A 461,373-nucleotide genomic window follows, 5' to 3' on the forward strand; every position below is an offset into this window, starting at 1 on the left:
ATGATCGGAGATCACACCATCGAGCCGGTCCAAATTCTCGGCCACACCGACCACCAAGGTCTCGGTGTACTCACTCACGGGGGCGATCGAATCGTCCGCGCGAGCAAGCTCGATGCGTTCTTTGGCGAGGTTCACCGGATCGGTGTCCCGTGCCTCTGCCTCGAACAGGAAATCTACAGCGCGCTTGCGGGCCTTGTGGCGCGCACCGAGCTTCTTCACAGGCTCGGTGCGCGCTGCTGCCTTCTTGGACGACACGTTAGGAATTCACACGCCCAAGGTAGTTTCCGTCGCGCGAATCGACCTTCAGCTTGTCACCGGTGTTGATGAACAGCGGAACCGAGATCTCGGCGCCGGTCTCCAAAGTGGCCGGCTTCGTGCCTCCGGTCGAGCGGTCGCCCTGCAGGCCCGGATCGGTGTGCTTGACCTCGAGTTCGACCGTCACAGGTAGCTCCACGTAAAGCGGCGCCCCCTCGTGCATCGCGATCTGAACCCGAAGGTTCTCGAGCAGGAAACGAGCGCCGTCGCCGACCGTTGCCTCCGGGATGGCGAGCTGGTCGAAGGTGTCACCGTCCATGAAGACGTAGTCGGTGCCGTCGTGGTACAGGTACGTCATGTCACGGCGATCGACCGTAGCCGTCTCGACCTTGACACCGGCATTGAACGTCTTGTCGACGACTTTGCCGGACAGGACGTTCTTGAGTTTGGTGCGCACGAACGCGGGGCCCTTACCCGGCTTCACATGCTGAAATTCGGTGATCGTCCACAACTGGTTATCGATGCTGAGGACGAGACCATTCTTGAAATCGCTGGTGGAAGCCACTGGCTTTTATGTCTCCTCGTGTTCGCGTGTTCTTATCTCGTAGTGACCGTGATGTCACACGAGAGTGAGTTGCTTGCTGGTCATGGTGAGAAGCTCAGGACCGCCGGGGCGGACGATGAGTGTGTCTTCGATCCGAACGCCTCCGCGCCCTGAGAAGTACACACCCGGTTCTACAGTCACAGCAGCACCGCACTGCAGTGTACCGGTGCTCGTGCGTGCGATTCCCGGCGCTTCGTGGATCTCCAATCCGACGCCATGGCCGAGTCCGTGCAGAAACAGTTCGCCATACCCGGCTTCTTCGATAACCGACCGCGCCGCAGCGTCCACCGATGCAGTGCTCACACCAGGGACAAGCGCATCCCTTCCCGCTGTCTGAGCGCGCAAAACCAGCTCGTACACATCTCGCTGCCAATCCGCTGGGCTCCCGATGACCACCGTTCGGGTCATATCCGAGTGATATCCGCCGACGAGCGCGCCGAAATCGAACTTCACGAAGTCGCCAGATTCCAGGATTGCTGCAGTGGGTCGGTGATGCGGCACCGCGGAATGCGCACCCGCCGCCACGATCGTCTCGAAGGAAATCCCGTCCGCGCCGTGTTCGACCATCAGCGACTCCAGTTCACGTGCCACGGCAAGTTCGGTACGGCCAGGCCGAATCGAACCACGCTCGACGAGCACGGCAAAAGCGTCGTCCGCCGCGCGGCAGGCCTCGCGTAACAAGCCGATTTCGTACTCGTCCTTCACCATTCGAAGTTCTTCGACGAGACCGGGACTGCACACCAGATCGAGCGAGGCATTCGCCTCACTCCATCCTCGATGCTGATCGACGGTCACGACATGGCTCTCGAACCCGATTGCACCACCCCTCGGCGCATAGTCGCTCGCCAGCAGATGCGCCGCCGAAGACCGGTCGATCACTGCACGAAGATCGGGGACTTGCTCGGCGACTTGACTGAGATATCGGCCGTCCGTGCAGATGACGGTTCGGCTTTCACCCGGTGACGAATCACCGGTTCCAACGATCAACGCGGCGTTCGATCCGGTGAACCCGGTGAGATACCGAATGTTCAGCAGGTCTGTGACCAGCAGAGAGTCGAGTTCCTTCGCGATCAAGGACTGTCGAAGAGCCGAGCGACGGGCAGCGAAATTTGCAGGCATTCCTACAACGTACCGCCGTCACGAGTTCGATCCCTGAGCGAGGCGAAGGCGCAGTTTATGTGGGGCCCGCCACAGTGCCGACCCGAAACGGATACGCTGTCCCCCATGACAGGGTGGGTGGTACGCGGAATCGGAATGGGACTGATCAACGTCGGAGTGCGAATTCTGCTGGGTTTGGCAGTTGCGCAGTGGCCGTTGCATGGTTCGCAGCTTCGATGGTTGGGCTTGGCTGCGGTATTGCTCGCAGTCATCGTGTGGGCTGGGATCGACGGTATTCGTGACCGTCGCGCAAACCCGGACCCGGATTACGGCGCCGATCTGACGATGCTGTGGCTCAAGGCGGCAGTTGTCGGCGGTCTGCTCGCCGGACTGCTCGCATGGCTGATCGGTCTGATAGTGGACTTCAGTCTCGGCCAGAACTCACTGTTCTTCGAGATGACCTCGGGTGCAGCGTTCACCATTCTTCTGATCTTCATTCCGGCGACCATCTCGGTGTTCCTGGGCCGCCTGCTCGTCGGACGCGAGGCGAAGAAGAAGCTCGCCGCATCCGATGCAGAACACGAACAGGAACGCCACGATCGTCATCTGGTCGGCGCAGGGACTACCGCCTCGCACCAGGGTTCGGCGGCAGACCAGAGTTCGGTAGCGGACCAGAATCGATGGGCCGACGACAACGCGGACACCGAGGTGTTCCAGGCCGTGCAACCCGACGCCGAGGACGCGAAGGGCAGTTCACACGGCGAGCATCGTTCCGAACACTGACTCTCGAACACAAGAAATCCCCCTGCATCTTCGACCCTTGGCCGAAAATGCAGGGGGATTTTCCATTCGGATCGCGCCTCGATCAGAGCAAAATGCCCGAGCTACCCGGTCCCGGGTCATCCTTGGCGACTACCGAATATGCAGCGACGAGAAGAGCCGGATCAGGCCCTTCGAGCCTCCCCGGTTTCGCCAGTCCGTCGAGCACGACAAATCTGAGCATCCCGGCGCGATTCTTCTTGTCGGTTTGCATTCCCTTGAGAAGATCACCGAATGCGTCGCCGTCGTATCCGACGGGAAGACCGACCGACTGGAGAATACTGCGGTGGCGGTCAGCAGTGGCGTCGTCGAGGCGGCCCGCAAGCCGTCCCAACTCTGCCGCGAACACCAGACCTACCGACACTGCCGCGCCGTGACGCCAGCGGTACCGCTCGCGTCGCTCGATGGCGTGGCCGAGAGTGTGGCCGTAGTTGAGTATCTCCCGAAGGTCGGACTCACGAAGATCAGCGGCAACGACTCGGGCCTTGACTTCGACGGACCGGCGAATGAGCTCGGGCAGCACCGACCCAGTCGGGTCCATCGCTGCTTCGGGATCGGCTTCGATCAAGTCGAGAATGACCGGATCCTCGATGAAACCGGTCTTGATGACCTCTGCGAGGCCGGAGACGATCTCGTACTTCGGGACTGTCTCCAACGTCGCGAGATCGATCAACACTGCCGAAGGCTCGTGGAACGAACCCACGAGGTTCTTTCCTGCCTCGGTATTGATGCCGGTCTTGCCACCGACTGCCGCGTCGACCATCGCCAACAGCGTCGTCGGCACGTGGACCACCTTGACGCCACGCATCCACGTCGCGGCAACGAAGCCTGCCAGGTCGGTAGCTGCTCCCCCACCGATACTCACCACGGCATCACTTCGGGTCAGTCCGATTCTGCCGAGAACCTCCCAGCAAAAACCGGCGACCGCCAGTTCTTTGCCGTCCTCTGCATCCGGGATCTCGATGCGGTGTGCATCGATTCCCTTCGCCGCCAACACCTCTCGGACGGCCTCCGCCGTCTCGGCAAGCGGCGGCTGATGGAAGATCGCAACAGTCTTCGTACCGACGAGTTGATCGACCAGGTCGGTCAACAATCCTCTGCCGATGATCACCGGATACGGCGCTGCAGTATTGACCATTACGCGTACGGGGTCGGTCATCCGTTCACCTTCATCCACTCGACGAATCGTTGTGCACTGTTGATGGCCTAGTGCCTTCCTGGGCATGATGTTGCTTCAGCTTCGCCACGACCTGTCCGACCACTCGGGCCGGACTTCGCCCATCCGTGCGGACGCGAATGGTAGCGACCGATCGATAGAGCGGACGCCGTGTGCGCATCAAAGCCTGATATGCGGCGCGTGCATCCGGACCCGCCAGCAGCGGGCGGGACGTATTGGCCCCGGTTCGACGCAACCCCTCCGCGACACTGATTTCGAGGTAGACCACTGTCTGCGACGCCAGCGCCGCGCGCGTGCGATCGGAGAGAATCGATCCGCCTCCGAGCGAGACGATGCCGTCATGAGTGGCAAGCGCGTCGGCAACGACCTGCTCCTCGATCACTCGAAACGCCTGCTCCCCGTCCTGCGCGAAGATCTCTGGAATTGTACGACCGGTGCGGCGCTCGATCGCTGCGTCCGTGTCGAGAAGCTCCAACTCGAGCGCCTGCGACACGCGCCTACCGATGGTGGACTTCCCTGCGCCGGGAGGTCCCACCAGCACCGCGTAAGGAGTCATCGTGGTGGTCGGGCGGCGTTGCCCTTCAGGTAGTGCGCGACGTTGCTCGTCGTCTCCGCCAACGAATCGCCACCGAACTTCTCGAGCACTGCCTGCGCCACGACGAGAGCTACCATCGTCTCGGCTACGACGCCCGCAGCGGGTACCGCACATACATCGGAGCGTTGATGGATCGCGACGGCTTCCTCGCCGGTCGACATATCCACCGTTGCAAGTGCGCGAGGAACAGTGGAGATCGGCTTCATTGCTGCCCGGACACGAAGAGGCTCTCCGTTGGTCATGCCACCTTCGATACCACCCGCGCGGTTGGTCGATCGCAGGATCCCGTCCGGGCCCGGGGTGATCTCATCGTGCGCAGCGCTGCCACGACGACGGGCCGTTTCGAAACCGTCACCTACCTCGACGCCCTTGATCGCCTGAATTCCCATGAGCGCTGCAGCAAGTCGTGCATCGAGCTTACGATCTCCGCTGACGAACGAGCCGAGGCCGACAGGAAGGCCGTGGACGACGACCTCGACGACGCCACCGAGGGTGTCGCCGTCTCGCTTCGCGGCCTCGATCTCGGCGATCATCGACTCACCGGAAGCGGCATCGAAGGCTCGCACCGGGCTCGCATCGATCGCGTCGAGATCGTTACCGGACGGTGGCGGACCGACGTACGGGTCCGATGCGCCGATGGAAATGACGTGGGAGACGACATCGACGCCGAGTGCCTGTTTCAAGAAGCTGCGAGCAACAGTGCCGATCGCGACCCGCGCGGCAGTTTCACGGGCACTCGCCCGTTCGAGAACCGGCCTGGCGTCGTCGAATCCGTATTTCAACATTCCCGAGTAATCGGCATGCCCGGGACGGGGCCTGGTCAACGGAGCGTTCCGCGCCAACGCGTCGAGAACCGACGGGTCCACCGGGTCCGCGGACATGACCTGTTCCCATTTGGGCCACTCGGTGTTGCCTACTTCGATCGCGATCGGGCCGCCGATAGTCCGACCATGACGCACACCACCGGTGATCGTCACCTTGTCGGCCTCGAACTTCATCCTGGCGCCGCGTCCGTAGCCCAGTCGGCGGCGAGCCAACTGATCGGCAATGTCGTCCGAGGTCACTTCGACACCCGCGACCATTCCTTCGAGGATGGACACGAGGGCAGGGCCGTGAGATTCTCCGGCAGTTATCCAGCGCAGCACGGCCTCATCTTTTCACGTCGGTGAAGCCGCGAGTGCCAGCAGGGTCGACACACACATGGATGGGCCATGGGGCACGGTGCAATCTCTGCGTCCGAGCGCCGTCATCGTCACCCCCACAATCCCGGTCAGCAGCGGCGGGAGTATCGCAACCAACGCCCACGCGTCGAAACCCGCCATCGCCGCAACACCGCCGAGTGGCCACGCCAGTTTCACGTCACCAGCACCGAATGCCGTGGGCAAACACACATGAACGAGGAGATAGCTGCCGAACAGGGCCGCCGCACCGACGAGCATGGGCGCGATGTCGCCGGAGAATGCTCCGAGCAACAGGGCGACGATCGCTCCTGCGCCTGTCAGCGAATTCGGTAAACGCCTGCACCCGATGTCGATGCACGCCAGCACCGAACACCACCAGCCCAACAGCCCGAGCGAGATACCGCAACCGAGCAGCGATCCCGCCGACCACACCACACTCAGCACCAAGGGAAGTCCGACGGCCTTCCAGGACGGTGCCAGCCCTCTCACAGTTCGCTCGGTGGCGATTCCTATGCCCCATCCGATCGAACCGAATGCGAGTGCCCATCCCAGAGATGCCGTGGTCATGCGGCAAGTGTGGAACTACTGCCGACCCATGTCGCGTCGGGCTCCCAGGTGGAGAACTGCCCTGTGTATCGACGAGCCACCTGTGGATGAAACTGTCAGTGGGTGCCGATAGCTGCGATCATCGCCGCGCGCGGAGCGGATAGACCCGTAAATTGCTCGACCTGCCCGAAAGCTTGATTGAGCAACATCGACAGGCCCGAGACGATGATGCCGCCGGCCGACTCCACCGCGGTCGCCAACGGCGTCGGCCATGGATCGTAAATTGCGTCGAGGACGATCGGCGCATGTGCAAGGGCCGCCGACACCGGCGCAACACCCTCTGCGGGCACGGTACTGACAACGACAGCCGCCGCGGCGGCCGCGTCGGACAGCGTTCGGTCGGACATAGCGAGGAACGTGGTCCTCAAGCCCGCCGCTTCGCCGCATGCGAGAGTCTCGCGGGCCCGATCTGCCGATCGTGCAACAACTGTTGCCGATTTCGCCCCCATTTCGGCGAGAGCAACGAGCGCAGGCCTCGATGTTCCACCGGCTCCGACGACCATGACTGCCCGACCGGCAAGATCAGCGACACCGACCTCACGCAGCGCCCCCTTCACGCCATCGACATCTGTGCAGTCTGCTCGCCATCCGGTCTTGGTGCGTAGCAGGGTGTTCGCCGATCCAGCGAGAATCGCACGATCGGTTCTCGTGTCGGCGAACTCCAACGCCGCAACCTTGTTCGGCATCGTCACCGACAGGCCGACCCAGTCCGGACCCAGACAGCCCACGAGCCCCGGCAGTTGATCGGCAGAACACTCGATTCGTTCGTAGGTCCAATCGGTCAGACCCAAGGCAAGGTATGCAGCGAGATGCAACTGGGGCGATTTCGAATGTATGACCGGATTACCCAGAACGGCGGCGCGCATCAGTTTCTACCGTCCGCTGTCGAGGAATCCGTCCTCGACCTTTCCGATATTCGCGAGATGCTCGTTGTAGTCGCGCGTGAACAACGTCTCACCTACTTGATTGATAGTCACGAAGTACAGCCAATCACCATCTGCGGGTGCCTCGACCGCTTCCACTGCACCGATACTCGGCGCCGCGATCGGGGTCGCAGGGAGTCCCTCCATGGCGTAGGTGTTCCACGGCGTCACTGTCGCTCTGTCCTCGTCGGTCGTGGCGACCTCGGTTGTATCGAGGGAGTAATTCACCGTCGAGTCGAACTCGAGCTTCTGCGGTACGGCCAACCGATTGATGATGACGCGCGCTACCTTGCTGAAATCCGACGGAAGCGATTCACGCTCGACGAGAGACGCTGCCACCAACGTTTGATACGGGCTCAGACCCGAGTTGGCACCTACGGTCAGGATCCCGGTGTCCTCGTAGGTTGCCGCGCTTTCCTCCACGAGCTGTTGGAGAATGTCACCCGGTGCTGCGGTCGGATCGAAGTCCCACGTACCGGCAGCAATGAGTCCTTCCAACTGGCGGTCTCGATCGGGAACGACACTCACCTCGGCGCGCGCCCATTCGGGAACACCCAACGCCGTCGGCTCCGCGAGACCACCTGCGGTGTTGAAGTCGGCGTAGGAAATACACGTCGGTGTGCCTGCACCTGTCGTATCGATGCAGCTTGCTTCCGACAAAAGCGTGTAGATGCCCTTCTTGACAGCATCGGTATTGACGTCGCGTGAGTCGTGAAGTTGACGGCCCTCGGAAATTACGACGTTGCCGACCCGAGCGGATGGATCGACGAGTGCTGTCACCGCGTCCTCGGCAGGTACGTGACTCTCGAGCAGGTAGTAGCCGGGCTGCAACGACGACATTGCCGGGTTGACGACTGCGGCTTCCATGAAGGCACCAGAACTCGCCACGATGCCCTTGTCGGTCGCCTCGACACCGATCTGATCTGCAGTGTCACCAGGCTGCACCCGTAATACCACCGACGGCCCCGAACTACCTGCCGTGAAATCGTCAGGGGCCACCGGGCCGCCCGCAAACCGGTCGTACACGAGGAAACCTCCCACTGCGATCACGATGACGAGGATCATCCCCAGCGCCAGCCCGACCTTGCGGCCGCGTCGCTTGCGCTTTCGGGCCGAACGGTCGTGCCGAACCTCTGCTCGTGAACGTCCCACTTCCTGCGGACCGCCATGAGTCACAGCGTGATGAAATTCGCTGCCTTCGTCGACCTGATACCCGATCGGATCCGTCAGCGCTTCGTCGTCGTACTCGTAATTCCCCCGGTCCGTGGACCTTTGGTTGTTCACTCGACCTCCGGCGTTGGATCGGTCTCTGCCGATTTCAGTCGCGCGGACCGCTCATCCAGCCACCCCTGCAGGATTGCGACCGCAGCAGCTTGATCGATGACCGAGCGCTGTGATTTCCCCCGCACACCACTGTCTCGAAGTGCACGCGTCGCAGTTACCGTAGTCAATCGCTCGTCCGACATCCGAATCGGCACGCCGGGCAGTCGTCGCGACAATATTCGCGCAAACCCCTCAGCTGCCTTGACCGCGGATCCACTTTCTCCTCGCAGAGTGCGTGGTAATCCGATGATCACCTCGACCGCCTCGTATTCGGTGACGATCTCGACGACACGCGCGACGTCGGGTGAGTCCGATCCTTTGGGCTTGGACCGCACGACAGTCTCCACCGGCGTCGCAAGTACGCACCGTGGGTCGCTGACGGCAACACCGACACGGACACTTCCGACGTCGATTCCAATTCGACGTCCGAGACCGGGATCGTCCGCGCCTGGACGGTCCGGTAAGCCAGGAGGTCGACGAGAAAAATCCGGCACGGTCAGGCGCCGACGAGTTCTGCGATCCGGGCGCGCACAGCGGCCAATCCATCGGCGATACCGCTTGGATTCGATCCGGATCCCTGTGCAGATTCGGCCTTACCGCCGCCGCGACCACCGATGGCCGGGCCGAAGCTGGCCACCAGTTCTCCTGCTTTCACACCGGCTTCCTGTGCTCCGGCGTTTGCGGTTACCACGAAGGGCACCTTCCCATCGACATCGCCGATAAGGACCACGACCGCAGGTTCGGACCCAAGACGCCCGCGAACATCGGCAGCGAGTCCGCGGAGATCATTGCCGCCTACGCCATCGGGGGCGCGCGCTATGACTGCTCGAACGGCTCCCAATCGTTCGGCACCTGCAGCGAGGCCACCTGCCGAAGCGAGTACGGAAGCTGCCTTCACTGCCTCGAGTTCCTTCTCTGCCACTCGCAGCTTTTCCACCAATGTCTCGATCCGGCCCGGCACTTCCTCGGTCGGAACCTTGAGCGAGGACGCGATCCCGGCGAGCAGGGCACGTTCTTTCGCCAAGTAGCGATATGAATCCAAGCCGACGAATGCTTCGACTCTGCGAACCCCGGAACCCACCGACGACTCGCCGAGCAGGGTGACCGGCCCGATCTGCGAAGTATGTTGCACGTGCGTTCCTCCGCACAGTTCCATGCTGAACGGTCCACCGATGTCGACGACGCGAACCTCGTCCCCGTAGTTTTCACCGAACAGCGCCATCGCGCCCATGGCCTTGGCACTGTCGAGGTCGGTAACCAAGGTGTTGACAGCGAGGTCGGCACCGATCGCGTCGTTCGCGACAGCTTCGATTTCGTGTCGCTGTGCCTCGGACAGTGCGCCCTGCCAGGAGAAGTCGAATCTGAGGTACCCGGGCTTGTTCAGCGATCCGGCCTGGGTGGCATTGGGTCCGAGCACCTGCCGCAGCGCCGCGTGCACCATGTGGGTTCCAGAGTGACCCTGCGTTGCGCCCTTACGCCACGACGGGTCCACGTCGACGCGCACGACGTCGCCTTCGGTGATCTGACCTGATTGGACCGTGACCTTGTGCGTCCACACCTTTTTGGCGATCTTTTGGACGTCTTCCACGTCAGCGCTGAAACCTGGGCCACTGATCGTTCCGATATCGGCGATCTGTCCACCCGATTCCGCATACAACGGGCTGCGATCGAGAATGACCTCGACGGACTCCCCCGCCGTGGCCGTCGGGACGCGAACTCCACCGGAGATCAGGGCAAGCACATTCGCCTCCGAGGACAACTCCTCGAATCCGGTGAACTCCGTTGCCCCGAGGTCGACGAAGTCCTTGTAGACGGACAGGTCGGCGTGAGCATGCTTACGTGAACGCGCGTCTTGCTTCGCGCGCTGACGCTGTTCGGCCATCAGCGACCGGAAACCATCCTCGTCTACGTTCAAACCCGCCTCCGACGCCATTTCGAGCGTCAGATCTATCGGGAATCCGTAGGTGTCGTGCAGCGCGAACGCCTCGGCGCCGCCGATTGTCTTCTTTCCTGTCGACTTCACCGACTCTGCAGCTGTGTCGAACAGCTTGGAACCGGAAGTGAGGGTCTTGAGGAACGCCGACTCCTCACCGACCGAGACATTGAGGATGCGATCGAAGCCGGTGACGAGCTCCGGGTACGACTGAGCCATGGTGTCGCGGACGACGGTGATGAACTCGCCCATGGTCCGGTCCGGCGCACCGAGCAGACGCGCCGAGCGCACGATTCTGCGCAACAGACGACGCAGCACGTATCCGCGCCCGTCGTTGCCTGGGTTGACGCCGTCGGAGATGAGCATCGCGGCGGTGCGCGCGTGGTCTGCGATGACACGGAACCGGATGTCGTCCTCGTGGTTCTTCCCGTACGCCCGGCCACTCAGTTCCTCGGCTTTGGCAATGACCGGACGAACGAGGTCGGTCTCATAGACGTTGTCGACGCCCTGAAGCAGGAAAGCCACGCGCTCGACGCCCATGCCGGTGTCGATATTCTGCTTCGGCAGCGGCCCGAGGATCTCGAAATCGTCCTTGCTGATTCCCTGCCCGCGCTCGTTCTGCATGAAGACGAGATTCCAGATCTCGATATAACGATCCTCGTCGGCCTCCGGCCCACCGTCGACACCGTATTCGGGCCCGCGGTCGTAGTAGATCTCCGAGCACGGACCACACGGACCGGGAATTCCCATCGACCAGTAATTGTCTGCCATCCCACGGCGCTGGATCCGCTCGTCGGGTATCCCGGCAAGTTCTTTCCACAGCGCAATGGCCTCGTCGTCATCCAGATACACCGTCACCCAGATGCGCTCCGGATCGAATCCGTATCCGCCGTCGGCCACACTGCCGGTCAGAAGCGTCCAGGCATAGTGGATCGCTTCACGTTTGAAATAGTCACCGAACGAGAAGTTTCCGGCCATCTGAAAAAACGTGTTGTGGCGCGTGGTGATGCCGACGTTCTCGATATCGAGTGTGCGGACGCACTTCTGAACACTCGTCGCCGTAGCGAACGGAGGTGTCTGCTGGCCCAGGAAGTAAGGAACGAACTGCACCATTCCTGCATTGACGAATAACAGGTTGGGATCGTCGAGCACCAACGAGGCACTGGCCACCTCGGTGTGGCCTGCCTTTACGAAGTGGTCGAGGAAACGCCTGCGAATGTCGTGGGTTTGCACCGGTACAGGTTAACGCGCCGCCGGTACACCCCGTGTCATCACCACCATTTGCACGTCAACGGCGTGCAAGTCAGCCGCCACGCACGATGCGGCGTAGCTTGCCTACGCGAGTCGCGATCTCGCGCTCCATACCGTGATCAGTGGGCGCGTAGTAGTCCACACCCACCAATTCGTCCGGTGGGTACTGTTGCCGGAGAACTCCACCTGAGTTGCTGTGCGGATATTTGTAACCCACCGCACTACCGAGCGCTTCCGCCCCTTTGTAGTGCCCGTCCCGCAGGTGAGCGGGCACCGGTCCGGATTTGCCTGCTGCGACATCGGCCATCGCCGCACCGAGCGCAGCGATGACGGCACCGGACTTCGGTGCGGTAGCAAGGTGAATTGTGGCCTGCGCCAAAGCCAATCGCGCCTCCGGCATACCGATGAGCTGCACCGCGGTGGCAGCAGCCATTGCCGTCTGCAACGCAGTGGGATCCGCCATGCCGACATCCTCGCTGGCATGCACGACAAGTCTGCGTGCGATGAATCTCGGATCCTCTCCTGCTGTGATCATCCGCGCTAGGTAGTGCAGGGCGGCATCGACATCGGATCCCCTGATCGATTTGATGAACGCACTGATGACGTCGTAATGCTGGTCACCGTCGCGGTCGTACCGCACTGCTGCCTTGTCGACACTCGCTTCGACGGTGGCGAGGTCGAGTGTCGGTCCGGTAGCTGCCCCTGCGGCCGCCTCGAGCGCGGTCAACGCACGACGTGCATCGCCTGCTGCCAACCGAACCAGATGAGCCATCGCGTCGGCGTCGATCGAGACGGCTCCGTCCAGTCCCCGCGGATCGTCAGCGGCACGAGTGAGCAGCAGTTCGATGTCTGCAGAACTCAACGGGTGCAGTTGGAGCACGAGAGAGCGGGACAGCAACGGTGAGACCACGGAGAAAGACGGATTCTCTGTGGTCGCGGCCACCAGCAGTACGATCCGGTTTTCCACGGCAGCCAGCAGAGCATCCTGCTGGGTTTTGGAGAACCGATGAACCTCGTCGATGAAAAGGACTGTTTGCTCACCTGCCGTCAACCGGCGGCGAGCCAGGTCGATGACTACTCGAACCTCTTTGACGCCTGCCGACAACGCCGACAATGCTTCGAACCTGCGACCCGTCGCTCCGGAGATGAGCGAGGCCAAGGTGGTCTTGCCGGTGCCGGGTGGGCCATACAACATTACCGAAGATGCGCCTGAACCTTCGACGAGGCGTCGCAACGGGGCGCCCGGCGCAAGGAGATGCCCCTGTCCGACGACCTCGTCCAGATTTTGGGGGCGCATCCGAACAGCCAACGGCGCGTCCGGTCGTGCGTAAGGACGGCTCGGACGCGGGTCTTCGCCTGTGTCGATGCTCGCCGGATCTCGCTTCTCGGGGTCAGATTCAGCAACGTCGGAGGTCTCGAACAGACCGCTTTCTTCTTCCGCGTCGAATCCAGCTCCGAAACCGATACTCACCAGTCGAACGATACAGAGCTACGGGCGGAGTTCAGCGGTCCCACTTCGCCCTCAGAGACGCCAGAACTTTCTCGGCGAAATCGGTCACATCGTGGTCACCGGTACGTTGCGCCTGTTCGAAGAGGATTCGCCAACGCGATATGAGTGCCTCGGACCGTGGAACGGAGAGGTGATGCCGGCGCGCGGCGGCGATCCGGGTGTGGTCGTCGGGCAGAAACCAGTAAGTCGACATCCAGACCCAGATGAGCTGAGCATCGAGAATTTTCGATGCAAGGACCCTGTCGTCGGCCAGCTGTGGCCAAATTCCGACAACCTCGGCTCGCCATGCGTCGACCATGGCTTGTGCACGCTCCGCCGAGAGGTCGAAATGGCACAGGCATCCGGGAGAGGATGCCAACGCGTACGTGATATCGAGGGTGGCGTCTCGAAAGCCGCCCCACTCGTAGTCGAGGAAGCGCACACCCTCCCCGTTGACGATTATGTTGTCCGGGCACAGGTCGGACGGGCTGAAGGCACGAAGCGCACCGTGCGCGAACAAGCGTCCGCTTCGCTCCACCCGGTCCAGGACCCGCTGTGGAGTGTCCGTCATGCCGAGTTCTTCGGCGAGCATCTTCGGCACGGCAACGAGCGCTTTCGGTATCTGCTCCGAAATGCCATCAGCCGAATGCGGCAGCCCAACACGCCTGAGCAGTGCCGCGAAGTCGTCCTCTCGCCCAGCGGTGGCGGCGTGCATACGTCCGAGTGCCTGCGCCATGGCCATCAACGAGTTGGTGACCGATGCCGAGTCGGAATGTTTGAGCAATGCAGTGATCGAACTGGCATCGCCTAGATCACTGAGCACAAGCAACCTTGCCCCCAGGTCGTAGGCCAGCAGAGCAGGCCCTGGCCGACTGTCGGTCGCGAGGGCGGTAGTGAATTGGTACGACGCCGCCTCACGGAGAAAGGCCGACCTACCGCCGACCGACTCTGCTTCGCTGTGGAGTTCGGTGTCGGTCGCGGTATCTCGAACCTGCTTGATCACCAGGGTTCGAGGCAACTGAAAACGATTGTCAGAAACTCGAACGCGAAGGACGATTGCCTGTCCACTGCCTCCGAGGTCGACGGGATCGACCAGGGTGACGTGTGCACCGGTACGTCGGGTAAGCAACTGCTCTGCAGCTGCTACCACTTCTGAGACAGGATCTGCCAATGTTGCGGTCATCGCGTACCAAGGTACCCGGTCTGTATGACAAACTATGGCGGCTCCGAGACGTCGAATCGGCTTGTTTCGGACTGACCTGCGGAATCGCCGATACCAATTTCATCACGACAGGCATCGAACCGGACAGACCGGAAACTAGGGTATCGACACAGGTGGAACTTCCGGCGGTAGTACCTGGATCTTCGGAAAGAACGATTCGCTTCGACACGTGCACTGCTCGTCGCCACGGCAGGCTTGACACATCACAGCCGGTTGGGGTTCGCTCACCCTGAAATTGCGTCAGTACGCGACGGCGCGTTCATGGATGAACAACGACTCCAGGGGGATATTTCGTGACCAACCCGCCCAATGATCCGCAGTACGGCGGCGTAGACCCGAATCAGCCGCAGTATCCGCAGAATCCGGGCTACAACTACCCACCACCTGGCAACTACCCACCGCCCGGCAGTTACCCACCGCCGCCCGCCTCGGGTAATGCTGGGTACGGCCTCGGTTCTCAGTTGCCAGGAGGCGGCCGGCCAGGAGGCTTGGGAGCGCGGTTCGCCGCTCGCTTCATCGACGGCATCATCGTGGCCGTAGTGTCGCTCGTCTTTTATGCAATCTCGCCGGACGGGGTCGTCGGGCAAATCATTCTCGGCCTCGCCACCGCGGTTCTGGGATTCGCTTACTTCACGCTTCTCGAGTCGAGCCGTGGGCAAACGCTGGGCAAACAACTGCTGGGTCTTCGCACCCTCGGCGCTGCAGGCGGCAACCCCACGCACGCCGAAGCTGCAAAGCGAAATGCGTTTCTGCTGCTGAACATCGTCCCGGTTCTCGGCAGCTTGCTCGTTTTCGTCGCGTACATCGTCATTGCTGTGACGATCAACTCGAGCCCCATCAAGCAGGGCAAGCACGACGAACTCGCCGGCGGCACTCAGGTGATCACGGTCAACTGAGCCGGGCCTGAGTACAGGGGGGGTAACCAAAGCGGATCCATCGGAAGAGTCCCGATGGATCCGCTTTTCAGTTCACCGACCGACGGATACGGGTGTTCAGCCGACTCGGACAGCGCACAATGACCTGAAGTCCCTGAAAAGGAGAAATACCGTGAGCGAGAACCCACCGAACGGCCCGCAGTACGGCAGCACTCCCGACCCCGACCGACCAGACCTGGGGAAGTCATCACAACCAGGAGAGGGCGGCTACCCGCCACCTGGCAACACCCCACCCGGCAATTACCCACCTCAGGGTGGATATCCACCCCCCGGTAACTATCCACCCCCTGGTGGATACCCGCCGTCCGGAGGCTATCCGCCTCCGTCCGGAAATTACCCACCCCCGGCGGGCAATTACCCTCCCGGGAACTACCCCCCACCACCCGGAAACTATCCCCCGCCACCCGGAAACTACGGGTCGCACGGGTCCGGATTCGGTGGAGGACTGCCCCCGACGCTCGACATCGGCGGGGCAATTACCTTCGGCTGGAACAAGTTCAAGGACAACGCAGGCGTGTGGGTCGGTATCGTCCTCATCGCGGCAGTCCTTCAGTTGGTCATCAATCTGATCTTCGGCGGATTCGACACGTCCGGGGACTTCTCGTCGAATTTCAATGTTCTGGGAATCATCGGCACGCTCGTCGGTGCGATCGTGACATACCTGATCCAGGCTGCGATGGTTCGCGGTGCATTGCACGAGGTCGACGGGACCAAGCCCACGATAGGATCGTTCTTCCAGTTCGCCAATGTGGCAGCGATCATCATCGCCAGCGTGCTGATCGGGGTCATGACGACGATCGGCTTCGTGCTTTTGATCATCCCGGGCATCATCGTGGTGTTCCTGACATGGTGGACGCTTCAGTTCGTGGTCGACCGCAACGAAGATGCGATCACTGCCATCAAGTCGAGTTTCAGGGCGATTTCGTCGAACGCGGGCCAGTTGTTCCTGCTTGCACTCGCACTCGTCGGAATCAATATTCTCGGCGCGATTCCATGCGGGTTAGGACTGCTGGTGACCATTCCGATCACCATCATTGCCTCGACGTATGCCTACCGCATCGTGACGAGCGGACAACCGGTCGCCTGAGCTTTCGGTCGAACAAGTGGAAGGGCCCCGATTCTCTCGAGAGAATCGGGGCCCTTCCACTGTGAATTCGACTATCGAGCAGCCGAAGGCTCATCCTTTTCGGCCTGCGCGGATTCCTTCTTCTCCGGCTTGGCATCGATGCCGGATTCCTTACGCTGTTGCGGCGTGATCGGCGCCGGTGCGTCGGTCAACGGGTCGACGCCGCCGCCGGACTTGGGGAATGCGATGACCTCGCGGATCGAGTCGACTCCGGCCAGTAGTGCGGTGATCCGGTCCCAACCGAATGCGATTCCGCCGTGCGGTGGCGCTCCGTAGCTGAAAGCGTCGAGCAGGAATCCGAACTTCTCCTGTGCCTCGGCTTCGCCGATCCCCATCACCGCGAACACGCGTTCCTGAATGTCCTTGCGGTGGATACGAATACTGCCGCCACCGATTTCGTTGCCGTTGCAGACAATGTCGTATGCGTAGGCGAGCGCCGAACCTGGGTCGGTATCGAAGGTCTCCATCGAGTCCGGCTTCGGCGATGTGAAGGCATGGTGCACGGCCGTCCACGCCCCGGAGCCGACGGCAACGTCACCGCTGGCCGTCGCGTCGGACGTCGGCTCGAACAGTGGCGCATCGACGACCCAGACGAACGCCCAAGCCTTCGGGTCGATCAAGTCGAGTTTGCGCGCGATCTCGCCACGCACTGCACCGAGTAGTCCGCGCGAGCCTTTGATCGGTCCCGCGGAGAAGAAGATTGCATCACCGGGCTTGGCGCCGACGTGAGCTGCGAGGCCGTCGCGCTCGGTATCGGTGAGATTCTTCGCTACCGGTCCACCGAGGCTTCCGTCCTCGCCGACGAGTACGTAGGCAAGTCCCTTGTGCCCACGCTGCTTGGCGAACTCCTGCCATTTGTCGAGCTGCTTGCGCGGCTGTGATGCGCCGCCCGGCATCACTACCGCTCCGACGTACGGTGCCTGGAATACCCGGAAAGTCGTGTCGGCGAAGAAGTCGGTGCATTCGACGAGTTCGATCTCGAACCGAAGGTCCGGCTTGTCGGACCCGTAACGCCTCATCGACTCCGCGTATGTGATCCGAGGAATCTTCTCGACGATCTCGTAACCGACCAGTTTCCACAAGGCCGCGAGGATCTCTTCGGCCAGCAGAATGACGTCTTCCTGGGTGACAAAGCTCATTTCGACGTCGAGCTGGGTGAACTCGGGCTGACGATCGGCTCGGAAATCTTCGTCTCGGTAGCAGCGTGCGATCTGGTAGTACCGCTCGATTCCGCCGACCATCAGCAGCTGCTTGAACAGCTGAGGACTCTGCGGGAGCGCGTAGAAGCTGCCCGGCTGCAAACGTGCAGGCACGAGGAAATCCCGTGCACCTTCCGGCGTGGACCGCGTCAAAGTGGGTGTCTCGACCTCGACGAACTCATGGTGCGCCAGCACACTGCGCGCTGCAGCATTGACATGCGATCGCAGACGGATGGCGCTTCCCGGGCCCTGGCGACGCAAATCGAGGTACCGGTACTTCAGACGAGCTTCCTCGCCCGGCTGCTCATCGAGCTGGAACGGGAGCGGCGCACTCTCGGCGAGAACTTCGATCGCGGATGCGTCGACCTCGACTGCGCCGGTCGGTATCTCGAAATTCTGGTTGCCGTCCGGCCTGGTCTCGACCTTGCCGGTCACCTTCACCACGTACTCCGCCCGTAGGCGGTGGGCCTGTTCGGCGACGGCGCCTTCACGGAAGACGACCTGAGCGACGCCGGATGCGTCACGAAGGTCGATGAAAATGACACCGCCGTGATCGCGTCGCCGAGCAACCCAACCCGTCAGGGTGACTGTTCGGTCGACGTGCTCGGGTCGAAGTGAGCCGGCGAGGTGGGTGCGCAGCACGGGTTTCCTTTCACAAAATTTCACAAAGCGTGTTCGTCGGTAACCAATCCTACGGAGACACCTACGCCGACCGGAAACGCGATCCCACCACGGCGTGCGAAGCTAGTGCGCGACCGAGACCGAAAGCCCACAGAATTGACCCCGATGAAAGGATTTCGGCGATGACCTTCAACGAGGGCGCTCGTATGCAACCTGGCCGGGTGTCGACCGGCGGGGGTGGTGGCGGGCGAGGCGGCAAGCTCGCGCTGGGTGGCGGCGCAGGAGGCCTGGTCATTCTGGTCTTGGCTTTGCTGTTCGGTGGAGATCCGGGGTCCGTTCTCGGTCAACTCAGCGGTTCTACCGACAATGCAGGTCAGTCGCAGGCAGGCGGCACGGTGGAGAACTGCGAGACGGGCGCCGACGCCAATGCCGATATCGACTGCCGCGTGAGTTTTACCGTTGGCAGCCTCGACACGGTGTGGGAATCCGAACTCCAATCGCAGACCGGGGTCGCGTATGTGCAGCCGGCCGTTCAGCTGTTCACCGGTTCGATCAGCACGGGATGCGGCAACGCAACCAGCGCTGTCGGCCCGTTCTACTGCCCGGCCGACTCGACGGCCTATTTCGACTCGAGCTTCTTTCAGGTCCTCGTAGATCAGTTCGGATCCAGCGGCGGCCCTCTGGCACAGGAATACGTTGTGGCACACGAAGTCGGACATCACATTCAGAATCAGCTCGGCGACATCGGCCGCGCGCAAGCGGATCCACAGGGCCCGCAATCAGGTGCTGTCCGGGTCGAGCTGCAAGCGGACTGCTACGCAGGAGTCTGGGCGCATCATGCTGCGACTATCCCTGCACAGGACACAGGTGTCCCCTTCCTCGCTCCCTTGACCGACACCGATATTCGCGACGCCTTGTCCGCAGCGTCCTCGGTCGGCGACGATCGGATCCAGCAGGCGTCGAGTGGCAGGGTCAATCCGGAGGGTTGGACCCACGGCTCGTCCGAGCAACGACAGAAATGGTTCCTCGCGGGTTACCGGACGGGCCAGGTCGCGGCCTGCGATACGTTTTCGGCGCGCGATCTACTCAACCCTCCCGCGCTCACCCGGTGACGATCAGAACAACGTGAGCGCAGCGACCGGGACGGAGATCTTCGATGCTGTCCCTGCGGGTGTGTTCTCCGGCAGAGATCGAGTGTCCTCGGGCGCAAATCCGTGTCGGACGAGCAGCGGGTCGATTCGTTCGCGAAACCACCTCGTGTACTCGGGCGTGACATAGGAGCCGCGTCCATAGAGTTGCCGGTACCGCCGGACCAAGGCAGGGTGTTGCTCGGCCAGCCATGACATGAACCAATCTTTGGTCGTGGACCGCAAGTGCATCGGCATCGCGGTCACCGAAGTGGCGCCTGCCTCCGCCAACGCCTCGAGCAGTCCGTCGAGCTGCTTGGCTCCGTCGGTCAGGAACGGGATGACCGGGGCCACCATCACAGCGCACGGCAAACCGGCCTCCCGAATCGAACGGATCAGATCCAGCCGGGCCCGCGGACTCGGCGTCCCGGGTTCCAATTGCTTCTGCAGATCCGCGTCGTGGATAGCGAGGCTGATACTGATCCGCACATCCACCTCCCGAGCCGCGAGGGTCAGCAGGGGCAGGTCACGCCGCAGCAACGTGCCTTTGGTCAGAATCGAGAACGGTGTGCCGGACTCGGCCAGTGCTCGGATGATGCCCGGCATCAGCCGATAACGCCCCTCGGCACGTTGATAGGGATCGGTATTGGTTCCCAGCGCAACCGGTTCGCACTTCCACGATCTACGGGAGAGTTCCTTGCGGAGCACCGCAGCGATGTTGGTCTTGACGACGATCTGCGAATCGAAATCGTTGCCGGAATTCAGACCGAGATATTCGTGAGTGGGGCGGGCGAAGCAGTATCGGCACGCATGCGAACAACCGCGCGCCGGGTTGATCGTCCAAGTGAACGGGAGCGAGGCGTCACCGGAAATCTTGTTCAACGCACTCTTGCACAGCACCTCGTGGAACGTGATGCCCTCGAACTCCGGCGTTTGCACACTGCGCACCAAGCCGGCACGTTCCAAACCCGGTAGCGCGTCCTCGTCGGCAGCGTCGAGTGATTGTCCGGCCCATCGCATGCACACAGTCGAACATTTGTTCTAAGCCATGTCAAGACGCAACGAGGCGTGCACTTTTCGCTCGACGGAGCACTAGGAAGGTGAGACGAACGCGACGAAGGATAGCGTGTACCCACTGCCCGAATATGAAGGAGTAATTCTCGCCGTGACTGCACCGAATATCCCGACGCTCGAACCGATCCTCCGGCTCGGCATAACTCTCGGAGTACCGATCGACATCGGTGGTGTCCCCACGGGAGAACGAGTCGTCATCCCCATTCTCGGCGGTGCGGCGCCCGGACCGGACATCGAAGGCACGCTGGCCGGCACTTCGTCCGTCTTCGGATTGACACGGCCGGATGGCTGCACCGAGTTCAGCGCCGAGCTCACCCTCGAACTGACGATGGGAGGATATCTTTCACTGTCGTACCGCGGGCTCCAGTTCGGCCCGGCCGATGTCATCGAGGCACTGGGAGGGACCGAAGAAGTCGATCCGGCCACGTACTACTTCCGCGGAACTCTCGATATCGCGACCTCCGTGCCGCAGTTCACGTACCTCAACCGTGCGCTGGTGGTGACATCCGGTTCACGATCGGCCGAAGCTGTTGTGCTCGACGCATTCCTGGTGACGTGACCGATCAGCTCGACAGTTCGGCGACTTCTCGATCGGTCAAAGTGGCAAGCGGAGTTCGTCCCTTCGAGCGGACCAACTCGATCGCTCGAAACAGGGGCCGCTCATGCAGACCCGCGTCGCGCGCTTCTGCCTTGAGCTGATCGACCAGAACCGATGCGATCGCCGCCGCCGGTACCAACTCAGTTGTCCAGAGCGCGTCGGCGAGCTTGCGCAAAGACAGGATCGGCAGCTCTCGGCCACCGCCCTGGGTGTAGAGCGCAAGTGCGATCGTGACGCGAGAGTTGCCGTCGTACAACCGGAGAGTGACATTGTCGATCCGAGCGGTCCGCACCGCAATCTCGGCCGTCACGACCTTCGGCACCGACAACTGCTTCGTTCCGAAGCCGCCGCGGACATGAATAATGTTGCCGCTGAGCCATGTTCGACGCCGCAGCACTATCCATGTCGAGACCACCGTCGGCACCACGACAATGACTCCGAGCACGACTGCCACAACCACGGGTAGAAAAAAGCTCGCGATGACTGCGAGCAGGATCGCGACCACTACTGCGCCGACCATGATCTTCATCAGTCGTGGCCTGATGAACTCGACTGGGACCAAATCGAGATCGACGCGATCCGAGCCGTCAGTCGGCAAGACGGGCCTCCAGATGATCGACGACGCCATCCAACGAAACCTGCTGCTGTTCACCGGTGGCGAGCTCTTTGACAACGACGGACATCTCGGCAAGTTCTTTGTCGCCGAGTATCAAAGCGAAGCGCGCTCCCGAGCGATCGGCTGCCTTCATTGCTCCCTTCACACCACGATTTCCGTAGGCCAGGTCGACGCTGATTCCCTTTTTCCGCAAATCCCCCGCGATGGCTACGATCTTCGCTTTCGCTTCCAGACCGAGCGGAACTCCGAAGACTGCGCACCTGGCGGAAGCACCTGCCGATTTGCCCTCGGCTGCGAGCGCGAGCATCGTACGGTCGACGCCGAGCCCGAATCCGATTCCCGAAAGCTCCTGGCCACCCAGCTGCGCCATGAGGCCGTCGTAGCGGCCCCCGCCGCCGATTCCGGACTGGGCACCGAGGCCGTCGTGCACGAATTCGAACGTGGTCTTCGTGTAGTAATCGAGCCCTCGCACCATGCGCGGATTCACGACATACGTAACTTTCATCGCGTCGAGGTGGGCGCGTACCTCGTCGAAGTGCGCCTTGGCGGAATCGGAAAGGTGATCGAGCATCAGCGGCGCTTCGGCGGTCATCTCGCGGACTTCCGGCCGCTTGTCGTCCAGCACACGCAACGGATTGATCTCCGCGCGGCGTCGAGTGTCCTCGTCGAGCGGCAGGGCGAACAAGAACTCCTGCAGTAACTTTCGGTACTGCGGGCGACAGGTGTCGTCACCGAGCGAGGTGATCTCGAGCCTGAAGTCGGTCAACCCGACACTACGAAACCCGGTGTCGGCGACAGCGATGACTTCGGCGTCCAGAGCTGGATCGTCTACGCCGATCGCCTCGACACCCACTTGTTGCAGCTGACGGTAGCGGCCGGCCTGTGGCCGCTCGTAGCGGAAGAAGGGCCCGGCATATGCCAGCTTTAACGGGAGCGCCCCTCGATCGAGGCCGTGTTCGATTACCGCGCGCATCACCCCGGCAGTGCCTTCCGGCCGGAGAGTGACCGATCGGTCCCCTCGATCGGCGAAGGTGTACATCTCCTTGCTGACCACGTCGGTCGACTCGCCGACGCCGCGGGCGAAGAGTCCGGTGTCCTCGAATATCGGCAGTTCGATATGCCCGTACCCCGCATTTCGTGCTGCGGTCAGTAACCCCGCTCGAACAGCGACGAATTCGGCGGAGTTCGGCGGAAAGTAGTCTGGAACACCCTTGGGTGCAGAGAAGGTCGTCGGCTTGCTCACGAGTGCATATTTCCTTGTTCGGGACCGGACAGTCCAACGAGAAACGGATTGGACGCGCGTTCTTGGCCGATGGAGCTCTGGCCGCCGTGTCCGGGAAGGATCACGGTGTCGTCGGCCAGTGGGAGTAGAGACCGGCCTATCGAGCGGAGCAACTGGTCATGATCACCACCGGGGAGGTCGCTGCGGCCGATCGAACCGGCGAAGAGAGTGTCGCCGGTCAAAGCAATAGACACATCCCCGTCCGGCGCATCGATCGTTGTCGTGAATACCACCGACCCTCGAGTGTGGCCCGGGGTACGCAGCACGCCGAACGTGATTCCTGCGAGTTCGAGAGTCATTCCGTCCTCGAGATCGAGTACCTCGTCCGGTTCGTGGAACTCGGTGTCACCCAACATCGCAGCCAACGCCGGCCCGGTCCCTCGAATCGGGTCCGAGAGCATGTATCGGTCCTCGGCCTGTATGTAGGCGGGGATCCCGAACTTTCTGCAGACAGGTTCCACGGACCAGGTGTGATCGAGGTGCCCATGAGTGAGGAGCACGGCAACCGGCGTCGTGTTCGAGGAGTTCAGAAACTCGAACAGGGGCTCTGCCGCATCCTGACCGGGATCGACGACGACGCATTCGTTTGCCCCGTCCTGGGCGAGGATGTAGCAGTTGGTCTGGAACATTCCCGCCGGGAATCCGGTGACGAGCACAGCTGTAGCTCCTAGATCGGTCTGGCACGGTCTTTTCTCCAGCCTAGTTGCACGGTGTCCACACTGGCATCGCCAGTGCCTGGCGCTGCGCGCCCGCGGTGCCCGTCAGAGTGTTCTCAGGATGTAATGGCACACTCACTGACGGCCGGTTTCGGCTCCGAACAGCCGGATCGAGCGCCGGTAATCGATCGAGGACAAGCGGGAGGACAGGCGAATTGCCCAGCAACGAGCAACGGCGTGAGGCAGCGAAAAGGAAGCTCGAGCGACAACTCGAACACCGAGCAGAGCGAGCCAAGAAGCGCAAACAGCTGACGATCGCCGGGTCCGTTCTGGGCGTGGCCGTCGTGGTCGGCGCGGTCGCAGTCGTATTCGCTATCACCAGGGGCGGCGACGAACCCGAGACGACGGCAGCGGGTACACCGTCTGCAGACACGCTCATCAGCGACGGCCGGTCCGAGCCGCTTCCAGCGACCGTGAACTGCGCGTACCCGCCTGCACAGGCACCGGCGGCGAAGCCGAATACGCCACCGCGCACCGACGCGATTCCGACGAGCGACGAGCCCCTGAGCTACAGCATGGAAACCTCGCAGGGCAACATCGGGCTCACGCTGAACAATCCGCAGGCGCCGTGCACTGTCAACAGCTTCGTCTCACTCGCAAACCAGGGATACTTCGACGGAACCTCCTGCCACCGTCTCACGACGTCTGCAGGGTTACAGGTGCTCCAGTGCGGCGATCCTGCGGGTACCGGTCAAGGTGGACCCGGTTACGAGTTCGCCGATGAGTTCCCTGTCGACCAATACAACGTCGGCGACCCTGCAGCCGGCCAGCCGATTTCCTATCCCCGCGGCACCCTTGCCATGGCAAACGCCGGGCCCGGAACCAATGGAAGCCAGTTCTTCCTCGTCTTCGGTGATTCGAAGCTGCCTCCCGCGTACACGGCGTTCGGAACCATCGACGAGACGGGTCTGCAGACTCTTGACAAGGTCGCAGCAGGCGGGGTCGAAGGCGGTGCCCAAGACGGAAAGCCGGCCCTTCCCGTAGAGATCACGAACGTGGTGAGCGATCTATGATCACCCGCTCGGCTTTGTTCGTGGCGGCCGGTGCGGTAGCCGTGCTCGTGGCTGGTTGCTCATCGGACACATCGGGAACTGCGACGGCGTTGGCATCGACGCCGAAGACTACTACCAGCGCCGCACCCGAGCCGGAATTGGATCTGAGCCAGTTCGGGGCATTACCTGCGGTCCCCGCACCCGAAGCGCCGACGGCGAGTTGTGTCTATCCCGCGGCGACTCCTGCCGTCCGAGACAACAACCCTCCGCCGACGAGCGATGTGGCTGCACAAGGGACGGTCGAGGTGTCGATGACGACGAGCCAAGGGCCGATCGGATTGACCTTGGACCGGTCCGAAGCCCCCTGCACTGTCAACAGCTTCACCAACTTGGCGGCTCAGGGCTATTTCGACGACACCCCGTGCCATCGTCTGACCACCTCCCCTGGCTTGGAGGTTCTCCAGTGTGGTGATCCCTCGGGCAAGGGATCCAGGGGTCCGGGTTACGAATATCCGAACGAATACCCGACCACGGCGTACCCCGCCGATGATCCCGCTTCGTCGACGCCGGTTGTGTACCCACGCGGAACGCTCGCGATGGCGAATGCCGGACCCGACACGAACGGAAGCCAGTTCTTCCTCGTCTACGAAGACTCGGTGCTGCCTCCGCAGTACACCGTCTTCGGGACGATTTCTGCCGAGGGACTCGCAACGCTCGACGAGGTCGCTGCGGCAGGGGTTGCAACCCCCGGCGGCGACGGCGCCCCGAACGCAGCTGTGACCATACAAACCGTCACCTAGCGCCCCCACCGGCTCGGTCGAGCGCGCGTACACGCCGCTCGACCGAGCCAGTGAAGGTTCAGGCCGCCGAGGTCAGGCGGTAGACGTCGTAGACGCCTTCGACGTTGCGGACGACATTGAGAACATGCCCCAGGTGCTTCGGGTCGCCCATCTCGAAGGTGAACTTGCTGATGGCGACTCGATCACCTGATGTTGCTACCGACGCGGACAGAATGTTGACTTTCTCGTCGGCCAGAGCCTTCGTGACATCGGAGAGTAGTCGGTGCCGATCGAGAGCCTCGATCTGGATGGCGACCAGGAACACGGACGACGCCGACGGTGCCCATTGCACATCGACGAACCGTTCGGACTGCTCCTCCAGCGACTTGGCGTTGGTGCAGTCGGTTCGGTGCACGCTGACCGATCCACCGCGGGTGACGAATCCGAGGATCTCGTCGCCCGGAACCGGAGTACAGCATTTGGCCAACTTCGCCACGATGCCTTCGGCGCCCGAAACGAGCACGCCTGCGTCACCGACATGCCGAGCCCGGGTGGGAATCGTCGACGGTGTCGATCGCTCGGCGAGCTCTTCTTCGACGTCGCCTACCCCGCCCAGATGAGCAACCAGGCGTTGTACGACGTGCTGGGCAGACACGTGGCTTTCACCGACCGCCGTGTACAGCGCGGAGACATCCACATAACGCAATTCGTGCGCAATGGTGGACATCGATTCCGCGTTCATCAGACGCTGAAGCGGTAGACCTCCACGACGGACTTCCTTGGCGATCGAGTCCTTACCGGCTTCCAGTGCCTCTTCGCGGCGTTCCTTGGCGAACCACTGCCTGATCTTCGATTTGGCACGCGGAGAGACTACGAAACCTTGCCAATCACGGCTGGGTCCCGCGGTGGCGGCCTTGGAGGTGAAAACCTCGACAACCTCGCCGTTGTCCAAGGTGCGTTCCAGTGCCACGAGCCTGCCGTTGACGCGCGCTCCAATGCAACGGTGGCCGACTTCGGTGTGGACCGCGTATGCAAAGTCGACCGGGCACGAACCCGCAGGCAAAGTTATAACGTCACCCTTCGGGGTGAACACGAAGATCTCTTTGACTGCAAGGTCGTAACGCAAAGATTCGAGGAACTCCCCCGGATCCGCTGCCTCTCGCTGCCAGTCGAGCAGTTGACGCATCCAGGCCATGTCGTCGACCTCGGCGTTGTCGTTGCCGTGTTTGCCTCGGGTCTCCTTGTATCGCCAGTGCGCAGCAATACCGAATTCTGCTGTCCTGTGCATCTCCCGGGTGCGGATCTGCACCTCGAGCGGTTTCCCCTCGGGCCCGACCACAGTCGTGTGGAGCGATTGGTAGACGCCGTATCGGGGCTGGGCGATGTAGTCCTTGAATCGCCCGGCCATCGGCTGCCACAACGAGTGCACGACGCCGACCGCCGCGTAGCAGTCACGAATCTCGTCGCACAGAATGCGAACGCCGACGAGGTCGTGGATATCGTCGAAGTCGCGTCCCTTGACGATCATCTTCTGATAGATCGACCAGTAGTGTTTCGGGCGCCCCTCCACCACGGCGCTGATACGCGATGCCGACAACGATGCGTTGATCTCCGCTCGAACCTTCTCGAGGTACGTGTCACGGGAAGGCGCTCGGTCCGCGACGAGTCGGACGATCTCGTCATACTTCTTTGGGTGCAGGATTGCGAACGCCAAGTCTTCGAGCTCCCACTTGACCGTAGCCATTCCCAACCGATGAGCAAGCGGCGCAATAACTTCCAAGGTTTCCTTGGCCTTGCGCGCCTGCTTTTCCGGCGGGAGAAACCTCATGGTCCGCATATTGTGAAGTCGGTCGGCGACCTTGATCACCAACACGCGGGGATCGCGTGCCATGGCAATGATCATCTTGCGAATGGTCTCGCCTTCGGCTGCGCTGCCGAGCGCTACTTTGTCGAGTTTGGTGACCCCGTCGACGAGATGCGCGACCTCCTCACCGAACTCCTCGGTGAGTTGCTCGAGCGAGTATCCCGTGTCCTCGACAGTGTCGTGCAGCAGAGCAGCGACGAGCGTGGTCGTATCCATCCCGAGCTCGGCGAGAATGTTCGCCACTGCAAGCGGATGCGTGATGTAGGGGTCGCCCGACTTGCGCATCTGCGTAGCGTGCCGCTCGTCGGCGACGTCGTAGGCACGTTGCAGCAACGCGAGATCGGCCTTCGGGTACAGGTCCCGATGCAGACTGACAAGAGGTTCGAGAACCGGTTTGACGGCAGCCGAGCGACCAGCAGTGATCCGGCGCGCCAGACGAGCGCGAACCCTTCTCGATGCCGACGTAGGAACAGCCGGAACAGACGCACGTCCGGCTGTCGACGGGGCGGCTGGATCGGCCGTATTCGATTCGGGCGTCGCGGAATCCGAAGCGGGCCGTTCGGGCGAGGGTTGGTCGAGGTAACTGGTCACGCTGATCGCCTCCTGCCGCGTTTGAGTTCATGGCCCGGTCTTGCACCGGGCACACACGCTCCGTGGTCCGACTTTAGTCCTCACACATTTTTCAAGGAGGTGAGCGGGTACCCATCGCACCTGTAGCGACCTTGAAGCTCCGCTATCTCCAGCACTACGGCAGCTCCTACAACCTTCGCTCCACGTGCGCGCAGCAATGTCGCCGTCGCGGCGATAGTGCCCCCGGTCGCCAGCACATCGTCGACGACTAGGACGCGCCGGCCTACCAAGTCGATGGATTCGGGGATCTCCAGTTGGGCGGATCCATATTCGAGCTCGTACCGCTGCGATACGACGGGCGGAGGAAGTTTGCCGGCCTTGCGCACCGCGAGTACACCAGATCCGAGCGCAAGCGCCACGCCGGCACCGAGTAGAAACCCGCGAGCGTCGATACCTGCCACCAGGTCCGCGTCCCCTCCAGCGACTGCCAGCGCTTCGATGACCGTCGAGAGGCCGTCCGCATCGGCGAACACCGGTGTCAGATCGGCGAAACGTACGCCCTGGACCGGGAAATCGTTTGCCCAGCGGACCAATCGGTCGATGTTTGCCGAGGCTGTCTCGGCCGACTCGTTCGTGTTGAAAGTTGTTTCACGGTGTTTGCTCACCGAAGGAGTATCCACCGATCCATATTCCAGCCCGCACCCGCGGCGGTCGGATTGGCGACGACGTTTTTCATCCCAGCCGCTACGAGGAGCATCCTCGGCTGGTTGAACAGCGGCAACGACGGCATCTCGTTCCACAGGATGTTCTCGCCCTCCGTCGCTACCGCAAGAACACTTGCGTCGGATGTATCGACGGCAAGTTGGTCGACGATTGCATTCACCCGACCGTTGTCGTAACCGCCCACGTTGCTACCGACGCCACCACGCAGGCTGTACCGACCTGCCGCCTCGGACACGGCGCCTGCCGCACCCGACGCCGACGCGGTCGATCCAAGCACCACGTCGACTTCGCCCCGCTGAAGGGCAGAGGGAGAGAACTGCGCCGACGATGCGTCGACCACGTTGATTCCTGCTGGACCGCACGAGGCGGCGATAGTGGACACGATGTCCCCTCGACGTGTATCCGGAGCGAGGTAACCGACCCGGATCGTCGGATTCGTCACACCAGCGGCCCGAAGTTCGGACGACGATGCGGTCGTGTCCGGTTGTCGATAGCGCCCGGCCGCAGCAGCCGACACCGGCGGGTAGAGCAGGGTGTCGGGCTGCACAAGTCTGGAATCGACTACGCCAGATCCAATTCCGACGCTCTTCTCGTATCCGGAATGCCCTACCTCGTCGAACAACTGTTGGCGCGGAATACACGAGGCGAGCGCTCGCCGTACCGCCGGCGAAGAAAGGGTTCCTGCGGTGGCGAACGTCAACTGCTCGACCCCCTTCGAGGGAAGGCCGATGCGGTCGAATCCGTCGGTGGGTTCACCTCCCCCGGCACCGGAGTCCACGACCTCGAGATCACCTGCTTCACTCCGCGCCGGGATGTCGGTTCCCTTGGGCCAGATGACAATTCGTTCGGTCTCTGGCGGGACACCCCACCACTTGTCGTTGGCTACCAGCACCAGCCCGCTTTCGACAGTGTAGGAATCGACACGGTACGGACCATTGGACGGCATGAGGGATGTATCGATCGCGTCGGGAGCGAAGTTCCAGCCAGTGTTCCAGAAATCGGCGATCCGACTCACCGCGTCCAGATCGCCACTGTTGATCGGGTCGACGATGTTGGGGACGTTCGCTGCACGCGCGACGATGTGTGCAGGGAGCAGAGCCGTCGCACCGAACAAGCTGCGCCAGTCCAGGTAGGACCGCCCGGGTGCAAAGGTCACCGTGGCTTCCTTCGTACCGGTCACACAGTCCACTTTGTCGATATCGGAGTACCCCGCAGTCGACGCAGCGTCGAACAGCGAAGAATTGCCCTCACCGGAGGTGAAACGGCCACTCTCGGCAGCCCACGCCAACACGAGGTCGTCGCACGTCATCGGGACGCCGTCGGAGTAGACGGCCTGCGGAGCGATCACGTAGCGAACGGTCAGAGCGGCGGCGGGCACTACCGATGCGCTTCCGATGTCGTTGTCGGACAGCGCCTCTCCCTCGGGTCCGAGATAGGTGAATCCGGTCTGAACGCGCGGGAACGCCTGGCGCGCCCCGGACGCGGCGCCGTCTACAGTTCGAGCGTTGTACGTGGACACGACATTGTCGACGGCGTACCCGATGGACGGAACTGGATCCTCGTCTGCCGAGCACCCTGCGGCCATAGCCACGGTGACGGTGGCAGCCAGTCCAGCTGCCACCGCCTTTGCGGCAGTTATTCGACAGACTCGCACGTGATCAATGCCTCTTCTTGTTGCGCTTTCCTGTCGGCCTCGACCCTGGCTGCGGCGTGGCCGGCGCGGACACGGTAGTGGCCGAGGACTTGACCATGCCGACGACGCCTCCGCGCTGTGCTGCTTCAGCTCGTTTGGCCATCACCTTCTTCGTATGCCCGGCGACCGGTCCCCACTTTTCCTTGATCGTCACGAGCAGCGGTGTAGCAAAGAAGATAGATGAATACGCACCCACGATCATGCCTACCAACTGTACGAGTGCGAGGTCCTTCAGTGTTCCGACTCCGAGCAGCCATACGGCAACGATCATCAAAGCCAGCACCGGCAGGACGCCGATCACCGTCGTGTTGATCGAGCGCATGAGCGTCTGGTTCACAGCCAGGTTCGCCTGTTCTGCGTAGGTCTTACGCCTGAGATTCAGAATCCCTCTCGTGTTCTCTTCGACCTTGTCGAACACCACCACGGAGTCGTAGAGCGAGAAGCCGAGGATGGTCAACAAGCCGATCACCGTCGCGGGCGTGACCTCGAACCCGACCAGAGAATAGACACCTGCCGTAACGAACAGATCGAACACCAGCGCCGCTAGGGCGGCCATCGCCATGTCCCGTTCGTATCTGATGGAGATGTAGATACTGACGAAGACGAGGAACACCAGCAGCGCGATCAGTGCTTTCTGGGTGATCTGTCCGCCCCAGGTCTCGCTCACGTCGGAGATGCTGATCGCATTCGGGGACGCAACTCCGTTTCCGTCGACCGGCTCGAAAGTATCGAACAGGGCGGTCTTGACCGAATTCACTTGAGCAGCGTCGAGCGCCTCGGAACGCACCTGCACCGTGGCAGCGGCCCCGGAACCGACGGTCTGTACCGACACCGGATCGAATCCGAGGGTGTCGGCGAAGACGGTTTCGACCTGCTCGGTGCTGACGTTGTCGGCGGCGGGGATCTGAAGCCGGGTGCCACCTTCGAAATCGATTCCGAGGGTGAAGCCACGGACGGCGATACTCAACAGGCAGATCAAGATGATCGTTCCGGTCAAAATGTAATAGAAGCGCCGTCGACCGATGATCTCGAAAGCGCCGGTGCCCGTGTACAGGCGATTCATCCAGCTGTGCTGCGGCTGATCCAATTGTTCGGCGCCGGAATCTGTCAGCAGTGTGGAGGTCGGTTCTGAAGTGTTGTTCTCCGGTGAATCGGACATATCACGCCCCCTTGGTCGACGCGTCGGCCGAGACCGTACTCGATGTCGTTCGGGCAGCCGCCCGCTTGCGTTCCTGCGCGACCTCCGCCACTGCACCGAGGCCGTTGACACCTGGTTTCGACCAGAATTTCGACTTCGTGCACAGGTAGACCAGCGGCCAGGTCACCAGGAAGACGACCACTACGTCGAGGATGGTTGTCAGGCCGAGAGTGAAAGCGAATCCTCGAACCTGCCCGACGGCAAGTGCATAGAGCACCGCAGCGGCGATGAAGCTGACCGCGTTTCCGGACAAGACAGTCTTTCGCGCACGTGCCCAGCCTCGTGGCACCGCTGATCTGAAGCTTCGTCCCTCACGAATCTCGTCCTTGATGCGTTCGAAGAACACCACGAACGAGTCCGCTGTCATGCCGATACCGATGATCAACCCGGCAATTCCTGCTAGGTCGAGGGTGAAGTTGATCCACCGCCCGAGCAGAACCAGAATTCCGTAGACCATCAGACCTGCCAGCACCAGCGACAGCGCCGTCAACAGTCCCAACGCGCGGTAGTAGACGAGGCAGTAGAGCAGGACCAACACCAGACCGATGGCGCCTGCGATCAAACCTGCCTCCAACGACGCAAGCCCAAGCGTCGCGGACACTGTTTCGGCTTCCGAGGAGGCAAAGGACAGCGGCAGCGAACCGTACTTGAGGGTGTTCGCCAACTCCGAGGCGCTCTGCGCGGTGAACTGGCCGGTAATCGAGGTGGCGCTCCCGGCAGGTGTCGCACCCTGGATCTGCGGTGCACTGACGACCTTCGAGTCGAGTGTGAACGCGGCCTGCTTGCCGATGTTGGCGCCGGTGAACTTCGCCCAGGTGTTACTACCTTCCGAGTCGAAACTCAGACTGACTTCGTGGCGCGACTGTTGGCTGTTGAAGCCCGACGTAGCATCGTCGATCTGCTGACCGTCGATGATGCTAGGCCCGAGTACATAGACGGAGGTGCCATCTGTGGAGCACGCAACCAGGGGCAACGCGGGATCGTCGTTGCCTTGCAGTGGATCGGGTGCGTTGCAATCGATCGTCGCGAGGGCGGCCTGCTGAACCTGAGGGTCCTCGCTCTGCCGTAGCGCCTTCGCCTCGGTGATCTGATTGGCTGCCTGATCGGCTTCGGAGACCTCCGTGGGTGTCACTGCGGCCGGAGCGTCGGGGCTGCCTTGATCGCCGGTGGCAGGAGCCGCCGGGACCGGATCGACCGCGCTGGGTTCCTGTGCGGGGAAAGGACGGCCCTGAGGTACCGACTCGCCGACCGGGGCCTGCTCGCCCGCCGCGGGCGCAGGTGTTCCCTCCGCAGGAGCTTGCTGTCCCGGCGCCGACTGCCCTGCCGCCGGCTGTCCTGCCGCCGGTTGCGCTGCGGTCAACACTGGACGAATGAAGAGCCGTGCGGTCTGACCGAGCGAACGTGCCTGTGAACTGTCGTCACCGGGAACGGTGATGACGAGATTGTCGGCGTCGATCACAACTTCGGACCCGGACACACCGAGCCCGTTCACGCGAGTCTCGATGATCTGCTGAGCCTGCTTCAGAGAGTCCTGACTCGGCTGACTGCCGTCGGGCGTCCTGGCGGTGAGCGTGACACGCGTGCCACCCTGCAGGTCGATTCCCAACTTGGGAGTTGGCGACTTGTCTCCGGTGAAAAAGACCAGCGCATACACAGCGGCCATCAATACCGCGAAGACGGCGAGATAGCGGGCTGGATGCACCGATCCGCTGGAAGGTGCCACGGTGTGTGATTCTCCTCTTGGCGTGGGACAACATGCGGTCGATCAGGGGACGCAGGCGGTCTCTGTCGGGTGATACGCGTCGGAACAGGTGATTCCAGACGAACGGGGCAGCATGTGCGCGGCAAGCGAAACCGCTGCCGGAGTTTCTCCGGCAGCGGTTTCGTTCACAGGTCGGTCACTCTTTTTCGAGACGACGTGCGCTCTGCTCCACGGTCTCTTCCGAAGACGACGGGGACGCGTCCTTCTCGAGTGTCGTGCTTTTCTCGAGCGACGGTGTCGAGTCGCCGGACTCGATGACGTCCACGGATCCGGCGAAGTCGGAATCGATATCGTCGACATCCGGGGCCAAGACCTCTTTCACAACGGCGCGCGACCATGTCGTCACGATGCCATCGGCGATCTCGAGGTCCACGGTGTCGTCTTCGACCAGCACCACGCGGGCGTACAGACCTGCTGTGGTGACCACTTCGTCACCGATCTTCAGCGAATCCTGCAGAGTCTGAGTCTGGGCGAGAGCCTTCTTTTGGCGCCGGACGTTCAGGAACATCGGCACGAGCAGAGCCACGATGAGAAGGGGGAATAGCAGTTCCATCTTTTACGTCAGTCCTCGAAGTTTCGGTTGTCTATCGGTTTCGGCTTTGGTGCCCACGGCGTGTTCACGGTGGTTTCTTACGTTCGCGTACAGCCGAAGTAGGCGACAATTCGGTCACCGCGGCTGTGCTGAAGAACCACGCAAAGAACCAGTGTGCCACTACCAGACCTGCGATCCGGTCAGCTCCCACCGATTATCAGCAGATTATTCGAATAACTCCTGCTGAGCCTCGTTGGTTCGAACAGAAATTCCACCGATGGCCAGATCGGGCGGCGGTACGAGTCCGAGGTGTTGCCACGCCGCAGCAGTTGCTACTCGACCGCGGGGTGTTCGGGCAACCATCCCAGCGCGAACCAGAAAGGGCTCGCACACCTCCTCGACGGTTGCCGGTTCTTCCCCGACGGCCACCGCAAGTGTGGAAACTCCCACCGGTCCGCCGCCGAAACTACGAATCAGCGCGCTGAGCACCGCTCTGTCCAACCGGTCGAGACCGAGTTGGTCGACGTCGTAGACCACGAGTGCCGCGCGCGCTGTGGCCTTGGTGATGGTGCCGTCGCCGCGTACTTCCGCGTAGTCACGAACTCGGCGCAGGAGACGGTTGGCGATGCGCGGAGTGCCTCGCGAGCGTCCAGCGATCTCGGTGCACGCAGCCTTGTCGATCGGAACACCGAGTATGCCGGCCGATCGCTGGAGAATCAGCTCCAATTCGGCAGGTTCGTAGAAGTCCATGTGCGCGACGAACCCGAAACGATCACGCAGCGGTCCGGTCAGCGCTCCCGATCGAGTAGTGGCCCCTACCAGGGTGAACGGTGCTACTTCGAGCGGAATCGACGTGGCTCCCGGCCCCTTGCCCACCACGACGTCGACACGAAAGTCCTCCATGGCCAGGTAGAGCATTTCTTCTGCCGGGCGCGCAATCCGATGTATTTCGTCGATGAAGAGGACATCACCCTCGACAAGATTGCTGAGCATCGCCGCTAGATCGCCGGCTCGCTCGAGCGCCGGTCCCGACGTGAGACGCAACGAGGTATTCAACTCTTGCGCAATGATCATGGCCATCGAGGTCTTACCCAGGCCCGGCGGACCGGACATCAAAATGTGATCGGGGGTACTGCCGCGCAGCTTGGCGCCTGTCAACACCAACTGCAGTTGCTCGCGCACGCGTGGTTGGCCGATGAAATCGGTGAGGGTCTTGGGCCTCAGGCTCGTCTCGACATCTGCGTCGTCCGCGATCAACCCGGCCGCAAGCTGCGAGTCCCCGAATTCCTCTTCCGCATCTCCGGTCATCTGCTCTTACCCAGATAGGCCAGCGCGGATCGTAGAGCCGCCGAGGTAGACGCATCCGGACTCTCGACCAAAACTGAATCCGTCACGTCCTCTGCCTGCTTGGCCGGAAAGCCGAGTCCGGTGAGCGCCTCGACAATCTGGTCACGAACTGAATTGACCGTTCCCGACCCGGACTGCACGATCGTGGTGTTCCCTGCTGCCACGATCGCATCGACCTTGTCACGCAATTCCACGATCATGCGCTCGGCGCCTCGTTTGCCGATTCCCGGAACTCTGGTCAGCGCGGCCACGTTGCTGTCTGCCAGTGCGGTCCGCAGCGCCTGAGGATCGAGTACCGCCAATGTCGCCATGGCAATGCGGGGGCCTACACCGGAGACCGACAGCAGTAGCGAGAACAGCTCGCGCGATTCACTGTCCGAAAAGCCGTAGAGGGTCATCGAGTCCTCGCGGACAATCATCGTCGTCAGCAATCTCGACGCCGATCCTCGGCTCAACGTGCCGAGTGTGTCGGGTGTCGCATTGATTCGGTATCCGACCCCCGATGCCTCGATGACCACATGATCGAGGGCGATATCGAGGACCTCGCCGCTGATCGAGGAGATCATTGTGTCCCCACCTCTCGTGCGGCACGAGCCTGTCCTGCGGCACGAACCGGAGCGGCGGCGGCAAGTCTGGCGCGTTCGACCTTCCGCGCTGCCTGTGCCCGCGATTTACGTTCCTCGGCTAGCCGAAGCTCGAACTTTCGTTTCTGCTGTGCGGCCATGGCTTCGGCCTGCGCCATTCTGGCAATCATCGGCGCCCGCCAACAATGGCAAATGCCCAGTGCCAGCGCATCCGCGGCATCGGCAGGCGTAGGGGCGGTCTGCATACCCAGAATTCTCATGACCATCGCGGTGACCTGCGCTTTGTCGGCGCTACCGTTGCCGGTAACAGCGGCCTTGACCTCGCTCGGAGTGTGAAAACACACGTCGATACCCCGACGAGCAGCCGCAAGCGCGATGACTCCCCCAGCCTGGGCGGTACCCATGGCCGTCCGCACGTTGTGCTGCGAAAAAACGCGTTCGATCGCGACCACCGTCGGCTTGTGCGTATCGAGCCAGTACTCCGCTGCCTCGGAGATCCGAAGTAGACGCTGTGCCAGATCCATATCGGGTGGCGTTCGCACCACGTCTACATCGAGTGCCACGACACTGCGACCGGCCCCGCCTTCGATCAAGCTCAGACCGCACCTGGTCAAACCTGGATCGACGCCCATCACTCGCACACTGACACCTTCCGCTTACGAACTGTTGTTCGATAGCGTATCGGAGCGGTGCGACCTATCGGGTGCGCGACACCCGTAAGCGGGATCAGTCTTCCCGCCCCGAACGGTTTCACTCCTCGTCGAGTGCTGCCATCACTTCATCGGACAGTTCGACGTTCGAGTACACGTTCTGCACGTCGTCGCTCTCTTCCAGTGCGTCGATGAGCTTGAACACCTTGCGGGCGCCGTCTACGTCCACAGGAACGGACACCGACGCCTGGAAGGTGGCCTCCGCCGAGTCGTACTCGATGCCTGCTTCCTGCAGTGCAGTGCGTACCGCAACGAGGTCGGTTGGTTCACTGACAATTTCGAAGGTATCTCCGTTGTCGGTGATCTCCTCTGCACCTGCATCGAGGACGGCCATCAGCACGTCGTCCTCGCTTTGCCCGTCCTTCTCCAACGTGACAAGTCCCTTGCGAGCGAACAGGTACGACACCGAGCCCGGATCGGCCATGTTGCCGCCGTTGCGCGTCATGGCGACGCGGACTTCTCCGGCGGCCCGATTGCGATTGTCGGTCAGGCACTCGATGAGCATCGCCACTCCGCTGGGGCCGTATCCCTCGTACATGATCGTCTGCCAGTCGGCGCCACCGGCTTCTTCACCTGCGCCGCGCTTGCGAGCACGCTCGATGTTGTCGTTGGGAACCGACGTGCGCTTCGCCTTTTGAATGGCGTCGAACAGGGTGGGGTTACCCACCGGATCTCCACCACCGGTGCGGGCCGCCACCTCGATATTCTTGACGAGTTTGGCGAAGGACTTGCCTCGACGGGCGTCGATTACCGCCTTCTTGTGCTTGGTGGTGGCCCATTTGGAGTGGCCGCTCATGCGATAGAGCCCCTTTCCTGCTTCAGCTAAGTGTTGTGTACTTTACGCATGTGCTCGGGTGCCCGGATCCACTATCTCGGTTCCGTCCTGCGGTAACTGCCGTGCAGGATTACTGAGCCCGCACCTAATACCAGGCCCTGCACGCCCTACTAGGTGTTGCGTACCAAGTCTACGAACAGTTCGTGGACTCGGCGGTCACCGGTGACTTCCGGATGGAAGCTCGTCGCCATCACGGCGCCCTGCCGGACTGCAACGATCCGCCCAGCGGCCGGGCCATCCGGAACTTCGGCCAGCACCTCGACGCCGTTCCCGACCCTTTCCACCCACGGCGCACGAATGAACACCGCGCGCACTTTCTCACCTTGGATGCCCGCGAATGTCAGGTCCGTTTCGAACGAGTCGACCTGCCTGCCGAACGCATTACGCCTCACAGTGATGTCCAGCGCATCGAGATGCTGGGCGTCGGGACGAGTATCGAGAATCTCCGATGCAAGCAAGATCATCCCCGCACAGGACCCGTAGGCGGGTAACCCGTCCTTCAGCTTCGCTTTGAGAGGTTCGAGCAAGTCGAAGACGGACAGCAGAGTGCTCATCGTCGTCGATTCCCCACCGGGAATCACCAATCCATCTACCTCGTCCAGTTCGGCAGGCCTGCGAACCGTCGTTGCGGTGGCGCCACAAGAATCCAGGGCGGCGAGGTGCTCGCGGACGTCCCCCTGCAGCGCAAGGACACCGATCTTCGGACCACTCACTGGGGCCTGGCCAGATCTTTGTTCACCCGGTCGGGGTTGCGATCGAAACGCATGAGCCCCTCCTGAACCACGGCAGCGACCATCCGTCCCTGCCGGTCGAAGATTCGTCCCTGCGTCAGCGCCCGACCGAAATCCGCGGAGGGCGAAGTCTGGTCGTACAGCAACCACTCGTCCGCCCGGAACGGCCGCAGGAACCACAGGGCGTGGTCGAGCGACGCGGTCTGTGTCGACACGTCGGGATGCGGCACCAGTGCCGACCCGAGGAGCGTCATATCGCTCATGTAGGCGAGAGTGCAGACGTGGAACACCTGATTGTCCGGCAGCTTGTCCCGGTACCGAAACCACACGCGCTGTTGGGCGGCAAAATCCGGGTGCTTCTCGGTCTGCTCATCTGGGACCAGCCTGACGTCCCATTCTTTCCATTCGCGAAAGAACGGACTTCCCCCGTCCGGGAGATCACGCGAGTCGGCCAGAGACTCGGGGTCCACGACCTTGGGCATCGTGTCTTGATGTGAAATACCCTCGTCTTCGACGTGAAAGGACGCGGACATTGTGAAGATCGGCTTACCAGCCTGAATACCGGTGACCCGACGCGTACTGAACGACCTCCCGTCACGGAGGCGATCCACCAGATAGATCGTCGGCTCGGTCGGGTTGCCCGGCCGAATGAAGTATCCGTGTAAAGAATGGACGCGATACTGCTCGCCTACCGTTCGGACGGCAGAAACCAGCGCCTGTCCGGCGACCTGTCCCCCGAATGTCCGCTGCAGCAGACTGGGAAATGTTCGACCGCGAAAGATGTCGTCCTCGATGCGCTCGAGCTCGAGAATGTCTTCGATACTCGCCATGATCCACCTTTCTGTACCAGCTGCCTGAAGGCTAACAAGGAGACGAACGCGATCTGCGGCCACCGCAACCTGAGCCCGTGCAGGGCAGGATGTCCCTATGCCGCAACTCGAACCGATCTCGCCGGCTCGACTCGTCGAGACGTTCAGCGCATTGCTTCCGTCGGACCGTCGCTGCGTGGCGGTCGTCGACGGGCCGGACGGCGCTGATCCCGTCGACTTCGCCTATCGGACAAGCGCATTCGTTTCCAGTACCGGTCGCCCGTGTGACGTGGTGGACCTTCACGACTTCGTTCGTCCTGCCTCGCTTCGATTCGAGTACTCCAGAACAGACGAAATAACCTATCGCACAAGCTGGTTCGACTTCGACGCGATCGAACGCGAGGTGATCGCCCCATTACGTCCCGGCGGTCGAGGGCAGTTCCTGCCCCGCTTGTGGGACGAAAAGAGCGATCGCTCCGCGCGCGCTTCGCTGCGCGAGGCAGCACAGACGCACGTGGTGATCCTTGCCGGACCGATGCTGTTGGGCCGAGGCCTCGACGTCGACGCGACGATCCGACTCGACCTCTCGGCAGGCGCATTGCGTCGTCGGACACGGCCCGAGGATCAGTGGACGATAGAGCCGCTACTCACCTACTACCGTGAGATGGACCTACGCCAGGGCACTGCGTCCACGGGACCGGCGCTCTGGGTTCGCTGGGACCATCCCGATCGGCCTGCGGTCCGGCTTCGGTGACGAACCCGGTGGATCCGTCACCGAGGAAAGTTCACCAGCCGCGCTCGGACAACCTGTGCCCAACCGGGAGATCGTCCACGTTGATTCCGACCATTGCTTCGCCGAGACCGCGCGATACCTTGGCCAGCACATCGGGGTCGTCGAAGAAGGTGGTCGCCTTCACGATCGCCTCTGCGCGCTGTTGGGGGTTGCCCGACTTGAAGATTCCCGAACCGACGAACACGCCCTCTGCACCGAGTTGCATCATCATCGCCGCGTCGGCGGGGGTTGCAATTCCGCCTGCGGTGAAGAGCGTGACCGGAAGTTTCCCTGCGCGTGCAACTTCCACGACGAGATCGTAAGGCGCCTGCAATTCCTTTGCTGCAACGTACAACTCGTCCTCGGGGAGCGAGGTGAGTCGGCGAATTTCGTCGCGGATCTTACGCATGTGCGTTGTTGCGTTCGATACGTCTCCGGTGCCTGCCTCGCCCTTGGAGCGAATCATTGCGGCGCCCTCGGTGATGCGACGCAGGGCCTCGCCCAGGTTGGTCGCGCCACACACGAACGGGGCGGTGAAATTCCACTTGTCGATGTGGTTCGCGTAGTCGGCGGGGGTCAGGACCTCGGACTCGTCGATGTAGTCGACGCCGAGACTTTGCAGGATCTGAGCCTCTACGAAGTGGCCGATCCGTGCCTTCGCCATCACCGGAATGCTCACGGTGGCCATGATGCTGTCGATCATGTCCGGGTCGCTCATTCGGGACACGCCGCCCTGCGCACGAATGTCCGCCGGGACACGCTCGAGCGCCATCACTGCGACCGCGCCTGCGTCTTCGGCGATCTTGGCCTGCTCAGCAGTGACGACGTCCATGATCACGCCGCCCTTGAGCATTTCGGCCATGCCGCGCTTGACGCGGGAGGTTCCGATTCCGGGCTTGGAAACCTTTTCCTCGGAGCCGCTGGTGTCGGTCTCGGTGGGGGTACTCACGGCAAACTCCTGTGTTTGATCGAATGCGTTCTCGATGTCGAATCATCCTTCAACGGCAGCGGGCGCACGTGCCTGCGGATCCGAAAGGACGTATTTGTTCGAGGTCGATTCTAGGCTGGCCTTCGATCACCACCTATAACCAATCAGCGATTGCTGGACTGGTAGCCCTCGATCACCGAGCAGCCGATCTGCCGCCGAAGGATGTCAGCGAATGGCTCGGACGTCCGGCTCCACTCGACGGGCAAGCACGATGTTGACTTCATCGAGCAGCTCGGCAAGTTCGAGGGGATAGACGGTTTCGCCCGTCGCACCCAAGGCTCGGATATCGTCCTCATCACACCAACGATGGCCGGTGACGGTTCGTCGTTCTAAATCGGTGAAGCCACCGTGCTGAGGTTGGAACTCCTGAGTGCGGTACGCAAAGAACAGCTCTTCCGATCGAATCAGGGTTCCATTGAAAGGGAACGTGGCCACCCGCCGCCACATCGGACCCTTGAGATCAGCTGCCTCGACTTCCAGACCGGTTTCCTCGTAGACCTCACGCACGGCCGCTTCACGCAGACTCTCACCGGATTCGACCGCGCCGCCGATCGTGAACCAGAAGAAGACTTCCGGAACGATCGGGTCATGTCCACGCAACAACAGAACCCGGCCGCGTTCGTCGACGAGCACAACTCTCGCCGAGGTCCGCTGCACAGCTCGTTCCTTGTGGCCGAAGGTCTCCGACGCCGATCTTTCGGCAATTTCGAAGTACGTCGGCAAGGGCGCGGTACCGCCCAGATGCAAGATCCGCACGGGTGTGGTCGTTCGCAGCGCCAACGTATCCCGCACCGCGTCGTTATGGAAACGCCTCGCGATCAATACGCGCGCTTCGGAATCTGCCAGTTCGGCAACCAGCTGCGGCGGAAGATCTGCCGGATCGAGAGCTGCGAGTGCCCCGGACACGGCATTCTCGGCGTCCTCACGTCGCGATCTCTCCGCCCTTTCGGCGGTGTCGGCCAAAGCAGCGAGACGTTTGCTGTCTTCGAGCTGATCACGAGTCGCTGCCGATACTGCACGGGCCACCACGGCACGTCTGGCCAACGCCGAATCGAGTGATTGCCATGCGAGGTCCGACCGGACATGAAGGCGATCCAAACGATTGGCCGTGGCATAGGCCCACAGGCCGATGACCAGTATCGCCACGGAAACCAAGCCCAGTACGAGAATCGTCAATGCAGACAACGTCATCAGCTCGCAGCCCGCACCTTCTGGCCTCCGACGGTGACTGTTTCGTAGACACGCATGATCTGTTCGGCGACGACCGGCCAGTCGTAATCGACAACGGCTCGACCTGCGGCTTCGACCAATCCGACCCGCAATTTCTCCGAGGACAACAGCGAATCGACAGCGGTCGCCAGCGCCTCGGAGTCGCCGATCGGAACGAGAAGCCCGGCGGCACCGTCGCGTAGCACTCGACGAAACGCATCGAGCTCACTGGCAACTACTGCTGTTCCCGACGCCATCGCTTCGACGAGCACGATTCCGAAACTCTCACCACCGAGGTTCGGCGCGCAGTAGACGTCGGCACTGCGCATCGCAGAAGCCTTTTCCGCGTCGTCGACCTGTCCGAGGAATCTCAGATGATGGCCAAGCTTCCCTGCTTCGTTCCGCAGCTTGTCCTCGTCGCCGCGACCGACGACGAGAATCTCGATATCGGGATGCCGCGCTACGAGCGACGGGAGGGCACCGAGGAGCACCCCCATGCCTTTACGCGGTTCGTCGAAGCGCCCGAGAAACAGCACGGTTTTCCCCGCTCGCGGATAACCGAGCAGAAGCGGCGCCTCCGCGAATGCGGCGACGTCGACGCCATTGGGGATCTCGACGGCGTCACCACCGAGTGCTTCGACCTGCCACCGTCGGGCAAGCTCCGACACCGCAATTCTGCCGCTGATCTTCTCGTGGTAAGGCCGAAGCACCCCTTGAAAAGTGCTCAGGAACAACGACTTCGTGGTCGAGGTATGAAAAGTGGCGACGATCGGCCCGTCGGCAGCTTTCAGGGCGAGCATCGACAGACTCGGTGCATTGGGCTCATGAATGTGCAGAACGTCGAAATCGTTCTCACTGATCCATCGACGGATTCTCGAATATGTCACGGGCCCGAAACGCAGACGGGCAACAGAGCCGTTGTACGGAATCGCCAATGCCTCACCAGCCGAGACGACGAAGTCCGGGAGCAGAGTCTCTTCCGATGCCGGCGCCAACACGCTGACACGGTGTCCGCGCTCGATGAACACTTCGGCAAGTTGCTGTACGTGCGCTTGCACTCCGCCCGGAACGTCGAAGGAGTACGGGCAGACCATCCCGATCTTCACGACTCCTCGATTCGTGCTCTTCGCTTGTCCGAAAGGTCGGACATCCACAAGGGTTGCAACATGTGCCAATCCGCTGGGTGTTCGGCGATCTGCGAGGCGAACGAGTCCGCTAGCGCCTGAGTCGCAACGGCGACACCCTCGCTGACGTCGATGCGAGGTGAAATGGTGAAACCCCAGCCTTCACCGTCGAAGTAGCCGTGTACCGGTAGCAGGTGTGCCCCGGTATCGACTGCGAGCTTCGCAGGCCCGGCCGCCATTCGGGTCTGCTCTCCGAAGAACGAGACTGGTACACCCTGTTTCGCCAGATCGCGTTCACTGAGCAAGCACACGACCCCGTTGGCTCGAAGCCTCTCGGACAAGGCTGCGAAGGGCGGGGTTTCTCCCCCGCTCAGCGGAAATATCTCGAATCCGAGGCCTTCGCGGTAGTCGACGAACCGCTGATACAACGATTCGGGCTTCAGTCGTTCCGCAACGGTGGCGAAACGACCATAGGTCCGAACCAACCACATCCCTGCCATGTCCCAATTCCCACTGTGCGGCAGAGCCAGCACCGCCCCGGAACCCGCACTCAGTGCGGCATCGAGATGCTCGCGCCCGTAAACACATTTGTCGATGACGGCGGCCTGGGAATCCAAATCCATCGATGGCAGCCGAAACGCTTCACGCCAGTAGCGGGCATAGGATCGGACACTGTCACGAATCAACTCGTCCGGCACCAGGTCCGGGTCCACACCGAGCACTCGGCCCAGATTCTTTCGCAGTTGCTCCGGGCCACCGCCGCGACGTGCAGCGACATCGGCACCCTTGTCGAACAGCTTCCGAGCCAACGGGTCCGGAAGCGCTCGAACCACTCGCCACCCTGCGGCATACCCGGCATCAGTGGCGCGCTCGACGAGCGTCATCTCTATTCGGCCTTCCCATCGGATCCGGCTTCGGGCGGCGTGGTCGGCGGGAAAATGATCTCGCGTGCGCCCTCGGAACTCCGTACGGCGAGTACTCGCTGAAAGACTGTCACCACGCTCGCCACTGCGAGAATCCACATCGCCGGATAGATCAGGCTCTGTAGCCAAGGAATATCGAAATGGCGACCGACACCGGTCAATCCAGCGCCGACGAGCACGATCACCAGGCGGTCCGGGCGTTCTATCCAACCACCGTCAGCCGACAGACCCGATGCTTCGGCGCGCGCCTTGGCGTAGGAGATGACCTGGGAAGTCACGAGACAGATCAGCGTTGCAATCAGCAATGGCTTGTCGTTCTCGGTGAACACCGCCCACCACGCAAGCCCACCGAAAATGGCACCATCGGCGACCCGGTCGCAGGTGGCGTCGAGAACCGCGCCGTACTTGGTGCCACCACCTCTGGCCCGAGCCATTGCACCGTCGAGCATGTCGAACAAGACGAACAACGTGATGACGACTGATCCCCACCACAGGTAGCCGCCCGGGAACAGCGTCACCGCGGCTGCCACTGTCGCGACCGTCCCGATCAGCGTCACCGAGTTCGGCGTCAGCCCGGTGCTGTTCAGCGCCTTACCCAGCGGGGCGGTCAGCTTCGATACCGAAGCCCGTCCGAAGACGCTCAACATGACGACGTCCCGTCGCCGCGCCGACTCATTCGTTCCATGCCGATGACAGGAGAGCACGAGTCTCACGTAGCAACTGAGGCATCACCTTGGTGCCGCCGATCACGGTGATGAAATTCGCATCGCCTCCCCATCGGGGAACGATGTGCTGATGAAGATGCTCGGACAACGAACCGCCTGCTGCAGCACCGAGATTGAGGCCGACGTTGAATCCGTTAGGCCGCGACACTCTTTTGATGACACGGATGGTGTTCTGAGTGAACTCCATCAGCTCGGCGCTCTCGGCGGAGGTGAGATCCTCGAGCGCGGCGACACGCCGGTACGGCACAACCATCGTGTGCCCGGGGTTGTACGGATAGAGATTGAGCACGGCATACACCTGCTCGCCCCGCGCCACGACGAGACCGTCCTCGTCACTCATCTGCGGAATGTCGGAGAACGGTTCGCTCGACTGATTTTTTGCCCCGGGCGCCTCGGCTATGTACGACATCCGATGCGGCGTCCACAACCGCTGCAGACGATCGGGATGACCGAGACCGGTATCGACGATCGCCGCATCCTGTTCGGGCATTGTCAGCTCACTCCTGAAGTGTCGGGAACAAAGAGCGCGGCAGTAGGAGATGTATTGGTGCGTGCGGTAACCCAGCCGGCAATCAGCGTCACCGCATCAGCTGTCGGGACACCGTTGACCTGAGTGCCGTCACGGAAACGGAAACTGACAGCACCTGCCTCGACGTCGCGCTCTCCTGCCAGGAGCATGAAAGGAACCTTCTGCGCGGTCTGGTTGAAGATCTTCTTCTGCATGCGATCGTCGCTCGCGTCGACCTCCGCACGTATCCCAAGCTTCTTCAAGTCGGCAATCACGGAGAACAAATGGTCTTGATGGACTTCTGCGACGGGGATGCCGACGACCTGTACCGGTGACAGCCACGCTGGGAACGCTCCAGCGTAATGCTCTGTCAGTAGGCCGAAGAATCGCTCGATGGAGCCGAACAGAGCCCGGTGAATCATGACCGGACGCTCCTTCGTCCCACCGGACGCGGTGTACTCGAGCTCGAACCGGTCGGGCAAGTTGAAATCGAGTTGAATGGTCGACATCTGCCAGGTTCGACCGAGAGCGTCCCTGGCCTGCACCGAGATCTTCGGACCGTAGAACGCGGCACCGCCGGGATCCGGCACCAAGTCCAGGCCCGATGCGGCAGCGACCTCGGCGAGCGTATTGGTTGCTTCTTCCCACACCTCGTCGCTTCCCACGGACTTCTCCGGGTTACGGGTCGACAGTTCGAGATAGAACTCGTCGAGCCCGTAGTCCTTGAGGAGGCCGAGCACGAATTCCAGTGCCCGAGTGAGCTCGTCGTGCATCTGATCCCGTGTGCAGAAGATGTGAGCATCGTCCTGAGTCATTCCGCGCACACGAGTGAGCCCGTGAATCACACCGGACTTCTCGTAGCGATACACCGACCCGAACTCGAACAAGCGCAGTGGCAGTTCGCGATACGACCGACCCCGCGAGCGGAAGATCAAGTTGTGCATCGGGCAATTCATCGGCTTGAGGTAGTAGTCCTGGCCGGGCTTGCGCACCACGCCATCCTCATCGAGTTCGGCGTCGAGATGCATCGCGGGGAACATTCCGTCGCGGTACCAATCCAAATGGCCAGAAACCTCGTACAGATGGCCCTTGGTGATATGTGGAGTGTTGACGAACTCGTAGCCCTCTTCGATATGACGTTGACGTGAGTAGTTCTCGAGCTCGTTTCGGATCACTCCACCCTTCGGGTGGAAAACCGGAAGACCCGAGCCCAGCTCGTCCGGGAAGCTGAACAAGTCGAGCTCCGAACCCAACTTGCGGTGGTCTCGGCGCTCGGCTTCCGCCAGCAACTCGAGGTGCTTGTCCAGCGCCTCGGTCGACTCCCATGCAGTGCCGTAGATCCGCTGCAGGTCCGCGTTGTCCTGGTTTCCGCGCCAATATGCGGCGGAGCTCCGAGTCAATTTGAACGCCGGCACGTATTTGGTAGTCGGGATATGCGGCCCGCGGCACAAATCCCCCCAGATGCGTTCTCCGGTTCGGGGATTCAAGTTGTCGTACGCGGTGAGTTCGCCGCCGCCGATTTCCATGATCTCGGGATCGTCGATACCGGACTTGTCGTTCACGAGCTCGAGCTTGTACGGCTCATCTGCGAGTTCTTCGCGTGCCTGGTCGATCGACTCGTACACCCGCCGCGAGAATCGCTGGCCGGCCTTGACGATCTGCTTCATCTTCTTCTCGAGAGCAGTCAGATCCTCGGGAGTGAAAGGAGTCTTCACGTCGAAGTCGTAGTAGAAGCCGTCCTTGATGAAGGGACCGATTCCCAGTTTGGCGTCCGGAAAAAGTTCTTGCACGGCCTGCGCGAGGACATGTGCGGCCGAATGGCGGATGACGCTTCGCCCGTCTTCGGTGTTCGCAGCAACCGGCTCGACCTCGGCATCGCCCTCAGGAGCCCACGACAGGTCGCGAAGGTGACCTTCGGCGTCTCGGACCACCACGATGGCGTCGGGCCCCTTGTTCGGCAGACCGGTGTCCCGTAACGCCGTTCCAGCGGTCGTTCCAGCCGGCACCATGATGCGGGCGGGTGAGACGTCTGTTACGGGCATTGTCACGGCGATGTACTCCTCGATAGGTCATTTCGGTCGGGTGAGACCGAAGGACAGCCTATCGGGAACTCTCCTCGGACTCTTACCTCACTCCGGCCTGCATGGTCAGAGTGGGCTCGCGAGCCACTGCCAGTCCGGCCCGACCCAACCGGCGACCAGATACAGACCGCCGATCAACCACAACGTAGCGACGACGATACCCGCGGTGAGCAGCACTCCTGCTCCCCTGGTTGCGATCGGCTGTCGCGAGAACCAATCCATGAACGCGTCGTACTTCCCGCGGGCGAACTGTAGGAGCCGATGTGCCCAGGTGAACTCGGAAGCGAGGATTCCCAGACCGGCGAAGACGATCAGCCAGCCCGGACCCGGGTACGGGATGGCAATGATGCCGAGAACCAGGACTGCAAGCCCGACGACACCGACCACGATGCGGTAGGTCAGGTCGAGCGCCGCATTCGACCCGATCTTGTCGCGAAATCGCTGCCTCCGCTGAGAGAGGCGATCGAGAACACTGTCCTCGTTGTCGATCTCCGCCTGATCGGTGCGAACGTCGTCGGCTGCCACGGTCCCAGGCTAGACGAATCAGCCACGCGGCGTGCCGCACCAACCACCTCGGCAGCGTGAGCTATCTGGGAATCCCCGTCCGTAAGGGGCGGGAGGATGTCAAACAAAGGACGCGGACTTCTGCTCGGTCCGATCAGCATGCTGCCTGGCGAGCGGGCTATGGGTTGAGAAGCCCCACAGCAGGCACACCAATGGGAATAGGGGACGTCACAGCGGTGGCCCAGATGCCGACGGGCCCGTTGCCTGTGGTGATGGTCGTAGGTGTCGACCCGACAACCGTGGCACCGCTAGCCCCATTCGCGAAGTTGATCCACCGCACCGACAAATCTTGGGTGAACCCAGCGCACCGTGGTCCCAGCGGGTTGCACATCGGACCAGCACTGAAACGGACGTTGCCTGTTCCATTGGTGGCTGCGTCGAGTATCTCGTAACCGAAGGGGAACGGGTCGCCTGCGACGAAGTCGGTTCGGAAGGTGTGCGAGGTGAACGCCGGTTCGTCCACCGGTGCGGCCGCCGCGGGAGCGATGCCCGCTACTGCGGCACCTGCCAGGGCACACCCAACCACGGCAGAGCGTATGAGATTCGTGCGACGTGAAAACATCGATGACTCCTCGGGTCGGCGCTGTGTGTGCCGTATCAATTCGGCGCCACCGTACCGCTGCACCTGGATCAGGATCAATGGTTCGCGGCGCACACTCTCGTCCATCTAGTTGCCGGCAAAGAAGACGAGCGCAGTGAAATTCGATTTCATCGAACCACACCCGTCTCCGGCTTCAGACGATCCGACCGGAGGTTTCTCCCGTCGCCACCACTATCGAGTGCGCAGGGCAGGGGCAAGGGTGGTGCGCCAGGCTTCGCGGAGCTCGTCTTCGAACAGTCCCCAGGTGTGCGCGCCTTCGGTGCGCATCGACACTGTCGCCGGCACACCCTGCGCTCGCAGCGCGTCGACGAAGATGCCGGTGCAATAGTGCACCAGCGCTTCGACTGCCATCCCGCCGAACGGAGGGATGGCTCCGGCGGGAATTTGGTCCACGGGTCCTGGATTGCCCTGCGAGGCAGAGACATACACCGCAGTTCCGCGTATCCGCTCGACGTTGACGGACGGGTCGTGCTCACGCCAGCCCGGGCTTCCCGGTGGACCCCACATGTTGAACGGATTGTTCAATCCTCCCGCGATCATTGCCGATATCCCAGCTACTGCAAGGGGGTCCGAGGGGGCCGGGCAACCACTGAACGAGGCAGCAGCATCGAATACATCCGGAGCCTGAATCGCCAAGTCCAATGCCGGGCCACCGGACATCGACACCCCCGCTACCGCCCGGCGCCCGTTCGAGCCGTATGCGGCGTCGATCGCAGCTGGCAGTTCCCGGGTGAGGTAGGTCTGCCAGCGATTGGTCCCTAGCATCGGATCCGGTGCCTGCCAATCGGTGTAGAAACTGAACCGGCCCCCGATCGGTAGCACCACCGTCACGTTCTTGCCCGCGAAGAACCCTTCGACACCGGAATTGTTGAGCCACCCCACCCCGTCCTCGTTACCCAAAGCCCCGTTGAGCAGAACCAGCGACGGAGTTACCCCACCGGATGCGGGACGGAGGACTTCGTTGGCGATGACCCTGTTCATCGACGGTGAAAACACCTCGAGAACCTCTCGGGTCGCCGACACCGGACGTCGTTCCACCATCTGTTCAATCTCTGCCGAGCCGGAACCGGGCGGTTGCGCATACGCTGGAACCCCGACAGAAGCCATAGTCGTGACCGCGGCGGCAAGCACCGCAACCGCTTTAGGCCCCATGGACCTCGTACCGGGCTTCCGACTCAATTTCTGCCTCATTGGCCACATAAGCACCAGACGAGCATTGCACGAGCATCGTTGCCTTCCGCTAACGATCGAGTCACAAATCCGTTCGCTCCGTCCGTGTCGAGACCGCGCAAATGCAACTATTGCCCGACGGCCCGCACCTGCTCGGTACTCGTTCGGAATGAACGAGTCCGTAGACAGCACCAAAACACCCTCACCCGCACGCACAACACCTCGAAATTCCGCTGCCCGGGCTACACCCAGGGACAGATATGGCCGAAACGGGCCCAGTGACACCCGGGTCGTCATGATCGATATCGACGCTGATTACCTGCCGCAGCATCCGCTGGATGTGTTCGCGAACGGATCGGGAGCGCCCGTACCGTTGATCATCGGCACCAATTCGCATGAGGGCCGGTTTTTTTCCGCGCATTCTCAACATCATCCCGACCGACGATCCTGTGCGCGCAAGGTCACGCCGAGCATGCTACCGCTACCATTACGCGCCGCGCTTGCTGAACCTCAGCGGCTTTCACGCCACCCATGACACCGAACTGCTGGCAGTGTTCGGCATTGCGAACGACCTACCCGGTTGCGCCGCAACACTTCTCGGTTGTCGCGCCGGGGCGGTCACGGACACGATGCAGTCGCATTGGCTGAACTTCGCGCGCCACAGCGTTCCTGAATCTACATGGCCCGCTTACACAACGGAACGACGCGGGACGCTGATCATCGATCACCGGTCCGCGTCGAAATTAGTCCATCGAGTGATCGTCGCTAGGGGTGGCTGGGCTACCACCACCGTCGATAGCTAACCGAAGTTGTACACCTCGGTCGGCACCGGTACGTCCGACACAACGTTCGAGCCGTCCCAGCTGAACGTCACGTCTGCATTGCCCTGCGGGCAGCAGTTCGGCTCGTCGCCCACCAGCCACGAATAGTGCACGGTCACCGAATCATCGGTGCTACCGGATATCGACGTGAACGCGGACGGGCTCGGGGTGGCAAGCCGGGCGAACATATTGTCGTGAAAAAACATGATGTTTTCGGGCGAACTGCCGGTGCCGCTGGGGGTCTCGGCGACCGCCCACGTGAGCGTCGGGCAGTTCGGCGTTGTCGCCGTCGTGTGCTCACCGATTTCGTAGTAATCGCTTCCCGGCGGCGGGCCCAATGTGGCTATGACATTCTGCACCAGGTCGGAACTGGTGTCCAAGCACGGATTCCCTTGGTCCACCGGCACCGCCGCCGATGGATCCGTCGGGTTGTCCACCGGCGTCGGCGGAAGTGGCGCGTCCGGAGTCGCCGGGGCACCCGACTCGCCCGGCCGGGCCGACGCACCTACCGAACTGCTCACCCGGGTGGGTGCAGATGTCTGCGACTTCACCGCATCGACTGTGCTGGTTGCAGCCGCCCCCACACTGCCGTCGTCGGAACATCCGGTCGTCAAAGCCAGCACCACAGCTGCAGCTATTGCTGCGTGCACAAGTGTCTTCATAATCCCCTCGGTCCTCCCGACTGTCGGGCGACCGCCAATCACCATCGCTCAACAGGTCTCTCGCATTGGGCGGGGTGACTGTTACGCCCATTACGTAACGAATTCATCCAATAGGCAGGACATGAACGGGACAAGGTCACTTTCATCGAAGGCGACCTCGCCCACAGATCCGCCCGCCGCTGTCCGGAGTGTCTGTCGGTCATGCCGGCATCACACCTGGCATATTTCATAGCATGGTGAAGCAACTGCACCGTCCGGATCGGGCGGATGCGGATGTGCACCCGACGTGGCTTCTCGCACTACTAGGGATCACTGCAGCCGTGGCCTTTGTAGCGCATGACAAATTGTTGTCGTTCGAGCAGTTCTATGGTCTCTTCGGTAACGGCATCGACGCGTTGGTGTACCGGTACGGAGGCCACACCGTCCTGGAAAGTGAGCCGCTGTATACCTTCATGCTCGAGGATGCGTTGCCGTTCACGTATCCGCCTTTCGCTGCACTGATTTTCGCTCCTCTCGCTTATTTGTCCGTCGTTGGTGCGCAAACGCTGGTGGCGGTACTCAATATCGGACTCTTGTATATGGCCGTTCACCTGAGCTGGCGTCAATTGGGATACGAGAACACGACGCGTCTACGCCTGCTGAGCATGTTTCTGGCTGTCGCTTTCACATGGCTGGAACCTGTGCGGATGACGATCTGGCTCGGACAGATCAACTTGCTGCTGCTGGTGTTGGTGCTGTGGGATCTCGGACGGCCGGCAGGCAGCCGCCTGCGTGGGGTCGGCGTAGGTATCGCCGCAGGGCTGAAACTGACCCCTGCCTTGTTCATCGTGCTTCTCGCCGTAGTCCGAGATACCCGAGCGTTCATTTGTGCCTCGGTGACGTTTGTCGCCACGATCATCGTGGGATTCGTTGTGATCCCGGGCGACTCCTGGACTTACTGGACGGGGACCATCATCCGATCAGATCGAATCGGACTGATCTCTTCACCTGCCAACCAGTCGATTCGCGGCATTCTGGCCCGCACGCTGCACACCGAGAATCCGCCGATGGTGTTGTGGATTGCGTGCGTCGGCGTAGTAGCAGTGGCCGGGATGTGGGCCGCACACGTAGCTCACAGTCGCGGTGAGGACTTGCTTGCTATAACCATCTGCGGCCTGACAGCCCCCATGATTTCGCCTTTCTCATGGGGCCATCACTGGGTATGGACCGTCCCTCTGATAGTTCTGACCTTGCATTACGCAGCGCGCGTCAGGACGTGGTGGGCAGCTGTCCTGCCCGTCGTACTCATTCTTTCCTTGGTCGCCTGGTACAAGACATACCCAGACGGGACCGTCGCGATCGGCATTTTCATGACCCACGGCATCCCGATCGTTCGTGTCGCTGCGCAAACTGCATATCCCATCGTCTACCTTCTGATGCTCATCACGGCAGTAGTGTGTCTGGCCCGCCGACCGGTGAGGTCGCCGATCTGAAGACGTGCTCTGGACGCGGTACGGCGAAAGCCAAGCTCGCTCTGTCTGAGCGCACCTACGTGCCTACGGGGCGTGCGGCGTACGCCCGCGACGAGCACGACCCCGGTCAAGGATCTGCGTTCATTGGCCTCGAACGTCGAGAGCTGCGTCGACGAGATCTGCAGCGGCCTTCAGTCCCAGATCTCGATGCAAACTGAGAAGGCGCGACGTTCGGGGAGGGTAGCGGCAGAAGGCAAGTCGGAACTCCAGATTGACTGGACTGTTCCGAACGGCAGGTGACTATCTGCCGCTGGCGCTATGTGAGAGGCCTGCTGTTATCCCCGCGTTTCCTTTTCGCTACGGGCGGCGATGAAACCGTCCGATCACCTGCGCTCGGTAGGTGTTTACCTACCAACGGGGGCCGTATGCCACGTGAACCTACCAGTGCCGCGCCAAGTTGCGCCGATTCCAAGTGAAGTTATCGCAGAAGGAGCAGCGCCCACAGGGAACCACAAACCCGTAGGACCTACGAGCCCAAGAACCGGGACCACCTGAAACGCAAAAAACCGCCTGTTACCAGGCGGTTTCTAGTTGTGGTCCCGGCTGGGATCGAACCAGATGTGTTATACCTGCTCGCAGCATCTAACTATATGCTCAGAGGCACCAGGCAGTGCCACGTCGTGCCAAGATATGCCAACTTCTGACACTCTAGGGCCCACGTAGGGCCCACGAAATCAAGGAAACCAGCTGAATGGCCAGAAAAGTCTTCGGACGCATTGAAAAGTTGCCGTCAGGCCGGTACCGAGCCCGCCACCCCGACCCCACGCCGGGGAGCACCGAGCGCATCCCGGCACCCAGCACGTTTAGCACCAAGGGCGCTGCACAGACATGGCTGAACACGCAGCAGGACGCAATCGCCGGGGGCACCTGGGTACACCCAGATGACGCTGCCGTGGCACAGCAAGCCACTAAGGCCGAGAAGGCACGTAAAGCTGTCGCGTTCGGTGTGTACGCCGAGAAATGGGTCGCCACCAGGACCAATAGCAAGGGTGAGCCGCTACGCCCCCGCACCCGCAAGGAATACGAGCGGATGCTTGGCACAACCGGATCGCTATTCCATTGGGCGGCAACACCCATCAACGAAATACGTGCCGATGCAGTGCGCGAGTGGCGATCTGAACTACTCGCAACCGGCAAGGCCACAGCCACCGCGAGGGCCTACGACTTAATGAAGTCGATATTGAAGACAGCCGTAGAAGACGGCCTGATCAGCGCAAACCCGTGCAAAATCAAGGGTGGCTCGCTGACTACCACGGGGAAGTCCACAACTCCGCCGACCGAGGTCGAACTGGACATCGTCATCGAAAAGATCGTGCCGAAGTATAAACCATTCGTGATCATCGCCGCCGCCGGCGGCCTACGATTCGGCGAGGTCATCGGCCTGACTAGCGACGATGTAGCCGTTGAGCGCGATGGCGACGGCGAGGTGGATGCGGTGCGGATCGCTGTCGTGCGCAGCATCGTCGAAGGCAACGGCATCGCCAAGGTAGCCGGTCCTCCGAAGAGCGCCGCAGGGCGACGAATCATCGCTATTTTCGGCCACGACGCTCGGATCGTGGCCACCCACGTCGAATCCGTGAAACCGGGAGCACTGCTGTGGACAGACCGTAACGGTGGTTACGTGTCGCAAAGCACAGTGAATAACCACTGGCGAAAGGCACGGGCAGCAGCAGGCCGCTCCGACTTGGCGTTTCACTCGCTGCGCCACTACGCGGGCACCCGGTACGCACAAACCGGCGCTACCGTGGCCGAAACTATGGCGCGGCTGGGACACAGCAGCGTCAAGGCCGCAATGCGCTATCAGCATGCCGGTACCCGTGACGACGAACTCGCCAGGCGCGCTTCACGCCGGTAGCACCGGCCAGCACCCCGCACCACATCAGTGCGAGGTGGTTTCCACACTGTCGCAGGGGTGTTCACCGCGCCCCGGCCACTGCGCGCATTACGGCGGGCGGGGAATTCCCGGTGTGTCCACTTCCGGCGCGTCAGTGTGGGCGTAGGTCCGCAGGACCCGTGCCCCAGCCGTCTGCGCGGCCAAGCCAAGCGACCGCAATGCGCACGCAGACTATGAATGTCAGACCCGCTGAGTAGTTTGCGATGTTCAAGGATTCGCATATGAACCGCCAGGGGGCAAATTCAGTGGAGATCGTCACGCTCACGATCGCAGTGTTGGGCCTTGTCATCGCAACGTGCACGTTCACCTGGAATGTCACAATGTTCCGCCTACAAGGCGCACGCGCGAAAGTCACGCCGATAATCGGCACGGTAATACCACAGGGGCTTGTCCATATGCCTGCCAGCGAAGGTGGGGTGGAAGCGATCAAGCGAACTGCCAGCGATCATGGCGGGAGTTTGATTGCTGGCGTGCAGATCACCAACCGCGGTCGACTACCGCTGCATGTTAAGAGCTGGGCATTCATATCGCTACCGAGCAAGGCTGCATTCTCACCAGGGTCGATGCCCGAACTGTCCCCCATCCCGTGTGAGATTGCTCCAGGGAACTACGAAATTTTCGTGGCGGATGTTGATGCTGCAATAGCACTCCGAAATGTCGCTACGGCGCCGCAAAAGATTGCATGCAAGGTTAGCGCCGGCGACGACACGACTCACATCACTGCTCACTTGCCTCAGTCGCTGTTCGACTAGAACAACAATGCTGTAGAACGAATCCTCACACCGTCCGAGTACTACGGCCGCCACCGCACTCCCGGACGGAGATCAACCGACTGCTCTCCTGGATTGTGCATAAGGTCATGCTCCTGTCCTCACGCAAAGACCTGCTTTCGCGCACCGCGCTGCACCACGGCCCGAGAACTACTGCGCGCCGTCCTCGCCGGGAGATCGGCCACCGCGACCTCCAGAAGCCGGCGCCGAGTTCGTGCGACACAGCCCGTCTGCTATCTGATACATGCCATCGCTGAGGCTAAGGTCGTCGAGAAGCTGGACGCGACAACCGCCGCTTTTGATCGATCAGATCCGATGCCGCATCACCGATGACAATGCGGGTGGCTGGGCCTGACTGTTGCTGCCCCGACGACCAACCTTCGGTTAGCGCAACATAGGCTTCTCAGTTGATTGCAGTTGAGCCGTACGCACACAAGGGGACGAATTGCCTGACGAATCCAACGTCCTTGACCAGCTGATTTCGCGGATCGACGACGACACGCTGCGTGCACGACTGGTCCAGGAGGTCGACCTCTTGCGCGGCTCTCGACGTTTCGGGTTGGTGTTCGACAGGCACTTGCCCGAGTCGGTCCGCCTTCCCGATCATCCAATCCGCAAGGGCATCCGCGTGGCGCTGCGCGACGAGTCTTCCACCGAGACGATGACAGTCGACCGGTTTACTGACCGCACTCGCGAGATGGCTGTCCTCAGCGGCGAAATGGGGCCGCGTCATATTTCCGAGCTGATCGTCGTACGTGAGTTCGGCGAGCCGATCTACCCCGGCCTGCGGTCGGTCGAACGGATCGAGAACGGCCCCGCCGATGCTCCATGGCACGTGGTGATCAACGGTGAGAACTTTCACGCCCTGCAGGCGCTCCGGTCCACGCACCGCGAGGAGGTCGACCTGATCTACATCGACCCTCCGTACAACACCGGTAACGACGGTTGGATCTACAGTGACCGCTACGTCGACCAGAACGACCGGGCGAAATCGTCGAAGTGGTTGTCATTCATGGAACGGCGGCTGCTGATCGCTCGGGATTTGTTGAAACCTACTGGCGTGATCATCGTGGCTATCGGTGACGAGGAGCACCACAGACTAAGAATGCTTCTGGATCAAATATTCGGAGATTCGAACTTCCTTTCGGACATAGTCTGGCAGGGCGGCCGCAAGAACGACTCTCGATATGTGTCAAATGGCGCCGACTACATGCTGGTCTACGCCCGCGACGAATCAGCGTTTCGTGAAATCGGGTTGCGCTGGCGCGAAAAGAAGCCCGGAGTCGATGAAGCCCTGCACACAGCCGCGGAGATATGGTCGAAAGCGGACGGCAAACATGAAGTAGCGACCGCTAAATGGCGTGCTTGGCTCAAGGAGTTCAAGAAGCAAGGAATTGCCTCAGACGCAGTGACCAGATTCGGCACTCTGGACGACCAAGGGCGGCCAGTGCGAACCGATGGGAACCTCCGTAGCCCGAGCCCGCGACCGAACCTTCAGTACGATCTCCTCCACCCTGCCACCGGTGAACCGGTTCGCATGCACACGAACGGCTGGAGATTTTCGCAAGAGACAATGACGCAGCTGGTCGCCGACGGTTTGATCCATTTCGGACCAGACCACACCACCGGCGCAGGCGGTGTCGTGCACCTAGAGTCGCTCGACTCACAGGTAGCGGAATCAGTCTTTGTGCGCGACCGGAATCCGTCGGGGCGGTACCTCGCGGACATTCTTGGAGAGAGTCGATTTCCCAACCCCAAGGACCATGAAGTTCTCATGCGGTGGTTCCGCCTCGTCGCGTCGGACGACGCCGTGATCCTTGACTTCTTCGGAGGGTCGGGGACGACCTCCGAAGCGGTTATGCGTCTGAACGCTGAGGACGGCGGGACACGTCAGTCAATCCTCGTGACGAACAACGAAGTCGGCGCCAAGGAAGCCAAAAAGCTCCGTATGGCCGGCCTCCATCCCGGCGCCACGGAGTGGGAGGCTACCGGCGTATTCCAGCGCGTCTGTCGTCCGCGCATCTCGACGGTAGTCACCGGCACTCGTCCCGACGGGTCGGTGTACTCCGATGGCCTCCCGACGAACCTCGAGATGTTCGACCTGACCTATCTAGATCCAGGCATGGTGCGGCGGGGACACGAGTTCGAGTCGGTCGCCCCGCTGATGTGGCTCGAAGGCGGCGCGAGCGGCCCGCGAATTATCGAGATGCCTGACAAGGGCTGGGCTCTGACCGACTCGTACGGCGTCCTATTCGACATTGATGTGCTGAGTGCCTTCGCCGACGCCGTAACCCACGCCGCGACTGCAGGAGTCCCACCATCGGTGTTGTTCGTCATCACCGACTCGGACGCCGAGTACCAGCAGGCAGTTGAGCGCCTGCCTGTCGGGATTGAGACGGTCCAGCTCTACGAGGACTACTTGTCGAATTACACCATCAACATCACCGGTGGTGCGCGTTGAAGTTCACGCTGGAGTCCTACCAGTGCACCGCGGTCGAGTCGGTGCTAACCAACCTCACGAAGGCGCGTGCCGGCTACCTCGAAGACGGTGAGCGCACCGCTGTCGGCCTCACCGCTCCCACTGGGGCCGGCAAGACCGTGGTCGCCACAGCGGTGCTCGAAGGCATCTACAAAGGCACCCCGACACGCCATCCGAATCCGAACATGACGGTCTTATGGATCACCGACGACCGCGCGCTGAACGCGCAGACCATTAACAAGATCACCCAGGCGTCGGGCGGTGCAATCGATATCAACCGCATTCGTTACGTAGGCGAGATCGACCAGCGCACCCTCGAACCCGGGGTAATTTACTTCGTACATATCCAGGCGCTGCAGAAGAACTCGACTCTGCACTCGATCAGGCCCGACGGCAGCCACAACGACAAGCGGACTCACGGAGCCTGGGACATGATCGCCAACACCGTGCGCGAGCGAGGCGAGGACTTCCTGGTGATCTGGGACGAGGCCCACCGTGGCTCTGGCACCAAGAACAATGACCGCAAATCGATCGCCGGGACCATCGTCGGCGGCGGCACCACCAACGTGGGCACGAAGCAGCCGCCGGCCCCGGTGGTCCTCGGCATCTCAGCGACCCCCGATCGGTTCCAGACCGCTATGCAGGCGGCTGATCGCACCCTGCGCCTAGTAGAGGTGAAAGCCGGCGATGTCCGCGAGTCCGGCCTGCTCAAGGATCGAATCCTGTTGCGCAGTATCGGCGAGTCCCAATCGGCCGACAACACTATGCTGGCCCTCGCTGTCGAGGATCTGAAGTCCGCAGATGAGGCGTGGCGTACTCACCATGAGACCACCGGCGACAGGCTCGTCGAGCCGCTGTTGGTTGTCCAGGTCGAGCAGGGCATGACGCCCGCGAAGGAGGAAGCCCGACTCGCAGAGATCCTGTCTGTAATGGAGTCGACCTGGCCGGCATTGTCCGACTACGCGGTCGCCCACGCATTTGGTGACCCACACGGACCGAAGAAGGTGGGAGACAGGACTATTCGCTACCTGCCTCCGGAGGCCATCTCCGGCGACGACCAGGCCCGGGTGGTGCTGTTCAAATCCGCCTTGACCACCGGATGGGATTGCCCACGCGCCGAGGTCATGATCTCCTTCCAGAACAAAGACAGCTTCACCGAGATCGCCCAGCTGATCGGCCGACTGGTCCGCACCCCGCTGGCCAAACGTGCCGACAGCGGCGACGACCGGCTCAACGAGGTGGCTGCGTACCTGCCGGGGTTCCGCACCGAGCACGTCGCCCGGGTCGTGAACGCCCTGACCGAGGACGAGACCGTCGAGGTCGACATCGTCGTGGCACCGGTCGTGTGCGACAAGTCCTCTGAGGTTCCGGCGGAGCTGTTTGATCTGCTCGACATGCTTCCGTCGTACTCGCGTCAGAAGGCGTCGTTCAACTCACGCACCGCCCAGCTGATGCGCCTGGCCGCCGCGCTCACCGAGCACGGCTTCATCACGCAGGGGTCAGCGAAGGCCAAGCAGTGGATCGTCGATCAGATGCGCGCTGCAGATGGCCAGCGTAGCTATGAGATCGACGCGAAGGTCGGTGACATCATGTCGCTGACGATCAGCACGACAATGGTCGCCTACGGCGAAACGATCCTGCAGAGCGTCGGCAAGTCTGACACCACCATCAACGAGCGCGACTTAGAAGGCTACTTCCAGAAGGCCAAGCGCCTGCTCCCGGACGGATCGGCGAACTGGTATTTCAAAGAACTGTGTGACGCTGGAGAAGAGGAGGTCGACGCCTCGGCACGCTTGGCCGCGATGGCCGATCTCGGCTTCAAGACGGTGATCGAGGAACAGTCCGCCGTTCTGATCAGCGATTGGCGCGAACAGCACCGCGCGAAAGTGTCGGCGCGCCCGAGGCACGTCCGGGACCAGATCGAGCCTCTGTGGCACCTGGGTGGATCACCGATGCTGCCCACAACGGTCGAGGTACGTGACGTGTATCCGGCTGCGACAGAGAAGATCCGGGACAAGTCCACCGAACCAATACCCACGCGTTCATCGCACCTGTACGTGATCCCCGCGGGCAAACCCAACGCGGGCGAGTTTCCGGTGGACACGTCTCGCTCGTCCTGGGAAACGCAGGTCCTCGACGTCGAGCTGGCCGCCGAGACGCTAGTTGGCTGGTACCGGAATCCCTCGTCGGGTCGGCACGCCCTCGCTGTGCCTTACGTGTTCGGCGACAAGCATCAGCTGATGCACCCCGACTTCCTGTTCTGGCACGACGACGGTGACGCCGAGTACGTCATGGACATCGTCGACCCGCATCGGTTCGACCTCTCCGACACCTCGGCGAAGTGGTCTGCACTGTCGCGCTACGCCCAGGACCACCCTGACCGGGTCCGTCGTTGTCTCGCGATCGCCAAGGTTGACAGCTCTCTCAGGGCACTTGACCTGAAGATTACCGGCATCGACGAGCGGATCGCGGCAGCGACCAACCAGAACTTGATGGAGGCAATCTTCGTCGCCGAAGGCATGTCGTATCCGTAGCCAGAAGGCACGACCCTCAGACCGAGATACCCTGACGATTCAGCTCTCGGTGTCGGGGGGCTCGGACTGCTCATTTTGGGCGTGTGTGCTTGTGCCCCATGGAAGAACGACGGGCAAAGCTAGTTGGCGCACGTAGGGTGTCCAAGCATGGACACCCTACTCAGCAGCTCGTGGAACTGGGAGAACTGGTATGCCAGCTCCGTTATCGCGGAAGGACTGTTCGCTTCCTGGGCGCGAGACAAATATGGAGAGAGCGTCAGATGGCTTCCGAAAAAGCTGAAGGACGTGACTTGGGACGGAACGGTCGTCGACGTCAAGGATGCATTCGTAGACGACGTGCGCACCGCGAATGGGCAGAAGGAACCTTGCCTCGGATTCATGGGTACCGCACGGGGACCCGGCGAAGAAGCGCGAGAAGGGGTTACGCACTTTGGTCTCGTTGTCCGCGATGTTGCTGAAGGGCCAGATCTCCTAGCCGTCACGGCAGACGGTCACATGACCATTCAGACTCAGTGTCACTTCTCGATCTACCTGGTTCCGAGCGATGAGATCAACAGATTTTTTGCGCGTTACACTCGTGCCGGAATCTCAGGGCTACAACGTAATCGCTACCAGATCCTGAGCATCGCTGAGAGTTTCCTGGTGTTCGACAACCACCCGGTTCGCGACTAACAGTGCTGGGTCGCTACCGGAAGACCTGCGATCGTCCAAGATCACGACCTTCAGGCAGCCGTGTACCGTCCCGCTAGGTCCGCGCCGCACTTGCGACCGAACGCCGGTCTCTCATCGAGACCCCGATCGAGCCGCAACCCAGTCGGAAGACTTGATGTGATCAACTTCGCTGCGCGAGCTCCCTCGCAGCTTTCCAATCCACAGGGAGAGACTCACCGTTGATCTTGTACTTGGCGGCGATACGCCCGTTAACCGGGGAGCTACCTGAACGTATGGTGACCACTGCTCGCTTCCGCTCTGCCTTCTTTCGACTGACTACGTTGAACACCATCGGGCCGGGCCTCCTTCCAACCACCGCTGAACTCCCTGCAGCTTACAACGCCCCTACGACTTGAAGCCTAGCCCCGCGGTATGACCAGTACAGTCGGGCTGTCAGAACTGTGAACGCTGTGGTCAGCAGGTATATCGCCCACCAGGTGGTGTGCCAAACCCACGGTTCGACTGGTACCGCGGCTAGGGCCGCTAGTAGGACTAGAACTAGCGAGCACGCCATGAGGACACCCCGCAACGGCAACAGCAGGTTGGACACAACGTCGTGCTCCCGTGAGCGACCAATCCACGACAGCAGAAGTGCCGGTCCGACTAAGACCACTGGTGCAACTGATGACGGGATGGTGAAGGTGTCCGCAACAACCACGTTGCACAGGCGCGCAGGAATGCTCGCAAGTACCAACGCCAGCACGATCGCCGCAGCCCATCCCGTGAACCGCCGAATCCCGTGTGGCCCTGGCACGGTCGTAACCGAGAGCTCAATATTCTCTTCTACCACATGCTGAGTGGTGAGCACTACGTGAGAACGTGAGCCCCCGAGCGACGGCGAGTTCGCAATGCCCTGTCGTGCCGCCATGCGTGTGCTTTCCGAGGACTCGGGTGACGACGGCTCTTGAGCGACTTCCACGATGGCGAGTGACGACGGCAAATCGATTTCGACGTGATAGCTGGTGTTTGACCAGCAACTCGCAGGTGTGTAGCTGAACGCAAGCGAGGAGACGCTGGACCACGGATTGTCTACCTCGAACGGTTGGTCAAGCGAGTACTTGAAGACAACCCGTTGTGAAATAAGTTTGGCCGGGATGACGACAACTAGCAGGAAGTTCTCAGCAAAGAGCTCGGCATAGCTGACGAGCAATCGAGCGTGGGTTTGGGCATCGACAGACATTTTCGGAACGTCCCTCAAAGCAGCGCGCAATGCTTCCTGCGCAGTTTTCAATGGGTTCTCACCACCGCGGTCAGCGCCGTCGTACTTAACGACCTTCTGGAGAGCCGCTCTGACCTTACGTGCGTGCTCCGAAGGGAACCCCACCCCACGAACGAGGTGGTCGATGAATGCGGTTGTGATCTCACCGTTCTCGCCACTTGTGAGAACGGGAAGGCTATCGCCTTCGTGTGTAACATCAAACCTCTGAATTACACGTTTCCGCAGAACCCCGAGTGGGAGAAACGCCTGCTCGCCGTTGCGCACGATGCGATCAGGGACTGTGACATCGAGGGATACATGCCTCCGTGTGTAACCCTCGGAATCCAGCCGCAGCGAGTCAACCTGACGGTGTACCCACCGATCGTCTACTAGAAGCTTGAAATAGATTGCGCCAGTGTCACAAGCAGTCGTATCTTCGGCTCGATTCTCGGTGGCCGTGATCGACGCATCGGGGACTGACCCACAAATCGAGCGTTTCATGGCACCTCCGAGCACGCCTCTGATGCGCCAACCCCTCAAGCCTTCTCTGCACATAGATAAGAGGCTAGAGCCTTCAACCCGATTCCTGATCAACTGCGAGCAGTTGTGGGAAAACAGGCCTAAGAGCCTCGTTGCTCTGGGGATACACCCTGGCGGACGCTTCCGACTTGCATCGGTATGCAGCCCGCGTTCGAACATTGCGGTGTTTGTAGCGTGCTGTAGGAGATCCGCGGGGATGGCTCGGGCGCTTCCTGCCACCCATCGGCCGGCGTACATGGGTTGACTCAGTTCGGGTGTGCCGTCCCCGTGGTCTCCGTCCGGGGTTTGGCCCAACAGAGGCGTGCGCATCACCTGGTGGTGCCCGGAAGTCGGAATGCCGATCTCGGATACCTATCCGATTGGGCAGCAACGAATCTGGAGGATATGTTCGATGATTGTTATCGGTGTGGATCCACATAAAGAAACGCATACGGCGACGGCCGTCGATGAGGTGACGAATACCAATCTGGGGTCGATCCGGATCCGGTCGACTCTGGAGGATTACGCCCGGTTGTTGGTGTGGGCGCAGCAGTGGCCGAAACGCCGGTGGGCGGTGGAAAACGCGCGCGGGTTGGGTCATCATCTGGCGTTGTGGCTGGTTGCGCAGCGTGAGCATGTTGTCGATGTGCCGTCGACGTCGACGGCGCGGGTGCGGCAACTCTCGCGCGGGAACCGGCGTAAGAACGATCGAATCGACGCGGCCGCTGCGGCGTGTGTGGCCGCGCTGCAAGGCGACGGGTATCCAGTGGTAGTCGAGGACCATACCGATGTGTTGCGGATCCTCGACGAACGCCGCCGGAGTCTGGTGTCGCAGAGCATCCGGGTCCGGAACCAGTTGCACGCATTGCTGCGCGAGCTCGTGCCCGGCGGAGCGAAAACCGATCTGGACTCGGAGAAGGCTGCGGTCTTGTTGCGCTTCATCGCCCCCAATACACCGAGTGATGCGATGCGGAAGGCAATCGCGTTGGAGATGGTCGGTGACTTGCGACGTCTGCACGTGCAAGTCTTGGAGATCACCGAACGCACCCAGGCCGTTCTCGCCGATTGCGAAACGAGTCTGCTGGCGATTCATGGTGTCGGCCCAGTGATGGCGGGCCGAATCCTGGCGCACACCGGGAACCCCTTCCGGTTCCCATCGGAGGCGGCGTTCGCGAACTTCACCGGCACCGCACCGATCGAAGTATCGAGTGCCGACAACACCAGACATCGACTTTCCCGCGGCGGCGACCGCACCCTGAACGCTGCGGTGCACATCGTTGCTGTCTGCCAAGCCCGCACTCCCGGATCCGAAGGGCACACCTACTACCACCGCAAAATCAGCGAAGGCAAAACGCCGCGCGCAGCACAACGATGCTTGAAAAGGCAAGTCGTGAAACGACTCTGGGCCGTGATGCGTGTCGATGAGGTGAGGCGGGCCAGTGCTTCCCGTAGCCACCTACCACCGACCCGCCTTGCAAGAGCGTAGCATAGCTCGAACATGTGTTCTAGTTGTTGTCGCGACGACTTTTCGGGGCGCGAGGTGTGGCAATTCCCCGAATGCGGTCGCTCCCCCAAGGGACAAGAGTTACTATTTATCTAAACCAGACACATACATTAAATTGCCGCCGTGGAGGGGGTTGCTGTATGTCGTCAAGCCCGCAGCACAGGAGCCGTGGCCCACCTCGCCTCAAATTAGTGAGGCTCACAAAACGAATTCCCGCGTAAAAAGTCGATCTTCGAACGATTGCGGGCACCTTCCCCTCTGCAACCAGGCCGCCGCACAATCGCGAACGGACAGCACAACAACCTACCTAATACGAAGCAAACCAAACACTTTGAAAGTGAAGTGGGAAAAATGCCGTCACCCAAAGAGATAAACGCCCTCGCGACCTCTCTCAGCGAGAAGGGATTGATCAACCTCGATGCGTCCATGAAAGACCATCTTGATGCTGCCGAGAACGCCCTGGCTGCCGTCAAAAACCCAGCAGAACTTGCCGGGTGGTATGCCCTCGGCGGCGACCACTACGTCATCGTCTGCGGCGCCGTAGAGCGCGGTGCCGAGGTGATAAACCCCGGTTAGTCGCCGCCTGGAAAGGGCCCCGATGTTTTCACTGCGGAAGCACCGGGGTCAGGGTTGCCTCTACGACGGGAGTCACCTTGCGCATTGCCCATACTCATCGCGAGCGGATAGTTGAGGTTTGCAATCTCTGTGTCGGCTGGTTGAATACTCTGGACCAACTCCTCCCGACGGAGGACTGTGACCTACGGGCGGCATGGAACGTTCCGAGCGTACATGCTGTCGAGGACAAAATAGTCGCTGAGTGCGCGACGTTTCTATATGTCGCCACACGCACAGCTGAGTCGAACCCATGGCCAGAACTTTCCGCCGCAACTGAGAATCTAACTGACGCACTGGCGCGCGTAGCACGGCCGCGTTGGCACCTCGAAATGCTTCAGGGAAACCCGCATCTGGTGTGGCCCATCGCAATGTCGCATGCCATCCTTAACCGGTTAGGCGTTACAGACTCTGCGTACGACGCGTGCGTGCGGCAATGCGTGGAACTTGGCTGGAATACAACAGTTGACCGACTGCTGTTTCGCACACTCGAGACTCGCTGGATCCAGGCAGTTTGGTCGGACAGACAGCCTGATGTCGACACGATCTTGGCAGTCGCACCGATTGGCCCGCCTTCCATCGTCGCACGTCGCGAAGACGTGTATGCCTTTACCCACATGCTGTTCTACGTGACGGATTTCGGCCACAATCGTCTTCCCGAGTGCCTAGATCGCGGAGTGCTTGCGGAACAACTCGACGCGTATCTCGCTTGGCAATTATGGGAAAACGACCTTGACACAACAGGGGAACTTCTTTCCGCCGCATACTTGTGCGATGTTCCGTCTCTATATTCCGAAATCGTCCTTGCTCTTCTGTGGCCTGAACTTCAGCACGGACTTAGCCGAGGACCGGCACTACCTTGTTCGTTAGACAGTTCTATCGAATCAGACCCGATGCGCCATTTCAGCGCCTGCTACCACACGACACTAGTTTCAGGCATACTCGCCGCATCTATTGCGCTCAGTGGGTTTGACCCCGATGGCCCGCAGAGTTCGGGTTCGCCAGTGGAGTCCAGCTATAGCGCAGTACTGCAAATACTAGGCATCGCCGGCGCAGCGAACGGCTGGAACACCAGGGTCAGTGGGATATTCGCATCTCAGTCGGTGTCCAACGCGCTGATGTTCGACGGCGCAACGAGCTTCGCATATCACCGGAACGCATTCGATACCTCCAAAAGTCTATCCACGAACTCGCAGCAATTGAACGTAAGTACGCCGACGCTACGGCACGTCGGGGAAGCACTTCGCTTCGGCGAAGCCGTGGGATCATGATGGCCATCATCGCTGGCGCGTGACGAACGCGCCGAAAAGCCCGGCTGCATTAGTTGTGTCATAAAGGGCTCTTCTCCCCGGAGAAGAGCCACAAATCCGGTTGACCGCCTACACAAAGCGGACTGGCTCAGTCGTTGATGTTCGAACGGACGTCGCCTTGACAGATACAGAGGCACCCGAACGTGGACGATCGCGTGTCAACAGGGTTCAGATTCGATTCATTTGACACTTCTCGTCAGGTTCTCACGTCCCAACCGCAGGCTGACCTCCTGGCCAACACTGCGACTCGCGTTCCGCCCAGACGCCGGGTGTGACTTTCAGGAAGTGGGTGAGCGATTGCAGCAACTGAGCGCCAGTTTCACGTGTAGTGATCTTCGAGGGCGGAGCAGATAGGATTCCCTGCGTGGACTGGGCTTTCTCCGATGAGGTGATACCACCGTGTGTGGTCGGTTTCATGATCCTGTTGCCTGATCCGATCCCGATCCCCCAGAAGGCAACCTGGTTCACGTCGACTGACGAGAGCGCTCCCGAGCTGAGAGAGACCGCACAAATTCCACAATCAGGAGTTGACCCGATTCATCTCGACGACGAGGGGCGAAACTTCGTCTCCCTTCGGTTCTGGCAGATGAGGGATGAGTCCCCGATCCCTTTCGCTCACGAGAACGAACTCCTCATGAAGGCGTTCGCGGCAATGCACCCGGGTGACCATGACAATCCACACCCGGACGACTCGGGTCTCGGCGATGAAACCGCAGATGACCTCGAATTGGAAGAACGCTATCGAACAGTCGTTGAAGCAGTCACGTTCCACAGCGCCGAGCCAACCGCGTCCACGCCGATTGACAGATGCCTGAAGGCCTTACTGCAGTTTCATCGCGCCTATCGAATGATGGCAGATCGACCGCTTTCCGTACTCACGGTCAAACGCCTGTTCCCACTGGCGCTTGTCTTTACCCGAGCGTTAGAGGATACGACGGTCACACCGCTCGGTCTCTATGCCTTGAATGGATCTCCACCGAATCTTGGAGGCCTCGTCTCCGAGATTCGGCGAGAGGTATTCGACCAGGTCGCAGGGTTGCAGAAGCGGCTGGATCAGTACGACCCCCTCGCCAGGTTCCTGGAAAGCCGAACCGACGCCGCGTACGAGCTTCACGGGCCGGGTTCGTACCGCGACGCGATCATTCACCTCGGAATAGCTTGTGAAGTCCTGTTCGACGGACTCCTCGGAATGCTGATGTGGGAGGAGGGCACCCCGGTTGAGCGCGCGGCGGAAGTGTTCTCAGCACCCATCACAACTCGGATCAAAAACCAGTTCCATCCCCGATTGAAAGGCACGTGGAAGCTGGATCGCGGAGAGCTCGGCGCCTGGAGTGTTGAGGTCGCCGGCGTACGGAACCGCGTAGTGCACGCGGGATACCTGCCAACCATGCAGGAAGCACTCGCCGCAGAAGCTGCCGCTGACCAATTGCGCGACTTCGTCGCACGCAAACTGGCGAACGCCGGAAGTCAGTATCCGTACACCGGCCTCACCTTCTTCGGTGAGGGCGACGTACCGCACGGAATCCCAACTCTGAACAAGTCTGCTCGGAAATGGGTCGAGGAGAACCGCGCCAACCTCTCGACAAAAGGAGATCAGCACCGCAAGTGGCGGGAGGCCGTCAACGACGACGTCGCGCGACGCGGCTAACCCTGGAACAGGAACTTGCAGTCGCTGGCCGATTGCATCCAGACGGACGATTCGCTTGTTCAATAAACGGTCGTTGACTGAACAGGTAGAACGCTACTCAGAACGAACCCGAATTACCGACACTAATGTTCAAAAACCCGTTCAGAAATTGTGCCTTCGACCAAATAAAATGAACACCTTTTGAACTGAGATCGCCGTGACGCTCGTCGGACCGGTGCGCGTGAGCACCGACAAACAGGAGACGCAGCACCCTCCGGGTGCGCTCGACGAGAGCGTTCGCCGTCTCGGGCATTGGCCGCAATTCTTCGGGCAGATGGCCCATCGTCACCCTCACGAAGAGGCGACGGCGGACCCCGCCAGACCGGGTGAAAATCAGGCGCGAAAGGCAGCCATGACGTCACCATGCCGCCCAGCCGGGGAAACCTCGCTCAGCCGCATCGAATGCTGGCGCTTGAAGGCCGATACGACAATCGCCGCCGCCCCGATGGCAGGGGCCGCCGCGAACAGACCGCGCCGAGCGGAGCGAGAGCTCCCACCATCCGAACCGTCCAGGCGCCACGCTAGGACACCGTCCGGATGTCCCCGGCGAATGCCGTAGATGCAGCGGACGCTGTGTCGGAAGTTCCGTCACGACTAGGGACGGCCGATGAGCGAGCGAGCCGGGGATACAGCAGACGGCCGCAAGGCCGCCACACCCGCAGCAGCCGATCCGGCGCCGGCTGATCGCGGCCCCACCTCTCGCAGCAGAGCGCGCCAGGGGCGCGAACTAGGCCGACAGGACGCAGCGGCACAAGAGGTTGCGAGCGGGCGAGTAACCGACCCGGAACGGGCCGCAGGCGCGCCAGCGCCGAGCACCGCTACGGACACGCCGCCGCAGCGGACCAGGGCACCCCGAAGGGGGCGCCGACAGGAGAGAACGAGAAGGCCGCCCGCGGCCGCCCGAGAGAACCCTGACGGCGATAAGGACCCGAGCGCCAGCGAGGGCGACGAGGCGCCAGCCGAGGAGGTCGTCCCGGCTCTGCCGGGCAAACAAGGGTGTAGTGAGCGAAGCGAACGAAACCCGCCGTGCGTCACGACTCCTTATGCCCTTTTAGCTTGGAGCCACAGCCACCGACCCAGAGCGTTAGCGGCGGGAGGTTGCGTACGTGGCGAACTGGGGAAACAGTCGATTTCAGCGGGGGTTGCGTAGTACGCAGACCCCTCGAAGAGGGGCAATATAGAGGTACGCAAACCCCTGGCGCGTAGCGCCATTTCCGCAGGTAGAGGCGGTGACGGCGTGGGTACTATGTTTCAGATCACTGACGCAGAGGGCGCAAACCCCGTTTTTGGGTTTGAGCCGGCTTCAGGATCGCCGGCGAGCGCAGCGAGTGGCGGGGCTGCATCGTCGATGGCGTCAGGGTTCACGGGCCGCCTCAGCGGGTCGTGCAGCCGCGGCGTGGCCGTGCCCGTGGCGTCAGCCGCGGGTCATCAGTTGGGTCTCCAGTGTGGAACAGCAGGCGGCCTCGGCCGCCGTCCCAACCTCCGCGTAGGTGCAGCGTTCTCGTGGGTCCGATGCCCGCGCGTGAGCGCGCTTATAGAGCAGTTGGCATCGGTGAGGGCCCCACGAGAAAGCGGAACCGCAGCGGCCCCGGCCGCGATGTCGATCAGAGCGCCGAAGGCGCACCAGCTCTTCGCCGGGGTACTCGGGTCTGTCCGCTTTTCCCTCCGGTCTCGCTCGGCATCGGTCGCGGCAGCGACCGGTCAGGGCTGCGCTGCCAGTCGTGGCAGCAGCCGATGAAACAGGCTATTCGCCGCGACTGAGGCGATCCTTTTCTCCGGGCGCGTAGCGCCTCCGCAGCGCTTCTCCGGACCGGCTACAACACTGCCGCGAGGGGCGGCCGGGACTCGTCGCAGACGGGTGTGTGAGGCAGCGACGCGGGCTGGATGACGTCACGAAGTGGCGGCTACGGCCGATCAGGTTTCACCCCCGCCGGGGCCACCTCGGAGGTCGGTTCGGATCTCCTGCGGCGAGCCAGCTTTTCCGGCCGGCCGCAGGGGCTGGTTCCTGCTTGCAGCGAGCGGAGTTCCTCGGGCTCGGCGACGAGCTCTTGCTGCCAGGATCGGCTGCGGCCGGCGGCTGCGGCGGTACAGGCGGGCTACGGGACTGACTCCTTCGGCGCACGTGGGTGGGCGGCTGCAGCGCTTTTCTGCAGCCGCCGGTGGCCCCCGGGCCACCGGCCAGGTCACTGTTTCAGCATCGAATATCTGGTGCCCACGTGCGCCGGAGGAGGCTGCTGACTTCGGGCTGGAGTATCTCGCTGGCAATAACTCAGGTGCGTTCAGTGCGCAATAACATTGTCGGAATTGCTGTTGTGGATCGACGGCGCGATCAAGGGGAAATAGACCTTTTTCTGCGGTGTGAACAATTCTTTTCGGCGTGCGTATGTGGGGCGTTTGTTTTCCTTTGTCGACGCGGCAATATAAACGGCTTTTTCGGTCTCTCGATATTGTTTTCGGCGGCCCTCCGAGTAACCGAGATGGCCCATCGGGGGCTGTTGCGGGCCCCGGTGTCGACGGTGAAAGCCCAGTTCGTGGACTTTCGGAGCGTCGATGGCGTCAAGAATTGTTGACGATCGTCCTGGCGTCGGTCGGTGGCGGCAGCATTCGCAGACGAGTGGCTGTCGTGCGGCCATTGTGCTGCACAATCGCCGCCCAGGTGACGACACCGGCGCGTATCAGCCTCGTGAGCTACCGATAGACACGGTTGTATGGCGGTCGGAAGGCCGCTCTGCTGTCACTTTCAGTACGTTGCGACGGCGTTCCGACCGTGCATCGGGGGACTGTAATGCAGTACGGAAGCCGCAGAAGTAGACATATAACTGTTCAACGCGCACTTGACGCACGGTTGAACTGCAGTGCAGCGGTCTAAATGCCGTAGTACTGCGTAACAGCCGCCGTGCAGCCACATATGCGGCTTTACGGCAGCGGTCCCTGCGAGGCGTTTGACACGATAGTGACCGTCCAGCAGCCACTACCGACGCCTTTGAATTGTTGTACGGCGGTAGCGCGGCGGCCCGATGGTGCTGTCAGTTTCAGAAGACGACTGCACGAGTTCAGGAGTGGAGTGCACTTACTCGGTCGATTCGGGTCGGGTTCACAGTCGGCCATCGAGCTGAGCATTCCGATGAACATCTTGCTCAGCGGATCCTTCGGGTCCGGTAGTCGATTCCCTCACGGAATCCGCGACCGGCCTGGGTGCGCAGTGCACCCGCGCTCGGAACGACGTTCGGGCTATTGACTGGGCGTTTTAGAACGTGCATTCTTAAACTGTGGGAAGACCAAGGAGGTTTGAATCGAGCAGGGTTGTTGCTGCGGCAGCTGTCCTCTTCGACAGCGACGGGTACGAGGGCAGTTCGATGGATCGCCTCGTGCAGGTGACCGGAGTCCATCGGGGAAGTCTCTACGCCACATTCGGCAGCAAACGTGGCCTCTTCCTCGCATGCCTGCGCGCTGCCGTCACGTCCACGGCACCCAGCGGATCGGGCCTGCTGCTCGTCGCCCTGGGTGAATTGGCATCTCGGGACGAGGAGGTGCGTGCGATATGCGCCGAAGCAATTGACGCATGGGGCGATCAGGCGGCACACGAACTCGGTAGACGACTGCTGGCGCGGGCTGGCCTGACGAAAGGGAACGAATGAATGACGTGACGATCGACCGCAGTAGGGGAATCCTCGTGGTCGAGCCACGCGGACTGAACAAGCTGTGGGGATTCGTGCGCCGTATCGAGGTGTCGCTATCCCAGGTGCGCGGCGCTACGCATGACCCAGGCGCTGCTCAGGAGTACAAGGGCGTGAGGGCGCCCGGCCTGGGCCTTCCGGGACATAAGTGGGTGGGGACCTGGCGTAAGGACGGCGAGCGGCACTACTGGAACGTCAAGGGCGGGAGGGACGTCGTGGTGGTCGAGGTGTCCACCCCGCGATTCAACCGCCTCTACCTGAGTGTCGAGGAGCCGCGCAAGGTTGTCGATGCGATCAACGCGGCCATCGCGCATCAGAACTGACACCTCGATCCGGAAGCCGGAGCACAGATCCGCGATTGGACTTGAGGTAACCGATTCACTCGGCAGCAAGGCCGATCGGAAGGCTGGCTGGCTGGCTGGACACTGCGACCTCCCCACCTTTGGTGGATGTGTTACCGCGATTGCAATGACAACTGTCTGGTTTTGGCAGCGTCGGCATCGAATCGTGGGTGGTGTCACCTCAGTGTTGTACGGCGGTAGTGCGGCGGCCCGATGCCACCACCGAAAAAGCAAGAACCCGCACCTGCCGGGAAGGCAGAGTGCGGGTTCGGTGGTGGGCGATGCGGCCGATTATGGCGCTCTGAGCCTCAGAATGGAAAGAGCGCCTCTGCAGCTCCGGCGAAGATCGCCGGCAGCATCAGCTGCGCGCCGGTACCGAACGAAGCTGCAAGAACGTAACCGAGCGAGCAGGTCAAAGGGGTTGAGTCCACTTTGTGTGCGACTACACCGGCCATTCGAATTTCGTCAGTCCATTCCACCACGACGTCGTACTCGTCGTCGGCAGTGAACATGCCGATTTCATTGCTTCCGGTGTGCCGCGTCCCTTCGACGAGTCGGTGGGCATGCGGCGTCGCGGCAGTGAAAAGCCAGGCTTGATCGTGCCCGGTGATATGTATGCGGTAGGACCGGCGTGAAAACTTGCCAGGAGAGAGATCGAGGTCGTATCCCTTGCCGTCGATCAGTAGACGTAGATGTCGGCCGTCACGGGTGCCGATGGGCACGTCGGTTCGTACGGCGTGCTCGCCGCTGCGGGTGACCGATGCCGTGGGAATGGACTCGCCGGAAATCACGAAGCTGCGCCCGCCGTCGTTCCGTTGGAGCCTGATCGAACCGTAACGGGAGTCGAGCATTTCGTGGGAAGGCACGGATTCGATGCTAAATGTCGGCCGCCTTGGGATCGTGAACGGCGGGCGCTGTGGATCCGCCGGATCGAGGTATCGGTGGCGATGGTGGCGAGCGCTTCAGAGGTGGCCCAGCAGCCATCACTGCGGCCGGCGAAAAAGCAGGAACCCGCACCTGCCGGGAAGGCAGAGTGCGGGTTCTGTGGGGTTAGAGCCCGATCAGACGAGGTGCAAAACTGTCGTCGCCGATTCGACCTGGGATCCGAGGGAGCCGCCGATGGCTTCGCCGATCGGCGCAGGGGTCAGAAGAAACGGTAGCGGGCGGTGCTGACCTGGAATCCGTGTCCGGATTCGTCGTGTTGGCAGATCGCACCGCCGGTCTCGCCACTGAACGCGCAGGTCATTCCGTATGCGGTCATGGTGCTGCCGAACGGCAGCGTCGTTTCTTGCATCGATTGCCGGTCTTGCATATGGGAATTGCCGCCTGAATCTGCGAGCAGGCCGGTCTCGCCGTCCGATCCAACTTTGATCAGACGTGCATCGGTACCTGCCGACAACGGTTCTCCGACTGGCGACGAGCAGAACGCTCCGGTCCGCGAGATCGTGCAGTAGTAGTCACCGCTCGGACTGGAGAGTTGGCAGATGCCTCCGTCTGCGCAGGCACCCGGGTCGACCGGTGTTCCGACGATTCCGTCGGAGTTGTTCTCGGACGATGAGTTGCCCCCCAGAGGGGGGCCGGTGGGGGCCGTGGTCGGGGCAGCTACCGGAACTGAGGCTTCTGCTGCGGTGGACGCACTGCATCGTTGTTGTTGCGGCCACACGAGACTTGTGCTGGGGTCGGTCCCGGGTTGGCCGTACTCGACGGGCATGACCGTCGCTTGTATAGATGTAAATCCCGCCGCGAGCGGAGGAAAATTGGCCAGATCCACTGTGAAGGCAATCGTATTGCCCACAACTCCCGAGTTGACGGGTGTCGGTTCGGCAGTGAGATCGTAGTTGTAATCAAACGAGTTGCCCTCAACCGTCCATCGCTTGTCTCCTGCACCGTAAAGGTTCCGAGAGAAGTAGAGGTTGTATCCGTTTGCTCCGTCGGCTTCTTCGTCGAAGAACAGTGAAGCGTCGAAGTTGAAGTACAGATCAGCGCTGAAGTTGAGGCTACCGGGAGCTGGGTAGTACGGGTCGTATCCGGGCAGCGCCACGATATTGGGCGGTGGTGGTGGTGGGCCTGCCATCGTCAGTTCTATTCGGAGTCGGTCTGGTCCGGCGTTTTCGAGCCGCACAGCCCGCGCGCGGACCGGCGCCGGCGCTGGCTGATCGATGTAGCTGGGGGGAACGCCAGGGCCCGAATGCGGTACCGAAACACACGGAAGCGTTTGGGGAAATGCGGACCAGTCGATGCTTGCCGCCTCGCTTTGGTCGGACATCCGCACCCAGGTCGCGGTTACCGCGACTGCGATGACCAGCACACCAACGACTGCGGCGGCAATAATTAGTCGGCGCCGATTCCTAGGCGGGGATGGGGGTTGGCCGATGGTCGGTTCGCTCATTGGTTCAGGGTGCCATGCAGAGTGTGCCCAGCACGTTCGATAACCACATCGGCACGATGGTCAAGCAACGCATTGCTTCTCGGCGCCGTGTTGATGTCGGAAGCACGCCTGGCAATCTGCCTTCCCGAATTCTCACGGGACGCGCGCCTCCGTCGAGTGCGGTACCTGATGGGCCCGGTTGCGCGGCACCGCCAGATGCTGACCGAACCATCGAAGAAACAAATGGGCCTGTAGTTCCGATAGCGAAGCGAACGGTCTCATCAGAGACCTTGGGATAGGAAGGTTCTACCAGTGCCCGTGCTTTCTCCGACGGAACGTGGTTTGCGAATCAGGGCGACTGCGCTGATCGGCGTCGTTCTCGCGCTCGCCGGGGTTCTTTTGCTCGTATATCCCGTGTCGGTTTCGTCCTACGGTCTGTCAGCATCGTGTGGGAACACGATCACCAGGGATAACAGTGAGCCGTCGAAGCTGGACGCCAGATTCGACACCAGGCTCGCGCAGGAACTCGATATTCCGACTCCTTTGGACCTCGACACAGCGCCGTTCACGAAGTGCACCGACGCGCTGACGCTACGTCGCTGGATCGCGTGGCCTGCGGTCCTCGTCGGCATCGTCATCGCTTTTGCCGCTCTCAGAAAACTTACGTGGACGAGAGTCGCCAGGCCTCCGAGTAGAGGCCAAGCCCATGTCAGCGCCTCAACGGTCGACTCTCACGCACAGAACTCGGCCCAGTCATCGCCACAACCGGTCCCGAACACCGCTCCCGGTCATGCTCCCCTTCCGCTTGCACCTGCCGGCTGGTATCAGGATCCCCACCAGGGGAACAGCATGCGCTGGTTCGACGGATCGCAGTGGACAGCAGGAACAGCTCCCGGCACTCAAAGCGAGGCGTCCCCAAGCCAAACCGAAAGAGGCACCCCATGAAAGCAGCTGTAGGAACGAAGCTTTTCGTTGGTGTGGTGCTCGCCGGAATCGTCGCAGGGACGGTAGCGACCGTAGATGCGACGACAGTACCGACGCACAGCACTACGCCGTACGGCCTGCGTACTGCTCTCTATCCCGCCTACCACGGTGCGATGACCAAGTACCTCGGGCCCAGACTTCGAGAGCAATATGACTTGACCCACTTCGACAGAGAATTTGAATTGCTCTGCGTTGAGGCGGAGCGCAACCGCCTTACAGATGAGCAAAGCAGCGAGCTTGCGGCCCAAATCCCACCCGCAATCGACTACCGCAAAGCTCGCGAGCTTTGGGCAATCACTCTCGCCTACGGCATCTGTACCATCCGCTGACCACGAGATCACCTAGGTAACAGCACCACCGCAGACACAATCACCACAGACGCACGCATATCCAACGCCTCGGCTTGCTCGGGCACAGAGGTTCCCCCCTCCCAGCGGCGGTCTCCTTGCGCACCGGCGGGTACGGGCGAACTGCACAAGCCGATGCGCGAGCGCGGCGAGCCCGCAGACGATCAGCATCACGATGTAGGCCCCGCGGGTTTCGACGAGGAATGAGCGGTCGTCAATAAAGCCGGTGCCACGGCGGCCAGGAGACTAGCCGGTACTGCGAACAGCAGTGCTACCGACGCTTCCGGGCGTGTCGGGGAGCCGCCGGCGGCTTCGCCGTACCGGCGCAGTGTCGATGTGCGGAATACTCCCGGACGACACCAGCGAGTACGAGGAACGGACACATTGATGACAAGCCCCACACCCCCGCCCGGATGGCACCCGGACCCGAGCGAGCCTGGACTGCTCAGATATTGGGACGGAACTCAGTGGACCGAGCACACTCAGAGCGCCGCCGAGCCCACAGCAGCGGGGCCCACAGCAGCGGAAAACATACCTGCGGACCCTGCGGAGCTCGCGGCAACAGACGAGCCCGGCCGCACCGGCGTTCCCCGTGCGGTCAAGATCGTCGGGGGCATCGTCGCCGCGTTCGTTGTGCTCGGGGTGATCGGTGCCGTGTTCGGTGACGAGGAATCTTCCGATGACTCCGATGCTGCCGCCCCGCAGCCGACCTCGAGCTCGGCTGCACCGCAGGTAACGACCCTCGCACCAGTGAGGACCACGCCTGCACCGGTGACAACCACCACTGCTGTTCAGCCGACCACGACCACTCCGGCGCCGGCTGCGGGTCCTGCGACGTACACGTCCGATCCACGGTGTGCCTCGGCGAATCAGTCGCTAGTGGACCAGGTCACGGCCGGTTTCTCCGAATCGGGTCTGACACTGACAAACGGCACGGTCATCGATGCAGGCGAGTACACCTATGTCGGCGGAACCACTGTCGACGCCGCAGGTCGTGTCGAGAACCGATCGGATGTCTGGGTGATCTCGGACGGGGCTGTGTACGCCTCTACCGGAGGAGCCAGGAACACCACGACCTGGCCGAAGGCCAGCTCGAAACTCGGTATCTCTGCCGGTGACCCTGACGTCCAAGCCGTCGACACCTGCGTCGTGGAACTCACCAAGTGACACTGTCGCCGTCAGGGGACAGCAGTGCGGATCGAAGCGCAGCGTGATTCGGGCGTGAGGTCGGTGTCTACAATTCCGCTGCACCTGATGGTGGGACGCACGCCGGGGACCTCATCTGGATCGCGGTACTCAGACGGCCGAAGAATTGGACGTCCAGGTACCGTCCACTCCTTGCCAACATTTCGGCGAGCCCTCAGCTCGACCACATCAGAAAGACCACTCCCCATGAGATGTATACCCACCCTCGCTGCTGCCACTGTCCTGGCGGCAGGTCTGTTCCTCGCCGCTTGTGGCAACGACGATGACGCCAAGGTCGAAACCAACAGCAATTCGTCGTCCTCCGAGGCGCGGCAGGTAGAGACCACGGCCAAGCCAGTCTCCAAGTCCGACTCTGTCGTGCAAAGGTTCACCACGGCTCTCGATGACCTGGACATCGAGCACGCCGAACCCGTGCGTGAAGAGGTCGGACTGTCGGGGGCTTCGATGCGGTTCGATATGCCAGTGAACAGCTACGACGCCGGAATCAATATCTTCCCGGACGAGGAGGCGCTCACGACGTGGCAGGAGGCTAGCGATTCCCTCGGCGGGATTCACGTCGCTCTGCCCGATGAGTATGCCGTGCTGACATTGAACAGTTCCGAAGGCATCGCTGACTCAGCGAAGATCGCTCCGATGATTGCCGAGGCCGTCGGCGGCACTGCACACGGGGCTTGAACGCACGACCGGCGACTCACCGACGCCATCCGAGGAGTCGCCGGTGAGTAGAGCCAATTCTCAAAACTGACGGTGCATTTTGACGCTAGTCAAAATGCACACCGAAGCTCACAGATCGTTCAGTAGGTCGCCACGCGGCCACTGAGCAGCGCCGCTGCTATGTCTTCACGCCCGTTGACGCCGGCCTCGACAGCGGCGGTAGTGGCGTCGTAGTCGACCTTGTGAAAGGTCGTGGCCCATCGATTTTCGGCATTGTCTTCGATCACCGCGTACCGAGCGTGATGCGTCCCGGACTCCATGACATGTGGATAAGGATGATCATCGGCGTAGGCGGGCATGCCGACGCTACCCGGGTTCACCACCAGCGTTCCGCTGCTCAACCAAACCTTCCGTTGCAGATGGGTGTGCCCGCACGCGATCACTGCCCACCCAGAGCAGCGCGATGCTCGGTGCTCCACCTCCGCTGCGGTCGCAGGGCGGCACCCGCCGGGTTCCACTGTCTCCAAGAAGTATTCGAGATCATTCGCCGGCGTGCCGTGAATGGCGAGAACGCCGGCGCCGAGGTCGAGGGACGGTGGAAGCGAGCGCAGCCAGTCGTGGTGGGAATCGGTCAACTGGTCGAACGCATGACCGTCCGATGCGCTCATCCGGGCGCGGTCGGTGCTCAGCAGTTGTCGCTCGTGATTGCCCGCGATCGTTGGAATGGCGGCGTTCATGAGTCTGTCGGCAGTTCGGCGCGGATGAAGTCCACCGGAGACGATGTCGCCCAGGTTGGCAATCGAATCGACGTGCTGCCGCGAGATGTGGGTCAGTACTGCATCGAGCGCCGCGATGTTTCCGTGTACATCCGAAATCAGGGCAATACGCATCACTGGAGTGTCGCACTGAGGAGCTAGCCGGGCACACCTGCCGCAGCGACAACCTTCGCGAGCAGATCGACGCCGGCTAAACGAACGGCACCCCGTCCTGATGAGCACCGCACGACCCGATGTGCACTCGTCTCCTGAAACTGACAGGTGCAGCGAAAATGCAGAACCCGCACCTGCCGGGAAGGCAGAGTGCGGGGCTGCCCGACGAGGATCTGATCAGGCAATGGGTAGCAAGCCGAACTTCTTCGCCCACTCGACGAAGCTGTTTGCCTGCGGTAGGTGCATGTCCGTGTCGAGCAGGGCCTGGTACACCTGCTCGGCGTCGATGTCGTCCAGATGCTTGTGTGCTTCGCAGATGATCCACATCGTTCCGATGGACGGGAGTTCTCGGGCGCGGGCCTGGGCGCGCGCGTCACCGTCGTCGATCACCGCGATCATCCCGCGATGCTTCGCGCACGCCAGGACCGCGCACTCGCCCAGATTCTTCTCGGGCGGATCCTTCTTACCCGAGGGCATGTCGACTTTGATGAACTGTTGGGACCGCGCCTCGTCGGCAGTGAGCACGCCGATCTCGACCCAGTCCAGTGTCGATGGGGACGTGATGTCGTAGCCGGCCTCGATACCGGCCTCGATCTCGGTGTTCACGGTGTCTGGAATCAGTACCAACCCCTGCGGGGCCAGCCTCCGCAAAATGTCCTCGTGACCTGAGCGGCAGAAGTGGGTGAAGGTGGAGGTGTCCATGACCCATCGCCGGTCGTCGGGCGCGGTCACAGGCTTGCGAAGTCTTCGGCCGTTTCCTCACGCCGTTCGGGGAGGTCCTCTTCGGTGAGCGCATCGCGAAGCAGTTCCACCGCGCGGGGTCCTGTCATTCGGCGGTCGATGTAGGCAGCCATGATCGCGGCGGTCAGCGCTGGTGACAGCGACGGAGGTCGCAACTCGTCGGTGGAGAGCGTCAGGCCCAGCTTTGCGAACTCACCGTTCACCGGATTTCGTCCTTCGAGGGTTCGGTATTCGTCCTGGTCGATGAAGTTCAGGTTTCGGAGATGGAAGATGACCGCCGACCACGACATGCCGAACGTCGACGCCACACGTACGGCCTTGTCCCGGACGGTGTCGCCGGGATGCTCGCGCCATATCCGGTTGATACCCGCTCGGGGTGCCAGGAGGTGCGCCGCGAACGAATTGATCATGCGCTCGGCGTCGCCCACGCCCGAGTCGAAGGCGTCGCCGAAAAGCCAGTGTCCGAGTTCGTGCGCGAGGGACATGCGTCTACGACCGATCTTGGTGTCGCCGTCGACCACGGCTACAGCTACGTGGTCGGCCACCTCCACCATCGCGCCGTCTGCGCCACCTTCACCGAGCCCCAACGAGCATGAGAACAAGCCGAGCCGCTCGGCGATCCCGGGGAGCCCCAGCAGCGGGTCGGTTCCGACACCGAGGTGGGCTCGAACCTGTCTAGCTATGTTCTCTGCTTCTGGATGCGTCTTCGGCGTGCGCCATTGGGGTCGGTCCGCAGCAGCCGTGATCACCCCGGAGTCGAGCAGGCTCGCGACGTCACCGGCGAACAGTTCGAGCTGCCGGTCCATCAAAGCGGTCACCTCATGTGCAGGACCGGCATCCGAGCGGCGACTGACAACCATGGGCAATGGGTCGCGCACGAACCATGCGAGCGGGGTGGCGAGTACGTCGGCGAGTTTGACGAGTTCGACAGCGGAGACCTTCCGATCGCCCTTCTCGATACGAGTGAGGGCGGTGCGATCGATTCCGGCACGGTTGGCCAGGTGGTCTTGAGTGAAGTTGAGGTCCTCTCGGGCCTGTTTGATGCGCCCGCCGAGCGTCTTCGTATCCATGTGTGCGATTTTCACACATTGCGAGTTCGAGCGCCAGTAAGACCAACCGATACCTGTCGAGGCAGTGCTGTGCGTCGGCGGGATCTCAATGCGGGAAGCAAGAACGATCAGCTTTTACGGGCCTGTCAATCGCACTGGAGCCCACGTCTCAGGTCCCGCAACTATCGCAGATGTTCATCCGTGAACTGGTTGACAATTCCGCTTAGTACAGCCGAGAGTCCTGCATCAAACTGTGCACCGGGGTCTGTATTTTCACCGTGCAGATATGCCTGCACGTGCGGAAAGTTTCCAGAGTCAAGGATTTTGGACATGTACGGTGCGACTACCTGCTGCCACTCGGCTTTATCCAGACCCGTTCTCTCGATCTCGAAACGCTCAGCCAGATCGGCACCGACACTGCCACGCACGAATGCATCGACCGTGTTCACCGCCCATGCCCTGGCGGTTACCGGCACCGACCGAGGGAAAATAGCCAGGGCAGTCTCGAGACGGCGCAGCGCTTCCGGTCCCAGTAGCGGTCGAACCGGAGGACGCGACGCCCACGGATGGGCGAGCAACATCTCTCTGTTGGTCCTTGCCAACCGCTCCAGATCATTTCGCCAATCGCCACTCGGGATTCCGTCGAGGTCCTGCTCTGCCACGATTGCGTCAACCATGAGGTCGATCAGGTCCTCTTTGCTGGGCACATGCCGATACAGCGACATCGGGCTCGACCCGAGAACTCCAGCAATATCCCGCATGGCCATGTTGTCGAGACCCTCACGGTCAACCAACACAATCGCTGCTCGAACGATCCGATCGCGACTCAAACCCGGCGACCGCCGTAGACGCGGTGGGACACGGTCCCAAATGGGAGTCGACCGCTTTGTCGACTCAGGTGTCAAATCTCCACCCGCATCCACGCTCGCACCTCATCTCAGTTGCAGTTGCAGTTGCAGTTGCAGTTGCAGTTGCAGTTGCAGTTGCAACCACAAGCGTACAGCGTTATCGTTTCCTGGCCTTTGCGTACGGCGTTATCGTTTGGGAGGAATCGATGTCCACTTCACTACAGCCGCCAACATTTGTCCGGCCACTCCTGGGATGGTCGGTCGTATGCGTCGTACTACTCGGCGATCTGCTCGACCTGCTCGACTCCGTGGTCACCACCATCGCGGGCCCCTCGATAGTCGAGGACCTGGGCGGCGGATCAGAATTCCTCCAGTGGCTGGCGGCCGGGTACACCGTTGCCATGGCAGCCGGACTGCTCATCGGCGCCCGCCTCGGAGACATGTACGGCCGCAAAACTCTCTTCCTCATCGGCATCACCGGATTCACGCTCGCCTCGCTCCTGGCAGCGGTCTCGGTGTCTCCGGGCATGCTCGTTGCCGTTCGCATCGCACAGGGGCTCCTGGGGGCGTTGATGGTTCCGCAGGCCCTAGGTTTGATCAAGGAAAGCTTCCCCCCAGAAAAGGTCGGCACCGCCTTCGGCTTGACCGGTCCGGTACTGGCCCTCGGCGGGGTCGGAGGGCCGATTCTCGCCGGATGGTTGGTCGACGCGGACTACTTCGGGTGGGGTTGGCGATCGATATTTGCGATCAACGTTCCGATCGGCATCGCGCTGATCATCGCCGCAAGCGTAATCCTGCCTCCCTCACGCCGGGATCGAAATGTCCGACTCGATACTGTTGGCGCTGGATTGGCAGGCTCGGGTATGGCGGCGATCGTCTTCGGTTTAGTCCACGGACGTGAATTCTCCTGGCCGTGGTGGGTCTTTTCAATCATCTTCGTAGGGATCGGCGCACTGGTCGCATTCGTGATTCGCCAGCGGACGCGCGGCGCACTAGGGCAATCAACCCTCGTCACCCCTTCCCTGTTCCAAAAGAAGTCATTTCTGGCCGGCCTGGCAATCGGCGCTTTGTTCTTCGGATCGCTCATCGGTTCATCGCTTCTCTTTGCGCTGTACTTTCAACTTGGCCTGGGTCTTTCACCACTTCAAGCGGGCCTGGCTGCCGCTCCACAGGCAGTGGGAATGATCCTGGGCTTCATTGCCTCCCAGGTCCTTGGCCTGACTCGGCGCACCATGCTGATCGGACTCACCATCGTGGCGATCGGCTTTACTGGACTCTCGATCGCAATATCGATCCGCACACCGCACGTCACCGCTCCAGCACTGCTTCCTTTTCTTGCGCTGATAGGCGTGGGCATGGGTCTCACAATTGCGCCATTCTTCGACATTGTCCTCGCCGGTGTCAGCGACAGCGAAACTGGCTCTGCGTCTGGAAGTTTGACCGCCGTGCAGCAGTTGGGCAATGCGCTCGGTGTCGCCGCACTGGGTACAGTGTTTTTCACGACCCTGGGCAACCCGAACGACGCGACTCTAGATACCTACACGAAGGCCTTGAACTACTCCATGTTCGTGGCTATCGCTCTGATCGTTGCCGCGGCCGCGGCAACGATCGCTCTACCTCAACGTGCCCGACACACTTCGCACTCAGGTATTGGCACCGACGAAGCCGGACCAAGCAGCGGAACCCTCCAAGAATCAGCGTAGATATCGACATCTACGCCGCCACCGGCTCTACGGTGGTCGGGCTGATCGGCTCCCATTCACGGTAGTAGCGGAGTAGCGCCCACAGAACGTCTACAAGTCTGCGTGCGAGCGCGATGGCCGTCTGGATGTGGCGTTGATCTTCCTTGCGTTTACGCTGGTAGAACTCTCGGGAAGGCCCCATCACGCAGGTCCAAGGACCACGAAAACAGAACCCGCACCGGCCGGGGAGGGCGGATGCGGGTTCTGTGACGGGGTTCGCTGCGTCGAGTGTGACACTCAGCGGGGGATCCCGATGCTGTGTCAGGGCTGTTCAGGCGGCGGTGTGGTCGGTCGTCCTGCCGCGGCGTCGCGAATCCACTGAGGTGCCTCACGTCCGCTACGTTCGCGGATGGCGATGGACGCGCGAGCTGCGGCCTGGGCGACTTCGGGTCGTCCGGCTGTGCTCTTTCGTGATTCGGTGGTGGTCATCGCGGGTCCTCCTGATGGTCGTTCTGGTTGTCAGTGTCCTCTGGTGCGGCGTCTGCGCGCTAGTTCTTGTTCGGCTGCGAACTCTGCGGAGCGCAGCGGGTGATGGCGGCGTCTACTGGCCCTCAGATATACAACTGGAAACTTTCGCAGCCGAGGGCCGCCTGCTGAGGCAGCCGGCAAAAAAGAACCCGCACCTGCCGGGGGAGACAGAGTGCGGGTTCTGTGGTGGATTCGCCGCTTCGAGCGTGAAGCCGAACGGGCCTTCGTAGCCGCTGGACTGGGCCGAGTTCAGGCCAGGTCGGCTGGTGGTGTGGTCGGCCGTCCTGCAGCCGTGTCCCGTAGCCACTGAGGTACCTCGCGGCCGGTCCGTTTGCGGATGGCGATAGACGCGCGAGCAGCGGCAGCAGCCACCTCGGGGCGTTCCGCGGGTCGGTCGGTCTGCTGTTCGGTCTGCTTTTCGGTGGTGGTCATCGCGGGTCCTCTCGCTCGTTCTGGGTTTCAGTGTCCTCGGTTTCCGGTGGTTGCGCCAGTGCACGACGAGCTGCGGCGCGATCGGAGACTGCGACCAGGACGTCTTCTTCGGTCTTAGTAATGAGTGGTGAGTCGGTGACGGTGGCGTAGATGTCCCAGCCCAGGGCAGCCTCGTCGTCGTTGGCGCTGGTGGTGTGATCGAGACACCAGGTGATCCTCGACCACGCCTGAGCACGTCTATCTGCCACGGTGCGTTGGCGGACGGTGAAAGCAACTCCTGCGACGGCGAGGACGCCGACGATCAGGGTCACCCATGTTTGAGCGGGCATCAGTGGCCGTTCCTTTCAGGTCGTTCGGCGGCGGGTGTTTTCTCGACTAGACGCTCACCAGGCCGACGCGATGGCGCGACTGCGCTGGGTGCGTCGGGTGCCCTTGCGGTGAGCAGGTACGTGCTTGGACGCGGCCGACGAGCGACGCAGCTCCAGACGGGCGCGCAACTGCTCGGGCGAGGCCGACGTGTTGGCGCAGGTTTTCTTCTTGGCGGCCACTGTCGGCCCCTTCCTGGGTCTAATTGCTACGGGACGAGAATTTTCTAATCGCGCCGGGCGCCCAGCGGATCCGGTGTCGGCGCAGCCACGCGAGCGAAGGCGACGATCGCCACCAAAGAGACACTGAATCCAACCAGTACCGCCAGTAGAAGTCGCCCGGCAGTCGCGAGTGTGCCGTCCAGAGCTATCGCGTTCGGTAGCGCGGCCGCCAGAGCCAGCTCTACGGTCGCGAGCGTGATCAGGATCCAGCTCAACGTCTCTCGCAGTGTCGGTGTGATGGTCATGATGATGTCCCCCCCCTGGACGAGTGTGTGGTCGATGGTGTCTGACGTGACCGGGTCGGTTGGTTCAGCAGGTGTACGTCGCCGGTGCAGTCGGTGGCCGCGGTGAGCCGAGCCGCTGTTTGGGCTCTTCCTCGGAGATACATTTTGCCTTGGTCAGGCGCGCACGGGTACCTCGATCGAGGTGAGGTGCTTCAGGTTCGCGAGTATTTCTGTGGCGCTGGTCAGCGACCAACCGCCGTCGCCGAGCCCCCACGTAATACCGTCGAGGTCTGCGCTGTTCAAGGTGACGGTGGTGTTGTGCTGCTCCGGATCCGCGAATTCGATGCCCGTGACGACGAGCTGGTCGGGGGTGATCTCTTCGAGAAAAGACACGGCGTGGAGTGCTTCCTCGATCTCTTCGACGGTTTCTCCGAGGTGGATGGGGTAGGCCTGCAGCAGGTCTGCGGGAGGTTCGACCGGCACGACCAGCAAGGTCAGCGCGGCGCGTTCGATGGTGGTGACAGTCATGGTGTTTCTCCTGCTCAGAAGGACGGGCGACTCGGAATTCCTGGTTGCTTCGAAGTTGTTCCGATGTTGGCTCCGCCAACTGGCGCAGGGTGCCCCGGTGAGAGCAAAAAAGAACCCACACCTGCCGGTGAGGGCGGAGTGCGGGTTCTGTGGTGGTCAGCAGTCGTGTGATGAGCAGGCATCCACGGCGTTACTCGCAGCCGACACCGTCACCGTCGCCGTCGAACTTGGTGCTGAATCCGGGCTGTCCGGCATAGATGGGGGCGGCACCTGCTGCACGAACTGCAGCGCAATTCTTATAGGACACGCTCGAAGGTGCAGGCGCCTCTACCAGCGGTGCTGGCGCTGGGGCTGGGGCAGGTGCAACGGGCACGGGTCGAGGAGCTGGCGCTGGTGCTACCGGAGCAGGTGCGGGTGCCGGTGCGATGGGTTCCGCAACGGGCGCGGGCGCCGCGACTGGACCGGCGCCGCCGCAGTCACCGAGGACGCGGGTGATCGCATCATGCTCGGGCTGAGTGACCCACAGTCCGTAAGCGGCCTTCACCTCGACCTGCCGAGCAACATAGGTGCACCGGTACGCCTTGTTGCTGGGGAGCCAGGTCGCGGCGTCGCCGTCGCTCTTCTGCTGGTTCGCCGGGCCGTCGACGGCCTGCAGATTACGAGGATCGTTCGCGAAGTTCTGTCGTGTGGCGGGGTCGAGTTGCTGCGCACCGGTTTGCCAGCTGTTGCTCAAAGCGACTATATGGTCAATTTGCACAGCGCTCGAGGTATCGGTGCCGCGGACGAAGTTGATGGTGGTGCCGGTGTATGTATCGGCCAGGGTGCCGGTCAGTATTACGCACCCGTTGGACCCCGGCTTCACGGTGATAGCGGTGAGGTCCCGGCGCAATAAATCGTTGCGAGTATCGCAACCGTTTTTCCCAAATTCGACGGTGACATCGTCGGTCCAGGCCTGCCCGAACATCTCTCGGTCGTACCCGGTCTTCGGGGCTCGGCCTTTGATCGGCACGGTCGCCAGCAGCGTGAGTGCAGCGTTCGCGCCGTCCGCGTTCTCGACCGCCAGCGCTGCCGGCACGGGAGCGAGCGCCGACTCGGGTGTAGTCGCGGCGGAGCTCGGAGTTACGGGCGATGTTGTAGCGGCGGCAGCGTTCGGAGTGCTGGTCGTCGTGGCGGATGCTGCCATTACGGCTGCCTCCTGCGCGGCGGTGTCCCTCGACCCGGTCGGATCCACCACACCGATGATCAGCAAGCCGGACACGACCGCACCGGTGATCCACGGCCACTTCCGCCGCCCCTTCGATACGGGTGGCGTCGGCGGTGGGTAATCGAAATCAGACACAGTGGTTCTCCCCCAATAGGTAAAAAACGTTGACAAGCGAGGTCGGTCGATACCGTATCGGGCGCTGATGGTGGCCGTTACGTCCGATATGCCCCGCGCAGCGTCATCCACTCGGTTGGGCTTTTCACATTCTGATGGTGGGAGCAAGAATTTCGGTGAGCTGCTTTTCTCATTGATAGTGCGGCGTGAGTGTCGACGGTCGGATCGCAGGTCGAGTCAACAGAGTCGAGCCCCACGCTGGATCTCCGACTCGGCGGTGTCTCCACCGTAGCGGCGGAGGCGTGGCGGAACGGACGCTCAAAGCTTCGGCGGGGAACTGCAACGTGGTCGCTGGCAGCAATCGGGGTTATTCAACCCCAAAGGATGGAACCGATCGAGGCCAGCCTGCGTCCAAGTCAATGTAGATGCAGACGATTTGGAGGCAGCTTGTCCGACAACTTGCAGGTCGATACACACCAGATTCGAGAAGCGTCACGACAAGCCGACCAAAAGGCCCAAGCGATTCGTGATGAACTTCGACGTCTCGACTCCACTATCGGCCAGGAACTGTTGGTGGACGGATGGAAAGGCAAAGCCGCTTCGGCCTACGACGAATCCTGGCTCGAGTGGAAACACGGTGCGGAGACCGTCGCGGCTGCGTTGGAAGACTCATCGGTGCAACTCGCGCTCACTGCGGACGCGTACGACGCGACCGAGGCCTCCAACCACTCTCAGATCGCCAGCATTCTCGATTGGGGTCCGCAGTGACGAAGTTCGAGATCGACCTCGTTCAACTCGACGGAGCCGTGGACACAATGGCCAGCTTTGGCCGATTCGTTGAGGACAGCCTCGCAGATGTGGAACGTCAGGTCTCCGACCTCCACCTGACCTGGTCCAGCCCTGCTGCCACAGCACAACGAGCAGCGCACGACCGCTGGGCAACCGGAGTCAACGAGATGCGTGAAAATCTTGCTGAACTGCGCGAAGTGGCCAGGATTGCTCATACCAATTACCAGGGAGCCGTCGACACCAACTCCCGGATGTGGCCGTAAATGGCACCGCCGATCCAAGTCGACCCCGACGGGTTCGTCAAAGCCGCAGTCTCCTACGAGTCCGTCCATTCCACGCTGACCGCAGGCGTCACCCGATTGACCTCTGCGTTGGCCGGATGCGGAGGCTCGGCCGGGTCGGACAACGCCGGTCGCGAATGGACCAATGAATACGATCCAGCCGCTTGGGAAGGAGTTGGAAACCTGGGCGATCTTGCGATGGCATGCGGGCAGATGCACGACCTTCTCCAGTTCACTGGCGCCAACCATGGCAACGCCGACGCTCAGTCAGGGCCTGCTCCTGATCCGAACGCCGTACTGTTCCCACCCGGATCACTCCCGGTCTACCTGGCCGAGATGCCGCCCGCCGCCTTCGGCGGGTCGGATCTCCCACCCACAGGTTGGAGCATGGTTTCCGGTTACGTCCTGGGCGAGATGTGGCCCAACGGCCACCCCGACAGACTCGTTGCAGCAAGTTCGGCATGGTCGGCGATGGCAGCAGCGGCCCGTGCCGCGCGCTTCCAGCTTCCGATTGCACGTGCGCTGATCGCATCGCAAATCAGTCCGGAAGTGGATCAGGTACTCGCCCAACACGACATCGTTGCAGGGCAGTTCGATGCTCTGGCCGGATACTGCGACGCTCTCGCCACCGCGTGTACCGAGTACGCGGCCTCGATTGGAACGACTAAAGCAGCCGTCGGCCAGGCGCTGATCGAGATGGTTGCGCTGATCGCTGTCGATCAGGCCATCGGCTGGGGCTTGGCGATCTTCACCGGCGGCGGTGCCGCAGCGGCCGCACAGGGTGGAATGGCGCTGCTGCTCACCGCATACGGCGTCAGGATCGCGGGAATCATTCGAGGTCTGCGGATTCTCGTCGAGGCCGGACGCGGACAGATCATCGCATCGCAAAGCCTCACCAGAGGAGCCGAACTACTCGGACCACTGCTACGTGCGCGCCCAGCCCTCGCAGGGGCCGAAGGCGCACCACTCGCGCAGGGACCGTTTTCGACGTTCATGGGCCTCCGGCGTCCGCATCTCACAAACGACACCAAAGATAAGATCCTGGCTGACACTCGGGTGTGGGGACCACCGGGGCGGGACTCGAAAGACTTCTACGTTGTCAAAGCTGACGAAGACGTGATGGTGCCGATTAACAAAACCTACGATGACCAGCCGTGGGTGAAAGATCTTCCCAAGAGCGAGGACGGGCGTTACTACATCGACGAAGCCAATGAGGTCAGGTACCCGGTCAACCCGAAGTGGGAGTTCGGTCATGTTTCGGGTGAGGAGAATTGGCGGCTGCAAGCCCAGGCACAGCAGGAGGGGTGGACGCAGAAGCAGTTCGACGAGTACATCAATGCGAATCCTGACAAGTTCGCAGTCGAAGACCAGTACGGAAACCGAAGCCATCAGCGGGAGATGAAGTAGATGACCGAAACCGATCGAGCCGGGCGCGTTCCGCTGCATTATGCGGCACTGGATGGGGAAGTCGAGAACGTCCGACGACTGCTGAGTGAGACCGATGATCCGGACCCACGGGACTTGGAAGGCTGGACGCCTCTCCTGTTCGCGTCACGGGCAGCACGTACAGAGATCGTGGAAATGCTGCTCGACGCTGGCGCGCGGGTGGATGCGGTCACTGAGAAGGGGTACCCAGCGTTGTACTGGGCCATCGTCGGTTCGGGCAAAGACGCGGTCGGCACAATTCGATTGCTACGTAAACGAGGAGCCGACCCGACCGCGAAAACGATGAAGGGTTACTTCGGGTTGAAGAGCCCCATCGATCACCTTCATCGAGTCGAATATCCCGAGCACATCCGCGCCGAATTCGCAGACCTCCTATGAATGACTACCCCGATTTCCCTGACACGGTCAGGGAAATTCAGACAACCGCGAAACAGATCCAAGAAAAACTGGTATCGATACGGGGAACCGGCAGCACGACCGGCAGCCAGGCTGTGACGGTAGTTGTAGACGCCTCCGGCCGGTTGAAAGATATAACGCTAACTAACGCCGCACTGTCACGTCCGCGGCAGCTCCCCACGCTGATCTTGGAGGCAGCGGCGGCAGCAGAGTCCGACGCTGCGTGCAAGGTCGATGACGCACTGCGTCCACTGACTTCCGACACGCGCATCGGACCCGCGATGGATGCCTTCAGGCAGGAATTCGGCGCCGAGGACGAGCACACGCCGCCGCAGTCGGCGAACGATGAGGCGTACTTCCAAGATGCCAGCGCCAACGGGTGGATACGTGATTGACAAGTTTGTGCCCTAATTTCCCACCCGCACTACTGCATGCGATTGAAGTTCACTTTGAAGGGCCCCATCGTGGCATCAAAGGATCCCTCTCACGCAGCTATAGCCGATTAGTACTGCTCCAAGCTGCTACACGTGCCGATACCGGGACAGACTCCAAATCCGCGCATGACGATGCCGGCAGAACTCCCGCACGATCTGTTTACCGAAGGCGGTGTTCTGACGGGTCAGCATCATCGCCGTAGCGGCGGCCTGGTATACGGCAGCTACCAGGGGCCCTGTCGCTGCAGACGACTGCGGCGCTCGGTTCGGGCCGTAGACCGTCCCAAGCTCTTTCAGCACCTCCTCCGCGACAGACCCACTCCGAGACCTGTTGAAGAGGTCGACCAAGGCGGTCGATTGATATGAAATTTGGTGTCGAAGAAATCATGAATCACCCGGACACGACTGGGTGATTCGATCCACAAGGGGGCGGGCAATCGCTGCCCCCTCGCTCACTCTATTCGCTCAGATTCCCATCCTTCGAGGCCCAAGCTCTGGTCGACCCCGGCGGCGGTGAACTGCAAGGAGCGCTAGATCAGGTCTTGAAAGCAGATGTCCCGGTCCATGCGCGCTGCCGTTTTGTCGAACGGGATGGCATGGATCTTGGTGTGGCTTCTCATTCGATGTGGCGAAGGCCCCGTCGGGTGACCTGCAGTTCACCACGTCCTTCGGTTGCCCCGATGATGGATCCTTCTCATTGGATCCAGCGGATTTCTCGCCCGACCGATTTGCTGACTAAGGCGACACACCCACGATTCGATGCCGACGCTGCCAAAACCAGACAGCTGCCACTGCGATCACGGCAACGAGCCAAATGATCGTGATTAACAGGCCAGCTGCAAAGCTGTACCTCTCGAAAAGAGGTTGGCCTGCGGATGTATGCGCATAATCCCAGCTCAGGCCACCGACGCTGCTACCGAAAATGCCCAGCAAACCGATGGACAACACCGTCAAAGCGGCCAGAATCACCTTCACCATGAAGACCTGGTCACCGTTCAATCCTGGACGCCTCATTGTCATCGTCTGACCTCTCAGTGGTCCTAGACCAACCCGAACATCTCCATGCCGTTCAGAGTAAGCGCAAATAGGAGTCGTTGTGGCCCTAAACAGACCCGGGTTGAAAAATACGTCATGCAACAACAGATTTCGGCCAAAGTGGTGCTGATCAGATGACAAACCACCTGCTTATTGTCGTTGCCGACCAGAGTGTTGCCTCGGAGATTCCGCTGACCCGACACGGGGGGTACTACCGCACGAGTCGGCGTCAGGTCGTTCCACACCCTTGAGCTGGAACATCCACGGCTCGGTTGGTGACGAGAATACCGCTCCGAAATCCCCCAGTGCAGACCCTGTCGTTCCATTACCGAGACATCATGTTCGCCACATTCGATGAGAACTCGCCACCACACCGACAGATCACCTGAGAACTCGCAAGATCAGCTGAGAACCAACACTTGGGGCGACCTCGCTTGCGGTCTGGCTCGACTGAACCCATGGCCAAACCGTTTCGTTTCGTTACATGAAACGAAACGAAACGAAATAGGAAGGTAGTGCGGTTTCGGCCCCGGGCTCAGACCAACCCTCGGTGTCAGTTCCGGCCGTATGTGGCGGATTCCCAGTGAATATGGCGGCGTGATGGCGGAGCGGTTGCTGTATTTGGCGGTAATCAAAGTCGGTGTTGGATCAAGGGGGCCAGCAAAAGAGTTGCGCCGAGGACGACGTCAAGGCCGGTGTTTGTCACCGACAGTGGTGTGCCAAATGGGGTCTCGTGATGGCAGCTTCCAGACGTGGTCGTTGAGCTCGGACGACCGGTGCGATCGTTTCCGTCGCATCGCGGGAGCGGAACGATCCGGGCTAAGCGCGCCCGATGTCTGTCCTCAACTGGGGCGGCCGGAAGCCACCGATGTCCTGTTCCAGTAGTTCGGCCAACCGTAGTGTTGTGCGGTCTTCGAACATGGGCCCGATGATCTGCACCCCGACAGGCAGTCCATCGGTCGACAGGCCAGCGGGTATGGCAGTCGCCGGCAGGCCGGGCATGGTGGCAAGACCGGCCCACACGAGCTGGTCGAAGTACGGGACGGCATTTCCGTCGATGTCGAGCGTGCGTTCCAACAAATTTGGGTTGTGGTCGTGAGGGAACGCGGGAGTCGGAGTGATCGGACACACCACAGCATCGAACTCGCCGAACAACTGTCGCCACCCGTGACGGTGGATCTCCCGACGGTTGTTCAATTCGATCCAATCGCGGTGACTCATCACCATTCCGCGCAACCGAGCAGCGTCCAGGCCGCAGTCGTCGATACTCAATCCGTCGGCGCGGGCTCGTAACTGCTCGTAGGTATCCACAGGAAATTTTGCCGCGGAACCAGAGAACAGAAACTGCGTGTACAGCGACGCCGCTTCAGCGAGATCCGGCAGCAGCGCGCTGCCCCGTTCGATGCGGGCGCCGCTGGCTGCGAGCGAGGCAGCCACCCGATTCACTCCCGCTTCGACCGCCGCGCTCGTCGCTATCTGCGGATGGCGGTCGAGGATCAACACCCGAAAGTCTCGGATCCCGTCGTGGCGTGCGGGCGGGAGCGTCACGTCATGCGCCACTCCGAGCGTCAGGGGGTCCGGGCCGATCATCACCTCGAACAGGACAGTGAGGTCGCCGGCGGTCCGGGCCAAAGGCCCGACAACAGCGAGGTCGGCCTCGGTCGGCAGTGCTAGCGAAGGCGGCGGCGTCATACCCCGCATTGCTGCGAGGCCAAGAGTCGGTTTGTGTGCGTAGACACCGCAGAAATGTGCCGGTGTGCGCAGCGAACCGGCAAGGTCCGAGCCAATGGAGAGCGCACCGAAGCCCGATGCAAGGCCTGCGGCCGACCCGCCGGACGATCCTCCCGACGTGCGGCCACGATCCCATGGGTTGGTGGTGGTGCCGTACAGGTCGTTGAAGGTCTGGATGTCTTGCAGTCCGAACGGCACATTCGTTTTGCCGAGAACCACTGCGCCGGCGGACTTGAGGCGCGACACTTGCACCGCGTCCTGAGCAGGTAGAAAGTTTGCGTACCGCGGCATCCCCCACGTCGTAGGCAGCCCGGCCACGTTGTAGGACTCTTTGACGGTCACCGGAACGCCCAACAATTGCCCATCCTCACCGCGCGCGCGGGCCTGATCGGCATTCCTCGCCGCGTCGCGTGCGCGATCGAAGTCAGCGATACAGATTGCGTTGACCACCCCATCCCCCTGCTCGATCCCGGTGATCGCGGCTTCGGTCAGCTCCACAGAGGACACATCACGAGCACGCAACGCGGCCAACAGCTCGACCGCCGACGAATAGTTCCATTCCATGTTTTCGACGCTAAACGCTTGTCCCGATAGCCATAAAATCGCGGCTGGCACAATACATCCCGCACTTCAACTGCGCTGTGATGAACGGGTGCCCACGGTCGAGTGAGCGCCGGCGTCACTCGACGTTTCGCATCGACAATCCGCCAGATCCGATGAGAAGAATCCGCCGACGTTGCATCCGGGGCAAGTGGCGGACCTCAGGTCAACCCAACGATCTCCGCCACATCGGATGACAAACCACACTCGGCACTAAATCCGTTGCCCTCGTCGATGGCTGAGGCGGCGGCTAGTGCACCTTTGTCGCCGCCAGCTTCACCATTTTGGGGTCAGGCGTTTTGTTCTGCTTCTGCGCCGCTTTCACGGCAACCTTTGCTGCGGCCCTGCGAACGCTCGCACTGCGTACGGCACGAGACCTGGTGGGGTGCGGCATTGTTCATCTCCGACTCTGTCCTGTCGGCGGGGCGGCAGAGTCGCTGGCACCGTCTAAGTCGATGCCCAGGCTGCGGCGGTGACCACGTCGGCAGCCTGATTGATCGCCCGAGCGGTGCTCGCGCAACCCGTCAGCCACGCCGTGATCGACACCGGGCGGCCGTCCACGATCAGGGAGGGCTGCGGCTGCGTGAGCAGCGCCTGCAGGGATAAAGGGTGGAGGTCCTTCGCCACACGCGGCATCACCTTCTCGAGGTGACGTACCCCGCCGGCAGCGGTGAACTGGGCGGGCGGCAGCAGCCGGCTACGGCCGGAAGTGAACGCCCACAGGGTGCCGTCGGCCAGGCGCTGGCGGATCCGGGCGGCGGAGACCCCGAGGCGCTCGGCGGCGTCGATCACCGACAGGGAGCGGTGGATCAGCTCCTGCATTCTGATACCCCGGTCCAGCCGCGCTGCCGCGGCGGCGGCGGGATCGGCAACGAACCCGGATTTGTCGAGCAACGCGGCGTCGTGCTCGGACAGGGCCAGTTCGGCCGGGTGGCGGGTCACGCCACCCACCAACGCACGTCGGGGCGGGCCAGCTCCAATACGTCTTCGACTGGGCGGCCCTCTTCGACCCAGCACACTGCGCTGCGGTCGTCGAGCCCGGGCTGAGGGCTACGCAGCCATGTAGCGCAGGTCCACGGGTCACCGGACGCGCAGAGTCGACCACAGCGTGAGCAGATCCGGATGCACCGTCCCCGACTCGGTGAACTGCCAGGTGGGATAGACCCACCCACCGCCGTCGAGCTGGCAGGCGATGACGGTGCCGGCGGCGGCGGCTTTGGCAATGGCTTGGCGGCTCAGGCCCCACCACTGGGTGAGCCCGGCGGTATCGTAGAACGGACCGACGAGCTGGTCGTAGATGTGACTGGTCGGCAGCGCGGAAGTCATGGAATCGCGCCGTTCAGGTCAGCTCAGCAGGTGGGGTGGTCGGGCGTCCGTCTGCGGTGTCGCGGAGCCATTGCGGGGTTTCCCAGAGGCTCGCGTACATCTCAGACACCAACGGCCACACGTGGTTTAGACCGTCCTCGACGGAGTCGACGGCAGCAGCGAGGTCGCCAAAGAGTACGAACTCGTGGGGTATCACACGACCTGCTGAATCGCGACGCCCGAGTGGATCTGGAATGCGCAGCGCGACTTGCCCGTTTTCACGATTCCACGCCGTCGGCGCGTCGGAGAGGTCTCCGAAGGCCCGTTCGTAGGCCGGGAGCGGATCGCTCAGTCCGGCATCGAGAAGAAACCGAAAACCCCAGGTCCGACCCCGAGTGGCCCAGATCAAGCTCTCCGAATGTGCGGGGTTGCCACTCACTTTGGGTTCCTGATCACTTTGTCGTTGACACCCTGCTCGAGATCAAGTTTGAACTGCGTCAGCGTCGCTCTCAGATAGTCGTGCTTCGCCCGCGCCTGCTCGTTCATTTCCTTGAGTTTCGGTCCTACCAACTTGACTGCTTCTGCCAAGATCGGCAGCGCCATGGCGGCGACCATGCCTCCTTTGTCTACCTTGACTAGAAACTTCTCAATAGTTGCAAATTTTCCGTCGGCGATGCCGGCTGCGAGCAACTCGGCGCCGTCGGCGAGCGACTCGAGCACTTTGCGAGGGATGCCGAACTTCGCGGCCCACTGCACGCGCCGTTCCAGCGGAAGTAGAGACGCCACCGGGAGGATGAGATCGAGACCGACGCGTTTCGTCAGGTCGATGTCGACCGGCTGCGGATCATTGGACCTCAGCTCGAACTTGGCGGAGGAGAGCAGCATGAAGTCTTCGCCGATCGACAGGGCCGCCGGAGTCTCGATGAATTCGGCAACGGTTGATCGAAGGCGTTCGACGTCCTCGGCTGCCTCGAGGATGACCAGATCGCGAAATGTGTCGACGTCCCAATCTGGCAACAGATCAGCTTTCGACAGGGCCAAGATCCAGATACGTGGAAACTCGACGATGGGCCCGTCCTCGAGCAGGTCGTTCTTGAGTCGGAGAAGCCCTTGACGGAAGTTGAACATCAGTGACTTGAGATACAGCTGTTCTTCGCCGCGATGATCGAGCAGTTTCTGCCCGTCCACCAACAAAATAGCGACGTCAGATCGAAGTAGAGAACGGAAGGTGTCGGTACGCCGGTCTTGTTCTGCCGCGCTGCCCGGCTCCTCTTCGAACCATTCGCCCGGGTAGTCGTGCCACGCGAGCCGGAGGACGTCGAAGGGCCTCTTCTTGGCTGCGTCATTGTCTCCACCTTTGAGTTTGACCGAGAAGTAGTAGGTCGCGCTTTTGAAGCGGGTGGCCATCGGCGCAGACGCTTTTTTCTTCATGCCGAGGTAATTCTTGTATAGCCGGACCCCTTGGCCAATGTCATCAGCAACGAGATCCCAGAGATCGTTCTTGTAGGACCCCTCCTGGGTCGGGCCGAAGAACGACGAAACCAGAACGGTCTTGCCCGACCCGCTCTCTCCGAAGACTGCAATGTGCTGCTCTCGAACTTTGGGGAACTTGGCCATGCCAGGACGGTATAACACCACCTGCGGCGCGCTAGTGCTCGACTAGTGCCGATCGACCAGCCCACACCCGCCGAGCAGTGATGGTGAGCGGATCGGGGTTTTGTATCGGCCCGCCACCGCGACTCCGCTGCACCGAAGAACACAACGACGGCGTTCGGACCCGGCCCGATGTTGAACCTGGTCTGATACCGCAGACCGTCGAAGGCTGCCGCCAATTCTTGAGGTGCCGCGCACGGCGTCATGGAAACAAGATTCCGGGTAAAGCCGTAGTTCGCTGCGTCGTCTGCGCAGGTCTCGGCGCCGTGGATCTCAATGCGGGAACGCAATCTCGAAAGACGTCGCACCTTGTTGCTACTGGTGAGCTGAAGTAGTCCGTTCGGCCACAGCAAGTCCGCGCGCCGGTCCCCGGTCAGTATGAGGTCGCGTTCAAGTTCACCTGTACTCCGAACTCTTCGTCCCCGGACGGAGTATCCGGGAGTGTTTACCCAATGCCAGGACACGACAGAGCCTCTGCAGGTGCCCCATGATGCCGCGTGAGCGCGAAAACACCGGTCATTACATCCTTGCGGGTTACGTGACCGTCGCGGAAGCTCAACGGCTGCAATTAAATCCACCACATAGATCGGTGGTACGGGATCTGCGGGATAACCTTCTCGTCCACCTTAGTGCCTATACTCTCGGCGAGGCCGGCCCTCGCTCAGGACTTGCCGAATTGCAGGTGTTCGGTGCGGCCATCGAACGCGAGCCCGCGGTTTGGGCGGAAAAAATGGACGACAGGGTCGGTCGGCACATGATTGCCGTTGGACGGACCGTCACGCGCGAGTCCCGTGAGCAGGTTCGCTGGAACATGCTGTTGCCCTTGGGCTCACCTTCGACCGACCGGTGGCAGGCGACCATCAATGTTTTCACCCGCGTGATCAGCTCACGGGCCGTGGATGGGTTGATTCATCCTGTTCTCGCTGCGAACTCGATATGCGGGTGGCCGATTCCTGAGTTGTTGAACCAGCCGGAGGTTTACTCGGAGTCGCTGCCGGCGGCGGCTTCGCCATCATGGTTGTGTAAGGGGGATTTAAGGTGGTGTATAACGGACTGCTGCAAGCAGCCATCTGTGCCGCCCACAGCCGCTCAGAATCTCGTGCGTCGAACGAGGGCACGGAGGCCGTGGTCGACCAGTCGACTGCGTATTCGCCGGCTACTTCGTCCGGTGGCATTGGGGCGAAACGGGTTTCGAGCCACATCTGCCAAAGCAGGCGTTCGGCCCGGTGGCGGACGATACGGTCGGCCGCGACCGATTTGAGGCCGTGAGCAGCCGCTACGTCGTCCAGAGAGCGGCTTCCGACCTTCAAAATCGTTCCATTGCGTGTGATGAGTCCAACAGCGATCAGGTCCGCAACAATTGCATAGCCGTTCGATGGGCGGAGCTTCGCGCCGGCCAAGACGTCATCCACGGTGCTCGCCTGAATAGCGACCACCAGGTCATACACTGCGCGGCCGCGAAGACCCAGGACGCTCCATGCTCGATGCACTGGTTCGACACGCGCCCGATCGGTACGCACGCGGTCAGCGCGTCGGGATATGGCTGGTGTGGTCAAGGCGTATCGGTCGGCTTCTCTTCCGACACCGCGCTTCACCAGCAGTACAGGAGAACCTGGTGTCTCCCGCAGTACCTGCAGTGCCGACCACACCGTCCGCTCGGACATCAACCCGGCCGCATGGGACAGGCTCCGTCCACCGACAGCCACCACGGGTATTCCCTCGACCAACTCACCGGCGAGGGCGGATGTGTAGGCAAGCGCCTGCACTACCGCCAGTAGTACCGGGCGGTTTCGGGTACCGAGGAATTCCGAGTCGATCCACAGTTGGGCATTCGCCAACCAGGCCCGTCGGACTCCATCGTTGAGGAAGGAACCGTTCCCCCCTGTGTGCTTGTTCTCGTGCGCTGGTTGGTGGAATTGGTGTGCGGTCCGCGCCACCCAGATCAGGGCCTTGCCCACGTCCCGGTCCAAGGCTTTGACAGCGTCGTTGCCGTAGCGGGTGTAGGCGCGGGCGACGCCCGCCCATTCCGGTGTGGCCAGCGCTGCTTCGATGTCGGTGGAGCTGGCTCCGCGCAGGACCGCGTGGATGATGACGGATTGCCGTGCTTCCGATGTTGTGGGCCAGCGGGCCGTGTCGAGGGTGCCGGTGGCAGCGTAGGTCTCGACGGCGGCTGGTGTCGGTGTGCGACGAAGAAACTGTGGGTGCAGTCGACGATCTCGTCCGGCTCCCACGAGACGTCCGTCCTGGATCAGGGAGGCTGCAACAGCAGCGACAGGTGTCCGGTGCCGCGACTGGCTGACACCTCCGAGCATTGCGACCAGGCGTGCGACGACGCCGCGTTCGGATCTCAAGGTGAATGCATCGACGGCGTCGTCGAGTGAGCCGTCCAACTGCCGGTGCCCGCCTTCGCGGCACGGGGAGCCTGGAGGAGTGATGCAGCCTGTCGAGGCGTTGAGCATCGGTGTGCAGTCGAGCGTAACCAATAGGGCGGCGAGCAGCTCCATCAGTAGCCGGATGTCGTCGACTCGTAAGGGTGTGTCGGTCGCCAACGGGACCAGAACATGTCGCCCACCACTGGTCGAGCGGTCGGTGACCGTCCGTGCGCCGCACTCGTGCAGCCACCGCACAGCGCGTGCGACATCGGCATCGACCTGCGCGCGGGTGTGGTGTTTGGCGTCGAAATCCAAGGCCAGCACACTCGTGCGGTCGCGCTTGTAGATCGGCACCGCGGCCGGCGCCGACGGCAGCCGCTTCGTCCAGTTCTGACCTTTTGCTGCGAACTTTCCGGTGACGGGACTCCACAGCCGCATCGACTGTCGAGCACGCACAAGTGGAGACAGCTGACTCCACACGGTGTCAGGTGACGACGTTGAAGAGCCGACACGAGCACCAAACCTTGAACCTTCATCAGGGCGCGATGTACCCTGAGACCTGTCTAGCAACGACAGTCCCTTCTGGGAAGCCACGTGGAGCTACGAACTCAACGCGGCACTTTGTCAACAGGCCCTCGCTCTTTTGCCCAAGAGTGGGGGCTTTGACGTTTCAGTTGTTGTTCGAGACCTACTCAGTCAGTGGCAGAACCTCCTGCGACATCTCACGTGCAAGGTCACGGCGGCCAACATGAATGCAAAGTAGGTCCGAGACGTACTGGCTCACCGAACTAGCACCGTGCGCCGCAGCCTCCCTTACAAGGGCCTCATGGACGTCCGCTGGAAGTCTGCCCAGACGTTTGCGGTCACCTTTGCTTGGCCTAGCCATGAACCCTCCTCTTACCCCGCTGTGCAGTGTTACTGCGCGGCAACGCCAATAATTGAGCGGTTTACGCGTTCTCACAACACTCGAAGACCCCGCGCGAACGCAGGGGGTCCATCCAGTTTCCAGCTGCGTCATATTGCTGCAGTGTCGATTTCATCCTTTCGGGGACCGTTCCGAAATCTTCGATAGACGGGGCGGTTCACGAATTTGTACGCCGCCCCACGCGCACGGCACCCGGGATCAGCACTTGTGCCGGTAAGGATGCAGAGAGCGCAGGGAACCCAAGTGCTTTCGGCGAAATCCCGCGCGCTCAGGAATCGTGGTGACGGGTCGGGCGGAGCCTTTTCTGCGCCGGTACAACCGTTCGCACCTTGGTCCATAAACCGAATCTACTTCGAGAAGGCACAGATTGGCAACGTGAAGACCTAGTCCAATCTTCCTCAGCCGCAGGCATTTTGAAGCTTTGAGCGTCTAGACAAACTTATCCCACAAACTTGGAATGCTTGTATGACAAACTCGGACTCACCCGTTTTTGCTGGTCACTGCCACAGTCGAATAACTCGCTTCCCCCGCGAGACTATTAACGAGAGTTTACGAGTGGACCTTAGCCTCGATCTTTCTTCCCGCTGAGGTGTCGACCTGAGCAGCTCGGGATTATGGTTTTCGCACCTATCTTGCTGATCGCCCAACGTAAGGCCTCCCGATCTGACGATCCGGGTGCGGCGACTGCTCGGTTGATGTCACCTTCGTGCGCTTTACGGGCGACACCGGTGCTCGAACTCAGGTAGGACCGGAGCGGTGTTGGGCACGGGGGTCGGTCGCGAGATGTCACAAGTACCTTTCATGGTCATGTAGTGGACAGCGCGGCCTGTTCATCTCGCCGGAGGCGTAAGGATCCGCGAGGACGATGTCACAGCAAGTGAGACGGGGCCAGGGGCGGTAAGCCAATACATCAAGAACCGACACGCGAGGCCGATGCAGGCCGAATTTCGTTTCGTATCGTTACATTGCAACGAAACGAAATTGAATGAGATTTCCCCTGGCAGTACCACTCTGGGCTTACTCGGGACGTCGTAGGGTCAGTCGTCCTGCTGTGCTGTCGCGAATCCACTGAGGCACCCGCGTCCACTGCGTTCGCGATTGGCGCTTGACGCACGGGCAAATGCTGCAGCGACCACGGGCCCTGCAGCGTTGCTCTCACGTTCTTCATTGCCGGTCATCGCGGGTCCTCTTACTCGTCGTTCCAATTGTTTGCGTCCCCGGTCCACGGTCTCCGGTCATGTCGTCAGCAGACGGCGTCGGGCGGGGTCTACGACGGATACCGTGGTCGGATGCTCAATCGGCCCGCCACATCAAGGCATCCTCGGGCGGTGGACGCATTGACAAATACAGTTGCGCAACATTTTTAGAAACGATTGACCGGACTGGTCACGCAACCTGTTTCACTTCAACCCACGATAAGTTGAAGTGGGGCCAGTTCCTCACTGGTGGTGCACGCACAATGCACCATGGATTGTCGCGCGCAGCTCAAGCCTCGCGCGAGACGATGCGTCGAGAAGGAGAGGCTGTAGTGACAGACTCGATAACGAAAGAACTGACACGCGTAGTCACCTTTGCCAACTGCAAGGGCGGCACAGGTGCGACCTCCACGGCCGTAAATGTCGCCGGCCTCGCCGCGGAAGGTGGGTGGAGAACACTGTTCATCGACCTCGATCCGTATGGCAATGCGGGCCACGATCTGGGCTACTACTGGGACGGCCGGGGCGACTCCGGCAAGCTTCTGCGCGACGCACTGATGACCGGCTCCGCACTTGTGCCCGTCATCCCCGATGTTCGCCCCGGCCTCGACGTCATCAGCGGCGGTGAAGCGCTGGACGATTGGGAGTCGATGATCACCGGTCCTGCGAAGCGGTCAAGCCCCTATAAGAGTCTCCTCGCGGAGGCGCTCGAACCCATCGCCCCCGACTACGATCTCATCGTCCTGGATACACCGTCGACCCGTCCGGCGCTGATCCAGCTCGCGCTGTACGCCACCCGCTGGATCGTGGTGCCCACCCGGGCCGATCGAGCCAGCATCGAAGGTTTGCGAGTGCTTTCGCGACAGATCGAGACTGCCCGGGATGTGAACCCCGACATCGAGCTTCTCGGCGTGGTCTTGTTCGACGTCGCCACCTCGGCCACGGCCGTCAGGCGCAACGCGGCCTCGGACATCATGTCGGCACTCAACGGCGCAGCGCCGCTACTCAAAGCAGTCATCCAGCACTCAGAAAGCTCCGCAGTGAAGGCCAGGGAGAACGGAGTGCTCATACACGAGCTCGCCGACCAGGCCGATGACGCCGAACAGTTCTCAGAGGAACACGGACCTGAGAGCACATCCGCGCTTGCCGAGGACTACCTGACGCTCAGCCAGGAAGTCCTTCAGCGAATCCGAGATGTCGAACAGACGAAATGAACGAACGGAATGAACCGTCCCGGGTTTGATGCCGGTTCGTTCTTTGTGAAGGATGAAGCACATGTCGAAGCGTTACCCGGCCGAGCAACGTGAGCGTGCGGTGAGGATGGTCCTCGACCATCTCCACGAGTACAACTCCGTGTACGGCGCGTGCAAGGCGATCGGACCGAAATTGGGTGTCGGCGCGGAGTCACTCCGGCTCTGGACACGTCAAGCTCAGATCGATGCCAACCAAGCTCCCGGTGCAACGACCGAGGAGCAACAGCGCATCAAGGAACCCGAGCGTGAGAACCGAGATCTCAAGGAAGCCAACGAAATTTAAGAAGTCGGCATCGATTTTCTTCGCGAGGGAGCTCGACCCTCGCCGCCGCAGATAGTCCAGTTCATCGATCAGATGCGTGCACAGAACTACCGGGTCGAGTCGATCTGCCGCGTGCTCACCGAGCACGGCGTGCAGGTCGCCCCACGCACGTACCGCAACTGGAAGAGCGCACCACCGTCCGCCCGCACGATCTCCGACGCGTACCTCACCGCCGCGCTCCGGGACACGGTCGGCGAACCTGAAGAGCTCTACGGTCGCCGCAAGATGTACCGCCACCTGCGCAGAAAGGGCCATAGCGCGGCTGCCTGCACAGTCGACCGCCTCATGGGCTGCTTCACCGGCTCGCTTCGTGGCGATCTTTTGTCGTTCCTCCGTGCCCCGCAGAACCGTCAGTACCGAGGCCGGCAGTTTCAGTGATCGCCGCGCGTTAGCGGTCTTACCATTGCTCTGATCGATGGTTCGGCTTGTTACCCGAACCCTGTTCCGTGCGACCACGGTGATGCGTCCGGCGGTCCAAATCATATTGCGCGCCAACGCATTCCAGCTAACTCACCGCGTCGTAGCCCGATCAACGCCAGGTGCACCATAGGTGCATGGACCACGGCCATGTGCTGAGGTGACCGCGGTCCGCCGACCAAGGGCAAATCCGCCCTCGAGTGCAGCGCCACCAGCCGCGTAACTTCGCGCTCACCGAGTCGTCGGATGAGTCCAGCGCGCCCTCGTAGGCGTCGGGTGATCCGAGCGAAGCGCCGTGAACCGTACGTTGTCCATCTGCTGACAGCAAAGGATACGAAAGAAGCCGCTGCGACGGCCTCCTCGGCCGCTCGCACCACCGGTACCTACCTGAAATCGAGCGCTGCTGCTTCGCGGAGTCGGGCACAGGCGGCATTGCCCAGAACGACCTCGTTGGCTTGGGGTGAAACTGCACCACCACCCTCGCGCTACTGCGGAGGGGATTCCTCGAGGCCATAAGGTCACCGGAGGCTGCGAGGTGCCGGAGCCCGCGGTGTCGGTCCTTGACAGCCACAACCGAGGTGTCGGCATCCGTATGGAATGCAGCATCACGACAGTGTCTGGGGTGTCGACCTTCGCCGCCGCACCACGCGGCCAGCTCGTGCTCTCGTGACCTTTGTGGTCGATCGCCACCAAGCAGGATCCGGAGCACCTCGACGAGGCCGAGCACTCAGTTGGTATCTAAATCATCGTTCTCGCTACCCCATCGCCGCGATTGCCTTGACGAACGAGTCGACGATGAGCAGTCAGGGTGAGATACTTCAAGGCCCCTGCGGGCGTCTCGAACGCGCTCTTGCGGCTTACCACCCCGCGCATCCGAGTCCATGATGTTCACTGCGCGATGACGGATGGCGACTCCGGGCCCCCCAAGCATCCGCAGGCGTGCATACGGCTTGTCGACGCCATAGCGTCCAGGTCGAGGTATATAGAAGCACTGGTGGCCATCTGGCAGTCTTCGCCGCGTCCTGGCACGCTCGCAGACACACCCAGGCCTTACCCACGCCCCACTGTTAGGAAGAAGCGCGCAGTCGACCTTGAGTAGCGGGCCGTCCGGGTAGGGGCCCAGAGGTGGTCAGCAGCATCGGAGACCCTGGTGAGCCCGATGTCGATGGGCCCGACATCGGGCTGTAGCCGGGCCGCCTACTCACGCACCATCAGCTTGTCGCGGGCGGCAGCGACATCTCCGCGCTCTACGAGGTTCAGCGTGCCGGCCGACACGGAATCGGCGAGTCTGTCGATATGGCGCGTCAGCGAGGGACTGGCAGAGACAGCCGCAAGCGGCCATCGTAGTTATCGTTGCCCCAAGCTACCTAGTTATCTTCGAGGCCCCGTCGCGCTGCTGGCGGTGTTTTGTGTGTGCGGCATCAGGCATCGCCACCAATACCGTCACGGTGACCGTTTGCCAGAAGTGCACGCAAGCTTTCGGCCGGAATACGTACCGGAACCCCAGGCTTGCGGACGAAAAGGGTTTTGAGGTGGCCGTCGGCAAGCAAGCGCCAGATGGCACGCTGACTGAGCTGTAGCCGTTCGGCCACCTCAGACACGCTGAACGCCCGTAGGTCGGAGTACGGATCGAGGGGTGTCGAAGCAAAAGTTCGAGTGGACAAGGGGACTCCAGGACAGAAAATTCTGTCCGGCTCCCGCGCACTGTGGCGTCTTACCCGGCTAGTTATCGGGGGTATCTCAGACGACCCCGAGGCTTGTCTTGTCTGACTGCCAGCATACATGTCACGCCATTGCAGTCCCCTGACATGACACGGCGGGCCACAGGGCTTACCAGACAGCGCAGTAAACTGCTAAGGCCCACGTAGGGCCCACGACCCCCCGCTTAACCCTCCGCAAAACGAAGAAAACCCCCTGTTTCCAGGAGGTTCTTCGAGTGGTCCCGGCTGGGATCGAACCAGCGACCTTCCGCGTGTGAAGCGGACGCTCTCCCACTGAGCCACGGGACCATTGCCTGATCACGTCATGCGTGATCGGACGACGCAAACGTTAACACGGCTCTCAACCGGATCTCGACTCGGCCTTATCCCTTTCCCCGGACGCCATCTACGACCCTCGATTGCTGGTTCGTGCCACCTTTGCCTCTCAAATCCACTTCTGACCACGCGATTTGTGAGTTCGTCTTCCGTTGGTCTAATGTTTTGACCGCACCGCAGAGAGAGCAACTGCCTCTGAGGAGCATGCGGATGTGGCGCAGTGGTAGCGCATCACCTTGCCAAGGTGAGGGTCGCGGGTTCGAATCCCGTCATCCGCTCGAGGGACTAGGGCCCGTTGGTGGAGTGGCCGAGTGGTGAGGCAACGGCCTGCAAAGCCGTGCACACGGGTTCGATTCCCGTCTCCACCTCGTAACGAAGCGAAGGTTCCCGACCTTCAACTTCAGATCTTGCGCGATTAGCTCAGCGGGAGAGCGCTTCCCTGACACGGAAGAGGTCACTGGTTCAATCCCAGTATCGCGCACCACGTAAAAATGCAGGTGAGGCCCCCTTTCGAGGGGGCCTCTTTTGCGTTCCATGCAATAAGCATGCAATTGGTGTCTCATGCGAGTGCAGCGGTAGCCGAATAGAACGGCCCCGGATCGGGCTTCCCTCCCGATACCGAGGCCTTCGGCCCGACGACGGGACTATCCGCCGTGAACCGCACCGAGAACGTATCTCACTCCCCCGACAGGTTTGCTCGCCCTGAGGTCATCGCTGGCGTCTTCGCAGCCGTGATCTTGGTTGGCATGTACTTCGTCACAGTTGCGATCATGCGAACGATTCTGGCTCTTGGCTGGTACGTCGCATGAGCATCCTTGACGAGCTACAGAAGCTGAATGCGGTCGGTCTATCCCTCGCATGGATGCGAACCACCTACGGTCTCAGCACCGAAGAGGTTGCGGACGCCGCACAGATCGGTCGCCAGCATCTCCACGACATCGAAACCCAATCAGTCGAGGTCATCCCGACAATGGCTGCATTGATCATCGCGACACTCAGCGACCTTCACGCCGGCAAAGCCCGCATCCACTGCCAGCGATGCAACGCCTACGTGACTTCAGTTCATGCTCCCGCACCGCCAGTGCCCGCTACGTGCGCAACCTGCCGTACAGCCACCACAGGCGGCAACAAATGATGCTCGCAATCATCATGGCCCTACTCGCCACCCTCGGACAATCCCCCACCACCCTGCTCGACCACATACCCGACACCCCCGCAGCCGTCCGCACGTTCCTAGGTGACGACAACGCCGACAGCTTCATAGACGAAGACGAGTCCGGCTGGTCATGCAGCATCGACGGCAACCAGCACTGCGGGCCACCCCGGTAACCCAGCTCCACCTGCTCGTAACCCTCTGCGTTCCACCGTCGCTATCTGTGCGAGTCCGACGCAAACCGACCGCATCCTGTTGAAAGTGCTGACAATCGCGTAGTCCAGGCTGCGTGAGCTTCGCCATCGACTGATCCCCGATAGTGAGGTCACCTGACAGCCGCTCACACCTTCAAGTGTGAGCGGCTAGACGGCGTGGGTTGCGTCGGTCAGCGGGAGAACTGGGAGCGGTCACTGGGAGCATCAGTGACACAGGGCGTAGCTCCGTCCGGTGAAGCACAGTCCCGCAGGGGTCCGCGCTCTTACTCTCCAGCCTGGCCTCCCATCCTTCACAGAGCGTCCTCCTGTGTTGGCTTGTGGCTGACGTTTACGACTGTGTGCGTCTACGGGTCGTTAGCGCCGCTAATGAACGTCTGGTGTCTCTGCCAGGTGTGGATCGGCGGCAGTTGAGATCCAACACCTGACGCTATTCACAACTGCCCTTAAACCATGAAGCGGTTCAGGTACGAGTAGAACTTCGACTCACCGCTCGAACTCCTGGGTGCCAAATCCATAGTCCAACTCACCCTGCACAGGCGCGTGCTGGTGACTAGTAACCGCGAGAATCCTGCGTAGGACTCGAACACCACCCGCAGGACGCCGGTAGGTTTCCTCTTCCAACTCGACACCGAGAGTGTCGTCAGCACCAACTGCGGTGCGGCCAGACCGCACACCCATCACAAACCGTTGGTCGGAAATGTCGGCGGTGAAAGTTTCACCGTCTTCTGAAAAGCGCCACTTCCGGCCCGAATCTGTATTCAGTTGCACCGTTTCAACCTTGACCGTCGCCTGTCGGACAGACCGATCAATCAGGCGGTCCCGACTGTCCGTTCGGAATGCTGGTCGATCGTTGGTGTCCACTGTGATGCGATCGCGATCGGTTGTTCCGGAAATTGACACCTCATCAATACCCTCCTGGTCGAGAGGTTGCGTAAATCCGTCAATCGCTACTCGAAACGGGCCATTCTGAATCAAAACACTGGAGCCAGCGGGAACCGTCAAGGTGCTCCCATTTTCATCCTCGTATGTGATAAAGCCAGGCTCAAGCTCCCGTAACCGGACACCCGACCGCCCGCGAAGCCATTTGATTGTCTGGATCGCCCCTTTGACACTTCCCCATATGATGCCGGCAAAACTAGCCATGCCGAGAAGTCCCACAGACTGGTCCGAGTTGACTGCATCAATGATCAGGTCGATGTCGAACGATCCCTCGTTCGTCGCCTTTATGCGTAGAGTCGGAGCGCTGGTCCCGCCTTGCTTTTCAGGCGTCAGTGCTTCGCTGGCGTACTTGAGCGCGTCGCCGAGCGCGAGAAGTGCAGGTGCAAGCGTCCGCACCTCCATGACATGGTTGGCGAGGGCTTCGCCGTCGTACTTGACACTGAACTCTTCGGCCACGTGGCGAACTATAGCCATACTCTCACCTCGCTTCCGATATGACTATCTAACTTAGGTACGACGGTCTATTTAGAGTAGGCCGTTCAGGTTTGGTCGACCCTCCGGAAGTTCTGCCGAGGCGGAGCGTTAATCGAGGCAACCAGGGTGAATGACCGCCATCCACCCTCATACCGATTGGTCTGATATACAAACGACATGAGTCAACGCCAGAAGGCATGGGGCATCGTCAGCGTGATCGTGGTCATCCTCGGGATCGTAGGATTCTGGCAGATTCAAGAAGAGAACAAGCGAGCAGACCAGGTGCAAGCGACTCTCATTCGAGACTGCGAGAACCAACTGAACATTGAGCGGTTCGGGCTCCTATCCGGGGGTTCGCGGGTAGAGATACTTGAAGTCAATTACGACCGCGCAACCACCGTCACAACAGGAACTTTCCGAGATCCGCTCGACAGCGATGAACCCGTATTCAACTTCACCTGTGAAGTGAACGGCATTACGACCACTGCAACAGTCGGTACCGAAGTGAACTAGCCCGTCTGGGGCACAACCGTCGATCTTGATTACGACTTCACAGAACCAACCTCAGGCCCCCCGTTGTGGCGCAACCGAACTCCACCCCAACCCACCCTCTGGGAATAGGCGTAAGAATCGATACCCCGCTCACGGCACCAAGCCAACCGGCCCCGGACATAGGCGTAGTAGGCGTACTTCGGCTCCTTCGGCGAAAACGGACAAATCTTGTCCATCCACTCCGACTCCACAAACACCGGAAACTCCTCACCCTCAGGCAGACCGCCATCGAGGGGCTTAGCCGGCTGATCGGTACGTAGACGCATCAAGCACCCACCGACCCCAACGCATACGGCCCCCGCGGACCCTGACGCAGTTGAGGCTTCTTACCCGACTCTTCATCCGGCAACCGCAACGCTGAAAGTAGCCGTGCGAGTGTGATCCTCTGCTGCCTAGCCTCCACCAACGCAGGATGCGCCTTCGAACCCTGCGGACCATCAACCACCACCCCATCCGCCGTCACAGCCGCCTGCAACAAATCGAGCTGGTCAACCGTCCGGGCAGCCTCAAGCAACACAACAGACTCGTGCTCATCCAACTCGTACACATCAACCACCGACCGCCACAACTTCGCACCAGCAGCAGCAAGACCGCTCGGCACCTTCTTTACAGTCATAAAACTCCCATCAGGGTTATTGGTTTCAGCCACTCCGGACTGCGAGGCCCCTTAGCCGAGGCGGAGCGGGGCAGGTTGGTTTGCGTGTCCGTCCCCGGGGGTGGGGGCAGACGGTGTGTGTCTGCCCCCGTTTGGGTTGGTTAGAAGGTGCCGGTGCCGAATGCTGGTCCTTTGCTGGCGGTGGTGGTGAGTTCGTTTGCGGATGTGGTGAGGGCGTCTGCGAACTCTCGGCCAAACTGTGCTCGGCCTAGCTGTGTCTGTCGGGCGTTGTAGTCGACGGGTTCTGCCGGCTCGGGAAGATTTAGTTCTTTGGGCTTGTCGAGGTAGAAATTCATTTCGTCTACGTCGAAGCCTGTGCCGTCACCAGTGGCTGAGTTCCAGAGTTCTACTACAACGTCCGGGTTGGCAACTGCATTGGAGTATGCGTTAGCGACATCGGCCCATCTCTGATCGAATGCGACCGTGACGATTGCTCGGGCGAGGTGGTCATCACCGGACTGAAGTGCACGGTTTAGGGTGGTCAGTGCTTCGGCTTCGAGGGCCGCGTTGTTGTGAGGTTCGGAGTAGGAGGTGGGTAGGAGTTTCGCTGCCCGGTCCTGTGCATCGCGCCAAGAGATAGCGTCAGCACCCGTGAGTGTCTTGGTCGATGGTCCAAAGACCTTCCGCTCTAGTCGCTGACGGTGTGCCTGCTTGGTCCACTCGTGCTTGCCGCGGGCGTAGTCCACTGTCTCTCGGGCTGTGTCGTATGCGGCTGCGATCTGTTGCCGGCGTCCAGTGGCCGACAGGTTGGTGTTGGCGCGGATGGCATCGAGCTTGCCCTTGTAGCCTTCGATGGCTTCTTCTGCGGTATCGAGGTAGTTAGTCATGCGGGTGTCTCCTTGTGTGTGGGTTGTGCTTGTGCCTGGGGGCCGCGCACCGTGTAGATGCGCTGCCCCAGGGTGGTGAATTGGTGGTGACCTATCGGCGTGTGAACGAGAGCGACTGCTGCATCTGCCTGGTCTTCTCCAAACGGATAGCAGCATCAATGTTCTCGGTCTGATAGGTCACGTTCGGCCGGGATGCGTTCTCGGCCAGCCGGTCTACTTGCTTGGTGAATGCCCTCATGTCGAGGCCACCACTACTGCCGGGTGTTTGCCCGACTGCTGCACGGATTGACGCCAGCTCGCTGAACATGTCTCGGTTCTGTTTGCCGGTGTAGACATGCTCGGTGTCTCCGCTGAGGTTCAGTGCAGCCATACCGTGCTTCAACGGTCCGCCACTGTCACGCAGTACCGCGGGCACCAGCAGTTGCGCACTCATGCGGTCCAGCCACTCGTTCGGATTGAAGCGCTTGCTCGGATCTGTCTCTGCCATCTTCAGCAGTTCCTTGTCGAAGGATGCACCGAACAGCTGAGATAGGCCCTTGGCTGCGTTACTGCCGTCACCTTCGACTGGCACTGATTCATAGTTCGCGATGCCAGTGATGATTGCGCCGATACTGCCCATGTCTTCGCTGAGTCCGATAGTCCCGAGAGCATCGCCGAGCATCCCCGTAACGAACGACTTAGCTACGTTGCCGAGAAGGTCTACCGGGTTGGAAGCTGCACTCTTAGAGGACGAACCAGAGCCTTTAGCGGATGCTTTGCCGCCTTCAGCTTGAGTCTTCCGTTCCTCGTCCAAAGCGTTCTTGGCTCGCTGGTACGACAGGTCTGCATCGAGCTTCTCTGCCTCGGTGACACCAGCTTCGGCGTACACCTCATTACGGGCAAGGCGTGCCTTCTCGACAGCCAACTCTGCGGACTTGAGACTGATCTCGTCGTCGTTGAAGTTGGTTGTCAGCTCGGGCGCGTTCGGTGCCGGCGTCTTGTCGTCCGATGCCTTCGATACCACCGCGGTATCACGCTCAAGCTCAAGCTCCCGGACTTTCGCCTCAGCCTGTGCAACCTTCAGGTCGGCTTGTTCCCGGTCCGCCTGCGACTTCTTATCGTTGGCATACGTGGCATCGCGGTCTTCCTGCGCCTGACGGATGGCAACCATTGCAGAGTCGAGAGCAAGCTTGTCTTTCTCGGTCCACGTGGAGTTGACTGCACCATCGAATCCTGTTGCAGCCGCTACCGTTCCGATGCCTCTTGCTTCCGATGCAGCGAGGAGTGCGTCAGCCTCAGACATCTTTTCCGCATAGTTGGACCCATCCGTAAAGGCGGACTGTTGGACCTTCTGTGCAGCGGCAGCCGCACCCATCGAGTCATAATCGAAAGTGGCGAGCTTGTCGTAAAACATGCCGGCAGCCCTCGTCGGGTCCATCCTGTCTTCAGCCGTACCCCACGCACCGTTATCCCGCTGCTGAAACACGCCCGTAGAATCACGGTCACCGCCAGGGATATTCTGCAGATCCGACTCGGCAAGCCCCGCAGCTAATGCTGCACGGATACCGTTATCTGTGATACCCCTACGTCTGCCTTCATCGATGATGGCTTGTGCGATCTGCTCACGCTCAGACAATGGAACATCCGAGGTACCTAGTGCCGGGGAATAACCCAACGCCCAGTGAACGTGGTTGGTGTGGTCGCCGGCCCCGTCATAGAACGACGAGTCAACCTGCGCACCGTCCTTGATTTCCTGCCCACTGAATCGCGGGTCATCGTAGATCAGTTCAAGCGAATCGGGGTATGCCGCTGCAATGGCTTGCGCCAACGCCAACTGCTCATCGGTGTTGCCACTGCCGTTGCTGAAGTCCGCTGCGTTGCCAGACGAGTGGTAGCCGTTGTCCGTCTGGCGCTGCCCTGAAGTCATAGACAGGCCAGGCTGTACCTGGTTGACCCAATCTTCCATCCCGCCAACGATGCCGCCAGAGTTGAAGCCTGGCAGTTTCGGGAAGGTGCCCGCATTGATCATCGCGAGTTCACGGTCGTAGCGTTGCGAGGATCTGCCGTTGACGACCCATTCGCCAGCATCGACGCGGGCTATCGGCATACCTGAAGCGGCAACACCCATGATGCCGTCAGTGACGTTAGTGCCCGGACCAGTAGTGGGCAGACGCCCACCCGCAGCCCTCTTTGGTACAGGAAACGCTTCAGTGAACCCTGCACCGAACGACAGGTCGCCCTTCTTGACGCGAACCGAAATCTCCGCAATCCGCTGCTTGTTGACCACCGCATCTAGTTCCGCATTCAATGCCCGGATCTGCTGTAATGCAGCCTCATTCGGTGCGGTGATCCGCACAATGCCAGGCTTGCCGTTGATGTCAGTTTCGACGGTGGCGCCAACATCGATCAGCCTCTGCTTAGCCTCATCAGTCAAGGCGTCTACCGCGATGTCCAAGGGCTTGCCAACTTCCCCCAACATGCCGAAAATGATGCCTAGCTCGGCCTCCACAGAGTCGGCACCCACCAACGATGCAAGCAGATCGATATTCTTCGGGATCAATCCTTCAGCCTCGATCATCGCCCGCAACGCATCGACACTCACACCAGTAGACGCAGACAGACGTTGCAGACTCTCCTCGTTCTGTGCCCAGATCGGCCCCATATCGGCCCCAGCCTGCGCCGCAGTGATCGTGGCATCCTTGATCTCCAGCAGAGAATCACGGAGCTTAGAACCGTTCTGAGTGGCAGTATTGACCGAGCCATCCTGCCCGATCAGTGCATCACCCCAGCCCTGCGAGGCATCCCATACTTCAGACGTAGCGGCAGCCGTAGCCCGCACCTGATCGTTGTAAGTCTGTAGTGCATCAGAGAGTGGAATTGGTTTACCCGACAACACATCCAAGGCAACCTTCATCGCATTGATACGATCGGTTGCCGAGGAGGATTCATCGGAAAGAACCTTGACGGCATCCCGGAGGTCGAAGAACCCTGGCGTCGTGTTCTTGGCTGTTTCGCGTGCTTGAACGAATGCGTCCCGTAGTGGCTGCAATGCTGCCAGCGCTTCCGCGCCACCATCAGCAGTGCCACGCAAACCTTCGGCTAGTGCGTTCCATTCGGAGTCAGACCCCGCAATGGCGGCAGTCACTTCCTCATTCGTCTTACCAAGGTTACGGAGACCAGATTCAGTCTTCGCGCCTTCCTCAGCCAGCTTCTCCTGCGCGTGCATCGCATCAGTACCAGCCTGACCGACACCACCAAACCAGCCCTTGATATCCGAACCAGCAGCAGCGAAAATGCTGAACGCGCCCGGACCATTCTCAGCAAGCTTGTTGGCCTTCTCGCGAACCTCATCGATCTGCATACCGACAGCGCCGAGAACCTGATCTGACACAGCACCGTTGGACTCTTGGAACGCTTTCGCCATGTCGCGTTGTGCCGCAGAAATGTCCCGCGACGACTCCGAAATAGCATCCTGCTGAGCATCAAGGTTTTTGAACTCGTTACTGATTGCGTAGACAGATGCAGCGGCAGCTACCGCCGCGATCATCCACGGCCCACCCAACACACTGGTCATCGACTTCAAAGCACCAGACGCACCACCCACCCGAGCACTCAAAGTGCCAGCAGCCGCACCCAAAGCACCAACCGGCGTCCCGGCAGCCGCAGCAAGCGCACGCTGCACAGCCATCTGCTGACCGAAGCGTTGCACCGCAGTAGTAGCAGCCACGAACGCACCAGACAGTGCGGCACCTACACCTGTCGTCTTGAGTAGCACCAGTGCAGCCGTCGCGGCCTGTATCGGGCCGGGAAGTGACCTGAACGCAGACACAGCAGTGCCGATGACCGAGAACACTGGTCCAGCGGCAGAAATGACAGTCTTGAAGCCGCCGACAATGGAATCCGTCGCACCCGTCAACTTTTCGGCACCGGATCGGGCGAAGTCCTCCATCGGGCCATCGATCAGGTCGTACAGCTCCAGGGCCAACGTCTCAGCCGAGTTCTGAATGCCAGCCATCGCACCCGGTAACCCCTTGGACTTCGCAGCAGCAACCTCAGCAGCAGCACCCTGACGCTCCACAGCATCATGCATCTTGTCGTAACCAGCTTGCCCTTGTTCGGCAGCGACACCAGCGAGACGCATAGCGTCAGATCCGAACAGGGTTGCAGTAGCAGCCTGGTATAGCTCGGGTGTCATGTTCGCCGCGGCTTCATCCAATTGGCCGAACAGGGATGACATGCCCACGAACTGCCCTTGAGCGTCGTACACCGTGAGACCGAGTTCTTCGATGGCGGCCTGTGCCGGCTTCCCCTGGTCTGTGATCGACAGGAGTGCCGATTTGAGGAGTGTGCCGGCGTCAGAACCTGCGATGCCAGCGTTGGAGAGGACACCGAGGGTTGCAGCCGTGTCCTCGATGGTGAGACCGAACTGATTCGCTACGGCACCAGACTGTGCCAAGCCCGCTGAAATATCGGTGATCTCGGCAGATGATGCGTTGGCCGCATTCGCGAGTACATCGGCAGCGGTCGCCGCGTAGTCAGCATTCAGACCGAACGCCTGTAGCGCCTGGGACTGGATGGTTGCAGCCGCCGCTGCATCGATACCGGCAGCAGCCGCCAACTGGAGTGTGCCCTTCGCACCGTCCATAGCCTGCTGCACAGTGAACCCACCCTTGGCGAGTTCAGTCATAGCCGCAGCAGCATCAGTCGCCGAAGTATTCGACAGGCTGATGTCGTTGCCCAGCTCTTTGGCGCGTGCAGATACAGCCGCCATCTCCGACGCAGTTGCGCTCGACACCGACTGCATCGTGTTCAGCGTGTTCGTTAGGTCGTTACCTAGGGTAATGATTTCTTTGAAGGCTGTTGCTGCACCGAACGCGACACCAAACTGTGCGCCGATCTTTAGTGCACCGTTCAAGCCACGCGAGAGTGCCGAGTTGAAGTTCTGTAAATCTGGCCTGACTTGAATGTCAATAGATCCACCCGGAATGTGGACCACCTACTTTCTACCAAAGCCCTTGTGGGGCATATGTTTTGGGCACAGCAAAGCACCCCGCACGCGGTATGCGTACGGGGTGTGAGAAGCTGCGTTTAGTTACTTGCGGGATGTATCAGTTCGAGGACTTCTTCCTGAGTGACCCCGCGCTTAGCAAGTGCGAGCACCAGTGGGGCTACCGCGCCATTGACCAGCATGCACATCGCGTTCAGCACCACGATCCCAGCGCCTGGCCCTGCACGGCCCGCAGCGTCAGCGACGATCTTCGCGAGCACTTCACCATGCTCTGTCATGTTTTTGAGCATCAGGGCGTACAGCTCGGACGACTCTTCGCGGATCAATGAAAGGTCTATGACCGCCTCGGGCATACCGTCCGCATCGAATATCATGTGATGGTGCTTGCTGGTTGCGGGTCCGTCACTCATGCCGGGTCCGCCTCGGGTTCGCTATCGGCTGGCAGGGCTGCCTGCTGTTTGCGCTGGGATCGGAGAACGTCAGCCGGCGCGTTTGATTGAGGTATTCGCCTCGCACTACGAACCGACTCACGGACCGGGCGCACTCCGCCCTGCACCACTTTCCTCGTACTCAACAGACACTCTCTTTCACTGCGACACTACGACTTTCGTATTCTTCAATCGCATCATTGATACAGTCAGCGAGCGCGTACAGCTCACTACTATCGATCCACCACTGGTGACTCCGGCCATCCCTGGTGGTTCGGTGCATCTGCCACGTATCCAAACCATGTGGACGCCAATTTTTGGCCTTCAGACGCCAACTCGGTTGCTCACTCATCATCTATACCTGCCTCCTCATCGGCCCGTGTGGCGACTTTCTCGGCTTCCAGGGGTTCCCGTGAGGGCAGAACATCTAGGACGGTCTGTGGATGCAGGGACGAATAACGCCCTTTACCGCCATACAGCCGCGGGCATTCCCTCATCGCGTCATCCTCGCCAGCTCATCAGCAAGCACCCAAACAAGGCGTTCTACGCCGCCGTAACGGGTCACCGCCTCTTCGAACGCCGCATTGAAAGCCGCATCATTGGAGTTGCGTCGAGCATTAACGGCCCGCTCGGCAGTCACCCGATCCAACTCGCTAATCCTTGGTGCAGAACTCATTCTGCTCTCTCCAAGTACGGTCGATTTTGTAAGGACGGTGACTGGCATATCAAGCTTTCTTTCGGTGGCCGGCCAACATTCCGTTGATACCGGGATTTCTGGACTGCTGCACACTGATTAAGGCTCTCGACCGAGTACAAGATCCGCGACTTCGATTGGCGGTGCGCTACCACTTCATTGTGTTTGCGCCACATGCGAAGCGTTCTCGGGCTGCGTTCGATATACGTTGATGCTTGGTCTTCTGTGAGCCATCGGGTCAATAGTTGCTCTGGCATAAGTCACACCCTCCTTGCCATCTTGGCAACGATATTAGGGTAAATAAGAGAGAGTCCCCGATATGGTCGAGGATGGATTATTGGCGGATATGCGGAAAGCATGACTTTCACGCTCACACCATACTAATAATTATACCGAGTCATCGTGTCGGACCGCTTTCTTCATTGGACCTTTATGTCCGCGGCCTGGTCCTGCCTTGCCGACGCGCCCTGGTTGGAATCTATTTGCTTTTACTTTTGCGACGTTGGCGGCTTTTGCGCGCATGAGTTCGCCCACCTCGTAAAGCATTTCTCCGTTGCGTTTCCGCATTCGGATTTGTCCTCGTTTGCGGTAGTTGTAGAGGGTTTCGCGGCATGTGCTGCCGATAATCCGATATGCCTCAAATTTGTTGACCCATCGTTCAGCAAATTCTGTCGATGTCGATTCAATCTTGGGAGGTGGTCTCACTTAGTTCTCGCTTCGATTAGCAAGTCGTGGATTGCGGGCCATCGTGCCGCGTGGGATGCCAAGAGGCTATGGATGTGGGAGTGCATTCCCTCTGGTTCTATCCAGTCTGCGGAACGCATCGATGCCAGTAGGCGTGCCGATAGTCGGTCTGCCGGCCTGGGATCGTCGTTGGCTATTCCACGGATATATCCGGCGAGTTCGGGATGGCTGGGATGGTAACGCCAGGTACGACCAAGATTCGTCATGTCGACTTCGCAGGCTTCCGCCCAGTAGGCGAGCACCTCTAGCTGTTGGTCGGCGGCATCGATTACGTCGAGACTCATCGGGGGTTTCGCAGTCGGACCGTTAGCGTTCTTGATTTCTGCGTTCTCCGGGACGGCCTTGGGTAATCTGTAGATACCGCTACGGAGGTATGCGATTGATTCTGGGATTGTCTCGATCATGGCGGTCAGTGAGAATTGGGTGGCATGTTTGGTAGAAACCGGATTCTGGGACATTACAGTCATTTCGGTACCTCGGGTATAGGGTAAGCCTTAAAAGCTGCGTAGCGTGTCCGTGAGGGGGCAGCAATCGCTATCTCCGCCCCCTCTTATTCCCATTCAGCACCAGGGAAGTTTGACCCACGTTTTCTGGTGGGGTTCCCATCCGAGTTTCGCCGCAGTCATCGCTGCAATCTCTTCTGGGGATAAGCGTTCACGCGGCATGTTCATTAGCGGTCGAATATCTACCCCGTCCCCAGCGCCCTTCGTCTCTTCTTCATCGACTGGCAGTGAATGGTCAACCATTGAAGCCTCCCGCTCTTCCCACATAGCTGCCCGCGTCTCTTCAGCGGGTGGCTGCCCGCCCCGGCGAGGGGCATCTAGTCCGCATGTACCCAAATCGGGAATTGATTTGGTTAAAGATTGGGTTTGGTTAGTGGGTATAGTTGAATGGGTATTGTTCGTATCCCCTGTGGGGTACTGGGGGTAGTCCTCTGTGGGGTACTGGGTAGTCCCCTGTGGGGTACTAGGGGTAGTCCTCTGTGGGGTACCACCCTTGATAGTCAACCTGCACGATTCACGCCCATTCGACCAACGAGCAACCTCATACAAAGTCGACTGATTGGGACGGAACTGCCGCTTGATGAACCGTTCATCCTCAAGCTCGGCGATGTACTTGTCCACCGACTTTGTTTGCTTCATCCCCATAGCCGCAGCCAACGTCTTACGTGACGGCCAGACTTTGCCACTCTCGCTATCGGCGTAGCTACTCAAGGCCACGAACAAGGCTTTAGCTTGCGGGGTAATCTCAGAAAAAATTACTTCATTTGGAATCATCGTGAAGCCGGTTGCCGGCATAGCTCTCCTCTGCCTCGAATGCGTCTAGGGCGTCCTGGACGTGATCAGCGAGCTTGCGTAAAGCCGTTGGCGAGAGCTGCCAGTACGCGTCGCGCCCGTCATCGCTCTTACGTGTGAGTACGAACCTGGTCGACTGATACCGGTTCGGCCTCGGGTGGGTTTTCTTGCGTACGATCTCAAAATCTGTAGCCATTTCCTTGGCTCCCTTCAGTTAGGTGGGTGGTTAAGTGCCGGCACGGAACAATGCCGCGACACGTTCCAACGTGGCGGGCGTAATCGGTGGTGCAGCATCGACCAACAGGCGGACATAATCCGCGGTAGTCGAGGGCTTAACGTCAGGAATTACTGTCGGCACAGAGGTCCTTCCAGGCAACGCAGAAAGGCCCCCAGTTGAAGCACTGAGGGCTGAAATGCAATGTCGTGCAAGGGGTTAGCTATCGGGGAAACTGTCTTCGCCGGTCCCGGCTGTCGAGCTAGGTTCGCACAGGTGTTCGAGTATATACCTACACCCGGATTTGTAGCTAGACCACGGGATTTAGCGTGCAACATCCTTGTGCAGTAGTTGGCGTACCTGGAGGTGATCTTGACGTCTCACCAAAGAGTCTTTTCACACATAAAAACCATCCAATGGGCTTTATCATTGGGGGTTTTTGCCCGCCCCGGCGAGGGGCATCTAGTTCGACTAAGAGTTAGACGCTCGCCGCTGGGCGTTCTCCGTAGAGAGTTTCAGGCTGGACAGACGCCCAAAACTCTCCCCGCAGAACCATTGGTAAGGGCATTTTCGAAGTTTGCTAGAAGTTAACTAGGATACGTTTCACCGGCAAAAGGACGCATAGATCGGCATGTGGTTGGTGGAGTTAGATTGGGCGCACCCCTGTACGTGCGCCCATGACAACCTACTCGCTTCGCTCGTGGTTGTTATAACCCCTAAAGGGGTTAACGCGGGCACTCGTGCGGGAACAAACCTCGACTATCGTGGCAATCACGGCCAATCCTGGCATTAAGATTCTAAGCTATCAAACTACCCTCTCGGGCACTCTCACCCAAGAATGGGTCAAACGTCGCTCACAGAGTGAATGAGATAGGCAAGAATGGCCTACTGTAGACTTGACATGAAGCCAAATTGAGAGTAATGCCAAATTCTGGCATCAAGTCGAGCATGCCTCGGCCGAAAACGTTCGCCACGCACCATGCGTCAACTCCCGTACATATATAAGGAGTAGCGCGAACATCGAAGACGGGCAAAATCAGGCAGTCATCCATGTTTGCTGGAAGTTAACTAGAATCAATTCTAGAGCAGAACTTCCCTGCCTGACCCCACCGACTCTGCGCCAAACTCAGCGGGCACCACCAAACAGCTACCGAACCCCGATAGGTGACAACGCCAAATCGAGCTGGGCAGCGTCAACCCGAATCATCCGACCACCAACCCGATAACCCTTCAGCCGGCCAGACGCCAGGTAACGGCGCACCGTCCGATCACAAACACCCAATTCGGCGGCAGCAGCGGAGATAGAAATCAATTTACGTGCAGACATAGCAGTAACTCCCGTGAAAAACACATGCCGGAGCAGCACCGATCTGATGCGCTCGACGGAATGGACGGGCGCGACACCAGGCCGCTCACAGAGCAGCTCACACGTGGCATTTCTTGTCGCTTACAGTCGCAATCCACCCAACTCGAACATCTATTCGAACTGAGTTGGACCATCAAAACACAACTAGTCCGTTTGCGCAACCACCTGTCCATGCCTGACCAGATCGCTTAGAGCATCGGCAATCGCCCGGTCCCTACCCACAGCCCGATGCTGATAACGCATCGCCGCCTGCGGAGTCGTATGCCCCAGCCTGCCCATCAACTCCGCAAGAGTGGCACCCGTACTAGCCGCAAGCACAGCACCCGTATGGCGTAGGTCATGCCACCGCAGATCATCACGACCAGCCAACGCACGAGCCTTGTAGAAATGCCGATACAAACTGGACGGCGCCAGATGTCCACCGTGCACAGCCGGAAACAGCAACGCATCCTTGCCTGATCCAACATGCCGTGACAGATGAGCTTTCAACACAGGAATCAGATGCGGCGGAATCGCAACATCCCGAATACCCGCATCAGACTTCGGAGTAGTCACTTCAAACTTGCCGCCCTCGACCCGAACCGCTCCCCTACGCACCTTCACCACACCCTCGGCGAAATCAAGATCCATCCGCCGAAGCTCCGTCAACTCACCAAACCTGAGCGCACACCACGCCGCAAGCAGAGTCATAGCCTGATACTGGTCAGGCATCGCACCGACCAGCACTTCAAGTTCCTGCAAAGTCGCTGGACGGATCTTCACAACCCGCTTGGATGTTCCCGCCCCCACAATCGTGCAGGGGTTGGAACCAATCAGCCCATCCCCCGCCGCCGTAGTCAGAATCGACTTCAACAGCCCGTAGGCGTGCGAACGGATAGTTGGCTTGCCAATCGCGCACGTCGCCCACCATCGACGCACAGACGCCGGCTCAATCAACTTGATGTCAGTCGCCCCGAACGTCGGCAAGATATAGACATCCAACAGTCCCTGATAATGCTCGCGGGTACGCGTCTTCAAGTCCCTCTGAGCAATCCACGCCTCAGCGAACTCCCCCAAGGTCACAAGAGGTTCATCTGCCTGGCCATTTTGAGGGGACCACAAGTTGCGGTCGATCTCCCGGCGCCTATCCGTCAACCAGGCTTCAGCATCATCTTTCGCCTGAAACGTGGACGGTGCATTGTGCAGCAACCCATCCGGGCCGACATACGAAGCCTGCCAGCGCAGCGACGGTTTCACCTGACGAAGACGCCCGAAGCTCCTACGAGTCCGACCAGCCATCGAACGCCCCTCTCATTCATGCAATAAGCATGCAATAGGAGAGTAACGCAAAGGGTGCTTGTGTCCACAAGTGTCATGCGGTACTGTCCCTCTCATCGCCAGGTCAAAGGCCTTCTTAGCCTGGTCAGACGAATTATCGCCTCACCGCATTGATTCTGGTTCAATCCCAGTATCGCGCACCATACGAATAGACCCCGGCCGAAGCGGCCGGGGTCTATTTTGTGTCTTCAGGTCTGTCGAGATGTTTACCGCCGATGGCGAGTGGTGATTCACGTCATAGACGTGCACTCTGGTTTTCCAGCCCGCGATCGAAAGGACGCCTACGATGGCCGACGACAATCAACCGAGCACCGAGGGTAGCGAACCTCAGGTCAGTTCCGATGCGCACAAGCGCGCTCAGGACGAGGTGGCCGGCATCGACGCCAAGTACGACCCGGGTTCGAGACCAACGGTTGTTCTTCCTGGCACCAACGGAATGGTGTCGGGTACGGCCTTCGCCGACATGGTCGATGGCGACGGAAACTTGAAAGAGGACCATTCGGAAGACTCCGCCGACAGCACGGCGTCGAATGGACACCAGGACGAATGACCGAAGGAACCGACGACGTCGACGTGCCCGAGTTCGTCGATGTAGCGGAGGTGCGCGGATTCCTGCACACGCCGTCGGGTCCCTCATTGGGTTCTCTCGCACTCACTCACGGCGCAGGTGGAAACTCCGACGCTCCGCTCCTCGTCGCCACTGCCGAAGCGTGGTCGGCACGAGGATTCACGGTTCTACGGTTCGATCTGGCGTTCCGACAGCAAAAGCCGTCCGGTCCCCCGCATCCGTCGAAGGCCGACGCCGACCGCGCGTCGATCGACGCAGCGGTGATGTACCTCCGCAGGCTGTACGGCGGCCCCATTTTGCTCGGTGGCCACTCGTACGGGGGTCGGCAGGCATCGATGCTTGTCGCCGAACAGCCAGAACTGGTCGATGGGCTGATTCTGATGTCGTATCCATTGCACCCTCCTGGCAAACCGGAGAAGGCACGCACTGCGCATCTCCCCCAGCTGCGCACTCGAACGATGTTCGTACACGGCACGAAGGACCTGTTCGGTTCACCCGCCGAGCTGTCCGATGCAATCGCGTTGGTGCCTGCTCATACCGCCACGATCGAGATTTCCGGTGCAGGCCACGATCTGTCGGCAAAAAAATACGGAGTAGCCGGCCTGGTTCTCGAGAGGGCACTCGAATTCTTCGATGCGGGGTCCTGGAGTTAGGGCGAATGGCCCCCGGGCGCGCTCGGGCTCGTCGTTATGCAATCGTCATGCCGCCGACTGTCGACTTTCGAGTGAGGTGTTCTACTTAGATCCATGCCCACCTGGGGATGGTTCATCGTCGCATTGGTCCTCATCGATGCCGCAGTGCTCGCGGTCTGGCTCCTCGCGCGCAAGAGTCCACCCAAGAACGCCGCTGCCACAACACAATTGATGCTCGCAGGTCTGGATCACTCGGCGCGCGAAGATATATATCGTCTCGTGGGGGAAAAGAAGAAGATCCACGCAATCAAGTTGTTCCGCGAAAGAACCGGCGCAGGACTCCAAGAAGCCAAAGATGTTGTCGAGTCCGTCGGGCGAGGAAACCCTATCCCCACGCTCGGCGCCTCGACAGATATATCAGGCACGGATACCTGTGCTTGGGCAGACATCATTCCCAGGCTGCGCACCCTCAAGGCCGAAGGCAACATAATTTCTGCCATCAAGCTCTTGCGCGCTCGATCCGAGCTTTCGTTGCGTGAGGCGAAGGCAGCGGTCGACCGCCTGTGACTGTCACCGTATCCACCGCAGGCCTGTGGGACGCCGAGCAGCTAGCCGATGTCGCGGCTGTCACCTTTCCGCTGGCATGCCCGCCTGGCTCGTCCAGAGCAGCAATAGCGGCGTTCATAGACGGCGTTCTATCGCATGAGCGATTCGGTGAGTACCTGGCGGATCCGCAGCGCACCATTCTGGCGGCGACCGACGATGCTTCCATGGTCGGATACGCCATGCTCGTGTCCGGACCACCATCGGATCCGGACGTTGCGCGAGTGCTGACGTACACACCGACGATGGAACTCTCCAAGATGTATGTGCTTCCCGGCCATCACGGGAGGGAAGTAGCGGCGGCACTGATGGCCGAATCGCTGGCCCGGGCAACCCTCAGCGGCTGCGCAGGTATCTGGCTGGGCGTCAACCAACAGAACCTGCGCGCCCAACGCTTCTATACCAAACAGGGATTCGAGATCGTCGGAACCAAAACCTTCACACTCGGCTCCGAGATCCACGATGACTTCGTGATGGAGCGAGCACTACGGTCGTGAATCTGCCGACCCGAGCGTCACCCGGCTGACCCGAGCGTCATCCGGCTAACCCGAGCGTCATCCGACGGCGGCGAAGCGAGACAAGGCAAGCAGACGGGACGTCGCACGGAGGTACTTCTTACGGTAACCACCGGCCAGCATTTCCTCGGTGAAAATCTCGTCGAGCTTGCTGCCTGACCCTGTCACCGGTATGCCCGCGTCGTACAGGCGGTCGGCGAGCACCACGAGTCGAAGCGCAACAGCCTGGTCCGACGCCGGATGCACGTTCTTCCAGAACACCGCCTGCACACCGTCGAGCAGCTTTCCGTATCGCGATGGATGCAGTGTGCTCAGATGTGCCAACAACTCGTCGAAATCGTCGAGGGTCGCATCCGCCACAGAATCCGCCCGTTCGATCAACTCGGCTTCGGATGTCGGGTCGGGGGCCGGGGGCAGGTCACGGTGTCGGTAATCGGGGCCATCGACCCGGATGGACTCGAAGATAGACCCGAGTTTCTTGATTTCCCGCATGAAGTCCTCGGCTGCGAATCTTCCTTCGCCGAGTTGACCTGGCAGGGTGTTGGACGTCGCCACGATGGACACGCCGCGCTGGGAAAGCTCCGACAGCAATCGCGACACGAGCATCGTGTCGCCTGGATCGTCGAGTTCGAACTCGTCGATGCACAGAACGCTGTGGCCCGACAACTCCTCCAGCGCCTTGTTGAAGCCGAGCGCGCCCACCACGTGCGTCAATTCGACGAACGTACCGAATGCCTTCGGTTCGGGGACGCTGTGAAAGATCGAGGCCAGTAGGTGGGTCTTACCGACACCGAAACCGCCGTCGAGGTACAAGCCTGCGCCGGTAGAGGGCGCCTTCTTGCCGAACAGTCCGCGTTTTCCCTTCCCGCGAATCTTCGTCACCTTCTCCGCGAACGACTCGGCTTTGGCGACTGCCTCGGCCTGGCTTGGTTCGTTCGGATCCGGGATGTACGAGGCGAAACTGACTTCGTCGAACATGGCCGGGGGGACCATCTGCGCGATCAACTGATCGGAGGGCACGACAGGATTACGATCGACAAGACGTCCAGGCATCTAGTAAGCGTAACGAGGTGGTCTTATCTACAATGTGCGCCTACTCGATATTGCGACCTACTTCACATCAGGCTCCGGCTCCTCGTACCCGGCCGACGGCGTCGTCGACCTGGCCGAACTACGCCGGTTGTACGCCTATCCGGACAACCTGACCGCGCCGTGGATCCGGGTGAACTTCGTCTCCAGCATCGACGGAGCCGTCAGCGCCGACGGCGTGTCCTCAGGCCTCGGTACACCCTCTGACAAGGCAGTATTCGATGTCCTGCGAACACTTGCGGATGCGGTTCTCGTGGGGGCAGGGACGGTCCGAAGCGAAAATTACGGGGGCGTCCGGCTGACGAAGTCACAACAGAGCCAACGAATCGACGTGGGCCTGGCACCGATCCCCCCGGTAGTGGTCGTCACTGCTTCGGCGTCGATCGATCCGAGATCGCGGCTGCTCACCGACACCGATGTGCCGCCGACGATCGTCACGACGAGCTCCGCGTCGGACGAGTCGCGTTCGGCACTTCGCGAAGCAGGTGCGCACGTGATCGAAGTTGAGGGAACGACCGTTCCGACATCCGCTGTTCTGGCTGCCCTGGATGAATTGGGTCTGAGGCGGGTCCTGTGCGAGGGCGGCCCAGGCCTGTTCGGAACTCTGCTTGCAGACGATGGCGTCGACGAACTATGCCTGACGACTTCACCGAACCTGCTTGCGGGAAAATCGGGGCGTATTGCGCACTCGAACGCCGCAGTACTGCACCAGATGAAACGTATTCACGTGCTCGCCGACGACGACGGAACCCTGCTGACCAGATGGGTCCGAGTGCGTCCGGCCGGGACCGGTGAAGTTCCCGGTGCGAAAAAGTAGATAGCCTCGCAGCGTGACGCAGAAAAGATCGTTGCTCGCAGTTCTTCTCACGGTCTCGATGTTGGGGGCGGCATGCAGTGCTGGGCCGTCCGGGCGCCCGGACGTCGCCGTCGAGCAGAACTCCCCCGGGCAACCCGAAGAGTCGACTACCGATGCGAAACCAGAAAATCCAGAACTTCAGGTTCCGGTGAGCGATCTTGCGTGGACCGAGTGCACGCAGAGCACCTTCGATCTCTACGGCCTCACCTCGCGCACTCCCGGTGTCGTCCTCGAATGCGCAGACTTCGAAGCGCCTGTCGACCCATCCGGTCAGATGTTCGGGTCCTTCTCCGTCGGCGCACTGCGTGCGAAATTGGACAGGACACCGCCCGATGCCGCACCCCTGGTATTCACCTCCGGCTCCGACCGTGCGTCGATCGCCACACTTGCCGACCTCGCGGCCGGCGCAAGCACGACGATGTTGGAGGCTCACCCGCTCGTCGCCGTCGATCGGCGCGGAATCGGCAGGTCGACAGCGATCGATTGCGTGAAAGCCGACACCCGCAAGACCCGCGAGACGCTGGCAAACCTCGGGCAATTTGCGGTGTCCGACGGTGATGCCGCGGACCGCGCCGTCGCCGTCGGACGCGATGCGACGATCGAATGCACCGATCTACTGCAGCCACAGGAGATAGCTTTCGCGACCAGCTATGCGGCCGGCGATCTGGAACAGCTTCGAATCGCTTGGGGAGTCGATACCCTCGGCATCGTCGGCACCGGGAACGGTGCATTCACTGCGTTGGCGTATGCGGCTCAGTACCCGGACCGAGTGGCGAGGTTGATTCTCGATTCGCCCACCGGAGTGAATGTAGATCAGATGACCGTGGCCCAGCAGAAGACCGAAGGAAGGGAAGCTGCGTTCACTGCGTTCCTACAGCGATGCCAGGCCCTGCAGTGCTCGCTCGGATCCGACCCCAAGGGCGCGGTATCCGAACTGCTGGCACAGGTGGCAAGCGGAGACCTGGCACCTCTGTCGACCCACGCTGTGCTCGACGGGATCGCCTATGCACTCGCCTCATCCTCGGGCGACCCGTCGAGGCGGACAGTCGAGCTTGCCGACGCACTGTCGCGAGCCCTGTCCGGCGATCCGTCCGCGCTGAGCCAGCTGTCCTCACGCGGCGCTGTTGCCTACGGAACGGACGGTCAGTTCGTCGCGCGGTGCATCGACGGTCAGCAGTGGCCATCCCCGCAGTCCGTGCGGGATGCCGGCGCGAGTTGGAGCGAGCAGTACCCCATCTTCGGCACCGATGCCGCTCTGACAGCACTCACATGCTCTTCGTGGCCGACTACACCGGCCCCTCCCCTCCCGACGTCGTTGTCCGTGCCGGTTCTCGAACTCAGTGGCGCCGGTGACCCGGTCGTCGGAAATGGGGGGTTCGCCAGTGTGACCGGGCTTGTTGCCGCCACCGGCGCACGTTCGGCCGCCATGACTTGGCAGGGCGCCGGCCACCCGGTACTCGGAGGGTCGGTGTGCGCCCAGGCCGCCGCCAGTGCCTACGCAACCGACGCGTCACTGCCTCCCGACGGCAGCGTCTGTCCCGCGTGACACCTTCGCTATCGATCCAACGAGTGATACCGAATACATCCAACGGGTGTCGACGGTCATTGCACGAACCCGGCCAAGGTACCGTTCCCACGTGTCACTTAGCTTCCTCGAGCCCCGCAACGGCCGGACGACCGCGGATGTAGTCCGGTTCGCGCTATGGCCGATCGCCATCATGACAGTTCTCAACCGGGCGATCGTGCGAGCGGTCAACGGTGACTTCACCAATGATTTCAACCCCGTTTACCGGGCTGCTCTCGCGTTTCTCAATCGCGAGCCGGTGTACACGGCAAACTTCGACTCGGTCGATCCGCACTATCTCTACCAACCGAGTGCGACGATGCTGTTGTCACCTCTCGCGGTCATCGATCCGGAACGTTCTCGCTGGTTGTTCATCTTGGCGAGCACGGTTGCCATCGTTCTTGCGTTGTACATCTTGCTCAAAATCTTCGGCTTCGGTCTGAACTCTGTCGCGGCGCCTGCACTTCTCCTTGCTGCCTTCGCGAGCGAAACAGTGACCAACACTCTGGTGTTCACCAACTTCAACGGTTTCGTTCTGTTGGGTGAGGTTGCCTTCATCTACTGGCTGCTCCAGCGAAAAGACTTGTCCGCCGGTGTGGCAATGGGGCTGACACTTGCCATCAAACCGATCCTCGCGCCGCTTCTGATCATTCCGTTGATGACCAAGCAGTGGAAAGTCTTCATCACCGCTGTTGCGATTCCTGTCGTGCTGCTTCTGATCGCATGGCCACTGTCGGCGGACCCGATGGAATTCATCGACCGCACCCTCCCGTACCTCCTCGAGTCGCGCGATTACTTCAACAGCGCGATTGTCGGCAACGGCCGCTACTACGGATTGCCGGAGTTCTTGATCTACGCAATCCGTGGTGTTCTCGGCGTGATGGTTCTGGTGTCGCTGTGGTTGCTCTATCGCTACTGCCGCGAGGACCGCCTGTTCTTCATAGCGACAACGTCGGGCCTTGTCCTGACGGCACATTGGCTACTCGGGTCACTCGGCCAGATGTACTACTCGATGCTGCTGTTCCCGCTGTTGATGACGGTCGTGCTCAAGAACTCGGTTCTCCGAAATTGGCCGGCGTGGCTCGCAATCTATGGATTCATGAGCTACGACCGTTGGTTGTCCGGTCGATTCCCGACAGGTGGCCGAGCAATGGACTATATGCGCACAACATTCGGCTGGAGCTTGCTGATCATCGTGATCTTCTCGGTTCTGATCGGTCGGTACTTCGCTGCTCGCAGTGACGGACGCCTCGACGACGGAATCGAACCCGAGCACCTCCTCCCGGAGAGCTCACCTGCGCAAACAACGAAGCAGCTCGAGAAGTATTAGCGTGGTGTCATGAGTTCAGCGACCGATAAAAATTCTGTTCCCGCCGTTCAGCTCACCGACGCACAATGGCGCGAAAAGCTCACCCCCGAGGAGTACGCAGTCCTGCGTCAGGCGGGCACCGAGCGTCCGTTCGTCGGGGAGTACACCGACACCAAGACCGATGGTGTGTACAACTGCCGCGCATGCGGGGCAGAACTGTTTCGCAGTACCGAGAAGTTCGAGTCACACTGCGGTTGGCCGTCCTTCTTCGATCCCGCAGACAGTGACGCTGTCATTCTCAACGAGGACACCACGCTCGGGATGCGACGCGTGGAGGTCATCTGCAAGAACTGCCACAGCCACCTCGGCCACGTCTTCGAGGGCGAGGGTTACCCGACGCCCACAGATCAGCGGTACTGCATCAACTCGATTTCTCTCGTTCTCGACCCATCCTGAAGCCCGTCCGAACGAGTGCGCGACAGGCGACTCCCCACACCTTGATGCGCAGAGCATAATGTGACGATGCGCACTTTCACCTCAGCACAGCAGATCACTGCGGCCGTCGGCGAGGACCTCGGCACGAGTGACTGGATGCAGATCACTCAAGCCCGGGTCAACACCTTCGCCGACGCCACGGGTGATGAGCAGTGGATTCATGTCGACGTCGAACGAGCCAAGAAGGAAAGCCCGTTCGGCGGCCCGATTGCGCACGGCTACTTGAGCTTGTCCTTGATCCCGGTACTCACTTGGCAGATCTACACCATCGAGAATGCCAAGCTCGGAATCAACTACGGGTCCAACAAGGTTCGCTTCATCAACCCAGTCAAGGTCGGATCTCACGTCCGGTTGCAGACCACACTGACTTCGGCCGAAGAAGTGTCCGGTGGCGCACTCCAGATCGTGGCCACCAACACACTTCACATCGAGGGCGAAGACAAGCCCGCGTTGATTGCGGAAACGATCAGCCGAGTGGTCTTCTGACCGTCTCTCGTTCTACGAACTGTGGCGGATCGAACGCGGTGATCGGTGGCACTACGCCGTCGAAGCGTTCGATCTGCACCAGCACATGCTGGCCCGTGCACCCGTGTGACAGCGAGGAGGTGCCGACGTCTGCTGTCAGTACATTCGGATTGCCATGCACGCACATCGATCCGACGTCCGCGGGGTCCTCGGGGTCGTACCAGGCACCCGTCGCCAACTGCACCACGGCGGGCATCATGTCCTCGTCCACCACGACGCCGGCGAGACAAGCACCACGATCGTTGAAGACCCTGACTACGTCGCCGTCGTGTAGCCCTCGGTCGGTCGCAGCCTTCGGGTGCATCCGGATCGGCTCACGGTCGTGCACCTTCGAAGCCTGACTTCTCGCTCCGTGATCGAGCTGGCTGTGCAGCCGTGTTCGTGGCTGATTCGCGATCAGATGTAGTGGGAACTGTTGCGCGCGTACTCCTTTGAGCCACTCCACCGGTTCGTACCATGCTGGGTGCCCGATGCAGTCCTCGTAACCGAACTTCTCGATCACCTCGGAGAATATTTCTATGCGCCCACTCGGGGTTCGAAGCGGGTACTTCTCGGGATCGCCGCGGTAGTCCTCGAGCAGGGTCAGCCCGTCCTCGGTCGCCATCGGCCATGAACCGAGCTGCCAAAATTCGTCGAAATCTGGAGTGTCCACATTCATTCCGCGCAGGTAACCGCGCCACTGATCGTAGAGATGCTCCACCCACTCCTCCGAGGTGCGCCCCTCGGTGAATTGCGCACCGACTCCAAGTCTTTCGGCCACCGCGGAGAACGTATCGTAGTCGTCTCGCGCGTCGGCAAATCGGGGCACGGCAGGGTGCATGGCGACCAGCAATGGATCGTTGCGTGTGCAGCTGATGTCACTGCGCTCGAGCGACGTCGTCGACGGGACGACGATGTCGGCGTGCTTGGCCATGGGCGTCCAGTACGGGTCGTGCACCACAACCGTGTCGGGCCGTGCCAGCGCCCGGCGAAGTCGTCCGAGATCCTGATGGTGATGGAAGGGATTGCCTCCCGCCCAGTGGACCAGCCGAATATCGGGATACGTCAGTCGCTGTCCGTTGAAATCGAACTCCTCACCGGGGTGGAGAAGCATGTCCGACACGGCAGCCACCGGGATGAACGCCTTCACCGGATTCGAGCCCTGAGGCAAGGTGGGAAGCGGATACGGTACCGGCGCGAGACCAGGCTCGTTCATCGACCCGTAGCCGTGCCCGAATCCCCCACCGGGGATGCCGATCTGTCCGAGCATCGACGCCAGTGTCACGCCCATCCACGGTGCTTGCTCGCCCGATTTCGTCCGCTGCAGAGACCACGTGACGGTGACCAAAGTGCGCCGCCTCGCCATCTCGCGTGCGAGGTCGGTGATCTCCGAGGTGGAGACTCCACAGATGTGCGACGCCCACTCTGCGGTCTTGGGCGTGCCGTCCGTGACTCCGAGCAGATACTCCTCGAAGCGCGCGTATCCGGTGCAGTATCGGTCGAGAAATGCTGTGTCGTGCAGATTTTCGGAGACCAGAACGTAGGCGAGTCCGAGCATCATCGCGACATCGGTGCCTGGAATCGGCGTCAGCCAACGAGCCGCACCGTCGAGATCGTTTCGAAGCGGACTGATGGTGACGATCTTTCCGCCACGGGCGCGTAGCGCATCCAGAGCCGACGCCGTGGGATGGTCGGAGGTTCCTCCGTGGTTGATGCCGGTATTCTTCAGCGGAATTCCGCCGAACGCGACGATCAGTTCCGTCTTCCGGGCGATCACGTCCCAGGAGGTGGAGCGAGAGAACATCTTCCAGTGCGCTCCCAGAACGTACGGCATGACGACGCCGGTGGCTCCGAGAGAATAGCTGTGCACCGAGCGCGTGTAGCCGCCGATGCAATTGAGAAATCGGTGAACCTGGCTCTGCGCGTGATGGAATCGTCCGGCACTGGCCCACCCGTAGGAGCCACCGTAGATCGCCTGGTTGCCATGCCTGTCGATCACGCGAGAAAGCTCGGCAGCCAGCAATTCGGTGAGTTCGTCCCAGGAGACCGACACGAACTCCTCGCTGCCGCGCCGATCCGTCGGACCTGGGCCGCGCTCGAGCCAGCCGCGTCGAACGGCAGGGCCTTGCACCCGAGACCGGTGTGTCACCGAGCCGACGAGATTGCCCAGCACGGGCGAGGGGTTACGGTCGGTCTTCTGGGGATGCACGGCGGTCACCTCGCCGTCGGCACTTTCAGCTCGAAACATTCCCCAGTGACCCATGTGCTGAGACAGTCCCGGGTGCGGCTGCTTCATCGAATTCCGTTGCTCGCCAGTACATCCAGCAAGGCGGTGGGACGCTCTCCCGTAGCGATCGGATCGACGAGGGCGAAAGAGCACCCTATTGCCCGTGCGGCCCCGTCGGCCTCTTCACTGTCACCGACCATCAATGTCCGCGCCGGATCCACCCCGAGCGAACGCACCGCAGAAAGGAATATTTCCGGCTGAGGTTTGACGTAACCGACCTCGTACGACAAGACGAACTCGCTGACGTAGTCGCTCACTCCGAGCGTGTCGAATGCCGGGCGGATGTCGAAGGCAATATTGCTCAGCACCGCAACTGGTATCGCTCTGCCGGCGAGCATCGCCAGCACGTGCGCCGTATCCGGGTACGGAGTCCAGCACGATGGGTCGATCACTCGGTCGTACACCGACTCGGCCTGAGCGCGGTCGATGACGCCGGATTCACGAAGAACATGCAAATATGCCTGACGGTGCAGCGCCGGATCGAGATCGCGGTTGCGCCAGGCGTGTCTGCTCACTTCGTCGAACTCGACGACCTCCCCCACCGGCGCAGTCATCCGTCGCATCAATTCCGCCGCACGGTGACCGTCGACCGGTGTTCCGTCCGAGTGCGTGACGGTCTCGAACCAACTTTCGTCCTCCTCCAAACGGAACAGCGTTCCGGAGAAGTCGAACACCACAGCCTCGATCGGAGACGCGACGGACTGGTGACGCACAATGCCTGCCCCCACCGCGTGCGTCTCCGACCCCGAGGTCACGGCAGTGACGTGACGAGCGCTTCGACGTCGACGCGTGGCCCGGTGAAGAATGGAGTCTCTTCGCGAACGTGCCTACGTGCCTCGGTTGCGCGTAGATCCCGCATCAGGTCGACGATGCGATCGAGTTCGGGAGCTTCGAAGGCGAGGATCCACTCGTAGTCACCCAACGCGAACGCCGGGACCGTGTTGGCGCGCACGTCCTTGTATCCGCGCGCGGCCTTGCCATGGTCGGAGAGCATCGTGCGTCGCTCTTCGTCGGGGAGCAAGTACCAATCGATGGAACGCACGAACGGGTAGACACAGATGTAGGCACCGGGTTCTTCACCAGCGATGAACGCTGGGACGTGGGACTTGTTGAACTCGGCAGGACGATGCAGCGCGGTGTTGCTCCACACCGGGGTACTGGCCTTGCCGAGCGCGGTGGTACGACGAAAATCCGAGTACGTGGCCTGCAGGTCCTCGATCCGCTCCGCGTGTGTCCACACCATGAAGTCGGCGTCGGCTCGCATGCCTGCGATGTCGTACACACCACGTACTGCGACGCCCTTTTCTTCCTGACTCTCGAAGAACACTCGCGCCTGCTTGGCGGCTTCGGCTCGATCCTCGCCCAGGACGCCGGGTGTGACCTTGAAGACCGAGAACATCAGGTAGCGGAGGGTCGAATTGAGGGTTGTGTAGTCCAAACGTGGCATGCCCCTATCGTGCCACTTCCACAATGCGTGTGGCCGCTCTGGTGGCGGAAGCGACACAAGCCGGCACTCCGACACCGTGGCTCCACGCACCTGCCACGGCCAACCCGTCGACATCCCGCACAGCTGCCTCGATTGCGGCAACTCGGTCCACGTGACCTGGTGCGTACTGCGGTAGCCCGCCGTGCCATCGCTGCACGAACGAGGACGACGGCGCAGAATCCATGCCGGTCACCCGGTGCAGGTCTCGTACGGCCGCCTCGACCAACTGCTCGTCGGACCAGGCGAGCGGTCCTGTGTCACCGAATCTTGCCAGCGAAGCACGGACCAGTGAGATGCCACGCTCCGCGATATGTGACCACTTTTTACTGGACAACGTGAACGCTTTGGCGGACAGACCGGCATCGGTGGCCACGAGTACGCCGGAGTTGTCGGGGAGATCGACGGCGGTGTCGAACGCCATGGCCACCACGACCGACGACGCGAGTTCGATTTCGGCTGCGGCTGCGGCTGCATCCGGAACGACAGAGCCCAGTATCGACGCCAGTGCCGGCGCGGGAACTGCCAGCACCACCGCGTCGAACTGCCCGATCGAATCCACCACCCAACCGCTGTTCTCGCGGCGCACGGACGTCACGGCAGTGCCCAACAAGGTGCGCGGTGCTGCGGCCGCAACCAGCGCGTAGATCAAGGTGCGATATCCATCACGCAGTGCACCGAATACCGGCGCGGAACTCGGAGCCGGAAGCACGGACGCCACGGCCGCCGACAGACTGGAAGCTCCGGCGTCCAGGGCCGCTGCCAGGGTAGGTAGTGCTGCGCGAACTCCGATCGAATCGGAAAGCCCCGAGTAGACGCCGCCCAGCAACGGGTCGACCGATCTCGCGAGAACCTGTGCACCGAATCGCGACCCGACCAACTCGGCGACGCTGAGGTCGCTGGTTCGGTCCCAGGACAACTCGGTATCGCCCTCACCGGCGATTGTGGCCAGCGACTGTGCATCCACGAGGCCGTCCACGGAGGCCGCGTCCGCCGGGATACCCATCAGGGTCCTGGCCGGGAGTGGGTGAAGCCTCTCGCCCGAGAAGATGAGAGGGCGCAATCCGGCCGGATGGACCAGCTGGGCGCTCAATCCGAGCTCATCCATCAGGGCAGGCACTTCGGGTCTACGGCCGATGAAAGCTTCGGCACCGACATCGAACGGTCCGCCTGCCAACGTGACCGTGCGCAACGTGCCGCCGAGGCGCATCGATTCTTCGACGATGGTGATATCGGCTTCGGGACCCCACCTCTGCCGCAGCCTGAAGGCCGCGACAAGACCGGTTATCCCGCCACCCACCACCACAACGCGAGGGGGCCTCCCGGTCACAGCGAGTGCACCAACTCCACAACCCGGGTCAGCACATCCGGATCGGTATCGGGCAGAACTCCGTGACCGAGGTTGAATACATGACCCACAGCGCCTCCTTCGACGGCGCGATCGCCCTCGGCGACGATGCGTCGAACCTCACTCTCCACGGCATCCCAACCTGCGAAGAGCACCGCGGGGTCCAGGTTTCCTTGTAAAGCCTTCCCCGGGCCGACGCGTCGGGCTGCGACATCGAGGGGAATCCTCCAGTCGACACCGACCATGTCGGCACCGGCCTCTCCCATGGCACCGAGAAGTTCGCCGGTCCCGACACCGAAATGAATCTTTGGTACGCCGGCCGGGGACATCGCATCGAGCACCTTCGTCGAGTGAGGCAGCACGAACTCGCGGTAGTCCGCCAGTGAGAGCGCGCCGGCCCAGGAGTCGAAGAGCTGAATTGCGTCGACACCCGCCGCTAGCTGCGCCTGCAGGAACGTGATCGTCGTATCGGCGAGAGTGTCGAGAAGGGTGTGCCACGTGGCTGGATCAGAGCGCATGAGCGCTTTCGTCTTCTCGTGGTTCTTACTCGGTCCACCTTCGACCAAGTAAGAGGCAAGCGTGAACGGAGCTCCTGCAAACCCGATGAGCGGGGTATCGCCCAGTTCGCGGGTGAGCGTTGTCACCGCATTGGTCACCGGCTCGACCTGCTCGGCGCTCAACAGCGGCAACGCAGCGACGTCGGCTGCAGAACGGACCGGCGTTGCCACCACCGGCCCGGTGCCGGCAACGATGTCGAGATCGATACCCGCGGCCTTCAGAGGAACCACGATGTCCGAGAAAAGGATGGCTGCGTCGACGTCGTGGCGTCGAACCGGCTGCAGCGTGATCTCGACGACCAGGTCGGCAGTGAAGCAGGACTCCAGCATGCCGGTACCGGCTCTGAGCTTGCGGTACTCGGGTAGCGATCGCCCTGCCTGCCGCATGAACCACACCGGACGACGTGATGTCGCCCGTCCCGCAATGGTGGCCAACAAAGGCGCGTCGGGCAGCTGACGGCGAGGGTACGGCGCGATTGTGTTCATTGCCATCCATGCTGCCATGAGTACAGAATATTGCCGCCATGCAGGCCTGAGCGCGCCTCATGGCCCCGTCGACTGCAGGTCGGTTGCCCTGCAGTCGGTCGCACTTGCGGCGCGCCTCCGACGAACCCGAAGGTGACGAGTCTAACGTCCGGAGTCGTGACCAATCCCGGATCCACTGCCGAACCTGCGCCGTTTCGATCGGCGATCGAGGCGATGCACCGGGCCGTCGTGCACCCAGCCATCGAACTCGGACCGATCCGGCCACCGCAACGCCTAGCCCCGTTCAGCTACGCGATGGGCGCTGAAGTTCAGCATTCGACTTCCGAAGACATCGCGGAACAATCCGACGGCGATGCCTTCGGTCGGCTGATTCTGCTCTACGACCCAGACGGTGACGAAGCCTGGAACGGAACAATGCGTCTTGTCGCCTATATCCAGGCCGACGTCGACGAATCTCTTGCCTCCGACCCAATGTTGCCCGAGGTGGCATGGAGTTGGTTGGTCGATGCGTTGGAGACTCGGTCGGAGTCTCTGAACGCCCTCGGCGGGACGGTGACGTCGACGAGTTCGGTGCGCTACGGAGACATTGCCGGTCCACCGCGAGCCCATCAGCTCGAACTACGCGCGTCGTGGACCCCCACCACCGGCGAGCTGGCTCCGCATGTCGCGGCCTTCTGCGAGGTGCTCGCCTACGCTGCTGGACTGCCACCCGCCGGGATCACCGAACTCCGCACACACGGTGGTAACCGGACCTGAGTTCGCACGGCGTCGCGGCACGAGGGCTTAGAGTCTGCTCTCATGTCAGCGATGAGTTCCAACGATGCCTCGGACGTAACGAACGACGGTGACAGTGTCGATGCGCCCGCTCCGACGCCCCTGTTGGCGCCTGCCGACGGCGTTCCCGCAGTTGTCGACACCGTCGAGGGCGTGGTGGCGGCAGCCGAACTGCTCGCGGGTGGTCACGGCCCGCTCGCTGTCGATGCCGAGCGTGCGTCGGGTTTCCGATATTCGCAACGTGCCTATCTGTTGCAGTTTCGACGACGTGGTGCAGGCACCGTCCTGCTCGACCCAATTCCAGTCACCGGCGCACTCGGACCGCTGGCTTCGGTGATCAATCCTCTCGAATGGGTCCTGCACTCGGCCGACCAGGACTTGCCGGGTCTCGCCGAGCTCGGGCTCGTGCCTGCGGCTTTGTACGACACCGAACTGGCCGGACGACTCGCCGGTTTCGAACGAGTCGGGCTCGGCCCGATCGTGGAACGCACGCTCGGCTTGTCGCTTCAGAAGGGACACGGAGCGGCAGATTGGTCGACACGTCCACTCCCCGACAGCTGGCTGAACTACGCCGCGCTCGACGTCGAAGTTCTGCTCGAGCTGCACGATGCGATGGCCGAGGAACTCGCCGCGAAGAACAAAACGGAGTGGGCTCGACAAGAGTTCGCGCACATCCTTGCGCTCGGTCCAGCAAAGCCCAAGCCTGACCGCTGGCGAAAGACGTCGGGAATCCACGCAGTCAAGTCGGCGAGGGTATTGGCCTCTGTTCGTGAATTGTGGCGCTCACGCGACGAGATCGCGGCGCACCGAGACATTGCGCCGAGCCGCATTCTGCCCGATTCGGCGATTGTCGCCGCAGCAACGGCAGATCCGAAAACCGAGGGCGAACTACGTGCACTGCCTGTCTTCGGTGGTCCGCGTCAGCGACGCTCGACCAAGGTATGGCTGTCCGCCCTCGAGCGCGCACGACGCTTGCCGACCGAGGAGCTTCCGCCCAAGTCGGCGCCCTTCGATGGCCCACCTCCGGTGAATCGGTGGGCACGTCGTGAACCCGAGGCCGCCGAGAGATTGACCACCGTGCGTACAGCGATGACAGCACTGAGCGAAGACGTCGAGGTGCCGGTGGAGAACCTACTCATGCCGGATCTGCTTCGACGCCTGGTGTGGGATTGGACACCTGTCGATCGTGATGTCGCGGAGGGCATCATCGACAAGAAGCTCACCGAGGGCCGGGCCCGACCGTGGCAGCGGGATCTGGTCGTACCAGTTCTCGCCGACGCCTTGACTTCTGAACAAGAGCCTGGGACCCCTCAGCAAGAGAGTGGCACCCCTGAGCAAGTTACCGGCGGGTAATACCGGCTAGAGTGGATGGCGGTCCGGCGTCAGCCGGGCCGCAATTCCGCATCTTCCCGGGAGGATCGAAGCGTGTCTGTACCCGCGTCCACAAGCTCACAGCGCAATGTCGTGTTCGTAGACGGCATTCGCACACCGTTCGGCAAAGCAGGCCCCAAAGGCATCTACGCCGATACTCGTGCCGACGACCTCGTCGTCAAAGCGATCCGCGAACTACTGCGCAAAAACCCGGCTCTGCCGCCGGAGCGCATCGACGAAGTCGCCATCGCGGCTACGACGCAAACCGGTGATCAGGGGCTGACCATCGGGCGCACGTCCGCTCTCCTCGCCGGACTCCCCCACAGCGTCCCCGGATTCGCCATCGACCGCATGTGTGCGGGCGCGATGACGTCCGTGACGACGACAGGTTCCGGAATCGGATTCGGTCAATACGACGTCGTCATCGCCGGTGGTGTCGAGCACATGGGCCGTCACCCGATGGGCGAGGGCGTAGACCCCAACCCACGCTTTCTCACCGACAGGCTCGTCGATCCGAGTGCACTCGTCATGGGCAACACGGCCGAGAATCTGCACGATCGGTTTCCGAGTATCACCAAGGATCGCACCGACGCCTACGCCGTCGCGAGCCAGAACAAGTACGAGGCCGCCAAGAAGGCCGGCTTCATCGCCGACACACTCGTACCGGTAGCCACCAAGTCCGCTGCTGGTTGGGGTCTGGCCACCGAGGACGAGCCACCGCGTCCCGGAACAACCATCGACGATCTCGCCAAGCTCAAGACTCCGTTCCGCCCAGCGGGCCGGGTCACAGCGGGAAATGCTGCGGGTCTCAACGATGGTGCCACTGCTGCGATCCTCGCCGGCGAGGACACCGCGCACGAACTCGGCCTGAACATCGGTATGCGTATGGTCGGCTTCTCGTTCGCAGGCGTCGACCCTGCTGTGATGGGCATCGGACCGGTCCCCGCTACTGAGAAGTTGCTCGGCCGTACCGGTTTGAGCATCTCCGATATCGGGTTGTTCGAAATCAACGAGGCGTTCGCAGTGCAGGTTCTCGCATTCCTCGAGCACTACGGCATCGCCGACGACGATCCCCGCGTCAACCAGTGGGGCGGCGCAATCGCCTGTGGACACCCCCTCGCCTCCTCTGGTGTGCGACTGATGACCCAGTTGAGCCGCCAGTTCGCTCAGCGCCCCGACGTTCGTTACGGCCTGACGACCATGTGCATCGGTCTCGGCATGGGCGGAACCGTCATTTGGGAAAACCCGATCCACTCCGATTACTCAGGAGCGAAGGCATGAGCGACATCACCACAGCGTTCACGGACGAGGTAGTCACGAACGCGTTCACCAAGATCATCTTCGTACCCGGCCTCGAAGGCAGCATTGCCCTCATCACGCTGGACAACGGCTACGACCACACCAAGCCTTCGACGTTCGGCCCGGCCGGACTCGCGCGGTTCGATGCCGCGCTCGACGAGGCCTTCGCAGCTGATCCCGTCGCTATCGCGGTGACCGGTAAGCCGTTCATCTTCGCGGTCGGTGCCGACCTCAACGGCGTACCCAACATCAAGACCAAGGACGAGGCGCTCCAGATCGGGCAGCTCGGCCACAAGGTGTTCCGTCGCCTGCGCGAGTCACCCATCCCGACGTTCGCTTTCATCAACGGCGCTGCACTCGGCGGTGGACTCGAAGTCGGATTGCACTCCCACTACCGAACTGTCGCTGACAACGCCGCAGCGTTGGGGCTCCCCGAGGCATTTCTCGGACTCGTTCCCGGTTGGGGCGGCACCCAGTTGCTACCCAACATCGTCGGCGCTTCCACCGCAGTGACCGTCATCATCGAGAACTCGCTCAACCAGAACCGCACGCTGAAGCCGCAACAAGCTGTGGACCTCGGCGTCGTCGACGCCATATTCGGCGGCGCCGACTTCATCGAGCAGTCTCTTGCATGGGCTGTTCGGGTGTTGAACGGCGACGTCGTTCCGAGTCGGCCCGAGATCGACCGCGGCCAGGCGTGGGACGACGCCATCGCGCGTGCGAAGGGCATCGTGGCCGGCAAAACCGGCAACTTCGCACCGGGCCCCGTAGCTGCGGTAGAACTGCTCGAGCTTGCCAAGAACACCGACATCACCGATTCTGCTTCGCTGGACAAGGCCTTCGCCGCAGAAGACGACGCACTGTCGACGTTGCTGGTGAAGGACGAACTTCGCGCCGGGTTGTACGCGTTCGATCTCACTCAGAAGCGCGCGAAGCGTCCCGCCGGCGCACCCGACAAGTCGCTGGCTCGCAAGATCACGGGCGTCGGCATCGTCGGTGCCGGTTTGATGGCCAGTCAGCTTGCCTTGCTGTTCGTGCGTCAGCTGAAGGTGCCTGTCATTCTGACCGACATCGACCAGGAACGCATCGACAAGGGCGTCGGTTACGTCCACGGTGAAATCGACAAGCTGCTCGGCAAGAAGCGCCTCTCCCCCGACGCAGCGAATCGACTGAAGGCGCTGGTGTCCGGATCGATCGACAAGGCCGCTTTCGCCAAGACCGATTTCGTCATCGAGGCCGTGTTCGAAAACCTCGATGTGAAGAAGAAGGTATTCGCCGAGGTCGAAGAATTCGTCTCCGCAGAAACGATTCTCGCGACGAACACGTCCTCGTTGTCGATCACCAAGATGGCTGCAGATCTGAAGCACCCGGAACGCGTTGTGGGGTTCCACTTCTTCAACCCCGTAGCCGTCCTTCCGCTTCTCGAGGTAGTCAAGGGCGAGAAGACCGACGATGCAACGCTGGCAACAGCATTCGCGACTGCGAAGACACTCAAGAAGTCCGCGGTTCTGTCCGCGGACCTTCCGGGGTTCGTGTTCAACCGCTTGGTGACCCGCGCATCCAACGAGATCATCGGGGCAATCGACGAGGGCACCCCCTTCGCCGTCGCCGACGGTGCAGTAGGCGAACTCGGTATGCCGATGAGCCCGTTGACTCTCCTCGCACTGGTCGGGCCTGCCGTCGCATTGCATACGGCCGAGACGCTTGCAGAGGCCTACCCGGATCGGTTCAAGGACTCCCCCGGATTCCGCGCCCTGGTCGAGGCGAAGAAGCCCGGCGTCTGGACGTACGGACCCGAGGGCCAGGTCGTCGACCCCGAGGTTGCGGCCCTATGGCCCCAGGGTGACTCACCATCGACTGCAGAGCAGGTGCTCGATCGCACCCGCAACGCAATCGCCGACGAGATCCGAATCATGCTCGACGAAGGTGTCGTCGCAGCACCCGAGGACATCGACCTCTGCCTGCTACTCGGCGGTGGGTTCGGATTCTGGAACGGCGGCATCACGCCGTACCTCGATCGCAGCGGCGCATCGGAAGCGGCCACCGGACAGCGGTTCCTCGCTCCCGGCGTTGCCAGCGTCTGAGTCGAACCCCAGACGGGTCTGACTCGAACCCCAGACGCGTCTGACTCGAACACTGGGAGACGGCCCGCACTTTCGCTGTGCGGGCCGTCTTTCGTTTCGATACCCGTCGCCATTTCCCTCGCACACGGCGGTTGTCCTTTACGTGCGGTAACTCTTCGGGTGAAGATCCGCCGATTTCCACCACTTTCGAGCGGGTCGGGGCCATGATGGCCTAACCACCATCGCTGCTGGCTCACGACCTCGAAAGCTGGGTTCGCAATGACGCAACCTACAGATCGCTACACCGCGAAAGTCATCGGAGTCACCGTCGCTGCCGCGGTCGGGGGATTTCTTTTCGGTTTCGACAGTTCTGTCGTCAACGGTGCGGTCGATTCCATTCAGGAAAATTTCGGGCTCAGCTCGTTCATCACCGGTTTCGCCGTGGCCATTGCGCTCCTCGGCTGCGCGGTAGGCGCATGGTTCGCAGGACGACTGGCCGATAGCTGGGGACGCAAACGCGTCATGTTGCTCGGCTCGGCCCTGTTCACGATCTCTTCCGTCGGTTCAGGTTTCGCATTCAGTGTTCCGGACCTGATGCTGTGGCGAGTCATCGGCGGATTGGGGATCGGGATCGCCTCGGTGATCGCGCCTGCGTACATCTCGGAGATCGCCCCAGCGAAGTATCGCGGCGGTCTCGCATCACTTCAGCAGTTGGCAATCACTATCGGTATTTTCGCCGCACTGCTCTCCGACGCGGTACTACAGAACGCTGCTGGCGGGCCGTCGAACGATCTGTGGTTCGGAATGGAAGCCTGGCGATGGATGTTCCTCGTCGGCGTCGTTCCCGCGCTCGTGTACGGCTTCCTCGCCACGCTCATTCCTGAGTCGCCCAGATACCTGGTAGGCAAGCATCTCGACGAAGAAGCCGCGCGCATTCTCGGTGAAATCTCCGGCGAATTGCATCCGAACGAGCGAGTCAAGGAAATTCGACTCACACTCAGAGCTGAAGCCAAATCTTCGTTCGCGGACATACGAGGCCCCAAATTCGGTCTGCAACCCATCGTCTGGGTCGGTATCACCATGGCGATTCTGCAACAATTCGTCGGCATCAATGCGATCTTCTACTACTCGACCACCCTGTGGAAATCGGTCGGGTTCAGCGAGAATCAATCCTTCGTCACCTCGGTGATCACCTCGGTCATCAACGTGAGCATGACCTTCGTGGCGATTTTGTTCGTCGATCGATTCGGTCGAAAGAATTTATTGCAGATCGGTTCCATCGGAATGTTCGTCGGTCTGGTTCTTGCAGCAGTGTCGTTCACCCAGTCGATCGGGTCCGGGGACAACATCACCCTCCCCGATCCATGGGGTCCGGTCGCCCTCGTCGGTGCAAATCTGTTCGTCGTTTTCTTCGCAGCGACCTGGGGACCGATCATGTGGGTCATGCTCGGTGAAATGTTCCCCAACCGAATGCGCGCGGTCGCGCTGGGCATCAGTACCGCCGCCAACTGGGTCGCCAACTTCGCAATCACGCTGGCTTTCCCTCCACTGACCGAGACAATCGGCCTCGGATTCATCTACGCGTTCTTCGCGTTCTTCGCGTTGCTGTCCTTCTTCTTCGTCAAGTTCAAGATTCGCGAGACCAAGGGCATGGAACTCGAAGACATGGTTATTTGAACCGCTTCTCGCAGAGAGTGAAATGTCATGTCCACGTTTGTCGTCGAATACTCCTACACACCAGAATCATCATCCGGTAGAGACGATCATCGGACGGATCACCGTGCATGGCTCACCGAGATGATCCGACGCGGGATCGTGCGATCTTCCGGACCGTTGGCGGACCACACTGGCGCAAAGTTCATAGTCGAGTCGACGGACTTGGACACGGCTAGTCGATTGTTCACCTATGATCCGTTCGTTCGCGCTCATCTCGTCAAGGATGTACGCGTCGCCGAATGGTCGCCTCCCACTGACGATTCCAGCAACTGAGGTGACAATTCGATCCACAATCGGCCGGCACACGTTCTTCGCACCAACGAGGATTCAGGGCGACTTGGACCATCCTACGATTTGCTGTGCGATGTCTTCCGAAGTCAAACCGAGCTCACGAAAAATCTGCTCACGAGAAGCATGATCCAGGAATCTCTGTGGCACACCGATGTCATGGCAGATCGTGTCGACACCTGCGGCGCGGACCGCGGCAGATACGCTCGATCCGATTCCGCCGTGTAGACCCGAATCTTCGATCGTGACGACGAGACGAAAATCCTTGGCCATCTCGAGGAGCGACTCCGGTACCGGAAGCACCCAGCGCGGATCGATCACTGTTACCGAAAGCCCCTGAGCTGCAAGCTTTTCAGCTGCATCGACCGCCAATGAAGCGAAGGCCCCCACAGCGACGATGAGAACATCGCGCTCTCCGGACTCCGGCTCGACAAGGACGTCGACAATACCGTCGAGTCGTCGCAGCGCTGGAACATCATCCGTCACAGCACCTTTGGGGAATCGCAGTGCCGTGGGACCGTCGTTTATCGCCAAAGCTTCGGCGAGCTCCTCCCGAAGGGTTGCACAGTCACGAGGAGCGGCGACACGCATTCCTGGCACTATCCCCAGCAGCGACATGTCCCACATGCCGTTATGACTGGCTCCGTCGCTGCCGGTGACACCTGCACGGTCGAGAACCAAGGTGACCGGCAAGTTCAGCAACGCCACATCCATGAGCAACTGATCGAATGCACGATTGAGGAACGTCGAGTACACGGCTACGACCGGATGCATCCCGCCGAGCGCGAGGCCCGCCGCCGAGGTCATGGCATGCTGTTCCGCGATACCGACATCGAAAAGCCGACCGGGGTATTTCTCGCCGAATGCCGCCAGACCTGTCGGGCCGGCCATCGCCGCACTGATCGCGACGATGTCTTCTCGGTCAGCCGCGATATCGATGAGTTCACGAGAGAAGACCGACGTCCAGTCCGGTGCAGCCACCGAACGTGATTGTCCGGTAAGCGGATCGATGACACCTGTGGCATGCATCTGATCAGCGACATTGTTCTCGGCGTGCGCGTAACCCATCCCCTTGCGCGTCACCGCGTGAACGATCACCGGGCCGCCGTAGTCCTTGGCACGTCGAAGTGCCGACTCGAGCGCAGGCTCATCGTGGCCGTCGACGGGTCCGAGGTACTTGATACCGAGATCGGTGAAGAGGACCTGAGGGCTCAACGCGTCTTTCACTCCGGCCTTCATGCCGTGCAACATCGCGTATGCGGTCTTGCCGACGAACGGAATCTTGCGCACGATGCGCCGACCGTTGTCGAGTACCCGCTCGTAACCGGGTTGTAGCCGAAGCGCTGCGAGATGCTCGGCGAGTCCGCCTATGGTCGGTGCGTAGGAGCGTCCGTTGTCGTTGACGACGATGACAACCGAGCGGTCCTTGCCTGCGGCGATGTTGTTGAGGGCCTCCCAACACATGCCACCTGTCAGGGCACCGTCGCCGACGACGGCTACGACATGCCTGTCGGTTTGCCCTTTCAGCTCGAAAGCTTTTGCCAGTCCGTCTGCGTACGACAGCGAAGCCGATGCGTGTGAAGACTCGACCCAGTCGTGCTCACTCTCCGCGCGTGAGGGATAGCCCGAAAGACCGCCCTGCTTGCGCAGCGAATCGAAGGCTCCGGTCCGACCGGTAATCATCTTGTGTACGTAGGCCTGATGGCCGGTGTCCCAGATGATCGGGTCGTGTGGCGAGGAGAAGATACGGTGTATCGCCAGCGTCAGCTCGACGACACCGAGATTCGGTCCGAGGTGACCTCCCGTCGCCGACACCTTGTCGACGAGGAACTCACGGACCTCGACTGCCAGGTCTGCCACTTCGGACGGGGCCAGTCGGCGCAAGTCCTCGGGCGTCTGGATTCGAGCTAGGACACCCAACGAGATCGCTCCCTCCGGCCGGTAAACTTCGGTCCTTGCAGTCTTGCCTTGTTCGATGCGAACTGTCTTGTCTCCCCAGTCTACGTAGCGTCCCGTGGAGCGACGCCGAGATAGCTCCTACTGATCGACAATACTGCGGTCCGGCACATGCACCCAACAATCGCGGCGCGTCCATCGTCACATCGAAAAAGGTGGCCGGAGCATAGGGTCACCTCATGACAACTGTCGTGGACCAAATCCTGAAGGACGTGTTCGACGCATGCCGAGACAATACGTCGGGTGCGGTTGCCGACTACATCCCGGAGCTCGCGGCAGTCGCACCCGACGGCTACGGGATAGCCCTTGCGACCAGCGATGGCTATGTCTACGAAATTGGCGACACCGCGACCCCCTTCACTATTCAGTCGATCTCGAAGCCGTTCACCTACGCATTGGCGCTGACAGATCGCGGTGAGGCTGCAGTTGCCCGCAAGATCGATATCGAACCGTCGGGTGAGCCGTTCAACGAGATCAGTTTGGACCCGATCACCGAACGTCCCAGAAATCCGATGATCAATGCCGGCGCAATCACCTCGGCGTCGTTGATCAAAGGGCGCACGAGGAAACATCGGTTCGAACGGATCAGGGCGGCGTACTCACGTTATGCGGGCCGAGAGCTCACCTTCAACGAGAGCGTGTACGCCTCCGAAGCCAGAACCGGAAATCGAAACCGCGCGATCGGATACATGCTGCGGTCCTTCGACATCATCGAGGAGGATCCAGACGCGGCCGTCGACCTCTACTTTCGTCAATGCTCGATCGATGTGACCGCGGCCGATCTGGCCATGATGGCGGCCACCATGGCCAACAACGGCGTGAACCCACGAACCAGGGAACGAGCTTTGGCACCCGCCCTCGTCGAACGAGTACTCAGCGTGATGACCACATGCGGTATGTACGACGGTGCAGGTGATTGGGTTGCGCGAGTCGGCATGCCGGCCAAGAGCGGGGTCGGAGGTGGACTGCTCGCAGTGTTGCCGGGGCAGATGGGGATTGCGGTGTATTCCCCCCGTCTCGATCAACACGGGAGCAGCGTGCGAGGAGTGGCGACCTGCCGCGAATTGTCCACCAGGCTCGAACTTCACTTCCTGCATGTGACTCGTGCAGCCCGTTCGGCAATTCGCGCTCGTTACACGCTCACCGAAGTACCTTCTCGAAAGCGCAGAAGCGACGTCGAACAAGATGCCCTCGCCGAGTTCGGCACTCGCGCAAGAGTATACGAACTACACGGCGACCTACTGTTCTCGGGCGCCGAGACAGCGATACGCGAGATCGGCAACCTCGACGACGAGCTCGACACGTTGGTCATCGATGTCCGCGGGGTCGGCGAGGTCAGTGACGTCGCACGCAGCATGTTCGACGCCCTGCACAGTCACCTGGCTGAACGTGGATGCCAGGCCTCGCTGGTCGACCCACAGGGAGTCATGGGGCACAAGGTTTCCAGTATCGACCCGAACGCTGGAGCGGGCCGGGTTTTCTCCGACGCAGGCTCGGCCATTCGTTGGGCGGAAGAACTGCTACTCGACCGCTACTGCGCAGGTCCGCGGCAACCGGAGACGATCTCGGTGTCGGAACATCCGGTCCTGAGCGGACTGACCCCCGATCAGCACAAGGAAGTGGAAGCGCTGATCGACATCCGGGAGTATCCCCGCGGCCACGTGATCGTGCGCGGCGGAGACTCGGCGTCGGGGCTGTTCCTGGTGCTCGCAGGTGAAGTCAGCTCGATCTTTGTGGCCGACGACGGTTCGCGTCATCGAATAACCACGCTGTCGCCGGGCATGAGCTTCGGTGAGATGCCGCTCTTGGCCGGCACATCCTTCATGCTCGACTTCTGCGCGGACACGCCGTTGACCGTAGGGGTGCTTTCGGTCGCGGACTTCGATGCACTGACGAAAAACGCACCTGCCGTGAAACTGGAGCTACTGACCAACCTCGCTACGGGGGCATACCTGCAGATGAACACCGCCATAAAGTCGCTTGGCCAGTTCGAAACGCGGCGCTGACCATCAAGTGCGGGCCCCGTTGAAGCGAGGGCGCCGGCGGAAAATCTCCACCGGCGTCCTCGTCCACACAGCTTCAGCAGTCACATTATTGCTAGGCGCCCAATGTCGCCATTGTCAGCACCTCGGTAGGTTGCGGTGAGCCGCCTGCGGGTTCGAGCGAGAACGCGAAGTTGGTTGCTCCCCCCATACCCTCGATGACCGTCTGGCCGCCTTCCGCCAGTTGCGCCGACGTGACCAGCCCTACCGACCGTGGAGTTCCTTCGACGAACCACATCTGGTAGTCCTTGCCCGCCTCCGGTGCCGCCACACCGTCGAGTTCCACTACGGCAGAGTCTGCTTCACGTGAATACGAGATTTTCGCAGTACCTCCACCGGGGAAGCTCGCTATGGATTCTTGCGTGTCACCGTACGCAATCACCTGCTCGGCCTGCGTCGGGCTTGGATCGTTCCCGATCACTTGCGTCGCGACGACACCTCCACCGACCACAACGACCACTGCCGCCGCCGCAGCCATCAACGAGGAACGCAACCTGGTGCTTCGTCGATCACGGTGACCCTTCATGCTCGTCACGTTCGACGCGGTCGACGCAGGTGGGGTCACCTGAGGTGTACGCGGAACCTCGTCGAGAATCCGTGCACGAACCTCTGCTGGGGGCTCGACGGCATCGAGCACCGACGCCAGCGCCAACGTCTCCTGAATTTCCCCGACGAGAATGCCGAACTGGACGCGGGCGGTATCGTCGACCGACTCGAGATCGCGCTCGATCTCTGCTTGTTCTGCTGCACTGACCGCATGGAGGGCAAATACCTCCGCGGAATCGAGCAGTCGCTGTCGTATTGCTTCGCTCATGAGGGTGTCACCCCCAAACATGTCTTCAACTTGATCAGCCCATCTCGTATTCGCGATTTGATGGTCGGTACCGCTACCTCGAGGCGCTCGGCAACCTCGCGGTAGGTCCAACCGCTGTAATAAGCCATTCGCACAGATTCACGCTGGGTATCGGTCAACGTGTCGAGGCACGCGATCACTGCATCGGATTCGAGCCGTTGCGTGACAGCTTCGAGCACCTCGTCGTGCTCGGGCGAGTGGCTGATGGCGCCGTATGCTGCCTCACGGTCGGTACCGGATTGCTCCGACCTGACCCGATCGACGGCCCGCCGATGAGCCAGAGTCATGATCCATGCGAGCGGACTGCCCTGCTTCGGATCGTAGTTCGGAGCCGATCGCCAAATCTGGAGAAAGACTTCCTGGGTGGTTTCCTCGCTGTACCCGGGGTCACGAAGTACGCGTAGCACCATCCCGTAGACACGAGCAGACGTCGCGTCGTACAACTCGGCGAACGCACGCTGGTCACCCTGGGCCACTGCTGCCATGAGACGTCGAAGCCGCTCGGTCTCGTCGGCGCGTAAATTACGTAACTGTGCGCTGGGGACTGCACACGCGGCTCCTTCGGAGTCCACCGATGCCGACGGGTCGTCGTATGAATCGGATGTCCTCTGAAACGGCGAGTCCGAACTCGGGGTGGCGCTCACCGGACCAAGGTCCCAACTGATTCGAATCTGATCGCGTTCATTGATCAAGAGAGTAGTGCTCATATGGCTCTCACACCGAAACCTCCGCGTTTTCCCGCCGCACAAGGTATTCGGTGCACGGAACGAAAGGGATGGGGCGGGCGTGAAAATCGGAAGAATCGTGGAGAAATGGACACCCTGACGACGATGTCGATTCACGCCGATCGAATCAGACCTCTCGATCGATCGGATCTCAGCGGACGAACAGGCCGATGCACTCCACATGGTGCGTGAGAGGGAAGGCGTCGAATGCGCGCATCGCTTCGAACGTGTACCCAGCCTCTCGATACAGACCGACATCCCGGGCGAACGACGCTGGGTCGCAACCGATGTGAACGATGCGCCTCGGTGAACGTGCTGCGACGCTCGAGACGACCTCTTTGCCAGCGCCCGCACGAGGAGGATCGAGCACGACGACGTCGGGAGCGTCCAACAGCTCCACTACCCGTTCCACCCGGCCTGGCTTGAACGCAACTTGTTTCACGTCCTGCAGTGCTGCGGCGCCGTCCGCTGCCGCGCGTCGAGAGAATTCGACACTGACCACCCGCCCGTCGGTACCGACACTGGGGGCGAGGCTGGCAGCGAACACTCCGACACCGCCGTACAAGTCCCACGCAACCGATCCTGGATTCGGTAGCGCCCATTCGGCCACGACATCGCTGTACATCTGTGCGGCCCCGCGATGTGCCTGCCAGAAGCCGTTCGCGTCCAGCTCCCATTCTCGTCCGGCCACGAATTCGTGTGCCCGGCCACTACCTACGACGGTGCGCTGCGTCCGCTCCTGCGCCGACGCAGCACGTCGGGCGGACGCACCACGCCTGCCCGGCGACCGTCGCCCCGTTTTCGACACCGCTGCGGGCGCAATCTCGACCACGTGTCGCTCGCCTGCACCGTCGACCGCCACTGCAAGCTCCGCGCCCGGACGCCACTTCTCCTCGTTCAATCCGTCCAGAGCACCCGACACCACCTGCGGGCACTCGAGCTCGGTCACGATGGTCGAACTTCGGTAGCGGTGAAAACCCGCGCGTCCGGCAAGGTCCACGGTCAGTCGAACCCGGCTTCTCCACCCGGTTCCATCTCCCGTGAACGGCAATTCCTCCACCTCGACGTCACGCTCGAGGCCCGCGATACGACGCAATTGCTCGCTCACCACGGACGCTTTCATGGCCCGGCCCGCAGCCAAGGTCGCGTGCGAGTAGTCACAGCATCCGGATCCCCCTGGACCGGATATCGGGCAGAGAGGCGCGATCCGATCCGGTGACGCGACGATGATCTCCACCGCATCCGCTCGGCAGAACGACCCACCGCGATCCTCTGTCACTGCGGCACGGACGATCTCGCCCGGCAGTCCATGACGCACGAACATCACGCGGCCCTCGTGGCGCGCAACGCAAAACCCTCCGTGCCCCGGCGCCCCGAGTGTCACTTCGATGTTCTGGCCTACCCAGTTCTCGCTCATGGAGCTCATTTCGGCGTCGGCGGTTCGTACCCGCGGCGGGACGCCCCCGGAGCGTTCTGGATGGACTCGCGTCTCGCCTTCTCCGCCGAGTGCAACTGCCACGGGACGCTGGTCACCATCACTCCCGGCTGAAACAGCAAGCGGCTCTTCAATCTGAGGGCACTCTGGTTGTGCAGAATCTGCTCCCACCAGTGTCCGACGACGTACTCGGGTATGAACACGGTCACGACGTCACGCGGCGAATCCCGGCGCACCCTCTTGACGTAGTCGAGGACCGGCCTGGTGATTTCACGATACGGCGACTCGACGACCTTGAGCGGTACCGTGACGTCGCTCGCTTCCCACCCCCGAACGAGTGCACGTGTGTCCTGTTCATCGACGTTCACCGTGATGGCTTCGAGTGTGTCCGGCCTGGTTGCGCGCGCATATGCCAACGCTCGCATCGTGGGCATATGCAGTTTCGACACCAGCACGATCGAGTGTGTCCGACTCGGCAGGACGCCGTCCCACTCTTCGTTCTCGAGCTCGCGTGCCACCGTGTCGTAGTGCTTGCGGATCATCCGCATCAGAACGAATATCGCGATCATGGCCACGATGGCAATCCACGCGCCTGCTGCGAACTTCGTGATCAGCACAATCACCAACACGGTGGCAGTCATGGCCAGGCCGATGCTGTTCACGATCCGCGAGCGGAACATGTGTCGGCGTTGGTCCGGGTCCTTCTCGTTCCGCAGCAAGCGGGTCCAGTGGCGAATCATTCCTGTCTGGCTCAGCGTGAACGAGACGAATACCCCGACGATGTAGAGCTGAATCAGCTTCGTCACTTCGGCACCGAACACGACGACGAACGCGATCGCGGCGCCCGACAGAAACAGGATGCCGTTACTGAAGGCAAGACGATCACCGCGTGTGTGCAACTGCCGCGGAAGGTAGCGGTCCTGCGCCAGAACCGATCCGAGCACCGGGAACCCGTTGAATGCAGTGTTCGCGGCGAGCACGAGGATCAGAGCAGTGACGACGGTGATGAAGAAGAAGCCGATCGGAAATCCGGAGAAAACGGTTTCGGCCAACTGGGCGATCAACGTTTTCTGCTGATAGCCCTCGGGGGCACCGATCAACTGCTCACCGGGATCCATCGCATACTTGATGCCGATCTTCTCGGCCAGAATGATGATTCCCATCATCAGAGTGATGCCGATGACGCCGAGCAGGAGCAAGGTCGTCGCGGCATTCTTCGATTTCGGTTTGCGGAATGCAGGCACGCCGTTACTGATGGCCTCCACACCGGTCAGTGCAGCACAGCCGGATGAGAACGCTCGTGCGATGAGGAACGCAAAGGCGATTCCGTACAGATTCGAGTCCTCGGCTTTCAACTCGAAGACTGCCGAATCCGCCTTGAGATCCTCACCGAGGACGTACACCCGGATCAGCCCCCAGGCCAGCATCAACACCATGCCGACCATGAATGCATAGGTGGGAACGGCAAAGGCCGCACCGGATTCTCGGATTCCTCGCAGGTTGATCGAGGTGATGAGCACGATCGCCACGACGGCGAACAACACCTTGTGTTCGGCCACCAACGGCACGGCCGAGCCGATGTTGGATGCCGCTGCCGATATCGAGACCGCAACGGTCAACACGTAGTCGACCATCAGCGCACTGCCCACCGTAAGCCCTGCTGTGGGCCCGAGATTGACCGTCGCAACCTCATAGTCGCCGCCGCCGGACGGATAGGCGTGCACGTTCTGCCGATAGCTTGCGACAACGACAGCCATCACGACGCAGACGGCAAGGCCGATCCACGGCGTCAATGCATAAGCGGAAATTCCGGCCACCGAGAGGACGAGAAATATCTCCTCCGGCGCGTAGGCCACCGAGGACATGGCATCCGAGGCGAAAACGGGAAGCGCTATTCGTTTGGGAAGAAGGGTATGACCGAGCTTGTCGCTGCGGAACGGCCTACCGAGCACTAGCCGCTTGGCGGCGGTCGAAACCTTGGGCACGGTGCAAAGCGTAGGCCGTCCGAATACGGCCGCACCACCGGCGCGTCCGAAACTCACCGAACAAGTTGGACGGGCACCCGCGGCATTCCTGAAATGCCCGAATTTTCGCATCGCTGCACCGGCCGGGCTCGATCGTCGACGCATTGCCGGTTACCTTGTTGTACGAGCACCGAGAGTCACCGGCCGCTTGCCGGGAGACGAATCGACGCTATCCGAACGGAGCTGGAGCCTGTGTACGTAGTAGTGATGGGGTGTGGCCGCGTCGGCGCATCGCTGGCCGGTGCGCTTCACCGAATCGGCCACGAGGTGGCGGTCATCGATCGAGACGAGACTGCATTCCTCCGTCTGGATCCCAGCTTCGACGGCCACCGCATCGTCGGCATGGGATTCGACAGGGACGTCCTCGTGCGCTCCGGGATCGAGAAGGCCGAGGCGTTCGCGGCCGTCTCCTCCGGTGACAACTCCAATATCATCGCCGCGCGCGTCGCCCGCGAGACATTCGGCGTCGACAAGGTCGTCGCTCGCATCTACGACGCGAAGCGTGCGGCGGTGTACGAGCGGCTGGGGATTCCTACGGTGGCAACAGTGCCCTGGGCTACGGATCGACTCCTTCATAATCTTCTGCGCGACGATCCGACCACCAAATGGCGTGATCCTTCGGGCAATGTCGCAGTTGTTCTACTCGACATTCACGAGGAGTGGATCGGCAAGAAGCTGACTCTGCTCGAAGAATCGACTCGTTCACGTGCGGCATTCCTCATCAGATTCGGCACCGGACTTCTACCCGACAAGCGCACGATCATTCAGGCAGACGACGAGATCTATATCGCAGCGGTGTCCGGGACGGTTGCCGAGGCAATCGCGCTCGCAGCCAATCCCCCGCCCTCCGACGACTAGTCACATCCGCACCGAGACGAACGGGAACCCATGAGAGTCGCAATCGCCGGCGCCGGCGCCGTCGGCAGATCCATTGCCCGAGAATTGATTCGCAGCGAACACAAGGTCATGCTGCTCGAGCGCAAACTCGACCACGTCGAACCCGAGGCGATTCCGGAAGCGGAATGGGTTCTGGCCGACGCGTGCGAGCTCTCACTCCTCGAAGCGTCGAACCTCGAAACCTACGACGTGGTGATCGCAGCAACGGGAGACGACAAAGCGAATTTGGTGTTGAGCCTGTTGGCCAAAACAGAATTCGGTGTCAACCGAGTCGTCGCGCGCGTCAACGATCCTCGAAACGAGTGGCTCTTCGACGGATCGTGGGGCGTCGATGTAGCGGTATCCACCCCGCGCATGCTTGCCTCGCTGGTCGAGGAAGCCGTCTCGGTCGGCGACCTCGTTCACCTCATGACCTTCCGCAAAGGACAGGCCAACCTGGTGGAGATCACGCTCCCGGACAACACCCCGCTGGCAGGCAAGCCCGTTCGGAAGCTCCTGCTCCCCCGTGACGCAGCACTGGTGACCATCCTTCGTGGCGGCCGTGTCATCGTCCCGCAGCAGGACGATCCGCTCGAAGGTGGAGACGAACTGCTGTTCGTAGCCTCCGTGGAAGTCGAGAACGACCTACGCGCCGCGGTCGGCCTGACCAACATCGCGACGGGTTGATCGGTCCTCTGTTGGTTCGTTCACTTCCTCGATCGCTCGATCGGCCCGTCTAACCGCCCAGACCGTGACCAGAAGTGCGACGCCGGTCAACGGCCAACCCATGCCGATACGTGCGACGGCCAGCCAACCGGTCTGGTCGGCGTCGTACAACTGTGACTGCACGAGATAGCGGGCGCCGAAGACAAGTGCCCACGCGAACGTGGCGATGTCATAGGAGTGAACCGAACGACGGTGTGACCGCCACATGGTGCCGTTGCCGTTCAGGTATCCCCAGGCCACTCCGACGAGGGGCCATCGAGCGAGCATCGACACCAGGAAGACTGCGCCGTACAGCAGGCTCGTGTAGATCCCGAAAAGGAAATAGCCTTTGGCGTCGCCTGTTCGGTACGCGATGAACGCACATATCCCGACACCGAAGAATCCCGATATCGCCGGCTGAATCGGATTGTGCCGCAACAGTCTCCACACCAACACACCCAGAGCGACTGCGAGGGCGGACCAAATTCCGACGGCAAGCCCGAACATGCTGTTGGCGGGGACGAACACGACTACTGGAAGCGTCGAGGACACCAACCCGGTCAAGCCGCCGAGTTGCTCGAGGACAGTTTGCTTGCTCTCTTCGTCCAGACTGGCCGTAGCATCGACGACATCGGAGTCGGTGCGCTCGACCTGCTGGGCCGGTTGCTCTGCCGTCGGGACCGGGTGACCCAGGGAGCTGTGCTCGGGCCCGGTTCCTTCGGCTGGAACGTCGAGCTCGGGGCGTGTGTTCTGGCCACCCATCGGGCGACTGTCTCTCTCGGTCACATCGTCGAGCGTGCCACACTCACGCGGTCAGGAGTCGTCGCGGAGTTCGTAGTACGGGTTGTAGACGATTTTTCGGCCGTTTCGCTCCCCCACCCGGCCCCGGATGAGGACGGTCTTGCCTGGTTCGATTCCGGCGATCTTTCGTCGGCCGATCCACACCAACGTCACCGGATCGGTGCCGTCGAAGAACTCGGCTTCGATGTTTGCGTTTGCCGCCTTGGAGCATGCTTCGACGCTGCGCAAGCGCCCCAGCATCGTGACTTCTTCGCCCCTGGAGCAGTCACAGGCACGGCGGGCGCCCGACGCTTCCGAAGTTTCCGCCATCGCTTCGGCATCGAGCTGATGGATGTCTTCCGTCAACTTACGCGTGAGCCTGCGAAAATATCCTGCGGCAACGGGTGCCATGGTGCGCTCCTGGAAGCATCTGCGACGAGTTACATCGCTGTGAAGACCGGTACCAACGCCACTGTAGCCCCGCGTGAGGCCGACGGCCAACCGCCAGTTCAACCGCGTCCGCGGGGCCGAATCATCCGGTCGACGGTCCGTGTAAGTCACCGGGCACAATCACCGGAATGAACGTGACGAGACCGGCAACTCACGTGGTGGTCCTACCGGGTACCGGATCGGACGCGGAGTTCGCACTCGACGCCTTTGCGGCGGCGGTAACGGCAGCAGGAGCCACGATCGAAGCAGTGAGCCCCAACCCCAACGGCATCGTCGCCTCTTACGAGGAGGCGATGTCTGCAGCGGCACACCGACATGGCCGAATCATCGTCGGCGGCATCTCGATCGGCGCCGCGGTGGCGCTCTCCTGGGCGCGCAGCCACCCACAGTCGGTGATCGGAGTCCTGGCAGCCTTGCCGCCCTGGATCGCCGATCCGGCCGACGCACCGGCTGCACTCAGCGCGAGGTACACCAAGGAACAACTCGACGCTTCCGGGCTCGACGCCGTGACTGCAGCGATGGAAGCGACGACTCCGCAATGGCTGGCGTCGACTCTCCGGCGTTCGTGGGCGTCGCAATGGCCCGACCTTCCTCGTGCTCTCGCGGAAGCCGCCGCCTACGTGGCGCCCAATCTCGACGAACTACGCAGCACACTGGTGCCCACTGCCGTGATAGGCGCCGTCGACGATCCGGTTCACCCGATCGGCGTTGCGCGGACGTGGCACGAAGAAATTCCGAACTCGCGCCTGTCCACCGTCACCCTTGCCGACATCGGTTCCGATCCAGGGGTGCTCGGTCGCCGCTCGATGCAGGATCTGACGAGCCTCGTCGAGTGACTTCGATGCCCGCCGCCATGACTGATTACCTGCCGCACGGACAGCGCCAACGAGGTGTCAGCCGCCCAGCTGCTGCATTGCAGACCCCGAGGAGCCTCGACGCGGACCTTCGGTAGGTGTTGTCTGGTTCGCAGGCGCGGCGGAGGTCGATGGCTGAGGCGGCGCTTCCTGTGGCGCTGTTCGCGCCTGCTCTGCCTGCTCCGCCTGCTGCTGCTGTGCCGCGGCGAGTTGCGCTGTAAGCGCGGCCGGAAGGACCACCGGGAGCGGGGTGCGTACGGGATGAGGCTCGGTACCGCGATCGACCACCGTCTGAGCAAGGACGTCACGCGCGATCTGCACGAGTGGAGAGTCGTTGGCAACCGCGCCCGACGGGCCGGCCAGAACACAACGGACCATCCACCGATAGCCGTCGACTCCGATGAAGCGCAGATCCGCGTTCGATGTCACTCCGTGCAGCTCCCGTCCCCAAGGACCGGTCTCCATACTGACTGCGGACTGATCCGAGCGGAGCGAGGTAGCCAAATCGGCTGCAACCTCGCGCCATTGGCCGGGCGACTTCGGCGCGGCGTAGGCAGCAATGGTGATACGGCCGTGCGCAGTGACGACATGCACTGCCTGCGGTGCCCCGGCTTGATTCATCTCCACCTGCAGCTGGCCTCCTGCAGGCAAGGGCACCAGTACTGATCCCAAATCGAGTCGCGTCTGGGCAAGAGTGTCGCGATCTTCGTCCAATTCGGTGAGGTCGAACGGACCGAGATCGGGGTCCGCCTGCTCACCGACGGTTTCGTCGCGCGCGGCGGTCGCGGTACCGAGCGCGTCGTCTCCGCCTGCCGAGCTCGAGTTGTCGAAGGTGTCTTCGTCTTCGAAGAACCCACCGGTCGACGCTTCATCCTGTGCTGCGGTCTTCTTCCGCCGTCCGAACATGATCAGTTCTCTTTCTCTGCGAAATCAGTGCATTCTCTGCGAGTCAGGGTTTTATGTCTGTCGATTGGGGGCGACGCGAAGGCCCGCGTGTCCACCACTCGACCCGTAGCCGCCAGTTCCTCGTACCGTGTCGTCCAGAGTCTCGACCTCGACGAAGGACACCAATTCGACCTTCTGCACGAGGAGCTGGGCTATCCGGTCCCCACGGACCAGTTCGATGCTCTCGTTGGGGTCGAGGTTGATCAGGCACACCTTGATCTCTCCTCGGTATCCGGCGTCGATAGTTCCCGGTGCATTCACGATCGAGAGTCCGGATTTCGCCGCCAGACCCGAGCGCGGATGAACCAAGCCCACCATTCCGAATGGAAGCGCCACTGCAATTCCGGTTCCCACCACCAGGCGTTGACCGGGAGCGAGTGATGCATCGGCCGTGATGTGAAGATCTACCCCGGCGTCGCCTTCGTGGGCTCGCTTCGGGACCGGGAGGCCTGGGTCGAGTCGTTTCAACGCGACAGTCGGTGGATCGACTTCGCCGATGTCGGCTGAGGCACTGTTGGGATCGTCGCTCACGTGCACCGAGACTACGCTGCCACGACGCTCGGTCCATCTCTTCCCTTGACGTACGGCTCTACGTGTTCGACAGGGATACACGTATCCTGGACGAGTGCCACAGGAACAACATCACGATCTCGAACCCGCAGCCGTCCCGGATTCCGCGACGGGCACTGTCGTCTATACCGAAAAACTGTGGGTTCCACTGTGGTGGTGGCCGGCAGCGTTGGCTGTCGGTGCATTGCTCGCAGCCGAGGTCCACATGGGCGCGCCGGGAATTCGGGCGTGGCTCCCGTACGTGATTCTGCTTCCGTTCCCGATCTGGGCTTTGTACTGGTCGAGCAGAATGACCGTCGAGGTAGTTCGCGACACCGACGGAGCTGGAGAGCTCCGCGTAGGGCGCGCACACTTACCCCTGGATGTAATCGACAAGTGCGCTGCGATACCGGCGACAGCAAAAAGTGCGGCGCTGGGAAGGCAGCTCGATCCCCTTGCCTTCGTTCAGCACCGCACCTGGGTCAAACAAATGGTGTTGATTGTTCTCGACGATCCTGATGACCCCACCCCCTATTGGCTGGTCAGCACTCGGCGTCCGGACGATCTGTTGGCCGCCTTGGCTCAGCCCACCCCCGAAGACCATTCGTAAAGGTCTTGGCTGAGCCACTCGATTGTTCTCGCTCGATCTCATGTGGACCGGCGAATCACATCGACCCGAGCTGACCGCGTGTCAGTTGTTCTGCTCGTCGACCGCGTTCTCGTGCTCGGTCAGGCAGCGCAGTCTCTGCAGACCAGAACTCCGCCCGCATCACTTGCCAATCGGCTCCGGTGATGAACGAGGAAGCAGCTCGAACAGGTGAACTCGTCGGCCTGCTTCGGCACCACACGAACCGATAGTTCCTCCCCGGACAAGTCAGCGCCCGGAAGTTCGAATGATTCTGCTGTGTCTGATTCGTCCACATCGACCACAGCGGACTGCGCCTCGTTGCGGCGTGCCTTCAGCTCCTCGAGCGAATCCTCGGAGACATCGTCGGATTCTGTTCTTCTCGGTGCGTCGTAGTCGGTTGCCATTGTTCCTCTAACCCCTCGTTCTCTTGCATGTTTCCGGTGGTTGCTGCGGGCGACGTCCTAGCGTGATCGCCAGCTGTGATGAGGGCGCTTACGTTGCTCCCACCGTCCTGTTTCTTTTCGTCCGCACTACTGAACTGTGCTGCCGTTCGAGCCTTGTTTCTGCAACTTCACTTGTCACTGCGCGACTGCCCGAGTCGAGGCGTCCGAAACTACATCGGTTGATGCCCGAATAGCTGTATTCGAAACCTGATCGATACCTCACCAATCGCTCTTGCGGTCCACCGAATCGGCTCCGTTCTGAAACCACCGGGGCCGCCAGACAATAGCCGAGCGGCGAGAGAATAGCTAGGCCGAATCGCCGTCCTGCCTATTTTCACCTGACCAATCCGCAAGAACAACCTCGAGCGCCAGTACATTCCGCGGGCGGTACTAACCGGTTCCGGCAGCCAACCGAACAGCCCGAAGATAGCCGGAGTGTGCACCTTCGGACAGCGGCAGTGCCCTTCGTCTACCCAGCCAACTACAGTGGGCGTGCGCCGACACTCGTTCGACTCGGCGCAGCTTCGATTCTGCCGACGGAAAGGCTTTCCACACCGTGGTTTCTCTGATCACCGAGGGCCGATCGGCCGACGACCAAGGCCGTCCGTTTCAGCGCCGGCGAGCGTTTCCCATTCTGATCGTGCTGCTCGTGTTGGCCCTCCTCGGTGTAGCCACCTGGATCCGAGTGTTCACGGCCGGCGAGGCTGCAACCACGACCGTTGCATGCAATGCACCCTCGACGGCACCTGCGAGCGACGGCACCGTGCCTGCACCGCTCGGCGAACGCGTCGACCCGTCGACCCTGTTGGAAGTGGAACCGGCGCCGGTCGCGAACACGAAGGTTCGGGTGTTCAACGCGAACGGAGAACGCGGACAGGCAGCAACGGTTGCTGCCGAGCTCAGCGACTACGGATTCGCGAGCGCACCGGACGTCCAGGTCGGTAACGATCCCGTCTACCTGGATCAGAATATGCAGTGTCAAGGTCAGATCCGGTTCGGTGCGGCTGGGACGGCTGCTGCGAGCACGATGTGGCTGGCTGCCCCTTGCGCCGAACTGATCCAGGACGGACGCCCCGATGACACCGTCGACTTGGCTCTGGGAACCTATTTCAAGGATTTGCAGCCGAACCCGGATGCAGAGTCGGTCCTGCAATCGCTGGCTGGAGTGACGCCCGGCGCCGCACCTGCCCCGCTCGACATCGACCTGCTCTCGGCCGCGCGCAAAGCTCCCTGCTGACCGAGTGTCGGCAGTAGGACTCGTTCAATCGGCCGGAATCGGATCCAGCGCACCCAGTCTCCGCAACGTTTCGGTGAAATCAACTGCGATACCGGGTGCGACCGCGACGGTGACCGCCCCACCCGAACTCGTGGAGTTGGGATCGGGCAGAAGCACCATCGCACCGGCCTCCTCGGCGATGAGTGAACCCGCTGCCCAATCCCACGGGCTCAGCCCATGTTCGAAATGGGCATCCACCGAGCCGGATGCCACCATGCACAAGTCCAGCGCTGCAGATCCGATCCGCCTGATATCGCGAACCAGCGGAAGCAATTCGCCGATGATGCGGCCTTGGACGGTTCGCCGAGCCGATCCGTATCCGAAGCCGGTGGCGACCAGGGCAAGAGACACCTCGACAACCGGATTGCACACCAATTCTGTTGTGGTTCCGTCGGATTGGGTCACAGTCGCGCCATACCCGCGCATTGCGGCATACACCTGTTCCCGCGCAACATCGACCACGACTCCGACGAGGCTGACACCGTCGACCTGCGCAGCTACCGAAATCGCGTAGGCAGGTATGCCGTACAGAAAGTTCACTGTCCCGTCGATCGGGTCGAGCACCCAGCGGACTCCGGCCACCGTGTCGGTGGCTCCCCCGCCCTCCTCGCCCAGGATCGGGTCACCGGGTCGACGCTCTGCCAGCAAGACCCGAAGCAAGTCCTCGGTTTCGGTGTCGACGATCGTGACGGGATCGGTCGGAGTGCTCTTGGTCTGCACCGATTCGCCGCCCGTCCCCACGGCCACAGTCGGAGCACCGGGACCGAACACCTCGGGCCGCCTCGTACGCACATGGGCAGCTGCAGCAACGGCAACCTCGCGTGCAACCTCCATCAACTCCTTTGCGAGAGTTGGGCCCAGGTTCGATGACGACAAGTCCTGCGATACACGTTGGTTCGACACCCGACCATCGCATCACACCGCACAGGGCAGCACCACTCGACGAGATTCGCGATTGCGGTCCAATTGTCGAGTCGTCGACACATCGCCCACCGGATTGGACATCGGGGATCTATTCTCGGTAGTACAACACTCTTCGAGTACGCAGATTCCAATGCACGAATTCATTGCTTGATCCTCGACAACAGGAGAACGCGGCACATGACAGAGGCAGGTTCGGTATCGATCACAACCGACAGTGCACATCGGCACGGCTTCGGTGTCGACGTCGGCGGCAGCGGAATCAAGGGTGGGATCGTGGACCTGGTCACCGGGGAGTTGGTCGGTGACCGGTACAAGATCGAGACTCCCCAACCCGCGACCCCGGACGCCATTGCGAGCGTCGTAGCGCAGATCGTGCAGCACTTCGGCTGGACCGGATCGATCGGAGTGACTCTTCCAGCCGTCGTCACCGGCGGTGTTGCGCGCTCGGCCGCGAATATCGACAAGTCATGGATCGACACCGACGCCAGGGCCTTGTTCGCCAAGGCGATCGGCAACGACAACATCACGGTCCTCAACGACGCGGACGCTGCAGGTGTTGCCGAAGACCGCTTCGGTGGAGGCAAAGACAAGACCGGTGTCGTCGTGCTCCTCACCTTCGGTACCGGAATCGGGTCCGCTGTCCTTCACAACGGTGTGCTGCTTCCCAATACCGAGTTCGGACATCTGGAGGTCGACGGCAAGGAAGCGGAACATCGTGCCGCCTCGTCGGTCAAGGAGTCCAAGGATTTGTCCTACAAGGAGTGGGCCAAGGAAGTATCGAAGGTCCTCGAGACGTTCGAGGATCTTCTATGGCCCGATCTTTTCATTGCAGGCGGGGGAATAAGTCGCAAGAGCGAGAAGTGGATTCCGCACTTGACCAACAGAACACCAGTGGTGGCAGCCACTTTGTTGAACACCGCAGGCATCGTCGGTGCGGCTCTAGCAGCCGACACAACGCGCGATACAGCCATCGACCGGTAACAAAGTTCCTGTGGGTCGTTACAATGGGGGAAGCCGGTCTGCACGCCGGCACATTCGACAAGACCTCTCCGCCGGAAACCACTCTGGCGTGACGCCGCACGACACCGTCACGAAAGGGCGTACGTGGCAGCCACCGATATTCGTCAGACCGTAGATTCAGCATCGGAGTCTGCGTCCACTGCACCTGCTGCGGAAGCACCGACCGGCACGACCCTGGAGGTCGGAGCTGCACCAGCGGCAAAGGTCGCGTCAGCACCGGCCAAGAAAGCCGCCGCCAAAAAAGCTCCCGCCAAACGCGCAGCAGCCAAGAAAGCTCCTGCGAAGAAAGCACCCGCGAAGAAGTCCGCCGAAGATGCGACCTCCGACGCTGATGCCCCCAGCATCGATGAGATCGACATCTCCGAAGGAGATATCGCCGCGGCAGCCGACGACGTCGTCGAGGTTGTTGCCGTGGGCGCAGACACCGAAGAAGAGTCGACCACAGAGCCCACTGCAGAAGACAAAGCGTCCGGAGACTTCGTCTGGGACGAAGAAGAGTCAGAGGCGCTTCGTCAAGCCCGTAAGGATGCCGAGCTCACCGCTTCGGCCGACTCGGTCCGCGCGTACCTGAAGCAGATCGGCAAAGTTGCACTTCTCAACGCCGAAGAAGAGGTCGAGCTCGCCAAGCGAATCGAAGCAGGCCTCTTCGCGACCGAAAAGATGCGCGAGTTCGCCGAAAAAGGCGAGAAGCTCCCCGTGGCCGCACGACGCGACTACACCTGGATCTGCCGCGACGGTAACCGCGCAAAAAATCACCTTCTCGAGGCCAACCTTCGGCTTGTCGTGTCACTGGCCAAGCGATACACCGGCCGCGGAATGGCCTTCCTGGACCTGATTCAGGAAGGAAACCTGGGCCTGATTCGTGCCGTCGAGAAGTTCGACTACACCAAGGGTTACAAGTTCTCCACGTACGCCACGTGGTGGATCCGTCAGGCCATCACCAGGGCCATGGCCGATCAGGCACGTACGATCCGCATCCCGGTTCACATGGTCGAGGTCATCAACAAGCTCGGCCGTATCCAGCGTGAGCTTCTTCAGGACTTGGGCCGTGAGCCCACCCCCGAAGAGCTCGCCAAGGAAATGGACATCACGCCTGAAAAGGTTCTCGAGATTCAGCAGTACGCTCGTGAGCCGATTTCGCTCGACCAGACGATCGGCGACGAGGGCGACAGCCAGCTCGGCGATTTCATCGAGGACTCCGAGGCCGTCGTGGCGGTGGACGCCGTGTCGTTCACGCTGCTTCAGGATCAACTCCAGTCAGTACTCGAGACACTGTCCGAACGAGAGGCGGGTGTCGTTCGTCTCCGCTTCGGTCTGACCGACGGACAGCCCCGCACTCTGGACGAGATCGGTCAGGTCTACGGCGTGACGCGCGAGCGTATTCGACAGATCGAGTCGAAGACGATGTCCAAGCTTCGGCACCCATCCCGTTCGCAGGTACTTCGGGACTACCTGGACTGATTCTCTCCATCAGCGCAGAAAGCCGTCGTCCACACAGTGGGCGGCGGCTTTCTGCGTATCTGGTCGCGAACATTCGGGCGGAATCGGTTCGGTAGGCAATAGCATTTCGGCAGGCACTTATCGGTTCGACAAGCACGCGAAGGGGACGATCAAAGCTTTGGAGGCCCGAATTTCCCATCCTCGTTCGGGGCATAGTCGACGACTCCGACGACCGCGGACGTGGGCAGCGGCCCGTAGAGATGCGGAAAGTGCATCGCTTCCGGATCCCCCGGCACGCCGGGCTCCCAGCGCACTGGTGATCCGAGACGGTCAGGGTCCACGATAAGCAGGACCACATCGGTTCGTCCCGCGAACAGCCTGTTGGCGGGCAGATGGACCTGGTCCGCTGTGGACAGGTGCACGAACCCGATGTCGTCGAAACCGGGCGGCCGTATTTCGCTGGAAGCGCGCACGGACAACCATTCTTCGATGCTGCACATGTGGAGCAGAACGGACGAGGTCTTGGTCACGTCGTCATCGTACGAGACAGGTACGCCGAATCGACTCGTGGACAATCGTTCACATCGCACTTCCGCGATGTCGTGGCCGAAACGCCGATCGCTTACGAAATGGAATCAGCTGTAAGCGAACGCAGTTTTTGGCAAAGCCCAACTGCCAGGGGCTTTCCGCTCGCTTTGTGTTAGTGACAACACAAAGAAACACCTGTGGGAACAACGCGTGACTGCCAAACGTCTGAGAGAGTGTACGGACCGCGCCATACCGACGCGGCGGACCGGCCCCAGGCGATCGCTTGATACCGAAAGCCAGTACGGAGGAGTCATGCCCGGAACATTGACCAGCCCACAATTGACAGCGACCGACCGGTGCGACCGGTGCGGCGCTGGGGCTCGTGCACGTGTTGTGCTCTCGACCGGTGGAGAACTCCTGTTCTGCGGCCATCATGCCAAGGAGCACGAGGACCGACTGCGTGAAGTGAACGCAACAGTGATGACCGAATCGGACTCTGCAGTGTAACCGGCTCGCTCGTATCGGAAGGCGCATGCGCCGACCCATCGACAGTCATGTGAAACCGGAACGGGTGGCCACGAGAAATCGTGGCCACCCGTTCCGCTCTGCTTCCGGGATCGAACGTGTCCGCCCTACATCTTCCGCAGTTGAACGATCCGCTCGCTCAGCTGATCTGCGGTGGCCATCGCAGTCGGTGGCCCGCCACAGATGCGCCGTAGGTCCCCGTGAATGATCCCGTGAGGCTTCCCGGTGCGATGGTGGTACACCGCAACCAAACTGTTGAGTTCACGACGAAGCCCGGCCAGCTGGCCGGCCGAGGACGCGCGTTCCGACACCGCTACCGGAGCGGGCACGGATAGCCCGGGCGCTGTCGGCTTGTCGATCTGTTCCTGCTGCCGTTGACGAAGCAGGTCGCGCATCTGCTTGGCATCCAACAGCCCGGGTAGGCCGAGGTAATCGGCTTCCTCGTCGCTTCCCGAGAACGTCGCAGTCCCGAAAGAGGATCCGTCGTAGATCACCTGATCGAGCTCCGCGTCTGCACCGAGCGAGGTGTACGCCTTCTCTTCCTCGCCTAGTTCGTCTTTCTGCTTGTTGGCATCGGCGAGCAACTCGTCGTCGAACCCGTCCTTTTCGCGGTGGGGCTTACCCAGTACGTGGTCGCGCTGCGCCTCGAGCTGACTCGCCAAGTCCAACAGGACCGGCACCGACGGCAGAAAAACGCTTGCGGTCTCCCCCTTGCGCCGTGATCGAACGAAACGACCGATGGCCTGAGCAAAATAGAGCGGCGTCGACGCGCTCGTCGCGTACACACCCACTGCCAATCGCGGAACGTCGACGCCCTCCGACACCATTCGGACCGCAACCATCCACTGTTGGGTGCTTTTCCCGAACTCGGCGATCCGCGCCGACGACGTCGGGTCGTCGGACAGAACGATCGACGGCGATTCCCCGGTGATCACCTCGAGCAGCTTGGCGTAGGCACGCGCAACGGTTTGGTCGGTCGCGATCACGAGTCCACCTGCGTCCGGCATGCCTCCGGCCCTCAGCTGCCCGAGTCTGGTGTGTGCGGCCAACAGCACAGCGGGCATCCAGTCGCCCTGCGGATCGAGAGCCGTCCGCCACGCCCGTGCGGTCTGCTCAGCACTCAGTGGCTCACCCAGACGTGCGGTGAACTCCTCCCCGGCGTTGTCTCGCCACCGCGCCTCACCCGAATACGCGAGGAACACAACCGGCCGTACGACACCGTCGGCCAAAGCCTCCGAATAGCCGTACGAGTGGTCGGCGCGTGAACGCATCAACCCCTCGTCGTCCGGTTCGTAATTGATGAACGGAATCGGGCTGTCGTCGCTGCGGAAAGGTGTACCGGTCAACGCCAGTCTGCGCGTTGCGTCACCGAAGGCCTCGCGGATGCCCTCGCCCCAACTCTTGGCGTCACCACCGTGATGGATCTCGTCGAGGATGACGAGCGTGCGTCGAGCCTCGGTACGCACCCGATGGCGGAACGGGTGTGAAGCGATCTGGGCATACGTGACGACCACGCCGTGGTAATCACTCGAGGTCTGACCGGTCGAGTTGGAAAAGCGAGAGTCGAGCGCAATTCCCACGCGAGCAGCGGATTCCGCCCACTGGTGCTTCAAGTGTTCGGTCGGGGCGACGACAGTGATCTGATCAACGGTTCGGTGCGCCAACAACTCCGATGCGACGCGCAAGGCGAAGGTGGTCTTACCTGCTCCCGGCGTCGCGACTGCGAGAAAGTCCTTGGGTGAGGCCACCAGATATCGGGTCAGGGCGCGCCTCTGCCATGCGCGCAGCGGCGCGCCACCTGCCGAACTTTCGGTGGGTGCTCTTTGGTCTGTTGATTCGGCTTCGGTCATGTCAGCGCTCACTGGCCCGCCGGTTCCTGGCATTCGATCGAATTCCTCGCGCTCTCGGTTGCCCTGCAGTTCCCGCCGTGGAGCCTATCGCTCCGCACCGACCGATCTCGCATCGGAAGGAGCACCCGAGGGGCTCGATCGTTCGACTACTCCAGCGACACGACGGGTGTAAACGGGCACTCCGAGCCTCGTTCAGGAATGCTGGAGGGATCATGAGTGATTCTGCAGGCGAAACACCACCGAGCGGGCAGTTGTCCAGGAGACGGCCGCTTCGATCCATTTGGGTTGTGACGCTTCGCACACTGACCAAGTCCTGGGACGACTCGATCTTCAGCAAAGCTGCGACTGCGGCGTTCTGGCAGACGCTCTCGCTCCCACCGTTGTTGCTCGGAGTACTCGGCAGTCTCGGGTTCGTCGCCGGCTGGTTCGGTCCCAACACCATCGACATCATCGAGTCGAAGATCATCACGTTCAGCCGCACGGTGTTCAGCGACAGCGTCGTCGACGGCATCATCACCCCGACAGTGCAGGACATACTCCAGCAAGGACGAGGCGAGGTCGTGTCCGCCGGTTTCGTCTTGTCGCTGTGGGCGGGATCGTCGGCGATCTCCACGTTCGTCGATTCGATAGTCGAAGCGCACGGCCAGCAGGATGCACGTCACCCGATTTGGCAGCGAGTGTTCGCCCTGCTGCTCTACATGGCGTTTCTGATCGCAGCAGTGTTCGTCCTACCGCTGGTTGCGCTGGGCCCTACGTACGTGAAGCAGATCCTCCCGGGTTCATGGTTCGAAATCGGTACCGAACTGATCGACTTCTTCTACTACCCCGCCGTCGGACTGCTTCTCATCGCCGGATTGACCACGCTCTACAAGGTTGCGCTGCATACGTCTCTGCCGTGGCACCGACTGTTGGGGGGAGCATTGCTCGCAGGCGTGTTCTTCATGATCGCCAGCGCGGTGCTTCGCCGTTATCTGACCTGGATCACCGGAACCGGGTACACCTACGGCGCGCTCGCGACCCCCATCGCGTTTCTGTTGTTCACTTTCTTCCTGGGGTTCGCAGTCGTTCTCGGTGCAGAGTTCAACGCGACCATCCAGGAGTTCTTCCCCGCGCGGGCGACCAGGATCGATCAGATGAAGGGATGGCTCGCCGCGCAGGCAGATTCCGAGGAGTCGGGGCCGGTGACAGCGGTCGCATGGAGGTTGGCCACAGGCCCCATCCGGGTCGGACAGGACCGGGGCCGATCGAACAGGTTCAAGGAAGCATCGGGGAGTTCACCCTCCCCCGACACCTCGACGGAACCCGACGGCCCACCTCAGCCGGGCCCAACCCCAGGCCCAACCCCGAAGGTGCCGCCCTCCGGCGATCAACTGCCGAATCCGGGCGGCGGTCAGTCGCCCTTCTTCAATCCCTCGTAGATCTTTTTGCAGTCGGGGCACACCGGAGAGCCCGGCTTCGCCGATTTGGTCACCGGAAAAACTTCACCGCACAGCGCGACGACGTGTGTGCCCATCACTGCGCTTTCGGTGATCTTGTTCTTCTTCACGTAATGAAAGAATTTCGGTCGGTCGTCTTCCGTGGTTTCGTCCGGCGCGATCTCGGGGCGGTCTTTCGTCTGAGTGCTCATGATTCGATTATTCCGCATCCGTCGTTATGAGACGAACGACGCCGACAAGTGCATTCCGGGTGAGGTAGTGCCACAGTGGAGGGATGACGAGAACCCAGGGGTTTTCCGGCTCGGCCGAGAGTGGATCGGCCCGTAACCCCACATTGATCACCGAGGCGCAGCAGTCGGTCGAAGATCAGCACAAAGCTCGAGTGCGGAAATACATGTTCATCATGTCTTTCCGTATCCCCGCACTGGTTCTCGCCGCCGTGTCGTACAGCATGTGGGCCAATCCGTGGATAGCGATGGCGATCGTCGGGGTCTCCATCCCTCTCCCCTGGATTGCGGTACTCATCGCCAACGATCGTCCGCCGCGGACCAAGAACGAAGTGAGCCGCTACGACGGCCGACACGTCGAGTCGACACAGATCGAGGCACGCTCCCATCGCGTCATCGACGCAAGCGAAGACTGACAGGCACGCCGGGTAGACACGGCGGCGCTCGCTGCCTGAAAGACTGTGTCGGTGACTGCGACGCTACTTTCTGCATGCCCATCTCTCCGACAAGCGTTCGAAACGAGTTCCTACAACGCCGACAGTCTTCTCGAAGCACTCGGAGATGACGCCCACGCCGCCCTGATGCGTAGCGAACCTGTTCCGGTGCGGCGCGAGAGCCAAGATCGTGGGCGCCTGGGTGTTCTGATTCGACTGTTCCTCCTCGTCGACGACATCGAAGAGATCGAAGCTGCCGAAGCACTGTCCCCGCTCTCGATCGACGACGCTGTCGCAGCCGAAATCGTCGAGCGGGTCGAGCCTGACCGTGTGCGTGCCTTGCTCGACATTCGACCACTCGACGCCGGATACGGCACCCGCTGGATCATCTCCGATCTCGACGGCAGCATGCGTCCACTACCGACCGCCACCGATCACGTACTGGGTGTAGGTCAGGCATCGCTCTCGCTACTTCGCGGAACTCCGACCACCCAGGTAGGAGATGTCCTCGACGTCGGTACCGGGTGTGGGGTGCAGGCGATCCACGCGGCCGAGTACGCCGACACCGTGACCGGTACCGATATCAGTGAGCGCTCGATGCTTCTGGCCGAGGCAACGTGTGCTCTCAACGGTATCGACATCGAGCTGCTGCGCGGATCCTGGTTCGAGCCCGTCGCGGGTAGGACCTTCGATCGGATCGTTGCCAACCCGCCGTTCGTCGTCGGGCGCGGAACTATCGAACACAGCTACCGCGACTCGGGGATCGATCTCGACGGGGCGAGCAGGCTGATGATCGAACAGGCCCCGAACCACTTGAAGCCCGGTGGTACTGCCGTCGTTCTGGCGTCCTGGATCCACGTCAGCGGCGAGAATTGGCGCGCGCGTGTTGCATCCTGGATTCCCGATCACGGCGTGGATGCGTGGATCGTGCAGCGCGACGTTGCCGACCCAGCGCTGTATGTGGGTACGTGGTTGCGAGACGGTGGTGTCGATCAACGGGACGTCGGAGGAGGGGTCTTGGCAGAGTCCTGGCTGGCGCACTTCGCCGAGGCCGAGGTCGAAGGCATCGGGTTCGGATTCGTCTATCTCCGTAAGACCGACCTGCCGAGCGATGTTCTGGCCGAGGACCTTCACCATGCATTCGAAGATCCGCTCGGCAACGAAGCGATCGCCTATTTCGACAGGGTTGCCTGGCTTCGTGAAAACGATCCCGCTGACGCCGTGTTCCGGCTCGATCCCGCGACTGCCCTCGAACGTGTCTATCTGCCGGGCGAAGATGGGTGGAGCGAGGAGGTCGTCCGTGTGTACCGGGGAAACGGCCCGAACTGGCAGCACGAGATCGACGAGTTGGGTGCACGCTTGCTCGCAGGAATGCGACCGAACGGTCTGTCGCTACGCGAACTGGTCGCGCTGTTGGCCTCGGCGAACGATCTCGACGAGACGGACCTACTCGAGGGTGCCGTCGAGCTGATCACCGGCCTGTTCCGTCACGGACTCCTCGCCCCGGAGGGTGCAGGGGACTGAGTTCCAAGCCTGAACCTTCTCAGCAACTTCTCAGGACGGGCACGGGATAGACGCTGGTCAAGCGGGTATCAGAGGGTGGAGCGTGGGAACTTTTCGGGGACACCCGGACGTTGATCCCTATGAGACACCACCGATCAGGAGGCAAGTCATGACCAGCCCCAGCACTACGACCCGCCCACGTCCGACCGACGCCGATCTCGACGCACAGAGCCCGGCTGCGGATCTCGTCCGCGTCTATCTCAACGGCATAGGTCGCACCGCGCTGTTGACTGCGGAAGAGGAAGTGGATCTCGCCAAGCGCATCGAAGCTGGCTTGTATGCGAAGAATGTGCTGGAGAACACCAAGCGCTTGACGGCGGTCAAAAAGCGCAAGCTGGCGATCATCGTCCGCGACGGGAGTGCTGCTCGGAGCCATCTTCTCGAGGCCAACCTACGCCTCGTGGTGTCTCTTGCGAAGCGATACACCGGACGTGGAATGCCGCTCCTCGATCTGATTCAAGAGGGGAACCTCGGTCTGATCCGCGCTATGGAGAAGTTCGACTACGCAAAGGGCTTCAAGTTCTCCACCTACGCAACCTGGTGGATCCGGCAGGCCATCACTCGCGGAATGGCAGATCAGAGCCGAACCATTCGGCTACCGGTTCATCTGGTCGAGCAGGTGAACAAGCTGGCCAGGATCAAGCGAGAACTTCATCAGCAACTCGGTCGCGAGGCCACCGACGAAGAACTGTCCAGCGAATCGGGAATTCCGGCCGCGAAGATTGCCGACCTACTCGATCACAGTCGCGACCCGGTCAGCCTCGATATGCCGGTCGGAAGCGATGAGGAAGCCCCACTCGGCGACTTCATCGAGGACTCCGAAGCTACTTCCGCCGAGAACGCAGTGATCGCCGGACTTCTTCACAGCGACGTCCGTACGGTGCTCTCCACACTGGACGAGCGCGAGCAGCAGGTCATCCGTCTGCGGTACGGCTTGGATGACGGGCAGCCCCGGACGCTCGATCAGATCGGCAAACTGTTCGGTCTCTCGCGCGAGCGCGTTCGTCAGATCGAGCGCGAGGTCATGGTCAAGCTTCGGCAGGGCGACCGAGCGGAGAAGCTACGGTCCTACGCAAGCTGAAGACTGTACGACAGCGCCCTCTAGTATTACTGCAACTCTGTGCGACCGTACTGGCGAGTGGCGCAGCGGTGAGGATTCCCGCGGCCACACCCTCAGATGTGGGTGGCCGAGTCGACTTCCTTCCCCCCTCTAGGAATGCCGACTCGGCCCCCGCTTTCAAAGAACGAGAAACCACTCCCGCCCGTGACGCTCAGCGCAAGCGTCGCGGGCCGAGGTCATTCTTGCTCGGCTCAGGTCCGAGACGTACGCGTGCATCGGTGATCTGTGCGCCATGCGCAGACGCCAGAACCGGTTCGCACGCCAGTTCTCTTATCTCAGGGATATCGTCGGCCATCGCCGACACTCGTTGAACAATATCCACGAGCGCGCTCTTGTCGACCGGGACTGCATTGCGGTACCCGGACAGCAGTGGAGCAGCCTTCGGTGCGTCGATCAATTGCACCGCTTCGTCCTCCGTCAACGGCAGCACGCGATACGCCCTGTCTCCCAGAAGATCCGAGATCACGCCAGCCAGTCCGAACGAGATCAGCGAACCGAACGACGGATCGTCCTGAACCCGCACCACACAACCGATACCTTTTGCTGCCATCTTCTGGACGTGGAGCAGAGGCTCACCAGAATCGGACGCGAGCGCGCGATAGGCCAGACGTGTGGCCTCTGGGCCGGTGAGATCCAGTCGAACCCCACCGAGATCCGGTCGGTGTCTCCACTGCGCTCCTGTCGCTTTGACCGCGACGGGATAGCCCAATTCCTCACCGGCAGCGACGGCTTCGTCCTCATCGATCACTGAACGAAACTCGGTTATCTCTATCCCGTAGCACCCGAGAAGCTCGGCGGTCTCGAAATCCGAAAGCCATCGAGTATGTTCCTGAGCCGACCAGTCACGAACCAATGACTGTGCACGTTCGGAGTCGATACCGCTGGGCCGCAGAGGTGTCGACACAGGCCTGCTCCGCCAAGCCGCGTAACGCCAGGCCTTCGCTAGTGCCGTCACCGCACGCTCCGGGCTCGAATACGAAGGCACCGATCCGCGGATCGGCTGTCCGAATTCGCCGCGCACGGCCAATACGTCTGGAATCCCCTCTGTCGCGAGGAATGTCGTCAGGACGGGTTTGTCGGCACCGAGAACTGCATCGCCGAGAGCTTTGGCGAACGGCTCGACCGTGACCGCAACCGGTGGCACGAAGACGACGATGACCGAATCGACGTCGCCGGCGGCGAGGGCACCCGCCACCGCGGCCGCGAATTCTTCCGGGCCTGCCTGTGGACCTACGTCGATCGGCACTCCCGCGTGCAATCCATCGGCACGCGCAGCGTCCACGGCGAGAACTCCGAGGGCCGTCGAGTTGCCGACGACGGCGACGCGTGGCCCGGAAGGCAATGGTTGGTAGCCGAACAGAATTGCGCAATCGAACAACTGCGCAATGGTGTCGACTTGGATCACACCTGCCTGCTCGAACAACGCCTTGACGATGGAATCATCGATAGCAGGTCCCGTTGCCAGTGCCGGCGGCACCGCACCTCGGCCACTCTTGACCGCGATGATGGGCTTGGTACGCGCTACGCGACGCGCGATCCGGGTGAACTTGCGTGGGTTACCGAAACTTTCGAGGTACAGCAGAACGACCTCTGTTTCGGGGTCGGAATCCCAGTACTGCAGAAGGTCGTTGCCCGACACGTCCGCGCGGTTGCCCGCCGAGACGAAGGTCGACAAACCCAGTCTGCGTTTTGCTGCTTGGTCGAGAATTGCGATGCCGAGGGCCCCGGATTGGCAGAAGAAGCCGACGCGTCCAGGCATCGGAAGTCGTGGAGCGAGGGTTGCGTTGAGGGCGAAGGCCGGGTCGGTGTTGGCGACGCCCAACGCATTGGGTCCGACGAGCCTCATACCGTGCGCCCGCGCCGCGTGTACCAACCGGCGCTCGCTCTCCTGACCCGCTTCACCGGTCTCACCGAACCCACCTGACACGACGACGAGTGCTTTGACACCTTTGTCGAGACAGTCGTCGAGGACGTCGTCGATGGCATCGGCAGGAACGGCTGCGATGGCCAGATCCACCGAATCCGGAATATCGTGCACCGACGGGTAGGCCCGAACGCCACGCACTGACTTGTGATCGGCATTGACCGGGTACACCGGTCCGGTGAAGCCGCCGGCGAGGAGGTTGGCCAACACCGCGTTTCCCACCTTGGAACTGTCCGTCGACGCACCGATCACTGCGACGGAGGTCGGACTCAACACGTTTCGGACACTGCGCGCCTCGGCCGCTCGCTCGCGCGAATTGCGCACCGACAGAAGAGCTTCACTCGGGTCGATGGCGAATTCCAGACGCAGCACGCCCCCTTCGTAGCTTCGGCTGACCTGATACCCGGCTTCGCGGAAGACACTGACCATATTTCGGTTCTCGGCGAGCACCTCGGCGACGAACATCCGGACGCCGTTCTCCGCTGCAGCTCCGGCGAGATGTTCGAGCAGGATAGGCCCGAGCCCGCGGCCTTGATGCGAGTCGGCGACGACGAATGCGACCTCCGCAGAGTTACCATCGCCCTCCGGCAGACGTTCGTAGCGACCGACCGCGATGATGTCGTCGCCGAGTATTGCCACGAATGCGACCCTCGAATGATGGTCGACAGTCGTGAAGTTGAGGACGTCACGCTGCGGCATGGTCGGGTACGGACCGAAATACCGCAGATATCGAGTGCGCTCGGACAGTCCGCTGTGGAACTCGATCAACGCCTTTCCATCGGACGGCACGATCGGGCGCAGATGCACCACTCCCCCGTCCGAGGCGAGTACGTCGACGACCCAGTGCTTGGGAAATGTCGTTTCCGAGCGCACACGATCGCGCTCTTTCGCCGTGTCGGCGTCTTGGGTGGTCGGCTCAGTCACGAGGATCCTCCGGGTCGAGTCCGAGAAGCGGGAAGCTCGCTCTGCGAGTGGCGATGATCGCCGAATCCACCCTTTCGAGTGCACGATCGGCTGCTTCGATCGATCCCTGGACAGCACCCCCTGGGCCGTCCCACGCGGGATAGTCCACATCGCCACCGTCACCCATCGCCTGTGGCAGGTCGACGCTGGGCGCCAAGTGCCGAACCCGATCACGCCAAAGATCGGGCAGAGGCATCGCAGGGTCTATCGGGCGGCCGAGGGCTGCGGCGATCAGATGGGTCCACGCTCTGGGCACCACGCGAACCAGTCCGTAACCACCTCCGCCGACTGCCAGCCATCGCCCCTCCGAATGCTCGTCCGCGAGGTCACGCATCGCGAGAAACGCAGCGTTCTGGCCGTCGACGGTGAGGGCGAGGTCCGCGAGCGGATCCTCTCGGTGACTGTCGACTCCACATTGGCTCACGATGATCTGAGGGCGGAACGCCGAAATGGCTCCAGGCACGATCGCATGGAAAGCGCGTAACCACAGTCGGTCACCGGTGCCAGGCAGGAGTGGAACGTTGATTGCGGTGCCCTCCGCAGCGCCGGAACCGACTTCGCTCGACCACCCGGTGTTGGGCCACAACGTCGCCGGATGTTGGTGCAAAGACACGGTCAGCACCCTCGGATCATCGATGAAGGCATGCTGCACCCCGTCACCGTGGTGAGCATCGACATCGATGTACGCAATTCGATCGAACCCATTGTCCAACAACCATGAAATTGCGATTGCAGCATCGTTGTACACGCAGAAACCAGACGCCCAGTCCGCCATCGCGTGGTGCATTCCACCGCCGATGCTGACAGCTCGTCGAGCCCGTCCGGACGCAATCTCCCGGGCCGCTGCCAGAGAACCGCCGGTCAGCATCGCGCTCGCTTCGTGCATGCGTTGGAAAATCGGATTGTCGTCCCCGCCAAGCCCGTGTTCCGGCTCCTCCGAATGGCCCGCCGATGCCAGTTTCTCCGAAGCGGCAAGTTTCTCAGGGGCACGCTTGACCGCTTCGATGTAGGCCGGAGTGTGAATCCTCAGCAGCTCCGAATCCGGTGCGGCGATCGGCTCCACGAGTTCGATGCCGTCGAGCACACCGATCTGCCGCGCCAACGACATGGTCAGATCCAGTCTGGTCGGGTTCATGGGGTGGTCATCGCTCCACCGATACGAGAGGTACTCCGCGCTCCACACGACGATATCTTCGGCGACTGCCGGATTCTGGAACGGTGATCGAGCCACCTGGTCTGCCATGACGGACACGCTACGTGCCGCAAGGGCACTGGGCGAGCAACGGCACTGTGCAAGCAGCGCCGAACGTTGCTCCGTTACGTGTCTCGGTATCGTCCGGCTCGCCAGCGGGACGGCCTGGAACACCTATACGCGCCGATCAACGGTAGAATCGGCCAGAACGAAGGGGTTGAGTGTGAAGGATCTGGTCGACACCACGGAGATGTACCTCCGCACGATCTACGATTTGGAGGAAGAGGGTGTGGTGCCTTTGCGGGCACGTATCGCCGAACGCCTCGAACAAAGTGGTCCTACCGTCAGCCAGACTGTGGCCAGGATGGAACGTGACGGGCTCCTTTCCGTTGCGGGCGACCGCCACCTGGAGCTGACCGAGAAGGGACGCGGACTCGCCGTGTCGGTGATGCGCAAGCATCGACTCGCCGAGCGACTGCTGGTCGACATCATCGGTCTTCGCTGGGAAGACGTGCACGCCGAGGCATGCCGGTGGGAACACGTGATGAGCGAAGAGGTGGAACGTCGTCTCGTCGCCGTACTGAACAATCCGACGACCTCGCCCTACGGCAACCCGATTCCAGGTTTGGATGAGCTGGGTCTCGGCCAGCCGGCGGCGGTCCACGAAGACTTGATTCGCCTGACGGACGTCTCCCACGGCCAACCGACGGCGGTGGTCGTGCGTCGACTCGCAGAGCACGTCCAATCCGATCCTGAGGTCATCGCACAGTTGCGTGACGCGGGTGTCGTCCCAGATGCCCGGGTTACAGTCGAGGCCAAGCCCGGCACGGTCACCATTACCGTTCCAGGTCATGAGGGAATCGATATTTCGGAAGAAATGGCTCACGCCGTTCAGGTGAAGTTGGTCTAGTTCATCGCGTCGAGGCGCGGAGGTCGGCATACATCGAGCGGCCTCCGGCCCTACGAGGAGATGAAGTAGTGAGACTTTTGGTGACCGGCGGTGCCGGCTACGTGGGCAGTGTCTGCGCGGCGGTACTTGTCGATCGAGGACATGACGTCGTCGTCGTCGACAATTTGTCCACCGGAAACAGCGAGGCCGTCCCGGCGAACGCGACGTTCGTCGAAGCCGACATCAAGGATGTCGCGGCCTCGCTGTTGTCCGAAACGAAATTCGATGGGGTATTGCATTTCGCCGCCCAGTCGCTTGTCGGCGAATCAGTTGTCGCGCCGGCAAAGTACTGGTCCGGCAACGTGGTGACCACGCTCGCGTTGCTCGATGCGATTCGTGAGTCGAACACCCCTCGGCTGGTGTTCTCTTCGACTGCCGCCACGTACGGTGAGCCGCAGAAGACACCGATCACCGAGGATGCACCGACAGCGCCGACCAATCCTTACGGTGCAACCAAATTGGCGATCGATCACGCGATCACGTCGTATTCAGCAGCATATGGATTGGCTGCCACCAGCCTGCGGTATTTCAACGTCGCTGGTGCTTACAAGGAGTTCGGCGAGAATCGGGTTGTCGAGACGCACCTGATTCCGCTCGTGCTGCAAACTGCTCTGGGCCAACGCGAGAAGATTTCGGTCTTTGGTTCCGACTATCCGACACCGGACGGAACTGCGGTACGCGACTACATTCATGTCGCGGATCTGGCCGAGGCTCATATCCTTGCGCTGGAGGAATCGACACCGAGCAGTCATCGTATTTACAACCTCGGCAGCGGGACCGGATTCTCCGTCCGTGAGGTCATCGACGCGTGCACACGTGTGACAGGCCTCCCCATCACCGTCGAGGATGCACCCCGTCGCGCGGGTGACCCTGCTGTCCTGATCGCTTCGAGCGATCGTGCCATCTCGGAGTTGGGGTGGACTCCGCGTTTCACCGATCTCGACGTCATCGTCGCGGACGCATGGACGTTCCTGCAGAATCTCGGAGACCGATCCCACGCGGTACGAGTCACCGCGCACTCGTAGGTGGCGACAAACGGACGCCACACAATTCGGCGACTGCGTAGCCACTGAGGGCAACTTCTCTGATCATCTCCGGACGAGCGCCGGCGTTCAAGGCAGAGTCGAGAAGGCGTGCGAGTGAATAGTCGGGGTCGGCGGCCAACGCTAGTTCGATCGCAACCCCTGCCATTACTCCGTCACCGCGCGAGTAGGCGCTGAACCCGAGCAACGTTGCCGGACAGGCCCGCTCGGGTGCCGGCAATGTACGCGACAAATGCGACCACAGTTGCTCGGCAGTGGCAGCACAGTCGTGGAGGACCAGCGCGAGCATGCTGTCGCGAACCATCAAGCGCGTCAAGGAAACTCCGAACTCGGCGATCTGTACCGCCGAGAGTTCGAGCGATCTCGGCTGATCGAGTGGCGATTGTGCCCACCGACCGATCTCTTGGAGGATTCGTTCGATGGAGGTTCGTTCCGAGGGCATGTCCGCATCCCTTGCCGCGCCTATACACGCGCGCACCTGCCTGCTCACCTCGGTGTCCAAGGGCTGCAACAGATCTTCGAGCGCTTCTCTGGAGTCCAGCATGGCCCTCCCCCCGAGCACGTACGCGAGCGTCACGGCCGAAGACCGCGGATCCGATACGGTCCCCCTCTCTCGCGGCTCGGTCAGCGAGATCCATGCACACCCATGCGCGATGTTCGCGGTCAGGAACGTATCGAGCAAGTGGGTGCCCCGCGCCTGGAGTCGGTCCTCGAGTCGACTCCCGAGAGCCTGGTAACGGGCATCACTGCGGCCGGCTGCCACAGAGGTCTTCGTTCCGTCATCGGTCCTCGTTCCGTCATCGACGATGACAGCGATGGCCTTGCGAACCTCGTCCCGCAAGCAGAGTGCCGCGAAGCGGTCGATCACATCGGCCATCTCGGTGCTTACCGAGCGCTGTGTCAGGTCGGGGTCCGGAAAGCTCAGATCGTGACGCATCACTGTGCCGATAGTGAGGCTTTCGCCGATCCGGCCGTCCAGGCAGATGAGCAGCAGAGATCGCGAAGGGGCGAAGCCGAGCATTGCCGGGATGGCAGCGATCAGGTCACCGGTGGCCGACACCGTGGCCAGCATCGGTGGAGTGGGTCGATTGTCAGGGAACGTCGTCATGGCGAGAACAATGACTTGTCGGTATTGGATCGACAGATCTGCGACCTGGGCCGGAATATGGCTGTGGACAGCACAACATCCTGTGGAAGAACACGGCCCACACGTTCGAGATCCGACGCTTCCCGTCGGACGGTTGTGCTATCCGGCGTTGACCTTCTGGACCGCAGCGGTGAACAACTCGTCCAACACGGCAGCATCCGGCGCGGAGTTGTCGAACGACATGAACGTTGCTGCTATTCGAACGTCGCCGACCTGAGCCATCAACGTGAGCATCGACTGCGTCACCGAGTCCGCGCCGGTACCAGAATTCACGGTCTGCTTCACCGCAAGGGTCTCGTCGGCATTGATCGGAGGCGCCGGGGAAATAGTCGACCGAATGACGGAGGTGGCACCGGATTTGGTGGCCTCGACCTCACCGCACTGCTGAAGTTGCTCCTCGCGTACCGACAGAGGCTCGTCGACCACGGTCAGTTCGATCGAAATCGTCGACCGGTTGGCGTTATCGGTTCCGACGATCAACGCAGCACTACCCGGCGCCGAACTTGGTTCCGTGGGCTTGCAGCCCGCTGGTGATACCTCGGCGCCAGCAGGAATTCCGGTGAGATCCGGGGACGCCTGCGCAATCGCTTGAGGAGGGAGCACTATGGCCTCGTACGGGGCTGGGAACTGGGACGGATCGATCAGAAGCGCGCCGAGGTCCTGCCCGTCTTCAGGTGTGTTCGACCCGTCTCGAGAGGTAATCGACGTCGACCCCTGGCCGCCGGCCTCGGCGGTGCCGGTCACAGCGGACCCACATCCGGCGAGCGATAGGAAAGCTGTCGCCCCGAGCGCGATCAGAAGCGGGCGAGATCTCGATACGGAACGGCACTGCACGGAAGGTCCTCCAGTATTCGCAGACGAATCTGTCTTGGGCATCGCGTCGGCGCCTGCGGATAACCGGCTCCCGCCCGGTTCAACCCTCTCATTCGAGTGGTGAACAAGGCGGGAGACAGGCCGAGCCTCTACCGTGATTGCCGGTGATCCAGGCGACTCACGACCCGCGCTTGATCCATTCCTCCAGATGCGGAGACTCGTCGCCGATGCTGGTGCCGTCACCATGACCGGTCTTGACGCGCGTCTCGGCTGGAAGGGCGAACAGCTTGTCCCGGATGGAACCGATGATCGTCGGGAAGTCCGAATACGAACGCCCTGTCGCTCCGGGTCCGCCGGAGAACAAGGTGTCTCCGCTGAACAACTCTCCAGCTTCGGGTACGTACAGGCAGGTGGAGCCTGGTGAATGACCGGGCGTGTGGATAGCGACGATGTCGGTTCCTGCTATCGAGATCCGGTCACCGTCCTCGACGGTCCGATGCGTAACACCCGGATGAGTCTGCTCCCACAGCATGTCGTCCGCTGGGTGAAGCAGTACCGGGGCATCGAGCGCCTGCGAGAGCTGCGGGGCGACCGTCACGTGGTCGTTGTGGCCGTGCGTGCAGATGATGGCCTTGACGGTTCGGTTATCGACCGCGTCCAGGATCGGTTGCTGCTGGTGCGCTGCATCGATGATCACCACCTCGGTGTCGTCACCGATCAACCAGATGTTGTTCTCGACGTCCCAGGTACCCCCGTCGAGACTGAACGTCCCAGACGTCACCACCCTCTGTATGCGCAATTTTCCGCTCATAGGATGACCACCGAACGCAGCACCTTGCCGTCGTGCATCGCAGTGAACGCCGCTTCCACGTCGTCGATTCCGATTCGTTCGGTAACGAACTTCTCCAGTGGCAATCGACCCTGCTCGTAGAGATCGACGAGCATCGGGAAGTCCCTTTCCGGGAGGCAATCGCCGTACCAAGAAGACTTGAGCGAGCCACCACGGGAAAAGAAATCGACCAAAGGCATCTCGAGTGTCATCTCCGGCGTCGGCACACCTACCAGAACAACTGTGCCGGCCAGATCGCGAGCGTAGAACGCCTGCTTCCACGTCTCCGGTCGACCGACAGCATCGATCACGACGTCGGCGCCGAACCCACCGGTCAATTCCTGGATGGCTTCGACCGGGTCGACCGCGGACGCGTCCACTGTGTGGGTAGCGCCCAAGTCCTTCGCCCACTCGAGCTTTCCCTGGTCTCGATCGACAGCGATGATCTTCGTCGCGCCTGCCAGTTTTGCTCCGGCGATGGCCGCGTCGCCGACGCCACCGCAGCCGATGACTGCGACCGAGTCACCGCGCGAGACGTTGCCGGTGTTCATCGCGGCGCCGATACCTGCCATGACGCCGCAGCCGATCAGCCCGACGACCGCCGGGTCCGAACCCGGCGCAACCTTGGTGCACTGCCGCTCGTGGACGAGAGTCTTGTCTGCGAACGCACCGATACCGAGCGCAGGCGTGAGTTCGGTGCCATCTGCGAGCGTCATCTTTTGCGAGGCATTGTGCGTATCGAAGCAGTACCAGGGTGTGCCCTTCTTGCATGCCCGACACTCGCCACATACTGCGCGCCAGTTCAGCACGACGAAGTCGCCGACCTCGACGTGCGTCACCGCGTCACCGACAGTTTCTACAGTTCCTGCTGCCTCGTGCCCGAGCATGAAGGGGTACTCGTCATTGATTCCGCCGTCGCGGTAAGCCAGATCCGTGTGGCAGACGCCGCACGCGTCGATCTTCACGACGACGTCGTTGGGGCCCGGATCCGGAATCGTAACCGTCTCGATCGACACCGCTTCGCCCTTGGCCTTGGCGACGACGGCACGCACCTGCTGCGGCATAAGCACTCCTTAGACGTTCAACTTGTGGTCCCTGTAGACCAGACTCCCACAACGTGTGCACGGCCAGCGACGCCTGCGGGAATGAACTCGGTGTTTCTCGGCGTTCTCCCTAGGTAGTAGCCGTACTCACGGCAGCGCGATCGCCATGCCGAACCGACGGGTATTCTCCACGCGAGGTCGGTTACGGCCGTGGTGCTGGCCCCGAGCGGGCACGAAGAAACGGAAAGGGGTTCGGCCATGGACGAACAATCGAATATGTACGAGCTGGAATTTCCGGCGCCGCAAACGATGTCCGGTGACGGTGTCGGTCCGGTGTTGGTACATGGACTCGAAGGCTTCTCCGATGCTGGTCACGCAGTAAAGCTCGCCACCAAGCACCTTCGTGACACGCTCGAGACGGAACTGGTCGCTTCGTTCGATGTCGACGAGCTGATCGACTACCGCTCACGTCGGCCGACGATGACGTTCAAAACCGATCACTTCTCGGATTACGAGGCGCCGGAGCTCAATCTGTATGCCGTCAAGGACAACGCCGGCACGCCGTTCCTGCTTCTTGCCGGAATGGAACCGGACCTTCGGTGGGAGAAGTTTTCCACTGCAGTTCGTCTGCTGGCCGAGCAACTGGGAGTGCGTCGGACCATCGGTCTCGGGTCGATCCCGATGGCGATCCCTCACACTCGTCCATTGGGCGTCACCGCGCATTCCTCGGACAAGTCGTTGATCTCCGAGGAGCACAGCTGGTCGGGTGACATCCAGGTCCCCGGTAGTGCGTCCTCCCTTCTCGAACTACGGATGGCCCAGCACGGCCACGTGTCCATGGGATTCTCGGTCCACGTTCCGCACTACCTGGCTCAAACGGACTATCCGAGTGCCGCGCAGACCTTGCTCGAACACGTCGGTGAGGCGGGAGGTCTGGAGTTGTCGTTGGTCGCGCTGGGCACTGCCGCAGCTCGAGTGCAAGAGCAGGTCGACGAGCACATCACCGGAAACGAGGAAGTGCAGTCGGTCGTACACGCCCTCGAACGCCAGTACGACACCTACGTCGCAGCACAGGAACAGCAGTCGACGCTTCTCGCCAGCGACGAGAGCCTTCCGAGCGGTGATGAGCTGGGTGCGGAGTTCGAGAAGTTCCTCGCCGAGCAGGGCGGGTTCGAGGCCGAGCCGGAAGATCTGGATACGACAGGTACCGACACGGACGGCACCGATACCGGGCACTGACCGGTACATAGTTCCACCATTGGATGGGTGATTGTGTGAACGTTCACACGATCACCCATTCTGATTTTGTCCAGATTCCGTACCTGTGGAATAACGAAACATACATGTAACCAGAAGTCCTCTCGATGCCGTGTCGAGCGTCTTTACTCGTGCGAGAGTCTTCGAGGAGAGCTGTCGAGAAAGCACAGCAGTGTCAAGGAAGTACAAAGTGAGGAATCAGGAGGCGCGCCATGAGCAGTCCTCGCACGCGCAAGCTCCGCCCGGTTCCCGATGCCGAGCCGAAATTGATCTTCCGCACCATTCATGGCTATCGGCGAGCGTTCCGGATGGCGGGCGAAGGCCCAGCTCTGTTGTTGATTCACGGAATCGGTGACAACTCCGAAACGTGGAACGCAATAATTCCGCATCTTGCGCAGAACCACACTGTTATTGCACCCGACCTCTTGGGCCACGGGCAATCCGACAAACCCCGCGCCGACTACTCGGTGGCGGCGTACGCCAACGGCATGCGCGACCTGTTGTCCGTCCTTGGAGTCGACCATGTGACGGTTATCGGCCACTCGCTCGGCGGCGGTGTCGCGATGCAGTTCTCCTACCAATTTCCGCACATGGTGGACCGACTCGTTCTCGTGTCCTCCGGTGGAGTCACCAAAGATGTCCATCCACTTCTTCGATTGGCTTCGGTGCCGTTGGCAAGCGAAGCGGTCAAGCTTTTGCGCCTCCCCGGAGCCATGTCGGTCGTCAGGTTGGCCGGCAACCTCATCGGAAAGCTGAATACGACGCGGCTGCGGCCGGGAGCCTTGCTCCACGACACGCCTGATCTCGTGCGAGTCCTGGCGGGCCTGCCGGATCCCACTGCGCACGAGGCATACCTCCGCACCCTGCGCGCTGTCGTCGATTGGCGTGGCCAGGTTGTGACGATGCTCGATCGGTGTTATCTCACCGAGAATCTCCCGGTGTTGCTCGTATGGGGAGATCGGGACGTGGTGATACCGGTCAGTCATGCGCACCTCGCACATTCCGCGATGCCCGGATCCCGACTCTCGGTCTTTCGCGGCGCCGGCCACTTCCCGTTTCGCGACGATCCGATGCATTTCCTGCACGTGCTCGAGGAGTTCTTGGCCTCGACGCCGTGCCTGGAATTCGACGAGACTCGATGGCGGAACTTCCTCATCGCCGGAGTCGGTGAAGACATGATCACCGGGAACGCCAGCACCAGGCGCGCGGTACTGGGTGCCATGGGAGCGGACGAGCGCAGCGCGACCTGACACGCCCTGCGCACGGGCCGCTGATGGCGACGCGGCCAGCGCACCATAGCCTGTTACGGTGCTGCTCTCCGAACTCGTACCTGCCCCCACAACCAGCGAGGCGCAGGATCCGGACACGTTGTTCGACATTTTCACCACGTGGACCAGCGATCGAGGGCTGAATCTGTACCCGGCCCAGGAAGACGCCTTGATCGAGCTGGTGTCGGGGTCCAACGTCATCCTCGCGACGCCGACCGGCTCGGGAAAGTCGATGGTGGCTGTCGGTGCGCACTTCGCGGCGATGGCGGCCGGCAAGCGGACCTTCTACACCGCACCCATCAAAGCTCTGGTCAGCGAGAAGTTCTTCGCACTGTGTGAAATCTTCGGCGCAAAAAATGTCGGCATGATGACGGGCGACGCTGCGGTCAATGCGGGCGCCCCGATCATCTGCGCGACCGCGGAAATCGTAGCGAATCTGGCTCTCCGCGAGGGAGCGAATTCCGATATCGGACAGGTGGTGATGGACGAGTTCCATTACTACTCCGAACCCGACCGAGGATGGGCCTGGCAGGTTCCCATCATCGAGTTGCCGAACGCTCAATTTTTGCTGATGTCGGCGACTCTGGGCGACGTGTCTTTCTTTCGAGACGATCTCACCCGCCGCACCGGACGACCCACCACCGTGGTTTCGGGCTCCGAACGACCTGTGCCCTTGATGTTCTCCTACGTGAGCACACCGATCGGCGAAACCATCGAGGAGTTGGTCTCGACGCATCTTGCGCCCGTGTATGTCGTGCACTTCACCCAGGCGTCCGCCCTCGAACGAGCGCAGGCGCTGACGAGCGTGAACGTGGCATCCAAGTCCGAGAAGCAGCAGATCGCCGATGCGATCGGCCAATTCCGCTTCACGACGGGTTTCGGCAAGACACTCTCACGACTGGTGCGGCACGGAATCGGCGTACACCATGCGGGCATGCTCCCGAAATATCGGCGCCTCGTGGAGAAACTTGCTCAGGACGGTCTGCTCAAGGTTATCTGCGGCACCGACACCCTCGGTGTGGGCATCAATGTTCCGATCCGAACTGTGTTGTTCACCGGACTGACCAAATACGACGGCATTCGCACTCGCAAGCTACGCGCCCGAGAGTTTCACCAGATCGCCGGACGCGCCGGACGCGCCGGATACGACACGCTCGGAACCGTCGTCGTCGAGGCACCGGAACACGACATCGAGAATGCACGACTCGTCGCCAAGGCGGGTGACGATCCGAAAAAGCTCAAGAGGGTCCAACGCAAGAAGGCGCCCGATGGCTTCGTCTCGTGGGGTGAGCCGACGTTCGACCGGATCATCACAGCGAGTCCCGAGGCGCTGGTGTCGCGGTTCTCGGTCAGCAATGCGATGTTGCTCAATGTCATTGCTCGACCGGGCAATTGCTTCACTGCCATGCGCCATCTGCTCGAGGACAATCACGAGACTCGACCTGCCCAGCGCAAGCATATTCTCCGAGCACTCTCGCTCTATCGTGGTCTCGTCTCGGCGGGCATCGTCGAACAGCTCGCGGAGCCGGATGCCGAAGGACGCCACGCGCGGCTCACGGTCGACCTGCAGCCCAACTTCGCACTGAACCAACCACTGTCACCGTTCGCACTCGCCTCGTTCGATCTGCTCGATATCGAATCCGATACGCATGCACTCGATGTGGTGTCGATCATCGAGTCGACACTCGACGATCCCCGCCAGATCCTGATGGCCCAGCAGCACGCGGCTCGCGGAGAAGCAGTCGCGCAGATGAAGTCGGACGGTATCGAGTACGAGGAGCGGATGGAGCTGCTCGAGGAGGTGACGTGGCCGAAGCCCCTCGCAGAGCTTCTCGTGCCGGCCTTCGAGATCTATCGCGGTGGTCATCCGTGGCTGACGGAAGTCGCGCTCTCCCCCAAGTCGGTCGTCCGCGACATGATCGAGCGGTCGATGACCTTCACGGAGCTGATCAGTCACTACGGCTTGAGCCGTTCGGAAGGACTCGTTCTTCGGTACCTCGCCGACGCGTATCGCGCCCTACGCCAGACGGTGCCGCCCGAAGCCCGGACCGAGGAAGTGCAGGACATCACCGAGTGGCTAGGGGAACTCGTTCGGCAGGTCGACTCGAGTCTGCTGGACGAGTGGGAGAACCTCACCGACCCGGGTGAGGATGCCGAGACCAAGCCCGAAGCCTATGGCGGTGACACGCCGAAGCCGATTTCCGCGAATGCACGCGCGTTCCGCGTGTTGGTCCGCAACGCCATCTTCAAACGAGTGGACTTCGCGGCGGCGGGTTGGTGGAACGCGCTCGACGCGTTGGACGACGGCCCTGACTGGGAAGCAGAACTCGAGCCCTACTTCGAGGAGTACGGCGAGATCGGTACCGGCCCGTCCGCGCGTGGTCCGGCACTGTTCGAACTCACGGTTGGCAGCGACCGGACGACGGTCAGGCAAGTGTTGGAAGATCCCGACGGCGATCATGGATGGTCGTTCGACGCGGTCGTCGACGTCGAGGAGTCCGATGCTCTCGGTGAGATCGTGTTCGACGAGATCACTATCACCGCCGGCTGAGTTCGCTACCTCCACGGTCGGCTACCGGGCAACTACTGAGCGACGGCCGATCCGATCCGTGAGACCAGTGCACTCAGTTCCCGATACTCTTCGGCGCGCCCGCTCGACGCGCGGTGCACCAGGCCCATGCGCCGACCGGGCTTCGGGTCCGCGAACTCTGCCCGACCCAGCGCGCCCTTTCCCATCTCCACGGCAACAGCCGATCTCGGGACGAGTGTGACGCCGAGACCGCCCGCGACACATTGAACTACCGTCGCGAGCGAGGTTGCTCTCGTGTCCCCGGCCGCAGGGACCGCGTCGACCGACCGGCAGAGGTCCAGTGTCTGATCTCGCAGACAATGACCGTCGTCCAGCAATAGAATCGGCAGGTCGACGAGTACGGACAGAGTCAGATCACGGCGTCCGTCGAGTTCGTGACCGACGGGGACGACGAGCACGAAATCTTCTGCGTACAGCGGTATTTCGACAATGCCGGACTCTTCGGTGGGCAGCGCGACTACTGCTGCGTCGATCGTTCCCGACCGTAACGAGGCCAGCAGTCGGTCCGTCTGATCCTCGACGATGTGGGCGTTCACGTCCGGGAACTCGGTCCGCATCGCGGGGAGCAAGGCGGGTAACACGTACGGCGCAACGGTGGGTATGAGTCCGAGACGAAGTGGGCCCGACAGCCGACCTCCCATACCGGATGCTTCGGATACGAATCCGTCGGCTGCATCGAGGGTTGCCCGTGCATGCTCGAGCAAATGTGTACCGGCAGTGGTCATCAGAACTCGCCTTGTACTTCGCTCGACAAGCTGAACGCCCAGGCCCTGTTCCAGCGAGGCGAGAGCCTGCGAAAGCGTCGGCTGACTGATATGCAGTCGCGCCGCGGCACTTCCGAAATGCCGTTGCTCGGCAACGGCAACGAAAGCACGCAGCTGTGAGAGCGTCGGTTGATAACTTCTATCAGTCATGCCTATCAGTCTAGTGCTAATCATCACCTTTACCTTTCGGGCTTTTTTTGGCACACTCGTACATGTCGGAGATCGACCGTAGGTAGCACCGACAACACGCGGTGCTCCACACACGACTCCACCTATTCGCGACACCGCGCATGTACGAATCCGACGCGCACCACGAGCGCGCGCATGCGCACCACTACAGAGGAGGACCATATGGCCCTGTTGACAATTGGCGATCAGTTCCCCGCATACAACCTCACCGGCGTCATCGGCGGAGACCTGTCGAAGGTGAACGCCCAGCAGCCTGACGACTATTTCACCACCGTGACCAGCGATGACTACGCAGGCAAGTGGCGCATCGTCTTCTTCTGGCCGAAAGACTTCACCTTCGTGTGCCCGACCGAGATCGCCGCGTTCGGCAAGCTGAACGAAGAGTTCGCCGACCGCGACGCCCAGGTACTCGGAGCGTCCGTCGACAACGAGTTCGTGCACTTCCAGTGGCGCGCACAGCACGAGGACCTGAAGACTCTTCCATTCCCGATCCTCTCCGACCTCAAGCGTGAGCTCGCAACCGCTACAGGTGTTCTCAACTCCGATGGCGTCGCAGACCGCGCGACATTCATCGTCGATCCGAACAACGAGATTCAGTTCGTCTCTGTCACCGCAGGTTCCGTCGGCCGTAACGTCGACGAGGTTCTGCGTGTTCTCGACGCACTGCAGTCCGACGAACTGTGCGCATGCAACTGGAAGAAGGGCGACCCCACCATCGACGCAGGCGAACTGCTGACGGCGAGCGTCTGACATGAGCGTAGAGAATCTGAAGAATGCTCTTCCGGAGTACGCCAAGGATCTCAAGCTCAACCTGAGTTCCATTGCCCGATCGACGGTTCTGAACGAGCAGCAGCTTTGGGGCACACTTCTCGCCACCGCCGCGGCAACCAAGTCCGCGACGACGCTGAAGGAGATCGCCGAGGAGGCTGCGGACACGTTGACCGCCGATGCCTACAACGCGGCCCTGGGTGCAGCGTCGATCATGGGAATGAACAACGTTTTCTACCGCACCAAGGGCTACCTCGACGGCAAGTACGACGACCTTCGCGCAGGTCTGCGGATGAATATCATCGGCAATCCCGGCGTCGACAAGGCCGATTTCGAACTGTTCTCGCTGGCAGTCTCAGCCGTCAACGGGTGCAACCACTGCGTCGAGGCACACGAGAAGACCCTTCGCGACGAAGGCGTCGACCGTGAGGTCATCTTCGAGTCTATCCGCGCAGCTTCGATCGTCGCAGGCGTCGGCCAGGCCATCGAGGCCAGCCGCACGCTCGACGGAGCAACCGTCTGATAGACGAAGTACACAGCGAAAGAGGCCCGCACACTCGTGTGCGGGCCTCTTTTTTCCTTCAGTTCACTCGGTGATGGCCGGCCGGACCTCGGGTACATCGACGGCGATCTCGTCGCCGAGGTGGACGCCTTCAGCGAGGGGTAACCGGTCACCGCTCCAGAATTTTCCGGGATCGAACCAATTCGCCTTCTTGTTGCCGTTCAGCAGACCCATCGACTCGTACGTCATGGCGACTACTTCTGCGCAGTACGCTGTTTCCAGAGCGGCGGCATGGTGCTCACTCTTACGGAAACTCGGCACGCGCCCCTTGAACCATCGCCCCGCAAGTTTCGCAGTAGTCGGGAACGCCGTTCCGTCCATTCGAGCTATGGTGCGCAGCAATGCATCTTCCTGCTCTCGAGTGACTGCATTGTCGAGTTGTCTGAGCCAGCAACGCTGCCCGTACTTGTTCGACCACTGCATCACTGCCGCGTGGAGATCATGCAGCTGCACGCCGCGCTGAAAGTTCCCGGTCCACATGTCCTGCAGCGATTTACCCAACTCGGCGTGCCACATGAGCGGCGGAAGGTCGTCGACCACGACTGCCATGCCGACGTGGTTGACCGGACTGTTGGTCAACGTCTGTATCGCACGATCAGTGGCAGAATGACCGCGGAAGATCCAGATGTCTCCGGTACGAGTCGCTTCAACCGCTGTGTTCAAATCGATCCGCGACGCAGTCATGTCGCTCAGCCTAGATCGTCCCGAAACCGCGAACTCCCCCACCAGGTATTCAGTGGAGTCGTTTGACGTTTGATTCGAAATTAATCAATATAGACATATGTCGAATCAATCCCTCCTCGTCGACGACCTCGGGAGCGGCGCGTGCTGCTCGCCGCTGATTGCCGAGCCATTGTCCGCCGACTGGGCAGGGGATCTCGCACGAATGTTCAAAGCGCTCGGCGATCCGGCCCGGCTTCGACTTCTGAGCCTGATCGCAAGTCACGCCGGTGGTGAAGCGTGCGTGTGCGACATCTCCGATTCGTTCGACTTATCTCAGCCGACGATCTCCCATCATCTCAAAGTGTTGCGTGAAGCTGGTTTGCTCGACTGCGAACGCCGTGGAACCTGGGTCTACTACTGGGTTATACCTGCTGCCCTGCAACAATTGTCGTCGGTCTTGGCCGCCGCCGACCCGACCACCGACGATGCTGCGCTGGTGACCGTATGAGTAGCCAGGCGAACACCTCCGATCACCCGGCTGTCGTCGGCAAGCTCTCCACTCTCGACCGGTTCCTGCCGGTATGGATCGGCGTCGCGATGGTCATCGGCTTGGCGTTGGGTCGGTTGATTCCGGGCCTGAACGACGCCCTGTCGACTATCTCGATCGACGGCGTCTCACTACCTATCGCTATCGGTCTGCTGATCATGATGTATCCGGTCCTGGCGAAGGTCCGATACGACCGACTGGACACCGTCACCGGAGACAAGCGCCTACTGGTCGGATCGTTGGTGCTCAACTGGATCCTAGGCCCGGCACTGATGTTTGCTCTCGCTTGGCTCTTCCTCCCCGACCTGCCCGAGTACCGCACCGGCCTGATCATCGTCGGTCTCGCCCGCTGCATCGCGATGGTCATCATCTGGAACGACCTCGCGTGCGGCGATCGGGAAGCCGCCGCCGTCCTGGTCGCCATCAACTCGGTCTTCCAGGTATTCATGTTCGCCGTCCTTGGATGGTTCTATCTTTCCGTCCTACCGGGCTGGCTAGGCCTCGAGCAGACCACCATCGAGGCTTCCCCCTGGCAGATAGCGAAGTCGGTGCTGATCTTCCTTGGCATACCGCTGGTAGCGGGGTTTGCTTCTCGCTACTTGGGCGAACGCACCAAGGGCAGGGAATGGTACGAGTCGAGCTTCATCCCGAAGATCGGGCCGTGGGCTCTCTATGGCCTGCTGTTCACCATCGTCATTCTCTTTGCGCTGCAGGGCGATCGGATCACTTCCCAACCGATGGACGTCGTTCGTATCGCCCTGCCGCTGTTGGTCTACTTCGCAGTGATGTGGGGCGGCGGCTACGCCCTCGGGGCCGCGATGGGCCTGGGCTACGCACGCACCACCACCCTCGCCTTCACCGCTGCAGGCAACAACTTCGAACTCGCCATCGCCGTCGCGATCGCCACCTACGGCGCAACATCGGGGCAGGCATTGGCCGGGGTCGTCGGCCCGCTCATCGAAGTCCCAGTCCTCGTCGGGCTCGTCTACGTCTCACTCGCACTACGTAAACGCTTCATTTCGGCCTCGCCGGCAGCGACAAAGGAGTTTTGATGTCCAGCATCCCCAGTGTGTTGTTCGTTTGCGTCCACAACGCAGGACGGTCGCAGATGGCCGCCGGTTTTTTGAACGATCTCACCAATGGAACCGTCGAAGTTCGCTCTGCCGGCAGCACACCGGCAGAAAGAATCAATCCGATCGCTGTCCAGGCGATGGCCGAGGTCGGCATCGACATCTCGGCGCAATCACCGAAGAAGCTCACCTCCGACGCCGTCGAAACCTCCGACGTCGTCATCACCATGGGCTGTGGCGACGCATGCCCGGTCTTCCCCGGAGTGCGTTACCGCGACTGGGCGCTGCCCGACCCGGCAGGCAAGGGCATCGACGCCGTCCGTCCGATTCGCGACAAGATCAAGATCCTCGTCGAAGACCTCGTCGCCGAACTCCGCGATCGCTCCACCGTCCGCGATCACAGTACGGTGAAGCGATGAAACTGTGGAAGATCCTCGGGATGGCAGGCGTCGTCGGTGTTGCCGCGACAGGCGCCCTCGTCGTGAAGTCGGAACGTAAGCGGCAGGCGTACGCCCCCGACGAGGTCCGCGATCAATTGCACAAGAGGTTTGCCGAGGCAGCTGAAACCCCGATGCTCAACGCTGCACCCGAGCGAACCCGAGTGCAGCGCCTGAAGGGCCGGTTCAGCCGAGCGCGCTGAGGATTCGGCCGGCGAGCTCTTCCACCTCGGCATCGGTCATCACGAACGACGGCGAGATCTGCATCGCTCCCTGTCCTGCTGCGCGCCCGGAGACCCCGTGTTTGCGGAGCGTCGCGACGAAGGGGAGCGCTTCGGCCGGATCGACCAGCTGCACTGCTGCTACTGCACCGAGTCCGCTGCGAACCTCCTGCACGCGAGGGTGTTCGGCGAGTGGCGCCAGATAGGTGTGCAGCGACGTCTCGAGGCGAGCGGACTCCTGCAGCAGGTTTTCGCGCTCCATGATGTCCAGTGTTGCCATCGCTGCTGCCGCGGCACCGGCGTGCCCACCGTAGGTATATCCGTGGCGCCACCAGACGCCACCTGAGAAGAACGGCTCGGCGATGTGCGGAGCGACGAATACCGCCCCCATCGGGACGTAGCCCGAGGTGAGTCCCTTCGCCGTGGTCATCAGGTCGGGCTGCAGGTCGAAACGAGTCGAGGCGAACCAGGAACCGCCGATCCGCCCGAAGCCGGTCACTACCTCGTCCGCGACGAACAGTACGTCGTTGTCACGACAGATTTGCCGCACCTCCTGCAAGTACCCCTTCGGCGGCAGGTAGACCCCACCAGCACCGATGATGGGTTCGCAGAAGAACGCTGCGATCTTGTCGGCACCGACTTCCTCGATGAGGGCCAGCAAGCTCTTCGCATCGTCCCAAGCGACTGTGCGCGCATCCGGCATCAGCTCGCCGTAGTTCTCCCGATTCACCGCTATACCTGCCAGTGCGGTACCGGCGACATGCATTCCGTGGTAAGCCTTTTCACGTCCGACGATAAGCGTCTTCCCAGGCTTGCCCACCTCGTGCCAGTAACGCCTTGCCAACTTCGCCGCTGTGTCGATCGAGTCGGAACCACCCGAGGTGAAGAACACCTTGCTACCAGCGACGGGCGCGATCTTCCCGAGCCGCTCGGCGAGTGCCAGCGTCGTCTCCGGGACGAAATCACCGAAGTTGGAGTAGTGCGCCAGCGATCCGAGCTGGGCGGCAACGGCGTCGGCGATCTCGGTCCGGCCGTGACCGACGTTCGTGAACCACAGCCCGGCAGTTGCATCGAGATACTTGTTGCCGTCCCGGTCCCAGATGTGAGCTCCCTCGCCACGTGAGACGACGAAGGGGCCTGTTCTGGTCACTGCACCCATATCGGCGAAACCGTGCCATAGGGCGGAGGAGGTGGACTCAGGGGAGGTATCGGCCACAGAAGACATGGCTCCAAGCTTAGTCAACGAGCTGCCTCCGATTGTGCCCCGTACCGCCATCGGCTGCCGAGCCGGCCGACTGCGTTCACCGCAAGTGCCATCAACACGAATGCGACGGCGAGTACGAGCAGACCGACAACCAACGCAACGTATCCCTGGCTGCGCGGATCGAGGAACGGATAGGGATACCAGTCGACGATCGGACCGCGGATCAGACTGTAAATCCCGTAGACGAGGGGAAAGACCAGCCAGATCAGCGACTGTGCGTCGGAAATCTTCCGACGCGGCGGCACCACGATCCAGTCGATCAGAAGCACCACCGGCATGATTCGATGAACCACATTGTTGGTCCACGGATCAGCGACTCCGACGTCGATCCCGGCGAGAAGAACGGCGTAGATGATCCCGGTGATGACCATGTACAACGTCACACCCCCGCGGAACAACTGCCAGCGCTCCCCCAGCGGGTCCGCAGCCCCGCCTACGGCAAGCACGAGGACGGTCAGAACATTGCTGAGCACGGTGAAGTAGCTGAAATAGTTGGCGAGTGAGAACGAGCTACTGTCCAGGCCGCGGGCGACGATCCACGAGAGCGCGGCGAACGTGAGCGCAGCAAACAGAAGCCGGAATACCCTCACGAGCACGTGTGTACCGAGTACTGCGTGCACACGCCGCGAGGTCGTCATAATCGATCTTGGCACGGACAGGCAGTGATTTCCCCGCGTTTGGGTCGGGCAGTCCGGCTCTCGCGCCACCGGGCAGATACCCTGGTGGGCAGCATGTCCACATCAACATCCCCGTCTCCGAGTCTCAGACGCACCCTGACCGCCCGACTTTCGTCGGTCTCCGTGCGCGACGCCCACCGCCTACGACGCAAGCTCGAACGTGCCCGCACCGACGATGCGCTGGCAGCAATCGAACCCGAGATCGTTCGCGCCGAGACTCTGACCGCGAATCGGCGGGCCGCGGTTCCGACGATCGAGTATCCCGAGGCGCTTCCGGTCAGCCGCCGCAAGGACGACATCGCCGCCGCGATCGAGCAACATCAGGTAGTGATCGTCGCCGGCGAAACCGGATCGGGCAAAACGACACAGATTCCCAAAATTTGCCTCGAACTGGGCCGTGGGATCCGAGGATCAATCGGCCACACCCAACCCCGTCGACTCGCTGCCAGAACGGTTGCCGAGCGCATCGCCGAGGAGGTGGGCGAGACCCTCGGGCAATCAGTCGGTTACAAGGTCAGATTCACCGATCAATCCTCGGACTCGACACTGGTCAAGCTGATGACCGATGGAATTCTCTTGGCCGAGATTCAACGAGACCGGATGCTCCGGCAGTACGACACACTCATCATCGACGAGGCTCACGAACGAAGTCTGAACATCGACTTCATCCTCGGCTACCTCGCTCAGCTACTCCCCCGGCGGCCCGATCTGAAGGTGATCATCACCTCCGCAACGATCGATCCGGAACGATTCGCCCAGCACTTCGCTCGGGACGGTGTACCGGCACCCATCATCGAAGTGTCCGGACGCACCTTCCCCGTGGAGATGCGCTACCGCCCGCTGACGGTCGACGCAGGCGAGACGACAGTCGACCGAGATCCCGTCGACGCAACATGCGATGCCGTCGACGAACTCATGGCCGAAGGTGAAGGCGACATTCTCGTCTTCCTCTCCGGTGAACGCGAGATCCGCGATACGGCCGATGCCTTGCGCGATCGGCAGCTACGTAACACCGAGGTCGTACCCCTGTATGCGCGCTTGTCCGCCGATGAGCAGCACCGCGTGTTCTCCTCACACACCGGCCGTCGCGTCGTTCTCTCGACCAACGTCGCCGAGACGTCACTGACCGTCCCCGGGATCAGATATGTCGTCGATCCCGGCACTGCGCGCATCTCGCGGTACTCGTTGCGCACCAAAGTCCAGCGACTCCCCATCGAGCCGATTTCGCAAGCATCGGCTCGGCAGCGGGCAGGTAGATGTGGACGTGTGGCCGACGGAATTTGCATCCGTCTGTACTCCGAGGACGACTTCGAGGCACGGCCACCGTTCACCGAACCGGAGATCCTCCGCACCAACCTCGCTTCGGTAATCCTGCAAATGACTTCCCTCGGCCTGGGCAAGATCGACGCATTCCCCTTTGTCGAGCCGCCCGATCCGCGCAGCATTCGCGACGGAATCGGTTTGCTCGAAGAATTGGGGGCACTGAAGCCGTCCTCGAACACCGGCGAGTCCGAGCTCACGCCGATCGGGCGCGAACTGGCTCAGCTTCCAGTCGATCCGCGCATGGCACGCATGCTCGTAGAAGCGAACAAGACTGGCGCGCTCGCCGACGCTCTCGTCGTCGTCTCGGCGATGTCCATCCAGGACGTTCGCGAACGTCCAGCAGAACACCAGCAAGCAGCCGATGAGCAGCATGCAAGATTCACGGCTCCGAACTCGGACTTCCTGTCGTACACAGCACTGTGGGAATACCTTCGCGACCAACGAAACGACTTGTCGTCGAACCAGTTTCGAAGAATGTGCCGGAACGAATTCCTGCACTACCTCCGTGTGCGCGAATGGCAGGATCTGCACGGTCAACTACGTCAGATCACCAGGGGTCTCGGCTGGACTGTGCCAGACGCGCCGAGCTCGCACGATTCGTTGCATCAGGCGCTCCTGGCCGGCCTCCTTTCGCATATCGGAGTCAAAGAAGGTGACAAGCGCGAGTTCCTGGGTGCCCGCGGAACCCACTTTGCGATATTCCCCGGCTCCGGGCTGTTCAAGAAGCCTCCACGCTGGGTGATGGCGGCCGAACTGGTCGAGACCGGACGTCTGTGGGGCCGGATGGCGGCCCGAATCGAACCCGAATGGGCCGAACGACTCGCCCCGCATCTGGTGAAGCGCACATACTCCGAGCCACATTGGTCCACGAAACGCCAATCAGCCATGGCATACGAGCGCGTCACCCTGTACGGGCTTCCCCTCGTGACCGGCCGACCGGTCGGATACCACAGCATCGATGCAGAAGTCTCCCGCGAGCTTTTCATCAGACATGCACTGGTGCAAGGTGAGTGGACAACGCAGCATCCGTTCTTTCACAAAAACCGCGCACTGCTCGACGACGTCGGCGAGCTCGAGAATCGGGCCCGCCGACGCGACATCGTGGTCGACGACGATGCACTCTTCGAGTTCTACGACTCCAGAATCGGTGCGGAAGCCGTTTCCGCTCGCCACTTCGACACATGGTGGAAGAAGACGAGGCGCACGACGCCGGATCTCCTCGATTTCACAGCATCGACCGTCGTCAATCCCGACGCTGCATCCGTACTGGGTGGGGAGTATCCCGATGCGTGGCGCCAAGGCGAGGTCCAGTTTCCGCTGACCTATCAGTTCGAGCCCGGTTCCGCCGCTGACGGAGTCAGCGCCCGCATCCCGATCGCCCTGCTCGCGCAGGTTCAACCGGTAGGATTCGACTGGCTGGTCCCAGGCATGCGAGCAGAACTCATCAGCACGCTGATCAAACTGCTGCCCAAGACTTTACGACGCAACGTGGTGCCCGCTCCCGACTTTGCCGCCGCCGCACTGACGGCGATGAAGCCGAGATCGGAACCCGTTCTCACTGCGCTGGCCCGTGAGCTCTCACGGTTGGGTTCATGCCGGATCGATCCGGCAGACTTTCAGGTTTCGGAGCTCCCCGACCATCTCCGGATGACGTTTGTCGCAGTGGATATCAACGGAGACGTACTCGGATCGAACAAGGACCTGACTGCCCTCCGACGGACCCTGTCACCGCGAGTGAACCGCGAAGTCGCCAGTGCCGTCGGCCAAGCCGAGCGGGCGGCAACGCTGGCATGGACGTCCTCGACTCTGGGAACTCTCGAGGAGACCGTCTCACGTTCTGTCGGCGGCCAACGAGTCACCGGATATCCCGCACTCGTACCGGAAAACGGTGGCGTCGCGGTCCGGGTACTGAGTACACCGGCCCAGCAACGTGCCGCAATGCGCAACGGAACCAGGGCACTGTTGAGCGAGCGTGCACCGCGCGGCACAAAGGCACTCATCGCTGGAATTCCGACAAAGGAAAGAATCGCACTCGGACAGAATCCGTACGGCAGCATCGAGGCACTACTCGAGGACTGCCGCACGACGGCAATCGACGAGTCGATGAGTGCGCACGGCGGTCCCGTCCGCTCGCCGGAAGAATTCGAAGCTCTGGTCAAGTCGGTGAATGCCGAGGTAACCGAACGCACGTCTCGGGTACTAGCGCTGATTCGACCGATTCTGACTGCGGCCGTGGAGCTTCGGGCCGCACTCGAACGAGCAGGCGGCGATGCCGCCGATGACGTTCGCGAACAACTAGCCGGTCTGGTGTTCAATGGCTTCGTATTCGAATTCGGCTCTGCCAGGCTTGCTGAAATTCCCCGGTACCTCACGGCCGCTACTCGGCGACTCGGCTCACTACCCAGCAGTGCGAACCGAGATGAAACCGGAATGAACGCACTCGATCGAGTCTACGAGGCATACGACCGACTGCTGAAGTCGCTTCCTGAAGCCAGACAGCAGAGCAAACCAGTGCAGGAGATCTTCTGGATGATCGAGGAGTTACGAATTCAACTTTTCGCGCAAGGAATTCGGACCGCGTACCCGATATCGGAAAAGAGGATCACAAAAGCAATCCAGGCCATCAGCCAACAGTGAGACCTCGTATCGACCGATTCTCGCCGTCGAGCGCGCGCGTTATTCAGTCGACAGCGACAGCTGGCTGTCGATGCTCGCGAAGGTCCTGGATTTCTTTCTCGAAGTCCTCGGCCGAACTGAAGGACTTGTACACCGACGCGAACCGTAGATACGCAACCTCGTCGAGATCGCGAAGCGGACCGAGAATAGCCAGTCCCACCTCGTTGCTAGGGATCTCGGCCGATCCAGATGCCCGAACTGCATCCTCGACCTGCTGAGCCAACAGATTCAGAGCATCGTTGTCGACATCGCGGCCCTGGCAGGCACGACGGACGCCTCGCACTACCTTCTCCCGGCTGAAGGGCTCGGTGACTCCGCTGCGCTTCACGACAGCCAGAACAGCGGTCTCCACTGTGGTGAAGCGGCGTCCACACTCCGGGCATGAGCGACGACGACGGATCGCCTGACCTTCGTCCGCCTCGCGAGAGTCGACCACTCGGGAGTCGGGGTGCTTGCAGAACGGGCAATGCATGTAAGAGCCTCCGTCGTAGCCGTCACACCATCTCGTAGGTAGCGCAAGAGGTGCAGGTACCGAGGATACTCGGAGTGCTATCGAGCCCAGTGCCGCGTACCTGGCTCGATCACCGAGGAGTACTTCAGGCATCGCTGCATCACTGGCCCGAGTCGGTGGCCGCGATGAGATCGTGACCCGCAGTACCGACGAATCCACTTTGCTCGACGACCGTGACAGCACCCGCTGAGCCGCCGTCGAGATATCCGGCGCGTAGATTCGCAAGCCCAACCAAGCCCAGAAGAACAATGGCCGTGATCAGGACACCCACTATCGTGGCGGTCCACGAAATTGTCTGACGTGGCGCCTCGTCGTCGAAGCTTCGATCGGCGGAGCTCCGAACGATGACCCGGTTGCAACCGTCCTGTTGCGCGACAGCGTGAAGGTAGCGTCGACGGTCGAGTGACGCGCAAGACGTGCGCGGGCGAGAAGTACGGACGGGCTGGCCCGAGCGCGTTGCGCGATCGAGGGTGTCGCGACCGTCCATACCCCGACCTGCTGCTGCGAGCCTGGTGAGAGCACTGGTCCGCTCTGTAGTGATGCTCATCGGAACCTCCACTGCGGTGTACAGATCGACCGTGGCGATGCTCGCGACTGACGCGATTTTCACCTTTATTCGATCAGGCGTTCGATGAACGCTTGTTCGAAGTTCTATCACGCGGGTCGGACAATGTCAGCAGAAGTTGCGACACGGATCGAACAGATGTTTGATCGAACAGGGATTTCGGGCTAGATTCGTGTCAGAAACCACACGTCACATCCACACCACGCGTTCGGGCCACTCGAGCACACGAGATGCCCGGCAGGGGAAGGCGATGCAGGAGGATGCACGAATGAAAGAAGAGACCTCGTCAGGGTCACCGAAGTCCACGGGCAAGACGAGCGGCAAGGCGAGCGGGAAGACGAAGGCTACGGCAGTGAGCGCAAAGACGCGCGGAAGTGCCACCGGCGGAAAGGTCACCGCGCCGGCTGCCAAGTCCGCCGCAACCGCCAAGGCGCCCTCGGTGCCGACGGCGAAGGCATTCGAAGGTGAGGGCACCGACATCAATGCAGGCCTGACCGAACGTCAGCGCAAGGTTCTCGAGGTCATCAGAGCTTCGGTGACCGAACGTGGCTACCCGCCGAGCATCCGAGAGATCGGGGATGCGGTCGGGTTGACGTCGACCTCGTCGGTCGCTCATCAACTTCGCACGCTGGAGCGCAAAGGCTTCCTCAGACGTGATCCGAACCGCCCACGCGCAGTGGATGTCCGCGGACTCGACGAGGTTCAGGCAGACCACGCGGCAGCCGTAGCCGACGGCTCGGCGCCTGCGGAGGATCAGTTGCCGACTCCGACGTTCGTTCCGGTACTGGGACAAATCGCTGCCGGCGGTCCGATTCTTGCCGAGCAGGCGGTCGAAGACGTTTTCCCTCTCCCCCGCGAACTGGTCGGCCAGGGTTCCCTGTTCCTGCTGAGAGTGGTCGGTGAGTCGATGATCGAAGCAGCGATCTGCGATGGCGACTGGGTGGTGGTTCGACAGCAGAGTGTCGCCGACAACGGTGACATCGTTGCAGCCATGATCGATGGCGAAGCCACGGTGAAGACGTTCAAGCGCACCAAGGGTGAGGTATGGCTACTGCCGCACAACCCATTGTTCGAACCGATCCCGGGCAATGACGCAGCCATCCTCGGCAAGGTCGTCACGGTCATGCGCAAGCTCTGATCAGCGAGTTCGTACAGGCGAAGGGCCGCAACCTCGTGTGTCGAGGTTGCGGCCCTTCGCTGTATCGATCGAGAGATGAGTGCTAGAGATTCAGTCCCCGCCCGATGATTTCCTTCATGATCTCGGTCGTTCCGCCGTAGATCGTCTGCACCCGAGAATCCATGTATGCCTTGGCGATCGGGTATTCCTTCATGTATCCGTATCCGCCATGCAGTTGCAGGCAGCGGTCGATGAGACGCACCTGGTTCTCGGTGGTCCACCACTTGGCCATAGCGGCTTCCTGCACTGTCAGCTTGCCGTCGTTGAGCAGTTCGATGAATTTGTCGACCATGATCCGTGAGGCGGTCGTCTCGGTTGCCAACTCCGCCAACACGAATCGTGTGTTCTGAAATTTGCCGATGGACTTACCGAATGCCTTGCGATCACGGCAGTACTGAATTGTCATGTCGAGCGCCGACTCCATGGCGGCTGCTGCGACGACCGCAATGGACAGTCGTTCCTGAGGCAGGTTCTGCATCAGGTAGATGAAGCCCATCCCCTCTTCACCGAGAAGGTTCGCGGCGGGCACGCGAACGTCGGTGAAGCTGAGCTCAGCCGTGTCCTGCGCCTTCATCCCGATCTTGTCGAGATTGCGTCCACGTTCGAAACCAGGCATGTCGCGCTCGACGACGAGCAAGCTGAACCCCTGCGCACCCTTGTCGGGGTCGGTGCAGGCTACGACGATGACGAGGTCGGCATTGATTCCGTTGGTGATGAAGGTTTTGGACCCGTTGAGGACCCATTCGTCTCCATCGCGAACGGCCTTGGTCTTGATTCCCTGCAGATCGCTACCGGTACCGGGCTCGGTCATCGCGATCGCGGTGATCAACTCACCGGAACTGAATCCGGGTAGCCAACGCTGCTTCTGTTCTTCGTTCGTCAGATTGATGAGGTATGGCGCGACGACGTCGTTGTGCAGCGTGAATCCGATTCCGCTGTAGCCGCCGCGGGTGGTTTCCTCGGTGACGATGGCGTTGTAGCGGAAGTCCTTGACACCGCCACCGCCGTACTCCTCAGGCACGTCGGTGCCGAGGAATCCTTGCTTTCCAGCTTCTACCCACACCCAACGATCGACGAGGTTCTGCTCTTCCCACTTAGCGTGGTTCGGCGCAACGTGTTGGTCGAGGAACTTGCGGTACGACTCGCGAAACATGTCGTGCTCGGAATCGAATATCGTGCGTTCCACTTCGGTCTCCTTCGAATTGCCAACCGGCGGCACCATTGGTCACCGCCGGTGAACTGACTTCTTTCGAGCCTACGGCCGAATAGGTCAGACGGTCGATGACCGAGCCGCGCGGAATCGGTGACCGAAGACAGTGCCGCTATCGGCGCTGTGTGCGGGAAAGGGCGCGCAGCACGGGATAACCGACCAAGATTCCGACCGATCCCCAGGCGATACCGCCGAGCTCCACCGACCCGACCGTCAGCGTCAGATCGCCGATGCCGGCGACGATGGCAGCAGCAACGACAACGAGGTTGACGGGATCGGTGAAATCGACCTTGCTGTCCGACCAGATGCGCACACCCAGCAGGCCGATCAGTCCGTACAGAACCAGTGTCGCGCCACCGATGACTCCGTCCGGGACCGTGAACACCAACGCGCCGAACTTCGGCGAGAACGCGAGCACGACCGCCGTCACCGCGGCCACCCAGTAGGCCGCGGTCGAATACACGCGGGTCGCCGCCATCACGCCGATGTTCTCGGCGTAGGTCGTCGTGCCCGAGCCACCCGCAGCACCTGCCAGCGTCGTCGCCAATCCATCTGCGATCAGTGCGTCTCCGGCGAGGTCGTCGAGTTTCTTACCCGTCATTGCCGACACTGCTTTGACGTGGCCGACGTTCTCGGCCACGAGAACGATGACGACGGGTAGTGCGATGAGTACGACGGACAATTCGAACGTCGGTCCCCGGAATTCGGGAATACCGATCCAGTCCGCAGCCCTCATCGCGTCGAGTTTGACGTCCGAGATCTGCCCTGACACAGCAGCGAATACCCATCCGACGATGACACCGACAAGGATTCCGAGGCGTCCGAGCAGTCCCGGGCCTGCGACGGTCACCAGGAGGATCGCCGCGAGAGTCACGGCGGCCACGAGTGGCTGAGCCTCGAACGACGACGTCGCTGCGGGAGCGAGGTTGAGTCCGATGAGAACCACGACCGCACCTGTGACGACCGGAGGCATCACCGCTTCGATGAGTCGTCCGCCCGCGAACTTGACGACTAGTCCGACGAGGGTCAGCACGACGCCCACGGACATGACGGCGCCGAGCTGCGCGGCGGGGCCGCTTGCCTGCGCCGCACTGAGTGGTGCGATGAAAGCGAACGAGGATCCGAGATAGCTGGGGATGCGGCCCCGCGTGATCACGAGGAACAGCGCGGTACCGATACCCGAGAACAACAGGGTCGTGGTGACGGGAAATCCGGTCACCGTGGGAACGAGCAACGTGGCGCCGAACATGGCGATGACGTGCTGCATACCGATACCCACGGTTCGCGGCCACGACAGGCGCTGGTCCGGTGCCACAACCGCCCCTGCCTCGACATTCTTGCCGTTGCCGTGCAGTGTCCATCCGAATTGTCTTCTCACGGCTTCGAATCCTAGGGCCTGCCGCTTCGTCACTCGTTCAGGATCGACGCTGCCGCCTCACGTGCCGCAGTGGCACTGTCGGTCTTCGACGCGGCCGCGGCCGCGCGCCGGCATTGCTCGAGCGTGACCGTGGACAATTTCGCCCCAACGTGTGCGACTGCGGCCGACGCAGCGGACAGTGACGTGACGCCGAGACCAACCAGGACGCATGCCAACAGTGGGTCGGCGGCGGCCTCTCCGCATACTCCAACCGGCTTGCCCACGGCCATACCTGCCTTCGCGGTGTGGGCGACCAGCGCGATGACCGCCGGCTGCCACGGATCGGTGAGCGATGCGAGTTGGGAGGACATCCGATCGGCAGCCATGGTGTATTGCGCCAGATCATTCGTTCCGATCGACAGAAACTCCACATGCTCGAGAATGTGCTCGGCGAGCAGCGCCGCGGCCGGGACCTCGATCATGACGCCCGGAGTCAAACCCCTCTCGCGCACGTCGGCGGCGAACGCAGCTGCTTCGGCCGCGGTGGCAATCATCGGTGCCATCACCCAAGGCTTCGAATTGGTTGCTGCAGCAGCCGCGGCGATCCCGTCGAGCTGACGATAGAGAATTCCTCTGTCCTGCTCGGCGATTCGGATGCCGCGAATACCCAGTGCGGGGTTGGCCTCGTCCGGATGGTTGGCGAAGCGCAAGGGCTTGTCCGATCCGGCGTCGAGGGTACGAACTACAACCTTGTGTCCGGCGAACGCATCGAGAACTTGCTCGTAGATTTCGGCCTGCTCGTCGACGGTCGGTTCCGAGTCCCGGTCCAGGAAGCACAGTTCGGTGCGAAAGAGTCCGATACCGTCGGCGGCAGTCTTCCTCGCTGCGCGAGCTCCCGCGCCGTCCTGAACGTTGGCAAGGATGTCGACTCGATGACCGTCTGCTGTAACTCCGGGCCCTGACCATTGGGACACCCGATCCAATTCGGCTCGAGCCGAGTCCACCGAGGCTTTCGCGAGGGTGGCATCGGGCTCGAGCACGATATCGCCGGTGATTCCGTTCACCAGAGCGGGAGCACCTTCGGTAACGTCGTCGAGCCCCGTGACCGCCACGACGCATGGGATACCGAGCTGACGCGCAATGATCGCGGTGTGACTCGTCGGTCCACCGAGTGATGTTGCCAGTGCGAGAACCAGACGCGCATCGAGTCCCGCCGTGTCGGCAGGCGCCAAATCGTCGGCGAAGAGTACGGAGGGCGTCTGGGGAGTCGGAACCCCCGGCTCGGGGATCCCCAGTATTTCGGCAATAACGCGGTCGCGGATGTCACGCAGGTCGGTCACGCGCTCGGCCATCAGTCCGCCGAGCTTGGTGAACATGGTGACGAACTGCTCGGTTGCGGCGACTGTAGCCGAAGTTGCGAGAGCGCCCTTCGCGATGAGTTTCTCGGCGGCGCCTATCCAGCCTCGATCCTGGGCCATGGCCGCATTTGCCGATAGCACTTCCGACGCTGCTCCGGTGGCCAGTTCCGCACGGGCACGCAGTCTCGCCGAAACATTCGCCGCGCTCGAACGGAAACGTTCGAGTTCGGTTCCTCGCTCCGCCTCGTCGACGACAGATGTGTCGACGGGGACATCCGGACGCTTGCCCGGGCGGATGACCGGGCCGTATCCGACACCCGGGACTACCGGCGTTCCATGCAGAACCGACGAGCCCGACAACGTCAGGGCTTCTCCTGCAGCCGTGGCACCTTCTCGTGTATCGGCTCGAAGCGATCCCGCCATGCGTCCTCCTCGGTTTCTGGAACAAGTGTGGTGTAACTCGTAGATCTACCACTGATGTGACTGAGATTACTCTTTGCTCTTGACATGTCAACACATACGGGCGTAAAACAACATAAACCAACAATAGTTCGGAGGGAGGCGCAGGTGTACGCAGAAGAGCGCCAGCAAGCAATCGCCGAGGTGATCAGCAACCGCGGTCGAGTCTCCGTTGCAGATCTGTCGACCACATACGGCGTGACGACCGAGACTGTTCGACGCGACCTTGCCGTCCTCGACCGCCTCGGGGTTGTCCGCAGGGTCCACGGTGGAGCAGTTCCGGCGTCGGCCTTGACCGCCACCGAGCCGGGCGTCGGCGAACGTGAGTACACGCGGGCCGAGCAGAAGGACGCAATAGCGGTCGCAGCTCTTGCCTACCTGCCGCTCAACGGCGGTAGCGCCGTGTTCGATGCAGGAACCACCACCGGTCGACTCGCCGCCCTTCTCAGCAACGAACGCGAGCTGACACTCATCACCAATTCGGTTCCCATTGCTGCTCGAGTCGCACCGCTGCCAGGGGTGAGTCTTCGCATTCTCGGCGGTCGAGTCCGCGGTACGACACAGGCCGCCGTGGGCGAGGAAGCGTTGTCGGCGTTGGAATGGCTGCGCGTCGATGTGGCATTCATCGGGACCAACGCACTCAGTGTGGGGCACGGGTTGTCCACGCCCGACAGTGACGAAGCCGCCGTCAAACGAGCGATGGTGCGCACCGCCAACCACGTCGTCGTGCTGTCGGATTCATCCAAGATCGGCCGCGAGCACCTCGTCAGCTTCGGTCGCCTGAACAACATCGATGTTCTGATAACCGACGACGAGATCGACGAGACGGATCGTAAAAGTTTGACCGACAACGGAATCGAGGTCGTGATCGCATGATCGTCACACTGACAGCCAATCCGAGCATCGACCGGACAGTCGTGCTCGACTCCGAGCTAGTCCGCGGCGGGGTGTACAGAGCGCGGGCATCTATCAGCGATCCAGGCGGAAAGGGCGTCAACGTGGCCCGGGTCCTGACCTCATCCGGAGTGCAGGCCATGGCCGTCCTACCTGCAGCGCCGACGGATCCGCTCCTCGCTGCGTTGGAGACGAACGGCGTCCGTTACTGCGCTGTACCGACGAGCGGACAGGCTCGAACCAACATCACCATCAGCGAACCAGGTGGAACGACGACGAAGATCAACGAACCGGGAGCAACCCTGACCGTAGCCACTCGACAGGAATTGTTCGATGCGGTTCTCGATCTGGGCCGGGACGCCGCATGGGTCGTACTGTCCGGATCGCTTCCGCCCGGCATTCCCACCGACTGGTACGCAAGCATCGTGCAGGCGCTACGCGATACACCGTCGAAGGTTGCCGTCGATACTTCCGACGCGCCGCTCCTTGCACTCGCTGCCTCGTTCCCCGGATCTGCTCCCGACTTGGTGAAGCCGAACTCCGAGGAACTCGCTCAACTCACCGGAGCGAATGCCGAAGAATTGGAACGCGCTGCGGCGGCGGGCGATCCGACGGCTACGGTCACCGCCTGCCGGATACTTCTCGAACGCGGAGTCGGTGCGGTACTCGCGACGCTCGGCAGCGCGGGAGCGGTACTCGTCTCCACCGAGGGCGCATGGTTCGCGACCCCACCTCGGATCGAGGCCCTCAGCACCGTGGGGGCGGGCGATTCCTCGCTTGCCGGCTACATCCTGGCCGATATCGAACGATGCTCGGGTGCGGACAAGCTCCGCCGAGCCGTTGCCTACGGCACAGCAGCTACCGCTCTCCCCGGCACGACGTTGCCGACGCCCGAGCAAGCTCGCCCTGAATCGGTGACAGTGCGGGCGCTCGATTCACCGCCTACCAGCTCGACTATCCCCCCGACCTCATCCCCCACCCGTTCGTCGACACACTCCTAGGAGCGAAGTCATGTCCACACCAACCAGCGATCCCGCGATCATCGCGGAGGAGCTCATCCTCCTCGATGCCGATCTCGGCGCCTCCAAAGATGCTGTCATCGAACGACTCTCGGAGCTACTCGCCACAGCCGGTCGTGCCACCGATGCGGCCCCACTCCGCGAAGCCGCCCTGGCTCGCGAGGCTCAGTCCGCTACCGGCCTACCAGGCGGGATCGCCATCCCACACTGCCGTGCAGAGGCAGTCACCTCGGCATCCCTCGGTTTCGCACGACTCGATCCCAAGGTCGACTTCGGAGCACCCGACGGTCCGGCCGACCTGGTGTTCCTGATCGCCGCCCCCGCGGGTGCCGGCTCAGCCCATATGAAGCTGCTCTCCAGTCTGGCTCGCGCCCTGGTCAAGCCAGAGTTCGTCACCGCGCTTCGAGACGCCCCTTCGCCCGCCGACATCGTCGCGCTGGTAGAGGGCGTCATCAACCCGGCGGCAAAGGCCCCTGCAAAGACTCCCGCGAAGGCTGCGGCGACTTCCGTTCCAGAAGCCTCGGCCCCGCCAGCCACTCCTACTGCCAAGCACATCGTGGCGGTGACGGCATGTCCCACCGGAATTGCCCACACTTACATGGCTGCTGACTCTCTCGTCGCCGCCGGTGAGCGCGCTGGGGTCACCGTGCATGTGGAGACACAGGGATCGAGCGGTAGCACTCCCCTCGATCCGGCACTTATCGCAAGCGCCGAGGCCGTCATCTTCGCCACCGATGTCGGCGTCAAGGGCAAAGAACGATTCGCGGGCAAGCCCGTCGTATCCTCGGGTGTCAAGCGCGCGATCAACGAACCCGATGTCATGGTGACCGAGGCATTACGTGCCGCCGAAAATCCCGATGCCGCACGAGTTTCCGGAACCGCGGCACCAGCGGGATCGGCCAGCACCGGCGCAGGTGAACTGGGCTGGGGTACACGCATCCGGCAGATCCTGTTGACCGGCGTCAGCTACATGATTCCGTTCGTCGCAGCGGGTGGTCTGCTGATCGCTCTCGGCTTCCTGCTGGGTGGATACGAGATCAAGGATGTCGCCGAGGACATCGTCGTCAACAACTCCCTCACCTCGCTTCCCACCGGCGGGCTGACCGCGTATCTCGGCGCAGTGCTGTTCCAGATCGGCGCGTTGTCGTTCAGCTTCCTGGTGCCTGCACTCGCCGGCTACATCTCGTACGCCATCGCCGACAGACCCGGTCTGGCGCCGGGCTTCACGGCAGGCGCTGTCGCCGTACTCGTCGGTGCGGGCTTCATCGGTGGTCTCGTCGGCGGTCTGATCGCAGGCTTCGTCGCGCTGTGGATCAGCAGGTGGAAGATCCCGACGGTTCTTCGCGGTCTCATGCCCGTCGTCATCATTCCGTTGTTCGCCACGTTGATCGTCGGCGCCATCATGTTCCTCTTACTCGGCAAGCCGCTTGCCGCCATCACCAGCGGACTGACCAACTGGCTCAACGGTCTGACCGGCAGCTCGATCATCATCCTCGGCATCATCCTCGGACTCATGATGTGCTTCGACCTAGGCGGACCGGTCAACAAAGCTGCTTACGCGTTCGCCACCGCAGGTCTGTCCGTCACCGACACCGCGTCGCTTCGAATCATGGCCGCAGTGATGGCGGCAGGAATGGTTCCCCCTCTTGCTCTTGCCCTGGCGTCGGCTGTCCGCCCCAAGATCTTCACCGAGGCAGAACGCGAAAACGGTAAGGCTGCATGGTTCCTCGGTGCTGCATTCATCTCCGAGGGCGCCATTCCGTTTGCCGCAGCAGACCCGCTGCGCGTCATTCCGTCGATGATGGCAGGTGGAGCGGTCACAGGCGCACTGGTCATGGCAATGGACGTGACGCTCAGTGCACCACACGGTGGAATCTTCGTATTCTTCGCCGTCGGCGGAATCCTGTGGTTCCTGGTCGCCCTGGCGGCAGGCACGATCGTCTCGGCAGCGCTGGTCATCGCAGCGAAGCAGTTCGTCAAGGGCAAGAACTCGCCTACCGAGGCAGAGCTCGACCCCGATCTCGTCACAGCCTGATCGACCACCCTGCTACACACAACCAAGGAGCACATCATGCCCAGCACCACAGTCGCCGTCGGATCGTCCATCGGCCTGCACGCTCGCCCCGCAGCCCTCATCGCCGATGCCGTTGCCGAAGCAGGCGTCGAAGTCACCCTCGCGGTGGAAGACCAGGAGCCGGTCGACGCCGGATCCGCGCTGATGATCATGACCCTCGGCGCCACCAAGGGGACCGAGGTCGTCGTCGAGAGCGAGGATCAGGCAACACTCGACAAGATCGTGGCGCTGGTCGCCGCCGATCTGGACGCCTGACGTCCCTCCGCGTCACCTGCGGCGTGCGGTCCTGACACCGTAGGCGACCGACGACAGAACGAGAACACCCGCGACGGCCATCGCACCGAGTACCCATCGGCTTTTCGATTCGGACTCGGCTCTGGCCGTCGCGAGGTGTATGTCGGTACGTTCGGCGACCACGAGATCGGTTGCACCACGAAGCATCTGGATAGGGGGCAGCGGCCCGGCCGCTGCCCCCGACGCGACTGCCCCCGACGCGACTGCCTCCGATGCGACGAGAAGGTTTCCTTCGGAATCGAAGGCAATTGCCTCACCCTGGGGTTGCTGGGGCGCCGCGACAACGACAGGATCGCTGTCGAGAGCCTCCACGATATCGCCGTCGTGGACGCCGAACAGGTAGAGATCGTTGTACGTTCGGACCGCGACAACGGTGCCGTCAGCACTGATCGCCCCGCCGGTGGCCAAAATCGAACCAGCGACGAAGGGCGGACCACCGGGAGTTGCGGTGCGCTCGAAGGCCAACTCGCCGACCTTCTGCAGTGGCGTCGGACCGGGTGAAGGCAACTGATCGACGGTCGTGCCGCCGGCAGGGACGTAGATCCCGCTGACTCCGGAAAGCTCCTTGGTCACCACGACCGGCCGTCCCGACGGCTCGATCAGCAGCGTCTCCGCGTCATGCGGTCCGTCCGGATACGTCAGACGATGCAGTTCACCCGCACCGGTCGAGGGATCCATGCCGGTGATCGCGATGGTGTCGCGGCGCGCACGGTTGTCTCCGGTGTCGGAAAGCCACAGGCGCCCACCGTGAGAAGCAAGATCTTCGACATCGTAGGGATCGACAGGAACGTCGAGCCAACGCACGACTGCACATTGCTCATCGAGCACGGCCAGCCGATGATCGGTACCGCTATCGCCGATCGCATAGAGCACACCGTCGATCGAAGTCAGACCGGAGAGCTCTTCGAGACCCGGATCCACAGGGCTGCAATATGTTTCGAACTGCGCGCTGCGAACCTCTGGTGCCGCACTCGCCGGTGCGGCACCGAGAAGTGCACACGAGAGCGCCCCCGCAATCACAATCGATCGCATCGACTCAGGCGGGAGCCACTGCAGCGCCGACGGCGAACTCGGCGAGCACCGAGGCTAGCGCGGTAGGCACCCGAGCCTCGACGCGTGTGCCGTCGGCCTCGTGCGAGGAGTGCGTGATCCGGCCTTCGGTGTGGATCCGAGCAACTAGATCGCCGCGCGTGTACGGCACCAATACGTCGACCTGTGCTTCCGGCCAGGCAAGGATTTCGCCGAGATGATCACGCAGCTCTTCGATTCCCTCGCCCGTCCGTGCAGAGACGAAGCGCGCTCCCGGGAACAGACCACGAAGCTGAGTCAACTGCACCGGATCTGCGGTATCGATCTTGTTTACCACGATCAGTTCCGGCGGCATCTTGGACTCGCGTTCCTTGACGACGTCCATGATCACCTCGCGAACTGCAGCGATCTGGTCCACGGGAAGCGGATCGGAACCGTCGACGACGTGCAGCAACAGATCGGCGTCCGTCACTTCCTCCAACGTCGAACGGAAGGCTTCCACCAGCTGGGTCGGCAGATGCCGCACGAATCCGACAGTGTCGGTGAGCACGATCGCGCGGCCGTCTTCGAGCGTCGACCTGCGAGAGGTCGGATCGAGGGTGGCGAACAGTGCGTTCTGTACCAGCACGCCCGAACCGGTGAGCGCATTGAGCACACTCGACTTGCCTGCGTTCGTGTACCCGACGATCGCGATGGACGGCACAGTGCTCTCGAGGCGACGCTCACGCTTGGTGTCGCGGGCCTGCTTCATGCCCTTGATCTCGCGGCGAAGCTTGGCCATACGCTCACGAATGCGTCGCCGGTCGGTTTCGATCTTCGTCTCACCGGGACCACGAAGCCCTACCCCGCCGTTACTTCCCGCCCGGCCACCTGCCTGACGTGACATGGACTCGCCCCAGCCGCGAAGCCGAGGGAGCATGTACTCCATCTGCGCGAACGCCACCTGCGCCTTGCCCTCGCGCGAGGTTGCATGCTGAGCGAAGATATCGAGGATCAACGCCGTCCGGTCGATGACCTTGACCTTGACGACCTTCTCCAGTGCATTGAGCTGAGCTGGGGTCAATTCACCGTCGCAAACCACGGTATCGGCGCCTGTCGCCACAACGACATCGCGGACCTCTTTGGCCTTACCGGAACCGATGTAGGTCGCCGCATCGGGCTTGTCGCGTCGTTGCACGAGCGCTTCCAATACCTCTGATCCTGCAGTTTCGGCCAACGCAGCCAGCTCCGCCATACTTGATTCCGCTTGTGCTGCGGTGCCGCTGGTCCACACGCCGACCAAGACGACTCGTTCGAGCCGCAACTGCCGGTACTCGACCTCGGTGACGTCCTCGAGCTCGGTAGACAAACCTGCCACACGACGCAATGCAGTACGTTCTTCGAGCTGCATGTCCCCAGCGGACGGAGAAGACTCGTCGGCGGGGAGCGGTGATCGGGCGAGTCGACGCGACCAGGCATCGGACTCCTGCCTGGTCCACGATGAGCTTTGCTCTGCTCCACTGTCCTGCGCGGCGGCAGACTCAGCTGTAGTGCGCTCAGCCGTGTCCGGCCCAGAGGAGTGCTGCCCAGTGAGGTTCTGCTCAGTGAGGTTCTGCTTCACTGAATCCGTCTGTTCTGAATCCGTTATTTCGTCATTCCTCGAGTCGGAATCGCTATCGATTCGATGTGTGTTGGTCATACGCCGTCAATGATCCACTAAATCCCCAGCGCATGCACATGAGATTCACGCACGCTCGCGCCACCACTGGTCATCGATGGTGCCGTTCGCCAACAGCACAGACGGCCCGCGAAGCGATGCGCCCTCGTCGTCGATCGATACCGTCACTTCGCCGCCTGGCACACCTACCACCACTCGACCGGAATCGAGTCCCTCGTACGACAACGCTGCTGCTGCTGCGGCCACCGTGCCGGTCCCGCACGAACGCGTCTCTCCTACACCGCGCTCGAAAACGCGCATGTCGACGCGACCGGATTGCAGTCGGGTGAGGATTTCGACGTTGGCACCTGCGGTGAAGAAACCGCCGTCCAGTTCAGGTGGTGTTGCCAGATCGAGCGCACGTAGGGAGGTGATGTCGGCGGCCGGGTCCACGCACGCAAGATGGGGATTTCCGACGTCGATTCCGATTCCGTCGTACCGACGTCCACCAAGGGTCGTACTGCTGGCACCCATCAAGTGGACTTCGCCCATGCCGACGGTGACGTCTGCGGTGGTGTCATCGAAAGCGTGCACCGTGACCGGTCTCGCGCCGGCCCGGGAACCGACCACGAAACAATCGCTCGATTCGAGGCCGTTCGCACGCAGGTAATGCGCAAAGACCCGAACGCCGTTGCCGCACATCTCGGCGATGCTCCCGTCAGCGTTTCGGTAGTCCATGAACCAGTCCGTGGGCCCGACACCCGAAGGCAGGCGGTCGAGAACGCCTGCATCGCGAAGACGCCCGGCGCGTGAAACCCGCAGCACTCCGTCTGCTCCGAGGCCCTGTCTGCGATCACACAGGGCCGCTACACGGACACGCAGTAGCTCGATCTCGACATCCGGATCGTGCAGCACGAGAAAATCGTTCTGCGTTCCGTGGCCCTTGGCGAAATCCATAGCGCGAAGTCTACGGGTGTGCTCCTTCTAACCTCCGACGATGGCCAGCGCCGAGTCGCGCAGAGCGGGGTCGGCTCCATCGAGCCAGTGGACGCGCGGATCCCGACGGAACCACGATCGCTGACGACGGACATAACGGCGAGTTCCGATGAATGTCCGCTCGCGCGCGAAATCCAGATCGCACTCACCCCCGAGATACTCGAGAACCTGGGCGTACCCGATCGCGCGCGGGGCAGTGACGCCCTCACGCAGGCCGACGCCGACGAGGTGTTCGACCTCCTCGACCAGGCCGGCAGAAAACATCAAGTCCGTCCTGCGCGCGATGCGGTCGTCCAATTCGATCGTGTCGCGGTCGACCCCGAGAAGCTTCGTCCCCCAACGCGGTGTTCCGATCTTCGGCGCGGACGCGGCAAAGGGCTTACCGGTGATCTCGACTACCTCCAACGCGCGGACGAGCCGACGGCCGTCGGTGGCCAGGATCGATGCGGCGGCCTCGGGGTCTCGTTCTTCGAGCGCGCGATACACCGCATCGGTTCCGCCGTCCGCCAGTATCTGCTCCCATCTCGCCCGGACCTGAGGATCGGTGGCCGGGAACGCCCACTCGTCCAGCAAGGATTGGACGTACATCATCGAACCACCGACGATGATGGGAACGCGGTCGCGCGCCAAGATGGCGTCCACCTCCAATGCCGCGACGTCCTGATATCTCGCGACTGTGGCTGTCTCGGTCACATCGAGTACATCGAGCAGATGGTGTGCGATGCCGCGCCGCTCGCCCAACGGCAGTTTTGCAGTGCCGATGTCCATTCCGCGGTACTGCTGCATGGCGTCGATGTTGACGATCTCACCGTCCAATGCCTCGGCCAGATCGAGGCCCAGATCGGACTTCCCTGTCGCGGTTGGGCCGATCACGGCGATCGGCACCCTCACAACGATTCCCAAGTACCGACGAAATAACCGACGCCGAAAGGCGCGCCTCGGTAGAGAGTCCGCGGCCGGACCTCGCCGTCACCCACCATCCCTGCCAGGGTCTGCCACGCAGCAAGGCCTTCCACGCCGACGCCTGCACACAATTGACGATCGAGTCCGGCGAGCGCACCGACATCGGCGTTTGCCAGCGCATCATCGATCTGGTTCTGTACCTCTTCCGCGCGTGGATCGAAGGATCCGGGTGCCTTCGCCGTCAGCATCGTCGACCCGTCTGCCACCACCAGCAATCCCCACGGCTCCGCACTTTCACCCATCGACTTGCGAAGTTCGCGGCCGATGCTCACACAGCTCTCGCGCGGTGTGTCTCGCCCCACCAGGTGCACATCGACAACCGCATCCGGGGCACTGTGGTCGCGAATCCACCCCGCTACCAGCGCAGCCAAGGGAATAGTCGGATCGATCTCCGTCGTGACGCCACCGGGTGAGAACGCAACTCTCACATCGACGCCGTAGGCGGCGAAGCTTCCACGTGAGTCCGAACGAATGGTACGGGCCTTCTCGTGCACACCCAGCGCAATCCATCGGTCCGCGAGCTCACCCAGTACGACACCGGCCTCGATAGTCGCGGTTCGAACCGCGAGCGCTTCCGAGACAGAGCGTCCGGTCAACTCGGGAACCAGGATTGGGGGCGACGGCACGATGGCTACTGCAGACAACACGGCGCCAACGCTAGTCGCTCGTATCCAAGCACCACCGACACGGCGGCGAAATGACGGACGGCGACGCGTAGAAGCGTCTGACCTGTTTGAATGGTGAGCAAGGTAGGCATCGAGTGTCCATGGTGTCCACTGCGTCGACGGTGGCACCGGATAGTCGGAATGTGTCCACCGTGACTTTCAGCGCGATAGAGGCAGCCGTGACGCGCGGCAGAGATGAGGAACAATGTCCGATCTTGGCGACACCACCAGCGGATCCACCGAGCAGCCCGCCCAGGCACCTGGAGCGAGCACCCCGACGGCCCCAACACCGACCAACCCAGCCCCGACTGCCGCAGCACCGACTGCCGCAACACCGAGTGCCCCGAAGCCAGGAGCACCCAAGCCTGGGGGTCCGAAACCGGGAGCATCCAAACCAAGGATCGACGGCGGGGTTGCCAAACCTCATCCGGTGTCCTCCCACGTCCCGTCCGTCGTCCCGACGATCGCACCGCCGAGCGATCCCAGCAAGTTCGGCCGAGTGGACGACGACGGCACTGCCTGGGTGAAGACCGCGGACGGCGAACGTCAGATCGGATCGTGGCAGGCAGGAGACGCCGCCGAAGGTCTTGCACACTTCGGACGGCGCTACGACGACCTCTCCACCGAGGTGGCTTTGCTCGAAGCCAGGCTCACTGCGGGTTCCGGAGATGCGAAGAAGACGAAGGCAGCAGCCTTGGCGTTGCTCGAAACGCTTCCCACAGCCGCAGTGATCGGCGATATCGCAGGCTTGCACGACCGCCTGGAGATCGTCGTCGAGCACTCGGAGGCCGCTGCGGCCGTCGCGAAGCAAGAGAAGGAGATCGAGCGCGCCGCACACACTTCCCGCAAGGAAGAGTTGGCAACCGAGGCCGAGCAGATCGGTAGCGAATCCACGCAATGGAAAAATGCCGGCGACCGTCTCCGAGAAATTCTCGACGAGTGGAAGACGATCCGCGGAGTGGATCGCAAGGTCGACGATGCTCTGTGGAAGCGTTATTCGAAAGCCCGTGAGAACTTCAATCGCCGTAGAGGTGCTCACTTCGCCGATCTCGATCGCGAGCGGGGTGCCGCGAAAACTCGCAAAGAAGAACTGGTCGAGCAGGCTCAGGCCCTCTCGTCGTCGACCGATTGGGGTCCCACTGCCGCCGCCTTCCGCGACCTGCTCGTGGACTGGAAAGCTGCCGGCCGCGCGCCTCGCGATGCCGACGATGCACTGTGGAAGGACTTCAAAGCCGCCCAGGATGTGTTCTTCGCTGCGCGCAATTCTGCGGCGTCCGAGCGTGACGCGGAATTCGAATCGAATGCGACCGCGAAAGAAGAACTGCTCGCGAAGTACGGCAACATAAATCCGAGTAGCGACCTCGATGGGGCGCGCGCGGCTCTGCGTGACCTCCAAGAGAAGTGGGATGCTCTGGGCAAAGTTCCGCGGGACAAGATGCAGGAACTCGAAGGTCGCTTACGCGCCCTGGAAAAGTCGGTTCGGGACGCGGTCGACGCACAGTGGCGACGCACCGATCCGGAAGCGTTGGCCCGTGCTGCTCAGTTCCGCGAGCGCGTCGCTCAGTTCGAAGAGCAGGCCGCCAAAGCTCGAGCGGCAGGCAAGGACAAGGACGCCAAGCGTGCGCTCGAGCAAGCGCAGCAATGGCGCGAGTGGGCCGAAGCGGCAGAAGGCGCCGTCGGCGAGAAGTAGGACGAAGTCAGAGCTTGCGGTCGGTCGGACGCCCGAGAATGGGTCCGCCCCACCGTGAGTTCTGCTCGTTCTCGGCCGCCGCGACACGTCGACGTTCCTGTGCGGCCAATTGCGCGTTGGTTTTGTTCCACACGGCCTTCAGCCACTGGAACGTCAGGACGACCACCGCGATCCACGCGATGATGAGACCGATTCCGGGTCCACCGCCCGTAGAGTCCGTCGGCAGTGTCTGCCTCGACCAGATCGACAGCATTCCGAAGACCGACGCTACGGCGCTACCGCTGAGCGCTATCCACGCGAGTGCCCACACTCTGGTGACGAGGGCGAGGACCGAGAAGACCACGCCGAACACCGCGACGAACCCGACGAAGATTCGGGACGGCAACGCGATGGATTCGCCGAGCCCCTTGTCACTGCCGGACAGGACGTCGAATCCGGTAGCAGATCCGGCATGTGGCAAGACGAAAGTGACCAGCAGCACGAGAACCAATACGGCAACGACCACCGCCCGCGCTCCTGGGTCGATCTCCGAATCGATCTTCCGCTCCGCGGTGTCGTAATCGGGTGCGCTGCCGTCTTCGCTGCTGGGCCTCAACTTGGTCATGCGCTGCATCCTGTCTCTATGGGCGCAGGAGCGGGGACGCCGACAGCCGGCAAGCCCAACCCGACGCCGATGGGGGCCGTCTTCGGGAGTATTCCGCGTTCGTATGCATCACCGGCAGTGGTGCGACGGTGCGAGGCAACGCCGGTGTCGGCGATGAGATGGTAAGGAGCGGCTGCGGTGATCGTCGTGGTGACGACATCACCGGGCCTGATCGCGGCAATCTGGTGGTCCTCGGCTCGGAAGTGAACGAGTCGCCCGTCCCTGGCACGACCACTTTTGCGATGCGTGGCGGCATTCTTGCGGCCCTCGCCGGTCGCGACCAGCAGTTCTACTTCGGTGCCGATGAGCTCTCGGTTGGATTCGAGAACGATCTCTTCCTGCAAGGCAATGAGCCGTAGGTAGCGCTCCTGCACAATCGCCTTGGGGATCTGATCCTCCATGTCGGCAGCCGGTGTACCGGGGCGCTTGGAGTATTGGAAGGTGTACGCATTCGCGAACTTCGCTCGGCGCATGACCTCGAGAGTCTGCTCGAAGTCCTCCTCCGTCTCACCGGGGAATCCGACGATGATGTCGGTAGTGATCGCCGCGTGGGGCATCACTTCCCGCACCTTGTCGATGATCCCGAGAAACTTGCTCTGCCGATAGGACCGTCGCATCGCTTTGAGAACTCGGTCCGAACCCGATTGCAACGGCATGTGCAACGTCGGGCAGATGTTCGGTGTGGTGGCCATCGCGTCGATCACGTCGTCGGTGAACTCGGCCGGATGCGGCGAGGTGAAGCGCACCCGCTCGAGGCCTTCGATCTCACCACAGGCCTTCAACAGTGCGGCGAACGCGCCGCGGTCACGTGGGAGTGCCGGGTCCGCGAACGAAGCCCCATAGGCATTGACATTTTGACCGAGCAGGGTCACTTCGAGAACGCCTTGGTCGACGAGTGCCTGCACCTCCGCAAGAATGTCTGCGGGCGAGCGGTCGATCTCCTTGCCGCGCAGCGCCGGGACGATGCAGAAGGTGCAGGTGTTGTTACAGCCCACCGAAATCGATACCCATCCCGCGTACGGGGACTCACGCTTCGCCGGCAGAGTCGACGGAAAAGCTTCCAGAGATTCGAGAATCTCGACCTGAGCTTCGTTGTTGTGTCGAGCCCGCTCGAGCAGGACCGGAAGCGAGCCGATGTTGTGGGTTCCGAACACCACGTCCACCCACGGGGCCTTCTTGACGACCGTGTCGCGGTCCTTTTGGGCCAAACAGCCGCCGACCGCAATCTGCATACGTGGATTGCGTGTCTTGGCAGGCCGAAGCATGCCAAGATTTCCGTACAGTTTGTTGTCCGCGTTCTCTCGAACAGCGCAGGTGTTGAAGACCACGAGATCGGCATCGGAACCTGTGTCGGCCGGCACATAGCCCGCCTCTTCGAGCAGACCTGCCAGTCTCTCCGAGTCGTGCACGTTCATCTGGCACCCGTGCGTGCGAACCTCGTAGCTCCTCTGGGTCATCTGGTCACTCGTTTCCACACTCCCAGGGTACGGCCCGGCGCGACCGTCCGGCGCCGGGGATACGCGAGATTCTCGATCCATCTCCTCGGGCTGAGTGCACCGACAGTAAAGTTTCCATTACATAATCGAAGAATGTCGCGTTAACGGCGTTGTCGACGACCAAACTACGAATAAGGTTCTGCCCTATGACGCATGCCACCGACGCGCCGGCTTCCGGTGCAGTTGCCGACCGACCCTCCATGATCTCCCTGAAATCGGTAGACAAGCATTTCGGTGATCTGCACGTCCTCAAGGACATAAACCTCGAGGTCCCTACCGGCCAGGTCGTCATCGTGGTCGGACCGTCCGGGTCCGGGAAATCGACGTTGTGCCGAACGATCAACCGACTCGAACCCATCGACTCCGGTTCCATCGAGGTCGACGGCTCGGTCCTTCCTGCCGAAGGCAAAGCGCTCGCCGCGCTTCGCGCCGACGTCGGGATGGTCTTCCAGTCGTTCAACCTTTTCGCGCACAAAACCATCCTCGAGAACGTCATGCTCGCGCCTATCAAAGTGCGCAAGCTCAAGAAGGACGAGGCTCGCAAGGCCGCCCAGGCACTGCTCGAACGTGTCGGCATTGCGAATCAGGCCGACAAGTATCCAGCTCAGCTCTCCGGCGGACAGCAACAGCGAGTAGCGATTGCTCGCTCACTAGCCATGAACCCCAAAGTGATGTTGTTCGACGAGCCGACGTCCGCTCTCGATCCCGAAATGGTCACCGAAGTTCTCGACGTGATGACCTCGTTGGCCAAGGAGGGCATGACGATGCTCGTCGTCACGCACGAGATGGGATTCGCACGGAAGGCCGGTGACCGTGTCATCTTCATGGCCGATGGCGCCGTAGTCGAGGACACCGACCCCGACAGTTTCTTCACCGCACCGAAATCCGAACGCGCCAAGGACTTCCTGGGCAAGATTCTCGGCCACTGACCGAAACTCGCTCTTACTCGCCACACTCTCGTCGCACGTAACAACCCGTGAAATCAACATGGAGGACTAACCAGTGAGAATTACTCGCTCGATCCGTCTAGGGGTCGGCATCGCCGCGCTCGCCGTCGTCGCTACCGCCTGTGGCGGGGGCGAAGAAGCCCGCAACGTCAGTAGTAGTGCAGAAAACGGCAACTTGATCGTCGGCATCAAGTTCGATCAGCCCGGTCTGGGCCTCCGCAACCCGGATGGTTCCTTCAGCGGCTTCGACGTCGAGGTGGCCAAGTACGTCGCGGGCCAGCTCGGAGTGTCGGAAGACAACATCGAGTTCAAGGAATCCCCGTCGGCTCAGCGTGAGACGCTCATCCAGAACGGGGAGGTCGACTACATCGTCGCTACCTACTCGATCACCGATACGCGCAAGGAGAAGGTCGGGTTCGCCGGACCGTACTTCGTCGCCGGCCAGTCTCTGCTGGTTGCCGACAGCAATACCGATATCACCGGGCCCGAGTCACTCAGCGGCGGCAAGAAGCTGTGCTCGGTCACCGGGTCCACGCCTGCGCAGAACATCGCCGACGAGTACCCAGGCGTTCAGCTCCAGCCCTTCGACACCTACTCGGCCTGTGTCGAAGCACTGCGCAACGGCGCTGTCGACGCAGTGACGACCGACGACATCATTCTCGCCGGTTACGCCGCCCAGTACCCGGGCGAATTGAAGGTCGTAGGCGAGCCTTTCACCACGGAGAACTACGGAATCGGCTTGTCCAAGGACGACACCGAAGGACGTAACAAGATCAACGACGCCATCGAGGAGATGGTGTCCAGCGGGGCATGGAAGACTGCGTTCGAGGAGACCGTAGGACCTTCCGGTTACCCGCTTCCGGCACCGCCGACCGTCGACCGCTACTGACGCTCGCCGACGTCGGGGCCCGGGCAACTGCAGTTCGAGTAGCTCGCCGCCCCGACGCCGGTCGAACCGCCCACGCCGATAGGACATTCCTCCATTGAACTTATTGAGCAAGTACGGCGATCAACTCGTCGACGCGTTCATCATGACGATCAAGCTGACGGTTCTGTCCGCCGTGGGTGCATTGATCCTCGGTACGATCATCGCAGCGATGCGCGTTTCGCCTATCCCTGTCGCACGCGGCATCGCGGTTGCTTACGTCACGATCTTCCGTAACACTCCGCTGACGCTGATCATCCTGTTCACCTCGTTCGGCTTGTACCAGACGATGGGTGTCAGTCTTGCTCCGGAGAATTCGCCGACGTTTCTGGTGGACAACAACATCCGGCTCGCCGTTCTCGGCCTGAGCGTCTATACCGCGTCGTTCGTCGCAGAGTCGTTGAGGTCCGGCATCAACACCGTGCCCGTCGGCCAGGCGGAAGCGGGCCGTTCTCTGGGTATGACGTTCACCCAGAACATCACGATCGTTGTTCTCCCCCAGGCATTCCGCGCTGTCATCGCACCGCTGGGCAGTGTATTGATCGCGTTGACCAAGAACACGACCATCGCCTCGGTGATCGGTGTCGCGGAAGCATCTCTGCTCATGAAGACGATGATCGAGAACGAAGCTGCGATCTTCGTCGTCGGTGGAATCTTTGCGCTCGGCTTCATCGTCCTGACGCTTCCAACCGGACTGCTGTTCGGATACCTCAGCAAGCGATTGGCGGTGAAGTGATGAGCGATGCTGTAGCTGTTCTCTACGACGTCCCGGGGCCGAAGGCGAAACTGAGGTACCGGATCCTCTCCGGTGCTGTTCTGCTCGTCTCTCTGGGCATCGCATATCTCATCTACTTGGCGCTCGATTCCAAAGGTCAGCTGACGGCTGACAAGTGGGATCCGTTCGTCACTGCCAGCACGTGGACTACGTATCTGCTTCCCGGTATCAAGGGAACTCTGATCGCGGCGGCGCTTTCGATCGTGTTCGCGTTGGTCCTCGGCGCTGTTCTCGGTATCGGCAGATTGTCCGACCATCGCGCCATCCGCATCGTGAGCGGTGTGCTGGTCGAACTGTTCCGCGCAGTTCCGGTGCTGATTCTGATGATCTTCTTGTACGCGGTCTATGCCGAGTATCAAGTCTTCAAGGTCAGTTACCTCGCTCTGGCTGCAGTAGTAACCGGTCTGACTCTTTACAACGGCTCTGTCATCGCCGAAATCGTTCGGGCCGGTGTCAATTCGCTACCGAAAGGGCAGGCCGAAGCGGCCGACGCCTTGGGCATGCGAAAGAACCAGGTCATGCGGATCATCTTGCTGCCTCAGGCGATCACAGCGATGCTGCCGGCGATCATCTCGCAGATGGTGGTTGCACTGAAGGATTCGGCATTGGGCTACATCATCGGCTATGTCGAAGTGGTGCGAGCCGGACAGCAGGTAGGTGCGTTCTATGGCAACTACCTGCCTTCGCTCGTCATCGTTGCGGTCATCATGATCGTAATCAACTCGCTGCTCACCAAGCTGGCGACGGTTGTCGAGCGTCGATTACGTCAGAAGAAGCGAAAAACAGGTGGGACCGTCCTCGCAGCGTCGGACTTCGGCGGGGGCCCCGAAGGCGCAGCCTGAATCGTTGGACCGCACCGGTCACTGGACAGGCTGGTCTCGTACAGAGAGAAGAAGCCCGCAACACGTTTCGGTGTTGCGGGCTTCTTCGGTATCGATGGCGACCGATCCGGGTGGACGATCACCCGAACTCGTCACCGTCGAAATCTTGGGTATCGAGATGGTCCGAGTCCGAGTCCTCGGTACCGATCCGCGCGAGTTCGGCTTTCACGATTGCGTACGCCATTCCTGCCGAGTAGCCACGCCGAGCGAGCATTCCGACTAGTTTTCGCGCAATCTTGTCTCGTTCGGCACGGACATCAGCTCCGGTTCCTGCAGGCACTGTCAGGTTGCGACAGCGCTTGTGGACAAGTTCCGTTGCCCGTGCGCGCTCGTCCTCGGCGTCTATTTGATCGAGAGCGTTGAGAGCATCCTCTTTGCTGACACCTTTGGTGCGCAGTTCGACGCTCAAGGCCCGCTTGCCTTTGCCCGAGTAGGTATGGCGTGAATGCACCCACTGCTCCGCAAAGGCCTGGTCGTCCACAAGGTTCGCGGCTTCCAACCTCGTCAGGACTGCATCCGCGACTTCCGGACTGAAACCCTTCTTGCTCAGGCGAGTCTCGAGCTCGTATCGGCTCCGTGCACGATCGGTGAGGAGCCGAAGGCAGACATCTTTTGCCTGCGCTTCGGTGCCGCCGCCGTCATTTCCTTGTTCTTGTTCGGATCGCTGTTTCACAGCGGGTCACCCGTGTCAGAACTCGACCGGAGCAGCCTTCTCGTCATCGACAGCCGTGACGTCGGCACCGATCTGCAGCTTCTCCATGATCTTCTTCTCGATCTCGTCACGGATATCGGGATTCTCGAGCATGAACTTGCGGGCGTTCTCCTTGCCCTGACCCAGCTGATCACCGTCATAGGTGAACCAAGATCCCGACTTGCGGATAAATCCGTGCTCGACCCCCATGTCGATGAGCGAGCCTTCACGGCTGATGCCCTTGCCGTAAATGATGTCGAACTCCGCCTGCTTGAACGGCGGCGCAACCTTGTTCTTGACGACCTTGACGCGGGTGCGGTTACCGATTGCTTCGGTGCCGTCCTTGAGCGTCTCGATACGCCGGATATCGAGACGGATGGAGGCGTAGAACTTGAGAGCCTTACCGCCCGTCGTAGTTTCGGGTGAGCCGAACATGACGCCGATCTTTTCGCGCAGCTGGTTGATGAAGATGACCGTGGTGCCGGAGTTGCTCATGGCACCGGTCATCTTGCGTAGCGCTTGGCTCATCAGTCGGGCCTGAAGACCGACGTGACTGTCACCCATTTCGCCTTCGATCTCGGCTCGGGGTACGAGAGCGGCCACCGAGTCGATGACCACGATGTCGAGAGCGCCCGAACGAACCAGCATGTCCGCAATTTCGAGTGCTTGTTCGCCCGTATCCGGCTGCGAGACGAGCAATGCGTCGGTATCGACACCGAGCTTCTGCGCGTAGTCAGGATCGAGTGCGTGCTCAGCGTCGATGAAGGCAGCGATTCCGCCGGCACGCTGAGCACTGGCCACTGCATGCAACGCGACAGTCGTCTTACCTGAGGACTCCGGGCCGTAGACCTCGACGACACGGCCACGCGGCAGTCCACCGATACCGAGCGCGACGTCCAGAGCAATGGAACCGGTGGGGATGACAGCAATAGGTTGGCGGACCTCATCACCGAGGCGCATCACCGATCCCTTACCGAAATTCTTGTCGATCTGCGCAAGTGCGAGATCGAGTGCTTTGTCGCGATCGTATGCAGCCATCGTGATCTCCTCAGTGTGGTCTGTGACAGCGTGGTCTCGTTGAGCGTGTTGTCGGTAACGGTAGAGCTGGGTACCGACAAGAACTGCCCGAGACCGCTGTGTAACCGAATGACACCAGCATAGGGGAACACCTGTTCGATTGCATCAGGTGGCTCCTGGACACGCCGCAGAGAATCACCACCGTGATTTGGGCACGTCGAATTCACTACACAGAGCACGCCATACATCGCGGGGATCGACACCTGCTTCGATCGCTTCCGCTCCCGTCATACCGTTGAGACCAGTGATGACGTGATCGACCAGTATCGAGTCACCACGCATCCGGCCGAACTCCTCGACGAGCAATTCCTGGAACTGGGTCAATCGCACTGGACAACCGTAACCGAGGACGCGTCACCGCAGAACGTCGCGGCACACCTCTACGGGATCCTCCACCTCGGCAGCACTCGCCGACGCCGAGCGTGCAGCATTGGTGAAACTTTCACTCCCGAGGACACGGAGCACGGCGTCCGCGATTGCTCCAGGGGTCGGCGGACGAACAACGACCGCACTCCCCTGCCGTGCCGCGCGATTGGCCAGTTCCCATTGATCTCCACCACCGGGGATCGCGACGACGGGGACTCCATGGATCAGGGCTTTCGCCAACAACCCGTGCCCTGACCCACATATGACGACGTCTGCGTGGTCGAGGAGATGGTCCTGTCGGCCGAGCCCCGCGGTAGCCCAGCCCGGTAGTTCGGCCGGGGGCTCGTCGAGCATCGAGGCGACCAACCGCACCCCGCTCCCCGCAAGGCCTTCCAAGGTCGCCTCGAGCATTCCCTGGGCGCCGGTGAACGCCGTCGACGGGGCCACCATGACCACAGGGCCGTCGCCAGGCGGCATCGGCAGGACTTCTGTTGTCGGCTCCCACAGCAGCGGCCCGACGACGTGCGCCTCGACCGGCCAGTCCGGCCTCGGAACCTCCAGGGCTGGGATGGTGGCGATCAGGCGCGCAGCGGGCCCAGGATCTTCGGCGGGCAGGCCGACACCGACACGTGCGGCTCCGCGCTGAGACTTTCCCTGGGCTATGGATCTGCCGGTTGCGGCACGCATCAACGTGTCCCGTAGTCGACCCCGGACACCTGTCCCCGGGGCAAGGCCGCTCCCGATCGGAGGCAATCCCTTCGAGGGTGCGTACAACGGGTGCGGTGACAATTCCACCCACGGAATGCCGAGCCGTTCGGCGGCTAAACCGCCTCCCGCGGTGAGGATGTCGGATACGACCAGATCAACATCGGCATTCTTCAGATCCGGCAACAGTTCGGTGGAGATGAAAGCTGCCCGCGAATGAATCCGCTGGCCTGCATCCATATCGTCGTCCTCGGGCCGCGGTGTCAGCCCTTTGAGCAACCGAGTGTCTATACCCACGGCCGTGGCCGCATCGATCCACCTCGAACCGGTGAACAGTATCGGCACATCACCTGCGGAGGCGAACAGGTGGCACAGCGCAATAGCGGGAAAGGCATGCCCTGGGTCGGGGCCGGCTACCACAGCTACTCGCACGCCGCTCAGAGTGCCATACCAACGTGGTCGCCGAGTACCTGCCTGCTCGAAGCCGAGTCGACCTCGGGCATCACCGATCGAGCGGACGCAGGTACGAGTCCACGGCGTAGGCGAACTCGGCGACCAAATCGTCACCCGGGATACGACCCGACACCATCTCTGCCGACTGCACAGCGGACTGGACCATCAACAGCAACACGGTCGCCATATGACTCGGCACGCCATCTCGGATCGACGAATCTCGTTGGCCACCTTCGATGATGGGCACCAAGCCGTCGATGATCAGCGATTGGCTCCTACCGAGGCGGTGCAGGATGTAGGTGGCGAGGATTTCGGGATCGGAACGGAGGATTTTGACGAACAATGGATGGATGCGTATGCCGTCGGCTGCCGCCGAGACCGAGGACGTGATCTGCCGACGAGCCGAGGCATCAGGATCGAATCTCGGAATCACCGCGCCGATCTCGCGTGTCAGCAGGCTGGAGACCACTGCTCGGGTGTCGGACCAACGCCGGTAGACGGTCGGGCGGCTGACTTTAGCCCGACGGGCGATCTCGGCGAGAGTGGTCCGGCGGACCCCGTATTCGAGAATGCACGAGCGTGCAGCGTCGAGCACCTGATTTTCGACCGAGGAAATGGCGATGTCGTCGGCGGAGGTCTCGCCCAGTTCGGTCTGCTGACTCACTCCTGCACCCCGTTCATCTCCGCGATTCGTTTGCTGATCCAACGCCTTCACCGAACTATGCACGCACCCGGTTACACACGGCTCGATGTGAAAAATTGTAGTTCATGTGCGACTGCCCGACCGTCGAGCTACCCAGCTGATCGCCGATCAGAGCTTGGTCAAGTCTCGATTCTCCTTACCGGTGACTGCCTTGACCAAGCAGTACAACCCGAAGACGATGGCGCCGGCGACGGCTATCGCGAACATTCCTTTGATTACTGCTCCGAAGACGGCGAACGCGAGCCATACCAAAGCGATGATGCCGAGGATTTTCCAGAACATTTTTTCATCTCTCTTTCCCTGTGTCGACACCGATCCTGACATGCCGGATACACGAAATCACTGGGTCCGCAACGAGATCAGGGAAAGATGGGTGATGACCCCGACGTGGTCCTGTTCAGACTTGATCCCATTCAGGGGTGACGGCGCCGGATCTCGGCTAGTTCCTCCAGCGCGAAGGCCCAGCCTTGGAGTCTGTCCGTAGCGGACGACAGCTCAGCGCGCCGGGCGGCGACAGCACTCGACGGCATTCCGGTCGGAGAGGTAAGCCTCGCGGCCGCTTCTACGAGTTCCTCGTATTGATCCACACCGGCTTCGAGTTCGGCGGCAGCTCCGCTGATCGAGCTGGTCAGATGAACTCCGGCTCGTGTGTTGGACTCCGCTGCACGCTCCATCGCGACTATGTCGGTTGCCATGTCGGTGAGCGCGGCGGCCGCGGAGTAGGCCACTTCGGTGGTCTCCAGAATGTCCTCGGAGGCGATCGATTCCGACCTCAGCAGAACTCCGGTCAGCTCGTACAGGCTCCGTTGCGCACCTGCCAGTCGGTTCATCGACGTAAATGCCGAAGAGTGCCGCGCAGGAAGCATGCTCTTCCCCGGCTTCCGAGCCGGCAGTGGCTCGGACTTCAACTGCTTGTATCGGGTGATCGCGAAAACAGTGGGTACGGCGAGGAGTGCGGCGCCGCCGCCGGTTGCGATCATCGTCCATTCCGGCGCAGACGCCACGGCAAGCCCAGCCGTCGACAGCGCGGAAGCGCCGGTGGCTCCGCCGAACCACGATCCACGCCGGCGTGCTCGACGAACTCGCCGAATCTGCTTCTGACGAGGATCGTTCCATCTACCTGCAGCCTCGATGACGGACTCGCCGATTCGGCGTGCCGCGTCTGCTGCATCCTTGGCGGCCGACATCGTGCTGGAAACAGACATGGCCGACCACGTAGGTGGTCGGCCATGTTGTTGTTTCGTCATACTCGCAGGATCCAAGTCGGCTACGCGTCAGTGCTGCGCAGGTGGTTCTGGAGTTGCATTGGGTGTCTTGGCAATCGACGGCTTGGATGTTCCCGTCGCGTTGCCGGATGGGAGAGCGTCACCTGCCATCGAAGCGCGGATCTGCTCGAGACGGCTGTGCCCGGCCATCTGAACCGACGCCTGCTGCACCTCCATCATCCGACCCGACACGGTGTTCTGCGCCAGTTCGGCCGAGCCGAGTGCATCTGCGTAGCGACGTTCGATCTTGTCGCGAACGGCATCGAGGCTCGGGGTGTTACCTGGCGCGGACAGCGTGCTGTCCATCGAGCGGAGTGATTCGCTGACCTTCTCCTGCATCTTCGCCTGCTCGAGCTGGCTGAGCAGTTTTGTACGCTCGGCCACCTTGGCCTGTAGAGCCATAGCGTTCTGCTCCACGGCCTTCTTTGCCTGCGATGCGGCCTGCAAAGACTGATCGTGTAGGACCTTGAGGTCCTCGACACCCTGCTCAGCGGTAACGAGCTGAGCTGCGAATGCCTCAGCAGCATTTGTGTACTGCGTCGCTTTGTCGACATCGCCTGCAGAGGACGCCTGGTCGGCAAGTGTGACTGCCTGGCGAGCGTTCGCATTCAGCTTCTCGACCTCGTCGAGCTGACGGCTCAGCTTCATCTCCAGCTGACGCTGGTTGCCGATAACCGAGGCCGCTTGCTGAGACAGCGCCTGGTGCTGCCGCTGTGCATCCTCGATTGCCTGCTGAATCTGAACCTTGGGGTCGGCCTTCTCGTCGATCTTGGAATTGAAGAGCGCCATCATGTACTTCCAGGCTTTGACGAAAGGATTAGCCATGGGTTGATCCTGCCTCCATCTTTGGCGCCGCGTTGCACGCGTAGTGGGTGAACATGCACGTGTGGGAAAGGATACTGGTTGCGGCTATCCGGTGTCAGGCTGCTGCGAGTGCACGTGCGGGCGCAGGGATGACGACGCGGGTCTCACCGGCAATACGTGGCGACCCGTTACCGCTCATCTTCGACGACCCGGTGTCGGCGGTAGGCAGCGCGATGCCGTCGGCCGTCGAGGCAGGGCCGGTGGACACGAGCAGCGAGTCACTGACGTCGCTCATCACGTCGGACAACGGAACCGCCAACGCGGTGCAGATGGCGGCGAGCAGTTCGCTCGACGCCTCTTTCCTGCCTCGTTCGACTTCCGACAGATATCCGAGGCTCACGCGCGCGGTGTTCGAGACCTCGCGCAGTGTGCGACTCTGTGCGACGCGAGTGCGCCGCAGACTGTCGCCGAGTGCTTCACGCAATAGCAGCGCCATCTCGCTCCTCCTCGTTCGAATCCATGTCGTTCGAATCCATGTCGATCGAATCAATGTCTCGTTCGTTTTCAGCTACATCGACCATCTTCAGCTACAACGCTGGGTGGGGCCCGATTGGTTCCCGACCCTTTACGTCGCCGCGCCGGCTCACCCGTCGAAACAGCTCCGAGATCGCACTACGGACTGTATCGCGTCGGATTGCCAGACGGTCGCCCGACAGTCGGAGTTTCTGCACCTGAGTCTCGTCGGGGCCCGCGACGGCGACGAAGACCGTCCCCAACTCGCGTCCGTCTTGACCCCTCGACGAGCGGGTCGGTCACGACTTCACCCGCCGGCGCAGGCGAATGGCCTGGACCACGTAGTCGAGACCGGTGTAGACCGTCAAGAACACCGCCAAGCCCATCAATGCGACGGATACCCCTCGCACCTCGTCGGGCAAGGGCAGGAGATACATCCCGATCGCAAAACTCTGCACCAAAGTCTTCAGCTTGCCGCCGCGTCCCGCCGGGATCACACCGTGCCTGATCACCGCGAATCTGACGAGTGTGATGCCCACTTCACGTGCCGCGATCACCACGGTCACCCACCAGGGGAGGTCTCCGAGGATCGACAGTCCGACGAGTGCCGCACCGATCAACGCCTTGTCGGCGATCGGATCCGCGATCTTCCCGAAATCGGTGACCAACCCGTACTTGCGGGCGAGCTGCCCGTCGATCCGGTCGGTGATCGCCGCGACAGCAAATACCACCGTCGCACCTATACGCCATCCGCTGTCGTGACCGTCTCCGACGAAGAGGACAGCGAGAAACACGGGAACGAGAGCAATCCGGAGCATCGTCAGAATGTTGGCGATATTGACGATCGGAACAGGTTCGACGTCCCCAGTGCTCGAGTTGCTGTGTGGCAGATTCGGGCCGGATGCCAGGGGTTCGCTCATACCGTCGAACCCTTGATGCCGATACGCCGACAAAGGTGTCCTGATTCATTTCGGACCAGTTCGGTTACGGACACACGAAAAGAATATCCGTTGCGACGTTGACTACTGTTCACCACATGACTTCTGGGCCGAACCGGGCGAGTCGACACCACGTCGACGGAACGTCCGACAACGCACTCGACACGGCATTCGACGCAGCACTCGAACGCCGCGAGACCTCTCGTCCCGGCGACGACGTGGTCGTCCGCCGTGCTCGAACCTCCGACATCCCGGAGATCAAGCGACTGATCGACATCTATGCCGGAAAGATCCTCCTCGAGAAAAACCTGGTCACACTGTACGAGGCGGTTCAGGAGTTCTGGGTCGCCGAACGAGGAGACAGCGTCATCGGCTGTGGTGCACTCCACGTCTTGTGGGCCGACCTCGGTGAAGTACGCACGGTCGCGGTGGATCCGGCAGCCAAGGGCCTCGGTGCCGGTCGTCTGATAGTCGATACCTTGATTCGCGTAGCCCGCGACCTGGCTCTCCAGAAGCTGTTCGTGCTCACCTTCGAGGTGGATTTCTTCACGCGGCACGGCTTTCTCGAGATCGAGGGAACACCCGTCACTGCCGAGGTCTACGCCGAAATGTGCAGGTCGTACGACACCGGTGTCGCAGAATTCCTCGACCTGAGTTACGTGAAGCCGAACACCCTGGGCAACACACGAATGCTGCTCCCCCTCTGAATCGATCCAACCCCCTGGAACAATCCAGGGCGAGCTCGATTGGCCTACTCCGAAGGACGAAAAATCATGGCACTGTTCGCCGTTGTCTACACCTACTCCCCCAGTACGACCGCCGGGCGAGACACTCATCGCGCCAACCATCGCGCCTGGCTTGCCGACCTGCTGGAGAAGAAGACCCTCATCTCCAGCGGCCCTTACACCGATGGAAGCGGCGCTTTGATCATCGTCGACGGAACCGACGTCGACTCGGTGAAGACGTTGTTCGCGCAAGATCCGTTCGCCACCGAAAACCTGATCGAGACGTCGGTCGTCACCGAGTGGAAACCGGTCATGGGCGCGTTTGCCTAGTCATCGTCGGAGGGCGCCTCGTCCGGGTCGCCACCTCGAATCGACCACAGCAACCCGTCGAGTTCGTCGGGCTTGATCAGAACCTCGCGAGCCTTCGAGCCTTCACTTGGCCCGACGACTCCCCGGTTCTCCATCAGGTCGATCAATCGCCCGGCCTTGGCGAATCCGACGCGCAGCTTGCGCTGCAACATCGAAGTCGAACCGAACTGGCTGGTGACCACCAGCTCGACGGCCTGGAGCAGGACGTCGAGATCATCGCCGATGTCGGGGTCGACGTCATTTTTCTGAGACGCCTTGGCCGCGGTGACTGTCTCGTTGTACTCCGGCTCTGCCTGGTTCTTGGCGAAGTCGACTACTGCCGAGATCTCTTCATCGGTGATGAAGGCACCCTGTAGACGAGTCGGTTTACCCGCACCCATCGGCAGGAAGAGCGCATCACCCATACCGATGAGCTTCTCCGCGCCGGGCTGATCGAGGATGACGCGAGAGTCGGTGAGCGAGGACGTCGCGAACGCAAGACGTGAGGGCACGTTGGTCTTGATCAGACCGGTAACGACGTCGACAGAGGGTCTCTGCGTGGCAAGGACGAGGTGGATTCCTGCCGCGCGGGCCTTCTGGGTAATCCGGACGATGGCATCTTCGACGTCACGCGGAGCGGTCATCATCAGGTCCGCGAGCTCATCCACGATCGCGAGAATGTACGGATACGGCCGGTAGACACGTTCGCTTCCGAGCTGCGCGGTGATCTCGCCGGATCGCACCTTCTTGTTGAAGTCGTCGATGTGCCGGACCTTGTTGATCTGCATATCCTGGTACCGCTGTTCCATCTCCTCGACCAGCCATGCCAATGCTGCCGCTGCCTTCTTCGGCTGCGTTATGATCGGGGTTATCAGGTGCGGAATGCCTTCGTACGGCGTCAGCTCGACCATTTTAGGGTCGATGAGGATCATGCGAACCTCGTCCGGCGTCGCGCGTGCGAGTAGCGAGACGAGCATCGAGTTCACGAAGCTGGACTTACCGGATCCGGTCGAACCGGCAACGAGAAGGTGCGGCATCTTCGCCAGGTTGGCGCTCTGGAAGTTGCCCTCGATGTCCTTGCCGAGTCCGATCACCAGCGGATGATGATCCTTACGGGTCGATGTCGCGGTGAGTACATCGGCGAGTCGGACCATCTCGCGGTCCGAGTTGGGCACCTCGATGCCTACCGCAGATTTCCCTGGAATCGGCGCAAGCAGGCGCACGTTGTCGGTTGCGACCGCATATGCGATGTTGCGCGCGAGCGCGGTGATCTTCTCGACCTTGACGCCGGGCCCGAGTTCTACCTCGTACCGGGTGACGGTGGGTCCACGGGTGAACCCCGTTACTGCAGCATCGATTTTGAATTGGTCGAGGACCTCGGAGATGGCCTCGATCATCGTGTCGTTGGCCTGGCTACGTGTCTTGGGTGGATCGCCGTCGATCAACAGTGACAGCGGAGGCAGCGTGTAGTCCCCGTCGACGACGCGGTCGACGACGAGTTTGTCTTCCTCGGCTTCGGGCTTGGGCTCCGCGGCCTTGACGATCGGCTTCGGCTTTGGGCGGGCGGGAGGTGCGGTTGGCGCCTGTGTTGCAGGTTCCATGACCTCGGTGGTCTCGTCGACCGGGAGCGCCGCTTTTCGTGCCCGAGGCTTCTTGACCGGAACATATTCTTCGGTCGGGTAGTTGCCGTACGGATCGACGTCCGGTCCGTCGGTGGGGTATCCGTCGGCGTCGAATCCGGAGCTGTCGTGGTCGCCGTAGTCGTCAGTGAAGTCGGCCCCGAAGTCCGCTGGGTCGTAGTCTCCATATTCATCGCCTCGACTGTCCGTGCCGAACAGCGAACGCAGACGATCCGGGATGTCGCGCACCGTGGTTCCGGTCAGCAAAAGCACACCGAACAGACCTGCCAGCAGGAGGAGCGGGACAGCGAGCCAGACGGTCAGACCGTCGGTGATCGGACCTCCCGCGACGTACCCGACGAAACCGCCACCCTCGGAGCGGCCGGCCGAGTCGGCCGGTGAACCTGCAGCCAGATGCCACAGTCCGAGGATCGGGAGCACAACCAGGATCGACCCGAGAACCAACCGGGGGCGGATGTCTGGATTCGGCTCCGAGCGCATCAGGATGACCGCGATCGCGACTCCGAGTGCCGGCACGATGTAACCGGCTTCCCCGATGACGGCGCGGACCGCGATTGCGATCCCATCCCCCACTGGCCCGCCTGCACTGAACCACACGGCTGCCGCAACGACGACGCACAGAGCGATCAAACCCAGAGCGATGCCGTCGCGTCGGTGGCCGTGGTCGATGTCCTTGGCCTTGCTGACGGTTCGAGTCGTGGCGCCGACCCCTTTGGCTGCCATCGACCACGTCGAGGAAATCCCGCGTCCGACGGCAGAGACCACACCACCGGCGTTCTTGGCCGGTCGACGAGCACCCCCGCGAGAACCTGCGCCTCCACGCGCCGGCGCTGCCTTGCGTGCTGATGGTGCCTTGCGTGCTGATGGTGCCTTGCGTGCCGAAGGTGACGTGCGTGGGGCTGTGGGTTTACGTGGTGTGCTCACGGTGCGCCCCCCGGAAGACTTGCGTGATCCCCCCGAAGCCCGCGACGTCGACGAGGCACCGGTGCCGCCGGTACCCGAACTTCGAGTGCTGGTCTTTCCTGCCATACCCCTAGGTTAGTCGCAACCGCACCTTCGAAACCATCCGCAACACGAGCAACAGGGCTCAGAGGCTCCGATCGAGCGCGTCGAGCGCCTCGACATCGCGAGGATCCCCTTCCTTCTCGAGCCGCACAGCGCTCCGACCGAATGCATGCAGCAACAGTTCCGACGGTGGTCCGATCAGGGTCACCTGACCACGTGAGCTCTTCTTGACGGTCACGGACCGTCCATCGGTCGTACGCAGCTCCACCCCGACCGGAGCTCGGCGATAGGACTTGCGCCCGATCAACCCCACGGTCGAGAACAACTTGTCTTCCATCGCTTGCGGCAAAGTTCGCGGTGACCACTCGGGCTGCGCGCGACGCAGGTCTTCATGGTGAACGAACATTTCGCCGACGTTGATCAACGGATCGAGGATCTTGAACGGTGACCAGATGGGCGGTCCCGTCCGAATGTCCTCGACCAGTTCGTCGAAAGGCCTGGCAGCTACCTGGCTCTGGACCTTCTCGGTATACCCGGCGAGGAACGGAATCAAAATTCCAGGTGCGGCATCCAACCGACGCTCCCGAACGACGAGGTGCGCGGCCAGATCACGGCCCGTCCACCCACCACACAGCGTCGGTGTGTCCTCCCCCAACTCTTCCAATGTATGTACTAGGGCTGCGCGTTCATCCTGTGCAAGGCTCACATCGAACCACCGTACGTGCGTACGTCCCCCGTGCACAGTCTTCGGTGCGGCGTCCGTAACCTCGGTTCGGTGCCTGTATCGGAAATTCTCGTCATTCTCGTAGCGGGCTTCGGTGCTGGAGCCATCAATGCCGTCGTCGGTTCCGGAACTCTGATCACCTTTCCGACTCTCGTCGCCTTCGGGTATCCCCCGCAGATCGCGACGATGTCGAATGCGATCGGATTGGTCGCCGGTAGCGCCTCCGGCACGTGGGGATATCGCCGAGAACTTGCCGGGCAGTGGCACCGGTTGCGCTGGCAGATACCCGCATCGTTCTTCGGTGCGCTAGTCGGCGCGTGGCTACTGCTGCACCTGCCCCCGTCCGTCTTCATTGCGGTGGTTCCAGTGCTTCTCATCGCCGCCTTGGTTCTCGTGGTCCTCCAGCCCCGCATTCAGGCGTGGGCGAGACGCCGCTCGGAGGCGGCCGGTGAAGCCGCTGACCATGTCAGCCGGGCGAAGCTGATACTGCTGACCATCGGCACATTCGTGGTCGGAATCTATGGCGGCTATTTCACTGCAGCGCAGGGGATCCTCCTGATCGGCGTCATGGGGGTGCTGCTCCCCGAGTCGATACAGCGAATGAACGCGGCCAAGAATTTGCTCTCGCTCATCGTCAACGTCGTCGCGGCGCTCGCTTACACGATCTTCGCGTTCGACCAGATCAGCTGGGCTGCAGCAGGTTTGATAGCCGTCGGATCGGTCCTGGGAGGGTCGGTGGGTGCGCGATACGGAAGACGTCTCTCACCATGGGCACTGCGGAGCGCAATCGTCGTCCTGGGCCTCATCGGCCTGTGGCGGCTGATCTTCGCCTAGGCCTAGGCCTCGACTCGGAAGTGAAAGCAGACGACTCCGCCCCGCAGCTCTGGTGCTTCTGCGGGGCGGAGTCGGTCCGAGACGAAGAACTGTCAGTTCACTGCCATGACCGTCGGAACGATCATCGGCTTACGGCGGTACTTGTCTGCAACCCACCGGCCGACTACGCGTCGCACGGCCTGCGCAATGCGATGGGTATCGGTGACTCCGTCGGTCGCAAGGCGCTGCAGCTCGGCCTCCACGAGTTGAACGGTGGCTTTGAGAGCAGTCGGATCGTCGGAGAACCCGCGACCGGACACTTCGGGGGTCGTGACCGCCCGCCCTGTTGTCGAATCGATGGCAACGGTGATGGCGATGAAGCCGCCTTCGCCGAGAACGAGTCGATCCGACAGTGTCGAATCACCCACGTCGCCCACGGACAAGCCGTCGACGTACACGTGACCGACCGGGACCTGACCGACGATGCGAGCCAACCCGTCGACCATGTCGACGACGACGCCGTCTTCGGCGAGCACGACACGGTCCTCGGCAACGCCGGTGGCCTTGGCGAGTGCTGCATTCGCGCGGAGGTGACGCCACTCTCCGTGCACAGGCATGACGTTCGTGGGACGGACCGCGTTGTACAGGTAGAGCAGTTCACCCGCAGAAGCGTGACCCGACACATGGACCTTCGCGTTCTGCTGGGTCACGACCGTAGCTCCGCGCTTGGCCAGACCGTTGACGACGGCGAAAACGGAGTTCTCGTTGCCGGGGATCAGCGACGATGCCAGCACGACGAGGTCGTTGGCCTTGACGTTGATCTGCCGGTGTTCGCCGCGAGCCATCCGTGACAATGCCGAGAGCGGTTCACCCTGAGAGCCCGTCGAAATCAACACGAGCCGGTCGTCGGGAAGCGTCGCGGCGGTGTCGACGTTGACCTCGAGGCCTTCGGGCACACGGAGGTAACCGAGATCCTGGGCGATCTGCATATTGCGGACCATCGAACGACCGACGAAGGCGATTCGACGGTTGTACCGCTCTGCGACGTCGATGACCTGCTGGATTCGATGCACGTGACTTGCGAAAGATGCCACGATGACACGCTGCTTGGCCTTGCCGATGACGGTGTCGAGCACGCCACCGATCTCGCGCTCGGGTGTGACGAATCCGGGAACCTCAGCGTTGGTGGAATCCACCAGGAAGAGGTCCACGCCCTCGTCACCGAGACGTGAGAAGCCTGCGAGGTCGGTCAACCGGCCATCGAGCGGCAACTGGTCGAGCTTGATGTCGCCCGTGTGCAGAACGACGCCCGCATCGGTACGTATCGCAATGGCCAACGCGTCGGGAATCGAGTGGTTGACGGCGAAGTACTCGCACTCGAACGGTCCGTGGCTCGTCTTCTGGCCTTCGACGACCTCGACGAGGTTCGGCCGCAGACGATGCTCGCGGCATTTTGCTGCGACGAGGGCAAGAGTGAACTTCGAGCCGATGACAGGAACGTCCGGGCGCAGTCGCAGGAGGAAAGGCACGGCACCGATGTGGTCCTCGTGGCCGTGGGTGAGAACGACGGCCTCGACGTCGGCCATCCGGTTCTCGATGTGTCGGAAGTCGGGAAGGATCAGGTCGACGCCAGGCTGCTGGTCTTCGGGGAAGAGCACGCCGCAGTCGACGATCAGGAGCTTGCCCTGATGCTCGAAGACGGTCATGTTCCGGCCGATTTCACCGATGCCGCCCAGGGCAACGATGCGTAGCCCCTTGGACGGCGCCTTCGGAGGTAATCCGAGGCGTGCTGTCGGGTCGATCGCTTTACGGTTGTCCGGGCGTTGCGTCTTCGCCGAGTTCTGCGCCACGGGACGTGACGACTGAGCCGGTCGCTCAGCCGGAGGTCCGGCATTTCGGGTTGCGCGGCCGCGTGATCTGGGTGGTCTACTCATACAAGCACTCCTGCTGCTCGCAGGTCAGCTGCGAGCAATTCGATTTGGTCGATGCTCGGTGGCACCTGGGGAAGTCTGGGTTCGCCAACATCGATTCCGATGAGGCGTAGACCCGCCTTCGCTGCACTGACCCCGCCGAGGCGGGAGACCGAGCGAATGACGGGGATGAGGCTGGCATTGATGGCCTGCGCGCGCGCAATGTCACCAACCATGAACGCGGTGTGCAGTTCGCGGACGCGGGCCGGGACGAGATGGCTGATGACGCTGACGAAACCGGTAGCTCCGACGGACAGCCACGGGAGATTGAGTGGATCGTCTCCCGAAAAGAACTGCAGACCAGTGGACGCTATCAGTTCGGCGCCGGCATTGAGATCGCCCTTCGCATCCTTGACGGCAAGAATTCTGGGATGCTCCGCCAACCGGCGCAGTGTTTCGGTCTCGATCGGGACGACCGAGCGCGGCGGGATGTCGTACAACATGACAGGCAGATCGGTTGCGTCGGCAACAGCGGTGAAGTGCGCATACAGACCTGCCTGCGGTGGACGGGAGTAGTACGGCGTCACGACCAGAAGGCCGTGTGCGCCTGCCCGCGCGGCATCACGAGCGAGTTCGACGCTGTGTGCTGTGTCGTTGCTGCCCGCACCGGCAATGATCCGCGCGCGGTGTCCGACAGCTGCGATGACCGCCCGCATCAACTCGAGCTTCTCGTTCTCCGTGGTGGTCGGTGACTCTCCGGTTGTTCCAGCCAGAACCAGGCCGTCGTTTCCCTGTTCCACCAGGTGATGAGCGAGACGCACTCCCGAATCTATGTCCAACTTCCCGTCGGCAGTGAATGGCGTCACCATAGCGGTGAGCACCGTGCCGAACGGTGGCTGGATGGGAGGAGCGGCGTCACCGTATGTCATGGTCAGCAAGGTTACCCGGTGCTACTGGCGGTCCTCACAGCTCGGTCACGAATGGGCTGTGCGCCACCTCTGAACCATCGGCCAACGTCGATATTTCGAAATCGCCGAATACATCCTGTGCCACTTCCGCCAACTGACGCAGACATTCCACGGCAAGTCGCCGGATTTCGATGTCCGCGTGTTCGGAGGCTCGCATCGAGACGAAGTGACGCCACGCCCGGTAGTTTCCGGTGACGAGCAGGCGTGTCTCGGTCGCGTTCGGCAACACCGACCGGGCGGCCTGACGAGCTTGCTTACCCCGCAACGCCGAATTGGTGACGCCTTCGAGCTTGTGATCGAGAGCATCCAAAAGTTCGACGTAGGCGGCCCGACTGGCGTCGGTAGCTCGTTCGAAGAGTGCTTCCAGGTGCGGGTCACCCTCGATCGCGGGAGGAACGATGACTTTGGCGTCGTTCTCGGGGACGAATCGCTGTGACAGCTGCGAGTACGAGAAATGCCGGTGTCGGATCAGCTCGTGGGTACACGACCGGGAAATGCCAGTGATGTAGAAGCTGACGCTCGCATGTTCGAGAACCGACAGGTGGCCGACATCGAGAAGGTGGCGCAGATACGACGCATTGGTCGCAGTGCGCGGATTGGGCTTGGACCAACTTTGATAGCAGGCGCGACCAGCGAACTCGACCAGGGCCTGTCCGCCATCGGCATCGGTTTCCCACGGGATGTCGGGCGGCCCCGAGAATTCGGTCTTGGCAACCAATTGCACATTCAGTGACACCGTATTCGGCACCGCAGTTCCTCCACTCGAGCTGGCCCGTCCGTCGGTTCAGCCTATCCATGAACACCGTGACACCTTGCATGACGTCACTTATGGCGTCACACTGACGTCATGGAACTGAACAAGCACACCGCCTCGCTGCGCGCCGATCTACTCGCGGCCGCTGCCCTGGGTGACGAACACACGAGACAGACTGCGGAAGCACTCGGCGCAGCTGCCGAAGCGTCGGCCAAACTCATGCTGATGGGCGCGCTGTCGGAATTCGCCGACGAACTGAACGAGCAACTCGGCGACCGTTCGGTCCACGTCCGCCTGGACGGTGCCGATGTCTTCGGCGAAGTCCGAATGTCCCCCACCGCCTCAGGTCCAACAGCCTCGGGCAGCGGCAGCCCTTCCGAGGACTATCCGACCATGGACGAGGTCACCGGCGAAATGCGCCGGGTGACCCTTCGTATGGTCGAACACATGAAGGATCGCGCCGAGGAAGCAGCCTCCACCAATGGGGTGTCGCTCAATTCATGGCTGTCACAAGCAGTCCAAGGGGCACTGCGCGATCAGATACGCAAGGACCGCAGCGGCTTCTGACGTCACTTCTTCTCGCGCCACGCACGTTCGAACGGCAACCGCCACGCGTGCGGGGCGACGAGTTGATGAATGGCATTGGGTCCCCACGAGCCAGGTGAATACAGCCGAACCGGCGGCGGATCGGCAAGGAGCGGCGCCGATACCTCCCACAGTCGCTCGATGCCCTCTGCCGTCGTGAACAGGGTGTGGTCTCCATGCATGGCGTCGAGAATCAAGCGCTCGTACGCTTCGAGAACGTCGCCGACCCGTTCGGTGTCCTGGATGGAAAACTGCATGGACAATTTGTCGAGCCGCATCCCTGGCCCCGGCCGTTTGCCGTAGAACGACAGCGATACCTTCGACGCGTCCGCTAGGTCGAACGTCAGGTGGTCCGGCCCCTGTGCGCCGACGCCCGATCCCGCCGGGAACATCGATTTGGGTGGCTCACGGAAGGCAATCGAAATGATCCGTTGTCCCTCGGCCAACCGCTTACCGGTCCGTAGGTAGAACGGAACCCCTGCCCACCGCCAGTTGTCTATTTCGCACTGGAGTGCGACAAAGGTGTCGGTGTCGGAATCGTCAGCCACCCCGGACTCCGACCGGTAGCCGGAATACTGTCCGCGCACAACCTTTTTCGGATCCAGAGGAATCATCGAGCGGAAGACCTTGTTCTTCTCCTCGCCGATCGCGCCGGGTTCGAGGGCAGTCGGTGGCTCCATCGCCATGAACGCGAGAACTTGAAACAGGTGCGTCACCACCATGTCTTTGAAAGCTCCCGTGGATTCGTAGAAGTTCGCCCGACCGTCCAGTCCCAACTTTTCGGGAATGTCGATCTGAATGTGGTCGATGAAGTTCCGGTTCCAGATCGGCTCGAACAGGCCGTTGGCGAATCGGAAAGCCAGGATGTTCTGCGCAGGCTCTTTTCCGAGGAAGTGATCTATGCGGAAGATCTGATCTTCCTCGAACGTCTCGTGCAGTGTGGCGTTCAGGGTGATTGCACTGTCGAGATCGGTACCGAACGGCTTCTCCATGATGATGCGCGATCGTTCGACCAGATCGGCGGCGCCGAGCATCTCGACCACGGCGAGAGCAGCTTTCGGAGGAACACTGAGGTAGTGCAGGCGCCGGGTTCCCGGACCCAACTCCATCTCGGCGTGCGCAACAGCGTCACTGAGCGCCGCAGGCCCGGCTTTCTGCGATACATACGTCAGCTTGCGTGCGAACTCGCTCCAATGCTCGTCGGAGACCGTCCGGGTGGAGAATTCAACAACCGATTCCAGGGCCATCTGGCGAAACTCGTCGCTTGTCATCTCTTCCAGCGAAGTTCCGACGACACGTATTCGTGGAGCGAGGTCCGACAACGCCAGGTGCATCATCCCCGAAAGAAGTTTGCGGCGCGCCAGGTCTCCTGTTGCTCCGAAGAGCACCACGACCTGTGGGGGCAGTTCACTGTCGGATACGGACACTCGTGAAGTCACACTTGCGATGTTCGCACCATCGAGTACATCCCGCTGCCCGAACAGACGATTGGTTACACAGCGCTTGCGAGGGCAGTCACGAGGTCGCCGCGTTCACCGATCACGATGGCGTCGAGGCCCAGCCAGTCCGCCATTTCACGCAGGGCCTGCGCCAGCGCAACAGCGATGGGACCGACGGCGCGTTCACCTTCGACGAACGCGCCGAGCACCTGCAGTTCCGAGCGCGCCCGGTCACCCTTGAGATCGAGCCGCGCGACCAACTCGTCTCCCATCAGAAACGGGAAAACGTAATAACCGTGTACCCGCTTGTGTTGTGGGGTGTAGATCTCGATGCGATAGCGAAAACCGAAGATGCGCTCGACGCGCGGACGATAGAAGATCATCGGGTCGAACGGACACAGCAGCGCACTCCCCCGGACGGACCGGGGAATACGAGCATCGACATGCAGGTACGCGGGCACGTCCCAACCGCGTACTTCGACGGGTTCGAGGACCCCGTCCTCCACCAGTTCGGCGACAGCGGCTTTCGATTGTTTCTGCGAAAGTCTGTAGTAGTCACGAAGATCGGGTTCGCTTGCGACACCGAGCGCCACCGCAGACTTGTTGACCAATTCCCTCACTGCATCGGCCTCGTTCACCGTGCGAGAGAGGATATCGGGCGGAATCACCCGCTCCGTCAGGTCGTAATGCCGAACGAAACCGGAGCGAGTGGCAACCGAAACCATGCCCGCCGCGAACATTTGCTCGCACATGACCTTGACGTCACTGCGGTCCCACCACGGGCCCTTGCGTCCAGGACGTTCGACCTCCAGCGCACGCTCGATGTCACCGGCACTCGACGGCCCGAAATCTCCGATGACAGCAAGAACATCGTCGGCGAGCGACGGGTTCCGCTCCAAAACTTTGGCAGCTCCTCCCCAACGCCCTTGCTCGTACAACTTTGTGCGCCAACCCATCAGCGGCCAATCCTCGACCGGTATCAGCGCGGCTTCGTGCCCCCAATACTCGACAAGCTTCCGAGGGCGTCGCGCAGTATCGGTCCACGCAGCCTGATCGATCACAGTTCGGTCGTATTTGCCGATTCGACTGAACACCGGCGCATAGTGGGCGCGCACGAGCACCGACACCGAGTCGATCTGGAGCAACTGCGTCTGTGCAATCACCTTGTGCACTGCGCGTGTGGACGCCAGCCCCTCTTTCACAACACGCACAGACGCCAGCCCCTGCGCAGCCAGGGCGGTGCGGCGTGCCATCGATGCACTCATCTCACGCATGACGTCACTCTGTCATGAGGGTCCGACCTACTCGTGCTCGTTGCGTCGATGGGGACGATGCGGCAGCACCCACGCCCCACCGTTCCGAAGACACGGCGGTTCAGCTCATGAGAGTTGCTGCCAGCGTGCCGCCGAGTTCGTAGCAAGAATCCTTGGCGGCCTTGTCCGCAGTCGTCAGTTCCAGTGCAGCGGAAACGTTTTCCAGCGCCCACCCGGTGGCGATCTTCGCTATCGCCGATACAGCGCCGACGGTGTCGTTGTTGCCGTGAACCCACATGCCGTACGGGCGGGAGGCGACCGCGTCGAGACACGGATAGTAGGTGGTGTCGAAGAAATGCTTGAGAGCACCGCTCATGTAGCCGAAATTCGCCGGTGTTCCGAAAAGATAACCGTCAGCGCCCAGGACATCGGAGATCGTCGCACCCAGCGCGGGAACGCTCCGAACGGTCACACCCTCGATATCGGGATCTCTCGCACCCGCCAGCACCGCTTCGAGAAGCTCACGCGTCATCGGCGACGGTGTGTGGTGGACGACGAGCAGAGTGGCGGTCATCGTTCCGCGGATTCCTGCCGTTCGAGTTCTACTGCCCGCTTCATCGTCTCGCGTGCTCTACCTCGATCGCCTGCGTAGTCGTAGGCTCGTGCCAATCGGTAGGAGTTGCGCCAGTTGTCCGGATCCTTCTCCCACTCACCTTTGATCTGTTGGAAGAGTTCGTCGGCGGCGTCGCGGGCGATCCGACCCGACGGCATGGTCGGTAGATCCGACACGTCCAGTTCGAGGTTCTCCTCGCGCATCCGGCTGGCGAGATGCTGATGATCGAACCCTGCTTTGAGGGTGGCGCCGACAATCCATACTCCGAGGATGGGCAACAGAATGACGCCTATTCCGAGACCGATGTTGACCGGGCCACCGGTCTGAATCAGCGACAGACCGCGACTTCCGAGAAGGTAGAAATAGAAGCCCAGAACCAGCACCATGACGCCGATGATGAGCACAACTTTGGTGGCCTTGTTCATCGCAACCTCGCTACAGATCCAAGAAGGGGTCGAGCCCGACCGTCAACCCGGGCCGTCCGGAAATTTCACGCACACCGAGTAGGACCCCGGGGGCGAAGGACGAGCGGTCCATCGAGTCGTGTCGGATGGTGAGCGTCTCCCCCTGCGTTCCCAACAGAACTTCCTGATGGGCAATCAGTCCAGCGAGACGGATGGAGTGCACGCGAACGCCGTCGACTTCAGCGCCTCGGGCACCGTCCAACTCCGTGGTCGTAGCATCCGGACTCGGACCTACGCCGGCCTTCTTCCTCGCGTCGGCGATCAGCTGGGCCGTGCGGTATGCCGTCCCGGACGGCGCGTCGGCCTTGTTCGGGTGGTGTAGTTCGATCACCTCGACCGATTCGAAGAATCGTGCTGCTTGCTCGGCGAAGCGCATCGTCAATACGGCACCGATAGCGAAGTTCGGCGCGATCAGGACACCGGTCCGGGGCGAGTTCGCCAGCCATGACCGGACGGTGTCGAGGCGTCCCTCGTCGAATCCGGTAGTTCCCACAACGGCATGAATACCGTTCTCCACGAGGAACTTCAGGTTGTCCATCACCACGTCCGGATGCGTGAAGTCCACGACGACCTCGGTGGCTGCGTCGACAAAGGTGGAAATCGGGTCGCCCTGATCGACCGTGGCAACCAATTCGAGCCCGTCTGCTGCCGTGACGGCGTCACAGATGGCTTGCCCCACCTTGCCGCGGGCCCCGAGGACGCCGACTCGAATAGGCGCTTGTGCACTCACGACTGTTTCCGCTCTCTTTCGCTGACACTGCTTTCGCTGACACTGACGGCTTGGGCAAGCCTACTGACTTGCGCGGTGCCCGTACTACGCCGGTTGGAAATCGGTAGTCGTCGGGCAGGCTGCAAACCGGACTCGATGTCAAGATACTGTCGACCGGTGAATACGGAAAGCGTCGTGCGCGCCCACAACGTCGACCTGGTCAGAGGCGGACGACATCTACTGCGCGGCGCATCGGTGCAGGTCGAACAGGGGCAGCACTGGGTGCTGCTCGGCGCCAACGGAGCAGGTAAGAGCACGTTGCTGAGCATGCTCGGCGCGTCAGTGCACCCCACTCGGGGCACCGTCCATGTCCTAGGTCACCAACTCGGCCGTGTCGACATGCGCGAGCTGCGCACCCACATCGGTCACGTCGATCCTCGACTGCGTATCGATGCCCCATTGACGCTGCTGGAGACCGTGCTCACCGGGCTCACCAACACCCCCGATCTGATTCCGCGCTGGTCGGCCACTTCTGAGCAGAAAGACCGGGCCCGATCGCTCATCGCCTCCCTCGGTATCGAGGATCGCAGCGACTCACCTTGGCGCACACTTTCGCAGGGTGAACGTGGCCGCGCGCTGATCGCGCGAGCACTCCTGTCCAACCCTGCGCTTCTGCTTCTGGACGAACCCGCGACCGGACTCGACCTCGCTGCTCGCGAACAACTTCTCTCTGCGCTCGACAATCTGCGCGCACAGCACGAATCATTGTCGAGCATCCTCGTGACGCATCATCTGGAGGAAATTCCCAAGTCCACGACGCATGCCGTGCTCATTCGCGACGGCCACATCATGGTCGACGGCCTCGTCGAGGACGTACTGACGACCGAGAACATCAGCGCGTGCTTCGACCATCCCATCGAGATCGGACGCAGCAACGGCCGCTGGGTCGCTACTGCTCGTCGAAGGTGATGACCTGACGGATCGCTCTGCCGTCGGCGAGTTCGTCCATGCCGTAGTTGATGTCCTCGAGCCGGATTCGCGAGGAGATCAGCTTCTCGACAGGTAGCCTGCCCTCGCGCCAGAGCTGCGCATACTTCGGAATGTCACGCTCGGGCACTGCAGAACCGAGATAGCTGCCGATGATCGTGCGCGCTTCGGCGACGAGTCCGAGAGGCGATATCGAAGACCTGGCGTCGGGAGCGGGAAGGCCGACGGTGACGGTCCTGCCGCCGGGTGCCGTCGCGGCGACGGCTGCTTCGAAGGCGCGCGCGTTTCCTGCAGCCTCGATCACGATGTCCGCTTTGATACCCAGCTCATGAAGCTCGGCAGGTGAATACGTCCGAGTCGCACCGAGTTCGCGAGCGGTTGCCAGCTTCTCAGCCACTGCATCGACGCCGATGACCTCACCGACACCCACGGATACAGCCGTCAGTACAGCGGCCATTCCGACGCCACCGAGACCGACCACCATGATGGACTGGCCGGGCCTGGGCGCACCGGCGTTGAGGACTGCGCCACCGCCGGTCAATACTGCACAGCCGAGCACCGCCGCGATATCGGCCGGAATATCGTCGTCGACGGCTACGACCGATTTGCGGCTCACTACCGCGTGTGTTGCAAATCCGGAGACCCCGAGATGATGTTTGATTTCCTGGCCCGCGCGCGCCAATCTTCCACCGCCACCGAGTAGTTCACCGGCATTGTTCGCCGCACTGCCTGGCACGCAAGGCATCTGCCCGTCGGTCCGGCAGCCGGCGCATTCTCCGCATCGAGGCAGAAAGGTCATCACCACGCGGGTGCCTAGTGCGATGTCCTCGACCCCGGACCCGAGCGCCTCGACGCGTCCGGCTGCCTCGTGCCCGAGCAACATCGGAACCGGCCGTACGCGATTGCCGTCGACCACGGACAGATCGGAATGACACAGGCCGGCGGCCTCGATTCGGACGAGCAATTCCCCCTCACCGGGCGGGTCGAGATCGAGTTCCGAAATCGTGATCGGCCGAGATTGGGCGAACGGCCGAGACCGTCCGATTTCCTCGAGCACTGCGCCGCGAATCTTCATTTCCCCACTCTAGGACGCGCCGCGACTACAACGGCAGACGCGGCCTCAGCAGATGCGCCACCAATCCCGTCCAACCAGTTTGGTGCGATGCTCCGAGGCCTTCCCCGGTGTCACCGTCGAAATACTCGTTGAAGGTGGGGTGCACGCTCCACAACGGGTCCTCGCTCGCCTCGATTCGCGCACCGTCCGCAGGACGCTTGCCGTTCACGGGCCGAAACAGCGACGCCAACCCGCTGTCGATCAAATCTGCTGCCTGCGTCAAGGTGCGATGATTGCCGGATCCGGTGGGAATCTCGATGGTGAAGGATTCGCCGTAGTGACGGCCGTATGCGCGCAACTTGTCGGCCAACAACACGTTGACCGGGAACCAGATCGGGCCACGCCAGTTCGAGTTGCCACCGAACATGCCGGTGCGTGATTCGCCGGGTTCGTACTCGATGGACAGACTGCGGCCGTCGACATCGAACGTGACGCCGTCCCGGTACGACGCCGACAGCGACCTGATTCCGTACTGCGACAGGAACTCTTCCGAATCGAACATCCTGGCCAGCACACGCTTGAGTCGTTCCGGTTCGACGAGGGAGAGCAGCACTCGAATTTCGTCGCCGTCCTTCCGCGCAAGCAGCGGACTGACCATGTCAGGTCGACGATGCTGCACCCAGCGCAGACGTGCGGTCAGATCAGGGCATTCCTCCTCGACCCACGACGGAATCTCGGTAGCACCGAGAATCGGGAGCAGGCCGACCATCGAACGTACCCGCATCGGTACCGCGTCGCCCTCTGGCGGAACGAGGACGTCGTAGAAGAACCCATCCTCTTCGTGCCACAATGAAATATGTTGCGATCCAAATGATTTGACAGCTTTCGCGATCGACAGAAAATGCGAGAAGAACTTCGTCGCGACGTCGTCCCAGGCATTGTCGTGACGCGCGAGCTCGAGCGAGATCTTGAACATCTGTTGGCAGTAGAACGCCATCCAACTCGTGGCGTCGGATTGCTCGAGCCGAAATCCTGGCGGCAATGGCGCAGAGCGGTTGAACAAGCCGATATTGTCCATTCCGAGGAAGCCACCCTCGAAGATGTTCGAACCCGCCGAGTCCTTTCGATTCACCCACCAGGAGAAATTCAACAGCAGCTTGGTGAATACACGCACCAGGAATTCTCGGTCACGGTATCCGTCGATGCGGTAGACGTGCCACGCCGCCCACGCATGGACAGGTGGATTGACGTCACCGAACTCCCACTCGTAAGCGGGGAGCTGACCATTGGGATGCATCGCCCACTCCCGGCACATCAACACCAACTGTTCCTTCGCAAAATCCGGATCGACATGTGCGAGCGGAATGGTATGAAATGCCAAGTCCCAAGCAGCAAACCACGGATACTCCCATTCGTCGGGCATCGAGATCACGTCCGCGAGAGCAAGATGACGCCAGTGCGTATTTCGCGCCGTGGGATCGCGCCGCGACGGTGGTGCGGGCTCCCCCACCGGGTCGCCTTCGAGCCATTGCTCGACGTCGTAACGGTAGAGCTGCTTCGTCCACAACAGCCCCGCGTACGCCCGCCGAGCAATATGGCGATCATTCTCGTCCAGATCGGATCCGATCACGACGCCGTAGAAGTCGTCGGCTTCCGAACGTCGGTCGGCGACGATGGCGTCGAACCCACGTCCGAAGGTCTGTGCGTCCGGCTCGTTGTGAGACAGACGAAGCTTGACCTCGACGGTAGCGCCGGGTGCGATGTCGTCGAATCGAAACCAGAACGCCGACTTCGTGCCCGTCTGTTCAGGGTTTACCGCGCCGGTGTCACCTTCGACGACGCGGCGGCCGATTCCGTCCTTGCAGTACGCGCTGACATTCTCCTGACCCCAGAGCTGCGCCGAGTTCGTTTCGTTGTCGCAGAAGAGGACCTCGGGTTCCCCTTCGGCGCTGAGATAGTACTTTCCGAGAAAGCCATGTTCGGCTGCGATTGCGCGCACCCGCCCGGACTGCAATTCGGGTGCCTTCATTTCCGAGAGGGCGCCGCCACGGTCGTCGCGACCCCACGCCCAGGTGTTGCGCAACCAGAGATGAGGCAGCAGATCCACCGACGCGGCCTCGGGGCCATGATTGGTGATCGAGATGACGATGGCGATGTCGTCCGGGGCTGCCTTGGCGTAGGTGACCTGCACGTCGAAGAAACGGTTCTCGTCGAGAATTCCGGTATCGGAGAGTTCGTATTCCCGTTCGTCGCGTCCTCGTTGCGCGTTCTCCTCACGAAGCTGCCGGTACGGGTATTCGGCGTGTGGATAACGGTAGAGCCATTGCATCCAGCTGTGACTGGGGGTGCCGTCGACGACCCACCAGTACTCTTTGACGTCCTCGCCGTGGTTGCCTTCACCGTTGGTAAGACCGAAGAGTCGTTCCTTGAGGACGGGGTCCTTGCGGTTCCACAGCGCGAAAGCGAAGTTCAGAAACCCGAAACGATCGCAGATCCCGCCCAATCCGTCTTCTCCCCAACGGTAGGCCCGTGCATGCGCCTGATCGAAGGGAAAGGACTGCCAGGCGTCCCCATCGATCGAGTAGTCCTCACGGACTGTGCCCCACTGGCGGCCGGCGAGATAGGGGCCCCACTGACGCCAGGGCCCGGACACGCCGGGCGACTCGGCGAGCCGCGAATGCTCGGCGGTCCTCGGCTTGGGCGGTGGTTCGGTGGCATCGGTCACGGCACCAGTCTGCTACCTCTGCGGAACGCTCGCGCACCGATGAGTTTCACAGAGTCCACAGGTCGAACGACAAGAGCCCCGACAACCACGAAAAGAGAAGATCGATGCGCACACTGACAGCAGGTCTGTTTCACTCCGTCGACGGAGTGGTCGAGTCCCCCGAACAATGGCAGTTCGACAGTTTCGACGAAGAAATGGGTGGTCTGCTGGGGGCGATGATCGAGCGAGTGGACGCGGTAATTCTCGGACGAGTCGGCTACGAGCAGTGGTCGGGATATTGGCCGACCGCAGGGGACGAGGACGGCTTCGGGGGCTTCATCAACTCCGTACCCAAGCACGTCGCTTCCAGGACGCTCACCGGTCCACTCAACTGGGAGAATGCCTCACTCATCGACGGGGATCTCGATGACTTCGTTCACGATTTGAAGGCATCGGAAGGTGGAGAGATCGCCGTGGTCGGCGGCATTTCCATCGTTCGCCACCTGTTCTTCGCCGGACTCCTCGATTCACTGACGCTGATGACGCACCCCGTGATTGCCGGTTCGGGTCGGAAGATGTTCGAACCCGGTGATCCGCTCACCAAGCTCGAGTTGCGCAGCGTGCGCGGGACGTCCAAGGGCAACGCGATTCTGGAGTACGCGAGAACCTGATCAGGCGCGACAGACTCGCAGCAGTGCAGCGACATCCGTGCGATCGAGGCCCTTGGGAGGTGGATCCTGCAGGAGAATCTCTCGCAATCGGGCCATGAAGCTCTGCCGAGTCACACCGAACTCGGTCAGTACGTCCTCGGTCGGACCGAAGACGTGCGGAAACTGTGGGGCGTGCTGATCCTGCATCGAAGTTCCTTTCGGCCGCCTGCCGCTCGGTGGCGACTCTGTTCGATGGTCCATCCCCCGACAAGCAAGGAACGTTACACATTCGCCCCAAGTGGAACGCACTTGGAAACATGAATCGCCCACGTCTCCTGCGTCCCCAGTCGTAGCATCAGATCCTGTGACCCGTGCTCTCCGCATCCTCGTGTACAGCAGCAACTCCGACACGCGCGCGTATGTGACGACGGCTATCGGCACACACCCGAAAGCGACGCTCGGCGCCTTCGACTATCTCGAAGTCGCATCGGCCCCGATGGTGATTCACTATTTGGATGCCGGTGGCATCGACCTCGCCATCCTCGACGGGGAGTCGGCGCCTGCCGGGGGAATGGGCGTGGCGAAGCAACTGCGGGACGAGCTCGCGCACTGTCCACCGTTGGTGGTTCTGACCGGCCGACCGGACGACAGATGGTTGGCAGATTGGTCCGGCGCCGACGCGGCAGTGTCACATCCGCTGGACCCGTTCGTGTTGACGGAAACGGTCGTGAAGCTACTCGAAAACCTGCCGAAAGCGCCACCGTCCCAAACTTTTCCCGCGTAGTGGACCCGACACCCTTTCCGCACAGTCCGAAACAGAGACACGTCGGGGCATCACACCGGTAGGCTGTGTTTCAGCTCACATTCCTACAGGCTGCCCACAAGGCATGCACGGAGGCGCGAACAGCATGAACGAGTACATTCCCATCCTTGTCCTCGGTGCTGTCGCCGTCGCCTTCGCTCTCGTTTCCGTCGTCATCGCCTCGGTAGTCGGCCCGAAGCGGTACAACCGGGCAAAGATGGATGCCTACGAATGTGGTATCGAGCCGACAGCTCAACCGATGGGTGCAGGTCGCTACCCCGTGAAGTTCTATCTGACGGCGATGCTGTTCATCATTTTCGACATCGAAATCGTTTTTCTTTATCCCTGGGCCGTGCATTTCGACGCGCTCGGCTTATTCGGGCTTCTCGCGATGGGACTGTTCGTCGTCAGCGCTGCAGTCGCCTACGCCTACGAATGGCGTCGCGGCGGGCTCAGTTGGGATTAGGTTCGCCACTTTCAAAAACTTTGAATCGGAAGGGTCAGATATGGGTCTCGAAGAGAAGCTACCGAGTGGCTTCCTGCTGAGTACGGTCGAAGGCCTCGCCGGATACGTCAGGAAGGGCTCACTCTGGCCCGCCACATTCGGTCTCGCCTGCTGCGCAATCGAAATGATGGCTACCAGTTCCGGCCGATTCGATATCGCCCGATTCGGTATGGAGGCATTTCGTGCCTCCCCGCGGCAGGCGGACCTGATGATCGTCGCCGGCCGCGTCAGCCAGAAGATGGCGCCCGTGCTGCGTCAAATCTACGATCAGATGGCTGAGCCGAAATGGGTTCTGGCCATGGGGGTATGCGCGTCCTCGGGCGGCATGTTCAACAACTACGCGATCGTCCAAGGCGTCGACCATGTGGTTCCGGTGGACATCTACTTGCCCGGGTGCCCACCCAGACCGGAAATGCTGCTCGATGCAATCCTCGAGCTACACAAGAAAATACAGGAGATGCCGCTCGGCGTGAACCGCGAAACGGTCGCCCGCGCAGCGGAAGCCGCCGCATTGGCGTCGACACCCACTTTCGAGCTCAAGGGGTTGCTGCGGTGACGTCCGATCGACGTGGAATGTTCGGTGTGAAGGGTACCGGTGACACATCCGGGTATGGGAGGTTGGTGCCACCTACACTGCTGCGGGAGGGCGCATCCCGTCCCTACGGTGGATATTTCGATGCGATTGCCGATGAATTGGAGCGCACACTCCCCCGGCTCGACACGACGTTCGACGAAGCAATTGAAGCGGTTGTGGTCTTCCGCGGCCAACTCACCCTGCATGTTCGACGCGAACACCTTCTCGCGCTGGCGACAACGCTCCGCAACGAACCGGAACTTCGATTCGAACTGTGCCTGGGCGTCAGTGGCGTCCACTATCCCCAGCAGGTCGACCGAGAATTGCACGCAGTATTCCCGCTGATGTCGATAACCCACAATCGTCGAATTCGTCTCGAAGTATCGGTTTCGGATGCCGATCCGCACCTGCCGTCGCTGGTCGCGATCTATCCGACCGACGACTGGCACGAACGTGAAACGTACGACTTCTTCGGAATCCAGTTCGACGGCCATCCTTCGTTGACTCGGATTCAGATGCCCGACGACTGGGAGGGTCATCCACAACGCAAGGACTATCCACTCGGAGGAATCCCAGTCGAGTACAAGGGTGCGAGTATTCCTCCACCGGACCAACGACGGGGGTACAAGTGATGAGCGAACGATCGTTGACGGTCTCTGGGCAGGACTGGGACGACATAGTCGCTGCTGCAGCAGAATCGGCCGCAGGCTCCTCCGAGGAGCGCATCGTCGTCAACATGGGGCCACAGCACCCGTCGACGCATGGGGTGCTTCGCTTGATTCTCGAGATCGAAGCCGAGACCGTGACCGAAGCACGATGCGGAATCGGCTACCTGCACACTGGAATCGAAAAAAATCTGGAGTTTCGAAATTGGACGCAAGGCGTCACCTTCGTGACCAGGATGGACTACTTGTCCCCCTTCTTCAACGAAACTGCGTACTGTCTCGGTGTCGAAAAGCTTCTCGATATCACCGAAGAAATACCCGAACGTGCGACCGTCGTCCGGGTTCTGTTGATGGAACTCAATCGTATTTCTTCGCACCTCGTCGCTCTGGCCACCGGCGGAATGGAATTGGGTGCAGTTACGGCGATGCTGTTCGGGTTTCGTGAGCGCGAGTTGATTCTCGACGTGTTCGAAATGATTACCGGATTGCGGATGAACCACGCGTTCATTCGACCCGGCGGACTCGCCCAGGATCTACCCGAAGACGCGGTCGCGAAAGTACGGGAGTTACTGAAAACTCTGCCTGTCCGCCTACGCGATATGTCGAATCTGCTGAACGAGAATTCGATCTGGAAGGCCAGGACCAAAGGGATCGGTTATCTGGACCTGACGGGTTGTATGGCTCTTGGAATCACCGGTCCGATGCTTCGCTCCACCGGCCTCCCTCATGACCTCCGCGTCTCCGAACCTTATTGCGGATACGAAAACTACGAGTTCGAGGTGTGCACGGACACCGGTTGCGACGCCTACGGTCGATACCTCGTGCGGATCGACGAGATGAAGGAATCGCTCAAGATTGCCGAACAGTGCCTGGACCGACTTCGACCGGGACCGATCATGGTCGACGACAAGAAGATAGCGTGGCCTGCCGATCTTTCCGTCGGACCGGACGGTATGGGTAATTCTGCCGAACACGTGCGCGAAATCATGGACACCTCGATGGAATCGTTGATCCACCATTTCAAGCTCGTCACCGAGGGCTTTCGGGTCCCACCGGGTCAGGTGTACGTCGCAGTCGAATCGCCACGCGGTGAACTCGGCGTCCACATGGTCAGCGACGGCGGCACCAGACCGTTTCGGGTGCACTACCGAGATCCGTCCTTCACCAACCTGCAAGCGGTTGCAGCCACCTGCGAGGGCGGCATGGTCGCTGATGTCATCGCTGCTGTGGCAAGTATCGATCCGGTGATGGGAGGTGTGGACAGATGAGCGAGCCTGTTTACGTGCAACTGACCACCCGCGCTGCCCCGTACCCACCGGACACGGCGACTCGGTTGTCGCTGGATGCGGACAGGATCGTCGCAAGATACACCCCTCCCGGGGATGTCGACCCGGAGATGGCTCGGTCAGCACTCCTTCCGCTTCTGCATTTGGTCCAGGCCGAGGACGGGTACATCACTCCGACAGGTATCGAGTTCTGCGCACATCGGCTTGGACTGACCGGCGCCGAAGTCACCGCAGTAGCAACTTTCTACTCGATGTATCGGCGCGAACCAACAGGTGACTACCTGGTGGGAGTGTGCACCAACACGCTGTGCGCAGTGATGGGCGGCGATGCCATCCTCGAAGCCCTGGAGGACCACCCCGGAGGCGTCGACGACCCCGTCACATTGACGCACATCGAATGCAACGCTGCCTGCGATTACGCACCGGTGGTGATGGTCAATTGGGAGTTCTTCGACAATCAGACTCCCGAATCTGCGCGCACCCTCCTCGACGACTTGCGTTCGGGACGCGAGGTCGTTCCGAGCAGGGGTGCATCGCTCTTCACGTTCCGGGAGACCGAGCGAATCCTTGCGGGTTTCCCCGACGAACGCCCCGGCGCGGTAGAGGCCGGTGGTTCTGCGGGCGACCCGACCCTCGCGGGCCTGCGCGTCGCACGCGCACTGTCGATGACCGCCCCGACGGCGCACGAACCCTCGGACGAGGGTGCGCCGCCCCTCGGGTCGGCGGATGCCGCGGCAGCGGAAACGACCAAGAACAAGCCAGCGCCTGCACCCGGCGAATCAGTACCTCCCGAGAAGGGAAATTGACGTGCCCCTGACTCCGGTTCTCAGTGACTACTGGGACGATCCGCAATCGTGGACCCTGGAAACCTATCTGCGCCACGGCGGCTACGAGGGTCTGCATAGAGCGCTGTCGATGCCCGAGGACGACGTCATCGCCACGGTCAAGGATTCCGGTCTTCGAGGTCGCGGCGGGGCAGGCTTCCCGACGGGAATGAAGTGGAGTTTCATTCCGCAGGAGGACGGTAAGGCGCACTATCTGGTGGTCAACGCGGACGAGTCGGAGCCCGGCACGTGTAAGGACATGCCGCTGCTCCTGGCGACACCGCAGGTGTTGCTCGAGGGAATCGTCATCGCTTGCTACGCAATTCGAGCGCATCGTGCGTACATCTACCTTCGCGGCGAAGTGGTTCCGGTACTGCGGAGACTGCATGCCGCGGTTGCCGAGGCCTATGCGGCGGGATATCTGGGACGCGACATCCTGGGCAGCGGTTTCGATCTCGAGGTGATCGTGCACGCCGGCGCCGGCGCCTATATCTGCGGCGAGGAGACCGCTCAATTGGACTCGCTCGAAGGCAAACGCGGGCAGCCTCGCCTCCGTCCGCCGTTTCCTGCCGTCGCCGGTCTCTACGCGCGCCCGACTGTGGTGAACAACGTCGAGTCGATCGCCAGTGTCCCCGCTGTCCTACGCAACGGCGTCGACTGGTTTCGGTCGATGGGGACCGAAAAGTCGCCGGGCTTCACCCTTTACTCGTTGTCGGGCCACGTCACCCAACCCGGCCAGTACGAGGCTCCGCTCGGAATTACGTTGCGCGAGTTGCTCGGTTACGCGGGCGGAGTCCGCGCGGGTCACACCCTGAAGTTTTGGACACCGGGTGGATCCTCGACACCGATATTCACCGACGAACACCTCGACGTCGCCTTGGACTACGAAGGTGTCGCCGCCGCCGGTTCGATGCTCGGAACCAAAGCGCTGCAGATCTTCGACGAAACCACCTGCGTGGTCCGTGCGGTGAGACGGTGGACCGAGTTCTATGCGCACGAGTCCTGCGGCAAGTGCACGCCATGCCGGGAGGGCACCTACTGGCTGGTCGGGATCTACGCGCGGCTCGAGACCGGGCAGGGCACACTCGCCGACCTCGATACCCTGCTCGACGTCTCCGACAGCATCCTCGGAAAGGCATTCTGTGCGCTCGGCGACGGCGCAGTCAGTCCGATCACTTCCTCGCTGAAGTACTTTCGCGAGGAATACCTCGAACACCTGGGTAAGCCGTGCCCGTTCGACCCACATCGTTCGACCCTGATGGCGGGAGCACTCACCTCATGACCACCACGACGGAGACTGTGACTATCAGCATCGACGGTATCGAGGTCCGTGTGCCTGCAGGCACATTGGTCATTCGAGCAGCTGAACTGAGCGGAATCCAGATCCCCCGATTCTGCGATCACCCGCTGCTCGAGCCGGTAGGCGCATGCCGTCAGTGTCTCGTCGAGGTGGAAGGGCAACGTAAGTTGCTCGCCTCGTGCACCACTACGGTGACGGAGGGAATGGTGATCCATACCCAGCAGAACTCGCCCGTAGCCGCCAAGGCACAGCGAGGTGTCATGGAGCTACTACTCATCAATCACCCACTCGATTGCCCGGTCTGCGACAAGGGCGGTGAGTGTCCGCTACAGAACCAGGCGATGTCCGCCGGCCGTTCCGAGTCCCGATTCATCGAGGTCAAACGCACTTTCCAGAAGCCGATACCGTTGTCCTCGCAAGTGCTGCTGGATCGTGAACGGTGTGTGCTGTGCGCACGGTGTACTCGTTTCTCCCAGCAGATAGCCGGGGACCCGTTCATCGAGTTACTCGAGCGCGGCGCGCTGGAACAGGTCGGAATCTACGAGAACGAACCGTTCGAATCCTATTTCTCGGGAAACACCGTTCAGGTGTGTCCCGTCGGAGCGCTCACCGGCGCTGCATACCGATTCCGAGCACGCCCCTACGACCTGGTCTCCACGCCCAGCACCTGCGAGCATTGCGCGAGTGGATGCGCCCAGCGCACCGACCACCGTCGTGGAAAAGTACTGCGCCGCTTGGCCGGTGACGATCCGGCAGTGAACGAGGAATGGAACTGCGACAAGGGCCGCTGGGCATTCGCGTACGCAACCGAACGCGACCGACTCACCACTCCCCTGGTTCGAAAAGACAACGGCGCGTTGGAGCCGGCGTCGTGGTCGGAGGCTCTGGCAGTGGCTGCTCGTGGCCTGGCCGCGGCCGGCCGCGACGTCGGAGTTCTCGTCGGTGGGCGGGTGACCCACGAAGACGCATACGCGTACTCGAAATTCGCTCGAATTGTGCTCGACAACAACAACATCGACTTCCGAGCGCGGGCCCATTCGGCGGAAGAAAGCGAATTCCTTGCTGCATGCGTCGCCGGGCAGTCGTTGTCGGTGACGTACGACGATCTAGAGCATGCGCCCGCAGTTCTCCTGCTTGCCTTCGAGCCTGAGGAGGAGTCGCCGATCGTATTCCTGCGTTTGCGTAAAGCCGTGCGGACCCGCGGCCAACGAGTGGTCTCGATCGCGCCGTATGCGTCCGCGGGCGTGAAAAAGCTTGGTGCCCAGCTATTACAGTGCGTTCCGGCCGACGAGGTCGGAGTACTCGAGGCACTGTCCAACCGCAAAGAGAGCGACCTCTTCCGTCAGGCCGGCACAGTCGTGATCGTCGGCGAACGACTCGCGGATACCCCCGGTGGACTGTCGGCAGCTCTCCGTTTCGCGGAGTCCACGGGCGCGAAACTAGCCTGGATTCCCCGTCGAGCGGGTGATCGCGGCGCCATCGAGGCCGGCGCGCTGCCGAATATGCTGCCGGGTGGGCGTCCGGTGATCGATCAAGCGGCTCGGGCAGAGGTGGCCGACATGTGGGGCGTGAGCGGGCTACCCGATGCCGTCGGACTCGGTGCGAGCGACATACTCGACGCAGTATCGACTCGGTCCCTTCGTGCGCTCATGATCGGCGGCGTCGAACTGGCAGACCTTCCCGACCCGGCCGCAGCTACAGCGGCCGTCGACAATGCCTCGTTCGTCGTCAGTCTCGAAATTCGAGCCAGTGACGTCACCGAGCGTGCAGACGTCGTGCTTCCCGTTGCGACGGTGGCAGAGAAGGCAGGGACATTCCTCGATTGGGAGGGACGGGCACGGCCGTTCGAGGCGGCACTGACCGACGTTCGGGCTCTGCCGGACAGTCGGGTTCTCCATGCTCTGGCCGCCGAAATGGGTGTCGACCTCGGCGCCCCCGATGTCGCGGCCATCAGAGCCGAAATTGCGACACTGCCGACGTGGAAAGGTCAGCCGGCCTCCCCGCCGAACCATCGAGCCGCTCTCGGTGCACCTCGTACCGCGGGCATAGGCGAAGCGGTCCTGACGACCTGGCGGATGCTCCTCGATTCGGGACGGATGCAGGATGGGGAACCGCACCTCGCGGGTACCGCACGTCGACCCGTCGTGCGTCTCTCGGTCGCGACTGCACGGGAGATTTCGGTCGGCGACGGCGATCTTGTCACTGTCCGATCCGAGAGGGGCACGGTCACACTTCCGCTGACGATCACCGATATGCCTGATCGTGTGGTGTGGGTCCCGATGCGGTCTACCGGATCCCATGTGTACACCCAGTTGGGATCCGGCACCGGAACCGTTGTGCGCATCGAAGCAGCGAACGAGGTGATGTAGGTGATTCCTGGAATCGGGCTCGACCCCTGGTGGCTCGTGATCGCCAAAGCGCTGGCCATCTTCGTCTTCCTCATCCTGACGCCGTTGATGGCAATTCTCATCGAGCGGAAGGTGATGGCGCGCATGCAGATGCGCGTCGGACCGAACCGTGTAGGACCAGGCGGCATACTGCAGAGTTTGGCCGACGGCGTGAAATTGGCACTCAAGGAAGGGATCGTCCCCAAGGGCGTCGACAAACCGATCTATCTGCTGGCGCCGGTCATTGCCGCCGTCCCGGCATTCATGGCTTTCGCGGTCATTCCGTTCGGCCCCGAAGTCTCGATATTCGGCCGGCTGACACCGCTCCAGCTCACCGACCTACCCGTCGGCGTGCTGTACATCCTGGCCGTCACGTCGGTGGGTGTGTACGGAATTGTGCTGGCCGGATGGTCCTCCGGCTCCACATACCCTCTCCTCGGCGGAATTCGGTCCACCGCTCAGGTCATTTCGTACGAGATTGCGATGGGGTTGTCCTTTACCGCCGTGTTCCTCCATGCGGGCACCATGTCGACCTCAGGAATCGTTGCAGCACAATCGAACACCTGGTACATCTTTCTGCTTTTCCCATCGTTTCTCATCTATCTGACCTCGATGGTCGGCGAAACCAACCGCGCCCCTTTCGACCTACCCGAAGCCGAAGGTGAGCTGGTGGGCGGCTTTCACACCGAGTACTCCTCGCTCAACTTCGCGATGTTCATGCTCGCCGAATACGTCAACATGGTCACTGTGTCGGCTCTCGCGACGACCCTGTTCCTCGGCGGCTGGCATGCGCCCTTCCCACTGAGCTTGTGGGACGGCGCGAATTCCGGATGGTGGCCCGTGCTGTGGTTCACCCTCAAGGTATGGGGATTCCTGTTCGTGTTCATCTGGCTCCGCGCGACACTTCCGCGACTTCGATACGACCAATTCATGAATCTCGGCTGGAAGGTCCTGATTCCGGTGTCCTTGGTGTGGATCATGCTCGTCGCGACGGTCCGCGCTCTGCGGATCGAAGGCTACGGATCGTGGACGGTCGCATTGTTCGTCGCGGGCGCAGTAGTCGCCGCTCTCGCCGTCGTCGCTCTTGTGCGCCGACGGCGACGCAAGCCGTCACCGCCGCCACCGACCGAGGCCGCTGGTCCCTCACCGTTCGATCCGATGGCCGGCGGCTTCCCGGTGCCACCGATGCCCGGACAGAATCTTCCGACTGAAGACAAGGAGCGAAGCGATGCCTGAATTTCTAGGCCCCGTAGCCGGATTCGGCGTGACGTTTGCGACGATGTTCAAGAAGCCGGTCACCGAGTTCTACCCGGAGGAGAAGGTTCCGACCGCGCGCCGCTACCACGGTCGGCATCAACTCAATCGGTACGCCGACGGGCTAGAGAAGTGCATCGGTTGCGAACTGTGTGCTTGGGCGTGCCCGGCCGATGCGATATACGTCGAAGGCGCCGACAACACCGAGGAGGAACGATTCTCTCCTGGTGAGCGGTACGGCCAGGTGTATCAAATCAACTATCTGCGCTGCATCGGATGCGGGTTGTGCATCGAAGCGTGTCCGACAAGGGCATTGACGATGACCAACGAATACGAACTCGCTGACGACAACAGAGCGGATCTGATCTACGAGAAGGATCGCCTGTTGGCTCCGTTGGAGCCTGGAATGGAGCCGGCCCCTCACCCCATGGCCGAAAATGCCACGGCCGCGGACTACTACCGCGGCACGATCCAGTGACCACATCGACCGCCGAAGCCGTCCAATTCTGGCTGCTCGGTGGGCTGGCCGTCCTCGGGGCACTCGCGATGGTGTGCGCCTCCAAAGCGGTGTATTCGGCTCTCTTTCTGGCCGTGACGATGATCATCCTCGCCATCTTCTATATCGCTCAGGGTGCGCTCTTCCTCGGCGTCGTCCAAATAGTCGTCTACACGGGCGCCGTCATGATGCTGTTCTTGTTCGTCCTGATGCTCGTCGGTGTCGATTCCGCAGATTCGTTGGTCGAGACACTGACTGGGCAGCGCCCTGCCGCCATCGCCGCAGGAATCGGGTTCGGCCTCGTACTGATCGGCGCTATCGGCAACGCATCGGTGGAGTCGGGCAGACCGGACTTCGTCGGACTCGACGGAGCCAATTCGGGCGGCAATGTCGAGGGCCTGGCGGAGCTCATCTTCGTCCGCTACCTCTGGGCTTTCGAATTGACGGGCGCACTACTGATCATCGCGACGGTCGGTGCGATGGTGCTGGCCCATCGAGAACACTTCCACCCACGCAAAGGCCAACGGGCATTGTCCGAGCAGCGATTCCGCGACGGCACACACGTCACCCCCATGCCCAGCCCTGGCGTGTATGCCAGGCACAATGCCGTCGATTGGCCGGCTCGGTTGCCGGACGGATCGCCGTCGGAGCTCTCGATCAACCCGATGCACCGTGGACACCGAGGTGAGACGCCATGAATCCGGAGAACTACCTGTACCTCGCCGTGTTGCTCTTCACGATCGGCGCTGCGGGAGTACTACTGCGGCGCAACGCAATCGTGGTCTTCATGTGTATCGAATTGATGCTCAACGCTGCCAATCTCGCATTCGTGACCTTCGCTCGCATGCACGGCAATCTCGACGGTCAGGTGTTCGCGTTCTTCACCATGGTCGTTGCCGCTGCCGAAGTCGTCGTGGGGCTCGCGATCATCATGACAATTTTTCGTACTCGCCGATCTGCCTCTGTCGACGACGCGAATCTGCTGAAGTACTGATATGTGGTTACTACCGACCCTCCCGTTACTGGGCGCGGCCATCCTGCTGCTGTGCGGGCGCCGCGGTGACCGATGGGGACATATCTTCGGCACCGCCGTGGCGTCGGCGTCGTTCGTCGTCGCGCTCATCCTCTTCGTGGAGATGCTCGGCCGAACCGCCGAGGACCGCGCCGTGAGCCAGACTTTGTTCCGGTGGATTCCCGTTGCCGACCTGCAGGTCGATTTCGGTCTGCAACTCGATCAGTTGTCGATGTGTTTCGTACTGCTCATCACGGGGGTGGGTTCACTCATCCACATCTACGCGATCGGCTACATGCGCGAAGACCCCGATCGTCGACGATTCTTCGCATACCTCAATCTGTTCTTGGCCGCGATGCTCTTGCTTGTCATGGCCGACAACTTCCTCGGCCTGTACGTCGGGTGGGAGGGCGTGGGCCTCGCGTCGTATCTGCTCATCGGATTCTGGCAGTACAAGCCCTCTGCGGCGGCAGCAGCGAAAAAGGCGTTCGTCGTCAATCGCGTCGGTGACATCGGATTGATGATCGCGTTGATGATCATGTTCTCCACGTTCGGTGGCGTGTCCTTTTCCGAGGTCCTGACGGGGACAGATGCGGTGAGTGAGTCGACGCTGACCGCACTCGGTTTGGTGCTGCTCCTTGCGGCGTGCGGTAAGTCGGCCCAGGTGCCGCTTCAATCCTGGCTCGGCGACGCCATGGAAGGGCCGACCCCGGTTTCGGCACTCATCCACGCGGCCACGATGGTGACAGCAGGTGTGTACCTGATCATTCGGTCGGGGCCGATCTTCACCGCGGCCCCGACGGCTCAGACCGCGGTCGTCGTCGTAGGCGCGGTGACGCTCGTCTTCGGTGCGATCATCGGGTGCGCCAAGGACGACATCAAGAAGGCGTTGGCCGCATCGACGATGAGCCAGATCGGATACATGGTCCTCGCCGCCGGACTCGGCCCGGCCGGATACACGTTCGCGATCATGCTCCTACTCGCACACGGCTTCTTCAAAGCCGGCCTCTTCCTCGGTGCCGGGTCCGTAATGCACGGCATGAACGACGAGGTCGACATGCGCCGATACGGGGCGCTGCGGAAGTCGATGCCGATCACCTTCGTGACGTTCGGCCTCGGCTACCTCGCCATCATCGGTGTTCCACCTTTCTCCGGCTTCTTCGCCAAGGACAAGATCATCGAGGTCGCCTTCGGTGCAGGTGGCGCGGCAGGCGTCGTGCTCGGCGTCGTCACCCTCTTCGGAGCCGGTCTGACGGCGTTCTACATGACGCGGGTGATGCTGATGACCTTCTTCGGCACTGCGCGGTGGGCCCCCGATGCACACCCGCACGAGTCGCCTTCGGTGATGACCGGTCCGATGGTCGTGCTCGCGATCGGGTCGGTAGGCGCGGGGGCGCTGTTGACCCTCGGAGGATCGTTGACGTCATGGTTGGAGCCGGTCTTCGGCGAAGTCGAAGAGTCACACGCACTTCCGGCTTGGCTGGTGACGTCCATGGCGCTTGCTGTCGTCGCGGTCGGAGTACTCGTGGCGTACCTCCGCTATGCACGATCGCCGATACCGACCACGGCGCCTGAACCGGTCTCGGTGGTGACGACGGCGGCACGACGGGATCTGTACGGTGACGCCTTCAACGAGGCCGCTCTTATGCGTCCCGGCCAGAAGATCACCCAGGCCGCGAAGGTATTCGACGACACCGCAATCGACGGCGCCACCGTCGCTCTCGGGTCGATCATCGCAGCGGTATCGACCCGAATCCGCCGGCTGCAAACCGGTTTCGTACGTACCTATGCGCTGACGATGTTGCTCGGCACGGCTGTGTTTCTCGCGATGATGGTGGCGGTGATGGTGTGGTGAATTCCTTTCCTTGGTTGACGACATTGTGGGTGTTGCCGATCATCGGTGCGGCAGTTGCGCTTGCCATGCCGAAAGCCCGGGCAGCGTGGGCGAAAGTAGTGGCGCTCGTGGCGTCGCTGCTCACACTGGTCGTCGCCGTAGTCGTGGCGGTTCGGTTCGAGCCTGGAGGCGCAAGGTACCAGTTCGTCGAATCCCATTCGTGGATCGAGGCATTCGGCGCCCGCTACGATCTGGGGGTCGATGGCATTGCCGTGGTGTTGATCCTTCTGACCGCGGTTCTGCTGCCACTGCTTCTTGTTGCCGGGTGGAACGACCCACGGATCGGACGGTCTGCACACCTCTACGTCGCGTTGATTCTCGCTGTCGAATCGATGGTGTTGATGTCGTTCAGTGCCCTCGACATTTTGCTGTTCTACGTCTTTTTCGAGGCGATGCTCATTCCGATGTACTTCCTCATCGGTGGTTTCGGCGGCACGCACCGCGCATCTGCAGCAGTGAAATTCCTGTTGTACAACCTCCTGGGTGGACTCGTCATGCTCGCGGCCGTCGTCGGGTTGTACGTCGTCACCGGCACATTCGGTTTTCGAGAGATAGCTGCTTCCGCGGCGGCCGGCGACCTCGGAATTTCACCTGGACTGCTCAATGCGCTGTTCCTCGGCTTCATGTTCGCCTTCGCTGTGAAAGCCCCACTGTGGCCGTTCCATTCGTGGCTGCCGGGAGCCGCAGTCGAATCGACACCTGCAACGGCGGTACTGATGATGGCCGTCGTGGACAAAGTCGGAACATTCGGCATGCTCCGCTACTGCCTACAGCTCTTCCCCGACGCATCGAAATATTTTGCACCGCTCGTCGTGACGCTGGCAGTGATCGGAATCGTCTACGGCGCAATCCTTGCCATCGCTTCGACCGACGTCATGCGGTTGATCGCCTACACGTCGATCTCGCACTTCGGCTTCATCATCCTCGGGATCTTCGCTATGACCAGTCAGGGCCAGACCGGTTCGACGCTCTACATGGTCAATCACGGAATCTCCACTGCAGCATTGTTCCTCGTCGCCGGGTTTCTGGTGTCGCGTCGCGGCACTCGCGCGATCGACAGCTACGGCGGAATCCAGAAGGTCGCCCCGGTCCTCGCCGGTACCTTCCTCATTGCCGGCCTGGCGACTCTCTCGCTCCCCGGGTTGGCGCCTTTCGTCAGTGAATTCCTGGTCCTGATAGGAACGTTCACCCGCTACCAGGTTGCGGCAGTCGTCGCGACGTCAGCGCTCGTTCTGTCGGCCGTCTACATCCTGTGGCTCTATCAACGGGTCATGACCGGTCCACTCGAAAAAAAGAACGCCGATGTGCACGACCTCGTTCCACGCGAGCTGGCCGTGATGGTGCCCTTGATAACGCTTCTGATCGTGTTGGGGCTGTACCCGAAACCGATCCTCGACATAATCTCGCCCGCGGTAGCGACGACGGTGATCTCGGTCGACTCCGACGATCTCACCGCTGACGGACAGGCAGGAATCAGATGACCGGTGACGCAGTTGTGGTGGCCCCGAGTATCGAATACAGCCAGCTGGCACCGATGCTCATCATCTTCGGTGTCGCGGTTCTCGGAGTTCTCGTGGAAGCATTTCTTCCCAGGTCCGCCAGATATCCGGCACATGTCGGGCTCGCTATCGGTGGTATCGGCGCGGCTCTGGCAGCGGTTGTCGTGCTTGCGTTGTCCTTGGACGGAAGCGATTCCGCCGGCAGCCTTGCCATGATGGGTTCGGTTGTCATCGACCGCCCGGCATTGTTCTTGCAGGGAACCCTGTTGTTGATCGCGATCCCTTCGGTATTACTGATCGCCGAGCGAAGGGTCGAACCGAGCCTGGGCGCCGCACCCAAGAATGCGCCACCACGTGCAGATTCGTTTGCGCCACAAGCCTCGACTGTTCCAGGATCTCTGGCTGAGCGGCAAGCAACGCACGCCGGTGTCGCCCAGACAGAAGTGTTCCCGCTGACGATGTTCGCGTTGGGGGGCATGCTGCTGTTCCCGGCTTCGAACGATCTGTTGACCATGTTCGTTGCCCTCGAGGTCTTGTCACTTCCGCTCTATCTTCTCTGCGGACTCGCCCGACGAAGGCGCTTACTGTCACAGGAAGCGGCATTGAAGTATTTTCTTCTGGGCGCATTCTCTTCGGCCTTCTTCCTGTTCGGATCGGCGTTGCTGTACGGATACGCCGGTTCCGTCACACTGGGTGATATCGGTGATGCTGTATCCGCAGGCACCGGGAACGACGCCCTGGCGGTACTCGGTACCGCACTGGTGGGGGTCGGTCTCCTGTTCAAGATCGGTGCGATTCCTTTTCATTCATGGATCCCCGACGTCTATCAGGGCGCGCCGACGCCGATCACTGCTTTCATGGCGGCAGCGACGAAGGTCGCCGCGTTCGGCGCTATGACCAGAGTTTTCTACGTAGCGCTACCGGATCTCCGTTCCGAATGGCGACCCGCGCTGTGGGCTGTGGCAATCGCAACGATGCTGATCGGTGCCATCCTGGCGGTGACGCAGACCGACATCAAACGCATGCTTGCATATTCGTCGATTACGCACGCCGGGTTCATTCTGACCGGATTCATCGCCGTCGATGCCGCAGGACTGTCCTCGACGCTGTTCTACCTGTTCGTCTACGGATTCAGCACTGTCGCGGCATTTGCAGTGGTCACCGTTGTTCGTGACGAGTCCGGTGAGGTCGGCGACATCTCACGCTGGGCTGGCTTGGGCAAACAGTCACCATTGCTCGCTGGGGTATTTGCACTGTTGTTACTTGCGTTCGCCGGTATTCCATTGACCAGCGGATTTTTTGGAAAATTCGCTGTCTTTCAGGCAGCTGCGCAGGGTGGCGCAGCGCCACTCGTCGTGGTCGGTGTCGTGAGCAGCGCCATTGCTGCCGTGTTCTACATCCGGGTGATCGTGCTCATGTTCTTCTCCGAGCCGGCTTCGACCGAAAGTAGCCGAGCGACTGTAGTGACTCCGAGTGTTGCTACAACCTTGACGATCGGAATCGGTGTGGGCGCGACCGTCGTCTTCGGTATTGTTCCCGGCCCGCTACTCGACCTGGCAGACCGAGCAGCGGTCTTCCTGAGCTAGAGCGGTGTGCTCGCGCACGGTGCGGTTAAGATCCGCACAATGCGGACAACAGTTACAAGATTGGTAGCGGGGGTCTGCCTGTCGATCTCGGTGTTGGGGTTGCTTGCCTACTTTTCCCGGGTCGACAACCGATATGTCGTGGCCCTCGCATCGTTCACACCGTTCCTTCTCTCTGCGTCGGTGATCGGCGCTGTTGTAGCCGCATTCGGACGACGATGGATCCTATTCGCAGCGTCGGCGGCTGCTTTCGCGACGGGGGTCGGGCTTTTCGCTCCCTTGTACGTCCCCGGCTCGACCGCCGCAGCATCGGAGGATTCCACTGGCCCGACTCTGCGAATCATGCAGTCGAACCTCATGCTCGGGCTGGCCGATCCCGATCAGATCGTCCGCGAGGTCATCGATCGTGACATCGACATCCTCACCGTCCAAGAACTCACGAACAGCGCCCTCAGTGGCCTCGACGCCGCGGGTCTGGAAGATCTGCTGCCCTACAAGTTCACCCGTCCCACCCCCGAAGGCGGAGGCGGCGCCGGCATCTACAGCCGCTTCCCGCTTGCGAACGAACGAGAGCTACCTACGTTTCTGCTGTGGAACCTGTCCACCGACATCGACGTCGGCACCGGCCCGCCCATCCGGGTGTACTCGGTGCACCCCGTACCGCCCTACCCGTCCCCCACTCCGGTATGGGCCTCGGAAATGGAACTGCTGAAGCAGGAGGTGACGGCATCCGCGGAGCTACCCCGAGTGATAGTGAGCGGCGACTTCAACTCGACCTGGTCGCACAGCAGGTTTCGAGACATCGTGGATGTGGGCTACACCGACGCAGCAGAGCGCACCGGCGGCGGTGTGATCCCTACGTATCCCACAGACAAGGCCTACCCTGCACTCGTCGGAATCGATCACATCCTCAGCCGTGGAATGCAGGCGACATCTCTCGAACGGATCACTGTCGACGGCACCGACCATCACGGAATCGTCGCCGAACTGAAAACGATCGGTTAGCCCTGACGGTCGCGATTGTTGTCGACGGCACCGTTGAGTGCATGATGAACCCATGAGTTCGAACGATCTCTTCGGAGGACCCAAACGGCTGCTGATCGTCGTCGCGGTAGTTGTCGCGGTGACAGTTCTCGCTGCAATCGTCACGTTGATCGTGCGGCAGATACTCGGTCCAACCGAAGGGCCATCCCCCTACGACACCCCCGAATCGATGTCGTATGTACTACAGATCACCTCTCCTCCCCCGCTGTGACCTGAGCCGGTGAACGCCGCACACCGTCAACTTCCATACGACGTCCGATTCGACCGGGGAGTACGAGGCAGCGAGGCGATAGCTAGCGGATGGCAGGCCTCGAGGGTGAGAGAGATCGACACCGACAACGGCGTTCCTGCTCTCCGATCCGGCGTGTTCACCGACGTTGGACGACTGTGATTTGGTTCTTGCTACCCCGATCACGGATCATACGAGCGTGACTTATCCAAGCGTCGCCCCGAAGACAACCGTTGTCGTACCCACGTACAACGAGCGCGAGAACCTTCCCAAGCTGGTGGGGCTGCTCTCGGATCTGGGCGTAGAGAATCTGCACGTTCTCGTCGTGGACGACAACTCACCCGACGGGACCGGCAAGGTTGCCGACGAACTCGCCGCGAACGGCCCGCTCCCCCTCACCGTTCTCCATCGCACCGAGAAGAACGGGCTCGGTCGCGCCTACGTGGCCGGTATGTCCAAAGCGTTGGACGACGGGGCCGACATCGTCATACAGATGGATGCCGATCTTTCCCACCCGACCGAAGTGATACCGACGATGATCGAGACACTGACCACCACCGACGCTGCCGTCGTCCTTGGGTCGCGATACGTGCCGGGCGGTGAGGTGGCGAGCGACTGGCCCTGGCACCGGAAGGCTCTTTCGGCTTGGGCGAACTTCTACGTCAACACGATTCTGCGCTTGAAGGTCAAGGACGCAACGGCAGGCTTCAAGGCCTGGCATGCGAAGACTCTTCGGGCAATCGACGTCTCATCGGTCGAAAGCAACGGCTATGCCTTCCAGGTGGAAATGAACTATCGAACCGTTCGACGCGGCCTGAAGATCGCCGAGGTGCCGATCAAGTTCGAAGAGCGTAGTGACGGCGAATCGAAGATGAGCCTGGCTGTACAACTCGAATCGGCACTGGTCCCGTGGAAGCTACTAGCCGGCCGGGCACGCCGCTGATGTCAGCCCAGCAAGTCCGACTATTGCGCAGGCGTTGTCGCGGCTGAGCTTCCACACGCCGTTCTCGGCCACGAAGATCATCGTCGTCGGATTCGGTTGACCACCGATCGTCAATGTCGCCCCGGCACTCAGCGTTCCATCGCCTAGATCGTCGACGCCGGTAATTACTACGGTCGCGTCGTTCGTGACGGCTGCAGAGACAACTTGGTCGATCAATGCGGGGTCATCTTCCGCACCCTGAATGAATACAGCTTTTTCCTCCGATGGAACCGCTGGATCGAAGCCCCGTTTCAGTTCCTCGTTCAGATCTGCGGTGGATGGAACCGGTGGATACGCGGAGGCCGTGGGAATGACGACGGATGGAGCCGAAGGGCTCTTGTCGTTACCGCCATCACTGCATCCGCAGACGAGAGCGGTCACGGCTGCGGCAAGAACGAAAGGCCCTATCGTGAGTTTCATTCACCGAAACTAGCGTAGCAGCGGTCGAATGTACTGATAGGCAGCATGATTCACAGAGTCGTCACCGAGGATTCTCACCAACGCCTTACATATTTTTCGATGAAGTCGCCTTCGCAGCGGCAGCGTAGATGTCCACGTACTCCTGGCCGGACATCTTCATGAGCGAGTACATAACCTCGTCTGTCGCGGATCGAACTACCGCTCGATGTGTTGCATGCTCGCTGTACCGCGAGAAATCCAACGGTGCGCCGAACTTCACGACAATCTTCGATGGGTGCCACCGCCTTGTCCCGACCGGATTGAACTTCTCGGTTCCGAACATCACGACAGGAATCACGGGCGCACCGACCTCGAGGGCAACCCGCGCCATTCCGGTCTTCCCCTTGTACAGCCGGCCGTCCGGCGAGCGGGTCCCCTCGGGATAGATGGCCCAGATGCCATTGTCGGACAATATCTTCCGCGCGGCTTCGAGCGCAGGCTCTCCCGCACCACTCCCCGACCGATCGATGGGAACCTGTCCGGCGCTGGTATAGAACCAGCGAATGAGGCGACCCTTGATCCCGTGACCCGAGAAGTATTCACTCTTAGCTACGAATTTGATCCGACGAGGCACGACGAGAACCAGAAAGAACGAATCCACCACGGTGAGGTGATTCCCGGCCAGAATCACCGGACCATTAGAAGGTAGGTTGTGGGCCCCCTCGATCCGAGGTCGCCCGAGGACCCTCAATACCGGCCCGATCAGAACGTACTTGAAGATCCAATACCACACGAGATCCACTCACCTTCCACCGCGCACAGTCCCTGGCCAGGGGAATTGATGCAGTCGCCACCGGTTGTCGCTGTGACAACGTCTCCCAGCGGCGACCACACTTCAGCGTACGAGTGACTTGACCGAGGCCGGTAGTTGACGAACGCTCTTGTACGGTCCGACGACGGCTGCCCCGAACGGCCTGGACAGAAGCACCCGAGCAACCTCGCGCACCTCGTCGTTGGTGACCTGATCGATCCGTGCGAGCGTGTCGGTGATGTCGTGATGATTGCCGTAGTTGAGTTCACTTCGCCCGATGCGGTTCATTCGCGATCCTGAATCTTCCAGTCCGAGAACCAATCCGCCACGCAACGAACCTTTTGCCCTGGCGCACTCATCGTCGCTGATTCCGTCGGAGGCAACGCTTGCCAGCACCTCACGCACAACCGTCGTCACCTCCGCAAGATTCTCTGGCTGGCATCCCGCGTATACCGAGAACGCGCCCGAGTCCGCGAAGGTATCGACCGAGGAGTACACCGAATACGCCAACCCTCGTTCCTCGCGAATCTCCTGGAACAGGCGCGAGGACAGACCGCCGCCGACAGCGGTGTTCAGGACCGACAGTGCCCACCGATGACCCTCGTGTCGACCGAATGCCCGAACACCGAGGGAAAGGTGCGCTTGCTCACTGTCACGAGCGATGAATCTCAGTTCGGGCCGCGTGCGCAGCCGCATTCCGCCTTCGCGTCGGGGCACCGAGGTGACTCCCGACTCGAGGTGCCCGGCGAATGCGCGCTTGGCCATAGCCACGGTCCGACGGTGATCGACATTTCCTGCCACCGCGACGACCATGCGCTCCGGTGTGTAGCGACGCGTGTGGAACGAACGCAGCTGAGATCGAGTCATCGCCTCGATCGACTCCACGGTTCCGATCACTGGTCGCCCGACAGGATGATCGCCGAACATTGCCTCGAGGAACAGATCACCCAGCAGATCTTCGGGATCGTCGTCGCGCATCGATATCTCCTCGAGCACCACTTGACGCTCGACATCGACATCGGCTGTGCGACAACGCCCCCGCAGGACCACGTCACTGACCAAGTCGATGGCCATGCCGAGGTCCTCGTCGAGCACGTGCGCATAGAAGCACGTACTTTCCTTCGAGGTGAACGCGTTGAGTTCGCCGCCCACGCCATCCATCACTTGAGCGATCTCGAGTGCTGATCGTGTCGGCGTCGACTTGAACAACAGGTGTTCGAGAAAGTGCGCTGCGCCGGCAACGCTGGGCTGTTCGTCGCGCGAACCGACACCGACCCAGACACCGACGGACGCCGAACGGACGCCGGGAACGAATTCGGTGACGACGCGAAGACCACCGGGCAGCGTTGTGCGCCGAACGCCCTGCGACTGCTCGGTGTGATCCGAAACGGCCGAACGGTACGTCCCGAGGGGACGTACCGTTCGGTCCTGAGTCTTCTTACTCAGCGGGTGACTCCGTCGGAGCTTCGACTGCCACAGCGGCGTTGTCGTCCTCCACCGGCACGAGGCTGATCTTGCCGCGGTTGTCGATGTCGGCGATCTCGACGCGAAGCTTCGAGCCGACGCTGACGACATCTTCGACCTTGTTGATCCGCTTGCCGCTACCCAGCTTGGAGATGTGAACCAGGCCGTCGCGACCCGGGAGCAACGAGACGAATGCACCGAAAGCTGTTGTCTTGACAACAGTTCCGAGGAAACGCTCGCCGACCTTCGGCAGCTGCGGATTGGCGATGGCGTTGATCATATCGATCGCAGCCTGCGCGGACGGGCCGTCCGCTGCACCGACGTAGACAGTGCCGTCATCTTCGATGGAGATGTTGGCACCGGTCTGCTCGGTGATCGAGTTGATCATCTTGCCCTTGGGTCCGATGACCTCGCCGATCTTGTCGACGGGGACCTTGATCGCCGTGACACGAGGCGCGTAGGGGCTCATCTCGTCAGGGGTATCGATGGCTTCCGCCATGACCTCGAGGATCGTCGTACGAGCATCCTTGGCCTGCGACAGCGCGCCGGCGAGGACCTTCGACGGAATCCCGTCGAGCTTCGTATCGAGCTGAAGCGCCGTGACGAAGTCCTTGGTTCCGGCGACCTTGAAGTCCATGTCGCCGAAAGCATCTTCGGCACCGAGGATGTCGGTGAGCGCAACGTAGCGAGTCTCTCCGTCGACCTCGTCGGAGACGAGACCCATGGCGATACCGGCAACCGGTGCACGCAATGGGACACCGGCGTTGAGCAGCGACAGAGTCGCGGCACATACCGAGCCCATCGACGTCGAGCCGTTGGAGCTCAGTGCCTCGGATACCTGACGGATTGCGTAAGGGAACTCCGCCTGGCTAGGGAGCACCGGCAGGATTGCACGCTCGGCGAGCGCTCCGTGTCCGATCTCGCGACGCTTCGGGGAACCGACGCGTCCCGTCTCACCGGTCGAGTACGGCGGGAAGTTGTAATGATGCATGTAACGCTTGCTGGTATCGGGCCCGAGGGAGTCGATCTGCTGCGCCATCTTGACCATGTCGAGCGTCGTGATGCCCAGGATCTGGGTCTCGCCGCGCTCGAACAGTGCGCTGCCGTGTGTGCGCGGAACGATCGCGACCTCTGCCGACAACGAACGGATGTCGGTGACACCGCGGCCGTCGATACGGAAGTGATCGGTCAGGATCCGCTGGCGGACAGACTTTTTTGTGAGGGCGCGGAACGCTGCGCCGATCTCCTTTTCGCGGCCTTCGAACTTGTCGGAAACCTGCGCGAGGATCTGAGCCTTGATTTCGTCGAGCTTGGCCTCACGCTCGGCCTTGCCTGCGATGGTCAATGCCTCGTTCAGCGGGATCTTCGCAGCGGACTCGACGGCCTCGAAGACGTCCGACTGGTACGGCGGGAACACCGGGTAGTCGCCGGTCGGCTTGGCAGCATTGGCTGCCAGCTCCTGCTGTGCGGTGCACAGAGCAGCGATGAACGGCTTGGATGCTTCGATGCCCTCGGCAACGACTGCCTCGTTGGGGGCGGTGGCGCCACCTTCGATGAGCTCGATCACGTTCTCGGTCGCTTCTGCCTCGACCATCATGATCGCGACATCGGCGTCAGCACCTGAGCCCGAGACGATGCGGCCGGCGACGACCATGTTGAACACGGCCTTCTCGAGCTGCTCGTTGGTGGGGAATGCAACCCACTGCTTGCCGATCAAAGCGACGCGGACGCCACCGATCGGGCCGGAGAACGGCAGGCCCGCGATCTGTGTGGACGCAGACGCAGCGTTGATCGCGACAACGTCGTAGAGATCCGCGGGATTGAGGCTCAGGACCGTGATGACGACCTGGATCTCGTTGCGGAGTCCGTCGACGAACGTCGGACGCAGCGGGCGGTCGATGAGGCGGCAGGTCAGGATCGCGTCCGTCGACGGGCGACCTTCGCGCCGGAAGAACGATCCGGGGATGCGTCCTGCTGCGTACATGCGCTCTTCGACATCAACCGTCAGTGGGAAGAAGTCGAATCCTTCGCGGGGGTGCTTGCCTGCCGTGGTGGCCGACAGCAACATCGTGTCTTCGTCGAGGTACGCCGCGACAGCGCCTGCTGCCTGCTGCGCGAGCCGACCGGTCTCGAATCGGATCGTTCGCTTGCCGAACGTTCCGTTGTCGATGATGGCTGTAGCTTCGAAGATGCCTTCTTCGGCATCCAACGTTGTGGTTTCGGTCATTCTTTTCTTCTCGTCCTCTCGTCTTTGCCGTGCCTACTGAACCTTCTGTCGGTTCCGAGGGAACCTCGTGTTCCTTCGAACTCCGACAGCGGTGCGAGCGGAGGCGGCCATCGATCGAAGCCGGCCGGACACTTGCCCGACAGGCCACTACCGAAGACCGACGCCACGTCGTCTCAGGCACACACGGCGGTATGCGAATACCCATGCACTCGCAGTGTTGCTGGTCTATCTGTACTTCGGGTCATACACAGATAGCCAACGAGGACAGTCTAAGCACTGCCTCGTTGGCTTCTGCACTATTGCGGTGACCGCGCACTCGAGCGGGCACGTCGACGTCGAACTAGCGACGCAGACCCAAACGCTCGATGAGCGAGCGGTAACGGGTGACATCCACCTTGGCGATGTACTTGAGCAGGCGACGACGACGTCCGACCAGCAGCAACAGGCCGCGGCGGGAGTGGTGGTCATGCTTGTGCATCTTCAGGTGCTCGGTGAGATCGACGATGCGCTTGGTGAGCATCGCGACCTGAGCCTCGGGTGAACCCGTATCGGTCGGGTGCAAGCCGTACTCGCCGAGAACGGTCTTCTTCTGTTCGGTGGTCAATGCCACTGGTACTACTCCTGATCACTGACGTCCGCGTGAAAGGGAATTCGAATTGTCTCGCATGCGAGATACCGAATCGGGTGCAGCCACCACGGACCGCAGCATGCACCAACGAAGAAGACTACCAGGACTGTAGTTGCGACAAAATCGAGCGGGCTCGATCGGAGTCTCGTCCCATCTCCGCGATCAAGTCATCGACCGAATCGAACTTCTCCATACCTCGGAGTCTTTCGACGAAATCCACTGCCACATGTTGGCCGTACAGGTCCGCGTTGCTGTCGAGAACGAATGCTTCCACGGTGCGCGTTCGCCCCGAGAACGTGGGGTTGGTCCCGACGGACACTGCTGCCGGTTGCCGTTTGCCCGGCGTCACGGTCCCGATCATCGCGCCAGGACCGAGGACGGTGAACCAGGCTGCGTACACGCCGTCGGCGGGAATCGCCGAATGCATCGGGGGTGCCACGTTCGCGGTCGGGTAGCCCAGCTGGCGACCTCTGCCGTCGCCGTGCACGACGACACCTTCCACCCGATGAAAACGACCGAGTGCCAGCGCGGCCGCAGCGACATCGCCGGCATCGACGCACGAGCGAATGTAGGTGGACGAGAACGTGACCGCATGCTCCGCGAGCAGGCTGACGCCGTCGACCGCGAATCCGAATCGCTCGCCGACTGCACGAAGAAGATCCACATTGCCCAGCGCCTTCTTGCCGAACGTGAAGTTGTCCCCCACGACCACCTCGGCGACGTGAAGTCGCTCGACCAGAATCTCGTGGACGTAGCGCTCGGGGGTGAGCTTCATCAGCTCGGGCGTGAACGGCATGACGAAAAACACATCGACACCGAGCTCCTCGGCAAGCTCGGCCCGCCGGGTCAGCGTCGTCAGTTGCGCCGGATGCGTTCCAGGCCGGACCACTTCCATCGGGTGCGGATCGAATGTCATGAGCACACTGGGAATTCCGCGTTCCCGCGCGGACTTCACCGCGCGGCTGATCAGTTGCGCGTGCCCCCTGTGCACGCCATCGAAAACACCGATCGTGAGAACACAACGGCCCCAGTCGGCAGGTACATCGTCGAGACCTCGCCATCTCTGCACGAGGGGAAGCCTACGGCCCCCCGAGTTCGGGGTCACTTTCGGATCGGTGTGTCGCTCGACTCAGGTCTAGACAAACATCTCGACGTTCTGTCAATATTTCGGTGTGCCGAACTTATTTCTTCGCCGAGGAAGATTTTCCACGATGTCCATGTTGAGCCTAGTCACAGCCGTGGTCATGTCGGTCGGCGTGCTCGCAGGATGCGCTAGAACTGTCGCCGGCGAGAACACAGCCATCAGCGAGGACCCCAGACCGTTGGTCCTCACGACATTCACCGTCCTCGCCGACATGGCGCGCAACGTGGCAGGTGAGCATCTGCTCGTCGAGTCGATCACCAAGGTAGGCGCAGAAATTCACGGTTACGAGCCGACCCCCGGCGATCTTCGTACCGCCGAACAAGCCGAACTGATTCTCGACAACGGGCTGGGACTCGAATCGTGGTTCGAGAAGTTCGTCGAGCGCGTCTCCGCCCCACATGCAGTGGTGAGCGACGGCGTGGAACCTGTCTACATCCGTGCCGATGCATATGCGGGGAAGTCCAATCCACACGCGTGGATGTCACCGAAGGTCGCGGAGGTCTACGTCGACAACATCGCGTCCGCATTCGAAGATCTCGATCCACTGCACGCCGAGGACTATCGCGTGAACGCCGAGTCCTACAAAGCCCAGCTTCGAGAGGTCGGCGACCGACTCCGCGCCGACCTCGACACATTGCCTCCCAACGAACGCGCAGTGGTTTCATGCGAGGGCGCATTCAGCTACCTCGCACGCGACTTCGACCTTCAAGAGGCATATCTATGGCCGGTCAACGCCGAACAGGAAGGCACCCCGAAGCAGGTCGTCTCCACCATCGACTTCGTTCGAGACAACGACGTACCGGCGGTGTTCTGCGAATCGACGGTGTCCGACAAAGCTCAGCGACAGGTCGCCGAGGACACCGGTGCGCGCTTCGGCGGCACCCTCTTCGTCGATTCGTTGAGCGAGGAGGGCGGACCCGTCCCCACCTATCTGGACCTACTGACCTACGACGCCCGCACCATCACCGATGCGTTATTGGGGACACGACGATGAACACGAAGCCTGCCGCACTGACCGTCACCGGAGTCGGCGTCCGATATCGAGACATCACCGCACTTGTCGACGCATCGTTGACGCTCGAGGCCGGTCGCGTCTGCGGCCTCGTGGGGATGAACGGGTCGGGAAAGTCGACACTGTTCAAAGCCATCATGGGTGTAGTTCGACCGGACACCGGCACCATCTCCATCTTCGGCGGAGCCCCTGCCGATGCACGCAAGGCGGGCACGGTCAGCTACGTGCCGCAGAGCGAGACAGTGGACTGGTCCTTCCCGATCAGCGTCCGCGACGTCGTCATGATGGGCCGCTACGGGAAACAGAACTGGATGCGAAGCCCGCGCAGACGTGATCGATCGGCGGTGGAGAACGCAATCGATCGAGTCGACCTGACCGAACTCGCCGACCGCCAGATCGGACAGCTGTCGGGTGGCCAGCGCAAGCGGGCATTCGTTGCCAGAGCCATCGCCCAGGAAGCCTCGCTACTACTCCTCGACGAGCCCTTCGCCGGGGTCGACAAACGAACCGAAGCCACGATCACCAGATTGCTGCGTGAACTCACCGCGGCAGGCGCTTCGGTACTCGTGTCCACGCACGATCTCCACGCGCTGCCGGACCTGTGCGACGAGGCGGTCCTGCTGCAGCAACGAGTGTTGATGCACGGAAAACCGGAGGAGGTATTGAAACCGGAGAACCTCGCATTGGCCTTCGGTGTCGATCCACTTTCACGCACAACCTCCCGCACGTCGGAAGTGAGCTGACCATGGACCTCGTCGACTTCTTCGTCGAACCTTTGCAGTACACATTCATGCAACGCGCCATGCTCGTGACGGTCACCGCGTCCATCGTCTGTGCCGTACTCAGTTGCTGGTTGGTGCTCATCGGCTGGTCGTTGATGGGCGACGCGGTCTCACACGCGGTACTGCCTGGCGTCGCACTCTCGTATCTGCTCGGCGCCCCCTTCGCGATCGGGGCACTGTTGTTCGCGCTCGTCGCCGTCGGCGCTATCGGGCTCGTCCGCAACACCACTCTGGTCAAGGAGGACGCGGCCATCGGCGTCGTCTTCACGACATTGTTCGCGCTCGGAGTCGTGCTGATCTCGAAGTTCCCGAGCCAGATCGACCTGAACCACATCCTCTTCGGCAATCTCCTCGGAGTATCGCAATCGGACATGCTGCAAGTGTTCGTCCTCGGCGGTCTCGCACTGCTGGTGATGGTCCTCAAGCGTCGCGACTTCACGCTGTTCGCCTTCGATCGGACACAAGCGCGTGCGGTAGGTATCTCACCCACGGTCATCTCGGCGACGATGCTGACATTGCTCGCGTTGACGACGGTGGTCGCACTCCAAGCAGTCGGCGTCATTCTCGTCGTCGCGATGCTGATCACGCCAGGAGCGACGGCCTACCTGTTGACCAATCGTTTCCGGCGGATGCTCGTTCTCGCCCCGAGCATCGCCGTCGGCTGCGCGATAGTCGGCATCTATGTGAGCTTCTATCTCGACGTGTCCTCGGGCGGCACGGTCGTGTTGTCGCAGGGCTTCGTGTTCATCCTCGCCTATCTGTTCAGCCCATCGCAGGGGTTGATCACCCGCTATTTCCGACGCTCCGACGACGTGGCGGCGAGCCAACCGGCGGGAAGCTAAGCTTTCTCGCGTGGTGGAGCAAACGGTCAGCCCGAACACCGGCGGCAAAAACACTGCAGGTAACAAGAACACTGCAGGTAACAAGGCTGCAGCAGACAACCTCGCGGAAGAATTGCAGCTGTCGGCTGTCGCGCAGGACTATCTCAAAGTGATCTGGACCGCCGGCGAGTGGACCGAAGACGTCGTCAGTACCAAGATGCTGTCCGAACGCATCGGTGTCTCCGCCTCGACGGTGTCCGAGGCGATCCGCAAGCTGGCCGATCAAGGCATGGTCGACCACGCTCGTTACGGGGCTATCTCTCTCACCGCCAGAGGACGCACCGCGGCCATTGCGATGGTTCGACGGCACCGACTGATCGAGACCTATCTCGTGCAAGAACTCGGCTACGGCTGGGACGAAGTGCACGACGAGGCAGAAATACTCGAACATGCGGTCTCGGACCTGATGATGTCGCGAATCGACGCGAAACTCGGCTTCCCTGAACGTGATCCACACGGTGACCCGATTCCGTCGGTGGACGGCGAAATAGCGTCACCCGAAGCCACCCGCCTGAGCGACTACGCCGACGGCCAACGCGGGCTGGTCGCCCGGATTTCCGATGCCGATCCGGCGATGTTGCGCTACTTCGACTCGGTGGGCATCACGCTCGATCTGCCGATCGCCGTCCGCGAACGACGCGACTATGCAGGAACGGTGGAAATCGAATTGGACCATCACGGTGCCGACAAGGGCGTCATCGATCTCGGTCAACGTGCAGCCGAAGCGATCTGGATGATCCCGACCCGCTAGTGACCGCGCAAGGTTGCCGGACGAACGACCAGCACCGAGCTTGCGCGCTTGCCTTTTTCTTGCAGCAGGGCGATGGTGTGCCCCGATGGGTCGATCGCTGCATACACGCCATCGATCCCCACCGGATCCAACCATCTGCCCTGGCTGACCGATTCTGCTTCATCGGCGTCGAGCTGCCGGTGCGGAAAAGCTGTGCGCGCGGCCTCGTCGATGTCGAGGCTGACTCCAGGGTTCTCCGCGAGCTCCTCGAGCGTGCGAGCATGCTCCAGAGTGAACGGTCCCACTCGCGTGCGCCGCAGCACGGTCAGGTGGCCGCCGACACCGAGAGCGGCACCGAGGTCACGCGCGAGCGCGCGAATGTAGGTCCCCGAAGTGCATTCGACGTCGACGTCGAGATCGACGAAACCGGTATCGGGTACATCTCGCCGGGCAAGTAAGTCGAATTTCGTCACGCTGACCTTTCGAGCCGGCAGGGTGAACTCCTCACCTGCACGTATCAGCTTGTGGGCGCGTTGCCCGTCCACCTTGATCGCACTGACGCTCGCCGGAATCTGCTCGATGTCCCCGGACAGGAGACCGATCTGCTCTCGAAGCGCCGAATCGCTCACCGAGTGCGCCGACGCATCCGCGATGGTCTCACCCTCGGCGTCGTCGGTGGTGGTACTCCGCCCGAGGCGGATCGTTGCCGTGTATTCCTTGGTGGTCAACGCGAGAAGCCCCAGCATCTTCGTAGCGCGTTCGATCCCGAGGACGAGCACACCAGTGGCCATCGGGTCGAGCGTGCCCGCGTGCCCCACCTTCCGAGTGTGCAGAAGTTTGCGACAGGAGGCGACGACGTCATGGCTGGTGACCCCTGGCCCCTTGTCCACGATCAACAACCCGGCACCGACGAGACCGGAGGACAGCTTTCCGCGTGAAGACACGAGAGTTCATTGTGCCAGGCGGCTTCTGCCCCGGGTGGATCGCTACGTCACTGCGATCGCGGTGACGATCAGACCGTCGGAGACGAGCCATCTGCCGTCGAACGATGTCAGTGGCGGCCCGTCGATGGTTTCACCGGACACGAGGAGACGCGAGCGGAAGGTTCCGGAGACGTCGCCGCCTGAACCGGTGCGCTCGAACGTGATGTGCGCATCCTCGAAACCCAACCATCGACCGGTCAAGGGTTCCCACGCCTTGTACGTCGCTTCCTTGGCGCAGAACAGCAACCGATCCCAGTGCACGTCGGTATCACCGGACACGGTGCGTAGCCATGTTCGTTCGGCCTCGAGACTCACGGCATCGAGAACCCCGTCGGGTAGTGCATCGTGTGGTTCGGCGTCGATTCCGACGGAACGAACCTGCATCGAATACGCCACGACTGCACCGCGATATCCGTCACAATGCGTCAGGCTCCCGACCACTCCCCTCGGCCATTGCGGGGCGCCCGAACTTCCTCGCATGATCGGCGCTGGATCGACACCCAGCTTGCCCATCGCCAGGCGGGCGCAGTGGCGCGCAGAGCTGAACTCCCGCTTGCGCTTGTCCACGGCCTTGGCGACCAGATGAGCTTCGAGCGGATGCGGCTCCAGCCCCGGCGGGTCAGCGAACAATTCGGCGGCGACGACGCCATTGGGAAGGATCGACTCGATCACTGCTCAGACCTCATCTTCTCGACTTCGGCTTCCATCTCGGGTGTCACCTTGAAGTGTCCGCCCCACTTGTTCAAGGTGCCCTCGGGATACTCCGGCACGGGAAGTATTTGTCTGAGCACGTTGTCGGGCAGCCCGCGCCGCTGCCATTCCCGTGGATATCCGACCGAGACTTCCTCGAATCGCACCCCGTCGTAATACGTCGTACGAGGGATGTGGAGGTGCCCGTACACCGCGCACAGGGCGTTGTAGCGCGTATGCCAGTCAGCGGTCAGAGTAGAACCGCACCACAACGCGAACTCCGGGTAGAAAAGCACCTCGGTGGGCTGTCGCACCAGAGGAAAATGGTTGATCAACACCGTGGGAATCGACGGATCGAGGGCGTCGAGTCTGGTCCTGGTGCTCTCGATGCGGGCTCGACACCATGCGTCTCGACTGGCGTACGGCTCACACGAGAGCAAGAACTCGTCGGTGGCGACGACATTCTTCTCTCGCGCGATCGCAAGACCGTGTTCCTTGTCCACGGCCCCACGAGGGAGAAACGAGTAGTCGTACAGCAAGAACATCGGCACCAATCTCGCTGGTCCGCCTTCGCCCTCCCACAGCAGATAGGGGTCTTCGGGCGTGACGACGTCGATCTCACGGCACAGATTGACCAGGTACTCGTACCGCGCAGCACCGTGAATCTGCACTGGATCTTTGACCGTCGTCCACAGTTCGTGGTTGCCGGGTACCCAGATGACCTTGGCGAATCGACTTCTGAGCAACTCGAGTGCCCACTTGATGTCGTCGGTTTTCTCCGAGACGTCTCCCGCGACGATCAACCAGTCTTCCGGTGATTCGGGGTGAATATCCTCGGTGACCGGGCGATTTCCTCGGTGACCGATGTGGATGTCACTCACTGCCCAGAGCTTTGCCGTCACAGGCCGTGTTCCTTCCCGATGAAATGATCTTCTGAACTGGTTGTCGATTCGGTAGACAACCAACACCCCATCCTCCCTTCGGATTCCCGAGCGGTATCGGACAGGGTGCCGGATGAGACACTGTCGACCTATGAACAACTTTTCCGCATCCGAGAAATCCGGCCTCACAGCAGGGCTGGTCCTCACTGTCATGGCCTCCGTTCTAGCGGGGATCGCCTCGGACAACTTCGTCTCCGGTTTTGTGATCACCGCAGTCGTGTGCGCGATCGCACTACTTGCGGCGACGTTCCTCGCTCGATTCGTCAATACCCGTCGACGTCGGTAGCTCGCCTCGATCCTTTACGCACCTGCTGCTCTAGAGTTCTGTTCATGCCGCATTCACGGATTCGAATCAAAGACGCGGCCGCACTCCTCGGCGTCAGTGACGACACCGTACGTAGATGGATCGACAACGGAACACTCGTCGCGTACAAGGACAACGCTGGTCGAAAAGTAGTCGACGGTGCCGCCCTGGCTGCGTTCGCGCGCGAGCAGGCAACGCCTCCCCCGGATCCGACTGGCTCGGGAAGTTCGGCACGCAATCGATTGGTCGGTCTGGTGACCGCAGTGACGTCCGATACCGTGATGAGCGAGGTCGAGATGCAATGCGGACCGTTCACCGTCGTATCGCTCATGAGCACCGAATCGGTGCGCACGCTGGGTCTCGAGCCGGGCAGAATTGCTGTTGCCGTGGTCAAGGCCACAACGGTCATCGTCGAAGCGGGATTCGAAGAACAATGAATGCGTCTGTCGAGGTGAAACCGAGGCGCTCCGGAAGAGGAATCCGCGGCAGCAACGAGGTCCGTGTCGGTCTGCCCAGGTGGATCTTCGTCCCCGCAGCGTTGGGTGCGTTGTTCGTCGTCACCCCGCTGCTGGCCATTCTGTTGAAGATCGATTGGCCGAACTTCATCGCCCTCGTCTCCTCGGAATCATCACGAACGGCATTACTCCTCAGTCTCCGGACGGCAGCGACGAGCACCGCCGTGTGCATCATTGTCGGCGTCCCGATGGCACTGGTGTTGGCCAGAGCGGAGTTTCCTGGTCAGTCCATTCTCCGAGCGTTGGTGCTGCTTCCACTCGTCCTTCCACCCGTCGTCGGCGGAATTGCTTTGCTGTACACCTTCGGTCGACTCGGCCTCCTCGGCGAGTCACTGGAGGCGTGGGGCGTCGGCATCGCATTCTCTACGACGGCGGTGGTGCTGGCCCAGACCTTCGTCTCGCTCCCTTTTCTGGTCGTCAGCCTCGAAGGAGCACTGCGCAGTACAGGACGCGGGTACGAGACGGTCGCCGCCACCTTGGGGGCTCGTCCGACGACGGTGTTGCGCCGGGTGACGCTCCCGCTCGTACTGCCTGGACTGGTGTCGGGGGCCGTTCTCGCATTCGCGCGTGCCCTCGGGGAATTCGGTGCGACATTGACGTTCGCAGGATCGCTGGAGGGAGTCACGCGAACCCTGCCGTTGGAGATCTACCTGCAGCGCGAAACCGACCCAGATGCCGCCGTGGCGTTGTCACTCCTGCTGATCGTGGTGGCGGCAGTCGTCGTCGTCGCCGCACGTGGGCGACGTTTGGTCGGGGCCCTGTGAGCCGAATCAGCCTCGTCGCCGAAGTCGCCGAACGAAACCTGGACTTCACCCTCGATGTCGAGAACGGCGAGGTCATCGCGATTCTCGGACCGAACGGGGCCGGAAAGTCCTCGTTGCTCTCGCTCGTGGCAGGTCTGCTCCGGCCCGACTCCGGACGGATCACCATCGGTGACGACGTAGTGACCGACACCGCCGAACGCATCTTCGTTCCAGCGCATGCCCGCGGCGTGGCCACGCTGTCACAGAACGCCCTCCTGTTTCCTCACCTCGACGCCGAAGCCAACGTTGCGTTCGCGCCCCGCAGCCGGGGGGTCGGTCGTCGCAAAGGGAGAGAGATTGCACGAACCTGGCTCGACGCAGTCGATGCACTCGATCTTGCGGACCGACGGCCCTCGCAGCTCTCGGGCGGGCAAGCGCAACGCATTGCTCTCGCGCGCGCACTCGCGGCACAGCCGCGCGTACTACTCCTCGACGAGCCGATGGCCGCATTGGACGTAGCCACCGCACCCGTCCTGCGCCGATTGCTTCGAACCGTCCTGCGTGAGCAACGACGCACCGCACTCATCGTCACCCACGACCTCCTCGATGCGCTCGCTTTGGCCGACACGATTGTGGTCGTGCAGTCCGGCCGAATCGTCGAGCGCGGACCGACCACAGACATTCTCACCGCGCCACGCAGTGAATTCGCCGCTCGGATCGCCGGGGTGAACTTGGTTCTCGGTGCTGCGGATTCTTCAGGTTCGTTGAGCACCGCGCATGGCCTGACGGTTCACGGACACAGTACGACGCCATCGGGTGCCGCGGCAGTGGCTGTCTTCAGCCCGTCCGCAGTGGCAGTGCATCTCACCGAACCGCATGCCAGTCCGCGCAACGTTCTCCCCGTCACGATCGCCGCGATGGACGTGCACGGCGCGACGGTTCGTGTTCGGGGTACCCACGGCGGCCAGAGTCTCGTCGCGGACGTGACCGCGGCGGCGGTCTCGGAACTGGATCTGTCACCGGGTATGGAGGTCTACTTCGTCGTCAAGAGCCAGGAAGTTGCTATTCATCCGGCGTCGCGTTGAATGTCGGCGCCCGCGAGCGCCCACCGACCCGAGAGTGTCCGCAGCACCACCGCGATCGCCCGCAGCGACACGAAAACTCCGAGACCGACCCAGATTCCAGCCAATCCCCAGTCCAGCGCCAGAGACAACCAGATGAAGGGCAGAAAACCCAGCAGGGCGCATACCAGGGTGGCGGTCCGGAGGAAGGCTGCGTCTCCGCTACCCAACAGAACTCCGTCGAGGGCGAACACGATTCCGGCGATCGGAATGATTGCCACGAATATCCACCAGATCGAGTGCATCTGATCCACCACGGCTGGGTCTGTGGTGAACAGCTCGGGAATCACCGGCATACCGGCCGCGAACACCGCTGCCAGGACGATCGCGAACATGGTCGACCACGCCGTCAATCGCCAACCCAGCTTGGTGGCACCACGGACGTCGCCTTTCCCCAGTGCAGCACCTACGAGTGTTTGAGCCGCGATGGCCAAAGAATCGAGAGTCAACGACACGAGATTCCACAGCAGCAGGACAACCTGATTGGCAGCGACAGCAGCAGCTCCGAACCGGGATGCCACTGCGGCAGCCGACAAGAAGCACGCTTGGAACGCCAAGCTACGCAGAACGAGATCACGACCGAGAATCAACTGCACTCGCATCACCGACCACCTCGGCCGAAGCGGAACCCCTGCACGCGAAATCGCGGCAATGAACAGACACCCTGCGATCGACTGGCCCACCAGATTCGCTACCGCCGACCCGAGAAGTTCCAGTCGCGGAAACCCCAGCAGACCGTGTACCAACATCGGGCAGAGCACGCCCGAGACCAATAGCCCGAAAACTACGAAACGAAGCGGCCTCCTGGTGTTCTGAACACCCCTCATCCACCCGTTGCCCGCCATCGAAATCAGGATGAAAGGAACACCGAAGACAGCGATCCGGAACCACGCGGTAGCTTCCTCGGCGATCTCACCGCCGCCGCCGATGACAGAGAGAACCGGAGCTGCCAGCAATTGCATCACGGCAACGATCGCCACACCCAGCGCAACGGCGAGCCACGTCGCCTGGACGCCCTCACCGACCGCGTCCTTCTCGCGTCCTGCACCGTGCATTCGAGCGGCACGCGCAGTTGTGCCGTACGACAGGAACGTCAGCTGCGTGCTGACCTGAGTCAGAACCAGACCGCCGACGGCCAGTCCAGCGAGCGGAAGCGCACCCAGCCTGCCCACCACTGCCGCGTCGAAAAGCAAGTACAACGGTTCAGCCGCAAGGACACCGAGTGCGGGGAGGGCCAAACCGAGGATTCTGCGCGGAGACGCCTCCACTGGAGCAGTGGGCTCAACCAAGATCGATCAACCGAGTGCGGCGATCAGGGACGCGACGACGTCGGACTTGGAACCAGTAGCCGTATAGCCCGAAGCTTTACGATGACCTCCCCCACCGAGAGACGTTGCCACAAGGGAAACGTCGACCTGTGTCTTCGCGCGCAACGACACCGTCCAGTCATCACCACTCTGCTGTTTGAAAACCGCCGCCACCTCGGCCTCGGTCGCGGTGCGAACGATGTCGATGACGCTTTCGATCTCTTCCGGGCGGAGGCCTGCGGAGTCTTCGCGCAGGATCGCGGTATAGACGAGCCCCAGTCCGCCCGCCGCGTCCGGGACCAGCTCTGCCGCTCCGAGAACCGATCCCAACATCGGCAACCACGCGAACGGGTGCGTATCGAGCAACTTCTGCGTCAGCGCAGCCCCGTCGATACCGGTCGCAAGAAGGCGTTCGGCAAGCGTATGAGAGCCGGGCTGCACCCAACGAAACGATCCGGTGTCGGTGACAAGCCCGGCAAACAGACATTCAGCAAGGTCCCGATCGATGTCGACGTTCCATGCGTCGAACAGCCGAGCGATCACCGCGGTGGTCGACACCGCGTTCTCATCGACCACGTTCCAGGTGCCGAAGCGGGTATTGGACCGATGATGATCGATGACGAGGGTGGCATCTGCAGCATCGATTCGGTCGGATAGCGCCCCGAGGCGCCCCTTGCTCCCGGCATCGACCGTGACCACGAGATCGACGTCGACCCGGACGTCCTCGGCCGGAACCAACAGCTCGCGGCCCGGTAGAGCGTCCATCGACCCCGGCAGCTCGGCAGGCGCCGCAAACGACACCTGCACGTCCACTCCGCGACGCGCCAGAACCAAACCCAACGCGAGACCGCTACCGATTGTGTCGGCATCCGGATGGATGTGACACAACACGGTGACGGATTCGGCTGCCTCCAACAGATCTATCGCATGCGCGAATTCGTCCTGCGTCTCGGCCTCAGGCCGGGCCCCCGGAGTCGTCGTCACCTCTATCAGTCCACGTCGGTCGACTCGGAACCGTCGACCGTCTCCCGCGGTGCCTTGTATGGATCTGCCTCACCCGCAGGCTTGGCTGATGCTGCCGCTCTGGCGACTTCACTGTCGGCGAGGCGCGCGCGCTCGAGAAGTCCTTCCATATGCCGCGCAGTGTCCGGAACGGTATCGGTCACGAACGTCAACGACGGCGTGAAGCGAACACCGGTCCCTGCACCGACTTTCGACCGGAGTACACCTTTGGCCTTCTCCAACCCCGCAGATGCAGCCTGCAGATCGGGGGCCGTATCCAAGTCTTCGCCCATCACCGTGTAATACACGGTTGCGTCGTGCAGATCCGCTGTCACCTTGCAGTCGGTGACGGTCACGAACGCCAGACGGGGATCTTTGATCTCATGATCGATCGCCGTGGCGACGATGGCGGCAATTCGCTTGGCAAGCTTGCGAGCTCTCGCTGGATCCACCATGTCAATCACGCTCCTCATATGGTTCCGAGTCAGTCCTCGGGACCGAAAATTCTTCTTCTGACCGCCAACAATTCCAGATCTTGCCGCTCCGCGATATGCCGTTCGCATTCGTCGAGCTTGTCGTGCAATCCGTCGATATCCGAACCGGCAGCTGCAATTCCGAACAACGACCGCCGAAAACGCCCGAGCTCGCCCGTCTCCTCAGCCGAAACCCCGAAGCGGTGTAACTCCGTGAGAACAGGATCGACCTTCGAACGTTTCTCAGCGAGCGAACGAACGTCGCCCAACAACACGTCCAACTCGAGCGCCCCCAGATACACGCGGCCATCCTTACTCAGGTTCGAGCGAAGAGCCGGCGGCGGTACTGACATACCGCCGCCGGCCCCTCGATCTAGTGCAGTGTTACTCCCCAATGCTCCACTACGGCACTACTGCTGCGAATCGACTAGTCGCGAGCCTTTTCACGGAGCTCGTACGCCTCGACGACATCGCCTACCTTGATGTCCGAGTACGTCACGGTAAGACCGCATTCGTAGCCCTCGCGCACCTCGACCACGTCCTCCTTTTCCCGCCGAAGCGAGGAAATGGTGACGGTCTCGGCAACCACCTTGTTGTCACGCAGCAATCGTGCTTTCGCATTGCGACGGATGGTACCCGAGGTGACGAGACAACCGGCAATACTTCCGACCTTCGAAGAACGGAACATTGCACGAATCTCGGCTTGGCCGAGCGCAACCTCTTCGTAGACCGGCTTGAGCATGCCCTTGAGCGCGCTTTCGATCTCGTCGATGGCCTGGTAGATCACCGAGTAGTACCGAATGTCGACGCCTTCACGGTTGGCCAGCTCAGTGGCCTTGCCCTCCGCTCGAACGTTGAATCCGATGATGATCGCGTTCGATGCCGACGCCAGGTTGACGTTGGTCTCCGTGACACCGCCGACGCCGCGGTCGATGACGCGCAGTTCGACCTCGTCGTCGATCTGGATACCGACCAGTGCCTCTTCGAGAGCCTCGACGGTTCCCGAGTTGTCACCCTTGAGGATCAAGTTCAGCTGTGAAGTCTCCCTCAACGCTGCATCGAGATCGTCCAGGCTGATGCGCTTACGAGACTTCGCGGCGAGCGCATTGCGCTTGCGAGCGTTGCGTCGATCGGCGATCTGACGGGCAATGCGATCCTCGTCGACGACCAACAGGTTGTCGCCTGCACCGGGCACCGACGTGAAGCCGATGACCTGTACCGGACGGGACGGCAGTGCTTCGATGACATCTTCGCCGTGCTCGTCGACCATTCGACGGACACGACCGTAGGCGTCACCGGCGACGATCGAGTCACCGACACGCAACGTTCCGCGGGCGATGAGCACGGTGGCAACCGGTCCACGACCACGGTCGAGGTGCGCCTCGATGGCGACACCCTGAGCGTCCATATCCGGGTTGGCACGCAGATCCAGTGAGGCATCTGCTGTCAGCAACACAGCTTCGAGAAGTGCGTCGATGTTGGTGCCCTGCTTCGCCGAGATCTCGACGAACATCGTGTCGCCGCCGTATTCCTCGGCCACAAGTCCGTACTCGGTCAGCTGCTGCCGGATCTTGTCCGGGTTTGCGCCTTCCTTGTCGATCTTGTTGATCGCCACCACGATCGGGACATCTGCAGCTTGCGCATGGTTGATCGCTTCGACCGTCTGCGGCATGACACCGTCGTCGGCTGCAACAACCAGGATCGCGAGGTCGGTTGCCTTGGCACCACGAGCACGCATGGCCGTGAAGGCCTCGTGACCCGGTGTATCGATGAAGGTAACCAAACGCTCGTTGCCTTCGAGTTCGGTAAGCACCTGGTAAGCACCGATGTGCTGGGTGATGCCACCGGACTCGCCTTCGCGGACCGTGGTGTTTCGGATCGAGTCCAGCAGTCGCGTCTTGCCGTGGTCGACGTGACCCATGACCGTGACGACGGGAGGCCGCTGCTCCAAGTCCTCTTCACCACCGGCGTCCTCGCCGTAGGTGAGGTCGAACGCATTGAGCAGTTCGCGATCTTCGTCCTCGGGGCTGACGACCTGAACGACGTAGTTCATCTCGCCGCCGAGCAGTTCGAGGGTCTCGTCGTTCACGGACTGAGTGGCAGTGACCATCTCGCCGAGATTGAACAAGGCCTGTACGAGTGCTGCTGGGTTCGCATCGATCTTGTCCGCGAAATCGGACAGCGACGCGCCGCGGGCGAGACGGATGGTCTCACCGTTGCCGCGTGGCAACCTGACGCCACCGACAGCGGGTGCCTGCATGCTCTCGTACTCGGCGCGTTTTGCACGCTTCGACTTGCGGCCACGACGAACTGCTCCGCCGGGTCGACCGAAAGCACCTGCAGCTGCACCGCGCTGACCTGGACGGCCACCGCCGCCGGGACGACCGCGGAAGCCACCTGCGGGAGCACCACCTGCGGGAGCTCCACCTGGAGCACCCGGTGCGCCGCCACCGCGGTAACCGCCGGCGCCTGCGCCACCGGGACGACCACCTGGAGCACCACCGGGACGGCCGCCGGGGCGACCTGCCGCTGGGCTCGGACGTGCCGAACGGGTCGGCATCGCGCCGGGGTTGGGACGAGGAGGCATCGAACCCGGGCTCGGACGAGGTCCGCCGGGTCCTGCTGGGCGAGGCGCACCCTGACCAGCGGCCGGACGTGCACCGCCCGCAGCTGCCGGACGAGGTCCACCCTGACCGGGAGCGGGTCGACTGCTACCACCCGGGCGTGGTGCACCCGGCGCGGGGCGCGGGGCAGGACGCTCGGCGGGAGCGGACGAATACGGGTTGTTACCGACACGCGGAGCCTTTGGACCAGGCTTGGGGCCGGGTGCGCCTGGCTTGGGACCTGCCGGGGCAGGCGCCGCTGTGGCCTCTGGAGTCACGACGGCCGATGCTGCGGGAGCTTGTTCTGCCGGGGCAGCGGGGGCCGGAACGGATGGTGCCGGAGCGGCCGGTGCAGGAGCGGCCGGTGCAGACGCTGGGGTCGAGACCGGCGCTGCGGGAGCCTCGGCCGCGACTGGGGCTACCGGTTCCTGTGCCACGGGAGCAGCAGGAGTCGGGCGCGGGGTCGGCTTCGGTCCCGGACGAGGTCCACCGGGCTTGGCAGCCGAGGCAGGCTTCGGTGCGCTGCCACTGGCCTGGTCGCTGCCGCTGGCCTGTGCGCCATTGGAAGAACCGGTGACCGGAGCGGAATCCGGCTTGCCGGCCGGGAAGGATTCACGGACACGACGCGCAACTGGCGCTTCTACCGTGGATGATGCGGACTTGACGAACTCGCCTTGCTCTTTGAGCCGTGCGAGTAGTTCTTTACTGGTGACACCGAGTTCTTTAGCCAACTCGTGTACGCGGGCCTTACCTGGCACTGCTCTCCTCACTGAGAGGCCGAGCGAGGAATGGTGCCCGCACGACCTCGGGTTATCTCCGATGGACGTTCATCGTTGGTGCTTCACGGTGTGCTCATCAGTGCTGTTGCCTGTTCTTCTCGAGGGGTGAATCTCTGTCGTCGACTCCTTCGAGAAAGGAGACGACCGCTGACGAGTCGATAGATCCCGACACGCGTAGCGCTCTACCGAATGCACGGCGCCGCTCTGCATTCTCCAGACATCTCGGGTCGAGATGCAACCATGCACCTCTACCGGGAAGCCGGTGGTCGACATCGGGCACGATCACTGATTCCGAGGAATCTGGATCACGAACCACAACTCTCAGCAGACCGACGGCCGGAGCTCGCTCCTTGCACCCGACACATGTTCTCACCGGCTGACGATTTACCGCCGAACCGATGCTCTCATGACTCGGGGAAGAGAGTTCATTCCGAACCATCGACCACTCTACCGCTGTATTGCCTCGAACTCCGCATTCCACCCTTACGCGCTGGTGGACTCGGGTGCCGTGGCCGCGTCGCTGCGGATATCGATGCGCCAGCCGGTCAGCCTAGCTGCCAGCCGGGCGTTCTGTCCCTCTTTGCCGATGGCGAGCGACAGCTGATATTCCGGCACGACCACACGTGCGGCACGAGCCTCGGCATCCACGACCGTGACCGACACAACCTTCGACGGAGACAGCGCATTCCCGACGAAGGTAGCGGGATCCTCGTCGAAGTCGATGATGTCGATCTTCTCGCCGGCCAGTTCGCTCATCACGTTACGCACACGCTGACCTATCGGCCCGATGCATGCGCCCTTGGCGTTGAGACCCGACACCGTGGATTTGACCGCGATCTTCGACCGGTGACCGGACTCGCGCGCAACGGCGACGATCTCGACCGACCCGTCGGCGATCTCCGGAACCTCGAGTGCGAACAGCTTGCGCACGAGGTTGGGGTGGGTACGCGAGAGGGTGATCTGCGGTCCGCGCTGGCCCCGGGCGACTCCGACCACGTAGCACTTGATTCGCTCGCCGTGCTCGTAACTCTCACCCGGCACCTGCTCGGCAGGCGGCAGCACGCCGTCTGCGCCGTTCGCATCGCTGCCGATCCGCACGATGACCGTGCCCTTGGCATTTGCTCTGGTGTCCCGCTGAATGACCCCGCCCACGATCTCACCCTCGTGCGTCGCATACTCCCCGTACGAGCGCTCGTGCTCGGCATCACGCAGACGCTGAAGGATCACCTGCCGGGCGGTTGTCGCAGCGATGCGGCCGAACCCTTGGGGGGTGTCGTCCCACTCAGAAATCGTGTTGCCGTCACCGTCGATCTCTTTTGCCATCACTCGCACCGAGCCGGTCTTGCGATTGACGTCGATCCACGCATGGGGCTGATGGCCCTCGGTGTGACGGTAAGCGGTCAACAGGGCGGACTGAATCGTCGAGATGACAGTCTCGATCGACACCCCCTTGTCCGCTTCGATGGCGCGCAACGCCGCGATGTCGATATTCACTTGTCGGACCCTTCTTCCGGTGTTTCCACGTTCACTATCTCGTCGTTGTCGGCAGGAGCAGGCCTACCCTCGACAACGCCGCCCGTCAGCTCCATCTCGTCTGCCTTCGGCTTCGAAAATTCTACTTGCACAACAGCCTTCACAACGTCATCGAGCTCCACGACTCGGGTCGCGAGAACACCCTTGTCACGAGTGACCACTGTGAGCGATCGGCCATCGAGGTGACCGACACGTGCGTCGAACTTCTCGTTCTCCAACTTGAATCGGACCATCCGCCCGCGTGCGCGCCGCCAGTGGCGATCCTCGGTGAGCGGACGATCGACTCCAGGAGTGGTTACCTCGAGGGTGTAAGGAGCGTCACCGAAGTCCGACACCGCGTCGAATATGTCGGAGATCTCACGGCTGAGCGACGGCAACGTGTCGAGGTCGATGCCCTCTTCGCGATCGACCATGATGCGCACGGCACTGTGCTTACCTGCCGAGACCACGTTGACATCTTCCAAATCGAACCCACGGCTGGTCACCAGGTCGGACAGGAGTGCGATGACCCTCTCCTTGGACGGAACAGGCATCGTTGCGAAAACTCCTCGTTCAGTTGTGGTCGGACCCCACCAGAAGTGTGATGGAATCCGTAAGTGGCGAACGCACAGCCTAACGCCAACGGGAAGCGTTCGTGACCAGCCTGGGTGCACGAGATGCAGAATGCACCTGGCACGATGTTCCCGTGTCGACGTTCGCTCTCCCCCGCACCCTCAGCCGCCGTGGCGCCCTGCGCTTGACCGGTGGCGCCGCTCTCACTGCAGTCGGGCTCGCCACAACTGCCGGATGTTCGTCCGACACAGACCCTGGGCCGCAACTCGACACCCTCACCGGCCACCTCCGACTTGCGCGTCGCGACGCGGCCGCCGCAGGCGCCCTGATTGCGCTGAGTCCGACCCTGGCTGGGCCCCTGAGCGTCGTGCAGACGGAACGAACGGCACACGCCGACGCCCTGGCCGCTGAGATCGACCGCGTCGCAGGTCACACCGAGGAGGAGAGCGCAACTACGTCGACCACGTCGACACCGGTTGCAGTGCCGCCGCCGACCATCGAGGAACTCAAGGCCGATCTCAGTGAATCTCAGCGGGGTGCCGCGGACTCGGCAAAAAGCGAATCCGGTTATCGCGCAGGCCTGTTGGGATCGATCAGCGCCGCCTGCGCCGTCGAACTGGCGGTGGTGTTGCCATGAGCGATCTCGGCATCGAACAACAAGCACTCGTCGACGCATTGAACGCCGAGTACGCCGCGGTCTTTGCGTACGGCGTCGTCGGCGCATTCTCGAATCCGGCTCGTGGGGGCCTCATCGCGGCGGACGCTGCAGCGCACCGCGCACGTCGAGACGCAACCCTCGATGCGTTGCGCGCCGCGAGCGTCACCCCACCGCTTGCCAGCCCGGCATATTCCATCCCGTTTCCGGTCGGCGATCCCGTCACATCGGCGCAACTAGCCGCCCAGGCCGAGATCGACACCTCGATCGCGTGGAGGTCGGTCATCGAGCGTAGTGAGTCCGGCCCCACGCGGGAGACCGGAGTCACTGCGCTCACAGAAGCGGCTTTACGACTGGCGAACTGGCGTGAAATCCTGGGTGCATCTCCGCCGACCGTCCCGTTCCCCGGTCAACCGTGAGCCGCCGCCGCCGACTTCGCTGAGTCAGCCCCTCATCTCGTACGCGCCGTCGTAGGAAACTACCTCGGACCACACTGCGTCGAAGCGAGCCGGATCGACCACCGGCTTGCGGATCGCCGCGAGAGCCCACGCCTGCTGCGCCTCCGTAGAGGACGGCTTCCCGTGTAGAGCAACTGCGTAACCGGAGAAATCACGAATTTGAAAGTCGAAGATCTGATCGAGCAACTCGGTGGAGACCTTCTCTGCCGATTCCAGAATCAGATGACCGTAGACGACCAACGAGAACAGGTGCCCCACGTTGAGTAGGAAGTCCAGATCCTCCTGCTGTCCTTCATCCGGTGCGGTGTCGGTCAAGAACGTCTTGAAGGCCGAAGCCTGCTCGTAGAACCGTGCGACGTTGGGAACATGCGAAAACTTTTCGTATGTCGACTCCCAGTCGTGGAATCGCACTTTCCCCGCTCCGCGTGCGGGACCCTGAGCGAAGAAGAACGCGTCGTCGGAAGCGTCGTCACGTGTCACGACGTCGGGGTAGTCCATCGGGGCGAACATGTATGCCGGCATGAACTTGAGCATGAGCGCGACGTTGACGTGCACGGTGCCTTCGAGCTTGGGCAGGGTTCCGATCATCTGCGCGGCCTCACGAAAGTACGTGTTCTTCTCGTACCCCTTCGCTGCGATCACATCGTGCAGCAACCGAACCACGGTCTCGCCTTCGGAGGTCACCTTGGCCTTGGTCATCGGATTGAACAGCAGGTAGCGCCGATCCTCGAGGCTTGCGGACCTGAAGTAGTCGACGGCCCGCCCACTGAAGAGCTTCATCGCGATCAGTCGCGAATAGGCGTCGACGAAACTTGCACGCACATGCGGGAATTCGGTGACCCGGTTGCCATAGAGAATCCTGTTGTGCGCGTGCGTGATCGACTCGTAGAACGCATGCTCGGTAATTCCGATCGAACCCGTGCAGAGGTTGAACTTACCGACGTTGACGGTATTGAGTGCGGCGGAAAACGCGTCTGCACCAGTGTGCAGAATGTCCTCGGCTCGGACCGGGTAGTCCTCGAGGGTGAAGTTACTGACGAACATCTGGCCGTGAATCACGTTGTCACGCAGAACGTATTTGGGATGACTGCTGTCGGCGACGAAGAATACGTAGGCATCCGGCCCCTCGCGGTCGGTGCGGCGACCGAACACCGAGACCATGCCCGCGACGTTGCCGTTGCCGATGTAGTACTTCTCCCCCGACGCCAGAAACTCGACGCCCTCTTCCTCGGACGGCCGGAGCAACATATCCGTCGAGTAGACGTCGGCACCGTGGGCGCGCTCGGATAGCCCGAACGCCATCACGGACCCGCCGTTCAGTGCCCGCGCTGCACGGCGCTTGGCTTCCTCGTTCTCGCTCATCCAGATCGGCCCGAGTCCGAGTACGGTGACCTGCCAGGCATACCAGTAGGACAGTCCGTAGAAGCCGAGGATTTCGCTCAGGGCAGCATTACGGGACGCATCCCAGCGCTTGTCGGAGTCGCCATCGGCATAGGCTGCCGGTGTCGAAAACGTCGCGAACAGCTTCTCCTTGGCAACGAAGTCGAGAAAGTCGCTGGTCCAGACGGCATCGAGGTCGTCGGCGAGCAATCTGGCCTTGCCTCGATCCTCGAACCAGTCGATCAGCGATCGCAACTGGCGCCGCGTTTCGTCGTCGAACTGGGTCGGATCGTACGTCGCGGGATCGAACAACGTGAGGTGGGCCATGTTTTCACCTTTCCTAGTCGGCTGCCCCGAAGCTACCAGTGAGTAACCGACCCGAACCGCGGAAACACGCGATCACAATGTCCTACGTACCGTTTCGACGATGTCGGCGACAGCGGTCTCGGTCTCGAGATCTCGGCTCTCACCGGTGAAGCGGTCACGGAGTTCGACCTTGCCTTCGGCCCATCCCCTACCGACGACGACGACGACCGGCACTCCGATGAGTTCGGAGTCCTTGAACTTGACCCCCGGCGAGGCCTTCCGATCGTCGAAAAGCACGTCGAGACCCTGCGCGTCGAGTGCAGCCGCAATGGACTCGGCACCTTCACGTGCAGCTTCGTCCTTGTTGGCGATGACCAAGTGCACGTCCGCCGGCGATACTTCTGCCGGCCAACGCAGGCCCTTGTCGTCGTGCATCTGCTCGGCGACGACGGCGACCAAACGCGAAACGCCGACGCCATAGGAACCCTGGACGAGGCGAACCGGCTTGCCACTCTCACCGAGTACGTCGACCTTGAAGGCGTCGGTGTACTTGTAGCCGAGCTGGAAGATATGGCCGATTTCGATTCCGCGCGCACTGACCAACGGGCCGCGGCCATCCGGCGACAGATCACCGTTGCGTACCTCGGCGGCTTCGATGGTGCCGTCCGGGGTGAAGTCTCGTCCGGCTACCAGGTTCACCACGTGCTTCCCCGTGACGTCTGCTCCGGTAATCCAGGACGTGCCGTCGACGACACGAGGGTCGACGAGGTAGCGAACGCCGTTGGCCTGCAGCGCACGTGGTCCGATGTAGCCCTTGACCAGGAACGGATTGGCCTCGAAGTCGGCGTCTGTGAGCAGCGCGAATTCGGCCGGCTCGAGAGACGCTTCGAGGCGCTTCTCGTCGACCTCACGGTCGCCGGGCAGACCGACAGCGAGCAACTCCCACTCCCCGTCTGCGTTGCGCACCTTGAGCAGAAGGTTCTTCAACGTGTCCGCGGCGGTGACGGTGCGGCCCAGATCGACCGAATTGGCCCACTCGACCAACGTGGCAATGGTGGGTGTGTCACCCGTCTCGTGATCGACGGCGGCAGGCTGCCCCTCGATCGGCAACGATGCCGGCGCGGGAGTCGTGACGGCTTCGACGTTCGCCGCGTATCCCGACTCGATGCACCGCACGTAAGTGTCCTCGCCGATGTCGCTCTCGGCGAGGAATTCCTCGGACGCACTTCCACCCATCGCGCCGGATGTCGCCGCCACGATGACGTATTTGACCCCGAGCCGAGCAAAGATCTTCTGGTAGGCCTCGCGGTGTGCCGCATAGGACCGCTTCAGCCCGTCCTCGTCCATGTCGAACGAGTAGGAGTCCTTCATGACGAACTCGCGTCCGCGCAGAATGCCCGCGCGCGGGCGTTCCTCGTCGCGATACTTGGTCTGGATCTGATAGAGCGTGACCGGCAGGTCCTTGTACGAGTTGTACTCACCCTTCACGGTCAGTGCGAACAGTTCCTCGTGGGTGGGTCCGAGCAACATGTCGTTGCCCTTACGGTCCTTCAGCTTGAACAGTGCGTCGCCGTAATCGGTCCATCGATTGGTGGTCTCGTACGGTTCGCGCGGCAGCAGCGCCGGTAGCGATATCTCCTGCGCACCGATCGCGTTCATCTCTTCACGAACGACTCTTTCGATCTGGCGCAGCACTCTCAGGCCGAGCGGCAGCCAGGAGTACACACCCGGGGCGATACGACGAACATAACCTGCACGAACCAACAGCTTGTGGCTGTCGACTTCGGCGTCGGCCGGGTCGTCACGAAGAGTACGGAGGAAGAGCTGCGAAAGACGGGTGATCACGGGGTACGAGCGTAGTCGGTGCTCTGCGGGTGGGTAACGTTGCTCCCCGTGCTGATTCTGCTGCCCCCATCCGAGACGAAGTCGGACGGCGGCGACGGCTCTGCCCTGGATCTGGAAGTTCTGTCGCTCCCAGAGCTCAATCCACTCCGACACAAGCTGGCCGACGCGCTCGTGGAGCTGGCCGGCGATCCCGAGGCATCGGCGACCGCGCTGGGTCTCGGACCGACACAGACCGAAGAAGTCGGACGCAACGCCGCCCTGTGGACTTCCCCCACGACACCCGCCCTGAGCCGCTACACCGGCGTTCTCTATGACGCTCTCGACGCGCGTTCGTTCACGAAGGCCGGACGAGCACGGGCGGCAGCGAGGTTGTGGATCGGATCTGCATTGTTCGGGGCTGTACGTGCATACGATCCGATTCCGTACTACCGACTGTCCGGTGGATCGACGATCCCTGGCTTCGGCACCTTACGTTCGCATTGGAAGCCCGAGTTGGCGGATACCGTTGTTGCACAGTCCGATGGACTGGTCGTCGACCTGCGCTCGGGGACGTATCAGCAACTCGGCCCGGTGCCCGGCGCCGTCACGGCAACGGTGCTGACCGAGAAACCCGATGGCAGCAGATCTGTCGTGAGCCACTTCAACAAGCATCACAAGGGCGTGCTGGCGCGTGCACTGACCCTGACGACCGCCGAGCCGAAGAACGTGCATGCGGTGGCCCGAGTCGCATCGGGGGCCGGCTTGAGCGTGGAAGTCGCTTCGGCAACCGAACTGATCGTCCTCACCAGATGAACCCGGTCCCGGATCTACTCCGGCAAGGCGCCGACGTGTCCTATGGCAAGAGTCGGGATCTGCGGCGCGTGGACGAAGTCGTCGATCGCCTGATCGCGTTGGAGGACCACGACGCCTCGGCACTGGCTTCGTTGGCGCTGACGAACATGATCGAGACGATGTACGAGGCGGGCTGGCAACCATTCGACCTTCTCCATATCGTCAAGCGTCAGCAGACGCTCGCGGTGTCCTCGCTCGCCGCTGCAGTCCTGCTTCACCAATCGGATTTGACGAACTCGCACGATCGGGCGCCCGAGAACTGGGTCGACCAGCTATCCGACATCTGTGCCGCATATCCGAAGGCTGCAGGGCCACTGACAGCCTCACCGAGTTTTCTTGCTGCACTGCTGAAGTCGAGTGGCAAAACGGATTACATTGCCGCCAACGATCAGTGGATTGCGGTACTTGCGCTTCTGGGCCAATGGCAGACGCTGCCGAGGTGGCCCCGAATCGGACCCTTTCCGTCGCAGTGGCCGGTTCGGCGGGCCAGCCGAACCGCGAAGTCCGGGCCTGCGAGCGGATCTCCGAACACCAAGATGCTCGGCAAGATTCGTGGCCTGCTCGCCAAGGCCGACGCCACCGATTTCGAGGAAGAGGCGGAGACACTCACCACCAAGGCGCAGGAGTTGATGACCAGATATTCCATCGATTCGCTGTTGCTGACCGAAGGAAATGTCGATGTGATCAGCAAACGTCTGCATGTCGACAACCCCCATGCTCCACCCAAAGCCCAACTGCTGCATGCGGTGAGCACGGTCAACCGAGTCAAGAGCATCTGGGATCCGGAGTACGCGATTGCAACGCTCGTCGGTTCACCCGTCGACATCGAGCAAACGGAGATCATGTTCACCTCGTTGCTGATTCAGGCGACACGCTCACTGTCGCACTCCCCCAAAGCCAAGCGACGTAAAGGTTCTGCCTCGGCAGCATTCGGCAAGGCTTTTCTCTATGCATACGGGGTCAGGATCGGCGAACGGCTCGGCGAGGCCGATGCGCACGCGGTGGAGGAAGCGTCGGAACAATCCGGCGATCTACTACCGATACTGGCGGCTCAGACGGTCGCGGTGGAACAAGAATTCGACCGACTCTTCCCACGAGTGCGGACCATGCGCGGTCCGAGGTTGGATGCCGAGGGATGGGAGTCGGGGCACGCGGCGGCGGACGACGCGGAACTGTCGTAGCGATGCGACATTCGTTTCACAAGTCCTGCGGAAAACCTGTTGAGCCGCACAGCGTGTACCGCCTAGGCCTATAGGCACGTGCCGGCAGGCAGAATAGCCTGGTGTCCTCGAACTTCGACCATACGATCAACCGCGCGTCCGAACTGCTTCGACACAAGGATCTTGCCGGGATGTCCGCACTGGTGTCGGGGTTGTCGCCCTCGGACGCCACACGAATCCTCGAACGAGCAGATCCTGCCGAACGAGCAGTGCTGTATCGGTTGCTCCCGAAGGATCTGGCACTCGACGTATTCGACCGATTCGATGCCTCGGTTCGCGGAGAGCTGTTCGGAGGTCTACGCGAGAACGACGTGATCACCCTGTTCGAGGAACTCGGCCCCGAGAACCGAGTCGAACTGGTCGACGAACTGCCCTCCAATGTCGCGCGAAGACTCATGCAAGGTTTGTCTGCCGGCGAACGAGACTTGACCGCGCCCATGCTCGGGTACGCGAAGGGCTCCACCGGAAGGCGGATGAGTCCGGAATACATCCGCGTCCACGCGGCGACCACCGCTGGTGAAGCGCTAGCGCAGGTTCGAGAAACCGGATCCGAAGCCGAGTCGGTGTATCTACTACCGATTACCGACGAGAGCCGACGTCTCATCGGTGTCGCCACCCTTGCCGATATTGCTACCGCCGATCCGGCAGACCGGGTCCAGGATCTCGCGACGGCGCAGCCCGTGGTCACTGCCGATGTGCCCGCGGAGGACGCCGCGCGCATGTGCCTGGAGTATCGGAGCCCGGCTGTCGTCGTGGTCGATTCCGAAAATCGACTGATCGGGATTCTCACCATCGAGCAGGCAGCTCGCATCATCGAAGAGGCAGAGGACGAGGATGCCGCGAGGGCGGGCGGATCCGAACCACTCCGCAGGCCGTATCTCGGTACACCGGTCATGTCGATCGTGCGATCCCGCATTGTCTGGCTGTTGGTTCTCGCACTGTCGGCAATCCTGACCGTACAAGTGCTCGAGGTGTTCGAGGATGCGCTGGCCGCGGTGGTGACCTTGGCGTTGTTCATTCCGCTGTTGACGGGTACCGGCGGCAACACCGGGGCGCAGGCGGCAACGACGGTGACACGCTCACTGGCCGTCGGCGATGTGCGCCCACGTGACATTGCCGCAGTGCTGTTTCGGGAGGTACGCGTGGGCGCCACGATGGGAGGAATGCTCGGGTTGCTCGGCTTCACCATCGCCGGGCTGGTCTACGACTGGAATCTGGGGTTCGTCATCGGGTCGACTCTGTTTGCGATCTGCACACTGGCTGCGACCGTCGGCGGTGCAATGCCGCTTCTCGCGAAGAAGATCGGCGTCGATCCAGCGGTCTTCTCGACGCCGTTCATTTCGACGTTCTGCGACTCCACCGGACTCGTCATCTACTTTCTCATCGCCAAGAGCGTCCTCGGCGTCTAGCTGCGAACTGCGCATCGACGGTTACGTCGAGAGCACATCGTCCTGCGCAGCCTGGGCTTGTGCAACCTGCTGCGGGGTGAACTTGATGAAGAACGCGGCGAGTCCGGCGACGACCGCAGCGACTGCGCAGCAGAACAGGGCGAACATGTAGCCGGAGCTCAGTGCATCGAGTTGGGTCTCGTTCATCAGAGTTGCCGGGCCGGTGGTTCCCCCGAGGGAAATTGTTCGCGAAGTGACCAATGCACCCACCACGGCCAGTGCAACGGGACCACCCAAGGTTTGAGCGACCAGGGCGATTGCTGTCAGTGGACCGATCTCGGTTGCTCGGACGCCGGCGATGGCACACAGAGGCAGCGGTATCGACGCCATGCCGACGCCGAAGCCGATCCCGATGACCGGGAAGAAGATTCCAGGGAAGTACGACGAGTCTGCGTTCATCGTCGCGACCGAGAACAACAACCACCCCACCATGATGGCGCTGCCCGACATGACCAACCACCGGGGCTGTATCCGAACTACGAGCTTCGAGGTGATGAATGCTGCAGCACCCAAACCGAAGGCGAACGGAACGAACGCCAGACCCGCATTGAGTGGGCTGTAGCCGAGGATGTCCTGGACGAAAAGCGCTACGAACGCGGCGAGGCAGAACATGACTCCGCCTGCGAAGAAGATCGCAACGAACGTGGCCACGCGGTTCTTGTTCGCGAACAGGGAGAACGGCAACAGCGGGTTCTCAGCCCTTCGCTCGACAGCGAGGAACAGTCCGAGCAGTATCAGGCCGCCGAGCAGTGAGCCGATGACGAGCGGGCTCGACCACCCCAGTTCGGTTCCCTCGCTCAAGGCGAGCACGACACCTGTACAGCCGAACGTGCCGAGGATCGCGCCGGGGAAGTCGAGCGCAAGCCGTACGCCCGCAGTTTCCTTCAGCGACACCATGGCCAGAATGGCGATGGCGATGCCGATGGGCACGTTGATGAGAAAGATCCAGCGCCACGAAACCTGGGTCAAGGCGCCGCCGATGATGAGGCCTGCGATGGATCCGACGCCGGTCATCGCTGCATAGATCGCGATTGCCTGATTCCGAACCGGTCCTGGCGCAAAGGTCGTCGCGACCAAGGCGAACGCCGTCGGCGACGCTACCGCCGCTCCAACGCCCTGTAAGGCACGCGCAGCCACCAACGTTGCTTCGTTGATGGCCAACCCACAGAGCAGAGATGCCACGGTGAACAGCACGACGCCGCCGAGGAACATCTTCTTCCGACCGAACGCATCACCGAGTCTTCCACCGAGAAGCATCAGTCCGCCGAAGGCCAATGCGTACGAGGTGAGAACCCAGTTGCGGCCGGCGTCGCTCAAACCCAGATCCGCCTGCAGCGGCGCCAACGCCAGGTTTGCGACCGTCCCGTCGAGAACCACCATCAACTGAAGGCCGCTGAGCACGATGATCGCCAGGCCGAAAGCCCTGGTCGTCACCGGATACACGATGTCCGTGGTGGGCGCTGAGGGCTGCGATTGGTCAGGCACGAGAGTTAACGTTACCGAGGGTCTACAGAGAAACCCGCAACGGTTCCGATTACGACGATTGCCGGTGGGCGAATTCCCTCTTCCTTCACGCGTCTGCCCACCGTGGCGAGATCGGCTCGAACCTCACGCTGAGTGCGCATCGTCCCTTCCTGCACCACCAACACCGGAGTCGAGGCGGGCCGTCCACCTTCGATGAGCACCGCGGCGAATTTGTCGATGCGTTCGACCGCCATGAGGAGCACTATCGTGCCCTTCAAGCGTGCGAGCGCGCCCCAATCGACCAGTGAGTCGGGATGTTCCGGGGCGAGGTGGCCGCTCACGACCACGAATTCGTGGGTGACGCCGCGGTGCGTCACCGGAACTCCTGCCGCCGACGGCACCGAAATCGCACTCGTGATGCCGGGGACCACAGTCACCGGTATCCCCGCCTCGGCGAGAGCCTCGAGTTCTTCGAATCCACGACCGAACACGTACGGGTCACCGCCCTTGAGGCGGACGACGAACTTGCCGGCCTTGGCTCCGTCGATCAATGCTTGATTGATCGCCTCCTGTGCCATTGCGCGGCCGTACGGAATCTTCGACGCATCGATGACCTCGACGTGTGGTCCTAGTTCGGCAAGTAGCTCCGGTGGCGCCAGACGATCGGCGACGACGACGTCGGCGTACGCCAGGAGTCGGCGGCCGCGGACGGTGATCAGATCCGGATCTCCCGGGCCGCCTCCGACGAGGGCCACCCCGCTCAGCGGGGCGTGCGCCGAATCGGTGATGAGGCCCGACTGGAGAGCTTCTAGAACTGCATTCCGTACCGCTGCCGAGCGCCGGTGCTCACCGCCCGCCAAAACGCCGAGAGTGAGTCCGTCGTGGTCCGCAGATGCTGGCGTGACCGCAGTTCCGTCACGAGCGATGTCGGCGCGAACGCAGAAAATTCTCGACTTCTCGGCCTCTGCCACGATCGCGGCATTCGTCTCGGCCTCGTCGGTGCAGGCAATGGCGTACCAGGCGTCGTCGATGTCACCGGCGGCGAAGTCACGCAGCTCCATCGTCACCTGACCAGCGGTTGCCATCGCTTCGACGGCCGGAGTCGCAACCCGGGTGATGACGTGCACTTCGGCGCCGGACGAGATCAACAGGGGCAGTCGCCGCTGCGCGACGGTCCCGCCGCCGATCACAACGACGCGTTTGCCTGACAGATTCAGGCCGACGAGGTAGGGAGAATCAGTCGCATCCACGAGAGCAAACGCTACCGCGCCCGCGCGACTCGGGTTTCGTCCCATACTGGCTCGTCGGATTCGTAGACGTTGCCGTCGGATCCGAAGACCAAGAACCGCTCGAAGCTGCGGGCGAACCAGCGGTCGTGGGTAACCGCGATGACGGTCCCCTCGAATGCCGCGATGGCGTCTTGGAGGGAGTCCGCCGACATCAGGTCGAGGTTGTCGGTGGGCTCGTCGAGAAGCAAGAGCGTCGCACCGGACAGCTCGAGCAGCAGGATCTGAACGCGTGCTTGTTGGCCACCGGACAAGTTGTCGTAGAGCTGTTCGGCAGCGCGGGCGAGCCCGTAGCGATCGAGTGCCCGACTCGCCGCCTCGCGGCCCATGCCGTCACGGTGCTCGTTGCCCAGGTGCAGGATGTCGAGCAAGGTGTTGCCGTTCAGGTCGGGCCGGGTGTGGGTCTGAGCGAACAACCCGGGGCGCACGCGAGCTCCCAGAACTGCCGTGCCGGTGTGTGGGACGGGATCGAGGACAAGTTCGGTGACCGGCTCGTGCTCCCGTTCGGGATCGGTGCCGCCTGCGGCCAGTAACCGGAGAAAGTGTGACTTACCCGATCCGTTGGACCCGAGAACCGCGACTCGGTCACCGAACCAGACTTCGGCGTCGAACGGTTTCATGAGTGAGGTCAGCTCCAGATCGGTACATACCAGCGCGCGTTTCGCGGTTCGGCCGCCGTGCAGTCGTACTGTGACCTTCTGCTTGACCGGCACCGCTTCCGGTGGTCCGACGTCTTCGAACCGCGCAAGCCGCGTCTGTGCAGCGTGATAGCGAGCAGCGATACCGTCGTTGAACTTCGCCTTTTCCCGAAGGCGCAGGACGAGCGCACGGAGTTTGACGCGCTCTTCGTCCCACCGACGACGAAGCTCGTCGAGTCGGGCATTTCGATCCTCGCGAGCGTCGTAGTACGTCTCGAACCCAGCGCCGTGCACCCAGGAGGTCGCGCCGTTGATTCCAGGCTCGAGCGTGACGATCCGGGTCGCGGCGTTGGCGATGAGTTCACGATCGTGGCTGATGAAGAGCACCGACTTGTCGGACTCGCGAATCGTCTTCTCCAACCACCGTTTGCCCGGTACGTCCAGATAGTTGTCCGGCTCGTCGAGCAGTAACAACTGATCCGGTCCTCCGAACAGGGCTTCGAGAACGAGACGTTTCTGTTCGCCGCCACTGAGGGTCGAAGCCGCACGCCACTTCGCCCGGTCGAACGACATCCCGAGCGCGGCCATCGTCGCCTTGTCCCAAAACGGCTCCAGGTCGTACCCGCCGACGTCACCCCAATCCGACAGCGCGTTCGCGTATTTCAGTTGAGTCTTTTCGTTGTCGGCGTCGATCATCGCGTTCTCGGCATCGTCGAGTGCTTTCGCTGCGGCGCGTACCCCCGGCTGCGAAACGGACAACAGCAGGTCCTGCACCGTCGAGTCGTCGCGCAACTGACCGACGAACTGGCGCATCACTCCGAGCGATCCCGAGCTGGCGACGTTTCCATCATCGGGTGTGAGGTCGCCGGCCACGATCCGTGTCAGCGTGGTCTTTCCAGTGCCGTTCGGACCGATGAGAGCGGCCTTCGCGCCGTCTCCGACTCGAAACCCGACCCCGCTGAGCAGTTGTCTGCCGTCGGGAAGAAAGTAGTCGATGTCGGTGAGTTCGAGGTGAGCCACGGAGGCAAATCCTATGTCACGGCGCCAATACGATCTTTGCAGTCGTCTTCAGGATCTGCTTTCGGTCCGAATCGAGATGCGCATGCTCGACGCGTAAGCGCGCTGAATCTCCTTCCGTGGTGAGCAACATGACGCCGTTGTCGAACCATGGACCGGCCTCTGCTTCCCAGTGAACGTCGTCCGGCCCCACATGGGCAGCGCGGGCGAGTTTCTTCATCAGAGCTGCAACGGGCCGTTTGATGGCCAACCGGTTGACCGCCCGAATCGGCAGATTCAACGGGTTCCGGAACGGCGACATCGTGAGTTGGTGAGTGGCCGGGACTTCCTTCCCCCCGACACCGAAGTCTGCACGCGCTACATAGGAACAGTGCACGTCACCCGACAACCACAGGATGCTGGCCGGTGGATTCGTCGACCGGGACAGCTCGCGCGTCAGAGTTGCCATATCCGAGAACGACTTTCCGAATGCTGCCCAGTGTTCGAGATCGAGCGCGATACGCAGTTTCTCTGCCACGCGGGCCGCCTTCTTACCCCAACTCCCCTGCGCTACAGCCTCGTTCCACTGTTCCAAGTGATGCAACGCGGGCAACATCAAGAACGGCAAGGAAGAGCCGAACAGTAGGTGTTTGTGCGAGCCTTCCAGCGCGCTCTCGCGGACCCAGGCCCATTCGGCGTCGTCCACCATCTGCCGATCGTTCGGGTCGAGATTGCGCGAGCAACGAGAATCGATCATGAGCAGTCGGGTGTCACCGAAGTCGCGGTAGAAGCTCCACCGTCCAGCCGAGGGGTCGCGGTCGACCAATAGCGAGAAGTCCGCAAGCAGGCGTTCACGCGCGGCGTCGTCGGCGGCCGTTCGTACCGCCTCGTACAGCTCGTCGCGAGCGAGTTCTTCGGGTGAGAGATTGCCCAGATGCTGGTAAACCCAGTACGAGGAGAATGCACCGACCACGCGATCGTTCCACCACGGCCGGGTTTCGATGTCCTTTCGCCAGGACGCGGACGAGTTCCAGTCGTCCCGCAGATCGTGGTCGTCGAGAATCATGCACGACGGGACGCTGGCCAACAACGTGCGCACCGGCTCGGCACCCCACGATTCGTGATAGAGCCAGGAGTATTCCTCGAAGTCGCAGATCTCGTTCTCGGCATCGGTACCACGTGCGCTGTCGGGCCCTTGCCCGCCTTCCCGTCGCGCGTGGAGTCTTTCCAAGATTTCGGGCGACGGGTCGTCTGCGTACACCTGATCACCGAGTAGCAGCAGCGCTTGCGGCCATTCCGACGGATCTTGGGTGGACATTCGATTGCCCAGACCGGCAAGTGCGTCGGCACCGATTCGTCGAAGTGAATCCTCACCGTAGTTGTCACCTCGCCTGCATGATCCGAATGCAAAGGTCACGGGGCCGACAGGATCTCCGGTGTGAACAGCCGAGGTCGCGCCCGGTTCCGGCCAGATCCTCGTGTCTTCGAACGTCACATCGTAGGTGATCGCGGTGTTCGCCGGCAGACCCGTCAGTGCGACCAATGCGTAGTGGTGGCCGTACACGCCCCAGGTACGTGCTTCTCCCACCACGCCGACCGCGGTACGCACAGCTACCGTTCCGGGCGCATCGAATTCGAACCAGAACGTCGCCGAGTCGACGCCGACGTAACGGACGAGTGGGCCGAGTACGAGCGAAGAAGACTTCATGGTGCCTACAGTGCCCGTACTCGGACGCAGACGCCACCGTTGCCGGTCATCACGGGCGTCTCAACTACTCACGGGGCGTCTCAACTGCCGGCGACGGCCAATCGACCGGTCAACTTCACAGCGAGACGCTCGAGGTATGCGAGGACCTCGGGCTCGGATCTGTCGGGCATTCCGTAGACCACTTCACTCACGCCCATTTCTTCCCATCTCGCCAACTTCTCTGCATCGGGCTTGAAGTCGAGCACGACGATGTGTGGCGCACCGTCCCTGCCGCCGTCGCGCCACAACTGCTGGAGTCGAACCACCCTCGACTCGATGTCCTGCTCGCCCGGTGTGGTGATCCAACCGTCCGCCGATCGAACTATCCAGGCGAAATTTTTGTCTGTACCCGCAGCACCGACGAGCGTCGGGATATGACGTCCCGCAGCAGGTTTCGGCCACGCCCAGCTCGGTCCGAACTCGACGAACTCACCCGAGAACTCCGCTTGTTCCTGCGACCACAGTGCACGCATCGCCTCCAGATACTCACGGAGCATGGTCCGTCTCCTGGCCGGAGGCACTCCATGATCGACCAATTCGTCGACGTTCCAACCGAACCCGACTCCCAAAACCACACGGCCATCACTGAGGTGGTCGAGCGAGGCAATGGTTTTGGCGAGGGTAATCGGGTCGTGCTCCACCGGTATCGCGACGGCAGTGCCCAATGCTATTCGTTTCGTCACCGCAGACGCTGCGGCCAGCGACACCCACGGATCGAGAGTTCGCGAGTAGCGATCGTCCGGTAACGAGGAGTCACCCGTCTGCGGATGAGCCGCTTCACGCTTGACGGGGATGTGCGTGTGCTCCGGTACGTAGAACGAGTCGAATCCCAATCGCTCGCCCGCTGCGGCCGCGGCCGCAGGCGTTATTCCACGATCGGAGGTGAACAGAACGAGACCGAAGCGCATGCAACATTAGAACGTGTTCCAGTCGGGCGCGCAAGGCTTTCTATTCCTCGAGTAGCGCTGCTACCGCCACCGCAATGGTCACCGGACCCACCTTCGTCTTGCCCAGAATCAGCGCGCCTCCGCCGCTTCCCAATACTGCTGCGGCCTCTGCCACGCTCGGAGTCCCGACGGCGTCGTCGACCAGTAAGGACGGGGCCGGCACGACGATGGAAGCCAATTGGGCGGCCGTCCACTTGCTCAGCGGCACTGAGAGCGAACGAGCAAAAGACTCCACTGCGCAATGCTTTCGATCCAGGGTCGCCACTGCGACCACGGTCCATTGCGACCTGGCGACCGAAGCGAATCCGGCCGCGATATCGGAGCCCGTCGCAGCCGCCGTCGCGCCGATTCCGACGACGATCGATTCAGCGCGGTCCGATTCAGCGCACTCCGGTTCAGACATCGACGGGCGTGAACCGGTCACACGCCTCCACGAATTTCCGAACCGATCGAGGGCTGCCTGCCGCGTGCGTATGCAAATACGATGCATGGACGCGGCCGTGGACGAACCCCTCCCGGACGATGCGTTTGCCGGCAGCTGCGCTCGGGTTCTGCCAACCCCATGCCGGCGCGAGTTCGGCCGCGAAGTCGACGAGCGCAGTGCGGTGAAATTCGTGGCCCGTCACCCGAGTCCCCGCCTCGAACAACACCGAATCACCCAGTGCGACCGCATCGCGATAGCCGAGTGTGAGCTTCGATCCGAATTGCGCTTCCGCGTCGATGACACCGGCCATCGCGTGGCCGTCGAGGGATCGCGCCAGGTACAGCAAACCGGCGCATTCTGCGTGGATCGGCAATCCGGCAGCCGAGGCCCTGCGGATATCCGCCAGCAGAGGCTCATTCGACGCCAACTGCTCGGCATGTTCCTCTGGAAACCCGCCCGGCAGAACGACACCCGCCGTGCGCTCCGGCAATCCGTCGGTGAGGGGATCGAACACCACCACCTCCGAGCCTGCAGCGCGCAGGAGTTCCACATGCTCGGCGTAACCGAACGTGAAGGCGGGCCCCCCGGCCACGGCGACGACTGCCCCCGCGCCGCTCGGCTCACCCACTTCGTCGATCGGATTCCAGGCGGTACCGGTGACCGACGATCTTGCCAACGCCCGGACGGCAGCCAGGTCGACGTGACGTGTCACCAGTTCTGCCATTGCGTCCACTGCTGCGCCGGCTCGGCTCCCGTGTTCGAGGGCTGTGATCAGTCCCAGGTGCCGTGACGGGACCGCCAGTTCCGTCATCCGCGGTAGTGACCCGAGAACGGGAACACCGACACGCTCACACGCCTGACGCAGAACTTCTTCGTGCCTCGGGCTGCCGACACGATTCAAGATCACTCCACCGATCCGCACCGACGGGTCGAACGTCGAGAACCCGTGCAGCACAGCGGCAAGACTCTGGCTGTGGCCGCGAGCGTCGACTACGAGAACGACAGGTGCGCCGAGCATCGCGGCCACTGCTGCCGTGGACCCCTCCGCGGAAGCCTGTCCGGCACCCGTCATGTCGATCTTGCCGTCGAAAAGCCCCATGACTCCCTCGACGATCGCGATGTCGCAACCGGCACTCCCATGGAGGAAGAGCGGGCCGATGCGCTCTCGCCCGACCATCACTGCATCGAGGTTGCGGCCCGGCAAACCCGTAGCGAGAGAGTGGTATCCAGGATCTATATAATCCGGACCCACCTTGAACGGCGCTACCCGGTCCCCCATGGCGCGGAGAGCAGCCATCATCCCGGTGGCTACCGTAGTTTTTCCGCTACCCGATGCGGGCGCAGCGATCACGACAGCGGGAGCAGGACGGCTCACCATTCGATACCGCGCTGACCCTTTCGGCCTGCATCCATCGGATGCTTGACCTTGGTCATTTCGGTGACGAGGTCAGCGGCATCGATCAGCGCCTGCGGTGCGTCACGTCCGGTGACGACGACGTGTTGATTACCCGGCCGGTTCACGAGCACCTCGACCACCTCGTCGATATCCACCCACCCCCACTTGAGCGGGTAGGTGAATTCGTCCAACACGTAGAAGCGGTGCGTCTCCTCGCTCAATCTTCGAGAGATTTCTGCCCAGCCTTCAGCAGCTGCGGCGGCGTGGTCGACGTCCGAACCCTTCTTGCGCGTCCAGGACCACCCTTCGCCCATCTTGTGCCACTCGACGGCCCCGCCGGTGCCCTGGGTCTCGTGTAGTTCGCCGAGCAGTTTGAACGTCGATTCCTCGCCGACCTTCCATTTCGCACTCTTCACGAACTGGAATACTCCGACGTCGAATCCTTGATTCCACGCCCTCAGTGCCATCCCGAAGGCCGCCGTCGACTTGCCCTTGCCCGGCCCGGTGTGCACTGCGAGAAGTGCTTGATTGCGGCGCTGACGCGTCGTCAGGCCGTCGTCGGGAACGGTTCCCGCAAGTGGTACTCCCTGTGGCATTGCTCGTCCTCTCAGGCCGCTGCGCGAACGACGGCGGCGACGTGCTCGGCCGAAAGGTCGGCAAGCCGCACATAGCCACCCTGTAGATGCCCGGCGAAATCGGCGGCCAGTCCGAGACGGACCATGCCCGATTCGCAGTCCACGACGACCGACGCAGTGCCGTCTGCTGCAAGACGCGACGCAGCGATACGTGCGCGCCCGACTGGATCGACACCGCCCGTCGCTCGCCCGTCCGTCATCGCGACGACGAGCGCACGGCGCAGCGGATCTCTGATTTTCTCTCGAAGGACGACCTCGCGGGCCCGCAGGAAGCCTTGTGCCAGTGGGGACTTGCCACCGGTTTTCATTCTGCGCAAGCGGGTGACAGCGACGTCGACGCTCGACGTCGGCGGAAGAACCAACTCGGCCTCGCGCCCTCGAACAGTGATGACCGCGACCTTGTCGCGCCGTTGGTATGCATCGCGCAGTAGCGACAGCACTGCTCCCGTCACGGCGGACAACCGATCGCGTGCAGCCATCGATCCGGATGCGTCGACAACGAAGACGATGAGGTTGCCTTCGCGACCTTCACGAATCGCCCCGCGTAGGTCCGCGGGCTCGAGTCTGAATTTCCCGGATGTTCGTCCCCGCGCGACTTGATCCTCGGCTGCCGCGAACAATGTCCCGATGAGGTGAAGTCCCTTGCCACGCTCAGTGGTCGGGCGCACGACGCGTCCCTGCGCAGCACGCGACCGAGAGCGACGCCCGGGCGCTCCCTCGCCGACACCGGGAACTTCCATCAACCGCGCGCGAAACTGCGATCCGGGCGTTGCTGCATCTCGGTCACGAGATCCGTTGCCGGACGGTGGATCCGCCTGGTCCGGTGTGGGTGCACCGCCGCCGTCGTCATCCGGGTCCGGTCCTGAATCGGTAGGTCCGGGATCGGTAGGTTCTGAATCGGTTGGTTCTGAATCGGTTGGTTCGTCGGACTCCTGGCCGGAATCCGATTTCGGGGGGTCTGCCTGTGCGGAGTCTGCCTGTTCTGCCGCGTCGCGCATGGCGTCGTCGAGTGCACTCTCGTCGATCCCCGGCTCGTCGAACGGGTCACGCCTGCGGCGATGCGGCAATGCCAATTCCGCAGCGACCCGCACGTCGGACTCCTCGACCTTCGGCGAACCTCGCCATGCCGCGTGCGCCGACGCGGTCCTTGCGACTACGAGGTCCGCTCGCATCCCGTCGACGTCGAACGACGCACACAATGCCGCAATTCGACGAAGTTCGGTGTCGTCGAGTTCCACCTGATCGAGTACGAGTCGAGCCGCGACGATGTGTGCGGCGATGTCCGCGTCCTCGTCTGCATAGCGTGCAGCAAACGCACAGGGATCACGCTCGTAGTTCAGCCGCCGGCGCACGACGTCCATTCGGATGTCCACGTCACGAGAGGCAGTGACCTCTACTGCGAGCCCGAAGCGATCCAACAGCTGTGGTCGAAGCTCGCCCTCTTCGGGATTCATGGTCCCCACGAGGACGAATTGCGCGGGATGCGAATGTGAAACCCCATCGCGTTCGATATGGACGCGCCCCATCGCAGCGGCGTCGAGCAGAACATCGACCAGGTGATCATGGAGAAGATTCACCTCGTCCACGTACAGCACGCCCCGATGGGCTGCGGCCAACAGTCCCGGCTGGAATGCACGTTCGCCGTCTCGCAGCACCTTCTCGAGATCGAGCGAGCCGACCACACGGTCCTCGGTCGCGCCGACCGGAAGCTCGACCAGTCGGGCCGGTCGCGTCTCGCCATCGTCCTCGATGTCCGGAAGCAGCGTGGCGAGTGCGCGGACGACAGTGGACTTCGCTGTCCCCTTCTCACCGCGGACGAGGACACCACCGATTCCCGGGTGCACCGCACACAGGATCAATGACAATCGAAGCTGGTCTTGGCCGACTATCGCGCTGAACGGATAACCGGGTTCTGAAGATCCAACGGCCTGCTGCACTTTCGATCCCCTTCATTCCTCGGTTTCCGCGCCGAGGACTTTCGATGCCCACCGAAGAAGTGGACAAAGTAATTTCGATGCTGTGCGGTGATCTGGCTTACGAGGCTGCCGACAATCGGCCTACTCGTACACAGTGGCGGGACCGCGCCTGAATCACACAGGACTTCCCCGCATCAGCTCCGTTGATCGAACCCTACCGTCGTTCGACCTTACTGCCGCCCGACGCCTCGCCCCAGGGGGTTCCGCCGCCCCTACGCATGGGCGTGTGCGGAATCCCGTCTTCGAGAACTTCCTCACCATCGGGCAGAAAGCCGTGTTTCGCGTACATGTCCACCAGGTAGCTCTGTGCATTGAGACGACACGGAGAGGATCCGACCTCGGCAAGCGCAGCACGCAAGATACGCGTGGTGTGCCCTTGCCCCCTCGCCGAGCGCTGCGTGCACAGCCGACCGATGCGGAAGGCCTTCTCGCCGTTGTCGTGCTCCTCGAGCAGCCGCAGTGTGCACACCACTTCGCCGTCACGTTCGAGCCAGAAATGCCTCGTCTCGGTGAGCAGATCTCGACCGTCGAGTTCGGGATAGGCGCATGCCTGCTCGACGACGAAAACCTCGACACGCAGCTTCAACAGGTCGTACAGGGTCTTGTTGGACAGGTCCAAAGCCCAGGAGCGCTTGAGGGCAGCAGCTTGCGTAGTCATATGCCTGTTGCTATCACACGCCGGTGTGCTGTGCGAGTTGGGAAGACTTGTCCAGCTCGAGCGCACGCGAGGTCCAGTCGAATATTTCGCGGAACAGCGAACGATCCTCGGCCAATTTGACCCCGAGCGAAGGCACCATCTCCTTGAGCTTGGGCTGCCACGCCTCGTAGCGGTCGCCGAAGCAACGCTGCAACACATCGAGCATCGCCGGTACCGCGGTGGAAGCGCCCGGCGACGCACCGAGCAGGCCCGCGATAGTTCCGTCTGCAGCGTTGATCACAGCAGTGCCGAATTCGAGAACTCCGCCGCGGCCCTTCTTTCGAATGACCTGAACTCGCTGGCCTGCGGTGACGATCTCCCAGTCCTTGTCGAGGACATTGGGCGCGAATTCGCGAAGCGTGTCCACGCGATCGGCCTGCGACTGAGACAGTTCGCTCAGCAGGTACTTCACCAGTCCGAGCTCGGTGACGCCCACGCCGAGCATCGACATCAAGTTCCCCGGCTTTATGGAGGAAGGAAGATCGGTCAGCTTTCCTTGCTTGAGGAACTTCGGCGACCATCCTGCGTACGGACCGAAGAGCAAACCTGGCTTCCCGCCGATGACACGTGTGTCGAGGTGGGGCACCGACATCGGGGGCGCACCTACCGACGCCTTGCCATACACCTTGGCCGAGTGCTGATCGATGAGCTCAGGGTTGGTGCAGCGCAGCCACTCGCCGCTGACTGGGAACCCTCCGAAGCCCTTGATCTCGCTGATGCCCGATTTCTGGAGCAAATGCAAAGCACCGCCACCCGCGCCGACGAACACGAACTTGGCGTTGACGGTCTTCTTGGAACCGGTGCGAAGGTTTGCCACCTTGACATCCCACGTTCCGTCCGACTGCTTCGAGATGTTGCGCACGTCGTTTCCGAAGTGCACGGTGGCACCGGCCCCGGCGAGGTAGTTCAGAAGTTGGCGGGTGAGCGCACCGAAGTCGACGTCCGTTCCGTTGTCGCTCCAGTTGAGGGCGACGGGATCGGAGAAGTCGCGGCCCGCACCCATGAGGGGAAGTCGACGCGTGAACTCGTCCGGACTGTCGATGTACTCCATACCTTCGAACAGCGGATTGGAAGCCAGGGCGTCGTACCGAGCCTTCAGGTACTTGGTGTTGTCCTCACCATGCACGAAGCTCACGTGCGGGATCGGATTGATGAAGTTCTTCGCGTCGCTCAGAATGCCCGTTTCCAGGCTGTGCGCCCAGAACTGACGGGAAACCTGAAACTGCTCGTTGACATTGAGCGCCTTGGCGATGTCGACGGAACCGTCCTTGTTCTGCGGCGTGTAATTGAGCTCACACAGCGCGGAATGGCCGGTGCCGGCGTTGTTCCATGCGTCACTGCTTTCGGCGGCAGCAGCGTCGAGACGCTCGTACACATCGATCGACCAATCGGGCTCCAACTGTCGAAGCAATGCCCCGAGAGTTGCGCTCATGATTCCGGCGCCGACGAGGACCACATCGGTTTTCACTCGCTTGACCTGCTCTTGATTGGAGCGCTGTTCATTTGACACTGGAGATTCGACTTCCTTGTTCGTGAGTACTCGCGTGAGGAAACTCTGCTCAGGTGGCGGCAACATTACCCGGCCGTAGATACCCGACTCGAAGCGCTTTCAAGCTCTTCTTCGATTGTGCTCTCGAAGTGCACTTTGCACCTGCTACTACAGTTGTGATCTGTGACTACCTGGGTACCCGATGTCCTCGGCGACGGCTACGAGCAGACGACCATTCCCCTCGGTGCAGATCCGGATGGTGAAGGCCAGGTCGAGGCGACTCTCGTTCGGTATCAACCGGCAGATACACCGTCTTTCGACCGAGCAGTGATCTACGTTCACGGCTTCACCGACTACTTCTTCCAACAGCACCTGGCCGAACATTTCGCAGCCAAAGGCTATGCGTTCTACGCGCTGGACCTGAGGAAGTGCGGAAGGTCTCTGCGTGAAGGCCAGACACCGCACTTCGTGACCGATCTGGCGTTCTACGACGACGAGTTGAACGAAGCGCTCTCGCTGGTTCGCCGGGAGCCCAGCGGTAAGTCGGTGCTGCTCCTCGCTCATTCCACGGGTGGGCTGATTCTTCCGTTGTGGCTCGATCGCCTGAACCGTCAGGACGGGGGCACTACCGGCCTCGGCATCGACGGTGTCATCCTGAACAGTCCTTGGTTCGACCTGCAGGGCCCCGCAGCGGTTCGTAGCGTCGGCACCACCGCGATCGGCGTCATCGGCAAGGTCAAAGCCAAGACGGCGGTGCCAGGTATGGGCCTGGACACCTATGGCCTCTCGCTTGCTGCGTCCGAGCACGGCGAGTGGGACTACAACCTCGACTGGAAGCCGCTGTCCGGCTTCCCCATCACCTTCGGCTGGATCCGCGCGATCCGACATGGGCATGCAAAGCTGCATCGAGGTCTCGACATCGGTATTCCATCGCTGATTCTGCGGTCCAAAGTGACGCACTTCTCCCGCAAGTACAGTTCCGCGATCGACGCTGCCGATGCAGTGCTCGATGTTCGTCAAATCGCGCGCTGGGCAGGCTGCCTGGGCGATCGTACGACGATCGTTCCCATCGAGGGCGCCCGCCACGACGTCTTTCTTTCACAGGACGTACCGCGGGCACGGGCATTCGACGAGGTCGACGAGTGGCTCGATTGGTTACATCGAAGTGAGCACATCGAACGAGATTCCGGCCGAAACCACAACGAACTAGGGACCATTTCGTGAGCAGTCAAACAAACGGTCGTCATTTCGACATCGCTATCATCGGATCAGGTTCGGGCAACTCCATCGCGAACGAGCAGTTCTCGGACAAGACGGTGGCAATTTTCGAAGAGCATTCACCGTTCGGGGGCACCTGCCTCAACGTCGGTTGCATTCCCACGAAGATGTTCGTCTACGCCGCCGAGGTCGCGAGGACCATCCGCGAATCGTCGCGCTACGGAATCGACTCCTCGATCGAGCAAGTCCGCTGGTCCGACATCGTGAGCCGAGTATTCGGCCGCATCGACCCCATTTCAGCAGGCGGCAAGCATTACCGCGAGAGCGGCAGCCCCAATGTCACCCTGTTTTCGAGCCACGCGTCGTTCCTCGGTCCCCGGACCATCGACACCGGTGCCGGCGAGGTGATCACCGCCGACCAGGTCGTCATCGCAGCCGGATCCAGACCGGAGATACCTCGACAGATACTCGACAGCGGTGTGCCGTTTCATACCAACGACGACCTGATGAGATTGCCCGAACTGCCCGAACATCTCGTCATCCTCGGATCCGGCTACATAGCAGCAGAATTCGCGCATGTATTCGGCGCGCTCGGATCGAAAGTATCGATCGTCGCACGCAAGAACACGCTGCTCCGCAATCTCGACAGCGACATTTCGGCCCGCTTCACCGAACTTGCACAGAAGAATTGGAACGTCCACCTCGAGAGCGGAGAAGCGAATGCGATCTCCGAAGGCACCAGCGTCGGTCTCGAACTCGGTGACGGTACCCGGATCCTCGGCGACGCACTTCTGGTCGCCATCGGCCGCCGGCCCAACGGTGATCGTCTCGGTGCCGACAAGGCCGGAGTCGAACTCGACGAGGAAGGGCGGATTCGAGTCGACGAATACGGCCGCACGAGCGCCGAGGGGGTCTTCGCACTCGGTGATGTGTCGTCGCCGTTCCAACTCAAGCACGTGGCCAACCAGGAAGCGCGAGTAGTGCAGCACAACTTGTCGAACAATGCTTGGCAGGACACGACGAACCTGTGGAAGTACGATCACCGCTTCGTGCCGGCGGCCGTGTTCACCCACCCCCAGATCGCCGAGGTCGGACTCACCGAAGCGCAGGCCCGCGAGGCAGGCTTCGACATCACGGTAAAGATCCAGAACTACGGCGACGTCGCGTACGGCTGGGCAATGGAGGACCAAGACGGCTTCTGTAAAATCATTGCGGAAAAGAAGACTGGTCGCATATTGGGAGCCCATGTCATCGGCGCTCAGGCACCGACGGTCATTCAACCGCTCATCCAGGCCATGAGTTTCGGAACCTCCGCCCTCGAAATGGCTCGCGGGCAGTACTGGATTCACCCCGGCCTGCCCGAAGTGGTCGAGAACGCACTGCTCGGTCTCGACGTGTGACTGTGAGAAAGCTCCGCATCACCAAGGGTTGGTGCGGAGCGCGATCTCGGTAGCAAGTTCAGCTGTTGCATCGCTCGGGATGTTGCCCACGCCGTCGAGCTGAACGACCCGGAAGTCCGAATAGACCAACCGCCCGCTGCCGTCCGCACTCACCCGTTTCAGCGAACTGCCGATCACGATCGTGGTCGGCAGTTCGACGGGCGAGCAGTCAGAAGCAAGGATGACCCCATCCTGATCTGCGACGGCCGGATGACCGCGGTCGCATGCGACAAGGCTCGCGAATCGGCCGAACGTTCGGGCCGCCAGTGTCCACGCCAGCTCAGCGCCTTCGCGATTGCCGACGAGGTGCACCCAGGGCAACGACAGTTCGTCGAGGATTGCCACCATGGCATCGCCGTCGAGTCCTCGCACATCCTCCACTGCAACGGTTTTCAGATCCGAATTGTGCAACCGCTCGGACACGCCGTCGAACACGTCGGGGCTATCCCCCAGACCCGGAAGCAACAGCACGACATGCCTGGATTCCGGTCCGGCGATACGCACCGTGCGAGTCCCGCCGCCCGTCGATACCTGCTTGTACTCCATGGGATATCACGCTACTGCACTCCTCGTAGAGCTCGACCCGCTACTGCGCGTCGACGCCGCGTTCGATCACTGCCAGCACGGCGTCGACGTCGACGTTGTTCTCGACCAGATCCGCCAACAGGTCGAGTTGCTCCTCACGCAACCCAGCCACCGAGGTGTCCGGTGCTACGACAAAATCATTTCGTCCAGCACGAGCGGCTGCCCATCTGAGGAATTCTCTACGGAAACAATCGGATTCGAGCACACCGTGCCAATGCGTACCCATGACCGCCTCCCGCACACTCCCCTCCGGCCGGCCGTCAGAATACCGAAACAGTGGCGTATCGCTGCTGTGCGCGACGCGTCCGTGATGAATCTCGTAACCCGTGACGTCACCGACACCGAAAAACGGTGACTCCCCGTCCACGCCCGCAAGAACCTTGTCAGCCTCGAACTCGATATCGAGATCGAGCAATCCAAGTCCCGAAGCCCGAACATCCGCGGATTCGATTCCGTCCGTAATCGTTCGACCGAGCATCTGATACCCGCCGCAAATACCGAGAACCGGGCGTCCGGCCTCCACCCGGTCGCGAATGGCCTCGGCCAGACCAGTTTTCCGCAACCACTGCAAATCCGACAGTGTCGCTTTGCTGCCGGGAACGATGACCAGATCAGCGTCGGTCAATCGAGACGGCTCGGTCACCCAATTGACCGAAACCCCCGGCTCACACGCGAGGGCCTCGACATCGGTCGTGTTGGAGATTCGAGGCAACCGCACCGCAGCGACACGCAACCACTGCGACCCCACAGGCGGACGTGGCCGACCCACCGGAGCGTCCGCGACGACACCGAGCGAGTCCTCTGCATCCATCCATAGATCGTCGGCGTACGGAACCACCCCATAAGTGGGCCTACCCGTCAAAGCTTCGAGCTGGACGAGTCCAGGAGCCAGCAACGACGGATCGCCGCGAAACTTGTTGATCACGAAGCCTGCGATCAACGCCTGATCAGCCTCGTCGAGTATCGCCACCGTGCCGTAAAGGTGGGCCAACACTCCCCCACGGTCGATATCCCCCACCACGATGACCGGAAGCCGCGCGGCCGTCGCCAACCCCATATTCGCGAGATCCGTCTCACGCAGATTGATTTCCGCCGGTGATCCAGCCCCCTCACAGATCACGAAATCGAAATCCCTACGAAGCGACTCCAACTCGGCAGCGACAACAGCGCGAAGCGACTGACGATGCTCGACGTAACTCGACGCCGACACATTCGCGACAGCTCGACCCCGAACCACCAACTGCGACGTCCGATCGCTCCCCGGCTTCAGCAACACCGGATTGAACCGCACACTCGGCTCCAGACCACAGGCACGCGCCTGAAACGCCTGCGCCCGCCCGATCTCTCCACCGTCCAGCGTCACCACCGAATTGTTCGACATGTTCTGGGCCTTGAACGGTGCAACCGACATGCCTCTGCGTGCCAACAAACGACACAGACCGGCCACCAGAACACTCTTACCCGCATCCGACGTCGTCCCAGCCACCAACAACGCGCCGCCGCGCCCCGCCCCACTCACGGCAGTCGGTTCATTCCGCAGGCTCCACTCACGGCAGTCGGTTCATTCCGCCGGCTCCACTCACGGCAGTCGGTTCATTCCGCAAGCTCCACTCACGGCAGTCGGTTCATTCCGCAAGCTCCACTCACGGCAGCGTGAGGATCTCACTACCGGTCTCGGTGACCACCAGGGTGTGCTCGAACTGCGCACTCCACTTCCGGTCATGGGTGACCACCGTCCAGCCGTCGTCCCACATCTCGGCGTTGATTCCGCCGAGATTGATCATCGGCTCGATGGTGAAGGTCATCCCGGGCTCGATGATCGTCTCGACCGAAGGCTGGTCGTAGTGCAGAACGACAAGACCGCTGTGGAACGTGGTACCGATGCCGTGGCCGGTGAAGTCCTCCACAACGCCGTATCCGAAACGGTGCGCGTACGACTCGATGACTCGGCCGATCACATTGAGCGCCCTACCCGGCTTGACTGCCTTGATGGCCCGCATCGTCGCCTCATGAGTGCGCTCCACCAGCAGGCGTGCCTCCTCCGACACGTTGCCCGCGAGGAAGGTCGCGTTGGTATCGCCGTGCACTCCATCGATGTATGCCGTGACATCGATGTTGACGATGTCGCCATCCTGAATCACCGTCGAGTCCGGGATGCCGTGGCAGATGACCTCGTTGAGAGAGGTGCAGCACGACTTGGGAAAACCCTTGTAACCCAATGTCGATGGGTAGGCACCGTGGTCGATCATGTACTCATGAGCGATCCGGTCGAGTTCGTCGGTCGTGACACCGGGCGCTACCGCCTTGCCCGCTTCCTGCAGTGCCCGCGCAGCAATTTTGCTGGCAACACGCATCTTTTCGATGACCTCGGGTGTCTGAACCCAAGGTTCGTTTCCCTCGTTCGCGGTCGGCTTCCAGGCGTACTCGGGGCGTTCGATCGAATTCGGCACGGGCAGTGTGGGCGACACGACGCCTGGCACGAGTGGCTGACGGGGCTTGCTCTCGGCTGTCACAGACATGGCTCCAGCGTATGCGCTGCACATCGGTGTATGCGTAGTCGGTCCCCGGACCGACCGCGCATGTACCGACGTCGATGCGCCATCTATGATTCAGATCACTGAAGTTCGGAAAAAGAACTGACGTTCGCGAAGGAGGTGACCATGCCGACCACCGACGTGCTGCGCCCGCGAGACGGTGATGCGCTTCGCGCAGAACTGCGGCAGATCGTGGCATCGTCCGGAGTGCCGGTGGTCTTCGGCGGTGAAGTGTCCGCCGGCAACACCTTGTACCTGAGCGAATTCCACGGCACCCGCACCAAGGGACTGGATGGACTGTTGATCCCGAGTAGATCCGGGCTCGGTGGCCGCGTCCTCGACCAGCAACAACCTGCGGCGGTCAGCGACTACGGAAGCTCGCAATACATCACCCACGACTACGACCGACCCGTTCTCGGCGAGGGCCTGCGCTCGATCCTCGCTGTTCCGGTCGTCGTCGCCGGCGCCTCACGCGCGGTGATGTACGCGGCTGTCCGCGAGCGCGGCCCCATCGGCGACCGAATTGCCGAGATGATGGTGAAGGCATCTCGGCGGCTGAGTCACGAGATCGCCATTCGAGACGAGGTGGACATGCGGCTCAGATTGCTCGATTCCAGTGCCGGCGCCGAAGCCGGTGTCACCGGGCACTCGGCGGCCACCGCGGAATTGCGCGACATCTACGCGGAACTGAGGACGCTCGCGAGTACGACGTCCGATGCCTCCACACGGGCCGAACTGAGAATGTTGTCGGACCGAATGTCGGCGTCGCTTCGATCGGCGGACCGGCAACCCGACACCGAGATCCGACTCTCGGTTCGCGAGATCGACGTCCTGGCCCAGATTGCCCTCGGATGCACCAATGCCGTAGCAGCGCAACGCTTGTCACTCGGTCAGGAAACAGTCAAGTCGTACCTGCGCACCGCCATGAACAAGACGGGCGCCAAGACGAGACACGAAGCAGTGGTCACCGCGCGGCGTCGCGGGCTACTGCCCTAGTAGTCCCCCTAGTAGTCCGGGGGCAACTGCTCGAACATTTCTCTGGTGACCGCCACCGCGTTGTCGGAGCTTCCACCACGAACGACGAGCGTCGCGAATGCCAGATCGCCGCGGTAGCCGACGAACCACGCGTGCGAACCACCCTCGACCTCGGCCTCCCCCGTCTTGCCGTACACCTCGCCCTGATCGGCGATCCGCTCGGCGGTGCCACTGGTGACGACCGAGCGCATCATCCCTCGAAGCCCGTCGACCATCAGCGGCGAGATCGGTGGATGGTCACCCTCGATCCGAGTTTCGCGTCCCACGATCAGATTCGGTTCCGGCGTCGATCCGTGTGCCACGGTGGCAGCAGCAAGCGCCATTCCGAACGTCGAGACCACGACCTTGCCTTGACCGAATCCGTCCTCGGTTCGCTGGACCAATTCTTCGGCCGGTGGCACCGACCCGGAATCGGTGGGCAATCCCACGACGTCGTAGTCCGGACCGACCCCGAACTGTGAGGCTGCCACGGTGAGCGCGTCAGGTTCCATTTCGCTGGCGAGCTTGGCGAAAGACGTATTGCAGGAGCGAGTGAACGCGGTTCCCATCGATACGTTCCCGAGCGAGAATTCGTTGTAGTTCGGGATGCTGCGTTCGCCGATCTCGATACGCCCCGGGCACGGCACCGTCGTATCCGGGGTCGCGAGTCCCGACGATATGGCTGCGCCGGCCGTGATGATCTTGAAGGTCGACCCGGGCGGGTACAGGCCCGCGGATGCCACAGGACCGTCGCGATCGGCTTCTTTGTTCTGGGCAACTGCGAGAATCGCCCCCGTGGACGGCTGAATCACCACCATCATGGCTTGTTCGATCCGCGCGTTCACCGCATTCTGTGCTGCCACCTGAATGTTGCGATCGAGGCTGATGGATACCGAGGGCGCAGGCTGCGAGGGCGTGTCGGTCAGTACGTCGACGTCGACCCCGTTGCGGTTCACCGTGACCACGCTCCACCCGGCTTTGCCGTCGACCTCGTCGATGACGGTTTTCTTCACCTGAGAAATCAAATCGGGGGCGAACGTCGGATCGGTCGTGAGCAGATCGGACTCGCCGGACACGGTCACGCCCGGCAGTGCGGCAAGCGACGCCGCGACGGGCTCATAGTCCTCGGCGCGGAGCAGGGCAACTGGATAGTCGCCCTTGGTCGATGTCGCCGACTCGACGATGCTTTGCGCCGAGATCTTCGAATCGAACGGCGCGAGAATGGATGCCAGTCCGGTCGCAGACGAGACGATGTCGCCGGATTCTTCAGCGTTCACCTTGACGCGGTGCACCACACCGGGCACCAGGACGTCCGACCCCGACCGCTCGTTGACGCGTGCCCGCGGCGGCGACGTCGAGCGCAATTCCATGGTCTGTGTGTCACCGAGACCAGGGTGAATATCGGTCGACGTCCACCGCACTCCCCAGTTGCCGTCGGCACGGCCCATTTGCAGTTCTCCGTCGTAGGACCAGACTCGGCCCTTGGGAAGGTGCCATTGGTAGGTGTAGCCGACCAGCGCAGTGTCACCATCGACGCGCACCGAAGTTGTTCGGGCCTCCATGGATTCCGCTTGCAGGTTCTGCCAGGTATCGGCCAGCGCTGCTGCCGCTGATTCGGGAATATCGGTCTTCGCCGAGGCTGCCTCGATGTCGTTCGAGGCGAAGGCCGAGAGAAATTCCTGAGCTGCAGGTTCGGGACCATCCGGCGCGGGGGTACACGCGACGGCGGTGCCGACGACGAAGACACACACGAGCGATGCCACCGCGGGTCGTCGAACGCGCCGCATATCCGAGAACCTCATCGCGCTCATCGTAGTTCGACTAGAGCGCGCGCGAGCGCAGCGAATCGCGGTCTAGTCCAGAAGGACTGTGGTGAACGTGGCGACCTGCTCGAGGCCGATACGGCTGTACGCGCGGCGCGCGGGCCAATTGAAGCTGTTGACGTACAGGCTGGCGATGCGACCGCTTCGCACCACGGAGTCGACGACGGTAGCTGTACCCGCCGATCCGAGACCCTGCCCACGGTAGAGCGGGTGAACCCACACACCTTGAATCTGGCCGACCGATGCGGACTGCGATCCGACTTCGGCCTTGTAGATGACTTCTCCGTCCTCGAATCGCGCCCATGCTCGGCCAGCGGCGATGAGACTGGCGATCCGACGGCGATAACCCCTACCACCGTCGTTTGCCTGTGGATCGACACCGACTTCCTCGATGAACATGGCTACGGCGGCACTGAGATAGACGTCGAGCTCGTCGGCGTGCACGAGTCTGACCAGAGGGTCGGGAGGAAATACCGAATACGTCGATGTCGCCAACAGTGGTTGCTCGCTGCGCAGCTCGCGCGGCGCACCCCAATCGGGTTCGAGCATCTCCCACAACGGCAACGTCAGTTCGGCACGGCCGACAAGCGAAGAACACATACGCGGACCACGACAAGCGCGGTCGGCGAACGAGCGGAGATCATCGACGGAACCGAGGAGCGGAACGAGGTTGGCACCGTAGAAGCACAAGGATTCGTCCGGGCCCCCTCGGCTCCACATCTCGCCGTGGAACGACCGCGGGTCGAGCCCCGAATCCTGCACTCGAGCCGCGATCATGCACGAGGCAACCGGGTCGGCGTCGAGGACACGGAGAACATGCGCCGTGTCCTTCCCGCTCAGCGGCTTCGCACCCAAGAGCTTGAGCACTTACGCCACCTCCTCGACCAACGCATCCACCGACATAGAAGACCAGATTGCCAGACTTACGGGCGCAAGTGTGCCAATCAGCTGACCGTTACGACAGGGGTGCTTGCATCCGCACTCTCGTCGACTTCGTATTCCTCGGCGATACGCATTGCTTCCTCGATCAAGGTCTCCACGATCTGAGCTTCGGGAACCGTTTTGATGACCTTGCCCTTGACGAAGATCTGCCCTTTGCCGTTGCCGGACGCGACACCGATATCTGCATCCCGGGCCTCACCGGGGCCGTTCACCACGCACCCCATAACCGCAACACGAAGCGGGATTTCCATGCCTTCGAGCCCGGCGGTGACCTCGTCGGCGAGCTTGTACACGTCCACCTGAGCACGGCCGCACGACGGGCAGGAAACGATCTCCAGCTTGCGTGGGCGGAGGTTGAGCGACTGAAGAATCTGGTTGCCGACCTTGATTTCCTCGGCCGGTGGTGCAGAGAGCGACACACGAATCGTGTCGCCGATCCCACGAGAGAGCAGCGCTCCGAACGCGACTGCAGATTTGATGGTGCCCTGGAATGCAGGTCCGGCTTCTGTCACTCCCAGGTGCAGCGGATAGTCACACTGCGCCGCAAGTTGCTCGTAAGCAGCCACCATGACAACGGGGTCGTTGTGCTTGACCGAGATCTTGATGTCACCGAAGCCGTGCTCCTCGAACAGCCCGGCTTCCCACAGTGCCGATTCCACCAGCGCTTCGGGCGTGGCCTTGCCGTACTTGTCCATCATCCGCTTGTCGAGCGATCCGGCATTGACGCCGATCCGGATGGGGATGTTGGCCTCGCGGGCCGCCTTCGCGACCTCCTTGACACGCCCGTCGAATTCCTTGATGTTGCCAGGATTCACTCGGACGGCCGCGCACCCGGCATCGATCGCCGCGAAAATGTACTTGGGCTGGAAGTGGATATCGGCAATGACCGGTATCTGGCTCTTCCGCGCAATGATGGACAGCGCATCGGCGTCCTCTTGTGTGGGGCACGCCACTCGAACGATGTCGCATCCCGACGCTGTCAGCTCTGCGATCTGCTGCAGGGTGGCGTTGATGTCGTGGGTCTTGGTGGTTGTCATCGACTGCACCGAGATCGGGTGTTCGCTGCCGACACCGACGGTGCCGACCTGCAGTTGACGAGTCTTACGTCGAGGAGCGAGTACGGGAACCGGCGGCGCCGGCATTCCCAATCCGACTGACACAGTCACTTCGTTGCCTTCTTCCCTAGCTATGAGCACGAGTGTATCTAGAACAATCGGATCGGGTTCACGATGTCCGCGGTGAGAGTGAGCAACATGTACGCGCCGCCGATCACGATCACCACATACGTGACGGGCATCAGCTTCATGTAGTCGACGGGTCCACCGTTCGGCAGACCACGACGCTGGCGGAAGAAATTGCGGATCCGCTCGTAGATGGTGACGGCCATGTGTCCGCCGTCGAGGGGAAGCAGCGGCAGCAGGTTGAAAATGCCGAGGAAGAAGTTCAGGCTCGCGAGCAGCAGTACGAATACCGGCCACAACGACCTCTCCACCAGTTGCCCGCCGATCACGCTGGCCCCGACCACACTTATCGGTGTTTCCGGGTCTCTGACCCCTCCGGTGACCGAGGTCCACAGGTCCGCGACCTTGCTCGGCATCTGCACCAGCCGGTGTGCAGTCTCGACGAACATGTCGCCGGTGAACGCGAACGATGCAGGTATCGCCGCGAGCGGGTTGTACTGGGTCGGATAGAAATACGCGAGCTGAAGGCCCACCGCGCCCACGGTTGTCGACTTACGCCCGGTCTCGGTGCCGTCACGTACCCAACGCTGGACCTGCTGGATCTGTACGGGGAAGGTCAGCTCACGCCCGTCGCGTTCGACGACGAAGTCAGCGGTTCCGGACAGCGGCTGCGTGGCCGCGACGACATCGGCGAAGTCTGTAGTCGGAGTGCCGTTCACCGAGACGATGACGTCCCCTTCACGGATACCCGCTGAGTAGGCCGGACTGGGTCCACTGCATTCCGGGTAAGTGAGATCTTCGTTCTGTGTCGCTGTCACGCAGGGCATCTCGCCCACCATCGCGTTGCTCGGCTGATTGAGATTCGGCAGTCCCCAGCCCACAGCGAGCGTGAAGATGAGTAGGAAACCGAGAACGAAGTTCATCGCTATTCCGCCGAGCATGACGATGAGCCGCTTCCACGTTTTCTGCCGATACATCGCACGCTCGACCTCGTCGGGCGCGAGCTCGTCGATCGCGGTCATCCCGGCGATGTCACAGAAACCGCCTGCCGGTATCGCCTTGAGTCCGTACTCCGTCTCACCCCGCCGAAAAGAGAACACCTTTGGACCGAAGCCGATGAAGAAGCGTCGAACCTTCATGCCCGTGGCGCGTGCGGTCAACATATGACCGGCCTCGTGCAGGGCGATGGACACCGTGATCCCCAGGGCGAACAGTACGACGCCGAATGCGAACACCATCTTCGATTAATCCTTCTGATTCAAGAGTGCGCGGGCCTGACGACGAGCCCAGGAATCGGCTGCGAGTACCTCGCCCACGGTAGTGGGAGTGGCGGTCCACTCGCTGCTGCCTGCCCCGAGGACCTCCTTGACGGTGTCGACGATCCGTGGGAATTCGATACGGCCGGCGAGGAACGCTTCGGCGGCGACCTCGTTCGCTGCGTTGTAGACCGCCGTCATGCAACCCCCGAGAATTCCCGCCTCACGCGCCAGTTGGACAGCAGGGAACACCCGATCGTCGAGCGGCTCGAAATCCCAGGAGAACGCGGTCGTGAAATCGAGTGGACGGGCAGCATTCGCGACCCGGTTCGGCCATCCCAATGCGAGCGCGATCGGCAGACGCATATCGGGCGGACTCGCCTGCGCGATCGTCGATCCATCGAAGAAGGTGACCATCGAATGCACGATCGACTGTCGATGAACCGTGACATCGATCCGCTCGTACGGGATACCGAACAGCAGATGAGTTTCGATCAGTTCGAGCCCCTTGTTCACCATCGTCGCGGAGTTCAGCGTGTTCATCTGCCCCATCGACCAGGTCGGATGCGCCGCTGCCTGCTCGGGAGTGACGGATTTCAACTCTGCCTCCGACCAACCGCGGAACGGGCCGCCCGACGCAGTCAACACCAGCCGCTCCACCTCCTCGGCTCGACCACTTCGAAGACACTGTGCAAGGGCAGAATGTTCGGAATCCACTGGGACTATCTGCCCGGGAGCAGCAGCCCTGAGGACGAGCTCGCCGCCCGCGACCAAGGATTCCTTGTTCGCCAGGGCCAGCGTCGCTCCGGATTTCAACGCAGCGAGTGTCGGCTCCAGCCCACGCGAGCCCACCAACGCGTTCAACACGACGTCGGCCTCGACCGACTCCACGAGTTCGGTGACGGCACGATCGCCGGTCAGGACGTTCGCCAGATCCAATTCGGCACCCGTATTCGGGTCTGCGACTGCGACGGACGAGACACCGGTATCGCGGATCTGACGTCCGAGCAGGTCGATGTTGCGACCGCCTGCGGCGAGCCCGACCACCTCGAACGATTCGGGATTGGCAGCGATCACCTCGAGGGCTTGGGTTCCGATGGAACCGGTGCTGCCCAGGAGCAACACCCGGACAGGACGCGATACTGGAGGTGTTCGATGCTCGGGCACTCGTTCATTGTTCCTGATCGACTCTGAGAGTCACCTGTGCGGCCGCCATCCGTGGCACGCTGGGCTCTCATGGAGCTCACTTATCCCGAGATCGGCGGCACCAAGGGCCCGTTGCCCTTCGGCTACCACCACCTCGATCGTCGACTGCACATCGGCACCGGACGCGATGCATTCGAAGCAGCAGCCGACGCGCTGTCGGGATGGCAGATGCATCGAAAGTCGGGACTCGGTGTCGACGCATCGACCCCGACGGCCGAGGTGGACACCGTCGTAGTGCTGACGCTGGGTCCGATTCGGATTCCCTGCCGCGTCGTGTACCTCATCGACTCTCCCGATCGACGGGGGTTCGCGTATGGCACCTTGCCTGGGCACCCAGAGCAGGGCGAGGAGAGCTTCGCCGTCGAATTCGATCCGGCGAACGGCGCTGTCTTCGCCCACATCCGCGCGTTCTCACGACCCGGTCGCTGGTTCACTGCACTCGGCGGGCCTGTCGGAAGATGGGTCCAAAGACTCTTCACCGACAGGTACCTGGCCGCTTTGCGTGCTTACGCTGTGTGACTTGGCGCCGTGGTCCGCTAGTTGCGCCCCTACTCGCTACTACTGCCGGTCGTATGCCAAACTTAGGGCGCACACGCATGCCGGACTTTCGGCTGCACCCTGACCCGAGAGGATCGACCGGTGGCACAAACCGAACTGGACCCCGCTTCGTACGACCCGGTCGAGTACACCCACGAGGACATAGCCGAAGTACCCTCGGCCGATTGGGGCTGGAGCGGTGAGTCGAACAAGGCGATGCGGATCGCTGCTATCGCCGTCGCGGTCTTCCTGCTGCTCATGATCCACGGAAACCACACGGGCGGAATCGAAGACCTGTACCTCATCGGCTTCGCCATTGCGCTCGTCGGCATCGTGGTTCGCGACATCATCGTCCGCCGGAAGCCTCGATAGCACACAGAACCGAAAGAACCCGATAGCTGCACTGAGCAGATATCGGGTTCTTTTTTGCGCTGTTCGTCAGTTCTCAGCAGCGAGCTGACCGCAAGCGGCAGCGATTTCCTGACCGCGAGTATCCCGGACGGTGCACGAAACACCTTGCGCGATCACCCTTCTCACGAATTCACGTTCGACGGGCTTCGGGCTGGCATCCCATTCGCTGCCCGGGGTCGGGTTGAGCGGAATGAGATTGACATGCACTCTCGATCCGAGGGCCTTGTGCAGCTTCTTGCCCAGCAGGTCCGCACGCCACGGCTGATCGTTGACATCTCTGATCATCGCGTATTCGATCGACACTCGACGGCCGGTCTGATCCGCGTAGTATCTTGCCGCCGACAGCACTTCGGCCACCGACCACCGGTTGTTCACCGGCACCAGGGTGTCCCGCAACTCATCGTCCGGAGTATGCAGCGATACAGCGAGCGTGACGGACAAGCCCTCGTCGGCGAGTTTGCGAATGGCAGGTGCCAGACCCACGGTCGATACAGTCACCGACCGCTGCGACAGGCCGAGTCCATCGGGCGCAGGAGAGACGATCTTGCGCACAGCGGAGACGACACGCTTGTAGTTGGCCAAAGGCTCACCCATGCCCATGAACACGACGTTCGACAGCCGTCCTTCGCCTCCGGGCACGGCGCCGTCACGTAGATCTGCTGCCGCCGATCGAACCTGGTCGACTATCTCGGCAGTGGAGAGGTTGCGATCGAGTCCAGCCTGCCCGGTAGCGCAAAATGGGCAGGCCATCCCGCAACCGGCCTGACTCGAGATGCACAGAGTCGCCCGATCCGGATACCGCATCAGGACGCTCTCGAGCAGCGTGCCGTCATTGGCCTTCCACAGCGTCTTGCGAGTATCGCCGTCGTCACACGACAAGTGCTTGATTGCCGTCAGCAACGGCGGAAACAGGTCCGCTCCGACCTTTTCCCGAATCCCGGCAGGAAGGTCGGTCATCTTGGTCGTATCCGCTTCGAGCCTGCCGTAGTAGTGGCGGGCAAGTTGGTCGGCACGAAAGGCAGGAAGCCCGAGGTCCTTGACTGCCGATTTCAGTCCTTCTCGATCCAGGTCGGCGAGGTGGCGTGAGGGCATGCCGCGACGGCGATCCGCGAACACCAACGGCAGTGTCGGCCTCGTCCGCGGGCGGGCGCTCTCGGCTGTGGATTCGTCGGCGGTCATAGCAGAATCACTCATAATAAATCCAGTGTCCCACTACTGGGCACTTCTCTCCTATTCAGCGCGCAATTTCCAGCCCCACGGCGAGGGGTAGCCGAACGGCGTCGGTCTGCTCCGAATCTTCCCTCGCGGGGGCTTTGATCATCGCTCTCGTATGAGAGGTTCGCATCCTCCAGGTCAGGCGTAGCGCCAAACGCAAGTAAACTAACCCGCGGTGAACAGAATGCACGGAAGATGGCAACGCCGTACTGAATCGATAATGTCGGTCGTGCCCGATCTCACCGCAAGGAGCCCGACGTGACCACTTTCATGGAGACCCCAGTGACATTTGGCGTAGCACCGGAACGAGCACGCTCGTGGTTGCTGGTACCCGCTACCCAGCCCGAGGCATTCGCGACCGCAGCCGCATCGGAGGTGGACGCGGTGATTCTCGACATCGAAGACGCGGTGTCACCGCATGCAAAGCCTGCGGCACGCGACGCCGTCGTCGCGTGGCTCGAAGCGGGCAACTCTGCCTGGGTTCGCATAAACGACGCAACCACGCCCTTCTGGGCCGACGACCTCGAAGCGCTCTCCGGCCTGCGCGGCCTGGCAGGCATCATGCTCGCGAAAACCGAGAGCGGCGGCCAGGTCGATGCCACGGCGGCACGAGTGACAACTGGGACTCGCATTCTCGCTCTGGTCGAATCCGCAGTCGGCCTCGAGGCGACACCGGAGATCGCTCGCGCGGACTCGACCTTCCGATTGGCCTTCGGCAGCGGCGACTTCCGTCGCGACACCGGGATGAGCGACGAACCACTCGCCATGGCGTACCCACGCTCACGGCTGGTGGTGTCGAGTCGCGCTGCGCGCCTTCCCGGACCCATCGACGGCCCGACACTGACCGCCAACGACAGCATCCTGGCGCGCGATTCGGCCCTGACCGTCTCGATGGGCATGACCGGCAAACTGTGTATGCACGCGGAACAGGCCCCCATCGTCAACCGCGTACTCGCTCCAGCCCCAGGAGATGTCACCTGGGCCGACGAGGTTATCGACACGCTGGGCATCGATGGAGCGCACGTGAAGGACGGCAGTGACCTGCCGCGCCTTGCCAAGGCCCTCAAAATTCGCGAATCGGCAGGAATCTTCGGCATCACCGCAGAGAACAACCCTGCTTAAATCAGTTCGAGTCCAATAGGCTTCGGTCGCGAGTGAACTCGATATCGCACATCGATACTCAGGCCAGGGATGCTCCGAGCAGCCCTGGCCGCTGTGCGCGCCGTGAATTCGATACCCAGTACCGCATCCAGGGTCGCCCGATCGGCAAACTCCCAGCGAGTATCTACCCGGGTCAGATCGAAACCCTGGGCTGCAAAGAACGACTCGACGGCCGCACAGTCGTAATTCGGTAGGTCCGCCCGCATCCAGTCACCGTAGGGCGATGCCCCGACGTCGAGGTCCACCACGACGAGCGTTCCACCCGGCCTGAGCACACGCATCGCTTCCGATACACCGCGGCCGCATCCTGGCCCGAAGAAATAGGCTGTCCGCGCGTGCACGATATCCACCGAGTCGTCGTCGAGGGGTAACGCCTCGGCGCTGCCCGACACGACCTCGACGTTCGCCAGCCCGGCAACTCGGGTCCGCGCCGCGTCCACGAGAGGGCCATGCGGCTCGACACCCACGACTCGGTGAGCACGCGAGGCGAACAGCGGCAGATGGAAGCCGGTGCCACATCCCACATCGACGATGGTCCGGCCGTCCCAGGGCGCGATCCTTTGCAGTTCCGCAGGTATACGCCCGTCGACATCCTGTGCACGATTCTCCGACTCGTAGACCTCGGGCCAATGCCAGATGTTGGGACTCGGAATCGAGCGAAACGGCGGCGACATCATCGGTATGTCAGAGAAGGACTGTGAAGATCAACCACGCGACGAACGCCGACGGCAGGAGCGAGTCGAGGCGATCCATGATGCCGCCGTGGCCCGGCAGCAAGGTCCCCATGTCCTTGATCCGAAGATCGCGCTTGACCTGAGATTCGATGAGATCGCCCAGCGTGCCGGTCACAACGAGGACGACGCCGAGCAGAACACCGATCATCGAGTTCGCATCGAGGATGAGTGTGACAGTGAGCAGGCTGCCGATGACACAGAAAAGGAGCGACCCAGCAAGTCCTTCCCACGACTTCTTCGGACTGATCGCAGGCGCCATCGGATGCTTACCGAAAAGCACCCCGGCGACGTAACCGCCGACATCCGAGCACACGACCGCGATGACAAACACCAGAATGCGACCTGCACCGTCGTCCTGCAGAACCATCAGTACCGCGAAAGATGCCAGCAGGGGCAACCAACATGCCACCAGGATGGTGACCGCAAGTTCGCGTAGATAGTTCTTCGGCGCCGAACCGAGGCCCTGCTGCAACAGCAGCCACACCATGCACACCAACACAGTGCCCGCGGTAGCGCTCAGCACACCGGCAGTTCCCCACGGCCAGCCGAGCCAGATTATCGCTTGCCCGCCCACGATCAACGGAATCCGCGGAACGAGCACTCCGGCTTCACGAAGGCGCCTGGCCACCTCGTAGGTAGCGATGGCGAGCGCGACCGCAACAACGCCGATCCAGACCAACGGCGCGAATACCAAGATCAATATCAGCGAGATACCCAACCCGCCGCCCACCGCAATCGCGGCCGGCAGATTACGACCCGCTTTGCCCGTCGCCTTAGGCACCGGATCCCCTATCGACTTCGGCTCGACGTGAGTAGCGTCGGCCGACTCTCCTGGCGTCGAGGGGTCGGGTACGGCAGAGCCCAGTGGCCGTTCCGATCCCACCACGACGCCATCTCCTTGCTTCATCATCTATGTCCGACTCTTCCGGGAGAATCAGACCTCCATCAAGTCCGCTTCTTTACGCTTGACCAATTCGTCGATCGACACGGTGTACTTCGAGGTGGTCTTGTCGAGCTCGTTCTCGGCCCGTAGGACCTCGTCCTCGCCCGCCTCGCCATCTTTCTGAATACGCTTGAGCTCTTCCATCGTCTTTCGACGCACGTTGCGGATCGCCACCTTGGCGTCTTCGCCCTTGCCCTTGGCCTGCTTGACGAACTCGCGGCGGCGCTCCTCCGTCAGCTGCGGAATGCTGATACGAATGAGGTTGCCATCGTTCGTCGGGTTCACACCGAGATCGGAGTTGCGAATCGCAGTCTCGATCGGCCCGAGCTGTGCAGGCTCGTAAGGCTTGATCACTACCATCCGGGCCTCGGGGACACTGACACTCGCCAGCTGGGTGATAGGCGTCGGGGAACCGTAGTACTCGATCACAATGCGGTTGAACATGCCCGGATTGGCCCTGCCGGTTCGGATGGACGACAGGTCGTCGCGAGCAACGGTGACCGCCTTCTCCATCCTCTCCTCGGCGTCGAAAAGCGCTTCGTCTATCACGGCTTGACCTCCATCGTCTTTGCTGATGATCCAGCATGTTCGAGTACGTGCTGGGAAACGATCACGATGTGACCAGTGTCCCGATCTTCTCACCCGCGACAGCGCGGGCGATATTCCCCTGGATGAGCAGGTTGAACACCATGATCGGCATCTGATTGTCCATGCAGAGACTGAAGGCGGTGGCGTCGGCGACCTGTAAGCCCTTCTCGATGACCTCACGATGCGTGATCGATTCGAACATCGTTGCGTCCGGGTCGAGCCTCGGGTCGGCCGAATAGACGCCGTCGACGGCCTTCGCCATCAGCAACACCTCGGCCCCGATCTCGAGAGCACGCTGCGCAGCCGTCGTGTCGGTCGAGAAATACGGCATACCCATGCCCGCGCCGAAGATGACGACTCGGCCCTTTTCCAGATGGCGACGCGCGCGAAGCGGCAGATAAGGCTCGGCGACCTGCCCCATCGTTATCGCGGTCTGCACACGGGTGGCCACACCCTGCTTTTCCAGAAAGTCCTGCAAAGCAAGACAGTTCATCACAGTTCCGAGCATGCCCATGTAGTCGGAGCGGGAACGGTCCATCCCCCGCTGCTGCAGTTCGGCACCCCGAAAAAAGTTACCTCCGCCGATGACGACAGCAACCTGAACTCCGGTGGCTACGACCTCGGCAATCTGCTCGGCAACGTTGGTGACGACGTCAGGGTCGAGACCTACTTGGCCTCCTCCGAACATCTCTCCACCCAGTTTGAGCATTACTCGCTTGAATCCGGGCCTGTCGGTGGCGGGATCGGTCATAACTCTCCTCGGTTCTCGCCGGTCGATTGCGCACGGTAAATAAAGGGCCCTCCAAAGGCACCCACTACCCATATCCTGCCTTATCGAAGCCGCCACGGACTAAACACCCGGCTGACGCGACACATCGCGGCGTGGCAGCAAACAAAAAGTTGCCGTCCGCTCGACCGAAGTCGAGCGAACGGCAACCTCAAAAAATTTGCTCGGTATCCGCGATCAGCTTGCGCCGACCTCGAACCGTGCGAAACGCGTGATCTTGACGCCGGCCTCGTCGAGGATCGCCTTCACGGTCTTCTTGGAATCCTGAACCGAGGACTGCTCGGTGAGCACGACATCCTTGAAGAATCCGTTGACACGGCCTTCGATGATCTTCGGGAGTGCCTGTTCTGGCTTGCCCTCCTCGCGAGCGGTTTCCTCGGCGATACGACGCTCGGAAGCGACGATGTCCTCAGGAACCTCGTCACGCGTGACGTACTTGGCCTTGAGCGCGGCAACCTGCATCGCAGCACTGCGAGCAGCCTCAGCAGCAGCCTCGCCCTCACCTGTGTATTCGACGATTACGCCGACAGCCGGCGGCAGATCAGCGCTGCGCTTGTGCAGGTAGATCGCAACTGGGCCCTCGAACGACGCGACTCGTCGGAGTTCGAGCTTCTCGCCGATCTTGGCCGACAGCTCGCCCAGCGCCGCGTCCACGGTCTTTCCGTCGAGGTTCAGTGCCTTCAATGCCTCGACGTCGGCGGGCTTGCCTTCGGCGGCAACAGCGACGACGGAGTTCGCGAACGTCTGGAACTCTTCGTTCTTGGCGACGAAGTCGGTCTCGGAGTTGATCTCGAGTAGCACTCCGCCCTTGGCGACCACGAGACCTTCGGCGGTGGACCGCTCGGCACGCTTGCCGACGTCCTTGGCGCCCTTGATGCGTAGTTGCTCGACAGCCTTGTCGAAGTCTCCATCGGCCTCGGCTAGAGCGTTCTTGCAGTCCATCATTCCGGAGCCGGTGAGCTCACGGAGCCGCTTGACGTCAGCGGCGGTGTAGTTCGCCATGTTGAGCGAGCCTCCTCGAATGCTGTGGGTGGGCAGAGCATAAAAGTTCTCGAATACTGCAGAAAAGGTCCTGATAGGCGTGGGTCACGCCTATCAGGACCCAATCGATCAAGCCTGTGTTGCTGGTGCTTCTGCGGCAGGCGCATCAGCGGCGGGTGCTTCCGCGGCAGGTGCCTCAGCATCGGCAACGGGTGCCTCTGCTGCAGCTTCCTGCGTCTCAGCCGCTGCGGGAGATGCCTGTGCAAGCTGCTCGAGCTCCCACTCGGCGAGTGGCTCGCCTGCGCCGACCTCGGGCTTCGCGTCGGTAGCAGTGTTGAGACCCGCGCGAGCCTGTACGCCCTCGGCCACTGCAGATGCAACGACCTTGGTCAGCAGTGCTGCGGAGCGGATTGCATCATCGTTGCCCGGGATCGGGTAGTCGACGACGTCAGGGTCGCAGTTGGTGTCCAGGATCGCGATGACCGGGATCTTCAGCTTGCGAGCCTCGCCGACGGCGATGTGCTCTTTGTTGGTGTCGACGATCCAGATGGCCGAGGGAACCTTGGCCATGTCACGGATTCCGCCGAGGGTGCGGTCCAGCTTGGTCATCTCACGCGTAAGCATGAGGATTTCCTTCTTGGTGCGTCCCTCGAACCCACCGGTCTGCTCCATTGCCTCGAGCTCCTTGAGGCGAATGAGACGCTTGTGGACCGTCTGGAAGTTGGTGAGCATGCCACCGAGCCAGCGCTGATTCACGTAGGGCATTCCCACGCGGGTTGCCTCAGCGGCGATGGACTCCTGAGCCTGCTTCTTGGTGCCGACGAACAGAACCGTGCCACCGTGGGCGACGGTCTCTTTGACGAACTCGTAGGCCTGATCGATGAAGGTCAGTGTCTGCTGCAAGTCAATGATGTAGATGCCGTTGCGGTCGGTGAAGATGAATCGCTTCATCTTCGGATTCCAACGACGGGTCTGATGTCCGAAGTGCGTGCCGCTGTCGAGCAGCTGCCTCATAGTTACTACAGCCATGGCTGAATAACTCGCTTTCATTTGCCGGTTGACGCAGAGTGTCGTTCGACCCCTGCCCTGGCGACCGCTGGTTGCCGAACCCACTCGAAAAAAGTGGGACCGCCGACAACCGGGTATGTGACTTCCATTGTCGAAATGGCTGCCTCAAAGCGCGGACGCGCGAAGTCGACCCGTGCGGACACAGGTCGCTCCGCCAGTGTACGGCCTGAAAGTCGCAGCTCATAACCAGGGCGGAGGTCAAGGGACGACTAGATGTGTGGACAAACTTTCCGTCTGTCCACAGGCCGTACAACCGCACCCTGAAAAATTGCCTCAACCGACATTCTGAATACCATGAAAGTCCTGGCAGCAGCCCTCGTCATCACGCTGATCGCGGCAGCCGCCGGCCTGGCCGACGTCTCTCCGTCCGGGGCTTCCCCTCCGACCCCGTCGCAGGCATTTCGCTGGCCTTTGTCGCCACGACCGCCAGTGGTCAACCTTTTCGACCCTCCCGAGCATGACTGGCTCCCCGGCCATCGCGGCGCCGACCTGGCAGGGAGCTCCAATCAGGCAGTACGCGCATCAGGGCCTGGCACAGTCGTGTTCGCGGGCCGAGTAGCAGGAAAACCCGTGGTCTCGATCGACCACCCAGGTGGACTTCGCACCACTTACGAACCGGTGACCGCCTCGGTCCACGCCGGAATGCGGGTCAGAGCCTCAGAGATTGTCGGAACGCTCGAACCGGGCCATCCAAGCTGCACGGAAGTGTGTCTGCACTGGGGTGTGCGACGAGGCCGGGAGTATCTCGATCCGTTGACGCTGGTCCACTTCACACCGATTCGACTCAAACCTCTTCACGCGAACTAGCTCGAACAAGGTTCGACCACAACTGAATTCGAATGAGCCCACGAATCGAGGGACAAATCTGCGTGAGCCAGGCGCATCCGGCTCAGCGCCAAGTCGGGCCCGAGTGCCGTCCGGATGCTGCCGGAAAGTCATCGGCCACCATCGCCGCAAGCTCGACGAACGCCGAGCGTGTCTGCGGGCGAAGAAGATCCAGATCGACGACGGCACCCTCGGCCAAATGCTCGTCGAACGGTACGACGAGCACTGCGCGGCACCGTTCCAAGAAATGCTGAGTCAGCAAGTTCATATCGACTGCGGACGAACCGGGCCGAACCGAACTGATCACGACCACCGTGCGCTCGACCAAGTGCCCATAACCGTGCAGCTGAAGCCAATCGAGCGTGGCCGCTGCGCTACGCGCGCCATCGACAGCGGGTGAGGAGACGAGCACGAGTGCGTTTGCCAGTTGCAGCACGCCGTTCATCGCCGAGTGCATGATGCCCGTGCCGCAGTCGGTCAAAATCAAGTTGTAATAGACCTGAAGCATATCGATGACGGAACGGTAGTCCTCTTCGCCGAACATCTCCGATGCCGCGGGATCACGTTCTCCGGCAAGAACTTCCAATCGACTCGGCGCCTGCGAGGTGTGCGCTCGGATGTCGGAATAGCGTCGAACATTGGGAGCATCCGCCAGCAAGTCGCGCACCGTCGACGACGTCTGACGCGGAACCCGTTCACCCAGCGTTCCGAAATCGGGATTCGCATCTACCGCGATTACGCAATCACCGCGCAACGACGCGAACGTCGAACCGAGGCCCAGGGTCGTCGTGGTCTTCCCGACACCACCTTTGAGCGAGAGAAACGCGATTCGGTAGTCCCCCAGAACCGGTTGCCTTATGCGCTCCACCTGGTTGCGGTAGCGCTCCTCCGCAGTCGATTCACCAGGATTGATCACCCCACCGGTAAGTCGATGTACTCCCTTGCGCCAGCCCGACGAGGAAGTGCGCCGCGGACGCTTGAGAAGGGTGTCGGGAGCGAGATCCTGGCTGGTCGGCTGGTACTGCGCTCCGAACGGCTGATCCGGTCCCGGTGTTGCACCGGAAGCAGGGTCGCCGGGCGGATAACCGTTGGAGGTCCTACTACTGGGGGTTCGACCGCTGACGGGCTGAACCTGCTGGGAACGGGCGGTAGAAGGACCCGACCACGGTGGGGTCCAGTCATCGACGCGATCGTTGCGAGCAGGAACGGGAACTACTTGCGAGTGTGGAGCGTAGCGCGGTGGAGCCTGGCGATCGGCCGACCGACTCGATTGCCACGGGGGTACTTGCCGGTCGCTGGTCGCGGGTTCGCCGCTGCGCGAATCCGCGTCGGCGGACGATGCCTGTGTCCACACCGGCTCGATCGGCGACGAGTTCGTTCGAAAAGGATGACCAGAACTCGCCTGGGCACGGATCGACCACGCGGCGCTAGCGCCTTGTGGTTGTTCGCGGTCCACGGTCCCCCCGTATCCGGATTTCGACTTCGGCTTTGGACTCCACTGCAGTTTTCGAACTGAGCAGCAGTTACGCAACACAATACTTTGCAAACGGTTTGTTTCGCCACGACGCTACCAAACTCACCCGTGACAGGCGTGGTTCACGCTCGCGGATGCGCTTGGTCGTGTACCGCCCGCAATCGCTCCACCGACACATGAGTGTAGATCTGAGTGGTTGCAAGGGAAGCATGCCCGAGCAACTCCTGCACCACACGAAGGTCGGCACCGCCCTCGAGAAGGTGGGTGGCCGCGGAGTGCCGCAACCCGTGCGGCCCTATGTCGGGCGCACCGGGTACCGCCGACACGACCTCGTGCACAGCGGTCCGGGCCTGGCGGGGATCTATACGGGCGCCTCTGCGACCCAGCAGCAGCGCGCGTCCCGAACGCTCGTTCATCAGCGCCGGACGCCCGTGCAACGACCAAGCCTCGAGGGCGTGCGCCGCTGGAACTCCGTACGGTGCCGAACGTTCTTTGTCACCCTTTCCGATCACGCGGACCACTCGTCGATCGTTATCGATGTCGTCGAGGTCGAGTCCGCACAGCTCGCCGACTCGGATTCCGGTGGCGTACAGCATTTCCACTATCAGGCGATCTCGTAGTGCAAGTGGATCGAGCTCTGCCGCGCCGGATTGGGCCTGGGTCAGCGCCTCGGAGGCTTGACTCTGCTTGAGAACCGAAGGCAGTGAGCGCCGGACCGCCGGTGTTGCCAAACGCAGGGCTGGATCGGAGGTCATGCGGGCACTACGAGTGAGCCATGCGGTGAAGGCCCGAGCCGAGGACGTGCGTCTGGCCATCGACGTTCTAGCGGATCCGTGCCGAGCCTGATCCGCCAGCCAGGACCGGAGTACCCGCAGATCGAGGTCGGCCAGCGTTGCCGACGGGTCACGCCGGATGAGATGACGGAGCAACGACTCTGCATCGGCCACGTATGCACGCACGGTGTTGACCGATCGGTTGCGTCCGATTTCGAGATGCTCGGCATACTCCTCGAGGTGTACGCGCAGCGTCGGTGGGAGCTCGTCGTCGGCCATTCACACAGCCTTACCGCTGCACTGCCGGGGAGCAACCAGCCGCGCCGGACATCCTCACCTTGTTCATCCGCCGAGACGAGATGTCAGTCGCGCTCGGTCACGCTTCGGCCTCGGCCAACTCACGCTTCCACACGCGGAAGGTCTCCTCGGTGCGTCCGCGTCTCCAGTAGCCGGAGATCGAAGCCCACTCAGCAGGAACACCTCGGTCCTTACGCACGTAGCCACGCAGGTTGTGCATCACGGCCTGCGCTTCGCCATGAATGAACACCTGGGCCTGGCCCGGTAGCCATTCGGTATTCCGAACGGCCTCGATCAGCGGTGAGTTGTCCCCGGCCTTGTCGTCACCGACTTCGCCGGAACCGGCCCCGCGGTGAATCCACGTGACGTCCACGAGCGCAAGCGTCTCCATGTAGATTTCGTCCTTGCGGTCCGACACCTCGACGAACACCTTCGCAATCGCGTCTTCCGGCAATGCCTCGACCGCAGCGGAGATGGCGGGGATAGCAGATTCGTCGCCGGCAAAGAGATGCCAATCCGCCTCTGGACGCGGCTTGTAAGCGCCGTTGGGTCCATAGAGGCCGATGCGGTCGCCTGCCTTCGCGTTGGCCGCCCAAGGTCCGGCAATGCCCTCGTCGCCGTGGACGACGAAGTCGATCGCAATCTCGCGAGCGTCGACATCGACGGAGCGCACCGTATAAGTGCGCTTGACTTCCTCGTCCTCCGAGCCGAACGCGAGCTTCACGTACGAGTCGGTGAAGTCAACGGGTTGGAAGTCGTCGAATCCTGGATCGCCGAGATACACCCGCTGCATGTGCGGAGTCAGTGATTCCGTACGCAGGACGGTCAGGACGGTTTTGCGTCGTGCCACTTTTCAGCCTTTCCGAGCTGTTGACATAGGTTTATCGTCCAAAAGAGTAAGTGTTACCTAACACCCTACCGTTCCCGGCGGTTCCCCAGATTTTTCACGGGCGAACCACCCTGGACCACCCGGTCTCGTCACTTGCTACGAACCCGTCCAGTTCCAACAGAGGCAATACCGATCGAACAGTAGCCAGAGGCAACGACGACATATCGGAAAGCTCACGCGGCGATAGCGTTCCGGACGCAGGTAGCGCCTCGTACACCAACAACGCCGACTCGGACAGGGCATCGATCTCGCGGAACATCGAGGGTCTACCCTCGTCGGTCTCCCCTGCCATTCCTGCTTCGGCGACCACATCGTGGGCATCGGCAACCAAACGCGCTTCGCCTTCACGAATCATCCGGTGGCAACCCTTCGATGCCGCCGAGGTCACCGGACCGGGAACTGCAAGTACTGGGCGTCCGAGTTTGCGAGCCCACCCGGCTGTATTGCGTGCACCGCTGCGCCAACCGGCCTCCACGATGACCACAGCCGACCCGAGGCCCGCCACCAATCGATTGCGAGCGAGAAAGCGATGTTTGGCCGGCGTCGTGCCGGGAGCGTACTCACTGAGAACGGCCCCCGTCTGGGCGATTCGGTGAAGCAAGCGGGAATGTCCCGAGGGATATGCGCGGTCGACTCCGCACGCGAGTACCGCCACCGTCGAACCACCCACGCCCAATGCTGCCCGGTGGGCGGCCGCATCGATCCCGAATGCCGCCCCCGACAAAATCGTCCAGCCGTCGACTGCCAAATCTCCGGCAATCTCGGCAGTCACGTGCTCGCCGTACGACGTGGCGGCACGTGTCCCGACGATCGACACGGCTCGTTCAGTCAACTCCGCCACCGAAACTGCGCCGAGAACCCACAAGGCCAACGGCGCGCATTGATCGGTGCCCACCGGCATCCCAGCGCCGTCGAACGCGAGAAGTTTCCACATCGGCCACTCCTCGTCATCGGGGGTGATGAGCCGACCACCCAGAGATGCAACAAGATCGAGGTCCGCGCGTGCAGTGTCGATATGCGTGCGGACCTGTAATCGCTCTCCAAGTGCCCCACGGGAGACGGCATCCGCTGCGCCTTCGGGACCTGCCTCGGCTGCGAAGTCGCAAAGTACTCGATGCGGCCCCTGAGCAACACGCGAGAGGTACGCCCAGGCCAGGCGTCGTGGATCGTGCGTCGTCACCTCATCCCCCTGTCTCGAAAGTCCAATGCGGCCCCCACCTCGCCGATGCCTGGCATGTCTCCACCCGCCAGATCGTTCAAAGTCCAGGAAACGCGAAGTGCCCGATCGGCACCTCGGGCGGTCAGCGAACCATTACGAAGCGCTCTCTCGACCGGAACCAATGCTTCACGCGAGAGTGTGAACTTCTGCCGCAGCGCCGGCCCAGGAACCTCGGCGTTTGTCCGCCACCCGTATTCGCGCCAACGTTCGGCCGCCTGCTCGCGTGCAGCGATGACGCGGGCACGCACGCGCTCGGTGGTCTCTCCTAGCTCGTCCGTCAAAGCACCGGTAGCTACTCCCATCATGGCGATGCGCAGATCGACGCGGTCGAGAAGCGGACCGGACAGCTTGCCGAGGTACTTTCGCCGAACCATCGGCGCACAAACACAATCGGCATTTCTGGCCGGTGCACATGGGCACGGATTCGCAGCCAACACCAATTGAAAACGTGCCGGGTACCGAGCCACGCCATCGCGTCGCGCAATCCTGATCTCACCGTCCTCCAATGGAGTTCTCAACGCCTCCAACACTTTCAGACCCATCTCGGCACATTCGTCGAGGAAGAGGACGCCCCGGTGCGCTCGACTGACTGCACCTGGCTTCGCCATTCCGGTTCCACCGCCCACGAGCGCGCTCACGGACGTCGAATGGTGAGGCGCGATGAAGGGTGGCGAGGAAATCAACGGCCGCTCCGTGGTCAACAAGCCTGCAACCGAATGAATTGCGGTCACCTCCAATGCCTCCGATTCGGTCAGGGGTGGGAGAATTCCTGGAAGTCGTTGTGCCAACATCGTCTTGCCGATTCCCGGAGGTCCAGTCAGCATGACGTGATGCGCACCGGCCGCAGCGACTTCCAACGCCCACCTCGCCTCGGACTGGCCTACCACCTCGCTCATATCCGGATATGCCACTTCTTGCTCGAATTGCCCGGGAATCGGTCGGCTCAGTTCGACTTCCCCCCGTAGCCATTCGACGACTTCCTTCAACGAACCTGCCCCGAGCACTTCGATACCGTCGACAAGACCTGCTTCCGCCAGTGCCGCGATCGGCACAACTACTCGTGACCACCTCGCACGTTTGACTGCCAACACGCCCGGCAGAACGCCGCGCACCGGACGAAGGCGTCCGTCCAATGCCAATTCGCCTAAGAACACGGTTTTTTCGAGCGATCGCCGCGGGATCTGTCTGGCTGCATCCAAAACCGCCAACGCAAGGCCGAGATCGTAGACGGAGCCAACTTTCGGCAAAGTAGCTGGGGATAGTGCCAGAATTACCCGAGAATCCGGCCAACTATTGCCAGAATTCGTTACGGCAGCTTTTACTCGATCTCGCGACTCGTTCAATGCTGTGTCCGGGAGTCCTACCAAATGAACTCCCGGCAATCCGCGACCGATATCTGCTTCGATCTCCACTACTTGGCCATCCACACCGGACACGGCCACCGAGAAAGCGCGACCCAGTGCCATCAGAACACCCCGCGCAAATGTGTCACGACCGGATCGGCACCTCGTGCCATCACGATGCCGACCACGTCGAAACGCAGTCTCACCCAGGGGCTGTCACGGTCCTCCAGCCAGGCCAGCGCGAGCTTACGTATCCGCTGTTGTTTTGCGTACGTCACCGACTCAGCCGGTGTTCCGTAGCCGGTCCCCGAACGGGTCTTCACCTCGACGAAGACGAAAACCTCGCCATCGCGCGCAACTATGTCGAGTTCCCCGTACCGGCATCGCCAATTTTTCTCGACTATTTCCATTCCGCTATCGACCAGACGCAGAGCGGCCAAAGCCTCCCCGCGCGCCCCCAAGTCCGAATTGGACATCGCACTCCCCCACGGTCGTCGGTTCGCCGATCTGCCGAACCCGCAACCGACGATGCGCCAACAACGAACCGAGGATTCGCATCCCCGCAGCTCGTGAATCACCCTGTGTACAAACGAATCACCTGTGGACTACCACTGAAATTCAACTCGTTGGGGGGCCTACGTGTCGTACCCATGTGCATGGCACTACACCCCAGAAGGCACTACGAACAGAGCAATGCCCCGACCTTCTCGGTCGGGGCATTGCTCGAAGTCCAGCTACGTGGATGAAATCCCTACGGGGGATGAACTCAGTGCGCTGCTTCGTACGCTGCTTGCACGTCCTGGCTGATTCGACCGCGGGCACTCACGTCATAACCATTTTCCCGCGCCCATGCGCGAATGTCCTGCAGATCGACCTTGCCACGAGCGGAGGCCGGTGAAGTCTTGCGTGCTCGACGACCCGATACTTTCTCTGAATGCTCGATCCAGAATGCCAACTGCTCGTGCAGTTCGTTTGCATGCTTCAGGTTCAGGTCGATGCTGTACTGATTGCCACCGATACTGAATTCGATGGTTTCACCCTGTCCGTCCTTGATGACCGAACCGTCGACATCATCGATCATTTGGACGAGTGTCTTGCGTGCCATGTCCGAACCTCTAACAGTCGAGGGAAGTGCTTATAGAGCCGTTTCTACCACCAATTGGCTCATTCTCCCAACATTGGACAGAAATCCACAGCAACGTTTCAGCTTTCATATCGAGCAAATGCAGCCCATTTCGAGACATCCACAAAAGATGCGAGCAGCCAATTCGCTTGTCCTGCAATCAATGCGGAATTGACTCTCACGCTATTCGATCACCGATTGCGGCGATTCACTCGGCTGAAAAGTTACTGCTGCACAATCGACCACAAAACCTGACCGAGTACGAAGCACAGCGCGGCCGCGCCGATCAATTGAGCACACATGACGAGTGTCTTGCGCGAGCGTCGCCGGCCTACGAGATAGGTACCGGCAGCGATCAACAGCAGCCACAGTGTTACCGACACGGGAAATATCTACTCGGGCAAACGCAGGTCGGTCTTCTCGAGTTCCTCGATGTTGACGTCCTTGAACGTGATCACCCGAACATGCTTGACGAAACGTGCCGGTCTGTACATATCCCACACCCAGGAATCGGACATTCGCAGTTCGAAATAGATCTCGCCGTCCGCGTTGTGGGGAATGAGCTCGACGGAGTTGGCGAGATAGAACCGGCGTTCCGTCTCGACCACATAGTTGAACTGACCGACGATGTCCCGGTACTCCCGATACAACGAGAGCTCCATCTCGGTTTCGTACTTTTCGAGATCCTCGGCACTCATCGGTTTTTTCTCATCCTCCGTCGGCTGGCATGAAGTTCAATCATCGCGCATTGCGTTCATCGCAGTCCATTCGGCCCAGGACCGACGCTACTTCGTCCGTCCTGCCTGCCGCGGCAGCCACAACGTTCGCGTACGACATTCGGTGTTGGGAGCACGGCCCGAGTTCCGACATTGCTACCGCATGAGCTCTGGTGCTGTAACCCTTGTGAACCGCGAAGCCGTAACCAGGAATTTCTGCATCCATCTCGACCATCACTCGGTCTCGCGAGACCTTGGCGAGAACACTGGCCGCGGCAATGCACGCAGCTGTCGCGTCGCCGCCGATTACCGGGAGCGACGGAACCGGCAGTCCAGGCACCCGGAATCCGTCGGTGAGAACATATCCGGGCATCATCGCAAGACCTGCCACAGCTCTTCGCATTCCCTCGATGTTGGCGACATGGACACCGATTCGATCGATCTCATCGGCATCGATGAACACCACACTCCAGGCGAGCGCCAGCCGTTGGATCTTCGGAAACAGCTCCTCACGACGCTTCTCGGTCAACTTCTTCGAATCATTCAGATCGGCCAGCGCCAGGTGCGCTTTCCCGCCGAGCACACAGGCGGCGACGGTCAGCGGGCCGGCGCATGCACCCCGCCCTGCTTCGTCGACACCTGCCACCGGCCCCAGTCCATTGCGTTCGAGTGCAGACTCCATCGTCCGCAGCCCGGAAGAGCGACGAATGACAGGACGCGGTGGCCACGACGGACGACCTCGTGATCGACTCGAACTACTCATTGCCCGTGTTCAGCTCACTGTCCCTGGATGTCGGGCGAGTCGAGGGTGCCGAACCGCGATGGCGGCAGTGCGATGAGGAACGCCTTGCCGATCACATTGTCGATCGGCACGGTCCCCATCAGCTCGTCCGAGACATGGAACCGCGAATCGGCAGAATTGCTTCGATTGTCACCCATGACCCAGACGTTGCCCTCGGGCACGGTTACAGGCGCAAAGCAACGACCGGACTTCAACTCGGTATCGCAGGACATGACGTCAGGCGTAAACGGGAAGTCCATCTGAATATATGGTTCGTCGAGCGGTTTACCGTCCACCAGCACACGCCCCTGAGCGTCACAGCACTCTACGGTTTGTCCCCCAGTGGCGATCACTCGTTTGACGAGATCGTTTTCGTCCGGTGCGACGACACCGATCAACGAGCCGACTTCCTCGGCGCCACGGATTATCGCGTTCGACGACCGGGTGGAGGTGAAGTCGCTGTTCCACGAGTCGGGACCGCGGAAGACGATGACGTCGCCCGGCTTGGGGTCTCCGAAGCGATAACCGATCTTCTCCACCACGATGCGGTCCCCGGTGCACCCGGCGCAGCCATGCAGCGTCGGTTCCATCGATTCGGACGGAATCAGATACACGCGTGCAACGAATGTCTGGAGCAGGAAGCTCAGAACCAACGCGACGAGTATCAGTATCGGCAGTTCACGCCAGAAGGATCGAGGCTTTTTCTCACGACGCGCCTCTTCCGACTTCTCACTCTGCGAATCGGACGGCCGGTTCGGATCCTGCTGGGAATCTGCCACGGCACTAGATTAGCCGCAGTCTCTCCGAGCCTCGAACAGTGCACCGACGCGTGGCGACCAAACGAGCAACGGTGATGAGAACATGAAAGCGCCGCACCGACCCGAGGGGCGATGCGGCGCTTTTCGAAGCTGGGCGGAAGTAACCGCAATCAGCGCTTTTCCTTGATCTTGGCAGCCTTGCCACGAAGGTCACGGAGGTAGTAGAGCTTCGCGCGACGAACATCTCCACGAGTCAGAACCTCGAACTCGGCGATGTTCGGGCTGTGAACCGGGAAGGTGCGCTCGACACCGACACCGAACGAAACCTTACGAACGGTGAACGTCTCACGAACGCCACCACCCTGGCGACGAATCACGACGCCCTTGAAGATCTGAATGCGCTCTTTCGAGCCTTCGATAACCTTGACGTGCACGTTCAACGTGTCGCCTGGGCGGAAGGCAGGAATGTCGCTGCGAAGCGACTTATTGTCCAAGAAGTCCAGAGTGTTCATCGGTAGGGCCATCCTTGCGTTCTTCGCATGAGCAGAGGAACCGAGCGGCCCCGCAAACGAGACTCGGCTGGTTCGTACTCCGATTAGGGTTGTGCCTTGCACAGGCAACCCGCCTATTGTGCCAGAGAGAGACCCTGGTTGCGAAATCGCGTCACTCTGCGGAGGCCGTCGGCACCGGAGGTGGCGCCGCCGGACGAACCTTCCTGTCGAGTTCGTATTCCGTCGCTTCGACGGCGTGGCCGATACTCGGTTTCCCGGCAATCAGGTCCTGAAGGTAGACCTTCGCCCTGATCGTCGGACGTCTGATGGTGCGCTCGCGCCGAAGTGCACGCTCCATCCGCTTGGGCCTGCTCGTGTAGTACCAGCGCGCCCAGGGTGCGCCGGGCCTGCTGAGCCGGATCGCACCGACGTAGAGAATCGGCGCGACGAACAAACCGATCAATCCCGTCCAGATCTTCCCCTTGAGCACGACGACCGCGCAGACAGCAAGGTGAAAGAGGGCGAGAGCTGTGTATCCAGCCCGGACCCATGGGTTGGGGTCGCGGCGAATGTCGGTGACATTCAAGAATTCGAGTGGGTGAAATCCCAGCAGAAGCAACCCTGTTGCCGCCGTCGCGACGAACACCGCATCGATCGACGTTCTGCCTTGTTCGGACCAGTAGACATCCTCGAGGTAAAAGATCAAAGCGAACTCGTCCAGCACAAGCGCCGCGCCGACCCCGAACAACGAAGCGAGTGCGGCGCCAGTCTCGGTCGATGCGTCCTCGTACACCGAGATGAGAGCAACGCCGGCGACGAGCATCAGCACGACCCCGAACACGACGTGATGGATGTGTCGACCACCTGGAGTGATGTTTCCCGGCCACCACTTCACCTGAGCCCGGATCAATCGAACGCTGAGTCGAATGACAGCAAACCCGACCACGAAACCGATGAGGAAGCACAGGAGAGGGAGACGTCCGTGCTCGATGATCTCCCCCTCCAGCCACTCACTCACCGCGGCCCACCCCTCTTACAGTCGGTTCGACATCTGTCGAATGCGCACGATCCTGAATTCGTTCACCGCAGCAAACTCTATTTGCCGAATCCTGCATTCCGGAGCGCGTCTGCCATGGAGCCGCCTGCGGGAGTACTGGCTTGGCGCGCAGCCCCTCCGCGATTCTCACCACCGCGATTGTCACCACCGCGATTCTCTCCACCGCGGCCTTCCCTGCGTGGCCCTTGGCGCCGATCCGACTGACCGCCCCGAGTTTTGTCCTTCGACCCGGCACCGGGCTCGTCGTCGAGGCGCAAACTAAGGCCGATGCGCTGACGCGCGATGTCGACCTCCATGACCTTGACCTTGACCACCTGCCCCGACTTCACGACCTCGCGTGGATCCTTGACAAAGTTGTGCGACAACGCCGAAACGTGCACCAAGCCGTCTTGATGGACGCCGACATCGACGAAGGCGCCGAATGCCGCAACGTTCGTCACGACGCCTTCGAGTGTCATCCCCGGCTTCAGATCCGCGACCTTCTCTATTCCCGCCGCGAAGGTCGCGGTCTTGAACTCCGGACGCGGATCCCTACCGGGCTTTTCGAGTTCGGCGATGATGTCCGTGACGGTCGGTAGGCCGAATCGATCGTCGGCGAACTTTCGTGGATCGAGCGTGCGCAGCAATGTGCTGTTGCCGATCACCTCGCGTACCCCCACACCGGCCGTGTCGACGATGCGCCGAACTACCGGGTATGCCTCAGGGTGGACGCTCGACCGATCGAGCGGATCGTCCCCATCGACGATGCGCAGGAATCCTGCACACTGCTCGAATGCCTTCGGACCCAGCCGTGCGACATCTTTGAGCTTGGAGCGACTGGTGAAAGGACCGTGTTGGTCACGGTGCGCAACAATGCTTTCGGCGAGCGAACCAGCAATTCCTGACACTCTGGACAACAGTGGAACGGAGGCTGTATTGACGTCGACCCCGACGGCGTTCACGGCATCCTCCACGACGGCACCGAGGGACCTGGCCAACAACGCCTCGGAAATGTCGTGCTGGTACTGGCCGACCCCGATGGATTTCGGATCGATCTTCACCAGCTCCGCCAACGGATCTTGGAGCCGTCGTGCAATGGAGACCGCGCCGCGAATAGTCACGTCCAGCTCGGGCAACTCGCTCGAGGCGTACGCCGATGCGGAGTACACCGATGCGCCCGCTTCGGAAACAACGATCTTGGTCAACCCTGCCGCGGGGTATTTGGCGATGAGCTCCGCTGCGAGCGCGTCGGTTTCGCGTGAGGCCGTGCCATTTCCGATTGCGATCAACTGAACCGAGTGCTTCGAGGCCAATGCCGCCAGCGTCGCGAGCGCCTGGTCCCATTTTCCTTGCGGCTTGTGCGGATAGATCGTGTCGTAGTCGACGACCTTGCCCGTCGAATCCACCACTGCAACTTTGGTGCCTGTCCGGAATCCCGGATCGAGACCCATCGTCGAACGGTTGCCTGCAGGAGCTGCAAGCAACAAGTCCTTCAGGTTGGACGCGAACACATCCACTGCGTCCTTTTCGGCGGACTGTCGAAGGCGCATTCGAACATCGATTGCCATGGTCACCAGGAGCTTGGTCCGCCATGCCCAACGCACGGTGTCGAGGAGCCAGCGGTCACCGGCGCGGCCGCGATCGGCGATGTCGAACTTCTTCGCGATGCGCCCTTCGTAGACCGTGGGAACTCCAGGCTGCGCTTCCTCCTGCTCCGGTTCGAGGCCCAGGGAGAGAATCTCCTCCTTCTCCCCGCGCAGTGCCGCGAGAATCCGGTGCGAGGGCAAACTGGTGAAGGGTTCGGAGAATTCGAAGTAGTCCGCAAATTTGGAGCCTTCGTCCTCCTTGCCCTTACGGACGGACGCCGTCAACTTGCCGCGAGTCCACATGAGCTCACGAAGTTCGCCCACCAGGTCCGGATCCTCCGCGAAACGTTCGACGAGGATTGCGCGTGCACCGTCGAGTTGTTCGGTGTCGTACTGCGCCGGGTCGGTATTCGGATCGGAGATGAGTGCGTCGGCAACAGGCTCGTGCCCGGCCTCCCGCGCGATCTGAGCCTTCGTTCTGCGCTTCGGCTTGAACGGCAGGTAGATGTCCTCGACTCGGGCTTTCGTCTCGGCCGACATCAGGGACTGCTCGAGTGTCTCGTCGAGCTTGCCTTGGGATCGAATCGATTCGATGACCGCATCACGTCGCTCGTCGAGTTCGCGGAGGTACCGCAGACGCTCGTCGAGCTGGCGGAGCTGGGCGTCGTCGAGGCTGCCGGTGACCTCCTTCCGATACCGAGCGATGAACGGAACGGTCGAGCCACTGTCCAACAGATCCACGGCCGCGCGGACCTGCTCCTCGCGGACGTCGAGTTCTTCAGCTATACGCTTGGTCACAGATTTCAGAGCAGTCGTCACGGCGTTGGACCCTACCGCTACTCTAAGACGAGAACATCAGTGACCATCGTGGGAGATTGAAGACATGTCCAGGCCGAAGCAAGTCCTGGCGGTATCGTTTACGGCCCTCATCACCGCGGTATCGATTCTTTCCACTGGGTGCAGTGCCCCCGACGACACCCCGGCCGCGCTCGCGATCGATACTTCCGAATCACCTTTTCCCGACACGGCCACCGTCGAAGACATGTCTATCGAGTCGCGTATCCCCGAAGCCGTGGCTTCGGCCCTCGGGCGTGGCGCGGAGGTCGATTTCGCTTTCCTCGATCGTGAGACCGGTGCGTACTTTGCCAGCGGCGATTCCGAACCGATCGAAACAGCGTCGGTATCCAAGCTGTTCATCGCCGACGAAGTTCTGCACGGGGCGGATGTAAGCCAGGTCCCGGTCGCCGAAGAAGACCTGGAGTCGTTGACGACTATGCTGGAGTCCTCGGACGACTTTGCCGCAAACAACTTGTGGGACAAGTACGGCGGGTCCGAGATCATCACGCGCGTGACCGAGCGCTACGGATTGACGGCGACCACACCGCCGTGGGATGACCTGTGGTGGAACACGATGTCGACCGCTGCCGACCTCGTTGCCTATTACACACGACTGCTCGACGGCGTCGGCGGACTCTCACCTGCATCGACCGCAACGATGATCGGGCTTCTTCGACAATCGGCTCCGGTGGCCACCGACGGGTATCACCAACATTTCGGAATTGTCGACGGCCTACCAGCCGAACCTGTTTACGCGGTCAAACAGGGGTGGATGTGCTGCATCGCCGATCGGTGGATCCATCTCTCGACGGGCACAGTAGGCACAGACAATCGCTACGTGGTGGCATTCGTTTCTCGCGAGGAGATTCACTACGAGGACGATATGGAACATTATCCGGACACCGCGGTCGTGGACGTCACCGACGACAGTAGCGCTCAGCACGCTCGCGACACGCTCACCGGCGTCGTGACGATGCTGTTTCCGGAAGGCACGATCGGCGGCCGGCCTGTCGCCTGACCCGAACAGTTCAGTCCGACAAGAGATCCGGGCGACGCTCGGTCGTACGTCGGAGGGACTGCTCCGCGCGCCACGCGGCGATCCGCGCATGGTCGCCGGAGAGGAGTACGTCGGGAACCTCGAGTCCACGCCAACTCACCGGCCTGGTGTAACTGGGGCCCTCGAGCAATCCATCGGAGAACGAATCTTGTTGGTGCGATTGCTGATTGCCGAGCACACCCGGCAGGAGCCGTACAACGGCCTCACTCATCACCAGGACTGCAGCCTCGCCGCCGATGAGGACGTAATCACCGATACTCACTTCTTCGACGCGAACTCTTCGAGCTGCGTCGTCGAAGACTCGCTGATCGATGCCTTCGTACCGGCCACAAGCGAACACCAGATGACGTTCTTCCGCCCACCGCTCGGCGGTGCGCTGTGTGAAGGGCACACCAGCAGGCGTCGGAACTACCAATAGTGAATCTTCTGCGAGTACGTCATCGAGGGCGTCACCCCAGACAGTGGATTTCATGACCATTCCTGGGCCACCACCGTAGGGCGAATCGTCGACGGCTTTGTGCACGTCGTGGGTCCACGACCTCAGATCGTGAACCCCCACCGAGACGAGCCCCTTGTCGATTGCCTTGCCCAGCAAAGCAGTTCGAAGGGGCGTCAGGTACTCGGGAAATATCGTGACGATATCGAGTTGCACCGCGCTACTCCGGATCCAGTAGACCCTCGGGCGGATCGATCACGACGACGCCGTCGGCAAGCGACACCGACGTCACGATCGCGGCAACGAACGGCACGAGTAACTCCGCGCGGCTGCCGTCGGCGGGGCGGATGGACAACAACTCCCCCGCCGCCGAGTGCAGCACCTCTCGGATCGTACCGATGACAGTACCGTCGGACAGACGGACCGACAGGCCCTCGAGCTCATGATCGTAGAATTCGTCGTCATCGTCCGACGAGGCCGGCAGATCCTTCGAATCGATGACGAACAGTGTGCCGCGAAGAGCGTCGGACACACTGCGGTCGTCGACGCCTTTCAAGCGCAGCAGAAGCCGCCCGGAGTGATCCCGAGCGGCTTCCACCGTGTATTCGGTTGTATCGGTCGATACTCGCGGCTTGCGCCCGTGCAGCACCGTTCCTACAGCAAAGCGTTCGTCCGGTTCGTCGGTGCGAACATCGACTACCACTTCACCTTTGACGCCATGCGACTTGGCGACACGACCGATTACCAGCTCCATTGCGAGATTACCTACTGATCGGTATCGACGACGTCGACGCGAATGCCGCGACCGCCGATTCCGGAGACCAAGGTACGCAACGCAGTTGCCGTCCGACCGCCGCGTCCTATGACCTTACCCAGATCGTCTGGGTGCACGTGGACTTCCACGGTGCGCCCACGACGTCCGGTGATCATTTCGACGCGTACGTCGTCAGGATTGGCGACGATGCCACGAACAAGATGTTCGACGGCGTCGGCGACAACGGCACTCACTTCTCAGCAGCCTCGGCGGCCGGAGCTTCTGCGGTCTCGGCCGCAGCTGAATCGTCGGCCTTGGCCGTCTCATCGGCCTTTGCAGCCTCGTCGGCCTTCGGAGCCTTCTTCTTCTTGGCGGTCGTAGCGTCGCCGAGCGGCTCGGCGTCGGCCTGAGCCAGAGCAGCGTTGAACAGGTCCAGCTTGGACGGCTTGGCCTCAGCGAAGCGTAGCGTGCCCTCGGTGCCCGGAAGGCCCTTGAACTTCTGCCAATCACCGGTGATCTTCAGCAGTGCTTCGACGGGCTCGGTCGGGACAGCGCCGACTCCGAGCCAGTACTGCGCGCGCTCGGAATCGATGTCGATGATGCTGGGGTCCTGCTTGGGCTCGTACTTGCCGATGGTCTCGATCGCACGGCCGTTGCGGCGAGTGCGAGAGTCAGCGATGACGACGCGGTAGTGCGGGGTGCGGATCTTGCCGATACGCATGAGCTTGATCTTGACAGCCATGAAAAATAGAGCCTTTCGAGTTGGTCACGCCGCAATTCTGCGGTGCGCTTGGGATGCGCACCCGGTTTTGCGATGGAGGTGTTGTGACCGCCGTGCGGTACGTAACCGGTGGACGGGCGAACAGCTGCCTATTCTGCCAGAGAGAGAATCGCCAGCGCCGGCAGGGTGTTGTTCACCGAGTGAGCGGTAGTGGATGCCACTACCGAACCAGTCCGCATTCGGGCGATGCCGATTGCGAATCCGCCCCAGACCAATACGAGAAAACGCCATCCTTCGCGATGCCACAGCGCGAACACGACTGCCGTGAACACCAGAACGACCCATCTGTTTCCCAACCAAGACATCCTCATCGGCGCTGCACGCCGTTCGAGCGCCCCCCACAGCATCCCCCGGAACATCACTTCCTCGCAGAACGGGGCGCCGATCCAGATCCACGCCACCAACGCGACTTTCCAGGGTGTGGGTATGCCGACCAGGTTGCCGAGCGGAGATCGATCCTCGAGATCGGTACGAGCCAAGACGAGCAGCGCGAGTAACAGACCACCTGCCAAGGCAGCGGCACCCCAGGCAATTCCTGATCGAACCTGAACTCCCCATTCGGAAAGCGAGGTCGGCAGGCCGAAGTCGACGACCGGGCCGTTCCCTCGGCGCGCGGTGATCACGAATGCAAGGCTCGCAGCCAGAACACTGGGAAGCATGATCGCCAGAACGTATGCGGGCGAGGAGTCGGTGTCGATCCACCACGGCAGAGCGAGAAAGCCCGCGAGGTTGAGGGCAAGTACCGCCGCTGCTGCTGGAATTCCCCACCTCTGGCCGCCTCGCCGTTTCGCAGCCAGCGACTCGGCCCGCCAGTAGCGATCGGAGTACCCGGTGCTCTGATGATGAACAGCGTTCATCGGGGCCATCCCGGCCCAACTCGGCGGAAGATTCTCGGGGTCGCTCGGACCCGGCCGGGTCATCTTCGTTCGATCGGCACACCACGAAGCACTACGACGTCGGGCGCCGACAGCACCTCCGGCCCCCTGCGTGGATCCGCCGTGTAGATCAGCAGATCGGCTGACGCTCCGTGTTCGAGGCCGGGATGCCCGAGCCAGGATCTGGCGTCCCAGCACGCAGCTCCCAGAGCTTCGGTCGCGGTCATTCCCACGCGTTCGAGTGCCTGCACCTCCTCGGCGATCCGTCCATGCCGAATAGATCCGCCTGCATCGGTCCCCGCGAAGATCGGTACACCGGCATCGTGCGCTCGACCGATCGTCGACGCCACTCGACCGTGTAGTTCCCGCATGTGTCGCGCGTAGACCGGATACTTGCTCGCCGAAGCGGCAATATCGGGAAACGTCTCGATATTGATCAGCGTGGGAACAAGGGCGGTTCCGTGCTCGACCATTTGCTCGATCGTTGCGTCCGTCAGCCCGGTGCCGTGCTCGATGCAGTCGATCCCGGCACCGATCAAGCCTGGCAACGCGTCCTCACCGAACACGTGCGCGGTGACTCGCGCACCTTCGGCGTGGGCTGCATCGATTGCCTTCTTCAGGATCGCCTCGTCCCACAGCGGTCTGAGGTCCCCGACGCTTCTGTCGATCCAGTCACCGACCAGCTTGACCCAACCGTCACCCGATCGCGCTTGCTGCGCAACAGCTTCCGGCAGTTGTGATTCGTCCTCGATATCGACGGCCAAACCCGGAATGTACCGCTTGGGCATGGCAATGTGCCGTCCAGCGCGAATTATCCGCGGCAGATCTTCGTACTCGTCGAGTTCTCTGGTGTCGATGGGCGATCCGGCATCACGAAGCAACAATGCTCCGACATCACGCTCGGTCTTCGCCTGCTCGACTGCACCGGGAAGGTCCTCGTGCCCGCCGCCGTACTTGATACCGACGTGACAGTGCGCGTCGACGAGACCGGGGAGAATCCAGCCGTCCTCGCACAGTGTCTGTGCACCCACCACCGGTTCCACCGAGACGAGGCCATCCACGATCCACAGTTCGATGAGTTCCTCGGACGGCAGCACCCGGCCCCGAACTCTGAATCCGACCATCTCGGTCTACTTCTTGGGCAGCTTCAGCTGGGACAGGTCGATACCTTCGAGGCCTGGCGGAATCTGATCGAGACCCTTGGGCATACCGGATAGATCGGGCATACCGGCGGGCATGCCACCCGGCATGCCCGGGAAACCGCCACGGATCTTCGGCTGGGTTGGGCCACGAGCACCCTTCTTGCCTTTTTTGCCCTTCTTGCTGCGAACCTGCTTGCGTGCGCCCGGCATCCCCATGCGACCTGCCATGGCCGACATCATTTTCCGCGCTTCGAAGAAGCGGTCGACGAGTTGGTTGACATCGGAAACCTTGACACCGGATCCGTTGGCAATACGCAGCCTGCGGGAAGCATTGATGATCTTCGGGTCGGTGCGCTCGAGTGGCGTCATGCCACGAATGATGGCCTGCACGCGGTCGAGTTGCTTCTCGTCTACATTGGCCAGTTCCTTCATCTGGCCGGCGCCGGGAAGCATGCCGAGCAAATTGCCGATCGGGCCCATTTTGCGAACGGCCATCATCTGTTCGAGGAAGTCGTCCAGCGTCAGCTGCCCCGACCCGATCTTGTTCGCGGTCGCTTCGGCCTGTTCCGCATCGAAATGCTGCTCTGCCTGCTCGATGAGGCTGAGAACGTCACCCATTCCGAGAATCCGACTGGCCATCCGGTCGGGGTGGAACACGTCGAAGTCTTCGAGCTTCTCACCCGTTGAAGCGAACATGATCGGGGCACCGGTCACCTCGCGCACACTCAGTGCAGCGCCGCCACGTGCATCTCCGTCGAGCTTCGTCAGCACGACACCGGTGAAACCGACACCGTCGCGGAAAGCTTGCGCCGTGCTCACGGCGTCCTGTCCGACCATCGCATCGAGGACGAAGAGGGTTTCGTCCGGCTGGACCGCGTCTCGGATGCCCGCGGCCTGATTCATCAGTTCGGTATCGATTCCGAGCCGGCCCGCCGTATCGACGATGACAATGTCGTACTGCTTGGTCCGGGCCTCGGCAACGCCTGCACGAGCAACCTCGACAGGATCGGCTGCGGAGACCCCCAGCGCGTTCTCACCGCCTCCGATGGACGTGCCCGGGTGCGGGGCGAAGACAGTCGCGCCGGCGCGTTCTCCGACGATCTGAAGCTGAGTGACGGCGCCCGGACGCTGTAGATCGCAGGCGACCAGAAGAGGCGTGTGCCCCTGATCCTTCAACCATTTGGCGAGCTTGCCGGCAAGAGTGGTCTTACCGGAGCCCTGCAGGCCTGCCAGCATGACGACCGTCGGCGGTGTCTTCGCGAAGGTAAGTCGGCGGGTCTCGCCGCCGAGAATCCCGACGAGTTCTTCGTTGACGATCTTGACGACCTGCTGGGCAGGATTGAGCGCACCGGAAACCTCGGCACCCTTGGCTCGCGTCTTGATTCGCGTGATGAACTCGCGCACCACTGGAAGCGCTACGTCGGCTTCGAGCAGGGCAAGTCGAATTTCGCGGGCGGTGGCATCGATATCGGCAGGCGACAGACGCCCCTTGCCACGCAGGTCTTTGAGGGTCCCGGTCAACCTGTCGGAAAGGGATTCGAACACCGATTGCACTCCTGAGCCGATTGCGAATGGGGCCTGAACGTCGTGTAGAGCAGGCTCCACACTAGCGCCACGTACTACAACACGTCGTCGGCGAGGGTTCTACAGCGCTGTGCACGCCGAAAAACGGGCTTCGAGATCAGGCGTTGAGTGCTGGGTCGGTCCACGTGACCGCGACTCCGCGCATGGAGAGCCACTCGGCGGGGTCGACCTTGACGCCACTCGGATCGTGGACCTCGAAATGCAGGTGCGGGCCGGTGGATTCGCCGCGGTTACCCACCGTTGCGATCTGTTGGCCTGCCGTCACATGCTGTCCGGGGGTCACCGAATAGTCGTTGACATGCCCGTAGACGGTCTCGGTGCCGTCGTCGTGCAGCACCTTTACCCACAGACCGAAACCGGAGGCCGGTCCCGCTGCAGTCACCTGGCCGTCGGTAGCGGCCAAAATCGGTGTTCCGATCGGAGCAGCGATATCCAGACCACCGTGGTGCGCACCCCAACGGGACCCGAATGACGATGTGAGAACCCCAGATACGGGCTGCACAGCCCGCTCTTTGATGGGCTGGAGACCCCTGATCAAATCTTGGGCTGCAGCTCCGACGTCAGGAATCCCGAAGGCCTGCAGGTTCGACGTGTCCGGAAGCTGAAGACCTTGTGGGAGCGCGATGTTCTCCGGGAGCTCGATACCCGCCGGCAACTCGAAGCCTCCGGGGAGAAGATTCTGCGGAATCTCGAACGGCAACCCGGCCGTCGGAGCTTCCGGCGCAGGGGCAGCGGCGGCGGTACCCGCCCCCAGCTGTGCAGCTCCCGCGACGATCGCGCCGGTCGCCAGCACGATCGTCGCGGCCCGCAGTCCTGCTTCGTTCTTCTCTACTTGTGCTCTGTGCCGCCCGCGCGGTGCATCGATATCCATCTCGATCGGAACGTACATGTTCGACCGCCGGTGGGATCCCACAGTTAATACCTCATCAGTCGTCGGCGTGCATGAATCTCGAGCGTCGTAAAACGACCGGAAGTCGTACTTTCATTCGATGGCGTGAAATATAACAAATTGATCTCGCCCGCACAGACCGTAACCGAATCTTTATGAAATATCACTACTCTCTGGAGGATTCGGCTCTGACCACCCGAAGCAGCGTTCAGGTGCCCTCCGGCTTCACCGTCTGTTTCGGTGGTTCGGGGGCCGGAACTACGGCGAGCACGGCCCGCTCGATCTCTTCGCGAATATCCCGGCTGTCCGCTCCGGCCAGATCGATGCAGAACGCATCGATGACCGACGTTCCCAATGTCGTCACTCTCGCCCAGCGGACGTGGGCACCGCAGCGTTCGAGCGCGCTGGCCAGTCGACAAAGCAAGCCCAGTCGATCCTCGGCGCGCAATTCGAGGACCACCTGACCAGGCTCGGTTCCGTCGAACCACAGGACTCTCGGGGGCGCCTGCGCATACAGAACCGGAACTGCCGCATCGATTTCGCCGTCCAGGTTCACCGGACGAGCATCACGTTCCTTCGCGTCGAGCATGCCGAGCAGGTCGAGCTCCCCGGACTGCGCGCGAATAATTTCCTGACGCAGCAAACCGGCCTGAGGCGGTGAGCCGAACAATGGTGCGACCGCAAAAGAATTCACGGCCGTCCCCTCATGGCTACCGAGCGAAGCCGACAGCACTCGCAACGATTGCAGTGCCAAGACGCCGGCTGCGTCGGACAGCAAACCCGGACTGTCCGGAGCGATCACGGTGACCACGAACGTGTGCAAACCCTCGGTCGGCTGCAGATCGACGTGAACTCCTCCCTTCTGCGCCAAAGCGATGTGGGCGGGATCGAGCGGGTCAGCAGTCGGCAAGCTCTCCCCCGCCATGACCAAGCGACATCGCCGAACCAGTTCGCGGATGAGTGAGGCCTTCCAATCACCCCATACGCCAGGCCCTGTCGCCAACGAGTCTGCTTCGGCGAGAGCGTGCAGTAGCTCCAGAAGGACAGTGTCCGATCCGAGAGTCTGCACCACCTTCTCCACGGTGGCCGGGTCGTCGAGGTCGCGACGAGTTGCTGTGTCCGGAAGCAGCAGGTGATGGAGCACCATTTTCGACAGCAACGTGACGTCGGAAGGCCACAGCCCCAGCCGGTTCCCGATCTGTGTCGCGAGTTCAGCGCCGACCACACTGTGGTCTCCGCCCCTTCCCTTCCCGATGTCGTGGATCAAAGCTCCGAGGACGAGCAGGTCGGGTCGGGCCACACGTGTCGTCAAAGCACTTGCGTACGCTGCAGTTTCCACGAGATGCCGGTCGACCGTCCATGTGTGCACCGCATCGCGCGGCGGCAGATCACGAACGGCTCCCCATTCCGGAATCAGCCGACCCCATAGGCCGGTCCGATCGAGCGCCTCGATCGCGGCGATAGCTCGGCGTCCTGACCCCAGCAACACCAACAGGTCGTTGAACGCTTCCTTCGGCCACGGTTCGCGTAGCTCGGGTGCGCTTTCGGACAAGCGATTCAACGTCGACGCCGACATCGGCATTGCCGTCTGCGCGGAGGCAGCTGCAACCCGCATTATCAGCCCGGGATCCTTGTTCGGACGAGCGTCACGCGCGAGTACAACTTCACCGCCATGTTCGACGACACCCTCGTCGAGAGGGCGCCGAACCGGAACTCGCCGCAGGCGGGACAACCCCCGCCGAGGCAGGGAATTGCCGGCGGTACGAAGACCGACGTCCACCGAATAGCTGATGGTGCGAGCCGAATCACTGAGTACGCGAGCGAGATCGAATCTGTCGCCGATGCGCAATGCCGCGCCGATCTCGTCAGCGTCCTGCGCCCGAAGCTGATCTCGTGCTCGGCCTGCAACTCGGTGCAGTTCTGTGCGGACATCGAGCAAACGGCCATGTGCGAAGGCAAGTCCGCCGCCCGGTGACTCCGGCCCGAGCCCCGGCATCCCGTCGGTGAGTTGTGCAATGGACAGCGCATCGAGTAGCTGAACGTCGCGCAGCCCTCCGCGGCCACTCTTGAGTTCGGGCTCGGCACGATGGGCGATCTCGCCACTGCGGGCCCAACGAGACCGAGTTTGGGTGATCAACTCTTCGAAGCGAGAACGGATATTCGTCCGCCACTCTCGCCGGACTCCGCCGATCAGCAAATTGCTCAATTCGACATCGCCGGCAATGTGCCGCGCTTCGAGCATCCCGAGTACGGCAGTCAGATCCGACGCTGCGACCTGCAGAGCCTGCGGAACGGTACGGACGCTGTGATCGAGCTTGATGTGTGCGTCCCACAACGGATACCAGAGCTTGTCCGCCACATCGGCTACGAGTTCGGCCGGCATGTCGTCATGAAGAAGAATCAGATCGAGATCGGAATAGGGCAACATTTCGCGACGCGCCAATCCACCGACCGCAACGATTGCGAATCCGGAATCCGGTTTGATACCGAGCTCGGCGCCCTTGGTGGTCAACCAGAACTCGTGCAGATCGACCAAAGCTTGTCGGAGCGAGGGCGCGTCGAGACGACGGTTCCGGCTTCCGTCGTCGAGCAGCTGTTTTCTGGCTCGCGCCAGATCTGCGGCTGCATCACTGGTGCTCTTGGACACGGTGCCCTTCGAGACCGAAGGCCCCGACCCGGTAGCTTTCGCTCCAGATTCGGGGCCCCCTGCCCGCGACCCGTTGGGGTCAGAGCGCATCGGCACCACGTTCCCCGGTACGTACTCGGATGACCGAGTCGACCGGCGAAACCCATACTTTGCCGTCACCGATCTTGCCGGTACGTGCAGCTTCGACAATTACTTCCACGACCTTCTCCACCGCGGCGTCGTCGACGACGACCTCCACGCGTACCTTCGGAACGAAGTCGACGGAGTACTCGGCACCACGGTAAACCTCGGTGTGGCCCTTCTGACGTCCATAGCCCTGGACTTCACTGACCGTCATGCCCAGCACGCCGGCTTGTTCGAGGCCTGTCTTTACGTCCTCCAAGGTGAACGGTTTGACGATTGCCGTGATCAGCTTCATTTATGCTTCCCTTCACAAGCTCACGAATGCTCGGTTGTATTCGGAGCGACTTCTCGCCCCCTATCTTTACCCTGTCAAGCGAAGTCGTACGCAGTCTCAGCGTGCTCAGCTTCGTCGATACCCTTGGCCTCGCCTTCATCCGACACGCGCCAGCCGAGTGGCTTGAGCGCAAACGCGATGATCGCTGTGATGACACCGGTGAAGATCACAGCAGACAGAGCGATGACCGTCTGGACGACCAACTGCTTGTAGTCGCCACCGTAGAACAGCCCGGTCTCGGATCCGAAGAAGCCGATTCCGATCGTGCCCCACAGACCTGACACGAGGTGGACACCGACGACGTCGAGCGAGTCGTCGTAGCCGAACTTGAATTTGAGGCCGACGGCCAGAGCGGAGAGTACTCCGGCGACGACGCCGAGGAAGATCGATCCGATCGGGGTCAGGGCGCCTGCAGCGGGTGTGATGGCGACCAAGCCTGCGACGATGCCCGAAGCAGCACCGAGGCTGGTGGCATGGCCGTCACGGATACGTTCCACGACGAGCCAGCCTGCGATCGCAGCTGCCGCCGCAGTAGTCGTATTGACCCAGGCCAGCCCCGCGAACCCGTCAGCAGCAAAAGCGGAGCCTGCATTGAATCCGAACCAACCGAACCACAGCAGAGCCGCCCCGAGCATGACGAACGGGAGATTGTGCGGCCGGAAAGCAACTCGACCGAATCCTGCACGCTTACCGATGATGAGCGCCAGAATCAGACCGGCAATTCCTGCGTTGATGTGGACAACGGTGCCACCAGCGAAGTCGATCGGAGGGACAGACGCAACGAGCCCGCCGTCGCCGTCATCGGTCGTGCCGAAGATCTTCGCTGCGAAGCCGTTCTCCGAACCGGAGAGCAATCCGCCGCCCCACACCATGTGTGCGAGGGGGAAGTAAGCCAGAGTGACCCAGACGCCCGCGAACACCAGCCAGGTGCCGTACTTGACGCGTCCAGCGAGCGAACCGCTGATGAGTGCGACTGTGATGATCGCGAACGTCACCTGGAAGGCAATGTCGATAACGTTCGGGTAGCCCCAGGCGCCGGCAAGGAAGTTTCCGTCCGCATCGGTGATCGAATCCTTCAAACCGAAGAACTCGAAGGGGTTGGCGAACACCCCGCCGATGTTCTCGGTTCCGTACGACATCGACCATCCCCACAGGACGTAGACGAGTGCGACGACGAACATTGCCCCGAAAGACATCATCATCATGTTGAGTACGGACTTCTGCTGCGACATACCACCGTAGAAAAACGCCAGACCTGGCGTCATCAGCAGCACCAACGATGCTGCTGTCAGCATCCAGGCAGCATTGCCGGAGTTGGCCAACAATTCCTCGGGACTCACGTACACCCTCCTTCTCGTGCGCACCGGATGGTGCACCGTCTGAGAGAAGAGTGGTTTCACGAAGTTTCATCCAGGACACTCTGGTGTTTCACTCGTGTGAACGGATGGACCAGAACTGTTGCAATAATATTTCGTGCAGGCGTTTTGTAGTTTTCATCGAATTGCGAGGAACCGATAATTCGGCCGACTACTTACCGCCCGACGTACTCCGGACGGAGATCGGCCGAGCCGATCCGGTCAGCCGAGCAACGCGTCGACGAAGGCCTCGGGCTCGAAAGGAGCCAAATCGTCAGCGCCCTCCCCGAGTCCGACGAGCTTGACCGGCACTCCTAGTTCACGCTGCACCTGGAAGACGATGCCACCTTTGGCAGTGCCGTCGAGCTTGGTCAAGACCACCCCGGTGATGTCCACTACCTCGGCGAACACGCGTGCCTGCATCAGACCGTTCTGCCCCACGGTCGCGTCCAGGACCAGCAACACGTCGTCGACGTGCGCTCGCTTCTCGATTACGCGCTTGACCTTGCCGAGTTCGTCCATCAATCCGGACTTCGTATGGAGACGTCCGGCGGTGTCGACAACGACGACATCGACTCCCTGCTCGATACCTCGCGTCACTGCATCGAAGGCAACGGCAGCCGGATCGGCGCCGTCTTTTCCGCGCACGACGTCGGCACCCACACGCTCGGCCCACGTCTGCAATTGGTCCGCCGCAGCGGCACGGAACGTATCCGCAGCACCCAACAGGACTCGACGCCCGTCCGCAACGAGCACGCGGGCCAACTTGCCTGTCGTGGTCGTCTTGCCGGTCCCGTTCACACCGACGACAAGTAGAACAGCGGGTGTGCCCTCATGTGGCAGCGCTCTGATCGACCGATCGAACTCCGGGTGCAACTGCTTGATGAGAATCTCGCGCAGCAACGCTCGGGCGTCGGCCTCGGTGCGGATGCTGCGCGACGCCATCTGCTCACGCAGCGTGGTCATGATTTCGTTGGTCGTGGACGAACCGAGGTCTGCGATCAGCAGTGTGTCCTCGACTTCTTCCCACGAATCCTCATCGAGGTCGCCACCGCCGAGGATGCCCAACAAGCTCTTACCGATCGCGGACTGCGAGCGAGAGAGTCGACCGCGGAGGCGATCCAGCCGCCCATCGATAGGAGCAATCTCGTCGAGAACCGGCGCGACGGACACCGGATCGGAGCCTGGAACAGGCGCCGGCTCGGGTTCCGGGGACGGCTCGAGCTCTGCCGACGGCTCAGGTTCCAGGGAAGGCTCGGGCTCCGGGGAAGGCTGAGGTTCCAGGGAAGGCTCGGGCTCCGGGGACGGCTCAGGTTCCAGGGAAGGCTGAGGTTCCGGCGCGGCCACAGGCTTGGGCGCGGGTTTGGGTAGAGGCTCGGGCACGGGTTTCGGCGCAAGATCCGGCTCGGCAACCGCGCTTCCCTGGCTGAACGAGAATCCGCCACCGGCCTTGTATCCGCCCGACTTGTCCTTCTCGCCCTCCTCGATCTTCGGGGTCTCCGAAGAGGTGAGCGATATTCGCCGACGACGCGACACCACAAGCCCGACTACGAGCCCCACGGCCAGGATGGCCAGAACGGCCGCGACGATGATCCATGCTTCGCTACTCACGCGTCCATCCTGTCAGGAGCGTCTTCGCCACCCAACCGGCACCCTGGCGGGCAAGCGCACAGCACATCACTCGAACTCAGTTCGAGGACTCAGAGCCTTCCGGTACAGAAACCTCGGCTGCAGGCGCGGAATTTTCACGGACACCGTCATCTGGGACCGGTGATTCGAGGAGATCCGACTCGTTGCCATCGGGGGCCGTCACGCTGCCGATCGTCTCGACTCGGTTGCGGTTGAGGCGTTGCGAAATCACCGTCGTGATGCCGTCGCCGCGCATCGATACTCCGTACAGTGCATCGGCAACCTCCATCGTCGGCTTCTGGTGGGTGATGACGATCAGCTGCGACTTCTCGCGAAGTTGCTCGAACAACCCGATCAGACGTCGGAGGTTCGTATCGTCCAGTGCAGCTTCGACCTCGTCCATCACGTAGAACGGAGATGGTCGCGCTCGGAAAATGGCAACCAGCATCGCTACGGCCGTCAAGGACTTCTCGCCGCCGGACAGCAGGGACAGTCGCTTGACCTTTTTTCCTGGTGGGCGTGCTTCGACCTCGATACCTGTAGTGAGCATGTTCCCTGGTTCGGTGAGGATCAGTCTTCCCTCTCCCCCTGGGAACAACTTGGCGAACACCTGGGTGAACTCGCGTTCGACGTCGAACCACGCTTCGGTGAAGACCTGCAAGATTCTCTCGTCGACATCGGCGACCACCTCGAGCAGATCCTTGCGGGCGGACTTGACGTCCTCCAGTTGTGTGGAGAGGAAGTTGTATCGCTCTTCGAGCGCAGCGAATTCTTCGAGCGCGAGGGGGTTCACTTTCCCGAGGGTCGCCAAGTCCCGTTCGGCACGCTTCGCCCGCTTTTCCTGAGACACCCGATCGAACGGCATCGGGGCGGGTGCCACCACCTGTTCGCCGCGTTCCTTGGCGGCCTCGTACTCACTCATCTCGAGTTCCGTCGGTGGCAGGCTCACGTCCGGTCCGTATTCGGCGATCAGATCGTCGAGCCCGATACCGTGCTGTTCGAGGATCGTCGCCTCGAGCTGCTCGATTCTGAGCGCAGCCTGCGCGCGAGCAATTTCATCGCGGTGGACCGCGTCGGTGATCGACGCGAGCTGGGCCTGGAGAGCCCGAACCTGTTCTTTGACCCGGTCCAATTCTGCTGTAGCAGTGGCACGCTGGGCAGCAAGCTCGTCACGACGAGCGGCAGCGGCAGCGACGACGTCGGCGAGCCGTTCCGCCACGCGATCACCGGCGGACGCAACCGCCTGCGCGACCGCTGCCGCGTGTCGACGCCCGATCAACTCCCGTTCGGCCCGTGCTCGAGCCTCACGTTCGGCCCGGGCAGCTCGACGCATCGAGTCCGCGCGACCCCGGACGGACTGCGCCCGCTCCTCGGCTGTGCGGACATTCAGACGTGCGTCGACCTCGACCGATCGAACCTCGGACAATGCGGCGGCAGCCATCTCACGCGCCATGATCGATTCACCCGAATCGGATCCACTGTCGGTCCTCGCCTGCTCGTCCTCGGCCAGCCTGAGCCGCTCCTCGAGCTCCGCCAACGCGGTAAGAGCCTCCTCACGACCGGCTTCTGCTCGGTTTCGCTGCTCGGTCAACCGCGAGGATTCTGCGTGCGCCGATCGAGCGAGCTGACCGAGGCGACCGAGCTGCTCGTACACCGCTGCAATCGCGGCGTCGGACTCGTTGAGTGCGGCCAGCGCTTGTTCGGCGGATTCACGGCGATCGGCTTGCTCGGCGAGAGCTCCCGACAACGCGGCCTCGAGCTCGGCCGAATGTCGTTCTGCAGCAGCCAGTTCGACTGTCGAAATATCGATCGCCGACTGCACCTCGATGGTGCTCGGCCGCCTGTCCGAACCGCCCGTCACCCATCCTGTGTCGAGAAGATCCCCTGCCTTCGTCACTGTCCTGACTCCAGGTGACGACTGCACCAATGACGCGGCGTCGTCGAGAGATTCGACTACTACGATGCCGCCGAGCAACGCACTCATCGAACCGGAAAGCGCATCGGGGAACTGGATCACATCGAGCGCCCACCTCGCGCCATGCGGCAACTGGACGGTGCGAGGATTCGCGGAAGGCGCGACATCGCCGAAGACGACAGCTGCGCGCCCACCGTCCGCATCACGCAGTGCCAGAACAGCATCGAGTGCACTCGTGAACGATTCGGCGTGAGCGGCATCGGCCACGGGACCCAATGCGACCGCCACCGCCACCTCGAAGCCCGTTTCCACGCTGATGCGGTCGGCAAGTAACCCGGACAGGCCAGGCTGAGAGTTCTCGATGAGCCAACCGGCTCCGTCCTTGCGCTCGAGTCCCATCTTCAACGCTTCTATTCGAGCCTGATACGAGGCAACCTTCTTCCCTGCGACACGGTCCTCGTTCTGCAATTCGGTCACTCGCGCATCCGCGCTTCGGAGCGCCATCACGGCTCGCTCGTACTGCGTGTCGAGACTCAACTCGCTGGCGTCGAGCCCGCTTATCTGGTCCTGGACGCTTTCGAATTCCATCTGCGCGATGTCTCCGCGCTCACGAGCCTCGTCGATCGCCACCGACAGCCGAGCAACCTCTGCATCGGTGGAATCGGCCTTGGTTCGGTATGTATCGACCTGTCCGGAAAGCCGAGCGAATCCTTCTCGACGATCGGCGACCGCACGCACCGCAGCCATATGAGCTCGCTCCGCCTCGAAAGCCGCAGCCTCACGTTCGGCCAACTGTTCGCGGGCAGCTTCGAGAGATTCGCGTGCAATCTCGACGGCCTCGACGAGTTCCAATTCTTCTTCTGCGACGCGATCCGCCTGAGCTTCCAGTTCGTCCGGGTCTTGACCACGGCCCGTCGACGAAGCCGAATCGAGATGACGTGCACGCTCTTTCGCGATCCGGATGGTGGCGTTGACACGTTCGGCGAGTGCAGACAACTGAAACCAGGTTTGACCGGCGGCCTCCGCGCTCGGAGTCAACCGGGCAACCGACTGTTCGAGCTCTCCGAGTGCGACGTTGCCTGCCTCGAGCGTGTCCTGCACAGTCGCGTACTGCTCGCGGGCGGCAGCTTCGTCCTGAGTCTGGTTGGCAAACTCTGCACGGCGGCCGACCAAGTCGTCGGCCGCGATACGCAGCCGTGCGTCGCGAAGATCGGCTTGGACCGTCTGCGCTCGACGAGCGACCTCGGCTTGACGACCGAGAGGCTTGAGTTGACGTCGGAGCTCGGTGGTCAGGTCGGTCAATCGAGCCAGGTTCGCCTGCATAGCGTCGAGCTTGCGGACAGCCTTCTCTCTGCGCTTACGGTGTTTGAGAACGCCCGCGGCCTCTTCGATGAAGGCTCTTCGATCTTCCGGCCTGGATTCGAGGATCGCAGCGAGCCGCCCCTGCCCGACGATGACGTGCATTTCGCGGCCGATACCGGAGTCGCTGAGCAATTCCTGGACGTCCATCAGCCGACACGAGGCGCCGTTGATCTCGTATTCGCCTGCGCCATCACGAAACATTCTTCTGGTGATCGATACCTCGGAGTAGTCGATAGGCAACGCACCGTCGGAGTTGTCGATCGTGAGCGTCACTTCCGCACGCCCGAGCGGAGCACGTCCCGAGGTGCCCGCAAAAATGACGTCTTCCATCTTGCCGCCACGTAGAGCCTTCGCTCCTTGCTCCCCCATCACCCAGGTGAGAGCGTCCACGACGTTGGACTTCCCGGACCCATTAGGCCCGACGACGCAGGTAATACCCGGCTCGAATCGAAGAGTCGTCGCCGAAGCAAAGGACTTGAAGCCCTTGAGCGTCAGACTCTTGAGATGCATGGCGCTTCAGAGTACCGGGTGTACTTCACCTGCGCGTACGAGATCTGGAGCGTCACGGTCCGATGACGTCTCTCATCACCGCTCGACGAAACCGATGAGCCCACCACGCGGCCGATCCCAGCTCTCCACGACGAGGGTCACCACACCCGGTGTATCTCCCCCACGAAGCAGTTCGAGGAGGCGCTCGGCGCTTTCTCGTGCACCCTCGGCGATGACAAGCACTCGACCGTCCGCGCTGTTCGTCGCGTGGCCGACCAGTCCGAGCTCGAGGGCGCGCGAACGGGTCCACCACCGGAACCCGACGCCTTGCACCGAACCGTGCACCCACGCGGTCAACCGGATCTCACACGTAGAGGTCAACTTTCGGACCGTTCTGTCGGAACCGTGCAATAGAGGACGAGCGAGCCGATCGCCATCAACGTCGGGATCCCCATCGTCAGCCGTCCACGTCTATTTCGAGAGATACCTCAGCGCCGGCTTTCAGGGTTCGTCCGACGGTGCACACCTTGTCGATGGCGCGCTCGACGACGATCAGCAACCGCTGCTGCGCGTCGGGGTCGAGCTCGCTGAGATCGACGGCGAGTACCTCACGCAACTCCGGGTAGCGTTCGTTCTCACGATCGGCAGACCCCGACACCGTCACCTTCGAGTCGTAATTGTCACCGAGGCGGCGTGACAATGGGAGATCCGAACTCATCCCGGTGCATGCCGCGAGCGCGATCTTGAGCAACTCGCCAGGGGTGAAGACCCCGTCGACCGATTCCGAACCGATCAACACCTCGGCTCCTCGCGAGCTCATTCCGGTGTATCGACGCGTCCCCGTCCGTTCGACCCACAGTGCCGTCGGTGTGCTCTCATCAGCCATGAGAATCGATTCTAGGGTGACCGGCCGTCAGGGCAGCGTCAGGTCCGCGTATTTCGAGGTCGCGGCTGGCAGGTGGGACAGCTGTACGACGATCTGTTCATGAACTTCTCACGCCGGATCGGGCTGCCACAACGCGAACAAGGCAGCCCCTCTTGGCCGTACGCATCCAACGACCGATCGAAGTATCCCGATTCGCCGTTGACATTGACGTACAACGCGTCGAAGGATGTACCGCCTTGCGCGAGAGCCTCACCCATCACCGCGTGAACCGAGGTCAACAGTGTGCGTAGGACCGGCCTCGACAAGGTCTCTGCAATTCGATTGCCGTGAATCTTGGCGCGCCACAGTGCCTCGTCGGCGTAGATGTTTCCCACGCCCGACAGCACCGTTTGGTCGAGTATGGCGCGCTTGATCTCGGTGTGTTTGCCCCGCAAGACGTTCACGACGGATTCCGCATCGAACAACGGATCCACTGGGTCCCGTGCGATGTGTGCCACGGACTCGGGAACCACGGACCCGTCGACAGATTCGAGGTGCGCGATGGCCCAACCACCGAACGTTCGTTGATCGACGAAACGGAGTTCGGCTCCGTTGTCCAGACCCACACGGATGCGGAGGTGCTTCTCGGCGGGGACCGACGGTGGCTGCACGAGCATTTGGCCGCTCATTCCCAAGTGCACGACTATCGCGTCATCATGCGCATCGAGTGGCAGCCACAGATACTTGCCGCGACGCTCCGCAGACACGATACGACGGCCGCGTAGCTGAGCCTCCAGGTCCCGTGCACCAGCAAAGTGACGCCGGACCGCGCGCGGGTGCAGTACCTCCACCGATTCGATGATTGTGCTGACTACGTGCGATTCGAGGCCGAGGCGCACTACCTCGACCTCGGGTAACTCCGGCATCGAGTATCCGCTACTCCGCGCGCGGAGCGGTCGCGACGTCGGTGGCGGGCGAGTCGAGTGCGCCGGCGGTGTGCTCTACGGCGGGGGGCTCTACGGCTACAGAGCTCACGTTTCCGTCGGAGATGTCGTTCCAGGCAGTACTCGCTGCCTTCTGCTCGGCTTCCTTCTTGGATCGGCCGACACCTACGCCGAGTGGCCTACCGCTGACGACGACGGTCGCGGTGAATTCTTTGTCGTGGTCTGGACCGGTGGAGGAGATTTCGTATACGGGCACGCCAAGCGATTTCACAGCCGTCAGCTCCTGAAGACTGGTCTTCCAGTCCAGGCCGGCGCCCAAGCGTGGTGCTCGGTCCAGCAAACGTGCGAATAGGGTGAGAACGACGCGACGTGCAACCTCTATCCCATGCTGGAGGTGAATCGCGCCCAACAGGGACTCCATGCCATCGGCCAGAATGCTGGGCTTGTCACGACCACCGGTCTGTTCCTCGCCCTTGCCTAGCAGGAGATGACGGCCTAGGCCGCCTTCACCGAGTTCGCGTGCCACCTCGGCCAGAGCATGCATGTTCACGACGCTGGCACGAATCTTGGCCAACTCGCCTTCGGATTTCTCCGGATGTGCAGTGTAGAGCTCCTCGGTCACGGTCAAACCGAGAACCGAATCACCCAGGAATTCCAGCCGCTCGTTGGTCGGCAGACCACCACGCTCGTACGCGTACGACCGGTGGGTCAAGGCCAGAGTCAACAGGGGTTCAGCAAGTACGACGCCAAGAGCGGCGAGGAGCGACTCTCGGTCGTCCCCGCCGCTGTCGGCTGTCGAGCGGTTCAGGTGAGTAGAACTGCTCTTCGATGTCATGTGCTGAAGATCAGACAGCTGCTGCTACCTGTCGGCCCTTGTAGGTGCCACACGAGGGGCACGCAATGTGGGGCAGTGTCTTCTCGCCGCATCCACGGTTGGGGCACGTGACAAGCGTAGGCACTGTGGCCTTCCACTGTGCACGACGCGACCTCGTGTTGGAACGCGACATTTTACGCTTCGGGACAGCCACTTCTACTTCTCCTCGGCTTCGTTGTTCACAAGTTCGGTGCTCGATACTGGATCCACGCCAAATTTGGCTGCAAGTCCAGCCCAGCGAGGATCAACTATCTCATGATTATGTCCAGATTCCGCAATCGCCAGGTTGATGCCGCATTCCGAGCACAATCCTTGGCAGTTTTCACGGCAGAGAGGATGCAATGGAAGCTCCAATCCGACCGCATCCACGACGACTGGCTGTAGGTCTATCTGATCATCGACGACGCGATGAATCTCCTCCTCGTCGGTCGTGTCCTCAGTGACGCTGGACGGGTAGGCGAACAGATCGGTGAGGTACACATCCACCGCCCCTGAAACAGGCTCCAGGCACCGTGAGCACTCGCCCGAAGTGTCTGCGCGGACGGTGCCTGTCACCAGCACACCCTCCGATACCGCTTCGAGGCGAAGATCGAGATCGACCGGTGACCCCTTTTCGATGGCGATTGCATCGAGGCCGATTCGCGTGGGCGCGACAATCGTCCGCTGGACCTCCGTCATCGACCCGGGCCGACGGCTCAGGTTGTCGATATCCAGCACGAATCCCGTGCCTGCTTCGGCACGAGGGGTATTACGACGGGTAGACACAGTAATCTTCCTGCTCAGACGATTGATTCGATCACCTTGGAGCTGTTGGACCAACCGCACCGACATGGCGCGCCGGACCAGAACAACCTTTGGGCAACCACACAACGGTACGCACAGACTCAGGCATGAGCAAATCTGGACGATCTACCTGCGCGGACGACGCCCCTCGCCGGACGGATCCGGGCCGTAGTCCGGGACACCCGATCCGGTACGCAACTGCTGGCGGCCTCGCCCTACAGAACGAATAGTGCCACTGAGGAACTCCTCGAACTCCGCCAGCTTGGTATCGACGTAGACGTCGCATTCACTGCGCATTCGGTCTGATTCGGCATGCGCAGCGTCGATGACGCGTGCCGATTCTGCGCGGGCGGCCTGCACGACCTCGGTTTGATCGACCAACCGCGCCTGCTCCTCGGCTCCGTCTGCGACCGAACGATCGTACGAGGCCTGACCCGACTCGATGAGACGCTCCGACTCCGACCGCGCCCGCGTCGTCAGCGTCTCGTACTCACGCCTTCCTGCTTCGACCGAACGCTCCGCGGTGTCGTTCGCATCGTCGACGAGTTGCTCGGCGTGAGCCTTCGCCTCGGCAACCATGCGATCGGCCTGTGATTTCGCATCGGCCAGTATTCGGTCTGCGGAATCGCGCGCATTCTCGACGGTGTCCTGGGCTTCGTTGTTGGCCGAGGTGACGGTTTTCTCTGCCGTCGCCCGAGCGTCCGTGACCAGTTTGTCCTTGTGATCGAGGACATCCTGCGCGTCGTCGAGTTCACCAGGAATCGAGTCGCGCACATCGTCGAGAAGTTCAAGGACATCGCCGCGAGGAACAACGCAGCCGGCCGTCATAGGGACACCGCGCGCCTCCTCGACAATGGCGACGAGTTCGTCGAGTGCCTCGAATACGCGGTACACCGGTAACCCCAATCGATAGAAACTACGAAGAAACGTGCGGAAAGTGCACTTCCAGTTTGCCTGGTAATTGCTGCCTGCGCGTCGCACTCGCCTCGGTGTGTCGCCCGATCTATTCTGCGGCGCGCTCGGCGATGCGGCTCAATAGTCTGGAGTGAACATTCTCGGGGACCATTCCTGCGACATCTCCACCGAAAGTAGCGACCTCTTTGACCAGTGAACTGGACAGGAAGCTGAACGATGGATTCGCGGGAATGAAAAGGGTGTCCACACCTGTCAATCGCTGGTTCATCTGGGCCATCTGAAGTTCGTAATCGAAATCGTTTGCTCCACGCAGACCCTTCACTATCGCAGTGAAGCCCTCCTGCTTCGCATAGTCGACGAGCAGGCCGTGCCACGAGGAGATCCGGACGTTCTTCAGATGGGCCGTCGCCTCGCCGAGAAGCTCGATGCGCTCGTCGACAGAGAACAGACCACGCTTGTTCTTGTTGATCATGACGGTGACGATGATCTCATCGAACTGCGCCGCAGCCCTGGTGATCACATCGATATGGCCATTGGTCACCGGGTCGAAGGATCCAGGACACACTGCTCCAGTCATGGCGCACACGCTATCACCGTGCCAGTCCGGCGATTTCGATTCGCGTCTCACCGTACTTCTTGACCTTCTCCGCCACCAAGCCTTCGGGCCAGGTGGTTTCCGCCGATCTGGACGAGCGTTCCAACACCACAAGGCTTTCCGGTGCCAACCAACCGTTCGTCAGAAGTTCGACGAGCATCTGCGCAACTGCGGAATCGGCGATGGCATAGGGAGGGTCGGCCAACACGAGGTCGTAAGGGCGGTCGGCCTGGCTCGCCAACACCGCGGAGACCGGCGCACATCGAACGGACGCACCGGGCAGCCCGATGCCGGCGGCGTTACCCCGAATCACCTCTGCCGCTCGCGCATCGGACTCCACCATCACGACAGTCGACGCACCACGTGAAAGTGCTTCCAATCCCAGAGCGCCCGACCCGGCATAGAGATCGAGCACGGCAGCGCCGTCGAGATCCAGACGCGAGTCCAACGAGCTGAACAACGCCTCGCGGACACGGTCCGATGTTGGACGCGTGCCGCGAGGCGGTACTTTCAGGGTTCGGCCTCCTGCGATGCCTGCCACGATCCGGGTCATCTACAGAAGGTTACTCAGGGTGGAGTTCCTCTTTGCCGCAGTGTTCACCGGACCAGATCAATCGTTCACCGAAGAGCCTTCGCCGCTGCCGATCACGACGAGCAGATCCCCGCCCTCGACTTGCTGGACAGCGCCGATGGCCAGGCGGCTGACCTTCCCGCCTTTGGATGCCGTGATAGCAGCTTCCATCTTCATCGCTTCGATCGTGGCAACCGTCTCTCCCGCTGAGATCTCGTCGCCCACGGCCACTGCCAAGGTCACCACACCAGCAAACGGTGCCGGAACATGACCGGAATTGGACCGATCCGCTTTCTCGATTGTCGGCGCCTCACTGGAAATCGAACGATCACGCACAGAGACCGGACGCAGTTGACCGTTCAGAATGCACATCACCGTGCGCATCCCTCGCTCATCGGCATCGGAAATGGCCTCCAGCCCGATCAGCAACTCCACGCCCTTCTCGAGCCGAACACGATGCTCGTCTCCCTGACGCAGACCGTAGAAGAACTGATTCGCCGACAAACGCGAGGTATCGCCGTACTTTTCCCGATGATCGGCCAACTCCGCACTGGGGCCGGGAAAGAGCAACCGATTCAACATCTCCCGACGCGTTGCCGACGTTCCATCGAGACTCCGTTCCTCCTCGACGGTCAGCTCGGTCTCGGGCTTGGCCTCACTTCGCCCCTCCAAAGCCTTGGTGCGCAAAGGTTCCGGCCATCCGCCCGCAGGCGTTCCGAGATCGCCACGCAGAAAACCGATCACCGAATCAGGAATATCGAACTTTCCGGGGTTCTCCGCGAACTCCTCTGCCGACGCATCGGCGCCGACCAAGGCGAGCGCGAGATCGCCGACAACCTTCGAACTGGGCGTCACCTTGACCAAACGCCCCAACATCCGGTCCGCAGCAGCGTAATTCGCTTCCACGGTTTCGAACTTGTCGCCCAAACCTAGTGCGATCGCCTGCTGACGGAGATTGGAGAGCTGCCCACCCGGAATCTCGTGGGTGTACACCCGCCCTGTCGGGGCCATCAAACCCGACTCGAAGGGCGCATATACTTTCCGCAACGCCTCCCAGTACGGCTCCAAATCGCATACTGCGGCCAGATCCAGGCCCGTATCTCGCTCGGTGTGCGCAGCAGCGGCCACGATCGCAGACAACGCAGGCTGCGACGTTGCACCTGCCATCGATGCACTCGCACCGTCGACGGCATCGGCGCCTGCTTCCCAGGCCGCCAGGTACGTCGCCAACTGACCGCCGGGAGTGTCGTGGGTGTGCACGTGCACCGGAAGATCGAAATTGCTCCGCAACGCCGTTACCAACGTCCGTGCAGCAGGGGCACGCAGTAACCCGGCCATGTCCTTGATGGCCAGCACATGTGCACCCGCGTCGACTATCTGCTCCGCCAGCTTCAGGTAGTAGTCCAGCGTGTACAGCGTCTCGTTCGGATTCGAGAGGTCACCGGTGTAGCTCAAGGCAACCTCGGCCAGCGCGGTACCCGTCTCACGAACCGCGTCGATCGCCGGACGCATCTGGTCGACGTTGTTGAGCGCATCGAAGATGCGGAAGATGTCGATACCTGTGTCCGTCGCCTCCGCTACGAAGCTGCGCGTCACTTTCTCCGGATACGGGGTGTAGCCCACTGTATTACGGCCACGTAGCAACATCTGCAACGCAACGTTGGGCACCGCCTCACGCAACGCGGCCAGACGCTCCCATGGATCCTCGTGCAGGAAACGCAGTGCCACATCGTATGTCGCCCCGCCCCAACATTCGATCGAGAGCAACTCCGGCGTCGTACGTGCCACGTACGGTGCGACCATCAACAACCCGGACGTGCGAACCCGGGTTGCGAGCAACGACTGATGTGCATCCCGGAACGTCGTATCGGTGACCGCGAGTGCTTTCTGATTGCGCAGATCACGAGCGAAACCCTCTGGGCCCAACGCCAACAAGCGCTGCCTACTACCGTCGGGAATCGGCGCCGAGAAATCGACGTGGGGAAGTTTGTCCTGCGGGTACACCGGCGACGGTCGCTCCCCGTGCGGCTTGTTGACGGTCACATCCGCCAGATACGTCAGGATCTTCGTTCCGCGGTCACCGGAGGTACGCGAGGTCAGCAGTTGCGGACGTTCCTCGATGAACGACGTCGTCACCCTCCCTGCGGTGAAGTCCGGATCGACCAGAACTGCCTGCAGAAAAGGGATATTCGTTGCTACGCCACGAATACGGAACTCCGCCACGGCGCGACGCGCACGCGCAATCGCGGTATCGAAATCTCTGCCTCGACACGTCAACTTGACGAGCATGGAATCGAAGTAGGCGCCGACTTCGGCACCGAGTGTCGTGCCACCATCCAATCGCACACCGGCACCGCCCGGGGTGCGATACGCGGTGATACGGCCGGTATCGGGTCGGAAGCCATTCGACGGATCCTCGGTCGTGATTCGGCATTGCAATGCCGCCCCACGCAACACGATGTTCTCCTGGGCCAACCCCAGATCGGCAAGGGACTCCCCCGAGGCAATGCGCAACTGCGCCTGCACCAAATCGACGTCGGTGACCTCTTCGGTCACCGTATGCTCCACCTGGATACGCGGATTCATCTCGATGAACACATGATTGCCCCGAGTATCGAGAAGGAACTCCACAGTGCCCGCGCACGAGTATCCGATCTCCTTCGCGAAAGCGACCGCATCCGCGCACATCCGATCACGAAGCTCCCCAGGGAGATTCGGCGCAGGGGCCATCTCGATAACCTTCTGATGACGCCGCTGCAGAGAACAATCCCGCTCGAACAGGTGCACCACATTGCCCTGCCCATCGGCGAGGATCTGCACCTCGATGTGCCGCGGATCGATGACCGCCTGCTCCAAGAACACAGTCGCGTCACCGAACGCCGACTCCGCCTCACGCGCCGCCGCTTCGATCGACTCGCGCAACTGCGCCGGCTCGGCCACTCGGCGCATACCCCTGCCGCCGCCGCCGGCCACTGCCTTCACGAACAGGGGAAACGTCATCGTTTCCGAAGCCGCTACCAATTCTTCGATGTCCGAGGACGGCTCGGACGAGGCCAAGACCGGCAAACCGGCACGCTTGGCCGCGGCAATTGCGCGGGCCTTGTTGCCCGTCAACTCGAGCACCTCGGCCGAAGGCCCGACGAACGTGATGCCCGCCTCCGCGCACGCGGCAGCGAGATCCGGATTCTCCGACAGGAACCCGTACCCCGGGTACACCGCATCGGCACCGCTGCGCTGTGCTGCAGCGACGATTTCCTTCACCGACAGATACGCACGGACCGGGTGGCCCTTCTCCCCGATCTCGTACGCCTCGTCCGCCTTCGTCCGGTGAACCGAATTGCGGTCCTCGAACGGGAAGACAGCCACGGTAGCGGCACCCAACTCGTACGACGCGCGAAATGCACGGATAGCAATCTCGCCACGATTGGCAACCAACACTTTGGAGAACATGCGCTAAACCTACCGCCGACACGTCCACCAACAGCGTCTGCCATCTCGAGATATGAGATAGTCCGGCGTCTTAAACGGTGCAGAGACCCGTTAGGACTTCTCCAGATAGTCGATGCGGTCCGATCGCCACGCGGATTTCATCATCGACGCGACGCCAGGATGATCCGCCATCGTCGGATCCGACTCGAACAGCGCCCTCGCGCAGGCATGCGCGTCGGCGATCACGTCTTCGTCGTCGATGAGTGAGAGCAGGCGAAGGCTGGTCACGGTCCCCGATTGTGCTGCGCCGAGCACATCGCCCTCACGGCGCGTAGTCAGATCGAGCTTGGCCAACTCGAATCCATCATTGGTCGCAGCCACCGCCGTCAAACGCGAGAACGAAGCACCCATCGGACTGAGTTGGCTGATCATGATGCACAGACCCTGGTGACCGCCTCGGCCGATGCGACCCCGTAGCTGATGTAACTGGCTGATTCCGAACCGATCTGCGTCGACGATCACCATGACCGTGGCATTCGGCACGTCGACGCCGACCTCGACCACAGTCGTGCACACCAACACATCGATCTCGCCTGCCGTGAAGTCCTGCATCGAGGCGTCCTTCTCCTCCGCGGGCATCCGGCCGTGCAGCATCCCGACACGGAGATCGGCGAACGGGCCACCGGTGAGCATGTCGTACATCTCGAGCGCAGATTTGGTCTCGGGCAGTGCGCGATCGTCGTCGTGACCGGCTGCACGTGTTCGCGGACGCTTCCCAGCACCCTCCGCGTCGTCGTCACCGATTCGAGAACAGACGACGTACGCCTGCCTGCCCGCGCCGACTTCCTCACGAATGCGTTCCCACGCACGATCGACCCAAGTCGGTTTCTGCGTTGCCGGAACCACGCTGGTCTTGATCGGTGCGCGTCCGCGCGGGAGCTCGGCCAGAACGGACGTCTCGAGATCACCCAGTGAGGCCATGGCAATGGTCCGCGGAATCGGCGTTGCCGTCATCACGAGCAGGTGTGGACTTCTGTTGTTACGCGCCTTGGACCTGAGTGCATCCCGCTGTTCGACACCGAACCTGTGCTGTTCGTCGATGACGACCATGCCGAGGTCCATGAACTCGACTCGATCTTGGATGAGCGCGTGCGTCCCGATCACGATTCCGGCGTCTCCGGTAATTGCATCCAGCAGCGCTGTCCGCTTGGCCGCCGTCGACATGGAACCGGTCAGCAGGGCAACCTTGGTGGCGAGCTCGTGGGATCCGAGTTCGCCGGCGGCCGCCAGAGAACCCAGCATCGCCGAGATGGATCGTGCGTGCTGCGACGCCAAGACCTCGGTAGGGGCCAACAAGGCACATTGATGACCTGAATCGATCACCTGCAGCATGGCCCGTAGGGCAACCACGGTCTTACCCGATCCCACTTCACCCTGTAGCAATCGCGACATCGGATGTCCCTGCGACAAGTCAGCAGAGATTTCCGCCGCGACCGTCAACTGCCCTGCTGTCAACGTGAACGGAAGCCGACGCTCGAACTCCGCCGCAATCCCGTCCACACGTGGCGCACATTCGGGCGCAATTCTGCTCGACGCATCCTGTCTGCGCGCTGCCAAAACGAGCTGCACTGCAAGTGCTTCATCGAACTTCAGACGCGCACGGGCCTGGTCCTTTTCTTCTGCTGACTCCGGAAAGTGGATCCAACGCAGTGCGGTGTCGAGGTCCACCAGACCCCGCTCCGAACGCACCTCCGGCGGAAGTGGGTCCTCGACGGTGTCCAACTGGTCGAGAACTTGACGGACGCAGCGCATGAACGTCCAACTCTCCACGTCCTTCGCCGCGGGATAAATCGGGACGAATGTGCGCTCGAACACCGACATGTCGACACTGCCGGACGAATCCAGCGAGCCACGCGCCAAACCTGCCAACGATCCACCACCCACGACCCGACCCTCGGTAAGCACCGCACCGTCATCCTCGTCCCCGCCGAGAATCACGTAACTCGGATGGGTCAGATTCCATCGCCTGCCGAAATACTTGACCTTGCCCGAGAACATTCCGCGTCTACCCGGGGTCAGAACATGCTTGAGCTTGTGGGGGCTGAAGAACGTCGCATCGATCTGCTGGTCTTCCGCGGCGAGAGAGACGGCAAGAAACTGCCCTTTGCGCGCCTTCATCGTTCGCAACGTTGCCGATGCGATCGTCGCGACGATGGTGATGTGCTCGCCCTCCGGCGGTTCCTTTTCGCTCAGTTCGGCGCCCTGCGTCATGTAACGGTGTGGGTAGTACCGCAAGAGATCCTCGACGGTCTCGAGCGCGAACAATTCCGCCAAGGGCCCAGCTACCTTGTCGCCGAGGACCCCGTCGAGCCGATCCGAGAGTGCCACCATCTCGATTGTCGTCCTTACCTTCTCGATCCGGTTCTCGTGCGAAGTTCTCATTCCACGCCGAGTTGAGCCATGTCTCCTGGCTGCCCTCCGCGATAGGTGACGAACTCCACGACGGGATGATGCTCGCCGACGTACTCGGCCAACCGCTGACCGAATTCGTCGTCTGCGGGCTCCCCCAACAGCATGGTCACCATCTCACCACCCGCCGACAATAATTGATCGAGCAGGTTACATCCGGCCGTGATCGCGTCGGACCCGATAACCACCACTTCCCGCCCGACCAAACCGAGGCCGTCACCGGGTTCACATGTCCCGACCCACGTCAGGGCGCGCCCCTCGGCGATTCGGACCGAAGCCCACCGGGTCCCGGCCGCCGCTTCGGACATCGTGAATGCGTCGTCCACTCCTTCTTTGGTCGGGTCGTGGACAGCGAGTGCCGCCAGGCCTTGAACCATCGACGACGACGGAAGCATCAAGACGTCCTTGCCCGCGTTGCGTGAAGCGACGCTGACGGCCACCAACTCCTGGGCGGACAATGCCCCGTTCGGCAGGACGAGGACCTCCGTGTGCCTGGATCCGACGATCGCTGCGCACAGCTGTGTGGGTCCTATCTCTGTTGTGTCGCAACGAAGTACGTGTGCGCCCTCGGCGAGGTACAGCTGCTCGGCACCCTCACCTGCCACCACCGCCAATATCTCTCGACCGAAAACTTCCCCGCCGTCGTCCGGAGTCGAAGCCGCCGTGTCACAGCCCTCCCCTGCGCCGAAGGCTGCAATGCGCACACCATGTATCCGCCCGGCGCCTATGCCTATGTCGACGGCCAGACCAGCATTTGCCGTGTGAACATGAGCGGACCACGAACCGTTGCCGTCACCGGCGACGACCACCGAATCACCGATCTCTGTCAGCGCTCGCCGCAACTCGATCGCAGCGGCATCGTCGATATCGGAAAGCTGATAGAGAACCTCGTATCCGACGATCGCCTCTCCTACCTGCACCGAATCGAGGCGATTGTTCGATCTCGGCATCACGGCGCGACTGGTCTCGGTCGTCACTTGCCGGTGGTAGCGCTGTCTCGGCGGCGGCTCGCTTCCGGTCACGACACCACAGAGCGCGTCGAGCATCACGAGAAGACCGAGTGCGCCTGCATCGACGACTCCTGCTGCTCGAAGAGCCGGCAGTTGGTGACGCGTGCGGTCGAGTGCCACGGCAGCCGATTCGGCTGCGCAGCGCGCCACTGCTGCGATATCGCACGGCTGATCGAGGCTCGCGACCGCGCGTGCCGAACTGCCCAGCACGCTGACGATCGTCCCGTCCACCGGAACGCTCACGACGTCGACGACAAGGTCGGCCGCCCGAACCAGTGCACGGGCGAGCGCGTCTCCATCGAACTCACCGTCGGCCGCAACCTCTGCAACGGCACGCAGCAATTGAGACACGATCACCCCGGAATTGCCCCGCGCACCGGCTATGGAGCCTTGTGCCAGCGCTGCCGCAACGGCAGCGATATCGGCGTCCGCACCTGCCTTGCGCATCGACTCCACCGCTGCACGAATGGTGAACACGAGATTGGTGCCGGTATCGGAGTCCGCGATCGGGAAGACATTCAGTTCGTTGATCTCGTCGCACCGCGCAGTGAGGCCGTCGACACATCTATAGGCCCACAGCCGAATCTCCTCCACCCCGATAGAGGACATGGGACTGCCGACGGCCCTGGACTTCTCGCCGTGCTCGACCACGTCCACCACCCGTTCGCCCCCAGTTCATGCTGAAAGAACCGACATTCATGTGGCTGAGCCATCGACGTTCCAGGACCCAGCTTCTTTCGACGAGTCAGCCTAGACTCGAGCTCCTGCAAGCACAGGTCGGCACTCTGCCGAGCGTCTCCTACGACGTGGCGTCTGGACGCGGTTTGGTTAATTCCCGCTACGCCCGCTATTCTTGCAGGGTTGCCCGGTGTGGTTCGGCGTACTGTCTGCTGAAGCTATTCGGAGCAACCGCCCGCACGTTAATGATCAATCATCTATCAAGGAGTTCGCGACTATGGCTGCCGTCTGCGACGTATGCGCCAAAGGGCCCGGCTTCGGTAAGTCGGTCTCGCACTCGCACCGACGGACCAACCGTCGTTGGAACCCGAACATCCAGACCGTTCATGCTCAGGTTGCCCCCGGCAACAACAAGCGCATGAATGTCTGCACGTCCTGCATCAAGGCAGGCAAGGTGGTTCGGGGCTGACTTTCGCCCACGAGACTCGACTATGGCCTCACTGCTCTCGGAGCAGTGAGGCCATAGTTGTCTTGCAAGCCACAGCAGTTCGGCAAGAATGCCCTCGCGATCGTCCCTCGTCGTCAGGGCACCGTCGATGCCGACCGATGCGGCCGGATACAGTGCGATTGTGACGAACTTCGAAAGCACGAATCATGTCGAACTGGTTGACGGGGTCCTGAAGATCATCGTGTCGACCGATGCCGCGGGCACCTCGCTGAGCGGCGATGCCGTGACGGAAGGGGCTGCGGCACTTCGGTCGGTGAACGCAGGCGACCTCCGCGTCGGATGCGTTCTTCTCGTCGGTACCGGTGCCAATTTCTGCGCGGGCGGCAACGTGCGAGCCTTCGCTTCAGCGGACGATCGCGGAAGTTACGTCCGCGCCGTAGCCGACGGCTTCCATGCCTTCGTCCTGGAACTGGCGGCCACGACCGTTCCCGTCGTCGCCGGTGTGCATGGATGGGCAGCAGGTGCCGGGATGAGCTTGGTATGTCACGCCGATGTCGCCATCGGCGGGCGGGCAACCAAGATGCGTCCGGCTTACCCAGGAATCGGCTTCACCCCGGATGGCGGGATGACCTGGACTTTGCCGCGCATCGTGGGCTCGGTCAGAGCACGTGACATTCTCCTGAACGACTCGATCCTCAACGGCGAAGAAGCCGTGCGACTCGGATTACTGAGCCGGCTCGTCGGCGACGACATCATCGTGGGCGAGGCCGAGCGGTTGGCTCGAGCGTTCGCCGCCGGACCGACGTCGGCTTACCGCGGCGCAAAAGAGTTGCTGGCGCACTCGGAGCACCGGACTCTGGCCGAGCAATTAGAGGCAGAGGCCGTGTCGATCTCCGCGGCAGCGGTAGGACCCACGGGCCGCGAGGGTGTCGATGCTTTCGTCGAGAAGCGTCGACCTGATTTTTCCTGACTCGCGCACAGTCAGGGAAGCCGCCAGTCGATAGGCTCGTATCCGCCGGCGATCAGTAGCTCATTGGTGCGACTGAACGGCTTGGTGCCGAAGAAGCCTCGCGACGCCGACAACGGCGACGGATGCACGGACTCGATGATGGGAGTGAGTCCCAGCATGGGTTTGAGTGTTGCCGCGTCGCGACCCCACAAGATGGCGACGAGTCCCGACGGCCTTTCTGCTTCCTCGCGCTCTACGAGCGCTCGAATCGCTTGCTCGGTCACCGCTTCCCACCCCTTCTTGCGGTGCGACGCGGCGACCCCTGGTTCGACGGTGAGGACCCTGTTGAGGAGGAGAACTCCTTGGTCGGCCCACGGGGTCAGGTCTCCACTCGATGGCGTGGGAAATCCGAGATCGTTCGAATACTCCTTGAAGATGTTGGCGAGGCTTCGAGGGACCGGGCGAACGTCGGGAGCAACCGAGAAGCTCAGTCCGACAGCGTGGCCGGGTGTCGGGTACGGATCCTGGCCGACGACGAGAACACGGACATTGGCGAACGGCCGTGCGAATGCGCGCAGCACGTTCTCACCGGACGGTAAATAGGTGCGTCCCTCGGCGATTTCGTCTCGAAGGAAGTCCCCCATTGCCGAGATACGGTCCTCCACGGGTGCAAGTGCTGTAGCCCAACCGCTTTCGACGATATCGGCGAGTGGCCTACCGTTCATACGTCCAACCGCCGAAGCGAGTCACGGTAGTAGGTGGCATTCGCAGCGTACATTTTCACGTTCATGTCGAGGTGACCGAGCGGAACCTCGTATCCCTCGCGGACTTTCGCGGGTACCCCCAGAGCCATGCTTCGCTCTGGAACTACGAATCCGAACGGAACCACTGCGCCGGCGCCGACGATCGAACCGGCACCGATCGTCGAGTCGTTGAGGACCACCGAACCGGAAGCGATCAGGCAATCGTCACCGATGATTGCGCCTTCCACATGAGCGTTGTGTCCGAGCACACAGTTCGATCCGATAACGGTCGGGTGGATCGGCGTGCAGTGCACGACCGTTCCGTCCTGCACATTGGTATATGCGCCGACCGAAATCGTTCCGTAGTCACCGCGAAGGACTGCTCCCGGCCAGAGAGACGAGCCTGCGGCCAGTGTCACAGCTCCGATGACAACAGCGTCAGGATGCACGTAGGCGTCGGGATGTATCTGCGGTTCACGGTCGCCGAGCGCGTAGATTGCCATGTCCTGCAACTTACATGTCGTCGAACTTGGCCGACCTGGGTGAAGGCGCCGACGGTGGCGGGAGTCGACTCGACTGTCAGGTCGAGAAACTCGACCACCCGTTCCCGCCCGAGAACTTCCGACCGTCGACGGTGACCCCGGCACCCTCGCGGACCCAACCGATCCGAATCCACCCGTCGGGGAGCGAGGCATCCGCCGGGAAGGTGCCTGCGAACGAGTGATCTTCGCCTCCGGTGAGAGCCCAGTCGAGCGCGGACGAACCGAGATCGTGTGCGGCGTCGACAATCTCCTCGTCCAGGGTGATCGATTCGCTGTGGATATCGATGGCGACCGAGGATGCGCGGGCGATATGGCCGAGATCGGCGAGCAACCCGTCGGACACATCGGTCAAAGATGTCGCACCACTGACCGCGGCGGAGATCCCCTGAAGATAGTCGGGTTGCGGAGCGCGATGGAATTCCACGAGGCTGCGATGCCGCGCCGATCCCGCGAGAAGCACAGCGAGACCGCCTGCCGACCACCCCAACCGTCCGCTGACGGCAACGACGTCGCCCGGTTCCGCCCCGGACTGCAGAATCGGCGATCTGCCGCCGAGGTCACCGAGCGCCGTGATCGAAATCACCAAGCTGTCACTCTGCACGAGGTCACCACCGACGATTCCGGCGCCTGCTCGGCTCGCCTCCCGCCACAGCCCTTCGGTCACGCCATCTGTGACGTCGATGGACGTGTCGGCCGGACACCCCAGAGCAACAAGAAATCCGGTGCACCGCGCTCCCATCGCAGCGATGTCCGCACCGTTCTGTGCGATTGCCTTCCGACCGATATCGATCGGGCTGGACCAGTCCAGACGAAAGTGCCTGCCCTGCACCAACATATCCGTGGTCACGACGACCCTGCCGTCCGGTGCGGCGACAACGGCAGCGTCGTCGCCCGGACCCAGGATCGAGTCGGTGGTCTGCACGCGCCCGCGAGTGGCGCGGTCGATAACCGCGAATTCGCCGATCTCCGCAACGGTTCGCTTCCGGACTTCGACACGATCTTCGTCGTCGATGATCTTCCTCCTACGAATCTGTTGCGGCAGGCTTGCCGCCGACCTCTGCGGTACCTTTCAGCTGCGGCCGAGCAGAGGCCTGATTACTTTCGACGCGCGCAAGAAACCACCGCGACACTACCTCGGTATCACGGTGGCGGATTTAGGACCGGCCGATCACCCGTAGGCTGAGCTGTCGAATGTCCGACAACGACTCCTGATGACACCGAGGACGATGAATACCGACGATCACGCGCCCGAATCCACCCCCGAGCCCGACAAACGCCATCCCGCGGTAGTCGCGACCGCGATCGCACTTCCCGTTGCCGTATTGGTCGGGTTCATCGTGGCTGCGGTATCGATATCCGGAACCTCGACGCGGGCACCCGAGGCCCTTGGTCCGGTCGACGCTCCTGCTGCAGTCAGTGCCGACTGCAGCGCACTCGTCGATGCCTTACCAGCATCACTCGGCGACTATGAGACCGTCGAACTCGCCGATCCGGCACCGCCGGCAACCCGAGCATGGGCGCTCGACGACGACACATCCGAGCCCGTGGTCTTGCGGTGCGGCCTGAACCGCCCCGACGGATTCGATGTCGCAGCGCCTTTACAGGTGATCAACGGAGTTCAGTGGTTCGAAGTCTCCGGCGCCGACTCGGGCATCGAGGCGAGTACATGGTTCGCAGTAGATCGCCCGGTGTACGTGGCGCTGACCGTGCCGAACGGGTCCGGACCCACGCCGCTGCAAGATGCCTCGACTGCGATTTCGAACTCACTCGCGCAGACACCTCTCGATCCGGCCCCACTCCGGTAGGTAACCGACTTATCTCAACCCGGTGCCGCGCGCGAGTGCGGTCTGGATGAGGGTGTCGATCAACGTTCCGTACTCGACGCCGGTCGCATTCCACATCTTCGGGAACATCGAAATCGAGGTGAATCCCGGCATGGTGTTGATCTCGTTGATCACCGGTCCGTCATCTGTGACGAAGAAGTCGACGCGAGCCAGACCTTGGCAGTCCAAGGCACGGAATGCGTCGACTGCCGCAGCGCGGATGGATGCACTGATGTCCTCGGTCAGAAGTGCCGGAACGTCGAATTCACACACGTTGTCCAGGTATTTGCTGTCGAAGTCGTAGAACGTGTGATCGTCGGCTAGGGCGTCGGGCATTCTGATCTCCGCCACGACGCTTGCTCGGATGGATCCATCCGGAAACTCGAGGACTCCGCACTCGACTTCACGTCCGTGAATTGCCGCTTCCACGATCACCTTCGGATCATGTCGGCGGGCCTCTGCCACCGCAGCCGGAAGCTGGTCCCATGCGACGATTCTCGTGATACCGATCGACGATCCCCCACGCGCCGGCTTGACGAACGCAGGAAGGCCCAGCGACTCCTGTTGGTCGACCGTCAGTGCGTCGGCGCCTCGCCTGAGTACGATCTGCTTGCCGACCGGCAGCCCCTCCGCTGCCAGTAGCTTCTTGGTGAACTCCTTGTCCATGCCTGCGGCGCTGGCGAATACTCCGGGCCCGACGTAGGGAATGGTCGCGAGTTCGAGGAGTCCCTGTAGCGTGCCGTCCTCGCCGTACGGGCCGTGCAGAATGGGAAACACGACGTCCACCGACGCCAAAATCTTTCCTGCGTCCTCTTCACCCAGACCGATGATGGCGCCGCGCCGGGTTGGGTCCGCTGTCAACGCCAGAGCCGTACCGTTCTTGTCCACCGACGGCAGGGACCGTCCGTGGATGGCAAGTTCGTCGACGTCGGTGGCACCGAGAACCCATGCACCATCGGTGGTGATACCGATGGGAATCACGTCGTATCGTTCACGGTCGATGTTGTCGAGCACGCTACCTGCGGATACGCAGGAAACGGCGTGCTCGTTGCTCCGACCACCGAAGATCAGGGCGACTCTGGTACGAGGATTGCTCACGGCGAAACCGTACCGTCACCCCGAAGAGGGGCCTCGACGTGGCCCGTCGACGCTACTCGGGCTTGATCCGACGGCCGAGCAGATGACCCACTGCATCAGGGACCGACAGTCCGCTGTGGCACACGCGGTGCACCGCGTCGGTCAGCGGCATCTCGACGTCGTAACTCTCCGCCAGGGCCCGCACCGAGGTGCAGGACTTGACGCCTTCGGCGACCTGACCGTGCGCTGCCGCCTGGGCACTTTCCATCGACCCACCGACGCCCAGCCGTTCCCCGAAGGATCGATTTCGTGACAGCGACGACGAACAGGTCGCCACCAGATCACCGACACCGGCCAAACCTGCAAGGGTGGCGGGGTTCGCACCGAGCGCCGAGCCGAGCCTGATGATCTCGGCGAGACCGCGAGTCATGATCGAGGCGAGGGTGTTCTCGCCGTACCCGACTCCGCTTGCCATGCCGCACGCCAACGCGATCACATTCTTGCACGCACCACCGATTTCGACCCCGATGACGTCCGAATTAGTGTATGGCCGGAAATATCCTGTTGCACAAGACTTTTGAACCTCGAGAGCACGTCTGGAGTCCGAGCATGCAATAACAGTGGCAGCAGGCTGTCCCTCGGCGATCGGCCGAGCGAGATTCGGGCCGGACAACGCTGCGATTCGGCTCGGATCGGCTCCGGTCACCTGACTGATGACTTGACTCATGCGTAGCAATGTCCCGGTCTCGATCCCCTTGGCAAGGCTGAGCAAGGTTGCGCCGGCTGGAATCGAGTCGGTCCACACGGCGAGATTGTCCCGAAGCGACTGTGACGGTACGGCGAGAACGACGATGTCCGCACCGTCCAGTGCACGGCCTGGATCACTCGTCGCCGAGATCGAGGATGGCAATGTGATTCCCGCAAGATAGTCCGTGTTCTCGTGACTATCGTTGATCGACTCGGCCAACTCCGGACGTCTGGCCCACATCGTGACGTCGGTGCCTGCGTCCGCGAGTACCTTCGCGAATGCGGTTCCCCACGATCCAGAACCGAGTACCGCTGCTTTGGTCATCGAACGCCACCTTCTTTGATCGCCAAGAAATCATGTGGACCACGCCGGACCACAGTATCTGTCCGAGGCGTTGCCGAGGCCGAACTCCACTGATACTCGAGTCGCTGACAGAATGGACCGTCATGGGAAGAGCGCACGTGGTGATTGCCGTCAGGGACCTGGTTACCGCCAAGTCTCGGTTGGCCAACTCGTTCACCGCTGCCGATCGCGCACGCCTCGTCGTGGCGATGCTTCGCGATACGGCGGAGGCCGCTCGGGCCGTCGACTCGGTCGTCGGGATCACGGTGGTGACTCCGGATCCCGCCGTTGCAGAGATTGCCGAGAGCATGGGTGCGCGTGTTGCGCGGGAGCCGTCGAGCAATCCTTCCGAGGACTCGTCCACACGGCTCAACTCTGCGTTCTCCACTGCTGCATCGGCGATCCGAGCGCAGGATGGACTCGACATCGTCGCACTCCAAGCCGATTTGCCCGCCCTGCGCAGCGAGGAATTGGCGCAGGCGTATGCACGTGCTCGACCGAACGGCCGCTCCATAGTCAGCGACCATCATGGAACCGGCACAGCGGCGTTGATACTGAAGGGCACTTCAGGTCATTTCGACCCACTGTTCGGCCCAGCATCAGCACAACGTCATCAAGATTCCGGTGCGCTCGACCTCGACGGCCACTGGCCAGGACTGCGTCTGGACGTCGATACGATCACCGACGTGCGGCTTGCCTTCGAACTGGGTGTGGGTCGCGCAACGGCGAAAGTGCTGCACTCGCTCGGCTGGTGACGTACCGCCGACGAAGTCGACCCGGACAATTCACCGATCCGAGTTTCGCAGTCCACCCGAATGGGGGATGATCGGACGGTGAGCAACAGTGAAGGACCCGCCGCCGCCGCCGGATCGTCAGAGTCCGCCGGCAGTACCGACACCGTGCAGTCGAGTGCACCGCCGACGAACCCGACGCCAGGAAATCCCACATCGCTTCCGGCGACTACTGCGCTGGATTCGCTGGACGCCGCGGACGCACTACCCGAGAACCGTTATCTGAACCGGGAATTGAGCTGGCTCGACTTCAACTCCCGCGTCTTGGCGCTCGCGGAGGATTCATCACTCCCGCTTCTGGAGCGAGCGAAGTTCCTTGCCATCTTCGCGTCCAATTTGGACGAGTTCTACATGGTGCGGGTGGCAGGCTTGAAGCGGCGCGACGAGACAGGGTTGTCGGTCCGCTCCGCGGACGGTCTCACACCGCGCGAACAATTGGCTCTCATCGGTGAGCGAACCCAAGAACTCGCGCACCGCCATGCTCGCGTCCTCCTCGACGCCATACTCCCGGAACTCACTTCCGAGGGCATTGCGATCATCCGCTGGTCCGACCTCGACGCGGATGAGAGGGAGCGTCTGTCCGGATATTTCCACGAACAAGTGTTTCCAGTCCTCACCCCGCTCGCCGTCGACCCAGCTCACCCGTTCCCCTACATCAGCGGGTTGAGCCTCAATCTTGCTGTGACAGTGAAGGATTACGCCACTTCGGGTGAGCACTTCGCGCGCGTCAAGGTACCGGACAATGTCGATCGTTTCGTTCGAGTCCGACGCGGCGACGGCAGCCATCGCATCGATGCGTTTCTGTCGATGGAGGAAGTGATCTCCGCACATCTCGATGTGCTGTTCCCTGGTATGGACGTGGTGGAAAGCCACGCCTTCCGTATCACTCGCAACGCCGACTTCGAGGTAGAGGAAGATCGGGACGAGGATCTCCTCCAAGCACTGGAGCGCGAACTCGCGCGTCGCAGATTCGGCTCTCCCGTTCGACTCGAGATCGCAGACGACATGACCGAGCACATGCTCGAATTGCTGCTGCGAGAACTGGACGTCGACCCCGGTGACGTGATTCAGGTTCCAGGCTTGCTCGACCTCTCGTGCCTGTGGCAGGTGTACGGCGTGGACCGGCCGAACCTCAAGGATGCGCCTTTCGTCCCGGCGACGCATCCAGCGTTCGGGGAACGTGAAACACCCAAAAGTGTCTTCTCCACCCTTCGCGACGGGGACGTATTGGTACATCACCCATACGATTCTTTCTCCACCAGCATCCAGCGCTTCATCGAGCAGGCTGCGGCCGACCCCCAGGTTCTCGCCATCAAGCAGACTCTGTATCGAACATCCGGTGACTCCCCCATCGTCAACGCTCTCGTCGATGCGGCAGGCGCGGGCAAGCAGGTGGTGGCACTCGTGGAGATCAAGGCGCGATTCGACGAGCAAGCCAACATCGAATGGGCACGCAAGCTCGAAAAGGCAGGGGTCCATGTCGTGTATGGGCTCGTCGGACTGAAAACGCACTGCAAGACGTGCTTGGTGGTTCGCCGCGAAGGCTCTGTGATCAGACGGTACTGCCACATCGGAACCGGAAACTACAACCCTAAGACCGCTCGAATCTACGAGGACGTGGGCTTGCTGACCTCCTCGCCCGAGATCGGCGCCGATCTCACGGATCTGTTCAACTCTTTGACGGGGTACTCGCGAAAGACCAGTTATCGCAACCTCCTCGTTGCTCCCTACGGGGTGCGCCGGGGCATCGTGGAACGTATCGAAGGTGAGATCGAGCGCAAGCTGGCGGGCGGCGAGGCGGGAATTCGGCTCAAGGCCAACGCTCTCGTCGACGAGCAAGTCATCGATGCGCTCTATCGCGCATCAGCGGCGGGTGTCTCGGTTCAGGTCGTCGTACGCGGAATCTGCGCACTGAAGCCGGGCGTACCCGGTCTGAGTGAGAACATCGAAGTACGTTCCATTCTCGGTAGATTCCTCGAGCACTCGCGCGTACTGAATTTTCGTGGTGCCGATGAGTTCTGGATCGGAAGCGCAGACATGATGCACCGAAATCTCGATCGTCGCGTCGAAGTCATGGCACAGGTGAAGGATCCACGCCTCACCCATCAGCTGGACGAAATTTTCGAGTCTGCCCTGGATCCAACGACTCGTTGCTGGGAGCTGAGAGCGGACGGCGGCTGGGCAGCGTCCCCAGCCCATGGCGAGAAGGTCCGTGAACACCAACAGGAATTGATGCGTAGTCGTCGAAACCAGGCTTCGTAATGGCAAGCCACAACACGCCGCTTCCTGCCAACATCTTTGCAGCCGGGGCTGTTCTGTGGCAGAAATCTCAGGGCGTGGATGGGGAGATCAGCGTCGCCCTGGTTCACCGGCCGAAATACGACGACTGGTCTTTTCCGAAAGGAAAGATCGATCCAGGAGAGACCGCGGTGGTCGCGGCCGTTCGAGAAGTCGAGGAGGAGACAGGGTTCGCCGCACGCTTGGGGCGTTACCTGTCCAAGGTCACGTATCCCGTTCCTGGGCATAGACGGATAAAGAAGGTCGATTACTGGACGGCAGAAGCGTACGACGGCAAGTTCGAGCCGAACGCCGAAGTGGACGAGCTCCGCTGGGTCTCACCGATCGAGGCATCGGAGCAGTTGTCGTACCCGATGGATCGGAAGGTTCTCCGTAGATTTCTCGAAAAGCCGCCCGATACCGACACTGTCCTTCTCGTCAGACATGGGCGCGCCGGGCGACGTTCACGATACAAAGGCGACGACACGTTGCGACCGCTGGACAAGGTCGGACAATCTCAGGCCGACGCACTGGTGGCTCAGCTCTTGGCATTCGGAGCCGACAGCGTCCACTCCGCCGACAGGCGCCGTTGCGTTCAAACAGTGCAACCTTTGGCCGATCGGCTCGGCGAAGACATCACCTTGGAGCCGCTGCTCTCCGAGGAGGGCTACTGGGAGGATCCCGCGGGCGCGCGCGAGCGTGCACGTGCGATCGCGTCGGCTGGTGGTGTCCGAGCGATTTGCAGCCAGGGGAAAGTCATCCCGGATCTGTTGCAGTCGTGGGCCGATGAGGACGGCGTGAAACTCCCGCCGAACCGGAACCGCAAGGGCAGCGTCTGGGTACTCTCACTCCACGGCGGTCGGTTGATTGCGGCAGACCACCTTGCTAGTCCATTGCCGGTGATTCCGGCCGGGGACTGAACCAGTAGATCTTCACACACGAAAACAGGGCCCAGGCAATGTCTGCCTGGGCCCTGTTTTCTGTCCGTTCGTCGATTACCGAATCGAGAACTACTTGCGAGCTGCGCGCTTTGCCGGCGCCTTCTTTGCCGCGGTCTTCTTCGCTGCAGTCTTGGCCGGAGCCTTCTTCGCAGCAGCAGTGGTCGTAGCCTTCTTCGCTGCAGTCTTGGCCGGAGCCTTCTTCGCTGCAGCAGTGGTCGTGGCCTTCTTGGCCGGCGCCTTCGCGGGAGCCTTCTTTGCCACTGTCTTACGTGCCGCCGTCTTGGCGGGAGCTGCCTTCTTCGCGACGGTCTTGGCTGGCGCTGTCTTCTTTGCGACGGTCTTGACCGGTGCTGCCTTCTTGGCCGCGGCAGTGGTCTTGCGTGCCGTGGTCTTGACTGCGGCCTTCTTGGCGGCCGTCTTCTTCGCTGCGGCAGTCTTCTTGACTGGCGCCGAAGCGGATCCACGCTTTACTGCGGGTCCGGTTGCGGGAAGTTTCTGTCCGCCGGCAATCACTGCCTTGAACTGAGCGCCCGGACGGAATGCGGGGACATTGGTCGGCTTTACGCGAACCGTCTCACCGGTGCGCGGGTTGCGGGCGACACGCGCCGCACGACGACGCTGCTCGAAGACGCCGAAACCAGTGATGGTTACGCTCTCGCCGCGATGGACCGCACGCACGATGGTGTCGACGATGTTCTCGACAGCCTCTGTGGCGCTCCGCCTATCCGACCCCAACTTCTCGGTCAGGGCGTCAATCAGCTCTGCCTTGTTCATGGAATTCCTCCGCAATATTGTGGTCCATCGTCGGACCGACTACTACAACGGTAAACCCCAAGTCGTCAAGAGTCTATGCGCCACGCCATTTCTCATCAGGTGTCGCGCAATGTGGCAGGGCCGCAAAGCGTGTCGGAACCCTCCCCCGTCACCCTTCCAGAGGTTCTTCGATACGGGCCGGAAGCGTCGCAGGTTTCCATGAAGGCCTTGACTTTTCGTACTCGGAGATAGCCTCTACCTGGCGTAATGTCAGTCCGATGTCATCCAGACCTTCCAGCAGACGCCATCTCGTGTAGTCGTCAATGGCAAAGCGCACCACCAAGGTTCCGGCCGTTATGGTCTTCGATTCGAGATCGACAAGAATTTCCAGACCGGGCTGTTCTTCGAGGACTTTCCAGATCAATTCGACGTCGCTCTGCTCGACTTCTGCCGCGAGAAGCCCCGCCTTTCCAGCGTTCCCACGAAAGATGTCGGCGAAACGAGATGCGATGACGACCCGAAATCCGAAGTCCGATAGCGCCCACACTGCATGCTCGCGGGAAGATCCAGTTCCGAAGTCGGGGCCGGCAACCAGGACCGAACCTCGGTCATAAGGGCTCACATTGAGAATGAATTCTGGATCGTTACGCCATGCAGCGAAGAGTCCGTCTTCGAAACCGGTGCGCGTCACCCGCTTCAGGTACTCCGCAGGAATGATCTGGTCGGTGTCGACGTTCGAACGGCGCAGAGGCACGCCGATTCCTTGGTGGCGGATAAAGGCTTCCATCGAAAAATCTCCTACGTTTGACGAACGATCAGGCGGCTTGAGCGAAAGAACTAATCAAGATCGGCCGGGGACGACAGCGTCCCTCTGACCGCGGTGGCAGCCGCGACCAATGGCGAGACAAGGTGCGTACGGCTGCCTTTGCCTTGCCGACCCTCGAAATTTCGATTGGATGTCGACGCCGATCGCTCACCTACAGCCAATTGATCGGGGTTCATTCCCAGGCACATCGAGCATCCCGCTTGGCGCCACTCGGCTCCTGCGGCAGTGAAGATGTCGCCGAGACCTTCCTTTTCGGCCTGCGCGCGAACCCGCATCGATCCGGGCACCACGAGCATGCGCACCCCCTTCGCCACCGTCCGCCCTTCCAGGACTCCCGCGACGGCACGCAGGTCTTCGATTCGTCCATTCGTGCACGAACCGACGAACACTGTGTCGATCGACACCTCTCGAAGTGGCGTCCCCGCTTCGAGACCCATGTACGCCAACGCCTTCTCGGCCGAGAGCTTTTGTCCCTCGTCGGTCATGTCGGCCGGGTTCGGCACCCGATCTGCCAGTGGCGCACCCTGACCGGGGTTCGTACCCCACGTGACGAACGGAGTGAGACTGGAAGCATCGATGTGAACTTCGTTGTCGAAGACTGCGTCCGCGTCCGTTGCGAGTTCCTCCCACGCCGAAACAGCGGCGTCCCAGTCGCTTCCCTGTGGGGCATGCGGCCGGCCTTTGATGTACTCGTACGTGATCTCGTCGGGTGCGATCATCCCGGCACGCGCACCTGCCTCGATCGACATGTTGCAGATGGTCATTCGAGCTTCCATCGAAAGCTTTCGAATGGCTTCGCCGCGGTATTCGAGTATGTATCCCTGCCCGCCACCCGTCCCGATCTTGGCGATGACGGCCAGAATCAAATCCTTACTCGTCACCCCGGGCGCCAATTCACCGTCCACGGTTATGGCCATCGTCTTGAACGGCCTCAACGACAGAGTCTGAGTGGCCATCACATGCTCGACCTCGCTGGTTCCGATTCCCATCGCGATCGCCCCGAATGCACCGTGGGTAGAGGTGTGACTGTCTCCGCAGACAACTGTCATACCCGGCTGCGTCAGACCGAGTTGAGGTCCGATGATGTGCACAATTCCTTGATCGAGATCGCCCATGGGGTACAGGCGAACTCCGAATTCTTCACAGTTCCTACGAAGAGTGTCGACCTGAGTACGCGAGACGAGATCCGCGATCGGCGCAAAGATATCGGCCGTCGGGACGTTGTGATCCTCGGTTGCAATGGTGAGATCCGGTCGACGCAGCGGGCGGTTGGCCAGGCGAAGACCGTCGAACGCTTGCGGACTCGTCACCTCGTGAACGAGGTGGAGATCGATGAAGATGAGATCGGGTTCCCTGGAGCCCCCTTCGCCACCGCCTCGAACGACGACGTGCTGATCCCATACCTTCTCTGCCAGAGTGCGTGCTGTGCCGGCCATCAATGCCACCAACCTTTTCCTGATGTGTGTCGCGCCGGTGGACTACGGGCTGGCCCACGTCGCGCTATCGCACCGACATTACGTATCTCCCGCCGCGAACGAGCACATTCCACAATGTGCATTCCCACGATGCGAGACGCTAGTATCGGTCTATGAGACAGCATAGCGGCATCGGCGTTCTGGACAAAGCAATGGGGGTTCTCCATGCGGTTGCCGCGGAACCCTGCACGCTCAGTGATCTCTGCATAAGAACCGGGCTCCCCCGCGCCACCGCACATCGCCTGGCCGTCGGTCTCGAAGTCCACCGGCTCGTTGCGCGTGACGCTCACGGGCTCTTCAGGCCCGGGCCGGGCCTGGCCGAACTTGCGGCCACTGCCACCGACACATTGCTCGACGCAGCAGCATCCGTCCTTCCGCGGTTGCGCGAGATCACGGGCGAGAGCGTGCAAATCTACCGGCGCGAGGGCACCGTACGGGTCTGCGTCGCCTCGATGGAACCGCCGACAGGTCTGCGCGATACGGTTCTCGTCGGTGCCCGCCTTCCCATGTCAGCAGGCTCCGGCGCGAAAGTTCTACTCGCTTGGGCCGATCCACAGACCCAACGCACCGTTCTGCCGGATGCAGAATTCGGGGAACGTGTGCTGATCGAAGTCCGCAGGCGGGGTTGGGCTCAGAGTGCCGGGGAACGTGAGCCAGGAGTCGCCAGCGTCGCAGCTCCGGTTCGAGATGTGGCAGGAAATGTCATCGCCGCTGTATCGGTCTCAGGGCCCATCGACCGAATCGGCCGTAGACCCGGTGCGCGTTGGGCCGCAGATCTGCTCGCTGCTGCCGAGGCGATACACAAACGACTCTGACACGAACAGATTCGGAATCTACGATCCTCGATGCCCTGTTCTCTGATAAGCAATGAGCGTGGGAACCAATCAGCGCGCGCAGATAACAATGACCGACCTCGAAATCGCGACGTTCATCGACAGAAGTCGAGTTGCGACTCTCGCCACCATCGGAGCCGATGGACAGCCTCACCTCGTAGCAATGTGGTACGGCGTCATCGACGGCGAGGTCTGGTTCGAGACCAAGGCGAAGTCTCAGAAGGCCGTCAACATTCGTCGTGACTCGCGGATAACGGTGCTCGTCGAGGACGGCAACACCTATGACACTCTCCGCGGCGTCTCCTTCGAAGGGACAGCGGAGATACTCGACGACCCTGAGTCGATCTCTGCAGTGGGCATAAGTGTGTGGGAACGCTACACCGGGCCGTATTCGGAACAGGTGCGTCCGATGGTGGAGCAGATGATGAAGAAACGGATTGCAGTCAGGGTCGTCGTCGACCGCACACGCTCATGGGATCACCGCAAGCTCGGCCTGCCCGCCATTCCACTGGGTGGATCCACGGCCGAACACGTATAGCGGTGAGAGCGGAGACAGAGGCGTCAATCTCCGCTCCCATTCTGCGGTACCTTTTTCTCGTCACCGACGTGCAAGGAGCGATCATGACAGAACCCAGCAAAGAAGATACGAAGAAGAAGTTTCGCGAGGCCCTGGAAAAGAAGAATCACAAGTCGGCTACCGCGGTCGAGCACAAGGATGGCGGACCGAAGGTGAACAACGCCCACGGCCCCGCCGATCATCAGCGGATGTTCCGACGCAAGAGCGTCTAGGTTCGTAAACGTAGACCCGCTTGCACAGAACGAAAACACCCTCTCACCGAACCGGTGAGAGGGTGTTTTGTTCGTTGTAGCCCCGACGGGATTCGAACCCGCGCTACCGCCTTGAGAGGGCGGCGTCCTAGGCCGCTAGACGACGGGGCCAGGAACTTCTTCGATAGCAACCACACTTCGGTTGCAATCACATTCAACTGTGTACAACCAGATGAAAGCTTAGCCAGCTTAACCGGCTGACGTTCGGCAACAAAATCACCACCGAAACGCTTGCTGGGGTACCAGGACTCGAACCTAGAATGGCGGTACCAGAAACCGCTGTGTTGCCAATTACACCATACCCCAATGACCTTCGACGACATCCACACAACCAACATGTGCACTGCGTTCTGGGCCGGAATAGAGACTATCAAAGGACACCCGGGTTTCTCCAAATCGGCTGGTCAGAGTCTCGAAGTACGCGCCAGAGCGACCTCTGGACCCGCGGGGACGACCTCGAAGGTCCTAGCGGACACTCGATCTTGTGATCACCGACGGTAGATGCGAGTGAAAGTTGTCGTAGTGCCGACAGGCGCCGTTCATCACCTCTTCCCTACCGACGACGACGGACGCCTGTCCGGGCCGCGAGAAGAATGCACCGACCTCGCTGCGACCGTGCACCGAATCGAGACTGCTGATCGTCCCAGGTGGATTTGGGAGTCCACTGCGCGTACCTATGGCCCGCTGCTGGAGGCAGGGGTACGCGTCGACCGCTGTCACGATCTTTCCCTCGTAGAAGGAATCCTCGCCGTCCGCCGCGGCGAGGTCCCCCCACCCACGACTGCGCCCGAAGACGACCGACCGGGGTTGTTCGACGCATACGCTTATCCGAGCTCCGAATCGATCCTCGACTTGCATCGTCGGCACGTAGCGGAAAGCGCGGCATCGACCGGCCTCCGACTCTTGTTCGCTGCAGAATCCGCGGGGGCACTGGCAGCTGCGGAGATGAGTTACGCCGGTTTGCCATTCTCTGCCGACGCACACGATCGATACCTCGAGACGATGCTCGGCCGACGCCCACGCGACGGAGACTTGCCGCCCTCGATCATCGAGCTCGAATCCGAGATCAGCGCGGTCTTCGGTCGCCGAGTCAATCCCAGTTCACACCTGGAGGTAATCGCCGCTTTTGCCCGGGAAGACATCGAACTGACCTCGACGCGTGCCCACGTTCTCAGCGCCGTCGATCACCCGGCAGTTGAGCTTTTGCTTCGCCACCGGGATCTGTCGAAGTTGTTCAGTACCAACGGATGGGCATGGTCGAAGGCATGGGTTCGGCAGGACCGATTCCGCCCCGTCTATGTGCCCGGTGCGGTGGTGTCCGGCCGCTGGGCAAGCCGCGGCGGTGGCGGACTTCAAATCCCGAAACCTCTGCGCACCAGCGTGATAGCGGAGCCTGGCCACGATTTCGTCATCGCCGACGCCGGACAACTCGAGCCACGGATCTTGGCTGCGATGTCGGCCGACCCCGCAATGACCGAGGCTGCCGGTACCGAAGATCTGTACGCCCCCGTCGCACAGGCAGCCTTCGGCGGCGACCGAAACAAAGCGAAAGTTGCCATCCTCGGGGTCTTGTACGGCGCCACCTCAGGTGAGTCGCGGTCCCTCCTGGCCTTGCTACGCCGCAGGTTCCCCGAGGCCGTCGAGTACGTCGAGCGGGCCGCTCGGAGCGGTGAACGCGGGGAGGTCGTCCATTCATGGCTCGGGCGCGCGTGTCCGCAACCGTCGGCCGAGTGGTGGGCGCACGGCGATGCACATGCGCGCGGGCGATTCACCCGAAACTTTCTCGTGCAGGCGACCGCATCGGAATGGGCAGTATGCCTGTTGGCCGAGTTACGAAAGAGGCTGGCAGCCGAACCAGGATCCGGCGAACTCGTCTTCTTTCAACACGATGAGGTAGTCGTGCACAGTCGCGACTGCGTCACAGCTCGTCGGCACATCGAAGACGCCGCGCTCAGTGCCACACGGCTCCTCTTCGGCAACACCGCAGTTCGATTTCCGATGGATATCGCGGTGAGGGCTTGCTACGCCGATCCGGAGGACTGAGCTTCTTCCTCGGATCCATGCCCGTCGAAAGTCACCTCGATCTCCTCGAACCCCTTGCTGCGTTGCGCTTCCGCTTGACCGGTGTAGGTGAGACGGTCACCCTCGGTAAGGATCACGTCGTCGGTGAACGGCGTCAGAAGTGAACGGGGATAGAGCTTTTCCACCCTAACCACATCGATCTCGACGGCGAAGACGATGAGGACCGAAGCGATGTACATGAACGCCAGAAGTCCGATCACTACCGCGAATACCCCATTGGTGATCGACGCTCGGCCCACGACATATCTGATGTACACACCGCCGAATGTCTGCAGAATCTGCCAGAGGACCCCAGCCACGATCGCCCCCGGAAGCACGTTCGAGATCGACAAGTCGCGGGCCGTCGCCAGCCGGAAAGCGACGGTGAAGACGATGATGTTGAGAAGAATGGACGCAATCAGCACCACACTGCCGTTGATGCTGCCGAAGACACCGGCAGAACTGGCAACGTTGACGGCAGTGATAGCCAGGACGGCGACCCCGACCGTGCTGAGTAGCGCAAGCCCGCGTACTCGTGAACGAATCGGGTTCGGGCGAAGGTTCTTCGGTACTGCCCACGCAACATTCATCGCATTCTGAACGGCTACGGCGACCCCGAGGCCACCGTAGAGCGAACCCAGGACACCGATGATCAGACCGAGAGTTCCGCCACCGATCTTGTCCGGTTCGCCGACCTCGTCACCGATGATGGGAATCTGACTCAGTGCCGAATCCAAGATCTGTTGCTGCAGCTGCGGGTTACCGGCCAACACGATTCCTAGGATCGTCGATCCGAGCAACAGCAACGGAAAGAGCGACAGAAATGCGTAGTAGGCGATCAGAGCAGCGAGATAGCCGCCCTGATCGTCCACGAACTTGTAGATCACCGCCAGCGGAAAGCCGAGGACCGGGTGGCGACGCTGAACTCGGTCCACCCGTGCGGCGACAGACACCTGGTTACCGCGCCGATCAGCCGATGGAGGCGCGCGCAGCGCCGAGTCGCGCGAGCGTCTTCTCGCGCCCGAGGAGTTCCATCGACTCGTACAGTGGCGGAGAGATGTGTGATCCGGTCACCGCGACGCGGACCGGTGCAAAAGCCTTGCGCGGCTTGAGTTCCAAGCCGTCGATCAGTGCGGCTTTGAGCGTCGCCTCCAGATCTGCTGTGCGCCAGGAAGACAACTCTGTCAATGCTGTGATCGTCGCGTCGAGAACGGGTCCGGCATCGGCAGTCAGGTTCTTCGCCGCCGCCGCCGGGTCTATTCCGAAGTCGCTGTCGGCGACGTAGAGAAACTTCAGCAGTCCCCAGGCGTCCGACAACACCACGATGCGTGTCTGCACGAGATCGGCGGCCACGGCAAACTGCTCCTCGTCGACCTGCTCGGGCAAATGCCCCTGCTCGGTCAGGAACGTACGCAGTCGCGCTGCGAAATCCGCAGGTTCGAGCAGCCGAATGTGCTCGGCATTGATGGCATCGGCCTTCTTCTGGTCGAATCGAGCCGGGTTGGAGTTCACGGTGGAGATGTCGAACGCCGCCACCATTTCGTCGAGCGAGAAGACGTCATGGTCGTCGGAAATGCCCCAGCCGAGAAGCGCCAAATAGTTCAGCAGTCCCTCGGGCACGAATCCGCGGTCACGGTGGATGAAGAGATTGGATTCGGGATCGCGCTTGGAGAGTTTCTTGTTCCCCGGGCCCATTACGAACGGGAGGTGGCCGAATTCTGGTGTGCTGTCCGCGACACCGATCCGGATGAGCGCCTCGTACAACGCCAACTGTCGCGGGGTCGAGGACAACAGGTCCTCTCCGCGAAGCACGTGCGTGATCTTCATCAGCGCGTCGTCCACAGGATTCACCAACGTGTACAACGGAATCCCGTTGCCTCGGGTGAGTGCGAAGTCCGGCACCGTGCCGGCTTTGAATGTCGTCTCCCCGCGGACGAGGTCCGTCCACGACAGATCGTGATCGGGCATACGCAACCGAACGACGGGGCTGCGGCCTTCGTCGAGGAACTTCTGTCGGTGCTCGTCGGTCAGATCCCGATCGAAGTTGTCGTAGCCCAACTTGGGGTCCCGCCCGGCGGCCTTGTGGCGGGTCTCGACCTCCTCGGGGGTCGAGAAGGAGTGGTACGCCTCTCCCGCTTCGAGCAACTGTCGGACTACATCGAGATGTTGATCACGCCGGAGCGACTGTCGATACGGTTCGTACGGCCCACCGACCTCCGGGCCCTCGTCCCAGGTGAGCCCGAGCCATCGTAGTGCGTCGAGGATCGCCGCATACGACTCTTCGGAATCACGTGCTGCATCGGTGTCTTCGATGCGGAAGACGAAAGCACCACCATGATGGCGCGCGAACGCCCAGTTGAACAGAGCCGTGCGGATCAAGCCCACGTGCGGGGTGCCGGTCGGTGACGGACAGAATCGGACTCGTACTTCGTTGGAGGTCATAGCTCGCTCGCGTTCGAGGGGAAGGTGAAAGGATCGTCAGTTCTTGGCGGCGACAGGGTTGGTCAGCGTGCCGATGCCCTCGACCGTGACCGACACCGACTGGCCCGCAATGATCGGGCCGACGCCCTCGGGGGTACCGGTGAGAATCACGTCGCCGGGCAGCAGGGTCATGACGGCCGAGACCCACTCGATGATCTCAGGGATGTCGTGCAGCAGCAACGACGTCCTACTGCGCTGTTTCACTTCACCGTCGACCTCGGTCGTGATTTCGAGGTCGGAGGCGTCGAGCGAGGTCTCGATCCAAGGCCCGAGTGGGCAGAACGTGTCGTGCCCCTTGGCCCTGGTCCATTGACCGTCGTGCCGTTGATGGTCACGAGCGGACACGTCGTTCGCGACGGTATAACCCAGGACCACATCGAGAGCTTTGGCGGCAGGCACGTCCTTGCACGGACGCCCGATCACGATGGCCAGTTCGCCTTCGTAGTGAACCTCGTTCGAGGTAGCCGGCAACATGATGGGCGCTCCCGGCCCGACGATCGAGGTGTTCGGCTTGATGAAGATAACGGGATCCTTGGGGGCCTCCCCGCCCATCTCGGCTACATGTGCAGCGTAGTTCTTTCCGATCGCTATGACTTTGCTGGCGAGGATCGGGGCGAGCAGACGAACGTCGGCCAGCGGCCACGACCGGCCTGTGAAAGTCGGAGTGCCGAAGGGATGTTCGGCAATCTCCTTGGCGGTGCGTTCTTCACCCTCTCCCTCGATACTCACGAATGCCACACCATCAGGACTTGCAATTCGACCCAGACGCATGTCGAAAGTCTATCGACCTTCCTTTTCGCGGCGTCCATGCCGTCCGATGCAGCGTGCGGTACGGGTGTAACGTCGCACCTGGATTTCAGATACCAAGATCTCAAGTCCACATAGTGGGAATCAGGAATGGGGCCATGACTGCAACAGATCGCGCAGCCGACACCGACAGCGCCCGAAAGTGGTTGATGCTCGCCCTCGGAATGCTCGCGCAGACTTCAGGCGCGGTCTTCATCAACGGAGCTGCATTTCTCATTCCCGCTCTGCACGAGGACCGCGGGTTGAGCCTGCCCAGTGCCGGACTGCTCGTAGCGATGCCGACGGTGGGCATCATGCTCACGCTGATCGCTTGGGGGATGCTCGTCGACCGCATCGGCGAACGCCTCGTACTCACTATCGGGCTCGGCCTCACTGCGGCTGCCAGCTTCGCGGCGTACTTCACCACCTCGTTCGAGATGCTCGGCTTGTGCCTGCTGATCGGAGGAATGGCCGCAGCCAGCGCGAACAGTGCGTCTGGACGCGTCGTCGTGGGATGGTTCCCACCCCAGCGACGCGGCCTCGCCATGGGAATTCGCCAGATGTCGGTACCACTGGGCGTCGCCATCGCTGCGCTGTCGATACCGCCCATCGCGAAAGACCACGGCATCTCGGCGGCCCTGCTGGTCCCCGCAGTCATCTGCACACTGGGCGCCGTGCTGTGTCTGGCCGTCGTCGATCCCCCACGCCCGACGCGCGCCGATGCAGCCGAACAGGGACTACTTGCCAACCCGTACAGGGCCAGTTCTCAACTCTGGCGGATTCATTCCACCTCGATCCTGCTCGTGGTGCCTCAATACGTCGTGTGGACCTATGCGCTCCTCTGGCTCATGGCCGATCGCGAGTGGTCGGCAGCCTCGGCAGGCATCTTGGTGACCGTCACCCAAATCCTCGGAGCGTTCGGTCGCATGGGAGTCGGCGCACTATCGGACCGTGTCGGAAGCCGAATGCGTCCGTTGCGATGGGTCGCAATCTCGACGACCGTGAGCATGCTCGCGCTCGCAGTCACCGACTGGCTGGACTCCCCCATCTCCATCGCGCTATTGGTCGTGGCCTCGATCGTCACCGTCGCACCCAACGGGTTGGCATTCACTGCCGTCGCCGAGTACTCGGGTTCCTATTGGAGCGGGCGCGCGCTGGGTGTCCAGAACACTGGGCAGTTCATTGCAGCTTCGCTCGTCCCGCCGGTCTTCGGCGCCCTCGCTGCAGTCAGCTTTCCGCTGGCATTCCTGGTATCGGCTGTCTTCCCTGCTCTGTCCGTCCCCGTCATCCCCGAGGATCACGAGAGCAACGAGTAAAGACCGAAAACGAACGAATGCCCCTCACCGCACCCAGCAGGTGCACGTGAGAGGCATTCGATGCACTCAGCGAGAGATTTACAGCTTGGCAGCGATCCGGTCGCCGATTTCGGTGGTGGTCGCCGATGCGGACCCCCGGGAAGCGAGGTCTGCAGCAACTGCAGCTTCGACTCGTGCTGCGTTGGCGGAGTCGCCAAGATGCGCCAAAAGTAGCGACACCGACAGAATTGCTGCCGTCGGATCCGCTTTGCCTTGCCCTGCGATATCCGGGGCACTGCCGTGCACCGGCTCGAACATGCTGGGGTTGGTGCCCGTCGCATCGATGTTTCCACTGGCTGCGAGGCCGATGCCGCCGCTGACGGCAGCGGAGAGGTCCGTGACGATGTCACCGAAAAGATTGTCGGTGACGATGACGTCGAACCGGCCCGGGTCGGTGACGAGGTGAATCATCGCGGCATCGATGTGCTGGTATGCGACCTCGACGTCAGCGAATTCCTTGGAGACTTCTTCCACCGTCCGCGCCCAGAGACTGCCGGCGAACGCGAGCACGTTGGTCTTGTGAAGCAGCGTGAGGTGTTTACGCCGGCCGAGAGCGCGAGCGAACGCGTCGCGAACCACACGCTCGACACCGAAGCGGGTATTGACGCTCACCTCGGTCGCAACCTCGTGCGGGGTGTTCACCCGCAGTGCTCCACCATTGCCGGTGTACGGCCCTTCGGTTCCCTCGCGTACGACGAGCACGTCGATTTCTTTGTTACCTGCGAGCGGTCCGGTCACCCCGGGGTACAACTTCGCCGGACGAATATTGACGTGGTGATCGAGTGCGAAGCGTGCATTGAGCAACAGGCCGCGTTCGAGGATGCCGCTGGGTACCGACGGGTCGCCGATGGCACCCAAGAGAATTGCGTCGTGTCCCCGAATCTCTTCCAGGACCGACTCGGGAAGAAGTTCGCCGGTCGCGTTGTAGCGGCGGGCCCCGAGGTCGTATTCGGTCTTCTCGACTCCGGGCACGACGATGTCCAGCACCTTCAATGCCTGTTCGACGACCTCAGGGCCGATTCCATCTCCAGCGATGACGGCGAGCTTCATTGAACTCCTCGTTCTGTGTAATGCGTTCGGGATGAGACGGTGCTCAGGACAGGTCGACGAGTTCGATCGTCGATGCGCCGACCGCGGCGGCAATGCTTGCACTCAGTTCCGACGGCACGTCCTTGTCGACGCGGAGCAGGATCGTGGCGCCTTCACCCTCGGTGTCCTGGCTGAGCGCTGCAGCCTGGATGTCGATTCCGGCGTCACCGAGCAGTGTGCCGATGCGGCCGAGGCTGCCGGGCTGATCTGCGTAGTTGACGATGAGGTTCTTGCCCTCGGCCCGAAGATCGAAGTTGCGGCCGTTGATGTTGACGATCTTCTCGACCTGCTTGGTGCCGGTGAGAGTGCCTGCAACGTTGAGGACGGTTCCATCGCCGTATACGGCGCGAATGTCGACGACGCTGCGATGGTTCTCACTCTCGGGTGCCTTGGTGACCTCGGCGGTGACCCCGCGCTCCTCGGCAAGTGACGGAGCGTTGACGAAGGTGACCGAGTCTTCGATGACGGCAGAGAAAAGGCCGCGCAGTGCCGACAGCTTGAGGATCTCGACATCTTCGGCAGCGAGCTCGCCGCGCACATCGACCGACAACGAGGAAGGCAGTTCTTCGGAGAGTGCGCCGAGAAGCACGCCCTGCTTACGGACGATCTCGAGCCAAGGCGACACCTCTTCGCCGACTGCGCCACCCTTGACGTTGACTGCGTCGGGAACGAATTCACCTGCGAGAGCAAGCAATACAGACTTCGCGACGTCGGTGCCCGCACGGTCCTGAGCTTCGGTAGTCGATGCTCCGAGGTGGGGGGTGACGACGGCCTGCGGCAGCTCGAACAGCGGGCTGTCGGTGCACGGCTCGGACGCATAGACGTCGATTCCGGCAGCGAACACGTGGCCGCTGGTGATGGCGTCAGCGAGCGCCTGCTCGTCGACGAGACCGCCGCGGGCGGCGTTGACGACGATGACACCCGGCTTGGTCTTCGCGAGGGCTTCCTTACCGATGATGCCCTTGGTTTCGGGGGTCTTCGGAAGGTGCACGGAGAACATGTCGGCGCGTGTCAGCAGTTCGTCGAGAGAGACGAGCTCGATTCCGAGCTGGGCAGCGCGAGCAGCGGAGACGTAGGGGTCGTACGCGATGACATGCGTCTCGAAGGCAGCCATACGCTGAGCGAACAGCTGGCCGATACGGCCGAGTCCGACGACTCCCACCGTCTTGCCGAAGATTTCGACACCGTTGAACTTGCTGCGCTTCCACTCGTGCTGACGCAGCGTGGCGTCGGCAGCGGGGATCTGGCGAGCAGCGGACAGCAACAGCGTCACAGCATGCTCGGCAGCAGTGTGGATATTCGACGTCGGGGCATTGACCACGAGGACGCCACGCTCGGTGGCGGCAGGCACGTCGACGTTGTCGAGGCCGACACCCGCGCGAGCGACGATCTTGAGTTTCGTGCCGGCGGCGAGAACCTCGGCGTCGACCGTGGTGGCGGATCGGACGAGGATGGCGTCGGCTTCGGGGACTGCCGCGAGAAGTGCGGGGCGATCCGGGCCGTCGACCCAACGGACCTCTACGCCGTCGCCGAGTGCCTCGACTGTGGACTGCGCAAGTTTATCGGCGATCAGAACGACAGGACGGCCTGGCTGACTCACGTGAAGAACTCCCTATGTCATCGGAAATGATGCTGTCGATCGGAATGAAGAATGGCGTGGTGCGGCACAAGTTTAGATGCCGAGGTGGGGCGCATCGGTGTCGCCCTCACGACCCGGGAAGAGGGGCGCCCTCACGCACTGGTCAGTGCGTGGGGCGCCCCTCTCGTCAAGCAGGTACTACCGAACGAATTCGGCTGCGATCAGGCTGTTTCCGTGATCGGACGATCGACCCAGCTCATCAGACCACGCAGCTTCTTGCCGGTGACCTCGATGGGGTGCTCGGCGTTGGCCTTGCGCAGGCCTTCGAGCTCGGTGTTGCCGTTCTCGACGTTGGCGACGAGACGGCGGGTGAACTCGCCGGACTGGATGTCCGCCAGAATTGCCTTCATGCGCTCCTTGGTGCCGGCGTCGATGACGCGCGGTCCGGACAGGTAGCCACCGAACTCAGCGGTGTCGGACACCGAGTAGTTCATCCGAGCGATGCCGCCTTCGTACATGAGGTCGACGATGAGCTTGAGCTCGTGCAGCACCTCGAAGTACGCCATCTCCGGCGCGTAACCGGCTTCGACCATGACCTCGAAACCGACCTTGACCAGTTCCTCGGTTCCGCCGCAGAGCACGGCCTGCTCGCCGAAGAGGTCCGTCTCGGTCTCTTCTTTGAACGTGGTCTTGATGACTCCGGCGCGCGTGCCGCCGATGCCCTTGGCCCAGGACAGTGCGAGCGCCTGGCCCTCACCCTTGGGATCCTGATCGACGGCGATGAGCGCCGGGACACCCTTGCCGTCGACGAACTGACGACGCACGAGGTGGCCGGGGCCCTTCGGGGCGACCATGGCGACGGTGACGAAGTCGGGAGCTTCGATCAGATCGAAGTGGATGTTGAGTCCGTGTCCGAAGAACAGCGCGTCGCCGTCCTTCAGGTTCGGCTCGATCTCTTCCTTGTAGATCGCTGCCTGAGCCGTGTCCGGTGCGAGCACCATGATCACGTCGGCCCATGCGGAGACCTCGGCGGGAGTGCCGACCTCGAGGCCCTGCTCCTCGGCCTTGGCGCGAGACTTCGAGCCTTCCTTGAGGCCGATGCGCACATCGACTCCGGAATCGCGCAGGCTCAGCGAGTGCGCATGGCCCTGGCTTCCGTAGCCGATAACAGCGACCTTGCGGCCCTGAATGATCGACAGATCAGCATCGTCGTCGTAGAACATCTCGACTGCCACTGGTTACTACCTTTCCTCTTGGGTTTTACGCTAGTTCGTCACTGCGGTCGCTAGCGCGACGCGGTGATCGATTTCGGTCCACGTCCGACGGCAACGACTCCCGACTGGACTATTTCTCGAATTCCATAGGGGTCCAACATCTTGAGCAACGCATCGAGTTTCGACCTCGTTCCCGTTGCTTCGACCGTGACCGCCTCGGGCGACACGTCGATAACCTTGGCGCGGAACAGGTTCACGGTCTCGATGACCTCACTACGCACGCTCGAGTCGGCCCGCACCTTGATCAGGACCAGTTCGCGGGCCACCGAGGAATCGTCGTCCTGCTCGACGATCTTGATGACGTTGATGAGCTTGTTCAGCTGCTTGGTCACCTGTTCCAGCGGGAACTCGTCGACAGTGACCACGATCGTCATCCGCGAGATCTCTGGGATCTCCGTCCCACCCACGGCGAGCGAGGAGATGTTGAATCCGCGTCGCGAGAACAATGCCGCGACTCGGGCGAGGACGCCTGGCTTGTCCTCGACGAGAACGCTGAGGGTGTGGCTCGTGCTCACTTGTCGGTGCCTTTCGCTTCGCCGTGCGCCTGCTCGCGTGCCATAGCTTCTTCGATCACGGCAGGCTCGGCGCCCGTTGCCTCGTCATCGTCGAACAATGGCCGAATTCCGCGGGCAGCCATGATCTCGTCGTTTCCAGTGCCTGCTGCGACCATCGGCCACACCTGGGCGTCGGCGCCAACGATGAAGTCGATGACCACCGGGCGGTCGTTGATCGCACGGGCCTGCGCGATGACGTCCTCGACATCCTCTTCCCGCTCGCACCGCAGTCCTACGCACCCGAGCGCTTCGGCGAGCATGACGAAGTCCGGGATGCGCTTGGCGCCGTGCGTACCCAGGTTCGTGTTGGAGTACCGCTCTTCGTAGAACAGGGTCTGCCACTGGCGCACCATGCCCAGGTTGCCGTTGTTGATCACAGCGACCTTGATGGGGATGCCTTCGACTGCGCAGGTAGCCAGTTCCTGATTGGTCATCTGGAAGCAGCCGTCACCGTCGATCGCCCACACCTCGGCGTCGGGCAATCCCATCTTTGCGCCCATCGCTGCGGGCACCGCGTAACCCATGGTTCCGAGTCCACCCGAGTTCAGCCATGTGCGCGGCTTCTCGTACTTGATGAACTGGGCGGCCCACATCTGATGCTGGCCCACTCCCGCGCAGTAGATCGCATCCGGGCCGGCGAACTTACCGACCGAGGAGATGACGAACTCCGGCGACATCGCACCGTCGGTCGGACGGTCGTAGCTCAGCGGGTAAGTCTTGCGGATGTCGTCGAGATAGACCCACCAGTCGGCGAGATCGAGCGTCGTTCCGGTCGCCCGGTCCGCGCGGATGGCCTCGATGAGTTCGGTGATGACCTCTTTGCAGTCGCCCACGATCGGGACGTCCGCGTAGCGGTTCTTACCGATCTCGGCCGGATCGATGTCGGCGTGGATGACCTTCGCGTTGGTGGCGAACGTGGACAACTGCCCGGTGACGCGGTCGTCGAAGCGCGCGCCGAGAGTGATGAGTAGATCACTGCGCTGCAGCGCAGCGACGGCAGCGACTGTCCCGTGCATTCCGGGCATGCCGAGATTGAGCTGATGGCTGTCCGGGAACGCTCCCCTGGCCATGAGCGTCGTGACGACGGGGATCCCGGTCAGCTCGGCGAGCTCGAGCAGTTCGGCGGAGCTGTTGGACTTGATGACGCCGCCGCCGACGTAGAGGACCGGCTGCTTGGCGTCAGCGATGTAGCGTGCCGCCTCGCGAACCTGCTTCCCGTGAGGCTTGGTGACCGGTCGGTAGCCGGGCAGACGCATCTCCGGCGGCCACGAGAAGGTGGTCTGCGCCTGGAGCACGTCTTTCGGGATATCGACGAGCACAGCACCGGGACGTCCCGAGGCAGCGAGATAGAACGCCTCGGCCATGATGCGGGGGATGTCGGCACCGTCGGTGATCAAGAAGTTGTGCTTGGTCACCGGCATCGTGATGCCCGAGATGTCGGCTTCCTGGAAACCATCGGTACCGATGAGCGACCGGGCGACCTGACCGGTGATCGCAACGATGGGGACCGAGTCCATCTGAGCGTCGGCGAGCGGAGTGACAAGGTTGGTCGCTCCGGGGCCGGAGGTCGCCATGCACACGCCGACACGGCCGGTGGCTTGCGCATAACCGGTCGCGGCATGTCCGGCGCCTTGCTCATGGCGAACCAGGACGTGTCGAACCTTCTTCGAATCGAAGAGCGGGTCGTAGACGGGCAGAACTGCCCCTCCCGGAATGCCGAAGACAGTGTCGACGTCGAGTTCTTCGAGCGCTCGGACAACGGACTGTGCGCCGGTCACCTTCTCGGGCGCGATGTGACGACGCGATCCGTCGATGGGTCCGGCCGTCGGCGTTTCGGACGTCGACGAGCTGTTGACTGTGCCCGACTTACGAGTCGTGGGCCCTGGGCGTGCGGTTGGTGCGCTCACTGCTGCTTCCTCAGGATTTTCGAGTTCTGGGCGATCTCTGGGCAAGAAAAAACCCCCGTCAGCAGTAGCTGTACGAGGGTGGCGCGTCGATGCGAGTTTGAACAACCGGCTCAGGCGTTGACGCGCCGGCCGATTACGAGTATCCAATTCCGCTTCACGTGCTCGACGGTAGGCGCGCGCATAGGGAAGAGTCAAACTCGTCACGACGCAATCCCATTATGTGAGATCGCGCAGTTGCAATGCGAGGATGAAGGGGTGTCATCCTCACAGCAGTCCGAACCACCGGACTCATCATCCCACACCCCCGATCCGTCTCCGCAGGTCATCCGACTCCCCAAGCTCGCGTTGGTGGGCGTTGTCCTTCTTCTGTTCGGCGTGTCGTTCCCGGCAGCGAGTTGGCCCGCCGTGTTCGGCTGGCTGTTCCTCGTTCCCGTGGCGGTCGCCATCTGGGTTCTCCGAGTCCGCACGACCGTCAGCGAGCAGGGCCTCGCAGTGCGACGGATCGTGGGTTCGGAGTTCATCGAATGGGACCGAGTTCGAGGAATTCACTTCCCCGACCGTCGCTGGGCCCGCGTTGTCCTGACCGACAAGACCGAGAAGTCACTACCCCTCGTCCGGTTCGATCGACTACCCCAGTTGGCGGCCGCAAGCGGTGGACGAATCACCGACCCCTACGCCTCGGCCCGAGCCGACGCCGCGCAAGATGCCGAACATCCCGACGAGGCCCCGGAGATCGCTCCAGAGACAGACCCTTCCTAGCGCGGGAGTAATCTCGACGGCGCGATAATCCGCTCCGAGATTGAGGAATCGAAAGCATGCCCCCGCTACGGTCACGAGTAACCACTGTCGGACGCAACGCTGCGGGTGCGCGCTCGCTGTGGCGCGCAACAGGAATGACGGACTCCGACTTCGGCAAACCGATCGTGGCGATCGCCAATTCCTACACGCAGTTCGTGCCCGGCCACGTACATCTGAAGAACGTCGGTGAGATCGTCGCGGACGCCATCCGTGCCGCAGGCGGAGTGCCCCGCGAATTTCACACCATCGCCGTCGACGACGGAATCGCGATGGGTCACGGCGGCATGTTGTATTCGCTGCCGAGCCGCGAGATCATCGCCGATTCCGTCGAATACATGGCCAACGCGCACACCGCCGACGCACTCGTCTGCATCTCGAACTGCGACAAGATCACCCCGGGCATGCTCAATGCCGCCATGCGCCTCAACATTCCGGCAGTCTTCGTCTCCGGCGGGCCGATGGAGGCCGGCAAGGCCGTCGTCGTCGAGGGCGTCGCGCAAGCTCCGACGGACCTGATCACCGCCATCTCGGCATCGGCCAACGACGCCGTGTCCGAGGACGGACTCGACGAGATCGAGCGCAGCGCCTGCCCGACCTGTGGATCCTGCTCGGGAATGTTCACCGCCAATTCGATGAACTGCCTCACCGAGGCGCTCGGCCTCGCTCTGCCCGGAAACGGCTCGACGCTGGCCACGCACTCGGCTCGGCGCGCACTGTTCACCCGTGCCGGAACCACCATTGTCGAAGCGGCACTCAAGTACTACCGCGACGAGGACTCCTCCGTTCTTCCCCGCAACATCGCCACTCCGGCGGCATTCCGAAACGCGATGGCGCTCGACGTCGCGATGGGCGGATCGACCAACACCGTTCTGCATACGCTCGCTGCTGCGCAGGAAGGCGAGGTCGACTTCGATCTGGACACCATCGACGACATCAGCCGCAAGGTGCCTTGTCTGGCAAAGGTCTCCCCCAACTCCGACTACCACATGGAAGACGTACACCGGGCGGGCGGAATTCCGGCGTTGCTCGGCGAACTGCGACGTGCAGGGCTCCTCGAAACCGACGTATCCACCGTCCACACCAAGAGTTTCGAAGAATGGCTCGACACCTGGGACATTCGTTCGGGTGTCGCCTCGGACGAGGCGATCGAGCTGTTCCACGCCGCGCCGGGTGGAGTACGCACCGTCGAACCGTTCTCGACCGACAACCGATGGTCTTCGCTCGATACCGACGCGGCCGGAGGTTGTATTCGTGACAAGGAACACGCTTACACCGTTGAGGGCGGCCTGGTCGTTCTACGCGGAAATGTCGCACTCGACGGCGCAATCTTGAAAACGGCGGGGATCGAGGAAGAGCTGTTCACCTTCCAGGGCCCCGCGCTGGTCGTCGAGTCGCAGGAAGAGGCTGTCTCGGCGATCCTCCAGAAGAAGATCAAGGCAGGAGATGTCCTCGTCGTACGTTACGAAGGTCCCAAGGGCGGCCCGGGAATGCAGGAGATGCTGCACCCGACCGCATTCCTGAAGGGAGCCGGACTCGGCAAGGTCTGCGCATTGATCACCGACGGAAGATTCTCCGGCGGAACATCCGGCTTGTCCATCGGACACATCTCTCCGGAGGCAGCGGCCGGAGGCGTCATCGGTCTCGTTCAGGATGGGGACCAGGTACGCATCGACGTCGCCACGCGCACACTGGAAATACTCGTCGACGCAGAGGTTCTCGACGAGCGGCGAGCGAAAATGGATGCGTCCGAAAGGCCTTGGCAGCCGGTGGACCGGCAACGAACGGTCACCACGGCATTGCGCGCCTACGCGGCCCTGGCCACTTCCGCAGACAAGGGCGCCGTTCGATACGTCCCCTGAGTACTGAAAAAACAGTGAAGGGCCCGGTTGCGCTCGATGCGCACCCGGGCCCTTCACTGTTGGAAGACCTACTGGACCAGTGGATTGGCACCGTTCAAGAAAATCCACAGGCACACGCCGCCTGCGATGCCGAGTACGAGCGCGATGAACGAGCCGAAGCGCGGACGCGTTGCCCAGCCTCGACGACCGTCGAAGGCGATCTTGCCTGGGCCGGTCAAAATGATCGCCGCCGCTGCAACACCGAGCAAGGTTTCGTATTCCACGCCGTCCGGCGCGAAGAATGCGAGGCCAGGCTCCGCAGCCTGCTTGAAGCACCACGCGTTGATGGCGACAGCGAGTACCGCAGCCCCGGCGAACGGCGTCGCCAAGCCCAGGATCAGTAGCGCACCACCGGCCGTCTCACCGACTGCACCGGCGATGGCCAACAGATTGGCCTGGTCGTAGCCGGAGTCCTCGAGAAGAGTGCGAAATCCGTCGAGACCCGGACCGTTCCACAGGCCGATGAGCTTCTGCAGCCCGTGGACCAGGAAAATTCCGCCTACCGCCAGCCTGAGTAGGAGCAAACCGAGATCTGTCGTTCCTCTTCGCGCGGGGATCTCGACGGTTTCGGTCCGAGTGATCGGCTCGGGGACTGGCGCGGGCACCTCGGCGGCACCACTCCCACGAGTGTTGGCGGCTGGTGTTTCGAGGAACTCCGTCGGCTGCTCCGAGTAGGAACCGGTGCCGTGTCGCGAATCCGGGGCAATCGGCTCATCGTATTTGGACGGCCGAAACGACGGTATCTGCTCGGTCGGATACGACCCGGAGCCTCGCTCTCCGAAGTCCAGGTCCTCATCGGTACGCGGCATCCGATCCGATCCGCTGCTACCGGGGCCAGCAGATGTCGCGGGCGGGGTCGGTGACGACCGAGTCGTCGGCGTCAGCTGTTCGGTCGGTTGGTCGTACGGGCTCGGCGCCGGTTCGTAGCCGGTGTCGGTTGCGTCGGAGTCACGAGGCTTGTCGGTCACGCGCTCAACACTAGATCGCCGCGTCGCCGATCCAGGCTCATTCGGCTCCGCGCGGCGGCACAAATGCGGCCGCCTGACGATGGACCCTTCGCTTTTGAGTACCCTTCAGACGATGAGGCCGACCCGAACTGCAGCAGCCATCCTCGCGGTGACGGCAGTAATCGCGACGGGTTGCGCGCGTTTCGACGAATCGGCGTCGACACCCTTCAGCCCGGAACCGTCGTTCGGTGCCGCGGAGATAAACCCGGTGGATCCCGATGCACCCCCGACCTCGACGCAACCCGGCGGGCAGGCGCCGCCAGCGGGGCCTTGCGTGGACCCCGACCCCAACGTCGTCGCCACCTGCTTGGACTCGACGGGCGGTCTCGTGGTGTTGCCGGGCGGGATGTCCGCCTTGGTGGCCGAGCGTCGCACAGGACGCATCATGCAGGTAACTGCGGGGCAGTCTCCGATCCAGATCGCACAGATCGACGTCGATGCCCAAGGCGACGGAGGACTTCTCGACCTCGCCCTGTCCCCCACCTATACCGAAGACGGGCTGATCTACGCCTACATCACTACCGGTTCGGACAACCGCGTCGTACGAATCGCAGTCGGCGACACGCCCAAGGCGGTGCTCACCGGCATTCCCAAAGGGAGCCAAGGCAATCGCGGCGCCCTCGACTTCTACAGCCCGAACCAACTGCTCGTCTTGACCGGAGACGCCGGAAATCCTTCTGAGGCAACGAACCCCGCGTCGTTGGCCGGGAAGCTTCTACGTGTCGAGTCCCTCACACCGTCGCCGACGCAGCCCCCGCCTCAGGTCGCGCTCAGCGGAATCGGAACAGCAGGAGACGTGTGCCTGGATCCGACGGGCAGCATCTGGGTCACCGATCGCACAGCCGTCGAGGATCGACTGCAGCGCATCGATCCGCTCGGTACTGTGATCTCGCCGGTCTGGACGTGGCCCGACCGCCCCGGCGTCGCGGGATGCGCGGCCGGACCCGGAACCGTGGCGGTGTCACTGACCACTGCCCGCGCGATGGCAGTGCTCGCCACCGATCAGGACACCGGCTCGGTCACCGCGGCTCCGACACTGCTCGTTCAGGATCGATACGGCCAACTCAACGGCGCGGCAATGGCTCCGGACGGTCAGATCTGGGCCGGCACCGTCAACAAGAACGGCGACGCCCCCGGCCCCAACGACGACCGGGTAGTCAAGATTCCCATTCCGGCTGGTGGCGGCGGGTTCGACTAGCCCTCTTCCTGTGCGCGCTGCTCAACGCGGCAGTCCACATCGACCTACTCGTCGGAAGGAGTACGTCAGCGATGAATGACCACATCAATCCCACCTTGTCGCTGGCGTTCCATTTGGCCTGGACTGCAACAGTATTGGCTTGTTTTCTGCTTGCGTGAGTTGCGTGCGTATCGATACTTCGCACCGAGCATCCGCGCCGTGGCGGCAAGGTGTGGTGGCGCCTTTTCGTACTCGCAGTTCCCTTTTTCAGTGCGCTCCTGTGGTTCTGGGCCGGACCTCGGCATGACGGTGAACAAGACCCGCTCAGCGACAGCCCCAGATTCGTCCGGTTCTGAGGCAGCGCTTCGGTGAGACACCGAAAGAAGATCCCTAGCCGGACGGTGTCGACCACGAACCGGGTAACCTGGAGGGCAAGGTAATCCCGTGCCCGACGGCTTCGTCCGTCGGTTCCTCCGAGTGCACGGGACACAATCGATGCATCGCTTCACCGACCCAACACCCGTCGAATCAATGGTCGATGTCTTGATCGTTGACATCGACAACCTGGACATCGAAGACGGAGCAGCACCACCGCCAGTTGTCGGCCTCAAAGCCGCTTGGAAGTTAAGCTTTCGCAGCGTAGACGAGCCCTACGCCGAGCCTTTCCCTCGAAATCCGACTTGGGCACCTGAATGCCGGACTCTCAAATCCGGAGGGACTGTCGCGTATTGGATGAACGCCCCACAGGATCCTGATGAACTTCTGACCGGTGACATACGCGGCGTGCTGTCAGGAACACTGCTCGGAGGCTCAACTCCGAACGCAATACCGTTGACCATCGGTCTCGTCATCGGAATCAAGATCCGATCGCAGACATACCAGGAAGTCGAAGGCCAAGGCTGGGAGCCAATCGAGGGTTCGGACATTCTGCGGGCCGTGACGCGAAGTCCAAGGTGGTTCAACCGCGGTGAAATGCGCAGTGGGTACACCCATCGGATGGATGTCGGACTGGTATTGGATATCGCAGTTGACCGTCGATGAATGGAGGCCTCCGCAGACATTCTGTCGGGTGATCTGTGGCCAGTTGCCTGTCACGACATGTGCTTGGGAATTCCGTTGGGCAATTCCGGATTGGGGTGAAACTGCCACCGGTTTCCGGGCGTCGACCCGAACATCTTCTTTTGGATAGTTATGCGCCAATTCAGGTGTTTCGCCATCGTTCGTTGCCGAGACAGTGTCAGGTTAGACGTGTTGCAGGGCTACGGAAATTCCCAGTGCAGCCAGCCCTCGTCGATATTTGCAACAAATCGCGACAAGGGTTTCCATACTCGATCGATACCCGTACGGACGCAACGCGATCGAATCCGGAGAAATGCCACTGTGAATGGCGGATGCGCAGTCTTCGAAATGTGCACCGTTCCCGGGCTAGGGTTTCGTTCATGAACAAACTCGCGGACCAGCGGACACGACGGATTTCGTTGTGCAAGACCCGCGCGCACGTATCGATTGCTGCGGCGGTTGCCGCTGCCATCGCGATGCTCACCGGATGCACAGCCGCTGACGGTTCGAACGGGACGGACACGCCGATATCGACACCCGCACTGACGGTCACGACGAATCCTGAGCCCGTCGAGGCGACGAACACCAACGGCATTGACCCCAATAATGATGTGCTCGCGGTCGATCCGGCCTCGCTGTCCGCCGACGGATACGGAATAGCGTGGGTATCGCCGTCGGGCAACATCTGGTGCCGCATCTCCGAAGGAACCTATGGTTCCGGATGCCAAGCCCGCGATGCACCTGTTCCGGACGGAGCGAACTGCGTCAATCCCACCTTCACCGTCGAACAGTTGAGCAAGGGCTTCTTCCTGCATCCAGACAGCGTGGAGCCATCGTGCTTCAACCAGGGTGTATTCACTACCGAACACCCCACAGTCTTGGAGTACGGCCAGTCCGTTACTACCGGTGGATACACCTGCGTGTCCCGCCGGAGCGGCATGGGATGCACAACCGGCAACGGTCACGGCTTCGAACTGTCCACCGAATCAGCACCCTGGTTCTGACCGGCAGCAATCAGTGTCTACCAGCTCGGTAACAACGGCACGGCTGCCAAGCATCTCAAAACCTGGACCGCATGATCGTCGACACCGCCCGCGTCGATGGCTTCAGGAGGGTTCTCGGGGGTGCACCTCGTGGGCCGACTGGTCTAACTGCGGAGGGTCCGAGGCGAGGAGGGTTGCGATCATTGGGAGCGCCAACACTGTAATGGCGCCTGCCGCAACGAGTATCGAGGCACTGGCGGTGGACATCTCCCCCGCGTCGACCGCTACGCCGGTGACCGCGACGATGAGTGGGAGGCCGGTCGTCGCGTAGAGCGCGACGCGGAACTGCTCACGGGTGGTGAAATTCTCCTGTCGATCCAACCTGGTTGCGATGAATACCGGAACTCCCCGAATCAGGACGAGAAGAGCCAGAAACGCAAGGAGAATGCCAGGTTCCGCGAGCACCGCACCGATGTCGATCGACATTCCTGAGGTCACGAAGAAGACCGGGATCAGGAACCCGAATGCCAAGCCCTCGAGTTTGGTCTCGAGCTGTTCATCGCCGCTCGGGACGACCCGCCGCAGAATGAATCCGGCGGCGAAGGCACCGAGGATGATGTCGAGCCCGAAGATCGTCGCGATGGCGGTCAATGTGATGAGCAGCAGCATCGTCAGACGTACCGTCGTCTGCGCGGTGGTGCCTGCGCCTCGCCGAATCACCGCCAGTAGATCGGAGCCTTCGCGGAGCAACCGCGCCGGGATGAAACCGACGGCGACGGCTGCAGCGACGAACAGCGCGAGAATCAGGATCGACTTCACGTCACCACGTGAACCGAGCAAAACGGCCATCGCGATCACGGGACCGAGCTCGCCGATCGCTCCATGATTGATCACAGTGCGTCCAAGCGGTGTGTTCTGTAGACCACCGTCTTTGAGGATCGGCAGCAATGTCCCGAGAGCCGTCGAGGTCAATGCGATGGCCACCGCGATTTCCGCGGTGACCACACCCGATTGTCCGAGCAGAAATACCGCCCCGAATGCTGCGACGAGGCACACCAGCCACGTAGCCAGCGCTCGACGGCCCCCGCGCCCGGTGATTTCGGAGACGTCGATCTCGAAACCTGCGAGAAGAAACAGCATGCCGAGGCCGAGTTCGCGCAGTAAGTCCACTTCGGCGCCGTCGACGGCGAGGCCGAGTACGTTCGGGCCCACCAGCATTCCGAACACCAACAGAAGGACGACTTCCGGCAGTAATCGTCGCGGCACGAACCCTGCGACGAGCGGCGCCAGCACCGCGATCAGTGAGATCCAGAAGAGCGATGCACCCGCCGACGGCATGGGCCGACTCTAACTCAGCTGCAGGCTTGAAGTACCAGTTCCTTCACCCGAGCCGCATCGGCCTGGCCCCGAGTCGCTTTCATGACAGCGCCGACGATTGCACCAGCAGCCTGCACCTTGCCGCTGCGAATTTTGTCCGCGACACCGGGATTCGCTGCCAGAGCTTCGTCCACCGCTGCCTGAAGCTTCCCCTCGTCCTTCTCCATGACGAGGCCGCGGGCGGCCATGACTGCCGCAGGTTCACCTTCTCCGGCCAGAACACCGTCGACGATTTGACGAGCGCCGTTGTTGTTGACCTTGCCGTCTTCGACGAGCGCGGCAACCTCGGCCACCTGAGCGGGTGTGATCGCGAGTGCGCCCAATTCGATACCGGCGATGTTGGCCTGCTGGCTCAAGTAAGAGACCCACCACGAACGCGCGGCCTGCGGTGGCGCCCCGGCGTCGACGGTCGCAGCCACGAGTTCGAGTGCGCCGGAATTGACGAGGTCCCGCATCTCTTCGTCGGAGACACCCCAGTCGGCCTGGATCCTCGCTCGGCGCAACCACGGCAACTCCGGAAGTGTGCCGCGCAGTTCCTCGACCCACGCAGCATCCGGCGCGACGGGCGCCAAGTCCGGCTCCGGGAAATACCGGTAGTCCTCGGCAGTCTCCTTCTTGCGCCCCTTGGTCGTTGTTCCGTCCACCTCCTGGAAGTGACGAGTTTCCTGGGTGATCTCGCCACCAGCAACCAGCACGGCGGCCTGACGACGCATCTCGTAGCGAACCGCCACCTCCACGCTCTTGAGCGAGTTGACGTTCTTGGTCTCGGTGCGGGTGCCGAACTCGGTTGCAGTCTTCTCCATGAGCGATACGTTCGCATCGCACCGGAGCGAGCCCTGATCCATCCGGACGTCCGACACCTCGAGCGACTTCAGCAGATCGCGCAGCGCGGTCACGTACGCGCGAGCGACCTCTGGTGCACGGGCGCCGGTGCCGGTGATGGTCTTGGTGACGATTTCGACCAGCGGAACTCCGGCACGGTTGTAATCGAGCAGCGAGTGACTCGCCCCTTCGATCCGGCCGGTGGCGCCACCGACGTGAGTGGACTTTCCGGTGTCCTCTTCCATATGGGCACGCTCGATCTCGACGCGGAAGGTGCTGCCGTCGTCGAGCAACACGTCGAGGTAGCCCTCGGTCGCGATCGGCTCGTCGTACTGGGAGATCTGGTAGTTCTTCGGCTGATCGGGGTAGAAGTAGTTCTTGCGCGCAAATCTTCCCCACGGCGTGATCGAGCAGTTCAAGGCCAGCCCGATGCGAATCGCAGATTCCACGGCCGCCTCGTTCACGACGGGCAACGCACCCGGAAGACTCAGACACACCGGGCACACCTGAGTGTTCGGCTCGGCGCCGAACGCCGTCGGGCATCCGCAGAACATCTTGGTAGCTGTGCCCAACTCGACGTGGACCTCCATACCCAGTACGGGGTCGAAACGGGCGAGCACGTCGTCGTAATCGATCAGATCGACCATGGCAGCAGTCATGGACAGGAGTTTATGCGCTCGGAACATCGCACGAGTAACCACGGGTGCCCATCACGATCGGGCAGTGAGGTATGAACACGAACAGACGGTGCTCTATCCGAAGAACGCCGCGGCATCGATGTACCGACTCTCGGGCACTCGTTTGAGTTGCTTGACCGCCTCGGCAAGCGATACGAGACCGATTTCGGTGCCACGCGCGGACACCATCTGGCCGAAATCGCCTGCATGAGCAGCGTCGACAGCGTTGACCCCGAATCTTGTCGCCAGCACCCGGTCGTATGGAGTGGGTGTGCCGCCGCGCTGCACATGCCCCAGGACCGTGGTGCGCACTTCCTTGTTGATCCGACGCTCGATCTCCTGGCCCAGTTGGTGGGCAACACCGGTGAACTTGACGTGTCCGAACTCGTCGATGCCGCCGTCGAGCAACGACATAGTTCCTTCTTTCGGCTTGGCGCCCTCGGCGACGACGCAGATGAAATGCGAATCACCGCGCTGAAAGCGCTTACGAACCAAATCGCAGACCTCGTCGACATCGAAGGGATGCTCCGGGATCAGCGTCATGTGAGATCCCGACGCGAGACCTGCATGCAGCGCGATCCAACCGGCGTGACGGCCCATTACTTCCACGAGCATGACCCGCTGATGGGACTCCGCGGTGCTGTGTAGCCGGTCGATGGCATCGGTGGCGATCGTCAGAGCAGTGTCGAACCCGAATGTGACGTCGGTGCAGTCGATGTCATTGTCGATGGTCTTCGGCACCCCGACGACGGGTACGCCTTCCTCCGACAACCAGTGCGCGGCAGTCAAAGTGCCCTCACCACCGATCGGGATGAGGACATCGATTCCGTTGTCCTCGAGCGTTTCCTTGATTCTGTCGAGCCCGGCCCGAAGCACATCGGGATTGGTACGTGCTGTTCCGAGCATCGTGCCGCCCTTGGTCAGCAGCCGATCGTTCCGGTCGTCGTTGCGGAGTTGGACGCGCCGATTCTCGAGCAGGCCACGCCATCCGTCCTGAAATCCCACGACTGTCGATCCGTATCGCGCATCTGCGGTGCGCACCACAGCTCTGATCACCGCATTGAGACCTGGGCAATCACCACCGCCGGTCAGAACTCCGATGCGCATAGCGTTCTCGCCTCTCCTCGAATCCATACCGTCCACCGTAATCTTGCCGGTTCGTTTCCGCTTCGGCAGCACGATGGGCAACATCAGCCGGGTATGACGACTCCAGTTTCGTAGGCGAGCACGACTGCTTGGGCTCGATCGCGCAAGTGGAGTTTGCCGAGAACTTTGCCGACGTGCGTCTTGACGGTCTGCTCCGCCACGAAAAGCGCTTCGGCAATTTCGACATTGGACAGGCCCTGCGCGATCAGTTCGAGCACTTCGCGTTCGCGGGGTGTGAGGACGGCCAACTTCGCCGGCTGTGATCGCAGCGAACCACGCCTCTTGGTCACGTCCGCGATGAGTCGCCTCGTCACCGACGGCGCCAACAGAGCCTGACCGGCCGCGACGACGCGAACGCCGCGGATCAATTCCTCGGCAGGCGCATCCTTGAGCATGAATCCGCTCGCACCGATAGTTAGTGCCTCGTACACGTAATCGTCGATATCGAAGGTCGTCAACATAAGGACGCGCACCGGTGGGTCGTGCGAGCCGCGCAGGATCGCCCGGGCCGCCTCCAATCCGTTCATCTGCGGCATACGCACATCCATCAATACGACGTCGGGTCTCAGACGTTCGACTTCGGTGACCGCTGTAGCGCCGTTGTCTGCATCGCCGACGACGCTGATGTCGGGCTGCGCGGTTAGAAGCGCGCCGAATCCTTGCCGAACCATGGCCTGATCGTCGGCGATGAAAACGGTGATGGCCACAGGCGACACCCTATGCCGACCTGTCTGCCGCTGGAGTGACGCGTAGCGGCAACCGCGCGACTACTTCGAATCCGCCGTCGGGGAGAATCCTTGCATCCAGCCACCCCGAGGCGGCCATCGCGCGATCGCGCATACCGCGCACACCGTGTCCGCCGGTGCCCGATTCGATCACCGCAGGCCCTATGCCAGGTGCAGGTCCGTTGACGACCTCCATCGATACCGGGTCCTGGTCGTAGGCAAGCCGCACTCGAACTTCCGCCCCAGGGGCATGCCTGGCCACATTGGACAGCGATTCCTGCACGATGCGGTACAGCGCAAGACCTGCTGCATCCGACATGACCGCCGAGTCACCGGTCGATTTCCAGCTCAATCGGACCCCTGCGCGGAGGCTGCCTTCCAGCAGTGATTCGACGTCGGCCGCTCCGGGTTGCGGCGCATCCGCCGCTTGTTCCCCATCGCTTCGAAGTACCCCGAGCATTCCGCGTATTTCGTTGAGCGCCTCGCGTGCGGTGGCGCCGATCGCATCGAATTCAGCTGCAGCCGAGGGTGATACATCGTCGAGACGAAAAGGTGCGGTCTGGGCTTGAACGACGACCAGCGACATGTGGTGGGCAACCACGTCGTGCAGGTCGCGTGCGATCTTGGCTTTCTCTTCCAGCACTGTGCGCCGTGTCCGCTCGAGATCACTTACTTCCTCTTGCTTCGCCAGTTGTCGCCGCGAGAGGATCAGCCAGCGGATCAGCAGGCCGAAGATCGTAATCGCCGTCAGGCCCACCGCCCAGCCGATCCCGTCGGATCCGGGCATGTCGGCAACGAACAGCAACACCGTCGACACCCAGGCGACCGCCACGATCGGCACTGCACATCGCAAGCTCACCGCGAACAGGAGAGTCAGCAAAACGATGATGTGCACGACCTGCCAGGGATAGTCCCATCCCGGCTGCAGCGAGAACGCGACCGGGATGATCAATCCGGAGCCCGCCGAAACAGCCCACCCCAGTGCTGGATTCGTGCGGACCACGACAAACGGAAACGCAGCGAGCGCCGCGACGATCGGCATGATCGGGGCTGGAACCTGATGGGTGAGAGCGAGCGTCGGCCACGCCACCGCATAGAGAACGGCAGTGATCATCACGATCGCGATATCCACCAGTCGAATCGGACCGATATAGGAAACGACGCGCGCAACGGCGCCCGTCCGTGCGCCGTTCGTCCGGCGCGTTCTGAAGAGTATTTTTCTGCCCACAGGTGTGAACACTAGGAACCCTGACCCAAAAAGTCATCGTACTGAGGAGTGAGAAGACACCAACCCCTAGGTATCAGCGCAGCGTCGACATCCAGGTGTCGGTGTCGGGCAGAACCAGCACCGCAGGGCGAGGACACCTGGCACAACCCGTTCATAGCGTCCTGACCATGAAGCAAACGGCCGGAACGCCCAGCGAAACAAGACGAACGAACCACCTGGCAACGGTGGCGGCGGTGTGCGCAGCATTAGCTGCGACCGTGGCGTTCTCGGTACCCGAGGCGAGTGCCGACGCTCCATCCGGATCGACGGTGCGTACCGAAACCTCGATTGCCATCGAGGCACTGACCATGCATGACGCGTCCGACGCGGCATCGAAAGTGCCTCCCGACTTCGTCGGCGACTTCGGTTACTCCCCTACCATCGAACATGACTTGCTGGTGAATCCCACTGGAAGCTGCTCGTCGCCGATACCGCTGCCCGAGGAGTTCGAATCTTCCTGTGCAGCACATGATCTCGGCTACGATCTACTACGCCACGGCGCGATTCACGGCAACAGGCTTCCCGCCTCTGCGCGACGAAGTCTCGATTCGATGCTCGCGGCAGATATGCACGCCGCGTGTGCACAGCGGACCGAAGTTCTTTCTCGTGCAGTGTGCGACGGTATGGCCGAGGTTGCGGCTTCCTCGGTTCGTTTGAACTCATGGCGTCAGCACGACGGGACACCCATTCCGGAACCTGCACTACCGTTCCTGCTTGCCGGCACTGTCGTTACCGCATTGTCGGCCGCGGCGCTGGGTGCCTTGTCGCTCTACCCTTCTCGTCGCGCCCGCCAGGCAGTGTCATCATGACCACGTCCGTTCGCTTACGCCCCACTGCTGCACTTCAAACTGCGCCCGAGACCCGACTCGCCGTTCCTCGCGTCGCGACGTCGCTGATCGTCGGAGGCATGGTTGCAGCATCGCTTGCCCCGGGACTTCTGCCCAGGTCGTCGCTGACACAAGCACTGGTCACTGGAGCCCTAGCGGCCCTCGGCCTCGGTCTGTCGACTGGACTCCATCGCGTTCTTCGCCTACTGACGCCGCTCGCTCCGCGGCGTGTAGCCCGACGTGTGTCGGCTGCGGCAAGTGTTGTCGCGGTAGCTGTCGCAGGAGTTGCCGCCGCGCGGTGGCAAAGCTCCCTGCGCTCGTCCATGGGCATGCCTGCAGCAGGCCGGTTGCATTGGATCGAAGTACTGTGCGGTTCGGTCTCGGTCTCGGCGATTCTGATCGTGCTCTTTCTCGCGACCACTCGCGGATCTCTACGCCTGGGAAGAACGAGAGCCTTAGTCATGCTGACAGTCCTCCTGATCGGCTCCTACTTCATCGCGGTACCGATGACCTTCTCCAGCCTTGCCGAACGGTCCGCTGTAGCGAATTCGCTCGTCGACACTTCCCTGCCGATTCCGAAGTCGCCTTCTCGGTCCGGCAGTGCCGCATCGCTGATCACCTGGAACGATCTGGGCCGTGAAGGCCGCATTTTCGCTGCGGGCGGCACCGATCTTTCGACCGTACGCGCCTACATCGGGCTCCAAGAGTCGACCGACGCCGAAGCACGCGCCGAGTTGGCAGTACGCGAACTCGACCGCGCAGGTGGGTTCGACCGCTCACACATCGTCGTAGCTGTACCGACCGGTTCCGGGTGGATCGACGAAAATGCCGTGACCGGACTCGAAACACGGTTCGCCGGGGACGTCGCTACCGTCGTGGCCCAGTATTCACATGAACCCAGTTGGGCTACATTTCTTTTCGCACAACCGCTTGCCAAGGCGTCCGCGACGGCATTGCTCGAGGCGGTATCGCGCCGTATCGGCGAGGTACCGCTCGACGCGCGGCCGAACCTCTATCTCTACGGCCAAAGCCTCGGGGCAATCGGAGGCAGTTCGGCCGCAGCCGTACTCGAGGGAACTACTACGCCGACCACACTGTGTGGAGCACTGTGGGCAGGCCCACCTGCGCACGAGGTTATCCCCGGAAACGCGACAATGATGGCGAACACATCCGACCCGGTCATCTGGTGGTCCACCGAGCTCGTCGGATCGAAACCAGATCTGAGCTTCGCCCGTCGCGACGCACCGATACCGCAATGGATACCGGGCGTCAGCTTCGTCCAGACGACAGTGGACCTGTTCTCCGCACTCGGCGTGCCTGCTGGGCACGGCCACCGATACGGTACCGACCAGGGAACCTCGATGCCCGGATGCTAAGAGGTCAGCCCCATACGTGCTGCGAGCCAGTCCATTTCGGCTTCCAAAGCTGGTGCCCACACGTCCATCGAATGCCCACCGGGAAGCTCGCGGAGATGCGCGTCGACTCCGGCTACCTTCGCTGCGGCGAAGGTACGTTCGGTCTGCGGTCGAAATTCGGTATCGTCGGTCCCCACCACGAAGGCCCCGGCGCTGGAGCCGAAACAACGCTCGTCGAGAACCGTCAGCGGCGCCACGGAATCGAAGCGTCGCATCGATTCCTCACTGTTGTCGCCGAAAGCGGCCGCGATCGACTCCTCTCGCGTCCCTCGCCGCGGTTCGTCCTCACCCGAGATATCGAGAAACGTCGGATACACGGCCGGTGCGAGGACCGCGGTCTGCAACGCGCAGGTTCCACCGTAGGAGTAACCGCCTATCGCCCAATCCTGCGGATCGGATGCCACCTGAAGATGTCCACGCACCCACGTCGGCAGGTCGACGGACAGGTAGGTGAACGCGTTCCCGAGATCGGAATCCATGCACATGGGGTTGGCCTCGGTGTCACCGAGAGCGTCCGCCACCACCACGACCGGGGCGAGTCCGTTGTGGGCGGCAGCAAACGTGTCCATCGTGCGCGCGAGGTGGCCGCCGGCCAGCCAGTCGACTACATGTCCCGGCTGGCCGGTCAGCAGTACCAGGACCGGCAGATCGGCACGGGGGTCCGACAAGTAAGCGGGAGGGAAGTAGATCGACGCTGGGCGTGCGGAGAAACCCGATGCGGTGCCGGGAATATCCGCTTCGACGACATTGCCGTGATCGGGCAGGGCGTCGGACCGTCGCCACCCAATGGACTGTTGCCACGCATCCTCGAGTGGTCGGCTCTCGACCACCGAGGATGCCGGCGTCTCCAGCGCGGACAAGTCCGCCGCGACTACCGGTGGATGGCCCAGCGCCGCCGCCAGTGTGGGGTATTCGAAGGTGTGCACGTTCAATTGAGCTGCAGTAGCCACGACGACGAGGACTGCAGCAGCGAGTCCGGCCGCACCGATCGCAGTATCTCCGGTGCGAACGAAACCGCGCCCTCCGCGACCGAGTCGAACCCACAGCACGACCGCCACCACCGTCACGGCCGCTATCGCCGCGACCGTCGCGATCGAGACGAACTGACCCTCGATAGGTAGATGAACCACGTCCTGCGCGAAACCACGCGGCCAAGACCCCATGATCGCGCTACTTCAGCGGGCCGCGAGCAACCTCGTACGCCGCACCGATCCGGTATAGGCGATCGTCGGCGAATGCCGGTGCCATGATCTGCAAGCCGACAGGCAGCCCATCCTCGGCCGCCAGACCCGAAGGCACGGACATTGCACAGTGGCCGGCAAGGTTCGTCGGCAACGTGCACAGATCGTTGAGGTACATCGCGATCGGATCGTTCACCTTGTCCCCCAACGGGAACGCTGTCGTCGGCGTCGTCGGCGACAGCAGGACGTCCACCTTCTCGTAGGCGGCGTCGAAGTCGCGCGCAATGAGCGTGCGGACCTTGAGTGCCTGGCCGTAATACTCGTCGTAGTAGCCGGCGGACAACGCGTAGGTACCGATCATGATGCGACGCTTGACTTCTGCGCCGAATCCTTCGGCGCGCGTGATGGCCATGACCTGATCTGCACTGTTACTTCCGTCGTCACCTGCGCGGGCGCCGTAACGCATACCGTCGAAACGGGCGAGGTTCGAGGACACCTCGGAAGGCAGAATCAGGTAGTACGCGGCAAGGGCATGCACGAAATTGGGGCACGACACCTCGACCACCTCGGCACCGAGACCGGTCAACGTCGCAACGGCGGCATCGAACGAGGAGATGACACCGGATTGATAACTGTCGGAGTGCAATTCCTTCACGACGCCGACGCGAACACCGGAGAGGTCCCCTCGGGCACCTTCGCGTGCTGCCGCGACGACCGACGGCACGACGGTGTCGACCGAGGTGGAATCGCGTGGATCGTGCCCGGCGATGACCTCGTGCAGCAATGCGGTGTCCAGAACTGTGCGTCCGCAAGGGCCGCCCTGATCGAGCGAGGACGCGCAGGCGATGAGCCCGTAGCGAGACACCGTGCCGTACGTCGGCTTGGTGCCGACGGTGCCGGTAAGGGCAGCTGGCTGACGAATCGAACCGCCGGTATCGGTGCCGATGGCGAGCGGGGCTTGGTACGAGGCCAGTGCCGCCGCGCTTCCGCCTCCGGAGCCACCTGGGATACGTGTGGTGTCCCACGGGTTCTTGGTCGGCCCGTAGGCCGAGTTCTCGGTGGACGAGCCCATCGCGAATTCGTCCATGTTGGTCTTGCCCAACAGTGGGATCCCCGCGGCCCGAAGCTTGGAGGTGACCGTCGAATCGTAGGGAGAGATCCATCCCTCGAGGATTTTCGACGCAGCCGTCGTCGGCATGTCGGTCGTGGTGAAGACATCCTTGAGCGCAAGTGGCACCCCGGCGAGTGCGGATGCGGGTGCATCCCCGGCGGCGAGCGAAGCATCGACCTCTTTGGCGGACACCAAGGCACCGGCTCCGGCGACATGAAGGAATGCGTGGAACTCGCCGTCGACCTTGTCGATGCGGTCCAGGTGAGCCTGCGTCACCTCCACTGCCGAGACTTCACGAGAGTGAATACGCGACGCCAGTTCGGAGGCGTCGAGGGCGGTCAGATCGGTCATTCGTTCTCTCCCAGAATCTGCGGGACGGCGAACCGATTCCCCTCTGCGTTGGGCGCACTCGACAACGCTTGCTCGGGAGTAAGACCCGGCACGATCACGTCCGGTCGGGTCACGTTGGTGATAGCACTGGGATTGGCCGTCGGTGGGACGTCGTCCGCTGCAACCTCCGCGACCGTCTTCACGTAGTGAAGAATCGAATCCAGCTGGCCGGCGAACTCGTCCAGTTCGGCTTCGCTGAGAGCCAGCCGGGACAGCCGGGCGAGGTGAGCCACCTCGTCGCGGGAAATATCAGGCACCGCGTAGACCCCTTTCGTACATGTCGAGAGCAAGCCGCACAGGTACGCGACCGTGTGCAAGCGTAGTAGCTGACCATCCAGTCGCCGCATTCAGCGTTCACTCTCCGCGGTATATGTCGTCCTGGTTACACGCGGGGCTGCAGTTCGACCTCATATCCACGACAATGCAAGGATTGCGCGCGGCGCTGCGCAGACGCGGCGCATCGGGTCGGTTAAGTTCGGATAGCTGACGGCTCCGAACTCTTCCGCCACACGCCACCGAAAGGCTGCGACATGTCGTACCTGCTCCGCGTCAAACTGCCCGATCGACCAGGCAGTCTCGGTGCACTGGCAGTCGCGCTGGGTTCCGTCGGCGCGGACATCCTGTCCCTCGATGTGATCGAGCGGGGCGACGGCTACGCGGTGGACGACCTCGTCGTGGAAGTGGCGCCCGGTTCCCTGCCGGACACGTTGATCACGGCCTCGGAGAATGTGACCGGTGTCCGAGTCGACTCCATCAGGCCGTACACCGGAGTGCTGGACACACACCGTGAGCTAGAACTCATCGACCGCGTCGCAGCAGCGTCCGACGATCGACTTCAGGTACTGGTCGACGGCGCACCACGGGTACTGCGCGTCGGGTGGAGCGTCGTGGTAGCGACGAACAAGCACGGATCGTATCGAGTCGTCGGCAGTTCGGGCGCGCCCGAAACCCACGCCACCGAGATGCCGTGGATGCCGCTCACACGTCCGGCGAGCCTCGACGGCGACGCCGATTGGGTCCCCAAGGTGTGGCGAGATATGGACACGACTCTTGCTGCCGCGCCGCTGGGCTCGACTGGAACAGTATTGATGCTAGGACGCCCCGGCGGACCCGAGTTCAGGCCGTCGGAAGTAGCCCGCCTCGGATATTTGGCCGGCATCGTCGCCACTGTTCTGAACTAGATCGGTCCGTCTTACTCCGGTTCGGCCGGCCGGACGGCATCGGGCCCCTCGGTGAGCAGCGTCGTGAACCCCGCTTCGTCCAACACCGGCACTCCCAATTCAACGGCTTTGTCGTGTTTGGTCCCCGGCGACTCTCCGACAACGACGAATGCAGTCTTCTTCGACACCGAGCCGGCCGCCTTGCCACCGCGAACGAGGATCGCTTCCTTTGCCTCGTCGCGCGAGTACTTCTCGAGCGATCCGGTCACGACGATCGAGAGTCCTTCGAGGTTGCGCACTATCGAGGAGTCTCGTTCGTCTTCCATCCGCACACCCGCCGCACGCCATTTGTCGACGATCTCGCGATGCCAGGGCACCGAGAACCATTCCGACACCGCCGTCGCGATCGTGTTGCCGACGCCATCGACAGCGGCCAATTCTTCTTGGGAGGCGGCCTCTATTCGGTCGAGGCTGCCGAACTCACCGGCGAGCGCTCGTGCGGCCGACGGGCCTACGTGTCGGATCGAGAGGCTGACCAGTACCCGCCACAGCGGACGATCTTTCGCGGAGTCGAGATTGTCCAACAGCCTGCGCCCATTGGCGGACAACAGGCCCGCCTTGGTTCGGAAGATCGAGGTCTTCAACAGGTCCTCTTCCGTCAACGAGAAGATGTCTCCCTCGTCGAGAACCACCTCCGCCGCGAGCAAATCTGTCGCGGCCTCGTATCCCAGACCTTCGATGTCGAAACGGCCACGCTCGGCGACGAAGAACAACCGTTCGCGTCGTTGGCCGGGGCAGAACTGAGAGTTGGGACACCGAAGATCGGCATCACCCTCTTTGGCGGGCGCGAGAAGCGTGCCGCACTCGGGGCAGTGTGTCGGCATGACGAACTCGGTTTCGTCACCGGTGCGAGCATCGACCACGGGGCCGAGCACCTCGGGAATGACCTCGCCCGCCTTACGGATCACGACGGTATCCCCGATCAAGATGCCTTTGCGCTTGACCTCGGAACCGTTGTGCAAGGTCGCCAACGACACGGTCGATCCGGCGACCAGCACCGGTTTCATGTAGGCGAACGGAGTGACCCGGCCGGTTCGGCCGACGCTCACCCTGATGTCGAGGAGCGTCGTGGTGACCTCCTCGGGCGGATACTTGAACGCAATCGCCCATCTCGGCGCACGTGAAGTAGTACCGAGTCGGCGGTGCAGACCCATGTCGTCGATCTTGACGACGAGCCCGTCGACTTCGTGTTCGACATCGTGCCGGTGCTCGTCCCAGTAGGCCACTCTCTCCACGACAGCTTCGATCCCCTGAACGCGTGTCGTATGAATGGAGACGGGCAACCCCCATGCCTTCAAAGCTTCGTACGCGTGCAATTGCGAATCGGGTGAGAAGCCTTCCATTTTTCCGAGGCCGTGGCAGATCATCCCCAGCCGACGCTTGGAAGTGATGGCCGGATTCTTCTGCCGCAATGAGCCGGCAGCGGAATTCCGAGGATTGGCGAAGGGCGGCTTACCTTCTTCGACCAGCGATGCATTGAGTGCCCGGAAATCCTCGAGACGAAAGAAGACTTCGCCGCGGACCTCGAGGAACGCCGGGACCGGGTGGTCCGCGGTGGCCACGAGAATCTCCGGTATGTCCTCGATCGTTCGAGCATTGAGGGTGACGTCCTCACCGGTACGACCATCACCTCGGGTGGCGCCGCGAACCAACTTTCCGTTTTCGTAGACCAGATCGAGTGCAACACCGTCGATCTTCACTTCGGTCAGGTAGTGCAGATCAGCACCGGCCTCGGCCTCGACTCGTTTTGCCCAGGTACGAAGCTCGTCGTAGTCGAATACGTTGTCCAGACTCAACATTCGCTCGGGATGATCGACTGCAGTGAAGTCGGTGGCGAATCCTCCACCGACCAGTTGCGTCGGCGAATCGGGGGTCCGAAGATCTGGATGCGCTTGTTCGAGTTCGGTCAGTTCTCGCAGCAGAACATCGAACTCACCGTCGGCGATGATCGGCGAATCGCGAACGTAGTATCGAAACTGGTGGCCGCGAACTTCCTCGGCCAAGGCCTGCCACCGTTCACGATCGGCGCCCGAGGCCGGAGTACCCGCCGACTCCCCCGACGGATTGTCGATCGAACGCTCGGCAGCAGAACGCGGTACAGCAGTCGTTTCGTCCACCCTGGAAGATTAACGGACCCGACCGACACCGATGACGCACCGAAAGCGTTACAGGGAGTCGGGCGCATCCTGAAAGGCGTCTGCGACGTCCTTCGCCAGAGCCAGTGCCGTGCGAGCCCAGTCGGGCGTCGCCTCCGCCAGACCGCACGCAGGCACCACGGAGATCTGTGTCGCGAGCACGGACCGCGGGAATCCGAGCCGGTCGACGAGCGTCACCGCAGGTGTCGCCACCTCACGCCACTTCGGCGTCCGATCCGGGGCGACACCGGGTACCAATCCCAACATCAGCGTCTTTCCCGCCTGCAGAAACTCACCCACAGCATCGAGATCGCGTGATCGCAGCAAGGAGACGTCGATTGCCGCAGCCTGCGCGGCACTGCGACGAATCAACTCGAGCGGAGCGGCAGGAGCGCAACAGTGGACGGCAACCGGGAGGCCGATACCAGCGATGACGGTGTCGAGCAGATCCAGCGCGTCGGGCTCGGGCATGGCGCGCACCGAATCCAGCATCGTCACTCCACTCAGTGAACCTTCCAGCACCGCAGGCAGACTCGGTTCGTCGAGTTGGACGACTACCTCTACGCCGAGGCGCGCGGATATCTCCGCACAGTGTTGCCGGACACCCTCTGCCAGCGATCCGGCGAAGTCGCGCACCGCGCCACGGTCGGTCAGCACGCGATGGGCCGACCGAAGCTCCACCTGCGCAGCCATGGTGAACGGGCCGGCGACCTGAATTTTCAACCGGCGGTCAGAGGACGCGAAACCGCCCGTCTCCCAAAGCTCTTCTAGAACATCGAGATCCTCGCGCAGTAGGTCCGCAGCACGCCGTCCGGTGAGCGACTTACGCTGAGCGACACGGTAACCCGAGGTTCGGACATCCAGTTCGATGTCCGCCATGATGGCACCCGTACGACCGATCATGTCGGCCCCGATGCCACGGGCGGGAAGTTCTACGAGATGCGGCAGAACCGGCAACTCCCCGAGGACGACGGCGCAGGCCTCACGAACGTCGACGCCAGGCCACGATCCGATACCGGTCGAGAGGGAGCTGAAAACGCCCGCGGTCACACGTTCTCGGAACGAGTGCCGGATATCGTGGAGCTCCCGATTACGATGTCTCCCTCCATATCCCGGCGATACAGAACGGCAGCCTGTCCCCGTGCAACGCCAGTGAGCGGTGCACGAAGAGTGATGTCCATGCCTCCGTCGGCGGTGGCCTCGGCTACAGCGTCGGTCAACCCGCCGTGCGCGCGAACTTGCACGACGCACTCGATCGGCCCGATCGGCGCGGTTCCCTGTGTCCACACTGCGCGCTCACCGGTGATAGCCCACACATCCAGACGCGTCGCCGAACCTACGATCACGTTGCCACTCTCGGCTTCGATCGCCGTCACGTAGCGCGGCTTCCCGTCTGCTGCAGGTCCCTCGACACCCAGGCCTTTGCGCTGACCGATGGTGAATCCATGTATTCCGTCGTGGTCGGCCAGTTCGGCGCCTGTGTCGGCGTCGACGACCTTGCCCGGCCTGATTCCGATCGTGGCACCGAGGAATGCTCGTGTGTCACCTGACGGAATGAAGCAGATGTCGTGGCTGTCCGGCTTGTCGGCGACAGCGAGTCCCCGCTCGGCCGCTTCGGCGCGGATCTCCGACTTCGGTGTGTCACCGATCGGGAACATCGCGCGAGAGAGTTGGCTCTCGGTGAGAACGGCAAGTACGTACGACTGGTCCTTGTCGGCATCGACCGCTCGGCGCAGGACACCATTGTGCAGTTGCGCGTAGTGACCCGTTGCGACGGCGTCGAAGCCGAGCGCCAGTGCGCGGTCGGCCAGCGCGGAGAACTTGATCTTCTCGTTGCAGCGCAAGCACGGATTAGGCGTCTCGCCCGCGGCATAGGATTCGATGAAATCGTCGATGACGTCTTCTTTGAAGCGGTCGGCGAAATCCCAGACGTAGAACGGGATACCGAGGACGTCTGCAGCGCGGCGTGCGTCACCGGCGTCTTCCTTCGAGCAGCACCCACGTGAGCCTGTGCGAAGCGTCCCGGGCTCGCTGGACAACGCCAGATGTACTCCGACGACATCATGTCCCTCGTCGACGGCCCGAGCCGCCGCGACCGCCGAATCGACTCCGCCACTCATTGCTGCCAAAACACGCATCAGCGATGTCCTCCCCGAGCTCCTACGCTCGCAAGTCCCGCAGCGCGGGCACGTTCGATTACCTGAGGCAGCGCCGCCAGGAGGGCGTCGATGTCACTGTCGGAAGAACCGGCTCCCAACGAGAACCGCAACGACCCTCGCGCGGTCGACGGGTCCGCGCCCATCGCTATCAACACATGACTGGCGCTTGCAACGCCTGCCGTGCAGGCAGACCCCGTCGAGCATTCGATCCCGGCGGCGTCGAGCAACATCAACAGCGAATCGCCCTCGCAACCAGGGAAAGTGAAATGTGCGATGCCAGCCAGGCCACCTTCGCCTACGGCGCCGTTGACGATCACCTCGGGATCGATCGCTCGGACCCCGACGATCATACGATCGCGCAAACGGGACAGCGCTTCGTGCTGCTGCTCACGATTGTCGACAGCCTCCCTCAGCGCTGCCGCCATGGCAACGATGGAGGCTGTGTCGTGGGTGCCCGATCGAACGTCACGTTCGTGGCCGCCACCGTGCAGCAGCGGAACGCAGGGGACGGTCCGTCCGAGTAGCAATGCTCCGACGCCCTGCGGGCCACCGAATTTATGGGCCGCGATACTGAGCGCGGACAGCCCGCTGGCAGCGAAGTCGACCTGCAGATGTGGAACTGCCTGAATGGCGTCACTGTGCATCGGCACATCGAATTCGCGAGCAACACTCGCGAGAGCTCGGATCGGCATGATGGTGCCGACTTCGTTGTTCGCCCACATGACGGTGACCAGCGCAGTCTCGCTCGCGCTTACGTCGAGTTCAGCGCGTAGTACGTCGGGATGCACGTACCCCGACTCGTCGACCGGTAGCCACGTCACCTGAGCGCCTTCGTGCGCGACGAGCCATTCCACTGCGTCGAGCACGGCGTGGTGCTCCACGGATGCGGCGATGATCCTGGTCCGACGGGAGTCTTCGTCGCGTCGGGCTGTGAAGATTCCCTTCACGGCGAGGTTGTCGCTTTCGGTGCCACCTGAGGTGAAGATCACTTCTGAAGGCCGCGCGCCGAGGTCTGCAGCGATCGATTCGCGCGACTCCTCGACACGGCGTCGGGCCGCACGACCCGAACCGTGTAGGGACGACGCGTTGCCGACTGTCGAGAAAGCAGCAGTCATCGCCTCGATCGCGGCGGCGGACATCGGTGTCGTCGCTGCGTGATCGAGGTAGACGGGAGGACTCGTCGAGTTGATAGCAGCCGAACTGCGGGCAGAGGGCATAACGATTACCAGGATAGCGGGTCATCGCCGTTGCCCTTCGCACGCGATACCGGGACCGGAGTGCGTCAACTGCGCGTGGGCGTGGCCTTCGGATCGATGCCCGCGCGCTCGATTATCGGATGTAGACGCCGGTCGTGCACGTCATCGGCCCTGACCGAGTCCTCACATCGACGCGCGAGATCGCGTCGATCGTTTCCCGGGGCCTGCGGGGCGAGTAGTGCGACCTCCGCCACTATGCCCTTCAACCGGAAAATACGTCCGATCGATCTACCGATGGTCTCGTCCCCGACGAAGCACGTCGACGTCGTCGTCTGATCGCGAAAGGTGTCGACATATCGCAGACGAACCGGCTGCACCCAGGTCTCGGTATCGATCGCGGCCTGGAACATGGCGGGCCGGAACGATCCGTATGCAAGTCCACACCACGTCGTTCCCTCGGGAAACACGATGACCGAGCCACCGTCACGCAGCGTGGCCGATACCTGATCGACTGTCCCGGGAAGTGCGCGAAGCTTGCCTCGATCGATGGGAATCACCTTCATCGACCGCGCCAGGAGTCCGAGGACGGGCCAGTCGACCAGATCTCCCCGAGCGACGAATCTGGCGGGGCGAATCGCGGTCAACACCAGGATGTCGGCCCAGGAGACGTGGCCGGCTACCACCAGCGAACCGTTCCGAGTGCGCGAGGCCTCACGGTCGGATCGAAGATCCTCCACCCGGAGACCGATGCCGACCGCCGCCAACAACAACCTGGCGCCGATTGTCGCCGCTCCGCTACGAACACGCGGCCAGAACAGACCGATCAGGATCAGCAGCGGCACCAATCCGATGGCGAACAACGCCGATGCGGTCCGCACCACCACTCCGATCCGCCGGATGGATTCCGAGTTGCGCGGAATGCATCGGTCTCCGCACGGACTCGACGGCATCCAGGAGTGCTCGCTCACGCGCTCGACTTCCTCTCGAACGTTTCCGCAGCGCTACGAAGCCGGTCCAGGTAGCGCGTATTCGCTTGCTGCAGACCGAGGAGCGCAACGAAATCGGCAACTGCGAATGCCGGATCATGAGCGGGTTCCCCGCATACCGTGGCACCGAGCCTCAGATAGCCCTTCAGCAGCGGCGGAATCGCAATCCGGGCAGGACTGACTATGTCGTCGAGCGATCTTCCGTCGACGACGACAGGGTTGTACGGCACAGCCCGCCGATCGAGGGGGGATCCATGTCGATCGAGGAGGAGATCACGCACCCCACGAACGTTCGCGCCGGGCAGTTCCGTATCCCCGCACTGCATAGGTACCGACACGCAACCCATCACCGACTGCAGCCCGGTGACCTCGAGATAATGCAGAATTCCGGCCCACATCAAACCCAGAACGGATCCCGATCTGTGGTCGGGATGTACGACGGCTCGGCCCATTTCGACGACCCTGGCACCCATCGGATCCAGCGCGGTGATGTCGAACTCGGTCTCGGTGTAGTAGCCACCGGCCCGGATTGCGGCGTCGGGAGGGAGCATTCGGTAACACCCGACGAAGGAGTCGCTCAGATTGTCGCGAACGAGTAGGTGGTCGCAGTATTCATCGAATCGATCGACATCGCGTCCATCGGAATCACTCGGCATTCGAAAGCCCGGTTCGGCCGCGAACACGTCATAGCGAAGGCGCTGTGCGGCTTCGCGGTGGTCTTTGTCGGTTTCCATCACCACCGTGTAGCGGTCGGTGAACGGAGCGGTCGAGAGGTGCGAAGTCATGACTGAGGTGGCCATGATGCTGTGTCTAACGACTCGGTGCGGCGTCAACGCATCCAGCGGGTGACGCGTCCAAAGCCGTCGTGTGAACTGCTTATTCTGCGAACTGGTGGTCACAGAAGAATGTCCCCGCAGTCGCGAGGACGGCGGGGACATTCTTCGAGAATTACAGAGCCTGTCAGCCCTTGTGCTTCTTCACTGCATCCTTGAGTTGCGGTGCAACGTTGAACAGGTCGCCCACGATGCCGTAGTCGGCAATCTCGAAGATCGGCGCCTCTTCGTCCTTGTTGATCGCGACGATCGTCTTCGAAGTCTGCATGCCCGCGCGGTGCTGGATGGCACCGGAAATTCCGAGAGCAATGTAGAGCTGCGGTGAGACGGTCTTGCCTGTCTGCCCGACCTGGAACTGGCCCGGGTAGTAGCCGGAGTCGACCGCTGCGCGCGATGCGCCGACGGCGGCACCGAGCGAATCGGCCAGTTCTTCGATGACGCTGAACTTGTCTGCGCTACCGACGCCACGGCCACCGGAGACAACGACCTTCGCCTCAGTGAGTTCCGGACGGTCGCCACCGACGATCGGGTCACGCGAGGTGACCTTGGTCACGCCCTCTTCCTGGGCTGGGACCTCGACGGTCTCGCGGGTGCCCGCGCCGGCCTTCGGCTCGGCTTCGATTGCACCGGGGCGAACCGAGATGACGGGAACGTCGCCGTTGGCCTTGGCCTCGACGGTGAACGCGCCACCGAAGATGGAGTACACGGCGCTGCCGTCACCGTTCACGGTGACGACGTCGGAGTGCAGCCCGGATCCCAGGCGCGCAGCCAGACGGCCTGCAACCTCTTTGCCCTCGGCACTGGCCGCAGTGATGATCGCTGCCGGGCTCACGGACTCCGCGAGGCTCGACAGAACATCGATCTTCGGTGTGAGAAGGAAGCCGTCGATGTCCTCGGACTCGGCGGCGTAGATCTTCTCGGCGCCGGCCTCTGTCAGCGCGTCGGCCAGCTTGTCGGTAGTGCCGGCCGGACCGGTTACGACTGCCGACGGCTCACCCAGTGCGCGTGCAGCGGTGATGAGCTCGAGACTGACCTTCTTGAGCGTTCCCTCTGCGTGCTCGACGAGCACAAGTACTTCTGCCATTTCTTGCTCTCCTCTTGTGGTCTGCGTTGCTTCGGGTGTGTGCTCAGATGATTTTCTGGCCCACGAGGTACGCCGCGATCTTGTCGCCGCCGTCGCCCTCGTCGGTGACCCGCTCGCCCGCAGTCTTGGGAGGCTTCGGAGTGGACGAAGTCACGGTGGTGCCGGCGTTCTCGACGCCGACGGTCTCGGGATCGACACCGATCTCGGCCAGCGTGAGCGTCTGCACAGTCTTCTTCTTCGCTGCCATGATTCCCTTGAAGGACGGGAATCGCGGCTCGTTGATCTTCTCGGTGACACTGACGATCGCAGGCAATGTGGCCTCGAGGCCGAAGATGCCCTCGTCGGTCTCGCGCTCACCGGAGACGGTGTCACCGTCGATCGTCAGCTTGCGGAGCTGCGTCAGCTGAGGAATCCCGAGGTACTCGGCGATAATCGCCGGAACAGCGCCGGTACGACCGTCGGTTGCCTCGTTGCCCGCGATGATGAGCTCTGTCGGCTCACCGTTTTCGAACTCGATCTGACCGAGCGCAGCCGCGAGGGCCCAGCCCGTCTGGATCGCGTCCGAGCCGTGGAGGGCCGGGTCGTTGAGGTGGACGGCGCTATCGACACCCATGGAGAGTGCTTTGCGGATTGCGTCGGTCGCGCGGTCGGGGCCTGCGGACAGGACCTTCACCTCGCCGCCCTTGGACTCCTTGATGAGCAAAGCTTCCTCGACTGCGCGCTCGTTGATCTCGTCGAGCACTGCGTCGGCTGCTTCACGATCAAGAGTGAAGTCACCGTCCGTCAGCTTGCGCTCGGACCACGTGTCGGGAACCTGCTTGATCAAAACAACGATGTTCGTCATGGGTCTGCGTCGACCTCCTGGTCATGTTCCGCTGTATCGAATGTTCGTTCGGTGTTATTGCAATGCCGCTTCGGTGCAGCACCGCAGTGCAGTTCTTACGACTCTGCCGAAGATTACCTCATACCAAGTTACTGGCGGGTAACTTACGACGTTTCCCGATTGACCATACATCCGACCGCACCGGACCAAGTGACCACTCTCTGCCGAACCGATCCCGTAGGCACTAACCTCTCGTCGGTGAGCGATTCTTCGAACGCAGCCTCGGCAGCGACACCCACGGTGATGAACCCGGCCCCAGATGCGGCTCGGCCGCTGCCAACCGATGCGGCTCAGCCGCTCCCTCTCACCGGGGAACGGACGGTCCCCGGCATAGCGGAGGAGAACTACTGGTTCCGTAGACACGAAATCGTGTACGAGCGACTGGCGAGTCACTGCGCAAACCGCACGGTCCTGGAAGCAGGATCGGGAGAGGGCTACGGCGCCAACATGATTGCCGCGCTCGCGAAGACCGTCATCGGACTGGACTACGACGCGTCCGCAGCAGCGCACGTGGCTGCTCGCTATCCCCGAATCGCGATGTTGCGCGGCAACCTCGCGCAGTTGCCCATCGAAGATTCCTCCGTCGACGTCGTCGTCAACTTTCAGGTCATCGAACATCTCTGGGACCAAGCGCAGTTTCTCGACGAGTGCTTCCGCGTGCTGGCTCCCGGCGGCCTGCTGCTGATCTCCACGCCCAACCGCATCACGTTCTCCCCCGGCCGCGACACGCCGCTCAATCCGTTTCACACCCGCGAACTGAACGCGACCGAACTCACTGAGCTCCTCGAAGATGCGCGTTTCGGCGTCGAGGAGATGACCGGGGTCCACCATGGTGCGGCCCTGCGCGCGCTGGACGCAAAACACGGCGGTTCGTTCATCGATGCGCAGATCGAACGCGCTCTAGCAGGCCAGCCTTGGCCTGCGGAACTGACTGCGGACGTCGCTGCCGTGACGACCGCTGATTTCGATCTCACTCCGGAAAACATCGACGCCAGCCTCGACCTCGTTGCGATTGCGGTGAAACCCGACTCGACACACGTGAGTTCGGTAAGCGGGTGAAAGAACCCGGGATGTTCTCTCTGGTACTCCATTCCCATCTCCCCTGGCTCGCCAACCACGGCCGGTGGCCCGTCGGCGAGGAATGGCTGTATCAATCATGGGCTGCGTCGTATCTGCCGTTGACCGAGATGCTGACGCGACTGGCAAGTGAGGGACGTCACAACCTGTTGTCACTGGGCATCACACCGGTACTCGCTGCGCAACTCGACGATCCGCACAGCCTCGCCGGAATGCACCACTGGCTCGGTAATTGGCAACTGCGCGCCCACGAGTCGACCGATCGGGCGCTGGCGATTCGCGAACATCGCGCTGCCGCATCGGCGTTGGACACTTTCGAAACGCAGTGGCGTCACGGCGGTTCCGCAGTCGTTCGTCGACTCGTCGATGCGGGCACCATCGAACTTCTCGGTGGTCCACTCGCCCATCCCTTCACTCCGCTGCTCGATCCACGCCTGCGCCAGTTCTCACTGGCGGAGGGGCTCTCGGATGCGCAGTCACGCTGGGGCACGAGGCCTAACGGCCTCTGGGCACCGGAGTGCGCGTACACCCCTGGCATGGAGGTCGAATACGACGAGGCAGGGGTCACCCACTTCATGGTCGACGGGCCGGCGTTGCGCGGCGACACGACAGTGGGCCGATCCGTCCGAGACTCCGATGTCGTCGCGTTCGGGCGGGATCTTCAGGTGAGTTATCGGGTGTGGTCACCCAAATCCGGATACCCGGGGCACAATGCCTATCGCGATTTTCACACCTACGACCACGCGACCGGACTCAAATCTTCACGGGTGACGGGTCGAAACGTGGACTCTGCGGACAAGGCACCGTACGACCCGGAGCTCGCATCCGCGGCCATCGATCGCCACGTGGTGGATTTCGTCGATGCGATACGACAACGCCTACGCGCCGAATCGGCTCGTGCCGGAAGACCGGCTCTCGTGGTGGCCGCGTTCGACACCGAACTGTTCGGCCATTGGTGGTTCGAGGGTCCGGTCTGGCTCGAACGGGTTCTGCGAGCACTACCCGAAGCCGGAATCGACGTCGGCACCCTCGACGATGCACGATCGAGGGGCTACGTCGGATCCCCGGTCGAGCTGGAGGACTCGTCGTGGGGCTCGGGCAAGGACTGGCGGGTCTGGGCTGGAGATGCCGTCGAAGACTTGGTTGCACTCAACGCCGAGGTCGTGACGGCCGCGCTCGATACTGTCGACAAGTCTCGCGACAACGCGTCGATTCCAGGACAGCCCGAATTGCGTAACCGGATCAACGACCAGATGCTGCGTGAGACACTCATGGCGGTAGCCAGCGACTGGGCCTTCATGGTCAGCAAGGACACTGCCGCCGGCTATGCCCGCGAACGAGCGCACGTCCACGCGCACGCTCTCCGGGAGATCGCCGACGCAGTGAACCAGGGGCACGACGCGGCAGCGAAGCGGCTCGCGGCGCAGTGGAATCGAGCAGACGGACTGTTTCCTGCGCTCGATGCCCGGCGCCTACCGAGTGGTCGTCGGTAGGCCACATACACACTGGACACGGGGCTGTACGGAGGGGAACGTCAAAGTGAAGATATTGATGGTGTCGTGGGAGTACCCACCGGTCGTCGTCGGCGGGCTCGGTCGACATGTCCACCATCTCGCGACCGAACTCGTACGCGCCGGTCACGAGGTCGTCGTTCTCTCACGCCGTCCCACCGGTACCGATGCATCCACACATCCGACCTCGCACCACATCGAGGACGGTGTTCTCGTGGTCGCGGTGGCCGAGGATCCTGCCCACTTCGTCTTCGGTGAAGACATGCTGGCATGGACGCTGGCGATGGGTCACGCCATGGTTCGGGCAGGAATCGCGTTGGGTAAACCAGGGCTCGGTGAAGGCTGGCAACCCGACGTCGTCCACGCACACGACTGGCTCGTCGCTCACCCCTCCATCACCCTCGCCGAGCACTACGACGTCCCGCTGGTGTCCACCATCCACGCCACCGAGGCGGGACGGCACAGCGGCTGGATCTCGGGTCCGGTCAATCGGCAGGTGCACTCGATCGAATGGTGGCTCGCCAACGACTCGGACGCCGTCATCGCGTGCTCGGCATCCATGAAGGACGAGGTGACCCGACTTTTCGACATTCCAGACGCCGCGGTCACCGTCATCAGGAACGGAATCGACATTCGTGCGTGGAACTTCCGGCTACGGGAGCCGCGGTCGACGCCTGCGACGTTGCTGTACGTCGGGCGACTCGAGTACGAGAAGGGCATTCAGGACGCCATCGCCGCACTCCCCCGCATCCGACGCTCTCACCCTGGTACCACGTTGCACATTGCCGGGGAGGGAACACAATTCACCTGGCTCGCGCAGCTGGCACGGACCCACCGCGTCGCCCGTGCGGTCTCTTTCCTCGGCACCCTCGGTCACGCAGATCTACTCGGCGCCCTCCACAGTGCCGACGCCATCGTGCTCCCGAGCCGATACGAACCTTTCGGGATAATCGCGCTAGAGGCTGCGGCAGCAGGCACGCCGCTGGTTGCATCGACCGCGGGTGGGCTGGGCGAGGCGATCGTGGACGGGCAGACCGGGTTGTCGTTCGAACCGGCTGACGTCGCCGGGCTGACGGCCGCCGTCCGGAACGTGCTCGACAACGTCGACGCAGCCCAGGCGCGTGCTTCAGCAGCGAGAGAACGCCTCACCGTCGATTTCGACTGGAAACACGTGGCCGAATCGACAGCGCAGGTCTATCTTTCGGCAAAGCGCAAGGTTCGGTTCCCGCTGGCACGGCCGAATATCGTCGAGCGGGCGCTACCCGAACGTGGTTGAGTCGTCCCGAGCCGCCTCGGCCGCCGTGAGCGCCTTCTTGCGGGCAATGTCCTCGAGAGCGGCGATGTACTCGGCGCGCTTGGCCGCGCCCGCTTCCCAGTCCACTTTCCGATTGCGCACGACCTTGACGGGCGCGCCCACTGCAATGCTGTAGTCGGGTATATCCCCCTTGACGACGGCGTGTGCACCGAGGACGCAGCCTCGCCCGACACGCGTCTCCCGCAGCACTGTCACCTTGGCCGCGATCCAGGTATCCGGACCGATCCGGACCGGTCCCTTGACGATTCCCTGATCCTTGATGGGCATCGTGACGTCGTCCATCCGATGATCGAAGTCGCAGATGTAGCACCAGTCCGCGACCAGTGTCGACGCACCGATCTCGATGTCGAGGTAGGCGTTGACGACGTTGTCCTTGCCGAAGACGACCTTGTCACCGATCCGCAGCGATCCCTCATGGCACCGAATGGCGTTGCCATCGCCGATGTGGACCCATCGACCGATCTCGAGCCGCGACAGCTCCGGAGTCGAGTGGATTTCCACGTTCTTACCGAGGAACACCATGCCCCGCAGAATCACGTGTGGGTTCGCCATCTTGAACCGGGCCAGACGGTAGTACCGGACTAGGTACCACGGCGTGTACGCCTTGTTTTGGCGGATCCATCGCAGTGAGTCGAGCGTGAGGAACTGTGCCTGGTCGGGGTCGCGTCGTCTCGAACCACGCCACCGCGTACGCAGCGGTGCGTTCCACATGCTCGTCATAACGCCTCACCCTAGTTTCGGTGCTCTCGCAATCCAACTTGGCCGTCCAAGCTTTCCGACGGCCGTCGATACGTGGGACACACGAGATCGCCAGAGAGGCCGCGACGCGAGATCGACACCTCGGCCGCGATAGTCTCTGTCCCGACGAGTGCGGCGCCTCCCCCGGCCCCTCCCACGAAGATCATGAGCAGAGACCGGACACGAAGGAGATCACCAGGTGCTTGGCGGCAGAGCGGACCGCGTGTCGATCGCGACCCTTGCGATTGTCGGCATCTTGACCGTCGGTGCGTGCTCGAGCGGTACCGGAACCATCGACGCGTTCGCGCCGGGGAGTTGGCCCGTCGCACACGGCGATGCACGAAACAGCAACACCACAGATCACACCGACTTGTCCGCGGTGTCTTTCGCGTGGTCGCGTCCGCTCGGTGGCGCCGTAGTGTCGCCGGTATCCATTGCCGCGAGCGGACAGATGTTCGTCTCGACATACACCGACGCCGGGTGCAACCTCTTCTCGTTCGATATCGATTCCGGTCGCAAGCGCTGGTGCAACCGACTAGCACCTTCCGTCGCCGTGTCCACCCCGCTCGTGGACTCGGCAGCGAACGTGTACGTCGGCGAAGACGGTGCGTTCTCCTCCTTCAACGATCACGGTCAGTTGCGCTGGCGCACACCCGTCTACGGCGTCCCGCGCACCGCTCAATTCCTCGGTGACGGAAGCGTGCTCGCGGTGACACAACTGGGTCAGGTCAACGTTCTGAACACGCAGACGGGACAGTTGACCGTCCCCATTCACGACTTGATCGACACCCCGGACTTCCTCGAATCCCCCAACACGAACTTCCTCGCACCCGACTCCGGACTTGCCGACTGCGCAACCGGATCGGCGTCCTGCCCCGTCGGTGCCGCCCCTGCGGTAGACCTCGAATCGTCCTCGATCTACCTCGTCCTGTGGCGACCCGGTGCCATTGCGCCACAGCTGGTCTCACTCCAATACGACGCTGACGCAACCCCGGCTCTGACCGAGCAGTGGTCTTCGGAACTGCTCCCCGCAGGGGTGACCTCGAGCCCTGTCCTGTCGCAGGACGGCTCCACCGTGTACATCGCCGACGTCGACGGCCGAGTCGGCGCCTACAACGCCTCGGACGGCACCGTGAAGTGGACGCAGGGTGCAGCCTTCGGTGCTTCGGGATCGCCGTCGGTCTCCTCCACCGGCTTGATAGTTCCGACGGGCGGAGACAGTGGCATGCAAGCCTTACAGGACGACGGAGACCACGCCACTCTCGTGTGGTCGCGAAATGACCTGCAGCAAGCCGGAATTCCAGTTCAGAGCGCGGACGGTACCGTGCAGACGGTAGTCCGCCGCGGCGAAGAATTGGCACTCACCAACCTCGATGCCCAATCCGGGACTACCAATTCCGAGCAGATCATCCCGGACGCAACAGGTTTCACCGTAGGTACCTCGATCGGACCGGACGGTCAGGTCGTCACCTCTACCTACCTCGGCGAGATTTTCACCTACGCGTCCTGACCGGCGCGCCCGGTCGGCGTGCTTCGCAGATGAACGCGACCCCCGCACGCTCGATTCGGGTGATGATCACCGACAAGGCGTTCTCACCTCGCAGCTTGAGTTTGGGACGCAGCAGGGCCGGGTCGACGTCCACGCCGCGCACGAGAATCTCGACCACTCCACAATCGTGAGCAGTCAGAGCTTGGCGCAACGTCTTCTCCGAGTACTTGATTCGCTCCAGAATGCGAAATCCGTTGACGCCGTCCGGCACCGAATCTCCGGTGAGGTATGCAATCCGGGGATCGAGTTGCCACAGTCCGTGTCTGGCCGCATAATTCCGAACCAAACCGGCGCGGACGACCGCGCCGTCGGGGTCGACGATCCACGCCCCTGGATCTTTGACCTCGATGTCATCGGCGTCTGCGTCGGTGATCTCGTAGGACGCTCCCGTCGAGGAGAGAACCGATGCACGTCTGCGTACGCCAGACAGCGTGAGACCGGGCGACCACAGACAAGCCTCCCGGACCCCGGAATCCAGTGATGTCAGCTCGATCTCACCGGCGAAGTCGAGTCGGTCGAAATCCAAGCCGGGTGCACATTTGACGACCAGATCGCGCCCGGCATACGCGTCGAGAAGCGCCGGGAGCGGAGGTTCGAGTGCCGCGGGATCGAGTGTTCGTCTCCCACCGCTGCGGCGTCCTGGATCGGCAAGGATCACCGTCCCCCTCGTGGTCGGCGTCAAAGCGTCCGCGCGCAGCAGAGCCGCGCCAGGCACGTTGTGCGCGGCCATCCGCAGCCGCGTCGGATCCAGATCGCTGCCGATCACAGTTTCGTTGCCGGCACCGGTCAAGGAGGCCAATTCGGTGCCGATGGAACACGTCACATCGTGCACTGCTCTACCTGCCAACCGGCCGGCCCTACGATCGGCGACAAGTGACGGTGTCGCCTGCTGAACGGCGTCGTCGGTCAACAGCCATCGTTCTGCATCGGTCAGCTTCACTCGAGCTCGACGACGAAGCGTGACCGTTTCGACGAGAGCTGCGAAATGATCGGAGTGCGCCGACCGGATCGCCCCGATATCGGCCAACATCGACTTCGGCGTCAACGCATAGCGGTCGACATCTGCCAGCGCAGCGACGCCGACATCGCTGACGAGATAGTCGATGTCGGCGTCGCCGAAAAGATAAGCCATGTGCAGTACCGGGGTGAACGCTGTATCAGTTCGACTTCACTCCGGTAATCATCACGTTGTAGAAGTATCCACGCGGGACGACGTGCGTGAGCACCTTCTCATCGAGCCAGCTCAGCGTCTTCCAGCTACCGAACGCGAACTTGGCCCAATTCCATCCGAGCTTGTCGGCGGGCACGGCGGCCTCGAAAGTGCGGACCGGCCAACCGAGCAGAGCAGCTGCAAATTCTTCGGTCCGAGCCTGGACCTCGACGGCCCCTGCCGACACCGCAATATTCTCCAGATCCGTGGGATCGAATGTATGCAGATCGACAATTGCCTCGAGCGCCGCTGCGCGGGACGACTCGTCGAGCTCCTCCTGCGGCTTGCGCCAACTGCTCAGGAAAGGCAGCTTGGTTGTGCGAGTGGTCGCCTCCCACGTCAGCCGGCCGAGCCAGCGGGCGTAAAAGTTGCCGACGGTTGTGGGTTCGCCGGCGAACACGAAACGTCCACCCGGCTTGAGCACCCGCAGCACCTCACGAAGCGACTGCTCGACGTCGGGGATGTGGTGCAGCACCGCATGGCCTACGACCAGATCGAAGGTGTTGTCTTCGTACGGAATCGTCTCGGCATCGGCGACCCGACCATCGACGTCTAGATTCAGGTGGCCTGCGTTGCGCAACGCGACCTTGACCATCCCGGGAGACAGGTCCGTGACCGAGCCCTTCTCGGCAACACCGGCCTGCATGAGGTTGAGCAGGAAGAAGCCGGTGCCACATCCGAGTTCGAGTGCTCGTCCGTACGGCAGTGCCTCCTGTGCGCCGGCTTGCCCACTGACAGCCTGATCGAATCGGCCGCGCGCGTAGTCGATGCAACGCTCGTCGTACGAGATCGACCATTTGTCGTCGTACGTTTCGGCTTCCCAGTCGTGGTAGAGCACCTGGGCGAGCTTGGTATCGGACCGTGCCGCCTCCACCTGCTCGGCGGTGGCATGCGGGTTGGGCGTCGGGTCGCTCGAAGCGTCGGGGACAGCTCGCAGGCTGGTGTCAGCGCTGCCGGTCGACGAGTCTTTGCCGTCGTGGGGGCTTGCAGTCATGAGGGCAGCCTACTATCCGGTAGGAAATGAACAAGTTCTAGTTTCTTGTATCTTTTCACTCGCCGGTGAACTCGGCTTTGCCAGGTCCGTTCGCGATGAAGGATTCCATCCCGATGGTGCGATCGGCCGTGGCGAAGAGGGATGCGAACTGGCCGGCCTCGATCTTCAGGCCAGTGTTCAAGTCGACGTCGAGCCCCTGATCGATCGACGCTTTGGCAGCTGCCAAAGCCCTGGACGCGCCTCCGACGAATTGAGAAGCCCACTTTCGCGCGGCGTTGTACACCTCGTCCGGGGCCACGACCTCGTCGACCAGACCGATACGCAGTGCTTCCTCCGCACCGACGAAACGGCCCGTGAACACAAGATCCTTGGCCTTGCTCGGCCCGATCAGGCGGGCGAGACGCTGTGTGCCACCGCCGCCGGGGATGACGCCGAGCAACACTTCCGGCACACCCAGTTTGACGTTGTCTCCGATGACTCGACGATCCGCGCTCAGCGCTACTTCGAGTCCGCCACCGAGTGCATATCCGGTGACCGCGGCGACGACAGGTTTGGGAATGTCGGCCAAGGACCCGATCGCCGACTGCAGATCACCGGCGATGTCGCTCATCTGACCGAAGGTGAGCGTTGCCATCTCCTTGATGTCCGCACCGGCCGCGAAGACCTTCTCGCCGCCGTACACAATTACCGCCTTGACCGAAGAATCGACGGTCGCCGCGCGGGCTGCTGCCCGCAGCTCCTCCTGGACCTGCCGATTCAACGCATTCATGGGTGGACGAGCCAACCGAATGGTTCCGATACCGTCTTCGACCTCTAAAGTTACGAACTCTGCCATGGGAACACACGCTACCTGTGCTCGCGGTCTGCGAATTCAGGGGTAGGCCCCACGACCGACCTAGAGTTTTCTATCCGACCACGGATGCGCACTGTCCGCGTAGTACCCGTCCTGGCCTGGGAAATCGACCCGAATCTTTCCGTCGACCCGATGCAAATCGGGTTGGATCGGCGAAATATCGGGCGAAGCGTCGAGAATATCGGCGATCGAGTCGAAACCTTCGAGTGCTGACAGCTGGCTCCACGTCGGAGGCAACAAGATCGTCTCTCCGCGTCGCCAGTCCGCCAATGCCTCCGTCGACGAACGCCATCCAACCGATGCCGCTTCACTGGTCGCTCCGTCTGCCTCCTGGCCGTCCGGAAGCACTGCAACGAAGAATCTCGTGTCGTAACGACGCTTCTCTCCGACCGGAGTGATCCAGTTCGACCACGGCCGCAGCAGATCGGCCCGTAGAACGAGCCCGTTTCGGGTGAGGAACTGGCCGAAGGTCTGCTCCCGCCGCTCCAACTTGCCTCGATCCTCTGCGAAACAACTGGTATCGGCGACGGTCGAGTCCGGCGTGGGGCCTGCGAGAAGAACTCCGCATTCTTCGAACGTTTCGCGAGCTGCGGCGCACACGAGCGCCGTCGCTTTGCGCTCGTCGACACCGAACCTGTCCGCCCACCACACCGGCCTGGGGCCGGACCACGCCACATCGGCGTCCGCGTCGGACAAGTCGACGCCACCACCCGGAAAGACGGTCATGCCGCCGGCGAACGCCATTCCACCGACGCGTTCGAGCAGGAACACCTCGATACCGAGCGCACCATCTCGAACCAAGATGACGGTCGACGCGTCGCGGACAGGGACATGTTCGGGCACCGACACACCAGTTGATGTCATGTTCGAGAACCTACCCGGCACCGAACCTGCTGCGTTCAGCGGCGATGCTGACCGGGCGCACGGGTTCGGCGAGCGAAGAATCGACCGTCGACACGATCGAGCGCAATCGACTGGCTGAAAGCTTCGGTCAGATTCTCCGCGGTGATGACGTCCTCGAGAAGTCCCTGAGCAACGACCCCACCTTCCTTGAGCAGCAGTGCGTGAGAGAAGCCAGGTGGTATTTCCTCGACATGGTGGGTGATGAGGACGGTTGCCGGAGCGTCCGGATCTGCAGCCAGGTCAGCCAACCGCGCGACGAGTTCTTCACGGCCGCCCAGATCGAGCCCAGCAGCAGGCTCGTCGAGTAGCAGCAGTTCCGGATCGGTCATCAGCGCTCGCGCGATCAGCACCCGCTTGCGTTCGCCCTCGGACAGCGTTCCGTAAGTGCGATCGGCCAGATGCTCGGCACCGAGGCTTTCCAACATCTCCACTGCCCGCTCGGTGTCCATCTCGTCGTAACGCTCACGCCAGCGGCCGAGCACGCTGTAGCCGGCGGAGACCACGAGATCGCTCACGATCTCGTCCGGGGGTATGCGGTGTGCCAACGCGGACGACGAAAGGCCGATTCGAGTTTTCAGTTCGGCGACATCGACCTTGCCCATCACTTCACCGAGAACGTGAGCCGTTCCCGAGGTCGGGTGAACTTCGGCGGCTGCAATGCGCAGCAGCGAGGTCTTGCCGGCCCCGTTGGGCCCGAGTACGACCCAGCGTTCGTCGAGTTCTACCTGCCAGGTGACGGGACCGACGAGTGTTACCCCGCCCCGCTTGACGAGAACGTTGTTGAAATCGATGAGCAAATCGGGATCCGGTTCAGACACGTGTCTATCTTGTCCCACATTCGTCGGGCTTTCACGGCAGGATCTGCAGGCGTGTCGTCCAACCTTCATCTCGCCTGGCGCGAAGAGACTCCGCCGCCAGGATCGCCGCTCCCCCTCGGCGCAACCGTCCACGCCGGTGGTACGCAATTTGCGGTCCACTCCCCCGAATCTGACGGCATCGAGGTATGTCTGATCGATGCGGACGGTGCCGAACGAAGGGTCGAGCTACGCAGCCGCACCTACGGGATCTGGCATGGCATCGTTCCGGACGTCGGACCGGGACAGAGGTACGGATACCGGGTGCACGGACGCTGGGATCCCTCCACCGGTCGCCGATTCAATGAGCACAAGATCCTGATCGATCCCGCCGCCCGCAAGATCACCGGAAGCCTCGGTTCAGCTCAAGCCCTACTTCCCTACGACGAGGATCCGTTCGGACACCCCAGCACCATCGATTCACTGGGCTCGATCCCACTTTCCGTCGTGACCGGCCGATCCACTGTCGACACCGGTTCTGCTCCGGACGTCCCCTGGGATCGGACAGTGATCTACGAGATGCACGTCGGTTCCTACACAGCGAGGAACCCTGCCGTTCCCCCCGCACACCGCGGAACGTATCTCGGACTGACCGCACCGGCAGTGCTCGAACATCTGACCCGCCTCGGTGTGACCACCATCGAATTGCTCCCGGTTCAGGCGATGCTCACCGAACCAGGTGTGCGCGCCCGCGGCAAGCGCAATCATTGGGGCTACTCGACCGGCGCCTACTTCGCACCCGACCCCCGTTTCGCAGCGGTACCGGGAGCCGAGATCGACGAGTTCAGGGCGATGGTGCGAGCACTTCATTCTGTCGGAATCGAGGTCGTTCTCGACGTCGTCTACAACCACACTTGCGAGTCCGGGGTCGACGGGCCCTCGATCAGCTGGCGTGGGCTCGATGCCCCCGGCTACTACTTGTTGGACGGGCGCGGTTACGACGTCGACCTCACCGGGTGCGGCAACACACTCGACTCGGCGTCACCTGCGGTGGTTCGGATGGTGTGCGACAGCCTTCGATACTGGGCTACCGAGATGGGTGTCGACGGATTCAGATTCGACCTTGCCAGCACCCTCGGCCGGCCAGGAGGCTGGCGATTCGATCCCCGCGCTCCGCTACTGACTGCAATAACGACCGATCCGGTTCTGTCGCGTACGAAGCTGATCGCCGAGCCGTGGGACGCGACCGGTGCGGGGTACCAAGTCGGCAGTTTCGGAAGTCTGTGGACCGAATGGAACGATCGTTACCGCGACACTGTGCGTCGGTTCTGGGCCGGCCACACCGGTGTTCGCGAGCTCGCCTCCCGCATGGCAGGTTCGGAAGACATTTACGGCGGGGCTTCGCGCAAGCCTTGGGCATCGATCAATTTCGTGACCGCACACGACGGCTTCACCATCGCCGATCTCGTGTCGTACGCAACCAAACACAACGAGGCGAACGGCGAAGACAATCGCGACGGGACCGACAACAACTACTCCGTCGATCACGGAACGGAGGGTCCCACCGACGACCCGGTCATCCTGGCCGAACGCGGCCGTCATGTCCGCGCACTCCTCGCCACGCTAATGCTCTCGACCGGCACTCCGATGCTCCTCGCAGGTGACGAGCTCGGCCACACCCAGTTCGGCAACAACAATGCCTACTGCGTTCCCGCCGATGCACCCGCTGCACAATCGTGGGCACTCGACTGGTCCGACGTCGACGAGGACCTGATCGCTTTCGTCGCCAGACTCCTCCGAATCCGGCGCAGCGCTCCATCGCTGCGCCAACAGGAATTCTTCACAGGCCGTGACACTCCATCGGGCAGGCCGGATCTGGTCTGGTTCGGTGCCGATGGCGCCGAACTGACCTCGCACTCGTGGAACGACGACTCGGTACGCACGTTGCAAGCATGGGTGGACGGCGCAGATGTTCGGTCCTACGATCCCGACGGGCAGCCCGTCCTGGATGCAAGTTCGTTGTTGATCGTGCATTCGGGTGGACCGACCGACATCGAACTGGCCTGTCCTTCCTGGGCCGCAAGCAGATTCGTTCCCGTCTTCGACTCGTCCACCGCCACCGGGGTTCCCGCCGACACGACGTCGTTGCCCGCCGGATCGGCTATCTCCCTTACTGGTTCGACGGTCCTCGTACTGCGCAGCGACGGCAGGTAGTGCATGAACAGTTGAACGAGTGGCCCGATCCCCAAGGCGTACAGCACGGTTCCGATACCCACGGTTCCTCCGAGCATCCAACCGGTTGCGACGACAATCAGCTCGATACACGTCCGAACGAGGCGAACCGAGAGCCCCGTTCGTGCGACAAGTCCGGTCATCAGGCCGTCCCGTGGACCGGGACCCATTCCTGCGCCGATGTACAGGGCCGTCGCGAACGCATTGACGACGATGCCGGTCGCCATCATGGCCGCTCGGACGGCAATCGCGTCGAAAGTCGGGAGCCATCGAATCGACAGGTCGACTGCTACCGCGATCACCACGACATTGCTGACGGTTCCCAGTCCTGGCTTCTGTCGCAACGGAATCCAGGCGAGCAACACAGCTACTCCGGTCGCTGCGGTGATCGCTCCGAAACTCAGTGGAACGTGCAGGCTCAGGCCCTGGTGCAGTACATCCCACGGATCGAGCCCGAGCCCCGCAGTGATCATCAGCGCCATCGAGAATCCGTACAGACACAAACCCACGTAGAGCGCTACGAGTCGTGGCCCGAGGTGGATCAGGCGAGCACGAGCGAGCACAGAGACGATCCAAGACATCCATCGAGTGTCCGCCAGACTGGTAGCGGCACAAACATCCAGTCGCGAGCCAGTGGACCCTCTACCGATGTCAGGGTGAGGCGAGTGCGATGACAGTCATCGAACCGGGGGCTACTTCGGTGAAGCCGGCATCGCGCACGGCCACCGCGCCTGCGCCATCTCCATCGACGAGCGCGCGAACAATCGCCCATTGCGCTGGATCGGCATCGCGGACCGAACACTCGAAACCCTGCCCTGCCCACGCCTGAGCTTGCTCGACACTCATCGCTGCCGCCAACAACATCGACGCATGCGCAACCTGTGCAGCAGCCTTTCCGACCGTCATGTCCAACGACCGGTCGATCCACAACACCGGCACAGCGGGCCGAGGCGGCCCCGGATCGTCGTGCTCGAGATCGGTCCCGCCGATCTGCAACTTCTTGATTCGGGAGTCGAGATCGCCGACCCGTCCGGGGACCAGCGCGCGGGCCTGGGCTGCGCCGACTTCGGCCGTGACACCGTCGACTGTGAGAGCGGCTTCCCATTGGGCGCCGCGGGCGCGACGAGCCACCTTTCTGATGCGTGCCGAAGTCCAGGCGCGAAAATGCTCGTCCCACTCGCCGCCGGGACCGGCGCGTTCATCGAGGCAAATCCGCACCGTTGCGATCGCCGCCGCTGCCAACAGATCGCTGCGCATCGGTGGGTCCGCTTTGGAAATATGAAGCACGATCGGCATCGCGAGAACATCCGCCGGGTCGGGCGGGTCCTCCCTGCCCCCATATCCGAGGGCCAGCACAGCGTGACGCTCGGCGAAGGTACTTCGCGGTGGGACCGGCTCGTCCAACGGTTCGGTCACGGGTTCGGTCACGGGATCGGGACGCGCCGCACGCCACCGTCGATGGCGTCCGCAGCCTCGATTTCTCCACGCGTCACACCGAGCATGAAGAGCACCGCATCGAGATACGGGTGCGAGATCGCGGTATCGGCAATCTCGCGCAGCGCAGGCTTGGCATTGAACGCCACACCCAACCCAGCCGCAGTGAGCATGTCGATGTCGTTCGCGCCGTCACCGACAGCTACCGTTTGCTCCATCGGAACACCGCACTGCGCGGCAAAATCGCGCAATGCTGTCGCCTTCGCGGCCCGGTCGATGACCTCGCCGATCACCCGACCGGTCAACTTCCCATCGATTATCTCGAGCGTATTGGCTTTGACGAAATCTAGTTCGAGTTCATGTGCGAGACCGTCGATGACCTGACGGAATCCGCCCGAGACCACGCCACAGTGATATCCGAGTCGGCGCAGGGTGCGGATGGTGGTGCGAGCGCCCGGCGTCAACTCGAGCGCGTCACCTACCTCCTCGATGACCGAGGCATCCAGGCCTGCCAGGGCCTCCACCCGCTGAGTGAGGGACTCCGCGAAGTCGATCTCGCCACGCATTGCTGCCTCGGTGACGGCGCGGACCTCCTCTTCACGGCCGGCCTTCGCCGCCAGCATTTCGATGACCTCCCCCTGGACGAGGGTGGAGTCGACGTCGAAGACGATGAGGCGTTTGGACCGCCGAGAAATACCGCTGCGCTCCACCGCAACGTCGCATCCGACTCCGGCAGCGATCTCGGACAGACCGGTCCGAAGCCGGCGGTCTGCGTCGGGAGTCGTGTCGGTCGCCGTCACCTGAAGTTCCAGTCCCGTGACCGGGTAGTCGGCGATGCCACGGATCGAGTCGATGTTGGCGCCCTGGCGTGCCAGTTCACGCGAAATTGTGCTGAACGCGCGGGCTGTGACGGGGCGACCTAGAACGACCACCACGTGGGTAGCCAACGAGTGCTTGCCGACAGGGTCCGCGTCGATCTCGACATCGACGTGCACACCCACCGTCGACATGGCTTCTTCGAGTTCTTCCTGCAGGTCCTCGGGGTCGTTCGGGCAGGTCAGCAACACGCCCAGCGTGAGCCGTCCACGGATGACGACCTGCTCGACGTCGAGGAGGCTGACGTCGTGCCGTGAGAGCGCAGCGAACAGAACCGAGGTGACACCCGGCTTGTCCGGGCCTGTCACCGTCACGAGTACAGCGGTGTCCGATGACGCCACCGATTCTCCCTTCACACGACCCCGCTCTGCAGAGGAGCCGAAAGTTTGATTGGTCTGCCCGATGATTGTTGCAAGCGAAGAGCCCCACCCGGATACCGGGAGGGGCTCTTCAGATCGATCGGGTACTTACTTGGGATCCGTGTCGCCTGAGTGCTCGTGATCGCTCGTAGCGAGAGGAGCTCGGCGCGCCTGCTCGAGAACCTCGGTGGTATGTCCACCGTGATTGCCCGGGCCGACATGAGCCTCGGCCCGCAAGCGATCCACCATGTGCGGGTAGTGGAGTTCGAATGCCGGACGCTCGGAACGGATTCGCGGAAGTTCCGTGAAGTTGTGCCGCGGCGGTGGGCACGATGTGGCCCACTCGAGCGAGTTGCCGTAGCCCCAAGGATCGTCCACAGTGACCACCTCGCCGTAGCGATAGGACTTGAAGACGTTCCACACGAACGGCAGTGTCGAAGCGCCGAGTACGAACGCACCGATGGTGGAGATGATGTTCAGCGTGGTGAATCCATCGGAGGCCAGGTAGTCGGCGTAGCGACGCGGCATGCCCTCGTTACCGAGCCAGTGCTGGACCAGGAAGGTGCCGTGGAAGCCGAGGAACGTGAGCCAGAAGTGCCACTTGCCCAGCGTCTCGTCCATCATTCGGCCGGTCATCTTCGGGAACCAGAAGTAGATGCCCGAGAACGTTGCGAACACCACAGTGCCGAAGACCACGTAGTGGAAGTGCGCCACTACGAAATAGGTGTCGGTGACGTGGAAGTCGATCGGCGGGCTGGCGAGCAGCACTCCGGAGAGGCCGCCGAAGAGGAAGGTGATCAAGAAGCCGATAGCGAAGAGCATCGGGGTTTCCAGTGTCACTTGGCCCCGCCACATCGTGCCGACCCAGTTGAAGATCTTCACACCGGTGGGCACCGCGATCAAGAACGTCATGAACGAGAAGAACGGCAACAGCACCGCACCTGTGGCGTACATATGGTGGGCCCATACCGCGATCGAGAGAGCAGCGATGGCAATCGTTGCGTAGATCAAAGTGGTGTATCCGAACATCGGCTTACGCGAGAAGACCGGGAACACCTCGGACACGATTCCGAAGAACGGCAACGCGATGATGTACACCTCGGGGTGGCCGAAGAACCAGAACAAGTGCTGCCACAACAACACTCCACCGGTCGCCGGGTCGAACAGATGCGCACCGAGATGTCGATCTGCCGCCAATCCCAACAGTGCCGCCGTCAACAGCGGGAAAGCAAGAAGAATCAGGATGCTGGTGACCAGGATGTTCCACGTGAAAATGGGCATCCGGAACATCGTCATACCTGGTGCTCGCAAGCAGATGACCGTCGTGATCATGTTCACAGCACCGAGAATGGTGCCGAGACCGGCGATCGCGAGACCCATGATCCACAGGTCCGCACCGACACCCGGCGAATGCAATGCACTCGAAAGCGGGGTGTACGCGGTCCAACCGAAGTCAGCAGCACCACCGGGGGTGATGAATCCTGCCGAGGCGACCAACGCACCGAACAGGTATAGCCAATACGAGAAAGCATTCAACCGCGGGAACGCCACGTCCGGCGCACCGATCTGCAGCGGCAGAATGTAGTTGGCGAAGCCGAACACGACTGGTGTCGCGTACAGCAACAGCATGATCGTGCCGTGCATGGTGAACAGCTGGTTGTACTGCTCGTTCGACAGGAACTGCATCCCCGGTACCGCCAGCTCGGCGCGCATAAGCAACGCCATCAAGCCACCGACAAGGAAAAACGCAATCGATGTCACGATGTACATGATCCCCAACACCTTGGGATCTGTCGTCGTCACCGCCTTGTGAACGAATGAACCCTTGGGTCCCATCCGCGGCGGAAAAGGCCTCACCGCTTCCACAGCGGGAGTGGGCCTAGGCGCTAGGGCAGTCACTGATCCTCCTGAATGCGCGTCGTACCTCGAACCACGAGGCGACGTCCTGGTGTCTTGCGCTCCACGAATCGTAGACCGTCCCACAGAGCAGCGCCGAACCGGTCCTACCGTGTGTCGTATTCGATTGTACGAACCTCCGAACAACGAAACCAATCGACGCTCACACCACCATGTGAAGGGGCCCATGGCTGCGGACCGATATGGTGTGAGCGCATCCCACTCCCGTTAGGAAACGCACGAGTTGTCCACTACCTCAGGCCTGTCGACCGTGACTTCGACTTCGCGCGCCGGGCTGATTCTGGCTATCGGCGTCGCCCTGTTCACGGCCGGGTGCTCCACTCCCCCGTCGTCCTCGGACGACGCGTCGACCATTGTCCGGAGCACGACCAATATCGCCGGAGCGGGTGTTGTCGGCAACGACCGCAAGACTGCCGGTCTGTGCCCCGAGGCTGCACCGCTCGATCCGACCGGCATAGAAGGATCGGTACGACCGGTCGGGCACAGCGAAGGAATAAGCAACGTTCCAGCCGACCCCATGCGCATCGTTGTGCTCGACGCAGCTTCGCTCGATGCCACCTGCGCGGTAGGCGTCTGGGAACGAGTCGTCGGCGCGGCGACGCTCGACCCCGACTTCCGTGGAGACGGTGACCAAGAGCTGTATCTAGGTCCTGGAATAGCGAGAGTTCCGAGCGTCGGAACTCTCGGCGCTCCGGACATCGACGCCGTCGCCACTCTCGCCCCCGACCTCATCATCGGGTCCGATTCACTGGGCCGGGATACTTACGCGGCGCTCAGCGATATCGCACCCACCGTCTTCACGAGCTCCGATGATGGCTGGAAGGGGACGTTCCTGCAATCGGCTGCCGCCCTCGGACGTGGTCGAACCGGATTCGACGAACTCGCTCGATTCAGTGCCGACGCTCAGCAGGCCGGCCGCGACATCGATGCCGCACAGACCCAAGCCTCCGTCGTGCGTTTCCTTCCCGATTCCATGGTCACCGATTCCACGACGTCGTTCGCCGGGCAGGTACTCGCCGAGATCGGCGTTCAGCGCCCACCTGCGCAACGCGATGGTGAAGTCACCGTCGCCCCCGACGATCTGCTCGCGGCCGAAGGCGACATCGTCTACGTGCGCTTCGACGGTGACGAGGGTGAATCGTTCGGAACCGAAGTCCTGCGCAGTGATCCGTGGCTCGAGCTCGGATCGGTGAAGGACGGCCGTGTGTTCGCCGTCGACGACACAGTGTGGTCAGGAAGCGGCATCGTCGCGGCGCGGGCGATTCTTGCGGACGTGCGGAACTCCCTCAACGCATACGCTTCCTGAGGTGCCGGTACCCGAGTTCGTCCTCTCACTCCGGCGACGAGTGGGTACGGCCCCGCTCTGGCTTTCCGGCGTCAGTGCAGTTGTCCTGGACGAAAACGACCGGATACTCCTCACAAGGCGACGGGACAACGGTCTCTGGGCAGTGGTGTCGGGAATTCTCGAGCCCGGCGAGGAGCCCGGACCCGCGGCACTACGTGAGATCACCGAGGAGACCGGGCTCGATGCGGAACTGATTCGGTTGACGAGCGTCGATGTCACCGGGCCGATCACTTACCCGAACGGCGACCAGGCGCAGTACCTCGATCTCACGTTCCTGGCCCGCCGCACTGGAGGCGACGCGCATGTCGCCGACGACGAAAATTTGGCAGTGGAATGGTTCGCGCCCGACGCTTTACCGGAAACCCTCTCGGAGACTTCACGTTTGCGCATCGACAAAGCACTCGACGACTCGGTCGAGGCCTGGTTTCGTACCTGATCCACCCGGTATCGGGTGTGTTCGGCCACCGGCCGGTCGTCGAACACACCACACCGTCCCTAGGTCAGAAGTCCCAGTCGTCGTCTTCGGTGTTGACTGCCTTACCGATGACGTAAGACGAGCCCGAGCCCGAGAAGAAGTCGTGATTCTCATCGGCGTTGGGTGATAGCGCCGACAAGATGGCTGGGTTCACGTCGGTTTCGTCCTTCGGGAACAGCCCTTCGTATCCCAGGTTGTTCAGTGCCTTGTTCGCGTTGTATCGCAGGAATTTCTTGACGTCCTCGGTGAGCCCGATCTCGTCGTAGAGATCCTGGGTGTACTCGACCTCGTTGTCGTACAGCTCGAACAGCAGCTCGAACGTGTAGTTCTTGAGCTCTTCGCGCTCGGCTTCGGTGACCTTCTCCAGACCCCGCTGATACTTGTATCCGATGTAATAACCGTGCACAGCTTCGTCACGGATGATCAACCGGATCAGGTCGGCGGTGTTGGTGAGCTTGGCTCGCGAAGACCAGTACATCGGCAGGTAGAAGCCCGAGTAGAACAGGAAAGACTCGAGCAGGGTCGACGCGACCTTCCGCTTGAGTGGATCGTCGCCGTGATAGAACTTCAGGACGATCTCGGCTTTACGCTGCAGGTTGACGTTCTCCTCGGACCACCGGAACGCGTCGTCGATATCGCGCGTGGAACTCAGTGTGGAGAAGATGGAGCTGTAGCTCTTCGCATGTACCGACTCCATGAACGCGATGTTGGTGTAGACAGCCTCTTCGTGCGGGGTGATCGCGTCGGGAATGAGGCTGACCGCTCCGACTGTCCCTTGGATCGTGTCCAGCAGGGTGAGTCCGGTGAACACCCGCATCGTCAACTGCTTCTCGACTGCATTCAACGTCTCCCACGAAGGGATGTCGTTCGAGACCGGCACCTTCTCTGGCAGCCAGAAATTACTGGTCAGGCGCTCCCACACCTCCGAGTCCTTGTCATCCTGGACACGATTCCAGTTGATGGCCGAGACACGGTCGATGAGTTTGATCTTCTCGCTCATAGCAGCTTTCGCTTTCTTTCACTCGTCATTGGTTCTGGCCGCATCCTCGATGCAAGTACCGACAGGAATCTTTGACGACGTTCTTGTTCGTGTGATGTCGAGTATGCGCGTTTCGTCTACTCGAAGGCTTTGGCCGCCCCTTCTGCGCCTCGGACATTTTTGATCGCGTCGCCGCACTCGCTTTTCGACCGAAGTTCGGGTTGCCCGCGCCTCGCCGCTGTTCGGATAGCCCGACGCGCAATACCTCGGACATCGACCGACCATAGCTGGGGTGGTCCTCACCGAACATTCCAAAGTTCGGATTCTCGGCCCCGGCGTTGGTTCCCTTTCGCTCCAGAGACCATCGTTCGCGCTGATCTTCGGAATGCTTGCGTCCGTAGAAGGGGTTGTCCTCCGCGAACCGACTGGTACCCGGTCGTCCTGTAGACCGGATCCGGGCAGCCTCCCGCATCTCAGCCGTCCACAAGACTCCGGTGGGCCCGAGCCCTCCTTGCGAGAGGTTGAGCAGCGGCTGACCATCACGCCTTAGATAGGCGATCCAATCGAACTCGGCCCGACCGAGGTCCTCGAGCCCCTCGACCCAGTGCAACTCGTCCGCAATCACCTCTACACTGGCCTGCTTGCGCAGCCAGTCATAGAACGGCGTCTTACGACCCGAGCCAGCAACCTTGAGGTGCTGGCGCAGGCGAACGGACGCAGATTTGGTGGTGAGGCCGATGTAGCGGTAATCGTAAGCCGACCGCAGTCGAACCCCGTAGATCACGCCACCTGCAGCCAGGGCCATATTTGCTCCAGTGTCATTATTCAGCCGCCACACATCACAACATGCAGGAAACGCAGTTCTCCACTTCGGTGCCTTCCAACGCCATCTGACGAAGTCGGATGTAGTACAGGGTCTTGATTCCCTTGCGCCATGCGTAGATCTGCGCCTTGTTGATGTCACGGGTCGAGGCCGTGTCCTTGAAGAACAGCGTCAAAGACAACCCCTGATCGACGTGTTGCGTTGCCGCAGCGTAGGTGTCGATGATTTTCTCGTACCCGATCTCGTACGCGTCCTGGTAGAACTCCAGGTTGTCGTTGTTCAGGTACGGCGCTGGGTAGTAGACCCGACCGATCTTGCCTTCCTTGCGGATCTCGATCTTCGCCGCAACCGGGTGGATCGAAGAGGTCGAGTTGTTGATGTAGGAGATCGACCCCGTCGGCGGTACTGCCTGCAGGTTCTGGTTGTAGATGCCGTGTTCTTGCACCGACGCCTTCAGCGCGGACCAGTCGGCCTGCGTCGGAATGTGCACACCGGCGTCGGCGAACAATGCGGCGACGCGGGACGTGGCAGGCTCCCAGACCTCGTCGGTGTACTTGTCGAAGAATTCACCCGATGCGTATTTGGAGTCCGGGAAACCCTTGAAGTATTCACCGCGCGCGATCGAGAGTTGGTTCGACGCCTGGATGGCATGGAATACCACGGTGTAGAAGTAGATGTTCGTGAAGTCGATGCCCTCGGTGGATCCGTAGTGAATCCGCTCGCGCGCCAGGTATCCGTGCAGGTTCATCTGGCCGAGGCCGATAGCGTGAGAGTCGTTGTTCCCCTGCTCGATCGACGGAACCGAGAAGATGTGGGTCTGATCGGACACGGCCGTGAGCCCGCGGATTGCCACTGCGATGGTTTTGCCGAAATCGGGCGAATCCATCGTCTTGGCGATGTTCAGCGAGCCGAGGTTGCAGGAAATATCTTTGCCGACGTGGCTGTACGACAGATCATCGTTGAACGTCGACGGAGTCGAGACCTGGAGGATTTCCGAGCACAGGTTCGAGTGAGTGATCTTGCCCTTCACCGGGTTGGCCCGATTCACGGTGTCCTCGAACATGATGTACGGGTATCCGGATTCGAACTGCAGCTCGGCGAGTGTCTGGAAGAACTCGCGTGCCTTGATCTTCGTCTTGCGGATCCGCTTGTCGTCGACCATCTCGTAGTACGTCTCGCTGACGTTGATGTCCGCGAACGGCACTCCGTAGATCCGCTCGACGTCGTACGGCGAGAAGAGATACATGTCTTCGTTCTTCTTCGCCAACTCGAACGTGATGTCCGGGATGACGATTCCGAGTGAGAGCGTCTTGATGCGAATCTTCTCGTCCGCGTTCTCACGCTTGGTATCGAGGAACTTGTAGACATCGGGATGGTGCGCATGCAAATACACAGCGCCTGCACCCTGACGCGCACCGAGCTGGTTCGCGTAGGAGAAGGAGTCCTCGAGCAGCTTCATGATCGGAATGACACCCGAGGACTGATTTTCGATTCGCTTGATCGGCGCGCCGGCTTCACGAATATTACTGAGCAACAACGCAACTCCACCGCCGCGCTTGGAGAGCTGCAGTGCGGAGTTGATCGATCGACCGATCGATTCCATGTTGTCTTCGATACGCAGCAGGAAGCACGAAACCGGCTCACCGCGCTGCTTCTTACCGGAGTTGAGAAAGGTGGGAGTCGCGGGCTGGAAACGGCCGGCGATGATTTCGTCGACCAGATCGGTGGCAAGGGCTTCGTCACCTGCACCGAGAGTCAGGGCAACCATGCAGACGCGATCTTCGAACCGCTCCAGGTAGCGCTTGCCGTCGAACGTCTTCAGCGTGTACGAGGTGTAGTACTTGAATGCACCCAGGAACGTCGGGAAGCGGAACTTCTTCGAGTAGGCGTGGTTGATGAGGAACTTGACGAACTCACGGGAGTACTGATCGAGAACCTCTGCCTCGTAATAGTTTTCCTCGACCAAGTAGTCCAGCTTCTCATCCAGGTCGTGAAAGAACACGGTGTTCTGGTTGACGTGCTGCAGGAAGTACTGATTGGCCGCTTCGCGGTCCTTCTCGAACTGAATCTCCCCATTGGGGCCATACAGATTCAGCATCGCGTTCAGCGCGTGATAGTCGAGATCACCATCCGCGCGGACGGTTGTCTGGGCGGGTGCTGTATCGGTGATTGTCGGTGCCACGGCGGGTGCTCCACTTTCTTCGTGCGTCTTGTACTGCTGAACTCGTACTGATGTCAGTAGGTGTGCGCCGCTCGTCGCGACTCCCGCTCCCAGAAATCGCCGAGACCGTCCCGAACACGAACTACGTCTTCGGGGGTCCCCATCAGTTCGAAGCGATAAAGGTAAGGAACAGCGCACTTCTGTGAAATGACATCGCCCGCAAAACAGAACGAATCACCGAAGTTGGTGTTACCAGCTGCGATGACTGCCCTGATCAAGGACCGGTTGTGCTTGTCATTGAGAAACTTGATGACTTGCTTGGGAACGTAATTGGTGTCACGGCCGGCAAATGTGGTGCCACCGCCGTAGGTCGGGACGATCAGAACGTACGGCTGATCCACCCGAAATTCTTCCGGCCGGTGAATCGGTATCCGACTCGACGGAAGATCCAACTTGGTGACGAATCTATGCGTGTTCTGCGACGCACTGGAGAAGTACACCAGTGGGTGCGTCGAGGCAGGAAGTCGAGCCGAATCGAGACCGGTGAACGTCACACCTGCTCATCTCCGTATTCTGTTCAAGCAACGCTTGCGGTGAGCGACTTGATGCGATCGGGGCGAAATCCCGACCAATGAGTGTCGCCGGCAACGACGACCGGCGCCTGCAGGTAGCCGAGCGCCATGATGTAGTCACGGGCCTCGGTGTCCTGTGAAATATCGATGATCGAGTACTCGATACCCTCCTTGTCGAGGGCGCGGTAGGTGGCATTGCACTGAACGCAAGCGGGCTTGGTGTAGACGGTGACGCTCATGGGGTTCCCTTCTCACTGTCCAGCATCGCGGAGTTCACCGAGATGCTCGTAATGCACTGCGGAATAGCTTTTCGAGCTTCTTTTTCGACTGTGTGTCGATTCCGGATATGAACCCGGATTCGAGCAGTTCCGAGCGGGATTTCACGGGCTCCGTACCGGTTTTCTCGGCGGGGAGCGTTGTGGCCTCTCGGTTGTTCAGACACTACACCTAGTGTCCGACTTATAGCTAGAACACGAGATGTTGCGAACAACATGCATGACATTCGCTGGTCACGCTCTCGAGATGGACCAAAAGTCGAGGTCGACTCGGCGTGTCGTGCATCACACATTGTTGCGGTGCGCGTACGCCTCGCAGCCAGAAATGAGCAGCCCGCGCAACCGCAAGTCGACACGCGGCGCGCGGAGGGTGAAGTTTGCGACCTGTAGGCAGCAGAGAGCCCCCGAACACAAATTCGGGGGCTCTGCAACGACGCCTCGACGGAGCAGTTCATTCAGGAGCGGCGCGCTTCGAATCAGGCGTCGACGAGCTCGTGCGATGCCTTGACCAACTCGGCCACCACAGCGGAAATCTGTGCCGACACCTCTACGTTTTCACGAGGATGCGCGGACCCGAACTTGTCGATGGTGCCGCCGATAGTGAGCACGACGTCCTCGAGAACCTTTCCGCCTGCAATGCCGACCGACTTACGCGTGTCGTCATGAGCCCACTTGGCCCCGTTACCGCTCGGCGAGGCGGAGATGACGGCAACCGGCTTTCCCTGCACTGCGCCCACCCCATACGGACGCGACAGCCAATCGATGGCGTTCTTCAAGACCGCAGGAATGGTGCCGTTGTATTCAGGGGTGACAAGGAGAAACGCGGTGGCATTCTCGGCGGCTGCACGCAGACTCAGCGCAGCCGCAGGCACCTTGCCCGCGACGTCGAGGTCCTCGTTGTAGAACGGCACATCTGCAAGTCCTTCGTACATGAGCGCGTCGGCACCCTCCGGTACGAGCGCGGCGGCGGTCTCGGCAATCTGCTTGTTCACGGAGTCGACGCGAAGACTGCCGACGAGAACGAGGACGTGCGCTTGCGACATGAAAGAAATTCCTTCGAAAGTTGAAGCTGCGACTGGTGCAGGTAGATTCTTACCACCCTAAGCGGACTGCGGTCCATTTCTATTCCAGGAACAGGTATGGTTTCGCTTGTGGCCGACTTCATGCTCCCCATTGCAGGCGAGGAAACCGAGCGCTGCGATGCTGCACGTAATCGACGCCTCTTACTGGACGCGGCCACAGAAATGGTCTCCACAGTCGGGGCGGACGCTGTCACGATGGACGCACTGGCCGCCCGAGCCGGTGTGGGCAAGGGCACAGTCTTCCGCCGATTCGGCAGCCGATCCGGGCTCATGCAAGCGCTGGTGGACCATACCGAGAAGGAATTGCAGCACGGCTTCCTTTTCGGCCCCCCACCGCTGGGCCCGGGGGCGGACCCGATCGACAGATTGGTCGCGTTCGGGCGCGCACGCTTGAACCTCGTCGAGGTCCAAGGAGAGGTCATGCGCGCGGCCGAAAACTCACCGGAACTTCGATATTCGGCTCCTGCACACAAGGTCAACTACACGCACGTGCTGACCCTCCTCCGAGCAGCCCGCGTGGAGGGCGATCTCGAACTCCTCGCTTACGGACTCCTGACACCGCTCGAAGCAACGCTGGTACTGCACCAATTCCGCGACCTCGGCATGTCGAAGCAACGGCTCGCCGACGGGTGGGAAGACCTGGTCCGCCGAGCAACCCGTCAGGAAAGCCGTACCACCGCCAACGCAGCGCGGTGAAGTGCCGCGCCATACGCAGGGCCGTGGCCCGCGGCATGCACCGCCAAAGGGTGCAACTGGTGCAACGGAATACGCGTCTTCCAGCCCTCGCGCAGTCGAAACACCGACTGATAGCCGTCGACGATATCCGCCAGAAGTGGACAACCGAATAGTTCCAGCATTGCCAGATCGGTTTCACGGTGACCGCCGTGCGCTGCCGGATCGATCATCACCGCGCCGGAATCTGTCCATACGACATTGCCTGCCCACAGATCGCCGTGAATTCGGCTCGGCGGCTCGCCGTCGTCGACACAGCCCGCCCGGACCCGCTCAGACGCACGCTCGATGTCAGCCGCCTGACTCGGCGTCACGTTCCCCACCTCGAGCGCTACCCGCAGGAACGGAAGAACCCTTTCCTCGACGTAGAACGAGCCCCACGACGAGTGCTCGACGCTCGACATGGGCCTTGCCCCGATAAATAGCTGACCATCGAAACCATCTGGAGGACAACCGAACCCACGAGCTCCGCTACCGTGGACGGTAGCGAGTCCAGCCCCGAACGCGCGGGCCGCGGCCTGCGTCGGCGAGCCGGGATCCAGTCGGGCCAGATCGATATGTGTCGGTCCGACGTCCAGCACATCGACTGTCGTGCCGCCGCCCGCTCGTAACCACGCAAGCCCGGCTGCCTCGGCTGCAAAGAAGTCGGGGTGGGCACTGCGATCGGACTTCGAAAAGGTCTTCGCTGTCATCACGTGCAGTGTACGGAGCAGACCTAAGATGGCGTGATGGCTCTCATCCGTTCGGAATTGCGCACTCGAATTCAACGTGAACTCGCGGTCCAGTCGACCATCGACCCCGCCTCCGAGATCACCCGACGCGTCGACTTTCTCAAGAACTACCTCCGTTCGACACCTGCCACGGGGTTCGTGCTCGGCATCAGTGGCGGTCAGGACAGCACCTTGACCGGAAAGCTGGCTCAACGCGCGGTCACCGAACTTCGCAGCGAAGGCGCCGAAGCAGGATTTCTTGCTGTGCGTCTCCCCTACGGCGTGCAGGCCGACGAAGACGATGCATCCATCGCACTGTCGTTCATCGATCCCGACCGGACCGTGACGGTCAATATCAAAGCATCGGCCGACGCAGCGGCCGCCTCGGTGGCGGACGCCCTGGGCAACGAGGCGGTTCGCGACTTCGTGCGCGGCAACATCAAGGCTCGTGAGCGCATGGTGGCGCAGTACGCGCTCGCCGGCGAACTCGGCTACGTCGTGGTCGGCACTGACCATGCAGCCGAGGCGATCACCGGATTCTTCACCAAATTCGGCGACGGCGGGGTGGACATCACACCTCTTACCGGACTGACGAAGCGTCAGGGCGCCGAGCTGCTGCGAGAACTCGGTGCACCGGAGAGCACGTGGAAGAAGGTGCCCACCGCGGACTTGGAGGACGATCGTCCAGCGCTTCCCGACGAGGAGGCCCTGGGTGTGACGTACGCGCAGATCGACGACTACCTCGAAGGCAAGGACGTAACCGAAGAGGTCGCAGCGAAACTGGAGAGGATGTTCTTGAACTCCAGGCACAAGCGCACGGTTCCCGTCACACCGTTCGACGATTGGTGGACCACCGAGAACTGAGCCCTCGGGCTAGCCGCCCGCGAACGGTGGCAGGATGTCGACTCGCTCACCGAACGTCGCTGTGGGATCACGCGTGAGATCGTCACCGATCAAAAACGCAGACACGCGCAGAACATCGGCCACCTTTCCGCCGTGTCTGTGAGCTACCGCAGCTTTCAACGCCGCGATATTACTGCCCATGGGCAGGTCGAATGTCTCGGCGGCACATCCCGACGCGTCCGCCGCACCGGCGAAGTAACGAACCTCAACCACCTATTGCTCCCATACTTCTCGTCGGTGGCACGAAACCTTCGGCATCGATTCCGTGTCCTGCCCACTTGTTCCACATTGCGCCACGCCACAGTGCGGCGAGTTCGTCGTCGGTTGCTCCCCCGCGCATGGCCGCCCGCAGGT

Annotated in this window: 433 protein-coding genes, 6 tRNA genes, 3 pseudogenes and 1 riboswitch (2 of these 443 only partly in view); of the genes and pseudogenes, 164 read left to right on the forward strand and 278 right to left on the reverse strand. The window is 61.9% G+C overall.

Features of this window, described 5'->3' with window-relative positions; translation table 11 throughout:
• The 3 genes in view from nusB to H2510_RS00760 are tightly spaced (at most 54 nt apart) and all read right to left on the reverse strand, a layout consistent with a single transcriptional unit that may run on beyond the window.
• Positions 1 to 255, reverse strand: partial view of a transcription antitermination factor NusB gene (gene nusB, locus H2510_RS00750; protein WP_315901148.1) — the start only. The gene continues 321 nt to the left of window position 1, outside the view; 255 of the gene's 576 nt are visible here — the first part of the coding sequence; its start codon is at positions 253 to 255; its stop codon lies off the left edge, out of view.
• Between the two features lies 1 nt (position 256).
• A complete protein-coding gene (efp, locus tag H2510_RS00755) occupies positions 257 to 820 on the reverse strand; it encodes an elongation factor P (protein WP_084348807.1) in 564 nt (187 codons plus the stop codon).
• A 54-nt stretch (positions 821 to 874) separates the two neighbouring features.
• Positions 875 to 1,978: a Xaa-Pro peptidase family protein gene (locus H2510_RS00760; protein WP_186626507.1), complete on the reverse strand. Its 1,104-nt coding sequence runs from the start codon at positions 1,976 to 1,978 to the stop codon at positions 875 to 877.
• A gap of 105 nt (positions 1,979 to 2,083) precedes the next feature.
• Between H2510_RS00760 and H2510_RS00765 the strand changes: the two genes are divergently transcribed.
• On the forward strand, positions 2,084 to 2,740 hold the full coding sequence (locus H2510_RS00765; protein ID WP_186626508.1) for a B-4DMT family transporter: 657 nt from the start codon (positions 2,084 to 2,086) through the stop codon (positions 2,738 to 2,740).
• A gap of 82 nt (positions 2,741 to 2,822) precedes the next feature.
• Here the strand turns inward: H2510_RS00765 and aroB are convergent, their stop codons facing one another.
• From aroB to H2510_RS00815, 10 genes are all read right to left on the reverse strand, one after another.
• Positions 2,823 to 3,935: a 3-dehydroquinate synthase gene (aroB, locus tag H2510_RS00770; RefSeq protein ID WP_186626509.1), complete on the reverse strand. Its 1,113-nt coding sequence runs from the start codon at positions 3,933 to 3,935 to the stop codon at positions 2,823 to 2,825.
• 10 nt (positions 3,936 to 3,945) lie between these two features.
• On the reverse strand, positions 3,946 to 4,509 hold the full coding sequence (locus tag H2510_RS00775) for a shikimate kinase (RefSeq protein WP_186626510.1): 564 nt from the start codon (positions 4,507 to 4,509) through the stop codon (positions 3,946 to 3,948).
• The gene (gene aroC / locus H2510_RS00780; protein ID WP_186626511.1) at positions 4,506 to 5,693 is read right to left on the reverse strand and encodes a chorismate synthase; all 1,188 of its coding nucleotides are present in this window, start codon (positions 5,691 to 5,693) and stop codon (positions 4,506 to 4,508) included. Before aroC ends, H2510_RS00775 begins: the two co-directional genes overlap by 4 nt.
• Before the next feature lie 12 nt (positions 5,694 to 5,705).
• Positions 5,706 to 6,296: an A24 family peptidase gene (locus tag H2510_RS00785; protein ID WP_186626512.1), complete on the reverse strand. Its 591-nt coding sequence runs from the start codon at positions 6,294 to 6,296 to the stop codon at positions 5,706 to 5,708.
• Between the two features lie 95 nt (positions 6,297 to 6,391).
• The gene (locus H2510_RS00790) at positions 6,392 to 7,201 is read right to left on the reverse strand and encodes a shikimate dehydrogenase (protein WP_186626513.1); all 810 of its coding nucleotides are present in this window, start codon (positions 7,199 to 7,201) and stop codon (positions 6,392 to 6,394) included.
• Positions 7,202 to 7,207: 6 nt separating this feature from the next.
• Positions 7,208 to 8,542: an endolytic transglycosylase MltG gene (gene mltG, locus H2510_RS00795; protein ID WP_186626514.1), complete on the reverse strand. Its 1,335-nt coding sequence runs from the start codon at positions 8,540 to 8,542 to the stop codon at positions 7,208 to 7,210.
• Positions 8,539 to 9,075, reverse strand: a complete 537-nt coding sequence (ruvX, locus tag H2510_RS00800; protein WP_186626515.1) for a Holliday junction resolvase RuvX — start codon at positions 9,073 to 9,075, stop codon at positions 8,539 to 8,541. The genes mltG and ruvX overlap by 4 nt, the downstream gene beginning before the upstream one ends.
• A gap of 2 nt (positions 9,076 to 9,077) precedes the next feature.
• Positions 9,078 to 11,747 (reverse strand): alanine--tRNA ligase, encoded by a 2,670-nt coding sequence (alaS, locus tag H2510_RS00805; RefSeq protein ID WP_186626516.1) that lies wholly within the window; start codon positions 11,745 to 11,747, stop codon positions 9,078 to 9,080.
• A gap of 70 nt (positions 11,748 to 11,817) precedes the next feature.
• On the reverse strand, positions 11,818 to 13,236 hold the full coding sequence (locus tag H2510_RS00810) for a replication-associated recombination protein A (protein WP_186626517.1): 1,419 nt from the start codon (positions 13,234 to 13,236) through the stop codon (positions 11,818 to 11,820).
• A gap of 31 nt (positions 13,237 to 13,267) precedes the next feature.
• Positions 13,268 to 14,437 carry a kinase gene (locus tag H2510_RS00815; protein WP_186626518.1) on the reverse strand — a complete coding sequence of 390 codons (1,170 nt, stop codon included), beginning with the start codon at positions 14,435 to 14,437 and terminating at the stop codon, positions 13,268 to 13,270.
• A gap of 332 nt (positions 14,438 to 14,769) precedes the next feature.
• On the opposite strand from H2510_RS00815, the gene H2510_RS00820 reads away from it, so the two are divergent.
• Both H2510_RS00820 and H2510_RS00825 read left to right on the forward strand, forming a co-directional pair.
• Positions 14,770 to 15,372 (forward strand): RDD family protein, encoded by a 603-nt coding sequence (locus H2510_RS00820; protein WP_315901150.1) that lies wholly within the window; start codon positions 14,770 to 14,772, stop codon positions 15,370 to 15,372.
• Positions 15,373 to 15,523: 151 nt separating this feature from the next.
• Positions 15,524 to 16,498, forward strand: coding sequence for a hypothetical protein (locus H2510_RS00825; protein ID WP_186626519.1), 975 nt, complete (start codon positions 15,524 to 15,526; stop codon positions 16,496 to 16,498).
• Between the two features lie 71 nt (positions 16,499 to 16,569).
• Here H2510_RS00825 and aspS read toward each other — a convergent pair whose 3' ends face one another.
• Positions 16,570 to 18,378 (reverse strand): aspartate--tRNA ligase, encoded by a 1,809-nt coding sequence (gene aspS, locus H2510_RS00830; RefSeq protein ID WP_186626520.1) that lies wholly within the window; start codon positions 18,376 to 18,378, stop codon positions 16,570 to 16,572.
• A gap of 161 nt (positions 18,379 to 18,539) precedes the next feature.
• On the opposite strand from aspS, the gene H2510_RS00835 reads away from it, so the two are divergent.
• Positions 18,540 to 19,469 (forward strand): neutral zinc metallopeptidase, encoded by a 930-nt coding sequence (locus H2510_RS00835; RefSeq protein ID WP_186626521.1) that lies wholly within the window; start codon positions 18,540 to 18,542, stop codon positions 19,467 to 19,469.
• Positions 19,470 to 19,472: 3 nt separating this feature from the next.
• Here H2510_RS00835 and H2510_RS00840 read toward each other — a convergent pair whose 3' ends face one another.
• A complete protein-coding gene (locus H2510_RS00840) occupies positions 19,473 to 20,504 on the reverse strand; it encodes an Rv2578c family radical SAM protein (protein ID WP_186626522.1) in 1,032 nt (343 codons plus the stop codon).
• A 145-nt stretch (positions 20,505 to 20,649) separates the two neighbouring features.
• Here H2510_RS00840 and H2510_RS00845 point away from each other — a divergent pair, with 145 nt between their 5' ends.
• Positions 20,650 to 21,117, forward strand: coding sequence for a DUF3237 family protein (locus tag H2510_RS00845; RefSeq protein WP_186626523.1), 468 nt, complete (start codon positions 20,650 to 20,652; stop codon positions 21,115 to 21,117).
• Positions 21,118 to 21,121: 4 nt separating this feature from the next.
• Here the strand turns inward: H2510_RS00845 and H2510_RS00850 are convergent, their stop codons facing one another.
• From H2510_RS00850 to H2510_RS00860, 3 genes are read right to left on the reverse strand one after another with little or no spacing between them, the layout of a single operon-like run.
• The gene (locus H2510_RS00850) at positions 21,122 to 21,754 is read right to left on the reverse strand and encodes a hypothetical protein (protein ID WP_261392662.1); all 633 of its coding nucleotides are present in this window, start codon (positions 21,752 to 21,754) and stop codon (positions 21,122 to 21,124) included.
• Positions 21,744 to 23,015, reverse strand: coding sequence for a histidine--tRNA ligase (gene hisS, locus H2510_RS00855; RefSeq protein ID WP_186626525.1), 1,272 nt, complete (start codon positions 23,013 to 23,015; stop codon positions 21,744 to 21,746). Before hisS ends, H2510_RS00850 begins: the two co-directional genes overlap by 11 nt.
• Positions 23,012 to 23,710 (reverse strand): MBL fold metallo-hydrolase, encoded by a 699-nt coding sequence (locus H2510_RS00860; protein ID WP_186626526.1) that lies wholly within the window; start codon positions 23,708 to 23,710, stop codon positions 23,012 to 23,014. The genes hisS and H2510_RS00860 overlap by 4 nt, the downstream gene beginning before the upstream one ends.
• 215 nt (positions 23,711 to 23,925) lie before the next feature.
• Between H2510_RS00860 and H2510_RS00865 the strand changes: the two genes are divergently transcribed.
• Both H2510_RS00865 and H2510_RS00870 read left to right on the forward strand, forming a co-directional pair.
• Positions 23,926 to 24,783 (forward strand): peptidylprolyl isomerase, encoded by an 858-nt coding sequence (locus H2510_RS00865; protein WP_186626527.1) that lies wholly within the window; start codon positions 23,926 to 23,928, stop codon positions 24,781 to 24,783.
• Entirely contained in the window at positions 24,783 to 25,562 is a 780-nt protein-coding gene (locus H2510_RS00870) for a peptidylprolyl isomerase (protein ID WP_315901223.1), read from the forward strand. Before H2510_RS00865 ends, H2510_RS00870 begins: the two co-directional genes overlap by 1 nt.
• Positions 25,563 to 25,620: 58 nt before the next feature.
• Here H2510_RS00870 and H2510_RS00875 read toward each other — a convergent pair whose 3' ends face one another.
• From H2510_RS00875 to H2510_RS00930, 12 genes are all read right to left on the reverse strand, one after another.
• On the reverse strand, positions 25,621 to 27,996 hold the full coding sequence (locus H2510_RS00875; RefSeq protein ID WP_186626529.1) for a bifunctional (p)ppGpp synthetase/guanosine-3',5'-bis(diphosphate) 3'-pyrophosphohydrolase: 2,376 nt from the start codon (positions 27,994 to 27,996) through the stop codon (positions 25,621 to 25,623).
• Positions 27,997 to 28,076: 80 nt separating this feature from the next.
• Entirely contained in the window at positions 28,077 to 28,640 is a 564-nt protein-coding gene (locus H2510_RS00880; RefSeq protein ID WP_315901151.1) for an adenine phosphoribosyltransferase, read from the reverse strand.
• Positions 28,637 to 30,283 (reverse strand): ABC transporter substrate-binding protein, encoded by a 1,647-nt coding sequence (locus H2510_RS00885; protein ID WP_186627058.1) that lies wholly within the window; start codon positions 30,281 to 30,283, stop codon positions 28,637 to 28,639. Before H2510_RS00885 ends, H2510_RS00880 begins: the two co-directional genes overlap by 4 nt.
• Positions 30,284 to 30,356: 73 nt before the next feature.
• A complete protein-coding gene (secF, locus tag H2510_RS00890; protein ID WP_186626530.1) occupies positions 30,357 to 31,550 on the reverse strand; it encodes a protein translocase subunit SecF in 1,194 nt (397 codons plus the stop codon).
• A gap of 1 nt (position 31,551) precedes the next feature.
• Positions 31,552 to 33,312 (reverse strand): protein translocase subunit SecD, encoded by a 1,761-nt coding sequence (secD, locus tag H2510_RS00895; protein WP_186626531.1) that lies wholly within the window; start codon positions 33,310 to 33,312, stop codon positions 31,552 to 31,554.
• Between the two features lie 175 nt (positions 33,313 to 33,487).
• Complete coding sequence (yajC, locus tag H2510_RS00900; RefSeq protein ID WP_186626532.1) at positions 33,488 to 33,904, reverse strand: preprotein translocase subunit YajC; 417 nt, start codon at positions 33,902 to 33,904, stop codon at positions 33,488 to 33,490.
• Between the two features lie 204 nt (positions 33,905 to 34,108).
• Positions 34,109 to 35,191, reverse strand: coding sequence for a Holliday junction branch migration DNA helicase RuvB (ruvB, locus tag H2510_RS00905; RefSeq protein WP_186626533.1), 1,083 nt, complete (start codon positions 35,189 to 35,191; stop codon positions 34,109 to 34,111).
• Positions 35,188 to 35,796 carry a Holliday junction branch migration protein RuvA gene (gene ruvA / locus H2510_RS00910; protein WP_186626534.1) on the reverse strand — a complete coding sequence of 203 codons (609 nt, stop codon included), beginning with the start codon at positions 35,794 to 35,796 and terminating at the stop codon, positions 35,188 to 35,190. Before ruvA ends, ruvB begins: the two co-directional genes overlap by 4 nt.
• Positions 35,793 to 36,455 (reverse strand): crossover junction endodeoxyribonuclease RuvC, encoded by a 663-nt coding sequence (gene ruvC / locus H2510_RS00915; RefSeq protein ID WP_315901154.1) that lies wholly within the window; start codon positions 36,453 to 36,455, stop codon positions 35,793 to 35,795. Before ruvC ends, ruvA begins: the two co-directional genes overlap by 4 nt.
• Positions 36,456 to 36,564: 109 nt before the next feature.
• The gene (locus H2510_RS00920; protein ID WP_186626536.1) at positions 36,565 to 37,320 is read right to left on the reverse strand and encodes a YebC/PmpR family DNA-binding transcriptional regulator; all 756 of its coding nucleotides are present in this window, start codon (positions 37,318 to 37,320) and stop codon (positions 36,565 to 36,567) included.
• 149 nt (positions 37,321 to 37,469) lie between these two features.
• Positions 37,470 to 38,072: a pyridoxal 5'-phosphate synthase glutaminase subunit PdxT gene (pdxT, locus tag H2510_RS00925; RefSeq protein WP_186626537.1), complete on the reverse strand. Its 603-nt coding sequence runs from the start codon at positions 38,070 to 38,072 to the stop codon at positions 37,470 to 37,472.
• Positions 38,069 to 38,920, reverse strand: a complete 852-nt coding sequence (locus H2510_RS00930; protein WP_136169114.1) for an acyl-CoA thioesterase II — start codon at positions 38,918 to 38,920, stop codon at positions 38,069 to 38,071. Before H2510_RS00930 ends, pdxT begins: the two co-directional genes overlap by 4 nt.
• 97 nt (positions 38,921 to 39,017) lie before the next feature.
• Between H2510_RS00930 and H2510_RS00935 the strand changes: the two genes are divergently transcribed.
• Entirely contained in the window at positions 39,018 to 39,653 is a 636-nt protein-coding gene (locus tag H2510_RS00935; protein WP_186626538.1) for a hypothetical protein, read from the forward strand.
• Between the two features lie 31 nt (positions 39,654 to 39,684).
• Here the strand turns inward: H2510_RS00935 and pdxS are convergent, their stop codons facing one another.
• The 10 genes from pdxS to H2510_RS00985 all read right to left on the reverse strand — a co-directional run bounded on the left by pdxS (position 39,685) and on the right by H2510_RS00985 (position 49,435).
• Positions 39,685 to 40,620: a pyridoxal 5'-phosphate synthase lyase subunit PdxS gene (gene pdxS, locus H2510_RS00940; RefSeq protein ID WP_084348775.1), complete on the reverse strand. Its 936-nt coding sequence runs from the start codon at positions 40,618 to 40,620 to the stop codon at positions 39,685 to 39,687.
• A gap of 204 nt (positions 40,621 to 40,824) precedes the next feature.
• Positions 40,825 to 41,850: an NUDIX domain-containing protein gene (locus tag H2510_RS00945; RefSeq protein WP_186626539.1), complete on the reverse strand. Its 1,026-nt coding sequence runs from the start codon at positions 41,848 to 41,850 to the stop codon at positions 40,825 to 40,827.
• Positions 41,850 to 42,974: a glycosyltransferase family 4 protein gene (locus tag H2510_RS00950; protein WP_186626540.1), complete on the reverse strand. Its 1,125-nt coding sequence runs from the start codon at positions 42,972 to 42,974 to the stop codon at positions 41,850 to 41,852. Before H2510_RS00950 ends, H2510_RS00945 begins: the two co-directional genes overlap by 1 nt.
• On the reverse strand, positions 42,971 to 43,876 hold the full coding sequence (locus tag H2510_RS00955; protein ID WP_186626541.1) for a phosphatidylinositol mannoside acyltransferase: 906 nt from the start codon (positions 43,874 to 43,876) through the stop codon (positions 42,971 to 42,973). The genes H2510_RS00950 and H2510_RS00955 overlap by 4 nt, the downstream gene beginning before the upstream one ends.
• Before the next feature lie 2 nt (positions 43,877 to 43,878).
• Positions 43,879 to 44,562 (reverse strand): phosphatidylinositol phosphate synthase, encoded by a 684-nt coding sequence (pgsA, locus tag H2510_RS00960; protein ID WP_186626542.1) that lies wholly within the window; start codon positions 44,560 to 44,562, stop codon positions 43,879 to 43,881.
• A gap of 25 nt (positions 44,563 to 44,587) precedes the next feature.
• On the reverse strand, positions 44,588 to 45,130 hold the full coding sequence (locus H2510_RS00965; RefSeq protein ID WP_186626543.1) for an HIT domain-containing protein: 543 nt from the start codon (positions 45,128 to 45,130) through the stop codon (positions 44,588 to 44,590).
• A gap of 2 nt (positions 45,131 to 45,132) precedes the next feature.
• The gene (gene thrS, locus H2510_RS00970; protein ID WP_222438212.1) at positions 45,133 to 47,190 is read right to left on the reverse strand and encodes a threonine--tRNA ligase; all 2,058 of its coding nucleotides are present in this window, start codon (positions 47,188 to 47,190) and stop codon (positions 45,133 to 45,135) included.
• A gap of 105 nt (positions 47,191 to 47,295) precedes the next feature.
• Positions 47,296 to 47,718 carry a TIGR02611 family protein gene (locus H2510_RS00975; protein WP_186627060.1) on the reverse strand — a complete coding sequence of 141 codons (423 nt, stop codon included), beginning with the start codon at positions 47,716 to 47,718 and terminating at the stop codon, positions 47,296 to 47,298.
• Positions 47,719 to 47,911: 193 nt separating this feature from the next.
• Entirely contained in the window at positions 47,912 to 48,319 is a 408-nt protein-coding gene (locus H2510_RS00980; RefSeq protein ID WP_186626545.1) for a hypothetical protein, read from the reverse strand.
• Positions 48,320 to 48,565: 246 nt separating this feature from the next.
• Positions 48,566 to 49,435 carry an alpha/beta hydrolase family protein gene (locus H2510_RS00985; protein ID WP_261392663.1) on the reverse strand — a complete coding sequence of 290 codons (870 nt, stop codon included), beginning with the start codon at positions 49,433 to 49,435 and terminating at the stop codon, positions 48,566 to 48,568.
• 424 nt (positions 49,436 to 49,859) lie between these two features.
• Here H2510_RS00985 and H2510_RS00990 point away from each other — a divergent pair, with 424 nt between their 5' ends.
• A complete protein-coding gene (locus H2510_RS00990; protein ID WP_186626547.1) occupies positions 49,860 to 50,099 on the forward strand; it encodes a carboxylesterase family protein in 240 nt (79 codons plus the stop codon).
• A gap of 264 nt (positions 50,100 to 50,363) precedes the next feature.
• On the opposite strand, the gene H2510_RS00995 is transcribed toward H2510_RS00990, so the two are convergent.
• Positions 50,364 to 51,047 carry an LppP/LprE family lipoprotein gene (locus H2510_RS00995; RefSeq protein ID WP_186626548.1) on the reverse strand — a complete coding sequence of 228 codons (684 nt, stop codon included), beginning with the start codon at positions 51,045 to 51,047 and terminating at the stop codon, positions 50,364 to 50,366.
• Between the two features lie 233 nt (positions 51,048 to 51,280).
• Here H2510_RS00995 and H2510_RS01000 point away from each other — a divergent pair, with 233 nt between their 5' ends.
• The 6 genes from H2510_RS01000 (at position 51,281) to H2510_RS01025 (ending at position 60,907) form a co-directional block, all read left to right on the forward strand.
• Positions 51,281 to 52,519 carry a glycosyltransferase 87 family protein gene (locus tag H2510_RS01000; RefSeq protein WP_186626549.1) on the forward strand — a complete coding sequence of 413 codons (1,239 nt, stop codon included), beginning with the start codon at positions 51,281 to 51,283 and terminating at the stop codon, positions 52,517 to 52,519.
• 730 nt (positions 52,520 to 53,249) lie between these two features.
• On the forward strand, positions 53,250 to 54,413 hold the full coding sequence (locus H2510_RS01005; protein ID WP_186626550.1) for a tyrosine-type recombinase/integrase: 1,164 nt from the start codon (positions 53,250 to 53,252) through the stop codon (positions 54,411 to 54,413).
• Between the two features lie 260 nt (positions 54,414 to 54,673).
• Complete coding sequence (locus H2510_RS01010; RefSeq protein WP_186626551.1) at positions 54,674 to 55,204, forward strand: hypothetical protein; 531 nt, start codon at positions 54,674 to 54,676, stop codon at positions 55,202 to 55,204.
• Positions 55,205 to 55,667: 463 nt separating this feature from the next.
• Positions 55,668 to 57,683, forward strand: coding sequence for a site-specific DNA-methyltransferase (locus tag H2510_RS01015; RefSeq protein ID WP_186626552.1), 2,016 nt, complete (start codon positions 55,668 to 55,670; stop codon positions 57,681 to 57,683).
• Entirely contained in the window at positions 57,680 to 60,235 is a 2,556-nt protein-coding gene (locus H2510_RS01020) for a DEAD/DEAH box helicase (protein ID WP_186626553.1), read from the forward strand. Before H2510_RS01015 ends, H2510_RS01020 begins: the two co-directional genes overlap by 4 nt.
• Before the next feature lie 147 nt (positions 60,236 to 60,382).
• Positions 60,383 to 60,907 carry a hypothetical protein gene (locus tag H2510_RS01025; protein WP_186626554.1) on the forward strand — a complete coding sequence of 175 codons (525 nt, stop codon included), beginning with the start codon at positions 60,383 to 60,385 and terminating at the stop codon, positions 60,905 to 60,907.
• A 373-nt stretch (positions 60,908 to 61,280) separates the two neighbouring features.
• On the opposite strand, the gene H2510_RS01030 is transcribed toward H2510_RS01025, so the two are convergent.
• A complete protein-coding gene (locus H2510_RS01030) occupies positions 61,281 to 62,645 on the reverse strand; it encodes a hypothetical protein (protein ID WP_186626555.1) in 1,365 nt (454 codons plus the stop codon).
• A 430-nt stretch (positions 62,646 to 63,075) separates the two neighbouring features.
• On the opposite strand from H2510_RS01030, the gene H2510_RS01035 reads away from it, so the two are divergent.
• The 6 genes from H2510_RS01035 (at position 63,076) to H2510_RS01060 (ending at position 71,776) form a co-directional block, all read left to right on the forward strand.
• Positions 63,076 to 64,149 (forward strand): IS110 family transposase, encoded by a 1,074-nt coding sequence (locus H2510_RS01035; RefSeq protein WP_186626556.1) that lies wholly within the window; start codon positions 63,076 to 63,078, stop codon positions 64,147 to 64,149.
• Between the two features lie 369 nt (positions 64,150 to 64,518).
• A complete protein-coding gene (locus tag H2510_RS01040; RefSeq protein WP_186626557.1) occupies positions 64,519 to 64,743 on the forward strand; it encodes a hypothetical protein in 225 nt (74 codons plus the stop codon).
• Entirely contained in the window at positions 64,662 to 66,050 is a 1,389-nt protein-coding gene (locus tag H2510_RS21155) for a DUF6895 family protein (protein ID WP_397517303.1), read from the forward strand. Before H2510_RS01040 ends, H2510_RS21155 begins: the two co-directional genes overlap by 82 nt.
• Positions 66,051 to 66,504: 454 nt before the next feature.
• A complete protein-coding gene (locus H2510_RS01050; protein WP_186626559.1) occupies positions 66,505 to 67,737 on the forward strand; it encodes a hypothetical protein in 1,233 nt (410 codons plus the stop codon).
• A 3,308-nt stretch (positions 67,738 to 71,045) separates the two neighbouring features.
• Positions 71,046 to 71,414, forward strand: coding sequence for a TetR/AcrR family transcriptional regulator (locus tag H2510_RS01055; protein ID WP_186626560.1), 369 nt, complete (start codon positions 71,046 to 71,048; stop codon positions 71,412 to 71,414).
• Entirely contained in the window at positions 71,411 to 71,776 is a 366-nt protein-coding gene (locus tag H2510_RS01060; RefSeq protein ID WP_186626561.1) for a hypothetical protein, read from the forward strand. The genes H2510_RS01055 and H2510_RS01060 overlap by 4 nt, the downstream gene beginning before the upstream one ends.
• Positions 71,777 to 72,102: 326 nt before the next feature.
• On the opposite strand, the gene H2510_RS01065 is transcribed toward H2510_RS01060, so the two are convergent.
• Together H2510_RS01065 and H2510_RS01070 are read right to left on the reverse strand one after the other, a co-directional pair.
• Entirely contained in the window at positions 72,103 to 72,660 is a 558-nt protein-coding gene (locus tag H2510_RS01065) for a hypothetical protein (protein WP_186626562.1), read from the reverse strand.
• A 278-nt stretch (positions 72,661 to 72,938) separates the two neighbouring features.
• Complete coding sequence (locus H2510_RS01070) at positions 72,939 to 74,183, reverse strand: hypothetical protein (protein WP_186626563.1); 1,245 nt, start codon at positions 74,181 to 74,183, stop codon at positions 72,939 to 72,941.
• Positions 74,184 to 74,576: 393 nt separating this feature from the next.
• Between H2510_RS01070 and H2510_RS21160 the strand changes: the two genes are divergently transcribed.
• The 4 genes from H2510_RS21160 (at position 74,577) to H2510_RS01090 (ending at position 77,374) form a co-directional block, all read left to right on the forward strand.
• Positions 74,577 to 75,107, forward strand: a complete 531-nt coding sequence (locus H2510_RS21160) for a DUF2510 domain-containing protein (RefSeq protein WP_397517316.1) — start codon at positions 74,577 to 74,579, stop codon at positions 75,105 to 75,107.
• Complete coding sequence (locus H2510_RS01080) at positions 75,104 to 75,475, forward strand: hypothetical protein (protein WP_186626564.1); 372 nt, start codon at positions 75,104 to 75,106, stop codon at positions 75,473 to 75,475. Before H2510_RS21160 ends, H2510_RS01080 begins: the two co-directional genes overlap by 4 nt.
• Positions 75,476 to 75,880: 405 nt before the next feature.
• Positions 75,881 to 76,660 (forward strand): DUF2510 domain-containing protein, encoded by a 780-nt coding sequence (locus H2510_RS01085; protein WP_186626565.1) that lies wholly within the window; start codon positions 75,881 to 75,883, stop codon positions 76,658 to 76,660.
• Positions 76,661 to 76,885: 225 nt separating this feature from the next.
• Entirely contained in the window at positions 76,886 to 77,374 is a 489-nt protein-coding gene (locus H2510_RS01090) for a hypothetical protein (RefSeq protein ID WP_186626566.1), read from the forward strand.
• A 119-nt stretch (positions 77,375 to 77,493) separates the two neighbouring features.
• Here H2510_RS01090 and H2510_RS01095 read toward each other — a convergent pair whose 3' ends face one another.
• The 4 genes from H2510_RS01095 to H2510_RS01110 all read right to left on the reverse strand — a co-directional run bounded on the left by H2510_RS01095 (position 77,494) and on the right by H2510_RS01110 (position 80,995).
• Positions 77,494 to 78,243: a metallophosphoesterase gene (locus H2510_RS01095; RefSeq protein ID WP_186626567.1), complete on the reverse strand. Its 750-nt coding sequence runs from the start codon at positions 78,241 to 78,243 to the stop codon at positions 77,494 to 77,496.
• 216 nt (positions 78,244 to 78,459) lie between these two features.
• Positions 78,460 to 79,014 carry a hypothetical protein gene (locus H2510_RS01100; RefSeq protein ID WP_186626568.1) on the reverse strand — a complete coding sequence of 185 codons (555 nt, stop codon included), beginning with the start codon at positions 79,012 to 79,014 and terminating at the stop codon, positions 78,460 to 78,462.
• The gene (locus tag H2510_RS01105; RefSeq protein ID WP_186626569.1) at positions 79,011 to 80,093 is read right to left on the reverse strand and encodes a helix-turn-helix domain-containing protein; all 1,083 of its coding nucleotides are present in this window, start codon (positions 80,091 to 80,093) and stop codon (positions 79,011 to 79,013) included. Before H2510_RS01105 ends, H2510_RS01100 begins: the two co-directional genes overlap by 4 nt.
• A gap of 161 nt (positions 80,094 to 80,254) precedes the next feature.
• Entirely contained in the window at positions 80,255 to 80,995 is a 741-nt protein-coding gene (locus H2510_RS01110; RefSeq protein WP_315901156.1) for a TetR/AcrR family transcriptional regulator, read from the reverse strand.
• Positions 80,996 to 81,126: 131 nt separating this feature from the next.
• Here H2510_RS01110 and H2510_RS01115 point away from each other — a divergent pair, with 131 nt between their 5' ends.
• The gene (locus H2510_RS01115) at positions 81,127 to 82,623 is read left to right on the forward strand and encodes an MFS transporter (RefSeq protein ID WP_186626571.1); all 1,497 of its coding nucleotides are present in this window, start codon (positions 81,127 to 81,129) and stop codon (positions 82,621 to 82,623) included.
• 10 nt (positions 82,624 to 82,633) lie between these two features.
• Here the strand turns inward: H2510_RS01115 and H2510_RS01120 are convergent.
• From H2510_RS01120 to H2510_RS01155, 8 genes and pseudogenes are all read right to left on the reverse strand, one after another.
• Positions 82,634 to 82,807: pseudogene (locus H2510_RS01120) on the reverse strand (IS110 family transposase); the annotation flags it as partial.
• A gap of 116 nt (positions 82,808 to 82,923) precedes the next feature.
• Positions 82,924 to 83,091: a hypothetical protein gene (locus tag H2510_RS01125; protein ID WP_186626572.1), complete on the reverse strand. Its 168-nt coding sequence runs from the start codon at positions 83,089 to 83,091 to the stop codon at positions 82,924 to 82,926.
• A 288-nt stretch (positions 83,092 to 83,379) separates the two neighbouring features.
• Positions 83,380 to 83,562 carry a hypothetical protein gene (locus tag H2510_RS01130; protein WP_186626573.1) on the reverse strand — a complete coding sequence of 61 codons (183 nt, stop codon included), beginning with the start codon at positions 83,560 to 83,562 and terminating at the stop codon, positions 83,380 to 83,382.
• Positions 83,559 to 83,891, reverse strand: a complete 333-nt coding sequence (locus tag H2510_RS01135; RefSeq protein ID WP_186626574.1) for a hypothetical protein — start codon at positions 83,889 to 83,891, stop codon at positions 83,559 to 83,561. Before H2510_RS01135 ends, H2510_RS01130 begins: the two co-directional genes overlap by 4 nt.
• A gap of 54 nt (positions 83,892 to 83,945) precedes the next feature.
• Positions 83,946 to 84,110, reverse strand: a complete 165-nt coding sequence (locus tag H2510_RS01140) for a hypothetical protein (protein ID WP_186626575.1) — start codon at positions 84,108 to 84,110, stop codon at positions 83,946 to 83,948.
• A gap of 44 nt (positions 84,111 to 84,154) precedes the next feature.
• Positions 84,155 to 84,394, reverse strand: a complete 240-nt coding sequence (locus H2510_RS01145) for a hypothetical protein (RefSeq protein ID WP_186626576.1) — start codon at positions 84,392 to 84,394, stop codon at positions 84,155 to 84,157.
• Between the two features lie 153 nt (positions 84,395 to 84,547).
• Positions 84,548 to 84,901: a hypothetical protein gene (locus tag H2510_RS01150; RefSeq protein ID WP_186626577.1), complete on the reverse strand. Its 354-nt coding sequence runs from the start codon at positions 84,899 to 84,901 to the stop codon at positions 84,548 to 84,550.
• 190 nt (positions 84,902 to 85,091) lie between these two features.
• Positions 85,092 to 86,240 (reverse strand): DUF1524 domain-containing protein, encoded by a 1,149-nt coding sequence (locus tag H2510_RS01155; RefSeq protein WP_186626578.1) that lies wholly within the window; start codon positions 86,238 to 86,240, stop codon positions 85,092 to 85,094.
• Between the two features lie 426 nt (positions 86,241 to 86,666).
• On the opposite strand from H2510_RS01155, the gene H2510_RS01160 reads away from it, so the two are divergent.
• Genes H2510_RS01160 through H2510_RS01180 form a run of 5 tightly spaced genes read left to right on the forward strand, consistent with a single transcriptional unit; the run spans position 86,667 to position 89,526 of the window.
• Positions 86,667 to 86,987: a WXG100 family type VII secretion target gene (locus H2510_RS01160; protein ID WP_261392665.1), complete on the forward strand. Its 321-nt coding sequence runs from the start codon at positions 86,667 to 86,669 to the stop codon at positions 86,985 to 86,987.
• Positions 86,984 to 87,271, forward strand: a complete 288-nt coding sequence (locus H2510_RS01165; RefSeq protein WP_315901159.1) for a WXG100 family type VII secretion target — start codon at positions 86,984 to 86,986, stop codon at positions 87,269 to 87,271. Before H2510_RS01160 ends, H2510_RS01165 begins: the two co-directional genes overlap by 4 nt.
• Entirely contained in the window at positions 87,272 to 88,696 is a 1,425-nt protein-coding gene (locus H2510_RS01170; protein WP_186626580.1) for a GH-E family nuclease, read from the forward strand.
• A complete protein-coding gene (locus H2510_RS01175) occupies positions 88,697 to 89,113 on the forward strand; it encodes an ankyrin repeat domain-containing protein (protein ID WP_186626581.1) in 417 nt (138 codons plus the stop codon). It begins immediately after the preceding gene.
• A complete protein-coding gene (locus H2510_RS01180; protein ID WP_186626582.1) occupies positions 89,110 to 89,526 on the forward strand; it encodes a YbaB/EbfC family nucleoid-associated protein in 417 nt (138 codons plus the stop codon). The genes H2510_RS01175 and H2510_RS01180 overlap by 4 nt, the downstream gene beginning before the upstream one ends.
• Before the next feature lie 774 nt (positions 89,527 to 90,300).
• Here the strand turns inward: H2510_RS01180 and H2510_RS01185 are convergent.
• From H2510_RS01185 to H2510_RS01220, 8 genes are all read right to left on the reverse strand, one after another.
• Positions 90,301 to 90,585 carry a hypothetical protein gene (locus H2510_RS01185; RefSeq protein ID WP_186626583.1) on the reverse strand — a complete coding sequence of 95 codons (285 nt, stop codon included), beginning with the start codon at positions 90,583 to 90,585 and terminating at the stop codon, positions 90,301 to 90,303.
• Between the two features lie 834 nt (positions 90,586 to 91,419).
• Positions 91,420 to 92,895: an amidase gene (locus H2510_RS01190; protein ID WP_186626584.1), complete on the reverse strand. Its 1,476-nt coding sequence runs from the start codon at positions 92,893 to 92,895 to the stop codon at positions 91,420 to 91,422.
• Between the two features lie 483 nt (positions 92,896 to 93,378).
• A complete protein-coding gene (locus H2510_RS01195; RefSeq protein WP_186626585.1) occupies positions 93,379 to 93,873 on the reverse strand; it encodes a hypothetical protein in 495 nt (164 codons plus the stop codon).
• A 138-nt stretch (positions 93,874 to 94,011) separates the two neighbouring features.
• Complete coding sequence (locus H2510_RS01200; RefSeq protein ID WP_186626586.1) at positions 94,012 to 94,257, reverse strand: hypothetical protein; 246 nt, start codon at positions 94,255 to 94,257, stop codon at positions 94,012 to 94,014.
• A 13-nt stretch (positions 94,258 to 94,270) separates the two neighbouring features.
• A complete protein-coding gene (locus tag H2510_RS01205; protein ID WP_186626587.1) occupies positions 94,271 to 94,675 on the reverse strand; it encodes a hypothetical protein in 405 nt (134 codons plus the stop codon).
• The gene (locus H2510_RS01210; protein WP_186626588.1) at positions 94,672 to 95,853 is read right to left on the reverse strand and encodes a TRAFAC clade GTPase domain-containing protein; all 1,182 of its coding nucleotides are present in this window, start codon (positions 95,851 to 95,853) and stop codon (positions 94,672 to 94,674) included. Before H2510_RS01210 ends, H2510_RS01205 begins: the two co-directional genes overlap by 4 nt.
• A gap of 917 nt (positions 95,854 to 96,770) precedes the next feature.
• The gene (locus H2510_RS01215) at positions 96,771 to 98,699 is read right to left on the reverse strand and encodes a hypothetical protein (RefSeq protein WP_186626589.1); all 1,929 of its coding nucleotides are present in this window, start codon (positions 98,697 to 98,699) and stop codon (positions 96,771 to 96,773) included.
• A gap of 1,524 nt (positions 98,700 to 100,223) precedes the next feature.
• Positions 100,224 to 100,364, reverse strand: a complete 141-nt coding sequence (locus H2510_RS01220) for a hypothetical protein (RefSeq protein WP_186626590.1) — start codon at positions 100,362 to 100,364, stop codon at positions 100,224 to 100,226.
• Between the two features lie 350 nt (positions 100,365 to 100,714).
• Between H2510_RS01220 and H2510_RS01225 the strand changes: the two genes are divergently transcribed.
• From H2510_RS01225 to H2510_RS01235, 3 genes are all read left to right on the forward strand, one after another.
• Positions 100,715 to 101,596, forward strand: coding sequence for a ParA family protein (locus tag H2510_RS01225; RefSeq protein ID WP_315901161.1), 882 nt, complete (start codon positions 100,715 to 100,717; stop codon positions 101,594 to 101,596).
• 61 nt (positions 101,597 to 101,657) lie between these two features.
• A complete protein-coding gene (locus H2510_RS01230; RefSeq protein ID WP_186626591.1) occupies positions 101,658 to 101,918 on the forward strand; it encodes a transposase in 261 nt (86 codons plus the stop codon).
• Between the two features lie 72 nt (positions 101,919 to 101,990).
• Positions 101,991 to 102,335 carry a hypothetical protein gene (locus H2510_RS01235; RefSeq protein ID WP_186626592.1) on the forward strand — a complete coding sequence of 115 codons (345 nt, stop codon included), beginning with the start codon at positions 101,991 to 101,993 and terminating at the stop codon, positions 102,333 to 102,335.
• A gap of 1,460 nt (positions 102,336 to 103,795) precedes the next feature.
• On the opposite strand, the gene H2510_RS21165 is transcribed toward H2510_RS01235, so the two are convergent.
• Complete coding sequence (locus H2510_RS21165) at positions 103,796 to 104,158, reverse strand: helix-turn-helix domain-containing protein (protein WP_186626593.1); 363 nt, start codon at positions 104,156 to 104,158, stop codon at positions 103,796 to 103,798.
• Between the two features lie 153 nt (positions 104,159 to 104,311).
• Positions 104,312 to 104,383, reverse strand: a tRNA-Val gene (locus H2510_RS01245).
• Positions 104,384 to 104,616: 233 nt separating this feature from the next.
• On the opposite strand from H2510_RS01245, the gene H2510_RS01250 reads away from it, so the two are divergent.
• The 5 genes from H2510_RS01250 to H2510_RS01270 all read left to right on the forward strand — a co-directional run bounded on the left by H2510_RS01250 (position 104,617) and on the right by H2510_RS01270 (position 105,739).
• Positions 104,617 to 104,688, forward strand: a tRNA-Gly gene (locus H2510_RS01250).
• Positions 104,689 to 104,707: 19 nt separating this feature from the next.
• Positions 104,708 to 104,778 (forward strand) — tRNA-Cys (locus tag H2510_RS01255).
• Positions 104,779 to 104,819: 41 nt separating this feature from the next.
• Positions 104,820 to 104,894: transfer RNA gene (locus H2510_RS01260), tRNA-Val, on the forward strand.
• 321 nt (positions 104,895 to 105,215) lie between these two features.
• The gene (locus H2510_RS01265) at positions 105,216 to 105,545 is read left to right on the forward strand and encodes a hypothetical protein (protein ID WP_186626594.1); all 330 of its coding nucleotides are present in this window, start codon (positions 105,216 to 105,218) and stop codon (positions 105,543 to 105,545) included.
• Positions 105,542 to 105,739 carry a hypothetical protein gene (locus H2510_RS01270; protein ID WP_186626595.1) on the forward strand — a complete coding sequence of 66 codons (198 nt, stop codon included), beginning with the start codon at positions 105,542 to 105,544 and terminating at the stop codon, positions 105,737 to 105,739. The genes H2510_RS01265 and H2510_RS01270 overlap by 4 nt, the downstream gene beginning before the upstream one ends.
• 522 nt (positions 105,740 to 106,261) lie before the next feature.
• Here H2510_RS01270 and H2510_RS01275 read toward each other — a convergent pair.
• Entirely contained in the window at positions 106,262 to 107,173 is a 912-nt protein-coding gene (locus H2510_RS01275; protein ID WP_186626596.1) for a hypothetical protein, read from the reverse strand.
• 195 nt (positions 107,174 to 107,368) lie between these two features.
• Here H2510_RS01275 and H2510_RS01280 point away from each other — a divergent pair, with 195 nt between their 5' ends.
• On the forward strand, positions 107,369 to 107,704 hold the full coding sequence (locus H2510_RS01280; RefSeq protein ID WP_186626597.1) for a hypothetical protein: 336 nt from the start codon (positions 107,369 to 107,371) through the stop codon (positions 107,702 to 107,704).
• Positions 107,705 to 108,008: 304 nt separating this feature from the next.
• On the opposite strand, the gene H2510_RS01285 is transcribed toward H2510_RS01280, so the two are convergent.
• The 8 genes from H2510_RS01285 to H2510_RS01320 form a co-directional block, all read right to left on the reverse strand.
• Entirely contained in the window at positions 108,009 to 108,392 is a 384-nt protein-coding gene (locus H2510_RS01285) for a terminase (RefSeq protein ID WP_315901163.1), read from the reverse strand.
• Positions 108,393 to 108,499: 107 nt separating this feature from the next.
• Entirely contained in the window at positions 108,500 to 109,225 is a 726-nt protein-coding gene (locus H2510_RS01290) for a hypothetical protein (protein ID WP_186626598.1), read from the reverse strand.
• 91 nt (positions 109,226 to 109,316) lie between these two features.
• Positions 109,317 to 114,200, reverse strand: a complete 4,884-nt coding sequence (locus H2510_RS20665; protein WP_186626599.1) for a phage tail tape measure protein — start codon at positions 114,198 to 114,200, stop codon at positions 109,317 to 109,319.
• A gap of 92 nt (positions 114,201 to 114,292) precedes the next feature.
• Positions 114,293 to 114,622, reverse strand: a complete 330-nt coding sequence (locus H2510_RS01300) for a hypothetical protein (RefSeq protein ID WP_186626600.1) — start codon at positions 114,620 to 114,622, stop codon at positions 114,293 to 114,295.
• A 2,016-nt stretch (positions 114,623 to 116,638) separates the two neighbouring features.
• Positions 116,639 to 117,376 (reverse strand): helix-turn-helix domain-containing protein, encoded by a 738-nt coding sequence (locus H2510_RS01305; protein WP_186626601.1) that lies wholly within the window; start codon positions 117,374 to 117,376, stop codon positions 116,639 to 116,641.
• Positions 117,342 to 117,569 carry a hypothetical protein gene (locus H2510_RS01310; protein WP_186626602.1) on the reverse strand — a complete coding sequence of 76 codons (228 nt, stop codon included), beginning with the start codon at positions 117,567 to 117,569 and terminating at the stop codon, positions 117,342 to 117,344. Before H2510_RS01310 ends, H2510_RS01305 begins: the two co-directional genes overlap by 35 nt.
• A gap of 1,165 nt (positions 117,570 to 118,734) precedes the next feature.
• Positions 118,735 to 118,914: a helix-turn-helix domain-containing protein gene (locus H2510_RS01315; RefSeq protein ID WP_186626603.1), complete on the reverse strand. Its 180-nt coding sequence runs from the start codon at positions 118,912 to 118,914 to the stop codon at positions 118,735 to 118,737.
• A gap of 183 nt (positions 118,915 to 119,097) precedes the next feature.
• Entirely contained in the window at positions 119,098 to 120,231 is a 1,134-nt protein-coding gene (locus H2510_RS01320; protein WP_186626604.1) for a site-specific integrase, read from the reverse strand.
• A 325-nt stretch (positions 120,232 to 120,556) separates the two neighbouring features.
• Between H2510_RS01320 and H2510_RS01325 the strand changes: the two genes are divergently transcribed.
• The 4 genes from H2510_RS01325 to H2510_RS01340 all read left to right on the forward strand — a co-directional run bounded on the left by H2510_RS01325 (position 120,557) and on the right by H2510_RS01340 (position 122,570).
• A complete protein-coding gene (locus H2510_RS01325) occupies positions 120,557 to 120,820 on the forward strand; it encodes a hypothetical protein (RefSeq protein WP_186626605.1) in 264 nt (87 codons plus the stop codon).
• Positions 120,817 to 121,491, forward strand: coding sequence for an alpha/beta fold hydrolase (locus H2510_RS01330; protein WP_186626606.1), 675 nt, complete (start codon positions 120,817 to 120,819; stop codon positions 121,489 to 121,491). Before H2510_RS01325 ends, H2510_RS01330 begins: the two co-directional genes overlap by 4 nt.
• A 93-nt stretch (positions 121,492 to 121,584) precedes the next feature.
• Positions 121,585 to 122,037 carry a ribosomal protein L7/L12 gene (locus H2510_RS20670; RefSeq protein ID WP_261392667.1) on the forward strand — a complete coding sequence of 151 codons (453 nt, stop codon included), beginning with the start codon at positions 121,585 to 121,587 and terminating at the stop codon, positions 122,035 to 122,037.
• Positions 122,034 to 122,570: a GNAT family N-acetyltransferase gene (locus H2510_RS01340; protein ID WP_186626607.1), complete on the forward strand. Its 537-nt coding sequence runs from the start codon at positions 122,034 to 122,036 to the stop codon at positions 122,568 to 122,570. Before H2510_RS20670 ends, H2510_RS01340 begins: the two co-directional genes overlap by 4 nt.
• Before the next feature lie 57 nt (positions 122,571 to 122,627).
• Here H2510_RS01340 and zapE read toward each other — a convergent pair whose 3' ends face one another.
• Positions 122,628 to 123,641 carry a cell division protein ZapE gene (gene zapE, locus H2510_RS01345; protein ID WP_084348764.1) on the reverse strand — a complete coding sequence of 338 codons (1,014 nt, stop codon included), beginning with the start codon at positions 123,639 to 123,641 and terminating at the stop codon, positions 122,628 to 122,630.
• 34 nt (positions 123,642 to 123,675) lie between these two features.
• Between zapE and H2510_RS01350 the strand changes: the two genes are divergently transcribed.
• From H2510_RS01350 to H2510_RS01370, 5 genes are all read left to right on the forward strand, one after another.
• The gene (locus H2510_RS01350) at positions 123,676 to 124,494 is read left to right on the forward strand and encodes a pyrimidine reductase family protein (RefSeq protein WP_186626608.1); all 819 of its coding nucleotides are present in this window, start codon (positions 123,676 to 123,678) and stop codon (positions 124,492 to 124,494) included.
• Between the two features lie 13 nt (positions 124,495 to 124,507).
• A complete protein-coding gene (locus H2510_RS01355) occupies positions 124,508 to 126,079 on the forward strand; it encodes an alpha/beta hydrolase (protein WP_186626609.1) in 1,572 nt (523 codons plus the stop codon).
• Between the two features lie 91 nt (positions 126,080 to 126,170).
• Positions 126,171 to 127,427 carry a glycosyltransferase family 87 protein gene (locus tag H2510_RS01360; protein ID WP_186626610.1) on the forward strand — a complete coding sequence of 419 codons (1,257 nt, stop codon included), beginning with the start codon at positions 126,171 to 126,173 and terminating at the stop codon, positions 127,425 to 127,427.
• A gap of 9 nt (positions 127,428 to 127,436) precedes the next feature.
• Positions 127,437 to 127,862 carry a peptide-methionine (R)-S-oxide reductase MsrB gene (msrB, locus tag H2510_RS01365; protein WP_136169133.1) on the forward strand — a complete coding sequence of 142 codons (426 nt, stop codon included), beginning with the start codon at positions 127,437 to 127,439 and terminating at the stop codon, positions 127,860 to 127,862.
• A 66-nt stretch (positions 127,863 to 127,928) separates the two neighbouring features.
• The gene (locus H2510_RS01370) at positions 127,929 to 128,387 is read left to right on the forward strand and encodes a MaoC family dehydratase (RefSeq protein ID WP_186626611.1); all 459 of its coding nucleotides are present in this window, start codon (positions 127,929 to 127,931) and stop codon (positions 128,385 to 128,387) included.
• Here H2510_RS01370 and H2510_RS01375 read toward each other — a convergent pair.
• The 5 genes from H2510_RS01375 to hemE are packed head-to-tail and all read right to left on the reverse strand — an operon-like array spanning position 128,368 to position 134,566.
• Complete coding sequence (locus H2510_RS01375; protein WP_261392668.1) at positions 128,368 to 130,701, reverse strand: molybdopterin-dependent oxidoreductase; 2,334 nt, start codon at positions 130,699 to 130,701, stop codon at positions 128,368 to 128,370. The two genes, H2510_RS01370 and H2510_RS01375, sit on opposite strands and share 20 nt — an antisense overlap.
• The gene (locus tag H2510_RS01380) at positions 130,698 to 131,405 is read right to left on the reverse strand and encodes an HAD family hydrolase (protein WP_186627078.1); all 708 of its coding nucleotides are present in this window, start codon (positions 131,403 to 131,405) and stop codon (positions 130,698 to 130,700) included. Before H2510_RS01380 ends, H2510_RS01375 begins: the two co-directional genes overlap by 4 nt.
• A gap of 38 nt (positions 131,406 to 131,443) precedes the next feature.
• Positions 131,444 to 132,139, reverse strand: coding sequence for a hydrogen peroxide-dependent heme synthase (gene hemQ, locus H2510_RS01385; protein WP_136169134.1), 696 nt, complete (start codon positions 132,137 to 132,139; stop codon positions 131,444 to 131,446).
• Between the two features lie 4 nt (positions 132,140 to 132,143).
• Positions 132,144 to 133,505 carry a protoporphyrinogen oxidase gene (locus H2510_RS01390; RefSeq protein WP_186626612.1) on the reverse strand — a complete coding sequence of 454 codons (1,362 nt, stop codon included), beginning with the start codon at positions 133,503 to 133,505 and terminating at the stop codon, positions 132,144 to 132,146.
• Positions 133,502 to 134,566, reverse strand: coding sequence for a uroporphyrinogen decarboxylase (hemE, locus tag H2510_RS01395; protein ID WP_186627080.1), 1,065 nt, complete (start codon positions 134,564 to 134,566; stop codon positions 133,502 to 133,504). Before hemE ends, H2510_RS01390 begins: the two co-directional genes overlap by 4 nt.
• 156 nt (positions 134,567 to 134,722) lie before the next feature.
• On the opposite strand from hemE, the gene H2510_RS01400 reads away from it, so the two are divergent.
• From H2510_RS01400 to H2510_RS01425, 6 genes are all read left to right on the forward strand, one after another.
• Positions 134,723 to 135,322, forward strand: coding sequence for a DUF3000 domain-containing protein (locus H2510_RS01400; RefSeq protein ID WP_186626613.1), 600 nt, complete (start codon positions 134,723 to 134,725; stop codon positions 135,320 to 135,322).
• A gap of 42 nt (positions 135,323 to 135,364) precedes the next feature.
• Positions 135,365 to 136,693: a ribonuclease D gene (locus H2510_RS01405; RefSeq protein ID WP_186626614.1), complete on the forward strand. Its 1,329-nt coding sequence runs from the start codon at positions 135,365 to 135,367 to the stop codon at positions 136,691 to 136,693.
• 72 nt (positions 136,694 to 136,765) lie between these two features.
• Entirely contained in the window at positions 136,766 to 137,992 is a 1,227-nt protein-coding gene (locus tag H2510_RS01410; protein WP_084348754.1) for an acetyl-CoA C-acyltransferase, read from the forward strand.
• Positions 137,989 to 140,094: a 3-hydroxyacyl-CoA dehydrogenase NAD-binding domain-containing protein gene (locus H2510_RS01415; RefSeq protein WP_186626615.1), complete on the forward strand. Its 2,106-nt coding sequence runs from the start codon at positions 137,989 to 137,991 to the stop codon at positions 140,092 to 140,094. The genes H2510_RS01410 and H2510_RS01415 overlap by 4 nt, the downstream gene beginning before the upstream one ends.
• Positions 140,095 to 140,352: 258 nt before the next feature.
• Positions 140,353 to 141,750, forward strand: coding sequence for a sugar porter family MFS transporter (locus tag H2510_RS01420; RefSeq protein WP_186626616.1), 1,398 nt, complete (start codon positions 140,353 to 140,355; stop codon positions 141,748 to 141,750).
• 27 nt (positions 141,751 to 141,777) lie between these two features.
• A complete protein-coding gene (locus H2510_RS01425) occupies positions 141,778 to 142,062 on the forward strand; it encodes a YciI family protein (protein ID WP_186626617.1) in 285 nt (94 codons plus the stop codon).
• 54 nt (positions 142,063 to 142,116) lie between these two features.
• Here the strand turns inward: H2510_RS01425 and dxs are convergent, their stop codons facing one another.
• Positions 142,117 to 143,997, reverse strand: coding sequence for a 1-deoxy-D-xylulose-5-phosphate synthase (gene dxs, locus H2510_RS01430; protein WP_186626618.1), 1,881 nt, complete (start codon positions 143,995 to 143,997; stop codon positions 142,117 to 142,119).
• Between the two features lie 215 nt (positions 143,998 to 144,212).
• Here dxs and glsA point away from each other — a divergent pair, with 215 nt between their 5' ends.
• Positions 144,213 to 146,039, forward strand: a complete 1,827-nt coding sequence (gene glsA / locus H2510_RS01435) for a glutaminase A (protein ID WP_186626619.1) — start codon at positions 144,213 to 144,215, stop codon at positions 146,037 to 146,039.
• A gap of 91 nt (positions 146,040 to 146,130) precedes the next feature.
• Here glsA and H2510_RS01440 read toward each other — a convergent pair whose 3' ends face one another.
• The 4 genes from H2510_RS01440 to H2510_RS01455 all read right to left on the reverse strand — a co-directional run bounded on the left by H2510_RS01440 (position 146,131) and on the right by H2510_RS01455 (position 151,073).
• Positions 146,131 to 146,889 carry an anti-sigma factor domain-containing protein gene (locus tag H2510_RS01440; protein WP_186626620.1) on the reverse strand — a complete coding sequence of 253 codons (759 nt, stop codon included), beginning with the start codon at positions 146,887 to 146,889 and terminating at the stop codon, positions 146,131 to 146,133.
• Positions 146,886 to 147,635 (reverse strand): sigma-70 family RNA polymerase sigma factor, encoded by a 750-nt coding sequence (locus H2510_RS01445; RefSeq protein WP_136169144.1) that lies wholly within the window; start codon positions 147,633 to 147,635, stop codon positions 146,886 to 146,888. The genes H2510_RS01440 and H2510_RS01445 overlap by 4 nt, the downstream gene beginning before the upstream one ends.
• Positions 147,636 to 147,804: 169 nt before the next feature.
• A complete protein-coding gene (locus tag H2510_RS01450) occupies positions 147,805 to 149,070 on the reverse strand; it encodes a class I SAM-dependent RNA methyltransferase (protein WP_186626621.1) in 1,266 nt (421 codons plus the stop codon).
• A gap of 5 nt (positions 149,071 to 149,075) precedes the next feature.
• A complete protein-coding gene (locus H2510_RS01455; RefSeq protein WP_186626622.1) occupies positions 149,076 to 151,073 on the reverse strand; it encodes an APC family permease in 1,998 nt (665 codons plus the stop codon).
• Between the two features lie 231 nt (positions 151,074 to 151,304).
• On the opposite strand from H2510_RS01455, the gene H2510_RS01460 reads away from it, so the two are divergent.
• Positions 151,305 to 151,970: a TrkA family potassium uptake protein gene (locus H2510_RS01460; protein WP_186626623.1), complete on the forward strand. Its 666-nt coding sequence runs from the start codon at positions 151,305 to 151,307 to the stop codon at positions 151,968 to 151,970.
• Between the two features lie 30 nt (positions 151,971 to 152,000).
• Positions 152,001 to 152,675, forward strand: a complete 675-nt coding sequence (locus tag H2510_RS01465; protein ID WP_186626624.1) for a TrkA family potassium uptake protein — start codon at positions 152,001 to 152,003, stop codon at positions 152,673 to 152,675.
• Here the strand turns inward: H2510_RS01465 and H2510_RS01470 are convergent.
• Both H2510_RS01470 and H2510_RS01475 read right to left on the reverse strand, forming a co-directional pair.
• The gene (locus tag H2510_RS01470) at positions 152,634 to 153,302 is read right to left on the reverse strand and encodes a DUF3159 domain-containing protein (RefSeq protein ID WP_186627082.1); all 669 of its coding nucleotides are present in this window, start codon (positions 153,300 to 153,302) and stop codon (positions 152,634 to 152,636) included. The two genes, H2510_RS01465 and H2510_RS01470, sit on opposite strands and share 42 nt — an antisense overlap.
• 204 nt (positions 153,303 to 153,506) lie before the next feature.
• Positions 153,507 to 153,884: an OB-fold nucleic acid binding domain-containing protein gene (locus H2510_RS01475; protein WP_186626625.1), complete on the reverse strand. Its 378-nt coding sequence runs from the start codon at positions 153,882 to 153,884 to the stop codon at positions 153,507 to 153,509.
• A 167-nt stretch (positions 153,885 to 154,051) separates the two neighbouring features.
• Between H2510_RS01475 and H2510_RS01480 the strand changes: the two genes are divergently transcribed.
• Positions 154,052 to 154,759: an alpha/beta fold hydrolase gene (locus tag H2510_RS01480; RefSeq protein WP_186626626.1), complete on the forward strand. Its 708-nt coding sequence runs from the start codon at positions 154,052 to 154,054 to the stop codon at positions 154,757 to 154,759.
• Between the two features lie 57 nt (positions 154,760 to 154,816).
• On the opposite strand, the gene H2510_RS01485 is transcribed toward H2510_RS01480, so the two are convergent.
• Positions 154,817 to 155,683: a DUF3710 domain-containing protein gene (locus H2510_RS01485; protein WP_186626627.1), complete on the reverse strand. Its 867-nt coding sequence runs from the start codon at positions 155,681 to 155,683 to the stop codon at positions 154,817 to 154,819.
• Between the two features lie 51 nt (positions 155,684 to 155,734).
• Complete coding sequence (gene dut / locus H2510_RS01490) at positions 155,735 to 156,220, reverse strand: dUTP diphosphatase (protein ID WP_186627084.1); 486 nt, start codon at positions 156,218 to 156,220, stop codon at positions 155,735 to 155,737.
• A gap of 208 nt (positions 156,221 to 156,428) precedes the next feature.
• Between dut and H2510_RS01495 the strand changes: the two genes are divergently transcribed.
• Positions 156,429 to 156,881 carry a DUF3093 domain-containing protein gene (locus H2510_RS01495; RefSeq protein ID WP_222438220.1) on the forward strand — a complete coding sequence of 151 codons (453 nt, stop codon included), beginning with the start codon at positions 156,429 to 156,431 and terminating at the stop codon, positions 156,879 to 156,881.
• A gap of 119 nt (positions 156,882 to 157,000) precedes the next feature.
• Here H2510_RS01495 and H2510_RS01500 read toward each other — a convergent pair whose 3' ends face one another.
• Complete coding sequence (locus H2510_RS01500; protein ID WP_084348736.1) at positions 157,001 to 157,303, reverse strand: DUF4193 domain-containing protein; 303 nt, start codon at positions 157,301 to 157,303, stop codon at positions 157,001 to 157,003.
• Between the two features lie 595 nt (positions 157,304 to 157,898).
• Between H2510_RS01500 and cei the strand changes: the two genes are divergently transcribed.
• Complete coding sequence (cei, locus tag H2510_RS01505; RefSeq protein WP_186626629.1) at positions 157,899 to 158,579, forward strand: envelope integrity protein Cei; 681 nt, start codon at positions 157,899 to 157,901, stop codon at positions 158,577 to 158,579.
• 24 nt (positions 158,580 to 158,603) lie between these two features.
• On the opposite strand, the gene H2510_RS01510 is transcribed toward cei, so the two are convergent.
• Entirely contained in the window at positions 158,604 to 159,452 is an 849-nt protein-coding gene (locus H2510_RS01510) for an inositol monophosphatase family protein (RefSeq protein ID WP_186626630.1), read from the reverse strand.
• A 267-nt stretch (positions 159,453 to 159,719) separates the two neighbouring features.
• Here H2510_RS01510 and ppgK point away from each other — a divergent pair, with 267 nt between their 5' ends.
• Together ppgK and H2510_RS01520 are read left to right on the forward strand one after the other, a co-directional pair.
• Positions 159,720 to 160,523 (forward strand): polyphosphate--glucose phosphotransferase, encoded by an 804-nt coding sequence (gene ppgK / locus H2510_RS01515; protein ID WP_186626631.1) that lies wholly within the window; start codon positions 159,720 to 159,722, stop codon positions 160,521 to 160,523.
• 123 nt (positions 160,524 to 160,646) lie between these two features.
• Positions 160,647 to 162,023 (forward strand): RNA polymerase sigma factor, encoded by a 1,377-nt coding sequence (locus H2510_RS01520; RefSeq protein ID WP_186626632.1) that lies wholly within the window; start codon positions 160,647 to 160,649, stop codon positions 162,021 to 162,023.
• Between the two features lie 149 nt (positions 162,024 to 162,172).
• Here the strand turns inward: H2510_RS01520 and H2510_RS01525 are convergent, their stop codons facing one another.
• Positions 162,173 to 162,532, reverse strand: coding sequence for a DUF952 domain-containing protein (locus H2510_RS01525; protein WP_315901166.1), 360 nt, complete (start codon positions 162,530 to 162,532; stop codon positions 162,173 to 162,175).
• Positions 162,533 to 162,842: 310 nt separating this feature from the next.
• On the opposite strand from H2510_RS01525, the gene H2510_RS01530 reads away from it, so the two are divergent.
• Positions 162,843 to 163,037, forward strand: a complete 195-nt coding sequence (locus H2510_RS01530) for a hypothetical protein (RefSeq protein ID WP_084348730.1) — start codon at positions 162,843 to 162,845, stop codon at positions 163,035 to 163,037.
• A 125-nt stretch (positions 163,038 to 163,162) separates the two neighbouring features.
• Here H2510_RS01530 and H2510_RS01535 read toward each other — a convergent pair whose 3' ends face one another.
• Complete coding sequence (locus H2510_RS01535; RefSeq protein WP_261392669.1) at positions 163,163 to 164,905, reverse strand: DEAD/DEAH box helicase; 1,743 nt, start codon at positions 164,903 to 164,905, stop codon at positions 163,163 to 163,165.
• 212 nt (positions 164,906 to 165,117) lie between these two features.
• Between H2510_RS01535 and H2510_RS01540 the strand changes: the two genes are divergently transcribed.
• Positions 165,118 to 166,323, forward strand: a complete 1,206-nt coding sequence (locus H2510_RS01540) for a YihY/virulence factor BrkB family protein (protein WP_186626633.1) — start codon at positions 165,118 to 165,120, stop codon at positions 166,321 to 166,323.
• Here H2510_RS01540 and H2510_RS01545 read toward each other — a convergent pair.
• Positions 166,296 to 166,532, reverse strand: coding sequence for a DUF3039 domain-containing protein (locus H2510_RS01545; RefSeq protein WP_186626634.1), 237 nt, complete (start codon positions 166,530 to 166,532; stop codon positions 166,296 to 166,298). The two genes, H2510_RS01540 and H2510_RS01545, sit on opposite strands and share 28 nt — an antisense overlap.
• An 83-nt stretch (positions 166,533 to 166,615) precedes the next feature.
• Here H2510_RS01545 and H2510_RS01550 point away from each other — a divergent pair, with 83 nt between their 5' ends.
• From H2510_RS01550 to H2510_RS01560, 3 genes are all read left to right on the forward strand, one after another.
• The gene (locus H2510_RS01550; protein ID WP_084348726.1) at positions 166,616 to 166,984 is read left to right on the forward strand and encodes a DUF3099 domain-containing protein; all 369 of its coding nucleotides are present in this window, start codon (positions 166,616 to 166,618) and stop codon (positions 166,982 to 166,984) included.
• Positions 166,985 to 167,035: 51 nt separating this feature from the next.
• The gene (locus H2510_RS01555) at positions 167,036 to 168,526 is read left to right on the forward strand and encodes a class I SAM-dependent methyltransferase (RefSeq protein WP_186626635.1); all 1,491 of its coding nucleotides are present in this window, start codon (positions 167,036 to 167,038) and stop codon (positions 168,524 to 168,526) included.
• Positions 168,527 to 168,674: 148 nt separating this feature from the next.
• On the forward strand, positions 168,675 to 169,646 hold the full coding sequence (locus tag H2510_RS01560) for a sigma-70 family RNA polymerase sigma factor (RefSeq protein WP_186626636.1): 972 nt from the start codon (positions 168,675 to 168,677) through the stop codon (positions 169,644 to 169,646).
• Positions 169,647 to 169,836: 190 nt separating this feature from the next.
• On the opposite strand, the gene H2510_RS01565 is transcribed toward H2510_RS01560, so the two are convergent.
• Positions 169,837 to 172,482, reverse strand: a complete 2,646-nt coding sequence (locus H2510_RS01565) for a GNAT family N-acetyltransferase (RefSeq protein ID WP_315901227.1) — start codon at positions 172,480 to 172,482, stop codon at positions 169,837 to 169,839.
• Positions 172,483 to 172,525: 43 nt separating this feature from the next.
• Complete coding sequence (locus H2510_RS20675) at positions 172,526 to 173,815, reverse strand: acetoin utilization protein AcuC (RefSeq protein WP_186626638.1); 1,290 nt, start codon at positions 173,813 to 173,815, stop codon at positions 172,526 to 172,528.
• A gap of 172 nt (positions 173,816 to 173,987) precedes the next feature.
• Between H2510_RS20675 and H2510_RS01575 the strand changes: the two genes are divergently transcribed.
• Together H2510_RS01575 and galE are read left to right on the forward strand one after the other, a co-directional pair.
• Positions 173,988 to 174,674, forward strand: a complete 687-nt coding sequence (locus tag H2510_RS01575; RefSeq protein ID WP_186626639.1) for a metal-dependent transcriptional regulator — start codon at positions 173,988 to 173,990, stop codon at positions 174,672 to 174,674.
• Between the two features lie 68 nt (positions 174,675 to 174,742).
• On the forward strand, positions 174,743 to 175,738 hold the full coding sequence (gene galE / locus H2510_RS01580) for a UDP-glucose 4-epimerase GalE (RefSeq protein WP_186626640.1): 996 nt from the start codon (positions 174,743 to 174,745) through the stop codon (positions 175,736 to 175,738).
• On the opposite strand, the gene H2510_RS01585 is transcribed toward galE, so the two are convergent.
• From H2510_RS01585 to H2510_RS01600, 4 genes are all read right to left on the reverse strand, one after another.
• A complete protein-coding gene (locus H2510_RS01585) occupies positions 175,722 to 176,864 on the reverse strand; it encodes a DUF4192 domain-containing protein (protein WP_186626641.1) in 1,143 nt (380 codons plus the stop codon). The two genes, galE and H2510_RS01585, sit on opposite strands and share 17 nt — an antisense overlap.
• A 138-nt stretch (positions 176,865 to 177,002) precedes the next feature.
• A complete protein-coding gene (locus tag H2510_RS01590; protein WP_222438224.1) occupies positions 177,003 to 177,701 on the reverse strand; it encodes a sensor domain-containing protein in 699 nt (232 codons plus the stop codon).
• A 193-nt stretch (positions 177,702 to 177,894) separates the two neighbouring features.
• The gene (locus tag H2510_RS01595; RefSeq protein WP_186626643.1) at positions 177,895 to 178,527 is read right to left on the reverse strand and encodes an MBL fold metallo-hydrolase; all 633 of its coding nucleotides are present in this window, start codon (positions 178,525 to 178,527) and stop codon (positions 177,895 to 177,897) included.
• Positions 178,524 to 179,609, reverse strand: a complete 1,086-nt coding sequence (locus H2510_RS01600) for an S-(hydroxymethyl)mycothiol dehydrogenase (protein WP_186626644.1) — start codon at positions 179,607 to 179,609, stop codon at positions 178,524 to 178,526. Before H2510_RS01600 ends, H2510_RS01595 begins: the two co-directional genes overlap by 4 nt.
• Positions 179,610 to 179,846: 237 nt before the next feature.
• Between H2510_RS01600 and H2510_RS01605 the strand changes: the two genes are divergently transcribed.
• The 3 genes from H2510_RS01605 to H2510_RS01615 all read left to right on the forward strand — a co-directional run bounded on the left by H2510_RS01605 (position 179,847) and on the right by H2510_RS01615 (position 184,664).
• A complete protein-coding gene (locus H2510_RS01605; RefSeq protein ID WP_186626645.1) occupies positions 179,847 to 180,827 on the forward strand; it encodes a proteasome assembly chaperone family protein in 981 nt (326 codons plus the stop codon).
• A gap of 230 nt (positions 180,828 to 181,057) precedes the next feature.
• Positions 181,058 to 182,095: an alpha/beta fold hydrolase gene (locus H2510_RS01610; RefSeq protein WP_186626646.1), complete on the forward strand. Its 1,038-nt coding sequence runs from the start codon at positions 181,058 to 181,060 to the stop codon at positions 182,093 to 182,095.
• A 58-nt stretch (positions 182,096 to 182,153) separates the two neighbouring features.
• Entirely contained in the window at positions 182,154 to 184,664 is a 2,511-nt protein-coding gene (locus tag H2510_RS01615) for an RNA helicase (protein ID WP_186626647.1), read from the forward strand.
• 32 nt (positions 184,665 to 184,696) lie between these two features.
• Here the strand turns inward: H2510_RS01615 and H2510_RS01620 are convergent, their stop codons facing one another.
• A complete protein-coding gene (locus H2510_RS01620; RefSeq protein WP_186626648.1) occupies positions 184,697 to 185,617 on the reverse strand; it encodes a hydrogen peroxide-inducible genes activator in 921 nt (306 codons plus the stop codon).
• A gap of 201 nt (positions 185,618 to 185,818) precedes the next feature.
• On the opposite strand from H2510_RS01620, the gene H2510_RS01625 reads away from it, so the two are divergent.
• Positions 185,819 to 186,406, forward strand: coding sequence for a peroxiredoxin (locus H2510_RS01625; RefSeq protein WP_186626649.1), 588 nt, complete (start codon positions 185,819 to 185,821; stop codon positions 186,404 to 186,406).
• A 1-nt stretch (position 186,407) separates the two neighbouring features.
• The gene (locus tag H2510_RS01630) at positions 186,408 to 186,947 is read left to right on the forward strand and encodes a carboxymuconolactone decarboxylase family protein (protein ID WP_186626650.1); all 540 of its coding nucleotides are present in this window, start codon (positions 186,408 to 186,410) and stop codon (positions 186,945 to 186,947) included.
• 63 nt (positions 186,948 to 187,010) lie between these two features.
• Here the strand turns inward: H2510_RS01630 and H2510_RS01635 are convergent, their stop codons facing one another.
• Positions 187,011 to 187,670: a hypothetical protein gene (locus H2510_RS01635; RefSeq protein WP_186626651.1), complete on the reverse strand. Its 660-nt coding sequence runs from the start codon at positions 187,668 to 187,670 to the stop codon at positions 187,011 to 187,013.
• Positions 187,671 to 187,767: 97 nt separating this feature from the next.
• Between H2510_RS01635 and H2510_RS01640 the strand changes: the two genes are divergently transcribed.
• Genes H2510_RS01640 through H2510_RS01655 form a run of 4 tightly spaced genes read left to right on the forward strand, consistent with a single transcriptional unit; the run spans position 187,768 to position 189,906 of the window.
• The gene (locus H2510_RS01640; RefSeq protein ID WP_186626652.1) at positions 187,768 to 188,157 is read left to right on the forward strand and encodes a helix-turn-helix transcriptional regulator; all 390 of its coding nucleotides are present in this window, start codon (positions 187,768 to 187,770) and stop codon (positions 188,155 to 188,157) included.
• Positions 188,154 to 189,248, forward strand: coding sequence for an ACR3 family arsenite efflux transporter (gene arsB / locus H2510_RS01645; RefSeq protein ID WP_186626653.1), 1,095 nt, complete (start codon positions 188,154 to 188,156; stop codon positions 189,246 to 189,248). The genes H2510_RS01640 and arsB overlap by 4 nt, the downstream gene beginning before the upstream one ends.
• A complete protein-coding gene (locus tag H2510_RS01650) occupies positions 189,248 to 189,685 on the forward strand; it encodes an arsenate reductase ArsC (RefSeq protein WP_397517304.1) in 438 nt (145 codons plus the stop codon). Before arsB ends, H2510_RS01650 begins: the two co-directional genes overlap by 1 nt.
• Positions 189,682 to 189,906, forward strand: coding sequence for a hypothetical protein (locus H2510_RS01655; protein ID WP_186626655.1), 225 nt, complete (start codon positions 189,682 to 189,684; stop codon positions 189,904 to 189,906). Before H2510_RS01650 ends, H2510_RS01655 begins: the two co-directional genes overlap by 4 nt.
• On the opposite strand, the gene H2510_RS01660 is transcribed toward H2510_RS01655, so the two are convergent.
• Positions 189,890 to 191,149 (reverse strand): aspartate aminotransferase family protein, encoded by a 1,260-nt coding sequence (locus H2510_RS01660; RefSeq protein ID WP_186626656.1) that lies wholly within the window; start codon positions 191,147 to 191,149, stop codon positions 189,890 to 189,892. The two genes, H2510_RS01655 and H2510_RS01660, sit on opposite strands and share 17 nt — an antisense overlap.
• A 14-nt stretch (positions 191,150 to 191,163) precedes the next feature.
• Entirely contained in the window at positions 191,164 to 191,826 is a 663-nt protein-coding gene (locus H2510_RS01665; protein WP_186626657.1) for a Pr6Pr family membrane protein, read from the reverse strand.
• Between the two features lie 93 nt (positions 191,827 to 191,919).
• On the opposite strand from H2510_RS01665, the gene hrpA reads away from it, so the two are divergent.
• Positions 191,920 to 195,825 carry an ATP-dependent RNA helicase HrpA gene (gene hrpA, locus H2510_RS01670; RefSeq protein ID WP_186626658.1) on the forward strand — a complete coding sequence of 1,302 codons (3,906 nt, stop codon included), beginning with the start codon at positions 191,920 to 191,922 and terminating at the stop codon, positions 195,823 to 195,825.
• A 43-nt stretch (positions 195,826 to 195,868) separates the two neighbouring features.
• Here hrpA and nrdR read toward each other — a convergent pair whose 3' ends face one another.
• A complete protein-coding gene (gene nrdR, locus H2510_RS01675) occupies positions 195,869 to 196,336 on the reverse strand; it encodes a transcriptional regulator NrdR (RefSeq protein ID WP_186627088.1) in 468 nt (155 codons plus the stop codon).
• Between the two features lie 139 nt (positions 196,337 to 196,475).
• Positions 196,476 to 196,922 carry a hypothetical protein gene (locus H2510_RS01680; protein ID WP_186626659.1) on the reverse strand — a complete coding sequence of 149 codons (447 nt, stop codon included), beginning with the start codon at positions 196,920 to 196,922 and terminating at the stop codon, positions 196,476 to 196,478.
• A 457-nt stretch (positions 196,923 to 197,379) separates the two neighbouring features.
• On the opposite strand from H2510_RS01680, the gene lexA reads away from it, so the two are divergent.
• Entirely contained in the window at positions 197,380 to 198,078 is a 699-nt protein-coding gene (gene lexA / locus H2510_RS01685; protein WP_186627090.1) for a transcriptional repressor LexA, read from the forward strand.
• Positions 198,079 to 198,160: 82 nt separating this feature from the next.
• On the opposite strand, the gene H2510_RS01690 is transcribed toward lexA, so the two are convergent.
• The 3 genes from H2510_RS01690 to ptsP all read right to left on the reverse strand — a co-directional run bounded on the left by H2510_RS01690 (position 198,161) and on the right by ptsP (position 202,465).
• The gene (locus tag H2510_RS01690) at positions 198,161 to 199,303 is read right to left on the reverse strand and encodes an acyl-CoA dehydrogenase family protein (RefSeq protein WP_186626660.1); all 1,143 of its coding nucleotides are present in this window, start codon (positions 199,301 to 199,303) and stop codon (positions 198,161 to 198,163) included.
• A gap of 136 nt (positions 199,304 to 199,439) precedes the next feature.
• Positions 199,440 to 200,705: a uracil-xanthine permease family protein gene (locus H2510_RS01695; RefSeq protein WP_186626661.1), complete on the reverse strand. Its 1,266-nt coding sequence runs from the start codon at positions 200,703 to 200,705 to the stop codon at positions 199,440 to 199,442.
• Positions 200,706 to 200,734: 29 nt separating this feature from the next.
• Positions 200,735 to 202,465, reverse strand: coding sequence for a phosphoenolpyruvate--protein phosphotransferase (gene ptsP, locus H2510_RS01700; RefSeq protein WP_186626662.1), 1,731 nt, complete (start codon positions 202,463 to 202,465; stop codon positions 200,735 to 200,737).
• A 144-nt stretch (positions 202,466 to 202,609) separates the two neighbouring features.
• Here ptsP and H2510_RS01705 point away from each other — a divergent pair, with 144 nt between their 5' ends.
• From H2510_RS01705 to H2510_RS01720, 4 genes are read left to right on the forward strand one after another with little or no spacing between them, the layout of a single operon-like run.
• Complete coding sequence (locus tag H2510_RS01705; protein WP_186626663.1) at positions 202,610 to 203,377, forward strand: DeoR/GlpR family DNA-binding transcription regulator; 768 nt, start codon at positions 202,610 to 202,612, stop codon at positions 203,375 to 203,377.
• Positions 203,374 to 204,396 carry a 1-phosphofructokinase family hexose kinase gene (locus H2510_RS01710; protein ID WP_186626664.1) on the forward strand — a complete coding sequence of 341 codons (1,023 nt, stop codon included), beginning with the start codon at positions 203,374 to 203,376 and terminating at the stop codon, positions 204,394 to 204,396. Before H2510_RS01705 ends, H2510_RS01710 begins: the two co-directional genes overlap by 4 nt.
• 10 nt (positions 204,397 to 204,406) lie before the next feature.
• Positions 204,407 to 206,449, forward strand: coding sequence for a fructose-specific PTS transporter subunit EIIC (locus H2510_RS01715; protein WP_186626665.1), 2,043 nt, complete (start codon positions 204,407 to 204,409; stop codon positions 206,447 to 206,449).
• Between the two features lie 36 nt (positions 206,450 to 206,485).
• Positions 206,486 to 206,743 (forward strand): HPr family phosphocarrier protein, encoded by a 258-nt coding sequence (locus H2510_RS01720; protein WP_088942356.1) that lies wholly within the window; start codon positions 206,486 to 206,488, stop codon positions 206,741 to 206,743.
• 12 nt (positions 206,744 to 206,755) lie between these two features.
• Here H2510_RS01720 and H2510_RS01725 read toward each other — a convergent pair whose 3' ends face one another.
• The 5 genes from H2510_RS01725 to H2510_RS01745 all read right to left on the reverse strand — a co-directional run bounded on the left by H2510_RS01725 (position 206,756) and on the right by H2510_RS01745 (position 212,053).
• On the reverse strand, positions 206,756 to 207,814 hold the full coding sequence (locus tag H2510_RS01725; RefSeq protein ID WP_186626666.1) for a hypothetical protein: 1,059 nt from the start codon (positions 207,812 to 207,814) through the stop codon (positions 206,756 to 206,758).
• Positions 207,815 to 207,818: 4 nt separating this feature from the next.
• Entirely contained in the window at positions 207,819 to 209,411 is a 1,593-nt protein-coding gene (gene hflX / locus H2510_RS01730) for a GTPase HflX (protein ID WP_186626667.1), read from the reverse strand.
• Positions 209,412 to 209,534: 123 nt separating this feature from the next.
• Entirely contained in the window at positions 209,535 to 210,404 is an 870-nt protein-coding gene (gene dapF, locus H2510_RS01735) for a diaminopimelate epimerase (RefSeq protein ID WP_186626668.1), read from the reverse strand.
• 27 nt (positions 210,405 to 210,431) lie between these two features.
• A complete protein-coding gene (gene miaA / locus H2510_RS01740; protein WP_186627092.1) occupies positions 210,432 to 211,340 on the reverse strand; it encodes a tRNA (adenosine(37)-N6)-dimethylallyltransferase MiaA in 909 nt (302 codons plus the stop codon).
• On the reverse strand, positions 211,331 to 212,053 hold the full coding sequence (locus tag H2510_RS01745) for a class III extradiol dioxygenase subunit B-like domain-containing protein (protein ID WP_186626669.1): 723 nt from the start codon (positions 212,051 to 212,053) through the stop codon (positions 211,331 to 211,333). The genes miaA and H2510_RS01745 overlap by 10 nt, the downstream gene beginning before the upstream one ends.
• 223 nt (positions 212,054 to 212,276) lie before the next feature.
• Here H2510_RS01745 and H2510_RS01750 point away from each other — a divergent pair, with 223 nt between their 5' ends.
• Positions 212,277 to 213,761 carry a DUF349 domain-containing protein gene (locus H2510_RS01750; protein WP_186626670.1) on the forward strand — a complete coding sequence of 495 codons (1,485 nt, stop codon included), beginning with the start codon at positions 212,277 to 212,279 and terminating at the stop codon, positions 213,759 to 213,761.
• A gap of 7 nt (positions 213,762 to 213,768) precedes the next feature.
• Here H2510_RS01750 and H2510_RS01755 read toward each other — a convergent pair whose 3' ends face one another.
• Together H2510_RS01755 and miaB are read right to left on the reverse strand one after the other, a co-directional pair.
• On the reverse strand, positions 213,769 to 214,374 hold the full coding sequence (locus H2510_RS01755; protein ID WP_397517305.1) for a hypothetical protein: 606 nt from the start codon (positions 214,372 to 214,374) through the stop codon (positions 213,769 to 213,771).
• On the reverse strand, positions 214,362 to 215,879 hold the full coding sequence (gene miaB / locus H2510_RS01760; protein WP_186626672.1) for a tRNA (N6-isopentenyl adenosine(37)-C2)-methylthiotransferase MiaB: 1,518 nt from the start codon (positions 215,877 to 215,879) through the stop codon (positions 214,362 to 214,364). The genes H2510_RS01755 and miaB overlap by 13 nt, the downstream gene beginning before the upstream one ends.
• A gap of 221 nt (positions 215,880 to 216,100) precedes the next feature.
• On the opposite strand from miaB, the gene gluA reads away from it, so the two are divergent.
• The 4 genes from gluA to H2510_RS01780 all read left to right on the forward strand — a co-directional run bounded on the left by gluA (position 216,101) and on the right by H2510_RS01780 (position 219,389).
• Positions 216,101 to 216,829: a glutamate ABC transporter ATP-binding protein GluA gene (gene gluA, locus H2510_RS01765; protein WP_186627094.1), complete on the forward strand. Its 729-nt coding sequence runs from the start codon at positions 216,101 to 216,103 to the stop codon at positions 216,827 to 216,829.
• Positions 216,830 to 216,902: 73 nt separating this feature from the next.
• Positions 216,903 to 217,736, forward strand: a complete 834-nt coding sequence (locus H2510_RS01770) for a glutamate ABC transporter substrate-binding protein (protein WP_186626673.1) — start codon at positions 216,903 to 216,905, stop codon at positions 217,734 to 217,736.
• A 94-nt stretch (positions 217,737 to 217,830) separates the two neighbouring features.
• Complete coding sequence (locus tag H2510_RS01775; protein ID WP_186626674.1) at positions 217,831 to 218,508, forward strand: amino acid ABC transporter permease; 678 nt, start codon at positions 217,831 to 217,833, stop codon at positions 218,506 to 218,508.
• On the forward strand, positions 218,508 to 219,389 hold the full coding sequence (locus tag H2510_RS01780; RefSeq protein ID WP_186626675.1) for an amino acid ABC transporter permease: 882 nt from the start codon (positions 218,508 to 218,510) through the stop codon (positions 219,387 to 219,389). The genes H2510_RS01775 and H2510_RS01780 overlap by 1 nt, the downstream gene beginning before the upstream one ends.
• A gap of 118 nt (positions 219,390 to 219,507) precedes the next feature.
• Here the strand turns inward: H2510_RS01780 and H2510_RS01785 are convergent, their stop codons facing one another.
• From H2510_RS01785 to pgsA (H2510_RS01835), 11 genes and pseudogenes are all read right to left on the reverse strand, one after another.
• Positions 219,508 to 220,101 (reverse strand): regulatory protein RecX, encoded by a 594-nt coding sequence (locus H2510_RS01785; protein WP_186626676.1) that lies wholly within the window; start codon positions 220,099 to 220,101, stop codon positions 219,508 to 219,510.
• 15 nt (positions 220,102 to 220,116) lie between these two features.
• Entirely contained in the window at positions 220,117 to 221,157 is a 1,041-nt protein-coding gene (recA, locus tag H2510_RS01790) for a recombinase RecA (protein WP_136169197.1), read from the reverse strand.
• A 174-nt stretch (positions 221,158 to 221,331) separates the two neighbouring features.
• A complete protein-coding gene (locus tag H2510_RS01795) occupies positions 221,332 to 221,526 on the reverse strand; it encodes a DUF3046 domain-containing protein (RefSeq protein ID WP_186626677.1) in 195 nt (64 codons plus the stop codon).
• A 24-nt stretch (positions 221,527 to 221,550) separates the two neighbouring features.
• Positions 221,551 to 222,699, reverse strand: a complete 1,149-nt coding sequence (locus H2510_RS01800) for a glycosyltransferase (protein WP_186626678.1) — start codon at positions 222,697 to 222,699, stop codon at positions 221,551 to 221,553.
• Between the two features lie 70 nt (positions 222,700 to 222,769).
• Positions 222,770 to 223,384 (reverse strand): helix-turn-helix domain-containing protein, encoded by a 615-nt coding sequence (locus H2510_RS01805; protein ID WP_315901169.1) that lies wholly within the window; start codon positions 223,382 to 223,384, stop codon positions 222,770 to 222,772.
• A 147-nt stretch (positions 223,385 to 223,531) separates the two neighbouring features.
• Positions 223,532 to 223,705, reverse strand: a complete 174-nt coding sequence (locus H2510_RS01810; protein ID WP_186626679.1) for a hypothetical protein — start codon at positions 223,703 to 223,705, stop codon at positions 223,532 to 223,534.
• 131 nt (positions 223,706 to 223,836) lie between these two features.
• Complete coding sequence (locus H2510_RS01815; RefSeq protein ID WP_186626680.1) at positions 223,837 to 224,628, reverse strand: phage shock envelope stress response protein PspM; 792 nt, start codon at positions 224,626 to 224,628, stop codon at positions 223,837 to 223,839.
• Between the two features lie 69 nt (positions 224,629 to 224,697).
• Positions 224,698 to 225,513: a PspA/IM30 family protein gene (locus H2510_RS01820; RefSeq protein WP_186626681.1), complete on the reverse strand. Its 816-nt coding sequence runs from the start codon at positions 225,511 to 225,513 to the stop codon at positions 224,698 to 224,700.
• Between the two features lie 94 nt (positions 225,514 to 225,607).
• On the reverse strand, positions 225,608 to 225,988 hold the full coding sequence (locus H2510_RS01825) for a helix-turn-helix domain-containing protein (protein ID WP_186626682.1): 381 nt from the start codon (positions 225,986 to 225,988) through the stop codon (positions 225,608 to 225,610).
• A 91-nt stretch (positions 225,989 to 226,079) separates the two neighbouring features.
• A pseudogene (locus H2510_RS21170) lies at positions 226,080 to 226,277 on the reverse strand (CinA family protein); the annotation flags it as partial.
• Between the two features lie 27 nt (positions 226,278 to 226,304).
• On the reverse strand, positions 226,305 to 226,925 hold the full coding sequence (pgsA, locus tag H2510_RS01835) for a CDP-diacylglycerol--glycerol-3-phosphate 3-phosphatidyltransferase (protein ID WP_186626684.1): 621 nt from the start codon (positions 226,923 to 226,925) through the stop codon (positions 226,305 to 226,307).
• A 116-nt stretch (positions 226,926 to 227,041) separates the two neighbouring features.
• On the opposite strand from pgsA (H2510_RS01835), the gene H2510_RS01840 reads away from it, so the two are divergent.
• Both H2510_RS01840 and H2510_RS01845 read left to right on the forward strand, forming a co-directional pair.
• Positions 227,042 to 227,650, forward strand: coding sequence for an amino-acid N-acetyltransferase (locus H2510_RS01840; protein WP_186626685.1), 609 nt, complete (start codon positions 227,042 to 227,044; stop codon positions 227,648 to 227,650).
• A gap of 66 nt (positions 227,651 to 227,716) precedes the next feature.
• Positions 227,717 to 227,998: a YciI family protein gene (locus tag H2510_RS01845; RefSeq protein WP_186626686.1), complete on the forward strand. Its 282-nt coding sequence runs from the start codon at positions 227,717 to 227,719 to the stop codon at positions 227,996 to 227,998.
• On the opposite strand, the gene H2510_RS01850 is transcribed toward H2510_RS01845, so the two are convergent.
• Together H2510_RS01850 and H2510_RS01855 are read right to left on the reverse strand one after the other, a co-directional pair.
• Complete coding sequence (locus H2510_RS01850) at positions 227,995 to 230,685, reverse strand: DNA translocase FtsK (protein WP_186626687.1); 2,691 nt, start codon at positions 230,683 to 230,685, stop codon at positions 227,995 to 227,997. The two genes, H2510_RS01845 and H2510_RS01850, sit on opposite strands and share 4 nt — an antisense overlap.
• A 58-nt stretch (positions 230,686 to 230,743) precedes the next feature.
• On the reverse strand, positions 230,744 to 231,367 hold the full coding sequence (locus H2510_RS01855; protein ID WP_186626688.1) for a TIGR03085 family metal-binding protein: 624 nt from the start codon (positions 231,365 to 231,367) through the stop codon (positions 230,744 to 230,746).
• A 69-nt stretch (positions 231,368 to 231,436) separates the two neighbouring features.
• On the opposite strand from H2510_RS01855, the gene H2510_RS01860 reads away from it, so the two are divergent.
• On the forward strand, positions 231,437 to 232,219 hold the full coding sequence (locus tag H2510_RS01860) for a sulfite exporter TauE/SafE family protein (RefSeq protein WP_136169208.1): 783 nt from the start codon (positions 231,437 to 231,439) through the stop codon (positions 232,217 to 232,219).
• Positions 232,220 to 232,311: 92 nt separating this feature from the next.
• Here H2510_RS01860 and H2510_RS01865 read toward each other — a convergent pair whose 3' ends face one another.
• The 3 genes from H2510_RS01865 to thyX are packed head-to-tail and all read right to left on the reverse strand — an operon-like array spanning position 232,312 to position 235,824.
• The gene (locus H2510_RS01865; RefSeq protein WP_247596127.1) at positions 232,312 to 234,132 is read right to left on the reverse strand and encodes a ribonuclease J; all 1,821 of its coding nucleotides are present in this window, start codon (positions 234,130 to 234,132) and stop codon (positions 232,312 to 232,314) included.
• A complete protein-coding gene (gene dapA, locus H2510_RS01870; protein WP_084348960.1) occupies positions 234,129 to 235,037 on the reverse strand; it encodes a 4-hydroxy-tetrahydrodipicolinate synthase in 909 nt (302 codons plus the stop codon). Before dapA ends, H2510_RS01865 begins: the two co-directional genes overlap by 4 nt.
• A gap of 34 nt (positions 235,038 to 235,071) precedes the next feature.
• Positions 235,072 to 235,824, reverse strand: coding sequence for an FAD-dependent thymidylate synthase (gene thyX, locus H2510_RS01875; RefSeq protein ID WP_186626689.1), 753 nt, complete (start codon positions 235,822 to 235,824; stop codon positions 235,072 to 235,074).
• A 99-nt stretch (positions 235,825 to 235,923) separates the two neighbouring features.
• Here thyX and H2510_RS01880 point away from each other — a divergent pair, with 99 nt between their 5' ends.
• The gene (locus H2510_RS01880; protein ID WP_186626690.1) at positions 235,924 to 236,397 is read left to right on the forward strand and encodes a hypothetical protein; all 474 of its coding nucleotides are present in this window, start codon (positions 235,924 to 235,926) and stop codon (positions 236,395 to 236,397) included.
• 2 nt (positions 236,398 to 236,399) lie between these two features.
• Here the strand turns inward: H2510_RS01880 and zwf are convergent, their stop codons facing one another.
• The 5 genes from zwf to dapB all read right to left on the reverse strand — a co-directional run bounded on the left by zwf (position 236,400) and on the right by dapB (position 240,914).
• Positions 236,400 to 237,854 carry a glucose-6-phosphate dehydrogenase gene (gene zwf, locus H2510_RS01885; protein WP_186626691.1) on the reverse strand — a complete coding sequence of 485 codons (1,455 nt, stop codon included), beginning with the start codon at positions 237,852 to 237,854 and terminating at the stop codon, positions 236,400 to 236,402.
• A 53-nt stretch (positions 237,855 to 237,907) separates the two neighbouring features.
• On the reverse strand, positions 237,908 to 239,128 hold the full coding sequence (locus H2510_RS01890) for a winged helix-turn-helix domain-containing protein (RefSeq protein WP_186626692.1): 1,221 nt from the start codon (positions 239,126 to 239,128) through the stop codon (positions 237,908 to 237,910).
• 100 nt (positions 239,129 to 239,228) lie between these two features.
• A complete protein-coding gene (locus tag H2510_RS01895; RefSeq protein ID WP_186626693.1) occupies positions 239,229 to 239,681 on the reverse strand; it encodes a flavodoxin family protein in 453 nt (150 codons plus the stop codon).
• A complete protein-coding gene (locus H2510_RS01900; protein WP_186626694.1) occupies positions 239,678 to 240,145 on the reverse strand; it encodes a tetratricopeptide repeat protein in 468 nt (155 codons plus the stop codon). The genes H2510_RS01895 and H2510_RS01900 overlap by 4 nt, the downstream gene beginning before the upstream one ends.
• A 10-nt stretch (positions 240,146 to 240,155) precedes the next feature.
• Positions 240,156 to 240,914, reverse strand: coding sequence for a 4-hydroxy-tetrahydrodipicolinate reductase (dapB, locus tag H2510_RS01905; RefSeq protein ID WP_186626695.1), 759 nt, complete (start codon positions 240,912 to 240,914; stop codon positions 240,156 to 240,158).
• A 156-nt stretch (positions 240,915 to 241,070) separates the two neighbouring features.
• Here dapB and H2510_RS01910 point away from each other — a divergent pair, with 156 nt between their 5' ends.
• Positions 241,071 to 241,862 carry an ATP-binding cassette domain-containing protein gene (locus tag H2510_RS01910; protein ID WP_315901171.1) on the forward strand — a complete coding sequence of 264 codons (792 nt, stop codon included), beginning with the start codon at positions 241,071 to 241,073 and terminating at the stop codon, positions 241,860 to 241,862.
• Here H2510_RS01910 and H2510_RS01915 read toward each other — a convergent pair.
• A complete protein-coding gene (locus H2510_RS01915; protein WP_186626697.1) occupies positions 241,843 to 242,955 on the reverse strand; it encodes a zinc-binding dehydrogenase in 1,113 nt (370 codons plus the stop codon). The genes H2510_RS01910 and H2510_RS01915 overlap by 20 nt on opposite strands.
• Before the next feature lie 25 nt (positions 242,956 to 242,980).
• Positions 242,981 to 245,659, reverse strand: coding sequence for an MGH1-like glycoside hydrolase domain-containing protein (locus H2510_RS01920; protein ID WP_186626698.1), 2,679 nt, complete (start codon positions 245,657 to 245,659; stop codon positions 242,981 to 242,983).
• A 104-nt stretch (positions 245,660 to 245,763) separates the two neighbouring features.
• Between H2510_RS01920 and H2510_RS01925 the strand changes: the two genes are divergently transcribed.
• Entirely contained in the window at positions 245,764 to 246,309 is a 546-nt protein-coding gene (locus H2510_RS01925) for a dihydrofolate reductase family protein (protein ID WP_186626699.1), read from the forward strand.
• Here the strand turns inward: H2510_RS01925 and H2510_RS01930 are convergent, their stop codons facing one another.
• Complete coding sequence (locus H2510_RS01930) at positions 246,310 to 246,495, reverse strand: hypothetical protein (protein ID WP_186626700.1); 186 nt, start codon at positions 246,493 to 246,495, stop codon at positions 246,310 to 246,312. It abuts the gene before it with no gap.
• Between the two features lie 157 nt (positions 246,496 to 246,652).
• Between H2510_RS01930 and H2510_RS01935 the strand changes: the two genes are divergently transcribed.
• The 18 genes from H2510_RS01935 to H2510_RS02020 all read left to right on the forward strand — a co-directional run bounded on the left by H2510_RS01935 (position 246,653) and on the right by H2510_RS02020 (position 264,585).
• Entirely contained in the window at positions 246,653 to 247,072 is a 420-nt protein-coding gene (locus tag H2510_RS01935; RefSeq protein WP_186626701.1) for a response regulator transcription factor, read from the forward strand.
• Between the two features lie 124 nt (positions 247,073 to 247,196).
• Positions 247,197 to 247,556: an NADH-quinone oxidoreductase subunit A gene (locus tag H2510_RS01940; protein ID WP_186626702.1), complete on the forward strand. Its 360-nt coding sequence runs from the start codon at positions 247,197 to 247,199 to the stop codon at positions 247,554 to 247,556.
• 40 nt (positions 247,557 to 247,596) lie between these two features.
• Positions 247,597 to 248,151: an NADH-quinone oxidoreductase subunit B family protein gene (locus H2510_RS01945; protein ID WP_084348670.1), complete on the forward strand. Its 555-nt coding sequence runs from the start codon at positions 247,597 to 247,599 to the stop codon at positions 248,149 to 248,151.
• A 17-nt stretch (positions 248,152 to 248,168) separates the two neighbouring features.
• The gene (locus tag H2510_RS01950; protein WP_222438237.1) at positions 248,169 to 248,801 is read left to right on the forward strand and encodes an NADH-quinone oxidoreductase subunit C; all 633 of its coding nucleotides are present in this window, start codon (positions 248,169 to 248,171) and stop codon (positions 248,799 to 248,801) included.
• Positions 248,801 to 250,102 carry an NADH dehydrogenase (quinone) subunit D gene (gene nuoD, locus H2510_RS01955; RefSeq protein ID WP_186626704.1) on the forward strand — a complete coding sequence of 434 codons (1,302 nt, stop codon included), beginning with the start codon at positions 248,801 to 248,803 and terminating at the stop codon, positions 250,100 to 250,102. Before H2510_RS01950 ends, nuoD begins: the two co-directional genes overlap by 1 nt.
• Positions 250,099 to 250,926, forward strand: coding sequence for an NADH-quinone oxidoreductase subunit NuoE (gene nuoE, locus H2510_RS01960; protein ID WP_186626705.1), 828 nt, complete (start codon positions 250,099 to 250,101; stop codon positions 250,924 to 250,926). Before nuoD ends, nuoE begins: the two co-directional genes overlap by 4 nt.
• Position 250,927: 1 nt before the next feature.
• On the forward strand, positions 250,928 to 252,226 hold the full coding sequence (gene nuoF, locus H2510_RS01965; protein ID WP_176224858.1) for an NADH-quinone oxidoreductase subunit NuoF: 1,299 nt from the start codon (positions 250,928 to 250,930) through the stop codon (positions 252,224 to 252,226).
• Positions 252,223 to 254,613, forward strand: a complete 2,391-nt coding sequence (locus H2510_RS01970; protein WP_186626706.1) for an NADH-quinone oxidoreductase subunit G — start codon at positions 252,223 to 252,225, stop codon at positions 254,611 to 254,613. Before nuoF ends, H2510_RS01970 begins: the two co-directional genes overlap by 4 nt.
• Positions 254,614 to 255,867: an NADH-quinone oxidoreductase subunit NuoH gene (gene nuoH / locus H2510_RS01975; RefSeq protein ID WP_186626707.1), complete on the forward strand. Its 1,254-nt coding sequence runs from the start codon at positions 254,614 to 254,616 to the stop codon at positions 255,865 to 255,867.
• A complete protein-coding gene (gene nuoI, locus H2510_RS01980; protein WP_136169228.1) occupies positions 255,860 to 256,363 on the forward strand; it encodes an NADH-quinone oxidoreductase subunit NuoI in 504 nt (167 codons plus the stop codon). The genes nuoH and nuoI overlap by 8 nt, the downstream gene beginning before the upstream one ends.
• Entirely contained in the window at positions 256,360 to 257,079 is a 720-nt protein-coding gene (locus H2510_RS01985) for an NADH-quinone oxidoreductase subunit J (RefSeq protein ID WP_186626708.1), read from the forward strand. Before nuoI ends, H2510_RS01985 begins: the two co-directional genes overlap by 4 nt.
• Positions 257,076 to 257,375, forward strand: a complete 300-nt coding sequence (gene nuoK / locus H2510_RS01990; protein WP_084348661.1) for an NADH-quinone oxidoreductase subunit NuoK — start codon at positions 257,076 to 257,078, stop codon at positions 257,373 to 257,375. The genes H2510_RS01985 and nuoK overlap by 4 nt, the downstream gene beginning before the upstream one ends.
• 1 nt (position 257,376) lies before the next feature.
• Positions 257,377 to 259,248, forward strand: a complete 1,872-nt coding sequence (nuoL, locus tag H2510_RS01995) for an NADH-quinone oxidoreductase subunit L (RefSeq protein ID WP_186626709.1) — start codon at positions 257,377 to 257,379, stop codon at positions 259,246 to 259,248.
• Positions 259,242 to 260,768, forward strand: a complete 1,527-nt coding sequence (locus H2510_RS02000; RefSeq protein WP_186626710.1) for an NADH-quinone oxidoreductase subunit M — start codon at positions 259,242 to 259,244, stop codon at positions 260,766 to 260,768. The genes nuoL and H2510_RS02000 overlap by 7 nt, the downstream gene beginning before the upstream one ends.
• Positions 260,765 to 262,372, forward strand: a complete 1,608-nt coding sequence (gene nuoN / locus H2510_RS02005; RefSeq protein ID WP_186626711.1) for an NADH-quinone oxidoreductase subunit NuoN — start codon at positions 260,765 to 260,767, stop codon at positions 262,370 to 262,372. Before H2510_RS02000 ends, nuoN begins: the two co-directional genes overlap by 4 nt.
• 39 nt (positions 262,373 to 262,411) lie before the next feature.
• Positions 262,412 to 263,374: an endonuclease/exonuclease/phosphatase family protein gene (locus H2510_RS02010; RefSeq protein ID WP_186626712.1), complete on the forward strand. Its 963-nt coding sequence runs from the start codon at positions 262,412 to 262,414 to the stop codon at positions 263,372 to 263,374.
• Positions 263,375 to 263,426: 52 nt separating this feature from the next.
• Positions 263,427 to 263,624: a hypothetical protein gene (locus H2510_RS02015; RefSeq protein WP_186626713.1), complete on the forward strand. Its 198-nt coding sequence runs from the start codon at positions 263,427 to 263,429 to the stop codon at positions 263,622 to 263,624.
• Positions 263,625 to 263,841: 217 nt separating this feature from the next.
• A complete protein-coding gene (locus H2510_RS02020; protein WP_088944702.1) occupies positions 263,842 to 264,585 on the forward strand; it encodes a polyprenol monophosphomannose synthase in 744 nt (247 codons plus the stop codon).
• Here the strand turns inward: H2510_RS02020 and H2510_RS02025 are convergent.
• The 6 genes from H2510_RS02025 to H2510_RS02050 form a co-directional block, all read right to left on the reverse strand.
• Positions 264,562 to 265,044 carry a hypothetical protein gene (locus H2510_RS02025; protein ID WP_186626714.1) on the reverse strand — a complete coding sequence of 161 codons (483 nt, stop codon included), beginning with the start codon at positions 265,042 to 265,044 and terminating at the stop codon, positions 264,562 to 264,564. The two genes, H2510_RS02020 and H2510_RS02025, sit on opposite strands and share 24 nt — an antisense overlap.
• An 85-nt stretch (positions 265,045 to 265,129) precedes the next feature.
• Positions 265,130 to 265,816 (reverse strand): 1-acyl-sn-glycerol-3-phosphate acyltransferase, encoded by a 687-nt coding sequence (locus tag H2510_RS02030; RefSeq protein ID WP_186627098.1) that lies wholly within the window; start codon positions 265,814 to 265,816, stop codon positions 265,130 to 265,132.
• A 102-nt stretch (positions 265,817 to 265,918) separates the two neighbouring features.
• The gene (locus H2510_RS02035; RefSeq protein WP_261392710.1) at positions 265,919 to 267,313 is read right to left on the reverse strand and encodes a pitrilysin family protein; all 1,395 of its coding nucleotides are present in this window, start codon (positions 267,311 to 267,313) and stop codon (positions 265,919 to 265,921) included.
• Positions 267,273 to 269,525, reverse strand: a complete 2,253-nt coding sequence (locus tag H2510_RS02040; RefSeq protein WP_186626715.1) for a polyribonucleotide nucleotidyltransferase — start codon at positions 269,523 to 269,525, stop codon at positions 267,273 to 267,275. Before H2510_RS02040 ends, H2510_RS02035 begins: the two co-directional genes overlap by 41 nt.
• Before the next feature lie 340 nt (positions 269,526 to 269,865).
• On the reverse strand, positions 269,866 to 270,135 hold the full coding sequence (gene rpsO / locus H2510_RS02045) for a 30S ribosomal protein S15 (RefSeq protein ID WP_084348655.1): 270 nt from the start codon (positions 270,133 to 270,135) through the stop codon (positions 269,866 to 269,868).
• Between the two features lie 115 nt (positions 270,136 to 270,250).
• The gene (locus H2510_RS02050; protein ID WP_186626716.1) at positions 270,251 to 271,222 is read right to left on the reverse strand and encodes a bifunctional riboflavin kinase/FAD synthetase; all 972 of its coding nucleotides are present in this window, start codon (positions 271,220 to 271,222) and stop codon (positions 270,251 to 270,253) included.
• 142 nt (positions 271,223 to 271,364) lie between these two features.
• Here H2510_RS02050 and H2510_RS02055 point away from each other — a divergent pair, with 142 nt between their 5' ends.
• From H2510_RS02055 to H2510_RS02070, 4 genes are all read left to right on the forward strand, one after another.
• Positions 271,365 to 272,291, forward strand: coding sequence for a metal ABC transporter substrate-binding protein (locus tag H2510_RS02055; RefSeq protein ID WP_397517306.1), 927 nt, complete (start codon positions 271,365 to 271,367; stop codon positions 272,289 to 272,291).
• Positions 272,288 to 273,052: a metal ABC transporter ATP-binding protein gene (locus H2510_RS02060; RefSeq protein WP_186626717.1), complete on the forward strand. Its 765-nt coding sequence runs from the start codon at positions 272,288 to 272,290 to the stop codon at positions 273,050 to 273,052. The genes H2510_RS02055 and H2510_RS02060 overlap by 4 nt, the downstream gene beginning before the upstream one ends.
• A 2-nt stretch (positions 273,053 to 273,054) precedes the next feature.
• Positions 273,055 to 273,933 (forward strand): metal ABC transporter permease, encoded by an 879-nt coding sequence (locus H2510_RS02065; protein WP_186626718.1) that lies wholly within the window; start codon positions 273,055 to 273,057, stop codon positions 273,931 to 273,933.
• Positions 273,934 to 274,045: 112 nt separating this feature from the next.
• Positions 274,046 to 274,723: a metal-dependent transcriptional regulator gene (locus tag H2510_RS02070; protein WP_186627103.1), complete on the forward strand. Its 678-nt coding sequence runs from the start codon at positions 274,046 to 274,048 to the stop codon at positions 274,721 to 274,723.
• Here H2510_RS02070 and truB read toward each other — a convergent pair.
• From truB to H2510_RS02085, 3 genes are read right to left on the reverse strand one after another with little or no spacing between them, the layout of a single operon-like run.
• Entirely contained in the window at positions 274,720 to 275,646 is a 927-nt protein-coding gene (truB, locus tag H2510_RS02075) for a tRNA pseudouridine(55) synthase TruB (protein ID WP_186626719.1), read from the reverse strand. The two genes, H2510_RS02070 and truB, sit on opposite strands and share 4 nt — an antisense overlap.
• A 42-nt stretch (positions 275,647 to 275,688) precedes the next feature.
• The gene (gene npt, locus H2510_RS02080; RefSeq protein ID WP_186626720.1) at positions 275,689 to 276,357 is read right to left on the reverse strand and encodes a 4'-phosphopantetheinyl transferase Npt; all 669 of its coding nucleotides are present in this window, start codon (positions 276,355 to 276,357) and stop codon (positions 275,689 to 275,691) included.
• Positions 276,354 to 277,277, reverse strand: coding sequence for a metallophosphoesterase (locus H2510_RS02085; protein WP_186626721.1), 924 nt, complete (start codon positions 277,275 to 277,277; stop codon positions 276,354 to 276,356). The genes npt and H2510_RS02085 overlap by 4 nt, the downstream gene beginning before the upstream one ends.
• Positions 277,278 to 277,407: 130 nt before the next feature.
• On the opposite strand from H2510_RS02085, the gene H2510_RS02090 reads away from it, so the two are divergent.
• Genes H2510_RS02090 through H2510_RS02105 form a run of 4 tightly spaced genes read left to right on the forward strand, consistent with a single transcriptional unit; the run spans position 277,408 to position 279,963 of the window.
• Entirely contained in the window at positions 277,408 to 277,602 is a 195-nt protein-coding gene (locus tag H2510_RS02090) for a hypothetical protein (protein ID WP_186626722.1), read from the forward strand.
• A 44-nt stretch (positions 277,603 to 277,646) separates the two neighbouring features.
• Positions 277,647 to 278,057, forward strand: a complete 411-nt coding sequence (locus H2510_RS02095) for a molybdopterin-binding protein (RefSeq protein ID WP_186626723.1) — start codon at positions 277,647 to 277,649, stop codon at positions 278,055 to 278,057.
• Positions 278,054 to 278,899: an ABC transporter permease gene (locus H2510_RS02100; protein ID WP_186626724.1), complete on the forward strand. Its 846-nt coding sequence runs from the start codon at positions 278,054 to 278,056 to the stop codon at positions 278,897 to 278,899. The genes H2510_RS02095 and H2510_RS02100 overlap by 4 nt, the downstream gene beginning before the upstream one ends.
• Positions 278,896 to 279,963 carry an ATP-binding cassette domain-containing protein gene (locus H2510_RS02105; RefSeq protein ID WP_186626725.1) on the forward strand — a complete coding sequence of 356 codons (1,068 nt, stop codon included), beginning with the start codon at positions 278,896 to 278,898 and terminating at the stop codon, positions 279,961 to 279,963. Before H2510_RS02100 ends, H2510_RS02105 begins: the two co-directional genes overlap by 4 nt.
• On the opposite strand, the gene H2510_RS02110 is transcribed toward H2510_RS02105, so the two are convergent.
• From H2510_RS02110 to rimP, 8 genes are all read right to left on the reverse strand, one after another.
• Entirely contained in the window at positions 279,945 to 281,246 is a 1,302-nt protein-coding gene (locus H2510_RS02110) for an MATE family efflux transporter (protein WP_397517317.1), read from the reverse strand. The genes H2510_RS02105 and H2510_RS02110 overlap by 19 nt on opposite strands.
• Positions 281,247 to 281,294: 48 nt before the next feature.
• Positions 281,295 to 282,290, reverse strand: a complete 996-nt coding sequence (locus H2510_RS02115; RefSeq protein ID WP_186626726.1) for a bifunctional oligoribonuclease/PAP phosphatase NrnA — start codon at positions 282,288 to 282,290, stop codon at positions 281,295 to 281,297.
• 5 nt (positions 282,291 to 282,295) lie between these two features.
• Positions 282,296 to 282,763 carry a 30S ribosome-binding factor RbfA gene (rbfA, locus tag H2510_RS02120; protein WP_084348641.1) on the reverse strand — a complete coding sequence of 156 codons (468 nt, stop codon included), beginning with the start codon at positions 282,761 to 282,763 and terminating at the stop codon, positions 282,296 to 282,298.
• Positions 282,764 to 282,792: 29 nt separating this feature from the next.
• Positions 282,793 to 283,083, reverse strand: coding sequence for a DUF503 domain-containing protein (locus H2510_RS02125; protein ID WP_084348950.1), 291 nt, complete (start codon positions 283,081 to 283,083; stop codon positions 282,793 to 282,795).
• Between the two features lie 125 nt (positions 283,084 to 283,208).
• Positions 283,209 to 286,142 (reverse strand): translation initiation factor IF-2, encoded by a 2,934-nt coding sequence (gene infB, locus H2510_RS02130; protein ID WP_186626727.1) that lies wholly within the window; start codon positions 286,140 to 286,142, stop codon positions 283,209 to 283,211.
• A gap of 97 nt (positions 286,143 to 286,239) precedes the next feature.
• A complete protein-coding gene (locus tag H2510_RS02135) occupies positions 286,240 to 286,602 on the reverse strand; it encodes a YlxR family protein (RefSeq protein WP_186626728.1) in 363 nt (120 codons plus the stop codon).
• Between the two features lie 44 nt (positions 286,603 to 286,646).
• Positions 286,647 to 287,657: a transcription termination factor NusA gene (gene nusA, locus H2510_RS02140; RefSeq protein ID WP_088944595.1), complete on the reverse strand. Its 1,011-nt coding sequence runs from the start codon at positions 287,655 to 287,657 to the stop codon at positions 286,647 to 286,649.
• A complete protein-coding gene (gene rimP, locus H2510_RS02145) occupies positions 287,654 to 288,229 on the reverse strand; it encodes a ribosome maturation factor RimP (protein ID WP_186626729.1) in 576 nt (191 codons plus the stop codon). The genes nusA and rimP overlap by 4 nt, the downstream gene beginning before the upstream one ends.
• Before the next feature lie 101 nt (positions 288,230 to 288,330).
• Between rimP and H2510_RS02150 the strand changes: the two genes are divergently transcribed.
• On the forward strand, positions 288,331 to 288,885 hold the full coding sequence (locus H2510_RS02150; protein ID WP_315901174.1) for a hypothetical protein: 555 nt from the start codon (positions 288,331 to 288,333) through the stop codon (positions 288,883 to 288,885).
• Complete coding sequence (locus tag H2510_RS02155) at positions 288,882 to 289,322, forward strand: ferritin-like domain-containing protein (RefSeq protein ID WP_186626730.1); 441 nt, start codon at positions 288,882 to 288,884, stop codon at positions 289,320 to 289,322. Before H2510_RS02150 ends, H2510_RS02155 begins: the two co-directional genes overlap by 4 nt.
• A 24-nt stretch (positions 289,323 to 289,346) precedes the next feature.
• Here the strand turns inward: H2510_RS02155 and H2510_RS02160 are convergent, their stop codons facing one another.
• Together H2510_RS02160 and H2510_RS02165 are read right to left on the reverse strand one after the other, a co-directional pair.
• Entirely contained in the window at positions 289,347 to 291,068 is a 1,722-nt protein-coding gene (locus H2510_RS02160) for an acyl-CoA dehydrogenase family protein (RefSeq protein ID WP_186626731.1), read from the reverse strand.
• Positions 291,069 to 291,140: 72 nt separating this feature from the next.
• Positions 291,141 to 292,892: a proline--tRNA ligase gene (locus tag H2510_RS02165; RefSeq protein WP_186626732.1), complete on the reverse strand. Its 1,752-nt coding sequence runs from the start codon at positions 292,890 to 292,892 to the stop codon at positions 291,141 to 291,143.
• A gap of 48 nt (positions 292,893 to 292,940) precedes the next feature.
• Here H2510_RS02165 and yaaA point away from each other — a divergent pair, with 48 nt between their 5' ends.
• The 3 genes from yaaA to mgtE all read left to right on the forward strand — a co-directional run bounded on the left by yaaA (position 292,941) and on the right by mgtE (position 296,352).
• The gene (yaaA, locus tag H2510_RS02170) at positions 292,941 to 293,684 is read left to right on the forward strand and encodes a peroxide stress protein YaaA (protein ID WP_186626733.1); all 744 of its coding nucleotides are present in this window, start codon (positions 292,941 to 292,943) and stop codon (positions 293,682 to 293,684) included.
• The gene (locus H2510_RS02175; protein ID WP_186626734.1) at positions 293,681 to 294,904 is read left to right on the forward strand and encodes a DUF2786 domain-containing protein; all 1,224 of its coding nucleotides are present in this window, start codon (positions 293,681 to 293,683) and stop codon (positions 294,902 to 294,904) included. The genes yaaA and H2510_RS02175 overlap by 4 nt, the downstream gene beginning before the upstream one ends.
• Positions 294,905 to 295,005: 101 nt before the next feature.
• Positions 295,006 to 296,352 (forward strand): magnesium transporter, encoded by a 1,347-nt coding sequence (gene mgtE, locus H2510_RS02180; RefSeq protein WP_186626735.1) that lies wholly within the window; start codon positions 295,006 to 295,008, stop codon positions 296,350 to 296,352.
• Positions 296,353 to 296,373: 21 nt separating this feature from the next.
• Here the strand turns inward: mgtE and H2510_RS02185 are convergent, their stop codons facing one another.
• The 11 genes from H2510_RS02185 to mqo all read right to left on the reverse strand — a co-directional run bounded on the left by H2510_RS02185 (position 296,374) and on the right by mqo (position 310,173).
• Positions 296,374 to 297,876: an MFS transporter gene (locus H2510_RS02185; protein ID WP_397517307.1), complete on the reverse strand. Its 1,503-nt coding sequence runs from the start codon at positions 297,874 to 297,876 to the stop codon at positions 296,374 to 296,376.
• A gap of 11 nt (positions 297,877 to 297,887) precedes the next feature.
• Positions 297,888 to 299,105, reverse strand: a complete 1,218-nt coding sequence (cobA, locus tag H2510_RS02190; RefSeq protein WP_397517308.1) for a uroporphyrinogen-III C-methyltransferase — start codon at positions 299,103 to 299,105, stop codon at positions 297,888 to 297,890.
• A gap of 11 nt (positions 299,106 to 299,116) precedes the next feature.
• Positions 299,117 to 300,799 carry an ATP-binding cassette domain-containing protein gene (locus H2510_RS02195; RefSeq protein ID WP_186626737.1) on the reverse strand — a complete coding sequence of 561 codons (1,683 nt, stop codon included), beginning with the start codon at positions 300,797 to 300,799 and terminating at the stop codon, positions 299,117 to 299,119.
• 16 nt (positions 300,800 to 300,815) lie between these two features.
• The gene (locus H2510_RS02200) at positions 300,816 to 302,483 is read right to left on the reverse strand and encodes an alkaline phosphatase D family protein (protein ID WP_186626738.1); all 1,668 of its coding nucleotides are present in this window, start codon (positions 302,481 to 302,483) and stop codon (positions 300,816 to 300,818) included.
• 80 nt (positions 302,484 to 302,563) lie between these two features.
• The gene (locus H2510_RS02205; protein WP_186626739.1) at positions 302,564 to 303,430 is read right to left on the reverse strand and encodes an LLM class F420-dependent oxidoreductase; all 867 of its coding nucleotides are present in this window, start codon (positions 303,428 to 303,430) and stop codon (positions 302,564 to 302,566) included.
• A 40-nt stretch (positions 303,431 to 303,470) separates the two neighbouring features.
• Positions 303,471 to 303,872 carry a cobalamin biosynthesis protein gene (locus H2510_RS02210; RefSeq protein ID WP_186626740.1) on the reverse strand — a complete coding sequence of 134 codons (402 nt, stop codon included), beginning with the start codon at positions 303,870 to 303,872 and terminating at the stop codon, positions 303,471 to 303,473.
• A complete protein-coding gene (locus H2510_RS02215) occupies positions 303,865 to 305,271 on the reverse strand; it encodes a cobyrinate a,c-diamide synthase (protein WP_186626741.1) in 1,407 nt (468 codons plus the stop codon). The genes H2510_RS02210 and H2510_RS02215 overlap by 8 nt, the downstream gene beginning before the upstream one ends.
• Positions 305,265 to 305,885: a cob(I)yrinic acid a,c-diamide adenosyltransferase gene (gene cobO / locus H2510_RS02220; protein ID WP_136169266.1), complete on the reverse strand. Its 621-nt coding sequence runs from the start codon at positions 305,883 to 305,885 to the stop codon at positions 305,265 to 305,267. Before cobO ends, H2510_RS02215 begins: the two co-directional genes overlap by 7 nt.
• A gap of 11 nt (positions 305,886 to 305,896) precedes the next feature.
• Positions 305,897 to 307,861, reverse strand: a complete 1,965-nt coding sequence (locus H2510_RS02225; RefSeq protein WP_186626742.1) for a magnesium chelatase subunit D family protein — start codon at positions 307,859 to 307,861, stop codon at positions 305,897 to 305,899.
• Between the two features lie 64 nt (positions 307,862 to 307,925).
• Positions 307,926 to 308,073: riboswitch (cobalamin riboswitch) on the reverse strand.
• Positions 308,055 to 308,558 (reverse strand): GNAT family N-acetyltransferase, encoded by a 504-nt coding sequence (locus H2510_RS02230; protein ID WP_186626743.1) that lies wholly within the window; start codon positions 308,556 to 308,558, stop codon positions 308,055 to 308,057. It overlaps the preceding riboswitch by 19 nt.
• Before the next feature lie 13 nt (positions 308,559 to 308,571).
• Positions 308,572 to 310,173: a malate dehydrogenase (quinone) gene (mqo, locus tag H2510_RS02235; RefSeq protein ID WP_186626744.1), complete on the reverse strand. Its 1,602-nt coding sequence runs from the start codon at positions 310,171 to 310,173 to the stop codon at positions 308,572 to 308,574.
• Between the two features lie 96 nt (positions 310,174 to 310,269).
• On the opposite strand from mqo, the gene H2510_RS02240 reads away from it, so the two are divergent.
• Both H2510_RS02240 and mtr read left to right on the forward strand, forming a co-directional pair.
• Positions 310,270 to 311,310 (forward strand): alpha/beta hydrolase, encoded by a 1,041-nt coding sequence (locus H2510_RS02240; protein WP_186626745.1) that lies wholly within the window; start codon positions 310,270 to 310,272, stop codon positions 311,308 to 311,310.
• Entirely contained in the window at positions 311,307 to 312,704 is a 1,398-nt protein-coding gene (gene mtr, locus H2510_RS02245) for a mycothione reductase (protein ID WP_186626746.1), read from the forward strand. The genes H2510_RS02240 and mtr overlap by 4 nt, the downstream gene beginning before the upstream one ends.
• 18 nt (positions 312,705 to 312,722) lie before the next feature.
• On the opposite strand, the gene H2510_RS02250 is transcribed toward mtr, so the two are convergent.
• The 3 genes from H2510_RS02250 to map all read right to left on the reverse strand — a co-directional run bounded on the left by H2510_RS02250 (position 312,723) and on the right by map (position 315,847).
• Positions 312,723 to 313,289, reverse strand: coding sequence for an alpha/beta fold hydrolase (locus H2510_RS02250; protein ID WP_186626747.1), 567 nt, complete (start codon positions 313,287 to 313,289; stop codon positions 312,723 to 312,725).
• 40 nt (positions 313,290 to 313,329) lie between these two features.
• Entirely contained in the window at positions 313,330 to 314,847 is a 1,518-nt protein-coding gene (locus H2510_RS02255) for a cobyric acid synthase (RefSeq protein ID WP_186626748.1), read from the reverse strand.
• Positions 314,848 to 314,971: 124 nt separating this feature from the next.
• Complete coding sequence (gene map, locus H2510_RS02260; RefSeq protein WP_186626749.1) at positions 314,972 to 315,847, reverse strand: type I methionyl aminopeptidase; 876 nt, start codon at positions 315,845 to 315,847, stop codon at positions 314,972 to 314,974.
• A gap of 141 nt (positions 315,848 to 315,988) precedes the next feature.
• Between map and H2510_RS02265 the strand changes: the two genes are divergently transcribed.
• Complete coding sequence (locus tag H2510_RS02265; RefSeq protein WP_186626750.1) at positions 315,989 to 316,858, forward strand: LuxR C-terminal-related transcriptional regulator; 870 nt, start codon at positions 315,989 to 315,991, stop codon at positions 316,856 to 316,858.
• A gap of 8 nt (positions 316,859 to 316,866) precedes the next feature.
• Here the strand turns inward: H2510_RS02265 and H2510_RS02270 are convergent, their stop codons facing one another.
• From H2510_RS02270 to dxr, 5 genes are all read right to left on the reverse strand, one after another.
• On the reverse strand, positions 316,867 to 318,678 hold the full coding sequence (locus H2510_RS02270; RefSeq protein ID WP_186626751.1) for a penicillin-binding transpeptidase domain-containing protein: 1,812 nt from the start codon (positions 318,676 to 318,678) through the stop codon (positions 316,867 to 316,869).
• Between the two features lie 51 nt (positions 318,679 to 318,729).
• Positions 318,730 to 319,566 (reverse strand): GNAT family N-acetyltransferase, encoded by an 837-nt coding sequence (locus H2510_RS02275; RefSeq protein ID WP_186626752.1) that lies wholly within the window; start codon positions 319,564 to 319,566, stop codon positions 318,730 to 318,732.
• A gap of 77 nt (positions 319,567 to 319,643) precedes the next feature.
• A complete protein-coding gene (ispG, locus tag H2510_RS02280) occupies positions 319,644 to 320,783 on the reverse strand; it encodes a flavodoxin-dependent (E)-4-hydroxy-3-methylbut-2-enyl-diphosphate synthase (protein WP_186627110.1) in 1,140 nt (379 codons plus the stop codon).
• A gap of 62 nt (positions 320,784 to 320,845) precedes the next feature.
• The gene (locus H2510_RS02285; protein WP_186626753.1) at positions 320,846 to 322,060 is read right to left on the reverse strand and encodes an RIP metalloprotease; all 1,215 of its coding nucleotides are present in this window, start codon (positions 322,058 to 322,060) and stop codon (positions 320,846 to 320,848) included.
• Between the two features lie 6 nt (positions 322,061 to 322,066).
• A complete protein-coding gene (dxr, locus tag H2510_RS02290; protein WP_315901178.1) occupies positions 322,067 to 323,245 on the reverse strand; it encodes a 1-deoxy-D-xylulose-5-phosphate reductoisomerase in 1,179 nt (392 codons plus the stop codon).
• A 69-nt stretch (positions 323,246 to 323,314) separates the two neighbouring features.
• Between dxr and H2510_RS02295 the strand changes: the two genes are divergently transcribed.
• Positions 323,315 to 323,803, forward strand: coding sequence for a DUF1990 family protein (locus H2510_RS02295; RefSeq protein ID WP_186626754.1), 489 nt, complete (start codon positions 323,315 to 323,317; stop codon positions 323,801 to 323,803).
• A 120-nt stretch (positions 323,804 to 323,923) separates the two neighbouring features.
• Positions 323,924 to 324,193 carry a DUF2631 domain-containing protein gene (locus H2510_RS02300; RefSeq protein WP_084348612.1) on the forward strand — a complete coding sequence of 90 codons (270 nt, stop codon included), beginning with the start codon at positions 323,924 to 323,926 and terminating at the stop codon, positions 324,191 to 324,193.
• Between the two features lie 66 nt (positions 324,194 to 324,259).
• On the opposite strand, the gene rlmN is transcribed toward H2510_RS02300, so the two are convergent.
• Positions 324,260 to 325,411, reverse strand: a complete 1,152-nt coding sequence (gene rlmN / locus H2510_RS02305) for a 23S rRNA (adenine(2503)-C(2))-methyltransferase RlmN (RefSeq protein ID WP_186627112.1) — start codon at positions 325,409 to 325,411, stop codon at positions 324,260 to 324,262.
• Positions 325,412 to 325,717: 306 nt separating this feature from the next.
• Here rlmN and H2510_RS02310 point away from each other — a divergent pair, with 306 nt between their 5' ends.
• The gene (locus H2510_RS02310; protein WP_186627113.1) at positions 325,718 to 326,569 is read left to right on the forward strand and encodes a CoA ester lyase; all 852 of its coding nucleotides are present in this window, start codon (positions 325,718 to 325,720) and stop codon (positions 326,567 to 326,569) included.
• On the opposite strand, the gene H2510_RS02315 is transcribed toward H2510_RS02310, so the two are convergent.
• The 6 genes from H2510_RS02315 to rpsB form a co-directional block, all read right to left on the reverse strand.
• Complete coding sequence (locus H2510_RS02315; protein ID WP_397517309.1) at positions 326,566 to 327,285, reverse strand: class I SAM-dependent methyltransferase; 720 nt, start codon at positions 327,283 to 327,285, stop codon at positions 326,566 to 326,568. The genes H2510_RS02310 and H2510_RS02315 overlap by 4 nt on opposite strands.
• A 7-nt stretch (positions 327,286 to 327,292) precedes the next feature.
• Entirely contained in the window at positions 327,293 to 328,252 is a 960-nt protein-coding gene (locus tag H2510_RS02320; protein WP_261392670.1) for a phosphatidate cytidylyltransferase, read from the reverse strand.
• 24 nt (positions 328,253 to 328,276) lie between these two features.
• The gene (gene frr / locus H2510_RS02325; RefSeq protein WP_136169283.1) at positions 328,277 to 328,834 is read right to left on the reverse strand and encodes a ribosome recycling factor; all 558 of its coding nucleotides are present in this window, start codon (positions 328,832 to 328,834) and stop codon (positions 328,277 to 328,279) included.
• Between the two features lie 61 nt (positions 328,835 to 328,895).
• Positions 328,896 to 329,624, reverse strand: a complete 729-nt coding sequence (pyrH, locus tag H2510_RS02330) for a UMP kinase (RefSeq protein ID WP_084348606.1) — start codon at positions 329,622 to 329,624, stop codon at positions 328,896 to 328,898.
• Between the two features lie 213 nt (positions 329,625 to 329,837).
• Entirely contained in the window at positions 329,838 to 330,662 is an 825-nt protein-coding gene (gene tsf / locus H2510_RS02335) for a translation elongation factor Ts (protein ID WP_186626755.1), read from the reverse strand.
• Between the two features lie 108 nt (positions 330,663 to 330,770).
• Positions 330,771 to 331,670, reverse strand: a complete 900-nt coding sequence (rpsB, locus tag H2510_RS02340; protein ID WP_084348944.1) for a 30S ribosomal protein S2 — start codon at positions 331,668 to 331,670, stop codon at positions 330,771 to 330,773.
• Positions 331,671 to 332,003: 333 nt separating this feature from the next.
• On the opposite strand from rpsB, the gene H2510_RS02345 reads away from it, so the two are divergent.
• Complete coding sequence (locus tag H2510_RS02345) at positions 332,004 to 332,516, forward strand: M23 family metallopeptidase (protein ID WP_186626756.1); 513 nt, start codon at positions 332,004 to 332,006, stop codon at positions 332,514 to 332,516.
• 82 nt (positions 332,517 to 332,598) lie between these two features.
• On the opposite strand, the gene H2510_RS02350 is transcribed toward H2510_RS02345, so the two are convergent.
• The 14 genes from H2510_RS02350 to H2510_RS02415 form a co-directional block, all read right to left on the reverse strand.
• Positions 332,599 to 333,888, reverse strand: coding sequence for an AAA family ATPase (locus H2510_RS02350; RefSeq protein ID WP_397517310.1), 1,290 nt, complete (start codon positions 333,886 to 333,888; stop codon positions 332,599 to 332,601).
• Positions 333,889 to 334,130: 242 nt separating this feature from the next.
• Positions 334,131 to 335,060, reverse strand: coding sequence for a tyrosine recombinase XerC (locus H2510_RS02355; protein ID WP_186626758.1), 930 nt, complete (start codon positions 335,058 to 335,060; stop codon positions 334,131 to 334,133).
• A 97-nt stretch (positions 335,061 to 335,157) separates the two neighbouring features.
• Positions 335,158 to 335,928 (reverse strand): siderophore-interacting protein, encoded by a 771-nt coding sequence (locus tag H2510_RS02360; protein WP_136169288.1) that lies wholly within the window; start codon positions 335,926 to 335,928, stop codon positions 335,158 to 335,160.
• Between the two features lie 94 nt (positions 335,929 to 336,022).
• Entirely contained in the window at positions 336,023 to 337,147 is a 1,125-nt protein-coding gene (gene dprA, locus H2510_RS02365; RefSeq protein WP_186626759.1) for a DNA-processing protein DprA, read from the reverse strand.
• On the reverse strand, positions 337,144 to 338,652 hold the full coding sequence (locus H2510_RS02370) for a YifB family Mg chelatase-like AAA ATPase (protein WP_186626760.1): 1,509 nt from the start codon (positions 338,650 to 338,652) through the stop codon (positions 337,144 to 337,146). The genes dprA and H2510_RS02370 overlap by 4 nt, the downstream gene beginning before the upstream one ends.
• The gene (locus tag H2510_RS02375; protein ID WP_186626761.1) at positions 338,652 to 339,005 is read right to left on the reverse strand and encodes a YraN family protein; all 354 of its coding nucleotides are present in this window, start codon (positions 339,003 to 339,005) and stop codon (positions 338,652 to 338,654) included. The genes H2510_RS02370 and H2510_RS02375 overlap by 1 nt, the downstream gene beginning before the upstream one ends.
• 290 nt (positions 339,006 to 339,295) lie before the next feature.
• On the reverse strand, positions 339,296 to 339,634 hold the full coding sequence (locus tag H2510_RS02380) for an Lsr2 family protein (RefSeq protein WP_084348598.1): 339 nt from the start codon (positions 339,632 to 339,634) through the stop codon (positions 339,296 to 339,298).
• Between the two features lie 242 nt (positions 339,635 to 339,876).
• A complete protein-coding gene (locus tag H2510_RS02385) occupies positions 339,877 to 340,035 on the reverse strand; it encodes a hypothetical protein (protein WP_168708264.1) in 159 nt (52 codons plus the stop codon).
• Positions 340,036 to 340,044: 9 nt separating this feature from the next.
• Entirely contained in the window at positions 340,045 to 340,350 is a 306-nt protein-coding gene (locus H2510_RS02390; protein WP_084348597.1) for a DUF2469 domain-containing protein, read from the reverse strand.
• 40 nt (positions 340,351 to 340,390) lie between these two features.
• Positions 340,391 to 341,131, reverse strand: coding sequence for a ribonuclease HII (locus tag H2510_RS02395; protein ID WP_186626762.1), 741 nt, complete (start codon positions 341,129 to 341,131; stop codon positions 340,391 to 340,393).
• A gap of 14 nt (positions 341,132 to 341,145) precedes the next feature.
• Positions 341,146 to 341,928, reverse strand: a complete 783-nt coding sequence (gene lepB / locus H2510_RS02400) for a signal peptidase I (RefSeq protein ID WP_186626763.1) — start codon at positions 341,926 to 341,928, stop codon at positions 341,146 to 341,148.
• 149 nt (positions 341,929 to 342,077) lie between these two features.
• Positions 342,078 to 342,419: a 50S ribosomal protein L19 gene (gene rplS / locus H2510_RS02405; RefSeq protein WP_084348942.1), complete on the reverse strand. Its 342-nt coding sequence runs from the start codon at positions 342,417 to 342,419 to the stop codon at positions 342,078 to 342,080.
• A gap of 151 nt (positions 342,420 to 342,570) precedes the next feature.
• Positions 342,571 to 343,416, reverse strand: a complete 846-nt coding sequence (locus H2510_RS02410; protein WP_315901181.1) for a hypothetical protein — start codon at positions 343,414 to 343,416, stop codon at positions 342,571 to 342,573.
• 77 nt (positions 343,417 to 343,493) lie between these two features.
• A complete protein-coding gene (locus H2510_RS02415) occupies positions 343,494 to 345,839 on the reverse strand; it encodes a Tex family protein (protein WP_186626764.1) in 2,346 nt (781 codons plus the stop codon).
• A gap of 64 nt (positions 345,840 to 345,903) precedes the next feature.
• On the opposite strand from H2510_RS02415, the gene H2510_RS02420 reads away from it, so the two are divergent.
• Positions 345,904 to 346,875, forward strand: coding sequence for a serine hydrolase (locus H2510_RS02420; RefSeq protein ID WP_186626765.1), 972 nt, complete (start codon positions 345,904 to 345,906; stop codon positions 346,873 to 346,875).
• Positions 346,876 to 346,885: 10 nt separating this feature from the next.
• Here H2510_RS02420 and trmD read toward each other — a convergent pair whose 3' ends face one another.
• The 25 genes from trmD to H2510_RS02545 all read right to left on the reverse strand — a co-directional run bounded on the left by trmD (position 346,886) and on the right by H2510_RS02545 (position 376,293).
• The gene (trmD, locus tag H2510_RS02425; RefSeq protein WP_186626766.1) at positions 346,886 to 347,566 is read right to left on the reverse strand and encodes a tRNA (guanosine(37)-N1)-methyltransferase TrmD; all 681 of its coding nucleotides are present in this window, start codon (positions 347,564 to 347,566) and stop codon (positions 346,886 to 346,888) included.
• 4 nt (positions 347,567 to 347,570) lie between these two features.
• Positions 347,571 to 348,104: a ribosome maturation factor RimM gene (gene rimM, locus H2510_RS02430; RefSeq protein WP_186626767.1), complete on the reverse strand. Its 534-nt coding sequence runs from the start codon at positions 348,102 to 348,104 to the stop codon at positions 347,571 to 347,573.
• A gap of 11 nt (positions 348,105 to 348,115) precedes the next feature.
• Entirely contained in the window at positions 348,116 to 348,358 is a 243-nt protein-coding gene (locus H2510_RS02435) for an RNA-binding protein (RefSeq protein WP_027496687.1), read from the reverse strand.
• Entirely contained in the window at positions 348,355 to 348,846 is a 492-nt protein-coding gene (rpsP, locus tag H2510_RS02440) for a 30S ribosomal protein S16 (protein WP_186626768.1), read from the reverse strand. The genes H2510_RS02435 and rpsP overlap by 4 nt, the downstream gene beginning before the upstream one ends.
• Positions 348,847 to 348,974: 128 nt before the next feature.
• A complete protein-coding gene (locus tag H2510_RS02445; RefSeq protein WP_186626769.1) occupies positions 348,975 to 349,805 on the reverse strand; it encodes a CPBP family intramembrane glutamic endopeptidase in 831 nt (276 codons plus the stop codon).
• Positions 349,802 to 350,884 carry an amidohydrolase family protein gene (locus H2510_RS02450; RefSeq protein ID WP_186626770.1) on the reverse strand — a complete coding sequence of 361 codons (1,083 nt, stop codon included), beginning with the start codon at positions 350,882 to 350,884 and terminating at the stop codon, positions 349,802 to 349,804. Before H2510_RS02450 ends, H2510_RS02445 begins: the two co-directional genes overlap by 4 nt.
• Before the next feature lie 6 nt (positions 350,885 to 350,890).
• Entirely contained in the window at positions 350,891 to 352,447 is a 1,557-nt protein-coding gene (ffh, locus tag H2510_RS02455) for a signal recognition particle protein (protein WP_186626771.1), read from the reverse strand.
• Positions 352,448 to 352,583: 136 nt separating this feature from the next.
• Entirely contained in the window at positions 352,584 to 353,399 is an 816-nt protein-coding gene (locus tag H2510_RS02460; protein WP_186626772.1) for a M23 family metallopeptidase, read from the reverse strand.
• 184 nt (positions 353,400 to 353,583) lie between these two features.
• Complete coding sequence (locus H2510_RS02465; RefSeq protein ID WP_186626773.1) at positions 353,584 to 356,112, reverse strand: [protein-PII] uridylyltransferase; 2,529 nt, start codon at positions 356,110 to 356,112, stop codon at positions 353,584 to 353,586.
• Positions 356,102 to 356,440 (reverse strand): P-II family nitrogen regulator, encoded by a 339-nt coding sequence (locus tag H2510_RS02470; RefSeq protein WP_019664269.1) that lies wholly within the window; start codon positions 356,438 to 356,440, stop codon positions 356,102 to 356,104. Before H2510_RS02470 ends, H2510_RS02465 begins: the two co-directional genes overlap by 11 nt.
• 74 nt (positions 356,441 to 356,514) lie before the next feature.
• Positions 356,515 to 357,774 (reverse strand): ammonium transporter, encoded by a 1,260-nt coding sequence (locus H2510_RS02475; RefSeq protein ID WP_186627118.1) that lies wholly within the window; start codon positions 357,772 to 357,774, stop codon positions 356,515 to 356,517.
• Positions 357,775 to 358,056: 282 nt separating this feature from the next.
• Positions 358,057 to 359,445, reverse strand: coding sequence for a signal recognition particle-docking protein FtsY (gene ftsY, locus H2510_RS02480; protein ID WP_186626774.1), 1,389 nt, complete (start codon positions 359,443 to 359,445; stop codon positions 358,057 to 358,059).
• Between the two features lie 76 nt (positions 359,446 to 359,521).
• On the reverse strand, positions 359,522 to 363,250 hold the full coding sequence (gene smc, locus H2510_RS02485; protein WP_186626775.1) for a chromosome segregation protein SMC: 3,729 nt from the start codon (positions 363,248 to 363,250) through the stop codon (positions 359,522 to 359,524).
• Between the two features lie 75 nt (positions 363,251 to 363,325).
• The gene (locus tag H2510_RS02490) at positions 363,326 to 363,610 is read right to left on the reverse strand and encodes an acylphosphatase (protein ID WP_186626776.1); all 285 of its coding nucleotides are present in this window, start codon (positions 363,608 to 363,610) and stop codon (positions 363,326 to 363,328) included.
• Positions 363,611 to 363,686: 76 nt separating this feature from the next.
• Complete coding sequence (locus H2510_RS02495; protein WP_186626777.1) at positions 363,687 to 364,115, reverse strand: OsmC family protein; 429 nt, start codon at positions 364,113 to 364,115, stop codon at positions 363,687 to 363,689.
• A 38-nt stretch (positions 364,116 to 364,153) separates the two neighbouring features.
• Positions 364,154 to 365,020: a bifunctional DNA-formamidopyrimidine glycosylase/DNA-(apurinic or apyrimidinic site) lyase gene (mutM, locus tag H2510_RS02500; protein ID WP_186626778.1), complete on the reverse strand. Its 867-nt coding sequence runs from the start codon at positions 365,018 to 365,020 to the stop codon at positions 364,154 to 364,156.
• A 10-nt stretch (positions 365,021 to 365,030) separates the two neighbouring features.
• Positions 365,031 to 365,873 carry a ribonuclease III gene (gene rnc / locus H2510_RS02505; RefSeq protein ID WP_186626779.1) on the reverse strand — a complete coding sequence of 281 codons (843 nt, stop codon included), beginning with the start codon at positions 365,871 to 365,873 and terminating at the stop codon, positions 365,031 to 365,033.
• Positions 365,874 to 365,883: 10 nt separating this feature from the next.
• Entirely contained in the window at positions 365,884 to 366,066 is a 183-nt protein-coding gene (gene rpmF, locus H2510_RS02510; protein WP_084348580.1) for a 50S ribosomal protein L32, read from the reverse strand.
• A gap of 2 nt (positions 366,067 to 366,068) precedes the next feature.
• The gene (locus H2510_RS02515; RefSeq protein WP_397517311.1) at positions 366,069 to 366,677 is read right to left on the reverse strand and encodes a YceD family protein; all 609 of its coding nucleotides are present in this window, start codon (positions 366,675 to 366,677) and stop codon (positions 366,069 to 366,071) included.
• Between the two features lie 144 nt (positions 366,678 to 366,821).
• Positions 366,822 to 367,589 carry a DivIVA domain-containing protein gene (locus tag H2510_RS02520; RefSeq protein WP_186627119.1) on the reverse strand — a complete coding sequence of 256 codons (768 nt, stop codon included), beginning with the start codon at positions 367,587 to 367,589 and terminating at the stop codon, positions 366,822 to 366,824.
• 109 nt (positions 367,590 to 367,698) lie between these two features.
• Entirely contained in the window at positions 367,699 to 368,187 is a 489-nt protein-coding gene (coaD, locus tag H2510_RS02525; RefSeq protein ID WP_186626781.1) for a pantetheine-phosphate adenylyltransferase, read from the reverse strand.
• A 13-nt stretch (positions 368,188 to 368,200) separates the two neighbouring features.
• Positions 368,201 to 368,758, reverse strand: coding sequence for a 16S rRNA (guanine(966)-N(2))-methyltransferase RsmD (gene rsmD, locus H2510_RS02530; RefSeq protein WP_186626782.1), 558 nt, complete (start codon positions 368,756 to 368,758; stop codon positions 368,201 to 368,203).
• A gap of 57 nt (positions 368,759 to 368,815) precedes the next feature.
• On the reverse strand, positions 368,816 to 372,226 hold the full coding sequence (locus tag H2510_RS02535; protein WP_186626783.1) for a pyruvate carboxylase: 3,411 nt from the start codon (positions 372,224 to 372,226) through the stop codon (positions 368,816 to 368,818).
• A 90-nt stretch (positions 372,227 to 372,316) separates the two neighbouring features.
• Positions 372,317 to 374,596, reverse strand: coding sequence for an ATP-dependent DNA helicase RecG (gene recG / locus H2510_RS02540; RefSeq protein ID WP_186626784.1), 2,280 nt, complete (start codon positions 374,594 to 374,596; stop codon positions 372,317 to 372,319).
• A gap of 47 nt (positions 374,597 to 374,643) precedes the next feature.
• Positions 374,644 to 376,293 (reverse strand): DAK2 domain-containing protein, encoded by a 1,650-nt coding sequence (locus H2510_RS02545; protein WP_186627121.1) that lies wholly within the window; start codon positions 376,291 to 376,293, stop codon positions 374,644 to 374,646.
• Positions 376,294 to 376,639: 346 nt separating this feature from the next.
• On the opposite strand from H2510_RS02545, the gene rpmB reads away from it, so the two are divergent.
• Both rpmB and H2510_RS02555 read left to right on the forward strand, forming a co-directional pair.
• Entirely contained in the window at positions 376,640 to 376,831 is a 192-nt protein-coding gene (rpmB, locus tag H2510_RS02550) for a 50S ribosomal protein L28 (RefSeq protein ID WP_186626785.1), read from the forward strand.
• A 127-nt stretch (positions 376,832 to 376,958) separates the two neighbouring features.
• The gene (locus tag H2510_RS02555) at positions 376,959 to 377,780 is read left to right on the forward strand and encodes an enoyl-CoA hydratase-related protein (RefSeq protein WP_222438149.1); all 822 of its coding nucleotides are present in this window, start codon (positions 376,959 to 376,961) and stop codon (positions 377,778 to 377,780) included.
• Positions 377,781 to 377,791: 11 nt separating this feature from the next.
• Here H2510_RS02555 and H2510_RS02560 read toward each other — a convergent pair whose 3' ends face one another.
• From H2510_RS02560 to H2510_RS02570, 3 genes are all read right to left on the reverse strand, one after another.
• A complete protein-coding gene (locus H2510_RS02560) occupies positions 377,792 to 378,484 on the reverse strand; it encodes a uracil-DNA glycosylase (RefSeq protein ID WP_186626787.1) in 693 nt (230 codons plus the stop codon).
• Positions 378,481 to 379,005 carry a gamma carbonic anhydrase family protein gene (locus H2510_RS02565; protein ID WP_186626788.1) on the reverse strand — a complete coding sequence of 175 codons (525 nt, stop codon included), beginning with the start codon at positions 379,003 to 379,005 and terminating at the stop codon, positions 378,481 to 378,483. Before H2510_RS02565 ends, H2510_RS02560 begins: the two co-directional genes overlap by 4 nt.
• 76 nt (positions 379,006 to 379,081) lie before the next feature.
• Positions 379,082 to 380,059 carry a thiamine-phosphate kinase gene (locus H2510_RS02570; RefSeq protein ID WP_186627122.1) on the reverse strand — a complete coding sequence of 326 codons (978 nt, stop codon included), beginning with the start codon at positions 380,057 to 380,059 and terminating at the stop codon, positions 379,082 to 379,084.
• Positions 380,060 to 380,255: 196 nt separating this feature from the next.
• Here H2510_RS02570 and H2510_RS02575 point away from each other — a divergent pair, with 196 nt between their 5' ends.
• Entirely contained in the window at positions 380,256 to 380,849 is a 594-nt protein-coding gene (locus H2510_RS02575; protein WP_186626789.1) for a DUF3515 domain-containing protein, read from the forward strand.
• A gap of 9 nt (positions 380,850 to 380,858) precedes the next feature.
• Here H2510_RS02575 and H2510_RS02580 read toward each other — a convergent pair whose 3' ends face one another.
• Together H2510_RS02580 and H2510_RS02585 are read right to left on the reverse strand one after the other, a co-directional pair.
• Positions 380,859 to 381,965 (reverse strand): D-alanine--D-alanine ligase family protein, encoded by a 1,107-nt coding sequence (locus tag H2510_RS02580; protein ID WP_186626790.1) that lies wholly within the window; start codon positions 381,963 to 381,965, stop codon positions 380,859 to 380,861.
• 52 nt (positions 381,966 to 382,017) lie between these two features.
• Positions 382,018 to 383,016, reverse strand: a complete 999-nt coding sequence (locus H2510_RS02585) for an NAD(P)H-dependent glycerol-3-phosphate dehydrogenase (protein WP_088944507.1) — start codon at positions 383,014 to 383,016, stop codon at positions 382,018 to 382,020.
• A 122-nt stretch (positions 383,017 to 383,138) separates the two neighbouring features.
• On the opposite strand from H2510_RS02585, the gene cofC reads away from it, so the two are divergent.
• The 3 genes from cofC to H2510_RS02600 are packed head-to-tail and all read left to right on the forward strand — an operon-like array spanning position 383,139 to position 387,022.
• The gene (gene cofC / locus H2510_RS02590) at positions 383,139 to 383,789 is read left to right on the forward strand and encodes a 2-phospho-L-lactate guanylyltransferase (protein ID WP_186626791.1); all 651 of its coding nucleotides are present in this window, start codon (positions 383,139 to 383,141) and stop codon (positions 383,787 to 383,789) included.
• Between the two features lie 60 nt (positions 383,790 to 383,849).
• Positions 383,850 to 386,087, forward strand: a complete 2,238-nt coding sequence (locus tag H2510_RS02595) for an RNA degradosome polyphosphate kinase (protein ID WP_222438150.1) — start codon at positions 383,850 to 383,852, stop codon at positions 386,085 to 386,087.
• Positions 386,087 to 387,022: a bifunctional NUDIX hydrolase/histidine phosphatase family protein gene (locus H2510_RS02600; protein WP_186626793.1), complete on the forward strand. Its 936-nt coding sequence runs from the start codon at positions 386,087 to 386,089 to the stop codon at positions 387,020 to 387,022. Before H2510_RS02595 ends, H2510_RS02600 begins: the two co-directional genes overlap by 1 nt.
• 90 nt (positions 387,023 to 387,112) lie before the next feature.
• On the opposite strand, the gene H2510_RS02605 is transcribed toward H2510_RS02600, so the two are convergent.
• From H2510_RS02605 to leuC, 3 genes are all read right to left on the reverse strand, one after another.
• Positions 387,113 to 387,817 carry an HU family DNA-binding protein gene (locus H2510_RS02605; protein WP_186626794.1) on the reverse strand — a complete coding sequence of 235 codons (705 nt, stop codon included), beginning with the start codon at positions 387,815 to 387,817 and terminating at the stop codon, positions 387,113 to 387,115.
• A gap of 148 nt (positions 387,818 to 387,965) precedes the next feature.
• The gene (gene leuD, locus H2510_RS02610; protein WP_084348563.1) at positions 387,966 to 388,583 is read right to left on the reverse strand and encodes a 3-isopropylmalate dehydratase small subunit; all 618 of its coding nucleotides are present in this window, start codon (positions 388,581 to 388,583) and stop codon (positions 387,966 to 387,968) included.
• A 50-nt stretch (positions 388,584 to 388,633) separates the two neighbouring features.
• Entirely contained in the window at positions 388,634 to 390,058 is a 1,425-nt protein-coding gene (gene leuC / locus H2510_RS02615) for a 3-isopropylmalate dehydratase large subunit (protein WP_186626795.1), read from the reverse strand.
• A gap of 152 nt (positions 390,059 to 390,210) precedes the next feature.
• Here leuC and H2510_RS02620 point away from each other — a divergent pair, with 152 nt between their 5' ends.
• The 3 genes from H2510_RS02620 to H2510_RS02630 all read left to right on the forward strand — a co-directional run bounded on the left by H2510_RS02620 (position 390,211) and on the right by H2510_RS02630 (position 391,719).
• On the forward strand, positions 390,211 to 390,912 hold the full coding sequence (locus H2510_RS02620; RefSeq protein ID WP_186626796.1) for an IclR family transcriptional regulator: 702 nt from the start codon (positions 390,211 to 390,213) through the stop codon (positions 390,910 to 390,912).
• Positions 390,913 to 390,970: 58 nt separating this feature from the next.
• Entirely contained in the window at positions 390,971 to 391,468 is a 498-nt protein-coding gene (locus H2510_RS02625) for a PPOX class F420-dependent oxidoreductase (RefSeq protein WP_186627124.1), read from the forward strand.
• Positions 391,469 to 391,551: 83 nt separating this feature from the next.
• Complete coding sequence (locus tag H2510_RS02630) at positions 391,552 to 391,719, forward strand: DUF5302 domain-containing protein (RefSeq protein ID WP_168708266.1); 168 nt, start codon at positions 391,552 to 391,554, stop codon at positions 391,717 to 391,719.
• Between the two features lie 77 nt (positions 391,720 to 391,796).
• Here the strand turns inward: H2510_RS02630 and H2510_RS02635 are convergent.
• Both H2510_RS02635 and H2510_RS02640 read right to left on the reverse strand, forming a co-directional pair.
• Positions 391,797 to 391,869, reverse strand: a tRNA-Glu gene (locus tag H2510_RS02635).
• 123 nt (positions 391,870 to 391,992) lie between these two features.
• Positions 391,993 to 392,064 (reverse strand) — tRNA-Gln (locus H2510_RS02640).
• 195 nt (positions 392,065 to 392,259) lie between these two features.
• Between H2510_RS02640 and H2510_RS02645 the strand changes: the two genes are divergently transcribed.
• Positions 392,260 to 393,801 carry a bifunctional 3'-5' exonuclease/DNA polymerase gene (locus H2510_RS02645; protein WP_186626797.1) on the forward strand — a complete coding sequence of 514 codons (1,542 nt, stop codon included), beginning with the start codon at positions 392,260 to 392,262 and terminating at the stop codon, positions 393,799 to 393,801.
• Here the strand turns inward: H2510_RS02645 and H2510_RS02650 are convergent.
• From H2510_RS02650 to H2510_RS02660, 3 genes are read right to left on the reverse strand one after another with little or no spacing between them, the layout of a single operon-like run.
• A complete protein-coding gene (locus H2510_RS02650) occupies positions 393,780 to 394,772 on the reverse strand; it encodes a YihY/virulence factor BrkB family protein (protein ID WP_186626798.1) in 993 nt (330 codons plus the stop codon). The two genes, H2510_RS02645 and H2510_RS02650, sit on opposite strands and share 22 nt — an antisense overlap.
• A 16-nt stretch (positions 394,773 to 394,788) precedes the next feature.
• Complete coding sequence (gene gltX, locus H2510_RS02655; protein ID WP_186626799.1) at positions 394,789 to 396,261, reverse strand: glutamate--tRNA ligase; 1,473 nt, start codon at positions 396,259 to 396,261, stop codon at positions 394,789 to 394,791.
• Positions 396,262 to 396,297: 36 nt separating this feature from the next.
• On the reverse strand, positions 396,298 to 397,071 hold the full coding sequence (locus H2510_RS02660) for a fumarylacetoacetate hydrolase family protein (protein ID WP_186626800.1): 774 nt from the start codon (positions 397,069 to 397,071) through the stop codon (positions 396,298 to 396,300).
• 134 nt (positions 397,072 to 397,205) lie between these two features.
• On the opposite strand from H2510_RS02660, the gene H2510_RS02665 reads away from it, so the two are divergent.
• Positions 397,206 to 398,402 (forward strand): MFS transporter, encoded by a 1,197-nt coding sequence (locus tag H2510_RS02665; RefSeq protein WP_186626801.1) that lies wholly within the window; start codon positions 397,206 to 397,208, stop codon positions 398,400 to 398,402.
• Positions 398,403 to 398,480: 78 nt separating this feature from the next.
• On the opposite strand, the gene H2510_RS02670 is transcribed toward H2510_RS02665, so the two are convergent.
• The 5 genes from H2510_RS02670 to H2510_RS02690 form a co-directional block, all read right to left on the reverse strand.
• Positions 398,481 to 399,491: a 3-isopropylmalate dehydrogenase gene (locus H2510_RS02670; protein WP_186626802.1), complete on the reverse strand. Its 1,011-nt coding sequence runs from the start codon at positions 399,489 to 399,491 to the stop codon at positions 398,481 to 398,483.
• Positions 399,492 to 399,534: 43 nt separating this feature from the next.
• A complete protein-coding gene (gene serA, locus H2510_RS02675; RefSeq protein ID WP_186626803.1) occupies positions 399,535 to 401,130 on the reverse strand; it encodes a phosphoglycerate dehydrogenase in 1,596 nt (531 codons plus the stop codon).
• Between the two features lie 200 nt (positions 401,131 to 401,330).
• Positions 401,331 to 402,332, reverse strand: coding sequence for a ketol-acid reductoisomerase (gene ilvC, locus H2510_RS02680; RefSeq protein ID WP_186627126.1), 1,002 nt, complete (start codon positions 402,330 to 402,332; stop codon positions 401,331 to 401,333).
• Positions 402,333 to 402,394: 62 nt separating this feature from the next.
• Complete coding sequence (gene ilvN, locus H2510_RS02685) at positions 402,395 to 402,898, reverse strand: acetolactate synthase small subunit (protein WP_084348552.1); 504 nt, start codon at positions 402,896 to 402,898, stop codon at positions 402,395 to 402,397.
• A complete protein-coding gene (locus H2510_RS02690; protein ID WP_186626804.1) occupies positions 402,895 to 404,844 on the reverse strand; it encodes an acetolactate synthase large subunit in 1,950 nt (649 codons plus the stop codon). Before H2510_RS02690 ends, ilvN begins: the two co-directional genes overlap by 4 nt.
• A gap of 255 nt (positions 404,845 to 405,099) precedes the next feature.
• Here H2510_RS02690 and H2510_RS02695 point away from each other — a divergent pair, with 255 nt between their 5' ends.
• Together H2510_RS02695 and ilvD are read left to right on the forward strand one after the other, a co-directional pair.
• The gene (locus H2510_RS02695; protein ID WP_186626805.1) at positions 405,100 to 405,603 is read left to right on the forward strand and encodes a PH domain-containing protein; all 504 of its coding nucleotides are present in this window, start codon (positions 405,100 to 405,102) and stop codon (positions 405,601 to 405,603) included.
• A gap of 56 nt (positions 405,604 to 405,659) precedes the next feature.
• The gene (ilvD, locus tag H2510_RS02700; RefSeq protein WP_186626806.1) at positions 405,660 to 407,501 is read left to right on the forward strand and encodes a dihydroxy-acid dehydratase; all 1,842 of its coding nucleotides are present in this window, start codon (positions 405,660 to 405,662) and stop codon (positions 407,499 to 407,501) included.
• A 68-nt stretch (positions 407,502 to 407,569) separates the two neighbouring features.
• Here ilvD and H2510_RS02705 read toward each other — a convergent pair whose 3' ends face one another.
• Positions 407,570 to 408,508 carry a DoxX family protein gene (locus H2510_RS02705; protein ID WP_186626807.1) on the reverse strand — a complete coding sequence of 313 codons (939 nt, stop codon included), beginning with the start codon at positions 408,506 to 408,508 and terminating at the stop codon, positions 407,570 to 407,572.
• A gap of 112 nt (positions 408,509 to 408,620) precedes the next feature.
• Here H2510_RS02705 and H2510_RS02710 point away from each other — a divergent pair, with 112 nt between their 5' ends.
• From H2510_RS02710 to H2510_RS20680, 4 genes and pseudogenes are all read left to right on the forward strand, one after another.
• Entirely contained in the window at positions 408,621 to 409,745 is a 1,125-nt protein-coding gene (locus H2510_RS02710; RefSeq protein ID WP_186626808.1) for a sorbosone dehydrogenase family protein, read from the forward strand.
• Between the two features lie 170 nt (positions 409,746 to 409,915).
• Positions 409,916 to 410,080: pseudogene (locus H2510_RS21175) on the forward strand (PLDc N-terminal domain-containing protein); the annotation flags it as partial.
• A 376-nt stretch (positions 410,081 to 410,456) separates the two neighbouring features.
• Positions 410,457 to 410,765, forward strand: coding sequence for a hypothetical protein (locus H2510_RS02720; protein WP_186626809.1), 309 nt, complete (start codon positions 410,457 to 410,459; stop codon positions 410,763 to 410,765).
• 398 nt (positions 410,766 to 411,163) lie between these two features.
• Positions 411,164 to 411,787: a DUF6636 domain-containing protein gene (locus H2510_RS20680; protein ID WP_261392671.1), complete on the forward strand. Its 624-nt coding sequence runs from the start codon at positions 411,164 to 411,166 to the stop codon at positions 411,785 to 411,787.
• A 102-nt stretch (positions 411,788 to 411,889) separates the two neighbouring features.
• Here the strand turns inward: H2510_RS20680 and H2510_RS02730 are convergent, their stop codons facing one another.
• The 5 genes from H2510_RS02730 to H2510_RS02750 all read right to left on the reverse strand — a co-directional run bounded on the left by H2510_RS02730 (position 411,890) and on the right by H2510_RS02750 (position 417,627).
• On the reverse strand, positions 411,890 to 413,104 hold the full coding sequence (locus H2510_RS02730; RefSeq protein ID WP_088944491.1) for a cation:proton antiporter: 1,215 nt from the start codon (positions 413,102 to 413,104) through the stop codon (positions 411,890 to 411,892).
• 14 nt (positions 413,105 to 413,118) lie between these two features.
• A complete protein-coding gene (gene gatB / locus H2510_RS02735; protein ID WP_088944490.1) occupies positions 413,119 to 414,624 on the reverse strand; it encodes an Asp-tRNA(Asn)/Glu-tRNA(Gln) amidotransferase subunit GatB in 1,506 nt (501 codons plus the stop codon).
• Positions 414,625 to 414,717: 93 nt separating this feature from the next.
• On the reverse strand, positions 414,718 to 415,749 hold the full coding sequence (locus H2510_RS02740) for an ATP-dependent 6-phosphofructokinase (RefSeq protein ID WP_186627130.1): 1,032 nt from the start codon (positions 415,747 to 415,749) through the stop codon (positions 414,718 to 414,720).
• An 83-nt stretch (positions 415,750 to 415,832) separates the two neighbouring features.
• Positions 415,833 to 416,495 carry a response regulator transcription factor gene (locus tag H2510_RS02745; protein ID WP_186626810.1) on the reverse strand — a complete coding sequence of 221 codons (663 nt, stop codon included), beginning with the start codon at positions 416,493 to 416,495 and terminating at the stop codon, positions 415,833 to 415,835.
• A 10-nt stretch (positions 416,496 to 416,505) separates the two neighbouring features.
• Positions 416,506 to 417,627 (reverse strand): sensor histidine kinase, encoded by a 1,122-nt coding sequence (locus tag H2510_RS02750; protein ID WP_186627132.1) that lies wholly within the window; start codon positions 417,625 to 417,627, stop codon positions 416,506 to 416,508.
• Positions 417,628 to 417,908: 281 nt separating this feature from the next.
• Between H2510_RS02750 and H2510_RS02755 the strand changes: the two genes are divergently transcribed.
• Both H2510_RS02755 and H2510_RS02760 read left to right on the forward strand, forming a co-directional pair.
• Positions 417,909 to 418,589: a phospholipase A2 gene (locus H2510_RS02755; protein WP_186626811.1), complete on the forward strand. Its 681-nt coding sequence runs from the start codon at positions 417,909 to 417,911 to the stop codon at positions 418,587 to 418,589.
• The gene (locus tag H2510_RS02760; protein ID WP_186626812.1) at positions 418,586 to 419,983 is read left to right on the forward strand and encodes an alpha/beta-hydrolase family protein; all 1,398 of its coding nucleotides are present in this window, start codon (positions 418,586 to 418,588) and stop codon (positions 419,981 to 419,983) included. Before H2510_RS02755 ends, H2510_RS02760 begins: the two co-directional genes overlap by 4 nt.
• On the opposite strand, the gene H2510_RS02765 is transcribed toward H2510_RS02760, so the two are convergent.
• Genes H2510_RS02765 through gatC form a run of 3 tightly spaced genes read right to left on the reverse strand, consistent with a single transcriptional unit; the run spans position 419,980 to position 422,961 of the window.
• Positions 419,980 to 421,185: an esterase family protein gene (locus tag H2510_RS02765; protein WP_186626813.1), complete on the reverse strand. Its 1,206-nt coding sequence runs from the start codon at positions 421,183 to 421,185 to the stop codon at positions 419,980 to 419,982. The genes H2510_RS02760 and H2510_RS02765 overlap by 4 nt on opposite strands.
• 7 nt (positions 421,186 to 421,192) lie before the next feature.
• Positions 421,193 to 422,665, reverse strand: coding sequence for an Asp-tRNA(Asn)/Glu-tRNA(Gln) amidotransferase subunit GatA (gatA, locus tag H2510_RS02770; RefSeq protein ID WP_186626814.1), 1,473 nt, complete (start codon positions 422,663 to 422,665; stop codon positions 421,193 to 421,195).
• Positions 422,662 to 422,961, reverse strand: a complete 300-nt coding sequence (gene gatC / locus H2510_RS02775; RefSeq protein ID WP_084348927.1) for an Asp-tRNA(Asn)/Glu-tRNA(Gln) amidotransferase subunit GatC — start codon at positions 422,959 to 422,961, stop codon at positions 422,662 to 422,664. Before gatC ends, gatA begins: the two co-directional genes overlap by 4 nt.
• A 273-nt stretch (positions 422,962 to 423,234) precedes the next feature.
• Between gatC and H2510_RS02780 the strand changes: the two genes are divergently transcribed.
• Positions 423,235 to 423,885 carry an amino acid-binding protein gene (locus tag H2510_RS02780; RefSeq protein ID WP_186626815.1) on the forward strand — a complete coding sequence of 217 codons (651 nt, stop codon included), beginning with the start codon at positions 423,235 to 423,237 and terminating at the stop codon, positions 423,883 to 423,885.
• Between the two features lie 11 nt (positions 423,886 to 423,896).
• On the opposite strand, the gene ligA is transcribed toward H2510_RS02780, so the two are convergent.
• The 8 genes from ligA to H2510_RS02820 all read right to left on the reverse strand — a co-directional run bounded on the left by ligA (position 423,897) and on the right by H2510_RS02820 (position 433,161).
• A complete protein-coding gene (gene ligA / locus H2510_RS02785; RefSeq protein WP_315901237.1) occupies positions 423,897 to 425,996 on the reverse strand; it encodes an NAD-dependent DNA ligase LigA in 2,100 nt (699 codons plus the stop codon).
• A 93-nt stretch (positions 425,997 to 426,089) separates the two neighbouring features.
• Positions 426,090 to 427,109: a methionine synthase gene (locus tag H2510_RS02790; protein WP_186626817.1), complete on the reverse strand. Its 1,020-nt coding sequence runs from the start codon at positions 427,107 to 427,109 to the stop codon at positions 426,090 to 426,092.
• A complete protein-coding gene (mnmA, locus tag H2510_RS02795; protein ID WP_186626818.1) occupies positions 427,106 to 428,197 on the reverse strand; it encodes a tRNA 2-thiouridine(34) synthase MnmA in 1,092 nt (363 codons plus the stop codon). Before mnmA ends, H2510_RS02790 begins: the two co-directional genes overlap by 4 nt.
• Entirely contained in the window at positions 428,197 to 429,435 is a 1,239-nt protein-coding gene (locus tag H2510_RS02800; RefSeq protein WP_186626819.1) for a cysteine desulfurase family protein, read from the reverse strand. Before H2510_RS02800 ends, mnmA begins: the two co-directional genes overlap by 1 nt.
• Before the next feature lie 65 nt (positions 429,436 to 429,500).
• Positions 429,501 to 430,382, reverse strand: coding sequence for a lysophospholipid acyltransferase family protein (locus tag H2510_RS02805; RefSeq protein ID WP_315901185.1), 882 nt, complete (start codon positions 430,380 to 430,382; stop codon positions 429,501 to 429,503).
• Entirely contained in the window at positions 430,379 to 431,200 is an 822-nt protein-coding gene (locus tag H2510_RS02810) for a GNAT family N-acetyltransferase (protein ID WP_186626820.1), read from the reverse strand. The genes H2510_RS02805 and H2510_RS02810 overlap by 4 nt, the downstream gene beginning before the upstream one ends.
• 160 nt (positions 431,201 to 431,360) lie before the next feature.
• The gene (locus H2510_RS02815) at positions 431,361 to 432,317 is read right to left on the reverse strand and encodes an electron transfer flavoprotein subunit alpha/FixB family protein (protein ID WP_186626821.1); all 957 of its coding nucleotides are present in this window, start codon (positions 432,315 to 432,317) and stop codon (positions 431,361 to 431,363) included.
• A gap of 43 nt (positions 432,318 to 432,360) precedes the next feature.
• Complete coding sequence (locus tag H2510_RS02820) at positions 432,361 to 433,161, reverse strand: electron transfer flavoprotein subunit beta/FixA family protein (protein ID WP_084348522.1); 801 nt, start codon at positions 433,159 to 433,161, stop codon at positions 432,361 to 432,363.
• Between the two features lie 282 nt (positions 433,162 to 433,443).
• On the opposite strand from H2510_RS02820, the gene H2510_RS02825 reads away from it, so the two are divergent.
• Genes H2510_RS02825 through H2510_RS02835 form a run of 3 tightly spaced genes read left to right on the forward strand, consistent with a single transcriptional unit; the run spans position 433,444 to position 437,064 of the window.
• Positions 433,444 to 434,259 (forward strand): methyltransferase domain-containing protein, encoded by an 816-nt coding sequence (locus tag H2510_RS02825; RefSeq protein ID WP_186627135.1) that lies wholly within the window; start codon positions 433,444 to 433,446, stop codon positions 434,257 to 434,259.
• 11 nt (positions 434,260 to 434,270) lie between these two features.
• Positions 434,271 to 435,770: a glycoside hydrolase family 57 protein gene (locus H2510_RS02830; protein ID WP_186626822.1), complete on the forward strand. Its 1,500-nt coding sequence runs from the start codon at positions 434,271 to 434,273 to the stop codon at positions 435,768 to 435,770.
• Between the two features lie 46 nt (positions 435,771 to 435,816).
• Positions 435,817 to 437,064, forward strand: coding sequence for a glycosyltransferase family 4 protein (locus tag H2510_RS02835; protein WP_186626823.1), 1,248 nt, complete (start codon positions 435,817 to 435,819; stop codon positions 437,062 to 437,064).
• On the opposite strand, the gene H2510_RS02840 is transcribed toward H2510_RS02835, so the two are convergent.
• The gene (locus tag H2510_RS02840; protein WP_186626824.1) at positions 437,047 to 437,823 is read right to left on the reverse strand and encodes an acyltransferase; all 777 of its coding nucleotides are present in this window, start codon (positions 437,821 to 437,823) and stop codon (positions 437,047 to 437,049) included. The two genes, H2510_RS02835 and H2510_RS02840, sit on opposite strands and share 18 nt — an antisense overlap.
• 217 nt (positions 437,824 to 438,040) lie before the next feature.
• Between H2510_RS02840 and H2510_RS02845 the strand changes: the two genes are divergently transcribed.
• Positions 438,041 to 439,351, forward strand: a complete 1,311-nt coding sequence (locus tag H2510_RS02845) for a PQQ-binding-like beta-propeller repeat protein (RefSeq protein ID WP_315901186.1) — start codon at positions 438,041 to 438,043, stop codon at positions 439,349 to 439,351.
• On the opposite strand, the gene H2510_RS02850 is transcribed toward H2510_RS02845, so the two are convergent.
• From H2510_RS02850 to H2510_RS02870, 5 genes are read right to left on the reverse strand one after another with little or no spacing between them, the layout of a single operon-like run.
• Complete coding sequence (locus tag H2510_RS02850) at positions 439,335 to 440,522, reverse strand: THUMP-like domain-containing protein (protein WP_186626825.1); 1,188 nt, start codon at positions 440,520 to 440,522, stop codon at positions 439,335 to 439,337. The genes H2510_RS02845 and H2510_RS02850 overlap by 17 nt on opposite strands.
• Positions 440,523 to 440,547: 25 nt before the next feature.
• Positions 440,548 to 441,594: a class I SAM-dependent methyltransferase gene (locus H2510_RS02855; RefSeq protein ID WP_261392673.1), complete on the reverse strand. Its 1,047-nt coding sequence runs from the start codon at positions 441,592 to 441,594 to the stop codon at positions 440,548 to 440,550.
• Between the two features lie 55 nt (positions 441,595 to 441,649).
• Complete coding sequence (locus H2510_RS02860) at positions 441,650 to 442,429, reverse strand: enoyl-CoA hydratase/isomerase family protein (protein WP_186626826.1); 780 nt, start codon at positions 442,427 to 442,429, stop codon at positions 441,650 to 441,652.
• A gap of 60 nt (positions 442,430 to 442,489) precedes the next feature.
• Entirely contained in the window at positions 442,490 to 443,311 is an 822-nt protein-coding gene (locus H2510_RS02865) for an NUDIX hydrolase (RefSeq protein ID WP_186626827.1), read from the reverse strand.
• Positions 443,312 to 443,346: 35 nt separating this feature from the next.
• On the reverse strand, positions 443,347 to 444,168 hold the full coding sequence (locus H2510_RS02870) for an ABC transporter ATP-binding protein (RefSeq protein WP_186626828.1): 822 nt from the start codon (positions 444,166 to 444,168) through the stop codon (positions 443,347 to 443,349).
• Between the two features lie 51 nt (positions 444,169 to 444,219).
• On the opposite strand from H2510_RS02870, the gene glgX reads away from it, so the two are divergent.
• Complete coding sequence (gene glgX, locus H2510_RS02875) at positions 444,220 to 446,358, forward strand: glycogen debranching protein GlgX (protein ID WP_186626829.1); 2,139 nt, start codon at positions 444,220 to 444,222, stop codon at positions 446,356 to 446,358.
• 669 nt (positions 446,359 to 447,027) lie between these two features.
• Here glgX and H2510_RS02885 read toward each other — a convergent pair.
• The 3 genes from H2510_RS02885 to ctaD form a co-directional block, all read right to left on the reverse strand.
• Complete coding sequence (locus H2510_RS02885) at positions 447,028 to 447,804, reverse strand: peptidyl-tRNA hydrolase (protein ID WP_315901187.1); 777 nt, start codon at positions 447,802 to 447,804, stop codon at positions 447,028 to 447,030.
• Positions 447,801 to 449,027: a phosphoserine phosphatase SerB gene (gene serB, locus H2510_RS02890; RefSeq protein WP_084348921.1), complete on the reverse strand. Its 1,227-nt coding sequence runs from the start codon at positions 449,025 to 449,027 to the stop codon at positions 447,801 to 447,803. The genes H2510_RS02885 and serB overlap by 4 nt, the downstream gene beginning before the upstream one ends.
• A 126-nt stretch (positions 449,028 to 449,153) precedes the next feature.
• Positions 449,154 to 450,944: a cytochrome c oxidase subunit I gene (gene ctaD / locus H2510_RS02895; protein ID WP_186626830.1), complete on the reverse strand. Its 1,791-nt coding sequence runs from the start codon at positions 450,942 to 450,944 to the stop codon at positions 449,154 to 449,156.
• A gap of 268 nt (positions 450,945 to 451,212) precedes the next feature.
• Between ctaD and H2510_RS02900 the strand changes: the two genes are divergently transcribed.
• Complete coding sequence (locus H2510_RS02900) at positions 451,213 to 452,268, forward strand: iron-siderophore ABC transporter substrate-binding protein (protein ID WP_315901188.1); 1,056 nt, start codon at positions 451,213 to 451,215, stop codon at positions 452,266 to 452,268.
• A gap of 1 nt (position 452,269) precedes the next feature.
• Positions 452,270 to 452,743: an NUDIX domain-containing protein gene (locus H2510_RS02905; protein ID WP_186626831.1), complete on the forward strand. Its 474-nt coding sequence runs from the start codon at positions 452,270 to 452,272 to the stop codon at positions 452,741 to 452,743.
• A 64-nt stretch (positions 452,744 to 452,807) separates the two neighbouring features.
• Here the strand turns inward: H2510_RS02905 and nrdF are convergent, their stop codons facing one another.
• The 6 genes from nrdF to H2510_RS02935 all read right to left on the reverse strand — a co-directional run bounded on the left by nrdF (position 452,808) and on the right by H2510_RS02935 (position 458,635).
• Positions 452,808 to 453,782, reverse strand: a complete 975-nt coding sequence (nrdF, locus tag H2510_RS02910) for a class 1b ribonucleoside-diphosphate reductase subunit beta (protein WP_186626832.1) — start codon at positions 453,780 to 453,782, stop codon at positions 452,808 to 452,810.
• Positions 453,783 to 453,807: 25 nt separating this feature from the next.
• A complete protein-coding gene (locus tag H2510_RS02915) occupies positions 453,808 to 454,566 on the reverse strand; it encodes an NUMOD3 domain-containing DNA-binding protein (RefSeq protein WP_186626833.1) in 759 nt (252 codons plus the stop codon).
• A gap of 34 nt (positions 454,567 to 454,600) precedes the next feature.
• Positions 454,601 to 456,766, reverse strand: coding sequence for a class 1b ribonucleoside-diphosphate reductase subunit alpha (gene nrdE, locus H2510_RS02920; protein ID WP_186626834.1), 2,166 nt, complete (start codon positions 456,764 to 456,766; stop codon positions 454,601 to 454,603).
• A gap of 53 nt (positions 456,767 to 456,819) precedes the next feature.
• Complete coding sequence (nrdI, locus tag H2510_RS02925; RefSeq protein ID WP_186627143.1) at positions 456,820 to 457,248, reverse strand: class Ib ribonucleoside-diphosphate reductase assembly flavoprotein NrdI; 429 nt, start codon at positions 457,246 to 457,248, stop codon at positions 456,820 to 456,822.
• Between the two features lie 74 nt (positions 457,249 to 457,322).
• Positions 457,323 to 457,556, reverse strand: a complete 234-nt coding sequence (gene nrdH / locus H2510_RS02930; protein ID WP_084346927.1) for a glutaredoxin-like protein NrdH — start codon at positions 457,554 to 457,556, stop codon at positions 457,323 to 457,325.
• Positions 457,557 to 458,068: 512 nt separating this feature from the next.
• Entirely contained in the window at positions 458,069 to 458,635 is a 567-nt protein-coding gene (locus H2510_RS02935) for an NAD(P)H-dependent oxidoreductase (protein WP_186626835.1), read from the reverse strand.
• 96 nt (positions 458,636 to 458,731) lie between these two features.
• Here H2510_RS02935 and H2510_RS02940 point away from each other — a divergent pair, with 96 nt between their 5' ends.
• Entirely contained in the window at positions 458,732 to 459,370 is a 639-nt protein-coding gene (locus H2510_RS02940; RefSeq protein WP_186626836.1) for a TetR/AcrR family transcriptional regulator, read from the forward strand.
• Here H2510_RS02940 and H2510_RS02945 read toward each other — a convergent pair.
• Positions 459,334 to 460,098 carry a fructosamine kinase family protein gene (locus H2510_RS02945; RefSeq protein ID WP_186626837.1) on the reverse strand — a complete coding sequence of 255 codons (765 nt, stop codon included), beginning with the start codon at positions 460,096 to 460,098 and terminating at the stop codon, positions 459,334 to 459,336. The two genes, H2510_RS02940 and H2510_RS02945, sit on opposite strands and share 37 nt — an antisense overlap.
• A 36-nt stretch (positions 460,099 to 460,134) precedes the next feature.
• Between H2510_RS02945 and nadE the strand changes: the two genes are divergently transcribed.
• The gene (gene nadE / locus H2510_RS02950) at positions 460,135 to 460,980 is read left to right on the forward strand and encodes an ammonia-dependent NAD(+) synthetase (RefSeq protein WP_186626838.1); all 846 of its coding nucleotides are present in this window, start codon (positions 460,135 to 460,137) and stop codon (positions 460,978 to 460,980) included.
• Positions 460,981 to 460,989: 9 nt separating this feature from the next.
• Here nadE and H2510_RS02955 read toward each other — a convergent pair whose 3' ends face one another.
• A complete protein-coding gene (locus H2510_RS02955; RefSeq protein ID WP_186626839.1) occupies positions 460,990 to 461,232 on the reverse strand; it encodes a MoaD/ThiS family protein in 243 nt (80 codons plus the stop codon).
• Positions 461,225 to 461,373 carry the 3' portion of a GTP 3',8-cyclase MoaA gene (gene moaA / locus H2510_RS02960; RefSeq protein WP_186626840.1) on the reverse strand. It continues 958 nt past the right edge of the window, so 149 of the gene's 1,107 nt are visible here — the last part of the coding sequence; its start codon lies off the right edge, out of view — the gene reads right to left on this strand; it ends in the stop codon at positions 461,225 to 461,227. The genes H2510_RS02955 and moaA overlap by 8 nt, the downstream gene beginning before the upstream one ends.

This window comes from Rhodococcus sp. BP22 (assembly GCF_014281965.1).
Lineage (GTDB): Bacteria > Actinomycetota > Actinomycetes > Mycobacteriales > Mycobacteriaceae > Rhodococcoides.

Bases quoted from the DNA above. Each gene is read 5' to 3' on its own strand.
- H2510_RS00760 (WP_186626507.1), bottom strand. From the start codon at position 1,978: ATGCCTGCAAATTTCGCTGCCCGTCGCTCGGCTCTTCGACAGTCCTTG.
- H2510_RS00765 (WP_186626508.1), top strand. From the start codon at position 2,084: ATGACAGGGTGGGTGGTACGCGGAATCGGAATGGGACTGATCAACGTC.
- aroB (WP_186626509.1), bottom strand. From the start codon at position 3,935: ATGACCGACCCCGTACGCGTAATGGTCAATACTGCAGCGCCGTATCCG.
- H2510_RS00775 (WP_186626510.1), bottom strand. From the start codon at position 4,509: ATGACTCCTTACGCGGTGCTGGTGGGACCTCCCGGCGCAGGGAAGTCC.
- H2510_RS00785 (WP_186626512.1), bottom strand. From the start codon at position 6,296: ATGACCACGGCATCTCTGGGATGGGCACTCGCATTCGGTTCGATCGGA.
- H2510_RS00790 (WP_186626513.1), bottom strand. From the start codon at position 7,201: ATGCGCGCCGCCGTTCTGGGTAATCCGGTCATACATTCGAAATCGCCC.
- H2510_RS00815 (WP_186626518.1), bottom strand. From the start codon at position 14,437: ATGACCGCAACATTGGCAGATCCTGTCTCAGAAGTGGTAGCAGCTGCA.
- H2510_RS00835 (WP_186626521.1), top strand. From the start codon at position 18,540: ATGACCTTCAACGAGGGCGCTCGTATGCAACCTGGCCGGGTGTCGACC.
- H2510_RS00840 (WP_186626522.1), bottom strand. From the start codon at position 20,504: ATGCGATGGGCCGGACAATCACTCGACGCTGCCGACGAGGACGCGCTA.
- H2510_RS00885 (WP_186627058.1), bottom strand. From the start codon at position 30,283: ATGGCCGCAGGGTGCTCGGCAGACGAGGATCCAGTTCCGTCCATCGGG.
- secF (WP_186626530.1), bottom strand. From the start codon at position 31,550: ATGTCCGATTCACCGGAGAACAACACTTCAGAACCGACCTCCACACTG.
- yajC (WP_186626532.1), bottom strand. From the start codon at position 33,904: ATGGAACTGCTATTCCCCCTTCTCATCGTGGCTCTGCTCGTGCCGATG.
- ruvB (WP_186626533.1), bottom strand. From the start codon at position 35,191: ATGACCGGAGATGCGGAAGAGGAATTCGGGGACTCGCAGCTTGCGGCC.
- ruvA (WP_186626534.1), bottom strand. From the start codon at position 35,796: ATGATCTCCTCGATCAGCGGCGAGGTCCTCGATATCGCCCTCGATCAT.
- H2510_RS00920 (WP_186626536.1), bottom strand. From the start codon at position 37,320: ATGAGCGGCCACTCCAAATGGGCCACCACCAAGCACAAGAAGGCGGTA.
- H2510_RS00930 (WP_136169114.1), bottom strand. From the start codon at position 38,920: ATGGCGAGTATCGAAGACATTCTCGAGCTCGAGCGCATCGAGGACGAC.
- H2510_RS00935 (WP_186626538.1), top strand. From the start codon at position 39,018: ATGCCGCAACTCGAACCGATCTCGCCGGCTCGACTCGTCGAGACGTTC.
- H2510_RS00945 (WP_186626539.1), bottom strand. From the start codon at position 41,850: ATGACGTTGTCTGCATTGACGATTCTCGTACTGGGCTTGGTTTCCGTG.
- H2510_RS00955 (WP_186626541.1), bottom strand. From the start codon at position 43,876: ATGACGCTCGTCGAGCGCGCCACTGATGCCGGGTATGCCGCAGGGTGG.
- pgsA (WP_186626542.1), bottom strand. From the start codon at position 44,562: ATGTTGAGCGTCTTCGGACGGGCTTCGGTATCGAAGCTGACCGCCCCG.
- H2510_RS00965 (WP_186626543.1), bottom strand. From the start codon at position 45,130: ATGCCCGAACAGGATGCGGCGATCGTCGATACCGGTCTCGGTCATCCC.
- thrS (WP_222438212.1), bottom strand. From the start codon at position 47,190: ATGCCCGTAACAGACGTCTCACCCGCCCGCATCATGGTGCCGGCTGGA.
- H2510_RS00985 (WP_261392663.1), bottom strand. From the start codon at position 49,435: ATGGTGGAACGACGTCCGGTGTCGGCGACCCGAGAGGTTCTCGAGGTG.
- H2510_RS00990 (WP_186626547.1), top strand. From the start codon at position 49,860: ATGATCGATATCGACGCTGATTACCTGCCGCAGCATCCGCTGGATGTG.
- H2510_RS00995 (WP_186626548.1), bottom strand. From the start codon at position 51,047: ATGAAGACACTTGTGCACGCAGCAATAGCTGCAGCTGTGGTGCTGGCT.
- H2510_RS01000 (WP_186626549.1), top strand. From the start codon at position 51,281: ATGGTGAAGCAACTGCACCGTCCGGATCGGGCGGATGCGGATGTGCAC.
- H2510_RS01005 (WP_186626550.1), top strand. From the start codon at position 53,250: ATGGCCAGAAAAGTCTTCGGACGCATTGAAAAGTTGCCGTCAGGCCGG.
- H2510_RS01010 (WP_186626551.1), top strand. From the start codon at position 54,674: ATGAACCGCCAGGGGGCAAATTCAGTGGAGATCGTCACGCTCACGATC.
- H2510_RS01025 (WP_186626554.1), top strand. From the start codon at position 60,383: ATGGACACCCTACTCAGCAGCTCGTGGAACTGGGAGAACTGGTATGCC.
- H2510_RS01030 (WP_186626555.1), bottom strand. From the start codon at position 62,645: ATGAAACGCTCGATTTGTGGGTCAGTCCCCGATGCGTCGATCACGGCC.
- H2510_RS01035 (WP_186626556.1), top strand. From the start codon at position 63,076: ATGATTGTTATCGGTGTGGATCCACATAAAGAAACGCATACGGCGACG.
- H2510_RS01040 (WP_186626557.1), top strand. From the start codon at position 64,519: ATGCCGTCACCCAAAGAGATAAACGCCCTCGCGACCTCTCTCAGCGAG.
- H2510_RS01050 (WP_186626559.1), top strand. From the start codon at position 66,505: ATGATCCTGTTGCCTGATCCGATCCCGATCCCCCAGAAGGCAACCTGG.
- H2510_RS01060 (WP_186626561.1), top strand. From the start codon at position 71,411: ATGAATGACGTGACGATCGACCGCAGTAGGGGAATCCTCGTGGTCGAG.
- H2510_RS01070 (WP_186626563.1), bottom strand. From the start codon at position 74,183: ATGAGCGAACCGACCATCGGCCAACCCCCATCCCCGCCTAGGAATCGG.
- H2510_RS01080 (WP_186626564.1), top strand. From the start codon at position 75,104: ATGAAAGCAGCTGTAGGAACGAAGCTTTTCGTTGGTGTGGTGCTCGCC.
- H2510_RS01085 (WP_186626565.1), top strand. From the start codon at position 75,881: ATGACAAGCCCCACACCCCCGCCCGGATGGCACCCGGACCCGAGCGAG.
- H2510_RS01090 (WP_186626566.1), top strand. From the start codon at position 76,886: ATGAGATGTATACCCACCCTCGCTGCTGCCACTGTCCTGGCGGCAGGT.
- H2510_RS01095 (WP_186626567.1), bottom strand. From the start codon at position 78,243: ATGCGTATTGCCCTGATTTCGGATGTACACGGAAACATCGCGGCGCTC.
- H2510_RS01105 (WP_186626569.1), bottom strand. From the start codon at position 80,093: ATGGATACGAAGACGCTCGGCGGGCGCATCAAACAGGCCCGAGAGGAC.
- H2510_RS01115 (WP_186626571.1), top strand. From the start codon at position 81,127: ATGTCCACTTCACTACAGCCGCCAACATTTGTCCGGCCACTCCTGGGA.
- H2510_RS01125 (WP_186626572.1), bottom strand. From the start codon at position 83,091: ATGACCACCACCGAATCACGAAAGAGCACAGCCGGACGACCCGAAGTC.
- H2510_RS01130 (WP_186626573.1), bottom strand. From the start codon at position 83,562: ATGACCACCACCGAAAAGCAGACCGAACAGCAGACCGACCGACCCGCG.
- H2510_RS01135 (WP_186626574.1), bottom strand. From the start codon at position 83,891: ATGCCCGCTCAAACATGGGTGACCCTGATCGTCGGCGTCCTCGCCGTC.
- H2510_RS01145 (WP_186626576.1), bottom strand. From the start codon at position 84,394: ATGACCATCACACCGACACTGCGAGAGACGTTGAGCTGGATCCTGATC.
- H2510_RS01150 (WP_186626577.1), bottom strand. From the start codon at position 84,901: ATGACTGTCACCACCATCGAACGCGCCGCGCTGACCTTGCTGGTCGTG.
- H2510_RS01170 (WP_186626580.1), top strand. From the start codon at position 87,272: ATGGCACCGCCGATCCAAGTCGACCCCGACGGGTTCGTCAAAGCCGCA.
- H2510_RS01175 (WP_186626581.1), top strand. From the start codon at position 88,697: ATGACCGAAACCGATCGAGCCGGGCGCGTTCCGCTGCATTATGCGGCA.
- H2510_RS01180 (WP_186626582.1), top strand. From the start codon at position 89,110: ATGAATGACTACCCCGATTTCCCTGACACGGTCAGGGAAATTCAGACA.
- H2510_RS01185 (WP_186626583.1), bottom strand. From the start codon at position 90,585: ATGACAATGAGGCGTCCAGGATTGAACGGTGACCAGGTCTTCATGGTG.
- H2510_RS01190 (WP_186626584.1), bottom strand. From the start codon at position 92,895: ATGGAATGGAACTATTCGTCGGCGGTCGAGCTGTTGGCCGCGTTGCGT.
- H2510_RS01200 (WP_186626586.1), bottom strand. From the start codon at position 94,257: ATGACTTCCGCGCTGCCGACCAGTCACATCTACGACCAGCTCGTCGGT.
- H2510_RS01210 (WP_186626588.1), bottom strand. From the start codon at position 95,853: ATGGCCAAGTTCCCCAAAGTTCGAGAGCAGCACATTGCAGTCTTCGGA.
- H2510_RS01215 (WP_186626589.1), bottom strand. From the start codon at position 98,699: ATGCGGCTGTGGAGTCCCGTCACCGGAAAGTTCGCAGCAAAAGGTCAG.
- H2510_RS01220 (WP_186626590.1), bottom strand. From the start codon at position 100,364: ATGACCGGCAATGAAGAACGTGAGAGCAACGCTGCAGGGCCCGTGGTC.
- H2510_RS01230 (WP_186626591.1), top strand. From the start codon at position 101,658: ATGTCGAAGCGTTACCCGGCCGAGCAACGTGAGCGTGCGGTGAGGATG.
- H2510_RS01235 (WP_186626592.1), top strand. From the start codon at position 101,991: ATGCGTGCACAGAACTACCGGGTCGAGTCGATCTGCCGCGTGCTCACC.
- H2510_RS21165 (WP_186626593.1), bottom strand. From the start codon at position 104,158: ATGTATGCTGGCAGTCAGACAAGACAAGCCTCGGGGTCGTCTGAGATA.
- H2510_RS01265 (WP_186626594.1), top strand. From the start codon at position 105,216: ATGAGCATCCTTGACGAGCTACAGAAGCTGAATGCGGTCGGTCTATCC.
- H2510_RS01270 (WP_186626595.1), top strand. From the start codon at position 105,542: ATGATGCTCGCAATCATCATGGCCCTACTCGCCACCCTCGGACAATCC.
- H2510_RS01280 (WP_186626597.1), top strand. From the start codon at position 107,369: ATGAGTCAACGCCAGAAGGCATGGGGCATCGTCAGCGTGATCGTGGTC.
- H2510_RS01290 (WP_186626598.1), bottom strand. From the start codon at position 109,225: ATGACTAACTACCTCGATACCGCAGAAGAAGCCATCGAAGGCTACAAG.
- H2510_RS01300 (WP_186626600.1), bottom strand. From the start codon at position 114,622: ATGAGTGACGGACCCGCAACCAGCAAGCACCATCACATGATATTCGAT.
- H2510_RS01305 (WP_186626601.1), bottom strand. From the start codon at position 117,376: ATGCCGGCAACCGGCTTCACGATGATTCCAAATGAAGTAATTTTTTCT.
- H2510_RS01310 (WP_186626602.1), bottom strand. From the start codon at position 117,569: ATGGCTACAGATTTTGAGATCGTACGCAAGAAAACCCACCCGAGGCCG.
- H2510_RS01315 (WP_186626603.1), bottom strand. From the start codon at position 118,914: ATGTCTGCACGTAAATTGATTTCTATCTCCGCTGCTGCCGCCGAATTG.
- H2510_RS01320 (WP_186626604.1), bottom strand. From the start codon at position 120,231: ATGGCTGGTCGGACTCGTAGGAGCTTCGGGCGTCTTCGTCAGGTGAAA.
- H2510_RS01325 (WP_186626605.1), top strand. From the start codon at position 120,557: ATGGCCGACGACAATCAACCGAGCACCGAGGGTAGCGAACCTCAGGTC.
- H2510_RS01330 (WP_186626606.1), top strand. From the start codon at position 120,817: ATGACCGAAGGAACCGACGACGTCGACGTGCCCGAGTTCGTCGATGTA.
- H2510_RS20670 (WP_261392667.1), top strand. From the start codon at position 121,585: ATGCCCACCTGGGGATGGTTCATCGTCGCATTGGTCCTCATCGATGCC.
- zapE (WP_084348764.1), bottom strand. From the start codon at position 123,641: ATGCCTGGACGTCTTGTCGATCGTAATCCTGTCGTGCCCTCCGATCAG.
- msrB (WP_136169133.1), top strand. From the start codon at position 127,437: ATGAGTTCAGCGACCGATAAAAATTCTGTTCCCGCCGTTCAGCTCACC.
- H2510_RS01370 (WP_186626611.1), top strand. From the start codon at position 127,929: ATGCGCACTTTCACCTCAGCACAGCAGATCACTGCGGCCGTCGGCGAG.
- H2510_RS01375 (WP_261392668.1), bottom strand. From the start codon at position 130,701: ATGAAGCAGCCGCACCCGGGACTGTCTCAGCACATGGGTCACTGGGGA.
- hemQ (WP_136169134.1), bottom strand. From the start codon at position 132,139: ATGCCACGTTTGGACTACACAACCCTCAATTCGACCCTCCGCTACCTG.
- hemE (WP_186627080.1), bottom strand. From the start codon at position 134,566: ATGAACACAATCGCGCCGTACCCTCGCCGTCAGCTGCCCGACGCGCCT.
- H2510_RS01405 (WP_186626614.1), top strand. From the start codon at position 135,365: ATGTCAGCGATGAGTTCCAACGATGCCTCGGACGTAACGAACGACGGT.
- H2510_RS01415 (WP_186626615.1), top strand. From the start codon at position 137,989: ATGAGCGACATCACCACAGCGTTCACGGACGAGGTAGTCACGAACGCG.
- H2510_RS01420 (WP_186626616.1), top strand. From the start codon at position 140,353: ATGACGCAACCTACAGATCGCTACACCGCGAAAGTCATCGGAGTCACC.
- H2510_RS01425 (WP_186626617.1), top strand. From the start codon at position 141,778: ATGTCCACGTTTGTCGTCGAATACTCCTACACACCAGAATCATCATCC.
- glsA (WP_186626619.1), top strand. From the start codon at position 144,213: ATGACAACTGTCGTGGACCAAATCCTGAAGGACGTGTTCGACGCATGC.
- H2510_RS01440 (WP_186626620.1), bottom strand. From the start codon at position 146,889: ATGAGCGAAGCAATACGACAGCGACTGCTCGATTCCGCGGAGGTATTT.
- H2510_RS01445 (WP_136169144.1), bottom strand. From the start codon at position 147,635: ATGAGCACTACTCTCTTGATCAATGAACGCGATCAGATTCGAATCAGT.
- H2510_RS01450 (WP_186626621.1), bottom strand. From the start codon at position 149,070: ATGAGCGAGAACTGGGTAGGCCAGAACATCGAAGTGACACTCGGGGCG.
- H2510_RS01465 (WP_186626624.1), top strand. From the start codon at position 152,001: ATGAGAGTCGCAATCGCCGGCGCCGGCGCCGTCGGCAGATCCATTGCC.
- H2510_RS01475 (WP_186626625.1), bottom strand. From the start codon at position 153,884: ATGGCACCCGTTGCCGCAGGATATTTTCGCAGGCTCACGCGTAAGTTG.
- H2510_RS01480 (WP_186626626.1), top strand. From the start codon at position 154,052: ATGAACGTGACGAGACCGGCAACTCACGTGGTGGTCCTACCGGGTACC.
- H2510_RS01485 (WP_186626627.1), bottom strand. From the start codon at position 155,683: ATGTTCGGACGGCGGAAGAAGACCGCAGCACAGGATGAAGCGTCGACC.
- H2510_RS01500 (WP_084348736.1), bottom strand. From the start codon at position 157,303: ATGGCAACCGACTACGACGCACCGAGAAGAACAGAATCCGACGATGTC.
- H2510_RS01510 (WP_186626630.1), bottom strand. From the start codon at position 159,452: ATGGAGGTTGCACGCGAGGTTGCCGTTGCTGCAGCTGCCCATGTGCGT.
- ppgK (WP_186626631.1), top strand. From the start codon at position 159,720: ATGACAGAGGCAGGTTCGGTATCGATCACAACCGACAGTGCACATCGG.
- H2510_RS01530 (WP_084348730.1), top strand. From the start codon at position 162,843: ATGCCCGGAACATTGACCAGCCCACAATTGACAGCGACCGACCGGTGC.
- H2510_RS01535 (WP_261392669.1), bottom strand. From the start codon at position 164,905: ATGACCGAAGCCGAATCAACAGACCAAAGAGCACCCACCGAAAGTTCG.
- H2510_RS01540 (WP_186626633.1), top strand. From the start codon at position 165,118: ATGAGTGATTCTGCAGGCGAAACACCACCGAGCGGGCAGTTGTCCAGG.
- H2510_RS01545 (WP_186626634.1), bottom strand. From the start codon at position 166,532: ATGAGCACTCAGACGAAAGACCGCCCCGAGATCGCGCCGGACGAAACC.
- H2510_RS01550 (WP_084348726.1), top strand. From the start codon at position 166,616: ATGACGAGAACCCAGGGGTTTTCCGGCTCGGCCGAGAGTGGATCGGCC.
- H2510_RS01560 (WP_186626636.1), top strand. From the start codon at position 168,675: ATGACCAGCCCCAGCACTACGACCCGCCCACGTCCGACCGACGCCGAT.
- H2510_RS20675 (WP_186626638.1), bottom strand. From the start codon at position 173,815: ATGGCAGACCAGGTGGCTCGATCACCGTTCCAGAATCCGGCAGTCGCC.
- H2510_RS01585 (WP_186626641.1), bottom strand. From the start codon at position 176,864: ATGACGACGTTCCCTGACAATCGACCCACTCCACCGATGCTGGCCACG.
- H2510_RS01595 (WP_186626643.1), bottom strand. From the start codon at position 178,527: ATGAGCGGAAAATTGCGCATACAGAGGGTGGTGACGTCTGGGACGTTC.
- H2510_RS01600 (WP_186626644.1), bottom strand. From the start codon at position 179,609: ATGCCGCAGCAGGTGCGTGCCGTCGTCGCCAAGGCCAAGGGCGAAGCG.
- H2510_RS01605 (WP_186626645.1), top strand. From the start codon at position 179,847: ATGGACGAACAATCGAATATGTACGAGCTGGAATTTCCGGCGCCGCAA.
- H2510_RS01610 (WP_186626646.1), top strand. From the start codon at position 181,058: ATGAGCAGTCCTCGCACGCGCAAGCTCCGCCCGGTTCCCGATGCCGAG.
- H2510_RS01620 (WP_186626648.1), bottom strand. From the start codon at position 185,617: ATGACTGATAGAAGTTATCAACCGACGCTCTCACAGCTGCGTGCTTTC.
- H2510_RS01625 (WP_186626649.1), top strand. From the start codon at position 185,819: ATGGCCCTGTTGACAATTGGCGATCAGTTCCCCGCATACAACCTCACC.
- H2510_RS01630 (WP_186626650.1), top strand. From the start codon at position 186,408: ATGAGCGTAGAGAATCTGAAGAATGCTCTTCCGGAGTACGCCAAGGAT.
- H2510_RS01635 (WP_186626651.1), bottom strand. From the start codon at position 187,670: ATGACTGCGTCGCGGATCGATTTGAACACAGCGGTTGAAGCGACTCGT.
- H2510_RS01640 (WP_186626652.1), top strand. From the start codon at position 187,768: ATGTCGAATCAATCCCTCCTCGTCGACGACCTCGGGAGCGGCGCGTGC.
- arsB (WP_186626653.1), top strand. From the start codon at position 188,154: ATGAGTAGCCAGGCGAACACCTCCGATCACCCGGCTGTCGTCGGCAAG.
- H2510_RS01650 (WP_397517304.1), top strand. From the start codon at position 189,248: ATGTCCAGCATCCCCAGTGTGTTGTTCGTTTGCGTCCACAACGCAGGA.
- H2510_RS01655 (WP_186626655.1), top strand. From the start codon at position 189,682: ATGAAACTGTGGAAGATCCTCGGGATGGCAGGCGTCGTCGGTGTTGCC.
- H2510_RS01660 (WP_186626656.1), bottom strand. From the start codon at position 191,149: ATGTCTTCTGTGGCCGATACCTCCCCTGAGTCCACCTCCTCCGCCCTA.
- H2510_RS01665 (WP_186626657.1), bottom strand. From the start codon at position 191,826: ATGACGACCTCGCGGCGTGTGCACGCAGTACTCGGTACACACGTGCTC.
- hrpA (WP_186626658.1), top strand. From the start codon at position 191,920: ATGTCCACATCAACATCCCCGTCTCCGAGTCTCAGACGCACCCTGACC.
- nrdR (WP_186627088.1), bottom strand. From the start codon at position 196,336: ATGCATTGCCCGTTCTGCAAGCACCCCGACTCCCGAGTGGTCGACTCT.
- H2510_RS01680 (WP_186626659.1), bottom strand. From the start codon at position 196,922: ATGAGCATCACTACAGAGCGGACCAGTGCTCTCACCAGGCTCGCAGCA.
- ptsP (WP_186626662.1), bottom strand. From the start codon at position 202,465: ATGGCGGGATCGCTTCGAGCCGATACACGAGAAGGTGCCACGGCTGCA.
- H2510_RS01710 (WP_186626664.1), top strand. From the start codon at position 203,374: ATGATCGTCACACTGACAGCCAATCCGAGCATCGACCGGACAGTCGTG.
- H2510_RS01715 (WP_186626665.1), top strand. From the start codon at position 204,407: ATGTCCACACCAACCAGCGATCCCGCGATCATCGCGGAGGAGCTCATC.
- H2510_RS01720 (WP_088942356.1), top strand. From the start codon at position 206,486: ATGCCCAGCACCACAGTCGCCGTCGGATCGTCCATCGGCCTGCACGCT.
- H2510_RS01725 (WP_186626666.1), bottom strand. From the start codon at position 207,814: ATGCGATCGATTGTGATTGCGGGGGCGCTCTCGTGTGCACTTCTCGGT.
- dapF (WP_186626668.1), bottom strand. From the start codon at position 210,404: ATGGATTTCGCCAAGGGCCACGGAACGCAGAACGATTTTCTCGTGCTG.
- H2510_RS01750 (WP_186626670.1), top strand. From the start codon at position 212,277: ATGTCCGATCTTGGCGACACCACCAGCGGATCCACCGAGCAGCCCGCC.
- H2510_RS01755 (WP_397517305.1), bottom strand. From the start codon at position 214,374: ATGCAGCGCATGACCAAGTTGAGGCCCAGCAGCGAAGACGGCAGCGCA.
- gluA (WP_186627094.1), top strand. From the start codon at position 216,101: ATGATCTCCCTGAAATCGGTAGACAAGCATTTCGGTGATCTGCACGTC.
- H2510_RS01780 (WP_186626675.1), top strand. From the start codon at position 218,508: ATGAGCGATGCTGTAGCTGTTCTCTACGACGTCCCGGGGCCGAAGGCG.
- recA (WP_136169197.1), bottom strand. From the start codon at position 221,157: ATGGCTGCATACGATCGCGACAAAGCACTCGATCTCGCACTTGCGCAG.
- H2510_RS01810 (WP_186626679.1), bottom strand. From the start codon at position 223,705: ATGTTCTGGAAAATCCTCGGCATCATCGCTTTGGTATGGCTCGCGTTC.
- H2510_RS01815 (WP_186626680.1), bottom strand. From the start codon at position 224,628: ATGTCTGTTTCCAGCACGATGTCGGCCGCCAAGGATGCAGCAGACGCG.
- H2510_RS01820 (WP_186626681.1), bottom strand. From the start codon at position 225,513: ATGGCTAATCCTTTCGTCAAAGCCTGGAAGTACATGATGGCGCTCTTC.
- H2510_RS01825 (WP_186626682.1), bottom strand. From the start codon at position 225,988: ATGGCGCTGCTATTGCGTGAAGCACTCGGCGACAGTCTGCGGCGCACT.
- pgsA (WP_186626684.1), bottom strand. From the start codon at position 226,925: ATGAGCGAACCCCTGGCATCCGGCCCGAATCTGCCACACAGCAACTCG.
- H2510_RS01840 (WP_186626685.1), top strand. From the start codon at position 227,042: ATGACTTCTGGGCCGAACCGGGCGAGTCGACACCACGTCGACGGAACG.
- H2510_RS01845 (WP_186626686.1), top strand. From the start codon at position 227,717: ATGGCACTGTTCGCCGTTGTCTACACCTACTCCCCCAGTACGACCGCC.
- H2510_RS01850 (WP_186626687.1), bottom strand. From the start codon at position 230,685: ATGGCAGGAAAGACCAGCACTCGAAGTTCGGGTACCGGCGGCACCGGT.
- H2510_RS01865 (WP_247596127.1), bottom strand. From the start codon at position 234,132: ATGAGTAGACCACCCAGATCACGCGGCCGCGCAACCCGAAATGCCGGA.
- dapA (WP_084348960.1), bottom strand. From the start codon at position 235,037: ATGACATACGGTGACGCCGCTCCTCCCATCCAGCCACCGTTCGGCACG.
- H2510_RS01880 (WP_186626690.1), top strand. From the start codon at position 235,924: ATGGAACTGAACAAGCACACCGCCTCGCTGCGCGCCGATCTACTCGCG.
- H2510_RS01890 (WP_186626692.1), bottom strand. From the start codon at position 239,128: ATGCGTGAGATGAGTGCATCGATGGCACGCCGCACCGCCCTGGCTGCG.
- H2510_RS01895 (WP_186626693.1), bottom strand. From the start codon at position 239,681: ATGACCGCCACTCTGCTCGTCGTCCACCACACACCGTCGCCGATGACG.
- H2510_RS01900 (WP_186626694.1), bottom strand. From the start codon at position 240,145: ATGAACAAGGCCACCAAAGTTGTGCTCATCATCGGCGTCATGGTGCTG.
- H2510_RS01915 (WP_186626697.1), bottom strand. From the start codon at position 242,955: ATGAAGATTCGCGGCGCAGTGCTCGAGGAAATCGGACGGTCTCGGCCG.
- H2510_RS01925 (WP_186626699.1), top strand. From the start codon at position 245,764: ATGCGCACACTGACAGCAGGTCTGTTTCACTCCGTCGACGGAGTGGTC.
- H2510_RS01930 (WP_186626700.1), bottom strand. From the start codon at position 246,495: ATGCAGGATCAGCACGCCCCACAGTTTCCGCACGTCTTCGGTCCGACC.
- H2510_RS01940 (WP_186626702.1), top strand. From the start codon at position 247,197: ATGAACGAGTACATTCCCATCCTTGTCCTCGGTGCTGTCGCCGTCGCC.
- H2510_RS01945 (WP_084348670.1), top strand. From the start codon at position 247,597: ATGGGTCTCGAAGAGAAGCTACCGAGTGGCTTCCTGCTGAGTACGGTC.
- H2510_RS01950 (WP_222438237.1), top strand. From the start codon at position 248,169: ATGTTCGGTGTGAAGGGTACCGGTGACACATCCGGGTATGGGAGGTTG.
- nuoD (WP_186626704.1), top strand. From the start codon at position 248,801: ATGAGCGAACGATCGTTGACGGTCTCTGGGCAGGACTGGGACGACATA.
- nuoE (WP_186626705.1), top strand. From the start codon at position 250,099: ATGAGCGAGCCTGTTTACGTGCAACTGACCACCCGCGCTGCCCCGTAC.
- H2510_RS01970 (WP_186626706.1), top strand. From the start codon at position 252,223: ATGACCACCACGACGGAGACTGTGACTATCAGCATCGACGGTATCGAG.
- nuoI (WP_136169228.1), top strand. From the start codon at position 255,860: ATGCCTGAATTTCTAGGCCCCGTAGCCGGATTCGGCGTGACGTTTGCG.
- nuoK (WP_084348661.1), top strand. From the start codon at position 257,076: ATGAATCCGGAGAACTACCTGTACCTCGCCGTGTTGCTCTTCACGATC.
- nuoL (WP_186626709.1), top strand. From the start codon at position 257,377: ATGTGGTTACTACCGACCCTCCCGTTACTGGGCGCGGCCATCCTGCTG.
- nuoN (WP_186626711.1), top strand. From the start codon at position 260,765: ATGACCGGTGACGCAGTTGTGGTGGCCCCGAGTATCGAATACAGCCAG.
- H2510_RS02010 (WP_186626712.1), top strand. From the start codon at position 262,412: ATGCGGACAACAGTTACAAGATTGGTAGCGGGGGTCTGCCTGTCGATC.
- H2510_RS02015 (WP_186626713.1), top strand. From the start codon at position 263,427: ATGAGTTCGAACGATCTCTTCGGAGGACCCAAACGGCTGCTGATCGTC.
- H2510_RS02025 (WP_186626714.1), bottom strand. From the start codon at position 265,044: ATGAAACTCACGATAGGGCCTTTCGTTCTTGCCGCAGCCGTGACCGCT.
- H2510_RS02040 (WP_186626715.1), bottom strand. From the start codon at position 269,525: ATGACCGAAACCACAACGTTGGATGCCGAAGAAGGCATCTTCGAAGCT.
- H2510_RS02055 (WP_397517306.1), top strand. From the start codon at position 271,365: ATGTCCATGTTGAGCCTAGTCACAGCCGTGGTCATGTCGGTCGGCGTG.
- H2510_RS02060 (WP_186626717.1), top strand. From the start codon at position 272,288: ATGAACACGAAGCCTGCCGCACTGACCGTCACCGGAGTCGGCGTCCGA.
- H2510_RS02065 (WP_186626718.1), top strand. From the start codon at position 273,055: ATGGACCTCGTCGACTTCTTCGTCGAACCTTTGCAGTACACATTCATG.
- H2510_RS02090 (WP_186626722.1), top strand. From the start codon at position 277,408: ATGAACAACTTTTCCGCATCCGAGAAATCCGGCCTCACAGCAGGGCTG.
- H2510_RS02095 (WP_186626723.1), top strand. From the start codon at position 277,647: ATGCCGCATTCACGGATTCGAATCAAAGACGCGGCCGCACTCCTCGGC.
- H2510_RS02100 (WP_186626724.1), top strand. From the start codon at position 278,054: ATGAATGCGTCTGTCGAGGTGAAACCGAGGCGCTCCGGAAGAGGAATC.
- rbfA (WP_084348641.1), bottom strand. From the start codon at position 282,763: ATGGTGGATCCAGCGAGAGCTCGCAAGCTTGCCAAGCGAATTGCCGCC.
- H2510_RS02135 (WP_186626728.1), bottom strand. From the start codon at position 286,602: ATGGTTCGGAATGAACTCTCTTCCCCGAGTCATGAGAGCATCGGTTCG.
- rimP (WP_186626729.1), bottom strand. From the start codon at position 288,229: ATGCCTGTTCCGTCCAAGGAGAGGGTCATCGCACTCCTGTCCGACCTG.
- H2510_RS02155 (WP_186626730.1), top strand. From the start codon at position 288,882: ATGAGCGATCTCGGCATCGAACAACAAGCACTCGTCGACGCATTGAAC.
- H2510_RS02160 (WP_186626731.1), bottom strand. From the start codon at position 291,068: ATGGCCCACCTCACGTTGTTCGATCCCGCGACGTACGATCCGACCCAG.
- H2510_RS02175 (WP_186626734.1), top strand. From the start codon at position 293,681: ATGAACCCGGTCCCGGATCTACTCCGGCAAGGCGCCGACGTGTCCTAT.
- H2510_RS02200 (WP_186626738.1), bottom strand. From the start codon at position 302,483: ATGAAGTCTTCTTCGCTCGTACTCGGCCCACTCGTCCGTTACGTCGGC.
- H2510_RS02205 (WP_186626739.1), bottom strand. From the start codon at position 303,430: ATGCGCTTCGGTCTCGTTCTGTTCACCTCCGATCGTGGAATAACGCCT.
- H2510_RS02210 (WP_186626740.1), bottom strand. From the start codon at position 303,872: ATGTCTGAACCGGAGTGCGCTGAATCGGACCGCGCTGAATCGATCGTC.
- H2510_RS02215 (WP_186626741.1), bottom strand. From the start codon at position 305,271: ATGGTGAGCCGTCCTGCTCCCGCTGTCGTGATCGCTGCGCCCGCATCG.
- cobO (WP_136169266.1), bottom strand. From the start codon at position 305,885: ATGCCACAGGGAGTACCACTTGCGGGAACCGTTCCCGACGACGGCCTG.
- H2510_RS02230 (WP_186626743.1), bottom strand. From the start codon at position 308,558: ATGACTACGCAAGCTGCTGCCCTCAAGCGCTCCTGGGCTTTGGACCTG.
- mqo (WP_186626744.1), bottom strand. From the start codon at position 310,173: ATGTTGCCGCCACCTGAGCAGAGTTTCCTCACGCGAGTACTCACGAAC.
- H2510_RS02250 (WP_186626747.1), bottom strand. From the start codon at position 313,289: ATGGAGTACAAGCAGGTATCGACGGGCGGCGGGACTCGCACGGTGCGT.
- map (WP_186626749.1), bottom strand. From the start codon at position 315,847: ATGTCTGTGACAGCCGAGAGCAAGCCCCGTCAGCCACTCGTGCCAGGC.
- H2510_RS02265 (WP_186626750.1), top strand. From the start codon at position 315,989: ATGCCGACCACCGACGTGCTGCGCCCGCGAGACGGTGATGCGCTTCGC.
- H2510_RS02270 (WP_186626751.1), bottom strand. From the start codon at position 318,678: ATGAGGTTCTCGGATATGCGGCGCGTTCGACGACCCGCGGTGGCATCG.
- ispG (WP_186627110.1), bottom strand. From the start codon at position 320,783: ATGCCGGCGCCGCCGGTTCCCGTACTCGCTCCTCGACGTAAGACTCGT.
- H2510_RS02285 (WP_186626753.1), bottom strand. From the start codon at position 322,060: ATGGTGTTCGCATTCGGCGTCGTACTGTTCGCCCTGGGGATCACGGTG.
- H2510_RS02295 (WP_186626754.1), top strand. From the start codon at position 323,315: ATGGAGCTCACTTATCCCGAGATCGGCGGCACCAAGGGCCCGTTGCCC.
- rlmN (WP_186627112.1), bottom strand. From the start codon at position 325,411: ATGACCGCCGACGAATCCACAGCCGAGAGCGCCCGCCCGCGGACGAGG.
- H2510_RS02310 (WP_186627113.1), top strand. From the start codon at position 325,718: ATGGAGACCCCAGTGACATTTGGCGTAGCACCGGAACGAGCACGCTCG.
- H2510_RS02315 (WP_397517309.1), bottom strand. From the start codon at position 327,285: ATGATGTCGCCGCCGTTTCGCTCGATTCCGAGTCCCAACATCTGGCAT.
- H2510_RS02320 (WP_261392670.1), bottom strand. From the start codon at position 328,252: ATGATGAAGCAAGGAGATGGCGTCGTGGTGGGATCGGAACGGCCACTG.
- pyrH (WP_084348606.1), bottom strand. From the start codon at position 329,624: ATGACCGATCCCGCCACCGACAGGCCCGGATTCAAGCGAGTAATGCTC.
- tsf (WP_186626755.1), bottom strand. From the start codon at position 330,662: ATGGCGAACTACACCGCCGCTGACGTCAAGCGGCTCCGTGAGCTCACC.
- rpsB (WP_084348944.1), bottom strand. From the start codon at position 331,670: ATGGCTGTAGTAACTATGAGGCAGCTGCTCGACAGCGGCACGCACTTC.
- H2510_RS02345 (WP_186626756.1), top strand. From the start codon at position 332,004: ATGAAAGTCCTGGCAGCAGCCCTCGTCATCACGCTGATCGCGGCAGCC.
- H2510_RS02355 (WP_186626758.1), bottom strand. From the start codon at position 335,060: ATGGCCGACGACGAGCTCCCACCGACGCTGCGCGTACACCTCGAGGAG.
- H2510_RS02370 (WP_186626760.1), bottom strand. From the start codon at position 338,652: ATGGCACTGGGTCGCGCTTTCTCGGTGGCCGTGTCCGGTGTGGATGGC.
- H2510_RS02375 (WP_186626761.1), bottom strand. From the start codon at position 339,005: ATGTCCAATTCGGACTTGGGGGCGCGCGGGGAGGCTTTGGCCGCTCTG.
- H2510_RS02380 (WP_084348598.1), bottom strand. From the start codon at position 339,634: ATGGCACGCAAGACACTCGTCCAAATGATCGATGATGTCGACGGTTCG.
- H2510_RS02390 (WP_084348597.1), bottom strand. From the start codon at position 340,350: ATGAGTGCCGAGGATCTCGAAAAGTACGAAACCGAGATGGAGCTCTCG.
- H2510_RS02395 (WP_186626762.1), bottom strand. From the start codon at position 341,131: ATGAGTAGTTCGAGTCGATCACGAGGTCGTCCGTCGTGGCCACCGCGT.
- rplS (WP_084348942.1), bottom strand. From the start codon at position 342,419: ATGAACACTCTGGACTTCTTGGACAATAAGTCGCTTCGCAGCGACATT.
- H2510_RS02420 (WP_186626765.1), top strand. From the start codon at position 345,904: ATGTCCAGGCCGAAGCAAGTCCTGGCGGTATCGTTTACGGCCCTCATC.
- rimM (WP_186626767.1), bottom strand. From the start codon at position 348,104: ATGGAGCTGGTAATCGGTCGTGTCGCCAAGTCGCATGGCGTCAAAGGT.
- rpsP (WP_186626768.1), bottom strand. From the start codon at position 348,846: ATGGCTGTCAAGATCAAGCTCATGCGTATCGGCAAGATCCGCACCCCG.
- H2510_RS02445 (WP_186626769.1), bottom strand. From the start codon at position 349,805: ATGACCCGGCCGGGTCCGAGCGACCCCGAGAATCTTCCGCCGAGTTGG.
- H2510_RS02450 (WP_186626770.1), bottom strand. From the start codon at position 350,884: ATGGTCGGATTCAGAGTTCGGGGCCGGGTGCTGCCGTCCGAGGAACTC.
- H2510_RS02465 (WP_186626773.1), bottom strand. From the start codon at position 356,112: ATGCGCTCTGACCCCAACGGGTCGCGGGCAGGGGGCCCCGAATCTGGA.
- H2510_RS02470 (WP_019664269.1), bottom strand. From the start codon at position 356,440: ATGAAGCTGATCACGGCAATCGTCAAACCGTTCACCTTGGAGGACGTA.
- H2510_RS02475 (WP_186627118.1), bottom strand. From the start codon at position 357,774: ATGCTGACAGCAGCATCGTTGGTGCTGCTGATGACGCCAGGTCTGGCG.
- smc (WP_186626775.1), bottom strand. From the start codon at position 363,250: ATGCATCTCAAGAGTCTGACGCTCAAGGGCTTCAAGTCCTTTGCTTCG.
- H2510_RS02495 (WP_186626777.1), bottom strand. From the start codon at position 364,115: ATGGCTGATGAGAGCACACCGACGGCACTGTGGGTCGAACGGACGGGG.
- mutM (WP_186626778.1), bottom strand. From the start codon at position 365,020: ATGCCGGAGTTACCCGAGGTCGAGGTAGTGCGCCTCGGCCTCGAATCG.
- rnc (WP_186626779.1), bottom strand. From the start codon at position 365,873: ATGACATCGAAGAGCAGTTCTACTCACCTGAACCGCTCGACAGCCGAC.
- coaD (WP_186626781.1), bottom strand. From the start codon at position 368,187: ATGACTGGAGCAGTGTGTCCTGGATCCTTCGACCCGGTGACCAATGGC.
- rsmD (WP_186626782.1), bottom strand. From the start codon at position 368,758: ATGACCCGGATCGTGGCAGGCATCGCAGGAGGCCGAACCCTGAAAGTA.
- H2510_RS02535 (WP_186626783.1), bottom strand. From the start codon at position 372,226: ATGTTCTCCAAAGTGTTGGTTGCCAATCGTGGCGAGATTGCTATCCGT.
- recG (WP_186626784.1), bottom strand. From the start codon at position 374,596: ATGGTGGCACTCTCGGATCGGCTCGACGGGGTCCTCGGCGACAAGGTA.
- H2510_RS02545 (WP_186627121.1), bottom strand. From the start codon at position 376,293: ATGTCCTCTATCGGGGTGGAGGAGATTCGGCTGTGGGCCTATAGATGT.
- rpmB (WP_186626785.1), top strand. From the start codon at position 376,640: ATGGCTGCCGTCTGCGACGTATGCGCCAAAGGGCCCGGCTTCGGTAAG.
- H2510_RS02555 (WP_222438149.1), top strand. From the start codon at position 376,959: ATGCCGACCGATGCGGCCGGATACAGTGCGATTGTGACGAACTTCGAA.
- H2510_RS02560 (WP_186626787.1), bottom strand. From the start codon at position 378,484: ATGAACGGTAGGCCACTCGCCGATATCGTCGAAAGCGGTTGGGCTACA.
- H2510_RS02565 (WP_186626788.1), bottom strand. From the start codon at position 379,005: ATGGCAATCTACGCGCTCGGCGACCGTGAACCGCAGATACATCCCGAC.
- H2510_RS02575 (WP_186626789.1), top strand. From the start codon at position 380,256: ATGACACCGAGGACGATGAATACCGACGATCACGCGCCCGAATCCACC.
- H2510_RS02585 (WP_088944507.1), bottom strand. From the start codon at position 383,016: ATGACCAAAGCAGCGGTACTCGGTTCTGGATCGTGGGGAACCGCATTC.
- cofC (WP_186626791.1), top strand. From the start codon at position 383,139: ATGGGAAGAGCGCACGTGGTGATTGCCGTCAGGGACCTGGTTACCGCC.
- H2510_RS02595 (WP_222438150.1), top strand. From the start codon at position 383,850: ATGGGGGATGATCGGACGGTGAGCAACAGTGAAGGACCCGCCGCCGCC.
- H2510_RS02600 (WP_186626793.1), top strand. From the start codon at position 386,087: ATGGCAAGCCACAACACGCCGCTTCCTGCCAACATCTTTGCAGCCGGG.
- H2510_RS02605 (WP_186626794.1), bottom strand. From the start codon at position 387,817: ATGAACAAGGCAGAGCTGATTGACGCCCTGACCGAGAAGTTGGGGTCG.
- leuD (WP_084348563.1), bottom strand. From the start codon at position 388,583: ATGGAAGCCTTTATCCGCCACCAAGGAATCGGCGTGCCTCTGCGCCGT.
- leuC (WP_186626795.1), bottom strand. From the start codon at position 390,058: ATGGCCGGCACAGCACGCACTCTGGCAGAGAAGGTATGGGATCAGCAC.
- H2510_RS02620 (WP_186626796.1), top strand. From the start codon at position 390,211: ATGAGACAGCATAGCGGCATCGGCGTTCTGGACAAAGCAATGGGGGTT.
- H2510_RS02630 (WP_168708266.1), top strand. From the start codon at position 391,552: ATGACAGAACCCAGCAAAGAAGATACGAAGAAGAAGTTTCGCGAGGCC.
- H2510_RS02645 (WP_186626797.1), top strand. From the start codon at position 392,260: ATGCGAGTGAAAGTTGTCGTAGTGCCGACAGGCGCCGTTCATCACCTC.
- gltX (WP_186626799.1), bottom strand. From the start codon at position 396,261: ATGACCTCCAACGAAGTACGAGTCCGATTCTGTCCGTCACCGACCGGC.
- H2510_RS02660 (WP_186626800.1), bottom strand. From the start codon at position 397,071: ATGCGTCTGGGTCGAATTGCAAGTCCTGATGGTGTGGCATTCGTGAGT.
- H2510_RS02665 (WP_186626801.1), top strand. From the start codon at position 397,206: ATGACTGCAACAGATCGCGCAGCCGACACCGACAGCGCCCGAAAGTGG.
- H2510_RS02670 (WP_186626802.1), bottom strand. From the start codon at position 399,491: ATGAAGCTCGCCGTCATCGCTGGAGATGGAATCGGCCCTGAGGTCGTC.
- ilvC (WP_186627126.1), bottom strand. From the start codon at position 402,332: ATGTTCTACGACGACGATGCTGATCTGTCGATCATTCAGGGCCGCAAG.
- ilvD (WP_186626806.1), top strand. From the start codon at position 405,660: ATGCCCCCGCTACGGTCACGAGTAACCACTGTCGGACGCAACGCTGCG.
- H2510_RS02710 (WP_186626808.1), top strand. From the start codon at position 408,621: ATGAGGCCGACCCGAACTGCAGCAGCCATCCTCGCGGTGACGGCAGTA.
- H2510_RS02720 (WP_186626809.1), top strand. From the start codon at position 410,457: ATGAACGCCCCACAGGATCCTGATGAACTTCTGACCGGTGACATACGC.
- H2510_RS20680 (WP_261392671.1), top strand. From the start codon at position 411,164: ATGAACAAACTCGCGGACCAGCGGACACGACGGATTTCGTTGTGCAAG.
- H2510_RS02730 (WP_088944491.1), bottom strand. From the start codon at position 413,104: ATGCCGTCGGCGGGTGCATCGCTCTTCTGGATCTCACTGATCGCGGTG.
- gatB (WP_088944490.1), bottom strand. From the start codon at position 414,624: ATGACTGCTGCCATGGTCGATCTGATCGATTACGACGACGTGCTCGCC.
- H2510_RS02740 (WP_186627130.1), bottom strand. From the start codon at position 415,749: ATGCGCATCGGAGTTCTGACCGGCGGTGGTGATTGCCCAGGTCTCAAT.
- H2510_RS02750 (WP_186627132.1), bottom strand. From the start codon at position 417,627: ATGATCACTGCCGTTCTCTATGCGGTGGCGTGGCCGACGCTCGCTCTC.
- H2510_RS02755 (WP_186626811.1), top strand. From the start codon at position 417,909: ATGAAGCAAACGGCCGGAACGCCCAGCGAAACAAGACGAACGAACCAC.
- H2510_RS02760 (WP_186626812.1), top strand. From the start codon at position 418,586: ATGACCACGTCCGTTCGCTTACGCCCCACTGCTGCACTTCAAACTGCG.
- H2510_RS02765 (WP_186626813.1), bottom strand. From the start codon at position 421,185: ATGGGGTCTTGGCCGCGTGGTTTCGCGCAGGACGTGGTTCATCTACCT.
- gatA (WP_186626814.1), bottom strand. From the start codon at position 422,665: ATGACCGATCTGACCGCCCTCGACGCCTCCGAACTGGCGTCGCGTATT.
- H2510_RS02780 (WP_186626815.1), top strand. From the start codon at position 423,235: ATGTCGTACCTGCTCCGCGTCAAACTGCCCGATCGACCAGGCAGTCTC.
- mnmA (WP_186626818.1), bottom strand. From the start codon at position 428,197: ATGCGTGTTTTGGCAGCAATGAGTGGCGGAGTCGATTCGGCGGTCGCG.
- H2510_RS02800 (WP_186626819.1), bottom strand. From the start codon at position 429,435: ATGCCCTCTGCCCGCAGTTCGGCTGCTATCAACTCGACGAGTCCTCCC.
- H2510_RS02810 (WP_186626820.1), bottom strand. From the start codon at position 431,200: ATGGCCACCTCAGTCATGACTTCGCACCTCTCGACCGCTCCGTTCACC.
- H2510_RS02815 (WP_186626821.1), bottom strand. From the start codon at position 432,317: ATGGCAGAAGTACTTGTGCTCGTCGAGCACGCAGAGGGAACGCTCAAG.
- H2510_RS02820 (WP_084348522.1), bottom strand. From the start codon at position 433,161: ATGACGAACATCGTTGTTTTGATCAAGCAGGTTCCCGACACGTGGTCC.
- H2510_RS02825 (WP_186627135.1), top strand. From the start codon at position 433,444: ATGAACCCGGCCCCAGATGCGGCTCGGCCGCTGCCAACCGATGCGGCT.
- H2510_RS02830 (WP_186626822.1), top strand. From the start codon at position 434,271: ATGTTCTCTCTGGTACTCCATTCCCATCTCCCCTGGCTCGCCAACCAC.
- H2510_RS02840 (WP_186626824.1), bottom strand. From the start codon at position 437,823: ATGACGAGCATGTGGAACGCACCGCTGCGTACGCGGTGGCGTGGTTCG.
- H2510_RS02850 (WP_186626825.1), bottom strand. From the start codon at position 440,522: ATGGCTTATCTTTTCGGCGACGCCGACATCGACTATCTCGTCAGCGAT.
- H2510_RS02855 (WP_261392673.1), bottom strand. From the start codon at position 441,594: ATGACTGCAAGCCCCCACGACGGCAAAGACTCGTCGACCGGCAGCGCT.
- H2510_RS02860 (WP_186626826.1), bottom strand. From the start codon at position 442,429: ATGGCAGAGTTCGTAACTTTAGAGGTCGAAGACGGTATCGGAACCATT.
- H2510_RS02865 (WP_186626827.1), bottom strand. From the start codon at position 443,311: ATGACATCAACTGGTGTGTCGGTGCCCGAACATGTCCCTGTCCGCGAC.
- nrdF (WP_186626832.1), bottom strand. From the start codon at position 453,782: ATGAGCGAGAAGATCAAACTCATCGACCGTGTCTCGGCCATCAACTGG.
- H2510_RS02915 (WP_186626833.1), bottom strand. From the start codon at position 454,566: ATGGCCCTGGCTGCAGGTGGCGTGATCTACGGGGTTCGACTGCGGTCG.
- nrdH (WP_084346927.1), bottom strand. From the start codon at position 457,556: ATGAGCGTCACCGTCTACACCAAGCCCGCTTGCGTTCAGTGCAATGCC.
- H2510_RS02935 (WP_186626835.1), bottom strand. From the start codon at position 458,635: ATGTCGCAAGCGCACGTCCTCGTTCTCGTCGGCAGTCTTCGCGTCGAC.
- H2510_RS02940 (WP_186626836.1), top strand. From the start codon at position 458,732: ATGGTTTCGCTTGTGGCCGACTTCATGCTCCCCATTGCAGGCGAGGAA.
- H2510_RS02945 (WP_186626837.1), bottom strand. From the start codon at position 460,098: ATGACAGCGAAGACCTTTTCGAAGTCCGATCGCAGTGCCCACCCCGAC.
- nadE (WP_186626838.1), top strand. From the start codon at position 460,135: ATGGCTCTCATCCGTTCGGAATTGCGCACTCGAATTCAACGTGAACTC.